The organism is Solwaraspora sp. WMMD792 (assembly GCF_029626105.1).
Classification (GTDB): Bacteria; Actinomycetota; Actinomycetes; order Mycobacteriales; family Micromonosporaceae; genus Micromonospora_E.
The window spans coordinates 5695942-6157314 of record NZ_JARUBH010000009.1; the positions used below are offsets into that span (position 1 = coordinate 5695942).

General features: G+C 70.6%; 429 protein-coding genes, 8 tRNA genes, 9 pseudogenes and 1 riboswitch (2 of these 447 cut by a window edge). Of the genes and pseudogenes, 223 read left to right on the top strand and 223 right to left on the bottom strand.

Annotation, left to right across the window (positions count from 1 at the left end; genetic code table 11):
* From O7629_RS26475 to O7629_RS26490, 4 genes are all read left to right on the top strand, one after another.
* On the top strand, window positions 1-427 hold the 3' portion of the coding sequence (locus O7629_RS26475; protein WP_278172576.1) for a PIG-L family deacetylase. The gene continues 353 nt to the left of window position 1, outside the view; only the last 427 of its 780 coding nucleotides appear in the window; the start codon falls outside the window, past its left edge; its stop codon occupies window positions 425-427.
* The gene (locus O7629_RS26480; protein WP_278172587.1) at window positions 424-1386 is read left to right on the top strand and encodes a class I SAM-dependent methyltransferase; all 963 of its coding nucleotides are present in this window, start codon (window positions 424-426) and stop codon (window positions 1384-1386) included. The genes O7629_RS26475 and O7629_RS26480 overlap by 4 nt, the downstream gene beginning before the upstream one ends.
* 94 nt (window positions 1387-1480) lie before the next feature.
* The gene (locus O7629_RS26485) at window positions 1481-1933 is read left to right on the top strand and encodes an SCP2 sterol-binding domain-containing protein (RefSeq protein ID WP_278172588.1); all 453 of its coding nucleotides are present in this window, start codon (window positions 1481-1483) and stop codon (window positions 1931-1933) included.
* A 96-nt stretch (window positions 1934-2029) separates the two neighbouring features.
* The gene (locus O7629_RS26490) at window positions 2030-3610 is read left to right on the top strand and encodes an AMP-binding protein (RefSeq protein ID WP_278172589.1); all 1581 of its coding nucleotides are present in this window, start codon (window positions 2030-2032) and stop codon (window positions 3608-3610) included.
* 96 nt (window positions 3611-3706) lie between these two features.
* On the opposite strand, the gene O7629_RS26495 is transcribed toward O7629_RS26490, so the two are convergent.
* The 8 genes from O7629_RS26495 to O7629_RS26530 form a co-directional block, all read right to left on the bottom strand.
* Window positions 3707-3982 (bottom strand): DUF2795 domain-containing protein, encoded by a 276-nt coding sequence (locus O7629_RS26495; RefSeq protein WP_123606462.1) that lies wholly within the window; start codon window positions 3980-3982, stop codon window positions 3707-3709.
* Window positions 3983-4046: 64 nt separating this feature from the next.
* The gene (purD, locus tag O7629_RS26500; RefSeq protein WP_278172590.1) at window positions 4047-5291 is read right to left on the bottom strand and encodes a phosphoribosylamine--glycine ligase; all 1245 of its coding nucleotides are present in this window, start codon (window positions 5289-5291) and stop codon (window positions 4047-4049) included.
* 11 nt (window positions 5292-5302) lie between these two features.
* Complete coding sequence (locus O7629_RS26505) at window positions 5303-6667, bottom strand: nitrate/nitrite transporter (RefSeq protein WP_278172592.1); 1365 nt, start codon at window positions 6665-6667, stop codon at window positions 5303-5305.
* 202 nt (window positions 6668-6869) lie between these two features.
* Window positions 6870-7304 carry a Rieske (2Fe-2S) protein gene (locus tag O7629_RS26510; protein ID WP_278172594.1) on the bottom strand — a complete coding sequence of 145 codons (435 nt, stop codon included), beginning with the start codon at window positions 7302-7304 and terminating at the stop codon, window positions 6870-6872.
* On the bottom strand, window positions 7301-9787 hold the full coding sequence (gene nirB, locus O7629_RS26515; protein ID WP_278172596.1) for a nitrite reductase large subunit NirB: 2487 nt from the start codon (window positions 9785-9787) through the stop codon (window positions 7301-7303). The genes O7629_RS26510 and nirB overlap by 4 nt, the downstream gene beginning before the upstream one ends.
* Before the next feature lies 1 nt (window position 9788).
* Window positions 9789-10136 (bottom strand): molybdopterin oxidoreductase, encoded by a 348-nt coding sequence (locus O7629_RS26520; RefSeq protein ID WP_278172598.1) that lies wholly within the window; start codon window positions 10134-10136, stop codon window positions 9789-9791.
* A 14-nt stretch (window positions 10137-10150) separates the two neighbouring features.
* Complete coding sequence (locus tag O7629_RS26525) at window positions 10151-12310, bottom strand: molybdopterin oxidoreductase family protein (protein ID WP_278172599.1); 2160 nt, start codon at window positions 12308-12310, stop codon at window positions 10151-10153.
* A gap of 101 nt (window positions 12311-12411) precedes the next feature.
* Entirely contained in the window at window positions 12412-13668 is a 1257-nt protein-coding gene (locus O7629_RS26530) for an alpha/beta fold hydrolase (RefSeq protein WP_278172600.1), read from the bottom strand.
* A 277-nt stretch (window positions 13669-13945) separates the two neighbouring features.
* On the opposite strand from O7629_RS26530, the gene O7629_RS26535 reads away from it, so the two are divergent.
* Window positions 13946-15178 (top strand): hypothetical protein, encoded by a 1233-nt coding sequence (locus O7629_RS26535; RefSeq protein ID WP_278172602.1) that lies wholly within the window; start codon window positions 13946-13948, stop codon window positions 15176-15178.
* Window positions 15179-15269: 91 nt separating this feature from the next.
* Here the strand turns inward: O7629_RS26535 and O7629_RS26540 are convergent, their stop codons facing one another.
* Entirely contained in the window at window positions 15270-15782 is a 513-nt protein-coding gene (locus O7629_RS26540) for a hypothetical protein (RefSeq protein ID WP_278172604.1), read from the bottom strand.
* Window positions 15725-16219 carry a MerR family transcriptional regulator gene (locus O7629_RS26545; RefSeq protein WP_278172606.1) on the bottom strand — a complete coding sequence of 165 codons (495 nt, stop codon included), beginning with the start codon at window positions 16217-16219 and terminating at the stop codon, window positions 15725-15727. Before O7629_RS26545 ends, O7629_RS26540 begins: the two co-directional genes overlap by 58 nt.
* A 206-nt stretch (window positions 16220-16425) precedes the next feature.
* Here O7629_RS26545 and O7629_RS26550 point away from each other — a divergent pair, with 206 nt between their 5' ends.
* The 6 genes from O7629_RS26550 (at window position 16426) to O7629_RS26575 (ending at window position 20882) form a co-directional block, all read left to right on the top strand.
* Window positions 16426-17163, top strand: a complete 738-nt coding sequence (locus tag O7629_RS26550) for a TauD/TfdA family dioxygenase (RefSeq protein ID WP_278172608.1) — start codon at window positions 16426-16428, stop codon at window positions 17161-17163.
* A gap of 249 nt (window positions 17164-17412) precedes the next feature.
* Entirely contained in the window at window positions 17413-18195 is a 783-nt protein-coding gene (locus tag O7629_RS26555) for a transposase family protein (RefSeq protein ID WP_278169418.1), read from the top strand.
* Window positions 18196-18405: 210 nt separating this feature from the next.
* Entirely contained in the window at window positions 18406-19098 is a 693-nt protein-coding gene (locus O7629_RS26560; RefSeq protein WP_278172610.1) for a hypothetical protein, read from the top strand.
* Between the two features lie 11 nt (window positions 19099-19109).
* Window positions 19110-19910, top strand: a complete 801-nt coding sequence (locus tag O7629_RS26565) for a protein phosphatase 2C domain-containing protein (protein WP_278172611.1) — start codon at window positions 19110-19112, stop codon at window positions 19908-19910.
* A gap of 10 nt (window positions 19911-19920) precedes the next feature.
* Window positions 19921-20397 (top strand): NUDIX hydrolase, encoded by a 477-nt coding sequence (locus O7629_RS26570; protein WP_278172613.1) that lies wholly within the window; start codon window positions 19921-19923, stop codon window positions 20395-20397.
* A complete protein-coding gene (locus tag O7629_RS26575; protein ID WP_278172615.1) occupies window positions 20394-20882 on the top strand; it encodes a hypothetical protein in 489 nt (162 codons plus the stop codon). The genes O7629_RS26570 and O7629_RS26575 overlap by 4 nt, the downstream gene beginning before the upstream one ends.
* Before the next feature lie 81 nt (window positions 20883-20963).
* Here the strand turns inward: O7629_RS26575 and O7629_RS26580 are convergent, their stop codons facing one another.
* Complete coding sequence (locus O7629_RS26580) at window positions 20964-21734, bottom strand: DNA-processing protein DprA (RefSeq protein ID WP_278172616.1); 771 nt, start codon at window positions 21732-21734, stop codon at window positions 20964-20966.
* A gap of 185 nt (window positions 21735-21919) precedes the next feature.
* Window positions 21920-22249, bottom strand: coding sequence for a hypothetical protein (locus O7629_RS26585; RefSeq protein ID WP_278172617.1), 330 nt, complete (start codon window positions 22247-22249; stop codon window positions 21920-21922).
* A 138-nt stretch (window positions 22250-22387) separates the two neighbouring features.
* On the opposite strand from O7629_RS26585, the gene O7629_RS26590 reads away from it, so the two are divergent.
* Both O7629_RS26590 and O7629_RS26595 read left to right on the top strand, forming a co-directional pair.
* Window positions 22388-23284, top strand: a complete 897-nt coding sequence (locus tag O7629_RS26590) for a helix-turn-helix transcriptional regulator (protein WP_278172618.1) — start codon at window positions 22388-22390, stop codon at window positions 23282-23284.
* Window positions 23281-23487: a DUF397 domain-containing protein gene (locus O7629_RS26595; RefSeq protein WP_278172619.1), complete on the top strand. Its 207-nt coding sequence runs from the start codon at window positions 23281-23283 to the stop codon at window positions 23485-23487. Before O7629_RS26590 ends, O7629_RS26595 begins: the two co-directional genes overlap by 4 nt.
* A gap of 396 nt (window positions 23488-23883) precedes the next feature.
* Here the strand turns inward: O7629_RS26595 and O7629_RS26600 are convergent, their stop codons facing one another.
* The 3 genes from O7629_RS26600 to O7629_RS26610 are packed head-to-tail and all read right to left on the bottom strand — an operon-like array spanning window position 23884 to window position 27157.
* Window positions 23884-26277 (bottom strand): tetratricopeptide repeat protein, encoded by a 2394-nt coding sequence (locus O7629_RS26600; protein ID WP_278172621.1) that lies wholly within the window; start codon window positions 26275-26277, stop codon window positions 23884-23886.
* A gap of 3 nt (window positions 26278-26280) precedes the next feature.
* The gene (locus O7629_RS26605; RefSeq protein ID WP_278172623.1) at window positions 26281-26892 is read right to left on the bottom strand and encodes a DUF6879 family protein; all 612 of its coding nucleotides are present in this window, start codon (window positions 26890-26892) and stop codon (window positions 26281-26283) included.
* Window positions 26885-27157 (bottom strand): hypothetical protein, encoded by a 273-nt coding sequence (locus tag O7629_RS26610; protein WP_278172624.1) that lies wholly within the window; start codon window positions 27155-27157, stop codon window positions 26885-26887. The genes O7629_RS26605 and O7629_RS26610 overlap by 8 nt, the downstream gene beginning before the upstream one ends.
* A 117-nt stretch (window positions 27158-27274) precedes the next feature.
* Here O7629_RS26610 and O7629_RS26615 point away from each other — a divergent pair, with 117 nt between their 5' ends.
* Complete coding sequence (locus tag O7629_RS26615) at window positions 27275-27667, top strand: hypothetical protein (RefSeq protein WP_278172626.1); 393 nt, start codon at window positions 27275-27277, stop codon at window positions 27665-27667.
* A 35-nt stretch (window positions 27668-27702) separates the two neighbouring features.
* Here O7629_RS26615 and O7629_RS26620 read toward each other — a convergent pair whose 3' ends face one another.
* Together O7629_RS26620 and O7629_RS26625 are read right to left on the bottom strand one after the other, a co-directional pair.
* Complete coding sequence (locus O7629_RS26620) at window positions 27703-29115, bottom strand: hypothetical protein (protein WP_278172627.1); 1413 nt, start codon at window positions 29113-29115, stop codon at window positions 27703-27705.
* Between the two features lie 13 nt (window positions 29116-29128).
* Window positions 29129-29452 carry a hypothetical protein gene (locus O7629_RS26625; protein WP_278172629.1) on the bottom strand — a complete coding sequence of 108 codons (324 nt, stop codon included), beginning with the start codon at window positions 29450-29452 and terminating at the stop codon, window positions 29129-29131.
* A gap of 262 nt (window positions 29453-29714) precedes the next feature.
* On the opposite strand from O7629_RS26625, the gene O7629_RS26630 reads away from it, so the two are divergent.
* Window positions 29715-31835 (top strand): UvrD-helicase domain-containing protein, encoded by a 2121-nt coding sequence (locus tag O7629_RS26630; protein WP_278172632.1) that lies wholly within the window; start codon window positions 29715-29717, stop codon window positions 31833-31835.
* Between the two features lie 30 nt (window positions 31836-31865).
* Window positions 31866-34037: a DUF262 domain-containing HNH endonuclease family protein gene (locus O7629_RS26635; protein ID WP_278172634.1), complete on the top strand. Its 2172-nt coding sequence runs from the start codon at window positions 31866-31868 to the stop codon at window positions 34035-34037.
* Window positions 34038-34104: 67 nt separating this feature from the next.
* Here the strand turns inward: O7629_RS26635 and O7629_RS26640 are convergent, their stop codons facing one another.
* From O7629_RS26640 to O7629_RS26655, 4 genes are all read right to left on the bottom strand, one after another.
* Window positions 34105-34476: a hypothetical protein gene (locus tag O7629_RS26640; protein ID WP_278172636.1), complete on the bottom strand. Its 372-nt coding sequence runs from the start codon at window positions 34474-34476 to the stop codon at window positions 34105-34107.
* Window positions 34477-34734: 258 nt separating this feature from the next.
* The gene (locus O7629_RS26645) at window positions 34735-35343 is read right to left on the bottom strand and encodes a hypothetical protein (protein WP_278172637.1); all 609 of its coding nucleotides are present in this window, start codon (window positions 35341-35343) and stop codon (window positions 34735-34737) included.
* Between the two features lie 85 nt (window positions 35344-35428).
* Window positions 35429-36112: a response regulator transcription factor gene (locus O7629_RS26650; protein WP_278172638.1), complete on the bottom strand. Its 684-nt coding sequence runs from the start codon at window positions 36110-36112 to the stop codon at window positions 35429-35431.
* Window positions 36109-37320 (bottom strand): histidine kinase, encoded by a 1212-nt coding sequence (locus O7629_RS26655; protein WP_278172640.1) that lies wholly within the window; start codon window positions 37318-37320, stop codon window positions 36109-36111. Before O7629_RS26655 ends, O7629_RS26650 begins: the two co-directional genes overlap by 4 nt.
* A 174-nt stretch (window positions 37321-37494) precedes the next feature.
* Here O7629_RS26655 and O7629_RS26660 point away from each other — a divergent pair, with 174 nt between their 5' ends.
* A complete protein-coding gene (locus O7629_RS26660) occupies window positions 37495-38202 on the top strand; it encodes an ABC transporter ATP-binding protein (protein WP_278172642.1) in 708 nt (235 codons plus the stop codon).
* Window positions 38199-39503: an ABC transporter permease gene (locus tag O7629_RS26665; RefSeq protein WP_278172644.1), complete on the top strand. Its 1305-nt coding sequence runs from the start codon at window positions 38199-38201 to the stop codon at window positions 39501-39503. Before O7629_RS26660 ends, O7629_RS26665 begins: the two co-directional genes overlap by 4 nt.
* 99 nt (window positions 39504-39602) lie before the next feature.
* Here the strand turns inward: O7629_RS26665 and O7629_RS26670 are convergent, their stop codons facing one another.
* Window positions 39603-40823: a hypothetical protein gene (locus O7629_RS26670; RefSeq protein ID WP_278172646.1), complete on the bottom strand. Its 1221-nt coding sequence runs from the start codon at window positions 40821-40823 to the stop codon at window positions 39603-39605.
* A 181-nt stretch (window positions 40824-41004) separates the two neighbouring features.
* Here O7629_RS26670 and O7629_RS26675 point away from each other — a divergent pair, with 181 nt between their 5' ends.
* Together O7629_RS26675 and O7629_RS26680 are read left to right on the top strand one after the other, a co-directional pair.
* Window positions 41005-41325: a DinB family protein gene (locus O7629_RS26675; RefSeq protein ID WP_278172648.1), complete on the top strand. Its 321-nt coding sequence runs from the start codon at window positions 41005-41007 to the stop codon at window positions 41323-41325.
* 164 nt (window positions 41326-41489) lie between these two features.
* Window positions 41490-42356 (top strand): S1 family peptidase, encoded by an 867-nt coding sequence (locus O7629_RS26680; RefSeq protein WP_278172649.1) that lies wholly within the window; start codon window positions 41490-41492, stop codon window positions 42354-42356.
* On the opposite strand, the gene O7629_RS26685 is transcribed toward O7629_RS26680, so the two are convergent.
* The 3 genes from O7629_RS26685 to O7629_RS26695 all read right to left on the bottom strand — a co-directional run bounded on the left by O7629_RS26685 (window position 42350) and on the right by O7629_RS26695 (window position 46839).
* The gene (locus tag O7629_RS26685; RefSeq protein ID WP_278172650.1) at window positions 42350-43819 is read right to left on the bottom strand and encodes an FAD-dependent monooxygenase; all 1470 of its coding nucleotides are present in this window, start codon (window positions 43817-43819) and stop codon (window positions 42350-42352) included. The two genes, O7629_RS26680 and O7629_RS26685, sit on opposite strands and share 7 nt — an antisense overlap.
* A gap of 127 nt (window positions 43820-43946) precedes the next feature.
* Window positions 43947-45299: a ferredoxin reductase family protein gene (locus O7629_RS26690; RefSeq protein ID WP_278172652.1), complete on the bottom strand. Its 1353-nt coding sequence runs from the start codon at window positions 45297-45299 to the stop codon at window positions 43947-43949.
* Between the two features lie 253 nt (window positions 45300-45552).
* Window positions 45553-46839, bottom strand: a complete 1287-nt coding sequence (locus O7629_RS26695; protein ID WP_278172654.1) for an adenylosuccinate synthase — start codon at window positions 46837-46839, stop codon at window positions 45553-45555.
* Window positions 46840-46967: 128 nt separating this feature from the next.
* Between O7629_RS26695 and O7629_RS26700 the strand changes: the two genes are divergently transcribed.
* Window positions 46968-47996 (top strand): hypothetical protein, encoded by a 1029-nt coding sequence (locus O7629_RS26700; RefSeq protein WP_278172655.1) that lies wholly within the window; start codon window positions 46968-46970, stop codon window positions 47994-47996.
* A gap of 180 nt (window positions 47997-48176) precedes the next feature.
* Here the strand turns inward: O7629_RS26700 and O7629_RS26705 are convergent, their stop codons facing one another.
* Window positions 48177-48443 carry a hypothetical protein gene (locus O7629_RS26705; RefSeq protein ID WP_278172656.1) on the bottom strand — a complete coding sequence of 89 codons (267 nt, stop codon included), beginning with the start codon at window positions 48441-48443 and terminating at the stop codon, window positions 48177-48179.
* A gap of 589 nt (window positions 48444-49032) precedes the next feature.
* On the opposite strand from O7629_RS26705, the pseudogene O7629_RS26710 reads away from it, so the two are divergent.
* Window positions 49033-50235, top strand: a pseudogene (locus O7629_RS26710) (chromosome partitioning protein); the annotation flags it as partial.
* A 4-nt stretch (window positions 50236-50239) separates the two neighbouring features.
* Here the strand turns inward: O7629_RS26710 and O7629_RS26715 are convergent.
* On the bottom strand, window positions 50240-50668 hold the full coding sequence (locus O7629_RS26715) for a DUF3151 domain-containing protein (RefSeq protein WP_123607410.1): 429 nt from the start codon (window positions 50666-50668) through the stop codon (window positions 50240-50242).
* 230 nt (window positions 50669-50898) lie between these two features.
* Between O7629_RS26715 and O7629_RS26720 the strand changes: the two genes are divergently transcribed.
* Window positions 50899-52143 carry a hypothetical protein gene (locus tag O7629_RS26720; RefSeq protein ID WP_278172658.1) on the top strand — a complete coding sequence of 415 codons (1245 nt, stop codon included), beginning with the start codon at window positions 50899-50901 and terminating at the stop codon, window positions 52141-52143.
* 13 nt (window positions 52144-52156) lie between these two features.
* Here O7629_RS26720 and O7629_RS26725 read toward each other — a convergent pair whose 3' ends face one another.
* The 3 genes from O7629_RS26725 to O7629_RS26735 all read right to left on the bottom strand — a co-directional run bounded on the left by O7629_RS26725 (window position 52157) and on the right by O7629_RS26735 (window position 54352).
* Entirely contained in the window at window positions 52157-52675 is a 519-nt protein-coding gene (locus O7629_RS26725) for a hypothetical protein (RefSeq protein ID WP_278172659.1), read from the bottom strand.
* Window positions 52676-52798: 123 nt separating this feature from the next.
* On the bottom strand, window positions 52799-53824 hold the full coding sequence (gene fbaA / locus O7629_RS26730; RefSeq protein ID WP_278172660.1) for a class II fructose-bisphosphate aldolase: 1026 nt from the start codon (window positions 53822-53824) through the stop codon (window positions 52799-52801).
* Between the two features lie 144 nt (window positions 53825-53968).
* Window positions 53969-54352, bottom strand: a complete 384-nt coding sequence (locus O7629_RS26735) for a phage holin family protein (protein ID WP_123606505.1) — start codon at window positions 54350-54352, stop codon at window positions 53969-53971.
* A gap of 139 nt (window positions 54353-54491) precedes the next feature.
* Between O7629_RS26735 and O7629_RS26740 the strand changes: the two genes are divergently transcribed.
* The 4 genes from O7629_RS26740 to O7629_RS26755 all read left to right on the top strand — a co-directional run bounded on the left by O7629_RS26740 (window position 54492) and on the right by O7629_RS26755 (window position 59838).
* The gene (locus O7629_RS26740; protein WP_123606506.1) at window positions 54492-54707 is read left to right on the top strand and encodes a hypothetical protein; all 216 of its coding nucleotides are present in this window, start codon (window positions 54492-54494) and stop codon (window positions 54705-54707) included.
* Between the two features lie 82 nt (window positions 54708-54789).
* Window positions 54790-56310, top strand: a complete 1521-nt coding sequence (locus tag O7629_RS26745; protein ID WP_278172662.1) for a 3' terminal RNA ribose 2'-O-methyltransferase Hen1 — start codon at window positions 54790-54792, stop codon at window positions 56308-56310.
* Entirely contained in the window at window positions 56307-58874 is a 2568-nt protein-coding gene (locus O7629_RS26750) for a polynucleotide kinase-phosphatase (RefSeq protein ID WP_278172664.1), read from the top strand. Before O7629_RS26745 ends, O7629_RS26750 begins: the two co-directional genes overlap by 4 nt.
* A gap of 25 nt (window positions 58875-58899) precedes the next feature.
* A complete protein-coding gene (locus O7629_RS26755) occupies window positions 58900-59838 on the top strand; it encodes a DUF368 domain-containing protein (RefSeq protein ID WP_278172666.1) in 939 nt (312 codons plus the stop codon).
* Window positions 59839-59915: 77 nt separating this feature from the next.
* On the opposite strand, the gene O7629_RS26760 is transcribed toward O7629_RS26755, so the two are convergent.
* The 6 genes from O7629_RS26760 to clpB all read right to left on the bottom strand — a co-directional run bounded on the left by O7629_RS26760 (window position 59916) and on the right by clpB (window position 66185).
* Window positions 59916-60578, bottom strand: coding sequence for a class II aldolase/adducin family protein (locus tag O7629_RS26760; RefSeq protein WP_278172669.1), 663 nt, complete (start codon window positions 60576-60578; stop codon window positions 59916-59918).
* A gap of 78 nt (window positions 60579-60656) precedes the next feature.
* Window positions 60657-61034, bottom strand: coding sequence for a metalloregulator ArsR/SmtB family transcription factor (locus O7629_RS26765; RefSeq protein ID WP_123606510.1), 378 nt, complete (start codon window positions 61032-61034; stop codon window positions 60657-60659).
* Window positions 61035-61092: 58 nt separating this feature from the next.
* Window positions 61093-61632, bottom strand: coding sequence for an orotate phosphoribosyltransferase (pyrE, locus tag O7629_RS26770; protein WP_278174692.1), 540 nt, complete (start codon window positions 61630-61632; stop codon window positions 61093-61095).
* A 154-nt stretch (window positions 61633-61786) separates the two neighbouring features.
* Complete coding sequence (locus O7629_RS26775; protein ID WP_278172670.1) at window positions 61787-62578, bottom strand: SDR family oxidoreductase; 792 nt, start codon at window positions 62576-62578, stop codon at window positions 61787-61789.
* An 85-nt stretch (window positions 62579-62663) separates the two neighbouring features.
* Window positions 62664-63434 carry a hypothetical protein gene (locus O7629_RS26780; protein WP_278172672.1) on the bottom strand — a complete coding sequence of 257 codons (771 nt, stop codon included), beginning with the start codon at window positions 63432-63434 and terminating at the stop codon, window positions 62664-62666.
* Between the two features lie 159 nt (window positions 63435-63593).
* Window positions 63594-66185: an ATP-dependent chaperone ClpB gene (gene clpB, locus O7629_RS26785; RefSeq protein ID WP_278172674.1), complete on the bottom strand. Its 2592-nt coding sequence runs from the start codon at window positions 66183-66185 to the stop codon at window positions 63594-63596.
* Window positions 66186-66456: 271 nt separating this feature from the next.
* On the opposite strand from clpB, the gene O7629_RS26790 reads away from it, so the two are divergent.
* The 3 genes from O7629_RS26790 to O7629_RS26800 all read left to right on the top strand — a co-directional run bounded on the left by O7629_RS26790 (window position 66457) and on the right by O7629_RS26800 (window position 68743).
* Window positions 66457-66957 (top strand): cation:proton antiporter regulatory subunit, encoded by a 501-nt coding sequence (locus O7629_RS26790; RefSeq protein WP_278172676.1) that lies wholly within the window; start codon window positions 66457-66459, stop codon window positions 66955-66957.
* A gap of 7 nt (window positions 66958-66964) precedes the next feature.
* Window positions 66965-68194, top strand: coding sequence for a cation:proton antiporter (locus O7629_RS26795; RefSeq protein WP_278172678.1), 1230 nt, complete (start codon window positions 66965-66967; stop codon window positions 68192-68194).
* A gap of 117 nt (window positions 68195-68311) precedes the next feature.
* A complete protein-coding gene (locus O7629_RS26800) occupies window positions 68312-68743 on the top strand; it encodes a hypothetical protein (RefSeq protein WP_278172681.1) in 432 nt (143 codons plus the stop codon).
* 43 nt (window positions 68744-68786) lie between these two features.
* Here O7629_RS26800 and O7629_RS26805 read toward each other — a convergent pair whose 3' ends face one another.
* A complete protein-coding gene (locus O7629_RS26805; protein WP_278172682.1) occupies window positions 68787-69440 on the bottom strand; it encodes a TetR/AcrR family transcriptional regulator in 654 nt (217 codons plus the stop codon).
* 75 nt (window positions 69441-69515) lie between these two features.
* Between O7629_RS26805 and O7629_RS26810 the strand changes: the two genes are divergently transcribed.
* A complete protein-coding gene (locus O7629_RS26810; RefSeq protein WP_278172683.1) occupies window positions 69516-71648 on the top strand; it encodes an MMPL family transporter in 2133 nt (710 codons plus the stop codon).
* Here the strand turns inward: O7629_RS26810 and O7629_RS26815 are convergent.
* The 4 genes from O7629_RS26815 to dnaK all read right to left on the bottom strand — a co-directional run bounded on the left by O7629_RS26815 (window position 71645) and on the right by dnaK (window position 76453).
* Window positions 71645-72112, bottom strand: a complete 468-nt coding sequence (locus O7629_RS26815) for a MerR family transcriptional regulator (protein WP_278172684.1) — start codon at window positions 72110-72112, stop codon at window positions 71645-71647. The two genes, O7629_RS26810 and O7629_RS26815, sit on opposite strands and share 4 nt — an antisense overlap.
* 7 nt (window positions 72113-72119) lie before the next feature.
* Entirely contained in the window at window positions 72120-73337 is a 1218-nt protein-coding gene (dnaJ, locus tag O7629_RS26820; protein ID WP_278172686.1) for a molecular chaperone DnaJ, read from the bottom strand.
* A 181-nt stretch (window positions 73338-73518) separates the two neighbouring features.
* Complete coding sequence (gene grpE / locus O7629_RS26825) at window positions 73519-74472, bottom strand: nucleotide exchange factor GrpE (RefSeq protein WP_278172687.1); 954 nt, start codon at window positions 74470-74472, stop codon at window positions 73519-73521.
* Between the two features lie 67 nt (window positions 74473-74539).
* A complete protein-coding gene (gene dnaK, locus O7629_RS26830) occupies window positions 74540-76453 on the bottom strand; it encodes a molecular chaperone DnaK (protein WP_278172688.1) in 1914 nt (637 codons plus the stop codon).
* Window positions 76454-76797: 344 nt separating this feature from the next.
* Here dnaK and O7629_RS26835 point away from each other — a divergent pair, with 344 nt between their 5' ends.
* The 3 genes from O7629_RS26835 (at window position 76798) to O7629_RS26845 (ending at window position 81655) form a co-directional block, all read left to right on the top strand.
* Window positions 76798-78534 carry an ABC transporter gene (locus O7629_RS26835; RefSeq protein ID WP_278174693.1) on the top strand — a complete coding sequence of 579 codons (1737 nt, stop codon included), beginning with the start codon at window positions 76798-76800 and terminating at the stop codon, window positions 78532-78534.
* Window positions 78531-80291 carry a GTPase gene (locus O7629_RS26840; RefSeq protein WP_278172690.1) on the top strand — a complete coding sequence of 587 codons (1761 nt, stop codon included), beginning with the start codon at window positions 78531-78533 and terminating at the stop codon, window positions 80289-80291. Before O7629_RS26835 ends, O7629_RS26840 begins: the two co-directional genes overlap by 4 nt.
* Window positions 80292-80425: 134 nt before the next feature.
* The gene (locus O7629_RS26845; protein WP_278172692.1) at window positions 80426-81655 is read left to right on the top strand and encodes a hypothetical protein; all 1230 of its coding nucleotides are present in this window, start codon (window positions 80426-80428) and stop codon (window positions 81653-81655) included.
* A gap of 13 nt (window positions 81656-81668) precedes the next feature.
* On the opposite strand, the gene O7629_RS26850 is transcribed toward O7629_RS26845, so the two are convergent.
* Entirely contained in the window at window positions 81669-82463 is a 795-nt protein-coding gene (locus tag O7629_RS26850; RefSeq protein ID WP_278172693.1) for a hypothetical protein, read from the bottom strand.
* A 449-nt stretch (window positions 82464-82912) separates the two neighbouring features.
* Between O7629_RS26850 and pdhA the strand changes: the two genes are divergently transcribed.
* The 6 genes from pdhA (at window position 82913) to O7629_RS26880 (ending at window position 91013) form a co-directional block, all read left to right on the top strand.
* The gene (pdhA, locus tag O7629_RS26855) at window positions 82913-84091 is read left to right on the top strand and encodes a pyruvate dehydrogenase (acetyl-transferring) E1 component subunit alpha (RefSeq protein WP_278172695.1); all 1179 of its coding nucleotides are present in this window, start codon (window positions 82913-82915) and stop codon (window positions 84089-84091) included.
* Window positions 84088-85077, top strand: a complete 990-nt coding sequence (locus tag O7629_RS26860) for an alpha-ketoacid dehydrogenase subunit beta (RefSeq protein ID WP_278174694.1) — start codon at window positions 84088-84090, stop codon at window positions 85075-85077. Before pdhA ends, O7629_RS26860 begins: the two co-directional genes overlap by 4 nt.
* Window positions 85078-85083: 6 nt before the next feature.
* A complete protein-coding gene (locus O7629_RS26865) occupies window positions 85084-86559 on the top strand; it encodes a 2-oxo acid dehydrogenase subunit E2 (RefSeq protein WP_278172696.1) in 1476 nt (491 codons plus the stop codon).
* 223 nt (window positions 86560-86782) lie between these two features.
* Window positions 86783-86920, top strand: a complete 138-nt coding sequence (locus tag O7629_RS26870; protein WP_199758042.1) for a hypothetical protein — start codon at window positions 86783-86785, stop codon at window positions 86918-86920.
* Between the two features lie 335 nt (window positions 86921-87255).
* Window positions 87256-89181 (top strand): hypothetical protein, encoded by a 1926-nt coding sequence (locus O7629_RS26875; RefSeq protein WP_278172697.1) that lies wholly within the window; start codon window positions 87256-87258, stop codon window positions 89179-89181.
* Entirely contained in the window at window positions 89178-91013 is a 1836-nt protein-coding gene (locus tag O7629_RS26880) for an NHL domain-containing thioredoxin family protein (RefSeq protein WP_278172699.1), read from the top strand. The genes O7629_RS26875 and O7629_RS26880 overlap by 4 nt, the downstream gene beginning before the upstream one ends.
* A 30-nt stretch (window positions 91014-91043) precedes the next feature.
* On the opposite strand, the gene O7629_RS26885 is transcribed toward O7629_RS26880, so the two are convergent.
* The 3 genes from O7629_RS26885 to O7629_RS26895 are packed head-to-tail and all read right to left on the bottom strand — an operon-like array spanning window position 91044 to window position 93386.
* Entirely contained in the window at window positions 91044-91793 is a 750-nt protein-coding gene (locus O7629_RS26885) for a 5-oxoprolinase subunit PxpA (RefSeq protein ID WP_278172700.1), read from the bottom strand.
* Window positions 91768-92637, bottom strand: coding sequence for a biotin-dependent carboxyltransferase family protein (locus O7629_RS26890; RefSeq protein WP_278172701.1), 870 nt, complete (start codon window positions 92635-92637; stop codon window positions 91768-91770). Before O7629_RS26890 ends, O7629_RS26885 begins: the two co-directional genes overlap by 26 nt.
* Window positions 92634-93386 carry an allophanate hydrolase subunit 1 gene (locus tag O7629_RS26895; protein WP_278172702.1) on the bottom strand — a complete coding sequence of 251 codons (753 nt, stop codon included), beginning with the start codon at window positions 93384-93386 and terminating at the stop codon, window positions 92634-92636. Before O7629_RS26895 ends, O7629_RS26890 begins: the two co-directional genes overlap by 4 nt.
* Window positions 93387-93483: 97 nt before the next feature.
* On the opposite strand from O7629_RS26895, the gene O7629_RS26900 reads away from it, so the two are divergent.
* Window positions 93484-94161 (top strand): hemolysin III family protein, encoded by a 678-nt coding sequence (locus tag O7629_RS26900; RefSeq protein WP_278172704.1) that lies wholly within the window; start codon window positions 93484-93486, stop codon window positions 94159-94161.
* A gap of 109 nt (window positions 94162-94270) precedes the next feature.
* On the opposite strand, the gene O7629_RS26905 is transcribed toward O7629_RS26900, so the two are convergent.
* Window positions 94271-94558 carry a DUF6458 family protein gene (locus O7629_RS26905; RefSeq protein WP_278172706.1) on the bottom strand — a complete coding sequence of 96 codons (288 nt, stop codon included), beginning with the start codon at window positions 94556-94558 and terminating at the stop codon, window positions 94271-94273.
* Between the two features lie 116 nt (window positions 94559-94674).
* Here O7629_RS26905 and O7629_RS26910 point away from each other — a divergent pair, with 116 nt between their 5' ends.
* Window positions 94675-95175, top strand: coding sequence for a histidine phosphatase family protein (locus tag O7629_RS26910; RefSeq protein WP_278172708.1), 501 nt, complete (start codon window positions 94675-94677; stop codon window positions 95173-95175).
* A 53-nt stretch (window positions 95176-95228) separates the two neighbouring features.
* On the opposite strand, the gene O7629_RS26915 is transcribed toward O7629_RS26910, so the two are convergent.
* The 4 genes from O7629_RS26915 to O7629_RS26930 all read right to left on the bottom strand — a co-directional run bounded on the left by O7629_RS26915 (window position 95229) and on the right by O7629_RS26930 (window position 99846).
* Window positions 95229-95489 (bottom strand): DUF6458 family protein, encoded by a 261-nt coding sequence (locus O7629_RS26915; protein WP_123606537.1) that lies wholly within the window; start codon window positions 95487-95489, stop codon window positions 95229-95231.
* Between the two features lie 102 nt (window positions 95490-95591).
* Window positions 95592-97451 (bottom strand): acyl-CoA dehydrogenase, encoded by a 1860-nt coding sequence (locus O7629_RS26920; protein ID WP_278172710.1) that lies wholly within the window; start codon window positions 97449-97451, stop codon window positions 95592-95594.
* A 409-nt stretch (window positions 97452-97860) separates the two neighbouring features.
* Entirely contained in the window at window positions 97861-98991 is a 1131-nt protein-coding gene (locus O7629_RS26925; protein ID WP_278172712.1) for a PP2C family protein-serine/threonine phosphatase, read from the bottom strand.
* A 201-nt stretch (window positions 98992-99192) separates the two neighbouring features.
* Complete coding sequence (locus O7629_RS26930; RefSeq protein WP_278172714.1) at window positions 99193-99846, bottom strand: septal ring lytic transglycosylase RlpA family protein; 654 nt, start codon at window positions 99844-99846, stop codon at window positions 99193-99195.
* A 229-nt stretch (window positions 99847-100075) separates the two neighbouring features.
* Between O7629_RS26930 and O7629_RS26935 the strand changes: the two genes are divergently transcribed.
* Entirely contained in the window at window positions 100076-100615 is a 540-nt protein-coding gene (locus tag O7629_RS26935) for a phosphoribosyltransferase family protein (protein ID WP_278174695.1), read from the top strand.
* Between the two features lie 19 nt (window positions 100616-100634).
* Here O7629_RS26935 and O7629_RS26940 read toward each other — a convergent pair whose 3' ends face one another.
* On the bottom strand, window positions 100635-101078 hold the full coding sequence (locus O7629_RS26940) for a hypothetical protein (RefSeq protein ID WP_278172716.1): 444 nt from the start codon (window positions 101076-101078) through the stop codon (window positions 100635-100637).
* 74 nt (window positions 101079-101152) lie between these two features.
* Here O7629_RS26940 and O7629_RS26945 point away from each other — a divergent pair, with 74 nt between their 5' ends.
* Window positions 101153-101932 (top strand): glycosyltransferase family A protein, encoded by a 780-nt coding sequence (locus O7629_RS26945; protein ID WP_278172717.1) that lies wholly within the window; start codon window positions 101153-101155, stop codon window positions 101930-101932.
* 286 nt (window positions 101933-102218) lie between these two features.
* Here the strand turns inward: O7629_RS26945 and O7629_RS26950 are convergent.
* Both O7629_RS26950 and O7629_RS26955 read right to left on the bottom strand, forming a co-directional pair.
* Window positions 102219-102292 (bottom strand) — tRNA-Gly (locus O7629_RS26950).
* Window positions 102293-102437: 145 nt separating this feature from the next.
* Window positions 102438-102953 (bottom strand): pyridoxamine 5'-phosphate oxidase family protein, encoded by a 516-nt coding sequence (locus tag O7629_RS26955; protein ID WP_278172718.1) that lies wholly within the window; start codon window positions 102951-102953, stop codon window positions 102438-102440.
* 127 nt (window positions 102954-103080) lie between these two features.
* Between O7629_RS26955 and dcd the strand changes: the two genes are divergently transcribed.
* Window positions 103081-103659 carry a dCTP deaminase gene (gene dcd / locus O7629_RS26960; protein ID WP_278172720.1) on the top strand — a complete coding sequence of 193 codons (579 nt, stop codon included), beginning with the start codon at window positions 103081-103083 and terminating at the stop codon, window positions 103657-103659.
* A 160-nt stretch (window positions 103660-103819) separates the two neighbouring features.
* Here dcd and O7629_RS26965 read toward each other — a convergent pair whose 3' ends face one another.
* Both O7629_RS26965 and O7629_RS26970 read right to left on the bottom strand, forming a co-directional pair.
* A complete protein-coding gene (locus tag O7629_RS26965; protein WP_278172721.1) occupies window positions 103820-104758 on the bottom strand; it encodes an NlpC/P60 family protein in 939 nt (312 codons plus the stop codon).
* A gap of 98 nt (window positions 104759-104856) precedes the next feature.
* A riboswitch (cyclic di-AMP (ydaO/yuaA leader) is annotated at window positions 104857-105000 on the bottom strand.
* 257 nt (window positions 105001-105257) lie between these two features.
* Window positions 105258-106301, bottom strand: coding sequence for an NlpC/P60 family protein (locus O7629_RS26970; RefSeq protein ID WP_278172723.1), 1044 nt, complete (start codon window positions 106299-106301; stop codon window positions 105258-105260).
* A gap of 249 nt (window positions 106302-106550) precedes the next feature.
* Here O7629_RS26970 and O7629_RS26975 point away from each other — a divergent pair, with 249 nt between their 5' ends.
* On the top strand, window positions 106551-107297 hold the full coding sequence (locus O7629_RS26975) for a GPP34 family phosphoprotein (protein WP_278172725.1): 747 nt from the start codon (window positions 106551-106553) through the stop codon (window positions 107295-107297).
* On the opposite strand, the gene O7629_RS26980 is transcribed toward O7629_RS26975, so the two are convergent.
* From O7629_RS26980 to O7629_RS26990, 3 genes are all read right to left on the bottom strand, one after another.
* Window positions 107294-107878 (bottom strand): VanZ family protein, encoded by a 585-nt coding sequence (locus tag O7629_RS26980; protein WP_278172726.1) that lies wholly within the window; start codon window positions 107876-107878, stop codon window positions 107294-107296. The genes O7629_RS26975 and O7629_RS26980 overlap by 4 nt on opposite strands.
* Window positions 107879-107888: 10 nt before the next feature.
* Window positions 107889-110123, bottom strand: coding sequence for a heterodisulfide reductase-related iron-sulfur binding cluster (locus O7629_RS26985; protein ID WP_278172728.1), 2235 nt, complete (start codon window positions 110121-110123; stop codon window positions 107889-107891).
* Between the two features lie 265 nt (window positions 110124-110388).
* Window positions 110389-110652, bottom strand: coding sequence for a cell division protein CrgA (locus O7629_RS26990; protein WP_123606549.1), 264 nt, complete (start codon window positions 110650-110652; stop codon window positions 110389-110391).
* A 231-nt stretch (window positions 110653-110883) separates the two neighbouring features.
* Between O7629_RS26990 and O7629_RS26995 the strand changes: the two genes are divergently transcribed.
* The 4 genes and pseudogenes from O7629_RS26995 (at window position 110884) to O7629_RS27010 (ending at window position 113848) form a co-directional block, all read left to right on the top strand.
* Window positions 110884-111696, top strand: a complete 813-nt coding sequence (locus O7629_RS26995) for a DUF881 domain-containing protein (RefSeq protein ID WP_278172730.1) — start codon at window positions 110884-110886, stop codon at window positions 111694-111696.
* Window positions 111697-111953: 257 nt separating this feature from the next.
* Window positions 111954-112865, top strand: a pseudogene (locus O7629_RS27000) (class E sortase); the annotation flags it as partial.
* Between the two features lie 3 nt (window positions 112866-112868).
* Window positions 112869-113183: a hypothetical protein gene (locus tag O7629_RS27005; protein WP_278172732.1), complete on the top strand. Its 315-nt coding sequence runs from the start codon at window positions 112869-112871 to the stop codon at window positions 113181-113183.
* A gap of 14 nt (window positions 113184-113197) precedes the next feature.
* The gene (locus O7629_RS27010) at window positions 113198-113848 is read left to right on the top strand and encodes an aminodeoxychorismate/anthranilate synthase component II (RefSeq protein ID WP_278172734.1); all 651 of its coding nucleotides are present in this window, start codon (window positions 113198-113200) and stop codon (window positions 113846-113848) included.
* Between the two features lie 35 nt (window positions 113849-113883).
* Here the strand turns inward: O7629_RS27010 and pknB are convergent, their stop codons facing one another.
* The 7 genes from pknB to O7629_RS27045 form a co-directional block, all read right to left on the bottom strand.
* Complete coding sequence (gene pknB, locus O7629_RS27015) at window positions 113884-115734, bottom strand: Stk1 family PASTA domain-containing Ser/Thr kinase (protein WP_278172736.1); 1851 nt, start codon at window positions 115732-115734, stop codon at window positions 113884-113886.
* Window positions 115731-117275, bottom strand: a complete 1545-nt coding sequence (locus tag O7629_RS27020; RefSeq protein WP_278172738.1) for a serine/threonine protein kinase — start codon at window positions 117273-117275, stop codon at window positions 115731-115733. Before O7629_RS27020 ends, pknB begins: the two co-directional genes overlap by 4 nt.
* A 1-nt stretch (window position 117276) precedes the next feature.
* Window positions 117277-118785, bottom strand: a complete 1509-nt coding sequence (locus tag O7629_RS27025; RefSeq protein ID WP_278172740.1) for a penicillin-binding transpeptidase domain-containing protein — start codon at window positions 118783-118785, stop codon at window positions 117277-117279.
* Window positions 118782-120224: an FtsW/RodA/SpoVE family cell cycle protein gene (locus O7629_RS27030; RefSeq protein WP_278174696.1), complete on the bottom strand. Its 1443-nt coding sequence runs from the start codon at window positions 120222-120224 to the stop codon at window positions 118782-118784. The genes O7629_RS27025 and O7629_RS27030 overlap by 4 nt, the downstream gene beginning before the upstream one ends.
* 73 nt (window positions 120225-120297) lie before the next feature.
* Complete coding sequence (locus O7629_RS27035) at window positions 120298-121776, bottom strand: PP2C family serine/threonine-protein phosphatase (protein ID WP_278172742.1); 1479 nt, start codon at window positions 121774-121776, stop codon at window positions 120298-120300.
* Window positions 121773-122255, bottom strand: a complete 483-nt coding sequence (locus O7629_RS27040; RefSeq protein WP_278172744.1) for an FHA domain-containing protein — start codon at window positions 122253-122255, stop codon at window positions 121773-121775. Before O7629_RS27040 ends, O7629_RS27035 begins: the two co-directional genes overlap by 4 nt.
* A 2-nt stretch (window positions 122256-122257) precedes the next feature.
* Entirely contained in the window at window positions 122258-123061 is an 804-nt protein-coding gene (locus tag O7629_RS27045; RefSeq protein WP_123606559.1) for a DUF3662 and FHA domain-containing protein, read from the bottom strand.
* 247 nt (window positions 123062-123308) lie between these two features.
* Here O7629_RS27045 and O7629_RS27050 point away from each other — a divergent pair.
* The 3 genes from O7629_RS27050 (at window position 123309) to O7629_RS27060 (ending at window position 125407) form a co-directional block, all read left to right on the top strand.
* Window positions 123309-123394: transfer RNA gene (locus O7629_RS27050), tRNA-Leu, on the top strand.
* A 136-nt stretch (window positions 123395-123530) separates the two neighbouring features.
* The gene (locus O7629_RS27055; protein WP_278172747.1) at window positions 123531-124604 is read left to right on the top strand and encodes an NAD-dependent epimerase/dehydratase family protein; all 1074 of its coding nucleotides are present in this window, start codon (window positions 123531-123533) and stop codon (window positions 124602-124604) included.
* Window positions 124601-125407: a WecB/TagA/CpsF family glycosyltransferase gene (locus tag O7629_RS27060; protein ID WP_278174697.1), complete on the top strand. Its 807-nt coding sequence runs from the start codon at window positions 124601-124603 to the stop codon at window positions 125405-125407. Before O7629_RS27055 ends, O7629_RS27060 begins: the two co-directional genes overlap by 4 nt.
* Window positions 125408-125563: 156 nt before the next feature.
* Here the strand turns inward: O7629_RS27060 and O7629_RS27065 are convergent, their stop codons facing one another.
* From O7629_RS27065 to O7629_RS27085, 5 genes are all read right to left on the bottom strand, one after another.
* Window positions 125564-126757, bottom strand: a complete 1194-nt coding sequence (locus O7629_RS27065) for an ABC transporter permease (protein WP_278172749.1) — start codon at window positions 126755-126757, stop codon at window positions 125564-125566.
* A 4-nt stretch (window positions 126758-126761) separates the two neighbouring features.
* Window positions 126762-127451, bottom strand: a complete 690-nt coding sequence (locus O7629_RS27070) for an ABC transporter ATP-binding protein (protein WP_278172751.1) — start codon at window positions 127449-127451, stop codon at window positions 126762-126764.
* Window positions 127448-128368, bottom strand: coding sequence for an efflux RND transporter periplasmic adaptor subunit (locus O7629_RS27075; protein ID WP_278172753.1), 921 nt, complete (start codon window positions 128366-128368; stop codon window positions 127448-127450). The genes O7629_RS27070 and O7629_RS27075 overlap by 4 nt, the downstream gene beginning before the upstream one ends.
* Before the next feature lie 4 nt (window positions 128369-128372).
* Window positions 128373-128756 (bottom strand): hypothetical protein, encoded by a 384-nt coding sequence (locus tag O7629_RS27080; protein ID WP_278172755.1) that lies wholly within the window; start codon window positions 128754-128756, stop codon window positions 128373-128375.
* A 1298-nt stretch (window positions 128757-130054) separates the two neighbouring features.
* Window positions 130055-130288, bottom strand: a complete 234-nt coding sequence (locus O7629_RS27085) for a winged helix-turn-helix domain-containing protein (protein WP_278172757.1) — start codon at window positions 130286-130288, stop codon at window positions 130055-130057.
* 432 nt (window positions 130289-130720) lie between these two features.
* On the opposite strand from O7629_RS27085, the gene O7629_RS27090 reads away from it, so the two are divergent.
* The 8 genes from O7629_RS27090 (at window position 130721) to O7629_RS27125 (ending at window position 136944) form a co-directional block, all read left to right on the top strand.
* On the top strand, window positions 130721-130978 hold the full coding sequence (locus O7629_RS27090; RefSeq protein ID WP_278172758.1) for a hypothetical protein: 258 nt from the start codon (window positions 130721-130723) through the stop codon (window positions 130976-130978).
* Window positions 130979-131192: 214 nt separating this feature from the next.
* Window positions 131193-131477 (top strand): DivIVA domain-containing protein, encoded by a 285-nt coding sequence (locus tag O7629_RS27095; RefSeq protein WP_278174698.1) that lies wholly within the window; start codon window positions 131193-131195, stop codon window positions 131475-131477.
* Entirely contained in the window at window positions 131474-133258 is a 1785-nt protein-coding gene (locus O7629_RS27100) for a hypothetical protein (RefSeq protein ID WP_278172759.1), read from the top strand. The genes O7629_RS27095 and O7629_RS27100 overlap by 4 nt, the downstream gene beginning before the upstream one ends.
* A gap of 37 nt (window positions 133259-133295) precedes the next feature.
* A complete protein-coding gene (locus O7629_RS27105; protein WP_278172760.1) occupies window positions 133296-133583 on the top strand; it encodes a hypothetical protein in 288 nt (95 codons plus the stop codon).
* Window positions 133580-133975, top strand: coding sequence for a type II toxin-antitoxin system VapC family toxin (locus O7629_RS27110; protein ID WP_278172761.1), 396 nt, complete (start codon window positions 133580-133582; stop codon window positions 133973-133975). The genes O7629_RS27105 and O7629_RS27110 overlap by 4 nt, the downstream gene beginning before the upstream one ends.
* A gap of 80 nt (window positions 133976-134055) precedes the next feature.
* A complete protein-coding gene (locus tag O7629_RS27115; RefSeq protein ID WP_278172762.1) occupies window positions 134056-135492 on the top strand; it encodes a hypothetical protein in 1437 nt (478 codons plus the stop codon).
* Window positions 135489-136271, top strand: coding sequence for a 3-ketoacyl-ACP reductase (locus tag O7629_RS27120; RefSeq protein WP_278172763.1), 783 nt, complete (start codon window positions 135489-135491; stop codon window positions 136269-136271). The genes O7629_RS27115 and O7629_RS27120 overlap by 4 nt, the downstream gene beginning before the upstream one ends.
* 106 nt (window positions 136272-136377) lie before the next feature.
* A complete protein-coding gene (locus O7629_RS27125; RefSeq protein WP_278172764.1) occupies window positions 136378-136944 on the top strand; it encodes a hypothetical protein in 567 nt (188 codons plus the stop codon).
* Between the two features lie 97 nt (window positions 136945-137041).
* On the opposite strand, the gene O7629_RS27130 is transcribed toward O7629_RS27125, so the two are convergent.
* Window positions 137042-137269 carry a DUF397 domain-containing protein gene (locus tag O7629_RS27130; RefSeq protein WP_123606573.1) on the bottom strand — a complete coding sequence of 76 codons (228 nt, stop codon included), beginning with the start codon at window positions 137267-137269 and terminating at the stop codon, window positions 137042-137044.
* The gene (locus O7629_RS27135; protein WP_278172765.1) at window positions 137239-138114 is read right to left on the bottom strand and encodes a helix-turn-helix transcriptional regulator; all 876 of its coding nucleotides are present in this window, start codon (window positions 138112-138114) and stop codon (window positions 137239-137241) included. The genes O7629_RS27130 and O7629_RS27135 overlap by 31 nt, the downstream gene beginning before the upstream one ends.
* A gap of 445 nt (window positions 138115-138559) precedes the next feature.
* Here O7629_RS27135 and O7629_RS27140 point away from each other — a divergent pair, with 445 nt between their 5' ends.
* Window positions 138560-138847, top strand: a complete 288-nt coding sequence (locus O7629_RS27140; RefSeq protein ID WP_278172766.1) for a hypothetical protein — start codon at window positions 138560-138562, stop codon at window positions 138845-138847.
* A gap of 60 nt (window positions 138848-138907) precedes the next feature.
* Here O7629_RS27140 and O7629_RS27145 read toward each other — a convergent pair whose 3' ends face one another.
* Window positions 138908-139792, bottom strand: a complete 885-nt coding sequence (locus tag O7629_RS27145; RefSeq protein ID WP_278172767.1) for a PASTA domain-containing protein — start codon at window positions 139790-139792, stop codon at window positions 138908-138910.
* A gap of 139 nt (window positions 139793-139931) precedes the next feature.
* Here O7629_RS27145 and O7629_RS27150 point away from each other — a divergent pair, with 139 nt between their 5' ends.
* Window positions 139932-141095: a hypothetical protein gene (locus O7629_RS27150; RefSeq protein ID WP_278172768.1), complete on the top strand. Its 1164-nt coding sequence runs from the start codon at window positions 139932-139934 to the stop codon at window positions 141093-141095.
* A gap of 10 nt (window positions 141096-141105) precedes the next feature.
* Here O7629_RS27150 and O7629_RS27155 read toward each other — a convergent pair whose 3' ends face one another.
* Both O7629_RS27155 and O7629_RS27160 read right to left on the bottom strand, forming a co-directional pair.
* Window positions 141106-142587, bottom strand: coding sequence for a glutamate--cysteine ligase (locus O7629_RS27155; protein WP_278172769.1), 1482 nt, complete (start codon window positions 142585-142587; stop codon window positions 141106-141108).
* A 292-nt stretch (window positions 142588-142879) separates the two neighbouring features.
* Complete coding sequence (locus O7629_RS27160; RefSeq protein ID WP_278172770.1) at window positions 142880-143455, bottom strand: YceI family protein; 576 nt, start codon at window positions 143453-143455, stop codon at window positions 142880-142882.
* A 102-nt stretch (window positions 143456-143557) separates the two neighbouring features.
* Between O7629_RS27160 and O7629_RS27165 the strand changes: the two genes are divergently transcribed.
* Window positions 143558-144049 carry a MarR family transcriptional regulator gene (locus tag O7629_RS27165; RefSeq protein WP_278172771.1) on the top strand — a complete coding sequence of 164 codons (492 nt, stop codon included), beginning with the start codon at window positions 143558-143560 and terminating at the stop codon, window positions 144047-144049.
* A 249-nt stretch (window positions 144050-144298) separates the two neighbouring features.
* Here O7629_RS27165 and O7629_RS27170 read toward each other — a convergent pair whose 3' ends face one another.
* The 7 genes from O7629_RS27170 to O7629_RS27200 all read right to left on the bottom strand — a co-directional run bounded on the left by O7629_RS27170 (window position 144299) and on the right by O7629_RS27200 (window position 153728).
* Window positions 144299-146944: a helix-turn-helix domain-containing protein gene (locus tag O7629_RS27170; RefSeq protein WP_278172772.1), complete on the bottom strand. Its 2646-nt coding sequence runs from the start codon at window positions 146942-146944 to the stop codon at window positions 144299-144301.
* A gap of 126 nt (window positions 146945-147070) precedes the next feature.
* On the bottom strand, window positions 147071-148228 hold the full coding sequence (locus O7629_RS27175; RefSeq protein ID WP_278172773.1) for an acyl-CoA dehydrogenase family protein: 1158 nt from the start codon (window positions 148226-148228) through the stop codon (window positions 147071-147073).
* 72 nt (window positions 148229-148300) lie between these two features.
* Complete coding sequence (locus O7629_RS27180; protein WP_278172774.1) at window positions 148301-149833, bottom strand: acyl-CoA carboxylase subunit beta; 1533 nt, start codon at window positions 149831-149833, stop codon at window positions 148301-148303.
* An 81-nt stretch (window positions 149834-149914) separates the two neighbouring features.
* Window positions 149915-150838 carry a hydroxymethylglutaryl-CoA lyase gene (locus O7629_RS27185; RefSeq protein WP_278172775.1) on the bottom strand — a complete coding sequence of 308 codons (924 nt, stop codon included), beginning with the start codon at window positions 150836-150838 and terminating at the stop codon, window positions 149915-149917.
* A 107-nt stretch (window positions 150839-150945) separates the two neighbouring features.
* Entirely contained in the window at window positions 150946-152295 is a 1350-nt protein-coding gene (locus O7629_RS27190; RefSeq protein WP_278172776.1) for a biotin carboxylase N-terminal domain-containing protein, read from the bottom strand.
* A gap of 88 nt (window positions 152296-152383) precedes the next feature.
* Window positions 152384-152995: a TetR/AcrR family transcriptional regulator gene (locus tag O7629_RS27195; protein ID WP_278172777.1), complete on the bottom strand. Its 612-nt coding sequence runs from the start codon at window positions 152993-152995 to the stop codon at window positions 152384-152386.
* Between the two features lie 178 nt (window positions 152996-153173).
* Window positions 153174-153728 carry a YbaK/EbsC family protein gene (locus O7629_RS27200; protein ID WP_278174699.1) on the bottom strand — a complete coding sequence of 185 codons (555 nt, stop codon included), beginning with the start codon at window positions 153726-153728 and terminating at the stop codon, window positions 153174-153176.
* Between the two features lie 151 nt (window positions 153729-153879).
* Between O7629_RS27200 and O7629_RS27205 the strand changes: the two genes are divergently transcribed.
* Window positions 153880-155460, top strand: coding sequence for a glycosyltransferase family 2 protein (locus O7629_RS27205; RefSeq protein WP_278172778.1), 1581 nt, complete (start codon window positions 153880-153882; stop codon window positions 155458-155460).
* Between the two features lie 48 nt (window positions 155461-155508).
* Here the strand turns inward: O7629_RS27205 and O7629_RS27210 are convergent, their stop codons facing one another.
* Window positions 155509-156144, bottom strand: a complete 636-nt coding sequence (locus O7629_RS27210; RefSeq protein ID WP_278172780.1) for a SigE family RNA polymerase sigma factor — start codon at window positions 156142-156144, stop codon at window positions 155509-155511.
* A 249-nt stretch (window positions 156145-156393) separates the two neighbouring features.
* Between O7629_RS27210 and O7629_RS27215 the strand changes: the two genes are divergently transcribed.
* Together O7629_RS27215 and O7629_RS27220 are read left to right on the top strand one after the other, a co-directional pair.
* Window positions 156394-157599 (top strand): glycosyltransferase family 2 protein, encoded by a 1206-nt coding sequence (locus tag O7629_RS27215; protein WP_278172782.1) that lies wholly within the window; start codon window positions 156394-156396, stop codon window positions 157597-157599.
* A complete protein-coding gene (locus tag O7629_RS27220; protein WP_278172784.1) occupies window positions 157596-159596 on the top strand; it encodes a glycosyltransferase family 2 protein in 2001 nt (666 codons plus the stop codon). The genes O7629_RS27215 and O7629_RS27220 overlap by 4 nt, the downstream gene beginning before the upstream one ends.
* Here the strand turns inward: O7629_RS27220 and O7629_RS27225 are convergent.
* The 5 genes from O7629_RS27225 to O7629_RS27245 all read right to left on the bottom strand — a co-directional run bounded on the left by O7629_RS27225 (window position 159520) and on the right by O7629_RS27245 (window position 166608).
* Complete coding sequence (locus O7629_RS27225; RefSeq protein ID WP_278172785.1) at window positions 159520-160242, bottom strand: DUF5825 family protein; 723 nt, start codon at window positions 160240-160242, stop codon at window positions 159520-159522. The two genes, O7629_RS27220 and O7629_RS27225, sit on opposite strands and share 77 nt — an antisense overlap.
* 13 nt (window positions 160243-160255) lie before the next feature.
* Window positions 160256-162208 carry a RiPP maturation radical SAM C-methyltransferase gene (locus tag O7629_RS27230; RefSeq protein ID WP_278172787.1) on the bottom strand — a complete coding sequence of 651 codons (1953 nt, stop codon included), beginning with the start codon at window positions 162206-162208 and terminating at the stop codon, window positions 160256-160258.
* A gap of 325 nt (window positions 162209-162533) precedes the next feature.
* Window positions 162534-164360: a prolyl oligopeptidase family serine peptidase gene (locus O7629_RS27235; RefSeq protein WP_278172789.1), complete on the bottom strand. Its 1827-nt coding sequence runs from the start codon at window positions 164358-164360 to the stop codon at window positions 162534-162536.
* Entirely contained in the window at window positions 164357-165655 is a 1299-nt protein-coding gene (locus O7629_RS27240; RefSeq protein WP_278172791.1) for an MFS transporter, read from the bottom strand. Before O7629_RS27240 ends, O7629_RS27235 begins: the two co-directional genes overlap by 4 nt.
* Window positions 165656-166113: 458 nt before the next feature.
* Window positions 166114-166608 (bottom strand): hypothetical protein, encoded by a 495-nt coding sequence (locus O7629_RS27245; protein WP_278172792.1) that lies wholly within the window; start codon window positions 166606-166608, stop codon window positions 166114-166116.
* Window positions 166609-166690: 82 nt separating this feature from the next.
* On the opposite strand from O7629_RS27245, the gene O7629_RS27250 reads away from it, so the two are divergent.
* The 3 genes from O7629_RS27250 to O7629_RS27260 all read left to right on the top strand — a co-directional run bounded on the left by O7629_RS27250 (window position 166691) and on the right by O7629_RS27260 (window position 169100).
* Window positions 166691-167494 carry an endonuclease/exonuclease/phosphatase family protein gene (locus tag O7629_RS27250; RefSeq protein WP_278172794.1) on the top strand — a complete coding sequence of 268 codons (804 nt, stop codon included), beginning with the start codon at window positions 166691-166693 and terminating at the stop codon, window positions 167492-167494.
* A gap of 134 nt (window positions 167495-167628) precedes the next feature.
* Window positions 167629-168294, top strand: coding sequence for a GNAT family N-acetyltransferase (locus O7629_RS27255; RefSeq protein ID WP_278172796.1), 666 nt, complete (start codon window positions 167629-167631; stop codon window positions 168292-168294).
* A gap of 242 nt (window positions 168295-168536) precedes the next feature.
* Window positions 168537-169100 carry a hypothetical protein gene (locus O7629_RS27260; RefSeq protein WP_278172798.1) on the top strand — a complete coding sequence of 188 codons (564 nt, stop codon included), beginning with the start codon at window positions 168537-168539 and terminating at the stop codon, window positions 169098-169100.
* Window positions 169101-169139: 39 nt separating this feature from the next.
* On the opposite strand, the gene O7629_RS27265 is transcribed toward O7629_RS27260, so the two are convergent.
* Window positions 169140-169931, bottom strand: coding sequence for an SDR family NAD(P)-dependent oxidoreductase (locus O7629_RS27265; RefSeq protein ID WP_278172800.1), 792 nt, complete (start codon window positions 169929-169931; stop codon window positions 169140-169142).
* Window positions 169932-169989: 58 nt separating this feature from the next.
* Between O7629_RS27265 and O7629_RS27270 the strand changes: the two genes are divergently transcribed.
* Complete coding sequence (locus O7629_RS27270; protein WP_278172802.1) at window positions 169990-170382, top strand: MerR family transcriptional regulator; 393 nt, start codon at window positions 169990-169992, stop codon at window positions 170380-170382.
* A gap of 33 nt (window positions 170383-170415) precedes the next feature.
* Here the strand turns inward: O7629_RS27270 and O7629_RS27275 are convergent, their stop codons facing one another.
* The 5 genes from O7629_RS27275 to O7629_RS27295 form a co-directional block, all read right to left on the bottom strand.
* Window positions 170416-170805, bottom strand: a complete 390-nt coding sequence (locus tag O7629_RS27275; RefSeq protein WP_278172803.1) for a hypothetical protein — start codon at window positions 170803-170805, stop codon at window positions 170416-170418.
* Window positions 170806-170930: 125 nt separating this feature from the next.
* Window positions 170931-171287: a DUF5615 family PIN-like protein gene (locus O7629_RS27280; protein ID WP_278172805.1), complete on the bottom strand. Its 357-nt coding sequence runs from the start codon at window positions 171285-171287 to the stop codon at window positions 170931-170933.
* A complete protein-coding gene (locus tag O7629_RS27285) occupies window positions 171284-171736 on the bottom strand; it encodes a hypothetical protein (protein ID WP_278172807.1) in 453 nt (150 codons plus the stop codon). The genes O7629_RS27280 and O7629_RS27285 overlap by 4 nt, the downstream gene beginning before the upstream one ends.
* A 44-nt stretch (window positions 171737-171780) precedes the next feature.
* Window positions 171781-172068, bottom strand: coding sequence for a hypothetical protein (locus tag O7629_RS27290; RefSeq protein WP_278172808.1), 288 nt, complete (start codon window positions 172066-172068; stop codon window positions 171781-171783).
* Window positions 172065-172427, bottom strand: a complete 363-nt coding sequence (locus tag O7629_RS27295) for a hypothetical protein (protein ID WP_278172809.1) — start codon at window positions 172425-172427, stop codon at window positions 172065-172067. The genes O7629_RS27290 and O7629_RS27295 overlap by 4 nt, the downstream gene beginning before the upstream one ends.
* Window positions 172428-172757: 330 nt before the next feature.
* On the opposite strand from O7629_RS27295, the gene O7629_RS27300 reads away from it, so the two are divergent.
* The 6 genes from O7629_RS27300 to O7629_RS27325 all read left to right on the top strand — a co-directional run bounded on the left by O7629_RS27300 (window position 172758) and on the right by O7629_RS27325 (window position 178507).
* Entirely contained in the window at window positions 172758-174074 is a 1317-nt protein-coding gene (locus O7629_RS27300; protein WP_278172810.1) for a helix-turn-helix transcriptional regulator, read from the top strand.
* A gap of 216 nt (window positions 174075-174290) precedes the next feature.
* Window positions 174291-175037: a transposase family protein gene (locus tag O7629_RS27305; RefSeq protein WP_278172811.1), complete on the top strand. Its 747-nt coding sequence runs from the start codon at window positions 174291-174293 to the stop codon at window positions 175035-175037.
* A 47-nt stretch (window positions 175038-175084) separates the two neighbouring features.
* On the top strand, window positions 175085-176314 hold the full coding sequence (gene istA / locus O7629_RS27310; RefSeq protein ID WP_278169419.1) for an IS21 family transposase: 1230 nt from the start codon (window positions 175085-175087) through the stop codon (window positions 176312-176314).
* Window positions 176314-177108: an IS21-like element helper ATPase IstB gene (gene istB / locus O7629_RS27315; RefSeq protein ID WP_278148120.1), complete on the top strand. Its 795-nt coding sequence runs from the start codon at window positions 176314-176316 to the stop codon at window positions 177106-177108. Before istA (O7629_RS27310) ends, istB (O7629_RS27315) begins: the two co-directional genes overlap by 1 nt.
* Before the next feature lie 205 nt (window positions 177109-177313).
* On the top strand, window positions 177314-177706 hold the full coding sequence (locus O7629_RS27320; RefSeq protein WP_278172813.1) for a GNAT family N-acetyltransferase: 393 nt from the start codon (window positions 177314-177316) through the stop codon (window positions 177704-177706).
* 618 nt (window positions 177707-178324) lie between these two features.
* Entirely contained in the window at window positions 178325-178507 is a 183-nt protein-coding gene (locus O7629_RS27325; RefSeq protein WP_278172815.1) for a hypothetical protein, read from the top strand.
* Window positions 178508-178659: 152 nt separating this feature from the next.
* Here the strand turns inward: O7629_RS27325 and O7629_RS27330 are convergent, their stop codons facing one another.
* The 7 genes from O7629_RS27330 to O7629_RS27360 form a co-directional block, all read right to left on the bottom strand.
* Window positions 178660-179694: a hypothetical protein gene (locus tag O7629_RS27330; protein ID WP_347403696.1), complete on the bottom strand. Its 1035-nt coding sequence runs from the start codon at window positions 179692-179694 to the stop codon at window positions 178660-178662.
* Window positions 179695-180092: 398 nt separating this feature from the next.
* Window positions 180093-180560, bottom strand: coding sequence for a VOC family protein (locus O7629_RS27335; RefSeq protein ID WP_278172818.1), 468 nt, complete (start codon window positions 180558-180560; stop codon window positions 180093-180095).
* 84 nt (window positions 180561-180644) lie between these two features.
* Window positions 180645-181499, bottom strand: coding sequence for a hypothetical protein (locus O7629_RS27340; protein WP_278172820.1), 855 nt, complete (start codon window positions 181497-181499; stop codon window positions 180645-180647).
* Window positions 181496-182044 carry a hypothetical protein gene (locus O7629_RS27345; RefSeq protein WP_278172822.1) on the bottom strand — a complete coding sequence of 183 codons (549 nt, stop codon included), beginning with the start codon at window positions 182042-182044 and terminating at the stop codon, window positions 181496-181498. The genes O7629_RS27340 and O7629_RS27345 overlap by 4 nt, the downstream gene beginning before the upstream one ends.
* 49 nt (window positions 182045-182093) lie before the next feature.
* Entirely contained in the window at window positions 182094-182711 is a 618-nt protein-coding gene (locus O7629_RS27350; protein ID WP_278172823.1) for a hypothetical protein, read from the bottom strand.
* Window positions 182712-182769: 58 nt separating this feature from the next.
* Window positions 182770-183972, bottom strand: coding sequence for a hypothetical protein (locus O7629_RS27355; RefSeq protein ID WP_278172824.1), 1203 nt, complete (start codon window positions 183970-183972; stop codon window positions 182770-182772).
* Window positions 183972-184361, bottom strand: a complete 390-nt coding sequence (locus tag O7629_RS27360; protein WP_278172826.1) for a hypothetical protein — start codon at window positions 184359-184361, stop codon at window positions 183972-183974. The genes O7629_RS27355 and O7629_RS27360 overlap by 1 nt, the downstream gene beginning before the upstream one ends.
* A gap of 363 nt (window positions 184362-184724) precedes the next feature.
* Here O7629_RS27360 and O7629_RS27365 point away from each other — a divergent pair, with 363 nt between their 5' ends.
* Window positions 184725-186101 (top strand): acyl-CoA synthetase, encoded by a 1377-nt coding sequence (locus O7629_RS27365; RefSeq protein ID WP_278172827.1) that lies wholly within the window; start codon window positions 184725-184727, stop codon window positions 186099-186101.
* Window positions 186102-186370: 269 nt separating this feature from the next.
* Window positions 186371-187639 (top strand): hypothetical protein, encoded by a 1269-nt coding sequence (locus O7629_RS33665; RefSeq protein ID WP_347403697.1) that lies wholly within the window; start codon window positions 186371-186373, stop codon window positions 187637-187639.
* A gap of 95 nt (window positions 187640-187734) precedes the next feature.
* Here the strand turns inward: O7629_RS33665 and O7629_RS27375 are convergent, their stop codons facing one another.
* Window positions 187735-188334, bottom strand: a complete 600-nt coding sequence (locus tag O7629_RS27375; RefSeq protein WP_278172828.1) for a hypothetical protein — start codon at window positions 188332-188334, stop codon at window positions 187735-187737.
* A gap of 206 nt (window positions 188335-188540) precedes the next feature.
* On the opposite strand from O7629_RS27375, the gene O7629_RS27380 reads away from it, so the two are divergent.
* Window positions 188541-189458, top strand: a complete 918-nt coding sequence (locus O7629_RS27380) for a hypothetical protein (protein ID WP_278172829.1) — start codon at window positions 188541-188543, stop codon at window positions 189456-189458.
* Here the strand turns inward: O7629_RS27380 and O7629_RS27385 are convergent.
* Window positions 189440-192574, bottom strand: coding sequence for a BTAD domain-containing putative transcriptional regulator (locus O7629_RS27385; protein ID WP_278172830.1), 3135 nt, complete (start codon window positions 192572-192574; stop codon window positions 189440-189442). The genes O7629_RS27380 and O7629_RS27385 overlap by 19 nt on opposite strands.
* A 241-nt stretch (window positions 192575-192815) precedes the next feature.
* On the opposite strand from O7629_RS27385, the gene O7629_RS27390 reads away from it, so the two are divergent.
* From O7629_RS27390 to O7629_RS27405, 4 genes are all read left to right on the top strand, one after another.
* On the top strand, window positions 192816-193397 hold the full coding sequence (locus O7629_RS27390) for a calcium-binding protein (RefSeq protein WP_278172831.1): 582 nt from the start codon (window positions 192816-192818) through the stop codon (window positions 193395-193397).
* Window positions 193398-193534: 137 nt separating this feature from the next.
* Window positions 193535-194401, top strand: coding sequence for a MoxR family ATPase (locus O7629_RS27395; protein ID WP_278172833.1), 867 nt, complete (start codon window positions 193535-193537; stop codon window positions 194399-194401).
* Window positions 194398-195513 carry a VWA domain-containing protein gene (locus O7629_RS27400; protein ID WP_278172834.1) on the top strand — a complete coding sequence of 372 codons (1116 nt, stop codon included), beginning with the start codon at window positions 194398-194400 and terminating at the stop codon, window positions 195511-195513. The genes O7629_RS27395 and O7629_RS27400 overlap by 4 nt, the downstream gene beginning before the upstream one ends.
* Window positions 195506-197869, top strand: coding sequence for a CHAT domain-containing protein (locus O7629_RS27405; RefSeq protein ID WP_278172836.1), 2364 nt, complete (start codon window positions 195506-195508; stop codon window positions 197867-197869). The genes O7629_RS27400 and O7629_RS27405 overlap by 8 nt, the downstream gene beginning before the upstream one ends.
* A gap of 7 nt (window positions 197870-197876) precedes the next feature.
* On the opposite strand, the gene O7629_RS27410 is transcribed toward O7629_RS27405, so the two are convergent.
* Genes O7629_RS27410 through O7629_RS27420 form a run of 3 tightly spaced genes read right to left on the bottom strand, consistent with a single transcriptional unit; the run spans window position 197877 to window position 202560 of the window.
* On the bottom strand, window positions 197877-199274 hold the full coding sequence (locus tag O7629_RS27410; RefSeq protein ID WP_278172838.1) for a hypothetical protein: 1398 nt from the start codon (window positions 199272-199274) through the stop codon (window positions 197877-197879).
* Window positions 199271-201211 (bottom strand): caspase family protein, encoded by a 1941-nt coding sequence (locus tag O7629_RS27415; RefSeq protein ID WP_278172840.1) that lies wholly within the window; start codon window positions 201209-201211, stop codon window positions 199271-199273. The genes O7629_RS27410 and O7629_RS27415 overlap by 4 nt, the downstream gene beginning before the upstream one ends.
* Complete coding sequence (locus tag O7629_RS27420; RefSeq protein WP_278172842.1) at window positions 201208-202560, bottom strand: hypothetical protein; 1353 nt, start codon at window positions 202558-202560, stop codon at window positions 201208-201210. The genes O7629_RS27415 and O7629_RS27420 overlap by 4 nt, the downstream gene beginning before the upstream one ends.
* Before the next feature lie 199 nt (window positions 202561-202759).
* Between O7629_RS27420 and O7629_RS27425 the strand changes: the two genes are divergently transcribed.
* Together O7629_RS27425 and O7629_RS27430 are read left to right on the top strand one after the other, a co-directional pair.
* A complete protein-coding gene (locus O7629_RS27425; protein WP_278172844.1) occupies window positions 202760-203749 on the top strand; it encodes a hypothetical protein in 990 nt (329 codons plus the stop codon).
* The gene (locus O7629_RS27430) at window positions 203746-204687 is read left to right on the top strand and encodes a hypothetical protein (RefSeq protein ID WP_278172845.1); all 942 of its coding nucleotides are present in this window, start codon (window positions 203746-203748) and stop codon (window positions 204685-204687) included. The genes O7629_RS27425 and O7629_RS27430 overlap by 4 nt, the downstream gene beginning before the upstream one ends.
* On the opposite strand, the gene murD is transcribed toward O7629_RS27430, so the two are convergent.
* On the bottom strand, window positions 204669-206042 hold the full coding sequence (gene murD / locus O7629_RS27435; RefSeq protein WP_278172846.1) for a UDP-N-acetylmuramoyl-L-alanine--D-glutamate ligase: 1374 nt from the start codon (window positions 206040-206042) through the stop codon (window positions 204669-204671). The genes O7629_RS27430 and murD overlap by 19 nt on opposite strands.
* 105 nt (window positions 206043-206147) lie before the next feature.
* Between murD and O7629_RS27440 the strand changes: the two genes are divergently transcribed.
* Window positions 206148-207167: a serine hydrolase domain-containing protein gene (locus O7629_RS27440; RefSeq protein WP_278172848.1), complete on the top strand. Its 1020-nt coding sequence runs from the start codon at window positions 206148-206150 to the stop codon at window positions 207165-207167.
* Between the two features lie 409 nt (window positions 207168-207576).
* Complete coding sequence (locus O7629_RS27445; protein WP_278172849.1) at window positions 207577-210045, top strand: tetratricopeptide repeat protein; 2469 nt, start codon at window positions 207577-207579, stop codon at window positions 210043-210045.
* A 406-nt stretch (window positions 210046-210451) separates the two neighbouring features.
* Here O7629_RS27445 and O7629_RS27450 read toward each other — a convergent pair whose 3' ends face one another.
* Window positions 210452-210925 carry a winged helix-turn-helix domain-containing protein gene (locus O7629_RS27450; protein WP_278172850.1) on the bottom strand — a complete coding sequence of 158 codons (474 nt, stop codon included), beginning with the start codon at window positions 210923-210925 and terminating at the stop codon, window positions 210452-210454.
* A gap of 671 nt (window positions 210926-211596) precedes the next feature.
* On the opposite strand from O7629_RS27450, the gene O7629_RS27455 reads away from it, so the two are divergent.
* From O7629_RS27455 to O7629_RS27510, 12 genes are all read left to right on the top strand, one after another.
* Complete coding sequence (locus tag O7629_RS27455; protein ID WP_278172851.1) at window positions 211597-211845, top strand: hypothetical protein; 249 nt, start codon at window positions 211597-211599, stop codon at window positions 211843-211845.
* Window positions 211846-212015: 170 nt separating this feature from the next.
* Window positions 212016-212354, top strand: coding sequence for a hypothetical protein (locus tag O7629_RS27460; protein WP_278172852.1), 339 nt, complete (start codon window positions 212016-212018; stop codon window positions 212352-212354).
* A 107-nt stretch (window positions 212355-212461) separates the two neighbouring features.
* A complete protein-coding gene (locus tag O7629_RS27465; protein WP_278172853.1) occupies window positions 212462-213274 on the top strand; it encodes a GntR family transcriptional regulator in 813 nt (270 codons plus the stop codon).
* Window positions 213262-214026 (top strand): glycosyltransferase family A protein, encoded by a 765-nt coding sequence (locus O7629_RS27470; RefSeq protein ID WP_278172854.1) that lies wholly within the window; start codon window positions 213262-213264, stop codon window positions 214024-214026. The genes O7629_RS27465 and O7629_RS27470 overlap by 13 nt, the downstream gene beginning before the upstream one ends.
* A gap of 229 nt (window positions 214027-214255) precedes the next feature.
* Window positions 214256-214681, top strand: a complete 426-nt coding sequence (locus O7629_RS27475; RefSeq protein ID WP_278172855.1) for a transcriptional regulator — start codon at window positions 214256-214258, stop codon at window positions 214679-214681.
* 326 nt (window positions 214682-215007) lie between these two features.
* Window positions 215008-216672: an FtsK/SpoIIIE domain-containing protein gene (locus tag O7629_RS27480; RefSeq protein WP_278172856.1), complete on the top strand. Its 1665-nt coding sequence runs from the start codon at window positions 215008-215010 to the stop codon at window positions 216670-216672.
* Window positions 216669-216938 carry a hypothetical protein gene (locus O7629_RS27485; RefSeq protein WP_278172858.1) on the top strand — a complete coding sequence of 90 codons (270 nt, stop codon included), beginning with the start codon at window positions 216669-216671 and terminating at the stop codon, window positions 216936-216938. The genes O7629_RS27480 and O7629_RS27485 overlap by 4 nt, the downstream gene beginning before the upstream one ends.
* A 6-nt stretch (window positions 216939-216944) precedes the next feature.
* Window positions 216945-217157 carry a hypothetical protein gene (locus O7629_RS27490; RefSeq protein WP_278172860.1) on the top strand — a complete coding sequence of 71 codons (213 nt, stop codon included), beginning with the start codon at window positions 216945-216947 and terminating at the stop codon, window positions 217155-217157.
* 20 nt (window positions 217158-217177) lie between these two features.
* Entirely contained in the window at window positions 217178-217777 is a 600-nt protein-coding gene (locus O7629_RS27495) for a DUF2637 domain-containing protein (protein WP_278172861.1), read from the top strand.
* On the top strand, window positions 217774-219561 hold the full coding sequence (locus O7629_RS27500) for a replication initiator (RefSeq protein ID WP_278172863.1): 1788 nt from the start codon (window positions 217774-217776) through the stop codon (window positions 219559-219561). Before O7629_RS27495 ends, O7629_RS27500 begins: the two co-directional genes overlap by 4 nt.
* Window positions 219558-219743 carry a helix-turn-helix domain-containing protein gene (locus O7629_RS27505; protein ID WP_278172865.1) on the top strand — a complete coding sequence of 62 codons (186 nt, stop codon included), beginning with the start codon at window positions 219558-219560 and terminating at the stop codon, window positions 219741-219743. Before O7629_RS27500 ends, O7629_RS27505 begins: the two co-directional genes overlap by 4 nt.
* Window position 219744: 1 nt before the next feature.
* Entirely contained in the window at window positions 219745-220965 is a 1221-nt protein-coding gene (locus O7629_RS27510) for a site-specific integrase (protein ID WP_278172866.1), read from the top strand.
* Window positions 220966-221041: 76 nt separating this feature from the next.
* Here O7629_RS27510 and O7629_RS27515 read toward each other — a convergent pair.
* The 6 genes from O7629_RS27515 to gyrB all read right to left on the bottom strand — a co-directional run bounded on the left by O7629_RS27515 (window position 221042) and on the right by gyrB (window position 227177).
* A tRNA-Ala gene (locus O7629_RS27515) sits at window positions 221042-221114 on the bottom strand.
* A 52-nt stretch (window positions 221115-221166) separates the two neighbouring features.
* Complete coding sequence (locus tag O7629_RS27520) at window positions 221167-221295, bottom strand: DLW-39 family protein (protein ID WP_233606623.1); 129 nt, start codon at window positions 221293-221295, stop codon at window positions 221167-221169.
* 34 nt (window positions 221296-221329) lie between these two features.
* Window positions 221330-221403: transfer RNA gene (locus O7629_RS27525), tRNA-Ile, on the bottom strand.
* A 175-nt stretch (window positions 221404-221578) separates the two neighbouring features.
* Complete coding sequence (locus tag O7629_RS27530) at window positions 221579-222577, bottom strand: DUF3566 domain-containing protein (protein ID WP_278172867.1); 999 nt, start codon at window positions 222575-222577, stop codon at window positions 221579-221581.
* Window positions 222578-222580: 3 nt separating this feature from the next.
* Complete coding sequence (gene gyrA / locus O7629_RS27535; RefSeq protein ID WP_278172869.1) at window positions 222581-225109, bottom strand: DNA gyrase subunit A; 2529 nt, start codon at window positions 225107-225109, stop codon at window positions 222581-222583.
* A 124-nt stretch (window positions 225110-225233) separates the two neighbouring features.
* Window positions 225234-227177 (bottom strand): DNA topoisomerase (ATP-hydrolyzing) subunit B, encoded by a 1944-nt coding sequence (gyrB, locus tag O7629_RS27540; RefSeq protein WP_278172871.1) that lies wholly within the window; start codon window positions 227175-227177, stop codon window positions 225234-225236.
* 588 nt (window positions 227178-227765) lie between these two features.
* On the opposite strand from gyrB, the gene O7629_RS27545 reads away from it, so the two are divergent.
* Window positions 227766-228326 carry a hypothetical protein gene (locus tag O7629_RS27545; protein ID WP_123606635.1) on the top strand — a complete coding sequence of 187 codons (561 nt, stop codon included), beginning with the start codon at window positions 227766-227768 and terminating at the stop codon, window positions 228324-228326.
* A 64-nt stretch (window positions 228327-228390) separates the two neighbouring features.
* On the opposite strand, the gene O7629_RS27550 is transcribed toward O7629_RS27545, so the two are convergent.
* From O7629_RS27550 to dnaA, 5 genes are all read right to left on the bottom strand, one after another.
* Window positions 228391-228972: a DciA family protein gene (locus tag O7629_RS27550; protein ID WP_123606636.1), complete on the bottom strand. Its 582-nt coding sequence runs from the start codon at window positions 228970-228972 to the stop codon at window positions 228391-228393.
* Window positions 228962-230110: a DNA replication/repair protein RecF gene (recF, locus tag O7629_RS27555; protein WP_278172873.1), complete on the bottom strand. Its 1149-nt coding sequence runs from the start codon at window positions 230108-230110 to the stop codon at window positions 228962-228964. Before recF ends, O7629_RS27550 begins: the two co-directional genes overlap by 11 nt.
* Window positions 230111-230115: 5 nt before the next feature.
* Window positions 230116-230991 carry a phosphogluconate dehydrogenase (NAD(+)-dependent, decarboxylating) gene (gnd, locus tag O7629_RS27560; RefSeq protein WP_278172874.1) on the bottom strand — a complete coding sequence of 292 codons (876 nt, stop codon included), beginning with the start codon at window positions 230989-230991 and terminating at the stop codon, window positions 230116-230118.
* Window positions 230992-231042: 51 nt separating this feature from the next.
* Window positions 231043-232176 carry a DNA polymerase III subunit beta gene (gene dnaN, locus O7629_RS27565; RefSeq protein ID WP_278172876.1) on the bottom strand — a complete coding sequence of 378 codons (1134 nt, stop codon included), beginning with the start codon at window positions 232174-232176 and terminating at the stop codon, window positions 231043-231045.
* A 759-nt stretch (window positions 232177-232935) separates the two neighbouring features.
* Window positions 232936-234786 carry a chromosomal replication initiator protein DnaA gene (gene dnaA, locus O7629_RS27570; RefSeq protein ID WP_278172877.1) on the bottom strand — a complete coding sequence of 617 codons (1851 nt, stop codon included), beginning with the start codon at window positions 234784-234786 and terminating at the stop codon, window positions 232936-232938.
* Between the two features lie 687 nt (window positions 234787-235473).
* Here dnaA and rpmH point away from each other — a divergent pair.
* The 9 genes and pseudogenes from rpmH (at window position 235474) to O7629_RS27615 (ending at window position 243333) form a co-directional block, all read left to right on the top strand.
* On the top strand, window positions 235474-235611 hold the full coding sequence (rpmH, locus tag O7629_RS27575) for a 50S ribosomal protein L34 (protein WP_123606641.1): 138 nt from the start codon (window positions 235474-235476) through the stop codon (window positions 235609-235611).
* Window positions 235612-235645: 34 nt separating this feature from the next.
* Window positions 235646-236002: pseudogene (rnpA, locus tag O7629_RS27580) on the top strand (ribonuclease P protein component); the annotation flags it as partial.
* A gap of 101 nt (window positions 236003-236103) precedes the next feature.
* Complete coding sequence (gene yidD / locus O7629_RS27585; protein WP_278172879.1) at window positions 236104-236394, top strand: membrane protein insertion efficiency factor YidD; 291 nt, start codon at window positions 236104-236106, stop codon at window positions 236392-236394.
* On the top strand, window positions 236391-237455 hold the full coding sequence (gene yidC, locus O7629_RS27590; RefSeq protein ID WP_278172881.1) for a membrane protein insertase YidC: 1065 nt from the start codon (window positions 236391-236393) through the stop codon (window positions 237453-237455). The genes yidD and yidC overlap by 4 nt, the downstream gene beginning before the upstream one ends.
* Before the next feature lie 177 nt (window positions 237456-237632).
* Window positions 237633-238268, top strand: coding sequence for a R3H domain-containing nucleic acid-binding protein (locus O7629_RS27595; RefSeq protein ID WP_278172882.1), 636 nt, complete (start codon window positions 237633-237635; stop codon window positions 238266-238268).
* A gap of 5 nt (window positions 238269-238273) precedes the next feature.
* On the top strand, window positions 238274-239098 hold the full coding sequence (gene rsmG, locus O7629_RS27600) for a 16S rRNA (guanine(527)-N(7))-methyltransferase RsmG (RefSeq protein WP_278172883.1): 825 nt from the start codon (window positions 238274-238276) through the stop codon (window positions 239096-239098).
* Between the two features lie 240 nt (window positions 239099-239338).
* Window positions 239339-240535 carry an AAA family ATPase gene (locus tag O7629_RS27605; RefSeq protein WP_278172885.1) on the top strand — a complete coding sequence of 399 codons (1197 nt, stop codon included), beginning with the start codon at window positions 239339-239341 and terminating at the stop codon, window positions 240533-240535.
* Window positions 240536-240562: 27 nt separating this feature from the next.
* The gene (locus O7629_RS27610) at window positions 240563-241606 is read left to right on the top strand and encodes a ParB/RepB/Spo0J family partition protein (RefSeq protein ID WP_278172886.1); all 1044 of its coding nucleotides are present in this window, start codon (window positions 240563-240565) and stop codon (window positions 241604-241606) included.
* 785 nt (window positions 241607-242391) lie between these two features.
* A complete protein-coding gene (locus O7629_RS27615) occupies window positions 242392-243333 on the top strand; it encodes a hypothetical protein (protein ID WP_278172888.1) in 942 nt (313 codons plus the stop codon).
* Here the strand turns inward: O7629_RS27615 and O7629_RS27620 are convergent, their stop codons facing one another.
* Together O7629_RS27620 and O7629_RS27625 are read right to left on the bottom strand one after the other, a co-directional pair.
* Window positions 243334-244347 carry a D-alanine--D-alanine ligase gene (locus O7629_RS27620; protein WP_278172890.1) on the bottom strand — a complete coding sequence of 338 codons (1014 nt, stop codon included), beginning with the start codon at window positions 244345-244347 and terminating at the stop codon, window positions 243334-243336.
* A 7-nt stretch (window positions 244348-244354) separates the two neighbouring features.
* Window positions 244355-245668, bottom strand: a complete 1314-nt coding sequence (locus O7629_RS27625) for a PLP-dependent aminotransferase family protein (RefSeq protein ID WP_278172891.1) — start codon at window positions 245666-245668, stop codon at window positions 244355-244357.
* Window positions 245669-245823: 155 nt separating this feature from the next.
* Between O7629_RS27625 and O7629_RS27630 the strand changes: the two genes are divergently transcribed.
* Complete coding sequence (locus O7629_RS27630; protein ID WP_278172892.1) at window positions 245824-247035, top strand: transposase; 1212 nt, start codon at window positions 245824-245826, stop codon at window positions 247033-247035.
* A 304-nt stretch (window positions 247036-247339) separates the two neighbouring features.
* A complete protein-coding gene (locus O7629_RS27635; protein ID WP_278172893.1) occupies window positions 247340-247990 on the top strand; it encodes a GNAT family N-acetyltransferase in 651 nt (216 codons plus the stop codon).
* Between the two features lie 10 nt (window positions 247991-248000).
* Here O7629_RS27635 and O7629_RS27640 read toward each other — a convergent pair whose 3' ends face one another.
* The 8 genes from O7629_RS27640 to O7629_RS27675 form a co-directional block, all read right to left on the bottom strand.
* A complete protein-coding gene (locus O7629_RS27640) occupies window positions 248001-249158 on the bottom strand; it encodes an N-acetylmuramoyl-L-alanine amidase (RefSeq protein ID WP_278172894.1) in 1158 nt (385 codons plus the stop codon).
* 243 nt (window positions 249159-249401) lie between these two features.
* The gene (gene trxA / locus O7629_RS27645) at window positions 249402-249725 is read right to left on the bottom strand and encodes a thioredoxin (protein WP_123606654.1); all 324 of its coding nucleotides are present in this window, start codon (window positions 249723-249725) and stop codon (window positions 249402-249404) included.
* Window positions 249726-249762: 37 nt separating this feature from the next.
* Window positions 249763-250719, bottom strand: a complete 957-nt coding sequence (gene trxB, locus O7629_RS27650) for a thioredoxin-disulfide reductase (protein ID WP_278172896.1) — start codon at window positions 250717-250719, stop codon at window positions 249763-249765.
* Window positions 250720-250834: 115 nt separating this feature from the next.
* Entirely contained in the window at window positions 250835-251785 is a 951-nt protein-coding gene (locus tag O7629_RS27655) for a hypothetical protein (protein ID WP_278172898.1), read from the bottom strand.
* On the bottom strand, window positions 251782-252474 hold the full coding sequence (sigM, locus tag O7629_RS27660; protein ID WP_278172900.1) for an RNA polymerase sigma factor SigM: 693 nt from the start codon (window positions 252472-252474) through the stop codon (window positions 251782-251784). Before sigM ends, O7629_RS27655 begins: the two co-directional genes overlap by 4 nt.
* On the bottom strand, window positions 252471-253964 hold the full coding sequence (locus tag O7629_RS27665; protein WP_278174700.1) for a protein kinase: 1494 nt from the start codon (window positions 253962-253964) through the stop codon (window positions 252471-252473). Before O7629_RS27665 ends, sigM begins: the two co-directional genes overlap by 4 nt.
* A 618-nt stretch (window positions 253965-254582) precedes the next feature.
* A complete protein-coding gene (murJ, locus tag O7629_RS27670; RefSeq protein WP_278172901.1) occupies window positions 254583-256364 on the bottom strand; it encodes a murein biosynthesis integral membrane protein MurJ in 1782 nt (593 codons plus the stop codon).
* A gap of 55 nt (window positions 256365-256419) precedes the next feature.
* Entirely contained in the window at window positions 256420-257475 is a 1056-nt protein-coding gene (locus O7629_RS27675; protein WP_278172902.1) for a hypothetical protein, read from the bottom strand.
* A gap of 59 nt (window positions 257476-257534) precedes the next feature.
* Between O7629_RS27675 and O7629_RS27680 the strand changes: the two genes are divergently transcribed.
* A complete protein-coding gene (locus O7629_RS27680; RefSeq protein ID WP_278172903.1) occupies window positions 257535-259058 on the top strand; it encodes a CCA tRNA nucleotidyltransferase in 1524 nt (507 codons plus the stop codon).
* A 128-nt stretch (window positions 259059-259186) separates the two neighbouring features.
* The gene (locus tag O7629_RS27685) at window positions 259187-260053 is read left to right on the top strand and encodes a hypothetical protein (RefSeq protein WP_278172904.1); all 867 of its coding nucleotides are present in this window, start codon (window positions 259187-259189) and stop codon (window positions 260051-260053) included.
* Window positions 260054-260076: 23 nt separating this feature from the next.
* Here O7629_RS27685 and O7629_RS27690 read toward each other — a convergent pair whose 3' ends face one another.
* Both O7629_RS27690 and O7629_RS27695 read right to left on the bottom strand, forming a co-directional pair.
* Complete coding sequence (locus O7629_RS27690) at window positions 260077-260313, bottom strand: hypothetical protein (protein ID WP_278172905.1); 237 nt, start codon at window positions 260311-260313, stop codon at window positions 260077-260079.
* Window positions 260314-260374: 61 nt separating this feature from the next.
* Window positions 260375-260755, bottom strand: a complete 381-nt coding sequence (locus tag O7629_RS27695) for a hypothetical protein (RefSeq protein ID WP_278172906.1) — start codon at window positions 260753-260755, stop codon at window positions 260375-260377.
* Between the two features lie 701 nt (window positions 260756-261456).
* On the opposite strand from O7629_RS27695, the gene O7629_RS27700 reads away from it, so the two are divergent.
* The 3 genes from O7629_RS27700 (at window position 261457) to O7629_RS27710 (ending at window position 262833) form a co-directional block, all read left to right on the top strand.
* Window positions 261457-261654, top strand: coding sequence for a hypothetical protein (locus tag O7629_RS27700; protein WP_278172908.1), 198 nt, complete (start codon window positions 261457-261459; stop codon window positions 261652-261654).
* A gap of 122 nt (window positions 261655-261776) precedes the next feature.
* Window positions 261777-262325, top strand: coding sequence for a GNAT family N-acetyltransferase (locus O7629_RS27705; protein ID WP_278172910.1), 549 nt, complete (start codon window positions 261777-261779; stop codon window positions 262323-262325).
* A gap of 25 nt (window positions 262326-262350) precedes the next feature.
* The gene (locus O7629_RS27710; protein WP_278172911.1) at window positions 262351-262833 is read left to right on the top strand and encodes a methylated-DNA--[protein]-cysteine S-methyltransferase; all 483 of its coding nucleotides are present in this window, start codon (window positions 262351-262353) and stop codon (window positions 262831-262833) included.
* A gap of 76 nt (window positions 262834-262909) precedes the next feature.
* Here O7629_RS27710 and O7629_RS27715 read toward each other — a convergent pair whose 3' ends face one another.
* A complete protein-coding gene (locus O7629_RS27715) occupies window positions 262910-263989 on the bottom strand; it encodes an inositol-3-phosphate synthase (protein WP_278174701.1) in 1080 nt (359 codons plus the stop codon).
* A gap of 23 nt (window positions 263990-264012) precedes the next feature.
* Window positions 264013-264681, bottom strand: coding sequence for a PadR family transcriptional regulator (locus O7629_RS27720; RefSeq protein WP_278172913.1), 669 nt, complete (start codon window positions 264679-264681; stop codon window positions 264013-264015).
* A 172-nt stretch (window positions 264682-264853) separates the two neighbouring features.
* Here O7629_RS27720 and O7629_RS27725 point away from each other — a divergent pair, with 172 nt between their 5' ends.
* The 3 genes from O7629_RS27725 to O7629_RS27735 all read left to right on the top strand — a co-directional run bounded on the left by O7629_RS27725 (window position 264854) and on the right by O7629_RS27735 (window position 270213).
* The gene (locus O7629_RS27725; RefSeq protein WP_278172914.1) at window positions 264854-265315 is read left to right on the top strand and encodes a DUF5318 domain-containing protein; all 462 of its coding nucleotides are present in this window, start codon (window positions 264854-264856) and stop codon (window positions 265313-265315) included.
* Window positions 265316-265803: 488 nt separating this feature from the next.
* Entirely contained in the window at window positions 265804-268440 is a 2637-nt protein-coding gene (locus O7629_RS27730; RefSeq protein WP_347403698.1) for a transglycosylase domain-containing protein, read from the top strand.
* 144 nt (window positions 268441-268584) lie between these two features.
* Window positions 268585-270213, top strand: a complete 1629-nt coding sequence (locus tag O7629_RS27735; protein WP_278172918.1) for a glycosyltransferase 87 family protein — start codon at window positions 268585-268587, stop codon at window positions 270211-270213.
* Here the strand turns inward: O7629_RS27735 and O7629_RS27740 are convergent.
* Together O7629_RS27740 and O7629_RS27745 are read right to left on the bottom strand one after the other, a co-directional pair.
* The gene (locus O7629_RS27740; protein ID WP_278172920.1) at window positions 270148-272100 is read right to left on the bottom strand and encodes a hypothetical protein; all 1953 of its coding nucleotides are present in this window, start codon (window positions 272098-272100) and stop codon (window positions 270148-270150) included. The two genes, O7629_RS27735 and O7629_RS27740, sit on opposite strands and share 66 nt — an antisense overlap.
* Window positions 272097-272888: a deoxyribonuclease IV gene (locus O7629_RS27745; protein ID WP_278172921.1), complete on the bottom strand. Its 792-nt coding sequence runs from the start codon at window positions 272886-272888 to the stop codon at window positions 272097-272099. Before O7629_RS27745 ends, O7629_RS27740 begins: the two co-directional genes overlap by 4 nt.
* Window positions 272889-273040: 152 nt before the next feature.
* Here O7629_RS27745 and O7629_RS27750 point away from each other — a divergent pair, with 152 nt between their 5' ends.
* From O7629_RS27750 to rplI, 5 genes are all read left to right on the top strand, one after another.
* Complete coding sequence (locus tag O7629_RS27750) at window positions 273041-273310, top strand: hypothetical protein (protein ID WP_278172922.1); 270 nt, start codon at window positions 273041-273043, stop codon at window positions 273308-273310.
* Between the two features lie 242 nt (window positions 273311-273552).
* Window positions 273553-273843, top strand: coding sequence for a 30S ribosomal protein S6 (gene rpsF, locus O7629_RS27755; RefSeq protein WP_278172923.1), 291 nt, complete (start codon window positions 273553-273555; stop codon window positions 273841-273843).
* Window positions 273844-273925: 82 nt separating this feature from the next.
* Window positions 273926-274465: a single-stranded DNA-binding protein gene (locus O7629_RS27760; RefSeq protein WP_278172925.1), complete on the top strand. Its 540-nt coding sequence runs from the start codon at window positions 273926-273928 to the stop codon at window positions 274463-274465.
* 43 nt (window positions 274466-274508) lie between these two features.
* On the top strand, window positions 274509-274748 hold the full coding sequence (rpsR, locus tag O7629_RS27765; protein WP_091551811.1) for a 30S ribosomal protein S18: 240 nt from the start codon (window positions 274509-274511) through the stop codon (window positions 274746-274748).
* A gap of 14 nt (window positions 274749-274762) precedes the next feature.
* Window positions 274763-275212 carry a 50S ribosomal protein L9 gene (rplI, locus tag O7629_RS27770; protein ID WP_278172926.1) on the top strand — a complete coding sequence of 150 codons (450 nt, stop codon included), beginning with the start codon at window positions 274763-274765 and terminating at the stop codon, window positions 275210-275212.
* 72 nt (window positions 275213-275284) lie between these two features.
* Here the strand turns inward: rplI and O7629_RS27775 are convergent, their stop codons facing one another.
* Complete coding sequence (locus O7629_RS27775; protein ID WP_278174702.1) at window positions 275285-276382, bottom strand: hypothetical protein; 1098 nt, start codon at window positions 276380-276382, stop codon at window positions 275285-275287.
* 245 nt (window positions 276383-276627) lie between these two features.
* On the bottom strand, window positions 276628-278592 hold the full coding sequence (locus tag O7629_RS27780) for a hypothetical protein (protein WP_278172927.1): 1965 nt from the start codon (window positions 278590-278592) through the stop codon (window positions 276628-276630).
* A gap of 431 nt (window positions 278593-279023) precedes the next feature.
* Between O7629_RS27780 and dnaB the strand changes: the two genes are divergently transcribed.
* A complete protein-coding gene (dnaB, locus tag O7629_RS27785; protein WP_278172928.1) occupies window positions 279024-281366 on the top strand; it encodes a replicative DNA helicase in 2343 nt (780 codons plus the stop codon).
* An 85-nt stretch (window positions 281367-281451) separates the two neighbouring features.
* Here the strand turns inward: dnaB and O7629_RS27790 are convergent, their stop codons facing one another.
* The 6 genes from O7629_RS27790 to O7629_RS27815 all read right to left on the bottom strand — a co-directional run bounded on the left by O7629_RS27790 (window position 281452) and on the right by O7629_RS27815 (window position 287405).
* A complete protein-coding gene (locus O7629_RS27790) occupies window positions 281452-281820 on the bottom strand; it encodes a zf-TFIIB domain-containing protein (protein WP_278172929.1) in 369 nt (122 codons plus the stop codon).
* Window positions 281821-281845: 25 nt separating this feature from the next.
* On the bottom strand, window positions 281846-282472 hold the full coding sequence (locus tag O7629_RS27795; RefSeq protein ID WP_278172931.1) for a phosphoribosyltransferase family protein: 627 nt from the start codon (window positions 282470-282472) through the stop codon (window positions 281846-281848).
* Window positions 282473-282574: 102 nt separating this feature from the next.
* On the bottom strand, window positions 282575-282946 hold the full coding sequence (locus tag O7629_RS27800; protein ID WP_278172932.1) for a CrcB family protein: 372 nt from the start codon (window positions 282944-282946) through the stop codon (window positions 282575-282577).
* A gap of 37 nt (window positions 282947-282983) precedes the next feature.
* Window positions 282984-283376, bottom strand: coding sequence for a CrcB family protein (locus tag O7629_RS27805; protein ID WP_278172934.1), 393 nt, complete (start codon window positions 283374-283376; stop codon window positions 282984-282986).
* A gap of 38 nt (window positions 283377-283414) precedes the next feature.
* The gene (locus tag O7629_RS27810) at window positions 283415-284758 is read right to left on the bottom strand and encodes a glycosyltransferase 87 family protein (protein ID WP_278174703.1); all 1344 of its coding nucleotides are present in this window, start codon (window positions 284756-284758) and stop codon (window positions 283415-283417) included.
* 112 nt (window positions 284759-284870) lie between these two features.
* Window positions 284871-287405: an EAL domain-containing protein gene (locus tag O7629_RS27815; protein ID WP_278172935.1), complete on the bottom strand. Its 2535-nt coding sequence runs from the start codon at window positions 287403-287405 to the stop codon at window positions 284871-284873.
* A gap of 484 nt (window positions 287406-287889) precedes the next feature.
* Here O7629_RS27815 and moaC point away from each other — a divergent pair, with 484 nt between their 5' ends.
* The 4 genes from moaC to O7629_RS27835 all read left to right on the top strand — a co-directional run bounded on the left by moaC (window position 287890) and on the right by O7629_RS27835 (window position 290603).
* Window positions 287890-288381, top strand: a complete 492-nt coding sequence (moaC, locus tag O7629_RS27820; RefSeq protein ID WP_278172937.1) for a cyclic pyranopterin monophosphate synthase MoaC — start codon at window positions 287890-287892, stop codon at window positions 288379-288381.
* Window positions 288354-288860, top strand: coding sequence for a MogA/MoaB family molybdenum cofactor biosynthesis protein (locus tag O7629_RS27825; protein ID WP_278174704.1), 507 nt, complete (start codon window positions 288354-288356; stop codon window positions 288858-288860). The genes moaC and O7629_RS27825 overlap by 28 nt, the downstream gene beginning before the upstream one ends.
* A 127-nt stretch (window positions 288861-288987) precedes the next feature.
* Window positions 288988-290169: a molybdopterin molybdotransferase MoeA gene (locus O7629_RS27830; protein ID WP_278174705.1), complete on the top strand. Its 1182-nt coding sequence runs from the start codon at window positions 288988-288990 to the stop codon at window positions 290167-290169.
* A 26-nt stretch (window positions 290170-290195) separates the two neighbouring features.
* Window positions 290196-290603 (top strand): molybdenum cofactor biosynthesis protein MoaE, encoded by a 408-nt coding sequence (locus O7629_RS27835; protein ID WP_278174706.1) that lies wholly within the window; start codon window positions 290196-290198, stop codon window positions 290601-290603.
* Window positions 290604-290745: 142 nt separating this feature from the next.
* Here the strand turns inward: O7629_RS27835 and O7629_RS27840 are convergent.
* From O7629_RS27840 to tnpA, 12 genes and pseudogenes are all read right to left on the bottom strand, one after another.
* Window positions 290746-292011: pseudogene (locus tag O7629_RS27840) on the bottom strand (glycosyltransferase 87 family protein); the annotation flags it as partial.
* 428 nt (window positions 292012-292439) lie between these two features.
* Window positions 292440-293006, bottom strand: a complete 567-nt coding sequence (locus O7629_RS27845) for a DoxX family membrane protein (protein ID WP_278172938.1) — start codon at window positions 293004-293006, stop codon at window positions 292440-292442.
* Window positions 293007-293098: 92 nt separating this feature from the next.
* Window positions 293099-294403, bottom strand: coding sequence for an ATP-binding protein (locus O7629_RS27850; RefSeq protein WP_278172939.1), 1305 nt, complete (start codon window positions 294401-294403; stop codon window positions 293099-293101).
* Between the two features lie 190 nt (window positions 294404-294593).
* Window positions 294594-295382 carry a hypothetical protein gene (locus O7629_RS27855; protein WP_278172941.1) on the bottom strand — a complete coding sequence of 263 codons (789 nt, stop codon included), beginning with the start codon at window positions 295380-295382 and terminating at the stop codon, window positions 294594-294596.
* A 145-nt stretch (window positions 295383-295527) separates the two neighbouring features.
* Complete coding sequence (locus O7629_RS27860) at window positions 295528-296466, bottom strand: flagellar basal body protein FliL (RefSeq protein ID WP_278172943.1); 939 nt, start codon at window positions 296464-296466, stop codon at window positions 295528-295530.
* A 173-nt stretch (window positions 296467-296639) separates the two neighbouring features.
* A complete protein-coding gene (locus O7629_RS27865) occupies window positions 296640-297695 on the bottom strand; it encodes a hypothetical protein (protein ID WP_278172945.1) in 1056 nt (351 codons plus the stop codon).
* Between the two features lie 198 nt (window positions 297696-297893).
* Window positions 297894-301196 (bottom strand): UvrD-helicase domain-containing protein, encoded by a 3303-nt coding sequence (locus tag O7629_RS27870; RefSeq protein WP_278172947.1) that lies wholly within the window; start codon window positions 301194-301196, stop codon window positions 297894-297896.
* 99 nt (window positions 301197-301295) lie between these two features.
* Complete coding sequence (locus O7629_RS27875; protein WP_278172949.1) at window positions 301296-302579, bottom strand: metallophosphoesterase; 1284 nt, start codon at window positions 302577-302579, stop codon at window positions 301296-301298.
* 15 nt (window positions 302580-302594) lie between these two features.
* Window positions 302595-302837, bottom strand: a complete 243-nt coding sequence (locus O7629_RS27880) for a MoaD/ThiS family protein (RefSeq protein ID WP_278172951.1) — start codon at window positions 302835-302837, stop codon at window positions 302595-302597.
* Window positions 302838-302851: 14 nt separating this feature from the next.
* Window positions 302852-303886, bottom strand: coding sequence for a GTP 3',8-cyclase MoaA (moaA, locus tag O7629_RS27885; RefSeq protein ID WP_278172953.1), 1035 nt, complete (start codon window positions 303884-303886; stop codon window positions 302852-302854).
* A gap of 49 nt (window positions 303887-303935) precedes the next feature.
* Complete coding sequence (locus tag O7629_RS27890; RefSeq protein ID WP_278172954.1) at window positions 303936-304829, bottom strand: fructosamine kinase family protein; 894 nt, start codon at window positions 304827-304829, stop codon at window positions 303936-303938.
* A gap of 103 nt (window positions 304830-304932) precedes the next feature.
* Window positions 304933-305349, bottom strand: coding sequence for an IS200/IS605 family transposase (gene tnpA, locus O7629_RS27895; RefSeq protein WP_278172955.1), 417 nt, complete (start codon window positions 305347-305349; stop codon window positions 304933-304935).
* Between the two features lie 19 nt (window positions 305350-305368).
* On the opposite strand from tnpA, the pseudogene O7629_RS27900 reads away from it, so the two are divergent.
* Together O7629_RS27900 and O7629_RS27905 are read left to right on the top strand one after the other, a co-directional pair.
* Window positions 305369-306658, top strand: a pseudogene (locus O7629_RS27900) (transposase).
* A gap of 121 nt (window positions 306659-306779) precedes the next feature.
* Complete coding sequence (locus O7629_RS27905) at window positions 306780-307958, top strand: DUF4192 domain-containing protein (protein ID WP_278172956.1); 1179 nt, start codon at window positions 306780-306782, stop codon at window positions 307956-307958.
* Between the two features lie 157 nt (window positions 307959-308115).
* Here the strand turns inward: O7629_RS27905 and O7629_RS27910 are convergent, their stop codons facing one another.
* Together O7629_RS27910 and fdhD are read right to left on the bottom strand one after the other, a co-directional pair.
* Complete coding sequence (locus O7629_RS27910) at window positions 308116-308634, bottom strand: hypothetical protein (RefSeq protein WP_278172958.1); 519 nt, start codon at window positions 308632-308634, stop codon at window positions 308116-308118.
* A gap of 726 nt (window positions 308635-309360) precedes the next feature.
* Window positions 309361-310209, bottom strand: a complete 849-nt coding sequence (gene fdhD / locus O7629_RS27915; protein ID WP_278172960.1) for a formate dehydrogenase accessory sulfurtransferase FdhD — start codon at window positions 310207-310209, stop codon at window positions 309361-309363.
* 94 nt (window positions 310210-310303) lie between these two features.
* Between fdhD and O7629_RS27920 the strand changes: the two genes are divergently transcribed.
* Both O7629_RS27920 and O7629_RS27925 read left to right on the top strand, forming a co-directional pair.
* Complete coding sequence (locus O7629_RS27920) at window positions 310304-310570, top strand: YlcI/YnfO family protein (protein ID WP_278172962.1); 267 nt, start codon at window positions 310304-310306, stop codon at window positions 310568-310570.
* A complete protein-coding gene (locus tag O7629_RS27925; RefSeq protein WP_347403699.1) occupies window positions 310567-310959 on the top strand; it encodes a PIN domain-containing protein in 393 nt (130 codons plus the stop codon). Before O7629_RS27920 ends, O7629_RS27925 begins: the two co-directional genes overlap by 4 nt.
* A gap of 70 nt (window positions 310960-311029) precedes the next feature.
* On the opposite strand, the gene O7629_RS27930 is transcribed toward O7629_RS27925, so the two are convergent.
* Window positions 311030-311854, bottom strand: a complete 825-nt coding sequence (locus O7629_RS27930) for an A24 family peptidase (RefSeq protein ID WP_278172965.1) — start codon at window positions 311852-311854, stop codon at window positions 311030-311032.
* A 619-nt stretch (window positions 311855-312473) separates the two neighbouring features.
* Here O7629_RS27930 and O7629_RS27935 point away from each other — a divergent pair.
* From O7629_RS27935 to O7629_RS27990, 12 genes are all read left to right on the top strand, one after another.
* The gene (locus tag O7629_RS27935; protein ID WP_278174707.1) at window positions 312474-313001 is read left to right on the top strand and encodes a hypothetical protein; all 528 of its coding nucleotides are present in this window, start codon (window positions 312474-312476) and stop codon (window positions 312999-313001) included.
* Window positions 312995-313930, top strand: a complete 936-nt coding sequence (locus O7629_RS27940; RefSeq protein ID WP_278172967.1) for a hypothetical protein — start codon at window positions 312995-312997, stop codon at window positions 313928-313930. The genes O7629_RS27935 and O7629_RS27940 overlap by 7 nt, the downstream gene beginning before the upstream one ends.
* The gene (locus O7629_RS27945) at window positions 313927-314580 is read left to right on the top strand and encodes an SAF domain-containing protein (protein WP_278172969.1); all 654 of its coding nucleotides are present in this window, start codon (window positions 313927-313929) and stop codon (window positions 314578-314580) included. The genes O7629_RS27940 and O7629_RS27945 overlap by 4 nt, the downstream gene beginning before the upstream one ends.
* Before the next feature lie 3 nt (window positions 314581-314583).
* Window positions 314584-315384: a ParA family protein gene (locus O7629_RS27950; protein WP_278172971.1), complete on the top strand. Its 801-nt coding sequence runs from the start codon at window positions 314584-314586 to the stop codon at window positions 315382-315384.
* Window positions 315385-315919: 535 nt separating this feature from the next.
* Window positions 315920-317368 (top strand): CpaF/VirB11 family protein, encoded by a 1449-nt coding sequence (locus O7629_RS27955; RefSeq protein ID WP_347403739.1) that lies wholly within the window; start codon window positions 315920-315922, stop codon window positions 317366-317368.
* Window positions 317365-318273, top strand: coding sequence for a type II secretion system F family protein (locus tag O7629_RS27960; protein WP_278172973.1), 909 nt, complete (start codon window positions 317365-317367; stop codon window positions 318271-318273). The genes O7629_RS27955 and O7629_RS27960 overlap by 4 nt, the downstream gene beginning before the upstream one ends.
* Entirely contained in the window at window positions 318273-319139 is an 867-nt protein-coding gene (locus tag O7629_RS27965) for a type II secretion system F family protein (protein WP_278174708.1), read from the top strand. The genes O7629_RS27960 and O7629_RS27965 overlap by 1 nt, the downstream gene beginning before the upstream one ends.
* 57 nt (window positions 319140-319196) lie before the next feature.
* Window positions 319197-319439, top strand: a complete 243-nt coding sequence (locus tag O7629_RS27970) for a hypothetical protein (RefSeq protein WP_278172974.1) — start codon at window positions 319197-319199, stop codon at window positions 319437-319439.
* Window positions 319440-319447: 8 nt separating this feature from the next.
* Window positions 319448-319957 carry a TadE/TadG family type IV pilus assembly protein gene (locus O7629_RS27975; RefSeq protein WP_278172975.1) on the top strand — a complete coding sequence of 170 codons (510 nt, stop codon included), beginning with the start codon at window positions 319448-319450 and terminating at the stop codon, window positions 319955-319957.
* A 2-nt stretch (window positions 319958-319959) separates the two neighbouring features.
* A complete protein-coding gene (locus tag O7629_RS27980) occupies window positions 319960-320445 on the top strand; it encodes a TadE/TadG family type IV pilus assembly protein (protein WP_278172976.1) in 486 nt (161 codons plus the stop codon).
* Entirely contained in the window at window positions 320442-320912 is a 471-nt protein-coding gene (locus tag O7629_RS27985; RefSeq protein WP_278172977.1) for a pilus assembly protein TadG-related protein, read from the top strand. The genes O7629_RS27980 and O7629_RS27985 overlap by 4 nt, the downstream gene beginning before the upstream one ends.
* Window positions 320913-320944: 32 nt before the next feature.
* The gene (locus tag O7629_RS27990; RefSeq protein ID WP_278172978.1) at window positions 320945-322144 is read left to right on the top strand and encodes a LysM domain-containing protein; all 1200 of its coding nucleotides are present in this window, start codon (window positions 320945-320947) and stop codon (window positions 322142-322144) included.
* A gap of 42 nt (window positions 322145-322186) precedes the next feature.
* On the opposite strand, the gene O7629_RS27995 is transcribed toward O7629_RS27990, so the two are convergent.
* Both O7629_RS27995 and O7629_RS28000 read right to left on the bottom strand, forming a co-directional pair.
* A complete protein-coding gene (locus O7629_RS27995) occupies window positions 322187-323803 on the bottom strand; it encodes an AMP-binding protein (RefSeq protein WP_278172980.1) in 1617 nt (538 codons plus the stop codon).
* Window positions 323790-325349 carry an NAD(P)-binding domain-containing protein gene (locus tag O7629_RS28000; RefSeq protein WP_278172981.1) on the bottom strand — a complete coding sequence of 520 codons (1560 nt, stop codon included), beginning with the start codon at window positions 325347-325349 and terminating at the stop codon, window positions 323790-323792. Before O7629_RS28000 ends, O7629_RS27995 begins: the two co-directional genes overlap by 14 nt.
* Window positions 325350-325456: 107 nt before the next feature.
* Here O7629_RS28000 and O7629_RS28005 point away from each other — a divergent pair, with 107 nt between their 5' ends.
* Genes O7629_RS28005 through O7629_RS28035 form a run of 7 tightly spaced genes read left to right on the top strand, consistent with a single transcriptional unit; the run spans window position 325457 to window position 334528 of the window.
* Window positions 325457-327016, top strand: coding sequence for an aromatic amino acid ammonia-lyase (locus O7629_RS28005; protein WP_278172983.1), 1560 nt, complete (start codon window positions 325457-325459; stop codon window positions 327014-327016).
* Window positions 327017-327038: 22 nt separating this feature from the next.
* Window positions 327039-328619: an FAD-dependent oxidoreductase gene (locus tag O7629_RS28010; protein ID WP_278172985.1), complete on the top strand. Its 1581-nt coding sequence runs from the start codon at window positions 327039-327041 to the stop codon at window positions 328617-328619.
* The gene (locus tag O7629_RS28015) at window positions 328616-329767 is read left to right on the top strand and encodes an alpha-hydroxy acid oxidase (protein ID WP_278172986.1); all 1152 of its coding nucleotides are present in this window, start codon (window positions 328616-328618) and stop codon (window positions 329765-329767) included. Before O7629_RS28010 ends, O7629_RS28015 begins: the two co-directional genes overlap by 4 nt.
* Entirely contained in the window at window positions 329764-331140 is a 1377-nt protein-coding gene (locus O7629_RS28020) for a cytochrome P450 (RefSeq protein WP_278172987.1), read from the top strand. Before O7629_RS28015 ends, O7629_RS28020 begins: the two co-directional genes overlap by 4 nt.
* A 27-nt stretch (window positions 331141-331167) precedes the next feature.
* Window positions 331168-332451 carry a cation:proton antiporter gene (locus tag O7629_RS28025; RefSeq protein ID WP_278172988.1) on the top strand — a complete coding sequence of 428 codons (1284 nt, stop codon included), beginning with the start codon at window positions 331168-331170 and terminating at the stop codon, window positions 332449-332451.
* A gap of 59 nt (window positions 332452-332510) precedes the next feature.
* Window positions 332511-333182 carry a response regulator transcription factor gene (locus O7629_RS28030; protein ID WP_278172990.1) on the top strand — a complete coding sequence of 224 codons (672 nt, stop codon included), beginning with the start codon at window positions 332511-332513 and terminating at the stop codon, window positions 333180-333182.
* The gene (locus tag O7629_RS28035) at window positions 333182-334528 is read left to right on the top strand and encodes a HAMP domain-containing sensor histidine kinase (RefSeq protein ID WP_278172992.1); all 1347 of its coding nucleotides are present in this window, start codon (window positions 333182-333184) and stop codon (window positions 334526-334528) included. The genes O7629_RS28030 and O7629_RS28035 overlap by 1 nt, the downstream gene beginning before the upstream one ends.
* Here O7629_RS28035 and O7629_RS28040 read toward each other — a convergent pair.
* The 6 genes from O7629_RS28040 to O7629_RS28065 all read right to left on the bottom strand — a co-directional run bounded on the left by O7629_RS28040 (window position 334471) and on the right by O7629_RS28065 (window position 339257).
* Entirely contained in the window at window positions 334471-335322 is an 852-nt protein-coding gene (locus O7629_RS28040; protein ID WP_278172994.1) for a Rieske 2Fe-2S domain-containing protein, read from the bottom strand. The two genes, O7629_RS28035 and O7629_RS28040, sit on opposite strands and share 58 nt — an antisense overlap.
* Before the next feature lie 148 nt (window positions 335323-335470).
* A complete protein-coding gene (locus tag O7629_RS28045; RefSeq protein ID WP_278172996.1) occupies window positions 335471-335713 on the bottom strand; it encodes a hypothetical protein in 243 nt (80 codons plus the stop codon).
* A 252-nt stretch (window positions 335714-335965) separates the two neighbouring features.
* A complete protein-coding gene (istB, locus tag O7629_RS28050; RefSeq protein WP_278148120.1) occupies window positions 335966-336760 on the bottom strand; it encodes an IS21-like element helper ATPase IstB in 795 nt (264 codons plus the stop codon).
* Window positions 336760-337989, bottom strand: a complete 1230-nt coding sequence (gene istA, locus O7629_RS28055; RefSeq protein ID WP_278169419.1) for an IS21 family transposase — start codon at window positions 337987-337989, stop codon at window positions 336760-336762. Before istA (O7629_RS28055) ends, istB (O7629_RS28050) begins: the two co-directional genes overlap by 1 nt.
* Before the next feature lie 364 nt (window positions 337990-338353).
* Window positions 338354-338734 (bottom strand): PPOX class F420-dependent oxidoreductase, encoded by a 381-nt coding sequence (locus O7629_RS28060; RefSeq protein WP_278172998.1) that lies wholly within the window; start codon window positions 338732-338734, stop codon window positions 338354-338356.
* Between the two features lie 82 nt (window positions 338735-338816).
* A complete protein-coding gene (locus O7629_RS28065) occupies window positions 338817-339257 on the bottom strand; it encodes a DoxX family membrane protein (RefSeq protein WP_278173000.1) in 441 nt (146 codons plus the stop codon).
* Window positions 339258-339463: 206 nt separating this feature from the next.
* Here O7629_RS28065 and O7629_RS28070 point away from each other — a divergent pair, with 206 nt between their 5' ends.
* From O7629_RS28070 to O7629_RS28085, 4 genes are read left to right on the top strand one after another with little or no spacing between them, the layout of a single operon-like run.
* The gene (locus O7629_RS28070) at window positions 339464-339811 is read left to right on the top strand and encodes a metalloregulator ArsR/SmtB family transcription factor (RefSeq protein ID WP_278173002.1); all 348 of its coding nucleotides are present in this window, start codon (window positions 339464-339466) and stop codon (window positions 339809-339811) included.
* Window positions 339808-340248: an SRPBCC domain-containing protein gene (locus O7629_RS28075; protein ID WP_278173004.1), complete on the top strand. Its 441-nt coding sequence runs from the start codon at window positions 339808-339810 to the stop codon at window positions 340246-340248. The genes O7629_RS28070 and O7629_RS28075 overlap by 4 nt, the downstream gene beginning before the upstream one ends.
* Window positions 340245-340841: a maleylpyruvate isomerase family mycothiol-dependent enzyme gene (locus tag O7629_RS28080; protein ID WP_278173005.1), complete on the top strand. Its 597-nt coding sequence runs from the start codon at window positions 340245-340247 to the stop codon at window positions 340839-340841. Before O7629_RS28075 ends, O7629_RS28080 begins: the two co-directional genes overlap by 4 nt.
* Window positions 340842-340898: 57 nt before the next feature.
* Complete coding sequence (locus O7629_RS28085; RefSeq protein WP_278173006.1) at window positions 340899-341387, top strand: tyrosine protein phosphatase; 489 nt, start codon at window positions 340899-340901, stop codon at window positions 341385-341387.
* Between the two features lie 202 nt (window positions 341388-341589).
* Here O7629_RS28085 and O7629_RS28090 read toward each other — a convergent pair whose 3' ends face one another.
* Entirely contained in the window at window positions 341590-341895 is a 306-nt protein-coding gene (locus tag O7629_RS28090; RefSeq protein ID WP_278173007.1) for a type II toxin-antitoxin system prevent-host-death family antitoxin, read from the bottom strand.
* A gap of 16 nt (window positions 341896-341911) precedes the next feature.
* On the opposite strand from O7629_RS28090, the gene O7629_RS28095 reads away from it, so the two are divergent.
* Complete coding sequence (locus O7629_RS28095; protein WP_278173009.1) at window positions 341912-342094, top strand: hypothetical protein; 183 nt, start codon at window positions 341912-341914, stop codon at window positions 342092-342094.
* A 790-nt stretch (window positions 342095-342884) separates the two neighbouring features.
* On the opposite strand, the gene O7629_RS28100 is transcribed toward O7629_RS28095, so the two are convergent.
* Window positions 342885-343523, bottom strand: coding sequence for a TetR/AcrR family transcriptional regulator (locus O7629_RS28100; protein WP_278173010.1), 639 nt, complete (start codon window positions 343521-343523; stop codon window positions 342885-342887).
* Between the two features lie 128 nt (window positions 343524-343651).
* Here O7629_RS28100 and O7629_RS28105 point away from each other — a divergent pair, with 128 nt between their 5' ends.
* The 3 genes from O7629_RS28105 (at window position 343652) to O7629_RS28115 (ending at window position 345492) form a co-directional block, all read left to right on the top strand.
* On the top strand, window positions 343652-344431 hold the full coding sequence (locus O7629_RS28105; protein ID WP_278173011.1) for a glucose 1-dehydrogenase: 780 nt from the start codon (window positions 343652-343654) through the stop codon (window positions 344429-344431).
* Complete coding sequence (locus O7629_RS28110; protein WP_278173013.1) at window positions 344428-344889, top strand: nitroreductase/quinone reductase family protein; 462 nt, start codon at window positions 344428-344430, stop codon at window positions 344887-344889. The genes O7629_RS28105 and O7629_RS28110 overlap by 4 nt, the downstream gene beginning before the upstream one ends.
* Before the next feature lie 72 nt (window positions 344890-344961).
* Entirely contained in the window at window positions 344962-345492 is a 531-nt protein-coding gene (locus O7629_RS28115; RefSeq protein ID WP_278173014.1) for a hypothetical protein, read from the top strand.
* Between the two features lie 104 nt (window positions 345493-345596).
* Here the strand turns inward: O7629_RS28115 and O7629_RS28120 are convergent, their stop codons facing one another.
* Window positions 345597-346286: a uridylate kinase gene (locus tag O7629_RS28120; protein ID WP_278173016.1), complete on the bottom strand. Its 690-nt coding sequence runs from the start codon at window positions 346284-346286 to the stop codon at window positions 345597-345599.
* Between the two features lie 213 nt (window positions 346287-346499).
* Here O7629_RS28120 and O7629_RS28125 point away from each other — a divergent pair, with 213 nt between their 5' ends.
* Window positions 346500-347036, top strand: coding sequence for a hypothetical protein (locus O7629_RS28125; RefSeq protein WP_278173017.1), 537 nt, complete (start codon window positions 346500-346502; stop codon window positions 347034-347036).
* A gap of 419 nt (window positions 347037-347455) precedes the next feature.
* On the opposite strand, the gene O7629_RS28130 is transcribed toward O7629_RS28125, so the two are convergent.
* The 3 genes from O7629_RS28130 to O7629_RS28140 form a co-directional block, all read right to left on the bottom strand.
* A complete protein-coding gene (locus tag O7629_RS28130; RefSeq protein ID WP_278173018.1) occupies window positions 347456-347950 on the bottom strand; it encodes a DUF5662 family protein in 495 nt (164 codons plus the stop codon).
* Between the two features lie 515 nt (window positions 347951-348465).
* A complete protein-coding gene (locus O7629_RS28135) occupies window positions 348466-348651 on the bottom strand; it encodes a DUF397 domain-containing protein (protein WP_278174709.1) in 186 nt (61 codons plus the stop codon).
* Window positions 348651-349415, bottom strand: a complete 765-nt coding sequence (locus O7629_RS28140) for a helix-turn-helix transcriptional regulator (RefSeq protein ID WP_278173021.1) — start codon at window positions 349413-349415, stop codon at window positions 348651-348653. The genes O7629_RS28135 and O7629_RS28140 overlap by 1 nt, the downstream gene beginning before the upstream one ends.
* 287 nt (window positions 349416-349702) lie before the next feature.
* On the opposite strand from O7629_RS28140, the gene O7629_RS28145 reads away from it, so the two are divergent.
* Window positions 349703-349960 carry a hypothetical protein gene (locus O7629_RS28145; protein ID WP_278173022.1) on the top strand — a complete coding sequence of 86 codons (258 nt, stop codon included), beginning with the start codon at window positions 349703-349705 and terminating at the stop codon, window positions 349958-349960.
* 22 nt (window positions 349961-349982) lie between these two features.
* Window positions 349983-350252: a hypothetical protein gene (locus O7629_RS28150; protein ID WP_278173023.1), complete on the top strand. Its 270-nt coding sequence runs from the start codon at window positions 349983-349985 to the stop codon at window positions 350250-350252.
* Between the two features lie 43 nt (window positions 350253-350295).
* On the opposite strand, the gene O7629_RS28155 is transcribed toward O7629_RS28150, so the two are convergent.
* The 4 genes and pseudogenes from O7629_RS28155 to O7629_RS28170 all read right to left on the bottom strand — a co-directional run.
* Entirely contained in the window at window positions 350296-351531 is a 1236-nt protein-coding gene (locus O7629_RS28155) for a family 1 glycosylhydrolase (RefSeq protein ID WP_278173024.1), read from the bottom strand.
* A gap of 115 nt (window positions 351532-351646) precedes the next feature.
* Window positions 351647-353011 carry an NAD(P)/FAD-dependent oxidoreductase gene (locus tag O7629_RS28160; protein ID WP_278173026.1) on the bottom strand — a complete coding sequence of 455 codons (1365 nt, stop codon included), beginning with the start codon at window positions 353009-353011 and terminating at the stop codon, window positions 351647-351649.
* Window positions 353012-353097: 86 nt separating this feature from the next.
* A complete protein-coding gene (locus O7629_RS28165) occupies window positions 353098-354390 on the bottom strand; it encodes a deoxyribodipyrimidine photo-lyase (protein WP_278173027.1) in 1293 nt (430 codons plus the stop codon).
* A 121-nt stretch (window positions 354391-354511) separates the two neighbouring features.
* Window positions 354512-355411 (bottom strand): annotated as a pseudogene (locus tag O7629_RS28170) (phytoene/squalene synthase family protein); the annotation flags it as partial.
* A gap of 65 nt (window positions 355412-355476) precedes the next feature.
* Here O7629_RS28170 and O7629_RS28175 point away from each other — a divergent pair.
* From O7629_RS28175 to O7629_RS28270, 20 genes and pseudogenes are all read left to right on the top strand, one after another.
* Entirely contained in the window at window positions 355477-356649 is a 1173-nt protein-coding gene (locus O7629_RS28175) for a polyprenyl synthetase family protein (RefSeq protein WP_278173028.1), read from the top strand.
* A gap of 33 nt (window positions 356650-356682) precedes the next feature.
* Window positions 356683-358170 (top strand): phytoene desaturase family protein, encoded by a 1488-nt coding sequence (gene crtI / locus O7629_RS28180; RefSeq protein ID WP_278173029.1) that lies wholly within the window; start codon window positions 356683-356685, stop codon window positions 358168-358170.
* Window positions 358167-358751 carry an isopentenyl-diphosphate Delta-isomerase gene (gene idi / locus O7629_RS28185; RefSeq protein WP_278173030.1) on the top strand — a complete coding sequence of 195 codons (585 nt, stop codon included), beginning with the start codon at window positions 358167-358169 and terminating at the stop codon, window positions 358749-358751. Before crtI ends, idi begins: the two co-directional genes overlap by 4 nt.
* A complete protein-coding gene (locus O7629_RS28190) occupies window positions 358741-359745 on the top strand; it encodes a MerR family transcriptional regulator (RefSeq protein ID WP_278173031.1) in 1005 nt (334 codons plus the stop codon). The genes idi and O7629_RS28190 overlap by 11 nt, the downstream gene beginning before the upstream one ends.
* A 133-nt stretch (window positions 359746-359878) precedes the next feature.
* Complete coding sequence (locus O7629_RS28195) at window positions 359879-360781, top strand: polysaccharide deacetylase family protein (protein WP_278173032.1); 903 nt, start codon at window positions 359879-359881, stop codon at window positions 360779-360781.
* A gap of 124 nt (window positions 360782-360905) precedes the next feature.
* A tRNA-Glu gene (locus O7629_RS28200) sits at window positions 360906-360981 on the top strand.
* Window positions 360982-361012: 31 nt separating this feature from the next.
* Window positions 361013-361086: transfer RNA gene (locus O7629_RS28205), tRNA-Asp, on the top strand.
* Between the two features lie 108 nt (window positions 361087-361194).
* Window positions 361195-361268 (top strand) — tRNA-Phe (locus tag O7629_RS28210).
* A 137-nt stretch (window positions 361269-361405) separates the two neighbouring features.
* The gene (locus O7629_RS28215; protein WP_278173033.1) at window positions 361406-361825 is read left to right on the top strand and encodes a hypothetical protein; all 420 of its coding nucleotides are present in this window, start codon (window positions 361406-361408) and stop codon (window positions 361823-361825) included.
* Between the two features lie 9 nt (window positions 361826-361834).
* Window positions 361835-363478, top strand: coding sequence for a cation acetate symporter (locus O7629_RS28220; protein WP_278173034.1), 1644 nt, complete (start codon window positions 361835-361837; stop codon window positions 363476-363478).
* 101 nt (window positions 363479-363579) lie between these two features.
* Window positions 363580-364350, top strand: a complete 771-nt coding sequence (locus O7629_RS28225) for an ABC transporter ATP-binding protein (protein WP_278173035.1) — start codon at window positions 363580-363582, stop codon at window positions 364348-364350.
* Window positions 364341-366062, top strand: a complete 1722-nt coding sequence (locus O7629_RS28230) for an ABC transporter permease (protein ID WP_278173037.1) — start codon at window positions 364341-364343, stop codon at window positions 366060-366062. The genes O7629_RS28225 and O7629_RS28230 overlap by 10 nt, the downstream gene beginning before the upstream one ends.
* Window positions 366063-366080: 18 nt before the next feature.
* Window positions 366081-366647: pseudogene (locus O7629_RS28235) on the top strand (flavin reductase family protein); the annotation flags it as partial.
* A 92-nt stretch (window positions 366648-366739) separates the two neighbouring features.
* Complete coding sequence (locus O7629_RS28240; RefSeq protein ID WP_278173039.1) at window positions 366740-367717, top strand: GDP-mannose 4,6-dehydratase; 978 nt, start codon at window positions 366740-366742, stop codon at window positions 367715-367717.
* Window positions 367718-367781: 64 nt separating this feature from the next.
* A complete protein-coding gene (locus O7629_RS28245) occupies window positions 367782-368987 on the top strand; it encodes an LCP family protein (protein ID WP_278173041.1) in 1206 nt (401 codons plus the stop codon).
* Between the two features lie 151 nt (window positions 368988-369138).
* Entirely contained in the window at window positions 369139-370359 is a 1221-nt protein-coding gene (locus O7629_RS28250) for an LCP family protein (RefSeq protein ID WP_278173043.1), read from the top strand.
* Window positions 370360-370369: 10 nt separating this feature from the next.
* Window positions 370370-370705, top strand: a complete 336-nt coding sequence (locus O7629_RS28255; RefSeq protein WP_278173045.1) for a rhodanese-like domain-containing protein — start codon at window positions 370370-370372, stop codon at window positions 370703-370705.
* A 64-nt stretch (window positions 370706-370769) separates the two neighbouring features.
* The gene (locus O7629_RS28260) at window positions 370770-372230 is read left to right on the top strand and encodes a PAS domain-containing sensor histidine kinase (RefSeq protein ID WP_278173047.1); all 1461 of its coding nucleotides are present in this window, start codon (window positions 370770-370772) and stop codon (window positions 372228-372230) included.
* 11 nt (window positions 372231-372241) lie between these two features.
* The gene (locus tag O7629_RS28265) at window positions 372242-372667 is read left to right on the top strand and encodes an ATP-binding protein (RefSeq protein WP_278173049.1); all 426 of its coding nucleotides are present in this window, start codon (window positions 372242-372244) and stop codon (window positions 372665-372667) included.
* Between the two features lie 94 nt (window positions 372668-372761).
* Window positions 372762-373643, top strand: a complete 882-nt coding sequence (locus O7629_RS28270) for a DUF5926 family protein (RefSeq protein WP_278173051.1) — start codon at window positions 372762-372764, stop codon at window positions 373641-373643.
* A gap of 12 nt (window positions 373644-373655) precedes the next feature.
* Here O7629_RS28270 and O7629_RS28275 read toward each other — a convergent pair whose 3' ends face one another.
* The gene (locus O7629_RS28275; protein WP_278173052.1) at window positions 373656-374867 is read right to left on the bottom strand and encodes an arginine deiminase; all 1212 of its coding nucleotides are present in this window, start codon (window positions 374865-374867) and stop codon (window positions 373656-373658) included.
* Window positions 374868-375033: 166 nt separating this feature from the next.
* Between O7629_RS28275 and O7629_RS28280 the strand changes: the two genes are divergently transcribed.
* The 5 genes from O7629_RS28280 (at window position 375034) to pheA (ending at window position 378467) form a co-directional block, all read left to right on the top strand.
* On the top strand, window positions 375034-375786 hold the full coding sequence (locus O7629_RS28280; RefSeq protein ID WP_278173053.1) for a hypothetical protein: 753 nt from the start codon (window positions 375034-375036) through the stop codon (window positions 375784-375786).
* A gap of 180 nt (window positions 375787-375966) precedes the next feature.
* On the top strand, window positions 375967-376449 hold the full coding sequence (locus O7629_RS28285; protein ID WP_123606747.1) for a hypothetical protein: 483 nt from the start codon (window positions 375967-375969) through the stop codon (window positions 376447-376449).
* A gap of 39 nt (window positions 376450-376488) precedes the next feature.
* Complete coding sequence (locus O7629_RS28290) at window positions 376489-376887, top strand: ACT domain-containing protein (protein ID WP_278173055.1); 399 nt, start codon at window positions 376489-376491, stop codon at window positions 376885-376887.
* A 4-nt stretch (window positions 376888-376891) separates the two neighbouring features.
* Complete coding sequence (locus O7629_RS28295) at window positions 376892-377500, top strand: hypothetical protein (protein WP_278173057.1); 609 nt, start codon at window positions 376892-376894, stop codon at window positions 377498-377500.
* Between the two features lie 10 nt (window positions 377501-377510).
* Window positions 377511-378467 carry a prephenate dehydratase gene (gene pheA, locus O7629_RS28300; RefSeq protein ID WP_278173059.1) on the top strand — a complete coding sequence of 319 codons (957 nt, stop codon included), beginning with the start codon at window positions 377511-377513 and terminating at the stop codon, window positions 378465-378467.
* 57 nt (window positions 378468-378524) lie between these two features.
* On the opposite strand, the gene O7629_RS28305 is transcribed toward pheA, so the two are convergent.
* From O7629_RS28305 to O7629_RS28315, 3 genes are all read right to left on the bottom strand, one after another.
* A complete protein-coding gene (locus tag O7629_RS28305) occupies window positions 378525-379217 on the bottom strand; it encodes an AIM24 family protein (protein ID WP_278173061.1) in 693 nt (230 codons plus the stop codon).
* A gap of 83 nt (window positions 379218-379300) precedes the next feature.
* Window positions 379301-379654: a metallopeptidase family protein gene (locus O7629_RS28310; RefSeq protein ID WP_278173063.1), complete on the bottom strand. Its 354-nt coding sequence runs from the start codon at window positions 379652-379654 to the stop codon at window positions 379301-379303.
* Window positions 379655-379828: 174 nt separating this feature from the next.
* A complete protein-coding gene (locus O7629_RS28315) occupies window positions 379829-380260 on the bottom strand; it encodes an OsmC family protein (protein ID WP_123606752.1) in 432 nt (143 codons plus the stop codon).
* A gap of 74 nt (window positions 380261-380334) precedes the next feature.
* On the opposite strand from O7629_RS28315, the gene O7629_RS28320 reads away from it, so the two are divergent.
* The 5 genes and pseudogenes from O7629_RS28320 (at window position 380335) to O7629_RS28340 (ending at window position 385050) form a co-directional block, all read left to right on the top strand.
* Window positions 380335-381363, top strand: a complete 1029-nt coding sequence (locus tag O7629_RS28320) for a hypothetical protein (RefSeq protein ID WP_278173066.1) — start codon at window positions 380335-380337, stop codon at window positions 381361-381363.
* Window positions 381364-381435: 72 nt separating this feature from the next.
* Window positions 381436-382701, top strand: coding sequence for a serine--tRNA ligase (serS, locus tag O7629_RS28325; RefSeq protein WP_278173067.1), 1266 nt, complete (start codon window positions 381436-381438; stop codon window positions 382699-382701).
* A pseudogene (locus tag O7629_RS28330) lies at window positions 382695-382874 on the top strand (esterase family protein); the annotation flags it as partial. The gene serS and the pseudogene O7629_RS28330, both read left to right, overlap by 7 nt.
* A gap of 501 nt (window positions 382875-383375) precedes the next feature.
* Window positions 383376-384191, top strand: a pseudogene (locus tag O7629_RS28335) (HAD family hydrolase); the annotation flags it as partial.
* A 4-nt stretch (window positions 384192-384195) separates the two neighbouring features.
* The gene (locus O7629_RS28340; protein WP_278173070.1) at window positions 384196-385050 is read left to right on the top strand and encodes an HAD family hydrolase; all 855 of its coding nucleotides are present in this window, start codon (window positions 384196-384198) and stop codon (window positions 385048-385050) included.
* Here O7629_RS28340 and O7629_RS28345 read toward each other — a convergent pair.
* Window positions 385005-385673 (bottom strand): bacterial proteasome activator family protein, encoded by a 669-nt coding sequence (locus O7629_RS28345; protein WP_278173072.1) that lies wholly within the window; start codon window positions 385671-385673, stop codon window positions 385005-385007. The two genes, O7629_RS28340 and O7629_RS28345, sit on opposite strands and share 46 nt — an antisense overlap.
* Window positions 385674-385908: 235 nt before the next feature.
* Between O7629_RS28345 and O7629_RS28350 the strand changes: the two genes are divergently transcribed.
* Complete coding sequence (locus tag O7629_RS28350) at window positions 385909-387114, top strand: ABC transporter substrate-binding protein (protein ID WP_278173075.1); 1206 nt, start codon at window positions 385909-385911, stop codon at window positions 387112-387114.
* Between the two features lie 61 nt (window positions 387115-387175).
* Here the strand turns inward: O7629_RS28350 and ddaH are convergent, their stop codons facing one another.
* A complete protein-coding gene (ddaH, locus tag O7629_RS28355) occupies window positions 387176-388006 on the bottom strand; it encodes a dimethylargininase (protein ID WP_347403700.1) in 831 nt (276 codons plus the stop codon).
* 68 nt (window positions 388007-388074) lie between these two features.
* Here ddaH and O7629_RS28360 point away from each other — a divergent pair, with 68 nt between their 5' ends.
* Window positions 388075-388542, top strand: a complete 468-nt coding sequence (locus O7629_RS28360) for an Lrp/AsnC family transcriptional regulator (RefSeq protein ID WP_278173077.1) — start codon at window positions 388075-388077, stop codon at window positions 388540-388542.
* A 47-nt stretch (window positions 388543-388589) separates the two neighbouring features.
* On the opposite strand, the gene O7629_RS28365 is transcribed toward O7629_RS28360, so the two are convergent.
* Window positions 388590-389675, bottom strand: a complete 1086-nt coding sequence (locus O7629_RS28365; RefSeq protein ID WP_278173079.1) for a hypothetical protein — start codon at window positions 389673-389675, stop codon at window positions 388590-388592.
* Window positions 389676-389860: 185 nt separating this feature from the next.
* Between O7629_RS28365 and O7629_RS28370 the strand changes: the two genes are divergently transcribed.
* Complete coding sequence (locus O7629_RS28370; RefSeq protein ID WP_278173081.1) at window positions 389861-392131, top strand: FdhF/YdeP family oxidoreductase; 2271 nt, start codon at window positions 389861-389863, stop codon at window positions 392129-392131.
* On the opposite strand, the gene O7629_RS28375 is transcribed toward O7629_RS28370, so the two are convergent.
* Window positions 392109-392393: a DUF6457 domain-containing protein gene (locus O7629_RS28375; protein WP_278173083.1), complete on the bottom strand. Its 285-nt coding sequence runs from the start codon at window positions 392391-392393 to the stop codon at window positions 392109-392111. The genes O7629_RS28370 and O7629_RS28375 overlap by 23 nt on opposite strands.
* The gene (locus O7629_RS28380; protein WP_278173085.1) at window positions 392390-393025 is read right to left on the bottom strand and encodes an NTP transferase domain-containing protein; all 636 of its coding nucleotides are present in this window, start codon (window positions 393023-393025) and stop codon (window positions 392390-392392) included. Before O7629_RS28380 ends, O7629_RS28375 begins: the two co-directional genes overlap by 4 nt.
* Before the next feature lie 77 nt (window positions 393026-393102).
* Between O7629_RS28380 and O7629_RS28385 the strand changes: the two genes are divergently transcribed.
* The 4 genes from O7629_RS28385 to O7629_RS28400 all read left to right on the top strand — a co-directional run bounded on the left by O7629_RS28385 (window position 393103) and on the right by O7629_RS28400 (window position 397794).
* Complete coding sequence (locus O7629_RS28385; protein WP_278173087.1) at window positions 393103-394431, top strand: BTAD domain-containing putative transcriptional regulator; 1329 nt, start codon at window positions 393103-393105, stop codon at window positions 394429-394431.
* A gap of 67 nt (window positions 394432-394498) precedes the next feature.
* Entirely contained in the window at window positions 394499-395047 is a 549-nt protein-coding gene (locus O7629_RS28390) for a hypothetical protein (RefSeq protein ID WP_278173089.1), read from the top strand.
* A gap of 99 nt (window positions 395048-395146) precedes the next feature.
* A complete protein-coding gene (locus O7629_RS28395) occupies window positions 395147-395944 on the top strand; it encodes a DUF427 domain-containing protein (protein WP_278173090.1) in 798 nt (265 codons plus the stop codon).
* Window positions 395945-396192: 248 nt separating this feature from the next.
* Entirely contained in the window at window positions 396193-397794 is a 1602-nt protein-coding gene (locus tag O7629_RS28400; protein ID WP_278173091.1) for a glycosyltransferase family 2 protein, read from the top strand.
* Here the strand turns inward: O7629_RS28400 and O7629_RS28405 are convergent.
* Window positions 397746-398705 carry a sulfotransferase gene (locus tag O7629_RS28405; protein ID WP_278173092.1) on the bottom strand — a complete coding sequence of 320 codons (960 nt, stop codon included), beginning with the start codon at window positions 398703-398705 and terminating at the stop codon, window positions 397746-397748. The two genes, O7629_RS28400 and O7629_RS28405, sit on opposite strands and share 49 nt — an antisense overlap.
* A gap of 211 nt (window positions 398706-398916) precedes the next feature.
* On the opposite strand from O7629_RS28405, the gene O7629_RS28410 reads away from it, so the two are divergent.
* Entirely contained in the window at window positions 398917-399903 is a 987-nt protein-coding gene (locus O7629_RS28410) for a glycosyltransferase family 2 protein (protein ID WP_278173093.1), read from the top strand.
* A gap of 43 nt (window positions 399904-399946) precedes the next feature.
* Here O7629_RS28410 and O7629_RS28415 read toward each other — a convergent pair whose 3' ends face one another.
* Entirely contained in the window at window positions 399947-401092 is a 1146-nt protein-coding gene (locus O7629_RS28415; protein ID WP_278173094.1) for a hypothetical protein, read from the bottom strand.
* A 527-nt stretch (window positions 401093-401619) separates the two neighbouring features.
* Between O7629_RS28415 and O7629_RS28420 the strand changes: the two genes are divergently transcribed.
* Together O7629_RS28420 and O7629_RS28425 are read left to right on the top strand one after the other, a co-directional pair.
* Window positions 401620-401877 carry a type II toxin-antitoxin system prevent-host-death family antitoxin gene (locus O7629_RS28420; protein ID WP_123606771.1) on the top strand — a complete coding sequence of 86 codons (258 nt, stop codon included), beginning with the start codon at window positions 401620-401622 and terminating at the stop codon, window positions 401875-401877.
* Window positions 401862-402260 carry a PIN domain-containing protein gene (locus O7629_RS28425; protein WP_278173095.1) on the top strand — a complete coding sequence of 133 codons (399 nt, stop codon included), beginning with the start codon at window positions 401862-401864 and terminating at the stop codon, window positions 402258-402260. The genes O7629_RS28420 and O7629_RS28425 overlap by 16 nt, the downstream gene beginning before the upstream one ends.
* A 293-nt stretch (window positions 402261-402553) precedes the next feature.
* Here the strand turns inward: O7629_RS28425 and O7629_RS28430 are convergent.
* The 4 genes from O7629_RS28430 to O7629_RS28445 all read right to left on the bottom strand — a co-directional run bounded on the left by O7629_RS28430 (window position 402554) and on the right by O7629_RS28445 (window position 406710).
* Window positions 402554-402626 (bottom strand) — tRNA-Lys (locus O7629_RS28430).
* Window positions 402627-402837: 211 nt separating this feature from the next.
* Window positions 402838-403143 carry a transcriptional regulator gene (locus O7629_RS28435; protein WP_278173096.1) on the bottom strand — a complete coding sequence of 102 codons (306 nt, stop codon included), beginning with the start codon at window positions 403141-403143 and terminating at the stop codon, window positions 402838-402840.
* 31 nt (window positions 403144-403174) lie between these two features.
* Complete coding sequence (locus O7629_RS28440) at window positions 403175-403645, bottom strand: hypothetical protein (RefSeq protein ID WP_278173097.1); 471 nt, start codon at window positions 403643-403645, stop codon at window positions 403175-403177.
* Between the two features lie 143 nt (window positions 403646-403788).
* Entirely contained in the window at window positions 403789-406710 is a 2922-nt protein-coding gene (locus O7629_RS28445; RefSeq protein ID WP_278173098.1) for a beta-ketoacyl synthase N-terminal-like domain-containing protein, read from the bottom strand.
* A gap of 121 nt (window positions 406711-406831) precedes the next feature.
* Here O7629_RS28445 and O7629_RS28450 point away from each other — a divergent pair, with 121 nt between their 5' ends.
* Window positions 406832-408049: a cytochrome P450 gene (locus tag O7629_RS28450; RefSeq protein WP_278173099.1), complete on the top strand. Its 1218-nt coding sequence runs from the start codon at window positions 406832-406834 to the stop codon at window positions 408047-408049.
* On the opposite strand, the gene O7629_RS28455 is transcribed toward O7629_RS28450, so the two are convergent.
* From O7629_RS28455 to O7629_RS28465, 3 genes are all read right to left on the bottom strand, one after another.
* Window positions 408050-411145, bottom strand: coding sequence for an amino acid adenylation domain-containing protein (locus tag O7629_RS28455; protein WP_278173100.1), 3096 nt, complete (start codon window positions 411143-411145; stop codon window positions 408050-408052). It abuts the gene before it with no gap.
* A 90-nt stretch (window positions 411146-411235) separates the two neighbouring features.
* On the bottom strand, window positions 411236-412501 hold the full coding sequence (locus O7629_RS28460; protein WP_278173101.1) for a helix-turn-helix domain-containing protein: 1266 nt from the start codon (window positions 412499-412501) through the stop codon (window positions 411236-411238).
* A gap of 193 nt (window positions 412502-412694) precedes the next feature.
* Window positions 412695-413828, bottom strand: a complete 1134-nt coding sequence (locus O7629_RS28465) for a glycosyltransferase family protein (RefSeq protein ID WP_278173103.1) — start codon at window positions 413826-413828, stop codon at window positions 412695-412697.
* 213 nt (window positions 413829-414041) lie between these two features.
* On the opposite strand from O7629_RS28465, the gene O7629_RS28470 reads away from it, so the two are divergent.
* From O7629_RS28470 to O7629_RS28480, 3 genes are all read left to right on the top strand, one after another.
* Window positions 414042-414938 (top strand): glycosyltransferase, encoded by an 897-nt coding sequence (locus O7629_RS28470; protein WP_278173104.1) that lies wholly within the window; start codon window positions 414042-414044, stop codon window positions 414936-414938.
* A gap of 5 nt (window positions 414939-414943) precedes the next feature.
* Window positions 414944-416170 (top strand): sugar efflux transporter, encoded by a 1227-nt coding sequence (locus tag O7629_RS28475; RefSeq protein ID WP_278173106.1) that lies wholly within the window; start codon window positions 414944-414946, stop codon window positions 416168-416170.
* Between the two features lie 123 nt (window positions 416171-416293).
* Window positions 416294-417517 (top strand): helix-turn-helix domain-containing protein, encoded by a 1224-nt coding sequence (locus O7629_RS28480; protein WP_278173107.1) that lies wholly within the window; start codon window positions 416294-416296, stop codon window positions 417515-417517.
* A gap of 48 nt (window positions 417518-417565) precedes the next feature.
* Here O7629_RS28480 and O7629_RS28485 read toward each other — a convergent pair whose 3' ends face one another.
* Window positions 417566-418459: a TauD/TfdA family dioxygenase gene (locus tag O7629_RS28485; RefSeq protein ID WP_278173109.1), complete on the bottom strand. Its 894-nt coding sequence runs from the start codon at window positions 418457-418459 to the stop codon at window positions 417566-417568.
* Window positions 418460-418554: 95 nt separating this feature from the next.
* Between O7629_RS28485 and O7629_RS28490 the strand changes: the two genes are divergently transcribed.
* Complete coding sequence (locus O7629_RS28490; protein ID WP_278173111.1) at window positions 418555-419604, top strand: prenyltransferase/squalene oxidase repeat-containing protein; 1050 nt, start codon at window positions 418555-418557, stop codon at window positions 419602-419604.
* A gap of 71 nt (window positions 419605-419675) precedes the next feature.
* On the opposite strand, the gene O7629_RS28495 is transcribed toward O7629_RS28490, so the two are convergent.
* The 9 genes from O7629_RS28495 to O7629_RS28535 form a co-directional block, all read right to left on the bottom strand.
* A complete protein-coding gene (locus O7629_RS28495; RefSeq protein WP_278173112.1) occupies window positions 419676-420656 on the bottom strand; it encodes an alpha/beta hydrolase in 981 nt (326 codons plus the stop codon).
* A 10-nt stretch (window positions 420657-420666) separates the two neighbouring features.
* Window positions 420667-421416 carry an alpha/beta fold hydrolase gene (locus O7629_RS28500; RefSeq protein WP_278173113.1) on the bottom strand — a complete coding sequence of 250 codons (750 nt, stop codon included), beginning with the start codon at window positions 421414-421416 and terminating at the stop codon, window positions 420667-420669.
* Entirely contained in the window at window positions 421413-423332 is a 1920-nt protein-coding gene (locus O7629_RS28505) for a non-ribosomal peptide synthetase (protein ID WP_278173114.1), read from the bottom strand. Before O7629_RS28505 ends, O7629_RS28500 begins: the two co-directional genes overlap by 4 nt.
* A gap of 167 nt (window positions 423333-423499) precedes the next feature.
* Window positions 423500-423688, bottom strand: a complete 189-nt coding sequence (locus O7629_RS28510) for a hypothetical protein (RefSeq protein WP_278173116.1) — start codon at window positions 423686-423688, stop codon at window positions 423500-423502.
* A gap of 231 nt (window positions 423689-423919) precedes the next feature.
* The gene (locus tag O7629_RS28515) at window positions 423920-425221 is read right to left on the bottom strand and encodes an FAD-binding protein (RefSeq protein WP_278173117.1); all 1302 of its coding nucleotides are present in this window, start codon (window positions 425219-425221) and stop codon (window positions 423920-423922) included.
* Between the two features lie 3 nt (window positions 425222-425224).
* Window positions 425225-426247, bottom strand: a complete 1023-nt coding sequence (locus O7629_RS28520) for a polysaccharide deacetylase family protein (RefSeq protein WP_278173119.1) — start codon at window positions 426245-426247, stop codon at window positions 425225-425227.
* Window positions 426248-426410: 163 nt separating this feature from the next.
* Window positions 426411-427295 (bottom strand): aminoglycoside phosphotransferase family protein, encoded by an 885-nt coding sequence (locus O7629_RS28525; RefSeq protein ID WP_278173120.1) that lies wholly within the window; start codon window positions 427293-427295, stop codon window positions 426411-426413.
* An 80-nt stretch (window positions 427296-427375) separates the two neighbouring features.
* On the bottom strand, window positions 427376-428251 hold the full coding sequence (locus O7629_RS28530) for a glycosyltransferase family 2 protein (protein WP_278173121.1): 876 nt from the start codon (window positions 428249-428251) through the stop codon (window positions 427376-427378).
* 71 nt (window positions 428252-428322) lie between these two features.
* Window positions 428323-429723, bottom strand: a complete 1401-nt coding sequence (locus tag O7629_RS28535) for a glycosyltransferase family 2 protein (RefSeq protein ID WP_278173122.1) — start codon at window positions 429721-429723, stop codon at window positions 428323-428325.
* Between O7629_RS28535 and O7629_RS28540 the strand changes: the two genes are divergently transcribed.
* Both O7629_RS28540 and O7629_RS28545 read left to right on the top strand, forming a co-directional pair.
* Window positions 429680-430552, top strand: a complete 873-nt coding sequence (locus O7629_RS28540) for a phytanoyl-CoA dioxygenase family protein (protein ID WP_278173123.1) — start codon at window positions 429680-429682, stop codon at window positions 430550-430552. The two genes, O7629_RS28535 and O7629_RS28540, sit on opposite strands and share 44 nt — an antisense overlap.
* A gap of 49 nt (window positions 430553-430601) precedes the next feature.
* Window positions 430602-431396 carry an LLM class F420-dependent oxidoreductase gene (locus O7629_RS28545; RefSeq protein WP_278173125.1) on the top strand — a complete coding sequence of 265 codons (795 nt, stop codon included), beginning with the start codon at window positions 430602-430604 and terminating at the stop codon, window positions 431394-431396.
* Between the two features lie 91 nt (window positions 431397-431487).
* Here O7629_RS28545 and O7629_RS28550 read toward each other — a convergent pair whose 3' ends face one another.
* Window positions 431488-432201 (bottom strand): SDR family NAD(P)-dependent oxidoreductase, encoded by a 714-nt coding sequence (locus O7629_RS28550; protein ID WP_347403701.1) that lies wholly within the window; start codon window positions 432199-432201, stop codon window positions 431488-431490.
* Window positions 432202-432307: 106 nt separating this feature from the next.
* On the opposite strand from O7629_RS28550, the gene O7629_RS28555 reads away from it, so the two are divergent.
* On the top strand, window positions 432308-433249 hold the full coding sequence (locus tag O7629_RS28555; RefSeq protein WP_347403740.1) for an AraC family transcriptional regulator: 942 nt from the start codon (window positions 432308-432310) through the stop codon (window positions 433247-433249).
* A 30-nt stretch (window positions 433250-433279) separates the two neighbouring features.
* Here O7629_RS28555 and O7629_RS28560 read toward each other — a convergent pair whose 3' ends face one another.
* Both O7629_RS28560 and O7629_RS28565 read right to left on the bottom strand, forming a co-directional pair.
* Complete coding sequence (locus O7629_RS28560) at window positions 433280-434086, bottom strand: SAM-dependent methyltransferase (protein ID WP_278173129.1); 807 nt, start codon at window positions 434084-434086, stop codon at window positions 433280-433282.
* A 107-nt stretch (window positions 434087-434193) separates the two neighbouring features.
* The gene (locus O7629_RS28565; protein WP_278173130.1) at window positions 434194-435039 is read right to left on the bottom strand and encodes a DeoR/GlpR family DNA-binding transcription regulator; all 846 of its coding nucleotides are present in this window, start codon (window positions 435037-435039) and stop codon (window positions 434194-434196) included.
* Between the two features lie 306 nt (window positions 435040-435345).
* Here O7629_RS28565 and O7629_RS28570 point away from each other — a divergent pair, with 306 nt between their 5' ends.
* The 6 genes from O7629_RS28570 to O7629_RS28595 are packed head-to-tail and all read left to right on the top strand — an operon-like array spanning window position 435346 to window position 441597.
* A complete protein-coding gene (locus O7629_RS28570; protein WP_278173131.1) occupies window positions 435346-436635 on the top strand; it encodes a sugar ABC transporter substrate-binding protein in 1290 nt (429 codons plus the stop codon).
* Between the two features lie 58 nt (window positions 436636-436693).
* On the top strand, window positions 436694-437629 hold the full coding sequence (locus O7629_RS28575; RefSeq protein ID WP_278173133.1) for a sugar ABC transporter permease: 936 nt from the start codon (window positions 436694-436696) through the stop codon (window positions 437627-437629).
* A gap of 5 nt (window positions 437630-437634) precedes the next feature.
* Entirely contained in the window at window positions 437635-438477 is an 843-nt protein-coding gene (locus tag O7629_RS28580) for a carbohydrate ABC transporter permease (RefSeq protein ID WP_278173135.1), read from the top strand.
* A gap of 39 nt (window positions 438478-438516) precedes the next feature.
* Window positions 438517-439380: a ketose-bisphosphate aldolase gene (locus tag O7629_RS28585; RefSeq protein WP_123607000.1), complete on the top strand. Its 864-nt coding sequence runs from the start codon at window positions 438517-438519 to the stop codon at window positions 439378-439380.
* A 1-nt stretch (window position 439381) separates the two neighbouring features.
* On the top strand, window positions 439382-440629 hold the full coding sequence (locus O7629_RS28590) for an ADP-dependent glucokinase/phosphofructokinase (protein WP_278173137.1): 1248 nt from the start codon (window positions 439382-439384) through the stop codon (window positions 440627-440629).
* Entirely contained in the window at window positions 440626-441597 is a 972-nt protein-coding gene (locus O7629_RS28595) for a class I mannose-6-phosphate isomerase (RefSeq protein WP_278173138.1), read from the top strand. Before O7629_RS28590 ends, O7629_RS28595 begins: the two co-directional genes overlap by 4 nt.
* 68 nt (window positions 441598-441665) lie before the next feature.
* Here O7629_RS28595 and O7629_RS28600 read toward each other — a convergent pair whose 3' ends face one another.
* The 14 genes from O7629_RS28600 to O7629_RS28665 all read right to left on the bottom strand — a co-directional run bounded on the left by O7629_RS28600 (window position 441666) and on the right by O7629_RS28665 (window position 455570).
* The gene (locus O7629_RS28600) at window positions 441666-442229 is read right to left on the bottom strand and encodes a GNAT family N-acetyltransferase (RefSeq protein WP_278173140.1); all 564 of its coding nucleotides are present in this window, start codon (window positions 442227-442229) and stop codon (window positions 441666-441668) included.
* Window positions 442226-443836, bottom strand: coding sequence for an ATP-binding cassette domain-containing protein (locus O7629_RS28605; protein ID WP_278173142.1), 1611 nt, complete (start codon window positions 443834-443836; stop codon window positions 442226-442228). The genes O7629_RS28600 and O7629_RS28605 overlap by 4 nt, the downstream gene beginning before the upstream one ends.
* Window positions 443833-444645 carry an ABC transporter permease subunit gene (locus tag O7629_RS28610; protein ID WP_278173144.1) on the bottom strand — a complete coding sequence of 271 codons (813 nt, stop codon included), beginning with the start codon at window positions 444643-444645 and terminating at the stop codon, window positions 443833-443835. Before O7629_RS28610 ends, O7629_RS28605 begins: the two co-directional genes overlap by 4 nt.
* Before the next feature lie 14 nt (window positions 444646-444659).
* Window positions 444660-445610, bottom strand: coding sequence for an ABC transporter permease (locus O7629_RS28615; protein WP_278173145.1), 951 nt, complete (start codon window positions 445608-445610; stop codon window positions 444660-444662).
* Window positions 445607-447169, bottom strand: coding sequence for an ABC transporter substrate-binding protein (locus O7629_RS28620; protein ID WP_278173146.1), 1563 nt, complete (start codon window positions 447167-447169; stop codon window positions 445607-445609). The genes O7629_RS28615 and O7629_RS28620 overlap by 4 nt, the downstream gene beginning before the upstream one ends.
* 38 nt (window positions 447170-447207) lie before the next feature.
* On the bottom strand, window positions 447208-448029 hold the full coding sequence (locus O7629_RS28625) for a class I SAM-dependent methyltransferase (protein WP_278173147.1): 822 nt from the start codon (window positions 448027-448029) through the stop codon (window positions 447208-447210).
* A 26-nt stretch (window positions 448030-448055) separates the two neighbouring features.
* Window positions 448056-449342 carry an MFS transporter gene (locus O7629_RS28630; protein ID WP_278173148.1) on the bottom strand — a complete coding sequence of 429 codons (1287 nt, stop codon included), beginning with the start codon at window positions 449340-449342 and terminating at the stop codon, window positions 448056-448058.
* Window positions 449339-450388 carry a dipeptide epimerase gene (locus O7629_RS28635; RefSeq protein ID WP_278173149.1) on the bottom strand — a complete coding sequence of 350 codons (1050 nt, stop codon included), beginning with the start codon at window positions 450386-450388 and terminating at the stop codon, window positions 449339-449341. Before O7629_RS28635 ends, O7629_RS28630 begins: the two co-directional genes overlap by 4 nt.
* The gene (locus O7629_RS28640) at window positions 450385-451437 is read right to left on the bottom strand and encodes a PLP-dependent cysteine synthase family protein (protein WP_278173151.1); all 1053 of its coding nucleotides are present in this window, start codon (window positions 451435-451437) and stop codon (window positions 450385-450387) included. Before O7629_RS28640 ends, O7629_RS28635 begins: the two co-directional genes overlap by 4 nt.
* The gene (locus O7629_RS28645; RefSeq protein ID WP_278173152.1) at window positions 451434-452288 is read right to left on the bottom strand and encodes a DUF364 domain-containing protein; all 855 of its coding nucleotides are present in this window, start codon (window positions 452286-452288) and stop codon (window positions 451434-451436) included. The genes O7629_RS28640 and O7629_RS28645 overlap by 4 nt, the downstream gene beginning before the upstream one ends.
* Entirely contained in the window at window positions 452285-453595 is a 1311-nt protein-coding gene (locus O7629_RS28650; protein ID WP_278173153.1) for an ATP-grasp domain-containing protein, read from the bottom strand. The genes O7629_RS28645 and O7629_RS28650 overlap by 4 nt, the downstream gene beginning before the upstream one ends.
* 113 nt (window positions 453596-453708) lie before the next feature.
* Entirely contained in the window at window positions 453709-454545 is an 837-nt protein-coding gene (locus O7629_RS28655; RefSeq protein WP_278173155.1) for a hypothetical protein, read from the bottom strand.
* Between the two features lie 174 nt (window positions 454546-454719).
* A complete protein-coding gene (locus tag O7629_RS28660) occupies window positions 454720-454914 on the bottom strand; it encodes a DUF397 domain-containing protein (protein WP_278173156.1) in 195 nt (64 codons plus the stop codon).
* Window positions 454911-455570 (bottom strand): DUF5753 domain-containing protein, encoded by a 660-nt coding sequence (locus O7629_RS28665; protein WP_278173157.1) that lies wholly within the window; start codon window positions 455568-455570, stop codon window positions 454911-454913. The genes O7629_RS28660 and O7629_RS28665 overlap by 4 nt, the downstream gene beginning before the upstream one ends.
* Before the next feature lie 47 nt (window positions 455571-455617).
* On the opposite strand from O7629_RS28665, the gene O7629_RS28670 reads away from it, so the two are divergent.
* From O7629_RS28670 to O7629_RS28685, 4 genes are all read left to right on the top strand, one after another.
* A complete protein-coding gene (locus O7629_RS28670) occupies window positions 455618-455755 on the top strand; it encodes a hypothetical protein (RefSeq protein WP_278173158.1) in 138 nt (45 codons plus the stop codon).
* Window positions 455748-456005, top strand: a complete 258-nt coding sequence (locus O7629_RS28675; protein ID WP_278173160.1) for a hypothetical protein — start codon at window positions 455748-455750, stop codon at window positions 456003-456005. Before O7629_RS28670 ends, O7629_RS28675 begins: the two co-directional genes overlap by 8 nt.
* Before the next feature lie 28 nt (window positions 456006-456033).
* Complete coding sequence (locus O7629_RS28680; RefSeq protein WP_278173161.1) at window positions 456034-456297, top strand: hypothetical protein; 264 nt, start codon at window positions 456034-456036, stop codon at window positions 456295-456297.
* A gap of 649 nt (window positions 456298-456946) precedes the next feature.
* Window positions 456947-458533: a ricin-type beta-trefoil lectin domain protein gene (locus O7629_RS28685; protein ID WP_278173163.1), complete on the top strand. Its 1587-nt coding sequence runs from the start codon at window positions 456947-456949 to the stop codon at window positions 458531-458533.
* A gap of 161 nt (window positions 458534-458694) precedes the next feature.
* Here O7629_RS28685 and O7629_RS28690 read toward each other — a convergent pair whose 3' ends face one another.
* Window positions 458695-459249, bottom strand: coding sequence for a Uma2 family endonuclease (locus O7629_RS28690; protein WP_278173164.1), 555 nt, complete (start codon window positions 459247-459249; stop codon window positions 458695-458697).
* A 172-nt stretch (window positions 459250-459421) separates the two neighbouring features.
* On the opposite strand from O7629_RS28690, the gene O7629_RS28695 reads away from it, so the two are divergent.
* Window positions 459422-459910 carry a glutathione peroxidase gene (locus O7629_RS28695; protein ID WP_278173165.1) on the top strand — a complete coding sequence of 163 codons (489 nt, stop codon included), beginning with the start codon at window positions 459422-459424 and terminating at the stop codon, window positions 459908-459910.
* Between the two features lie 64 nt (window positions 459911-459974).
* Here the strand turns inward: O7629_RS28695 and O7629_RS28700 are convergent, their stop codons facing one another.
* Window positions 459975-461373, bottom strand: the 3' portion of a protein-coding gene (locus tag O7629_RS28700) for a ricin-type beta-trefoil lectin domain protein (RefSeq protein WP_278173166.1). 266 nt of this gene lie beyond the right edge of the window; the window shows 1399 of its 1665 coding nt (coding positions 267-1665); its start codon lies off the right edge, out of view — the gene reads right to left on this strand; it ends in the stop codon at window positions 459975-459977.

Sequence of the window (461373 nt, forward strand, 5' to 3'; positions counted from 1 at the left end):
GCGGTTGTGGATCCCGGTCGGTATCGGTGACCACCCAGACCATGTCGGCACCCGGGACGCCGTTCTGGCCGCTGTCGCCGGAGCCGATACCGATTGCCCGCTGATTTTCTACGCCGACTGCCCGTACGCGTTCGGCTCCGGCTGGGACGCACCCGACTCCGAGCGACCCATCGCCGACCAGTGGGAGCCGCAGCTCGCTGCCCTGGCCCACCTAGTGGACGTGGCAAGCCCGCGGATCGCCCGCCTCGACGACCCCACCATGCGGCTGAAGATCGCCATGCTCCGCTGCCATGCCTCGCAGCTGGCAGGTCTCGCCGTGGACCATCCCCACTTCCTGGCCTGGGAGGGGCCACTACGCCAGGAGGTCTTTTGGTCAACCTCCGCCTCCATCCCAGCTCTGGAACCAACTCCCGGGAGTAGCGCATGATCGTCGGTGGTTCAGCCATTCACCCGGAACGTGCCGACGCGGCGGCACTCCAGCAACTCGGCGACGCCATGCGGAAGGTGATCGGCGGCGAGCGGGAGACACCTCTGGCCGACCTGCTCTGCGGCACCGCGGTCGACCCGGACGAACTGGCCGCGGAGATCGGTGCGGACTGCCGACGGGTGCTGTTGGACAGTGGCATCGCACTCGACGACGGTCGGCATCTGTCGTCCCCGCTGCGCGGCCACCAGTTGCACGGCGTCGTGGTGCTGACTGACCCAGACGTCGATGAGGACGTGCAACACCGCTGGTACATCGACCCGCTCTGGGAAGCGGACCTGCTGATCCGGCTGATGCTCGGCCGCGGCGGTAGCCGCGCGCTGGACATGGGTTGCGGCTCCGGGGTGCTCTCTCTGGTACTCGCCGACCGGTACGACGCAGTTCTCGGGCTGGACGTCAACCCGCGTGCCGTCGCCCTGTCGCGGCTCAACGCCGCACTCAACGGGCTGACAAATGTCACCTTCGACGAGGGGGACCTGTTCGAGCCAGCCGAGGGGCGGTTCTCCCGGATCGTCTTCAACTCACCGACGAACGAGGAGGGCAACGAGTTCGTTGACCTCCTCGAGGCCGGTGAACCGATCCTGCAGAAGTTCTTCCGGGAAGTGCCCCGGAAGCTGGAGTCCGGTGGTGTCGTCGAGGTCAACCTCGCGATGAACGACTATCCGGGCGACCCCTTCCGGGACCGGCTCGCCGACTGGCTCGGGCTGACCGAGCACGGGCTGCGAGTCCAGATCTTCGTCTCCCAGCGGCGGACGACCGGCGGCGGCGTATGGAAACGGGGATGGCTGGTGATCGCGCCGGGCCCGGTAGGCCTTGTCGAGACCGAGTGGCCGTACCACGACCGCTACGAGGAGGACCCGGGATCGCTACTCGGTGCGACGGACCAGCTGCTGGCGCGCTGACCTGCCCGATCTGCGTCAGGCCCCACCGGCCAAACCTACCGACGCGTAACATTACGCTAAGGTAGGCCCGACGTTCCGATCTGGAGGGTATGCGATGACCGAGTTCGACCCGGCCAACTTCGCGTCCATCGACGCCAAGGAGTTCAGCAAGCTGGTCAAGACCACCCCGGATTCCAAGATCGCCGAGGTGATGCAGGGCGACCTGCGCGGCAAGGTCCTCGACGAGGTGTTCAACCGGATGCCCGTCCTGTTCCGTCCGGAGAAAGCCGGCGCCACCAGCGCGGTGATCCACTGGAACATCACCGGCCGGCCGGACGGCGGCACCGACACCTACGAGATCGTCGTCGACAACGGCACCTGCGTGGTATCCCCGGCCGCCGAGCGCGAACCGCGACTGAGCCTGACCCTCGGACCGGTCGACTTCCTCAAGGTCGTCGCCGGCACCGCGAACCCGATGATGATGTTCATGACCGGCAAACTCAAGGCTAAGGGCGATCTCGGACTTGCCGCCCAGATCCCCAACCTGTTCGACATCCCCAAGGGCTGACCACCGATCCGTAGCCCCGCCCGATACGTGTCCTGTATCAGCGGGGTCGACCATCCCTCCGACCGGTCACGCCCGCAGCTGGGGGTGTGTGTGCCGGTGGACCTGCCGTTCCTGATTTCCACGCTGACCCGACGCGGGGTGCTCACCCCCGGCTCGCCGGTGCGGACCGTCGCCCAACTCGCCGCGCTGCGTCGCTGGGGGTTCACCCTCGTCGGCGAACTGCGCCAGGCCGCCGCCCGCGATCCGCGCCGGGTCGCGCTCATCGACGACAGCGGACAACAGCTGACCTACCGGGAGCTGCTGGACCGCGCCGAGCGGTTGGCGGGCGCGCTGCGTACCGCGCTGGACGTCTCCGCCGGGGACCGGATCGGCCTGCTCTGCCGCAACCACCCCGACATGGTGACCGCGATGGTCGCCGCCGGGCTGCTCGGCGCGGACACCGTACTGCTGCACACCGGGCTGGCCGGGCCGCAGCTCGCCGCCGTCGCCGACGAGCAGCGGCTGCGGGTGCTGCTGCACGACCGCGAGTTCGGCGAACAGGTCGTCGAGGTCGACACCGCAGTGATCCGGGTCGACGAGACCCGGGTCGCGCAGCTGCTGCGCGACGCACCGACGGACACCCGGCTGGAGCCGCCGCGCCGCGACGGCCGCACCATCGTGCTCACCTCCGGCACCACCGGCACCCCGAAGGGCGCCCGGCGACGGACCCCGACCGGGTTCGGACCGCTGGCGTCGATCATCGACCGGATCCCGCTGCGGGTCCACGACCGGATCATGATCGCCACGCCGGTCTTCCACACCTGGGGGTACGCCGCCCTGCAGATCGCGTTCGCGCTGCGGGCCACGGTGGTGCTGCACCGACGATTCGAGCCGGCAGCCGCGCTGGCCGCCGTCGACCGGCACGACTGCACCGCTCTGTTCGCCGTGCCGGTGATGCTGCAACGGCTGCTGCACGACGTACCGGAGCCTCGGCAGCAGCCGACCGGGCTGCGGGTGGTCGCGGTCAGCGGCTCGGCGCTCGGCGGCGGCATCGCCACCCGGTTCATGGACCGGTACGGAGACGTGCTCTACAACCTGTACGGGTCGACCGAGGTCTCCTGGGCTGCCATCGCCACCCCGGCCGACCTGCGCCGGGCACCGAACACTGCCGGCCGGCCCCCGTACGGCACCCGGCTGGCGGTGCTCGGGCCGGACGGCGAACCGGTGCCGACCGGGCAGGTCGGGCAGATCTTCGTCGGTAACGAGCTGCTCTTCGACGGCTACACCACCAGCGACGACGGCACGGCCGAACGCCGGCACGGGCTGCTCGGCACCGGCGACCTCGGCCACGTCGACGCCGACGGGCTGCTCTTCGTCGGCGGCCGGGCCGACGACATGATCGTCTCCGGCGGGGAGAACGTCTTCCCGTCCGACGTCGCCGACCTGCTGGCCCAGCTACCGCAGGTACGCGAGGCCGCGGTGGTCGGCCTGCCCGACGCGGAGTACGGCCAGCGGCTCGCCGCGTACCTGGTGCTGCACCCGGAGGAGACGCTCGACGCCGAGGCGGTCCGGGAGTACGTGCGCCGCTACCGCGCCCGGTTCGCCGTCCCCCGGCATGTGATCTTCCTGTCGGCGCTGCCACGCAACGCCGCCGGCAAGGTGGTCACCCGGGACCTGCCCCGGCCGACGGGCAGCTGACCGGACCCGGGCCCCGACCCGGACCTGGACCTGGACCCGGACCTGGACCCGGACCCGGACCAGACACTCGGCGCACATCGGGCACTCACCCGGCACTCACGGTTGGCGCAGATGCTGGGCCACCCGCTGGTGGTCCCGGAACCGCGCCCGCGCGGCCCGCTGGGCCGGGTCCTGCTCCGGCGCGGCGTCGATGTGCGCCGAACGGGCCGCCTCCGTACGGTTGGCGTACTCGACGGGCGGCAGGCCGCGCAACGCGCGTACCACGCCGGGGCTGGCACCGACCCGCCGCGCCTCCGCGACAATCTGTTCCTTGTCGGCGGGAAAGTCCAGCTCGTTCAGGCTGTCCAGTACGTCCTGGTAGCTCGTCCCCATGCGCCGGGGCGTACCCGCCGGGCGGGCCGCTATCCGGCCGGCACGGGGTGATCCGGCACCCGGGTCAGGGCAGGGTGATCCGGCCCTCGGCGGCGGCCAGGGCGATGTCCGCCCGGAAGTGCCCGCCGGGCAGGTCGACCCCGGCCAGCAGCCGGTACGCGGCGTCCCGCGCGCCGGCCAGGTCGGCACCGACGCCGGTGGCGCTGAGCACCCGACCACCGGCCGAGACCAACCGCCCCGTGGCGTCGCGGGCGGTGCCGGCGTGGCTGATCCCGGCCTGTCCGGCACCGGTGATCACGTCGCCGGTGCGGGCCGCCGCCGGGTAGCCGGCCGACGCGAGCACCACGGTCACCGCTGCCCCGTCCCGCCAGCGCAGCGGCGGGTGGTCGGCGAGCGTACCGGTCGCCGCCGCGTGCAGCAGGCCGGCCAGCGGGGTCTCCAGCAGCGCCAGCACCACCTGGGTCTCCGGGTCGCCGAACCGGGCGTTGAACTCGATCACCCGGGGGCCGGCGGCGGTGACCGCCAGCCCGACGTAGAGCAGCCCGGCGAACGGGGTGCCCCGGTGGCGCATCTCGGCCAGCGTCGGGTGCACCACCTCGGCCATCACCTGGTCGACCAGGTCCGGCGGTGCCCACGGCAACGGCGCGTACGCACCCATGCCGCCGGTGTTCGGGCCGGTATCGCCGACGCCCACCCGCTTGAAGTCCTGGGCGGGCAGCAGCGGCACCGCCGCCGTGCCGTCGGTGACGACGAACAGCGACACCTCCGGCCCGGCCAGGTACTCCTCGACCACCACCTGCCCGCAGGATTCGGCGTGGCCGAGGGCGGCGGCCCGGTCGTCGGTCACCACCACCCCCTTGCCGGCGGCCAGCCCGTCGTTCTTCACCACGTACGGGGTGCCGAACGCGTCCAGCGCGGCGGCCACCTCGTCGGCGCTCCGGCAGGTCACGGCGCGGGCGGTCGGCACCCCGGCGGCGGCCATCACGTCCTTGGCGAAGCTCTTGGAGCCTTCCAGGACGGCGGCCGCGCCGGACGGCCCGAAGCAGGCGATGCCCTTGGCGCGTACCGCGTCGGCGACCCCGGCGACCAGCGGCGCCTCCGGGCCGACCACGACCAGGTCGGCCGCCACCTCGACGGCGAGCGCGGCGACCGCCTGCGGGTCGGTGGCGGTGACCGGGCGCAGCTCGGCCACCTCCGCGATGCCCGGATTGCCCGGAGCGGCGATCAACTGGTCGACGGCGGGGTCGGCGGCCAGGCCGGACGCGAGCGCGTGCTCGCGTCCGCCACTGCCGATGAGAAGTACGCGCACAACGGCCGATCCTAGACGCCGGCCTGCGCCATCCGGGAACCCCGCCGCAGATAGGCGAACCAGGTGACGGCCAGCATCACCACGAACAGCACGACGTAGAAGCGCAGCGCCGGCTCGATGTTGCCGTACGTCGACTTGGCCCAGGCGTAACAGATCGGCACCAGGAAGCCGCCGAACGCGCCGACCGACGAGATGATGCCGAGCGCGCCGGCCGCCTCCCGGCGCATCCGCAGCATCGTCTCCGCAGAGCCGCCCCGGTCCTCACCCTTCACCCGGAAGATCTTCGAGATCATCCGGTACGTCGACCCGTTGCCGACGCCGGTGGCGACGAACAGCACCATGAAGCTGACGAAGAAGACGCCCAGGTTCTGCTGCTGCACCGCCCACAGGGCCGCGTAGGCGCCGGCGGCTAGGACGACGAAGCTGGCCGCGGTCACCCGGGCACCGCCCATCCGGTCGGAGAGCCGACCGCCGAGCGGCCGGGCGACCGAGCCGATCCCGGCGCCGAGGAACGCCCAGCCGAGCGCGATGTCCGGCCGGTTGAACACCGCGTTGAGCAGGGTCGGGAACGCCGCCGAGTAGCCGATGAACGAGCCGAACGTACCGATGTAGAGCAGCGACATGATCCACGTGTCGGGGTGGCGCAGCGACGACCAGACCGGTTCGACGTCCGCCTTCGCCTCGGCCAGGTTGTCCATGTAGAGGTAGGCGCAGACCGCCGCGATGACCGCCAGCGGGATGTACATCAGGCCGGCCCGGGACAACGCCAGCCCACCGCCGAGCACGATCACCTTCGGCACCAGGAACTGCACCACCGCGACGCCGATGTTGCCGCCGGCGGCGTTCAGGCCGAGCGCCCAGCCCTTTTCCCGTTCCGGGTAGAAGAACGAGATGTTGGCCATGCTGGATGCGAAGTTTCCGCCCCCGAATCCGGCTGTCGCGGCGATCACCAATAGGGCGCCGTACCCGATTTCCGGATTGTTGACCGCCCAGGCGAGACCGGCGCACGGGATGATCAGCAACAGGGCGGAGACGACCGTCCAGTTGCGGCCGCCGAAGATCGGCACCGCGAAGGTGTACGGCAGCCGCAGGAACGCCCCGACACCGCTGGGTACGGCGGTCAGCCAGAGCGTCTGGCTGACGCTGAGGTCCCACCCGGCGCTGCTCAGCCGCACCACCACGATGCTCCAGAGCAGCCACACCGAGAAGCCGATGTGTTCGGCGAAGATGGAGAAGATGAGGTTGCGTCGGGCCACCGGCCGGCCCACCGTACGCCAGAAGGTGGGGTCCTCCGGCTCCCAATGGGCGATCCACCGTTTCCGGTTCTCCTGGGGGCGGGTCTCGATGGTCTCCGCGTTGACTGTCTCGTTGGCCATCAGGTTGGCTCCTTAGCCATCGGGTGCCGTAGGGTGGCGATCGAGATGCTGCCGAGCGACGTTTGCGGATCGGCGATGATCGGGCGTCGGCCGGGGTGGCATTGGGGAGTCAGGTTATGAACCGAATGTTTCCTGGCGTGGAAAACGGTGATGTCGGGGCGTGGTCATGGTTCGCACCGGGCCGGCCCCGACGTTGTGAGATCTACCGGCCGTCGCCACCGGCAGGCGGTGCCGAGGCCCGTGCCGCCGGTGCCGAGACCCACACCGTGCCGGCCGGGTCCTGCCGGACCGGATAGCTGCGCAGTGCCGGCTGCCCGCTCCGGGAGCATCCGGTCGCCAGCTCGAAGACGTGCTGGTGCAGCGGGCAGACCACCACCTCGGCGTCGATCAGCCCGTCGGCGAGTGGACCGCCGGCGTGCGGGCAGACCGCCGACACCGCCCGCAGCTGCCCCGACGTCAGCCGGAACACCGCCACCAGCTCACCGGCGACCGGGTAGGCGCGGCCCTCGCCGGGCGGGATGTCGCCGCCGGGTCCGATCCGGTGCTCGACCAGCCGGCCGTCGTCGACGGCGGTCACGGTGGAACCGCCGCCGACCGGCCCGTCAGCGGTCGGTTGGCCACCGTTCACGGCGGTCACGACCGGCTGCTCTCGGCGCGGACCGGCACCGCCGGCAGCGGCACCAGCGGCAACGCGGTCCGGAACTGCCCCGGGGTCGCCGGGGCGTCCCGTTCCCGCCACGGGTCCCGGTAGCCGGCCACCGCCGCCGCCATCCGTTCGTCGAGTCCGGCACCGAGGCCGTCGACGTCGTCGACGATCAGCTCCCGCAGCCGGTCGACGCCGACCCGGGGCACGAACGCGTAGGTGCGTTCCAGCCAGTTCGCGTTCTCCCGGTAGTACTGCAGGAACCGGCCGGTCAGCGTCATCACCTCATCCGGTGTGTCGACGGTGGCCAGCAGGTCGCCCTTGCGTACGTGGGCACCGGCCGCGCCGCCGACGTAGATCTCCCACCGGCCGCCCTCGATCGCGACCACGCCGAGGTCCTTGACGTACGCCTCGGCGCAGTTGCGCGGGCACCCGGTGACCGCCAGCTTGAGTTTGCCCGGCGCCTCCAGCCCCTGGAACCGTTCCTCGATCGCGATGCCGAGCGCGGTCGAGTCACCCAGGCCGAACCGGCAGAAGTCGCTGCCGACGCAGGTCTTCACGGTCCGGAAGCTCTTGCCGTACGCGTACCCGGACGGCATGTCCAGGTCGGCCCACACCTGCGGCAGGTCCTCCTTGCGGATGCCGAGCAGGTCGATGCGCTGCCCACCGGTCAGTTTGACCAGCGGCACCTGGTGTTTCTCGGCCACGTCGGCGATCCGGCGCAGCTGGGCCGGGGTAGTGCAGCCGCCCTTCATCTGCGGCACCACCGAGAAGGTGCCGTCGCGTTGGATGTTGGCGTGCACCCGGTCGTTGATGAACCGGGCGCCGCGCTCATCGACGTACTCGTCGCCCCACATCATCCGCAGCAGCGACACCAGCCCCATCTTGCTCCTGGCGTCCTCACGGCCGTCGGCGAGCGCCTCGAAGACCGCCGACACGCTGCGCAGCCCGCGGGCGCGGATCTCGGCCATCAGGGTCGGCTTGTCCATCGGCACCCCGGGCACGTACCAGTTGGCGGCCGGGTCCTCCGCGACCTCGCCGCCGGCGGCCCACTCGACGATCTGGCCGACCAGGCTCTTGCACGAGCCACACCCCTTGCCGGCCCGGGTGGCGTCCATCACCCCGCTCACCGTGCGGACCCCGCCGGCGACGGTGGCGACCAGCGCGCCCTTGCTGACCCCGTTGCAGTTGCAGACCTGGGCGTCGTCGTCGAGTTCGGCGGCGGACACCTCGGCCGGCGGCCCGCCCAGGTCGAACAGCAGCCGGACCCGCTCCTCCGGCAGCGGCGAGCCCCGGTCGAACGCCTGCATCAGGAAGCCGACCTTGCTCACGTCGCCGACCAGGGTGGCACCGATCAGCCGGTCGTCGCGGACCACCACGCTCTTGTAGACGCCGCGCCGGGGCTCGGCGAAGACCACGAACTCGTCGTCGTCGCGTTCCGGCGCGGTCACCCCCATGGCGGCCACGTCGACCCCGGCGACCTTCAGCTTGGTCGCGGTCCGCGAGCCGTGGTACGCCGCCGTCGGGTCGGTGCCGGTGAGCTGCCCGGCGAGCACCTTCGCCTGGTCCCACAGCGGCGCGACCAGGCCGTACGTCTGGCCACGGTGCTGCACGCACTCCCCGACCGCGTAGATGTCCGGCTCGTCGAGCACCCGCAGGTGGTCGTCGACGACGATCCCTCGCTCCACCGGCAGGCCGCTGACCTGCGCGAGCGTGGTGTTGGGCCGGATCCCGGCGGCGATCACCACCATGTCGGCGGCGAACGTGCGCCCGTCGGCGAGCCGGACCCCTTCGACGGCGTCCCGGCCGAGGATCCGCTCGGTGCGGGCCTTGGTGACCACGTCGATGCCGAGCCGTTCGACGCTGCGCCGCAGGATGTCGCCGCCGGTGGCGTCGAGCTGCGCGTTCATCAGATGCCCGGCGGCGTGCAGCAGGGTCACCGACACGCCGTACTGCTGCAGGCCGCGGGCCGCTTCCAGGCCGAGCAGCCCGCCGCCGATCACCACCGCCCGCTGGTGGTCGCGGGCGTAGCGGATCATCGCCCGGGTGTCGTCGAGCGTGCGGAAGGTGAAAACTCCCTGGTGGAAGCCGCGGCGCGGGTGGTGGGCACCGTCGATCGGCGGCACGAACGGCACGCTGCCGGTGGCGATCACCAACTTGTCGTACGGGGTGGTGGTGCCGTCGACGGCGTGCACCACCCTGGCGAACCGGTCGATCCGGGTGACCTCCACGCCGGCCCGCAGGGTGATGCCGTTCTCCTCGTACCAGGGCAGGCTGTTGAGGAAGATGCCGTCCTCGGCCTCGACGCCGGAGAGCACGTTGGACAGCAGGATTCGGTTGTAGTTACCGTACGGTTCGGCGCCGAACATGGTGATGTCGTACCGGTCCGGGCCGACCCGGTCGATGATCTCCTCGACGGTACGGGCACCGGCCATGCCGTTGCCGACCACCACCAGCCGCGGTCGTCGCTGCGTCAACTCACACCTCCACCAGGCCGAGATCGAGCACGACGGTGCCGGTGGTGCCGGCCGGCGCGGCGACCTGCAGCTCCACCACGGTGCCGGCGGCCAGGTCCTCGACGACCCGCAGCGGCACGTGCACCGCGTCGCGGGCGCCGATCGGGAAGTAGCGCATCGGCTCGCCGTCGCGTAGCAGCAGGACGTAGACCAGCTCGCCGGAGCTGTTCCCGCCCCGGAAGTAGACGGTCTGCGCGACCAGCCCGTCCGGCACCGTGTAGCGCAGGCTGCCGTCCAGCGGCAGCGGCGTGTCCAGCCCTTTGCCGTCGAACGCGAACACTCCTTGCAGGAAACGTGGGGTCGACTGCATGGTGGGTCCCTTCGTCAGGTGGCGGAATCGTCCGGGGCGGCGCTGCTCGGGCCGGCTCCGGCCGGTCCGGCGAGGCGGCGGACCGCGACCGCGCAGACCTTGAACGCCGGCATCCGGGAGTGCCGGTCCAACGTCGGATCGGTCAACGCGTTGGCGCTGGCCAGGCCGCCCCAGTGGAACGGCACGAAGACGGTGTCGGGGCGGATGTGCTCGGTCAGGTACGCCCGGAACACCGCCCGCCCCCGGCGGGTGGTCAACTCGACCAGGTCGGCGGTGCCGATGCCGAGCCGGCGGGCCAGGTCCGGGTGGATCTCCGCCTTCGGATCGCTGGCCGTACTGCTCAGCGACGGCGAGCGGCGGGTCTGGTTCCCGCTCTGGTACTGGCCCATGATCCGGCCGGTGGTGAGCAGGTACGGGTAGCTGCGGTCGGGCAGTTCGGCCGGATCCCGGTGCTCCACCCGGATGAACCGGGCCCGCCCGTCGGCGGTGGCGAACCGTTCGGTGAACAGTCGCGGCGTACCCGGATGGTCGTCGGCCGGGCACGGCCAGAACACTCCGTCCTCGGCCTCGACGCGCTGGTAGCTGATGCCCGCGTAGTCGGCGATCCCGCCAGCGCTGGCCCGGCGCAGCTCGTCGTAGACGGTCTGCGGGTCGGCGGAGAAGTACTTGCCCCGGCCGAGCCGGTCGGCGAGCGCGGCCAGCACGCTCAGGTCGTCGCGTACCCCGTCCGGTGGCGGCAGCACCCGGCGGCGGCGCAGCACCCGGCCCTCCAGGTTGGTCATGGTGCCGTCCTCCTCGGCCCACTGGGCGGTGGGCAGCACCACGTCGGCGACGGCGGCCGTCTCGGACCGGAAGATGTCCGACACGGCGAGGAAGTCCAGCGCGGCCAGCCGGTCGGCGACCCGGTCCCGGTCGGGCGCGGAGACCAGAATGTTGGAGGCGAACACCAGCATCGTGCGCACCCCGCCGGGGGTGCCGATCCGGTCGATCATCTCGGTGGCGGAGACCCCCGGGCCGGGCAGTTCGCCCGGATCGACGCCCCACACCGCGGCGACGTGGGCGCGGGCGGCCGGATCGTCGAGACGCCGGTAACCGGGCAGCTGGTCGGCCTTCTGGCCGTGTTCCCGGCCGCCCTGGCCGTTGCCCTGCCCGGTGATGGTGCCGTAGCCGCTGCCGGACCGGCCGGGCAGGCCGAGGGCGAGCGCCAGATTGATGTACGCCTGCGCGGTGTCCGTACCGCTGCTGTGCTGCTCGGCACCGCGGGCGGTGAGGATCATCGCGGTCGGCGCGGTGGCCAGCGCGTGCACCGTACGCTGCAGCAGCGCCTCGGACACCCCGGTGATCCGCTCCACCCGGTCCGGCCAGTAGCCGGCGACGGCGGTGCGGACCGCGTCGAACCCGGTGGTGCGCTCCCGGATGTACGCCTGGTCGACGTAGCCGGCCCGGACGGCGATGTGCAGCAGCCCGTTGGCCAGCGCCAGGTCGGTGCCGGGGGCCACCGGCAGGTGGATGCCGGCGCCCCGGGCGGTCGCCGAGCGGCGCGGGTCGGCGACGATGTGGACCGCGCCGGCGGCCCGGCCGGCATCGAAGTACTGCATCGCCGGTGGCATGGTGTCGGCCGGGTTGCCGCCGACGACCAGCACCGCGCGGGCGTCGGCGATGTCGGCCAGCGGGAACGGCAGGCCTCGGTCGATACCGAAGGCCCGGTTGCCGGCGGTGGCCGACGACGACATGCAGAACCGGCCGTTGTAGTCGATGTGCGGGGTACGCAGCCCGACCCGGGCGAACTTGCCGAGCTGGTACGCCTTCTCGTTGGTCAGCCCGCCGCCGCCGAACAGGCCGACGCTGGCCGGTCCGTACCGGTGTTGGCTGGTCTGTACAGCGGCGGTGATCCGGTCCAGGGCCTCGTCCCAGCTGGCCGGGCGCAGCGGGCTGCGCCGGTCGGCCGGATCGGTGCGCACCAGCGGGGTGAGCAGCCGGTCCGGGTGGTCGAGCAGTTCCGGCGCGCTCCAGCCCTTGGCGCACAGCCCACCCCGGTTGGTGGGGAAGTCCGCTGGCTCGATGACGGGCGGTCGGGGCGGCGCCGGCCGCATCCGTACCCCGCACTGCAGGGAGCAGTACGGGCAGTGGGTCGGCACGCTCGGGCCCAGGTCGGGACTGCCGTGGTCGCCCATCGCCCAAGAGTGGGAAATCGACGTTGCGCTATCGTATTGCCCACGTCACATCGGTGTTGCCAACACCTGTTCCGCTGGCCAGCGTCGATGTGATCACCAGGTCAGTCGGTCAGGAATGCGTCGATCTGGGCCAGGAACTCCGGCCAGGCCGGCTCGGACGCGGTAAGCAGGTGGTTACGGCTGTCCAGCAGCACCAGTTGACTGTCCGGGATGAGGGTGGCCAGCTCGCTGGCCTGCGAGGTCGGCACCCGCAGGTCGTCGCGGCAGTGCAGGATCAGCGTCGGGCACTGCACCCGGTGGGCGATGTCCGAGACGTCGATCCGGGCGAACTCCTCCAGGAACCGGACCCCGTTGGCCGCCGAGGTGGTCCGCCGCTGGAAGCCGATGAAGTCCTCCAGCTCCTCCGGGGTGCCCTCGGGCAGGAACTGGGAGGCGAAGACGCCGAGGAAACTCGGGTCCTGGTGCGCCCAGCCGACCCGGGCCAGGTTCAGGTCGAGGGCCGCCTCGTCCCGCTCGGCCTGATTGCGGGCCCGGACCTGGCGGCCCCGGGCGTACGCGCCGGCGAGAATCAGCCGGCTGACCCGCTCCGGTCGGCGGACGGCGTAGGCGACCGCCACCGCACCGCCCTGGGAGACGCCGAGCAGCGGAAACCGGTCCAGCCCTACCGCCTCGACCACGGTGTCCAGGTCGTCGACCCAGTCGTCGAAGGAGAAGCTCGGCACGTCCCAGTCGGACAGCCCGCACCCCCGCTCGTCGTAGCGGACCAACTGCCGGTCCCGGGCCAGCCCGTTGAGCCAGTGCGACCACACTGGGGTGGTCCACTCCAGATCGAGGTGGGTCATCCAGTTGGCCGCCTTGAGCAGCGGAGGACCGGACCCGACGGTGGCGTAGGCGATCCGGGTGCCGTCGTCGGCCCGGCAGAACCGGACGACCTGGCGGTCCGCGCCGCTCGTCTCCCCGGCGACGACCGACCGGGCCGGCGCCGGTCGGGTCGGGTGTGCGGCCGGCTCCGACCCGGGGTCGGCGGGGTCACCGGCGCGGGTGACCGTCACCGGCATCGCGAACTGGTACCCCCGCCGGTGCACGGTCCGGATCAGCCGTTGGTGACGGCCGGTGTCACCGACGGCGATCCGGGCGGTACGCAGCCCGGTGGTCAGCGCCGCCTCGCTGACGAAACGGTCGCCCCACACCTTGTCGAGCAGTTCGTTCTTCGACACCACCCGGTCACGGTGCTCGATCAGGTACTGCAGGAGGTCGAGCGCCCGGGGCTCCACGTGGACCGGCTCACCGGACCGCCGCAGCTGGTAACGGGCCATATCCAGTTCGTACTCGCCGAAGCTGTATGTGTCGCCGGCCATCGGGTGAGCGTACCGCCCGGTCCGCGCCCGACCCTCGGCGGACGATCTTGAGCTCCGACTGGCCTGGGCCTGAATGTGCAGGTCAGCGGCACCTCTTACGTCGGACTGTTTGAGACCCGACAGAAATGGTGTAGCGTTCCGGTCAGAATTGGCGTTGCGGTGATCACATAAATCCACTGTACGGGTCACCGACCGCAATCCTTCCTCACATTCTCCTCAGTGAATCCTTTGATCGCCACCAAGTCTGCGCGGTTCCGCGCTGCAAGGCTTGGTGCTCATGACATTCCTGCAACACCGTCGGATGTTCCGACACGCCCGCACCGCGACCGTCCTGTCCGTACTGATGCTGGGTCCGATGCTCGCCGCGAGCACTCCGGCCGCCGCCTCCTCCACCGTGCCCACCGCGGAGATGGCAGACTGCCTGCTCTACGAATCGTCCGACGAGCTGGCCTGCTACCGCGACTTCCAGACCGCGATGAAGGTGGCGACCGAGGGGGCGGTCTCCGACGCCCCGCGCGACGGCAGCCGACTCGACGCGGCGACCACCGAGCGGATCGCCGACGCCGGCGAGACCGCCACCCGCGCCATGGCATCGGGTACGTCCGCAGCCGCCCAGGTCGTCCTCGGGATCGCGTACCGGGACGCCAACTTCTCGGGCGGCTCGCTGAGCATGATCTCGCAATCCGGCACCTGCAGCGGCGGCAAGTACTTCTACTTCAACAACCTCGCCGGCGCTGGCTGGGGCGACGTGATCAGTTCATACAAGAACGTCACCGACTGCGCCAGCAACTATTACGTCAACACCAACCAGTCCGGCACCCCCCACATGTGGTACTCGCACGACCAGCTCGCGCGGGTGCCCGCCGACAACCAGTACAGCTCGGTCAGGTTCTGGGACGGCCCGTCCCGCGCGGAGCTGTTCGAGCACTGCGACAGCCGGGCCGTGTCCTGCCGGTTCGTTCCGGGAACGCCGGTGACCGAGACCACCGCTCCCTTCCACGAGGTCGCCTCGCACTTCAACTGCACCCCGTACGACAACAGCCTGTCGGTCGAATGGTCCGACACCACCGGTGGGTCGATCAGCATGACCGCCAAGGTCCCCGCGACCACCTTCGGCTCCAGCGCGCTGAGCAACGTGTCGACGAGCATCAGCCAGAGCATCGGCCGGCAGTGGAACTGGGAGTCGACGGTCTCCCGGACCACGTCGCTCAACGCCGGCCCGTCGGGCTGGGCCGCGCTGGACCGCAGCCCCAAGCTGCAGACCGCCCAGGGCACGATCGAGATCAAGCTGAAGAACAAGGCCTGGGGCCGCAAGGAGTGGTACATCTGGGACTTCGAGGCGACCGTCGAGGTCCCCGACCACCTGGGCGTCACCCGGTCCCGGGGCGGCCCGATGACCGAGGCCCAGATCGCTGAGCTCTGCTCCGACCCGGCCCGCCGCGCCGCCGCGCCGACCCGTTTCGAGACCCGCCGGGAGCTCGCCAGTAGCACGCCGGCCACCGGAAGCTGACCCCTGCGCTGCCTTTCCCGCCCGGGGTGCCCACCAGTATGTCGGCGGACAACCCGGGCCGTGGCGTACCCGCCGTCGCTATCGCTGTGCCTCAAGTCAGCGCCGCCACCGCCGCGTGCAGCCAGATGGTGGCCGGCGCGTCGGCATCCTTCGGCTGCGGTACGCCGTTGATCGTCGCCGTCGACGAGTGGTACCTGCCGAGCAGCTCGGCGTGCCGGCTCACCTGCCGACCAGGATCGGCGGCGGCCAGCTGACGCCGGACGGCGGCGGGATCCGGATCGTCGGTGCGCGCCGCTACCGACGCCACGTACCGACCGGCCAACTCCCGGGCCTGCGGCGAGTCGACCGGCACCCCGGCCTCGGCCGCCGCCCTGGCCTCGGTGAGCATCGCCACCAGCTGCGTCACCTCCGCGTCCGCCTGCGGGTCTGCCTCCGGGTTCGTCCCCACGGCAGGTGGTTGCGGCTGCGCACTCTGGTCAATGGGTGGCCCGACGAAGGTGTCGCTGAAGAACCGGCGGACCGCCTGCCGGAAGTCGGCATCCTGCATTAGGTCGGCCAGCTCGATCCACGCTTCGAGCTGCTCGCTGGTCGGATCCGCCGGCAACCGGGGCCGCCACGGGCGCAGATAGTCGACGAAGTCGTCGATCCCGAGATCGGCGGTGACCTCGATCCAGAACTCGTTGACGAGCTGAGGCTCACCTGTTCGGTCGTACCGCGTTGTCTGACGATCGCGCGAAGAACGGCCCGGCGGGCCCGGAACCGGCTCAGCTGGCGGTCGACGACCGCCAGGTGCGCGGTCGCAAAATCACCCAGCGTGATCTCTTCGGCCAGCAGCTTTCGGATGTCGTCGATGCCCGCGTCCAGCTCGCGGAGGGTACGGATGAGTTCGAGGCGCGCGATTCCGTCGACGTCGTAGCGCCGGTAGCCGGCGTCGGTGTGCTCGGCGGGGGTGACGATCCCGGCGTCGGAGTAGAACCGGATCGCGCTGACGCTCAGGCCGGTACGCCTGGCGACCTCGCCGATCAAGTAGAGCTCGTCCATGGCAGCGACTATGGCGTCTCAAGCAACCTGAGAGTCAACCCGCCGACCACAGGCCAGACAGATCACAAGCAGGGAGTCGGACCTGCTGGCCGGGCCTGAGGCGATGAACCGAGCGCGACCTCGTCGGACCATCGCAGAGATCAGACCTTGTGTTGATCACAGTGGACACATACGGTGGCTGTCAGGAGTCAATCAAGGGCCTGCCTATGCGATTGTTGGCGTCCAATGGCGTGCTGGAAATTGCAGCTGACGAGGTCGGTGATCGCCTGGCCCAGGATGGATACGTGCTGATCAGTCAGGCAAGCGCCGCTGAGGTGAGCAGGTTGCTCATGGACTGGACTCGACCAGTTGATCACCCCCACCAGTCTCAACCAGGAGTAACAGTGATCGATCCCTCCAGAGCACCTGCTGATGGTTTGAACGCTGTCGGATTCACCCGAATCGCCCTCCTACCGCATACTGACCGAAGCCTGCACCTCGAACCACCCAGTTTGCTGGCTTCCCTGACAGTCGTCCCCGCCGCTAGCGGCGGAGATGGCGTAGTGGTCGACGGAGCATACGTAGCGGCGCAACTTCGAGATCAGTTTGGCGCCGAGGCGGTTGCCGAGATGTCATTGTCGGTACCGGGAGGAGAGAAAGCGCAGGCGATCTTCGGTTCGCGTGATGGCTACCAGCGGATCCGCTACCGCGACGACGAGATCGCCTGGCCATGTCATCCCGATCGAGCCGCGCAGATCACCGCCAGGCTTCGACAGTTGATCAAAGGTGCGTCAGTGCCCCTGGCGCTCGGCCAAGGCGACGGTTACCTGCTTCACAACCACCGTACGCTGCATGGACGTTCGGCGTTCACCGGCAGGCGCTGCGTCATCCGATTCCTGGCGACAGTCGAGGTGAGCCACCCGTACGCTTGGCTCAACAAGGGGTTCGACTGTGCGGATTCCTGAAGCCAGGCGCAGCGCTGAAGATCGGCGACGCAGGTCGTTGCTGGTGCAGGCGCTGTCGAGGACGCCCTCGGCCCAGGATGCACGCTTCCCTCACGTGATCCGGGACATCCTGGAAAACGTCGATGAGCCTTTTCCAAGCTGATCTTGCAGGTCAGGGCGGGCGCAGCAAGCCCGGAGAGCGATGAGGGCGAGGCTCCAGGTAAGACAGCAGTCGACCAAGATCCGATGCCCCGACCGGGAGCCTCGCCCGTGCTGTCTTACCCCTCCACGATCCCGCTGTCCAGCCGCACCCTCAACCACCTCACCGACCTCATCCGAGCCCACCGCAACCAGCATCGATCCCGATGGCGGCGCCTCGACCCCGGCCGCCAGGCACTACTCGCCCTGGCCCACCTACGCAACGGCGACACCTACACCCGGCTCGCCGCCGGGTTCGCCGTCGGCGTCGCCACCGCCTGGCGGTACGTGCAGGAAGCGATCGCCCTGCTCGCCGCGGTCGCCGAGGACCTGACCACGGCGATGCGCCGCATCCGACACCTGGCGTACACGATCCTCGACGGCACCCTGATCCCGATCGACCGAGTGGCGGACCAGAAGCCGTACTACTCCGGCAAACACCAGCGCCACGGCGTGAACGTGCAGGTCATCGCCGACGCCGCCGGCCGGCTCGTCTGGGCCTCCCGGACACTGCCGGGCTCGGCGCACGACCTCACCGCCGCCCGCGTCCACGGCATCACCCACGCGCTGACCAGCGCCCAGGTGATGACTTTCGCCGACAAGGGCTACCAGGGCGCCCGAGGCACCGTCCGCACCCCGTTCAAGCGCCACCGCTTCCGACCGAAGCTGTCACGCCGACAGAAGACGATCAACCGGGCGCACGCGAAGATCCGAGCACACGGCGAACGGGCCATCGCCACGCTCAAGACCTGGAAGATCCTGACCAAGCTGCGCTGCAGCCCACACCGCGCCACCGCGATCGTGCAGGCCATCCTCGTCCTGCACCACGTCGAAGCCAACCCCTACACAGGATGAAAATGGCTCGATGATCCAGAGAACGATCTGCACGCCATCGTCGAGACTCCCGGTCTGCCCCGCCAGGTTCGGTTTGCTGCCCTCTATGCGCTGCTGCTGCGTCTGCGACGGGAGGAGCGACACGGCGAGTACGCCGCCGTGGTTCGACGGTACGAGAACCAGTTCGGCACTGAACCATATTTCCATACATTCCGGGCGATCTCGACCCGAATGCGTGGCGACCTTGCCTCTTTACGCAGCTCAGTGGAGTTCTCCAGACAGGCCGTCGACCTGATGCCCGATGTGCCCGCTGTAGTGCATCAACTCGCGGCGTTCTGGGTCGAGTACCTCGAACGCCTGGACAAGGGCGCCCCCACACAGGATCTTGACCAGGTCGAACGACATGTCGATCGAGCGATCGCTCTCTCGCAGGGCAAGTTGGCACACTACTTCGAGACAAAGGGCCGGGTCCTGGCGCTGCGCGGAGAGTTCGAGGCGGCCAGGGTATCCCTCGCTCAAGCGATCGAGCTCGAACCTCGCACCTCAAGGGACTACCTGCGAAGACTCACTCAGTACCAGGCAACACGGGTCCGAGTCGATCTTCTGGAGGAACGATCAAGATGGTTCCAGGCACAGGACCGGCTACGTAAGGAGCTGACCGAGTTCAAGACACAGCAACTACAGCTACTCGGGTTGTTGGCAGCGGTGGTTGCGTTCGTAGCGACTGCTGGTAATGTCGCCAGCCAGAGCAAGGGAGCCGACGGGATTCGCCTCATGTTGGTCGCGGCCGGCGCGATTGGCCTGGTCTTCGGCACCTTCTCGCTCATCAACAACAGCAGCGTGTGGCGTGTTGGAGTTGTCGCCACGCTCGCATCTGGCCTGATCGCGACCGGGATGTTCGTGCCGGATTCGTGGATGCCATGAAAAGGATCAAGATGAAGGTACGCGATTCGGTCACCACGGCCGGCGGGTCCAGGTCGAACGAGGACCGGGTGGGCCACGCGGGACCGCTGGCCTGGGTGATCGACGGTGCCACCGACCTGTACGACGACGCTGCCCTGCCCGCAGAACGTGACGTCGTATGGCTCGTCGACCTGGTCGGATCGCTGCTGACAGATGCCGGAACGGACGGTTATCAGGGCAGCGGTGCCGACCTGTTGGAACGGATCGCCGTCGAGGTGCAGCGGCGGCAGGAGGCGTACGGCTTCCCGCCGGACCGGACGCCGCCAGCCTGCTCGATCGGACTCTGCGTCGACCAGGGCGACGGCTTCGAGCTGACCCGCATCGGCGACGCCACCGCCGTCATCGACGGCGACACCACCCGTGTCCTAGCGACCAGCTACTTCGACGGGCGCGAGGCGGCGGCGGTACGGGCCCGCGAAACCGACCCGGTGAAGGTCGTCGCGGCCATGCAGCAGCGACGCCGGCACACGATGACCTCCGGTGACGTCGAGTCGGTCTTCTCCGGCCACCCGCAGCGCCGCCTCGTCCCACACCGGATCGTCGCAGACTGGGCAGGCACCAGCCACATCCTGCTCTGCACTGACGGCTTCGCCCGGCTGGTCACCGACTATCAGCTCTACCCGGGATGGTCCGAGGTCGTCGCCGAGGCCCGGGAGCGTGGGGTGGCGTACCTGGAGAAGCTGATCCGGCAGACGGAGAGCGACCCGGCCGTCGGCGGTGACCGTTTCAAACGCGCCGACGATGTCGCCGCCGTCCTGATATCCGCAGGCTGAGGCCGTACGGATGGGAGCACCTGCCGTGCCCGACCGGCCGCCGTACCTCGTCGAACGCAACCCGGGCTACGTCGAGTACCAGTTGCCGATCTCGGTAAAGCTGGTCGTCGACCACCACGGTCAGGTGCCGCTCCTAAAAAACGAACGCGACGAGTGGGAACTGCCCGGCGGCAAACTGGAGGTCGGCGAGTCCCCGGAGCAGGGCGTCTGCCGGGAGGTCGCCGAGGAGTTGGGCCTGACAGTCACCGCCGTGCAGATCATCGATTCGTGGGTGTACGAGATCACCCCTCTCCGGCACGTCTTCATTGTCAGCTTCGGCGCGGTCTACACCGGTGCCGAGGAGTTGACCTACACCGACGAGCACAAGGAGCTCGGCGTGTTCGGCTACGACGAGGTGCCCGACCTGCACATGCCGGCACCGTACAAGGCGACGATCGCCCGCTGGCGCGACCTTGTCTCCGGTTCGACGTCACCCGCGTCGGCATGACCGAGCGGGAAAGCCATCGCTGCTGGGGTAGCCGGCCCGCTCGGGTGGTCCTCGCCGTCCTGTCCGCCGCAGTGAGCTTCGGCTGTACGCCGAGTCCGCCGGTCTCCGTCGCCGAGTCGGACCCGACGCTGCTTGTCCACGACGTCCGACGTGGCGGCGACGACGCGCAGATCGACGGATACCTGCGCCACCTCGCCGACGCGGACTGCTTCGTCCTCGAACCGGACGCGACGACCGGGCCGGACGGGATGCGCAACGTCGCCGTCTGGCCGCCCGGCACGAAGGTGTGGCGGGACGGCGGGCAGGTCGCCGGGGTCGACGTGCCGGGCCGGGAGCCGATAGCGATCGGCAGCCGGCTCGTCGGCAGTGGCGGCTACGCCAACCCGTCGACCAGCGACCTCGACCTGCCCGACGTGTCCCCCGACTGCCTGACCGGCGGCGGCGAGTTCGCCATGCTGCACACCATCATCAGCGTCACGCCGTGAACGGCAGGATCTCAATCGACCAACCGGCTCATGGCTTCGCCGCACAGGCGCTCGATCAGCGAGCGCTTCCGCTGCGGCGGCCTACATGAGTGACGGTCGGCTGAGGATGCCGTCGACGGCTTCGATCAGCTCGGCTGTGCTGCGTACGACGTGGACGCCCGGCTTGGTGGCGAGGGCTTGCGCCCATTTGCTTTGCATGGCGTGGCTGGTCAGGATCACCGGCCGGCCATGCCCGAGGGCAAGGCGAGCCTGGATCCGGGCGCCGCTGGTCTCGCCAGCTTCGACGACGAGGGTCGCTGCCGCGTACCCGCTCATCACCGCGTTGCGCATCGGGAAGCTCTGCCTGGTAGGGCCGGCGTCGGGCCAGAACTGGCTGACCACCAGGCCGACTTCGGCGATATGGTCCTGCAGTCGCCGGTTGGCGGGCGGATAGTAGTTGCGGATGCCGGTGCCGATGACCGCGACGGTACGGCCACCAGCGTCAAGGGCTGCGGTGTGCGCAGCGGTGTCGATGCCGTGAGCCAGCCCGCTGGCGACCGTCACTTCCCGGTTGACCAGCGTCTCGGCTACCGATCGCGCGATGCCCAGTCCGCGCGCTGACGCCTTGCGGCTGCCGATGACGGCTACGGCCAGGTCGTCGACCCTCAGCTCGCCACGGGTGAACAGCAGCGGAGGAGCCTCCTTGATGCCGCGCAACTGGGCGGGGTAGCTGTCGTCGGAGAAGGCGTGTACCCCGATCCCGTCCGCCCGCCACCCGGCGATCTCGTCGGCAGCGGCGGCGACCAGTGCCGCACCAGAGCTGGTCGTGGCCGGAAACAGAGCCTCGGGTTGGCGCAGCGCCGGGTCGAGCATCGAACCTCCCACGTTCAGTCAACGGCTCGGCCGGGTACCGGGCGGCTTCGATGAACTCCGCCCAGTCGAGCACCAGCCGGACGGGTCGGACCGCCGCTGGCGGCCGTCGGTGACGGCCAGCCAGCGGCGCAAGGTCGATGGCGGTACGCGGAGCAGCCGGGCCGCCGCCGATTCGGTGAACACGGCTATTCGGTGGCGGGTACGAGGACTTCCGAGCCGGACCAGTTGATGTCGAGGTTGCCGAGGTCGCTCTCGGGTTGGTCGTCTTCGTCGAGGGTGCTGAAGGCGGCGTGGTAGCAGCCGAAGCCGTGTCCGCCGGCGGCGAGGGTCGCGACCGCCCAGCCGCGCAGGTTCTCCCCCAGCTCCTCCGGCTGACGTGGGTCGACGGCGACCCGGATGACTCCGAGCAGGTCGTACGTCTGGTCGCGCGTGCCGGCGTTGTCGATGCGGCACAGCGAGAACCCGTACCGCTCGCCTTCCTCCTGCTGGTAGATCAACTTTCCGAATCGGTACACGGGAACCTCCTCGTTTGCGGCGGGACTGCCGACCCTGACTAGCATCAGGGAAGTCGTTTGTTATATCAACCCCCTAGTCTGTTGTGACTTCCTGAAGTAGGCTCACCCTGCTATCCGGTCCTGTAAGGAGTGAGGAACATGACCCAGTCACCGACGGGCCAAGAGGCAACCGACGGCGCAGACGTCTCGCCCACCGTGCAGGCATGGGAACTCGGCATCAGGCTGCGCCAGCGCCGTGAGGAGTTGGGCATGACAGCGGTTACTGCCGGCAAGGCGACCGGCATCGCCCAGGCATACATCTCGGGCGTCGAAGCCGGCCGGGTCAAACTGCCAGCCGGTCGACTGGCTCAACTTATCGAGATCTATGAGATCGATCCGGAAGACGCCGCCGAGCTGGAAGAGCTGCGGGTGGGAGCAACCCGTCGCGCCTGGTGGCACCAGTACTCTCAACTCTTCCCCGCTGACTTCCTCCGCTTCCTCGGTTACGAGGCCGGCGCGGATCACGTCCGCAGCTACGACAACGAGCTACTCCACGGGCTGCTCCAGACCGAGGACTACGCCCGTGCCGTGATCCGTGGCGGCAACACCTACGTCCGGCTGACCGAGATGACCAGGCGAGTGAAGGCGCGCATGGCACGGCAGGCTCGGTTGACCGGTCTCAACCCCTTGAACGTGAGCACCGTCATCAGCGAGGCAGTCCTCCGTCAGCAGATCGGCGGTCCAGCGGTCATGCACGACCAGCTCAACCACCTGGCCGAGCTGGTGTCCTCGCATCCGGATCAGATCCGAATCAGGGTCGTGCCGTTCACCGCAGGAGCGCATCCAGCGCTCGGCGGGCCGTTCCAGATCCTCTCGTTCCCATCGCCCCGGCTGCCTGACCTGGTCTGGCAGGAAGTCCTGACCTCCAGCGACATCATCGACCAGTCCGCTCGCGTAGCCGACTACACAATGACCTTCGCTGAGGCTGAGGAACGCGCGTTAAGCTCGCAGGACTCACTCGCGCTGATCCGCCAGATAGCCAAGGAGATGGGATGACCCCGCAGGTCGGCACCCCTGACCGAGACTGGTTCAAGTCGTCGCGCAGCTCCAACAACGCCGCCTGCATCGAGGTCCGCTTCGCTGGCGGCCAGGTGGACGTACGCGACACCAAGGACCGCACCGGCCCGACGCTCGCCTTCGGCCCCACCACCTGGGCTAGCTTCGTCACCGGCCTCAAGCACACCCCCACCCAGCCCTGACCGCAGAACCTTGCCGGGCTCCACGGCTGCGCCGGACTCCATGATCGGATGCGCTCCATCTGCTGCGCGCTCGGCGTGTCGAGCAGATGGAGCGCATCCGATGCTCAACCGAGGCACACGCTCCGCACACGGCCTCGACGCACACTCGGTCTGCTCTCGCAGAGGTTGCCAATGACCGTCACGCAGGTTGACCTGGACGACGAGGCACTAGCAGATGCCATGCGCCTCTCCGGATCCAGAAGCGAGCAGGAAACCGTCAACCTTGCGTTACGCGAGTACGCCGCTCACCATCGGCGTATCGCGGCCTTGTCGCTGCTGCCCAAGCCCAGACGACGGATATTCATCTTCCTGAGGCTTCACGCAATAAGACCTGACCTCAGCCGGTAATGACGGTGATCAGGCCTGTTGGATCAGTCGGCGGAGGTTGGCTGCGCGGTCGTCCTCGAACTGGCTGAGCAGCGTCAACGCTTCCTGCCGTACCGGCAGCGCTTCTGCTTTGCTGCTGGTCGCAGCAAGGGCTGTCGCCAGGTTGTGCAGTGCGACGGCGGTTTGCCAGGAGTCGCCGAGCCGGCGGTGCACTCCGGCTGCCTGTCGGTGGAAGTCCACGGCTTCCGCCGGCCTGCCAAGATCCTGATACGCCTCGCCGGCACCGTCGATTGCGGTTGCTTCCCGGCTGCGGTCACCGATTCGTCGTTGCAGCGCAGCGGCACGATGCAGGATGTCGAGGGCGGCGGCGGGATCGCCGATGGCCCGCCGCACCCGGGCCAGTTCGACCAGCCAATGGCCCAGCCACAGCGAGTTGTTCGCCTCCTCGGCAATCGCCACCGCAGTCTCGATGTGGGCCTGTGCACTGGCAACGTCGCCCGTCTCGCGCTCGGCCCTGCTGAGGAAGAACAACGCGTTGCCTTCCTGGCCTCGGTCGCCAAGGTCGCGTAGCTCAGCGAGGGCCTTCCGGAGCAGTTCGGCGGCCTCCGGCAACTGCAGCATCTCGTACCGTGTCTCACCCAGATTGCTCAGCGCAAGCGCCCGCCAGCGTCGGTTGCCGAGTCGGGTGACGATCTCCAGGGCTTCGGAGAAGTAGCGGACCGAGTCGGTCAGCCGGCGATGCCGCAGCCCCAGCAGGCCGAGCGCGTTGATCGAGACAGCGGTGCCGAACTCGTCACCGATCTCGCGGCGGATCGCCAGAGCGGCCTGGTGGCACTCTGCCGCCTCGTCGAGTTGGCGGGCCTGGAAGTGTGCCTTGCCGAGACTTTCCAGGGTTTCGGCTTCCCCGCGCCGGTCACCGACCGACCGGGCTGACGCCAGCCCGATCCGGGCGGTGGTCGACCACTCGTCGAAGGCGTTCTGATGCATGTAGACGCCGCGCAGCACCGCCGCCAGATGCCAGGCGACCTGGTGAGCGCCGCACTCGCTGGCGAGGCGGGTCGCCGCGACCAGGTTGTGCCGTTCGGTCTCGAACCATTCGGCCGCGGTCGTCGATGCGCTGAACACGATCGCCTCGACGTCTTCGGCCGGGTCCAGCGGCACCGTCTGGTTGAACGGAAGCATCGCCGTCACCGCAGCGTCGGCGCTGTGCAGGTACCACCGAAGCACACGCAGCTGCGCCGCTTGGCGTTCGTCGTCCGACTCGCGCTGGCGCACCTGATCGATGGCATACGCGCGGAGCAGGTCATGTAGTTGGTACCGGTCCAGCCCGACGTGCTCCAGCAGGTGGGCGCCAACGAGTTGATCGAGCAGATGCCGGATCCGGCGCGCCGGGGTGCCGGACAGCACGACCGCCGCCGCCGCGCTGAAATCCGGGCCGGGGTGCAGCCCCAGCAGCCGGAACAGCCTCGCGGCCTCGTCTGTCAACGCGCGGTACGACCAGGCGAACACGGTCCGGACCGCGCCGGACTCGTCGCCGTCGTCGGCCGTTAGCGTGTCCCAGAGCGCCGATTCGTCGCGCAGGTCCTGGATTAGTTCGTGTAGGGCCATGAATGGCCGGCTGGCAGCCCGTTCGCCAGCGATCCGCAGCGCAAGCGGTAGCCGCGCACACAGCCGGGCCAGCTCGACCAGCTCCTCCTCACTGTCCCCCTGGCGATAGCCGTCCATGACAGTCCGCAGCAGCTCGACGGCGTCGTGCTCCGGCAGGATGTCGAGCGTTAGGCGCTGGCCACCGTCCCTGGCCACCAATGCGGAGAGCCGGCTCCGGCTGGTGACGATGACCGAGCAGGTGTCCGTTCCGGGCAACAGCGGCCGGACCTGACCAACCGACGCGGCGTTGTCCAGCACGACGAGGATCCGCCGATCGGCGAGGCGAGACCGGTACATCGCCGCCCGTTCATCCAGGTCCGCTGGAATGGCGGGAGGTGGTACGCCAAGCGACCGGAGGAAGCGGTCAAGCGCCTCCGCTGGGTCGACCGGCGGTCCGGGGTCGTACCCGCGCAGGTTCACATAGAGCTGCCCGTCCGGGTAGCGCGCCTTGACCCGATGCGCCCAGCGAATCGCGAGCGATGTCTTGCCGACCCCGGCCGTGCCGGCGACGACGAGCAAGGTCACCGTAGGTGCGGTGTCGTGGGCATCGGTCAGCAGGCGGTCGAGCGCCGAAAGCTCACGGTTGCGGTTGAGGAAGCCGGCGACTCCACCAGGTAGTTGCCGTGGCGGCGGATCGGCGGGTGCCGGGTCGAGGCCATGAAAATGTACGCCGCCGTGCACGTCACGGGCCTGCACCAAGTCCGCGCTGCCGGAAAGCTCGGTCCGGTTGACGTGTCGGGAATCCGGGTCGTCGGACGCCGCGCTGCCGTGAACCATGTCTCATGTTCCCGTAGGCGGCTCCAGTGTGGCCACTTCCCGATCAAAGAACGTGTCCAGCGGCTCGCCTTGGTTGTAGAGCCCTTCGATGAGACCTTGGCACCGGGCAATCAGCTCAGGGTCGGTGAAGCGACGGGCGGCGGCGAGCACACCCGTGTCGTCGTAGACCGCCTCGTACATCACGTCGAAACCGAGCGTGTAGATCTCCGGCAGCGGACCCCCGTTCTCGTACGGAGCGACCTGCTCCGGACCGACGACGTTGGTCAAGCCGCCGTACTCCTGACGGAGCCGGAGCAGGTGCAGCTCCCATTGCAGGTACGGGATGATCGGCTTCTCGACGACCCGCACCCGCCGGTTGACGAAGCCCTGGCGCGCGATCCGACCGTAGTAGTCGGCGAAGTCGTCGCGCTGCTCGTCGATCAGCCGAAGCGACTCATCCCACCGACCGTCGATGAAAGCCTCCCAACTCTTGTTGCCGGGCTCCTTGAAGAACTGCTGCCGCTCCAGCTTCCAGAAGCCGACCGACTCTATCCGCCAGAAGTGCTCGTAGAAGTCGGTCAGGTAGTCGTCGAGTGTCAGCAGCTCACCTGGGTCACCGCCGAGAATCTCATGCATCAGGTATGTCCGCCCTTGCCGCGATCATCGTCGAACGAGGGATGATCACAAGGCGCTCACCTGGATCGATCGACACGCCTTCTGGGAGTTGCTGGTGGTAGGTCTCGGTCAGATCATGGCCGATCACTGCGATGTCGCCGTTGGATAGCTCCCAGATATCTGGGCAGCTCGTGTCGCCAGAGGTCGTCCCGAGCTCATGCGCGGACTTGCCCCAGCGCCTGATCAGGGTGGCTGTCGGATCGGCTTCCCACTTTGATCCACTCATGATGACCTTCCAAGGCTCGCTTGCCGGTGTAACATAAGGTAACATCGAGAAATCTGGATCAAGCTCCTTTCGTGCCCGATGTCGCCAATAGGGATAATCCTCAGATTGGGAGTTCCGGTGACTGAACCGATCATGGTTACCGTCGTCTCCGCACTCGTCACCTGGGCGACGACCGCCGTCGCCCAGGGCGGCAGCAACGCCGTCAAGTCGTGGGCGCAGCTGATCCGCAATCGTTTCCAGTCGAGACCAGCCGACCTCGTAATCGTCGAAGGCACACTGTCTACGCAGGTCCAGCCCGCGCAGACGACCCAGGCCGTGGAGCTGCTGCGACAGGAGGCCAAACGGGACCCCGAGTTCGCTCGCCAACTGATCGCGCTCTGGCGGGCAGTGGGCACCTCCGGCTCCAGCGACGACTCCGTGACCAACCAGGTTTCCGGCGACGTCGAAGGCACCGTCATCCAGGCCCGCGACGTCTTCGGAGGAATCCAGATGCACGGCCGCACCGACTGACTGAGTCGGCGACCGGCAAGCGGACACGATCACGACTACTTGCTGTACCGGCGGACGATGCGCAGAAAATTGCGAAGCTTACTCACCTCGCTTGGCTTTACCGGGTCCGGGTTGAAGTGCATCACGTTGTTACGCACCTTACGAAGCTCGTCGAGGCGCTTGATGAACAGTTTGCGATCCAACGGCCAACCCAGTTGTGCCCAGCAGCTTGGGTTGTCCAGGACCGCTTGATACTGACCGACGGACATGCTGTTCAAGGACCTGAAGGGCTGATTTGCGGCACTACAGGCATCCCTGATCATGTCTTCATCGAAAGTGTTCTGCAACAGCTGGCGAAGCTCCTGGTCGATCTCGCCGATCAAGAAGAAGGGAGTCGCCGTCTCGTCATATTTGTGGACAACGTCTGCAGCCGTGATAATACCGGTAATCTTTCTTTCGAAATCACGGACAAAGATGAAGCCGTCTCGCCGTAGCGTGCCAATAACGTCAAGGAGGCGTGTGTCATAGTCAAAGACTCGGTCTTTTGCCCGCCGATCGATGGCGTCATTGAACGTCGCGTTCGGGTCCCGATGCTTCGCCGCAGCTACCGATTCCCAGGAAACGGCACCGTGCACGGTGTACGGGTTCGCCAACACCGCGACTTGCGAATAGTCGTTGATCTGCATGGCCGTGATTGCCTCCTCGAAGGTTGCCGAGGGAGAAACCGAGACCAGCGGGCTGTCGTCTTGCAGCAGGTTACCCAACGTCAGGCCGATGTCCGTACTGTCCTCGTCGTTCGTGTCGTCGGCTGACTCGTCGCGCTCAGGGGCACGGTGGTCAGCTACCTTCACCGGCGCTTCATCGCTCTCATTCGGCGTCTCTAGCCGCAGGGTGAGATGCAGACCGACCGCTCGGAAATCGGGGACGGTAACCAGTCCATGGTTGGCGAGATCTGCATCGATCCGGGCGCTGGCCTCACGATCACGGTCCTCGACGCCCCATAGCCGGATGAACTCACGGACGGTCAAGCTTTGCGGCTTCCCCGCCTCCGCCTTGGCACGAGCCTCTTCCAGATACTCGAAACGACGACGCGCGGCCTCTGCCTCCTCCGGAGGTGCCTGATGTTCGGATGCCACCTCCTCGGCAACCGCCTTGAGCAACTGCTGGCGTAGCTCGTGCAGCGAGGCTCCGGTTGGGCTCACTCTCCAAGCGGACCAACCGGCCAGAGCACGAATGTCAGCAGCAGCAGCGCCAGCCGCTGAAGGCGTGGAGAACTCCCGACCGTCAGCCAGCCGGAGATTCCCACGGTCCGTTACGACGGATTCGTACGGCGGCTCACCGTAGCGAGGCGTGTAGTAGAGCTTCTGCCCAGGCTGCAGCAACTCGGCTTCCATGAGGTCGGATATGCGGACTCGTCGACCGTTGATCAGCAACTCGCGACGAATACGGGATGGACGCTTTGGTGACATCTCAACTCCAGAATCAGAATAGGGCGTCGGGGCGGGGGAACACGGCGTCGTCGAAGGCAGGGAGTAGCGGCTCCGGCTCCTGTGGCCCTCGGGGTCGCGGGACCGACTTGGTTGACCTGCGTGGTGTGTCAAGGATCTCGACCCGCACCGCCGGGTCGATGGTGTAGCGGGCGCCCTGCCGGGTCTCGTGGAAGCCGTGGTTGAGCCGCAGGTCGGACCAGCCGTACGCCTCGGCAATCGCCTCGTCGATCTCGACGTGGATCTCCCGCAACCGCCAGTGTCCGCGCTGGTTTCGGCGCTGGCGACTGCACTGCGGATCACCTGCGCCGCCACCCACCTGCGGTTTCGTACCGTCACCAGTTGGCCTTCGGTCGGCACCGCCGGCTGGTCCGTCACGGTTTGGTAGCCGACTCGGGGCGCTGACCATCGTCGATAGTTTGGTGCGAAGTGTCCGAACGGCCCATTCCATACGTACGTGCCTCCACTCTGCACCTTTCGTCGTTTCCTGAGCCCGGAGCCGCTGCGTAACATGGGCTCTCCGCGAACGCAGGCGTGCAGGTTAGTGGAATCTCCCAAGACAGTCGACAGGGGATCTGACAGTGGCCAAGCTCGGTATCGCCAAAGACTTCCTTGCCGACTACGCCAAGCTGCAGAAACCGGTCCAGAAATCGGTTTCCGCCGTGATCGACAAGTTCGCGGCACATACTCACGCCGGCATTCACCTGGAGAAACTCGCCAACGCCAAGGACTCCCGCATCCGCACCATCCGGATCACCCAGTTCTATCGGGGCGTCGTACTCGCCCCGACCAGCGGCGACGAGTTCCTGCTGCTCACCGTCCTGCCCCACGACGACGCCATCGAGTACGCCAGCAGCCGCCGGTTCACCGTCAACCAGGCCCTCGGCGTCCTCGAGGTCCGCAACCAGCAGGCGCTCGACAGCATCGAGCCGGCCCTGCAGCAAGCCGCCAGGGCCAACCCGAGCATGCTGTTCGCCAGCGTCAACGACGCCGACCTGATCCGACTCGGCATCGATGCCGACGTGCTGCCCCTGGTCCGGCTGCTCACCACCGACGCGCACCTGGAAGCCCTGGCGAACCTGCTGCCCGCCGCCCAGTACGACGCCCTCACCGGCCTCGCCGCCGGGTACACCCCGGAGCAGGTGTGGGCCGAGGTCAGCGCGCACCTGCCGACCAGCACCCCCGCCGAGCCGGTCGACCCGGACGACCTGACCGCCGCCGCCGCCCGCACCCCGGACCGGTTCCACCTGGTCTCCGGCCCCGACGAACTGGCCAGCATCCTCGCCCACCCGTTCGACGCCTGGCGGGTCTTCCTGCACCCGGCGCAACGCGAGATCGCCCATCGCCCGTCGTACGCCGGACCGGCGCTGGTCACCGGCGGCGCCGGCACCGGCAAGACGGTGACCGCGCTGCACCGGGCGGTGTTCCTCGCCGAACGGATGGCCGGCGGCGCGGGCCGGTTGCTGCTGACCACCTTCACCCGCAACCTCGCCGACGCGCTCGACCGGCAACTCGGCCTGCTCACCGACGACCCTGCGGTCCGCGACCAGATCGACGTGCTCAACGTCGACCGGCTCGCCTACCGGATAGTCGCCGAAGCCCTCGGCCGCCAGCCGGTCATCGCCGACGCCAAAACCGTCACCCGGCCGCTGCGGGAGCAGGCGGCCGCCGCCACCGGCGGACAGCACAGCGCCACCTTCCTGCAGCGGGAATGGGAACAGGTGATCCTGGCCCAGGGCATCACCGAACCGGCCGGCTACCTGGCCGCCCGCCGACACGGTCGGGGCGCGCCGCTGCGCGCCGACCAGCGGCTCGCCGTCTGGGAAGCGATCCGGCAGGTCACCGACGTACTGCGACAACAGGAGCAGCACACCCACCTGCAGTTGGCCGACCAGGCGGCGAAGATCCTCGCCGAACGGCCGGACCGCCCGTACCGGCACGTCATCGTCGACGAAGGCCAGGACCTGCACCCGGCGCAGTGGCGACTGCTGCGGGCCGCCGTCGCCGCCGGCCCCGACGACCTGTTCATCGTCGCCGACCCGCACCAGCGCATCTACGACAACCACGTCTCACTGGGCAGCCTCGGCGTCGGGATCCGGGGACGCAGCCGCAAACTGACCATCAACTACCGCACCACCCAGGAGATCCTCGCCTGGTCAGTGCGGCTGCTCACCGGCGTACAGCCGACCGGGCTGGACGACCAGCCGGACAACCTGGCCGGCTACCGGTCCCCGATGCACGGCCGCCGGCCTCGGGTGGCCGGTCACCCGGACCGCGACGCCGAGCACGACCAGCTCGTCAGCCAGGTACGCAGCTGGATCGGCGACGGAGTCGAGCCGCACGCGATCGCCGTCGCCGCACGCAACGGCCACCTCGCCCGCGCCGCCCGCGACCGGCTCGGCACCGCCGGCATCCCGGTCAGCACCCCCACCGCGACCAAGACCAACGCGGTACGGGTCGGCACCATGCACGCAATGAAAGGGCTCGAATTCAGCTGCATCGCGGCGATCGGCGTCGACGCGGACACCATGCCGGCCCGCTCGACGATCACCGCCGCTGACGACGACCCCACTGCGCACCGGCACGACCTGCAGCGGGAACGGTGCCTGCTCTTCGTCGCCTGCACCCGCGCCCGGGACTCGCTCTACGTCTCCTACGCCGGTGCCCCCAGCCCGTTCCTCGACGCCCAGCCCACCCACTGACCACCATCGACCCCCGCGAGGCACCCCGACATGCAGGCACACACCCTCACCCCGACCGCGATCTTCGGCAATCAGGTCCGGCACGTCGTGCCGCTGTTCCAGCGGCCGTACGTGTGGAACGAGCAGGACCAGTGGGCTCCACTGTGGGAAGACGTCGCCCGGGTGGCGGAGGACGTGCTGACCGCACCGACCAGCTACGGTGCCCCGCCGGTCGCCCCGCACTTTCTCGGCGCGATCGTGCTCGATCAGCCCGCCGGCCCACCCGGCTTCCTCACGATGCGCCAGGTCATCGACGGTCAGCAGCGGCTGACCACCCTGCAGCTCATGCTCAACGCCGCACAGCGGGTCGCCGAGCAGCACGGCAGTACCCTGCACGCTCAGGCGCTGCAGGTCCTGGTCCGCAACCAGCCCGCGATCCTGCAGGACCCGTCGGAGGCGTACAAGGTCTGGCCGACCGACCGCGACCAGGACGCCTTCCGGGCCGCCATGGACGGCGACGGCACGCTCGGCGCGGAGCTGGCCGGCTCCGCGCTGGTGCGTGGCCACGACTTCTTCGTCACCGCCATCGCCGAGTGGGCCGACGTCACCGGTGATCCGGACAAGGCCACCACCCGACTGCAGGCGCTGACCCAGGCGCTGCGCGACCATTTGAAGCTCGTGGTGATCCAGCTGGAGCCGGGCGACAACGCGCAGGTGATCTTCGAGAGCCTCAACAGCCGGGGCATGCCGCTGCTCGCCGCCGACCTGATCAAGAACCTGGTCTTCCAGATCGCGCAGCTGCGGCAACTCGACGTGGCTGGCCTGTACCGCAAGCACTGGGAGCAGTTGGACACCGACCACTGGCGGCTGCGCGTCGCCCGTGGCCGGCAGTACGTGCCCCGGATCGACATCTTCCTCCACCACTGGCTGATCACCCGGACCCTCAGGGAGGTGCCGGCAGACCGTCTCTACCTGTCCTTCAAGGAGCACCTACCGGCGCCGGAGCAGCTCGACCTGCCGGCGCTGCTCGCCGACCTGTCCCGCGACGCCGCCAGCTATGCGGCCCTGGACAAGTGGCCGGCCGACTCGGCTGTCGGTAGGTTCCGCTACCGGGTGCTGCAGGCGATGGACTCGGCGGTGGTCACCCCGGTCCTGCTGTGGCTGCTGCGCTGGACCGACCAGGAGCTGCCCACCGTCCAGCGGGACAAGGCCCTCGCCGCGCTGGAAAGCTGGCTGGTGCGCCGGGCGCTGTGCCGGCTCACCAGCAAGGACATCAACCGGCTGACTCTCGACCTGCTGCGCAAGCTCGACGAGACCGGCCCGGCGACCGCTGGCGACGTCACCGAGACCTTCCTTGCCGGACAGCGGGCCGACTCCCGGTTCTGGCCCTCCGACGATCAGGTACGCGATGCGCTCACCACCGCGCCGGTCTACCGGACGCTGCTGCGGGCCCGGCTACGAATGGTTTTGGAAGCAGTCGAGGAGCACCGGCGTACCCCCAAGGCCGAGCAGCCGCACTGCCCACGCAATCTCACCATCGAGCACCTGCTGCCGCAGGGGTGGCGGACGTACTGGACCGCCGGGCTCACCGAGGAGTTGGCCGCTGAGCGGGACAAGCTGCTGCACACCATCGGCAACCTGACCCTGGTCAACAACAAGCTGAACCCGTCCCTGTCCAACCGGCCATGGACCGACGAGCAGGCCCAGTCGGTCGGTGCCGCCGACACCGGCAAGCTGACCGAGCTCCAGAAACACACCACGTTGAAGATCAACGCGGATATCGTGCTGACCGCACCGCACAGCTGGGAGGTCGAGCAGATCCGCCAGCGGACCGCCGAGTTCATTGAGCGGATCATCCAGATCTGGCCGGCACCGGCCGTCAGCGCCGCCGTCGCGGCCCTGGCCACGGCAGAGAAGGAGAAGGTGCCAGCCGAGGGAGTCAACGAGACCGAGGAGGAGTCGGCTCCCGGCCAGTCCATCGCGCTGACGGGCAAGTACCGGCCGCTGACCGACTGGCTTCTGGAGCAGGACGCGGAATCGCTGCCGGTCACCTTCGACGAGCTGGAAACCGTCATCGGGGGTCCACTGGCACCGTCGGCCCGCACCGGCTCGGGGTACTGGTACTCGCAGTCCAACTCGCTGAGCAAGGCGATCGCGGCCGGTGGCTACCAGGCGACGCGCGCCCAAATCGTCGACGAAACCGTTGTCCTGGTCCGCCGGTAGCTGACGGGTGCTCGCCGGGTAAGCGAGATCATCAGCTCCACGGTGGGGACCGCCCGTCGAGCCCGCCTCAACACTCGGCTGTCGAGGCGGGCTCGACGCAGACGGTGAGCCGGTGCGGGAAGTCGATCGAGCGAGCGCCCCCGGTCGACTGGTAGGTCACCGTGACGGGTGGGGCCTCCCACAGGCCAGGCTGGACGGCCGTGATCTTGAATACGGCAGAGTAGCGTTCCCGGCTGGAGTCACTCGGCAGGATCTCGGCCGAGGCCGGGTCGACGGCGGTCAGACCAGGTGCGAACACGGGAGGAAACCGGTCGGTGAGGCCGACGCCGTCGGCCTGGTCCGGCACCAGTGCCACCAGGCCGACCCGGTCCACGCTCACTACCGCCGAGTCATCTGCCGCCATCTCGACGGAGATCAGCTGGACCGGAGAGCCTGTCACGTTCCGGAAGACGACCAGGCCGTCGTAGCGGCTCTGGCTGACTTCCAGCTGTGAGCTGTGCTGGCTGCCGCGCCCGGCCCATTCGAGGGCGTCACCCCGATGATCGTCGTCGGCTAGGCCTACGGACGACGACTGCGTAGGCGCCCCGCCATCCGGGCCGTCCGAGTCGCCGGTGCACCCTGCGACGCCGCATGCCAGGACCGCAGCGAGGCCCAAGGCGGCAGGCAGCCTACCCATGTCTCCCCACGTCACCCCTTATTAACACCCGCCCTGCGGGTTCGGATACCACCAGGCCGTCGCCGGGTAGTCGTCCCGCTTCCAGCAGTAGTAGTTCGAACTGTGTGACGCGAGTGGGGCGTACGCCACCGCGTCAGCCGACGTGGTGGCCGTGCAGTTGGTGTTCAGCCGGTGCTTCCTGAAGCCGAACAGCCGGCCTTCTTTCGTCCGTACCAGTCGGGACGTCACACCGGACGACAGCGGGATCGAATGGCTCCAGCTGGTCGTGTGGCTCGAGCCGACGGTGAGGTCGACACCGAAGGTGGTCTCAGCCGATGCGACAAGAGCACCGGCCGAGACCGAAAAGCTCGCCGACGTGGTGACCGAGATGTCGATCGTGCCGCTACCGGTGAAGTCGATGGACCCGGGACCGGTCTGCCAGTCGCTCGCGGTGTCGGTGGAGATCCAGACCTTCTGTGGCGACCAGACCTCGTAGGTCTCCTCGATCGGACAGGCCTGGGGAATGATGTCGGCGGCCCGCACCGGAGCGACCGCGAGCAACGACAGCGCCGTGCCGGCCGCCACGACCATGGCGGCCCGTACCCCGCTCGGCAGGCACCCCCGCCCCACCAACAACAATGATCGGGACATATCGATACGGTAGGTGGGCCGGTCCACGGATCACAAGGCGGACCCGGGCAGCCCGGTGCAAGATCTCCGACAGACACCTCGGCACTCAGGTCAGGCCGGGGGTGAGCAGGCCGCTTTCGTACGCGAGGATCACCAGTTGGGCGCGGTCGTGCGCGTACAGCTTGGTCATGATCCGGTTGACGTGGGTCTTCGCCGTGTGCGGCGAGATCACCAGGTCCTGGGCGATCTGCTGGTTCGACCGGCCGCGCGCGACCAGCAGCAGCACCTCGCGTTCCCGATCGGTCAACTGGTCCAGCGCCTCGCTGGCCGGGTTCGGCCGGCTCACCGTGGCCGGTGCGGGACCTGGTAGGACGTACCGCTCGATGAGGCTGCGGGTCGCGGTGGGTGACAGCAGCGCGTCGCCGGCGTGCACCGCGCGGACCGCCCGGACGATCTCCTCCGGCTCCGCCCCTTTGCCGATGAAGCCGCTCGCGCCGGCCCGCAGCGCCGCCACCAGGTACTCGTCCTCCTCGAACGTGGTGAGGATCAGCACCCGGGTCCCGGCCAGCGCCGGGTCCGCGCAGATGGCCGCCGTCGCGCCGATGCCGTCGAGTTCCGGCATCCGGATGTCCATCAGTACGACATCGGGACGCAGCGACCCGGCGAGCGCGACGGCCTGCGTACCGTTGACGGCTTCGCCGACGACGCTGATCTCGTTGTGGTCATTCAGGATGTCGGTCACGGCCTGCCGGATCAGTGGCTGGTCGTCGACGACGAGCACGCTGGTCACCGGGGATCCTCCTTGGGCAGTGGCAGGGTGGCGGCGAGCCGGTAGCCGCCCGGGGACAGGCCAGTTTCGACGACGCCGCGGACCGAGGCGACCCGTTCCCGCAGGCCGACCAGTCCGTGCCCGCTACCGGGCACGGGCACCTCGGGCCGGTCGTCGGAAGACCGACCGGACACCGGGTTCGTGACCACCACGTGGATCCGATCGGCGTCGACCTCGATCAGGACGTGGGCCCGATGCTCGGCGCCGTGCTTGTGGGCGTTGGTGAGACCTTCCTGGAGCACCCGGTATGCGACCACGTCGACCGCGCCGCTGACTGCCGACAGGTCCCCTTCGGTACGCAGCGACACGTTGAGGCCGGCCCCGGTGAAGCCGGCGACCAGCTGGTCGAGCCGGTGCAGACCGGGCTGCGGGGCGGTCGCCGCCCCGTTGGCGGGGTCGTCGTCCTCGGTCCGCAGCACCCGCAGCAGGTCGCCGATCTCGGTGAGCACGGTCCGGGCCGCGCCCCGGATGACGCCGAGGGCCTGCTGGGCCCGGTCGGGGCGGGTTTGCAGCGCCGACGAGGCCACCCCAGCGTTGAGGCTGATCACCGAGATCTGGTGGGCGACGACGTCGTGCAGGTCACGGGCGATCCGCAGCCGCTCCTCGGTCACCCGTCGGCGCGCCTCGGATTCGCGGGTCTGTTCGGCGCGTTCGGCGCGCTCGATGATGGCGAGCAGGTACTCCCGACGGGAGCGGGTGGCGTCGCCGGCGGCAGCCGCGAACGCGACCAGGACGATGACCTGGAACGCCCGGGGATCGAACACGCTCCCGATCGCGGTCAGGAGGTTGAGCAGGGTCGTCGCGACGACGGCGGCGCAGGCCGTGGTGAGCGTGGTCCGCCGGTCTGTACGGTTCGCCGCCCCGAACATGGCGATCGACACCGCGAGTACCACGCCCGGCTCCAGCGCTCCGGTGGCCGCCACCAGACCGTAGATCGCGATACAGCCGGCGAGCACCGGCAGCGGCCAGCGCCGCCGCAGCGGCAGCAGCACGGCCGGGACGATCGCCAGGGCGACGGTGACGGGTCCGGCCTGTTCGTGCTCGGGGACCTTGAACGGGGTGAGCGCCGTGGCGACGATGATCACCGCCGCGACGAGGTCACCGACCCACGGCGGTACGCGCGGACGCCGGTGTCTCGGGTCCACCGGCCCCGCCGCAGTGGTCGTCATGGCCCCAGTCTGCCGGCCGCCGTGACCAGGCAGGTCCACCTGTCGCGGTAATCCCCGATACCGCGAACGCGGTACGCAGGTGCCCGCCCCAGAGTGACGTGCCGGGCCCGGCCGTCGGCAACGATGAAAGACATGGGCCGGAAAGCGGCCTGTTCGGCGAATACGAGGAGTCCGATGGAAAGCCCTGTCATCTCGGCTGTCGACGTACGGAAGACGTACGGTCGGGGCGCGAACAGCTTCGACGCGCTGAAAGGCGTCAACTTCGACATTCATGACGGCGAGAGCGTCGCGATCCTCGGCAAGAGCGGATCGGGAAAGTCGACCCTGATGCACATTCTCGCGCTGCTGGACGCCCCGACGTCGGGCACGATCACGCTGGGCGGGGTCGACACCCGTACGCTGCGGGGCAGCCGGCTCAACCAGGCCCGGAACAAGACGTTCGGGTTCGTCTTCCAGCAGTTCTTCCTCACCCCGAACATCTCGGTGCTCGACAACGTCGTACTGCCGATGAAAATCGCCGGCGTGGGGCGCACCGAGCGCAGACGGCGCGGCATGGCCGCCTTGGAGCAGTTGGAGCTCGCCGACAAGGCGAAGAACAAGGCTGCGAACCTCTCCGGCGGGCAAAAGCAACGCGTGGTGATCGCCCGGGCACTGGTGAACAATCCGCGGATCATCTTCGCCGACGAGCCGACCGGCAACCTCGACTCCGCCACCGGCGCCGTGGTGGAGGACATTCTCTTCGGCCTCAACCGGCAGCACGGCATCACCCTGATCGTCGTCACCCACGACGAGGAGCTCGCGTCGCGCTGTGACCGCCGCATCCTGGTCCGGGACGGCCACCTGGTCGGCGACTCAGCGGCGGTGGCGGCGGTGCCGGCATGAAGATCTCCGACCTGGTCGGTTCGGCCACCGCGAACACCTTCCGGTCCAAGACCCGTACGCTGCTGACGATTCTGGCGATCTTCATCGGCGCGTTCACGCTGACCCTGACCAGCGGGCTCGGCACCGGCATCAACGCCTACATCGACGACACGGTGACCGCGATCGGCGCCTCTGACGTCATGACGGTCGTGAAGACCTCCGAGCAGGGCGACGGGTTCGGCACCGCCGACAGCGGGCCGGCCGAGTACGACCCGGACAGGGTGTCGAGCGGGCAGGACGGGCCACCCGGGCAGACCGTCGTCGCGCTCACCCCGGCCGACATCGACACGCTGGCCGACATCGACGGCGTCCTCGACGTCCAGGCCACCAGGTCGATCAGCGCCGACTACATCCAGGTCGGCGACGGCACGCGGTACGTCGTGAACGTGGGCGGGCTGGTCGCCGGGCAGCGGACCCCGCTGGCTGCCGGGGCCGAGCCGGACAGCTCGTCGTCGCAACTGCAGCTCGCGCTCCCGACGTCGTACGTCGAACCGCTCGGCTTCGCCGACGACGCGGCGGCAGTCGGGCAGACCGTCTCGATCGCGGTCACCGACGCGCAGCGCACCCAGCAGGTGATCGAGGCGACGATCGTCGGGGTGGCCGAGGAGACCCTGGCGACCGGGGACGGTGTCGTGCCCAACGACGCGTTGACCGACGCGCTGTTCGACGCGCAGAACACCGGCATCCCCGCCGCCGAGGCGCAGCGGTACGCCCAGGCGAGCATCTGGTTCGACCCGGCCGCGACCGACGAACAGATCAGCGCGTTGAAGAATCGGCTGGCCGATGCCGGCTACACCGGGAGTACGGTCGCCGACCAACTCGGGGCGTTCCGGACCGTCATCGACGGCATCGTCTGGGTGCTCAACGCCTTCGCGGTGATCGCCCTGCTGGCGGCGAGCTTCGGGATCGTCAACACCCTGTTCATGTCGGTGCAGGAGCGCACCCGCGAGATCGGCCTGATGAAGGCGATGGGCATGGGCTCCGGCAAGGTGTTCGGCCTGTTCAGCCTGGAGGCCACGGTCATCGGATTCCTGGGCAGCGCGATCGGCGCGGTGCTGGCGATCGCGGCGGGCACCGCGATCAGCAGCGCGCTGGCCGGCGGCTTCCTGGCGGACCTGCCCGGACTGACGCTGATCGCCTTCGAGCCGATCTCCATCATGGTGATCATCGGTCTGGTGATGGCGATCGCGTTCCTGGCCGGCACCCTGCCCGCGTCGCGGGCGGCCCGGGCCGACCCGGTCGAGTCGCTGCGCTACGAGTAGCGGCGACCGGGCCGGTCGACGGCCGGCATGCACCACGTGCCTGGCGGGATCCGTTCCCGCCAGGCACGTCGCTGCTGCTACTCAGGCTCCGCGGGTCGGTCAAGACGGGAAGTACGAGTTGGTGGTGGCACTGCTGTACGGGGAGTAGTTCCAGTAGTGGTACATCAGGCCGAGCTGGCCCCACTTCGACCGTACGTAGTTGCCGGTGCCGACCCAGATGCCGGAGTGGTCGTCACTGGCGTACGACAGTTTCATGTTGGCGAACCAGATGTACGGCACCTGCCAGCGGGTGTAGCTGCCGTCCTGCCAGTAGCGGTCGTCCCCGGGGGTGTTCATCCACCGGTCGTTCGCGCTGGAGGTGCTGTACCAGGCGTACGAGTGGCAGTTGTACTTCCGCGACGCGTTGCGTTCCCGGGTGGCCGACGGATAGTTGGTCGCCACGTAGTTGTTGGCGCTGGTGATCTGGGCGCTGGTCAGCTCGTACGTCATGGTGATCACCGAGACCGCCGAGCCGTTGGGGGTGTAGACGGTGCTGGCGTAGTCCAGTGTGCCGAGGCCGTCGCTGACCGGGTGCGCGACGCTGGGGTCGGCCAGGTGTGCCCGTACGGCCGCGACGGTGGTCTCCACCGCGCCCGGCCGCAGTTGCAGGCCTTCGCGCAGCAGCTCCGAGCGGGACCAGTCCCAGTTCTCCCGGGTGGCGAGCGCGCGGCCCAACAGCACCGCGGTCGGTTCCAGGCCGGCCTCGCCGTACGTCGCGGCGTCGGCCTGCTTGGCCCGGTGTACGGCGAGTCCGACGTGCAGCAACTCCGTGGACTGTGCCGTGGTCAGGGTGGCCAGCACCTGCGGCTGGGCGAGGATGGTCTCCAGTTTCCACGCGGTCATGACCCGGTCGCCAGCGTCATCGAGCGTCTCACCGGGTCGGGGCGCAACGTTCAGGGTCCGGTAGCGCTTCAGCAGTTCCTGGCCGGCGTCCGGGCGACGGAGCAGTTCCTGGAGTCCGGTGAAGCGGGCGGTGACGGTCTCGAAGCCGTGTTGGACGCTGTCGAAAGCCAGGGCGTCGGGCAGCAGCGGGTACGCCAGGACAGCGTCGACGAGCAGCGGGGTCCGCAGGGCGGCGGCGGTCTTGTCCGGCATCTGCACGGCGTCGACCATCTCCTGATGGCTGCTCAACGCGCGCCACTGCGCGGTGCCGGGGGTCACCTGGTAGGTGAAGGGTCGGTCGGCGGCCGCGACCGGGGTGCCAGGCGTGAGGGTGGCGACGAGGGCGCCGGTGACCGCTGCGACGAGGGCGCGTCGGGTGAGGCGGGCAGGACGGGACATCCGTGATCCTCTCAACGAGAACTGGATCGAGACAATGAACACCAAGATCGAAATAGATCGATCTGTGCCGACTTGAAACGTTACCAGGATCCACAGTTGCGGAATGGTCGCAAGTTCAAGCAAGAGACGGTCAGTGTCAGTAATTCATTGGACACCAGACTGACGGTGACATGATCACCCGATGTCGTCCTCGCTCGCCGAGCCGGCACCGGTGCGCTGGACGCTGCGGCCGTCCGGCGACGGCGGCTGGGTGCCGGACTGGGCGGACAGCGAACCGGATCCGACTCCGGTGCCGACGATCGCCTGGCCCACCTGGCACATCGGCTGGTGGTGGACCGTCGCCATTGACCACGTCGAGAGCCGTACACCCCACGACCGTGCGGACATCCGCTGGCCGGGCAGCGGTGCGGCGACCATCGGCTGGCTGCGGGCGTTGCGTACCACCTGGACGACGATGCTGGACCGACTCGCCGACACCGACGCCGACCGGACCACCTTCTGACCAGTGCGGGACCCCGCCAAGTCAGACAACTGTCAGAATTGTTTTTCATATTGGCTATTGTCTAAGTAATCTTGACATGTTAGCGCTTGCATCAACATCGACATCCAACAAAACTGTCAATATCCAGTAAGCCTGAGATCCCCAGTCCCATTCAGGAGGGAACAGTGCGGATCAGCCACACGACCAGCCGGGCAACCCGGCTGCTCGCCGTCGCCGTCGGCGTACTCACCGCCGGCGCGCTCGCCCTGCCATCCGCCGGTGCCGCCGCCCCGGTCGTCTACACCGCTAGCGAACTAGCCCAGGTCAGCGACCTGGTGGAAGCCTCCGGCGTCGAAGGGATCGCCTGGCACGTCGACAGCGCCTCCGGCCGCGTCGTGGTGACCGCCGACACCAGCGTCTCCCGCGCCGAGATCGCCAAGATCCGGCGGACCGCGCGCGGCAAGGCCGGCGCGATCCGGGTGGAGCGTACGTCCGGTGTCTTCACCCGGCTGGTCTCGTCCGGCGACCCGATCTACGGCAGCGGCGGCCGGTGCTCACTCGGCTTCAACGCGGTCCGCGGCAGCACCTACTACTTCCTCACCGCCGGGCACTGCGGTGAGGTGGTCAGCACCTGGTACAGCAACTCCGCGCAGACCAACCTGATCGGCCCGACCATCGACTACAGCTTCCCGGGCGACGACTACGCGCTGGTCCGCTACGACAACCCGGCGCAGAGCCACCCGGGTGGGTTCAGCGTCGGCGACGCCTTCGTCGGGCAGTCGGTGACCCGCACCGGTTCGACCACCGGCACCCACAGCGGTACGGTCACCGCGCTCAACGCCCGGGTCCGCTACCTGGGCAGCGGAGTCGTCCGCGGTCTGATCCGGACCGACGTCTGCGCCGAGCCGGGCGACTCCGGCGGCCCGCTCTACTCCGGATCGACCGCGCTGGGCCTCACCTCGGGCGGCAGCGGCAACTGCCGGACCGGCGGCACGACCTTCTACCAGCCGGTCCGCGAGGCGGTCAACGAGTACGACGTGACGATCTACTGATCGGCCCGGGTGGCCGTCGCCGCTGATCGCGACCGGCGGCCGCCACCAGTGGTCGGACTGCGGCCGGGCCGGTCGCCGGAGAGCGTGCTCTCCGGTGGCCGGCCCGGCCGACGTCGGTTGGCCAGCAGCACCCGCAGCATCATCGCCGGAGTCGCCAACGACGCCGGCCGGGCCAGCAGATGCTGCACCAGCAGCGCCTGCCGGGCCACTACCGGCGACGTGTGACAGGCTCGCGACACCAGGCTCCGGTACCGGTTGGCCAGGCCGGTCCCGACCGGCCGATGGCCGGTGGTCCGGGGGTCGGCGAAGTCGGCTCCGACGGCGGTACGCCACAGTACGTCGACCGCCCGGCCGGCCCGACCGTAGAAGGCACCGGGCAGCCGTGGCGAGGTCGGCCCGTACCGCCGCAGCGCCCGGTCCAACGCCCGGGCCTGCAGCGCGGCGGACGTCATTCCCTGCGCGTGGATCGGGTTGAGACTGCAGATCGCGTCGCCCAGGACCAGGAATCCGGCCGGGGTACGCCGCAGCCGTTCCACCTGCCGGCGCTGATCGGTGGCGATCCGGTGGGTCAGCACCGGGCTGAGCGCTTCGGCCTTGGCCAGCACATCGGCGATGGTGGACGACGGGAGCTCCCGGGCGAAGGTCTCGAACTCGCCCGGGTCACTCGGCGGCACCTCACCGTGCCGGGAGCCGATGGTGATCAGCCAACGGTCGCCTTCCACCGGCACCATGGTGCCGGTCCGGTGGCCGCCGGCCCGGTCGTCGACCACCACCGCGAGGGCACCGTCGAGGTCGTCCGGACCACGCCGGACCAGCTGTGACGCGTACGCCGCGTCGACCCGTACCGCCGCGACCTCGGGTGCCGGGAAGCCCAGCTCGGCCAACTGGTCCAGAAAGTGGGTGTTGCGCCCGGTGCAGGCGACGACCAGGTCGGCCCGGTGCTCGACGCCGTCCACCCGGACCCCGGTGATCCGGGCACTGTCGACCTGGGCACTGTCGACCCGGACCGCGGCGATCTGGTCGGTCGCGACCACCAGCCCGTCGACCGCGGTCTGGTCGACGACGGTGACGTTGCGCCGCTGCCGTAGCAGGCACCGGCGGACGGTGTCCTCCAGCAGCGGCCGGCTCGCCGACATGGTCAGGAAGCCGAGGTCGGGGCGGGTCCGGTAACCGCCGCCCTGATGCCACACCAGGTCGGCGCCGTGCAGTGGGACGGCACCGGCGGCGGCCAGTTCCCCGGTCAGCCCGGGGAACCAGCCGTCAAGGAGCCGCCGACCGGCCCCGAGCAGCAGGTGGCCGTGGCGGCCCTGCGGGACGCCCCGGCGTGGCACCGCGTCGTCGGGCAGCCGGTCCCGTTCCAGGACCGTCACCCGATCGACGTGGTCGCTCAGCACCCGGGCGGTGACCAGACCGGCGATCCCCGCCCCGATCACGATCGCGTTGGTGCCGTCGCTGTCGCTCACCCTTGATGCGCCCTTCCGGGTCGAACCCGCCGACCCGCCGACGGGTCCTACGATCATCTGGCCGCGACCGGACACGGCGCGTGATGAAGATCTGAGGATTCTCTGAGGAAGGGCTGAGCCCCAGGGTTCAGCCCAGGCCGAAGCGTTCGGCGTGGATCTGAGCGTTCGGCACGCCGATGGCCCGGACGCTGTCGACGACGGCGGTGGTCATCGCCGGCGGCCCGCAGACGAACACCTCGCGCTCGGTGATGTCCGGCACCCGGGCGAGCAGGTTCTCCGGGTCGAACGGCCGGTTCGGCGGCGAGCCGGACCCGGTGCGCCCGGTCAGCACGTGCAGTTGCGCGCCCTGCGCGGCGGCCAGCCCTTGCAGTTCGCCGAGGAGCACCGCGTCGGTTTCCTTGGCCGCCCGGTAGAGCACCACCGTCGAACCGCCCGACTCCTCCAGCAGCGCCCGGATCGGGGTGACCCCGACGCCACCGGCGACCAGCAGGGTCTTGTCCAGTTTGCGGTGCAGGTTGGTGAAGGCGCCGTACGGCCCCTCGATGAAGACCCGGTTGCCGACCTTCAGGTGCCGCAGCCCGGCGCTGGTCTTGCCGGCGGCCTTCGCGGTCAGCCGCAGGGAACGCCCGTCGGGTGCCGCCGACAGCGAGAACGGGTTCGCCTGCCACCAGCGGTTGTGGCCGGGGAACCGCCAGATGCAGAACTGGCCGGCGCGCGACGGCAGCCGGTCCAGGTGGCGGCCGGTGACGTACACCGAGGTCACGTTGTCGGCCTCGGGCACCACGGCGGCGACCCGGAACTGGTGGTACGCGTTGCGCCACAGCGGGACGATCGCCCGGTTGACGATCAGCGACCCGATCACCAGTGCCCACAGCGTCCACCAGTAGATGTTGGCCGGGGCCGAGTCGAAGGTGGTGGTCTCCATGAACTGGTGCACCAGGCCGGCCAGCAGCGCGAGGTAGATCAGCACGTGCAGGCTGTGCCAGGCCTCGTACGGCAGGCGGCGTCGGGCGTACCGGATGGAGGCCCCGACCACGACGATCATGATGCCGGCGGCGATCATCCCGAGCAGCGAGGCGGTCACCCCGGCCAGGCTCAGAAACGTCTCGCCGAAGCCCATGTCGTACAGGGTGGCGTAGCCGGCGATCACGAACACGGCGTGCAGCATCACGGTCCAGAACAGACCGAAACCGATCCATCGGTGCCAGGCAGTGAGCCGGTCCATCCCGAGCCGCCGGTCCAGCCAGGGAATCCGGGCCACCAGGGTCAACTGCAGCATCATGATCATCGCGGCGTGCAGGCCGAAGAACTTGGCGACGGTCAGCACCGGGTGCTTGCCCTGGCCGTACGCGAAGAAGGCCACTTCGAGGATCAACAGGTTGGCAGCCAGCACACCCCACAGGGTCCAGCGCGCCAGGGTCATCGGGGGGATGCCGGTCGGAGGGGTCGGGGTGGGGGTGGCCTCCATCGCGTCTCGCACGCGATTGGGATCGCCGTACAGCCGGCTCACTGCCTTGCTCCCTGCTATCAGTTACTATCAATCGAATACCGGGAAGGGTGCCCCGCCGCCGGCGCTTGTGGCAACCGGCGGACGTTCGGGCCCAGTTCGATCATGAAGCAGGCATGCCCCGCCACGCTTGGCGGAGATCTGAGGATTTTCTGAGGATCCGCGTGGGGCAGGCACGGATACCGCTCAGAGCAGACGGAGACGGCTCAGAGCCGATGGGTACGGCTCAGAGCAGCTCGTGGCGTACCACGTTCTCCTCCCGGCCGGGACCGACGCCGACCACACTGACCCGGGCCCGGCACAGCTCCTCGATCCGGGCGATGTAGCGCCGGGCGTTGACCGGCAGCTCCGCCTCGGTGCGGGCCGCGGTGATGTCCTCCCACCAGCCGTCGTGCTCCTCGTAGATCGGCGTGGCGTGGTGGAAACCGGTCTGGGTCATCGGCATGTCGTCGAACCGCTCGCCGTCGATCTCGTAGCCGACGCAGATCGGCACCTTCGCCAGCCCGGTCAGCACGTCGAGCTTGGTGACGACCAGGTCGGTGATGCCGTTGAGCCGTACGGCGTACCGGCCGACGACCGCGTCGAACCAGCCGCAGCGGCGCTCCCGGCCCGTGGTGGTGCCGTACTCGGCACCGATCTTGCGCAGATGGTCACCGGCGGCGTCGAACAGCTCGGTCGGGAACGGCCCGGAGCCGACCCGGGTGGTGTACGCCTTGGTCACCCCGATCACCTTGGTGATCGCGGTCGGCGGGATGCCGGTGCCCACGCAGGCCCCGCCCGACGTGGGGTTCGACGAGGTCACGAACGGGTACGTGCCGTGGTCCATGTCGAGCATGGTGGCCTGCGCGCCCTCCAGCAGCACCGTGTCGCCCCGGTCCAGCGCGTCCCAGAGGATCGCCCGGGTCTCGGCGATGTGCGGACGCAGCCGCTCCGCGTACGCCAGGTACTCCTCGACCACCGCGTCCAGGTCGAGCGCCTTGCGGTTGTAGACCTTGAACAGGATCTGGTTCTTCTCCCGCAGCGCCAGCTCCAGCTTCTTGCGCAGGATGCCGGGGTCGAGCAGGTCCTGCACCCGGATGCCCATCCGGGCCACCTTGTCGCCGTACGCCGGCCCGATGCCGCGCCCGGTGGTGCCGATCCGCGACGATCCGAGGTAGCGCTCGACCACCCGGTCCAGTGCCCGGTGGTGCGGCATGATCAGGTGCGCGTCACCGGAGATCCGCAGCCGGGAGACGTCCACGCCGCGTTCGGCGAGTCCGTCGATCTCGGTCAGCAGGACCTTCGGGTCGACCACCACCCCGTTACCGATGATGATCATCGCGTTCGGGGAGAGCGCACCGGACGGCATCAGGTGCAGGGCGTACTTCTGCCCGTCCGGCGTGATCACGGTGTGCCCGGCGTTGTTGCCGCCGGAGAACCGCACCACGTAGTGGACCCGCTCGCCAAGCAGGTCGGTAACCTTGCCCTTGCCCTCGTCACCCCATTGCGCGCCGAGCAGCACGATCGCTGGCATCTTGTGTAACCCGCCTCCATGGGGCTCGGGTGCCAGGTGGCGACCGCGTGGCAAGCCCGAGGAGTCAGGCTAACAAGGGTCACGAACCTGGTGGACGTGGCCGCAGAGATCGGCGAAAGGCGGCGACGGTGTACGACGTGGTGCTGCTGACACTCGGCAGCCAGCCGGACGCGGGCTGCGACGGCGGCTGCGGTGTCAGCTGTGGCACGGCACTCACCCGGGCGAAGCCGGACTGCGCCGAACCGGTCCGGGTGCCGGTGCTGACCTGCCGGGACGCGCTGGTCGCCGCCGGCGCCCGAGTCGAGACGGTGACGGCGCGGTCGGACCGGGAGATCGACGACGTCCTCGCCCGGTTGGACGGCCCGGCCCGGCCGGACGGTCTGACCTGGCCCGACGACGACGGCAAGACCCGGCTGATCGTCGCCACGGCCACCGACGGGCAGCTGCGGGCGGTGCTGCGCCGGATGGTACGCCGCTACGCGCCGCCGCCGAGCCGGCGACCCGCCGACCTGGCCGACTCCCGGACCCTGCCGGATCTGCCGGCGATCGGGGTGCTGCCACTCGGCCCAGGCGGTTCTGCCGACACCCGGCGGTCCACGGCAACCGGTACCCCGGCAGGCGACGCCCCGCCGGCCGACCTGGCCGGCCGGCTCGGCCTGCCCCGGGAGCCGGCCGCGGTCGCCGCCGCGGTCCTCGGCGGCCGGCAGCGCCGGCTGGACCTGCTGCGGACCGACAGTGGTTCGGTGACCCTGGACGGCGCGCTGCTGGGCGCCGCCGACGAGCACGATCACCCGCTACCCTGGCGCGGACGGATCGAGGTCGATGACGCCGTGCTGAGCGCCGGCGACGACCCGCTGTTGGCCTGCGTGGTGGCGAACGCCGACGGGTACGCCCGGCTGGCGGAGGTGGAGCTGGTGGCCCGGGCGGACCCGGCGGACGGGGTGCTGGAGGTGGCGGTGGCGGTACCGGTGAAGACCAGGTCGTGGTGGCGCGGCGAGCGGGTACGCATCGAGATCCGCCGGGCCCGTGGTCGCGCGACGGCGGTCACCCCGCGCGACGGCGAACTGCCGTTCCTGGACGACGGGGTGGTGGGCGGCTTGACCCGGAAACGCTCCTGGTGGGTGGAACCGGGCGCCTGGGCCGTGTACACATACTGACCTGGTATGCGACGCTAAGTAGCGACTGACCTGCACATCCTCGGGTTGTCCACGGGGGGCGAGGGGGAGGTACGCAGTGCACGACAACACCGATCCGGGGCGGTCGACCGGCACCGACGGAGGTCAGGTGGAGGAGCCGTTCTGGCCGCCGGACGAAGTAGTGGCAACTCCCCGCAGCGATCAGACCATCGCCGTACCGGTCATTCCGACGGTGACGTCCGGAGCCGAGGTCCGGCCCGGCAACGGCCAGCCACCCGGCGACGGCAGGCCGGCGGGCAACGGCCAGCTGAGCCGTACTGGGCAGGCCGGCGCGAACGGCAGCGGCAGCGCCAACGGCAGCGGTGGTCTGCCCGCCGACCGTGATCCGGAACTGCCGCATTCGCCCGCGTCGCCGTGGGCGCAGCCCCCCAGCAGATTGACCAGCCGCTCGACCGGTGCCGCTGGCACCGCCGGCGATGCTGGTCCGTCCGGCGCTGTGCCGCCGGCTCCCCGGCGGTCACCGGAGCAGCCCGTACCGCCGACGGAGGCGCCCGTACCGCTCACGCCCGTACCGCCGACGGACGCGGCCACGCCCACGTCGGAGGCTGCCGGCCGGCCGCACCCGACGCCACCTCGGCCCGGCCCGACCCACCCCCGCCAGCCACATCCCGGCCCCAGCCGGCCCGCCCCACCACCCGGTCAGACGCCGACGCCGCCCCCGCTGCCACCGACCGGCCCCGGCCGGCCGAGCGAGCCTCAGGAAGAGGCGACGGAACCCGCGCCGGGCCAGCCCGCCGACCCGTGGGCCCCGCCGGCCGCCGGCCCGACGGCGACATCGCCTGCTGTGTCGGCGCCCACGGCGACGCCCGGCTGGGACGAGACACCCGGCTGGGACGACTGGACTCCGACGGACGGCGGGGCCTGGTCACCGCCACCGTCGGCGGCACCGGCGTACCAGCAGGTGAGTCCGGGCGTGACCGAACTGCCCCGACAGCCGTACCAGGAAGCGCCCGGGGTGCACCGGATGCCATCGCCTCCCGGGCCGGGCTCACCGGGGCCGGACACTCCGGGGCCGGGCTCACCGGGGCCGGACGCTCCGGTGCCGGGCTCACCGGGGCCGGACGCTCCGGTGCCGCCGCCACGGTCGGCGATGTTCGACCCGGGCTACCCGGTGCCGCCCGGGGTGCTCGGCGCGGTGCAGCAGGGTCCCACCCAACAGGGTCCCGCGTACCAGGATCCCGGGCAGCAGCCGGCCGCGCCGGCGCACCAGCAGGCGAGCCCGCCGGCCGGCGGCAGCCAGCTGCCGGCGGGCTGGACACCCGACTCGTTCGTGCCGACCGCCGAGGAGTTCGCCCTGCGTCGGGCGGCGAAACCGGCCAACCCGGTCGCCACGATGGGGGTCCGGGCCGCGCTCAACCGGACCACGCTGGGCCTGGTCAAGCTGCCGCCGGGGCAGCACGAGCAGGAGATCCGGCGGGACGTCGAGATGGTGCGCCGCAACTTCGGTGGGCTGCGCCAAGTCACCGTGGTCAACCCGAAGGGCGGTGCCGGCAAGACCGTCGCCATCCTGATGCTGGCCATGACGTTCGGGCAGAAGCGCGGCGGCTACGTGCTGGCCTGGGACAACAACGAAACCCAGGGCACCCTCGGCATGCGCGCCCAGCAGGACTTCCACTCCCGTACGGTCCGGGACATGCTGCGCGACCTGCGCCTGTTCCAGGGGTCACACGGCCGGGTCGGCGACCTGTCGCAGTACGTGCGGGCGCAGGGCGAGGGCATGTTCGACGTGCTCGCCTCGGACGAGTCGGCCACCGCCGGCGAGATGCTGACCGCCGCCGCGTTCGCCGAGATCCGCGAGGTGGTCAGCCGGTTCTACAAGTTGATCTTCGTGGACACCGGGAACAACGTACGGGCACAGAACTGGCAGGCGGCGATCGACGCCACCGACCAGCTTGTGGTGACCATGTCGGCCCGCAACGACTCCGCCGAGCCGGCCGCCCGGATGCTCGACCACCTGGAGCAGACCGGCCGGCAGCGGCTGGTCCGGCAGGCGGTCACCGTCATCTCCATGCCGCCGTCCCGCCGGGAGATCGACCTGGCACCGATCCACCGGCACTTCGCCGCCCGCACCCGTACGGTGCTGCTGGCACCGTACGAGCGGATCATCGACAGTGGGGAACCGATCCGGTACGGACAGTTGTCCGCGACGTTCCGGCAGGCGTGGCTGAAGATCGCCTCGGCGGTGGCCGAAGGGCTCTGAGCCGTCAGCTGCTGGCGAGCGCGTCCCCGGCGGCCGGGTCGCAGTCCCGCAGGAACTGCGCGCACCGGGCGGCCTCGTCGCTCTCACCGATCTCCCCGGCTGCCCGGGACAGCAGGTGCAGGCAGGCCAGGAAACCCTGGTTCGGCCGGTGCGACCAGGGCACCGGGCCATGCCCCTTCCAGCCGCTGCGACGCAGCTGGTCCAGGCCCCGGTGGTAGCCGGTGCGGGCGTAGGCGTACGCGGCGACGACCTCCCCCTTGGTGAACGCACGCTGGGCGAGCACCGCCCAGGCCCGACTGTAGGTGGGGTGGCGGCCGGCGGCAGCGGCGTACGCCTCCTCGGTGTCCACCTGGGCAGCCTCGGCGAGAGCCGCCTCGGCCTGCTCGTCGCCGGGCAGCATGGTGGCCGGCGGTTCGGGCAACAGGTTCTGCATTTTGCCCATTCAACCTGGATTCGCAGCGACATGGTGTCTGAACGGATGAGTCCTTCGTCACGCGTGCGGCGGGTGTGCCGATGCCGGTACTCGACTAGAAATAGAGGTCCGGAGCCTCCCCAGGAACCGGTTTGGGAAGCCCGGTGGCCTCGTGCCACCGGGCTTCGCTGTGTGACCGGGCTTCGCTGCGCCACGCCCCGCCGGTTGCGGCGGTACGGAAAGATGGCCGAATGCCCACGCCACCCCCCGCAGCGCTGTCCGGCGACTACGACTCCACCCCGCACGAGGTGGAGTCCCGCGCCGAGCTCGACCATCATCTGCGCGCCGGCAGCCTGGCCGGGCTGACCGTGCAGGGCCTGCAGTTCGACGTGCCGCCGGTGCCCGACCTGACCGACATCGACCTCACCGACACGCTGTTCCTGGGCTGTTCGTTCCCGTCGGCGGCGGCGGAAGCGGAGCTGGTGCGCCGGGGCGCGCACGTGGTCCCGCCGTTCGCCGGGCTGCCGTACCCGAGCCACCCGCCCCGGCTGTACACCCCGGCCGACCTGGCCGCCGGGTTCGCCGAGCACGGCGCCGACGGAATGTACGACAACCTGGTCTACCGGCATTTCCGCCGGCACGGCGGCGCCCAGCCGCAGATCCGCGAGGCGCTGGCCCAGCGGCTGCACGACCACGGCATCGACAACGCGCTCACCGACGCCACCCGGGCCTGGATCGACCGGTACGGGCCGGCCTCGGTGATCGGGGTGATGGGCGGACACGCGGTGCCGCGCGGCACCTCCGCGTACCGGCTGGCCGCCACGCTCGGCTGGGAGCTGGCCCGGGCCGGCCGGCTGGTGGTCACCGGCGGCGGGCCGGGCGTGATGGAGGCGGCGAACCTCGGCGCGTACCTGAGCAGCCGCGACGCCGAGGAGCTGACCGACGCCATCGACCTGCTGGCCGGCGCGCCGGACTACGCCGACCAGCAGCCGTACACCGCCGCGGCGCTGGCGGTCCGCGACCGGTACCCGGTCGACGAGGCGGTGACCGACGACAGCGGCTCCGGCTGGGCGCGGGCCGGCGGGCTCGCCATCCCCACCTGGCTGTACGGGCACGAGCCGGCCAACCTGTTCGCCGGTCGGATCGCCAAGTACTTCTGCAACGCCGTCCGGGAGGACACCATTCTGCGGCTGGCCCGGGGCGGCATCGTGTTCGCGCCGGGCCGGGCCGGCACCGTGCAGGAGGTGTTCCAGGCATCCACGAAGACGTTCTACGGCACCGACGGGGCCAGCGGCCCGTACGTCTTCCTGGACCGCGCCTTCTGGACCCAGACACTGCCCGTCGAGGCGATGCTGGCGCCGCTGCTGGCGCTGTCCCCGGCCGGCGACCTGTCCCCGCTGATCCGGCTCACCGACGACGTGCACGAGGCGGTCGCGCTGCTCACCGCCGCAGCGCTGCCGCCGGTCGTACCGCACCAGGTCACCCGATCGAGCTGACCTGCGAGCCAGGTCAGGCGACGGGGCGGCGGCGCCAGGCGACGATCGGCAGCTCGACGTCGGGCTCGGCGGACAGGCCGTTCTCGTCGAGGGCGTTCTGGACCGCCAACCGGGCCCCGTCGAAGAGGAACTCGACGGCGTGCAGCACGTGCGGACGCCAGTGCGACGGCATGATCCGCTCGATCACGTTGACCGCCCGCAGCGGTCGGCCCCGGGCCGGCAGGGGTGCCGGGTGCCGGTCGCTGTGCCAGTCCAGCCGCAGGCCGGGCAGGTCCAGCGGCATGGACATGTCGACCTGGTTCCAGGTGATCGCGCATTCGTCGAACTTGCGGTGGGTGACCTCGACGTTGACGTCACCGAAGCCGAGGATGACCGGGCCGTTGGCGTACCAGGTGTCCAGGTCGAGGTCCCACATCAGCCAGGTGTCGACCAGCGGGCGTCCGATGATGCGGGAGAACCGGGCCCGGTGGGCGGCGGCGAGTGTCGCGGCGTCGTGGCACCACTGTGGCTCGTACCCATCGATGCCGAGCACGACCGACCTCCGCAGCGGACCACTCTGAATCGGTAGATCCTACCGGTGTGGTTCGTACGACGGCGACGCGCGGCCGGCCCCGGGAGTACGGGACCGGCCGCGCGTCGGGTGGTTCGGTGGGTGTTACTTGGCCAGCGTGGTGCCGGTGGAGCGCAGGTGCTCGCAGGCGTCGACGACCCGCTTGGCCATCCCGGCCTCGGCCGCCTTGCCCCAGGCCCGGGGGTCGTACGACTTCTTGTCGCCGACCTCGCCGTCGATCTTCAGCACCCCGTCGTACTTGGTGAACATGTGGGTGACGACCGGGCGGGTGAAGGCGTACTGGGTGTCGGTGTCGATGTTCATCTTGACCACGCCGTAGTCCAGTGCGGCCCGGATCTCCTCCAGCAGCGAGCCGGAGCCGCCGTGGAAGACCAGGCTGAGCGGCTTCTCCTTGCCGTACTTGGCGCCGACCGCGTCCTGGATCTCCTTGAGGATCTCCGGCCGCAGCTTGACGTTGCCCGGCTTGTAGACGCCGTGCACGTTGCCGAAGGTGAGCGCCGCCATGTAGCGGCCCTTCTCGCCGAGACCGAGCGCCTCGACCATGGCCAGCCCGTCCTCGACGGTGGTGTACAGCTTCTCGTCGATGGCGCCGACGACGCCGTCCTCCTCGCCGCCGACGACGCCGACCTCGATCTCCAGCACGACCTTGGCGGCGGCGGCCTCGGCCAGCAGCTCGGTGGCGATCTCCAGGTTCTCCTTCAGCGGTACGGCGGAGCCGTCCCACATGTGCGACTGGAACAGCGGCGCGCCACCGGCGGCGACCCGCTCCTTGGAGGCGGCCAGCAGCGGGCGGACGAAGCCGTCGAGCTTGCCCTTCGGGCAGTGGTCGGTGTGCAGCGCGATGTTGACCGGGTACTTCTTGGCCACTTCCTGGGCGAAGGCGGCGAAGGCCAGCGAGCCGCTGACCATGTCCTTGACGGTCGGGCCGGAGAGGTACTCGGCACCACCGGTGGAGACCTGGATGATGCCGTCGCTCTCCGCCTCGGCGAAGCCCTGCAGCGCGGCGTTGAGGGTCTGCGAGGACGTGACGTTGATGGCGGGGTACGCGAACGCGCCGGCCTTGGCGCGGTCAAGCATCTCGGCGTAGACCTCGGGAGAGGCGATGGGCATCTCGAACGCTCCTTTGTACCGGTTCGGCCCGTCGACGGGCCGGATTCCATGCTCAGCTCACTGCGCTGGACCGCGCTGTCCTCCGTTAGGCAGTATCCCGCAGCGGTACCGCCCCGGCGACATCGGCCCTGTCTGTGGGCACGGTCAGCGGCGGTCGTACTTGTCGGGGATGACCAGGCTGATCAGCCAGCCGACGACGGCCATGACGATCGCTCCCCAGAATGCCGGCCAGAACCCGTCGATGGCGAACGGCAGATCCAGTTGTTGCGCCAGCCAGTCGGTCAGCAGGAAGAGCAGGGCGTTGACGACCAGGGCGAACAGGCCGAGGGTGAGGAGGTAGAAGACACAGCCGACGACCTTGATGACCGGTTTGAGGACCGCGTTGACCAGTCCGAAGATCAGCGCCACGATGACCAGGGTCAGCGCGTTGTTGGTCGCGGTGTCACCGGTGACGTCGATGCCGGGCACGATCAGCGTGGTTATCCACAGGGCGACCGCGTTGACCGCGAGCCTGATCAGGAATCCCATACTGCCATCCTGCCACCCGGAGTAAACCACCGCGCCACAAAAACGGACAAGCCTCCTATCTTGGACGGTGGTCAGCGGGCGCCCCGGTTGACCCGTACCGTGGTGGGAGCACCGGTACGACGGACGGACGGAGGGCGACATGACCTACCCGGACGAGGACATCGCCCCAGGGGACCACCTCGCTCCCGAGGAACGTGACCCGGAGGCGCCCGCCGACGACGCGGTCGAGCAGTCGGTCGTGGCCAACCCGGTCGAGCAGCAGCCCGAGGTGCACCGTGGTCTGGAGGTCGACGACTGGGACGCGGTCGAGCAGTCCCGCATCGTCGACCTCGATGACGACGACGGCTACCGCTGACCGCTGACGACGGCGCGACGGCCACCGCGCATCCGCGATAACCGGTGTCGACCGGTGGCGGCCGGCTGGCACCATCACCCGGGTGCTGATGACCGTGACGACGACCCACCGGCCCGCCACCGACCTCGGCTACCTGCTGGTCAAACATCCGGACCGGATGCAGTCGTTCGACGTACCCACCGGCACCGCGCACGTGTTCTACCCGGAGGCCACCGAGCAGCGCTGCACCGCCGCGCTGCTGCTCGACGTTGACCCGGCACGCCTCGCCGCCGGCGGCCCGCGCCGTGGCCGGCGCACGGCCGCGATGCCGGAGAGCTTCACCCTCGGCCAGTACGTCAACGACCGGCCGTACGCCGCGTCCAGCCTGCTCGCCGCCGCGCTCGCCAAGGTGTTCCGGTCCGCGCTGCGCGGGGAGAGCCGGGACCGCCCCGACCTGCCCGGCACCGCCCTGCCGCTGACCATCCGGGTGCCGGTGCTGCGCTGCCGGGGCGGCGCGACTCTCGCCGAGCGCCTGTTCACCCCGCTCGGCTGGACGGTGACCGCCCGACCCATCCCACTGGACGAGCGCTACCCGCAGTGGGGGGACAGCCGCTACGTCGACCTCACCCTGACCGGCACGCTGCGGGTCGCCGACGCGCTCAACCACCTGTACGTGCTGCTGCCGGTGCTGGACGACGCCAAGCACTACTGGATCGCCCCGGACGAACTGGACAAGCTGATCCGGGCCGGGGAGGGCTGGCTGGCCGGCCACCCGGAACGCCGGTTGATCACCCGGCGCTACCTGGCCCACCGCCGGGTGCTCGCCCGACGCGCCGAGGACCGGCTCGCCGAGGCGCGGGCCGCCGAGCTGCGGCTCGCCGACGCCGACCCGGGTGCCGACGCCGACCCGGGTGCCGACGAGGACGCGGGGCTGCCGGCGGCGGTCCGGCCGCGACCGCTGGCCGCGACCCGCCGGGCCGCCGTGCTCACCGCGTTGGCCGAGGCCGGCGCCACCCGGGTGCTCGACCTGGGCTGCGGCGGCGGTGCGCTGCTCACCGAACTACTCGCCCAGCCCCGGTTCACCGAGATCGTCGGCACCGACGTGTCGGCCAGGGCACTGGAGCTGGCCGCCCGGCGGCTGCGACTGGACCGGCTCCCGGCGCGCCAGCAGCAGCGGATCCGGCTGTGGCAGTCGGCGCTGACCTACCGCGACGACCGGCTGCGCGGCTACGACGCCGCCGTACTGATGGAAGTGGTCGAGCACCTCGACCCGCCCCGGCTGCCGGCTCTGGCCGAAGCGGTCTTCGGTCACGCCCGACCCGGCACCGTGCTGGTGACCACCCCGAACGTGGAGTACAACGTGCGTTACGAAGGACTCGCCGCGGGCGCGCTGCGACACCCGGACCACCGGTTCGAGTGGAGCCGCGCCGAGTTCGCCGACTGGGCCGGCCGGGTCGCTGCGGCGTACGGCTACCGGGTCGGGTTCCGGCCGATCGGCGAGGTCGATCCGGACGTGGGGCCACCGACCCAACTGGCGGTCTTCACCCGCGACGGCGCGGGCTCGGACAGCACCGGCCCGGACGGCACCAGCGCAGTCAGCACGGGCACCGGGGGTGCCCGGTGAGCGTGCTGGAGATCCCCGAACTCGCCCTGATCGCCCTGGTCGGTGTCTCCGGCTCCGGCAAGTCGACCTTCGCCCGCCGGCACTTCGCCGCCACCCAGGTGCTCTCCTCGGACACCTTCCGGGCGATGGTCGCCGACGACGAGAACGACCAGTCGGCGTCGGCGGACGCCTTCGACGCGCTGCACTACGTCGCCGGCAAGCGGCTGCGCGCCGGTCGGCTCACCGTGGTCGACGCCACCAACCTGCAGGAACACGCCCGGGCCGGGCTGGTCGCCGTCGCCCGGGAACACGACGTACTGCCGGTCGCGGTGGTGCTCGACCTGCCCGAGCAGCTCTGCTGGGAACGGACCCAGGGCCGGGCCGACCGCACCTTCGGCCGGCACGTGATCACCCGGATGCAGCGGGATCTGCGCCGCTCGGTCGGCCGGCTGACCCGGGAAGGCTTTCGGCACGTGTTCGTGCTGCGCGGCACCGACGAGATCGACGCCGCCGAGATCCGGCTGACCCGGCTGTACAACGACCGGCGGGAGCTCACCGGGCCGTTCGACATCATCGGTGACGTGCACGGCTGTCGCGCCGAGCTGGAGGCGCTGCTGACGAAGCTGGGTTGGACGATCGACCGCGACGACGCCGGTCGACCGGTCGATGCCCGGCACCCGCAGGGGCGTACCGCGGTCTTCGTCGGTGACCTGGTCGACCGCGGCCCGGACTCACCCGGGGTGCTGCGCCTGGTGATGGGGATGGTGCGGGGCGGCACCGCGCTCTGCGTGCCCGGCAACCACGAGCAGAAGCTGCTACGCAAGCTGCGGGGCCGCAAGGTGACCGTGTCGCACGGTCTGGCCGAGACCCTGGAGCAGCTGGCCGCCGAGCCGGCCGAGTTCACCGACGACGTCGTCAGGTTCATCGACGGGCTGGTCAGCCACTATCGGTTGGACGGGGGCGCGCTGGTGGTGGCGCACGCCGGGCTCAAGGCCGAATACCAGGGTCGGGCGTCCGGCCGGGTGCGCAGCTTCGCGCTGTACGGGGAGACGACCGGCGAGACCGACGAGTACGGCCTGCCGGTGCGCTACCCGTGGGCCCGCGACTACCGGGGTGCCGCCACCGTGGTCTACGGGCACACCCCGACGACTCGCCCCGACTGGGTGAACAACACCATCTGCGTCGACACCGGCTGCGTCTTCGGTGGCCGGCTGACCGCGCTGCGCTACCCGTCGCGGGAGCTCGTCTCGGTGCCGGCCGACCGCGAGTACTACCCACCGGTCCGGCCGCTGACGGCCGAGCCGGGTGCCGCCGACGGCACCGGTCCGGTCACCGACCGCCCCGACGACGTGCTGGACCTGCGCGACGTCACCGGCCGCCGGCACATCGACTACGGCTACGGCACCACGACGGTCCCGGCCGAGAACGCGGCCGCCGCGTTGGAGGTGATGAGCCGATTCGCGGTGGACCCCCGCTGGCTGGTCTGGCTGCCGCCGACCATGTCGCCCTGCTCGACGTCGACCCGGGACGGGTTCCTGGAGCATCCGGCGGAGGCGTTCGCCGACTATCGGGCCGCCGGCGTCGACCGGGTGGTCTGCCAGGAGAAGCACATGGGCTCCCGGGCGGTGGTGCTGGTCTGCCGCGACCCATTGGGCGGCCCACTGTTCGGCCCCGGTGGCGGGGTGGTCCACACCCGCACTGGGCGGCCGTTCTTCAACTCGGCCGCGCGTACCGAGGCGCTACTGGCCCGGATCCGGGCGGCGGCCGAGGCGGCCGGGCTGTGGCAGCGGCTGGCCACCGGCGCCGGGCCGGCCGGCTGGCTGCTACTCGACTGCGAACTGCTGCCCTGGTCGGCGAAGGCACTCGGGCTGATCCGCGAGCAGTACGCCAGCGTCGCCGCCGCCGGCCGGGCCGCGCTGCCCGCCGCGTTGGACGTGCTCGACGCCGCCGCCGGTCGGGGCCTGCCGGTCGGCCAACTGCGCGAGCGGCTGGCCCGACGGGCCGTCGACGTCGACCGGTACGCCGACGCCTACCGGGCGTACGTCGGTGATCCGGACGCGGTGACGCTGGCGCCGTTCGCGGTGCTGGCCGCCGACGGCCGTTCGTACGCCGACCGAGACCACGGCTGGCATCTGGAGTGCGCGGACGCGCTGGTGGCGGCCGATCCGCAGCTGTTCACCACCACCCGACGGCGGGTGGTCGACCTGACCGACGACGCGGCGGTGGCCGACGCCACCGAATGGTGGTCGGAGCTGACGGCGGCCGGCGGGGAGGGCATGGTGGTCAAGCCGTACGCCGGACTGACCGCCCGCAGCGGCACCGGCCGGCTGTTGCAGCCTGGCGTCAAGTGCCGGGGCCGGGAGTATCTGCGGATCATCTACGGTCCGGGGTACACCGAACCGGAGCGGCTGGCCGAGCTGCGCCGGCGGTCGTTGGGCCGCAAGCGGTCGATGGCGCTGCGCGAGCACGGGCTCGGTCTGGCGGCGCTGGATCTGCTGGCCACCGGCGCGCCGCTGTGGCGCCGGCACGAGTTGGTCTTCGCGGTGCTCGCCTGCGAGTCCGAACCGGTCGACCCCCGACTGTGAACACTGGCCCGGTATGGTTCTGCAAATGTCAGTGCGCGAACGTGTCGGCCATGTGTTCCGGGGTGCGGCGATCGGGGTGGCGGAGGCCGTCCCGGGGGTCAGCGGTGGGACCATCGCCCTGGTCACCGGCGTGTACGAGCGGCTCATCGCCTCGGCCGGGCACCTGATCAGCGCGGTCCGGTACGGAGTCACCGACGTGCCCCGTAAGCAGGGCTGGGCGCGCAGCCGGGAGCAGTTCCGGCAGGTGCACTGGGGAGTGATCATCCCGCTGGCGCTGGGCATGCTGCCCGGTCTGCTGCTGGCGGCCCGGCTGCTGGAGCCGATGCTGGAGGAGTACCCGGAGCACACTCGGGGGCTGTTCTTCGGCCTGGTGCTGGCCTCGGTGCTGGTGCCGGTCTCGATGATCGGCCGGCCGTGGCGCGGCCGGGACGTCTTCGCGGTGGTCGCCGCCGGGGTCGCGGCGTTCGTGCTGACCGGTCTGCCGTCGGCCAGCATCGACCCGAACCCGGTGGTGGTGCTGCTGGCCGCCGCGGTCGCAGTCTGCGCGCTGGTGCTGCCGGGCGTGTCCGGGTCGTTCCTGCTGCTGACCGTCGGGCTCTACGAGCCGACGATCGAGGCGGTCAACGACCGCGACGTCGGCTACCTGGCGGTCTTCGCCGCCGGCATGGTGATCGGCTTGACGCTGTTCGTGAAGCTGCTGCAGTACCTGTTGGAGCACCACCGGCGGGTCACCCTCGCGGTGATGACCGGGGTGATCGTCGGTAGCCTGCGGGCGCTGTGGCCGTGGCAGACCGAGGAGCGCGGGCTGCTCGCCCCCGACGGCAATGTGCTGTCGGTGGCCTTGCTGCTGGTGCTGGGGGTCGTCATCGTCACCGCGATGGTGGTCCTCGAGCAGCGCCGGTTGCGCCGCGCGGCGGTCGATGTCACCCAGGAGGAGTCGCCGCAGCTGCCGACCCACCACTGAGCTGAGTCCGCCGGCCGGTTGGCCGACCGGTCCAGCGGGCCGGTCTGTCCCTCATCGGGGCGTCCGGTCCAGTCGGGTCAGACGGTGCCGTGCTCCGCGTCCGGCAGCTGGTCGAGGTAGTCGGCCGGCAGCGGCGTCAGATCGTCGAGCCGACCGATGGCCAGTGCCCGGTAGGTGAGCCGGGCGGCCTCTTCCAGGTTGACCGCCCGTTTGTGGGCGAGCTCCACCGACCCGGCCAGTACGGAGCAGCCGTGCCGGGACAGGATCAGGCAGTTGGTGCCGTCGGCGGCCGCGTCGGCGGCGGCTCGGGCGAGCCGCTGTCCGCCGGGCGGCGCGAACGGCACGGTGACGACGCGCCGCAGGTAGAAGGCGTGGTCGGTGGTGACCAACCGGATCGGTACGCCGAGCGCGTCCAGCAGCAGCATGCTCTGCGGGTGCAGGTGCACGATGGCGCGGACGTCGGGGCGGGCACGGTAGACCGCCAGGTGCAGCGCCAGCTCACTGGTCGGTCGGATCTGCGGTTCGTCGGGCAGCGTGCAGCCGTCCGCGATCCGCACCCGGGCGAACGATGCCGGGACGAGCCGGTCCAGCCAGGTGCCGGACGCGGTTACCCAGCATTCATCGCCGCCCGGCAGGCGGGCGGAAAGGTTGCCACCGGAGCCCACGACGAGACCGGCGCGCACCACGTCGTGGCCGACGTGGGCAAGCTGGTCCCGCAGATCGCCAGCGACGTACGTCACGCGGCGACCTCCGTAAACCTTGGGCACCTTGCCTGGCAGCTCCGCCTCCGCGAGTCGACCAGGCAAGGTGCCGTCAGGTCAGCGTGCCTTCTTGGTGGCGCGCTTACGCGGCGGGGTCAGCAGATCCGCGATCGTGGCGATCGCGGTCGGCACCAGCCGGTAGTAAGCCCACACTCCGCGCTTCTCCCGCTCCAGCAAGCCGGCCTCGGTGAGGATACGCAGGTGGTGGCTCACCGTCGGCTGGGAGAGCCCCAGCGGAGCGGTGAGGTCGCAGACGCAGGCCTCGCCTTCCGGCGCCGACTGGATCAGGCTGAGCAGCCTGAGTCGGGCCGGGTCGGCGAGCGCCTTGAGGACTCCAGCGAGTCGCTCCGCGTCCGCGCGTTCGATCGGCTCGCCGGCAAGCGGCGAGATTTGAGGCATGGTCATTTCAGCCAACGCAGTTCCCACGAAACCCATCCTTCCACCAAACAGCATCGATCCGCCTGCATATCAGCAGATCCGAATCGGCAAACTTTTAGGCCGGAAGGCCGAGGTCAGCCAACGTATAGGCGGCCCGATAGGCCAGTCCGGCTGCCCGAACCGCGTCACCGGCCCCACGATCGACGATCACCGCCACGCCGACTACCTCAGCTCCTGCCTCCTGTAACGCCTCGACAGCGGTCAGTACGCTTCCGCCGGTCGTCGAGGTGTCCTCCACTGCCAGCACCCGCCGGCCGGCCACGTCCGGCCCTTCGATCCGTCGCTGGAGTCCGTGCGTTTTGCCGGCCTTGCGCACCACGAAGGCGTCCAGTCGCCGTTGCTCCGCCGCAGCGGCGTGCAACATGGACAGAGCCACCGGGTCCGCTCCCAACGTCAGGCCACCAACCGCCTCGTACTCCCAGTCCGCAGTGAGATCGAGCAGCACCCGTCCCACCAGCGGTGCGGCGGCGTGGTGCAACGTCACTCGCCGCAGGTCGACGTACCAGTCAGCCTCGCGACCTGACGACAGCACCACCCTGCCGTGCACCACGGCCAGATCAGTGATGAATTTGCGCAGGTCGTCGCGGTCGCCCATGTCACAAAGAGTACTGCCCGTCACTGGGTCCCCATCCGCCGGCCCGGCAACTCGCCGATAACGCCATCCACGTCGCTAGCTGCCCATACACCACAAAACTCCAGGTCACGGCAGCAGGAAGCGTTTCGACGGGCACGCTGGTACGCTCTCCGGCTCACTCGCGACCCTTCGGCCGGCCGGCGGCTAACCGGAGCAGTCCATGCGGAGCGTGACGCACCACAGTGGCGAGCGCCTTGTAGCGCCAGTCCGGGACACTAACCGCCCGCCCCCTGGCCAGGTCCCGCAGACCATCGGAGACCACGTCGTCGGCCCGCAGCCACAGCCAGGTCGGCGAGCCGGAGGTCCGGATGCCGGCGCGTTCGTGGAACTCGGTGCGGACGTAGCCCGGGCACAACGCCATCACCCGCACCCCGAGGTGGCGGACCGACATGTCGATCGACTCACTGAAGTTCGTCACCCAGGCCTTGCTCGCCGAATAGGTCGAACCAGCCGCTAACGGACCAAAGCCTGCCACCGACGAGACATTAATCACTCTGCCCTGTCGGCGTTGCACCATGCCGGGCAGGACGGCATGCGTCAACCGCAGCACCGCCTCCACATTGAGCCGCAGCAGCCGCAGCTCGTCCGCCTCGTCGGTGCGCCGGAACGACCGGTTCAGGCCGATGCCCGCGTTGTTGACCAGCAGGTCGACCGGTGCGTCAACGGACCGCAGCCGGTCGGCCACGGCAGTCACTCCACCGTCAGTAGCCAGGTCGGCGTCGAGCACCTCGACGGTCACGCCGTGCCGGTCGGCCAGTTCGTCCGCCAACGTGGTGAGCCGCTGCCGGTCACGGGCGACCAGCACCAGCCGGTACCCGTCGGCGGCGAGCCGACGGGCGAAGCTGGCACCGAGGCCGGCAGTGGCCCCGGTGACCAGTGCGGTACGCAGGGCAGGCTTGTCCCCCACGTCGTCACCTCCTACGAGGACCGGGTCTCCCCGTACCGGCGGGTCGGTCCGCACGGGGCGGACCGACCCGGTCATCGACTGGTCGTCAACTGGTCGGCGGCGGGGGGTTGCCCGGCGGGTTCTCCGGCGGCGCGCCAGGGGTCGGCGGCGGACCGGGCGGGGTGGCCGTCGGCGGTGGGCCGGCAGCCGGCGGTGTGCCGGGAGCGGCGGGGTAGCTCGGGTAGCTGCCGCCCGGCATCGGCGGTACGCCGTACCCGCCGCCCGGCACCGGCGGCTCCCAGGCCACGGCGGGCTTACGGAAGAAGTCGTTCGACGGCGGCAGCGCCAGCAGGATCAACGCGGCCAGCAGGGCCAGGACGGTCACGACGCCGAGCAACAGGTTGACCGGCTCGTACCAGCCGGGCAGCGCGGCCTCCAGATCCCGTTGCACCTGCGCCGGGTCCGGCATGTTCGGGTCGGTGCTGGTCGGGCCGGTGGGCAGCGCGCTGCCCGCCGCGCCGAGCGCGAGCCCGCCCCCGGAGCAGCAGAGGAAGATGCCGCCGAGCACCCAGGTGACGATCCGGGACGGATTCTTGCCCCGGTTGTTGAGCAAGGCGAGCACCACCAGGCCGGCGGCGATCAGCAGGCCGAAGATCGCGCCGGCGATCAGGGAGATCGTCGTGAAGGTGCTGACGGCCTCCATGTCGGTGCCGGCGTAGGCGTCCTCGTAGACCTGTTGCATCGTGCCCATTACCGACAGCGCGACGATCAGGCCGACCAGTTGCAGCGCGGCGATCAGGAACAGCAGGTAACTCGATATGGTGACGGTGCTCGGCCGCGCCTTGACCGGTGGCGCGGCCGGATTCGGATCCGACACGGCTCTCCTTCCCGAAGCTTCGGAAGATCACCGTAGCGGTACCCCGCCAGTCACATGGGGCAAACGACGCCGCGTCGACCTCGTGTTTCACCGCCGAACCCGGCCCGCGCCGACGGGCCGGGAGATCGACGTCACTCAACCGGACTGCATCGACGACGATCAGCCGGCCTGCACCGCCAGCCCTTCCTTGTCGTCGGCGAGCTGCACCCGTACGGTGTCGCCGTCACGGATCTCGCCGGCCAGCAGCGCCTTGGCCAGCTGGTCACCGATCGCCGACTGGACCAGTCGACGCAGCGGCCGGGCCCCGTAGATCGGGTCGTACCCGTGCTCGGCCAGCCAGCTCCGCGCGGTGTCGTCGACGTCCAGGGTCAGTCGCCGATCGGCCAGCCGGCGCCGCATCCGGTCCAGCTGAATGTCCACGATCGACCGCAGCTCGGCGCCGCTGAGCATGGCGAAGACCACGATGTCGTCCAGCCGGTTGAGGAACTCCGGCTTGAAGTGCGCCCGGACCACGGCCAGCACCGCGTCGCGGCGCTGCTCCTCGGTCAACGTCAGGTCGTTGATCAGCGTCGAGCCGAGGTTGGAGGTGAGGATCAGGATCGCGTTGCGGAAGTCCACCGTACGGCCCTGCCCGTCGGTGAGCCGACCGTCGTCGAGCACCTGCAGCAGCACGTCGAAGACGTCGGGGTGGGCCTTCTCCACCTCGTCGAGCAGGATCACCGAGTACGGCCGACGGCGTACCGCCTCGGTCAGCTGACCGCCCTCCTCGTACCCGACGTAACCGGGTGGGGCACCGACCAGCCGGGCCACCGAGTGCTTCTCGGCGTACTCGCTCATGTCGATGCGGACCATGGCCCGCTCGTCGTCGAAGAGGAACTCGGCCAGGGCCTTGCCCAGCTCGGTCTTGCCGACGCCGGTCGGGCCGAGGAAGAGGAAGCTGCCGGTTGGCCGGTCCGGGTCGGCGACGCCGGCGCGGGCCCGGCGGACCGCGTCGGAGACGGCGGTGACGGCGGCGGCCTGGCCGACCACCCGGGCGCCCAGCGAGGACTCCATCCGCAGCAGCTTGGCGGTCTCGCCCTCCATCAGTCGGCCGGCCGGGATGCCGGTCCAGGCGGCGACGACAGCGGCGATGTCGTCCGCGCCGATCTCCTCCTTGAGCATCGCGCCGTCGGCCTGCAGCGCGGCCAGCTCGGTCTCGGCGCGGGCGAGCTCGCCCTGCAGCGCCGGGATCCGGCCGTACCGCAGCTCGGCGGCGCGCTCCAGCTCACCGTCGCGTTCGGCCCGCTCGGCCTCGCCACCGAGGCGTTCCAGCTCCTCGCGGGCGGTGGAGATCCGGGTGATGTGCCCCTTCTCCAGCTGCCAGCGTTCGCTGAGCGCGGTCAGCTGCTCGCGCTTGTCGGCCAGCTCCCGGCGCAGCCGCTCCAGCCGCTGCGCCGAGCCGGGGTCGGGCTCCTTGGCCAGCGCCATCTCCTCGATCTCCAGCCGGCGTACGGCCCGCTCGATCTCGTCGACCTCGACCGGCCGGGAGTCGATCTCCATCCGCAGCCGGGAGGCGGACTCGTCGACCAGGTCGATCGCCTTGTCCGGCAGGAACCGGTCGGTGATGTAGCGGTCCGACAGGCCGGCGGCGGCGACCAGTGCGGCGTCGGTGATCCGTACGCCGTGGTGCACCTCGTAGCGCTCCTTGAGCCCACGCAGGATGCCGATGGTGTCCTCGACGGTCGGCTCGCCGACCAGCACCGGCTGGAAGCGGCGCTCCAACGCCGGGTCCTTCTCGATGTGTTCGCGGTACTCGTCGAGGGTGGTCGCGCCGACCATCCGCAGCTCGCCGCGGGCCAGCATCGGCTTGAGCATGTTGCCGGCGTCCATCGAGCCTTCGCCCTTGCCGGCACCGACCACGGTGTGCAGCTCGTCGAGGAAGGTGATCACCTGGCCGTCGGAGCTCTTGATCTCCTCCAGGACGGACTTGAGCCGCTCCTCGAACTGCCCCCGGTACTGTGCGCCGGCGACCATCGCGCCGAGGTCGAGCGAGACCAGCCGTTTGTCACGCAGCGATTCCGGTACGTCGCCGGCGACGATCCGCTGGGCGAGTCCTTCGACGATCGCGGTCTTACCGACGCCGGGTTCGCCGATCAGCACCGGGTTGTTCTTGGTACGCCGGGACAGTACCTGGATCACCCGGCGGATTTCGGCGTCCCGGCCGATCACCGGGTCGATCTTGCCGTCCCGGGCGCTGGCGGTCAGGTCGACGCCGTACTTCTCCAGCGCCTGGTAGGTCTGCTCGGGGTCGGCGGTGGTGACCCGGCGGTCGCCGCCGCGCACCGACGGGAACGCGGCGACCAGGTTCTCCTCGGTGGCTCCGGCGTCCTTGAGCAACTGGGCGACCGCGCCGCCGACCCGGGCCAGGCCGGCGAGCAGGTGCTCGGTGGAGGTGTACTCGTCGCCGAGTGGGCGGGCGATCTGCTCGGCCGCGCCGATCGCGTTGGCGAACTCGCGGGACAGGCTCGGCTCGGCGACGCTGGAGCCACGGGCGGCGGGCAGGTTCTCCACGGTCCGTACGGCGGAACGGCGGATCTCCACCGGGTTGGCGCCGACGGCCCGCAGCAGCCCGGCGGCGGTCGAGCCGCCGGTGTCCAGCAGGGAGAGCAGCAGATGCCACGGTTCGACCGTGGCGTGGCCCCGCTGGTTGGCGATGGCGACCGCGGCGGTGATGACTTCGCGACTCTTGGTGGTCAGACGTTCGGCGTTCATGTGCTCCCCTGTACGGCAGGTGGTCCACGGGTAAGGACGCCACCAAACTTGAGTCTATTCCACTCAACTCCGTTCGACGAGTCGACCGCCAAAGCCCTACCCCACCGGGCTACCGTCCGGCCGGCAGCAGGAGAGCCCGCCGGCTGACCGTCGTCGCGGGCCTGCGTACCCGATCTCGCATCTGCCGCCTCCCGTCGCTCACGCACCCGTTACCTCAGTCTGACCGGAACCGGCGCGGCCGGTCGCTCCGCGACGGCGTAGCGTGGACGGTGTGCGCGCACGTGTGGAACAGGTCGACCTGCCCGGCATCGGGGTACGCCACGACCTGATGACCGAGTCAGGCCGACGGATCGGCGTGGTGAGTCACCGGTCAGGGCGTCGGGACCTCGTCCTCTACGACCGGGACGATCCGGATGCCTGTGACGCCGACATCCCGCTGACCGACGACGAGGCGGAGGCGCTCGCCGACATCCTCGGCGCGTCGCTGATGCTCAGCCAGCTCGCCGGGCTGCGCGACCAGGCCGCCGGGCTGCTCACCGAGCAGGTACCGATCTCGGCCGGCTCGCCGTTCGTCGGCCGTACCCTCGGCGACACCAAGACGCGGACCCGTACCGGGGCGTCGATCGTGGCGGTGCTGCGCAACCGGGAGGTGCTCGCCTCCCCCGGGCCGGAGTTCCGGTTCGCCGCCGGCGACGTGGTGGTGGTCGTCGGTACCAGGTCCGGGCTGGACGGCGTCGGCGGCATCCTGGCCAACGACGACCCGGCCGGCTGACCCGGCCATGCACGACAGCGCACTGCTGCTGATCGAACTCGGCGCGCTGCTGCTGCTCCTCGGGCTGCTCAGCCGCCTGTCCCGGCGCTACGGGCTGTCCCCGATTCCGCTCTACCTGCTCGCCGGGCTGCTGTTCGGTCACGGCGGGCTGCTCCCGCTGCACGACATCCAGGACTTCTTCGCCGTCGGGGCGGAGATCGGCGTGGTGCTGCTGCTGGTGATGCTCGGGCTGGAGTACTCGGCGAGCGAGCTGATCGGCAACCTGCGCCGGGCGGCACCGGCCGGCCTGATCGACGCGCTGCTCAACGCGCTGCCCGGGGTCGCGTTCGCCCTGCTGCTCGGCTGGGGGCCGACCGCCGCCGTGGTGCTCGGCGGGATCACCTGGATCTCGTCGTCCGGCGTGATCGCCAAGATGCTCGGCGACCTGGGCCGGCTGGGTAACCGGGAGACGCCGGTCATCCTGTCGATCCTGGTCGTCGAGGACCTGGCGATGGCGTTCTACCTGCCGGTGCTCAGCGCGGTGCTGATCGGCGCCGGGCTCGCCGCCGGCAGCGTCGCGGTCGCGGTGGCGGTCACCACGGTGACCGTCGTGCTGCTGGTCGCGGTCCGGTTCGGCCATCAGATCTCCGCTCTGCTGTCGGTACGCGACCCGGAGGCGCTGCTGCTCGGCGTACTCGGATTGACCCTGCTGGTCGCCGGGATCGCCGCCGAACTGCAGGTCTCCGCGGCGGTCGGTGCGTTCCTGGTCGGCATCGCGCTGTCCGGGCCGGTGGCGCACAGCGCCACCGAACTGCTCACCCCGCTGCGGGACGTGTTCGCCGCGGTCTTCTTCGTCTTCTTCGGGCTGGTGACCGACCCCCGGGACATCCCGCCGGTGCTGCTGCCGGCCCTCGGGCTGGCGGTGGTGACGATGGGCACCAAGGTGCTGACCGGTTACCTGGCCGCCAAGCGGGCCGGAATCGCCGCTCCCGGTCGGTGGCGGGCCGGGCTGGCGCTGATGCCGCGTGGGGAGTTCTCCATCGTGATCGCCGGCCTGGCGGTCGCCAGCTCCGGTATCGAGCCGGCGCTCGCGCCGTTGGCCACCGCGTACGTGCTGATCACCGTGGTGACCGGACCGGTGCTGGCCAGGATTCCGGATTCCCGCTGGTTCAAGCGTCGGCTGCGGGGGCGACGGGTACCCGTCGCGGCCAGCGGAGATCACCCGGCGGAAGCGGACCAACACGTACCGGCTTCGTGAATGGCACAACCAGGGACTTCCCCGATCACCCTCCGACACGCTACCGTGGCGCGGCAGTAGCTAGTGGTAGGCCCGGGGCCAGCTGTGCCCTGTCGGCCGCGAACGGGAGGGTCCCCGTTGAGCGTGCAAGAGTCGGCGTTCCGCGGCTTCGCCAACCCGGTGGATCCGTCGCCCGCCGAGCTGCGCGCCTGGGCGTACCAGCCGGACTCGGTCCCGCTGCAGTCGATGCCGCAGGACTGGGACCTGCTCGTCTCCGGTGACCGGTTGATCACCACGCTGTTCGACCTGGCGATGGATTCGACCTGTCCGGCCCGCCGGTTCGCGCTGCACTGCCTCTACATCTACGCGGCGGACGGCATCCGGACCAACTTCCGCGCCCACCCGAAACGGCGGCTGCGCAAGCTGGTCGAGCAGGCTGAGCAGGACGGCGACGAGCTGATGTCGGTCTGGGCGCACAACACCCGGGTGCTGCTGGCCAAGCCGCAGCTGTTCGACTACCACGACTGGTGCGAGGGCGGCCTGGTCCGCAAGTCCCGCCGGCTGAGCTAGCATCCGCGAGTCCCGCCGGCTGAGCTGAGCGCCTGCCGGACCGTCAGGCTCCGGGTGGGCCACTGGTGGCGGCGAGTCCCGCGATCGTGACCTGCATCGCCCGCTGCAGCCCGGCCAGCAGTTGATCCTGGTCGACCAGGATCGCCTGCTCCGGTTCGGGCAGGTCGGCGAGGAGTTGCATCATCACCGCGACCAGCGCGCCGACGAACGATCCGACCATCGCCGCGGCGGTGACCTCGTCGAGCTCGTCCGGGAAGGATTCGTGCAGCCCGCGGGCCAGCTCGGTCTGTCCACTGAGCAGCAGCCGTAGCGCGTAGCCCTGCAGCGCCGGGCTGGCCAGGATCATCCGGACCCGGACCGGCGCCAGCCGGGCGAACAGCTGGTTCGAGAAGGTGCTGGTGGCGAAGATCCGCTGGGCGGTACGCAGCAGCACGTCAGCCGGGCTTTCGCCGGGGTGCCGGAGCCGGATCTCGGCCTGAGCGATGCGCAGGCGTTCGGCGTTGTCAGCGAAGAGGACCTCTTCCTTGGTCCGGAAGTAGCTGAAGAAGGTCCGGGTGGAGACCTCGGCGGCGGCGGCGATCTCGGCGACGGTCGTCTCGTCGTAGCCCTTGCGGTCGAACAGGTCGGCCGCCGCTTCGATCAGTGCCGCCCGGGTGCGTTCCTTCTTGCGCTCCCGCAGGCCCGGTTCGGTCGGCATGCAGACACCTTACGCCGCAAGCCAACTTAACTTCACTTGTTGCAATTTTGCACTGACTGCAGCCATGCTGGTGGCATGGAACGCACGCTGGAACGACTCGGCCAGGCCTGCGCCGCCCGGCCCTGGCACACCATCGCGGCCTGGTTGCTGGTCGCCCTCGCCCTCGTCGGCATCGGCCAGCTCGCCGGCGGCAGCTTCGTCAACGACTTCCGGGTGCCCGGCGCCGAGTCGCAACGCGCCGCCGACCTGATCCAACGGCACTTTCCGGCGTACGGCGCGGACAGCGCCGAGATCGTCTGGCACGCCGCCGACGGTGACCTGCGCGAGGCCGATCGCGCCGCCGCGATCACCGCCGCCATCGGGGCGATCCGTGAGCAGCCGTCCGTCGTCGACGCCGACAACCCGTTGCCCGACGCCACCGACCCCACCTCCGGTGGGCTGCTCAGCCCGGACGGTCGCACCGCCACCAGCACCGTCCGCTACGACCGGCACGCCGGCGAGCTCGGCCCGACGGCGTACCAGCGACTCGACGCGGCGGTCGCGCCGGCCCGCGCCGCCGGCATCGACGTGGATTTTCGCGGCCTGGTCGTCGACGTGGCGTTCGAGCCGACCACCGGCAGCGCCGAACTCGTCGGCCTGGCCGCCGCCGCCGTGGTGCTGCTGGTCTCCTTCGGCTCGGTGGTCGCGGCCGGACTGCCGATCCTGGTCGCCCTGGTCGGCCTCGCGGCCGGCACCGCGCTGGTGCTGATCGCCGCAGCGGCGGTGGACATCCCCAGCTCGGCACCGATCGTCGCGGTGATGCTCGGCCTGGGCGCCGGCATCGACTACGCGCTCTTCGTCGTCACCCGGTTCCGCGCGGCCCTGGCCGACGGGACCACCGACCCGGTCACCGCCGCCGGCCGGGCCGCCGGCACCGCCGGGCACGCGGTGCTGTTCGCCGGCGGTACGGTCGTGGTGGCGATCCTCGGGCTGCTGTTCACCGGCATCCCGTTCGTCGGGGCGATGGGGCTGGCCGGCGCGCTGACCGTGACCGCGACGATGGCCGCGGCGCTGACCCTGCTACCGGCGGTCCTCGGGCTGCTCGGCGGCCGGGTCGACGCGGGTCGGCTCCGCCGACGTCCCCGCGACCAGATGGCCGGATCCCGCTGGCCACGCTGGGGCCGCCACGTCGAGCGCCACCGGCTGGCGTACGCCGTCGGTGCGACCCTGCTGCTGCTCGTCGTCACCGCACCGGTGTTCACGCTGCGGCTCGGCACCCCGGACGACGGCAACCAGCCGGCGCACTGGCCGCAGCGGCAGGCGTACGACCGGGTGGCCGCCGCTTTCGGGCCGGGCTGGAACGGGCCGTTGGTGCTCGCCGTACCAGTCCCGGCGGCGCTGTCGGCGACGGAGGCAGCCGATGCGTCCGACGGTCTCGCCCGCCGACTCGCCGCGGACCCGGCGGTCGAACTGGTCACCCCGGCCCAGCTCAGCGCCGACGGTCAGGTCGCGCTGCTCACCGTGGTGCCCCGGTACGCGCCCCAGGACGACCGGGTGGCCGACCTGGTGCACCGGGTCAGGTCCGACATCGGCCCGGCGACGCTCGACCGGTACGGCACCGAGGTGCTGATCGCCGGCACCACCGCGTTCATGATCGACATCGCGGACGCAGTCGCCGACCGGCTGCCCTGGGTGGTGCTCGCGGTGATCATCGCGGCCGGGTTGCTGCTGGTGGCGATGTTCCGGGCACCGCTGATCGCGGCCAAGGCCGCCGTGCTGGCGCTGCTGTCCATCGGCACCGCGTACGGCGTACTGGTGGTGATCTTCCAGTGGGGGTGGGGACTGGGGCTGATCGGTGTCGACCGCCCGGTGCCGATCATGTCCGTGGTGCCGATGCTGCTCTTCGCCGTGCTGTTCGGACTGTCGATGGACTACGAGGTGTTCCTGCTCTCCGCCGTCCGCGAGGAGTACCGCCGCAGCGGCGACGCGGGTGCGGCGGTGGTGGCCGGGCTGGCCGGCACCGGTCGGGTGATCACCGCTGCGGCGACGATAATGGCGGTGGTCTTCCTCAGCTTCGTGTGGATCGACGACACCCTGGTCAAGATGATCGGCATCGGGCTGGCCACCGCCGTGGTCATCGACGCGACGGTGATCCGGGTGGTGCTCGCCCCGGCGGTGCTGAGCCTGCTCGGTCACCGCGCCTGGTGGCCGGTCCGCAGGACCGGCTAGCCGGTCTGCTCGGAACCTGGGCGGGCCGGCCGGTCCCGGCGCTGGGGCCGCCACACCACCAGGGCGGTCGAGGTGCGGCTGGTCGGGACCAGGTCACGTCGCGGGTACGGGCCGACCGACTCCAGCTCGGCGATCCGCTGGTACGCCTCGGCCAGCTCGGCGCGCAACCCGTCAACCTGCTGCTGCAGGTCGCCGACGAGCTGCTCCAGCCCGATGATCCGCTTGATGCCGGCCAGGTTGACGCCGTCGTCCTGGCTGAGCCGCTGAACCTCGCGCAGCAGCACCACGTCCCGGACGCTGTACCGGCGGCCGCCGCCGGCCGCCCGGCCGGCCTGTACCAGGCCCAGCCGGTCGTACTGGCGCAGCGTCTGCGGATGCATGCCGGCCATCCGCGCCGCCACCGAGATGATCAGGACCTTGGCGTCGGAGGCGGCCTCGAACGTGATCAGCAGCTCCTCGTCCACCCCTCACTCACCTCCCGTCTGTCCCTCGCGGCGACCCGGCGGCCTGCTCCTCGTTGCGACGCAGCCGGGCGGCGAGACGTTCCCGGTCGGCAGCGGGGGTGTGCTCCGCGAAGGTCCGCAGGGCGGCCTGTGCCGACTCGTCCACGGTAGCCGGAACGACGACCTCGACGGTCACCAGAAGATCGCCGGTGGTGCCGTCCCGGCGGGGCACGCCCTTGCCACGCGCCCGCAAGGTACGCCCACTCGGCGTACCCGGTTGCACCCGCAAGGTGACCGCCCCGTCCATGGTCGGGACCCGCAGGTCGGTGCCGAGCACCGCCTCGGCGTAGGTGATCGGCACGGTCAACGTGAGATCGTCGCCGGTCCGCCCGAACAGTTCGTCGTTGCGGACCTTGACCAGCACGTACAGGTCACCGGCCGGGCCACCCCGGTCGCCCGGCTCGCCCCGCCCGGCCAACCGGATCCGCTGGCCGTCCGCCACGCCGGGTGGGAAACGGACGTTCAGCGTCCGGGTCTTGGTCACCCCACCGGAGCCATGACACTCCGGGCACTTCTCGTCGACGATCGTGCCCACCCCCTGGCAGTCACGGCATGGCTCGGAGAAGCTGAACGACCCCTGGTTGCGGGTGGTCAGCCCGGACCCGGCACAGGTCGGGCAGGTCCTCGGCACCGAGCCTGGCTTGGCACCGTTGCCGTGGCAGGTGTCGCACACCCCGGGTGCCCGCAGGCTCAGCGGCAACGTCGTGCCGCGTACGGCGGCGCCGAAGTCCAGCACCACCTCGGCCTCGACGTCGCGGCCACGGGCCGGTCCACGGGTACGCATCCCGCCCCCGCCCCCGCCGGAGAAGATCGAGCTGAAGATGTCGGAGAACCCGGCCCCGCCGAACCGACGGTCGCCGGCACCGCCGGCACCAGCGAAGCCGCCGAACAGGTCGGCCGGGTCGAAGCCCGGCCCGCCGCCACGCGCTCCCCGACGGAACGCACCCGAGCCGAACAGCGAGCGCATCTCGTCGTACTCCTTGCGCCGCCGATCGTCGGCGAGCACGTTGTACGCCTCCGACACCGCTTTGAACCGCTCCTCGAAGGCCGAGTTGCCGGGGTTGTGGTCGGGATGCAACTCGCGGGCCAGCTTGCGGTACGCCTTCTTGATCTCGTCGGCGGAGGCTGTCTTGGGCACCCCCAGCACGGCGTAGAAGTCCTTTTCCAGCCAGTCCTTGGAACTCACCCTGTCCTCCTCCTGTCCGTCACCGGACCCCGACCCTGACCGCCCTGGTGCCAGGTGGACGACCGGCCGACCACTGCGGGCCCGGCCCACGCGCGGCCGCCGGTACCGCGGTGCCGGCGGCGGGACGCACTCCGCGTCCCGCCGCCGGCCGTGATGTGCGCCGGTGGACCACCGGCGGCGGTCATTCCGGGTCTGCGACAGCGACCAGTGCCGCCCGCAGCAGCCGGTCCCCGAGCAGGTAGCCCCGCCGCATCACGTCGACGCAGGTGGGTTCGGTGACCTCGGCGGAGGTCAGGTGCGCGACCGCCTCGTGCTGGGTGGGATCGAACGGGTCGCCCTTCTCACCGAAGCCGGTGAGCCCGAACTTGCCCAGCGCCGCGCCGAGTTGCTCGGCCACGGCGCCGAACGGACCGACCAGGTCGCCGTGCTCCCGCGCCCGGTCCAGGTCGTCCAGGATCGGCAGCAGCGCGGCGAGAACCGCACCGGTGGCCTGATCGGCGGCGACCCCTTTGTCCCGCTCGACCCGCTTGCGATAGTTGGCGTACTCAGCGGTCACCCGCTGCAGGTCGCGGGTGCGTTCGTCGAGATCGGCGCGGAGCGCCTCCAGCTCGGCGCCGAGCGGACCGGAACCGGTTACGCCCCCGGCCGCCTCCTCGGCGTCCGACTCCGGTGCCGGCTCCACCACTTCGCCGACCACCGGCTCGTCGACGACGGCGGCGTCCGACGAGTCGGGCTGAACGGCCCGGTCGGTGCCGGCCCCGGTGCCGGTCGCGGACCCGCTGCTCGTCGCGGACCGGCTTTCGGTCGCGGACCGGGTCGGCTCGTCCTTTCCGGTGTCGCTGGCGGCCGGCCCGTCAGCGGACCTGTCGTCGGCTTTCCCGCTCACTGGCTCCTCCTCCATGCCCGACCGGGCGTGCCGCCCGGTCGGACGATGGTCGGTGGGGGGTGCCGCACCCGTCGGCTCGGCCGCCGCGTGCCGCGCGGTCCGGGGCCGCGTCCCGGTCGGGTCGATCCGACGCTTGTCCCGGATCACCAGGCGTTCGGTGGAATCACCGTCCGCCTGCCCGGCCGGTGCCGAGCGGCGCCTCGGCGTACCGCTGCCGGTCGGGTCAGCGGCCCGTGACTTCTCCGTCATGTGGCTACCTCGCTCCGTGCGGCAGTTCGAGGGAAGATCATCGCTGGTCCTCGGCCTCGACGAAGACTCACTTCTTGTCGTCCTCGATGATCTCCGCGTCGACCACGTCGTCCGGACCGCCGGCGGCGCCACCCGACGCGGACGCCCCAGCGGCGCCCGGTCCGGCGGTGCCCGGTCCGGCCTCGCCGGGGCCGCCGGCAGCGCCCGGCTGACCCGGCTGCTCGGCCTGCTGGGCGTAGAGCTGCGAGCCGGCCTGCTGGGAAACCTGCGCCAGCTTCTCGTGCGCGGACTTGATCGCCTCGATGTCGCTGCCGGCCAACGCGCCACGCAGTTCGCCCAGCGCGTCGTTCATCTGGTCGCGGGAGTCCGACGGCAGCTTGTCGCCGCTCTCGGCGAGGAACTTCTCGGTCTGCCACTGCAGCTGCTCGGCCAGGTTGCGGGTCTCCGCCTCCTCGCGACGTCGCTTGTCCTCGTCGGCGTGGTCCTGCGCGTCGCGCATCATCCGCTCGATGTCGTCCTTCGGCAGCGCCGAGCCACCGGTGATCGTCATCGACTGCTCCTTGCCGGTGCCCAGGTCCTTGGCGTTGACGTGGACGATGCCGTTCGCGTCGATGTCGAAGGCGACCTCCACCTGCGGCACGCCCCGCGGCGCCGGCGGAAGCCCGGTCAGCTCGAAGGTGCCGAGCTTCTTGTTGTACGCGGCGATGTCCCGCTCACCCTGGAAGACCTGGATGAGCACCGACGGCTGGTTGTCGTCAGCCGTGGTGAACACCTCGGAGCGCTTGGTCGGGATGGTGGTGTTGCGCTCGATCAGCTTGGTGAAGATGCCGCCCTTGGTCTCGATGCCCAGGCTCAGCGGGGTCACGTCGAGCAGCAGGACGTCCTTGACCTCGCCCTTGAGCACACCGGCCTGCAGCGCGGCACCGACCGCGACCACCTCGTCCGGGTTGACGCCCTTGTTCGGCTCCCGGCCGGTCAGCTGCTTGACCAGGTCGGAGACGGCCGGCATCCGGGTGGACCCGCCGACCAGAATGACGTGGTCGACGTCGGCCAGCTTGACGCTGGCGTCCTTGATCGCCTGCTCGAACGGGCCCTTGCAGCGGTCCAGCAGGTCCTGGGTCATCCGCTGGAACTCGGCGCGGGTCAGCGTGACGTCCAGGTGCAGCGGCGCCGACGGGGCACCGTCCGACCCGGCCGGGCCGGCGGTGATGTACGGCAGGTTGATGCTGGTCGTGGTGGCGGCGGACAGCTCGATCTTGGCCTTCTCCGCGGCTTCCCGCAGCCGCTGCATCGCCATCTTGTCCTGCGCGAGGTCGACGCCGTGCTGGCCACGGAACGTCTTCACCAGGTGGTCGATGATCCGCTGGTCCCAGTCGTCACCACCGAGCAGGTTGTCACCACTGGTCGACTTGACCTCGATCACGCCCTCGCCGAGCTCCAGCAGCGAGACGTCGAAGGTGCCGCCACCGAGGTCGAAGACCAGGACGGTCTGTTCCTTGGAGCCCTTGTCCAGGCCGTACGCCAGGGCCGCCGCGGTCGGCTCGTTGACGATCCGCAGCACGTTGAACCCGGCGATCTCGCCGGCTTCCTTGGTGGCCTGACGCTGCGCGTCATTGAAGTACGCCGGGACGGTGATCACCGCGTCGGTGATCCGCTCACCGAGGTAGGCCTCGGCGTCCCGCTTGAGCTTCATCAGGGTACGGGCGGAGATCTCCTGCGGCGTGTACTTCTTGCCGTCGATGTCGACGGTCCAGTTGGTGCCGATCTCCCGCTTGACCGACCGGATCGTCCGGTCCGGGTTGGTCACCGCCTGCCGCTTGGCGACCTCGCCGACGAGCACCTCACCGTTGCGGGCGAACGCGACGATGGAAGGAGTGGTCCGGGAGCCCTCCGCGTTGGCGATGACGGTAGGCTCACCACCCTCCAGCACACTGACGCAGGAGTTCGTCGTGCCCAGGTCGATACCGACCGCACGTGCCATGGTCGCTTCCTCGCTTCGTTCGTAGAGCAGGTGCCGGGGCACCGCCCCGCCGTACACCCACCACAAGTTGAGTGGACTTGACTCAATACTGCCACGATCGCAGCCACCGTCAAGTCAGGTTGAGTCGGAGTCGCGCAACTAATGCTCCCACCAGCACCGATACCCCCTCGGGCCGCGTCGCCCACAGTGTCATCGGCAGCCACGCCGGGCCGGTTCAGGTTGTCTGGCATGCATTGATCGGGCACGCTTTACCCGTGACCACGCAGGGCGGACCGGCCGCGCCCAACCCCGGCGCACCCGAACTTCCCGCTGCGCTCAAACGACTACGCTCCGCAATCGCGGCGATGGCGTACCCCCTCGTGCTGCCCTCAGCCGAGGAGGGCCGCGAGGTCGGTGCCGGCCTGATCGCCCAGCTGGACGACTATCTACTGCCCCGGCTCGCCCGACTCGACGCACCGCTGCTGGTGGTGGTCGGCGGCTCCACCGGTGCGGGCAAGTCGACCCTGGTCAACAGCATGGTCCGGGCCCGGGTCAGCGCCACCGGCGTACTGCGGCCCACCACCCGGTCCCCGGTGCTGGTCAGCCACCCGGCGGACGCCAGCTGGTTCCGGCAGGGCGAGCTGCTACCCGGCCTGACCCGCACCGCCGGCCCCACCGACGCATCGGACGCGCTGCAGCTCGTCGCCGCGCCGGCGCTACCCCCCGGGCTGGCCTTCCTCGACGCGCCGGACATCGACTCGGTGGTCGACGCCAACCGGGCGCTCGCCGTCCAACTGCTCGCCGCCGCCGACCTGTGGCTGTTCGTCACCACCGCCGCCCGGTACGCCGACGCGGTCCCCTGGCAGCTGCTGCAGACCGCGCAGCTGCGCGGGACCATGGTCGCGCTCGCCCTGGACCGGGTGCCGACCGAGGCGGTCGACGAGATCACCGCGCACCTGCGGGAGATGCTCACCGACCACGACCTCGGCGACGTACCGATCTTCGTGGTGCCGGAGACGGTGGTCGGCGGCCAAGGGCTGCTGCCGGAGATCGTCGCCGCGCCGCTGCGCGAATGGTTCGGCCGGCTCGCCGGGGACGCCGCCGCCCGCGCCGCGGTGATCCGGCAGTCCCTCGACGGGGCGCTGAGCGCGCTGGCACCGACCGTCGAAGGGCTGGCCTCCGCCGCCGACGACCAGCTCGACGCGGCCCGTACCCTGACCGACCGGGTCCGGGCCGCGTACCGCAGTGCCGCCCGCAACGCCGAGCAGGCGGTGCAGGACGGCCGGCTGCTCCGCGGCGAAGTACTCGGCCGCTGGCAGGACTTCGTCGGCACCGGCGAACTGTTCCGTTCACTGGAGGCCAGGGTGGGGCGGCTTCGCGACCGGGTGCTCAGCGCCGTCACCGGGCGGCCGGCACCCGCCAACCAGCTGCGGACCGCGATCGAGTCACAACTGGTCACCCTGATCAAGGGCGCGGCGACCGAAGCCGCCGACGCCGCGCACCTCGCCTGGCGGACCCACCCGGCCGGCGCCGCGCTACTCACCCCGGACCTCGCCCGGCCTTCCGCCGACCTGCCGGAGCGCGCCGAGCGACTGGTCCGCGACTGGCAACGCGACGTGCTCGAACTGGTCCGGGCCGAGGCCGGCGACAAGCGGTTCGTCGCCCGCACCGCCGCGTACGCGGTGAACGCCACCGGGCTCGCCGTCATGATCGCGGTCTTCGCCTCGACCGCCTTCATCCCGACCGGGCTGGAGGTCGCCGCCGCCGGCGGCACCACCATCGCGGCGCAGAAGGTCCTCGAGGCGATCTTCGGCGACCAGGCGATCCGCAACCTCGCCAACCGGTCCCGGGAGGGCCTGCTGCGCCGGATCCGGGCGCTGCTCGACGAGGAGGCCGGACGCTACCTGCGGCTGATCGAAGCGGCCGGGGTCCCACCGCAGGCCGTCGACGCCACGGCCACCGCACCCGGCGACCGGCTGCGCGCCGCAGCCGTCGAGGTCGAGCAGGCCCGGGTGGCCGCCGGGTTGAGCGGCGGTACGCCGTACCGCTTGCCGGAAACGCTGCCCGGCGCGACCGGACCGCTGCCGGGAGCGGTCGCGTGACCGGCTTCGTCGACCGGGTCCGGCACCTGGTCCGAGGGAACTCACGGGTGGACGCCGACCTGCTGGTCGACCGGCTCGACGCGCTCGGGCGGTTCCTGCGCGCCGCCGACGGTCGGATTCCCGACGACCGTCTCGGAGCCGCCCGCACCCTGGTCGAGCGGGCCGGGGCCCGGCTGGCGCTGTCCCGGGAGCACACCGTCGTGGCGCTGGCCGGCGCCACCGGCAGCGGCAAGTCCAGCATCTTCAACGCGCTGGCCGGGCGGGACCTCTCTCCGGTCGGCGTACGCCGGCCCACCACCGGGTACGCGCACGCGTGCGGGTGGGGGGCGGTCGACGGGGCGAGCGGACTGTTGGACTGGGTCGGGGTCCTGCCCCGGCACCGGTTCGTCCGGGAGAGCGCCCTGGACGGCACCGACGAGGCCGGGCTGCACGGGCTGGTCCTGCTCGACCTGCCCGACTTCGACTCGGTCGAGTACGGACACCGGCTGGAGGTCGACCGGCTACTCGGCCTGGTCGACCTGGTGATCTGGGTGGTCGACCCGCAGAAGTACGCCGACCGGGTGATCCACCGCAGCTATCTGCGGGAGTTCCATCGCAACCGGGACGTCACCGTGGTGGTGCTCAACCACGCCGACCGGCTGGACCGGACCGAGCTGCCCCGGCTGCTCGCCGACCTGCGCCGGCTGCTCGACGCCGACGGGCTCGACGGAGTCCCGCTGCTGGCCACCTCTGCGCTGGTGCCGGCCGCGATGACCGAGCTGCGCCGGCTGTTGGAAGGCACGGTGGCCGAGCGGCAGGCGGCGCTACGGCGACTCTCCGGTGACCTGGACTCGGTCACCGACGGCCTGGCGGAACTGGTCGGCCCGGCCGGCGAACACGCCGAGGAGGAGATCAACCGCGGCACGGTGCGCCGGCTCAGCCTGGCGCTGGCGGCGGCGGCCGGGGTGCCGAGCGTGGTCGACGCCGTCGACTCGGCGTACCGGCACCGGGCCGGGGCCGCGACCGGCTGGCCGCTCACCCGGGCCTGGCGCAGGCTGCGGCCGGATCCGCTGCTACGGCTGCACCTGCTCGGCTCCCGCCGGGTCGGCGGGATCGACCCGGCCGACCAGCCAGCGCCGGTGACCGCGCCCGATCGACCGGGGCCGCCGTCGCTGGCCGGTGCTGGTGGACCGGTGCCGGTCACCTCGTTGCCGGCACCGAGTGCCGCGCAGCGCGCCGCGGTCGATCTGGCCGTACGCGGCCTCGCCGAGCAGGCCGGCAGTCGGCTGCCGACCCCCTGGTCGGCGGCGGTCGCCGCCGCCGCCCGGTCGCAACGGGCCGAGCTGCCGGACGCTCTCGACCGGGCGATCGGCGGCGCCGATCTGGGCCTGGACCGGCAGCCGATGTGGTGGCGGCTGGTCGGCGCGGTGCAGTGGGCGGTCACCGCTACGGCCGCCGTCGGGCTCGGCTGGCTGCTGGTCGGCTTCGTCATCCGTACGCTGGGTCTGCCGGCCCTCGACTATCCGACGGTCGGTGTCCTGCCGGTGCCGACCGCGATGCTGCTCGGCGGCCTGCTCGGCGGGATTCTGCTCAGTCTGCTGATCCGGCCGGTGACCGGGTGGGCGGCCCGGCGGGTCCGCAGACGGGCCGAGGACCGGCTGTACGACGTGGTGGCCGAGACCGCCCGCCGGCTGGTCGTCGCCCCGGTCCGGGCGGTCCTGCAGGCGCACGCCGACGCCCGTGACGCGTTGGACCGTGCCCGGTCGTCCCACCGCTGAGGACCCCGTCCGGTCTCCCGGTGGGAGCGCGGCCCACCGCCTGGCTGGACGGGGCCGGAGTCCACCCGCCCGGCGTGCCCGACATGTAACGCACAGGTGATGCCAGCCGCCGCAGCACGGCGTAGGGTCGATTCATGGCCACGCCTGAAACCCCCTACGAAGCGGTGCTCGCCGCCGCCCGTGACGTGACCAAGTTGGAGTGTGCCCTCGACGCGGAGATGCTCGGCGCCGCCCTGCTCGGCAGCGTGTACGCGGTGGCGGAGACGGACCGGGCCGACGCGGTCCGGGAGTTCGTCGGCGGCTTTCTCGCCGCCACCACCCGCCGGCGCGCCGCCGCCGCGACCACCATCCGTACCGTCTTCGCCCGGCTGGTGCCGGAGGCGGCAGGCGCCGCCGCGGTGAAGGTCGGCAAGACCGCGCCGCCCTGGTCGGACCGGTTGGGCCGGGTCCGGCTGACCGGCAGCTACGCCTACGGCGACGTGTACGGCGACCAGACCTCGTACCTGGCCACCTTCGCCTACGACGACGAGCTCGGCGGCCCCGAGCACGCGATGGTGGCGCTGGTCGACCACAACATCGGCATCACCAAGGACGTCTTCGTCGGTGGTCCGGCCGAGCGGGTCCTCGGTCAGGTCCGGCAGATGTGTGCCAACGACGAGCTGACCTGGTTCCGCGAAGAGGATCCCCGGGTGCTGCGCGGTGAGGTGAGCCGGCACCTGGCGATCACCGACGGCCTGGGCGAGTTGCCCGGCGAGGGGTCGCTCGCCACCGACCGGGCGTTGGTCGGCGCGCGGCTCGCCGTACTGCCCGCGCCGCTGCGGACCGTGGCGCCGGCACCGGACGACCCGCTGCCCGCCGACCGGCGGACCGTTCTGGTGCGGGAGTTCCTCGCGTCCGCCGAGGCCAAGCGGTTCGGGCTGGACGCGGCCGGCGACGCCGACCTTGCCTCGCTGCACTTCTGCCTGAGCCTGGTGCTCGACCACTCGGCGAGCCTGCTCGACCCCGACCCGATGCGCTGGAGCCCGGCGGTGGCCGGCATGTTCCTGCTCGACTGGGTGCACCGCCGGGCGGTGCTGGACATCGACGACGCGGCGATGCTGCCCGGCGTGGTCCGCGGCTGGTCCGCGTACGCCGGCCGGCAGCGCGGTCTACCGGCGGCGGCGTTCAGCCAGACGGACGCCGCGATCGCCGAGATGGTGCCGGAGTTCGTCCGCCTCTACACCACCGGGGAGCGCCGCAGCCCGGCCACGGCCGCGGTCGCCCAGCTCCTTGCCGAGGGTGTCGACCTCAACGATCCGCAGGCGCTCGACGCCTGGATCGAGGCCAACCGGCAACGGCTCGCCGACGAGCAGGGCGGATCCTGACGGGTCTACCCGGTCATGCCGCGTCCGATGGGTGCGGACTGCAGGACGGATCCGGATCCACGTCGGGGTCCGGGGTCGGGGTCGGCGTCGGATCGGGGTCCGGCGACGGGTCGATGTCCGGCGACGGGTCGATGTCCGGATCCACGTCTGGATTCGGCGACGGCGTCGGGGACGGATCGGGATCCGGGGACGGGTCGATGTCCGGATCGATGTCCGGATCGATGTCCGGGTCCACGTCTGGATTCGGCGACGGCGTCGGGGACGGATCGGGATCCGGGTCGATGTCGGGGTCGACGTCGGTGACGGGCGGCGGGTCGTCAGGGTCCGGCGAGTCGTCCGGAGTGTCGGATGGTGGCTGTTCGGACCCAGGATCGCTGGGGGTCGTCGGTGCCGGACCATCGGAGTCCGCTGGTGCGCCCGGTGCCGGCCGGTCACGATCCGACGACCCGCTCCCGCTGTCGCGCTTCGTGCCGGTGGAGGGTCCGTCCCGGCCGCCGGCACGACGGTCCGTCGACGCTTCCTGCTCCGTACCGTCCCCGCCGGTCGGCTCGACCGGTCCGGACGGGGTCGGGTGCGGCAGCGGCTGCACGATGATCGGTCCGCCGCCCGGCTGACCGATCAGCGGCAGCACGGTGGCCGGGCCACCTCCGGCCACCGTCGCCGAACCCGCGCCGAGCGTCGCAAGCAGCGGCAACGAGGCGGTCAGCACCAGCAACGCCACGATCAACGCGAACCGCCGGGCAGGTCCGTCCACCCCGGTGGGCCGGGCCACGCGATCCTGCGGCAGCAGCACGGCTCGTCTCCTCATCGGTATGGCCTCCGGTCGATCCACGGTCCCACAGATCACCGGCTCTGGATACATCGTGAAGCAGTGACAGAAAGTTTTCCAGTTCAATACATCGTGTTATCAGAACCGGACGGATGAGTCACACTCGGCCGAACGCAGCGCGAGGCTACAAGTTCCGCGCAACGCGGACATCGCACCTGCACGACCGGACCGACCTATGACACCCCTCACCTCCAATGCGAATATGGACCGGACGGCACCGCAGCCGCTGCCTCCGCCTCTACCGCGGCGGGCACGACTCGATGACGTCCCTCCCGGACCGGGTCCAGCCAGAACCCGGCCCGTGCCGCGCGGCAACCCTGACCCGGGCCAGGCGCGGCGAGAGGACCTGCACCGGCAGCAGCCGGCAGCGGGACGAGCTGCGCGGTCGGGACACCCCCGCTGCCACGCACGAACGATGGGAGAGACGGATGGCGAAAGGCGAGCGCGGGACAGCGACCCGTGCCAGACCGGCCGCGGCTCGACGGCGCGTCAACAGGAACGCCGCCGATCCGGAGTTGGTGCAACTACTGACTCCGGACGGCGAACGGATCGACCGGGTGACCGGCCCCGACGGCACGCAGTACACGGTCGACTTCACCGACGCCGAGTACCGTGCCCTCTACCGGGACCTCGTCGTGGTGCGGAAACTCGATGCCGAGGCGACCGCCCTGCAGCGCCAAGGTGAGCTGGGCATCTGGGCGAGCCTGCTCGGTCAGGAGGCCGCGCAGGTCGGTTCCGGACGGGCGCTGCGCGCTCAGGACATGGCGTTTCCCACCTACCGCGAACACGGTGTGCTCTACTGCCGCGGCATCGACCCGATCATGCCGCTGGGGTTGTTCCGCGGGGTCGACCAGGGTGGCTGGGATCCGAACGAGTTCAAGTTCAACATGTACACGATCGTGATCGGCGCCCAGACGCTGCACGCCACCGGCTACGCCATGGGCATCACCATGGACGGCAAGGTCGGCGGCGACGACGGCGAGGCGGTCATCGCGTACTTCGGTGACGGGGCGTCCGCACAGGGTGACGTCAACGAAGCCTTCGTCTGGTCCAGCGTCTTCAACGCGCCGATCGTCTTCTTCTGTCAGAACAACCAGTACGCCATCTCCGAACCCCTCGAACGACAGACCAGGATCCCGCTCTACCAGCGGTCGTCCGGCTTCGGCTTCCCGGGCGTACGGGTGGACGGCAACGACGTGCTGGCCAGCTACGCGGTGACCCGGACCGCGCTGGACAACGCCCGGCACGGGCAGGGCCCGACGCTGATCGAGGCGTACACGTACCGGATGGGGGCGCACACCACCTCCGACGACCCGACCCGGTACCGGATCGCCAGCGAGGTGGAGGCGTGGCAGGCCAAGGACCCGATCGCCCGGGTCCGCGCCTTCCTGGAGAAGCAGCAGATCGCCGATGCCGACTTCTTCGCCGAGGTCGACGCGCAGGCCAAGCAGGACGCGGTGCAGCTGCGGGAGCGGGTGCTGAGCATGCCCGACCCGCAGCCCGGCGCGCTCTTCGATCACGTGTACGCGCACGGCTCGCCGCTGCTCGACACCGAACGGGCCCAGTTCGAGCGGTACCTGGCGTCGTTCGAGGGAGGGTCGCACTGATGCCTGAGACACTCACTCTCGGTAAGGCGCTCAACGCCGGGTTGCGCAGGGCGCTGGACAGCGACAACAAGGTCGTCCTGATGGGCGAGGACGTCGGCAAGCTCGGCGGCGTCTTCCGGATCACCGACGGACTGCAGAAGGACTTCGGCGAGGACCGGGTGATCGACACCCCGCTGGCCGAGTCCGGGATCATCGGCACCGCCGTCGGTCTGGCCATCCGCGGCTTCCGTCCGATCTGCGAGATCCAGTTCGACGGCTTCGTCTACCCGGCGTACGACCAGATCGTGTCCCAGGTGGCCAAGATGCACTACCGGTCGCAGGGCAAGGTGAAGCTGCCGATCGTGATCCGGATCCCGTTCGGCGGCGGTATCGGCGCGGTGGAGCACCACTCCGAGTCGCCGGAAGCGTACTTCTCGCACACCGCCGGGCTGAAGGTCGTTGCCTGCTCCAACCCGCAGGACGCCTACACGATGATCCAGCAGGCGGTGCTCTCCGACGACCCGATCATCTTTTTGGAGCCGAAGCGGCGGTACTGGGAGAAGGCACCGGTCGAGCTGGAGACACCGCCGGGTACGGCGTACCCGCTGCATGCCGCCCGCACCGTGCGGCCCGGCAGCGACGCGACGGTCCTGGCGTACGGACCCATGGTGCGCACCGCACTGGACGCGGCGACCGCCGCCGCCGAGGAGGGCCGCGAACTCGAGGTGATCGACCTGCGGTCGCTGTCCCCGCTGGACCTGGCCGGTACGTACGAGTCGGTCCGGCGGACCGGTCGTTGCGTGGTGGTGCACGAGGCACCGACGAACCTCGGTCTCGGTGCCGAGATCGCCGCCCGGATCACCGAGGAGTGCTTCTACTCCCTGGAAGCGCCGGTACTGCGGGTGGGCGGCTTCAACACGCCGTACCCGGCTGCCCGTCTGGAGGAGGAGTACCTGCCGGACCTGGACCGGGTACTCGACGCCGTCGACCGCGCGTTCGGTTGGTGAGCGCCGATGTCTCGGATCAAACAGTTCGACCTGCCCGACCTCGGCGAAGGCCTCACCGAGGGAGAAATCCTCAAGTGGCTCGTCCAGGTCGGCGACGTCATCGAGCTGAACCAGCCGATCGTCGAGGTGGAGACCGCGAAGGCCGCGGTGGAGATCCCCGCCAAATGGGGCGGGCAGGTGCAGGCCATCTTCCACCCGGAAGGCGCCACGGTCGAGGTCGGCACGGCGATCATCGCGATCGACACCGAGCCGGCCGCCGGCCCCGCCGCTGAACCGACCGGCCCGGTGCCGGCACCGTCCCGACCCGAATCGCCACAGCCGGAGATCCCGCCGCCCGGCGGTGCGATCGAGCCGGGCATGATCGGCGGGCCGGCCCCCGGTGGTCGGACCGCCGTGCTGGTCGGCTACGGCCCGCGTACCACCGCGGCCAAGCGCCGGCCGCGCCGCACCACGGGCGAACTGGCCCAGCCCGCCGAACCGATGCCGGTGTCGACCGGCCCGCTGACGGCCCAGCCGGCCCAGACTGAACCGGCCCAGACTGAACCGGCACCAGCCGGACCAGGCCCAGCCGGACCGGTGGCGAAGGCGCTGGCCAAGCCGCCGGTACGCAAACTCGCCCGGGACCTCGGGGTCGACCTGGCCGGGCTGCACGGCAGCGGTCCGCTCGGCTCGGTCACCCGCGACGACGTGCTCCGTGCCAACGAGCAGGCCGGGTCGACGCAGGCCGGGTCGGCACAGAACGGGTCGGCACAGAACGGGTCGGCCGCACTGCCGCCCGGCCCCGACCGCGAACAGCGGATCCCGGTCAAAGGGGTACGCAGGTTGACTGCGGAGAACATGGTCGCGTCGGCGTTCACCGCGCCGCACGTCACCGAGTTCCTCACCGTCGACCTGACCAGATCGGTGAAGGCACTGGACCGAATCCGGAGCCAGCCCGACTGGCAGGGGATCAAGGTCTCGCCGTTGCTGATGGTGGCTCGGGCGATGCTGCTGGCGGCACGCCGGCACCCGTTGGTGAACTCCACCTGGGCCGGCGACGAGATCGTGGTCAAGGAGTACGTGAATCTCGGCATCGCGGCGGCGACCGAGCGGGGCCTGATCGTGCCGAACATCAAGGACGCTGGGCGGCTGACCACGCGGGAACTCGCCGAGGCGATGGCCGATCTGGTTCGGACCGCGAAAGCGGGGCGGACCGCGCCGGCCGACATGGCCGGCGGCACGATGACCGTGACCAACGTCGGGGTGTTCGGAGTGGACAGTGGCACTCCGATCCTCCCGCCGGGCGAGTCGGCGATTCTCGCGATCGGCACGATCCGCAAGGCACCCTGGGTACACAAGGAGAAGATTCGGATACGCCAGGTAGCGACCCTGGCGCTGTCGTTCGACCACCGGATCATCGACGGCGAACTTGGCTCCGCCTTCCTGCGCGACGTCGGAGCGTTCCTGACCGACCCGGAGGCGGCACTGCTCGCCTGGACCTGACCGCCGAGACCCGACGCGACTACGAACGGCGTCGCCACCGTCACTGGTGGCGACGCCGTTCCTCGTTGTCACCCTAATCATCATCGGACCAAGCCCGCTCAGATCACGGATTCTTAGGCAAGTGGCGGCTCTCACCTAAGAATCATTGGCAACTCAGGGGGTCGGTGCGCTTCACTTGAGTTGACCGCCGAAGCGGTCGACAAGAGATCCACAGGAGAGCACCATGTCCATGATCGATCGCATCCGCCGCCACCGGGAAGCCAGCCGACGGACCCGGGCCCTGGAGCGCGCGCTGCGCTCCACCGACTCGGCCGCCGTACGCGACGAGATCCGCGCCATTGCACAGCGCTACCACAGCTGAACGGACCGCCGTCACGGTCCGCTGTCCCGCGACACCTCCGCCACTTCGACGGCACCAGGATTCCTCCGTTGCGGGATGGCCCGGTACGGTGGGCTCGGTCGCCGTCGGGTCGATCCGGCGCGCTGGAGACCAGAACCGGTCGGCAGCCGCCGGACGACCAGCCGGCACACCCAGGCTGGTAGTGCAGAGAGCCAGCCGGGCCCGCCTGGCCACGGTGGCAGCAGAGCCGCCGCAGGTCGGGTGAGCCCGCCCGGCCGGTCCACCGGTGTCCCTGGTCGACCGACCAGCCAGGTCGGCGGCACCGGCGCGGCTGACATGTCATGGAGGAGGCGCACATGACGTCCGAGGGCACGCAGCATCCCGGCCAGGAGCCGGACGAGGCGGGTGTCGGCGGACCCGCGCCATACGGCAGCAGCCAGCCGCAACGCGGCGCGGCACCCGATCCCGGCGACCCCGGCTCCGGACACCAACCCGAGCAGTGGGCACCGGCCGGTGGCGGTTGGCGGACCGGATTCGGCGACCAGCCGGGCGGTGCCGGCTACCCGGCGCCGCCGCCCTACCCAGCCCCGCCCGGCATTCCGGCGCCCAGCATTCCGCCGGCCGAGCCCTGGTCTCCCCAGCAAGCCTGGCGGACCGACCCGGAGCGGCCCGTGACGCCGGCTCCCGCGCCGCCACCCCCCGCCGTGCCGCCGGCCGCCGCAGGGTTCGGGGAACTACCGCAGCGTCAGCCGGAGCCGCAACAGCAACCCGAGCCGTTCCGCCGACCGGAAGCGCAACAGCAACCCGAGCAGCCGGAACCACCGCGATTCGCTCCGGGTCCGCCGGCGGAGTCGCCACGGCCGGGCGGGGCGCTACCGTTCTCCCCCTCCGGCCCCACGCCGCTACCGCCCCAGGAGACGCGGGTGCCCGGTGCGTCGCTGGCCGCCGCGCTTGGCGGCGCTCCGATGCCGCCCGATCCGATGCAGGCTCCGCACGTACCGCCGCAGCAGGCTCCGCACCCACAGCAGCAGGCTCCGCACGTACCGCAACAACGTGGTCCGTACCCCGATTCGGCACTGGCCGACGCCCACCCGGGCTTCCCCGGGTCCGGGCAACCCGGCGGCGAAGCCAGCGGCCCGGAGCCGGCCGCCGACCGCCCGGCAATGGCCGCCGGGCCGTCGGTACCGGCTGGTCCCGGGGTCGAGCAGCACCGCCCAGCGGCCGCGACAGCCGGCAGCACCGGCCGAGCGGTGACCGCCACCGCAGCCGTGCCCAGCACCAGTCGGGTCGCCCCGCCGACGGATCCGGCGGCGCTGCCCGCCGGTCGGGCGCCGGCCCAGCCCCGCGTCTACGGCCGGCCGGTCGGTGGCGCCGCACCGGCCGCCGAGCAGCACCCCGAACCGTTCGGCCAGCGGCCCCAGCAGCCCGGCCAGAACGGCGTTCCGTTCGCACCCCCCGGCTCACCGGTCCCCATGCCGGAGCACAACCCCGGGCTGCCTCCGCTGACCCCGCGCCGACCCGGACAGGTCGCACCTCCGTTCGGTGCCCGTCCGACGCCGGACGGGGCACCGGACGGCCCCGGCCCCGACGCTGCTGCGCTCGCACTGCCGCACCTGAGCGCCGGGGCGCACATCCAGCCCAGCTCACCGCCGGAGCCGGCGCAGGGCTACCGGCCAGCCGGTGCGCCGCCGTACGGTGATCTCGTCGACTCCGGCAACCCCGGGGCGGGTCACTGGAACCACCCGGACCTGGCCGGCCGGCAGCACCCGGCCGGCCCCGGCCAGCCAGGAGCGACACCGGCTGCCGACGGCGCCCCGCCGGCCGGCCAGTGGGGGCCGTCCGATCCGGAACAGAACCGGTTCGACGCGTTCCGGCCGGATGCGGCCGAACCAGCAGCCGACGAGGCCAAGCCGGAGCCGGCCCCTCAGGTCCGCAACGGACGGGTACTCGTCGCGGTTTTCGTCGCCGCCGTGCTGCTGGTGGGAATCCCGATGTCACTGGTCTGGCTCATCACCCGGCCCGGGGAGCAGCCGTTCAACCCGGCCGTCGGCGACTGTGTGAAGCAGTCGGGCAACACCGCCGCACCGGCCGACTGCGCTGAGCCGGGCGCGTACCAGGTCATCGCCAAGGTCGACCAGCTCGACCAGTGCGACGACCCAACCGCCCCGCACATCGAGATCCCGGCGGACTCGGGCCGGGCCCAGGTCCTCTGCCTGCAGACCGCAGCGACCGAACCGGACCCGCAGAGCAGTGCCGACACTGGCGAGGAAGCCACCGAGTGACCGCACCCCGCGTCCGGGCACCAGAGCTCAACGGTCGACAGTGGCTGAACACCGGCGGCCGTGAACTCAGCCTACGGGAGCTGCGTGGGCGGATCGTCCTGCTGGATTTATGGACCTTCTGCTGCGTCAACTGTCTGCACGTGCTCGACGAACTTCGGCCGCTGGAGGAGAAGTACGCCGAGGTCCTGGTGGTGATCGGGGTGCACTCGCCGAAGTTCGCCCACGAACGGGAGCCGGCAGCGGTGGCGGCCGCAGTGGAGCGGTACGGGGTGAGCCACCCGGTGCTCGACGACCCGGAGCTGGACATGTGGCAGCAGTACGCCGCCCGGGCCTGGCCGACCCTGGTACTGGTCGACCCGGAGGGCTACGTCGTCGCCACCATGGCCGGCGAGGGACACGCCGACGGTCTGGCCAGGGAGATCGACCAGCTGATCCGGACGCACGAGGCGAAGGGCACGCTGCACCGAGGCGACGGCCCGTACCTGCCGCCGACGCCGGCCGAGACCACCCTGCGCTTCCCCGGCAAGGCGGTGGCGCTCGACGACGGTGCCCTGCTGGTCTCCGACTCGGCCCGGCACCAGCTGGTGGAGCTCGAACCGGACGGCGAGACCGTCCGTCGCCGGATCGGCGCCGGTGAGCGCGGCGGCGCTGACGGGTCCGCCCGGTCCGCGATGTTCAACGAACCGCAAGGGCTGCTCCGGCTACCGGCCGACGTCGCTGCCGTGGCCGGGTACGACATCGTGGTCGCGGACACCGTCAACCATCTGCTGCGTGGCCTGGAGTACGCCACCGGGGAGGTACGCACGGTCGCCGGCTCCGGCCGCCAGTGGCGCTCGACGGTGGACTACCACCCGCACGACGCCCACGCCGTCGACCTCTCCTCGCCCTGGGACCTGGCCTGGTACGACGGCAAGGTGATCGTCGCCATGGCCGGCATCCACCAGCTCTGGTGGTTCGACCCGGTGACCCGCACCGCCGGCATGTACGCCGGCACCACCGTTGAGTCGCTGCGCGACGGCCCGATCCCGGATGTCTGGCTGGCCCAGCCGTCCGGCCTCGCCACCAGCGTCGACGGCGACCAGCTGTGGATCGCCGACAGCGAGACCAGCGCGCTGCGCCGGCTCGCTGACGGCGAGCTGCGTACCGTCGTCGGGCAGGGCCTGTTCGACTTCGGCCAGGTCGACGGGGCGGCGACCGACGCGCTGCTGCAGCATCCGCTCGGTGTGTGCGCACTCGCGGACGGCTCGGTGCTGGTGGCGGACACCTACAACGGCGCGGTCCGTCGCTACGACCCGGCCACCGACCGGGTGTCCACGGTGACCGACGGTCTGGCCGAGCCGAGTGACGTGCTGGTGACCGCGGACGGCACCGTATGGGTGGTGGAGTCGGCGGCGCACCGGCTCACCCGGCTGGCCCCGGGCGCCCTGTCGGCGGCCGGCGCCACGATCGTCGGTGCCCGGCGCCGCGCCGAGCGTCCGCCGACGCTGATCGCGCCCGGTGCACTGTCGCTCGAGGTGGTGTTCACTCCGGCGCCCGGTCAGAAGCTGGATGCCAGTTTCGGTCCGGCGACCCGGCTGGAGGTCTCGGCCGACCCACCGGAGCTGCTGCTCGACGGGGCAGGCAGCGACACCGGGCTGACCCGGCGGCTGGTCATCGACCCAGCGGTGGCCGCTGGCGTGTTGCAGGTGGTCGCCCAGGCGGCGACATGCGACGCGGACGCCGAGCACGCCGCCTGCCACCTGACCCGGCAGGACTGGGGAGTGCCGGTACGGATCGATCCGGCCGGGGCCGGTCGGTTGCCGCTGATCCTGCGCGGAGTCGACGCACACTGACCGCTACCGCTAGCGCTGCCGGGCCGTCAGTCAGACGAAGGCGGCGAGGCGTTGACCGTCCGCGCGGAGTGCGGCGCGGATCCGTCCGGCCAACTCGACCGCGCCGGGAGTGTCACCGTGCAGGCAGATCGACTCGACCGGGCAGGCGACGATGCTGCCGTCGGTCGCGGTGACACTGTGCCGCCGGGCCAGGGACACCGCCTGCCCGACGACCCGGTCGGGGTCGCCGAGCAGCGCGCCCGGGTCCGATCGGGGCACCAGCCGACCGTCGGGCAGATAGCCGCGGTCGGCGAAGCCCTCGGCGACGGCCCGCAGCCCGGCACCGGTGGCGAGCTGTCCGAGGACCGAGCCCGGCAGGCAGAGAACCGGCAGCGCGGGGTCGTAGTCGGCCACCGCGGCGACGACGGCGGCGGCCTGCGTCTCGTCCACGCAGGCCGTGTTGTACAGCGCGCCGTGCGGCTTGACGTAGCGGACCCGGGTCCCGGCCACCCGACAGAAGCCGTCCAGCGCGGCGAGCTGGTAGAGCACGTCGTCGCGCAACTCGTCAAAGCGGTAGTCGATCCGCCGCCGCCCGAAGCCGGCCAGGTCGCGGTAGCCGACCTGGGCTCCGACGGCGACGGCCCGCTCGGCGGCGGCGGCGCAGATGCGGCGCATCGTCAACGGGTCGCCGGCGTGAAAACCGCAGGCGACATTCGCGGAGGTCACCACGTCCAGCAACGCCTCGTCGTCGCCGAGACGCCAGACGCCGAAGCCCTCACCGAGGTCCGCGTTGAGATCCATGGAACCGCACAGTAGTACCGGGCCGCGCCTGGGCCAGCGGGGTGACGTCGTCGACGACGCCGACCACCGGGTATCCGCCGGTGGTCGGATGGTCGGCGAGGAAGACCAGTGGCTGGCCGTCGGCGGGGACCTGGACCGCGCCGACCACCAGCCCTTCGCTGGGGAGTTCGTCGCGGACGGACCGGGTGAGCGGCGCGCCGGTCAGTCGGACACCGATTCGGTTGCTCAACGGGCTGACCTCGTATTCGGTGGTGAGCAGCCGCTGGACCGCCTCGGCGGTGAACCAGTCCGCCCGTGGCCCGAGCCGGACGGTGAGCCGGACCGGGACGGCCGGCGCGGACCAGGGCACCGCGTCGGCCGCGGCCCGGCTCAGCGCCGCTGGCGGCGGTGCGGTGCCGACCGGCAGCAGATCGCCGTCGCGTACGGCCGGCGGTCCGATGCCGGCGAGTGTGTCGGTGGACCGGCTACCGAGCACCGCCGGTACGGCGATTCCGCCGGCGATCGCGAGATAGCTGCGGACGCCGTACCGGGCCGGGCCGACCTCGACCACGGCGTCCGGCGGCACCGGTGTTGGGGTGAGGAAGCCACCGGACCGGCCGGCGATGCGGACCGTTGCCGGTGCCCCGGTGAGCGCGACCCAGCCGCCGGTGCGCAACCGAAGCGTGCAGCCGGTCAGGGTGACCTCCAGACCGGCGGCGTCGGGCGGGTTGCCGACCAGCCGGTTGGCCAGCGCCAACGCCGGCTGGTCGAGCGCACCGGCCCGAGGTACGCCCAGGTGCGCCCAGCCGTACCGGCCGCGGTCCTGCACGGTGGTGAGCGCGCCGGCCCGGATCACCTCGATCATCGGTCCGCCCCGGTTCCGGCCGGTGCCTGCGGCGCGACCGGCCCGGTGGCGGTCGGCCCGGGTGCGGTTGGCCCGGTGGCGGTCAGCCGGACCCGGGTGCCGGGGGTCAGCGTCGCGGGCGGCTCCCGGTCCAGGTCGAACAGCACCAGGTCGGTACGCCCCACCAACTGCCAGCCGCCGGGCGACGCGGTCGGGTAGATGCCGGCGTATTCACCGGCCAGGGCAACCGAGCCGGCCGGGACGGCGGGGCGGGGTGTGGCTCGGCGGGACACGCTCCACCGCCGGGGCAGGCCGGTCAGGTATCCGAAGCCGGGCGCGAAGCCGCAGAACGCCACGGTGAACTCGATCCGGGTCAGCCGGTCCACGACGTCGGCGACGGCGACCTCCCACTGCCCGGCGACGTCGATCAGGTCGGGACCGTCGAACCGGACCGGTACGGTGATCCACCGTCCGGTGTCGTCGACGGCCTCGGCCGCCGCCGGTTGCCAGCCGGCCAGTTGGCTGGCGGTCAGCGCGGGGTCCGGTAGGCCGTCGAGCAGGATGGTCCGGGCTCCGGGGACGATCTCGGCTACCCGCAGTTCGCCAAGTTCACGGCGCCGGCTCAGCTCGGCGCGCCAAGCGTCGACGGGGCCGCGTTCGCTGCCCCTGAGTTCGCTGTCTTCGAGTTCGCTGTCCCCGGACGGCACGGTGCCAGCCGGCGCCGCCCATTCGAGCAGTAGCGCGTGCCGGCCGACGGGGTGGATCCGCATGGGTCCATTGTCGGCCGCCGAGGCGTCAGCTGGACGTTAGGCGGACGTGAGGCGATTCACTACCAGCGGGTAACCTACGGTGCCGTAACCTTGTCTGGTGACCACCGAAGCGCCCCTTCGCCTCAAGCCGGTCGACATCGGCAAACCCCGGATGCGCGGCTGGCTGCACACGTACGCATTTTTCGTGGCCCTGGTCAGCGGCATTGTGCTCTGCGCACTGGCCGCCACCCGACCCGGCTGGACCGCGCTGGTCAGCTGCGTCGTCTACAGCCTGACGGTATGCGGCCTGTTCGGCACCAGCGCGCTTTATCACCGCCGGGTCTGGTCGGAACGGGCGTACCAGATCATGCGCCGCCTCGACCATTCGATGATCTTCGTCTTCATCGCCGGCACCTACACACCGTTCTGCCTGCTCCTGCTGCCCGGGCGTAGCGCCGCCACCCTGCTTACCGTGGTCTGGGTCGGTGCGCTGGCCGGGGTGGCGATGAAGCTGATCTGGCCGCATCTGCCGCGCTGGGCCGGCGCCCCGCTCTACATCGCCCTCGGCTGGGTCGCGGTGGTGGTACTACCCGACATCCTGCAGCACGGTGGGGTCACCGCGCTGGTCCTGCTGATCGTCGGCGGTGCGGTCTACAGCGTCGGGGCGATCTTCTATGCGCTGCGCCGCCCCAACCCGTGGCCCACCGTCTTCGGCCACCACGAGTTCTTCCACGCCTGCACCCTCGTCGCCGCGCTGTGCCATCACATCGCGATCTACTTCGCGCTCTACGCCTGACCCGCCACCACCCCGGCGGGGACCGCCCGGTTCGGGATCGTCGGAGATCCTGTTCCGTTCGTGGCAGATCCTGATCCGTCGGGGGGTGGCGGTCTGCTCGGGGTCCGGATCACCGCCGCACCGGGCCGCCCGGGCGACGCACCTCGCGGTACTGCTCCTCCACGACCCGGTCCGACTCGACCGGGGCAGCCGGTGCCGGCTCGTCCTGCGAGGTCCCGGACACCACCGTACGGCGGCGGCTCTGCCAGAACCACAACGTCAGGGCCAGCCCGAACACGCCAGCCACCATCAACACCCAGCCGACCGTGGTCAGGTCGAGAAAGCCCAGTTCGGCCTCGACCGCGAAGGCCAGGATGGCGCCCAGGGCGATGAGGAAGATGCTTCCGCCGATACCCACTTCGTACCTCCTTGGCTGTTGCCGGCACCCTCGTGCCGGCCGGATGCCGCTTGTGAGGTAGCGGCGGGCACGGATGTACCCAGGCGCTTGTGAACTCAATCAGGCAAGCTGAACCGATGACCCGACGCAGCATCGTGCTGCTCCGGCACGCCAAGGCGGAGCAGCCCGAACAGATGGCAGACGAGCAACGCGGGCTCACCCCGCACGGACATTCGGACGCGGCACACGCCGGGCAGTGGCTGGCCGAACACCAGCTCTGGCCGCAACTGGTGCTCTGCTCGCCAGCCCGGCGTACCCGGCAGACCTGGCAGGAGGTGTCCGCGGCGGGTCCGCCGGCACCCGCCCGCTTCGAACCCCTGTTGTACGGCGGAACCGCAGTCGACCTGCTCGGCCTGGTGCGGCAACTGGACGACTCGGTATCCCGGGTGCTGATCGTCGGGCACAACCCGACGGTCTCCTACGCCTCAGCGCTGCTCGACCCGGTCGGTGCGAGCGACAGCGGACTGCGGACCTGTGGGATCGCCGTTCACGAGTTCACCGGCGACTGGACGGCGTGTGGGCCGCAGACGGCTCCTGCGACCCACACGTACACCGCCCGGGCGGCCCGAACCAGCTGACCACGCGGCCCCGATCTGCTCGACCGACGCGGCCAGTCAGGTAGGCGACGTGGTCAGTTGGGCGGCTGCGGCGGTTCGGCTGGCGGCGGCACCATCTGCGCCGGATGGGCCAGCTTGTTCTCCTCGACGATGACCGTCCGGGCCCGGCGGCGGCGATCGTTCCAGAACCAGAGCACGGTGAGCAGGATCGCCAACCCGGCCAGGATCAGCACCCAGCCCACGGCTCGCACGTCCAGCCACCAGACGTCGGCCCGGACGGCGTACGCCAGGATGGCGCCTATTGCGATGAGGAAGATTCCACTGCCGATACCCATGCGTGCACTCCTTGTGCGGTGGCTACAAGTTGTGCGGTCGCCTGCTGATCTACCCGCCGGGGAGGGCCCGAAACGGTGGCGGCGGAACCTCCGGTCAGCGGCTCAGAAGGCGTCCTCGGGTAGGTCCATCAGGTCGAGTCCGGTTCCGGCGATGATTCGACGGTCGGCACCGATCCGGGGCAGCACCTCGCTGGCGAAGAACCGGGCGGCGGCCACCTTGCCCTGGTAGAAGCTCTGGTCGGCGTCGGAGACCCCGTCGCCGCCCAACGCGGTCAGGGCGACCTCGGCCTGCCGCTGCAGCAGCCAGGCGATCACCACGTCGCCGAGCGCCAGCAGCAGTCGCCGGCTGCTCAGGCCGACCTTGTACAGCGAGCGCGGCTCGCCGCTCTGCACCTCACCGAGCCAGCCGGTCATCACGCCGAGGATGTTCTGCACCTCGCCGAGTGCCCGGCCGAGCGCGGCGCGCTCCTCCTTGAGCTGGCCATTGCCACCTTCGGCGGCGATGAAGGCCTGAATCTCGCCGGCGATCGCCATCAGCGACTGGCCGTTGTCCCGGACGATCTTGCGGAAGAACAGGTCGAGACTCTGGATCGCGGTGGTTCCCTCGTACAGGGTATCGATCTTGGAATCCCGGACGTACTGCTCCAGCGGGTAGTCCTGGAGGAAGCCGGATCCGCCGAAGGTCTGCAGCGACTCGTGGCCGAGCAGTTCGTACGCCCGTTCCGAGCCACACCCCTTGACCAGGGGCAGCAGCAGGTCGTTGACCCGCTTGGCGAGCTCCACGGTCTCCTCGTCGCCGGCCGCCCGGGCGATGTTGATCTTGTCCTGCCAGCTGGCCGTGTAGCAGACCAACGCACGCAGGCCCTCGGCGTACGACTTCTGCAGCATCAGCGACCGACGGACGTCGGGATGGTGGGTGATCGTCACCCGGGGGGCCGCCTTGTCGGTCATCTGCAGCAGATCGGCGCCCTGGACCCGGTTCTTGGCGTACTCGAGGGCATTGAGGTAGCCGGTGGAGAGGGTGGCGATCGCCTTCGTGCCGACCAGCATCCGGGCGTACTCGATGATCAGGAACATCTGCCGGATTCCGTCGTGCACGTCGCCGAGCAGCCATCCCTTGGCCGGCACGCCGTGCTCACCGAAGGTGAGCTCGCAGGTCGTGGAGACCTTCAGGCCCATCTTGTGCTCGACGTTCGTGGCGAAGACGCCATTGCGCTCGCCCAGCTCACCGGTTGCCCCGTCGAAGTGGTACTTGGGCACGACGAACAGCGACAGGCCCTTGGTGCCCGGACCACCGGCGCCCTCGACGCCGACCGGACGGGCCAGCACGTAGTGGATGATGTTCTCGCTGAGGTCGTGCTCGCCGCTGGTGATGAAGCGCTTGACGCCCTCGATGTGGTACGAGCCGTCCGGCTGCGGAATCGCCCGGGTGCGCCCGGCACCCACGTCGGAGCCGGCGTCCGGCTCGGTCAGCACCATCGTCGACGCCCACTGCCGCTCGACGAAGAGTTTGGCCCACTCCTTCTGCTCCGGCGTGCCCTCGACGTAGAGGGTGTGCGCGAAGGACGGCCCGGAGGCGTACATCCAGACCGGCGCGTTGGAGCCGAGCACCAGGTCGGCCAGCGACCACCACAACGCCCGTGGCGCGTTGGTGCCGCCGAGCTCCTCCGGCAGGTCCAGCCGCCAGAACTCGGCCTGCATGAAGGCCTCGAACGAACGGCGGAACTCGGGCGGCAAGGTCACCGAGTGGGTGGCCGGGTCGAAGACCGGCGGGTTGCGGTCGCCCGGCACGAAGCTGGGCGCGAGCTCCTCGCGGGCCAGCCGCTCGACCTCGCTGAGGATGCTCCGGGCGGTGTCGACGTCCAGGTCGGCGTAGGGCGCCTGGCCGAAGGTGCGGTCGGCGCCGAAAACCTCGAACAGGTTGAACTCGAGGTCCCGAAGGTTGCTCTTGTAGTGGGTCATCGCGTGGTGGCCCCGCTTCCGGACAGCTGTTACTGGTCAGTAACCACCACTGTATTACTCCCGGGTAGCCAACGACAAGCGCGCCGTCTGGCAAACCGAGGACAGCAACGGGGCAGCTGACGGCCCACCAGCCGTCACCTGTCCGGAATACGGTCGTTTTGCCCGGTGCAAGAGGCAAAAATTGGGCAAAACCCAAGAAGCGCCGCAGTTGCCATCAGGAGGCACAGATGTCCGTCACCCGCCTGCTCAACGCACTGGTCGAACCGATCGCCAGCCGTCGCTACGTCGGCCGGCACCGGGCCCTCGGCGGCACCAGCTTCCTGTTCGCGATCACCCAGCCGGTCTGACCCGCCCGGGGCCTCGGCACCACCTGCCGTCAGTGCTCCGCCCCGTCGGGCGATCCGGCCGGTCAGCCGCCCGGCGCGCCGACTTCCCAACTCGGCACGGACGGAGCGGGCACCACCCCGGAGCCCGAGTACTCCATCAGGACCAGGGCGATGTCGTCGTCGAGCCGCCCGTACACCCACTCGACCAACGCCGTCTCCAGCGACGCCAGGCCGTCACCGACGGTGCCGTGACCCAGCAGCCGCCAGGCCCGGTCCGCGGTGGGGAAAAAGGCACCGTCCCGACGTGCCTCGCCCAGTCCGTCGGTGAACAGCAGCAACCGGTCACCTGGCTCGAGACGTTCGACCCGGGGACGTACCACCGGCATGAACCCGAGCGGCGGCGCCGGAGCCGGCGGTTCCAGCGGGATCACTTCGCCCCGGCGCAGCAGCAGCGGCGCCGGGTGCCCGCAGTTGACGATGGTCAGCGTTCCACCGCGCTCCTCGACCAGGGCGGCGGTGACGAAATCCTCGTCGCCCACGCTGCGCGCCACCGCCCGGTCCAGGTCGGCCACGATGGCCCGTAGGTCGGCCCGCTCATAGGCGACGTGCCGGTACGAACCCAGGACGATGCTGGCTAGTCGGACCGCGTCCAGGCCTTTGCCCCGCACATCTCCGATGATCATGCGTACGCCGTACGGCGTGTCGAGCGCCTCATACAGGTCACCGCCGATGTCCGCGGCGGCGGTGGCGGAGATGTAGCGTCCCGCCACGGCGAGCGTGCCGACCTGCGGTCCGAGCGGACGCAACACCGCCTGCTGGGCCACCGACGCCAGCCGCGAAAGCTCGGCGATCTGCTGTGCCTGCCGTTCCCGGATGACCGCCACCGCCGCCGCCAGCCCGGTGGCCAGCGCGATACCGACCACGTTCACCGCGGTCGCCAGCGAGAGCATCTGACCGGTCAGCGCGAAGATGCCACCGACCAGGGTGGCCAGCACCCCGGTGGAGAGCACCACCCGCCACGTCGCGAAGGCCGCCGCGAGGAACGGGGCAGCGGCGACCAGACCGACGTAGTTGACACCGGACCCGTCCGCGATCTCCACCACGGAGACGAGCGCGAGCAGCACGAGGGCCGCGCCGAGGCCGACGCGGGAACCAGCGCTGAGTGGGCGGCGGCCGCCCATCGGGATGATGTGCATGGGTACGCGAAACAGCATGACTCATCGGTGGCGGTGGCCCAACGGAGTTGGCCTGTCGTCTGATCCGGATATGGCCACCCGGAGTATTGGACAACCTTGGCACCCTGGCTATCCCCCGGGCGGGCGGCGAGCGGTTGCTCAACCTGTGGGCAAACCTGGAAATGGCATATCACGCCGCTGACCAGCAGCTCGACACTGAGTGGCAACTCAGGATCGCGGTCAGTCGCCGAGAATCTCGTAGCGGACCTGGAGGTGACCCAGGTCAAGAGCCGCAATCTTCGCGAAAGCGGCACGGGCCAGGTCGAGGCACCGCCCGTCGACGAACGGTCCCCGATCGTTGATCCGAACCACCACGCTGGCACCGGTCTGCGGGTTGGTCACCCGCACCTGAGTATCGAACGGCAGGGTACGGTGCGCGGCGGTCATCCCCGACGGGTCGAACGACTCGCCGTTCGCGGTGACCTGTCCGCTGGCGTAGTACGACGCACCACAGGTGCCGCTCTCCACCACCTGGCCACCAGCCGGGGCCTCGTTCCGGGTCGGGGACGGCCCGCCGGTCGGGGACCGTTCTGGCGTCGGGGACGGTTTCGGCGTCGAGGCGGCCCGGTCGGCCCCACGTGCCGCCCGGGTCGACGCGGTCGAGCGGTCCGGCACAGGCGAGCCGGACGCCGCAGCCGTGGACGGCGTGGCCGTGGGCGGCGTGGCCGTGGGCGGTGTGGCCGTGGACGCCGCACGCGGTGTTGTCGACGTACCGGCGGTCAGTTCGAACGCCATGGCCGTTCCGCCCGCCAGCACACCGGCCAGCAGGACCACCGCCAACCACGGTGCCAGCCGCAGACGGTACGGGCGCGGGTTGCGATGGCGCGCGGCCATGACGTCTCCTGACGAGCTGACAACATAATTTAGCCGCCGCACCGTAGCCGGAGCAGGCCGTGTCGTGTCAAGTGTGCCCGGCAGATTCACCGGCGAGGAGTCCCGGCATACTCGGCCGGTGACCGACGCCGCAGCCGCTCACCCGCACCGGTCCCGCGCGGCCGCAGCCGGCAACGTGCCACGCCCGGCCGCAGCCGGCGACGTGCCGGACCCGGTTGAACTTCGGCGGCTGCTGATCGACACCTTCGTCTGGCACGACCCCGGCCCGGCCAGCAGCCACCTGGTGAGCGACCTGTCCGGGTGGTGGCGACACCCCCGGATTCTCGCCGGGATCGGCCCGGCCCTCGCCGATCTGGCCAGCGCCGATCTGGCCGACGCGGACCGACCGAGCACGGTGATGACCCCGCAGGTCACCGGGCTGCTTGTCGGCCCGCTGGTGGCGACAGCGCTCGGCGTTGGCGTCGTACCCGCGTACAAGGAGGATCCGCAGCGGGCAATCGCGGACGCGACCACCTGGACCACGACGGCGCCCGACTACCGGGGCCGCACGCTGCGGCTCGGTGTCCGTGACCGGCACCTCGGCCCAGGCGACCGGGTCCTGCTGGTCGACGACTGGGTCACCAGCGGCGCGCAGCTGCGGGCCATGGCGCAGCTCGCCGCAGCTCGCGGGGCGGTCGTCGTCGGCAGCGCGGTGATCGTCGCCGACTGTCCGCCCCCCGTCGTCAACGAACTCCGGATCCGCAGCCTGATCCACAGCAAGGACCTGTGAACCGCCGGGGTCGGATCGGCTACGGCGTCGCCTCGTGTCCCGGTCGGCCGACGGTACGCCGGGCCTGCTTCATCTCTGCCTCGTGGATGTGCCGGCGGCCGCCCACCAGCGCCTCCCGGGCCGCCCGCTCGACCGCCTGGAAGGTCGCGTAGTAGCCGTCGTCGAACTCCTCGACGATCTGGAACGTCCAGCGGCCCGGCAGGACGTTGCGACCGATCAGCTCCGTCTCGATCCGGTCAGCCATGTGCCGGTGACCGGCCCCGCGCAGCAGCTGGACGACCCGGTCCAGGGTCGCGTCCGCGCCGCCGATCAGCTGGTGCATCGAGTAGAGGTGGCCACGGGCCCGGTGCACCGTCTCCAGTGCCTTGCTCAACTCGCCGAGCGCCGCGACCGTGGCGTCGTCCACCCCTCGAGGTCGGGCGTGGTCGGCATCCACAGCCGGCAAATCCTTCGGTTCCGACATGGAACATTCGTACCAGAGACCGGAGCGCCACAACGCTGGGTCAACGATCAACAACCCATAGTAGAGTCGGAGCGATGCGCCGGCCCCCGCAGACCATCTCGGTGGTCACTCCTGTCCATCCCGCGAGCATCCCGTACCTCGCTGACGCGTACGCCTCGCTGCGGGCGCAGCGGATGCCGCCTGGCTGGCAGTGGCGCTGGCTGGTGCAGGAGGACGGGCAGACCGGTGAGGTCGCCGCCGCGCTGCCTCAGGACCGACGGATCAGCGCCGGCCACAACCGCCCTGGTGGCCCCGGCGTCACCCGCACCATGGCGCTGTCCCGCGTCGACGGGCCGCTGGTCAAGGTGCTCGACGCCGACGACCGGCTGACCTCCGACGCGCTGGCCCGCGACATCGCGGTCCTCACCGCCGACCCGACGGTCGGCTGGACGACGGCGGCGGCGCTCGATCTGCTGAGCGACCACAGCACGGTACGGATGGCCACCGATCCACCGGGCGGCCGGTTGCCCGCCGGTACGGTCCACCGGTGCTGGCAGGAGGACGCCTACCGGCTGCCGGTGCACCCGGCGACGCTGTGCATCCGTACGGACCTGCTGCTGGCCCTGGGCGGCTGGCTGGCGCTGCCCGCCTCCGAGGACACCGGGCTGCTCCTCGCCGCGAGCACGGTCAGCGACGGTCACTTCATCGACGAGCCGGGGTTGCTCTACCGGAAATGGCCCGGGCAGGTGACCAACCAGCAGGCCCACTGGTCCCCGACGGAACGGGCCGACCGGATCCAGGTGATCGAAAGCCGGGTCGCCGCGCTGGCGCTGCTGGGTATCGGCCCGACGTCGTCCGCACCGCAAGGTCGATGATGACGCGCGACGGTCGTTGCACGCAGTGTGACCCTCTCGGGCCAGGGGTTACCTGTTCAGCTTGATGCCAGAGGTGCATCAGGATGCACCTGCGGCATCACGTCCGCGGAGGCAGCATGGGTTCCGAGGCGGGCAACTGGCAGAGCTGACCAACCGCAGCCCCAGCGAGTTGATCCGCGAGGTGCTTCAGGCCGCGTACCCGCGAAAGTAGGAAGCTGGCGGCGATCCCGCGCGCCTACGACGAAAGCCCTGGTTGGGATTGTGGTCCTGACCAGGGCTTTCGGTGTGGAGCGGGTGACGGGAATCGAACCCGCACTGTCAGCTTGGGAAGCTGATGTTCTGCCATTGAACTACACCCGCGAGCGGCCCCACTCTACCCGGTCCGCCCGGTCACTGCGCAACAGGCCCGGCCGCCGGCCGAGCACAGCACGGGGTACGGCTCGACACCCGTCGACCGAGCGTCAACGGGTAGCGCGTCGACGCGTCGGCCGGTGCACGCGGCGGGTCAGCAGGCGACCGGGGTCGGCACCGGGTGGGAGACGCTGCCGCTGGTCGGGTCGAGCCAGACCTGGACGGCTGGTTGCCGTGGCGCCGCCGCCGCGTAGTGGCCGGTGCTGCCACCGCGTTGCGCCACCATCGCCACGTCGACGGTGAACTCGAACAGTCGCCAGTCGACGTGCGGCACGGCCCCGAGATCGCTGGCGAGCCGACCCACCTTGGCCGGATCGGTGACCGGATGCGCCCGACCTGCCAGGTACGCCTCGTCGTCACTCTCCTCCGGCGGGAACGAGTGCAGCGCGTACCGACCGTCCCGCTCCAGGTCACGCCGCTTCGGCGAGTCGATGATGAAGCAGAACAGCCCGCTGTCGGTGATCACCGGGGAGACCGGGTGCACCCGGGGACCACCGTCGGCTCGGACGGTGGCGAGGTAGCCGAGGCCGGGACCGTACTGCTGCATGAGGAGTCGGATCGCCGTGGCCAGGCGGGGCTCGTCGGCTGCGAACTCGGACCAGGTTGCCATGCGATGATTCTATCGAACATGTGTACGAAGAGATAGTCGGATCGCCCGGCCAAGCCGATCCGGGTACGTTCCGGCCAGGACACCGGCCGCGCGGTCGCACCGGCCGCACGGTCGCTATCGTGTGACGATGCTCCTCTCCGACCGGGACATCGTCGCGGAGACCAAGACCGGCGGCCTCTCCCTCGAGCCGTTCGAACCCTCGCTCATCCAGCCGTCGAGCATCGATGTCCGGCTCGACCGGTATTTCCGGGTCTTCAACAACCACCTGTACACCCACATCGACCCGGCCACCCGGCAGGACGATCTGACGTCCCAGGTCGAGGTGCCCAGCGGCGACCCGTTCGTCCTGCACCCCGGTGAGTTCGTCCTCGCCTCCACGCTCGAGGTCGTCTCGCTCGGCGACGGCCTGGCCGCCCGACTGGAGGGCAAGTCGAGCCTGGGTCGGCTGGGCCTGCTGACCCACTCCACCGCCGGCTTCATCGACCCCGGCTTCTCCGGCCACGTGACGTTGGAGTTGTCCAACGTGGCGAACCTGCCGATCAAGCTCTGGCCCGGGATGAGGATCGGCCAGTTGTGCATCTTCCGGCTCTCGTCGACGTCCGAGCATCCGTACGGGTCGGCGGTCTACGGATCCCGGTACCAGGGGCAGCGTGGGCCCACTCCGAGCCGGTCCTGGCAGCGGTGGCGCACCTGGCCGACCAGCTGAACCGGCTGGGCTGTTGGAGAGCCGGCGCACCGGCGGCGGGGAGGCGAAAGGCGCCCTCCCAAGCCGGGGGGAGACATGGGAGGGCGCCTTTCCGGTGGCCGGTGCTGCCGCTTGACGGGGGGATCAGCGGCACGCGCCAGGCCATGGGGAGGAGTGAGGTCTAGCCGGGCCTGCCGTAACTGTGCACACTCGAACCGATCTTGCGCATCTGCACCGGTTCGCCCGCCTGGGAGGCGTGCACGATCCAGCCGTTACCCACGTACATGCCGACGTGGGAAAGCCCGCTGTAGTAGAAGATGAGGTCGCCGGGGCGCAACTCGTCCCGGCTGACGTTGGCGGTCACCTGACGCTGCCGGGCGGCGTTGTGCGGCAGCGAGACGCCGGCCTGCGCCCAAGCGGCCAGGGTGAGACCCGAACAGTCGTAGCTGCCCGGTCCCGCTGAACCCCACACGTACGGCTTGCCGATCTGCGCGCAGGCGAAGGTGACCGCCTTGCCGGCCGCACCGCCGGGGTAGGTCGCCGGGCAGGGCGCGGGACGCAGCGAGCCGAGGGTGTTGGTCGAGCCGTACGCCTCCAGGCGCAGGTCCTGCAGCCGGTCAACCTCGGCGTCGATCTCCTTGGCCTTCGCCGCCAGCTGAGCCTCGGTGCTGGTCAGCTCGACGATCAAATCGTCGAGCGGGGCCTTCTTCGCGGCGTACTCGTTCTTGAGGTCGACGACGGCCTGCACGTCGCGTGCCTGCCGCCGGGCGAACTGGTCCAGCAGCTCGAGCTGGTCGGCGAGGTGGGTCGGCTTGCCGTTGGTCAGGATCGCGTTGAAGACCGACGGACTACCGCCCTTGTACGACCGGGCGGCGAACTCGCTGACCCGGTCCATCGCCAGGTCGATCTGGATCTGCAGCGGCTTGATCTTCTTCTGCAGTTCGTCCGCCTGCTTCTTCTTGGCGGCGAGGTCCTGCCGTACGGCGTTGTGCCGTTCGATCGTCGGTTCGAGCTCGGCCCAGACCTCGTCGATCTGCGACTCGATTTCGGCGACGGTCGGCTGCGCCTGCGCCGGCGCTCCGACCAGCAGCAGACCGACGCCGGTGGTGGCGGCGATCAACGCGGTGAGTATTCGGCTAGGGTCGTGCGGCGTTTTTTGCCGATGGTCGCGGCTGGACCACCGGAGGTATCGCCGAGGGGCGCTCGTAGCCACCGGACTCCTTCTCCCCAGACCGCCTACCGGGTTAGCTGACGGGTTCGGGCGGAAAGGAGACGCCCTACCGCAGGTGGCCTGCGGATTCACCCCGGAAGTGCCGTGGGTCCCCGGCTCGCCGTCAGACGGCGATTAGGCGGTGTCAGGCCGAGGTCAACCCGGCTGGTTGACGTCCTCCCGACTCGACGATCCCCAAGGGTAGAGAGCGGCGTTCTCGCTACGCAAGCGAGAACATGGACTATCTCATTGAGTACGCAGGCGATTGCGTATCGTGCATAGGCTGCCATCGTTCAAGCGTTCGAATCTTGCCGGGCGGACCGGCCCGTTCATACCGGTCCGCCCGTACGTTCGGCCGACCAACGCGCGCCACTCAGATTGCCTCGGCGGGCTGGCTGACCTGCCGCGATCAGCCGACCCGCTTGAATCCGGCGAGCGGCATGTTGTCGATGTTCTCCATCTGCACGGGTTGACCCGCGCGGGGAGCGTGCACCATCAGGCCATTACCGATGTAGATCCCCACGTGATGCAGATCACTAAAGAAGAATACGAGATCCCCGGGTTTGGCGTTGGCGCGGCTGACCGAACTGCCCTGATTCCACTGAGTTCCGGTGTAATGCGTGAGGCTGACACCGGCACTTGCCCAGGCGTACTGGGTCAGGCCGGAACAGTCGAAGGCGTTCGGCCCGGTGGCACCCCAGACGTACGGCTTACCGAGCTGTGCGCACGCGGTGCGGACCGCGGTTCCGGCGGCTCCGCCGACCGACACCGCCGGGCACGGGCCGGAGGCACCAGATCCGCCGGTGTAGCCGGTGGACTGGTACGCGGCGTTGCGCGCCCGCTCCAGGCGCTTGATCTCGGCGTCGATGGTCTTGCGCTGCTCGGCGAGCGTCTTGTCCTGTGCCTGCTGCTTCGTGATCAACTCGTCCAGCGTCTGCCGTTCGGCGAGATAGCGGTCCCGGGTCTCCAGAACAGCGGTGATCTTTTCCTGCCGACGCTTGGAGATTCGGTCCAGCACCACGAGCTGATCCGCCAGGCTGGTCGGTGATCCGGTCCGGAGCAGGGCGTTCAGTTCGCTCGACGGCCCGGTCCGGTAGTAGCGGTTGGCAACCTCGCCGATCTCATCCGCCGCCAGGTTGGCCTGCAGGGACAGGGGGCGGATCTTCTCGTCGAGCGCGGCCGCTTTCTTCTCGTTGGCCTTGAGCTCGCTGTGCACCTTGTTGTACTGCTCGATGACCGGTTCCAGTTTCAGCCACTGGGCATCCAACTCGGCTTCGATCTCAGCCAGCGTCGGCTCGGCGTGGGCCGGCCCAGCCGGGGAGAGCAACGCGATTACGGCGAGCAACAGCGTGATCGCACTATGCCGCAAGAGCCGTAAAGGCCGATGCTCTCCGCGTCGATATCGGGACCCACTGTGACGATGGATGTGCGAATTTGCGAGCGCACGTGCCATTGGCAGCGACTCCTTCAATGGTTCGATCGCTGGGGCCTCACGGGCGGGGGTACGGAGGCCGACATCCGCAGCGGTCGGTGCATCACCTTATTGGAAAGCGCGGTGTTCGTTCAAGACCGCCTGCCGCCTCTGCTTCCTCCGTGGCAACCGCTCGGCGCCGCCCGCAGCACTGCTTCTCCCGTAGCAGCTGCTTCTCCCGCAGCTACCGCTTATCCTGCGGTCACCGGTCTGGGCGGTTAGCGTGATGACATGGAGTCGCTCAGCCTCGCGGAGGAGCTGGTCCTGCTCAGCTATGACGATTCCGGGACCGCGACCGTCGCTTCCCCAGAGCTCGACTACGCCGTCGCCGGGGCGGTGTTGTGCGACCTCGCCGTCGGCGGCCAGATTGCGATTGACGCAGACGGCCGGGTGCTGGCCGACGACAACCCGACCGGCGGCAACCCAGCCGACGACAGCCAGGCCGACGACGATCCCGCCGGCGGGTACGCGCCCGGCGGAGCCCCGGGTCGAGGCCACGGTCGGGAGCTGCTCGACCAGGTACGGACCAGGATCCAGGCCGAGCCTGGCCGCGCGACCCGCGACTGGGTGGTCGATCTGTCCCACGGTGTAGTCGACGAGGTACTCGACGGGCTGGTCGCCTCGGGGGTGCTCCGCCGGGAACGGGACCGGGTGCTCTGGGTGCTGCCCCGGACCAGGTTCGCTCCGCCGGACGGCGTCGAACCGCCCGCCGAGACGGAGACCCGGCGACGGCTGGCCGCCGCCGAGCGCGGCGCGGGACCGGTCGGACCACGTACCGCCGCGTTGGCCTGCCTGCTGAACGCACTCGACGTGCCGGACGTCGGTGCTGCACGGCCTTCGGACGCGCGGCACCGGCCGCCCGCGGTGCTCGGGCCGGCGGCCTGGCCGATCGCCGCGACCACCGACGTCGTCGACGGGTACCGGGCGACGGTCGCCCGCAGCGTCTTCACCGCCACCGACGTCGCGACTGGCAGCTAGCTGACCCCGGTAGGCGACGGCGCGAACCGCCGCCACAGCAACCGGACCACACCGCCGCCGACCGCCCCGATCAGCGCCCCGGTCGCGTTGTTGACCCAGTCGTAGCCGACACACTCGCGGCCGACGCCGAGCACCGCCTGGGCGACCTCGACGCCGGCCGGGGCCAGCACGAGCAGCCCGGTGGCCAGCGCTGGCCGGTGGACCGCCAGCACGGTACAGAACGCCAGCGGTACGAACATCGCCACGTTGCCGACCCGTTCACCGAGCGAGTCGACGGTGACCAGCCCGGACCACAGCACCGCCGGATCGGTGAGCGACCGGAGGCACGCGGCGAAGACCTGGCCGTCCGGGCCGGAAACGGAGACCCCGGGGGCGAGCGGTACGCCGGACCCGGTCGGTGCCGGTGGCAGGGTGAGCGCGGCGATCGCGGCGGCGCTGAGAAGCATCCCGAGCGTCGGCCAGCGCGCCCAGCCGAGCCGTACGGCGAGCGGCCGGTGCACCAGCAGGCTCACGCCGGCCAGCACCGCCAGGGTGAGGAACGGCCAGGGCTGGGAGAGGAATTCGCGGGCCCAACCCAGCACCCGCTTCTCCCTACTCCTCGGCCGACGATGACGATGACGCCGACGATGCTACCGCTGGCTTGACCGACCTGAGCAGCACCGTCGCCACATCGACGACCTCGACGTTCTCGCCCGCCGCGCCACTGGACTGCTTGCCGGTGACCCCGTCGCCGAGCATGGTGTAGCAGAACGGGCAACCGACCGCGATGGTCTGGGCCCCGGTGGAGAGCGCCTCCTCGACCCGGTCGACATTGACCCGCTTGCCGATCCGCTCCTCCATCCACATCCTCGCCCCGCCGGCACCGCAGCAGAACGAGCGTTCGGAGTTGCGTGGCATCTCCCGCAGCTGGGCCGCGTCGCCACCCGCCTCGGCACCTGCGGTCAACGCGGCACCGAGCACCTCCCGGGGCGGGCTGAACACCCGGTTGTGCCGGCCCAGGTAGCACGGGTCGTGGTAGGTCAACCCACCGTCGACCGGGGTGACCGGGGTGAGCTTGCCGGCGGCGACCAGGTGGGCCAGCAGCTGGGTGTGGTGTACGACGTCGAAGTGGCCGCCGAGCTGGCCGTACTCGTTGCCGAGGGTGTTGAAGCAGTGCGGGCAGGTCGCGACGATCTTGCGTTTCGCCGGCTCCCGGTCGCCGAACGCCTCGTTGAGGGTCTCGACGTTCTGCTGGGCCAGCATCTGGAAGACGAACTCGTTGCCGATCCGCCGGGCCGGGTCGCCGGTGCAGGTCTCGCCCTCGCCGAGGATGGCGAAGTCGACGCCGGCTTCGTGCAGCAGGGTCGCCACCGCGCGGGTGGTCTTCTTGGCCCGGTCCTCGAACGCGCCGGCGCAGCCGACCCAGAACAGGTACTCGAAGTCGTCCACCTCGCCGACCCGGGGGACCGCGAAGTCGAGCCCCTTGGTCCAGTCCTCCCGGGTGTTCGGCGGAGCACCCCACGGGTTGCCCTTGTTCTCCAGGTTGCGCAGCATCACGCCGGCCTCGCTGGGGAAGCTCGACTCGATCAGCACCTGGTAGCGGCGCATGTCGACGATGTGGTCGACGTGTTCGATGTCCACCGGGCACTGCTCCACGCAGGCCCCGCAGGTGGTGCACGACCAGAGCACGTCCGGGTCGATGACGCCGCCGTCGTCGGCGCCGCCGATCAGCGGGCGGTCGGCCTCGGCCAGCGCCAGGGCGTCGACCTTGGCGAGCTGTTCGGCCGTGCCCTTCTCCTCGCCGGTGAGGTCCTTGCCACCGCCGGCGAGCAGGTACGGCGCCTTGGCGTAGGCGTGGTCACGCAGCGACAGCACCAACAGTTTCGGTGACAGCGGCTTACCGGTGTTCCAGGCCGGGCACTGCGACTGGCAGCGGCCACACTCCGTACAGGTGGTGAAGTCGAGCAGGCCCTTCCAGCTGAACTGTTCGACCTGGGCGACGCCGAACTGGTCGGACTCCGGGTCGGCCTCCTCGAAGTCGAGCGGCTTGCCGTCGCTCATCATCGGCCGCAGCGCGCCGAGGCCGGAGTTGGGCCGGCCGGGGTCCCGCTTGAAGTAGATGTTGAAGAAGGCGGCGAACCGGTGCCAGGCCACCCCCATGGTCAGCGTCAACGCGATGACGATCAGCCAGGTCATCGAGATGAGGATCTTGACCAGGGCGGTGATGCTGATCGCCGATTCGGAGGCGGGCAGGACCGCACCGAGGGCGTGGCTCACCGGAGTGGCCCAGACCGGGAAGTCGAAGTGGTCGGTGGCCACCCGGAAGCCGCGGATCAAGAAGCCGCAGATCAGTACGGCGAGCACGACGGCTTCGACGAAGTAGCCCTGCCACATCGTCGAGCCGGTGAACCGGGACCGGCCGCCGGTCCGGGTCGGCCGGTTCGCCAACCGGATCCCGATGAGCACGCCGATACCCGCCATGCCGAGGATCGAGATGAGCTCGGTGACCAGCCCGTACAGCAGCCAACCGCCGATCACCGGAATGCCGCCGCCGGCGTCGACCACCTCGAAGTACGCCTCCAGCACGAGGATGGAGAGCACGATGAAGGCGACCATGACGAACCAGTGGGCCGCCCCGACGACGCTCCATTTGAGCATCCGGGTGTGGCCGAGGGTCTCGCTCAGCATCACCTTCGCCCGGGTGGCCGGGTCACCGGTGCGGTGCGGGTCGGCCTTGCCGAGTCGGATGATCGAGACGAACTGCCAGACCGCCCGGCCGGCGAGCACCACCGCGACGGCGGTGACGATGGCGGCGACCACCGTGGTGACGATCTGGACCGTACCCATTCGTTGGCCTCCCGGTGTGCTGCGGACGAGCGGCAGAGTGACCGGAAGGCCGGCCACGGAGCTTCAGCCTACCGCCAAGTTACCCATGGGTAATGTGACGAGCGTCGCACCGCACCGGCGACCGGTACTCGCCACCCTATGGCAGCGTCGCCGCCACGCCAGCGCCCGGCCCCCGACAAAACAGCAGGTCGGCCGGCATCCTCGTGGACACCGACCGACCTTGGGTGGCTCTGACGGGCCGACTGCGGACCGACTGTGAACCGGGTCAGCGCCAGCGGGAGAGCAGGATCAGCGAACTCACCATGGCACCGAACCCGATCGCCAGGTTCCAGTAGCCCCAGGAGGCGACCGGGTAGGCGGTCTCCGACAGGTAGTAGACGACCAGCCAGCCGATGCCGAAGACGATCAACGAGACGGCGCTGATCGGCAGCCAGACCGGACTCGGCTTGCGGGTGGCAGCCGTCTGGGTCGGGCGGACGTCGGTCGGCGGGGTGTAGACCTTCTTCTTGCGAACCTGCGACTTGGGCACGACGCTCTCCTGGTGGCTATCATCCGGCCCGGCAACCGGACGCAGCGGCGACGGTCCATGGCCAATAATGTTCAAGAGCTAGCGTAGTCAAGTTGCCGCGATCCGGCCACGGGCCGCAGCACGGCAGCAGCGACATTTGGGCACAACCAGGTCCACCAGGTGCGATAGACCGCCCAGGTGGCCCACTATGCGGACACTTGTCGATGGCTGGCAGGCGGAGAGGGGGCCGAGGTGGAGTACACCTCCGGCAGCGCGTCCTGGCGGGACGTGGTCCGGCGTGCCGTTCGCGGGCTGCTACGTCGACGGCGCGGCGCGGAGCAGCCCGGCTGGTCCGCCGGCGTACCGCTGATCGCGCTGCTCGCCGGCCTGCTGTTCACCACGACCGCCACCACCGCCAGCGGCACCAGCCTGCGGGAGGACCGTCGACCACAGCTCGCGCAGCTGATCGACGACCGACGTACCCAGCTCGCCGCCGCCGAGGAGCGCGCCGCCCAACTGCGCGACCAGGTCGACCAGCAGACGGAGCTGGTCGCCGGGTCGGACGAGCCGATCGCCCGGCAGCAGGCCCGGATCGACGCGAACCGGTCGGCGGCCGGCTTCACCGCGCTGGCCGGCCCGGGCGTCATCATCGAGCTCGACGACGCGCCGCGGCTGACCGACCTGCCGGACGGTGCCAGCAACGACGACCTGGTGGTGCACCAGAGCGACGTACAGGCAGTGGTCAACGCACTGTGGGCCGGCGGCGCCGAAGCGATGTCAATCATGAATGTACGGGTGTTGGCGACCAGCGCGGTACGCTGTGTCGGGAACACGCTGTTGTTGCACGGCGGGGTCTACTCGCCCCCATTTCGGATCGCCGCGATCGGTGACCCCAGCGCCCTGCAGCAGGCGCTGGCCGACTCCGAAGGGGTGCAGTTGTTCAGGGACGCCGTGACCCACTTCCAGCTGGGCTACCAGGAGACCGTCGAAGCCGAGCTGACCGTGCCGGCGTTCGACGGATCGGCAGCGCTGCGGCACACCACCGTTCCGGAGTCGGCGCGATGACCCGGCCCGGGGTGCCCGGCCGTCCAGGGGCGCCCGGCCATCCCGACCAACCGCACGACTCGGGCCGGCACCGCGCGTACCACACCGACGACTCGACCACGGTGCTTCCCCGCTTCACCGGGCTGAACCCGGCAACGGCGCCGGGCCCGACACCCCCGGCGCATCAGCACCCGCCCGGCTACTCGCCCCAGCAACTGGCCCAGTACCAGCGCCCCCGACAGCCGGAGCGCGACGATGCCGCCCGCACCGCTGTCATCCCCGCCTACCCGGCCGAGCCGGCCGCGTCCACCACCGTGCTACCGGTCGTGATCAGCAGCTACCAGCCGCCGTCGAACGGTGAGTCACCGACCGGCGCCGGGTGGGATCCTGACCCCGGCGAGCGCGACGGTGCCGCACCCCGCCGCGGTGAGCGGGTGGTCAAGTTGCGACCGGAGCGCACCGACAGCGGTTACAAGAGCGTGTACTCCGAACTGACCCGACCGACCATCTGGACCGCGCTGCGCGCCACCGCCCGGGTCACCGGGGAGCTGCTGATCACCTTCGGCATGGTGGTACTGCTCTTCGCCGGCTACGAGATCTGGGGCAAATCGGTCATCGTCAACGCCCACCAGGACGAGCTCAGCGAACAGCTCGCCCAGCAGTGGGCCGAAGTGCCCGAGCCGGTCGTCAGCGACGGCCCGACACCCGAGCCCGAGGCATCCCCCACCATCCAGGTGCAGGGCACCCCGGTCGCCGGCCTTTACATTCCGAAGCTGGACAAGAACTGGATCGTCGTCGAGGGCGTCGGCCAGGACGACATCCGGTACGCACCGGGTCACTACCCGGACAGCGCCGGACCCGGGGAGATCGGCAACTTCTCGGTGGCCGGGCACCGCAACCGGGCCACCTTCTGGCGGCTGGACGAGCTGGGCGACGGCGACACGATCGTCGTCGAGGACCGGGACACCTGGCACGTGTACGCGGTCACCCGCAACCACATCGTGCTGCCGAACCAGACCGAGGTGGTCGCCGCCGTACCCGGCGACCGCAGGGCGCAGCCGACCGAGGCGATGCTGACCCTGACCACCTGCCACCCGAAGTTCGACAACTACCAGCGGCTGATCGTGCACGCGGAGCTGGTCCGCAGCCAGCCCAAGGCCGATGGCCGACCGGCGGAACTCGGCGGCTGAGCCATGTACGCCTGGATCTGGCGCAAGCTCCCGTTCGGCACGCCCGGCAAGCTGATCGGTTCGGCGCTGCTCGCCGGGCTGACGGTCGTCCTGCTCTGGTACGTGGTCTTCCCGTGGGCGGAGCCGCTGCTGCCGTTCGACGACGTCCAGGTGACCGAGGACGGCGGCGGCACCGGTACCGACCCCGGTGACGGTGGTCCGGCCGACGGCGGCACCGACGGCGACGGCGGCGATCCGGACGGTGGCGGCGCCGACGACTACGAGCTGCCGTACGACACCGAGACGAACAACCCCGTACCCGATGAGAACGGCGACTAGAGTCAGGTGTCCGCGTGCGCGTACTGGTGATCGACAACTACGACTCGTTCGTGTTCAACCTGGTGCAGTACCTCGGCCAACTGGGTGCCGACTGCGACGTCCGGCGCAACGACGAGATCTCCGTCGACGAGGTCGGCCGGCTCGGCGCGGCCGGTGTGCTGCTCTCCCCCGGTCCGGGTGCGCCGGACAGCGCCGGCATCTGCCTGGAGGTCATCGAGCGGTACGCCGGACAGCTGCCGATCCTCGGTGTCTGCCTCGGTCACCAGGCGATCGGTGCCGCGTTCGGCGGAGTCGTCGAACGCGCTCCCGAGCTGCTGCACGGCAAGACCTCGCTGGTCGAGCATCGGAGCGTCGGGGTGCTGGCCGGGCTGCCGGACCCGTTCACCGCCACCCGCTACCACTCTCTCGCGGTACGCGAGGACAGTCTGCCGGCCGAGATCGAGGTCACCGGGCGTACCGCGTCCGGGGTGGTGATGGCGATGCGGCACCGGAGCCTGCCGGTCGAGGGGGTGCAGTTCCACCCCGAGTCGGTGCTCACCGAGGGCGGCCATCTGATGCTGGCGAACTGGCTGGCCGGGTGCGGTCTGCCGCAGGCCCGGCAGCGGGCACCGCGACTCGCCGCCGAGGTGGAGACCCGGCGGCGGGCCGCGTTCGTGTCGGCCTGAGTCCAGGCCCGGCCGCTAGGACCGCCAACCGCGACTCAGTCGAACAGCCGGGTAACGGTCGCCGTGGGCAGCAAACCACCCGTCCCACCGCCGGTCCCGCCGCCCGGGGTGCTGGAGCCGCCAGCGGAGCCACCACCGCCGTCACCGTCGCCCGGCGGCGGACTGGTCGTCGGAGGCGATCCGGTCGGCGACGGGCTGCCGGTCGGGTCCGGCGACGGCTCCTCCTCCTGCCGGGGCTGGGAGACCACGATCTCCACCCGGGAGTTGACCCGGTGTTCGCCGTTGTTCGGGCTCTGGCTGGTGACGATACCGGCATCGGCCGGGTCGACTTCCTCCCCGTCGATCACCCGGGGGTCGAAGCCAGCATTCTCCAGCCGCGCGACCGCTTCGGCTTCGGTGCGGCCGACAACGTTCGGTACGTTCCGCAGGTTGTTGAGCGAGACGAGCACCTTGACCTCGCTGCCCACCTCCACCATCTCGCCGGCGCTGGGCACCTCGACCACCTGGTCCTTCGCAGCCGAGCTGTCCACCTCCTCGAAGTCGGCGATCAGCTCGAGGTCGGTGAGCCGCTGCTCGGCCGCGCTGCGGGTGAAGCCCTTCACATCGGGGACCTGGACCGTGCCCGGGCCGGCGCAGACGGTGAGGGAGACCTCGGAACCCGGCTCGACGGCGCCCGGCTTCGGTGACTGCTCGACGACGGTGTTGAGGGTGCAGTTAGCGTCGTCGCGGCTGGTGACATCCGCTGTCAGCTGCAGGTTGGTGAGGGTCAGCTGGGCCTGCTCGATCTGCTCGCCGACCAGGTTGGGCAGATCGACGGTGACCGGCTCGTCGGGACCTTGGTTCATCCAGATCAGCCCGGTGGCCAGGGCGATCACCGCGAAGACGCCCAGCGCGCTGAGCCCGGCGATGACCGCCGGCGAGGTCCGCTTCGGCGGCGGGCCGCCGACGCCACCGGGGATCCGCTGGGTCGAGCCGGTACGCCCGGTAGCGCCCATCGCGACGGTTTCGTCGTCGCGCAGCACCGGGGTGGCCAGCACCGGCCGGCCGGAGGCGGCACGCAGCAGGTCGGCGCGCATCTCGCCGGCGCTCTGGTAGCGGTTGACCGGGTTCTTGGCCAGCGCCTTCAACACGATCGCGTCGATCGCCGGGGTGACGTCCCGGTTGATCTCGCTCGGTGCCCGCGGGTCCTCCCGGACGTGCTGGTAGGCGACGCTGACCGGGCTGTCGCCGACGAACGGTGGATGGCCGCAGAGCAGCTCGAACAGCACGCAGCCGGCCGCGTAGACGTCGGACCGGGCGTCCACCGACTCGCCCCGGGCCTGCTCCGGGGAGAGGTACTGCGCGGTGCCGATCACCGCCGACGTCTGGGTCATCGTGGTCGCGCCGCTGGCCAGTGCGCGGGCGATGCCGAAGTCCATCACCTTGACCTGGTCGGTCTGGGTGAGCATGACGTTGCCGGGCTTGATGTCCCGGTGGATGATGCCGTGCCGGTGGCTGAACTCCAGGGCGGCGCAGACGTCGGCGCAGTATTCCAGGGCCCGACGCGGGTGCAGCCGGCCCTCGGCGGCGAGCACCTCCTTGAGGGTGCGGCCGTTGACGAACTCCATCACGATGAACGGCAGCGTCTCGCCGGTGGCGGCGTACTCCTCGCCGGTGTCGTAGACCGCGACGATCGCCGGGTGGTTGAGCGAGGCGGAGTTCTGCGCCTCCCGCCGGAACCGTTCCTGGAAGGTCCGGTCCCGGGCCAGATCGGTGCGCAGCATCTTGATCGCGACATCACGGCCGAGCCGCAGGTCACGGCCGCGGTGAACCTCAGCCATTCCGCCGTAGCCGAGCAACTCGCCGACCTGGTACCTGCCACCTAGCAGGCGGGCCTGCGCGGTCATCGTCCTTGTCGTCCTTCGCTCGTCTGGTCGTCATCGGGTCGGACCAAGTCGGGTGCTTCCATCGACGGTACGGGTCCCACGCTGGTTTCGACGTGTCCGGCTGCCATCTGGTTCTCAGCCGTAACCAATCGCACCACGGGTTGCCCCAGGGCGGTCGAGTTGTTGGCGCTGTCGATGATCCAGTAAGCGACCAGCCCGGTGCAGAGCAGCACGATCAACGCTCCGAGGATGATCGCCAGGACGGTGAACACTTGCCGGTGCAGGCCACCGGACCGCTGGGGCGGGGCTGGTGGCCGGTTGTAGCCGTACGGGTTGGGTGGACGACCCGACGCGGGAAGGGGCTGCCGCGCCGGGGTGGCAGGGTGATGGTAGCCGGCCGGATACCCGCCCGGCATCATCGGCGCGGTGGCCGGCCGGTAGCCGGGTGGTCCGGGCATCGGCTGCCCCGGCGGCGGCCGCTGACCGGGCGGCACCGAATTGGGCGGCACCGAGCCGGGGTGCATCGGCCCGGGAGACATCGGGCCCGGCGACATCGGGCCGGGGGACATGGGTGCAGGGCCGGACGCCATCGGCGAGACCGGCGCTGCCGAGGTGGGCCGGGGCGCGGCCGGGTGCTGGCCGGGATGCTGCTGGGCAGGATGCTGCTGGCCCGGGTGCTGCTGGCCCGGGTGCTGCTGGGCGTGTGGTGGCCGGGGCGGGCCGGCCGGTGGCCGGCCCTGGCCGGCGAGCGTGGTGGCGGCCTGCCGGGAGACGGCGGCCATCGTGGCGGCGCTCTGCCAGCGTGCCGCCGGATCCTTGGCGAGCGCGCGCTCGACGAAGCTGCGGACCACGGGTGGGATGTCCGACGGCAGCGCGCGCGGCACCTCACGCACGTGCTTCATGGCGATTTCCAGCGGATTGTCGCCCTCGAACGGCCGCCGACCGGACAGACACTGGTAGGCGACCACGCCGAGCGCGTACACGTCGGAAGCCGGCGTCGCGACCGCGCCGGACGCCTGCTCGGGGGAGATGTACGAGGCGGTGCCGAGCACCGAGCCGGCGGCGGTCAACTGGCCGACGATCTCCGAGCGGGCGATGCCGAAGTCGGTCAGCACCAGCGTGCCGTTGGGCCGTACCAGCAGGTTGCCCGGCTTGACGTCGCGGTGCACGATGCCCTTCTCGTGGGCCGCGTGCAGCGCGTCGGCAGCCTGGGCGATCAGCGCCATGGTGCGGGCCGGGGTGAGCCGCCCGACCCGGGACAGGGTGCGCGACAGCGCGTCGCCCTCGACGTACTCCATCACCAGGAAGGCGATGTGCTTGTCGCTGCCGTAGTCGTAAACGTCGACCACGCCGGGATGGTTGATGGTGGCCATGGTGCGGGCCTCGCCGCGGAACCGCTCAGCGAAGCCGGGCTCCTCGAGCAGCGCGGGAAGCAGGCTCTTGACCGCGACGGTACGGCCGAGCACCTCGTCGGTGCCGCGCCACACGTCGCCCATCCCGCCGCTGGCGATGCGCTCGTCGAGCCGGTAGCGGCCGCCGAGCAGGACTCCGGAGCTCAGCATCTCAGCGCCCCTCACGCTCGGCGACGAGGGCCCGCATGATCTGCCCGGCGATCCGGGCCGCTTCCCCGCTGCCGCCGCTGCCGGCACCTTCCAGCAGTACGCAGACCGCCGAGATCGGCTCACCGTCCTCGGACGTGACGAAACCGATGAACCACCCGTGGTCCTCGTCGCCCTCGCCGGCCTGCGCGGTGCCGGTCTTGCCGCCGACGGTGTAGCCGTCGATCCGGGCGTTGCGGCCGGTGCCGTTGCGCACCACGCTGACCATCATCTCCTGCAGGTCGGCGGCGACCGACCCGCTCACCGACTGGCGCAGCTCCCGCGGGTCCGCGGTGTAGTAGCTGCTGGTCCGGTCGGCGTGCAGCAGCTGCTGGATCACGTACGGACGCATCTGGCTGCCGCCGTTGGCCACCGCCGCCGCGATCATCGCGCCTTCCAGCGGGGTCATCCGGACGTTGTTCTGGCCGATCGACGACTGGGCCAGCGCCGCGCCGTCCTCGCTGCCGTCCGGGTTGGCGATGTCGCCGGTCCGGCTGGCCGCGACCGGCAGGCCGTCGTCCCCGCTGGTCCGGCCGACGACCAGCTCCTCGTCCTCGAAGCCGAAGTCGCGGGCCTTGGCCTTGACCGTCTCGGCGCCGAGCTCCACACCGAGCTTGGCGAAGCCGGTGTTGCAGGAGTCGGTCAGGGCGGTGATCAGGGTGACCTCGTCCTGTGGGCAGATGGAGTCGACGGCGTTGCGGATGTCGGTGCCGGAGTCAGGGTGCCGGTAGACCGGGCCAGCGGAGATCGGCGTCTCCGGGGTGGTGCCGTTCTCCAGGGCCGCCGCCGCGACGACGACCTTGAAGGTGGAGCCGGGCGGCAGCACCTCGCCGAGGGCCCGGTTGTTCAGCGGACGGTTCGGGTCGCTGTCCAGCTCGTTGAAGGCCTCCTGCGCCGCACCGGTGTCGTGGCTGGCCAGCGGGTTCGGGTCGAAGCTGGGCAGCGAGACCAGGGCCTGCACCGCGCCGGTACGCGGATCGAGCGCCACCGCCGCGCCCACGTCGACGCCGACCCGGTTGTCCAGCAGCTGCCGGTACGCGGTCTCCTGCGCCCGCCGGTTGATGGTGAGCAGCACGTTCCCGCCGCCGGTCTCCTCCCCGGTGAACAGGTCCCGGACCCGGTCGGCGAAGAGTTGGTCGCTGGTGCCGGCGAGGAACTCGTTCTCAGCTTTCTCCACGCCGGTGGCGGCCAGGTTGACCGGCTTGTAGCCGATCACGTGCGCGTAGAGCTCGTTGTCCGGGTAGGTGCGCAGGTACTGCAGTTCGCCGTCGGTCGGCGTGCTGGTGGCCAGGGCACGGGCACCGGCTTCGATGTTGCCGCGTTGCCGGTCGTACTCGGCGACCTGCACCCGGCCGTTGTAGTCGCTGGTGCGGTACTCCTCGGCCTTGTAGCCCTGGACCCAGTTGAGGTTGACGAAGAGCAGGCCGAACAGAACCATGATGACCACGCCGACTCGGCGCAGCGGGGCGTTCATCGGCGGATCACCTCCGTCGGCGCGCCGTGCAACTGGGCAGGTGGTCCGGCCGGCGCACCGGGCGGCCGGGGCTCGGCGCCCACCACCGGCCGACGGCCGGCGTCGGAGATCCGCAGCAGCATCGCCACCAGCAACCAGTTCGCCATCAGCGAGGAGCCGCCGGCGGACAGGAACGGGGTGGTCTGACCGGTCAGCGGGATCAGCCCGCTGATCCCGCCGACGATCACGAAGACCTGCAGGGAGAGGGTGAACGCCAGGCCACCGGCGAGCAGCTTGCCGAACGAGTCGCGTACCGCCAGACCGGCCCGCAGCCCGCGCTCGGCGACCAGCAGGTAGACGACCAGCAGTGCGGAGAGCCCGAACAGGCCGATCTCCTCGCCGAGGCCGGCGAAGATGAAGTCGTTGTGCACCTCCGGCACCTTCAGCGGCTGGCCGCCGCCGGGTCCGGCGCCGAACAGCCCGCCGGTGCCGAGCCCGAGCAGGCCCTGGACCAGTTGGTAGCCGTCGTTGTACGGGTCGGAGAACGGGTCGAGCCAGATGTTGGCCCGCTGGTAGAAGTTGGCGAACGGGCCGCCGACGATGTTGCCCAGGTGGTACGCCAGGAACGCCCCGCCGAAGAACAGCAGCAGACCGATGATCAGCCAGCTGACCCGTTCGGTGGCGACGTAGAGCGTCACCACGAACATGCCGAAGTAGAGCAGCGACGTCCCGAGGTCCTTCTGGAAGACCAGGACCAGGACGCTGAGCAGCCAGACCACCAGCACCGGGCCGAGGTCGCGGCCCCGGGGGAAGTCGATCCCGAGCACCCGCCGGCTGGCCAGCGACAGCACTTCCCGCTTGCGGACCAGGTAGTACGCGAAGAACGACAGCAGGGCCAGCTTGGCGAACTCGCCGGGCTGGATGGAGAAGCCGCCGATCAGGATCCACAGCTTGGCGCCGTTGACCTCGGAGTACCGCGCCGGCAGCACCGCCGGGATCATCACCAGCACGATCCCGGCCAGACCGAGGGTGTAGGCGTACCGGGCGACGATCTGGTGGTCACGGACCAGGACGAGCAGCCCGGCGGCTAGCACCACGGCGGCCAGGGTCCAGGCCAGTTGCCGCCCGCCGGTGCCGGCGAAGATCGGGTAGTCGATCCGCTCGGCGGCGGCCACCTGGGCCAGGTCGTAGCGGCGCAGGAATCCGACGCCGATGCCGTTGAGCAGGGCCACCGCCGGCAGCAGGGCCGGGTCGGCGTGCGGGGCGAAGAATCGGATGACCAGGTGCAGGCCGACGAAGACCGCGCCGACCACGGCGGTCGGCACCCAGAAGCCGGGCCGGATGGTGCCGAGCACGGCCGCTTCGGCCGCGGCCGAGTAGAGCGCGACCACGGCGAGCGCGAGGGCCAACAGGCCGAGTTCGGCGTTTCGCCGCGTCCTGATGGGGCGGATCCGCGGCATCTCACCGGTGATGGCCGGCGGGGCGGGTCCGACTGAAGCGGTCACTGGGTTTCCTTCACCTCGCTCGCCGGCCTCAGCCGACCGTCCGGCAACCGGCCGGGTTGGTCACCGGCGGGACCGGCTCGACCGGCGGGGCGTCCGGGGAGCTCTCCGGGGCACCGGACGGGCTCGGGGTGCCGCCCGGTGACGGGCTGTTCGCCGGGCCGGTCGGTGATCCGGAGACGAGGCCCTCGGGTGTCGCACCGGGCGATCCGGTCACGTCGGCCTCCGGTGACGGCGTGGGCGTCGGCGACGGGGTCGGGGAGGGCGACGGCGGGCAGATCGGCTTCAGGTTGGGGTTGCCCGGGTCGTCCCGGGTGAGTTCCAGCAGGTGCCGCTGCGCCTCGGCTTCGCTGCCGGCGTGGATGCCGCGCTTGACCCGGTCCTGGGCGACGGTGGTCAGGTCGTCCAGGGCGAGGTCGCTGGTCTGGTGCACGGTGGAGAGGCTGACGCCGGCCACCTCGCCCGGCATGCCCTGGAAGATCGCCAGCTGACCGTCGCCGGTTGCGCCGACGTAGTACTGCCGCTGGGTGTAGGCCCAGCCGGCCCAGACTCCGCCGCCGAGGATGCCGACCAGCACGACCAGCACGATCGCCGCGCGCAGCGGCCGGCGGCGGGGGCGTTGCGGGTCGTCGTCCGGGGCGGCAGCAGCGGCGTCGGCCGGCTCCGGCACGGCGGCCCGTGGCGCGGACAACGCGGAGGCCCGGGCGGCCGGGGTGGAGTCGTCGGCGGCGGTGGCCATGCCCCGGTCGCGGGCGGCGGCACCTCCGACGATCGGGGCCTGCTCGTGGATGCTCTGGTCGGTGGCGTCGGCGACGACGACAGTGATGTTGTCCGGGCCGCCGCCGCGCAACGCCAACTGGACCAGGCGTTCGACGCACTTGCCCGGGTCGGTGTACTCGCGCAGCGTCTCGGCGATGGTGTCCGGGCTGACCACGCCGGACAGCCCGTCGCTGCAGATCAGGTAGCGGTCGCCCGCGACGACCTGGCGTACCGAGTACTCCGGGTCGATGTCCCGGCCGTCCAGCGCCCGGGTCAGCAACGACCGCTGGGGGTGGCTGCTCGCCTCCTCGGCACTGATCCGGCCCTCGTCGACCAGCATCTGGACGTAGGTGTCGTCCTTGGTGATCTGCGCGAACTCCCCGTTGCGCAGCAGATACGCCCGGGAGTCGCCGATGTGCACCATGCCGATCTTGCTGCCGGAGAAGAGCGTCGCGGTCAGCGTGGTGCCCATCCCCTCCAGATGGGGGTTGGCGTCGACGGTGTCCCGCAGGTGCTGGTTGGCCAGGCCGACGGCTCCGCGTAGGGCGTCGACCATGGCGTCGCCGGGAACGTCCTCGTCGAGCGGGGCGAGTGCCCCGATGACGAGGTTGCTGGCGACGTCACCGGCGGCCATCCCGCCCATGCCGTCGGCCACGGCGAGCAGCCGCGGCCCGGCGTAGACGGAGTCCTGGTTTCCGTCACGGATCAGTCCGCGGTCACTGTGGGCGGCATAGCGCAGGGTCAGAGTCATGGCCGTAACTCAAGAGATGTGCGGCCGATCCGGATCGGCACGGCGAGGGGTACGGGGGTAGGTCCGGTGACCTTAGCGCGGTCCAGGTAGGTCCCGTTAGTGGAACCCGTGTCTTCGATGAACCACTGGCCGTCCCGGGGCATCAGCCGGGCGTGTCGCGCCGACGCGTAGTCATCGGTGATCACCAGGGTGGAGTCCTCCGCCCGACCTATCGTAATCGGAGACTCACCCAAAGTAATTTTAGTCCCGGCCAGCTGGCCTGCGGTCACTACGAGCTGATGAGCGGCCCGCCCCCGTTTGACCTTGGCCGGCCGGGCCGGTGCCGTACTGCTGCTGACCCCGCGCGGAGCCGCGACCAGGCGGCTGGACCGGGCACCGGCGAACAGATCCCGACGGATCACCCCCACCACCGTGAACACGAAGATCCACAGCAGGACGATGAAGCCGACCCGGGCGACGGCAACGACGAATTCGGGCAAGGTTAGCCATCCACTCGGAACGTGAGCGTGGTCGTCCCGAGCTGGATCATGTCACCGGGGTTCAGGGCCACCGCGGAGACCCGCTGCCCGTTGACCATGGTCCCGTTGGTCGACCCCAGATCGGTCAGCACCACTTGGGCACCGTCGAAGTCGAGCCGGGCGTGTCGGCGGGAGATCCCCACGTCCGGCAGTCGCAGATTGGCCTGGTCGCCTCGGCCGATCACGGTCGAACCCATCTGCAGCGGATAGGTCCGCCCGTCACCCGAGACCAGCCGTACGTTGCGGGCGCCGGCCGGCGAGTGCGGCGGTTGACCGTACCCCCCGCCCTGCTGGTCGTACGGCGGATAGCCGCCCTGACCACCGCCGGGCATGTCGTACCCGGGCTGCTGCACCGGCGCGACGTCGCCGCCGGTGAAGACTTCGGCGGTCACCCGGAACATCCCGGTGTCCAGCCCGTCGCCCCGCTCGATCTCGACGATCACGTCGCCGTAGACCGTCCAGGCCTGCTCACCGATGAACTCGGCCTGCGACTGGGCGAGCTCCTGGGCCAGGGCAGCCGCGTACGGAGCCAGCCGGCTGTGGTCATATGGCGAGAGATCGATCACGTAGCGGTTGGGCACCAGCGTGCGCCCACCAGCCAGGATCGCCTTGTGGGCCTCAGCCTCCCGCTGCATCGCGTTGAGGATCTCCACCGGGTGCACGACACCCTTGAACACCTTGGCGAAGGCCCCTTCGACTAGGCCTTCCAGACGCTTCTCGAAGCGTTGCAGCACGCTCACCGGCTCCTCCTCGGGTTCCGAGGACATGATGGTATCCGGCCGTCGCCCGTGCCACCCGCACGCCGATCGACCACCGCTCCCGGCCTGTCCCGAACGACCGACCCGCCCCGTGCTACTCTTCGCCAGGCGTCGCGGGCGATATTTAGCTCGGGGCGACCAGGGACAGCGTAGTATGTCCCGGCACCTGCCAGCGGGTGGCCCCGACCGACACCCCCACCGGGATCGGGAAGGACCGGCCGGGTTAGTCTTCTACCGACTGTCCCGGACAGCATCCGGGGAAGTGGCGGAATGGCAGACGCGCACGGTTCAGGTCCGTGTGCCCGAAAGGGCGTGGGGGTTCAACTCCCCCCTTCCCCACCAGCAGGTCGGGCGGCATCAGCCGCCCGCACCGGCTAGCAACGATCAAGAAGGCTCCGCCCGACGGCGGGGCCTTCTTCACATATCGCCCGGATATCCTGTTGACCGTTTACTCCACCCCCCAGCTCAGGAGTGTCGTGTGAGCGTCGCGTTGGTTACCGGTTCCGGCGGTCTGATCGGATCGGAGGCGGCCCGGCACTTCGCCGGACTCGGCCTGGACGTGGTGGGCATCGACAACGACATGCGCCGCGAGTTCTTCGGCCCCGAGGCGTCCACCGCCTGGAACGTCGAGACGCTGCGGCGCGACCTCGGTGCGGCGTACACCCATGAAGCGGTCGACATCCGCGACCGCGACGCCCTGGCGGGCCTGTTCCGGCGGTACGGCCGGGACATCGCCGTGGTGATCCACACCGCCGCCCAGCCGTCGCACGACTGGGCGGTCCGTGACCCGTTCACCGACTTCGACGTCAACGCCGGCGGCACGCTCAACGTGCTGCAGAACGTCCGGGAACACTGCCCGCAGGCGCCGGTGATCCACTGCTCCACCAACAAGGTGTACGGCGACCGGCCCAACAGCCTGCCGCTGATCGAGCAGGAGACCCGCTGGGAGATCGCCCCGGACCACCCGTACGCGGGTGGGATCACCGAGGACATGTCGATCGACGCCTGCCTGCACTCGGTGTTCGGCGCGTCGAAGGTCGCCGCCGACATCATGGTGCAGGAGTACGGCCGCTACTTCGGCATCCGTACCGCCTGCTTCCGGGGCGGCACGCTGACCGGGCCGGCGCACTCGGCTACCGAGCTGCACGGCTTCCTCGGCTACCTGATGCGCTGCAACATGGAGCGACGGACCTACAAGATCTTCGGGTACGGCGGCAAAATGGTCCGCGACGCGATCCACAGCCACGACGTGGTCTCCGCCTTCGAGGCGTTCTTCCGCGACCCGCGCCCGGCGGCGGTCTACAACCTCGGCGGCGGCCGGCACTCCAACTGCTCGCACTTGGAGGCGTTCGCCCTGGCCGAGCAGATCACCGGCCAGGAAATGATCACTGAGTACCAGGAGGCGAACCGGGTCGGCGACCACCAGTGGTGGATCGGCTCGAACGCCGCTTTCCAGCGTGACTACCCTGGCTGGAAGCAGGTCTACGACGTACCGATGATCCTGCAGGAGATCTACCAGGCCAACGTCGACAAGTGGGTGCCCGGGAAATGATCGACCAGGGCAAACGCAACCTGCTCGGGGTGCTGGTCGACGCCGTCGACTACGAGGCCGCCACCGAGCGGGTGGTCGACGCCGCCCGGGAGCGCCGGCCGCTGGCGTTGACCGCGCTCGCCGTACACGGGGTGATGACCGGGGTGCTCGACCCGGCGCACAACGCCCGGCTCAACTCGTTCGACCTGGTCACCCCGGACGGCCAACCGGTGCGCTGGGGACTCAACCTGCTGCACGGAGCAGGTCTTACCGACCGCGTCTACGGGCCGACACTGACCCTGCGGGTGCTGCAGCGCTGCGCCGACGAAGGGCTGCCGGTCTACCTGTACGGATCCACCGAGGAAACGCTGGACCGGCTGGTGCCGAAGCTGGAGCAGATGTTCCCGGCGTTGAAGTTCGCCGGGGTCGAGCCGTCGAAGTTCCGCTCCGTCGGCCCTGGTGAGGATGTGGAGATCGCGGACCGGATTCGGGACTCCGGGGCCCGGCTGGTGCTGGTCGGGCTGGGCTGCCCGCGCCAAGAGGTCTTCGCGTACGCGATGCGCCCGCTGCTGGACATGCCGCTGATGGCGGTCGGCGCGGCCTTCGACTACCACGCCGGCCTGCTGCGCAAGCCGCCGTCCTGGATGCAGCGGTACGGCCTGGAGTGGCTGTGGCGGCTCGGGCTGGAGCCGAAACGCCTGTGGCGCCGCTACGTGATCCTCAACCCGAAGTACCTGAGCCGGCTGGGCGCACAGAAGGCCGGACTGTGGCGAGCTACCCCGCCGCCGGCAGCCACCGACCGCCCCGCCTCCTTCGCCGTCTGACCCCCTGACCCAGCTCCAGGATCGCTGTCGCCCGCCGCGCCGAGTTGTCGCCGGGCGGGTTCATCACCGAGGTGAGGATGCTCGCACCAACCATCGAGACCAAAGTTCGCCATGCTGGTGACGGCCACCGCTTGCTACCAGTGCCTGGAATCGCCCCTAGTCACGCAACGCGGTCGCCACATCGAGGCGCGCCGCGACCAGCGCCGGAATCAGTGAACCGACGACGCTGGTGGCCGCAGCGGCGGTGATCCCCCACAACACAGCGTTCCACGGCAACGTCGGTGTCTCGATCGCGGTCGCCGCGTCGATCCGCCGGGGCACCCACCACTCCACCCCTAGCCAGGCGGTTAGGACCGCCACCACCGCCGCCAACAACCCGACCAGGACGGCAGCGGTGAGCACCTGGCCGACGAGTGCTCCTCGGGTGGCACCCACCGCTCGCCGAATCACCAACTCCCGTGTCCGCTCGTGCACGCTGGCCAGACCGATGTTCAAGATCCCGAGCGCCGAAACGAGCAACGCAATCAAGGCTACGGTCAAGAAGGCAAATCGCTGCGACGCCAGCTGCTGCAACAGATGTTCGACCTGGTCACCGCGGTGCAGCCCGAGAGCCTGCGGGTCGCCCCCGGCAGCCCGCACCATCCGCTCGCCGACCGCGTTGAGGAACGCCATGTCGCCACCAGAGTGGTGTAGGAGAATCCGTGACGTCGTGCCGGTCAGGATGGTCGGACGAAGGTGAAGCAGTGCCGGCAGGGAGGCGAAGATCGTTGATTCTCCCTCACCGTCGGCAACCACCCCGACGATGGTGGCCCGGACGGCGGGTTGATCCACGGTGGCCAGCACGGCGAGGGTCGTCCCTGGACCGCCCCAGCGTTGAGCACCGGCCTGGTTGACTACGAGTTCGACGGGGAACTCAGCATGTGTGTTCAGCCAACGGCCACTGAGGATCGGTAGCCTGCGTACGTCGTCGAGATCGCCAGCCACGAGCGTGACCGGTTGCAGGGCGAGTGGTTCGCCAGGGTCGAGTCCGTCCCAGTGGGCGACGCCGGTGCGTTGGGTGGGATTGCCGACAATCGCCGCCGCACCACCTGCATCTGTCAGCGGGGCGGCGGCGGCCAAGGCCGACCGTACCCGCTCCGGGGTGACCTGCGCGACAGTCAGGTCACCAACGGCGGTGACCGCCCGTCCCTGCCGCTGCTCTGCAACCGCGATGAACACCTCGGCGGTGACCGCGCTGATCGTAAAGATGGCGACGACGGCGAGCACCCCTATGCATAGGCTGATGCCGGACAGCAGCGCCCGCCAGGGATGCGCGCGCAGTTCGGTAAATCCATGAGCCAAGGCTCGCACTTGCTCACTCCTCGATGAGTTCGCCTGTGACGAGGCGTACCGTCCGAGACATCCGGCGTGCGACCTGCTCATCGTGGGTAACCACCACGAGGGCGCAGTTGCGCTGGCGGGCTGCGTCTGTCAGTACCTCCAGGACGCGCGCAGCGGTCTCGACGTCGAGGGCCCCGGTTGGCTCGTCGGCAAGGATGATCGAAGGTTGTCGCACCAGCGCTCGGGCAATCGCCACCCGTTGCTGCTCGCCGCCGGACAGGTGCCGGGGCTTACTCCTTGCGCGGTCGGCGAGCCCGACTAGGTCCAGCGCGGCCAGGGTGCGCCTGCGCCGCTCCGGCCAGCCGATTCGAGCGCCGTACCGCAGGGGCAGCTCGACGTTTCGGTAGGCGGACAGGTGCCGTACCAGCGAGTAGGACTGAAACACGAAACCAATATGCCGGTTGCGTAACCGAGTGCGATGCTGATCCCGCAGCTTACGGGCGTCCGCCCCTACCACGGTCAATTGACCAGCATTGACTGGGGTGAGTAGACCGAGCATAGCCAGCAGGGTTGTCTTCCCCGAGCCGGATCGACCGACCACAGCGACCGTTTCCCCGGCACCGACCGTGAGGTTCACCCGCCGTAGGATCGACAGCGATCGGCGGCCCGGCAGATCCACCCTGCGACTCAGATCGGTCGCCACAATGACCGGGCTGCCGCTCACCGGACCGTCGTCCTGAGGTGAGGGCCGTAGGCAAGGACCATGTCGCCCTCGTCGAGACCGTCAAGGATCTCCACGTCAACCCCGTCGCTGATGCCCAGCTTCACCTCGGTCTCCACCAGTTCGCCGTCTACCAGGCGGGTCACGACCCCGGATTCGGCGTCTCCCGCAACCGCCTGCGTCGGTAGCAACAGGGTGTCGATGCGTTCGCCGGTAGTGATCCCGAGAATCGCCGGCAGCCCAGCGCGGGCCTTGGTGCCCGGATGTAGCAGGCACATCAATAGCATCGGTTTGGCGTCGCGGGGGACCGACTCTGCTACACGGGTACCGGCGGATCCGACGCCGTCGGCCGGGTCAACGAGGGTGCAATCGGAAGGTCCTGGTCCTCCGGTCACCTGTACCCGGGCGCTGATTGGGTCCTCGTAGAGTCGGTACGCCTGCTCCATGGGCAACTCGGCTTGTACGGCGTACCCCCCGTACCGGATCACGGCCACCGGAACCCCGGCTTCGACCTTCATTCCGTCGTAGATTGCAAACCGAACAAACGCCCCATCGGTGGGGGCGGTCAGCTCGGTCGTACGCTGCCATGCGAGGGTCTGGCCGGCCTCAACAGCCTTGCCTTCCTGGAGTGACTTGGCGAACCAGACCTGCTCGAAAATGCTGCTCGGCACCGCATACTCGGGGGCGGCGGCGACGATACCGTCTGCCGTCACGACCGAGGTGATCGTTCCGCGCCGCACAGTGGCCGTCTCTGTCGAATCGACGGTCGGATCCGACCAGTCGTGTACCGCCTCGTCGCTACTACATCCACTCAGGGTCGACAGTAGCGAAAAGGCCACCAATAGGCCAGAGAGAGCTTTGGCCAGGCGTCGAAGCCGGCACGCGCTCGACGCACCGTTGTCTAGGATTCCCTTATCCACGGCATTAATTCTCGGGACAGTTGATTTCGACGTTTTTGGCCATTAAGGAGGGGTCGCCGAGAGCAGCTTTCTCCAACTGCTCGTCCACCGCTGCCCTAACCATCGCGTCGGAGTATTCCTGGTAGTTGACCATTCCCTTATAGGCGTTCAGCTGCACGAGTGCGGCATCCGCACGTTCCGGGGCGCCGCTACGCTGCGTCAGCCATTCCTTTTGCCATATGCAGAACCAGACACCCTGGGCCTGCCCCCGCCCAAACCCTGGTTCATACGAATGACCACGTAGGACGCCTTCATGGTCTGGCGCCGGCTCCTGGTGGATCACGGGCGGCCACGTCACCCCTGCTGGGAGCTCAAGTGCCTCGGTCTCCGCCCAGTACTCCTGTTCCATCTCCTCCGAGGTCAGAACAGTCGTTTCAGCACCCCCGTCGGACGACTCGGGTGCGTTGGACCTCGCAGAGCAGCCCGGCAGCGCGACGGTCGCAACGACCAAGCACGCCAAGACAACGGCTTTCTGACCCAAGCCCATAACCCCTCCCTCGCATCACTGCGGTGTGGTGAGCACGTCTGCTCACCACACCGCGTTACCTCATCTGATCAATGATGAAGAGTTCCGGACCAGTCGGGATCGTCACCCACGCTTGAATAGCAGCAGGCGGCCATCCTGAACTGGAACCCGTTTGCTAAGCCCGATATGATCGTCTTCCTACTGTAGTCGTTGTTCCACTGAACAGAGCTCGACACCGGCTGATTGGAGGTGTTGTTGACCCTCAGATTCACAACCGAAACCGGACCAGCCTGGTAAAGTAGGTTGGTTGGCGTAAACGCGATGGTCCCGCTCGTAGTCCTAGTCTGGGTGTAGTTTACCCAGGTGGACGAGTAAGTCGTTCCAGCAATAGACGTGTCGACGGCCAGCACAGAAGCCGGAGTCGACAATATAAATAGTGATACCACAGCAACAACTGTTGCGAACTTTGCTTTGATGGTGCGCAACTCGCTCCTCCTCGGGAATGGCCACAGTTCCCGCCGCGACGATGGCAACAGACTAGCACTCATCAGTCATGATCAATACCTTTTCGGACGAACATCTTGTCAAGCCACGCAAGCGAGCGCACGGTTGTGACCTAGCCCACAGGAATTACTTCTATGTGGAGAGTACACGGTAGCGTATAGCTACGCCACAGGGGCCTCACCACGCCCACCACGACCAAGGGCCGCTCAACCTATCCCGACCCTTTGACTTGCGGTTTTGCCGGCCGCCACCCGATCAAAGGTTGACGCCCCCACGACGTGCAACGCCGGAGCCGTATCAACGAGTGCCACGGGGCCACCCCGCCCCGACACCGGCGGCCGGCCAAATCACCTACAGTCCGGACTGACGATTCCTGAGTGCTGAGAGCCTACTGGGTGCCGACGACTCGTAGCTCGTCCAGGAAGACTACGGTGTGACCAGGTAGGACGTGTCGGCAGAGGTGGTGCCACGTGGACACAGCCGCCTGCTGATCATGTATCGGTGAGGACAACAAGATCGGAGGTGGCTGCTGTTGCCAGGGCAGCGGCTGACCGGACGATGCGCGCACGGGGCCCGACCCCGGCTGTTGCGGAGCGCAGTCGGGATGAAGGTGTTCAGTGCTCTGGCTGTGGGTGTTGCGGGAGCGTGATGCTTTGCCACGAGGCAGACAGCAAAGGTTACATCTCCCTGGCTTGTGCGGCGACGTACGTGCCCTTGCCCTGGTGGCCTTCGACCAGGCCACGGTCGCGCAGCAGCCGCAGGGCGGCTTGGGCTGTGGAGACGCTGACCTTGTACGTGTCGGAGAGCTGGGCATAGGTCGGCAGCTTGTCGCCCGGCGACAGCTCACCGGACCGGATCTGTTCGGTGATGTCATCGACGACACGTAGGTAGTCGGCAGGTCGACTGGGCATTTCAAGGTACTCCTCGCTCGGCACCTCGATTTGACCATGGAACTTGGCTACCTACAAGACTGATGTTGACTTAGGTATCTAACCTACTTAACATTGCTCCTCGGAACGCCTCGCTCGGCAGCTTGGCTTTCCACCCTCCGGGTGCACCCGGCCCGGCAGCCGGGGCGGGCTGCGTCACTGAATGGAGTCAGCCCACTCCTCCCGTGAAGCAATCCGCCTCGGCTGTACTCAGCGGCCCTGCGTGCGTACTGCCGATTGAGGTTGCGCGCGCAGGGCGGGCGGCCCGCCCTGCGCACCCCCGATCGGGGTCGGGCCGCCCTTCCACCCGCTCCACCGAAGACCATGCCCGATCAGCGAGCTTGAAAGGCGGTCCTACCGTGCGCAGACTCCTCGACTTCCTCCGCGTGAAGATGCCGGCGGCTGATCGGTAGCGTGCCGGCCAGCCGTTCACCTGCCGATCCCAGACCCGGCGACGAGCTGATCATCGACGGCCGGGCGAGTGTGCAGTTCGCGGCCGGGCGAGGCTTCCGGTTCCGGGTGACGACAGTGGACAAACGGTGGACGTATCAGGACTGGGTCTGGTTGTCCGGGTATGTGTTGGCGCCGGACGGTGAAGCCCGCGAACGGCGGGAGATCTTCGTCCAACGCGACGGTCTCCGCTGGGCACCCACCCCACCCCGACACCGCTGACCAGGGCGGCGGCACAACTGCGACGCGAGCCGCGCCCTCTCGACCCGTACCCCTGAAGGTTCCCGACTCTTGGAAGGTGGTTCCTGCTGTGCGTAGGTTCTTTGACCTGTTCCGTCGGCCGCCGGTGCGGAGCCGGCGTAACCGGCGGTTGCTCGCCGAGATCGCGCGCCACAACCAGCGGCCGATCGACGCTGCGGCCGGCCAGCGCCGGCCGGTGCGGCGGGCCCCGAACGCCGTCGGCCACTTGTACGGCAGGCCGGTGCGACCGTCAATAAGCCCCGGCCTGGTCCGCGACCGTCGGTTCGGCGACCGGACCCGGCGCGGCTGCGACCCCACCGAGGTACGCACGTTCCTGCACCTGGTCGCCGACGAGCTGACCGCCCTGCGCGCCGAACTGGCCGCCACCCGCGACGAGAACGTGCGGATCAAGCAGGCGTTGCGGGACTGGCAGTCACAGCAGTTCCAACAGTTCCAGGCAGGGGCGGGGGTGACGGGGTGACCGGGGTCAACGGAGTGCCGGCCGGCCCGGTCCGCGTCGTCGGGTTCGGGTCCGAGCGGCGGCGGGCGCAACTCGTGGTCACCGTCGCCAACCTCGACACCGGGGCGGTCGCCTCGACCAGCCTCGTGCCGGGTTCGTTCACGCCGCTGCCGACCCCAAACGGCACCTGGTGGCTGCCGTACGCGCCGATCGTCACCGACCTCGCCACCCGGGCGGGCGTGGCCGCCGCGACGCTGCGCGACCCGGACTTCCCCGACGAACCCGGCCGGCTCCCGTCCTCCGGGCTGACCCTGCCGATCCAGTGGCAGCCCGGTGCACCGGAGCGGGACCGCCACCGGTGGGAGGCGTCGGTGCTCGCCAACCGGCTCGCGGCGCCGTGGCTGGTCCTGATCGGCCGCAGCAGCGCACCGCCGCCGCCGGGCGACCCGGCCCGGCTGCTCGGCCGGCTGTGCGCGCTCGCCGACCAACTTCACGTCGACCTGGTCCTCGAAGCCCGACCAGCGTCGACCCCGAGCGGGCTGAGCTGGGACATCCGGTACGAACTCGCTGGCGGGAAAGTGCCCGACTACCCACACCGCTGGGTAGCCGGCCTACCGGCGGCGATCGCCGCAATCAGCCCGGAACGGGCCGCGTCCGGGCTGGCCGTAGCCGACTGGAACCTGCCCGCCTACTACCTCACCGAGGCTGCCCTCACCCCGCACCCGGTGCCGGTCGGGCTCGACGGGCACCCCGGCGGCCACGACCTCGACCAACTCGAACGACGCATGATCGCCGACGCCGAGCAGCACGGCGGCACGCAGGCGATCTGGCGGAACCGGCACTGGTGGCACACCAGCCTGCGACCCGACGACACCGAGCCGGGTGGGGGCGGCGGCAGGTTCCGGCGCGGCTGGGAGCCGCCAGCGCCGAGATACTGGGGCGAGCCGATCCCCACCCATCCCTGCCCACGATGCACCAACGCGGCGGATCCGCCGTACTGCACCGACTGCTACGGCACCCGCCGGGTCCGCCACGGCGCCGTCGTCACCGTCACCGACCTACGCGGCCGCACCGTGCACCGCAACTGGCGACCCGACGACGGCCCGACCTCGCCAACGCTGGTGCACACCGACCAGGCGTCCGGCACCAGCGTGTGGCAGCTGCCCGAGCACTACCGGATCGGCTCCCTCGCCGCCGAGTTCGGCGTACAGCCGACCGACCTGACCGACATCGACGGCGAACACGTCATCGACCAGCACCTGCGCAACGGGGTCAGCCAGATCCACCACGGCGGCGACCCGCTCGCCGCGTACCTCGCCGAAGCCGCCGCCGCCCACGACGGCGCCCGCATCATCGCCCGCGCCACCGACTGGCCCGGCCCCACCCTCGACCAGCTGGCCCGACTCGTCACCGGACTCGGCCTCGCCCTCGACATCACCGCCGTCGACCACCGCGACAGCACCGGCCGACCGGAGCTGATGCAGGGCCACACCTGGTCGGTCCAGGTCGCCGACCCGGCCACCCCGCCGACCGTCGACCCGGTCCCCACCAGCGCCGCCCTGCCCGAAGCTGTCGCCCTCTGCCACCGCTACCTCTACGGCGCGCTGCGCGCGACCATCCCCACCGACCCCGAGAAGCCCATGTCCGTCCCCCACCGGCCGGCGACCGCCGGCCCAGCACCCGACACCACCAGCTACATCACCCAGGTACGCCACCAAGCCGCCACCCACCCCGGCACCCCGGCTACCGTCCGCATCCACCCCGAACGCACCCACACCACCACGGAGAGCCAAAGCGGTTGACTTGACGATGCAGTCATAACGCATTCAAAATGAAGTCATGACTGTGGTGCTCACTGTCCGCGACGTACCCGAAGAAGTGCGGGACCTCCTGGCCCAGCAGGCCCGCGAACGTGGCCAGTCGCTGCAGGCGTACCTGCTGGCAGTCCTCAACCGGCAGGCTGACTTCTGCCGCAACCGGCAGCTCCTCGCCGAGCTCAGCGACGAACTCGACGGCGGCAGCAGCGGAGCCGGACCGACCGCGCCGGACGCCGCCGACCTGCTCGCCCGTTCCCGCGCTGAACGGGATTTCCCGGACTCCGCGCCCTCCGGGCGGGACGTAGCGTGATCGTCGTCGACGCATCGGTCCTCGCCAGTGTGCTCATCTACAGCGACGACCGTGGCCGCAAGGCCCGCGCCGTCCTGGGCCGAGACCCCGAGTGGGCGGCACCGGAGCACTGGAAGGTCGAGGTCTTCTCCGTCATGCGAGGGCTCGCCCTCGGCGGAAAGATCACCAACGAGACGGCGGCGCGGGCGGTCGACCGGATCAGCCGCCTCGGCGTCGACACCGTGCCGATCGACGATCTGCTCACCCGCATGTGGCAGGTCAAGGCGAACATCAGCGCGTACGACGCCCCCTACGTCGCCCTCGCAGAGCGCCGCGCACTGACGCTGGTGACCGCCGACGGCAAACTCGCCCGCGCGGCGAGCGCGTACTGCCGGGTCGAACTCGTCGCGTAGCGGGACGCGGGTTCGGCGGCCTGGTCTTCCGCCACGGCCAAGGTCTTCCGCCTAGGCAAGCGCTTTCCTATGCTGATCCGATGATTCGGATCGACGACGCGCTGACCCCGGCCAGCCTGCAACCCAGGATCGACCGCCTCTGGGAAGCCTCCGCCCACAAGATCGACTCGATCGAGAAGACCTGCCCACCCGGGTCGGCGTCGCCGGTCTTCACCGTCGACGGCCGGTACGCCGCGCGCGGCTGGACCGAGTGGACCCAGGGCTTCCAGTACGGTTCGGCCCTGTTGCAGTTCGACGCCACCGGCGAGCAGCGGTTTCTGGACTCCGCCCGCGAGTTGACCGTCGCCGTGATGGCCAGCCACGTCAGCCACATCGGCGTGCACGACCACGGCTTCAACAACGTCAGCACGTACGGCAACCTGTGGCGGCTGATGGCCGAAGGCCGGCTCCCGCACGACCGCGCCGAGCGCGACTTCTACGAACTGGCGTTGAAGCTGACCGGCGCGGTGCAGGCGGCCCGCTGGCGGGACACCGCCGACGGCACCGGCTACATCTACTCGTTCAACGGGCCGCAGTCGCTGTTCGTCGACACCATCCGCTCCTGCCGGGCGCTGGCCGTGTCCCACCTGCTCGGCCACGTACTGATGGGCGAGCAGGACGAGCGGATCTCGCTGCTCGGCCGGCTCATCGAACATGCCACCAACACCGCCCGGTACAACGTCTTCTACGGCGACGGCCGGGACAGCTACGACATCCGGGGCCGCACCGCCCACGAGTCGATCTTCAACGTCAACGACGGCCGGTACCGCTGCCCGAGCACCCAGCAGGGCTACTCGCCGTTCACCACCTGGACGCGCGGGCTGGCCTGGGCGATGCTCGGCTTCCCGGAGCAGCTCGAATACCTGGCCGTGCTGCCGGACAGCGACCTCGAACCGTACGGTGGGCGGGCCGAGGTGACCGCGACGCTGCTGCGGGCCGCCACCGCCACCTGCGACTTCTACCTCGAACACACGCCGACCAACGGCATCCCGTACTGGGACACCGGAGCGCCCGGCCTGGCCGCTCTCGGCGACTACCTGGATCGCCCGGCGGACCCGTACAACGATCATGAGCCGGTCGATTCGTCGGCCGCCTGCATCGGCGCACAGGGTCTGCTGCGACTCGGCCGCTACCTGACCGACGCCGGGCAGCCCGACGCCGGTCGGCGCTACTGGCAGGCCGGGCTGACCGTGGCCGGCGCCCTGTTCGACGAGCCGTACCTGAGCACCGACACCCGCCACCAGGGACTGATCCTGCACTCGATCTACCACCGACCGAACGGCTGGGACCACGTGCCGGCCGGCAGTCGGGTGCCGCACGGCGAGTCGAGCATGTGGGGCGACTACCACGCCCGCGAGTTGGCGCTCTACCTGCAGCGGGTGGCGCGCGACGAGCCGTACTACACGTTCTTCGGCCCGGCCGGCGCCGACAGCACCGGCAGCGCCGACGGCGCGGGCACCGTCGGGGGCGGACGGTGACCGCCCCCGCGCGGGTCGCCATCGTCACCGGCGGTTCGCGGGGCATCGGGCGCGGGATCGTGCTGTCGCTCGCCGCCGCCGGGTACGACGTCGTGGTCAACTATGCCCGCAACGCCGACGCGGCCCGCCAGGTCGGCGAGCAGGTCGAGGCGATGGGCCGCCGGGCGCTGCTGGTCGGCGCGGACGTGTCGGTCAGCGCGGACCGGCAACGGCTGGTCGATCAGACCGTGGCGACCTTCGGTCGGATCGATCTGCTGGTAAACAATGCCGGCGTCGCCCCGGACGTACGGGCGGACCTGCTCGACGCGACGGAGGAGTCCTTCGATCGGCTGATCGACATCAATCTGAAGGGTCCCTACTTTCTGACCCAGCAGGTCAGCCGAGCCATGATCGGCATGGTGACGGCCGGCACCGTCACCACGCCGAAGATCGTCATCGTCTCGTCGATCAGCGCCTACACGGCGAGCGTCAACCGGGGTGACTACTGCGTGGCCAAGGCCGGCCTGGCGATGACCACCCAGTTGTACGCCGCCCGCCTCGCCGAGCACGGCATCAACGTCTACGAGATCCGGCCCGGCATCATCGCCACCGACATGACCGGTCCGGTCCAGGCGAAGTACGACGATCTGATTTTCAACCAGGGGCTGACGCCGATCCGCCGGTGGGGTCAGCCGGACGACGTAGGGCGGGCCGTGGTGGCGGTCGCCACCGATCTGCTGCCGTTCAGCACCGGCCAGGTGATCGACGTCGACGGTGGCTTCCACCTGCGGACGCTGTAGCCAGCGGACGCCCAAGGCTGCTGGCACCCCTACGGGTGCCCGTTGGGGGGTCGACCAGGGCTGCACCCGGAGGTGCCGACGTCGACCGGCCGGCAGGATTCGGAGCATGGACATCGCTCTGGTCGGCTGGTTGGCGTTGACCGGTGGCTGGCTCGCCGCCGCTGTGATCGCCGAATCGCTGCCGTCGGCGGGCAGCCCGGCCGCGCTGCGGCGCCGGGTCGGCTGGCTGACCGCGTTCGTGCTGGCCGGCCTGGGCGGGATCGCCGGGTTGATCGGTGGCGGGGCGGCCAGCGCACAGGTGTTGCTGGTCGCCGTGCCGGCGGTGGCGGTCGCGGTGGTGACCCTGCCGCGCCTGCGGCGGCTGTACGGCGGATCGGCGGCGTTCGTCACCGCACCCGCCGCGCCGAGTCCGCCAGGGCTGCTGGCCCGCGCGGCGCACCCGTTGGTGGCGTTGCCGGTGCAGGTGACGGCGGTGGCGCTGGTGCCGGTGGCGGCGCGGTACTTCGGTGGCGTGCCGGGAGTGGGGATGGTCGCCGACGGGCTCGGGGTGGTGGCCGACGGGCTGGTGCTGACCGTGGCGGTGATCCTGCTGGTCGCGGTCGGGGTGCGGCATGCGCTGCGGCACAGCGCGCTCGCTGAGCACGCGTTGGTCGGCCGGCTACCCAGGGGCTGAGCTGGGCTGGCCCAGCGGCCACGCCGGGGGACGGTCGAGGCTGGGCACGGTTGAGCCCCGGGACGCACCCGGGGCTCAGCCGTTGGTCAGCCGTTGGTCAGTCCAGGTCGAATTCGCCGTCCCGGGCACCGCCGAGGAAGGCGTCCCACTCGTCGGAGGTGAAGATCAGGACCGGCCCGGTCGGGTTCTTCGAGTCGCGAACCGCGATGGCCTGGTCGACGAACGCGATCTCCACGCAGTTGTCGCAGTTCGGCCCGCTGCGCGAGCTCTTTCGCCAGGCCGCACGGGTCAGGTCTACCCGAAGCCCCTTGACCTCGATGTCCACAATGGCTCCTTCGCGCGTTTAGCGATCATCGCGACGGACTCCTCGGGAGTGAGCGCCGCCGCGCGTATGTGATCGAAAATAAATATGTATTTGCGTAGTTCTTCGGTCTTCTCCAGGAAGAGCCCACCGGTGGCGTTCTCCGCGTAGACCACGTCCGCGTCGCTGGGCTCCGGAAAGTCGAGGATGGTGAACGTCCCGTCCATCCCCGCGTGTGCCCCCACCTCGAACGGAAGGACCTGCAGGGTCACGTTCGGCAGATCCGCCGCCTCGACGAGGCGGTGCAGTTGGGCGCGCATCACCGCGTCGCCGCCGACCGGCCGACTCAACACAGCCTCATCGAGCACCGCCCATACATCGATCTGATCTTCCTGAGTCAGTAACGACTGACGCTTCAGTCGGACATGGACGCGGTGGGCAACTTCTTCGTCGGTGATGTCGGGCCGGGCCGAGCGGATCATCGCCTGGGCGTAGTCGGCGGTCTGCAGCAGACCGGGAACCACCTGCTGCTCGTACGCCCGGACCGACCGAGCCGCCGCCTCGAAGCCGACATACGCGCCGGTGAGCACCGTGGAGTACGGATGCCACCAGCCCTTCTGCCGAGCCTCCCGGGCAATCTGCACCAGCTCCTCGGCCTCGACACCGGTCACGCCGTAGATCTCCAGCATGTCGCGGACGTCCCGCGGAGTCGCGGTGGTGTGTCCCGTCTCGATCCGGGAGACCTTGGAGGCGGAGCACTCCAGTCGTTCGGCCACCGCATCGATCGTGACTTTCGCGCCTTCCCGCCGCCGGCGCAGTTCGGCGCCGAGACGGCGGCGACGGACGGTTGGGCTTCGACGCTCGGTCACCGGTCACCTCCGGTCAGGGGTGTAGGGGCAGTCGGCCGGACCCCGCGCACGCGGTTGAGGGGCGACGGGGTTACGTCGCGAGCGGTCGTGCGTGGACGGGGAGGAAGGCCGACGCGGAAAGAAAGCCTGTTCAGTCTGCCGCCCGTACATGTAGGACTTCAAGCAGCAATCGACCGAGTGATTTTCGCATTACGCCAAAACCACTTTGCAACTTGCATCGAGGGCGACGGTGGTGCACTCTTTGCGTAGGCCTCAGGTCACTCAGCGTTCATCCAAGATCGTATCCGCCGCGGTTGCGCCGTACCGCGACGGTGCCTGCTGCCCGGACACCGGCAACGCCGTGCCCGTCTGACCACCGGCAACCGGTGGAACATCCGACAGTGCCCGGTGCGGATCCGCATGCCTGGCAGCAATCGGACAACGGCAGCTCGGAACAGGAGTAGCGGTGCTACTACCCCGCTCAGGAGACGTCCTCCACGTGACCCGTGCGGCAAGCGTGCAGTTCCTCGAGCCGCTCCTCTTCCGGGTGATCCGGGTCCACGACTGGCCGACCTACCATGGTTGGGTCTGGCTGGACGGCTACGAACTCAACGCCAGCGGCGATGCCGTCGACCGACGCTCCATTTTCGTCCAGATCGACGGCCTACGCCAGCTCCGGGTGGTGGCCGACCGGCCGGGTCGGGCAGCCGCCCGGCGGCCGGCTTCCACGGTGATGTCGGCGCGGGCCAGCTGACCGCTCACCTGGGTCCGGTCCGCGCCGTCCGGCACGTCGGCCCGCGCCGCTCACCGCGACTCAGTCCTCGTCTCCGTCGCCCGGCTCCCCGGTCGGCTCGGCCGCCCCGGTCGGGTCAGCCGGACCCGTCGGCTCGGTGTTGGTCGCGGCGATCACCAACAGGATCTCGGTGCCGGGCGGCACCTCCGTCCCGGCCGGCGGATCGGTCTCGAGCACCGTGCCGGCCGGCTGGTCCGAGCCGCGCTGTTCCAGCCGGTAGACCAGGTCGCGCTCGTCGAGCTCGGCACGGGCGTCCGCCAGCGACAGCCCGGTCAGCGTCGGTACGACCACCAGCGGCGCCTCACTGGTCTGCTCCTCGGTCGGCTCCGGCTGCTCCTCGGTCGGCTCGGGCTGCTCCGTCTCCGGCTGCGAGGTCGGCACCGTCGCGGTCGGCGCCGCCGTCGGCGTCGGCCCGCCCGGATCCGTGGAGTCGTCCAGCGTGCTGGCCCACCAGATCACCAGGCCGACCAACGCGACCAGCAGCAGCACCAGAACACCGATCAGGATCGGCAGCCACCACGGCCGGCCGCCGCCTTCCGTACCGCCGCCCGGTCCCGGCCAGTCGCCGGTGCCGCCGCCGCCCGCCGCCGGGCGCACCGGGACCCCGGCCCGGCCGGACCACGCCGGCTCCCGGGCACCACCGGCGGCGGAATCCGCCGGAAGGTCGGGTGCGGTCGAGCCGGGGTGCCCGCCCTGGTCGGCGACCGTCGCGCCCGGGTCGCCGCCCGGTGTGCCGGGCCGACCGGGCGGCTGGTCGGACTGACCGGTCGACTCGCCGGCCTGGTCAGCTGGCCCACCGGCCCTGGTCGCCCAGGGGTCGACCGGCCGGGGCAGTTGGCTGGTGTAGTCCCCGGCGTCACGCCCTGCCGAGCCGTCCTCCGCAGGATCCCTCGGTCTGTCGGCCATGACTCGTCCTCTCAGTACCACCGGTACGTACCACCGGGCGTGACTTTCGGTAGGGCTCAAGATATCGACCCGGCCGCCGGACAGCGCGCCCCACGCCCACGAGTCGCCGGAGTTCGCCACTACCGCTACAGTGCCCGGCATGGCCGTACGAGGCTGGGGAAGATCGGTCGCGACGGCGACCGGCATCGCTGCGGGCGCAGGTGCCGCGCAGCTCGGTCTGGGCTACGGCCTCGGCATAGTCGCCTGGTTACCGTCAGTCGACGGCGAAGGAGAGGCGTCCTGGGTCGCCAGCCTCGCCTGGGCGACGTGGATCACGGCGACCTCGGTGGTGATCGGTGCCGTCGTCGCGGACCGGCTCGCGCCGTCACGTCCCAACTCGGAACTGTCGGCCGGCACCGATCCGGATCGAACGCCGGACAGCCTGCTGACCGCGAGCCTGTGGCGACTAGCCCTCGCCGCGGCGGCCGCGATCGGCGGGATGCTCACGGTCGCCCTGATCGCCGTACCCGCGCGCAGCGCGACGCGGGCTGACACCTTCTCCCCACAGACCATCGCCGCCGGGTACGCGATGGTGGGCGCGGTCGTCGGACTGCTGATGGCGATCTGGGCGGTCGCTTCCCGGGCGGCGGCGACGAACGCCATCGCCACCGTCGGGTGGCTCTGGCTGCTGGCGGTGGTCGCCGTGATCGACTCGGTGATCTCCGGCACCGGGCTGACCAGCGCCCAACTCGGCGTCTGGCAGATCACCGCAGACAGCGAACAGTACTGGTTCCGTAACATCTACCTGCCCGGGGCGGCGCTGTCGCTGGGTTCGGCGTTCATCATCGGCGCGGTCTCCGCCTGGCCGGCCGCCCGCGACGCTCGTCGCCGGGTGGGTGCCGCGATCTCCGGCGGCGTCGGCCCGGTGCTGATCGCCGCCGCGTACTTCCTGGCCGCCCCCCGGCTGGTGGGGCCGCGGGCGGAGCAACTCTCGGCGCATCTGCTCGCCCCGTACGCGGTGATCGCCGGCCTGGCCGGGTCGGTGCTGGTCACCGCGATCGCGCAGCGGCTGGAGATGTCCCGCCGGCAGCCCGCCACCGCCACCGCCGCCACCACCGACCACGACAGTGCTTCGGCCACCGATGCCCCGGCTACCGGCGGGTCCGCCGACGGCCGGGACGATGTCTCCGGCTCCGCTGAAGGCCGCGACGCGCCGGTGCCGGAGCAGCCGACCAGTGGCCAGGTGGCCGACGCGCCGGCCCGGGGCACGGCTTCGGTCACCGGCGGGGGCCGGCCGGCGCCGACCACCCCCGACGGCAGCTGAACAGCGCGAATCAGTCGACCGGCCAGGTGTGCACCGGTTCGTTGCTGCGTTGCAGTTCGGCGTAGCGCTGCAGCATCTGGTGCAGCGCGTCGGGTCGGGCCAGGCCCTGCTCCCGCTCGGCCCGCCAGACCGACTCGGTCTGCCAGACCGCGCCGTTGCGCCTCAACCGACAGCGTTGTTCGATGATGCCGAGCAGCCGGTCGCGATGCTGTGGCGAGACCCCGAACCGGTCCAGACCGGCGTACGCCTTGGGGAGCAGGACGTCCAACACCAGATCGGTGACCGGGATCTCGCCGAGCTGCGGCCAGTGCATATGTGCGGCGATCCCGCGCCGCGCCGCCTGGTGGAAGTTCTCCTCGGCCGCGCCGAAGCTCAGCTGGCTCCACACCGGGCGGTCCGCCTCGGCGAGCTCCCTGGCCAGGCCGAAGTAGAAGGCGGCGTTGGCGAGCATGTCGACGACGGTCGGCCCGGCGGGCAGCACCCGGTTCTCCACCCGCAGGTGCGGTCGACCGTGCATGATGTCGTACACCGGCCGGTTCCACCGGTAGACGGTGCCGTTGTGCAGCCGTAGCTCGCTGAGCTCGGGAACGCCGCCGGCCTGCAGCACCTCGACCGGATCCTCGTCGGCGCAGATCGGCAGCAACGGCGGGAAGTACCGGACATTCTCCTCGAAAAGGTCGAAGATCGAGGTGATCCACCGTTCACCGAACCACACCCGGGGCCGTACGCCCTGCGCCTTCAGCTCGTCCGGCCGGGTGTCGGTGGCCTGCTCGAACAGCACGATGCGGGTCTCCGCCCAGAGCTGTTTGCTGTAGAAGTACGGCGCGTTGGCACCGAGCGCCACCTGGACCGCCGCGATGGCCTGGGACGCGTTCCAATAGTTGGCGAAGTTGTCCGGGGAGACCTGCAGGTGGAACTGCACACTGGTGCAGCCGGCCTCCGGGGCGATCGAGTCGGTGTACGCCTGCAGCCGCTCCACGCCCCGGATGTCCAGCCGGATGTCCTCCCCGCGGGCGGCGACGATCTGCTCGTTGAGCACCCGGTAGCGCCCGTTGGTGGAGATGTTGTTCAGCACCAGGTGCTGTGGGGTGAGGGTGGGCAGGATGCCGATCAGGATGATGGCCGCCTCGGCCTTCGCCGCCCGGTCACCGGCGCGGGCGAGGCTGGCCTGCAGGTCGGCTTCGTAGTCGGCGAAGCCGTCGGCCTCGATCAGCCGCGGGCGCGCGTTGAGTTCGAGGTTGAACTGCCCCAGCTCGGTCTGGAAGGTGGGGTCCGCGAGGTTGGCCAGGATCTCCGCGTTGCGCATCGCCGGCTCCGCGTACGGGTCCACCAGGTTCAGCTCGATCTCCAGCCCGGTCGTCGGCCGGTCGGCGTCGAACTTGAAGTCGTCGAGCATCAGCGCGAAGACGTCGAGGCAGCGGCGAACTTTTTGCCGGTAACGTACGCGATCCTCCCGACTGAACGACGCGCGTGAACCGACATCCCTGCCCATAATGCCCTCCCCGGCGCGCCCCGAACGACCGCCGCCACGCTCGCTGGCCGAGCGGCGCGGCAGAACCGTTCCGACTGTGTGGTGATGCAACCCTGCTCGACCGCGGCTGTCGCCGGCTCCCCCAGCCGGGACAGGCGTTGATCGCCCCAAAGTGAGCGGACCGAAGCGCTCGGTTTCACCTTTTCACATCCGACGGGCGTCTTCTACTGGGGTTACTACAGACAGCGGCACCCCGGTCACCGAAGAGGTGACCGGGGTGCCGCTGTGTCGCGCCGGGTACGGGCGCCGTGGTTCACCCCTGACGGATGGCTTCGCCCTCGATCTCGATCTTGATCTTCTTGCCGACCAGCACGCCGCCGGTCTCCAGGGCGACGTTCCAGGTCAGGCCGAACTCCTCACGGTCGATCTCGGTGCTGGCGGTGAAACCGAAGATGTCCTGGCCGAACGGGCTGCGGCCGGCGCCCTCGAACTCGACGGCGAGCTCCACCGGCCGGGTCACGTCCTTGACCGTCAGGTCACCGGCGAGCACGAACTCGTTGCCGCTGTGCGAGACGATCCCGGTGCTGCGGAACTCGATGGTGGTGAACTTCTCGACGTCGAGGAAGTCGCCGCCGCGCAGGTGGGCGTCCCGGTCGGCCTGCCCGGTGTTGATGCTGGCCGCCTGCAGCACCGCGGTGACCGACGACTGCAGCGGGTCCTCGGCGACGGTGATGGTGGCGGTGGCGTCGGTGAACTCACCGCGGACCTTGCTGACCATCATGTGGCGGGCGACGAACCCGACCCGCCGGTGGGCCTGGTCGAGCTCGTAGGTGCCGGCGGTGGGGATGGTGATGCCGTTCCACTCGCGGGTGGTCTGGTCGGTGCTCATGGCTGCTGCCTCTCGCGGACATCCGGTTGAAGGGGGAACATGTGCGACAGCAACAATAGACTAGGCAATATTCCTCATGTCAAGTACTGCTACGATGACCTGGTGACCGAGAACCTCGCCGACGATCCCCGGATCACCGCGATCGGCCTCCTCTTCGAAGTCCACACCGGGCTCGCGGCCCGCTTCGCGGCGCAGTTCGAGGAGCACGGCCTGTCGACGGTCGAGTTCGAGGTGCTGATGCGGCTGCGCCGTTCCGCAGGTCACCAACTGCGGATGACCGACCTAGCCGCTCAGGCTGCGCTGTCCACCAGTGGCGCGACCCGGGTGGTCGACCGGATGGTGCGCGACGGGCTGGTCTGCCGGCGCGCCTGCCCATCCGACCGGCGCAGCTCGTACGCGGTGCTCACCCGGGCCGGTCAGCAACGCCTCGACGACACTCTCCCCGGTCACCTACAGCTGATCGACAAGTGGTTCACCGGTCAGTTCGCGCCTGCGGAGTTGACGACGCTGCTCGACACCCTCCGACGCCTTCGTGACGCGGTGCATCCGCAGGCAACCGCCGGCAGTGACGAAGCGACCGCGCCGGTGAGTTGACCGACGCCGGCACCGGCAGAAGGACCGGCAGAAAGCACCCTCGATCAACGACATAAGGCCCTGAAAGCCGCAAACAGCTCGGATGGGCCGGATAGCGTACTGGCGACCGGGAACGTAACGGGGGGTGCGGCGCGAAGGCCAGGACAGTGGTCCAGGCCGGGGGGCGATTCCGCGCCAACCCGGGGGGCGTGTCGACGTCCGGCGGGTGGCCAGTGATGGCCCCGCCGGACGTCCGCGTCTTGACCTGATTCAGCCCTGACCCACCGCGTCCCGTTCCCGGGGAAGCAGCGTGATCCCGGCACTGTGGCAGGCCGCCGCCAACCGGTCCCGGGCCGCAGCCCGCGACACCGCCGTCTCGGCGTGCACCACCAGCCCCACCATCGCCTCCAACGCGTCCCGCGGCTCCGGGCCGTTGCCCAGCGAACGGGCCGCCACGGCGTACCACTCCATCGCCAGCTCCCGTTCCCCGCGCCGCGCCGCGAGGGTCGCCTCGATCAACGCGCACCGGGGATCGTCGTCCGGCCCGGCGTGGTCGGCATGGTGGACCGGCCGGTCCACCATCTCCACCGGCATCACCTGACCACGGAGCTCGGTCAGGGCGTCGGCCGCTTCCGCGAGGCGGCCGTCCTGGGCCAGCGCCAGCCCGACGATGCCCAACACCTGCCGCCGATGACTCGGATCACCGACGGCGGTCAACGCCGCCAACACCCGGCGTCCCAGGTCGGCTGCCCGCGCGTACCGGCCCTCCAACCTGGCCACCTCGGCCAGGTTGGCCCGGGCCAGCAGCCGCAACCGGTCCTCGCCGGACCTGGCCGCGAGCCGGTCGACCGCCGCCAGCCGGCGTCGGGCGGCCCGGAGGTCACCCGACCGGATCTCGTGCCGGGCCAACGCGTGCTGGGCGAGCGTCATCTCCCGGATCCGGCCGATCCGGCCGGCCAGGGCGAGCACCGCCTCGGAGTGCGCCCGCGCCTCGTCGAACCGACCGGCGGCCAGGCAGGCGGCGCTGAGCACGGTACGCGCGGCCAGCTCACCCGACGTCTCCCCGAGCTCGATGAAGGTGGCCAGCGCCGACCGGACGGCCGGCAGTTCCTGCGGACCGGCGTCGTGCTCCAGCGCGAGCTGGGCCACGCCGATCTGGGCCCAGGCCCGGATCGCCAGGTCCGCGTCGGCCAACTGCGGGTCGTCGAGCAGCCGGCGCAGCCAGCGCCGGCCGGCCACGTCGCGCCCCCGGAACCGCCACCACCGGGGCAGGGCGGCGGCCAGCCGCAGGGCGGTGTGCGGGTCGTCGTTGGCGGAGTGGGCGAGCGCGGCCCACAGGTCACTGGCCACCTCGTCGAGCCGACTGACGACGGTGACCAGCTTCGGCCCGGCCAGGTCGACCGCCGCCCGCTCGGCGAGCCGCGCGAACAGCACGGCGTGCCGCCGCCGGATCGCCGACAGTTCGCCGTGTGCGGCGGCCCGCTCGGTGGCCAGGTCCCGCACCACGTCGATCAGCCGGAACCGGTACGGACCCGCGCCCCGGGCACCGAGCAGCCCCAACGACATGAGCCGGTCGAGGAACGGCACCGGGTCGACCCGACCGTCCTGATCCGACCGGCTCATGTCGGGCTGGCCGATGTCGAGTTGCCCAACATCCGGCTGGACCGGATCCTCGGCGAGCATCCCCTCGGCCAGCTCGACCGACCACCGGTTGCGGAACACCGAGAGCCGACGTACGCCGCGCCGCTCGGCGGGCGTGAGCAGCGCGTAGCTTGCCGCGACCGCGTCGCGCAGGGTCACCGCCACGGCTTCCCTGCTGGGTGGTGGCACGGCCAGGTCGAGCAGCCGGTCGCCGTACCGGTTGAAGATCTCGTTCAGGTCGAGCGCCCGCCCCCGGGCGGCGGCCAGCTCGATGGCCAGCGGCAGCCCGCCGAGCCGCCGGACGAGCCCGACCAGCGCGCCGACCTCGCCGGGGTGCACCGGTTCCCGGCGTACCTGCCGGAGCCGGGCCAGGAAGAGCCGCGCCGCCGGGTAGCCGGCGACCGTGGCCAGGTCGGCCTCGGTGTCGGCCGGCGGCACCTCCAGCGGCGTGACCGGCCAGACCCGTTCACCGGGGAGCCCGACCGGGTGCCGGCCGGTCGCCACCACCTGCAGCGACGGCGCGGTACGGGTCAGCCAGTGCAGCGCGTCGGCCATCGCCACCGGCGCCCGTTCCACCGCGTCGACCAGCAGCAGTGCCGGGCCGTCGGCGAGCCGGGCCGCCAGATCGTTGACCCGCCCGACGCCGAAGACGGTGGCGGTGGCGGTCAGTACGTCACTGACGGTGGAGCCTTCGGTGACGACGATGCCACCGGTGCCGCCCGGGTACCGGTCGGTCACCTCGGCGGCGACCGCGAGCGCCAGGCTGGTCTTGCCGACTCCGGCCAGTCCGACCAGGCTGATCAGCCCTGCCCCGGCACCGGGTCCCGCAGTCAGCAGGCCGACGAGGTCGGCCACGTCGCAGTCGCGGCCGATCAGCTCGCCGGGCAGCGGGACGCCCCGGCTACGGCCGGGCCCGACCAACGTCTCGATGTCGCCGGCAGCCTCGCTGGGCGGCCCGGCCGGGAACGCCGTGGTGGCGAGTGCGGGGGTCAGCTGGCGCGGGATCGTCGGACGCGGCTCGGCCGGCCGGCCCCGCGCCGCCGCGTGAAACTCGGCCCGGTCCTCTCCGGTCAGGCCGAGCGCGGCGACGAGCAGATCGACCGTGGTCCGCTGCGGGCGGGCGGTACGGGCCCGTTCCAGGTCCCGGACGGTACGCACGCCGACCCCGGCCACCGCGGCGAGCTCCGCCTGGGTCAGGCCGACGGCCAGCCGTCGGCTGCGGAGTAGTTCGTCGAACCCGACCCTGCTCTGGTCAGGAGCATGATCCGGACTCATGGCAGGAGAGGGTACGCATTGCCGGGTGCCCGGGTCAGCTTTCCGTCAGGCTGACGACCCGAAAGGAACGGATTTCCGACACAACCGGGGAGGTGCGGCGCCGCCCGAGGCACCCTTACAAGATCATCAAGCGTCGGCAAGTCCAAGATCACGAGCGATGATCATTCGCTGGATCTCCGAGGTGCCCTCGCCGATCTCCAGGATCTTCGCGTCGCGCCAGAAACGCGCGACCGGGAACTCGTTCATGAAGCCGTAACCACCGTGGATCTGGGTCGCCTCCCGGGCGTTCTGCACGGCGCACTCGCTGGCGTGCAGCTTCGCCACCGCGGCCTGGCGTTTGAACTGGTCCCCGGCGAGCATCCGGGCGGCCGCGTCGTAGTAGGCCAGCCGAGCGGTGTGCGCCCGTACCTCCATGTCCGCGATCTTGAATTGGATCGCCTGATACCCGCCGATGAGCTGGCCGAATGCGCGGCGCTGACCCGCGTACCGGACGGACTCGTCGACACACCCCTGCGCGAGGCCGACCGCGAGGGCGGCGATCGCGATCCGCCCCTCGTCGAGGATCCGGAGGAATTGCGCGAACCCCCGACCCCGCTCACCCAGCAGATTATCGGCCGGAACCCGACAATCGTCGAACGTCAACTCGTGGGTGTCCGAGGCGCACCAGCCGACCTTCGAGTAGCCGGGCGCGACGGTGAACCCCGGCGTCCCGGCCGGCACGATGATGGTGGACAGTTCCTTCGAACCGTCCGGTCTGGTCCCGGTCACCGCGGTGACCGTGACCAGCGAGGTGATGTCGGTACCCGAGTTGGTGATGAACGCCTTCGAACCGTTGATCACCCAGTGGTCGCCGTCGAGCACCGCCCGGGTGGCGGTCCCCCCTGCGTCGGACCCGAACCCCGGCTCGGTCAACCCGAATCCGGCCAACGCCTCCCCGCTGATCAACTGCGGCAGCCACCGCTCGCGCTGCTCGGGGGTGCCGAACCGGTAGATCGGCATCGCGCCGAGCGAGACCGCCGCCTCCAGGGTGATCGCCACACTGGAATCGACCCGGGCCAGCTCCTCCAGCACCAGACAGAGCGCGAAGTAGTCGCCGCCCATCCCGCCGTACTCCTCCGGGAACGGCAACCCGAACAGCCCCATCTTGCCCATCTGGCGGACGATGTCGTACGGGAAGGCGTGCCGCCGGTAGTAGTCACCGATCACCGGCGCGATCGCCTCGCGGGCGAACTCGCGGACACTCTCCCGCAGCGCCTCCTGCTCGTCGGTCAGCCTGAAGTCCATGCTCAGATCCTTTCTGGAGGACTCGCAGCCCGATCGGCTGCCACTACACCGGCCGCCGCACCTGCGGTGCCGCTAGACCGGGGTGACGCCGTGCCGGCGGTGGGAGAACTGCCGGTCCCGGCCGGCGGCCGCCGCGTACCGCCGGACCAGTTCGGCGCGCAACTGTTCGGGTCGGACGATGTCGTCGACGACGAGTTCGCTGGCGAGCCGGGTGAGATCGATGTCGCGCTCGTACTCGGCGCGGCGGGCGGCGACGAAGCCGGCCCGCTCGTCGGGGTCGTCGATCGCCGCGATCTTGTTGGCGTAGACCGCGTTGACCGCGGCCTCCGCACCCATCACCGCGATCTTCGCGGTGGGCAGGGCCAGCGTGGCGTCCGGCTCGAATCCAGGGCCGGCCATCGCGTACAGCCCGGCGCCGTACGCCTTGCGGACCACGACGCAGATCTTGGGTACGGTGGCCTCGGAGATCGCGCTGATCATCTTCGCGCCGTGCCGGATGATGCCCTGTTTCTCCACGGCGCTGCCGACCATGAAGCCGGGCACGTCGGCCAGGAACAGCAGCGGTACGTTGAACGCGTCGCAGAGCTGCACGAACCGGGTCGCCTTGTCGGCGGAGTCGACGAAGAGCACCCCGCCCTTGAACATCGAGTTGTTGGCGACCACGCCGACCACCTGGCCGGCCAGCCGGCCAAAGCCGACGGTCAGCTCCCGGGCCCACAGCGCCTGGATCTCCAGGAAGCTGCCCTCGTCGAGCAGTCCCTTGGCGAACCGTCGCATGTCGAACGCCTGCCGTTCGCTCGCCGGCACCAGGGCGGCCAGGTCGACCCCGGCCGGCGGCTCGACCGCCGCCGTCGCCGGTGGCGGCTGCCGCCAGTTGGCCGGCAGGTAGGACAGGTAGCGGCGGACCACGTCGAGCGCGTCGTCCTCGGTCTTGCACAGGAAGTGCCCGACGCCGGACTCGGCGCAGTGCACCCGGGCGCCGCCCATCGCCTCCAGCGTGGTCTTCTCGCCGGTGACCATCTCGACCATCCGGTCCGAGCCGAGGTACATGCTGGCGTTGCCCTCGACCATCGCCACCACGTCGCAGAACGCCGGAATGTAGGCACCGCCGGCGGCCGACGGCCCGAACAGGGCGCAGACCTGCGGGATCGCCCCGGAGGCCCGCACCTGGTTCCAGAAAATCTTGCCGGCACCGCGCCGGCCGGGGAACAGGTCGACCTGGTCGGTGATCCGGGCCCCGGCGGAGTCGACCAGGTAGACCATTGGCAGGCCGGCGTCGTACGCCCGCTCGATGATCCGGATGATCTTCTCGACGGTACGGGCGCCCCACGAGCCGGCCTTGACCGTGGAGTCGTTGGCCATCAGGCAGACCTGGCGGCCGTCGATGGTGGCGGTGCCGGTGACCACGCCGTCGGCGGGCAGCCCGTCGGCGAGGGCGTTGGCGTACCGGCCGTCCTCCACGAACGAGCCCGCGTCGACCAACCGGTCGACCCGTTCCCGGGCGAACAGTTTGCCCCGGGCGGCGTTGGCCGCGTGGTACTTCTCCGCACCGCCGGCCCGGATCCGCTTGTCGAGCCGATCCAGCGCCTCACCGTCCAGTGTCACGCCGCCCCCTCGCCGCAGCCCGTACTAAACGATCGTTAGGCTACCGTACGGCGGTCGCCCTCGCGACCCCCCGCCGGCGGGTCAGCTGGTCGGGGTGAGCCGGGTACGGGGGCCGGCGCGCAGCACCCCGGACGGAAGTTGCCGGCCGACCAGCTCCTCGGCCAACTCGGCGGCGGCCAGCAGGGCATCCAGGTCGATCCCAGTCTCGACGCCCATGTCGTGCAACATGTGCACCACCTCCTCGGTGGCCACGTTGCCGCTGGCCCCGGGCGCGTACGGGCAGCCACCCAGGCCGCCGACGCTGGCGTCGAACTCGGTGACCCCCAGCTCCAGCGCGGCCAGCAGGTTCGCCAACGCCGTACCCCGGGTGTCGTGGAAATGCAGCAGCACCGGTACCGCCGCCTGCCGGTCGCGCACCGCCGTGACCAGCTCGCGGACCCGGCGTGGGGTGGCCATCCCGGTGGTGTCGCCGAACGCCACCCGGTCCGCGCCGTCGGCCACCACCCGGTCGACGATGTCAGCGACCCGGTGTGGGTCGACGTCCCCTTCGTACGGGCAGCCGAAGCTGGTCGCCACGATCACCTCGACGTGCGCCCCGGCGGCGTGCAGCAGCGGAATCAGCTCGGCGATGTCGTCCAGCGACTCGGCGGTGGACCGGTTGACGTTGCGCCGGTTGTGCGTGTCGCTGGCCGACACCACCACTTCGATCTCGGAGAAGCCGGCGTCGAGTGCCCGACGGGCACCCCGCAGGTTCGGCACCAGCGCCGAGTAGCGCACCCCGGGCACCCGCCGGGCCCGCTGCCACACCTCGTCGGCGTCGGCCATCTGCGGGATCGCTTTCGGATGGACGAACGAGACCGCCTCGATCCGGCGTACGCCGGTGCCGGACAACGCGTCCAGCAGGCGGACCTTGCCCTCGGTCGGGATCGGCTGCTCGTTCTGCAGGCCGTCACGCGGCCCGACCTCGCGGATCGACACGGACTCGGGAAGGGGCGTCGCTGCCATCCGTCCAGCATCCCGCGCCCGTGCCGTCCACTCAATGGGATCCGACGAAGGTCACCGCAGCGTTGCGCGCCGGACGGCGTCGGTGCCGGACGATGGCCGGCCTGACCTCACCGCATCCGGCCGACGATGCCGGTGTCGTAGTCGCCGGAGACGAACTCCTGGTGCTCCAGCAGCTCGGCGAAGAACGGCAGGTTGCACTTCGGCCCGGCCACCTCGAAGGCGGCGACCGCGGCCCGGGCCCGGGCGATCGCCTCGGCCCGGTCGGTGCCGGAAACGATCAGCTTGGCCATCAACGAGTCGTAGAACGGCGTGACGGTGGTGCCGGCGGCGTACCCGGAATCGACCCGGACCCCGTCGCCGGTCGGCTCCGACCAGGCGGTGATCGCGCCCGGTCCGGGCAGGAAGCGTTTCGGGTCCTCGGCGTTGATCCGCAGCTCGATCGCGTGCCCGCGCGGCGCGAGGGCGGCCGGGTCGAACGTCGGTTCCAGCCCGGCGGCCACCCGCAGCTGCTCCTCGACCAGGTCGACGCCGTAGACCAGCTCGGTGACCGGGTGCTCGACCTGCAGCCGGGTGTTCATCTCCAGGAAGAAGAACTCGCCGGTGGTCGGGTCGAGCAGACACTCGACCGTGCCGGCGTTGCGGTAGCCGACCGCCTCCCCGGCCCGTACGGCGGCGGCGAGCAACCCGGCCCGGATCTCGTCGGTCACCGCTGGCGACGGCGACTCCTCGGCGAGTTTCTGGTTGCGCCGCTGCACCGAACACTCCCGCTCACCAAGGGCGACGACCCGGTCGGTGCCGTCGGCCGTACGCCAGCCGAGGATCTGCACCTCGACGTGGCGTACCCGGGGGAAGTAGCGCTCGATCAGCACCGACCCGTCGCCGAACATGCGCGCGGCGAACGCCCGGACCTTGTCGTACTCGGTCCGCAGCGCGGCGTCGTCGGCCGCGACGCCCATGCCCATCCCGCCGCCGCCGGCGGCGGCCTTGACCATAACCGGGTAGCCGATGGTCGCGGCGGCGTCGAGTGCGGCGTCGACGGTCTCGGCGGGCTCGGTGGTGCCGGCGGCCACCGGTACCCCGGCGGCGGACATCAGGTTCCGCGCGTTGATCTTGTCGCCCATCGCCTCGATCGCGTCACCACCGGGCCCGACCCAGATCAGGCCGGCGGACTCGACCGCGCGAGCGAAGTCGGCGTTCTCCGACAGGAACCCGTAGCCAGGGTGGATCGCCTGCGCGCCACTGCTCTTGGCGGCGGCCAGGATCGCCTCGGTGTCGCGGTAGCTCTGCGCCGGCTGCGCGGGTCCGACGCAGATCGCCTGGTCGGCCTCGGTGACGAAGGGCAGCCCGGCGTCGGCCTCGGAGTGCACGGCGACGGTCCGGACCCCCAACCGTCGGGCGGTACGGATGATCCGCCGGGCGATCTCGCCCCGGTTGGCCACCAGCAACGACTCGATCATGCCTCTCCTCGCGGGGTGCGGCGCCCGCTGCCGGGCGCGGAGGGTGCGGCGCCCGCTGCCGGGCGCGGGGATGGGCCCGGTTTGCTGCTCAGCCGTGCAGGGCGGCGAGGGTGGCGGCTCGCAGCAGGGCGGCCCGTCGTTCCCGGTCGACCTCGCCGCCGAGGAAGGGGGTGGAGTTCATCAGGCCGAACGCGGCGTGCGCCAGCACCCGGGCCTCGGCCGCGTCGAGATCGTGGCGCAGCGCGGTGAGCACCGCCACCCACTCCTCGACGTAGAGCCGCTGCAGCCGCCGAATCCGCCGACGCGGCTCCTCCGGCAACCGGTCGAGCTCGTGCAGGTGCAGGGCGATGACCGCCGGGTTGGCCAAGGCGAACTCGACGTGGAACTCGATCAGCGAGGCGAGCGCGGCGGTGGCGTCACCGGGCCGCGCCGCGACCCGGGCGCGGCCGCCGTCGAGCAGCTCCTCGCTCACCGGGATGAGCGCGGCGGCGAGCATCGCCTCCTTGCCGGCGAAGTGGTGGTAAAGAGCGGGACCGGTGACCCCTGCGGCGGCACCGATGTCGTCCATCGACACGCCGTGGTAGCCGCGGGCCGCGAAGAGCCCGACCGCGATCTGGAGAATCTCGTCGCGACGTGAGCGTCGCCGTGGCGCGCCCGGCTCCGCCCCGTCCGTCGTTGCCGCCTGCTGATCTACCGTCACCTGGCCAGCCTAACCGTGTGTCGAGCCGAATTGAACGACCGTTCAGTCACCGGAATGCCGTCGACTGATTCACCGGTGTCCACGCTGACCCGACGCCCGCCGATCACCGTACCGTCACCGACGCCGAGTCTCACCCCCGGCGGAGCCCTGTCAGGTGCCGGCTGGGACCGCGAGCCCGTCAGGTGCCGGCTGGGACCGCGAGCCCGTCGACGACCCGCGCGTTGGGCAGTACCCCCAGCGCCGGACCGGGAAGCACGATCTTGCTGCCCCGCACCCCGGAACCGATCACCACGTGCGGCACCGCCACCACCCGCGCGTCGACCAGGATGGGCCACTCCGGCGGCAGCCCGATCGGGGTGATCCCGCCGTACTCCATCCCGGTCGTCTGCACCGCGTCGGCCATCGGGGCGAAGCTCGCCTTACGGGCGTCGAGCAGCCGGCGGACCGTCCCGTTGACGTCCGCCCGGGTGGTGGCCAGCACCATGCAGGCGGCGTACCGGACGACACCGCCCCGCTTGCCGGCGATCACCACGCAGTTGGCCGACTCGTCGAGCGCGACCCCGTACGCGGCGCAGAAGGCTGCCGTGTCGGCGAGTTCGGGATCGATCGGCGCCACCGACACGTCATCCACGTCGACCGGCACCTCGGCCGACCACAGCTCGACGGCGGCGGCCACCGGCGCGGCCACCAGGTCGAGTCGGCTCCGGACCGGTTCGGTCTGCAGTTTCCCCAGCACGTGCGCCATCATGCACCCGGCGGTTAGCGAGCCGTGCCGAGGGGCACCGGCCACCCGGGCGCGGTAGATTGACCGCCGCCGCCACCGCGTACCCGGCCCGCTGCCGGGAGCGGCGCGGCACCGCCGGACAACCCGCCGAGAGGTGATCGTGGCTGCCCCGAGGGCGAGCGTCGTCGTACCCGTCTACAACACCGAGGCCTGGCTCGGCGCGGCTCTGGCGTCGATCGACCGTCAGCCACGAAGGACCGAGATCGAGGTCGTCGTCGTCGACGACGGCTCCACCGACGCGTCGAGCGAGATCGCCCGCGACTACGCCCGGCGGGCGCCGGGGGTCCGCTACGTCCGGCAGGACAACGCCGGTCTCGGTGCCGCCCGCAACCACGGGGTACGCCTGGCCACCGGCAACTTGCTGGGTTTCCTGGACTCCGACGACCTCTACCCCGACGGCGGGCTGGACCACCTGGTCGACATCGCCGAGCGGGCCGGGGCGCCGGTGGCGGTCGGCGACATGCACGGCTTCCCACCCCGGCCCAGCCCGCCCTGGCGGGCGGAGATCGTCGGCCCGGCCCGCACCATCGGGTCCGTCGCCGAGGCCCCGCTGCTGATCGGCAACCCGTCGGCCTGCAACAAGGTGTTCGCCCGCGACCTGGTCGACCAGGTCGGGGCCGAGTTCACCGAGGGCAGCGCGTTCGAGGACGTCCTGTTCACCGTCCCGTTGCTGGTCCGCTCCCCGCTGACCGCGCTCAGCCCACGACTGGTCTACCTCTACCGGCAGCGCGGCAACGGCTCGTCGATCATGGAAGGCCGGTTCCGGCCGGCGAAGATCATGCAGCATCTGAACATCATCGAGCGGCTGGTCGCCGGTAGCTCCGACGTCGCGCCCGAGGTGGCCGGGGCGATCGGACGGTGGGTCGCGTACATGCAGCTGCACTACGCCGGGCGGGCCGCCGAGGCCCTCGACGACGGGCAGCTGGCCGATTTCACCCGCCGGATGGCGGCGCTGCTGGCCGACGTACCGGTGCCGGTCGCCGCCGAGTTCAGCCGCAACCCGCACGCCGGGCTCCGCGCGGTCGCCCTCTACGAGCAGGACCCGGACGGAGTACGCCAGCCCCGGCACACCGGCCCGGTCCGGCTCCGCGGCGGGCAGCTCTACCTCGACCATCCGCGCTGGGACCGCTACCGGGACCTGCTGCGGGTACCCGCGCCGACCGTCGGTGTGCACAGCGTCCGCCGCAGGGGCCCGGCCGGCGACGAGGTGGTCCGGTTGACCGGGTGGTGCGGCCTGCCCGGCCCCGGCGGCGCCCCCGGCGACCAGCGGGACGACCTGGTACTGGAGATCGGCGACACCCGGTTGCGGCTGCCGCTGACCGTGGCCGACGGCAGCGGCGGCCAGCTCCGTTGGCGGGTCGACGTACCGCTGGCCGCGCTGCCCCGCGGCCGGTACGCGCTGCGGATCGTCGCCCGCGACGGCGGCGCCGAACTGGTGCTCCCGCCGGCACCGGGCGCGCCCGGCACCCGGGCGACGCTGACCGCCCGGGGGCGTGCCGTGTGGGTCGCACCCGGCCGCCGTGGGCTGCGTCTGGTGGTCTCGGACCCGCTGGTCACCGCCGCCGCGACACCGGCAAGGTGGAGCCGGATGGCCCGCTACCAGGCCGGCCGCGCGGCGCGGCGCGGGGTCCGAGTGGCCCGCCAGGGCCGGCAACGGCTGCGCCGCCTAGCCGCCCGCTGATACCGACCGATCACTGAGGTCGACTGGCGTCGACTGGCCGGCGGCCGGTCAGGGATCCTCGGCCAGCAGGTCGGCGCGGCTGTCGCCGAGCAGTTCCCGCAGCCGCGACAGGGAACGCCGGCTCTGGGTCTTGACCACCGACACCGAGACGCCGAGCGTCTCGGCGACGGTCTCGACGCTCTGGTCCTCCCAGTAGCGCAGCACCACGATCGCCCGGTCGCGGGGCGGCAGACAGCCGAGCGCGTCGATCATGGTGATTCGCAGATCGGGCCGGGCGGATCGGGCCGGATCCCCGTCCTCACGAGGGCTGGCGATCGGCAGTTCCCGCGCGCTCAGCCGGCGGCGGTGGTCGAGCACCACCCGTAACAGCACCTTGCGGCTGTACGCCTCCAGATTGTCGAACCGGGACACCCGCTGCCACGCGGCGTACATCTTGGCCAGTGCCGTCTGGGTGAAATCCTGGGCCAGATGCCAGTCGCGGCACATCAGGTAGGCGGTGCGGCGCAACCGTGGCGCCGCAGCCGAGGCGAACGCGACGAACTCCTCCTCCACCGCCCCGGACGGAGCCCGGTCCGCCGCCCTCGATCCGTCCAGGGCCGTGGACGCGGATACCGCCTGGTCGACGGCGGGTCGCGGCTTGCCCACCACATGCCCGGGCAGGATGATCTCAGCCCCGCCGTACACACTGCACTCCCATGCCTGGGCACCCTCCCCGGTGTGGACCTGCCGGTGTCCGACCCCTGCTGTGATAGACGTCGCGTGGGCGGCGATCGGTGACATGGGCGGGAAAGTCCCGGACGTTCGCCAACTGGTCACCAGCTGTTAGCCTTTTGCCAGGGCCCCCTTCCCCTACCCGACGGACGATGTCGGACCGACGGTTGACCCCCGCCGCCGGACCGACGCACCGACGTACGTGGAAGGCGCGCTGCACCGATGGCACTGCTGAGCTTGATCATCCCGGTGTTCCGGGTCGAGAAGTACCTCGCAGCGTGCCTCGACTCGGTCCTGGCGCAGCGTCGGGCGGACGTGGAGATCGTGGCGGTGGACGACGCCTCCGATGACGGGTCCAGCGCCATTCTGGCCAGCTACGCACAGCGACACCCCGAGATCACCGTGGTCACCCTGGACCGCAACAGCGGGCTGGGCGCCGCCCGCAACGCGGGTATCGCCCACGCCAGCGGTCGCTACGTATGGTGTGTGGACAGCGACGACTGGTTGCCGGACGGCTCGCTGAACGCGGTCGCCGACCGGCTCGACCACACCGACCCGGACATCTTGATCACCGGGTACTCCCGGGTCTATCCCGACGGCCGGGCCGAGGAACATCCGGTCACCGGCATCGCCCCGGGCCGCCAACTTCCGGAGGTCTTCCGCTTCGCCGACGAGCCAGGGCTGCTCGACGTGCTGTGGATCGCCTGCAACAAGGTCATCAAGCGGGACCGGTTGATCGACACCGGGATCACCTTCCAGTCCGGCTGGTACGAAGACGTCTCGTTCGTGATCCCGCTGCTGGTCGCCATGGACCGGATCGCCGTGCTGGATCGCGACTGCTACGCGTACCGGCAGCATGACGACGGCGCGATCACCCGGACGGTCAGCGACCGGCACTTCGAGGTCTTCGACCAGTGGCAGCGGGTCTTCACCTACCTCGACGCCCACCCGGGCCGGGCCGCCGCCCTGCGCCCGCTGATCTTCGGTCGGATGATCTGGCACTGCCTGCAGGTACTCGGGCACCCGCACCGGGTCCCCAGGTCCCACCGGCGGCGCTACTTCCGGCGCACCTGCGAGCTCTACCGCCGGCATCGGCCGGCCGGCGGGTACCCGGTGCCGGGCAACGGCAACGAGACGGTCAAGCACCGCCTCGTCGGGGCGAACGCCTATTCTCTCTACCAGACGCTGATGGCCGTCTGGTCACTGCGCAAACGGGTGCCCGGCCGGGCCGACCGGACCAGTCGGGCCAGCAGAGCCAGTCGAGCCGCTGGAGCCGGTGGAGCTGCTGGGGCCGGTGAAGCTGCCGGAGCCGGTGGGCGGCCGACCACAGCCGGTCGGACACCGCCGCCAACGGCGGCGCGGCCCGGCACCGTACCCGCCCGAGGTGGTGCGGTCGACGACGAAGCCGAGGAGGGGGCGATCAGGTGAGGCGCGACGCCGGCTCCGACGCCTCCGCGCCGGCCGGCAGCCGGATCACCTGGCGCCTCACCGGACTACCGGCACCCCACCCCGCCGAACGGCTCGGCCGCGCGGTGGGGTTGCGGGTGCTGCGGATACCCGGTATCCGGCGCGCGTTGGTGATCGCCGGCACCGTGGACCGGCTACGCGACCTGCCCCACCACCCGTCGGCCGGTCAGCCGGTACGCGCTGCCACCGTGGTCGTCGTCTGGTGGCGGTACCCGGGGCTTGGCTGGTCCGGCAGCGTCGGCACGTTGCCGCAGCTGCGTCGGCACCGGGTCGGGCTGCCCAGGCTGCGCCGAGGCGCGGCCACCGTCCGGCTGGCGCTCGCCGCCCCGGTGCCGCTGCGGTCAGCGGTACGGGCAGCGCTGCGCGCGTTGGACGGGTCTCGGCCGATGCCGTCCCCCGGCACCGCCGACGTCACCGCCGTTGGTGCCCCGCCGGCGTACCTGCCGGCGGGGGCGACCGTGCTGACCGCCGGACCGCTGCCGGAGCGCGACGAGATCCGCGCCCACGACCTGGTGCTGGACGGCCGGGATGCCACCGGCCCGCAGGATCCCGGCCGGGATGCCACCGGCCCGCAGGGCGAGCGCAGCGCTGCGTACGGTGTCCGGTTGGCCGGCACCGGGCATGCGGTCACCACGCCCGCTGGCGAGCGGCTCGTCCTGATCGACGCCGAACGGATCAACCCGCGGGGCCGGCTGGCTGCCGCGTACCGGCCGGAGGCGGCAGAGATCTCCCTGGAGTTCGCCCGCGCCGACCGGTCCGGGGCCAGGTTCCGCGGACCGACCAGCGGATCAACCCGATACGGGTCACTGACCGGCCCCGGGCTGGACGCGGCGGCGCTGGCCGCGCTGCGGCAGGTCCGCGCGGTGCACTGTCGGCTGGTGCCCGGTGAACACCCCGAGCAGACCGCCGGGCTGCTGGTCCAGCTCGCCGCGACCGGGGTACTCGTGCACGCCCCGATCCTGCCGCCGGCCGTGGCCGACCTACTCGACCCGCAGCTACGCGTGCTCGTCACCGGACAGCCGCCCGGATCAGCCGGGCCGGACGGGTCAGACAGGTCAGACGGGTCAGCCGGGCCGGACGGGTCGTTGGCTGTCGAGGCGCGCAGCGTACGGCAGCGCCGGGCCGCGATGCGCGGCCATGCCGCAGGGCTGCGGCTGCCCGGCCTCGCCGACGGCGGGCTGCCGGCACTCGGTCGGCCGCCGTCGGTCAGCGCGGTCCTGATCACCCGGCGGCCGGAGCTGGTCACCACCGCGCTGGCCGCGATCATCGCGCAGACCTATCCGGAGATGGAGATCATCCTGGGCCTGCACGGCATCGAGTTGCCGGAGTCGGCCCGCCGGGCGTTGTCCGACGCGGGCCGCCCGTTCGAGGTGCTGCACCTGCCGGAGTCGGTCGACTTCGGCGCCGGGCTCGCAGCGGCCACCCGGCGCGCCCGCGGCACCCTGATCACCAAGTTCGACGACGACGACAGCTACGGCGTCGAACACGTCTGGGACCTGGTGCTGGCCCGGCACTACTCCGGGGCCACCCTGGTCGGCAAGGGTGCCGAGTTCGTCCACCTGGACGATCAGGGCGTCACCCTCCGTCGACGGTCCGGCATCCCGGAGGCGTACGGCGGAGTGGTCGCCGGTGGCACGATGCTGCTCGCCAAGAGCGATCTGGAGGCCGTCGGCGGCTGGCGCCCGGTGCCCCGCTCGGTCGACCTCGGGCTGATCGAGCGGCTCCGGGCGGAGGGCGCCACCGTCTACCGCACCCATCCGCTCGGCTATCTCTACCACCGGCGGCCCACCGGACACACCTGGGATCCGGGCGAGGCGTACTTCGTGGACAGCGCGTACTCCCGCTGGACCGGCGTCCCACCGGAGGCGATGGGCGACGAGGTCACACCACCATCGACGGAAGCGGCCAGCGGCGCAGCCGGTGCGGCAACCAGACCAGTTGGTCGCCCACCTTCGTGACCAGACCCTCCTCGCCGAACTCGCGGGCGATGTCCAGGTCGACAGTGGTCATCCCGGCACCATCGAGCAGCTGCTCCAGCACCGCCAGGTACGCCGGGTCGTCGATGGTCAGCAGGTTGAGCCGACCGGCCCGCCGGTCCCGGACCTGGACGAACCCAGGGCCACGCCGGTAGGTGCACTTGTCGAAGTAGAACGCGTCCCGCCAGGCGGCAGCGGCCACCGTCCCCGGGTCGGAATCAGGGTCGGAGCCGGCGGCGTCAGCGGCGCCCGCCGCGCCGGCGATCTCGACCGTCGCCGGCGGACGCAGATGCCCGTACACCCGCCACAGGTCTCCGTCGCCGCCCGGCAGCCGTATCGACCAGTCCACCTCGATCGCGTAGCTGGTCAACTCGCGGACCAGGACGAGCCGGCGGACCGCATCGGCCGCCGCCACCGAGTCGGCGGCGGTGAGGTCGACGGTGCCGGGCAGCGCCACCTTGCGTACCCCCCGGTCGAGCCAGTCCGCGACGGTGTCGGCGGCGGACCCGGTGAACTCGGCCGTGCCCAGGTCGATGCCGGGAATGTCGGCGACCGCCGGATCGTGGTCCCGGTGCAGCCGGACCACGACCGGCCCGGTCGGCGGCGCCTCGATGTCGGTGCTGATCAACGCGGTGCTCCTGTCAGACGGCGGTGAGCGCGGGCTCGGACGCGGGGTGCCCGGCGGACGTGGCCGGGTCCGCCGACGCGGCTTCCGCCTGCGCGGCGGCCCGCTCCTGGTGCAGGTGGTCGATCCGGAGCAGGTCCTGGTTCATCGCCTGCGGTGCGATCTGGATGAACTGGTCGGCGTCGCTGAACAGCAGGCCGAGGTCACTCCAACGGGCGAGCAGCGTGGCCACCGCCTCCTCCGACGCGGAGATCCGCCGGGCCAGTGAGGCGACGCTGTGCGGCTGGTCAAGCTGCCGGAAGGCGGCGATCTCGGTCGGATCCGTCAACCGCAGCACATGCCAGTCGAACTGCCGCCGTTCGCTGACCAGCACGATCTCGGTGCCGAGGTCGTGGTGGGTCAGCCGGCTGCGGGCGTACTCGTGCTGCCAGCCGGTGACGGCCCGGTCGAGGGTTTCGGCGAGGTCCTCGTCGATGCCCTGGGTCGGGGTGTCGAAGATGTACGCCAGGTCCATCAGCTCCGACTCGGGCAGGTCGTAGATGAGCCGGTACTGGGCGGCCGGCCGCAGGTCGGTGAAGCCGAGTTCCGGCTTGACGAAGTACGGGCTGAACCGTTCGATGGCGATCCGGGTGCTGCCGTCGGGTGGGCAGAGGTGGTGCAGGGCCGGCATCTGGTCGATGATCGACTGGTAGTCGGCGTCGGACTCGCCGGGGAAGCCGTACAGGTAGTTCCAGGCGATGGTGATGCCGCTGGTCTCCGCATCGCGCAGCATCCGCACGTTGAGGCAGCCGGTCACCCCCTTGTCCATGATCTTCAGGACCCGGCTGTTCAGGTTCTCGATGCCCGGCTGGACGCTGACCAGGCCGGCGTCGGCCAGGGCCTGCACCTGCGGACCACGCATGTTCGACTTGATCTCGTACTGCAGCCGCAGGTCGTAGTCGGATTCGGCCAGCCGGGGCAGCAGCGAGTTGACGTAGCTCATGTCGAGGATGTTGTCGACGACGAACATGTCCAGCACCTGATGGCGCTCGACCAGCCCGATGATCTCGTCGTAGAACCGGCCGGGATGCTTGCTGCGGAACTGCATGAACGAGCCGTTGAGCCCGCAGAAGGTGCAGTGGTGCTTCTCGCCCCACCAGCAGCCGCGGGCGCCTTCCACCACCAGTCGGGGCTCGACCCAGTGGTTCGCCTTGGAGCGGGCCAGGCGCTCGAAGTAGCCGGTGTAGTCCGGGCTGACGATCTCCGCTGGCGGCAGCGGTGCGGTGCTCATCGGGTTGGCCACGTGCCGGCCGTCCGGGGTGGCCCAGCACAGGCCCTCGATGCTGGAGAAGTCGGCGTGGTCGTCCGCCGGTGCGGCCGCCAGTGCGGCGAGCAGCTGGGGGAACGCGGCCTCGCCTTCGCCGCGTACCACGAAGTCGATGAAGGAGAAGTTGCGGTGCAGCGCCGCGCCCTGCTCGCCGTCGCAGTTCGCCCCACCGAGGGCGGTACGGATCCGGGGGTCGAGTTTCTTCACCGCCCGGGCGGTCGCCAGCGCTGCGGTGTTCTGCTGGAACGTCGAGGTGAATCCGACGAGGTCGGGTGCCCGGTCGACGATTCGGGCGGCGATCTCGTCGATGAACTCCGGCGCGGACCGGTGCAGGTCCACGTTGCGGCTCAGGTCCCGCTCGGACATCTGGCCCTGCACCCGGCTGCTGAACTCGCTGACCCGCCACTCAGGGTCGTCGTAGAGGGCGGAGGAGAAGACCCAGTCACCGCAGCCGGAGAAGTAGGTGAACAGCGAATAGTAGTAGTAGTCACCGAGGCCGAACTCGCGCCGATCGACCACCCAGTCGACGAAATCGAGGTTGGCGTGCATCACTTCGACCTCGGCGTCCGGCATTTTCTGGCGGACGCTGTTGGTGAGGATGCCCAGTGCCAGCGACGGGACATCGATCGATGACCACGGCATGTTGACCAGCAGGATCCGCATGTGCCCTTCCCTTCTATGCGAGCCGCGACCGACGATCCCGGTCAGCGCGGGTGTCGGAGGTGGACAGGATTCCCGGTGGGATGGTGAGGTCGGCGCCGATGGGATGGAGGCGGTCAGGCGATGCCGGCCAGGGCGCGACCCGCCCGCCTCCACCCCGTACGACCCAGATCAGAACTTGATCTTGACCGATACCGTGACCGTGATGTTCGCGCTGCGAAGCTGGTCGCGGTTGCCGTTGATCGGGTCGTTCTCGACAACGTTCTTCCGCATGCCGTTCACCTCCTCTCCCGATCGGACCGAACCTGCCAACGTGCGGGGAACAGGGTCAGGCCACTGGCCGCGCCATCGCGAGCGCGACCGCCGTACCCTCCTCCTGCACGCCGTCGAAGTGCCGCTGCATGAACAGCAGCACGGTCTGCATCAGCGACAGATGGCTGCGGGCGTCGAAGTCGTCGTGCCCGGCCCGGCGGCGAACCAGCTGATGCGGAACGCGGCGGGCGGCCAGCAGGCCGGCGTACCGCTCCACCGGGGCCGGCGGGCAACGCACGTCGTCGCTGGAGACGGCGAGCAGCACCGGCGCGGTCACCTGGTCGACGTAGCTGGCCGGCGACGACCGGGCGTACGCCTCGGGAACCTGCTCCGGGGTGCCGCCGAACAGCATCACGTCGAGCGCCTGGACCGCCGGGGACGCGGCATGGAACGCGGCGGCGTAGTCGGCGATCGGGCTGATCGCCACCCCGAGACGCCACAGCCGGGGCTGCACCCCGAGGGCGAGCAGGGTCAGATAGCCACCCCACGAGGTGCCCCACAGGGCGACCCGTCCCGCCTCGATCAGACCTTCGGTCACCAGATGCTCGCGGACCGCCGCCAGATCGGCGACCTGGGTCAGCCCGACGCCGGAGCTGAAGTCGTTACGCCAGGCGGAGCCGTAGCCGCTGGACCCCCGGTAGTTGGCACGCACCACCGCGCAGCCGGTGCTGGCCAGGATCTCCACCAGCGGGTCGTACGCGTCCCGCGCGTGCTGTGACGGTCCGCCGTGGACCAGGAACACGGCGGGACGGGTACGCCGGTCGTCGTTCGGTGTGGTCAGCAGCACGTGGATCGGCCCGCCCGGCCCCGGCACCCACAGCTCCTGCCGCTGGTAGTCGTCGACCGTGGCGGACGCCGCCGGGTCCGGACCGGCGCCACTGTCCGGCAGCCGTACGTCGCGGCCCGACCGTAGCTGCGGCGGGGTCAACGAGTCGGTCCAGATGTAGACGACGTCGCCGTCCGGCCAGACCGCCGCGTCCAGCACACTGCCCGGCGGGGTCGGCAGCACCGCGCTGGCCCGCACCGTCAGGTCGGCCTCGTGCAGGATCGTATGGGCGTGCCGGTCCTGACGAATCAGGATCCGCCGGCCGTCCGGATACCAGCTCGCGGTGATCTCGGTGTCGAACCAGCACCAGCTGTGCGGCTGCAGTCCGTCGGCCCGGGTCCAGGTCGCCGGGAAGTACCGGTCGTCCTGCTCCAGCACGAGCAGCAGCCGGGGTTCGCCGCCGTCGGGGGCGAAGCCGAGCGCCCAGACCCGCCGATCCGGCCGGCCGGACACCACTCCGACGGTGGTCCCGTCGCGGCCGACGACGGTCACGGCGTCCGCGGCGGCCGGGTCGGTGCCGACCGCCGCCAGCTCACCGGTCGGGTCCAGGTCGACCAGGTACGCGTACCCGGCGGTCCGGGTGACCTCGGTGATCCGCCCGTGCGGGTCGCGCCGGTGCAGGGTCAGGCCGTCGTCGTCGGCGAGCCCGACCAGGGCGGTTCCGTCGTCGGCCATCGCGATCCCGGCGTGCCGCGCCGGCGTCACCCCGGGCAGCGCCGGAGCCGAGACCGGCGAGGTGGCCTGGTCGGTGGCGCTGTTCGGGAAGTCGCGGGTACGCCAGACGCCCACCCCGGCGAGGTCGTCGTCGAACCACCACACCGTCTCGCCGTCCGGGTCCAATGCGGCCCGGATCGTTCCGGTCGCCCGGTCGGTGAGCTGGGTGACCGTGTCGGTCCGGCGGTCCCAAGCCAGGATCTGGCATCGACCGTCGGCGTCGCCGACGTAGACCACCCGGTGCGGCGCGTGCTCGGCGACCACCGGAAGTGCCGGATAGAACAGTCGGTATTCACGGCTCATCGGCGTGCCTCCTCTGCCACGGGTTCGGTCGTCGCCGCGTCGGGTTCGGTCGGCGTCGCGTCGTCTGGTGGGTCCTCCGCCCCGGCGCGCAGTTGGCGCAGGTTGACAGTCGTGTAGACGGCCAGCCCGGCCAGTGCGGCGGCGAAGATCAACGCGACCGCGGTCGGGCTGTACCAGGCGACGAGCAGGCCGGCGAGCAGCGGCGCCGGGGTCTGCAGCACCTCGCCGGCGGTGCCCATCACGGTGCCGACCCGACCCTGTAGCTCGTCCGGCGTCAACGCGATGACCCGCGACTGGAAGATGACCCCGAGCAACGGGCTGAGCAGGAAGACCAGGCCGAAGAGCAGGCCGTACGTCCAGGTCTGCCGGGCCTGCGACATGGCCGCGACCAGGGCGACCATCGCCCAGGAGGCGACGACGATGACGGTCATCGGCCGGACCCGGCTGAACACGGCGGGCGCCAACAACGCGCCGGTCAGCCCGCCGACGCTGGCCACGGTCAGCACCAGGCCGATCGACGACGCGGCCGCGCCCTGCTGCCCCGCAGTCAGAATCGCGTAGTAGATGAGTGCGCCGAAGGTAAAATTGATCCCGGCAGCCCAGATGGTCACGAATCGTAGAAACGGCTGGCGCCACACGAAGCGCAGGCCGTCCCGCAGATCGGTGAGGAACGACGTGCGTTCGGCACGATCCGGGGTGAGATCGGTGCGGATCGCGCTGACCAGGAATGCGGACACCACATATGACACGGCGTCCACCAGGAATGGCACCCACCGGCTTATCTGGTAGAGTGCGCCGCCGAAAACCGGACCGACGATCTGTACGGCGTGATTGCGCGCCTCCAGCCGGGACAGCGCCTTCTTGTCGTCGGCCGGTAGCACCCGGCGAATCGAGCCCGCGCCGGCCGCCTCGTAGCCGCTCTGGGCGAGCCCTTCGACGAAGGCGGCGGCAGCGAGCACCACCAGGGTCGCCGTACCGCTGGCGACCGCGACGAAGAGCACCGCCATCGTGGCGGCGGCCAGCAGTAGTGACGCCACCATCATCCGTTTGCGGGGCAACCGGTCGGCCAGTACGCCGGCCGCAGGCGCGGCGACAAGTCGACCGGCCAGGGCCAGCGCGCCCACCAGACCGGCGGCGGCCGGTGAGCCGGTTATCGCGAGGGTGACCAGCGGAAAGACGATGCCGGAGGTCTGCGACCCGAGTTGGTCGACGGCCCCGGCTATCCAGTACAGCCGGAAATCCCTCTTACGATTTCCATCAGTCGGCGTTGAATCAGCGGTTGAGGCAGCGGTCATCACTTCGGCCACATCGTCGACATGAACGTCCCAAGGGGTGGTTGATTGAGACTGTCTTGGCGGGCGTAACTCAGGTGAAATAAATCGACCTACCGGCCCCTGACCGGGCCACGGACAGAAGGCTAACAGCGCCCCAACCGGAGCGCAAGCATGTCAATACTTCAAGTTAGCCCAGGAGCAACCAGCGGCTCGTTCAATCCGAACTTGAGGATAATCGTCCCGCAAATGAAGCTATGCCCACAGGCCGAATTATTACCGCCCTACCCGGGCGTAACAACGACTCGTTGTCATCTTTGCCGTTAAGTAGGCGATGTCAGCTGCAAACCCGGCATCGGCCCTGTTGTCGCGACAAGATCGACAAGGGTGGCTGCCGGCTGGCCGGCGGCGCAACCCGAACCCAGCCAGCCCGACCGGGTCGGCCGAGGCCCGCTGGCTGGCGGCTGCCCGAGTGGGCGGTGTCAGCTCGGCTGCGTCGGGTAGGTCGACAACGCCGCCGGCCGGGCGGCCAGCATCGGCCGGAGCGCGCCGGCCAGCAACCCGACGTCGGCGGCGGCGAGCCGCAGCAGCGGGCGGCGCAGGTAGATGCTCCACGCATGCGGCTTCGGAAACGCCGCCAACTGGTGCACCAGCGGCTGCAACTCCACCCCGCCCGGGTACGGCACCACCCCGTCGACGTCCAACGTGCAGCCGGAGACGAACCGCATCCCGGCGATCTCGACCGGCTCGTCGAAGGCACGGACCGCGCTGGTGGCGGTCGCCGTACCGATCACCCGGCCCCGGTCCCGGGTCGGGTTGTGCCAGGCGCCCCGGGTCGCGTACAGCAGCAGCCGGTCGCCGGCGGCCAACGCGGCCACCTCGGCCCGCGGGGTCGCCGGGAACGCCATCCGCTGCTGCTCCAGCACCCAGCGGATCGCTGCCCGCTCACCGAGGACCACCAGGTACGCCGCGTTCACGCCGCTGACTCTATCGACCCGCGTCCCGGACGTCGGCCCAGCCTCATCCCGGCCTACCTGTAATCATAAGGTCGGAGATGTCGTGCTGCGGATCGTGAGTGTGAACGCCTGGGGTGGGGCGCTGGCCGATGAGCTGCTGCCCTGGCTGGCCGACCTCGCGGCGGACGTACTCTGCCTGCAAGAGGTGACCCGGACGCCGGGCCTGACCGGGTGGACCCGGTTCGACGACGGCGACCGTACCCTGCCGCAGCGCGCGAACCTGTTCGACGACGTCCGCGCCGTACTGCCCCGGCATCAGGCGTTCTTCCTCACCAGTGACTCCGGGCCGGTGACCGACGAGACGGGTGCCCGCCATCGGCAGGACTTCGGCCTGGCGACGATGGCCGCCGAGTGGCTGCCTGTCGTCGGTGTCGACTCGACCTTCGTGCACGGGACGTTCGTCGAGCACGCCGAGTGGACCGTCGCGGACCGTCCACGTGTGGCACTCGCCGTCGGCACAGTCGGCCGCGCCGACGGCCGGCGGGTGTGGGTGGTGCAGGTACACGGGCTGCGCGACCCGGCCGGCAAGGCGGACACCCCGGCGCGCCGGGCCCAGGCGGTACGGCTGGCCGAACTGGTCCAGCGGGTACGCGACCCGGACGATCTGGTGGTGGTGTGCGGGGATTTCAACGTGCTGCCCGACAGCGAGACGTTCGACGTGCTGGGCGGTATCGGGCTGACTGAGCTGGTCAGCACGGGCGACACCCGTACGTCGCATTATCCGAAGCCGGTCCGGCACGCGAGCTATCTGCTCGTCTCCGACGTCGCCGCCGTCGAACGCTTCGAGATCGTGCGTCAGCCGGAAGTCTCCGACCACCGCGCCCTGCTTCTCGACCTGCGGACCTGACCTGCTCAGCCGGCAGGGTCCCGCCCCGGTGTGACCACCCCGACGGCGGGTACTCGTCGGTCATGGTGGGCAACGCCGACACTGTGACGCGATCACGCGCCCTGATGGCGGGGTCGGACAGCAGCGGAGCTCTCGTGCGACCAGCCGAGCACGCCGATCTCGCGACCACGGCCCGTACGCATGTGGAGTTCCTGCCGGTCGGGCTGTTTCCGTCGCTTGGAGCAGGATTCGTCCGCCGTTGGCACCGCACCTACCTCGACTCCCGGCACGGCGTCGGCTACGTGGTCACCGACCCGACGACACCCGACGGCGACGTTGTCGGGTTCCTGCTGGGCACCACCGACCAGGCTGCCCACATGGCGGCACTGTTCGCCGATCGGCGGGCGCTGGCGTCCCTCGCGGCGGCCGGCGCCGGAGCGTTGGCCCGACGCCCCACATTGGCCCGTCAACTGTCCTCCCGGGCCGTGCCCTGGGCGCGGCAGATTGCGCAGCGCCGGTCGGGCCAGCCGGCCCCGTCGGACGGCATCGCCGAGAATCCACAGGTGGCGGTGATGGTCGCGGTGGCGGTGCAACCGCAGTGGCGGGGCAGCGGAATCGGGGCGGAACTCGTCCGACGGTTCGTCCAGGATGCCCAGCGCGCCGGGGCGGCAGAGGCCGAGCTGGTAACCCCGGTCGGGTCGGCCGGAGCAACCGGCTTCTACGAACGGCTCGGCTGGGAGCTCGGGCCGTGCTGGCACACCCGGGACGGTGACGAGCTACGCGCCTACCGTCAGCGCCTCGCCGCCACCGCTGACAGCTGATCACCGTCCGCAGACGGCGACGGTCGGCACCGGTTCGTCGGTCAGCGTCGCCCGGTGCCGGAACAGCGCGGACAGGTCGTGCCCATCGAACGCTAAGGCGGAGCGACCGTCGGTGACCAACTGGATGGTGTTGTTGCACCTGCCGTAGCGGCATGTGCTGTGGTGGAGGGCACCACCACACGGAAGGCCCCTGTCTGCGATGTTTCCCTCCCTCACGCCTCCCCGCCAGGCTGGAGGAGACCTTGGCGGCGCAGGAGGCCGAGATCAAACGGCAGCGCGCGGCTGTCCAGCGAATGCAGGAGGTGGGCAGCCCGCTGGGGTTGCTCTCCGAGTTGGTCACGGACCGGCTCAGCCATCTGCCGCCGGGCGTACTGCGAGCGTCGGACCTGGAAGCCCTGCTGGTCACGGAACGGATCTTCGGGCCGCTGGGCGCCGCCGTCCAGGCCAGCGTGTTCATCGTGCTGGCTACCCACCCCGAACTGCGGGCCGAGCAGGACCGTCTCGACGCGGCTGAGGCCGCCCTCGACGACGGCGTCGAGCCTGATGACGCGCGCGTCGAAGAGCTCGCCGTACAGCGATGCGCCCAACAGTTGGCCCTGGACCGGGCCATCGAGGCAGCAGGGCTGGACAAGGCCGCGGAGGAGCTCTTCGAGACCGACGACGCCGACCTCAAAGGTACGGAGGAGCGGCAGATGAGCGCTTTCGAAGCGGCCACCAAGATGCCCTACGGCTTCTCTCCCGCTCGGACGCGCTGCATGGAACTCGCGGGGCAACTCCTCGCTCAGGCCTACTCCGCAAACAGCTGACCAGCTGCGCCTCGCACCGGATCGCGGCCCGACAGCCGGTCACGTCCCTCGTAACCGGCTGCGCTCGGCTGCCTTGGCGAAGTACGCGCCGGTGATGCGGGAGGTCGTCCGGGTGGGCAGGACGCGCTGGAAGAGGAAGGTCTGGGTGGTGTAGAGCCAGCCGTCGACCACGGCCGCCGACCGGCCGGCCAACGCGGCCATGACGGTGTCGGCCACCTGTTCGGGCTGTCGCTTCCCACGGAAGTGGCCGGGGTTCATCGGTGTCTCCGTCGCCCCCGGACTCACTGCCACCACCCGTACCCCACTTCCCCGCGTCTCGGCCCACAACGCCTGGGTGAAGGAGAGCACGAAGGCCTTCGAGGCCGCGTACGCCGCGTTGTTGGGCGCGGGGGAGTACGCGGCGGTGCTGGCGATGTTGACGATCGCGCCACTCCTGCGGGTGAGCATGCCGGGCAGGAACAACGCGGTGATCTCCGCGACCGCTCCCGCGTTCAGGTCGACCAGCGTGCGGATCCTGGCGGGATCGGTGTCCGCGACCGGTCCCGGCAGGGCGATACCGGCGTTGTTGACCAGGATGTCGATCGCGACTCCGGCTTCTCCGAGCCGCCCGGCGAGGTCGCCCGGGGCGCCCGGCAGCGACAGGTCCATCGATACGGTGCGCACGTCGACGCCGTACGAGGCCCGAATCTGCCGTGCCGTGTCGTCCAACCGCTCCTGGTCACGCGCGACCAGGACCAGGTTCGTACCCTTCCCGGCCAGCCGGGCGGCGATCGCCGCCCCGATCCCGGCGCCGGCCCCGGTGACCAGCGCGGTGGTCTTGTTTTCGCTCATGCGGACGACGGTAAACTTTGACGCTGACGTGAATGTCAAGCTCGGATGGGGGTCCCGCATGCGCATCGGCGAACTCGCCAAGGCCACCGGCGTGAGCACCCGGGCACTGCGCTACTACGAGGAGCAGGGTCTGCTGCCCGCCGCGCGGCGCGGCAACGGATACCGGGAGTACGACGAGCAGGCGGTGCTCCGGGTCGCCTTCATCCAGGACCTCTACCGCGCCGGGCTCCCGTCGGAGGTGATCCGGGAGATCATCCCCTGCGTGGGCGGCGAGCGACCGACGGGCGACTGCTCCGGGCTGGTCGACCGGGTCCGGCAGGTCCGTGACCAGCTGGCCCACCAGGAACAACTGATCGCGCAGCGGCGCCAGATGTTGGAAAGCTACCTCTCCGGCGCCGCCGCTCCGGCCGCCGTGACTCGGCGGGAATCGGGGGTCCCGATCGCATCGTGATCCAGTCCGTCACACCTCACCCTCGATCGAGGGTCAGCAGGTGGTGGGCTGCCAGGTCACCTTCGTGATGGAGATGGTCACGTACAGGTCCCCGCTGTCGTTGGCGTACGCGCACCTCTTGCCGGTGTACGTCGTGCCGAGGTAGTCGTACGACCAGGTGATCTCGGCGTTGCGGGAGGTGCGGTTGTAGAACAGGAATGCCGGGACCTTGCCGGACCACTCGGTGTTGGTCGTCAGCGACGGAGTCTCAGTAGGACCCTCCGGCGGGTGCGTCGTACCAGCCCAGACGCAGAGCAGGCCTTGCGGGCAGTTCCCGGGCGACCAGTACCCGTTGCTGGCCTGGGAGGCTGCCGCCGGGCCAGTGGGGGCGATGGCCAGCAGGCCGGCCAGGGCCGCGGCGAGAGCGATGGACTTCCACTTCACGGTTCACCTACCTTGAGAGCAACTATCGACGTACATCTAACTTAATGACTAAGTAGTTGTACGGTCAAGAAGCCCTGGGAGTTCCCCGGACCTCGGCGCAGCCGACGTCACCACCGCTTGGCCGCTCACCCGACCGCGCCGAGCCAGACCATGCCGTCCGGTGGGGGAAGGTCCTTGGCCGACAGCATCTGGTCAAGCGCGGTGACGAGGTGACCCAACCCGGACGGGGTACGCCGGAATCGCTGACCGGACACGAGAACGACGCCCATGTGTGGGATGCCTGGCGCGAGTCTGACGAAGTCACGCGCGTTCTCAGTGACCAGGCATCGTCCGTTGCGTGCCGCCCAGGCCAGGACCTCGTTGTCCGGTGCGGCGGCGAGCCCGATGTCGGGGTCGAGCACGGCAACGACGTCATGTCCGCGCTGGCGCAGCAACCTGGCCAGCTCGCGCGAGTACATCTCGTCCAGTAACAGACCACTCACGCCACACGCCTACGAAGGATGACCTGCTCTGCTTGCCAGAGACGCTCTTCCTGCTCGGCGACCGCCTGGTTGGCGGCGATGCGCTCGTCGACCTCTTCGGGGTACGCGGCGTAGTAGCGAAGCGCAATGACGATGGCCCGATGGTGCAAGCCCGTCGACACCGCCAGCGCCTGGGTGAGTTCGTCGCCAGCCAGGTCGGGGGATTCGGCCTTGATGGCATGCAGTGCGGCGATGACCTCCCAGACATCCGGTCCCGCCGCCAGCCCGGCCCGCCGCCCGGTCGGGCCGGGCCGGAAGACGATGCCCGGATGCTCGTGAGCGCGCAGCGACTCGTCGATGAACATGTTGGCAACCGATGAGATCGACGAGCCGGGGTGTTCACGCACGTATCGATCGAGCTGGGCCAGAACCTGTTCGTCGAAGCGGATCGACCTCGGAGTGCTACCCATCACTACAGGGTAGCCAGTTGTAGCCGTCTGTGGGAGCGGTGTGCTCATGCGGCATCGACCTCGTTGGCGGCGATCCATTCGTCGATTTCGGCCCAGTGGTCGGCGTAGTAGCGCAGTGCGACGTCGACGCTGTGCCGGGTCAGCCCGGTGCTCGCCATCATCTCGGTGACCAGCTCGTCGCCGTCCAGCTCCGGGGATGCGGCCGTGATGGCGTGCCGCGCGGCGATGACCTCCCACACGTCGGGGCCGCCGGCCAGCGCGGCCCGCTGCCCGGCCGGCCCGTCGCGCAGCAGGATGCCGGGGTACGTCGCCCCGTCGTACCCGCTGCTCACCGCGCACCCGCGTAGTGGTGGCGCTGGCCGCCGGCCTGCCGCTGCGGGTCGAACCGTGCCTCGAACTGCTCGGTCTGCCATGCACGCAGCGCGTTGCGCACCCGGTCGGCCTCGCCCCAGGCCATCCGCAGCTCACGGCGCAGCTCGTCGACCTCGTCGGCGACCCGTTCCAGGTAGCCGTACACCTCGTCGGGGTCGAGGCCGCCGCGCCAGCGACGCGGCAGGAACCGCATGGCACGCACCGCCGGCCCGGTCAGCCGCGATCGCCGTACGCCGTTGTGCCCGCTGTTGCTCCGGTAGTCGCCGCCGGTCGCCGCCGTCAGCCGGTGCCGTACGGTCGCCGCGTTGCGCCTGAACACGTTGTGCCTCCTTGGGGGGAGAGAATCGTGGAGAGGCGCCGGGGCGGGCGGGATCACGCCAACCGAGTTTGCAGACCTGGGAGCCGCGTTGCCGGGCACCCGCCCCGGGCCGTGTCACCACGATGCCCTTCGTACACGGCCGGAGAACAGCGCATGTTTGGTGCACGCTGCGCCGAGCCGTGATGCACGTTTGTAGCGGCACCAGTGCCGAGCTGCACTATCTTGCTTTCTCGGCGTCGAGCTGTGGAACTTCCACGGAATCCACAGCAGCAGAAGGTTATCCACAGCCCGTTGCATTGATCTTGTTTCTCTGTGTGTACTACGTGCACCGTGGACATTGATCCGACGCGACGGGAGGGCGTCCAGGTGACGACACGGCGACACCGGTTCATCCAACACCGCAAGGCCGTCGGTTTCACGCAGGAAGGGCTGGCTGCCCACCTGTACATCGACCGCACCACCGTCGCCCGATGGGAGCGCGGCGAGACAGACCCACACCCAGCGGTACGCGCGCGACTCGCCGAGGCCCTTGACCTGCCCGTTGACCAACTCGAAGCGCTACTCAGTGATGAGCCGATGATCGTTGCTCTGGACAGCACGGAATCCGGCGGTACGGTGGCATCGGAGGATACCGATGGAGGTGATCTTGTGAACCGTCGCGCTTTCACGATCAACACCGCTCTCGCCAGCCTCGGCATCGCCACACCACTGCGCGACTGGATCACATCGCCGCAGGTGCCGCAGCACCTCGGCATGGAGCACATACAGCAGGTCTCCGAGACGATCCTGGCCTTTCGGCGTGCCGACGCGGCGGTCGGCGGCGACAGCCTGTGCGACGTCGCCATCGCCATGCACCGCCGCCTCACCCGCTGGGAGCGCGAGGCGAGCTACAGCCGCCAGGTCGGCGAGGCCCTGCAGGACTGCCTCGGTGATCTGGAGGTCCAGACCGGCTGGCTTGCCCTCGATGCCGAGCGACGTCAGGAGTCCCGCCACTACCTGCACGAAGCCTTCGTCCGCGCCCGGCTCCGCGACGATCCTCGACTTGAGGTGCGTGCGCTCCAACAACTCTCGATGCTGGTGCGGGATGCCAATCCGACGGAGGCGTTGCGCTTCGCTGAGGCGGCCCAGCGGATCGCCGCGCCCTGGGCAACTCCGCGCCTTCTGACACTGCTGCATCTACGTGCTGCCCTTGCCCATGCCAACGCCGAAGAGGAATCGGGCTTCGGACGAGAGCTAGTGAAAGCCAAGATCCAGTTCGATAAGGGCACGACCGAGGACGACCAGAGGTATCTCGGGTTCGTCGACTATCGCGAGGTGTCCGCTATCGAAGGCATGGGCCACCTCGCACTGAAGAGGCCGGATCGCGCCGGTGCCATGTTCGCACGTGGGCTCGACAGCCCTGACCCCACGTACCAGCGCAATATGATCTTCACCAAAGTCGATCTCGCAAGAGCGACGGCTCACCAAGGCGACTACTCGGGATCGGCCAAGTTCGGACTCGACGTCGTACCTGCCGTCGCGTCGCTCAAGTCTCGGCGGACCCGCAAACGTTTGGGTGTCCTGCGAGCCGACCTTGCCCGGGCGGCTCCTCACGTTCCGGCGGCTCGGGACTTCATCGAGGCGTACGACGCTGCCAAGGTCGCCTGATGGCGGTTGACGGTCTCAAGCTCGACGTCTACGACCCTGACCAGGCGAAGGAAATCCTTGAAGACCTGGTCGCCGTCTACATCGAGATCTATGAGCCTTTTCCAAGCTGATCTTGCAGCTCAGGGCGGATGCGGTAGGCCCGCTGATCGATGGGTGCGAGGCTCCAGGTAGGACAGCTGTCGACCAAGACTCGAAGCCCCGACCGGGAGCCTCGCCATGCTGTCCTACCCCGCCACGATCTCGTTGTCCAGCCGCACCCTGAACCACCTGGCCGAACGCATCCGCAGCCACCGTAAGCAGCGCCGATCGCGGTGGCGGCGCCTCGAACCCGGCCGGCAGGCGCTGCTCGCCCTGGCCCATCTGCGCAACGGCGACACCTACACCCGACTCGCGGCCGGCTTCGAGATCGGCGTCGCCACCGCCTGGCGCTACGTCCAGGAAGCGATAGCCCTGCTCGCGACGGCCGCCGATGACCTGGCCACCGCCATGGTACGGATCCGCCGACTGGCGTACGCGATCCTGGACGGCACCCTGATTCCGATCGATCGGGTCGCCGACCAGCGACCCTACTACTCTGGGAAACACAAGCACCACGGCGTGAATGTGCAGGTCATCGCCGATGCCGCTGGCCGGCTCGTCTGGGCTTCACCGGCGCTGCCCGGTTCGGTTCATGACCTGACCGCAGCCAGGACCTACGGCATTATCGATGCGCTGACCAGGGCGGACGTGATGACCTTCGCCGATAAGGGCTACCAAGGAGCCCGCGGCAGCGTGCGCACTCCGTTCAAGCGACGCCGCTTCCGCCCGAAGCTGTCACGCCGGCAGAAGGCCATCAACCGCGCCCACGCGAAGATCCGCGCCCGCGGTGAACGCGCAATCGCCACCCTCAAGGCCTGGAAGATCCTGGCCAAGCTGCGCTGCTGTCCACGGCGAGCGACCGTGTCAGCTCCGCGTGAAAACTGACCACGTGGTTCCGGCTGAATCGGGACCACCTCCTGAAGCATCGGGAGGTGCTGAACGTGGAGGACTGGGCGGAGATCCGGCGGCTGCGGCGGTCGGAGGGTATGGCGATTCAGGCCATCGCACGGCGGTTGAGGATGTCTCGCAACACCGTGAAGAAGGCGTTGGCCAGTGATGAGCCGCCGCGGTACCGACGGGCGGCGAAGGGCTCGATCGTGGACGCGGTCGAGCCGCAGATCAGGGCGTTGTTGGCGGAGTTCCCGGACATGCCCTCGACGGTGATCATGGAACGGGTCGGGTGGACCCGTGGGAAGACGGTGTTCTGTGACCGGGTGCAGCGGCTGCGGCCGTTGTTCCGCCGGCCTGACCCGGCGCAGCGCACCGAGTACCTGCCGGGTGAGCTGGCGCAGTGTGATCTGTGGTTCCCGCCGGCGGACGTGCCCCTGGGGTTCGGTCAGGTCGGACGGCCGCCGGTGATGGTGATGGTGTCCGGGTACTCGCGGTGGCTGACGGCGGTGATGATCCCGTCCCGGCAGTCGGCGGATCTGCTGGTCGGACACTGGACGTTGATCTCCGGGTGGGGTCGGGTGCCCAGGACGTTGGTATGGGACAACGAGTCAGCGGTTGGCCAGTGGCGTGCCGGCAGGCCGCAGTTGACCGAGGCGATGAACGGCTTCCGTGGCACTCTCGGGATCCGCGTGCTCCAGTGCCGGCCGGCGGATCCGGAAGCCAAAGGCCTGGTGGAGCGGGCGAACGGCTATCTTGAGACGTCGTTCCTGCCCGGGCGCCGGTTCAGCTCGCCCCGGGACTTCAACGCCCAGCTTGCCGAATGGCTGGTACGGGCGAACCAGCGTCGGCACCGGGTGCTGGGCTGCCGGCCGGTGGACCGGTGGGAGGCCGACCGAGCGGCGATGTTGACGCTGCCGCCGGTCGCGCCGGTGGTCGGCTGGCGGCGGAGCACCCGTCTGCCCCGCGACCACTACGTCCGGCTGGACGGCAACGACTACTCGGTGCACCCGATGGTGGTGGGCCGCCGGGTCGACGTGGTCGCTGACGCCGACCGGGTGCAGGTGCTCTGCGAGGGCCGTCTCGTCGCCCGGCACGACCGGTGCTGGGCGCGGCATCAGAGCATCACCGACCCGGCTCACCGTCAGGCCGCCGCCGATCTGCGGACCGCCGCGCGGCAGGCGCCGGCACCGGCGGTCACGGCCGAGGTGGAGCACCGCAGGTTGGCCGACTACGACCGCATGTTCGGTGTCGATGCCGAGGCGGCCGCGTGATGGCCTCCAGAACGACCGGCAACCGCAACGTCTCCTCCGAGATCGCTTTCCTCACCCGTGCGTTGAAGGCGCCCTCGTTGGCGGCGTCGGTGGACCGGCTCGCGGAGCGGGCCCGGGCGGAGTCGTGGACGCACGAGGAGTTTCTCGCCGCCTGTCTGCAACGCGAAGTGGCGGCCCGGGAGGCCCACGGCGGTGAGGGGCGTATCCGGGCGGCGAGGTTCCCGGCACGCAAGAGCCTGGAGGAGTTCGACTTCGAACACCAGCGGTCGTTGAAGCGGGAGACGATCGCCCACCTGGGCACTCTGGACTTCGTGGCGTCGAAGGAGAACGTCGTGTTCCTGGGGCCGCCCGGCACCGGCAAGACCCACCTGTCCATCGGTCTCGGTATCCGGGCCTGCCAGGCCGGACACCGGGTCGCGTTCGCCACCGCCGCTCAGTGGGTGTCCCGTCTCGCTGACGCCCACCACGCCGGCCGGCTGCAGGACGAGCTCGTCAAACTCGGCCGGATCCCGCTGGTGATCGTTGACGAGGTCGGCTACATCCCCTTCGAAGCCGAAGCGGCGAACCTGTTCTTCCAGTTGGTTTCGAACCGCTACGAACGTGCCTCGCTGATCGTCACCAGTAACAAGCCCTTCGGCCGGTGGGGAGAGGTCTTCGGTGATGACGTCGTCGCCGCGGCCATGATCGACCGGCTTGTTCACCACGCCGAGGTCGTTTCGATGAAGGGCGACAGCTACCGGCTCAAGGACCGCGACCTCGGCCGCGTCCCGGCAGCGACCAAGACCAACGACTGAAGATCAACCAAACCGGGGTGGTCCAGTTTCAGCCGGACCACGGTGGTCACGATTGAGGCGGCGTTGACAGACCGCGATCGTGCAGGCCATCCTCGTTCTGCACCACGTCGAGACCGACCGCTACGCAGCATGAAAAGGGCTCTATGACGAGCCGGCCGACGCGTTCCACGGCGAGGACCGCTACCGCCGGCAGATCAACGGCCACATGGCGCTGCCCGGCTGGAAACTCGTCACCGGCAGAGTCGGCAACGAACTCGTCGGTTATGCCTACGGCTTCCCGCTGTCGTCGGACCGCTGGTGGGCCGGGCTGCTCACGCCCGTACCGGACGGCTTCACCGATGAGGACGGACAGCGCACCTTCGCGATCAGCGAGATCATGGTCCGCGAGTCCTGGCGGCGACAGGGCATCGCCCGCGCACTGCACGACGCGCTTCTCGCCGACCGCGCCGAGGCGAGAGCCACCCTGCTCGCCGGCCCAAAGAACGCCCCGGCGCAGGCCGCGTACGCCTCCTGGGGCTGGCGCACCGTCGCCCAACTTCGCCCCAACTGGGAGAACTCCCCCACCTACGACGTCCTCATCCGCCCGCAGCATAAGTAGGCCGCCCCACCGCGACCGTCTGCTCACTCCTGGCCAGAACGGTGCCAGCCAAGTGCGATCAGGGTGATCAGCACAGCTGCCGTGCCGCCGGACACAACGCCGGCCCAGCCCGGAAGGCCGGCCAGTCTGCCAGCCGCATACCCCAGGCCGGCGCCAGTCAGACCGGACAGCGCGACCGCCGACCAGCCCACCGCATTCAACTGGACCCGACGGACCGGACGTGATGCACGTCGGCGAGCCCTCCACCGCGAGGTAGGGCGGTACTCGCTGTATCGACGTCGCATGATGACCTCAGCAGCGGTGAACGGGAGCGATCATCGGCTGCATCCATGCTGACACAGCAGCCCAGTGTCATCGAAGTGAGGCGTACGCACCCTAAAACGGACTCGTAAGGTATCTGAGCCTCACCTCGACGAGTCGACCTGCCGGACGATCTGCACGCGAGGCACAGCAAGCGCTCCAAGGACGTCGAAGACCTGCTGGAGATCGACTCGATCGTCTTCGGCACCTCAACAAAGGTCCGCGACTACGGGCTGCGACGGCTCGGGGTCCTCGATGCACTCAACTCGCGGTCCACCGCCCGGGTCCCACAGTCGCGCGGTCCCATCGTCGCCGGCGGTGGCGAGCATCCGGTTCTTCGCCGTCGGCAGCTCGCAGACCGCCCGGATCCAGCTGGCATGCCCGCGCAAGCTCGGTCGGGGGTTCCAGGTCTGCTCCGGGGTGCCGATGTGCCTGAGCCACCACCCACGCAGCCCGTTGACGACCGAGGAGGTCGTACAACGAGCCGCTGTCCACCGGTGACCGTACCGGTGACGACGACATTGGTTCGCGGCGCGAGGTAGGCCACGCCAATCACCGAATTGGCAGCCGCTGACGGACTGGCAGCGGGGGTAGCCCCGGCCATATCGGCCGAGGCTACCTTTGGACGGTACGGATCAGGTGGACGGGACGAATCAGGCCGGCGAAAGGCCTTCGGCGTAGTCGTACAGGCTCTTGATGTCGTTGTCGAAGTACGGGCCGTCGAATTGACCGTTGCCCGGGTTGTCACCGTGGCTGACCACGCTGTTGATGTACCCGTAGCCGGTCGAGTCGTTGTACTCCTGCAACCAGGGTCCACCGCTGGAACCGTACGTCATGTTGCAGTACATCCGAATCTGCTGGCCACCGGCGTTCCATGTGGTGCCCTGGCAGTAGTACTGGCTCTCGCCACCGCCCAGGTTGGACGGGTAGCCGAGGGCGGTGACCGAAACGCTGTAGCTGTAGTTCCAGCGCAGTCCGTGGCCGCCGACGGTGTCGACGACCTTCAGGCCGTAGGTGCCACCGTTGTTCATGATGGCGATGCCCATGTCCTCGGCGTAGCTGCCGCTGTTGATCCAGGCGGTACGGGTGTTGAGGCTGTACGCCACGAAGGTGCCGTACGGCCGCGAGCCGTTGCGGTAGCGCGGGACGAACTGCCAGTTGCTGTACCACTGCCCGCCGGGGCCCTGGTGCACGCAGTGACCGGCGGTCACCACCAGCCGCCGCTTGCCGCTGGCGACGGTGCTCGCCGAGCAGGAAGCCCTGCCACCGGTGGGGGTGGTGAAGTAGACCTTGCCGACGGCCTGCGACTCGTTGAGCAGCATCCCGACGTCGCCGCCGGTGCCGATGCTCGGCGCGACCGGTGCCACCGCACCCGCCGGCCCGTCGGGCTTGGCCACCCGCTCAGTCGACTCGGTGCCCTTCGCCGACCTCGCGAACGTCAGATCGACGGCAGACGCCATCCGCTCCTCGGTCCAGTAGTCGCTGACCTCCTTCGCGATCTTCGCGTTGGTGATCGCCCGGCCGTCGAGGGTGCGGGCGATGGCGCTCGTGTTGCCGTCCGACTTGAACGGCGACGACTCCGCCTGGGCGGCCGGCGCGCCGGTGACCACCAGCGTGAGTGCCAGGCCGGCCATTGCCGACCAGCGCAGTGTGGATTTCAAGAGACCCTCCCTTGTCTTGGTACCCATCTGGGCGCTAGCAGCGTATTGGCAAATTTCCATTGATCACAACGGAAGTAAAATGACTGATCACGGACACTCGCGAAACCTGCCGCTTGAGCTGGGTAGATGGCCACCAGAATCATTGGATCCAACTTCACCAAACGCTTCGACATCATGTGAGCAGGGAGCACCACAGAGAAGCAGAGATTTTACGTCTCATTTATCCCATAGCATCGCGAAATACATCCGAAATACAAGCCATGTGATTTTCCGGACCCAACGCCGAACGTTTGTGGCAGGAATCAGACGACGTGTTTCAGAACTGACCGGTAGCAGTCAGAAGGGAGCCCGTCGACAACGGAGGGAACGAACGAACCAGGCCGACCGGGTCGGCCTGGTCGATCTAGCTAGCTGATCTGGTCGATCTAGTTGATCTGGTCGACCGGGATGTCCGGGGCGACCGGGCCGAGCACGACGGTGCCGTCCGGCTCGACCCGCCAGCCCGGGTTACAGGCGACCTCCCAGACCGTGCCGTTCGGGTCGGCGAAGTGCCCGTGGTACCCACCGAACTCGGCCCGCTGGCCCGGCCTGAGGACCGTCCCGCCAGCCGCCCGCGCCTCCGCCAGCACCCGGTCGACGTCGTCCGGCGTCGGCACGTTGTGCGCCAGCGTGAACCCGCCCGGCCGGGTCACCACCGCCGCAGCCGGGTCGATGTCCCGACCGAAGGCGTCCGCGTCGAACAGGCCGAGCATCAGGCCCGGCCCGATCTGAAAGAAAATGATCTCGTCCGGTACGTCGAGCGTCGGACGCCAACCCAGCCCGTCCAGGTAGAAGCGCCGAGCGGCGGGCAGGTCGGCGGTGGCCACAGTGATGAAGTGAACCTGCTGCCGCACGGCCGGCCTCCCCGCTTCGACGGACCCGTTCCGATCACCGACCAGACTGCCACGAACAGGTCAGCATGACTGGTCGGCCACGCCTCACCGGGGCGGCGGGTAGCCGTACTGCTGGTGGGCGAGCTGTTGCACGGCGGCGAGTTGGGCGTTCGCCTCCCCGATGAGCTCCGCCGCCTCCGCCGTCGCCGCCGCGAGGCCCTCCTGGTCGTCGGCGAACCGGCGCTGCGCGTCACCCATCACGTCGTGCACCAGCTGGACCGCCCGGTCCACGTGGCCGACGGCCAGATACAGCCGGGCCAGGAACAACGCCTCGAAGGTGAGTCGCGGATCCTGCCAGCCCGGACGACGGCGGGCCCGACGCAACAGCTGCTGCTGCTTCTCGATCGCCTCGAAGCCCAGGCCGCGCTGAGCCAACCGCTCGGCACGGCGGGCCAGTACCCGCAGGTCGTGCTCGACGTCGCGGGGTGCCGTCCCGGCCGCGACGAGGACGAGCAACGCCCCGAACAGCGCGACGTAGACGCCGACACCCGGGCCGATGTCCAGTCGGTCACCGTCCGGTCCGGCGACATCGCCGATCTCGGCGTGGTTCAGCATTGCCCAGGCGAGGGCCAGCACGCCCGCCCCGGCCACCGTCACCTGCTGCCACCTGCGCGCCCGGCCCAGGCCGTACCACCCGGCGACGACCAGCGCGACGAGCCCGGCCAGCAGGGTCACGAAGGCGTCCCCGCCGGAGAGTCCGGCCCGCGAGCCCAGCGCCGACCCGCCGGTGGCGGTCTCCACCGCGCCGTACGCGACCACGCCAGCGTCCGGACCGGCGACCCAGGGCAGCACCGAACCGAGCACCAGCAGCAGTCCACCGCCGGCCGCCGATCCGGCGGCTAGCAGCCCGCGCAGCGGTAGGCGTACCCGGTTGACGAGATTCAGTACGGCGCTCGTCAAGACGGCAGCCGAATCAGGTCAGCGGTGGCGGTCACCTGAGTGACGTAGCAGACCACCGGCACCAGCAGGACCGCCGCCGGCATCAGCACGATCCGCGCCGGCAGCCGCAGCGGGGTCGGCTGCAGCCGCGCGGCCAGCACGCCAAGACTGCCCGGGACCAGGATCAGCAGGGTCACCACCGACAGCAGGTAGCGGGCCGGGCTGTCACCCGGTGCGGGGAACAGTGGCGCCAGCAACGACTCCTCAGCCAGCCAAGTGGTGCCGCGGGCCAGCCCCACGACGACCGCGACCAGCAGGATCACCGGCAGCGCCAGCAGGAACAGGTCCCAGAGCCAGCCGATGCCGACGCCGCTGGCTGGGCCGGCACCCAGCCGACGTGGACCGCCGGACTGCTGTCTTTCCTCCAGTCGCCGTTCATGTTCATGCCGCTGGCGTTCCTGCTCACGCCGGTACGTCTCCTGTTCGGCACCGGCCCGCCCGCCCCACCGGGCGCTGCTGAGCTCGGACTCGCTCAACGACTGAAGCGGCTTGTCGTCCGGGTCCATCGACGTCACCCCCTACCCATCTGGTCACTCACGGGTCGTGCACTCACGGTCATGGTCGGGCCGCCCGGCTGGTCGCCCGCTGCCGGAGTATCAGGGTGACGAGGCAGACCAGCAGTCCGGCAGCCGGGCCGACCAACCCTGCGCCGGCGGCCCGTCCATCCGGCTCGGGCGGCAGTGGGCCGACCGCGAACCCGGCCACGCCGTCACCGGCGTACCGCTCGGCGTCAGCCAGCGCCACCCGGTACTCGCCCGGGGCGAGCGCCATCTCGCCGACGCTCCAGCCGAGCAGCTGCGCCGCCCCGGTCGTCACCCGGTGGTCGTAACCGTAGGCCGGCCCGACCAGCACCGGCTCGCCGTCGGCCGTCGTCACCTCTACCTCGATCAGCCGGGGCGGGGCGGCGTCGATCAGCCGCTGGACCGCGTCGGGGCGGTCGGCCCCGGCGACGGTCTCCAGCCAGACGCCGTACTCGCCGCCGTCGGCGACCTGGACGGTGACGGTGTCGTCGATCGCCGCCCGGGACAGGTCCACGGCGGCGGCGTCGCGCTGCGACTTCGCCGTGTACCCGTACCCGAACAGTCCGACGAAGCCGGCCACCCAGAGCGCCAGCCCGGCAACGTACCACCAGCGGCTCGGGCCGAGTCGGATGAAGAACGGCCGAGGATTCACTGCCTGACCCTCCCGCCGCAGCTCACGTTGATCTCCCGCAGCTCACGTTGATCTCCGGTCAAGGTGCCCATCCGATCAGCTGGTCGCCGAACTGCCCGGCGCCCTGGCCGACCAGGGCGACCGGTTCCGGGTCACCACCGGTCGAGGCGACAACGTGGAACTCGGTCACGTCCGGGTCCTCGGCGGACCCGGTGGTGAACAGGATCCGCTCCGCCGACGGGTCCAGCCCGAGCTGCCCGATCGCCCGCCGCCAGGGCGGCGTCTGCTCGGCGATCAAGGGCTGCTCGGCGAGCCGCTGGCCGGTGATGGTGAGCCGGTAGATCTGGTCCTGGCCGGTGGCCAGCAGGGTCTCATCGTCGATCCAGCTGACCAACTCGTAGCCGGGCGACTCGAACTTGGGCGCCTCGGCGATCTGGTACGGGTCGCCGATCTGCGCACCGGCCCCGGCCAGGACGTACTTGGCGCCGACGGTCCCGTCCGGGGTGACCACCAGAACCTTGCCGTCCTCGTAGGTGGGCACCGGCACGTCCGAGTCGGGGAAGTAGAACGGCTGGCCGACGACCGTACGGGGCATCTTCGCCTGGATCTGCTCCTCGTGGCGACGGTCCTCACCGTCCAGCCCGACCGACATCAGTCGGGTCGCACGGTTCTGGTACTGCCAGTACCAGAGCCGCCCGGTGCCGTGGTGTACGGCCGGCTGGGACTGCACGGCCTTGTCCGGTACGGACTCGCCGTAGCCGGACAGGTCGGTGAAGGATCCGTCCAGTGCGTGCAGCCCTACCCGGGTTTCGAAGCCGATCGGTTCGGCGCGTTCCTTGCGGACCACCACCAGCTGCCGGTAGTCGGGGGTGAAGTCCTCCTGCCGCAGCAGGCTGCTCAGCACGTCCTGGACAGGATGGTCGGCGTACACCTTGGGGGTGAACCGCCAGTTCTCGGTCACCGCGCCGTCGATGGTGACGCTGTAGACGACGATCTCCTCATCGGTCAAGGTTTGGGCGAACACCGCGCCGGGGGCGAGGGTGCTGCGGGCGGCCGCCGCGTCGCCTTCGGCGAACGACACCGGCTCGGGCGACGCGGACGGCGACGGCTCCGCCGCCGCGGTCGCGGTGGCGTCCGCGGCGGCCTCCGGCGGCGCGGCCTGACCTTCGTCGTCGGCCGGCCCGCCGCCGCAGCCGGCGAGCAGACCGAGCGCGGCTGCGGCGAGTACGGCCGCTGCCCGGTATCGGATCGCAGTCCTTGATGGATTCGTTGTCGCCTCCATCAGCAGACCCGCGATCCACGTTCCTGGCCCGCAGGGCTCTCGTTCACCAGGTCCAGTGCGGCGGTGGGTTCCGGGTTCGGCAGGTCGTCGCGTCCTTCAGGAGTCACCGGGGCCCCGTTTCCCGTCGCGTGCGAAACGAAGAAATCCTCCCCGTCCCATTCCAGCCAGAGATAGCACTTCGTGAAGGCCATGTCGGCCTGTACCTTCCACTGCCCGTCCACATCGACCGGCTCGCCGAGACCCGCGTAGCCCGCGTCGGTCAACGCCTGCACAAACTCGTCGCGCTCCGCTTCGCTGTTGACTCCACCAGCACCGATGAGGCCACAGCCGGTCAGGGACAACCCTATTGATATCGCAGAAATAGCACACAACTGCTTGCTGGAACGCATATTTTCCGACCCCCACGAATCACCCGGTCACCGGGAATCCCAGCTCCTCAAGAACCCCGGCCCGTCACCGTACCGCCCCGAAACAAGAGCATTCGACGGCATGGTGACCCGGATCACAAAGACCAACACCGAACGGGCCAAAGGTCACGAACAATCGGCGGCCGACCCACACAAACCGCTTACGCATCAGTCATCCGTTTGGTCAACCGCTTGTTTGGCTTGCCCGCCGGGCCGAAGGAGGGGGCCGGCCAGCTCGATCCAGCGTCGGCAGACTCCGGGCCACCGTGGTTCAGCGCCGGGCAACCACAGAGCCGACAATGGTCCGGAGCCGGTCCACCCACCGGCAGGAGGAGAGTCGGGAAGATGGCGTTGCTGAACCCCACGCGACTGACCGGCCGGCCGGCGGCGGTCACCGTCGGCGACCAGTCGATGTCCGGCGACGACCTGCTCGAAGCCGCGACCGCCGTCGCCAGGCAGATCGCCGGCGCCGACACCGTGGCGGTCGACGCCACCGCCAGCCTCGACACGGTCGTCGCACTCACCGGTTGCCTGCTGGCCGGCACCACGCTGGTCCCCGTACCGCCGGACGCCGGCCCGGTCGAACGCGGTCACATCCTGCGCGACTCCGGCGCTCAACTGCTGCTTGGCCCCGACCCGACGAGGCCGGTCGGGAGCGGCTCCGACCAGGGCGGGCCCGGCCAGCGCCGGACCGTCGGGTCCGACGCCCCCGCGCTGATCCTCTACACCAGCGGCACCACCGGCGCACCGAAAGGTGTACCGGTGACCAGCGCCAACATCGCCGCCGACCTCGACGCCCTCGCCGAGGCCTGGGCGTGGACGCCGGACGACACTCTGGTCCACGGCCTGCCGCTGTTCCACGTACACGGTCTGGTGCTCGGCGTCATCGGCGCGCTACGCGTCGGCTGCCGGCTGGTGCACACCGGCCGGCCCACCCCTGGGGCGTACGCCGCCGCCGGTGGCACGCTGTACTTCGGCGTACCGACGATCTGGTCCCGGATCTGCGCCGACCGGCCCTCCGCCCGGGCGTTGCGCGCCGCCCGGCTCCTCGTCTCCGGTTCGGCGGCCCTGCCCGCCCCGGTCTTTCACACCCTGGCCGAGCTCACCGGGCAGGCACCGGTCGAACGGTACGGAATGACCGAAACCTTGATCACGGTCAGCAGCCGCGCCGACGGCGAGCGGCGACCCGGCTGGGTCGGTACGCCGCTCGTCGGCGTACACACCCGGCTGGCCAGTGAGGACGGTGAGCAGTTGCCGGCGGACGGCGAAACCATCGGCGAACTGCAGGTTCGCGGCCCGATGGTGTTCGACGGCTACCTCGGTGCCGCCGGGCGCGGCGACTTCACCACGGACGGCTGGTTCCGCACCGGCGACGTCGCGGCGATCGACCGGGCCGGCTGGCACCGTATCGTCGGCCGCGCCTCCACCGACCTGATCAAGAGCGGTGGTTACCGGATCGGTGCCGGCGAGGTGGAGAACGTGCTGCTGACCCATCCGGCGGTACGCGAGGCGGCGGTCATCGGCGCACCCGACGCCGACCTCGGGCAACGGGTCGTCGCGTACGTGGTGGCCGAGGGCGTGTCCCCGCAGGCGCTGATCGACTTCGTGGCCACCGAACTCTCCACCCACAAGCGGCCACGCGAAGTGCGCATCGTGGACGACCTGCCACGCAACGCGATGGGTAAGGTGCAGAAGAAGCTACTGCACGACGACCGCCGGTGACATCCGGCCACTACCGACAGTCACCACATCGACATCAGCCGAACGGCTGATGTCGAGCGTTCAAGGCCGGTGCCATAAGTTTTCTTTACTTGCGGCTCAAGAAATCATCATTTCTGGCGCTGAAGTTGATTCTTGATTGAACCGCTCCCTAACGTGTGCGTATGGCCCGGGACGACCAGTCGTCCGCTCCCGGTAAACCCCCGCCGGCACCGTCGTGCCCGAGCCTAATACAGACATCACAGCACGGTGAGCATTCGGAAGGTGTGCACATGGGACAACCGGCTCACAGACGCGCCGCCAGACCCGCGAAGGGCGGACGGGCGCGCCGCGCCGTCATCGCGGTCGCGACCCTGTCCGCCTTCGGGGTCCTGATCGCTGTCAGCCAGATCTCCAGTGCTGGAACGGATCGCAAGGCCAGCGAGCAGGTCAACGGACTCGATGTGCTCGGTACCGGGTGTGACGACAGCTCGTTGGAGCCGCACGACGGTTTCCAGGTGGGCAGCCGCTGCGTCTCGACGGCGTTCGGCGAGGTCGGTGCGGCAGAGCAGAACCCGACGCTGCTGATCACCGAGTCGCCGGAATCGGTCGGCGTCGGCGAACCGTTCCAACTACGGGTCAGCACCCGCAATCTGGTCCGGGACCGCTTCCTGCCGGCGGCTCAGGGCGGGTACTACGTGGAGTCCGCGCTGCTGACCGGAGACGGGCTGACCCGCGGCCACTTCCACACGGCCTGCCGAATGCTGACCAGCACCACCGAGGCACTCGACCCGGAGCCGGTGCCGGCCTTCTTCGTCGCGACCGAGGACGGTGGCGGCGGTGCCGAGCCGGATGTGGTCACCATCCAGGTGCCCGGGCTGCCTCAGGAGGGAATCGCCCAGTGCGCATCGTGGGCCGGTGACGGATCGCACCGGATCCCGATGATGCAGCGGGCCAACCAGACCCCGGCAATCGACGCCGTCCGTATCGAGGTCCGAGCCGGCGGAGCGGAGGAACCGCCCGCTGAGGAACCACCGGCCGAGGAACCACCCGCAGAGGAACCACCCGCTGAGGAACCGCCGGCAGAGGAACCACCGGCCGAGGAACCGCCCGCCGAGGAACCACCGGCCGAGGAACCACCGGCCGACGAGCCACCCGCCGAGGAACCGCCCGCCGACGAGCCACCCGCCGAGGAGACACCGGCGCCGGCCAGCCCCGAGGCGGAGATCACCGACGATCCGGCACCGCCGACGCAGGACGCCGAGCCCACGCCGGAGCCGACCGAGACCGCTGCCGAAGAGGAAAAGGAAGCCGACCCGACCCCGGAGCCGACCGCACAGCCGAGCGCGGATCCGAGCCCGACTGCCGCCGCCGGTGGAATCAATGCACCAGCCGTGGACAACCTCGCAAACGAAGCGGACGCTGACGACTCAGCCAGTCCGCTGGCACTGACCGGTGCGAACACGATGAACTTCCTGGTCGTCGGCCTGGTGCTGATCGTCGGCGGAGTGATTCTCGTCCACCTGACCCAACGTCGCCGCTACCCGAACCGGGAGCGCTGACGGACAACAAACTCCCACACCACACAGCTGTGCCCACTGCGCTCAACCGCGCGGTGGGCACAGCTGTCCCGCCCCAGGTCGTCGGGCCGCACGGCTCAGGCGCTGAGCTGGACCGTCAGCTGGTAGTCGTCGATCAACCCGGTCAGTACGCTCGCCCCTGCCTGGTCGACCACCTGCCAGACCACGGACACCACGTGGTTCCCCTGGCCCACCCGCCGGCAGGCCTGGGTGGCGTTGGACTGCCCGATGTCCGTGGTGAACATCAGATCGTTGTCCGGCGGCATCGGAACACCGTTCAGCAGAATCTGCACCCGCAGGAAGTCCGCTGGCGTTGCGAAGGTGTTGGGCTGCCCGGTCAGGCGCGCCTCGGCGTCGAAGGTCACCAGGACCTGTGCGCTGTTTCCGGCCGGCACCACGAACGGCACCGCCGCGCCGGGCAGCGGTACCGGACCGGGGGTCTCCGCGATGGAGACCGGAGTATCGTTCAGGCGGACCAGGCTCGCGATCTGAGCACCACCGTTGCAGGCCGCCGGGCCGTCGCCGTCGGCCGCGTAGGCTGCGTCCACTTCTGCGGCTGCGTCCACCTTCAGCGGCTGGGCTGCGGACCGTGCGGTCGCCGGCAGCTGCTTCAGCAGCACACCGCCGAACGCCAGCAGGACCAGCACCGCGATGATCGGGGCACGTCGCTTCCTCATGACTGTTCTCCTCTGTGTAGCGCCGGGATGCCGGCGGTGGCGAGCAGGTTGGCAGCACAGGGTCACGGCCGGATCAGGGAACGGTCAGGGCCGCCGGAAGGAACGCGCTACGACCCGTTGCGAAGGTGGTTCACCATGACGCCACCGTGACGGATTTCCGCACCATGGGCACGCCCGAGCGGAGATCCGATCACGAGGAGCGCAACATGATCAGCAGGGTGTGGCGGCGGCGGATGGCCGCCCTGTCAGCTACGGCGGTCACGCTGACCGGCACGGCGGTGACCGGCGGGACTGGGAACCCGGCGGCAGCGGCCCGGCCGGGCGGGCTGCCGGACCTGGCCGTACTCGCCAGCAGCCATGACCACAGTGGGGTGAAGACCGTGACCGTGCACTGCCCTGACCCCGGGCAGTCGGTCTACGGGGCGGGTGCCCGGATCATCGGTGGTGCCGGTGGCGTCGTACTTACCGCGATGGCCCCTGACCAGACGCTGTCGTCGGTTACCGCCTCGGCCGCCGCCCGGACCGGTCACGACAGTGCCTGGTCGGTGTCCGCGTACGCCGTCTGCGACGTCTCGTCCGACCCGCCGCAGCGTACGGTGGCGACCGCCGTCGACGGCACCACCGCCACCGCCACCTGCCCCGACCGTGCGCAGGTCACCGGCACCGGTTTCCGGGTCGACGCCGACGTCGACCTGTCGTACGTCGACGAGGTGGCACCCGACCGGGATCTGCGCCGGGTCCGGGTGCACGCCGGCGGCAGCACGCCGACCCGGGTCGTCGCGTACGCGATCTGCAAACGGCCGACCGCGGTCGACGGCTCGCTCGGTGCCCGACTGACCGCGACTACCGCGACCGACGACGCCTGGCCGAAGACGGCCATCGTCGACGGCTCCGGCACCGACCAGCGGGTGTACGGCGTCGGTGCCTCAGTCCGCGGCCAGGGCGTACTGTTCCTCACCGCGCTCGTCCCCGACCCGCTGCTGAACCTCGCCGGGGGACGGGCCGATCGGGGCGTCGGAACGGATCCGCTACGGCACGACGGGCACGAAGACGACGGGCACGAAGACGACGGGAAAGGCGAACTGACCAGCTACGGCATCCTGCTTCATCCCACGTTCCACTGAGTCCGTCCCACGTTCTCAGCGAGCGACGCGGGGTGCGGGCGGGCCGGCACCAGCAGCGTCCGGTCCGGTGGCCGCACCCCGATCGCCCGCATCGCCTCGGCGTACCGGTCGAAGGCGCGGCGGGCCTCGCCGTGCTGGCCTGCCGCGACCAGGGCACGGACCAGCGCGCAGTGAGCCGGCTCGTCGTACGGGTCCCGCTCCAGCACCCGCAGCAGGTAGCCGGTCGCGGCGGCCGGTCCGGCGACGGTCCGACTGGTCCGGGCCAGCATGCGCAGCAAACTCAGGTACGCCGCCCGCACCTCCTCCCGCAACGGACGGGACCAGTCGTCGTACGGTTCGTCCTCGAACACGTCCGCGCGGTACTCCCGGTCGGCTGCGAGGAACATCGCCCGTGCCGGCACCGTCATCCCCCGCTCCAGGAGCCGGCGGCCGTGGGCCACCTGTGCCAGGAAATCCTCCACGTCGACCCGCACCGTCGTCAGGTCCAGGGCGATGCTGCCCTGATCAGCGACGATGAACCAGTCGGGACCGAAGTCCTTCGCCGGGTCAAGGACGGCACGGACGATGGACAGCAGCACCGACAGCCGGTGTCCGGTGCGTTCCGGGTCGTCCGCCGGCCACAGCAGCTCACTCAACTCGCTGCGGGGTACCGGTCGGCCGCGTCTCGCCACCAGGATCCGGAGCAGGTCCCGGGCCTTGCGGGACTGCCACTGCGAAACCGGCACGGGTCGTCCGGAGAGCCGGACCTCGAACCGGCCCAGTGCCCGGACGACGACTTCACCGGCGGCGGTCGGGCCGGCACCGGAGGTCGGCCGGGCGTAGATCGCGGCCAGGCTCGCCGGCCGGTCCGCCCGAGCGCCGGCCGCTGCCAGCCGCTCCGCCGCCAACAGCCCGCCGAGCCGGTCGTCGGTGCTGGCGGCCGGCAACTGGCCGAGGGCGACAAGGAGGCGGGCCGCCTCCACCTCCGCCCCGGCGCCGGTCCAGATCGCGTACGCCTCGCGCAGCGCGTCGCGTACCCGGGCGGGATCGGTCTCTGCGGCGGCGCGCAACTCCAACGCGTCGGCCAGCCCGGCGCGGTCCCGCTGCGCCCCCGCCACCCGGGCCGCCTCGTTCGCGGACGCCGCGGCACCGGCGGTGTCACCGTCGTACCGCGCCACCCAGCCCTGCGCCAGCAGGGCCGGCACCACGATCTCCTCGGCGGCGAGGTCCCTGGCCCGTTCGGCATGGACGGCGGCCGTCTTGACGTCGTCGGGCAGTACCGCCAGCGCCAGCCCGGCCAGCGCCGGCACCAGGACATACCTGTTGCCGGTGTCCTCACCGACCCGGACTGCTTCCTCGTACCCGGCACGGGCCTGCTCCCGCCAGCCCCGACGGCGATACAGCTCAGCGAGTCCCAGTACGGCGTTCGCGGACCGGCGGGACCCCTTGCGCTGGTAGTGCGCCGTCGCGGTCTCGTACCGCGCCGCCGCCTCGTCGTAGCGCCCGAGCATCGCCAGCGCGTCGGCTTCGTTGCTGGTGGCGATGGCGCGCAGGCTCGGCGAGGCGGCGACGGCCGCGTACCGGGCGGACAGTTGCGCGGCCGCCAGCGCGTCCGCGTACCGCGCCGTGCGCAGCAGCTGGTAGGTGCGGTTGGTGTGGATCCGGGTCAGCAGCAGGACATCGCCGGTACGCTCGGCGATCGGCTGGGCGAGGGCGAAGTGTTCCTCGCTGCCGGCGAAGTCCCCGGCCACCGCCCGGCACAGGGCCACACTGAGGTGGGCGGTGGCCAGCGCGCTGTCGCTGCCGGCCGCAGCGGCCGCCGTCACCGCCCGCCGGGCGTACCCGGTGGCGGTCTGCACCGCGCCGGCCAGCAGCTGAGCGTGCGCGGTCCAGGCCAGCAGCAGAGCCACCTCGGCCGCCGAGGACGGCCGGTCCCGGCCACGGGCGAAGGTCTCCAGCGCCGCCTGGGCGTCACCACGCTGGTAGTGGATCCGCCCCACCCGCCAGGCCAGGCCGGCGTCCCAGTCGGACTCGGCTACGGCCACCGCGTCGTACGCCCGTTCGGCCGCGGTCAGATCGCCGCTGGTACGCAACGCGTCGCCGAGCAGCAGCCGCAGTCGCCGGGTGACGCGAGGCTCGGGCAGCGCGGCGACCAGCTCCACGACCTCGCCCGCCTGCCCGGCGGCGAGCATCCGGTCGCCATGCTCGGTCAGGACCCGGGCGGCCGCCGCGTCGGCACCGGCCCGCAGGTAGGCACGGGCCGCAGCCACCGGCGGTCCGTGCTGGTCGTACCAGGCGGCCGCTACGGCGAGATCGGCGTGCTGCCGGGCCGGCTGCTGCCTTCCCGCTGGTTGCTGCTTTCGAGCTGGTTGCCGCCGGACCACCTCGGCGACGACCGGCACGACGCGTTCCATCGGCGCGGGCCCACCCGGTACGGCCGGTGGCGCCCCGGCACGCGTCAACAGTCCGGTGCGGCGCAGCAACCGTACGGACTCCGTCGCCTGCCGGTGTCCGAGCGCCCGACCCAGCTCGGCGCTGAACGGTGTCAGGTCGGCGGCGCAGCGCAGCAGCCGGGCCGTCGCCGACGGCAATCCGGCCAACACCTCAACGGTCAGGTACGTCGCCAGTGGGCTGCCAGGCTGGCTGACGGCCGACACCAGGTCGCCCGGTGGCACCCCGTCCAGCCGTAGCGTCTCGGCGGTCAGCGCGACGAGCGCCGGCCAGCCGCCGGTCGCCCCGTACACCTGGTCCGTCAGGGCCGGATCGGACAGTCCATGTTCGGCGGCGAGGAGGTCGGCGACCTCCTCCGCAGTGAGCGCCAGATCGGCCGGACCGAGCTCCTGCCACCCGTACCGGCCGACCCAGCCGGCCGTCGCGGCAGCCGGCGGCCAGCGACTGGACAGCACCACCGTCGCGGTGTCCGGCAGGTCGTCGACGGCCGCGGCCAGGGCCTGCACCGCCCCGGCGGACAGCCGGGGCAGGTCGTCGACGATCAGCGGGCGGTCGTCGACGATCGCCCGGATCTCGTCAACCAACAGTTGCGCCGTCGCCTCCGGCCCACGCCACCAGTGGGCGCCCGACGGCGGAAACCAGCGGCGCAGCGCGGTGGTCTTGCCGTAACCGGCGGCGGCTACCACGATCCGGCAATCCGGACCTTGCCGCCCCGGCCCTGACGAACGCACCGCTGCTCACCTGCCTCTCCGGCAGAAACGGGCTCGTCCCTCTCCGGCAGGAACAGGCTGCGCGGGACCGCCGCCGGCGGCAAGACCTCTGTCGGCAATCCGGCCGTGACACGGCGCTGAGCCAACCGTGACCGCCGTTCCGATCCTGATGACGCCGGTCCCGGACGGCGCGACCGGCAGAGCAGAAGGAGGAACGGTGCGAAGGCAGGTAGGTATCGGAACCCTGGTGGCGGTCGCCACGGCGGTCGCGGTGATCGGTCCGGTCGGGCCGGCCGCCGCCACCCACACCTGTGACGGCGAGCCGGTGACCATCAGCGGCTCCGGCACGATCAACGGGACGAGCGGACGGGACGTGATCCGTGGCTCGTCCGGCATCGACATCATCGACGGCCGGGGCGGCAACGACGTCATCTGCGCCGGTGGCGGGGTGGACGCGGTCTACGGTGGTCAGGGCGCGGACCGCATCTTCGGAGAGGGCGGGGACGACTTCCTGTGGGGTGAGGGCCTTGGCGTCGTGGTGACCGGCGGTGCCGACGAGATCTGGGGTGGCACCGGTGACGACACCATCTACGGCCAGGTCGGGGGCGACACCCTGCGCGGCAACGAGGACAACGACGACATCTACGGCGGGGACGGACCCGACACCATCTTCGGCGGGATCAACATGGCCGAGACCAGCGGTGCGCAGCTCGACGCCTGCTACGGCAACACCGGCAACGACACCATCCGATCCTGGCTGACCGGCCACCCGAACGAATGCGAGGTCGTCGTCGACTGATCCGTTCGTGGACCGGCTGCCGCAGGCGGCAGCCGGCGGGTGTCGGTGGTTGGGCGGTACCGCCCAACCACCGACACCCGCCCCGTCCGTCAGTGTTGGACATCGACCGGACTCGGCTGCGTGGAAATGGGGACCGAATGACGTTCGGAGACGCTACGCATCTCGTCGCGCAGTTGGACCAACGCGCCGGCTATCTGGCCGGCACCGGGTTGGCGGCAGCCGCCTTCCTCGCCTTTCACGGGAACCGGCCGCTGCTGCTGGAAGGTGCGCCGGGGGTCGGGAAGACCGCGTTCGCCGAGGCGATGGCTGCCGTCCTCGATCGACCGATCGAACGAGTCCAGTGTTATCCGGGTCTGGACGCGAGCCAGGTCCTCTACGACTGGAACTTCGCGGCCCAGATGCTGGCGCTGCGCGCGGCCGGGACCGGTGACCACACCGACCGGCTGCCCGAGCTGTGGGACGAGAAGTACCTGGTCGCGCGACCGATCCTGCGGGCGTTGCGGAACGGACCGGCCGTGCTGCTCATCGACGAGGTCGACCGGGCCGAGGAGGACTTCGAGGCCCTGCTGCTCCAGGTGCTGGACAAGTACGAGGTCACCATCCCGGAGCTGGGGACGGTCCGCGCGGAGGTCGCGCCGTTCGTGGTCCTCACCTCCAACCGCACCCGGGAGCCGCACGACGCCATCAAACGGCGCTGCTTCTACCACTGGATCGACCATCCCGGTCCCGAGCTGGAGGCTCGTATCCTCCACCGGCACGTAGCAGGACTCGCGCCGGACCTGGCCATCGCCATCACCGAGATCATGGCCCAGCTCCGTCGGCTGGACCTGGCCAAGCAGCCCAGCCTGGCCGAGACGATCGACTACGCGCGGGCGATACACCGGCTCGGCGCCGCCACGCCGGACGACCCGGCAGCGGACGCGGCGATCTGCACCCTGGTCAAGCACCACGACGACGAAGCGCAGGTACGTCGGGTGCTGGCACGTCGACGGCACGACCGATGACGGGCGACCCGCTGTCCCTCCTGGTCCGGTTCGCCGAGGCGCTGCGAACCGCCGGGTTGGCCGTCAGCGTCGACCGGGTCGTCGCCGCCGCCGAGGCGCTGGGGCACTGGGGGGTCGCCGCCGACGCGCAACCGTACTGGCCGCTGCGGGTGGCTTTGTGCCGCGACCGGACCGACGTACCCGTCTTCGACATCGTGTACCGCGATTGGTTCGGCACCCCGCCGGACGGCGTCGGTCACACTCGACCGGCGCTGGTCCCAGCCCAGTCCCGCCGCACCGACAACCAGCCGCCTGCCAGCGAACCGGCACCGCAGAGGGCCGACGTACCGTCGCCGCGTGCCGCTGGCGGCGGGGCCGGCAACACCAGCCGGCTGGCCAGCCGTGACTTCGACGACCTGACCGAGGATGAGCTGCGGGAGATGGCGACCTGGGTCGACCTGCTGCGGCCGATGCCCACCCGACGCACGATGCACCGCCGCTCGACCCGGACCGGCCCGATCGATCCGGCCCGGACGATGCGGCTCATGCTGCGCACCGGCGGCGAGTTGGTACGGCTACGCCACCGCCGCCCGGCGGTACGCACCCGCCGACTGCTCCTGCTCGTCGACGTCAGCGCGTCGATGAGTCCGTACAGTGACATGCTGCTGCGGTTCGCGGCCGCCGCGCTGGCCGCGAATCCGCGTACCACCGAGGTCTTCGCTGTCGGCACCGACCACACCCGTCTCACCCGGTCGATGCGCGGGCTCCGCCCCCGGGACGCGTTGCCCGCCGCCGGACGGGTGCAAACCGGCTGGTCCGGCGGCACGACGCTCGGCGACGCGCTGAACGGTTTCCTGCGACGCTGGGGTGGCACCGACGTCGTCCGCTCGGCGATCGTGGTCTTCGGCTCGGACGGGCTCGAACACGCGGAGATGGCACCGCTGATCCGGCAGGTCCAGCGGCTCGCAGCCCTCGCCAAGGTGCTGATCTGGGCCAGTCCCGACTGCCACACCGACGGCGAGCTTTCGCGGGACCACCGCATCGCCCAGGCGCAGCAGTCGGCCACCCGGGTGGTGGGTTGCCACGACTACCTGGCGCTGCGGAACCTGGCGAAGGTCGTGGCCAATGCGTGACCTCGAAGGACACGACGTCGCGGTGCGGCGAATCATGCGACGCGACGACCTGCTGACCCTCGCCGCCGCCGCCGACACGGCCGTGGGAATCGTCCGGATGCGCGAGGCGGAGGCGCTGACCGGGGTCGACGGCAGCACCCTGTTCGACCTCGCGCTGAGCAGGCACATCAAGTTGGCGACCGGGGACGCCGGCTGGGCGGAGCGGGCACAGGCCTGGGATCACGCCGCAGTTCTCGTCCGGTACTGCGAGCTGGCCGGCACCGCGCTGAACAGCCCGTACAGCGCGGTCGGCATGCACGCCCGGTCGCTGCGCCTGCTCAAGGAGAACCAGACCCGGCCCGGTCTGCGCCCGCTCGACCGGGACCTGACCCTGGGCGCCTTCAACCGCTACCACGCCGCCCGCGACCTGCGACTGGGCGGCCACACCCAGGCGGCCCGCGACCTGGCCCGCCGGTCACCACAGGACCTGTACGGCACCGGGGCCGAGCCACACATCGCGCACTACCAGTTCGAGGTCGGCGCGACCCACATCGAGCAGGGCGATCCCCGGCCGTTCCTGCGCCAATTGAGAGAGCTGCGCCCGTACTGGGCAGGTGACCGGGCCAAGGCGTTCTCCACCCACCACCGGTTCGAGTTCATCGAGGCGTTGGTCTCCTGGCACGCCGATCCCGGCAGCGACCGGGCCGGTGAGTGCTTCGCCGCCGCCATCGACCTGGTCGACACCGGCCGGGACGCCGCAGACGTCAGCAGCCACGACGGGGTGGACCATCAGGGCGTACGCGAACTGTCGCTGCTGCTCGCCGCCGCCGAGCACCTCGTCCGCACCGGCGGCGACCTCGACCGGGCAGTGGACCTGGGGTTGCGGGCGCTGGCCGTGGCCGAGCGGGTCCGGGCGCGCTGGCGGGTCATCGCCCGATCCCGGGCGCCGCTGGCCGAGGCGTTCCACCGGGTCTACGCCGACGTCTGTCTGCTGGCCCACCGGATAGGCACCGATCGGGCCGCCGGGCTCGGGCTCCGGGCGGCGCTGTCCGCGAAGTCGACCGGTTTCGCCGCGCGGGTCCGCGACGGGCTGACCTTCGACGACAATCCGCTGATCAAAAACCTGCTGACCCAGATCCTCGATGTCGAAAACCCCAGCCCCGGTGTCATGACCAGCACGGCGTACCGCCGCCAGACGCAGCTGGACGCGCTGCGTAAGGACCTGGAGGACGCCGTCTCGCCGATGCTCGCCGACACCGTGTTCCCGCCGCCCACCGACCTGGACGAAGTCGTCCGCGAGATCGGGCCGCGGTACGCCCTCGACTATGTCGAGCTGACCGACAATCTGGCGGTCCCGGCGTTCTTCCGCACGCTCATCGAGCCGGGTGGCCGGATGACTTTCGACCGGTTCGATCCGGGCGACGATTTTCGGGTCCTGTTCGAGCACGCCCGGGTCGGCCAGCTGACCGGCGGCCGGGACGTCGTCGACCCGCCGGTGGCGGGTCTGCGCGACGACGGTCTGCTCGACTTCCGGGCACTGGCCGGCAAGGTCCTGCCGCCACGGTTGACCGAGGAGATCCTGCCCGGCTGCACCGTCGACGCGCCCGCCCAGCTGCTGATCTCGGCGCACTCGTGGCTGAGCCTCGTCCCGTGGGCCGCTCTGTGGACCGGCCCCGGTACCCGGCTGGTCGAGCGCGCCGTCATCTCGCAGAGCCCGGTGCTCACCTGCCTGTCCGGTAAACTGCCACCGCCGGTCTCGGGTGCCGCACTGGTCCGCCTGGTCGGCTCCGACGAGCCGGTGGAGATCGACGGACAGCGCCTTTCCGACCTCGACATCGCACAGGAGCGGGCCGCGTGGGGTCTGCTGCCCCCGGACACTGTCGGCGTCGCGCTCAGCAGCTGCGATCTGGGCGACGACGGCGTCCCGGCCCCGTACGGCGGCCGGTTCGCGGACGCGTTGCGACGGCGCGGCCGCTGGCAGTTCCTGCACATCGCCGCGCACGGCGGCGGCCAGGGCTTCGGCCAGTATCTGGCCCTGCCCGGCGAGCGGCTGTCGGCGGCCCGGGCTCTCGGGCTGCGCTGGCCGGAGTCGGTCCTGATGGCGTCGTGCCACGTCGGACTGGTCCGCAACGATCAACGCGCCGAGCCGCTGAGCCTGGTGATGGCGCTGCTGACCGGGGGTGCCCGGTGCGTGGTGGCCGGGATCGACAGCGTCGACGACGCCGGCACCGGCCGGATCGCCGCCGCGATGGTGCGCGCCGCTCGGTCCCCCGAACCGGTCTCCATCGACGTCGCGCTGCGCGACGCCCAGCTGGCCGAGATCCGGGCGGGCACCCCGGAGTCCGGCTGGGCGCTGCTCAGCGCGTACGTGCGATGAACGTTTCTCAGCTGTCCTCGTCGTCCGCCAGCCGTCGGGCCTGCTCCAGCGCCCAGCGCACCCGGTCGAGGCGACCCGGCTCCTTGGCGTGCTGATCCAGCGAGAACCACCGGATCCGCCAGGTCTGATAGCCCTGGTCGGCCGGCCCCAGTCCCCGACACCGGATCAACGACCAGATGAACATCGGCATGGTCGCCGCGCCGAGCGCCCGTTCGCGACCGGACCCGCTCGGGCCACCGAGCCAGCTGGACATGGCCTCCACGGCTGCGTCGTCGAGCGGGTTGAGTGCGAGACAGGCCGGGCCGTCGGTCCGCCGTGACGGAAGGTCAAACCCGGGTTTGAGCAGCGCCAGGTTGAGTCGGACGTGCACCAGCTGCCGCTGGAAGCCTTCGTCCATCTTCGATTCACCCGGCACGTCCTTCTCGATGGCCGCGTACGCCCGGGTGAACCGGTCCAGCAGGTCCTTCTCCCACAGCTCCCAGGAGTCGAACTCCGGTGGCGGGCGCAGGCCGCAGCGCTGCATCGCCGGCCGGATCGCCAGCAGCAGCGACGCCGCCCGGGCCGTCATGATCCCCGGATTCTGCAATGCGGTCTGCCGGGTGAGCCGGTGCTCGTCGACCTGGTCGGCGAAGCCGAACTCGGCTTCGATCTGGTAGGCCGTGTCGATCGCCCGCTCCCCGACGGCGACGCCGTCGGTCAGCTCGCGGAACATTCGCTGAATCCACCGCCGCTCCTCGGCGGGTGACCGGTCCGGCCGCGCCGGCTCCTCGGCGGGTGACCGGCCCGACGCCGCCGGCTCGTCGGACGGATCCGACCAGCGGGCGATCACCCGCTCGGCGGTACGGCAGGCCGTGCCGGTCTCGGCGAGCGCCAGCTGGAGAAACACCTCGTCCAACTGGAGCCGTAACGGTCGGGTGTCCTCGCCGGCGCCGAGACTGTCTCGGAACTCGACGTACTTCTTCTGGGCCTCGGCGTGCAACGTCCAGGCCGCGTCGTAGCCGCGCTCCGTGTCCCGCTTGGACTCGGCCAGGGCGAGGGCGCGCAGCGCGCCGAGAGCCCGTGGGGCGAACTCCGGCCACGGGAGTCCACGGGCACCGTCCGTGATCCGTCGGACCAGGGCGAACTCCGCCTCGCTCCGTTGTCGGACATCCGGCGCGGTGACGTCGCTGTCGAACGATGCCTCGATCCGCTGGACGCAGTCCCAACTCGTCTCGTAGATCAGCCAGCCCATCAGCGGGAGCCGCTCGGCCAGCTCGGCGGGCGGCAGCTGGGTCGCCCGGGCGGCCAGGATGTCGCGGTACGCCTGGACGTCCGCCTCGATCCGGTCGACCAGCTCGCTGTCGGTGCGGCACTCCTTGGCTCGCAGCGCGGTGCACAGGTCGCGCAGCTCCTGCGGGGTCATCATCGTGGGCGCTCCTCCACACTCGGTGTCATCTCGAAGTCGATGCCGTGGATCTCGTACCGCACCCCGTCCGGCCAATTCGGATCGATCTCGCGGGAGCCGCCGGTGGCGATCTGGTCGATCAGGTCCCGCAGCCGGGAACCGCCAACGGGTGCGCGGTGATCACGGTCGGGCGGGCGGGGACCGCGATCGGGTTCCCGGGTCTGGACGATCTCGGGCTGCTCCAGCGCGGCGAGGCTCTGCGGCGCGGAGCTGAGCACCACCAGGATCGTGTCGGTCCGGGCATGCGCCGGGTCAAGTCCGGTCGGCCAGGCCAGCCCTACCCCGGTCAGCTCCCGCCGAACGTCGTCGCGGCCGTACGTGTAGCCGGATCGTGGCGGTAGCAGACGGCCACTCGGGGTGCCCCGCATCAGCAGCGAGACCCGGCCGGACAGCCCGATGTCCAGCATCGACACGTACACCGGCAGGTCACCCCGGTTGTGGACGGTCACGTAGATCCGGCTGGCCGGGGTCAGCGGACGACCGGCGGGCGGCGGCGGGTGCTCGGCACCGTCCACGACCAGGCCCCAGTCCACCGTGACATCGGTGCCCAGCGGGTAGGACGGGTCACCGATCAGTCGCCGCAGCTGGGTCGCCTGGGCGTGGATCAGCACCGCGCGGGCGAGGTCGGCGTACCCCCGGGCGTCATCCGGGTACGGCGGATGCAGCGGCCCGATCCGGTCACGGAGCACCACCCCGCCGGAGTCGTCGAACCGGATCTCGGCCGTCCACTCGGCGCCGCGCCGGGCCGGGCGGGCCAGCACCGTCGACTCCAGCGCCGCCAGCACCTGCCCGCCGCGCGGGTCGCCGGTCGGCACCCGCACCGTGATCTGCGGCGCGGTCACCCTGGTGCGTACCGCCCGCGCCCCCGCCGGCACCGCCGACCAGTCGGCGGCGAAGCTCACCGTGCCCGCGACCGACGTCTGCGCCACGTGGTCGATCGTCAGATCGCCGACCCGGTGCGCCCGGTCGTCGGCTGCCCGACCTGGCGGCATGATCATGAACTCGTCGCCGTGCTGGACCCGCAGCAGGGCGGCGGCGTCCAGCCGGACCCGGCCGGGCACGTCCAGCGGCGTCACCGGCAGGGAATTCAGCAGGTCCGCGCGCTCGGTGCTGAACAGCAACCGGTCGGCCGGACCCTCCGCCTCGGGACGCTGCTCGAACATCAGCCCGGTCACCCGGTAGCGGACCTGGTCGAGCAGCCCGGACCAGGTCACCGGTGCGTCGCCGGCCTCGGCGAGGGCCCGGCACAGCTGCGTGGTGAGGATGCCACGCCAGAGCCCGTCGTCGCCCGGACGTTCGAACGCACGCTGACCGGGTGCGCAGGCCACGATGCGGACCGCGTGCGGGTTGCTCTCGATGGGCAGCAGGTCGGTACGCAGCTGGATCCGGTCGAGGTGGGCGCGGACCCAGGCGTACGGTGCCGGTCCGCGCAGCGCCCGCAGCCGCAGGTTCACGTCGCGGGACATCAGCCCGGAGTGGCAGCAGTCGAGGATCACCGTGACGTTGCGGGTCACCGCGACCAGCTGGGACTGCAGGACGGACAACTCTGCGGCGGTTACGCCCCGGAAGTCGTCGGCGGTCGACTGGTCGTAGTCGGTCGGCACGATGTACTGCAGATCGGCCGGCCACGGCGGCCCGGTCTGTGGTGGCCCGGTCCGCGGAGGCTCGGTCGAGCCTCCGTGGCCGGAGTAGTAGACGACGACCGCGTCGCCCGGCCCGGCGTCGGCGATGATCCCTTCGTACGCGGCGATGATCCCGGCCCGCGTCGCCGCTGCCGGTGGGCACTCACGCACGTCGAACCCGCGTGCCCGCAGAGCCTGCGTCATCGCCGCGAGATCGTGCCGCACACCGCGCAGGCCGCCATGGTCGGAGCCGATCAGCAGGGCAAGCCGGCTCACCAGATCCCGCCGTCCGGATCCCGGTCCAGCAGCGCTTCGATGCCGGTCCAGCGGTCCGGGCCGTACCGGTCGAGCGCGGTCCATTCCCGCCGCCACTGTTGATAGTTGGCGGTCGCACCGGCGTCGTCCCGGCACGCCTCGACCGAGCGGATGAAATGAGGCATCGACGCGGAGCCGACGACGCTCGCGTCACCGCGTACCCTGCCGTCGCCGCCGGCCGGTTCCGCCAGCCAGCGCGACATGGCCCGGGCGGCCTCGTCGTCGAGCCGGTGCAGCGTCAGCGTGTCATCCACGACCAGCGGCTCCTCGAGCGTCTCCGAAGCGGTCAACAGCGCCAAGTGCAGGCAGAACTGCACGATCGTGCGGGCGTGGTCGTCGAGCAGCGGGGCGAGGGTGCCGTCGGCCTGCATGGCCGGGCGGACCAGGTACGCCAGTGTCTCGTGGAACCGCTGGCGTACCGAGGACATGAAGTCCGGCCAGGTGTCGTAGCCCCGCGGACGCATGCCGAGACGCTGCATCGCCGGACAGAGCGAGTACATCAGCAGCAACGCCCGGCACGTCATGATCGCCGGGTTGCGGAACCCGGTGCGCAGAATGAGCCGGTCCTCGGTGATCGTCTCCACGAAGCCGTACTCCTGGTAGATCCGGTCGGCGATGTCCAACGCCCGCCTCCCGACCTCGGCACCGTCGGAGAGCTGCCGGAACATCCGGGGCACCCAGCGGTCGGCCTCCCGCCGCTCGGTCGCCACGTCCGCGCCGCCCCAGTTCTCGAGCCAACGGCCGATCGTCTGTTCAGCGGTGCGGCAGGCGGTGCCGGTCTCGGCGAGAGCCAGTTGCAGCAGGACTTCGTCGAGGTCGAGGACCAGGCGCGCATCCGCCGGGTCGGCGCCGAGACTGTCCCGGTACGACTGATGCTTTGTCCGTACTTCCTCGTGCAGCAGCCACGCGCCGTCATAGTCGTTCCACTTCGACCTGACCAGCGCCAGGGCCCGGATGGCGCCCAGGGCACGGGGGGCGAACTCCGGCCACGGCAGCGATCTGGCGGCGGTAGCGAGCCGGATGATCAGCGCCGCGTCAGCCTCAGCCGCCCGCCGCGCCTGCTCCGACAGCCCATCGATCTCGGCTGGAACGTTCCACAGCAGCATCAGCGACGTCTCGTAGATCAACCAGCCGGTCAGCCGCAGACCGGTCCTCAGCTCCGCCGGCGGCAACTGGGTGGGCGCGACGCGCAGGCGGTCGCGGTACGCCGCCACGTCATGCTCGATCCGAGCGACCAACGCCTCGTCGACGGGGATCCTCTTCCGACGGACGTCGGAGCAGAGTTCACGGAGAACATCGATCTCGGTCATGGACCGCCGACCTCCCAGGTGACGTCTACGTTCAACGTCTACTGACGGACCGGCGATCAGCCGACCCGGCTCAGTCGCCGGTCGATGTCCACTGAGTCCACCTTACGGACGCGGCGATTCGGCTGCGGCCAGGCGCCGCCCTGGGACACCTATTATCGGTGGCGACCGAGCGCCTCGCCCGATGCCGCGTGGAGGATTCATGTCCGGCTTCGCACCCGTCCCACTTCCCGCCTGCGAGCCAAACTTCCAGCCGGATGCGGTCGCCGCCGAGATCGAGACCTGGGTGTCCGCTGAGCCGATACGGGCACTCGTCGACAGGTTCGGCGGCACCCTGCCGGCCACCGCCGTCGGCCCGCTGCTGACCTGGTTGGACGGCTTCTCCGGTGAGCACTGGGACTTTCGGAAGAAGGCCGCCGGGGTGGAACGCGACCAGGTCAGACCCCCCCACTTCGATCGGGCGACCGCCCAGTTGGTGACCGACGCGGCAACTGCCCTCCAACTGGTCGAGCCGCGGCTGCCGGCCCACCGGGAGTACGACCATCTGCTCGTCCTCGGCGGCCTGGGCCGGGCCTGCCTGCAGCGCACCGAATACGCCGCGCGGCTGATCGATCAGGGTGCGGTCAGCGTTGCCGAACTGGCCGCGCTGGGCAGTTTCCGGCCGCTGACCACGGCGGAACGGGAACTGCCCGGACTCGCGGACAGCGGGTACGAGGTAGACGCGATGGACGCCGGGGTGCGGGCCGCGTTCCGCCTCGACGGACCCGGGCTGCGCGAATCGTCGGACGGCCCGGTCGACCACAGCTCCTGGTCGGTGCGCACCTACCGGTCACCGGCCGGTACGGCAGTCCGGGTGCTCGCCGCACCGTCAAGTGAACCGGCCACCCGCCGGGCCAACACCCCGGACACCTACGAGTTCTGGGCCCGGCGGGTCGACCTACGCGCCACCGACCGGATCTTGGTGGTCACCTCCCCGATCTACGTGCCGTTTCAACACGCCGACGCCCTGCGCATGCTGGCGCTGCGGTACGGCTGCGGAATCGACACCATCGGCTTCGACCCTGGCGCGGTGAGCGTGCCGCTCGCGCCCGGCGCCACCAACCCGGACCGCTACCTGCAGGAGATCCGCTCCGGGCTGCTGTCCATGATGCGGCTGTACCAGGCCGCCTCCGCGCCCGCAGCCGTACGATGACCAGCGACTTCGCCCGCGCGCCTCTGCCGTCGTGCCGGTCGGGCGGCGACCGGGCCAGTGTGGCCGAGGGAATCGCCGGGTGGCTGGGCTCGGCCGCGATGACCGCACTGCTGGCCGCGTTCGGATTCCGGCTGCCGGCTGCCGCCCCGCTCGGCGACCGGCTCGCCGACGCCGCGCGTTTCTCCAGCCGATGGGACTACCGCAAGGGGAAGGAACGGCACCAGGCGGTCGGCGAGAAATTCGAGCCGGAACTCGACGCGCTGATCAGGCGGACCACCGCCGCCCTCGGCCTGGCCGACTGCGCGACGCCTGCGGAGCGACGGTACGACCACGTCCTCGTCCTCGGCGGCGGAGTCCGTACCATGCTGGCCCGGGCCCACCTGGCCGCGACGACGGTCCTGCGGGATGGAATCGGAGTGTCGGCCGTGGCCGGGCTGGGCAGCACCCGGCCGCTCGTGGGTCAGGCCGAGACAACCCGCGAGCTGGGGCTGCGGCCGTGTCCCACCGAAGGCGACGCGGTGGCGGAATCGCTACGCCTCGAGTTCGGTCTCGGTGAACCAACCAGTTGCCGGGACGGCGACGGCTGGTGGGTACGGGAGCACGTCGACGTTCGGCCTCCGGTGTCGGTACTCGCCGCGCCGTCGACCCGGCCGGGGATGCGCGCCAACACGGCCGACACGTTCGTCGGGTGGGCCGAACTCCTGCCCGGAGCCGCCCGCGACGCCCGGCTGCTGCTGGTCACGACCGACATGTTCGTGCCTTTCCAGCACTGTGACGCGGTACGGGTGCTCGGCCTCGGCTACGGCGCCACGATCGAGACGATCGGGTTCGCGACCGCGACCAGCCGGTGGGTGCAGCCCGCCGACACGTTCGAGGTGCTGCAGGAGGTCCGCTCGGCGATCCGCTCCATGCAACTGCTCTACGCCGCCGTGGACTGAATCGCCTCGCGGAACACCCGCGACTTGTGTTCCCAGTTGTCGTACCGTCCGTAGCTGGGTGCTGCGGGGGACAGCAGCACCACGCCGCCCGCCGGGGTGACCTCGCGGCTCAACCGCACGGCGTGCACCAGATCGCCGGTGGACAATGTGGTGATGCCCGGCAGGTCGCGCAGCAGGTCGAGGATCACGTCACCGTTGTCCGGCAGGCCGATCAGCGTCGCCGTGATCTTGCGCTGCTCCAGGTAGTCCCGCAGCGGGGTGTAGTCCACCGCCCGGTCCAGACTTCCGCCGACGATCACGGTCAGCGGGCGGTCCGCGTATGCCTCGATCGCGTACATCGCCGACTGCGGAATGGTCGACAGTGAGTCGTCCACAAAAGTAAGCCCGGACGGGTCAGGCAGTTCGGTCATCCGGTACGTCAGCGGCGCGTACTCCCCGACGGCGCGGGCCAGGTCGTCGCGGTGGGTCAGGCAGTCGACGCCTTCCCCCTGCACCGCGGCCAGCGCCACGCAGAGGTTGCCCTCGTTGTGCCGCCCGACCGGCGCGAACAGGTCGCGTGGGAACAGCGGCTCGCCGGCCAGGAAAACCCAGCGCCGGCCGTCGGGATGCTCGGTCACATGGAACGAGTCCGGCCGGTTTCCAGCGACCAGCGGCAGCTGGAGACCGGCACCCAGCTGGTGCAGCTCGGCGGCCAGCCGCTCGTCCTGGCCGTTGTAGACGACCACCTCGGCGCCGTGCATCGCCACGTTGAGCTTGTCGCGGTAGTAGCCACTCTCACTGCCCGACCAGTCGAGATGCTCCTGGAACAGCGAAGTCAACGCGACCACCCGGGGCGAGTCCTCGAGGTCGGCACACTGGTAGACGCTCAGTTCCAGCACGTACCGCTCCGACTCGGGCAGGGCGAGCGCCGCCACTCCGATGTTTCCGCCGAGGGTGGCCTGCCGACCGACCGCCGCCAACATCTGGTGGATCAGCGTCGTCGTCGTGCTCTTGCCCTTGCTACCGGTGACCCCGACGGTACGCGTGGCGTGGTCGGCCATCCACAGAGCGGTACCGCCGGTCACCACCCCGCCCCGGGCACGGTGCTCCACGATCCAGGGATGCGTCTGGCCGATGATCGGCGACCGGACGATCACGTCGATCGAGCGGAGCTGGTCGTGGGCCGCCTCGCCCTCGTACAGCGGCGCGATCTCGGCGAGTCGGCCGTCCCAACCGGTGGCGAGGAAGGTCGTCCGGTCCTGGACCGCGATCATCCGCGCGGGACCGTACGGGGCGATGGCCTCGGCGGCGGCGATCGCCTCCCGGCCAGTACCCCAGACGGCGACCTGCCGACCTGTCAAGTCCTCCAGATGCACGGGCGCTCCTCGGATGCCACCAGAAACCGGCGACTAGGGCTGTCACAGTACCGAGACGCCAGACGACCACAGTCGGGACGCCTCGGCAGTGAATAACATAGCGCCGTGACGTCCCTCGCGGAGCAGGTAACCGCGCTGGCGCGGGCGGCTCCGATGCCCGCCGTCGCGGTGTGCGTCTTCGACCGGCAGGGCGTACTGGCCCGAGCGGTGCACGGCGTCGCCGACTTGTCGGTCGGCCGGCCGGCGACTGCCGACGAGTGGTGGGACCTGGCGAGCCTCACCAAGACGCTGGTCACGCTGCCTGAAGTTCTCAGTCTGGTGGCCGACGGTCGGTTGGCACTGGAACAGCCGCTCGCCGAATGCTGGCACCGGGCGGTCGGCCGACCGGTCGGCAGGGCCACCGTCGCTGACCTGCTCAGTCACCGGTCCGGACTACCCGCCACCGTTCCCTTCTTCCGGACCCTCACCGGGCGCGCGGCGGTCGTGGACGCGGCGCTACGCACCGAGCTGGCGGACCAGCCGAGGGTGGTCTACAGCGACCTGGGCTTTCTACTGCTCGGTGCGATGGTCGAGGATCTCGCTGACGAATCGCTGACTGTGCTTGCCCGACGCCGGACCGGGCTGCACATGGGGCGGGCCCCCGGCCGCGCCGCCGCCACCGAACACTGCCCGTGGCGTCGGCGACTCATCGTCGGAGAGGTCCACGACGAGAACGCTTGGACGATGGGCGGTGTCGCCGGGCACGCCGGCGCGTTCGGCACGCTGCAGCTGGTCAGTTCGGCGGCGCGGAGCTGGCTGGCCGAGCAGGCCGTAAGCCCGGACCTGCATGCGGCGGCCCGGTCGTGCTGGGCTACCGGCCACGACACCGAGCGGTTCGGCTTGGGCTGGTGGCTCACTCCGACCAGAGGCCTGGGCGGGCCGGTCGCCGGACCGGACGGCTACGGCTGCTCTGGTTTCGTCGGCAACCGGGTGTGGCTCGAGCCCAGCCGTGGCTATGGCGTGGTCATCTTGAGTAACCGTGTCCATCCACGGCGCGACGTTCGTGCCCCATTCGCCGCCTGGTGCGATCGCCTGCTTGCAATGCTGGCGACCGAGGTGTGGAGCCAAGGGGACTCGAACCCCTAACCCGCGTCCGGGCCTTGGATCGGGTCGAACCGGACACGTCGGCTCGCTGGCCTGCGGCGGGTTCCTCGACGTCTCTCGGCCTCTCGCAGCTGCTTCGGTTCTCGTTTGTACTGGCGTTGTCGTAGTTGATCTTTGTAGGTCGGCTTGCCGCTGTTTGGCTGGCCCCGGCAGCGATGACGTGATCCCGACTCGGTGAGTTCGGTGATTGTGCTTGTCGTCGATGATGGTGCGCGTGGCTCGGGTGTTTCCTCGTCGGTGGCGGCGGCGGACGGTTGTGTTTGCGGTCTTCGCTGTCGTCTGTGGCCTGGTGGCCCTGTTCGCCTGGTGGAATCCGTGGGGGTGGGGGCTGCCTCGGTTCGGTTGGGCGGGTACGGAACAGGCTGGCTGGATCGCGGGGATTATCGGCAGCGTGGCGGCTTTGGCGGCACTCGTCGACGGGTTCATGGCTCGGCGCGTCAAGCGTGGTCCGTCGTCGGTGCCGAAGGGTGCGGTGGTGCGTGTCGGGCGGGTCCCGGAGCGGGCGGCGTGGTTTCAGGGTCGGCCTGCGGGCGCGGAGCTGTCGCGGGCGGCCAGGGCGGGCCGGACGGCGGTGTTGACGCAGGTGTTGTCGGGGATGGGTGGGGTGGGCAAGACCCAGTTGGCGGCGGAGTTCGCGCGCCGGTTGGAGCGGGGTCGTGAGGTGGATGTGCTGGTGTGGGTGACGGCGTCGAGTCGTGACGCGATCGTCGCCCGTTACGCCGACGCTGCCCGCTCGGTGGGTGCCGCTGTGGCGGGAGACGGGGACGATGAGGCTGCGGCCAGCCGGTTCGTGTCGTGGTTGGAGCGCACGTCGAAGCGGTGGCTGGTCGTGTTGGACAACCTCGATAGCCCTGGTGACGCTGCGGACTGGTGGCCGCCGAACAGTCGCAATGGTCGGACGGTGGTGACGACCCGTCGCCGTGATCCGGTGCTGCACACGGACGGCCGTTTCCTGGTCGACGTCGATGTGTTCAGCCCGGATAACGCTGTCGATTATCTTGACGGTGCGATCGGTGCCAGTGGTGACCAGGATGACGATCTGGCTGCGTTGGCCGCTGATCTGGGGTGTCTGCCGTTGGCGTTGGCGCAGGCGGCCGCGTTCATCCGGGACCGGGGTATCGATCCTGCCGGTTATCGGGCCCGGCTGGCTGACCGGCGGAAGAGGTTGATTGAGCTTGTCCCGCCGGATGACGCTCTCCCAGATGGGCACCGGGCGACGGTCGCGGTCACGTGGTCGCTGTCGATCGACGTGGCGGACAGCCATCCGCCAGCCGGTCTGGCTCGGCATGTCTTGAACCTCGCCGCTGTGCTGGATCCGAACGGCATCCCCGAGGCCGTGTTCACCGCCGATGCTGCCGTGGCGCACCTCGCGGACCGCAGCGGGCGGCAGGTGACAGCTGACGACGTACGCGACGCGCTACGGAACCTGCACCGACTGAGCCTTGTCACCCACGACACGGCCACCGGCACGGTCCGCGTCCACGCCCTGGTGCAGCGGGTCACCCGCGACACCCTCGACCCGGTCCACCTCGCCGCTCTCGCCCGGGCCGCCGCTGACGCTCTACTGGCTGTCTGGCCCGAGATCGACCGGGACCACGACACCACGCAGACCTTGCGTTCCAATAGCACCGCCCTACGGACGGCCAGCGGTGATGCACTCCTGCAACCCGACGCTCATCCGCTGCTGTTTCACAGCCCCCGCAGCCTCGGGAACACCGGACAAGTCGCGGCTGCCGCTACCGCGTTCGAGGAGTTGCTCGCCGACTCTGTGCGGGTGCTGGGGCCGGATCACCCCGACACCCTGACCACCCGCAGCAACGTCGCTTCCTGGCGGGGTCGAGCGGGTGACGCCGTCGGCGCGGCCGCCGCGTTCGAGGGGTCGCTCGCCGACACTGTGCGGGTGCTGGGGCCGGATCACCCCGACACCCTGACCACCCGCAACAACCTCGCTTACTGGCGGGGTGAAGCGGGTGACGTCGCCGGCGCGGCCGCCGCGTTCGAGGAGTTGCTCGCCGACCGGCTGCGGGTGCTGGGGCCGGATCACCCCGACACCCTGACCACCCGCAACAACCTCGCTTACTGGCGGGGTGAAGCGGGTGACGCCGTCGGCGCGGCCGCCGCGTTCGAGGAGTTGCTCGCCGACTCTGTGCGGGTGCTGGGGCCGGATCACCCCGACACCCTGCGCGCCCGCAGCAACGTCGCTTCCTGGCGGGGTGAAGCGGGTGACGCCGTCGGCGCGGCCGCCGCGTTCGAGGAGTTGCTCGCCGACACTGTGCGGGTGCTGGGGCCGGATCACCCCGACACCCTGCGCGCCCGCAGCAACGTCGCTTACTGGCGGGGTGAAGCGGGTGACGCCGTCGGCGCGGCCGCCGCGTTCGAGAGGTTGCTCGCCGACCGGCTGCGGGTGCTGGGGCCGGATCACCCCGACACCCTGACCACCCGCAACAACGTCGCTTACTGGCGGGGTGAAGCGGGTGACGCCGTCGGCGCGGCCGCCGCGTCCGAGGAGTTGCTCGCCGACTCTGTGCGGGTGCTGGGGCCGGATCACCCCGACACCCTGACCACCCGCAGCAACGTCGCTTCCTGGCGGGGTCGAGCGGGTGACGCCGTCGGCGCGGTCACTGCGTTCGAGGAGTTGCTCGCCGACACTGTGCGGGTGCTGGGGCCGGATCACCCCGACACCCTGACCACCCGCAACAACCTCGCTTACTGGCGGGGTGAAGCGGGTGACGCCGTCGGCGCGGCCGCCGCGTTCGAGGAGTTGCTCGCCGACCGGCTGCGAGTGCTGGGGCCGGATCACCCCGACACCCTGACCACCCGCAACAACCTCGCCCACTGGCAACGACAGACCAGCACCTGATCTGCGCCTTGATGCCTTCCGGACAAGGGCAACCGTCTCTCGCCGAGGGCCGAGTAACACGGCGCGGCGGGCGGTTGCCCGGCAGTGACGGTGGTTTTCCGCCCCGGCCGCGTAGCGGTCCGGGGTGGCTTGCCGCCGGGCGGTGTTCCGCCCGCGCGCCGCGCTGGGCGCGGCGTCTTGATCCAATACAGAACTATTCGGCAACGTGGGAAGCAGTGACTGCGGGCACCGGCTGCTGGTACGCCGACCCTGCACCAGCGGCAGAAGATCCAAGTTTCTGCCGATCTCCCGGGGTGCTGCGGAAGTAGGTCGGGACCAAGCCGACCCGCACCGCAGCCGCGCCAGCGGCGAGGAGCGGAAGCGGCGCGGTAGTTGGGGTTGACCACGACTCGCGGCAACGGCGACGTCAGGTCACGCGGTGGTGCTGGGCCTGCTCCTCGTCGGCGGTGACGGTGGCGCTGCGGTAGTCGAGTCCGCGTAGCTCGGGGCGGGCGTCAACGAGGGTCGCCGCGATGGTTCGGGCTGTTTGGATGGCTGCGGTGAGGTCGTGGGCGTGGATCGGAATGTGGACGACGTAGCGGCGTTGCGCGCTGGTGGCGCTCGCTCGGTCTGCGTCGTCCTGGTGGTCGCGGTCGGCGCTGCGCAGGGCTGGTGTTGGTCGGGTGTGGGTGCCTCGGCCGTGTTCGGTGGTGACGAGTCCGTCTTGGCGTAGGGCGTTGATGGCGGCGCGGATGGTGCCGCGTGCGACGTTGAACTCTTTGGCGAGTGCGGTTTCTGCGGGTAGGAGTGCGCCGGGTGGTATGGCGCCGCTGGTGATGCGGTCGCGGAGTTGGTCGGCTACGCGGCGGTAGCGGGGTGTTCCGTAGTGCGGGGTTGGCACTCGTGTCACGTTACCTGTCTGTTGTGTAGTCAAGTGCCGTCTGGCTGCTCATTTCTACGTCTGGACAACAGGTCCACTTGTAGGTACGTTTCTCTGTGTGTGGTCGGGTTAGCCGCTCGTGATCAAGGGGTTGGCTGCGTTCGGCGTCCCGGCCACACGCCTCGCGTACTGCCTGTCAGCGCCTCCTCTGTGTGGGGGTGCGGGTGGTGTGCGTCCTGGTCGGGGTGCGGCGTTACCCGACTCCGCCCGCCGGGCGGTGCGCCGTATCTCGCGGTGGGGCCGGCGGCTCTGCGCGTTACCCCCGTTGCGTGCGGGGTCGCCGGTCTCCTGTCAGCGTGGGAGGTGCTGATCATGAAAGCTTCGCGGTCACGTCTGGTGGCGTGGTGGCATCGTCGACGTCGGACCGGCCCGACTGTGCGGGCGGTGGCCCGTGTCGTCCCTGGGTGGGCGGTGGAACCGACCCGGGTGTCTCCGCTGGTGGTGGGTACGCCGTTGTTGACGGTGGGTCAGCGGTTCCGGGCTGCTGGTGGGCGGTGGTCGCGGTGACCACGGTCGGCGGCAGTGCGGAGAAGGTGGAGCATCCGGCGTGGTGTGCGCGGGATCGGTGCGGGCACGTCGTGCCACCACTCTTTGCGCACATGGCGCGGCGGCACCGGTCCAGGTTGTGTCAGGTGGGGACGCCTCGTGTCGCTGGCGGCAGTGTGGTGGCGTATCTGATCGGTGGTGACCGGTTGCCGCCGGTGGTGGCGGTGCACGCGGCTGCGCCGTGGCTGGGCGCGGGGTGTGCTGAGTTGCGGTTGTCGGAGGTGCGCAAGCTCGTCGATGCGTTGACCGGCCTGCTCGCCGACGCTGATGCGGCTGGCACCGGACCGGGCGACGACACCAACGGTGCCGACCGGGGGAAGGTGGGCGGCTCGTGAACGGGGAGGATGCCCGGCCGGGTGGGCTGGTGTTGTGTCCGGTGTGGTGTGCGGGGTGTGGTCCGCGTGACCGGATGCACCGGGCTGGTCTGGTGACGGCGGGGACGGAGCGCACGGGCTGGGTGAGCGCGGATGTGATCGCTGATCACGGGGCGGTGTCGGATGTGCGGGTGAAGGTGGACGTCACCCGGTACGCGTCGACGCAGACGGTGTTGCTGCAGCCGGGTCCGGCGGCGCGGTTCCTCGGCGGCCTGAACCAGGCGACTCGGCTGTTGCACGCGTTCACCCGCCCGACAGTGCGGGTGGAGGGGTTGGCGTACCGGCGGGCTGCGCAGTTGGAGCCGGGGATGCGGGTGCTGCTGTTCGGCGGCGTGGTCCTGGTCGTCGACACCGACGAGGTTCCGGAGTTCCCGACGGCGGCGTTGTTGTCGGTGCGGCAGGAGTCCGGCGGCCCGGTCTACACGGTGCTGGTGCCGGCCGATATGGAGCCGCTGGTGATCGGCCCATGACCCAGCGGATCACGCGCCGGGTGGTGCGGGGCGGGGTGTGGGCGGACCGTCCGGGTGCGCCGAGCACCTGGCAGACGTATGAACGTCTAGGGGGTAGCGTTGCCGGTGTGACGGCCAAGGACTGGCGACCCCGGTATCTGCAACTCGCTGAGCAGTTGCGGGGTCAGATCCTGTCCGGGGACATGCCGCCGGGCACGTTGATGCCGTCGGAAACCGAGTTGGCCGACTCGTCGGGCCTGTCGCGCACGAGTGTCCGTAACGCGATCCGGCAGCTGCGGGAATGGGGCCTGGTCCGCGCCGAACAAGGACGCGGCACCTACGTGCGGGCTCCCCGTCAGCGGGTACGGCGGCGCAACACGGAGCGCTACCAATGGGAGAAAGACCGCGTCCTACTCTCCGACGAGCAGCGGCGGGCGACGGGTGGCACGGAGCATGACACCGGGTTGACGGTCGATGATCTGAAGTTCCACGCCGAGTACACCCGCGTCCCGGCCGATGCCGAGATGGCGGCCGCGTTCGGCGTCGAGCCGGGTACGGAGTTGCTGCGGCGGGTGTACTGGACGACGACGCGCACGGAGTCGGCTCCGTTGTCGGTGTCGTACTCGTTCCTGCCGGTGGCGTTGATCGCCGGGAACCCGGACCTGCTCGACGCCTCGAACGAGCCGTGGCCGGGCGGGACACAGCATCAGCTGTACACGGTCGGCATCGAGCTGGACCGTATCGTCGACGAGATCCGCGCTAGGCCTCCGTCGCCGGATGAGGCCGAACTCCTCGACATCGATCCGGGCGTGTCCGTGCTCACGGTGCGGAAGACGTCGGTGGACATCGGTGAGCGGGTGGTGGAGGTCGCCGACGTCGTCATGCCCGGCGACCGGACAGAGCTGGTGTACTCCAACACGCTCACCCGGTGGCCTGCTTGACCCAGGTCGTTTCGGTCATCACCCCGGTGCACCCGCCCAGCATCGGCTACCTCGCCGACGCCTACGCCTCCCTGGCCGCCCAGCAGATGCCGGACGGCTGGGGGTGGCGGTGGCTGGTCCAGGAAGACGGACGCACCGGGACCGTAGCCGACGCCCTACCCGACGACCCGCGTATCTCCGTCGGTGTCGGCCGACCCGGCGGCCCCGGAGTCGCCCGCACGCTCGCGATGGAACGTGTCGACGGGCCGTTGGTGAAGGTCCTCGACGCCGACGACCAACTCACCCCCGGTGTCCTCGCCCGGGACATCGCCACCCTGATCACGCACCCGACTATCGGGTGGACGACGTCGCGGGTGCTGGATCTGCTGCCGGACGGGTCCACGGTCGGCTTCGACTCCGACCCACCCTCCGGCCCGGTAGCCCGCGGTGACGTCCACGCGTTCTGGCTCGCCAACAACTACCGGGCACCCGTGCACCCGGCGACCCTGTGCCTGCGCACGGATGTGCTGTTCGCCCTGGGCGGCTGGATGGCCCTACCCGCGTCCGAGGACACCGGCCTACTCCTGGCCGCGAGCACCATCACCGGCGGCTACTTCCACGCCGAAACCGGGCTGCTGTACCGCAAGTGGCCCGGACAGGTCACCAGCCAGGCCGCGCACCGCGAACCCGCCGAACACACGACCCGGATGCGGATCATCAACACCCGCGTCAAGGCGCTGACCAAGCTCAACGCCACGATCACCCTGCCCTAACCGGCACATCCGGCCCCGCCTGGTCCACAGCCGACCGGCGGGGCTTCTTCGTGTGCTCGTCGACGTCCGTTGACCCGGTAGCCGGCCTGGGCGGGTTGCGGCGTTGTCCGCAAGGGTCATTCGGGGTATACCGGACCACTTTCCGAGACTTGTTGACATGTCTGCCAAGTAATCCCTACCTTTGGTCCTGCCGGTTGGCAGACGTTACTACAAGTTGGGAGTTGCAGAGATGGCTCTGCGAGGCGGAACGAGGTTCTCGGTCCGGTGTTCGGACGTGTTCCCGGCGGGGTGCGCGTTGGTGCCCGAGTCGTTGGGTGAGGTCGAGGACTACGACGAGAAGACGGGTCGGCGGTCGCCGGCGAAGGACAAGCTGACGGGTCAGCGGGTGTGGCAGGTCCGGGTGATGGACCTGGACCCGGAGTTGGGGAAGCGGTCGCGGGAGACGACGGTGAAGATCTCGGCGGACTACCAGCCGGTCCCGCCGACCGGCACGCCGTTCGAGGCGGTGGAGTTCGACGACATGACGGTCACGCCGTACGTGGCGAGCAACGGGCGGATGGCGTACTCGCTGCGGGCGTCGGGGATGCGCGCCCCGGCCGGCGCGGCCTCCAACGGCACCGGTAAGGCGCGCACGGCTACGGGGTCCGGCTCGTAGCACTCGGTTCGGGGTGGGGCTGTCTGGTCTTGGCGGACGGCAGCCCCACCCCTGGTGTCTTCCCCCACTCCTCTTCTTCAGATTCGGTGAGGTTCCGACGTGTCCCAGGTTAAGCGCGCCCACGATCGGGCGCGGATCCGCTGTGCCGACTGCAAGAACCTGTTCACCCCCAACCCTGCCGACGCCCAGGGCGACACCGACACCGACAACTCGGCTGCCGGTGGGGATGTAGCCCGGTGTGGGCTGTGTGTGGGCCAGATGGTGTTGCCGTTCCCGAGGTTGCGCGACGCTCGCGGCCGATTCCTCCCCGTCGGGGGTGGCCGGTGATGGGGCGTCCCCGTGGTGAGGTCGTCACCACCGTCTCCGGTGACCTGCTCGTGGTCCGGCCTCGGCGGCTGCGGCTGCCCTGGTGGGCGGTCCTCCTCGGCCTGTTGGCCCGCTGGACCGGTCGGGGCCTGTGGTGGTGCCTCAAGCATCCACGCATCCTCACCGTCTCGGTGATCACCGTGGCCGTGTACCTCGACTACGGCGTGCCCGGCCTGGTCACTCCGGTCGTGCTGGCCGGGTTGGGGTCGGCGGTGTGGCGGTGGCGGCACGAATCGTCCTGGTGGGCGTGGTGCGCCGGGCCTGTGCTCGGTCGGTGGCGGCACACATTCGTCTATCGACGGGTGTGGCGCGAAGCGATGACCATGTGTGACCTGTCGCGGGTCTACCAACACCAGACCGTGTTACCGCAGCTCCTGGCCGTGCACTGTGACCAGGCCCTTGACGTGTTGTCGGTGCGGATGCTGCGCGGCCAGACCCCCGCCGACTTCCAACGCGCGACCGAGCAGCTTGCCTATGCGTTCGGCCGGCGGCACGCACGGGTGTACACCGAACGGCCGGATGAACTCCCCGTGCGTGGCGGCGGCTGGGTGGGGTGGCTGCTGCGCCAGGTCGACGCCTACCGGTTCCGTGACCGGCCCGACGTCGTCTACGTCGTCCTGGTCCGCACCGACGCCCTACGCAAGACCGTTCCGCCGTTCCCGGTCCCGACCGTCCCGGACTTCACCGCGCTGCCCCTCGCGGTGCGGGAAGACCTTCGCACGTGGCACCTGCATCTGTTGGCGACGCATGTGCTGATCGGTGGGGCGACCCGACGCGGTAAAGGCTCCGTCCTGTGGTCCCTCGTCCGGTCCCTGGCGGGTGGGGTGTCGTCCGGGCTGGTCCGGCTGTGGGTGATCGATCCCAAGGGCGGGATGGAATTCGCGTTCGGCCGGCCGATGTTCGCCCGGTTCGCCTCCACCTCCTTCGACGCCATGGCCGACCTGCTAGACGAAGCCGTCGCGGTGCTGCGGGAACGGCAGGCACGCCTTGCCGGCACGGTCCGAGTCCACACACCCACCGTCGATGACCCCCTCGTTGTCGTGGTGATCGACGAGATGGCGGCCCTGACCGCGTACCTGCAAGACGTCGAGCTGCGTAAGCGCATCGCCGCCTCGTTGGGGCTGCTGCTGTCCCAGGGTGCCGGCGTCGGCGTCCTGGTGGTGGCGGCGTTGCAGGACCCGCGTAAGGAGGTGCTGCCGTTCCGGGACCTGTTCCCCACCCGGATCGCGCTCGGGCTGACTGAGGCGTCGCAGGTGGACATGGTGTTGGGCGACGGGGCACGGGCACGGGGTGCGTTGGCGGATCAGATGCCGTCGTGGGCCAAGGGCGTCGGCTACGTCCTGCTGGACGGCACACCCGATCCGGTGCGGGTCCGGTTCTCCTACCTCACCGACACCGACATCAAGGCCATGGCGGCCGAGTACGCGGCGCCGGTGGCCGCTGCGGACATCCTCGCCCAGGTTGGCCGGGAAACCGCCCCCGAACCCGACCAGTCCCCGGCGACGCCTCGGCGGATTCCGTTGCCGCATAAGCCCTCCGGGCCACTGCTACCTGACTCACTACTCAACATCCTCCGGCACGACCAGGGCGACACCGACACCAACAGCGGGGGTGGTTCCCCGTGAGCGAAACGCAGACGCCGGGGCGGCGCTTCTACCGGCTACGGACCCCCACCCCCGACGGCGGACGCGGAACAGCGGTCTCCGTCCGCGTGGATACCGACCGGCCCGACCCCTACCCGCTGTATGTCGCCATCGGTGGCGGCCGGCGGCGGGTCTACCTGACCCCCGGTGAGGCGTGGGCGCTGTGGCGCTGCCTGTCCGAAGCGGTCGCCTCCCTCGGCGACCCACCCGACCACATCCGCACCACCATCCACCCCACCCGGAGGTAACCGACCATGGCACCCCTCAACCGACCCTCCTGGCTCCTCGTCCGGCTGCCGTGGCTGGCCCGACTCCTGCACCGGCCGATCCGCATCACCGCGACCGGCCCCGCCGATCAACTCGCCGCGCTCCTCTGCGGGCTCCGCACGTACCTCAACCTTCGTGGCCGGCCAGGCATGCGGGTCCGCATCGATCTGACCATCACCGACGACAAGGACAACGCATGAGCTAGCAGCGTGCGGAAACCGTGCTGCGGCTGGTCATCCTGCTCGCCATCGGCTCGATGGCCGGCGCGGCCGCGTTCACCCACGTCCATGACCTGTCCGTCGCCCACGGCCAACCCCACTGGATCGGCTGGGCCAACGCCGTCGCCGTCGAACTCATGGCCATCTACCTCGGCCTGGAAATCCGCGCACGACGCCGGGCCGGTCGACCGGTCGGGTTCGTCGCCGTCCTCCTCGTCGGCTTCGCACTGCTCTCCCTGGCCGCGCAGGTCGCCGAAGCCGAACCGTCAGTGTGGGGCTGGATCGCCGCCGCCGTCCCGTCGCTGGCGTTCCTCGCCCTGGTCAAAGTCGTCCTGTCCAGCGCACCCGCTGTCCCGGCGAGTCCGGCGGCGTCGACTACGGCGGCCAACCCGACCAATCCGACTGGTCCGGCTGATCGGGTGCGCGTCGACCAGGCGGAAACCGTCGACCAAGTCCCGACCGACGACACCGACCCGTCGCCCGATGACGTCGAGCGGCCTGCGGTCGTCGAACCGGTCCGCATGTCCGGTCACGCGTCGGTGCTGCCGCCGCTCGGGGTCGTCCAGCCGCGACGGGCCAACGGGATGGTGGTCGGCCGATGACCGCACCCACCACCCTCCCCGGCCTGGAAGCATCCGCCACGGATCGGCCGGCGACCGTCGAGCAGCCTCGACCGGGCTCACGTGCCGCGCGGATGGGTCTGCCCCGGTCGGTTGATGTCCTGCGGGACGTCGCCACTGAGTACGGGGTGTGTATCCGTCCGCTGGCGATGCACAGGACGGATCTCGACACCGGCCGTACCGAGGTCATCGACCTGCCCTGCGGCGCCACCCGCGAGGACAAATGCCCGCCGTGCGCGAAGCGGAACCGGCGTCTACGGCAGGCGCAGATCCGCGACGGCTGGCACCGCGACGACGAACCACTACCCCCACCCGAACCCGCCTCGGATGAGCAGAAAGCGCTGATCGTGCTGCGGGCGCACTTCGAGTTCGAACGAGACGCGCCCGTACGGGAAGCCGACTGGAAGCAGGTCACCGACCTCGACGACGCCATCCGCGAAGTCGAAGACGCGATCACCGCCGAAGGACTACGCGGCCGCGTCGCACCACCCCACACCCCGACCACCGCCGACGCCGACGGTGTCGACCAGGGCGACGCGCAGGACAACGGCAAGCGGCGGAAGCGGTCGACCAGACGGCGCCAGGACGCACCCGACCTACCCCGCCGCCCGGTGGAGGCGCGCACGGTCGGGAAGACGTACACCGCACCCGACGGCAACACCTACCGCCCGTCGATGTGGCTCACGCTCACCCTCGACTCCTACGGACCCGTACGCCCGGACGGCACCCCGGTCAACCCCGACCGGTACGACTACCGCCGGGCCGCCTGGGACGCGGTCCACTTCCCCCGACTGCTGGACCGCTTCTGGCAAAACCTCCGCCGCTGTGAAGGCTGGAACGTCCAGTACGCCGGATGCGTCGAACCGCAACGACGCCTCGCGCCTCACGCGCACTTCGCGATCCGCGGCACCATCCCCCGCCAAACCCTGCGGACCGTGGCGGCCGCGACCTATCACCAGGTGTGGTGGCCCTCCGTCGACGTCCAGCACTACGGCGGCGAACACCTACCCGTCTGGGACGTCGACCAGGGCGCGTGGGTCGACCCGCACACCCGCGAGCCGCTGACCAGCTGGGCGGACGCACTCGACCAGGTCGACGCCGACCCGGACGCCGAACCGGTCCACGTGGTCCGCTTCGGCAGCCAGGTCGACGCACGCGGCGTCATGCCCGGCACCGCTGACGCGGAACGGACCATCCGCTACATCACGAAGTACATCACCAAACACGCCGCCGACTGCCACACCACCACGACTGGCCGGCAACGCGCCCATCTCGAACGGTTCTGGCGACAGCTGCAGGTCACCCCGTGCACCGACCGCTGCGCGAACTGGCTCCTCTACGGCGTCCAACCGAAGAACGCCAGTGCGAAGCTGCGGCCGGGACGCTGCCGGGGCAAGACCCACCAACGCGCCACCCTCGGCATCGGCGGCCGACGCATCCTCATCTCCCGCGACTGGTCCGGCAAAACCCTCACCGACCACAAACACGACGCACGGGCCTGGGTCCGGGCACTGCTCGGCGCAACGACCGACCTGGCCGGCGTCGACCAACCCACCGGCACCGACGACGCGGGCTCGGTGCGGCACGCGTGGGAACTGGCCCGACCCGACGACCCGGACGTCACACCCCTCGGGCACCGGCTCCTGCGCTCCATCTCCGAACGCGCCCGCTGGCGCTCCCAACTCCTCGCCGCGAAGGACCGAGCGGCCCAGGAGACGAGGCACAACCTTTCGGCAACTGGCGACGGCGGCGAAGGGAAGCAATGACCACCCCCACCATTGAACCTCTCTGGACTGTTCAGGAAGTGTCGACGTACCTGCGGGTTCCTCAGTCGACGCTCTACCAGTGGCGGTACCTGCGGACCGGGCCACGGGCGTCACGGGTAGGCCGTCACCTCCGGTACGACCCGGCCGACGTGCGGGCCTGGCTCGCGGATCAGGCGGCCTGACATGCCCGTTGATGATCTCTGGTTTCTGAACAAGCGCGGGCCGAACGGCAAACGGCTGCCCTCGAAGCGGCACGGCCAGGGCAACCGGTGGCGGGTCCGGTTCACCGACGCCTCCGGCCGGGCGCGCACCATGTTCTTTGAGCGCAAGGTCGACGCGGACGCGTGGGATGCCGACGCCCGTGCTGGTGTCGCCCGTGAGACCAGGGTCGACCTGGCCGACCGACAGATCACGTTCCGGGAGTACGGCGAACGCTGGCGGCTGTCCCGTGAGATCGGCTGGGCGGTGGAGACTCGGCGGCGGGTGGAATCAAACCTGCGGCTGCACCTGTACCCGGTGTTCGGCGACCAACCGGCGCGGTCGATCCGGCTCACGTCCGTACTCGAATGGTTGACCCGCCGGCTGTCCGAGGACACTCCGAGATCGACGCTGCGGCTCTACTTCGAGCTGCTGGATGCGGTCCTGGCGGCGGCCGTCACGGACAAGCTCATCCCGGACAACCCGTGCGACGGGGTGAAGCTGGCCCAGGTGCTGCGGGGCGTCTCGCGGGTGCCCAAGTGGGTGCCGACTGAGGCGGAGGTGTTGGCGCTGATCGACGCCGTTCCTCCGCGCTACCGGGCGGCCATCTGGCTTGGTGCGGGTCAGGGCTGCCGGCACGGTGAGGCGCTGGGGATGGAAGACAGCACGCGGTGCATCGACGTCGGACGCGGCGAGCTGCATATCGTTCAGCAACTGCGCTACTCGCCCAAGGTGTACGACGGGTTCTACCTCAGTGAGCCGAAAGCTCGTTCGTCCGGCACGATCGATCTGGATCCGGTGGTGGCGGAGATGCTGGCCGATCACGTCCGCGAGTTTCCGCCGGTCGGCGTCGACCTGGTCGACATCTGCGGGGGTGACCCGGTGCGCCGGACGGTGCCGCTGTTGTTCACCACTACGCGCGGTCGGCCGTTCACTGACCGGACCTGGTCGCGGGAGTGGGCGCGCTGGCGGGAGGCGGCGGGGTGGCCGAAGGAGCACGGCACGTTCCATGCGCTGCGGCACTTCTTCGCCACGACGTTGATCACGAACCACGCCGAGCCGCAGGAGGTACAGCGGCTGCTGCGACACAAGACGCTGCGGATCACGCTGGAAACGTACGTGCACTGGTGGCCGAAGCGGGAGCGCACGCGGGGCCTGGTCGGGGCGGCGTTGCGGGCGGCGGCCGACGGGAGCCACCGACCATGATCAACACTGGTTTGTACCGAGGTTGTACTAGTAGATCTTGGGAAACGCCCAAGCCCTGGTCAGGGCATGTGGTGAGTGGAGCCAAGGGGACTCGAACCCCTAACCCCTGCCTTGCAAAGGCAGTGCTCTGCCAGTTGAGCTATGGCCCCGAGCGGTCCCCGTCGCAGCGGTGCCGACTGCGGTCCGGGGAGAAGGAGTGGATCAGCGGAGGTCAGGAGCGGTGGTCGCCTCGTGCCAGAGGGCACGCTCGTCGCTGGTCTCCTTGACCTTCTTGGCGATCAACGCAGCAACGCCGATGACGCCGGCGATGATGAGGATCTTCTTGACCATGGGGCGTGTCCCCTTACGCTCGACTGTCGTGGAGTGGGGCTAGCTGGAATCGAACCAGCGACCTCAGAGTTATCAGCTCTGCGCTCTAACCGACTGAGCTATAGCCCCGTACGCGACGAGCAAGGTTACCGCACCCGTGCCCTACACCCCAACTCGGGGCGAAAGCCACCGGCGTCCGGCGAACGGAGCGCCGGACCATGGGGGAGACTACCGGATCGCGGACGGCCGGGGCCAATGGGTATCGACCCGCCCGGCCGTCCTCCACCTCCCTGCGCGGGCCAGGTCAGTCCCGCTCGGCCAGGGTCAGTTCGATCCCGCCGACCAGGTCGGCGCAGACGTTGTAGATGAACGCGCCGAGCGTTGCCAGCGCGGTGTAGAGCACCACGTTGATCAGCCCGAACAGCGCCGCCGTGCCGATCACGCCCTGGGCGGTGATCCGCAGGCTCGGACCGTCCCCGGCGCCGGTGCCGATCAGGTCACCGAGGCTGGCGTTGACGCTCTGGAACACGCCCATCGCGTCGAGCGCCAGGTAGAGCACCGAGGTCGCGACGATCACCACGATGAACAGCACCAGCGACACGGCGAACGAGAACTTCATGACCGACCAGGGGTCGATCCGCTTCAGGTTCAATCGAGCTCGACGCGGCCCTCGCGAGGCAGCCGAGCTGACCCCGGGTCGCGCGGTCCGGGCACCGTCCGGGCCGACCCGCGCCGCGCCGACCGCGCCAACTCCGGCACCGGCACCGGCACCACCGATCGTGCGTACGGTCGGTGAACCCAACCCGGTCCGCGAGCCGGGGGTGGCCGTACCCACCCGGGCCGTGCCGCCGATGGTGCCGAACTGCCCGGTGGGTCCGAGCCCACCGCCCGGTCGGGTGCCACTTGCCGCGGTGGCGCCGAGCGCTCCACCGGTGAATCCGCTGCCGGAGCTGGCCGGCGGAGCGGATGAAACAGGAGGTGCCGACGTCACAGGAGGTGCCGACCTTCCGGAAGAGGCGGAGATGCCGCCGAGCTGAGTGGCGCTGTCGCCGGTGCCGCCGGCGCGGGTCGAACCGTCGGCGGAGTCGCCGGTGCCGCCGGCTGAGTCGTCGGCGGGTCTGTCGGGCGGGGGAGGCATCCCTGGCGCCCGGGTGAACTTAGGCGACGGCGAATCACCGGGCACACTGGCCCGGCCGACAGCGGCGCGGCCGGTGGCCGTTGATGTGCCTCCGGCGGCGGATTCCTCGTCGACCGGAGCCGCCGAGGATCCTGTTCCCCCCGACTTCGCCTGGGTCTCCGTCATCAACTAGTCCTGTTCGTCAGGCTCGTCGGCATTGCGAGCAATGGCCACGATGGTCACGCCGTCTGGGAGGTCCATGAGCTTGACCCCCATTGTGTTCCGGTCCCGGGTACGTCGTACAGGCTTCACCGGAGTCCGGATCACGCCACCGTTGCTGGTGATCGCGAAGAGCTCGTCGTCCGGACTGATGACGACCGCGCCGACAAGACCACCACGGCGCTCGGTGATCTTGGCAGTCAGCACGCCCTTGCCTCCCCGACCCTGCACCGGATACTCCTCGATCGGAGTACGTTTCGCGTACCCGCCGTTGGTGGCGACCAAAACATCCAGGTCCATCCCCTCCCGGACGACCGCCATGGCGAGCAGCTCGTCGGTATCGGTGAACCGCATCCCGATCACCCCCGACGTAGCCCGCCCCATCGGACGCAGCGCCTCGTCGGTCGCGGTGAACCGGATCGCCTGGGCGTTCTTGGAGACCAGCAGCAGGTCGTCGGCCCCGCCAGCGAGAGCCGCCCCGACCAGTTCGTCGGCGTCCCGCAGGTTGATGCCGATGATGCCACCGGAGCGGTTGGAGTCGAACTCCTCCAGCCGGGTCTTCTTGACCAGGCCGTTGCGGGTCGCCAGCACCAGGTAGGGCGCCACCTGGTAGTTCGGGATCCGGATGACCTGGGCGATGTGTTCGTCCGGCTGGAAGGCCAGCAGGTTGGCCACGTGCTGACCCCGGGCGGTACGCGACGCCTCCGGCAACTCGTACGCCTTCGCCCGGTAGACCCGGCCCTTGTTGGTGAAGAACAGCATCCAGTCATGGGTGGACGCGATGAAGAAGTGGCTGACGATGTCGTCCTGGCGCAGCGTCGCACCGCTGACGCCCTTGCCGCCCCGGCGCTGCGAGCGGTAGAGGTCGACCTTGGTCCGCTTGGCGTACCCGGTGCGGGTGATGGTGACCACCACGTCCTCGCGGGCGATCAGGTCCTCCATCGAGACCTCGCCGTCGAACGGCACGATCTTCGTCCGCCGCTCGTCGCCCCACTTGGCGACGATTTCGCCGAGCTCCTCCGAGACGATCCGCCGCTGCCGCTCGGGCTTGGCCAGGATGTCCTTGAGGTCGGTGATCTCCAGCTCGATCCGGGCGAGCTCGTCGATGATCTTCTGCCGTTCGAGGGCCGCCAGCCGGCGCAGCTGCATGTCCAGGATCGCGGTGGCCTGGATCTCGTCGACGTCGAGCAGCCGCATCAGGCCCTGCCGGGAGTCCTCGACCGTCGGCGACCGCCGGATCAGGGCGATCACCTCGTCGAGCATGTCCAGCGCCTTGACCAGACCGCGCAGGATGTGCGCCCGCTCCTCGGCCTTGCGCAGCCGGTACGCGGTGCGCCGCCGGATCACGTCGATCTGGTGCTCGACGTAGAACCGGATGAACTGCGCCAGGTTCAGCGTGCGCGGCACCCCGTCGACCAGGGCCAGCATGTTGGCGCCGAACGTCTCCTGCAACTGGGTGTGCTTGTAGAGGTTGTTGAGCACCACCTTGGCGACGGCGTCGCGCTTGAGCACCAGCACCAGCCGCATGCCGGTACGCCCGGACGACTCGTCGCGGATGTCGGCGATTCCGCCGATCTTGCCTTCCTTGATCAGCTCGGCGACTCGCTCGGCGAGGTTGTCCGGGTTGACCTGGTACGGCAGCTCGGTGACGACCAGCGACGTCCGGCCCTTCTTGTCTTCCTCGACCTCGACCACGGCGCGCATCCGGATCGACCCGCGACCGGTGCGGTAGGCGTCCTGGATCGGGGTGGTGCCGACGATCAGACCGGCGGTCGGGAAGTCCGGGCCCTTGACGATCTCGATCAGCGCATCGAGCGTGGTCGCCTCGTCGACCTCCGGGTTCTCCAGGCACCACTGCACCGCCGCCGCGATCTCCCGCAGGTTGTGCGGCGGGATCTTGGTGGCCATGCCGACCGCGATGCCCTCGGAGCCGTTGATCAGCAGGTTGGGGATCCGGGCCGGCAGGATCACCGGCTCCTTGGCCCGCCCGTCGTAGTTGTCCTGGAAGTCGACGGTGTCCTCGTCGATGTCCCGCAGCATCTCCATCGCCAACGGGTCGAGCTTGCACTCTGTGTAGCGCATCGCGGCTGCCGGATCGTTGCCCGGGGAGCCGAAGTTGCCGTTGCCGTCGACCAGCGGGTACCGCAGCGACCAGGGCTGCGCCATCCGGACCAGCGCGTCGTAGATGGCCGAGTCGCCGTGCGGGTGGAACTGGCCCATCACGTCACCGACGACCCGGGAGCACTTGACGTAGCCCCGGTCCGGCCGGTAGCCCGAGTCGAACATGGCGTAGAGGATCTTGCGGTGTACGGGCTTGAGCCCGTCCCGTACGTCCGGCAGCGCCCGCCCGACGATCACGCTCATCGCGTAGTCGAGGTACGAGCGCTGCATCTCGACTTCCAGCCCGACCGGCTCGATGCGGTCGTGGCGGGCGACCGCCGCCGCGGCGGCTGCCACGGGATCCGGCTCGCTGCCGAAGGACTCGGGAGTATCCGTCACAGTTAACCCTTATCAACCTTAAAACCGTCGTACCGTGCTGGACAACGGCTGTGGAAGCTGGCGAAGTTGCTGATGACGCGGCCGGGCCGGCCCCGGTTCGGGGGTCGGCCGGCCGCGCGGTGCGCTAGATGTCCAGGAAGCGGACGTCCTTGGCGTTGCGCTGGATGAAGGAGCGCCTCGCCTCGACGTCCTCACCCATCAGAACGCTGAACAGCTCGTCGGCGGTTGCGGCGTCGTCCAGAGTCACCTGACGCAGCGTACGCGTCGCCGGGTTCATCGTCGTCTCCCACAGCTCGGGGTAGTTCATCTCGCCCAGGCCCTTGAAGCGCTGGATGTCGTCCGGCTTGGCGTTCGGCTTCTTCTGCTGGCGCAGCACGATCAGTCCGTCGCGCTCCCGGTCGGAGTACGCGTACTGGGCGTCGTCGCCCTTCCGGTTCCACTTGATCTTGTACAGCGGCGGGGCCGCGAGGTAGACGTGGCCCAACTCGACCAGCGGACGCATGAACCGGAACAGCAGGGTCAGCAGCAGCGTCTGGATGTGCTGGCCGTCCACGTCCGCGTCGGCCATCAGCACGATCTTGTGGTAGCGCAGCTTCTCGATGTCGAAGTCGTCGTGGATACCGGTGCCCAGCGCGGTGATCAGCGCCTGGACCTCGTTGTTCTTCAGCACCCGGTCGATCCGAGCCTTCTCCACGTTGAGGATCTTGCCCCGGATCGGCAGGATCGCCTGGGTACGCGGATCCCGCCCCTGCTTGGCCGAGCCGCCGGCCGAGTCGCCCTCGACGATGAAGACCTCCGACTCGCGCGGGTCGGTGGACTGGCAGTCGGCCAGCTTGCCCGGCATCGACCCGGACTCCAGCAACGACTTGCGCCGGGCCAGCTTGCGGGCCTGCTGGGCGGCGATCCGGGCGCGGGCCGCCTGGGTGGCCTTCGTGATGATCATCTTGCCTTCGGCCGGGTTGCGGTCCAGCCAGTCGACCAGCCACTCGTTGCAGACCCGCTGCACGAAACTCTTCACCGGGGTGTTGCCCAGCTTGGTCTTGGTCTGGCCCTCGAACTGCGGGTTGGCCAGCTTGACCGAGATGATCGCGGCGAGACCCTCCCGGATGTCCTCGCCGGAGAGCTTCTCGTCACCCTTGAGCAGCTTCTTGTCCATGGCGTACTTGTTGACCACGCTGGTCAACGCGGACCGGAAGCCCTCCTCGTGGGTGCCGCCCTCGTGGGTGTTGATGGTGTTGGCGAAGGTGTAGACCGACTCACCATATGATTCGTTCCACTGCATGGCGATCTCGACCGACATGCCCTCCTCCTCCGCGCCGAACTCGACCACGCTCTTGTGGATCGGGTTCTTCGAGGCGTTGAGGTGGCGGACAAAGTCCGAAATGCCACCCTTGTAGCAGAAAGTCACCTCACGGTGCTTCCCGTCGTCATCGGCCACCCGCTCGTCCCGCAGCTGAATGGTCAGCCCACGATTGAGGAAGGCCATCTCCTGCAACCGGCGGTAGATCGTCTCGAACGCGTACTCGGTGGTTTCAAAGATCGACGGATCCGGCCAGAAGGCGACCGCGGACCCGGTCCGGTTCGTCGCCTCGCCCTTGTCCAGCGGCGTCGGCTTCGAGTTGGCGTACTGCTGCCGCCAGACGTGGCCGTCCTTGTGGATCTCGACCTCCATCTTCACGGAGAGCGCGTTGACCACCGAGACACCGACCCCGTGCAGACCGCCGGAGACCGCGTACGCCTTGCCGTCGAACTTGCCGCCGGCGTGCAGCACGGTCAGGGCGACCTCGACACCCGGCTTCTTCAGCTTGGGATGCAGGTCCACCGGGAAACCGCGGCCGTTGTCGGTGACCCGCACCCCGCCGTCGGCGAGCAGCACCACCTCGATGGTGTCGCAGTGCCCGGCCAGCGCCTCGTCGACCGCGTTGTCCACGACCTCCCAGACCAGGTGGTGCAGGCCGCGCTCACCGGTCGAACCGATGTACATGCCCGGTCGCTTGCGGACCGCCTCGAGACCCTCCAGCACGGTGATCGACTCGGCGCCGTACTCCTGGTTGTTCTGCGCTGACACCCTCAGCCACTTTCTCGCACACCTGGGCCGCGACGGCACAGGGACGCGGGGTTCGGCGAATCTTCCGACGGCGGGCGGACGCGAACCGGCACCATGGCCGACAACCCGCATCTTCCGGGTGGATCGCCGACGGGTGGCGAAACGCGCCGTACGCCGCAGAGGACCCGCGGATCACGAACGGCTGGGCCCCGTACGGTCCGGCGATCACGGCTGCCGGTGGTCACCTCGTCGGTGATCCTGCCAGGCGGGCTCCGGATCGTCGCGCCGCGCGGGTCTCCCTCGTCTCTGTCTCCGATCCTACTGTGCCGAGCCGACATAACCGGGACGCGGCACCCCCGTAAAGCGGCTGAGAGGTTCGTAGCCGGCCGCACCCCACCCACCGCGACCACCCCCACACGCACCAGACCCGTCATTCGGACGGCCACGGGGCACCGCACCGTCGGTGCGGCGGCCCGCTGGGCCACCTGAAGGTGAAACGACTACCCGGATGCCGCTACAGTGCCGCTACCGCACAGGCTCGCACCGGACAGCAGCATCGCGGATGCGCACCCGGCCCGGGCCACCAGCTGGAGAAGGGTGACGCTTGCGATGGGGCTGGACAACGTCGCGGTGCAATGGCCACGGGTCGGCGAGTTCTACGAACCGGTCGCACCGGCCGAGTTCGTCGACTTCGACAAGCTGGCGGAGCAGGCCGACGTCGCAGCGCCGACCGCCGCGCTCGCCGGTTACATCGCGAAGACCGGCAGTGTCCGCGCCACCGCCTACACCGAACTGGTGGACCTGCTGCTGGGGCTGACCGGAGTGCTGTACGCCACCGAGGCGGCCGCCGAGGACGAGGACCCGGTGATCGACCCGGACGGCTGTGCCTGGATCGCCGGCGGCCTGGAGCGGTTCGTCGACGGCCACGACCGGTACGGCGACACCGTCACCTTCGACACGGTCGGGGCGGTGCTGCGCGACGCCCTCGCCGGGGCCCGGCTAGCCGAACAGCAGCTGCGCTGGCTGGACAGCCGGCTCGACGCGCTACGCGACGACGCCGGTGACGCGCCGCAGTGGAGCTTCCCCCGGTCGGAGCTGGCGGTGCTCTCCCGCTTCTACCGGCGCTGCGCCGACCGCGGCTTCGCCGTCTACGCCGACGCGGAAGCCTGATCCCGGGCGGCCGGCAACCTCCGGGCGGCCGGCGTCGGCCAGGGAGCGGCCCGGCCGGGTGGGATCAACCGTACGTGTCCCGCGGGCCACGACCGCGGACCCGCCGCGGACCCTTCGACCAGGACGGCGCGGCCGGGCCGTGAATGTGCAGTTTCGTCACCACGTTGTGCCCGACCTCAGCGGCGATCTGGCGCAGCAACGAGCGGGCGAGCAGACGTAGCTGGGTCGCCCACGCGGTCGACTCCGCCTCGACCGTCAACTCGCCGTTCTCCAACTTGACCGGGCGGCTGTGCTTGGCCACCTCCGGCCCGACCACCCGTTCCCAGGCACCGAAGACGGTCGCCTCGGCAGCCGGCCGTTGCCAGCCGCGCGCCTTGACCAGCCGGGCCAGCACGTCGCCGAACAGCTGGGGATCGCGGGGGTCAGGCCCCGGACCCGAGTAGCCGCGCAGTCGTCGGCCGCCCGACCCGGCTCCCCCCGCGTCGCTGCCGCCACCGGTCCGGCGGCGGGGCCGATTCGCCTCCCGACGGGCGCGGGCCGCGTCCAGCACCGCCCTGGCCAGCTGCGGGCCGGTGGACGGCGGTGGCAGGATCGGTGGCTGGTCGGCAGCCTGCGCCGGCTCACCGTGCTGCGGCTCATCCGACATGGCGTACCTCCCCGCGGCTGACCTCGAAGCGTGCCCCGCGCAACGCTACCGGGACGTCCTCGGCCACCGCGCAGGTCACCAGCAGTTGGCTGGCCCCGGCGACCAACTCGGCGAGCCGTTCCCGGCGGCCGCTGTCCAGTTCGGCGAACACGTCGTCGAGGACCAGGACCGGCTCGATGCCTTCCGCGCGGAGCAGGTCGTACGCGGCCAGCCGCAGCGCCAGCGCGCAGGACCAGGATTCGCCGTGGCTGGCGTACCCCTTCACCGGCAGGCTGCCGATCGTCAGATGCAGGTCGTCGCGGTGCGGGCCGACCAGGGTGACGCCACGGTCGACCTCACTGCGGCGGGCCTCGCCCAGCGCGGCCAGCAGCGCTGACTCCAGCGCGGACCGGTCCGCCGCCAGCTGCACCGGTCCGCTGTCCGGCAGATCGATCGACGGCCGGTAGCTGATGCCGGCCGCCGCGCTGGTGGCCGCCACCGCGTCGTACGCCTTGGCCACGTGCGGGGCCAGGGCGGTGACCAGCTCCAACCGGCCGGCAAGCAGCTCGGCTCCGTGCCGGGCCAGATGGGCGTCCCAGACGTCCAGCGTGCTCAGGTCACCGCCCCGGTCACCACCGGTCTTGCGGGCCAGGTACGCGCTGCGCAGCAACGCGTTGCGCTGCTTGACCACCCGGTCGTAGTCGGCCCGCACGCCGGCGAACCGGGGCAGCCGGGTGACCAGCAGCTCGTCCAGGTAGCGGCGGCGTTCGGCCGGGTCGCCCCGGACGATCTCCAGATCCTCGGGGGCGAACAGCACCAGCCGCAGCGCACCGATCACCTCCCGCGCCCGGCGGGTCGGCGACCGGCCCAGCCTGGCCCGGTTGGCCCGACCCGGCACGATCTCCAGTTCGACCAGCAGCTCCCGTTGGTCGTGCACGACCAGGCAGCGGATGATCGCCGAGTCGGCGCCGACCCGAACCAGCGGCGCGTCGGTGGCGACCCGGTGGCTACCCAGCGTTGCCAGGTAGCCGAGCGCCTCGACGAGGTTGGTCTTGCCGACCCCGTTCGGCCCGACCAGCACGCTGCCACCTGGTTCAAAGGTGAGCTCGACCCGCTGGTACGAGCGGAAGTCGATCAGTTCGAGACGGCGGACGTACACGGATGTCAGGGGCTGGACTGCACGGCGTGCCCGCCGAACTGGTTGCGCAGGGCGGCGACCGCCTTCATCGCCGGAGAGTCGTCCTGCCGTGAGGTGAACCGGGCGAACAGCGACGCCGCGATCACGTTCATCGGCACCCCGAGCCGGATCGCCTCGTCGACCGTCCAGCGCCCTTCGCCGGTGTCCTCGGCGTACCCGCGCAGCGCCGCCAGTTGCGGGTCCTCGTCGAGCGCGGCGTCCAGCAGATCCAGCAGCCAGGACCGGACCACGGTCCCGTCCCGCCAGGACTTGATCACGCCGGGCACGTCGGTGATCAGCTCGCTCTGCAACATCAGCTCGTAGCCCTCGGCGTAGGCGTGCATCAACGCGTACTCCACGCCGTTGTGCACCATCTTCGCGTAGTGTCCGGCACCGACCGGGCCGGCGTGCACGAAGCCGTGCTCCGCCGGCGGCTTGAGCGCCTCGAAGATCGGCATCATCCGCTGGACGTGCTCGGCGTCGCCGCCGACCATCAGCCCGTACCCAGCCTGCCGGCCCCACACCCCGCCGGACACCCCGACGTCGAGGTAGCCGACGCCGTGCTCGGCCAGCCGGGCCGCGCGCGGCCCGTCGTCGCTGAACCGGGAGTTGCCGCCGTCGATCACCAGATCGCCGGCGTCGAGCAGGCCGCACAGCTCATCGACGACCGACGACGTCACCTGGGCCGGGACCATCATCCAGACGGCCCGCGGGCCGTCGAGCCGGTCGACCAGCTCGGCGAGGCTGGCGACGTCGCTGACCGCCGGGTCCCGGTCATAGCCGTACGCCTGGTGACCGGCGTCGCGTAGCCGGTCCCGCATGTTGCCGCCCATCCGGCCCAGGCCGATGATGCCCAACTGCACGGTGTGCCCCCTTCGTCGCTGCCCGATCGTCGCCCACCGGGTGTCCCGGTGTTACCGGGTTACCCGGATCGGCATGATCAGATAGCGGTAGCCGGGGATGATCTGATCGTCCTCGCCGGCCGGCGAGATCACCGCGGGCTTGAACGCGTCGACGAAGGTGAACACCGCCGTGGCCGAGCCGAGGTTCTGCAGGCCGTCGATCAGGTACTGCGGGTTGAACCCGATGGTCAGCGGCTCACCGGTGAACGCGGCCTCCATCGCCTCGCTGGCCCGCGCCTCCTCGGTGTTGCCCGCCTCCACCACGAGCCCGTCCGTGCTGAAACTGAGCAGCACCGGGGTGGTGCGCTCGGCGACCAGGGCGACCCGGCGTACCACCTCGACGAGAGTGCTCACGGGCACCCGGGCCTCGGCGTTGTGGCTGCTCGGGAAGAGCGACCGGACCGGCGGGTAGTTGGCCCCGTCCAGCAGCCGGCTGGTGGTCCGGCGGGTGCCGCCGGCGAACCCGATCATGCCTTCGCCGGCCCCGCCGTGCGCCAGCGCGATGGTGACCTCGCCGCCGATCGGCCCAAGCGTCTTGGCTGTGTCGGCCAGGGTGCGGGCGGGCACCAGCGCGTTCAGGCTGATCTCCGGATCGTCCGGCTGCCAGTCGATCTCCCGGATGGCCAGCCGGTACCGGTCGGTGGCGAGCATGGCGAGCCGGCTGCCCTCCAGCTCGACCCGAACCCCGGTCATCATCGGCAGCGTCTCGTCGCGGCCAGCGGCCACCGCGACCTGGGCGACCGCGGCGGCGAACGTCGGGGCGTCGACCCGGCCGGCGCTGGCCGGCATCTCGGGCAGGGTCGGATAGTCCTCCACCGGCATGGTCGGCAGGGTGAACCGGGCGCTGCCGCAGACCAGCTCCAGATGCGCACCGACCGCCGCGATGTCGACCGGCTTGGCCGGAAGCGACTTGGTGATCTCGGCGAGCAGCCGACCGGAGACCAGGGCCGAGCCGTCGGCATCGCCCTGCACATCGACGGTCACCTGGCTGGAAACCTCGTAGTCGAATCCTGAGACCTGCAGGGAACCGTCGGTGACCCGGAGCATCGCGCCGGCCAGCACCGGCACCGACGGCCGGTTCGGCAGGCTCTTGGCCGTCCAGGCCACCGCGTCGGCGAGCGCATCGCGCTCCACCCGGAACTTCATCCCATGCCTCCGCACTTCATGCCGTGCCTCCGCGTCGACTCGATCGAACGATCTTCGGTGGTGCCGGACCCGAGGCGGTCCCTGGGCGGCTCGACCGTCATCGGTCGACGGACCTCACCGAACGATAGGCCAGACCGCCGGGCCCGTGCGTCCGGCCCCGGACTTCTGCCGGTCGACCGGACCGGCAGGTGCGGCAGGTCGGCTGCATCCACACCTATCCCCAACGCCGGTGATTGGTTTTTGTTGTCTAGAAGATAAATCTCATCGTCTTCATCGGGGCTGTGCACTCTGTGGACATCTCGCGTTTACGCAGGTCAGATGGGTTCGATGGCGGTGGATTACCTGTGGAGAGGGCTGGGTACAACCGGGGTCGTTATCCACAGGCCGCCCGGCTGCCCACAGCCGGGCCGAGTTATCCACCGGTTGTCCACCGGTTATCCCGAGGGTTCGTCCCCAGCTGTGGACAAGCTGCCGGCACCATGCCGGTCCGTCGTCCCCAGAACCTTCAACAGGATCCCCACAGGCGGTGGCGGGCCTGTGGACAAGCTGTGACTGAGAGTGATTGTCCACAGCGGTTTCCCCAATAGTTGTCCACAGCCTGTGGACAACCGGGCGGGAGGGATGCAGGTGTCATCCACCGCCCGGCGGCGGCCACGGTGGAAAACCTGTGGATGAACCTGTGAGTGATCCGCCGGATCAACCGGCGCACGAAAGGGCGGACGGACCGGCACACCGCCCGGCCGCCGGATCGGCGGGCCGTCAGGCGATCTGCTTGATCCGGTTGGTCAGCTCGGCGATCTGGTTGTAGAGGGACCGGCGTTCCGCCATCTGCTGCCGGATCTTGCGGTCGGCGTGCATCACCGTGGTGTGGTCCCGGCCACCGAACGCCTGTCCGATCCGGGGCAGCGACAGGTCGGTCAGCTCACGACACAGGTACATGGCGACCTGGCGGGCGTTGACCAGCACCCGGGAACGTGAGTGACCGCGCAGGTCCTCCAGGCTGACCCCGAAGTAGTCGGCGGTGGCCACCATGATCTGGTCGGCGGTGATCTCCGGGCCGGCGCCGTCCGGGATGAAGTCCCGCAGGACCTCCTCGGCCAGGCTCAGCTCGACCGGGGACCGGGTGAGACTGGCGAATGCGGTGACCCGGATCAACGCGCCCTCCAGCTCCCGGATCGAGTTGGCGATCCGGGACGCGATGAACTCCAGCACGTCCGGGGGCGCGTACAGCCGCTCCTGGGCCGCCTTCTTCTGCAGGATGGCGATCCGGGTCTCCAGGTCGGGCGGCTGGATGTCGGCGAGCAGCCCCCACTCGAAGCGGGTCCGCAGCCGATCCTCCAGGGTGGCGAGCTGCTTCGGTGACCGGTCCGAGGTGATCACGATCTGCTTGTTGGCGTTGTGCAGCGTGTTGAAGGTGTGGAAGAACTCCTCCTGGGTCCGCTCCCGGTTCTCCAGGAACTGGATGTCGTCGATCAGGAGGATGTCCACGTCACGGTAGCGGCGCTGGAAGGCGCTGGTCTTGTCATCACGCAGCGAGTTGATGAAGTCGTTGGTGAACTCTTCGGTCGACACGTACCGCACCGACCGGGCGTGCCCGAGGGTGGTGGCGTAGTGACCGATGGCATGCAGCAGGTGGGTCTTGCCCAACCCCGAGCTGCCGTAGATGAACAGCGGGTTGTACGCCTTCGCCGGTGACTCGGCCACCGCGACCGACGCGGCGTGCGCGAACCGGTTCGAGGAGCCGATGACGAACGTCTCGAACATGTACTTCGGGTTGAGCCGGTTTCCGCCGGTGTCCACCCCCGGTCCGGTCAGCCGGCGGTCGTCCCGGCCGGTGCCGCGATGGTCCAGCCCACCCCGCCCCGGGCCGCTGTCGGGCGGGCTGGTCGGCAGGCTGTCGCCGACGCCGCCGTACCGTTGGTCCGGTGGGCGGTAGTCGGTCGGCGGCCGGGCCGAGCGTTGCTGCGCCGGCGGTTCGAGGTCGTGGTCGAGCCGTTGCGGACCTGGCGGTCCGGCGGCGTAGTCGTCACCGAAGAGCGCGCCCTGGTCGCCGGTCCGGGCCGCCGGCACCACCGGCAGCCGGCCGGTGGCGCCGTCCAATGCCTCGGGTACGCCGACGCGGTGCTCCGGCGCACGGGGTCCGTCGGGCGTGTCCGGCACGCCGCTGATCGGCTCCGGCGCCTCGGGTCCGGCAATGCCCTCGCGGTCCCAGCGGTGGTTGTCGGTGTCGCGGTGGTCCGGTCCGGGCGGGGGCGGGCCCAGCCGTGGGTCGGGTTCGTCCGGGTGGTGCAGCCGGGTCTCGACGGTGGCGGTGCCGTACACCGTGCCGACCGGTCGACCCTGACCGTCCTCCGGCGGACGGACGGTGACCGCCACCTGGATCGGTCGGCCGAGCCGCCGCGACAGCGCCTCGGTGATCGCCGGGCGCAGTCGCGATTCGATGACGTCGCGGGTGAACGCGTCGGGTACGGACAACAGCGCGGTGTCCTCGACGATGGCGCGCAGCCGGGTGAGCCGCAGATAGGCCCGCTGCTGGGCGGAGACGATCTCGTCCGCCAGCTCGTCCGTGGTCGCCAACCAGACCGCGCCGAGGTCTATCGTCTCGGCCACCGTAGCGCCACCCCCATCGCATCCGAGTACCCGGCCGCCGGCACTGTCTCTGTGTCGGCCGCCGGTCGGGATCGGTCCCGCTCTCGAACAGGTACGACGAGCCATGCTGCGGGCCGCTGAACTGACCGTCATCCACAAGTTATCCACAACCTGTGTGTACTGCTGACCGCGGCTCCCCGTCGTCCGCCGAACCTGCCCCCTGCCGGCTCGGCGCCCGGTGTCGATCACCGTCGCGGGCGACCGGCCCGGCTGCCTGGTTCGTACCGATGAAGCGGTGCCAGGTGCTGCCTGATGCTTGACCGGCAATCGGGCACGCTAACAGCGTTGTCCACAACCGTTCAACCGGCGGTCGCCGGTCCCCGTTGTCGGTTCCGGTGAAAACCGTGTAGCGGCACTGGCCGCGTCGCTCCACGGCCGGATCACCGGCGGTGGCCGGCGGCGGGCCAGCCGTCGGCGCTGGTCCCCTCTGATAAGCTAGTCGGGTGTGTTGTGCCCTCACGACGCACTGGCGCAGACCTGCACCGTCGGCCTGACCAACGGGCCGGATCAGATCTGCACCGCCGGTTCTGACCAACCGCCGGCCCGACCAACGGCCGGATCTGACCAACCGCCGGCCTGACCGACAGCCGGTCTGATCATCTGACTCCGGGCCGCCGGCCGGGAGCCACACCTGACGGAGAGTCTGACGTGAGCAAGCGCACCTTCCAGCCGAACAACCGCCGGCGTGCCAAGACCCACGGCTTCCGGCTGCGGATGCGTACGCGTGCCGGCCGTGCCATCCTCTCCACCCGCCGCGCCAAGGGCCGCGCCCGCCTGTCCGCCTGATGGTCTTCGCGGGCGTCGTGGAGATCTAACCGCCATGCTGGCCGCCGCTGAGCGCGTACGGAATCGTGCCGACTTCACCGAGGTCGTACGCATGGGTCGGCGGGCCGGCCGTGGCTCGCTCGTCGTACACCTGTTGCTGCCGTCTGCGGTGCCGGGCGACCAACCGGGGCCGACCGGTGGCTCCGGTGCCCGGGCCGGTTTCATCGTCTCCAAGGCGGTCGGCAACGCGGTGACCCGCAACCGGGTGCGTCGTCGGCTCCGACACCTTGTCCGGTCCCGGCTGGCAGCGTTACCGGGCGGTGCCCTGCTGGTCGTCCGGGCCCTCCCGCCGGCCGCCGGAGCCTCCTCGGCAGGGCTGGCCGTCGACCTTGACGCCGCGCTGTCCGCCGCGGTCCGCGCCGCCGACCGCCGTTCCCGCGGCACCTCCGGTGATCGCCCGTCCGGCGTGCCGCGCACCGGACCCCGGACCCGGGCCAGAGCGGGGGACGCCCGATGACCGCCTCCGACGATCTACCTCGCCCCGCGACACCGGGTGGCCGCCTGCTGACAGGTGCGATCGTCGCGTACCGTCGTTGGATAAGCCCGGCTCTGCCGGCCCGCTGTCGGTTCTACCCGTCGTGCAGTGCGTACGCCCAGGAGGCGATCGCCCGGCGCGGAGCACTTCGGGGGGTGCTGTTGGCGGGTTGGCGCCTGCTGCGCTGTCATCCCTTCCACCCCGGTGGATATGACCCGGTACCGATGCCGGGCGGCCGCCGTGCCGATGCGACTGGAGCCCCGAATTGAGTCTCGACTGGATCTACTGGGCCATCTCGTGGATCCTCCTGTTCTGGCACTCGGCCTGGGACCGGATCGGTGTGCCGTCGACCGAGGTGCTCGGCACCAACTGGTCGTGGATCCTGGCCATCATCTTCCTGGTGGTCACGGTCCGGGTGATCCTGTTCCCGGTCTTCGTCAAGCAGATCAAGTCACAGCGGGCCATGCAGGCGCTGCAGCCGAAGGTCAAGGAGCTGCAGGAGAAGCACAAGGGTGACCGGGAGACGCTCCAGAAGGAAATGATGGAGCTGTACCGGAAGGAGAAGGCCAACCCGCTGATGGGTTGCCTTCCGATGTTCCTGCAGATCCCGGTCTTCCTCGGCCTGTTCCACATCCTGCGCCGGCTGAACCCGGAGCAGACCCGCAACGTCGACCTGTACGGCTGGACCGCGGACCAGTTCTACGAGGCCTCCCGGGCCAGCCTGTTCACCGCGCCGATCGCCGGGCGGTTCGGCTCGACGGCCGACGAGCTGGCGGCGATGGGTGCCAGCGGCACCACGGTCAAGGTGATCGCCGGGATCCTGGTGGTCGTCATGATCGTGACCACCTACCTGACCAGCCGACAGATGATCCTCAAGACCGGCTGGGCGGAGGACCCGCAGCAGAAGATGATCCAGCGGCTGATGCTCTACGGCATCCCGGCCTCGCTGCTCATCTCCGGCGCGATCTTCCCGATCGGCGTCATCATCTACTGGGTGGTGAACAACATGGTCACGCTTGGCCAGCAGCAGTGGGTACTGCGCAAGTTCCCGCCCCCGCCGATGCCGGCCGGCAAGGGGAAGCCGGCTGCGAAATCGACCTCGACCTCGAAACCGGCCGGTCGGCCGGCGGCGAAGTCCGGTGCCGGCCAGTCACGCAAGCCCGGCACGACCGACGCCAAGCCCAAGTCGGCCGGTGTCTTCGCCCGACGCGGCAACGGTGCCGAGGCCGCCGCCCCGGAGCCGGCCCCGGTCCGCGAGGGTCTCAAGCCCAAGCCTGGTGCCAAGCCGGTCAACCCGAAGAAGCGGCGGCCGGCGAAGCGTCCGGGTTGACCGGGCAGGCGTCCCGGCGGCCGGCTACTGCTGGCGGGCGTTTCCGGTGGCCGGCGGGGCGTCCCGCACAGCCGCAACGGCGGCAACGTAGACCTCCCGAGGGCACGGCGCCCGTCCGCCGGTCCTCGGTAACCAGCGGACCGACCGGTTCCGCCGAGCGAGTACGGAGATGACACCGTGACCGATACCAGCCTGCCCAGTGCCGACCCGTCTGTCGACGAGGAGGTTGTCCCGGCCCGGGCCGCCGACAGCGCCGACGACCGCCCTGGCGACGCCGACGACGCGGGCACCGACGAGGCTGACGAGGACGCGGCCGGCAAGGGCGCGTCAGCGCCCGCTTCCGCCGCCACCGACAACGACCTGTTCCAGCAGAGCGAAATCGCCGCCGACTACGTCGAGGGACTGCTGGACATCCTCGACTACGACGGCGACATCGACGAGCTGGTCTCCGGCGGCCGTCCCGTGGTGGAGGTGGTCGGCGGGCAGCTCAGTGCCCTGGTCGGGCAGCGGGGTGCGACCCTGGAGGCGCTCCAGGAGCTGACCAGGCTCGCGGTCTTCCGGCAGACCGGATCGCCCAGCCGGCTACTGCTGGATGTCGGCGGTTACCGGAACAACCGGCGCAAGGAGTTGGCCGCGGTGGCGAAGAACGCGGTGGAGAAGGTCAAGGAGTACGGCGAGCCGGTGCGGCTGGAGCCGATGTCCGCCTTCGAGCGCAAGTGCGTACACGACGTGGTGAATGCGCTCGACGGCGTGCTGAGCGAGTCCGAGGGTGTCGAACCGACCCGGCGCATCGTCGTCCGTCCGGCCGACTGAGCACCATGACCGATCTGCCCGAGCAGACTGATCGGGTGGCTACCGGCCCGGACGGGTTCCCGTCCGGGCCGGTTCCGTCGGGAGCGCCCGTTCCGTCAGGACCGGCCACGCTGGCGTCGCCCCCCGATTCCGCCCGCGAGATTTTCGGTGCCGAGCAGCTGCGGCTAGCGGTCCGGTACGCCGGCCTGCTGGCCTCGGAAGGACTGCTCCGTGGACTCATCGGGCCGCGCGAGGTGCCCCGGCTCTGGGAGCGGCATCTGCTGAACTGCGCGGTCGTCGGTGAACTCGTCCCCGACGGAGCGACGGTGCTGGACGTCGGATCCGGGGCCGGCCTACCCGGGCTGGTCCTGGCCGTGGCGCGGCCGGACCTCAGCGTCATCCTGGTTGAGCCGTTGGCCCGGCGAACCGCCTTTCTCGTCGAGGCGGTGTCGGTCCTTGGCCTCACCGACCGGGTCGACGTGCTGCGTGGCCGGGCCGAGGAACTGCGCCGGGATTTCCCCGACGGTGCGGCGCCGGTGGTCACCGCGCGGGCGGTGGCCCCAATCGACCGGCTGGCCGGCTGGTGTCTACCGCTGGTCGAGCCCGGTGGGCGGCTACTCGCCATGAAGGGCGATTCGGCCGGGGCGGAGATCACCGAGCACCGATCGGCGGTGGTTCGGTCGGGTGGCGGTGATCCGGTGCTGCGTCGCTGCGGCGAACGATGGCTCGACCCGCCGACCACCGTGGTGGAGATCGAGCGGTCCGCTCCGGTGCCCGGGGCGGGTGGTCGACGCCGCTCGGAACGCGGCGACCGAGTACGGCCGCGTTCGTCGCGGCGGACCCGGGGGTGACCGCCGAACCCGCCCTGATGGCGGGGCGGAACGACGTGAAGGCTGCGACACGTCGGACAGTCGGCCGTGGCCACACCGGCCCTGATCCCCGTAGGCTGACCGCGCGTCGATAGTCTGGACCGGGCGGCAACGCGAAGTTGCACGACTCCTGCCGCCCCGTGCCGGTCCGCACGCCACGCCCGAAGCGCGGTCGTGAGCGCTGGCGGTGCCGATCCATCCAACGCGGGCAGGGATGACACGGTGCATGACAACGGTAGTTACGAGGATCCGCGGTTGACCGGCGAGCGCCACGGTGTCGGCGACCCCACGTTGGTTTCACGTGAAACGGCGTACCACCCGGGTTGGCCGGAGGGCGGGGCGGCGCCGGTCAGTGGGGCACCTCAACCGCCCACGACGGCGCCGGTGCCCACAGCGCCGGGCGTCCCGACCCGGGCCGGTGTGCCGCTCGTAGCGGACACGTCGGTCGGCGCCGCACCCCCGACGCCGGAGCAACCGGCGCCCAACCCGACCTCCCCGGCCGCCGACGAGCCGTACGTTTCACGTGAAACACCGAATCGGGAAGAGGATGATCCCCCCTTGGCAATGGAGGCTTTGCGCGCCGTGCAGATTCTGAACCCCAGCGGCGAGGTGACCATGCCCCGGCCGGACCGGACCCGGGTGATGTGCGTGGCCAACCAGAAGGGGGGCGTCGGTAAGACGACCACTACGGTGAATCTCGCGGTGGCCCTGGCGCTGCACGGGAACCGGGTGATGGTTGTCGACCTCGACCCACAGGGCAACGCCTCGACCGGACTCAACGTCCCGCACCACGCAGGCGTACCGGACGTCTACGACTGCCTGATCGACAACGTACCGCTGACCGAGGTGGCGCAGCCGGTCGAGGGGATACCCGACCTCTGGTGCGTTCCCGCGACGATCGATCTGGCCGGGGCCGAGATCGAGCTGGTCTCCGTGGTGGCCCGGGAGTCCCGGCTGTCCCGAGCCATCACGGCGTACCCGGTCGAGCTGGACTACGTGTTCATCGACTGCCCACCGTCGTTGGGTCTGCTGACGGTCAACGCGCTGGTCGCCGCGCAAGAGGTGCTGATCCCGATCCAGTGCGAGTACTACGCGCTGGAAGGACTCAACCAGTTGATCAACAACATCAACCTGGTCCGGCAGCATCTCAACCCGACGCTGGACGTCTCCACCATCCTGCTCACGATGTACGACCGCCGGACCCGGCTGGCCGACGCCGTCGAGCAGGACGTGCGCAACCACTTCGGGGACAAGGTGCTCCAGTCGGTCATCCCCCGCAACGTCCGGGTCTCGGAGGCACCGAGCTACGGCCAGTCGGTGATGACCTACGATCCCGGATCGCGGGGTGCAACAAGCTACTTCGAGGCGGCCCAGGAAATCGCCGAGCGCGGTGTCGCTCGGGTCGGTCGCAATGTCTGACACGGTGGTTGGAGCGGGAGGCAGGGCATGAAGAACCGTCCGAAGGGCGGGCTTGGGCGCGGGCTCGGTGCCCTCATCCCCACCACCGCTCCGGTTCAGCCGGGTGTCGCACAGCCGGCCTCGGCGCCGGTGACCCCGTCACCGGCCACCGCAGCCGTCTCCGGCAGCGTCGGCACCTCTGCTGCCGTCGCGACGGAACCGGCTGCGCCGCTGCCCGCCGATCTGTCGCCGGTGCCCGGTGCCCGGTTCGCGGAGCTGCCGGTCGCCGCGATCGTGCCGAACCCGAAGCAGCCCCGGCAGGTCTTCGACGACGAGGCGCTCGAGGAGCTGAAGGTCTCGATCGAGCAGGTCGGGTTCCTGCAGCCGATCGTCGTACGACAGCTGGACGACGGTGAGCAGTACGAGCTGGTGATGGGGGAACGCCGCTGGCGTGCCGCGCAGGCGATCGGCCGGGAGTCCATCCCCGCGATCGTCCGGGACACCAGGGACGACGCGATGCTCCGGGACGCGCTGCTGGAGAACATCCACCGGGCCAACCTCAACCCGCTCGAGGAGGCGGCCGCGTACCAGCAGTTGCTCGACGAGTTCGGGGCGACCCACGAAGAACTCGCCAGGCGGATCGGCCGGAGCCGGCCGCAGATCTCCAACACGATCCGGCTGTTGAATCTGCCGGCTCAGGTGCAGCGGAGGGTGGCCGCCGGAGTGCTGTCGGCCGGTCACGCCCGGGCGCTGCTCAGCCTCGACGATTCCGACGCCCAGGACGCCCTGGCGCTACGCATCGTCGCCGAAGGGCTCTCGGTCCGGGCCACCGAGGAACTGGTGGCACTCGCCGGAACCGATGACTCGGCGAAGCGTACGGCCAGTCCGCAGCGACGCCCGAAGGCCCACGCCCCGGCCCTCACCGATCTCGCCGATCGCTTGTCCGACCGATTCGACACCCGGGTCAAGGTCGACATCGGGCGGAGCAAGGGCAAGATCACTATCGAGTTCGCCACGGTAGACGATCTGGAGCGGATCGTCGGGATCATCGGAGTCGGCGACGGGGACGACTCTTCTGGGGCCGTCGACTGATCTGCCGGGCCGGTTCGTCGACCCGGCAGAGGGCATGTCCTCACAAGGGCTGGTGTTTCACGTGAAACACCAGCCCTTCTCCTGCGGTCCCTGCCCGCGCCGCAGCAACGCCCCCCGGCCCCCGCCATCGTCGACCGGTCCACCCTCGCCGGCAGTCCACCCGGAGCCGGTACCCGCTTCTCGTCGGTCGGCCGGGCGGAGGCGACCGCGCGGTTCGTTTCACGTGAAACGGAACGGTGGGCCGATGGAGGCCGCTACCCGGCCCGGTAGCTGCCCGGTGGAGGCGGTGGAGGCGGTGGAGGCGGTGGAGGCGGTGGAGGCGGTGGAGGCGGTGGAGGCGGTGGAGGCGCCCGGTGGCGATGTTCCACGTGGAACCGGAACGACGGTCTCGCCCGGCCGCTCCGGTGGCCGACCTACGGCTGTTCCGGGCGGCGCCAAACGGCTCGCCGAGCCCGGTTACCACTCGGCCGATGGATCGTTGAGAAGACCGGGCCACCGGAGGCACCAAGGCGCATCCGCCGCCGACCGGGCGGGTCCCGGGTACCCCCGGGATCGATCCGGTACGGGGCCGGGCGTTTTCCACAGGCGTTTTCCACAGGACGCCTCGTTTCACGTGAAACAGCGGGTAGACCGGGCTGTCGCCCTGTGGATAACTCCTGTGGAAAACTGGGACGGCGGGCCGTAGTCGGCTGCTGACCAGAGACCGGTCGTCCCTCCGGATGAGAGTTGCGGGCCGGCCGAAACGGGGAACGACAGGCGGCGCAGACTCGGTTAGGGTCAGCGTCGTGCCAGACACCCCTGCCTCGGTTCCCGACTTCGCGCGATGGCCATCCTTCCCCTTCGAGGGCGACCTGCGGGTCAAGCGACTCGACGACCCGGTTGACATCGAACCGCCTCGCAAGGGTGAGGGCACGGCGGAGTGCTCGTCCTGCTCCGCCCCGGACGACGCGTACATCTGGGTCAGCGAACGCTGGCGGGTCCGCGCGATGGACCGCCCGACCGGGCTACCGATGGTCCTCATCCTGGAGTCCCGGTCCCACTTCGACCTCGGCGATCTGCCGAACCTGCTCGCGGCCGAACTTGGCGTGATGACCGTCCGGCTCGAGCGGGCGATCCGGTCGCTCGACGGCGTGGCCCGGGTTCACGTGAACCGATGGGGGGACGGCTCGGCGCACCTGCACCTGTGGTTCCTGGCTCGGCCGTACGGGCAGCTGCAGCTCCGTGGCACGTTCCTCTCGCTGTGGGACAGCATCCTGCCGCCGATCTCCGAGTCACGCTGGCGGGAGAACCTGGCGCTGGTCGCCGCATGGCTGGCGGAGTTCGGCGGTCGTCAGCTCGCCGAGCCGCCGCGGATTCAGTGGCGGGCACCGTCGAACCTCACCGAGCAGGCGAGCCATCCGGTCAGCGTCGACGACTTCGACGAGGTCGACGGTGCAGAGCCGGCCGTGGCCGAGCTGGTGGTGCCGATGGAGAGCATCGAACCAGCTGCTGATCTCGGCGAACTCGCCAGCGACGTCGCTACGACCCAGCAGGGTGAACCTCTTGCTGCCGACCCGGCCGACGCCGAGGATGCCGCTGCCCCCGCCGGCGACAGCGCCGCCGCGGCGGCCGGTACCGAGGCGAAGAAGGACGACGACCCGGACCCGGAGGGCGCTACGGACCAGGACGGGTCCGAAGTCCCGGCTGCGGGCGGTTCGGCGGCGTCGCCGACTGGCGGCGCCCGGTGATCAGTTAGCCGGGTCGTACGGTCGGGCCGCAGCCCGAACCACCAGGGTGGCGAGCAGTTCGCCGAGGTCCAGCCCGCCGGCCTGGACCGCCAGCGGCAACAGCGAGGTCTCGGTCATTCCGGGTGAGACGTTGACCTCCAGGACGTGCGGCCGGCCGTCGGGGTCGACGATCATGTCGACGCGGGAGAGGTCCCGCAGCCCGAGTGCCCGGTGAGCGGCGACGGCGGTCGCCGCCACCTGCTCGGCGGCCGGCTCGTCCAGCCGGGCCGGCGCGTGCCAGGTCGTCAGTCCGGCGGTGTAGCGGGCAGCGTAGTCGTAGACACCGTTGCGTGGCACGATCTCGACGGCCGGTAGCGCCTCCGGGCCGTTGCCCCGGTCGACGACCGATACGGCGACGTCCATCCCGGTGACGTACCGCTCCACCAACGCCGTCGAGTCGTACGCGAAGCAGCCGACCATCGCTGCGGAGAGCTCTGCCGCCTCGCGTACCACCGCCGCGCCCAGCCCGGAGCCACCCTGCGCCGGCTTGACCATCAGCGGCAGGCCGAGCCGTTCGACGATCCGCTCCAGCACGGCGACCGCACCCAGCTCGGAGAACCGGTCGTGGGGCAGCGCGACCCAGTCCGGGGTCGGGATGCCCGCCTCGCGCAGCACCGCCTTGGCCGACGGCTTGTCCCAGGCCAGGCGGGCGGCGCGGGCGTCGCAGCCGATGTACGGCACGCCGCAAAGATCCAGTACGCCGCGCAGCGAGCCGTCCTCACCGGTCGCCCCGTGCAACGCGATGACCACCGCGTCCGGCGGGTCGGAGCGCAGCGCTGGAATCAGCGAGACGTCGGCATCGCGCATCTCGGCCTCGACGCCGACCGAGCGGAGCGCGTCCAGCACCCGGCGACCGGACTTCAGCGAGACGTCCCGTTCGTACGACAACCCGCCGGCGAGAACGAGCACGCGCGGATCCGGGGCAGCAGGCGACGACGAGGATTCGGTTGCGGTGGGGTCCAGCGCTGGGCTCATGCCCGAATCATGCCAAGTCAGGCCCGGGCGCGTCCGCGCCGGGGCGCTGGCGTCGGCCGGATCCGCCGGTGACCGGTCCAAAGACCTCGCGCATCGCCGACTCCCGCTCCATCACACCGGCCAGCCGCCGGACGCCTTCCCGGATCCGCTCCGGCGGGGGGTAGGAGAAGTTGAGCCGCATGTTGCCGGCCCCGGAGCCGTCAGAGTAGAAGCCGGTGCCGGGAACGTAGGCCACCCGGGCGGCGATGGCCCGGGGGACCATGGCTTTGGCGTCCAACCCGTCCGGCAGCGACGCCCAGACGAACAGGCCGCCGCTCGGTCGGGTCCAGGTCGTCCCGGCCGGCATCAGGTCGGTCAGCGCGGACAGCAGCGCGTCCCGCCGCTCCCGGTAGACCTCCCGGTACGTCTTGAGCTGCTCCCGCCACGGCATGGTGGCCAGGTAGGTGGCGACCGCGGCCTGGGCGTAGGCACTGGGGCAGAGGATCTGCGCCTCACTGGCGATGACCAGCTTCTCGCGTACCGCGTGCGGAGCGAGAATCCAACCGACCCGCAGCCCTGGCGCAAAGGTCTTGGAGAATGTGCTCAGGTAGAAGACGCCGTGCCGGCGTCGGGCCCGCAGCGGCGCCGGCGCTTCGCCGTCGAAGCTCAGCTGGCCGTACGGGTCGTCCTCAACGACCAGCAGGCCGGCGCGTTCGCAGATGTCGAGTACCCGGTCGCGGCGCTCGTCGGTCAGCGTCACGCCAGCCGGGTTCTGGAACGTCGGGATGGTGTAGAGGAACTTCGCCCGTCGGCCGGACCGGGCCACCTCGGTGATCGCCTGCCCCAGCGCCTCGGGGATCAGCCCGTCGGCGTCCATCGGCACGTGCACCACCTGGGCCTGCGCCGCCTGAAACACGCCGAGGGCGCCGACGTAGGTGGGGCCCTCGGCGAGGACCACGTCGCCCGGGTCCAGGAATAGCCGGGCGACCAGATCGAGGGCCTGCTGCCCGCCGACGGTCACCACCACGTCCTCAGGGGAAGCCCCGGACGAGACGTCGATCCCGGACAGCGACATCACTTCGCAGATCCGTTCCCGCAGGTCGAGGGTGCCCTGGCCGATGCCGTACTGCAGGGTCGAGGTGCCGGTCTCGGCGGCGAGCCGGCCGAGCATCTCGCCGACCGCGTCCAGCGGCAGCGCGGCGACGTACGGGGCTCCGCCAGCGAGCGACACCACCTCCGGCCGACTGGCGACGGCGAACAGCGCCCGGATCTCCGAGGCGGTCATCCCCCGGACCCTGCGGGCATAGCGGTCGGTGTAGTCGTCGAGTGTCGTGCCGGTCATCAGAGTCCTTCCTTGGATACTCCGGTGTTGCGGCCGGGGAGGAATTGGAACTCCTGCGGAGCAGGGCAGGGAAAGCCGGTTCGCCGCCGAGGCGGATCGGCGTCCACCGCACACGCGACCCCATGGCTCACGACCGAATCGCTAGACTGTGGACTGTGTCCAGGACCGTGAAGCGGGCGTTCAGGTACCGCTTCCACCCCACCCCCGGGCAGGCCGCCGAGCTCGCCCGGACGTTCGGTTGTGTCCGGCTGGTGTACAACATGGCGCTGGCCGCCCGCAGCGAGGCGTGGACCCTGCGTCGGGAACGGGTCACCTACAACGCCACGTCGGCGATGCTCACCGGGTGGAAGAAGACCGACGACCTCGCGTTCCTCAACGACGTCTCCTGCGTCCCTCTGCAGCAGGCACTGCGGCACCTGCAGACCGCGTTCACCAACTTCTGGGCCAAACGGGCCCGGTACCCGACGTTCAAGTCGAGGAAGAAGTCGCGGCGGTCGGCGGAGTACACCGCCAGCGCGTTCCGCTGGCGCGACGGCCGCCTCACCCTCGCCAAGATGTCCGAACCGTTGGACATCGTCTGGTCCCGACCGCTCCCGCAGGGCGCGGCGCCGTCGACGGTGACCGTGTCGCAGGACCCGGCGGGCCGCTGGTTCGTCTCCCTGCTCTGCGACGACCGGATCGAACCGGCCCCGGCCACCACTGCCGTGGTGGGGGTCGACGCCGGCCTCGACAGCCTGTTCACCCTGTCCACCGGGGAGAAGATCCCCAACCCGAGACATGAACGCCGTGACCGCGATCGGCTGGCCCGCGCCCAGCGGAACCTCGCACGCAAGGCCAGAGGTTCGGCGAACCGGGCCAAGGCCCGGTTGGCGGTGGCCCGGGTTCATGCCCGGATCGCCGACCGCCGCCGCGACCACCTGCACAAGTTGACCACTCGGCTCGTTCGTGAAAGCCAAACGATCGTGATCGAGGACCTGACCGTCCGCAACATGACGGCCAACCACCGTCTGGCCCGCGCCATCTCCGACGCGGGCTGGCGGCAGTTCCGCACCATGCTGGGGTACAAAACCGACTGGTACGGCCGGGACCTGGTGGTCGTGGACCGCTGGTTCCCGTCGACCCGACTGTGCTCGGGCTGTGGCGTACTGGCCGAGCGGATGCCGTTGGCGGTCCGGTCGTGGACCTGCCGGTGCGGGCAGGCCCACGACCGGGACGTCAACGCGGCCCGCAACATCCTCGCGGAGGGGCTCTCCGTGATTGCCTGTGGAGGCGGTGTAAGACCTCACCGGGAGTCCTCCTCTCGGACGGGGCGGTCGTCGGTGAAACAGGAACCCCCTGGGGCGACCCAGGGAATCCCCGTCCCTTAGTGCGGGGAGGAAGTCAAGACCTCACCTCGGAATTGCGTCGCACCGGTGGTGCCGGGTCGGGCCGCGACACGCACTGATCGTCTGATGGTAGTCCGGCGTGTCGCCGTCCGGCGTGGGCATTACCACACCGACCACATGTCGGACCAGCGAACCCGGATTGGCCTGCGAAGACAGCGACCGGCCGCCCGACCTCTCCCCTGACGCGAGGTTGCGGCGTACGATCGCTCGTTGGGGACAGGAGACGGCGCGTGGTGAAGCTCGGCGGGTTTCAACGCTTGACCGGTTCGGTGGTGGGGGATCGCCAATGTCGCGACGTCTGGTCAGTCTGACGCTGGACACGCTGGAGGAGCTACCCAGATCCTGCCGGCGGTGTGTCTTCTGGGAGCTCGATCCGGTGGCAGCCGACCGCGCCCGGACCTCCGGCGACCCGGCGCTGGAGAAGGAGGCGTGGGTCTCCCAGACCCTGCTGGAGTGGGGTTCCTGCGGCAAGCTCGCCTACGTCGACGGCATGCCGGCCGGCTTCGTGATGTACGCGCCGCCGGCCTACCTGCCGAGGTCGATGGCGTTCCCGACGTCCCCGGTCTCCGCCGATGCGGTACTGCTGACCACGGCGCACGTGGTGCAGCCGTTCGCCGGTGGTGGCCTCGGGCGGATGCTGGTGCAGGGCGTGGCCCGGGATCTCACCAAACGGGGCATCAAGGCGATCGAGGCGTTCGGTGACGCCACCGCCGACCCGGAGGAGACGGCCGGTCGGGGCTGTCTCGCCCCAGCCGACTTCTACCTGTCGGTCGGCTTCAAGACGGTCCGGCAGCACCCCCGGTTCCCCCGGCTACGGCTGGAGTTGCGGACCGCGTTGTCGTGGAAGTCGGACGTCGAGTACGCCCTGGAGAAGCTGCTCGGCTCGATGACTCCGGAGAGCCTGCTTCGCCCGGCCACCCGCGCGGCGACGAACTGACTGACGTGGTTCAGGCCTCCGCCGTCGCGTCGACCACCGCCCGCAGCGTGTGTACGTCGATCGACCCGGTCGGCACGTCCAGCTCCACCGGGTAGTACATCCGCTGCACCGCCGCGACCAGCGCCTCTGCCACCTGGTCGCGGAACCCGGGCCGGATCAGCCGGGCCCGGTCGGCCGAGCAGGTCAGATAACCGACGTCCACCCGTACCGCCGGCATCCGGGTCAGCCGTAGCAACTCCCAGCTCTTCGCGTGGACCCGGCAGTCGCGCAGGCCGGTACGTACCGCGATCTCCCGCTGTACCAGCCCGGCCAGCCGCTCGCCGACCGTCGACGTGACCCCGTTGCCGGTGCCGTAGTGGTAGGTGGCCACCCCGTCGGCGGCCGGGTTGGCGTGCCCGTCGACGTGCAGGGAGATGAACAGGTCCGCGCCGACGTCGTTGGCCAGCTGGGTCCGCGCCGGGTCGCTGAGCACCGAGGTGGTGGCCGGACCCCGGGTGAGATGCACCCGCATCCCGGCTGCCGCCAGCCGCCCCTCCAACCGGGCGGCGAGGTCGTACGCCAGCTCCGCCTCGGACCAGCGCCGGCCGCTGTCGATGACCACAACGCCGGGATCGGGTCCCCCGTGACCAGGGTCGACGACGATCGTCTTGCCCACCAGGTTGGGGCCGGACTCGCGGAACGCGTCGGCTTCCCGCAGCCACTGCGGGCGTCCGCCGACCACCTTGCGGCCCAGCCTGCGCATCGCGTGCATGGTGTACGGCCCGCAGCTGCCGTCGGCGGTCAGTCCCACCTCCCGCTGGAACTGGGTGACCGAGCGGGCGGTGCGCCCGCCGTACACGCCGTCGGCGCGGCCCACGTCGTAGCCCATCTCCAGCAGACGTTCCTGCAGCGCCCGGACATCCTCGCCGACCAGTGGCTGCGGTATCGAGTGGTAGAGCGCCCGGTCGCCGAGCCGCCAGCGGGCGGCGTCCAGCGCCCGCCAGGTCTCCGCGCCTACCCGGCCGTCGATGCTCAGGCCACGGAGCTGCTGGAAGGCGCGTACGGCGTGCTCGGTGCGGGCGTCGAAGACGTCGGCCCCCGGGGTTGGCTCGAGCAGCTCCAGGTTGACCAGGATGGAGCGGATCTCGGCAACGGCGGGACCCTGATCGTCACGGCGGATCGGGCGCACGGGACGTGGACCTCCCCCCTGCAGGCGCGGACGATCCGGAGCGTAACCCGGCCGGCAGGTGCCCGTACCCGGGTTACGGCGAAGCGGACCGTACGGGGAGCGCCCGGTGTCCGGACGATCAGCCCGGGAACGGACCAGCCAGCAGCCCTACCCGCCGCCAGCAGCCTGAAAATGGACCAGCCGGCCCACCCGACGGGTGGGCCGGCTGGTCCGCCGTGCCACGCGGGGCAGCCCCGCTGAAGTTCAGAAGGCCGACTCGATCAGCTTGACCAGGTCGCCCTTGGGCCGGGCGCCGGCCACCGACTGCACCGGCTCACCGGCCTTGAACACGGTGAGCGTGGGAACCGACATCACCCGGTACCGGCGGGCGATCTCCGGGTTCTCGTCGATGTTCAGTTTGACGATCGACACCTTGTCACCCATCTCGGTGGCGATCTCCTCGAGCAGCGGTGCGACCTTGCGGCACGGCTGGCACCACTCGGCCCAGAAGTCCACCAGCACCGGCTTGTCGGACATCAGTACGTCGGTGGCGAAGCTGGCCTCGGTGACCGCTCGGGTAGCTCCCACGGAAAATCCTCCTCCTCGACCGCCGGTGCGCCGGCGGTCAGACCTCTTCGAGTGTGGCGAGGTAACGCTCGGCGTCGAGCGCCGCCGCGCAACCGCTGCCGGCAGCGGTGATCGCCTGCTGGTAGGTGTGGTCGACCAGGTCACCGGCGGCGAACACGCCCGGCACGCTGGTCCGGGTGCTCGGCGAGTCGACCAGCACGTAGCCGTTCTCGTCGAGCTCCACCTGGCCGCGGAACATTTCGCTCCGTGGGTCGTGACCGATCGCGACGAAGACCCCGGTGACGTCGAGTGTCCGGGACTCGCCGGTGTGCGTGTTGCGCAGCCGGATTCCGGAGACCTTACCGTCGGCGCCGAGGATCTCCTCGACGACACTGTTCCATTCGACCCGGATCTTGTCGTTGCCGAGCGCGCGGGCCGCCATGATCTGGCTGGCCCGGAACTCGTCGCGGCGGTGCACGATGGTCACCGATTCGGCGAACCGGGTTAGGAAGGTGGCTTCCTCCATCGCCGAGTCGCCACCGCCGACCACCACGACGTGCTGCCCCCGGAAGAAGAAGCCGTCACAGGTTGCGCAGGAAGAGACCCCGTGGCCGAGGAACTCCTGCTCACCGGGGACGTTCAGGGGACGCCACGCGGAGCCGGTGGCCAGGATGATCGCCTTGGCCCGGTAGCCGGTCTCGCCCACGTAGACGGTGCTGGCCTCGGTGGTGCCCGGGGTGCCGGTGTCGGCCAACTCGACCCGCGTCACGTCGTCGGTGACGAACTCGGCACCGAAGCGCTCGGCCTGCTTGCGGATCGAGTCCATCAGCTCCGGACCCATGATGCCGTCCGGGAAGCCCGGGAAGTTCTCCACCTCGGTGGTGGTCATCAGCGCTCCGCCGGACTGCACCCCCTCGATGACGAGTGGGCGCAGGTTGGCGCGTGCGGCGTACACCGCGGCGGTGTAACCGGCCGGCCCCGAGCCGATGATGATCAGGTTGCGGACCTCGTCCACTGCCGACTCCCAAAGTCTGATTTCTGCGCAACGGCGACCGTTGACGACAACGCCACGGAGCCGGGGAGTAATCCCGCTCCGGTGCCGCGTGTCCCACGTCACGCGACCGGCAGGGTCACCCTACCTGTGCCGAGTACCTGGTGTCCGCGCCGGCCACAGGCGTACCGCAGCCGGTGCCGCTCACCCAGATCCAGCTGGCACCGAAGCTGTCGCTGAACGAGAGGACCAGCGCCGGTTCACCTTCGAACGCCGCGAAGTCCACCAGGTCGACGCCGAGTACGCCGTTACCGTGCTCGGCGGTCACCGCGGCCACGCAGTCGGCCAGCGCGGCCGGGTCGGCGAGTCTGGCCAGTGCCGTCGAGGCGGGCGACTCCTGCAGTACGGTGTCTTCGCCGGCCGCCGGTTGCCCCCCGTCGACGCCGCCGCGCCCGACGGCCTCGAACATCGGCACGATCGTCGCCCGCTGGTAGTCGGTGCCGCTGGCCAGCAGCCGAGGTGCGGAGGCGTCCATCATCGTGCCCGGCTGGTCCTCCTGCCGGGTCTCGGCGCTCTGCTGGCTTTCGGCGCTGCCGGCACCGTCCGACGAGCTACCCGCCGTGGTGCTCGCGTCGTCGGCGGACCCGGCACCGAGCAGCTGGCCGACCCCGAGGCCGGCGAACGCCACGGCGGCCGCCGCGACGGTGATCGGAGCGGCGTACCGCTGCCAGCGGCGGCGACGGTCCCGCCGTGTGCGGGCCGCCGCCAGCGGCACCGGTGCCGCGACGGTGGCCAGATCCGGGCTGATCGCCGGATCCGGGGTCGGCTGTGGTAGCGGCTCGGCGGCCAGGGCGGCGTGCACCCGGTCGGCGACGTCGGGTGGGATCGGCTCGACGACGCTGCCCCACTCGGCGAGCATCGTCTGGACCAGCTGGGTGGCCTCGACCAGCTCGTCGTGGGCCGCCCGCCAGGACGGCCGTTCCGCGATCAGCCGGGCCACGGTGACCTCGTCCGGGGTGCCGTCGAGCGCCCCACCGACATAGTCGGCGAGCAGCTCTCGATCGACCTCCTGGAACCGGTCGGCGGTCACCGTTCCTCCTTGCCACCGTCGCCACGTGCGGACCCTGATGGGACGTCGTCGAGCCGCTGCGGGTTCCGTGGGGTGAGCGACGACACCTGGGCGCGTGGCGGTGCCACCTGCGCGTTCGCCCGCTGTGGTCGTAGATGCCCGAGAAGCCCGGCCAGCCGGGCCCGCCCCCGGGCGCAGCGGCTCTTCACCGTGCCCTCGGCGACGCCCAGCATCACCGCCGCGTCGGCGACCGGGTAGCCCTGCACGTCGACCAGGATCAACGCGGCCCGCTGCTCCGCCGGTAGCTCGGCCAGTGCCTGGCGGACGACCAGGGCGGTGTCGTGATCGACCGGGGGTGCCGCCGGCTCGGTGCCGCGTACGCCGTCGTCGTCCCGGCCACCGTCGGGCAGCGGGACCGTGGGGTGGGACTTGCGGCGGCGTACCCGGTCCAGGCACGCGTTGACCACGATGCGGTGCAGCCAGGTGGTGACCGCAGCGTCGCCCCGGAACCGGGCGGCCGCGCGGTGTGCCGACAGCAGCGCGTCCTGCAGCGCGTCGGCGGCCTCCTCCCGGTCGCTGAGCGTCCGCAGGGCAACCGCCCAGAGCCGGTCCTGGTGCCGCCGTACCAACTCGGCGAATGCCTCCGGGTCGCCGTCGACGTGTGCCCGGAGCAGTTCCTCGTCGCCGAGGTCGGCCCGGCGTCCGGTCATGGCCCCTCGACCGTGATCTCCTGAACGCCGATCTGGTATTTGTCGTTGCCGATCGGAGGCAGCTTGGTGATCCATACCAGGAGGTACTGGTAGGTCTCGTCGGGCGAGAACCCGCTGAAGGTGAGGGTTGCGCCGTCGGCGTTCTCGAATCGGGCACCGATCCGGTCGGTGAACGTCTCGAGGATCTCGTCGTCGCCTTCCCGGGTCGCTCCCGGATCGTTCGGACCGGCCAGTAGCTCGGCGGTGGCACCGGACGCGGACAGCTCGACCTTCACGCTGGTCACCGCCCGTGGCTCCTGCAGGTCGATCAGCACCCCCATGCCCCGCTTCAGGTTGCCGAAGTTGGGGTTGCGCTCGTAGGCGTCGGTCTCCCAGCCGGTGTTGGTGTCGCCGTCGACGGCGGCCTCCGCCCCGTCGAGCTCGTCACGGGCACCGTCGGCGTCGACGATGCGGACCTGGTCGCCGGAGAGGGCGATCGGCTGTGGCTGGGCCGGGGCACTGGTCTCGGTGGGACCCGGGGTCGAGGTCACCTGAGTCTGCGGCGGTGTCGGCTGACCGTCTTCGCCGTCACCGTCGTTGCCGAGCGCGCTGATCCCGAAGTACAGCCCGGTCACCGCGATGACCAGCAGGCCGGCGACACCGGCGGCGATCTTGCGGCGGGACGCGAGCGGGGTGCCGGTCGGCTCGTCGTCGTCGGCCGCCGAGAACCGCAGCGGTCCGACGCTGTCGAGGTAGTGCTCCTCGGTGCTGGCGTCGAGCCGACCCAGCTCGGCGGCGAGCACCTCCGAGGAGGGCAGGGCGAGTCGCGGGTCGAGCAGATCCATGGTCAGGTCGTCGAGGTACGCCGGAACACCGGAGCGCACCTGACGGGGGGCGGCGACCGCCCCGGTCGCATCCCGGACCGCGTCCGGCAGCGTCGTGCTGCCGGCCTCGTGCTGTGGCCACTGACCGGTCATCGCGAAGTAGAGCACCCCGCCGATCGCCCGGATGTCGGTTTCGTAGGTGTCGGAGCTGTCGGCCCGTGCGTCGGCCAGCACCACTCGGCCGTCGTGGCCGATCATCACCGTGCCGGGGTGGATGTTGCCGTGCACCATGCCGGTGGCGTGCACCGCAGCGATGGCGGAGGCGACCGAGTGGGCGATCATGGTGGCCCGGGCCGCGTCCAACGGACCGGCGGCGGCGATCACCTCGCGCAGCGAGTCGCCCTCCACCCACTCGCGGACCACGTAGGCCCGCTGCCCCTCGTCGATGGCGTCGTAGACGCCGACCAGGTTGGAGTGGATGACCCGACTGGCCCGGACCGCGGCCTGCAGCATTTCCATGGCGGAATCGCCACCGGGGTAGCGCAGCACCACCGCGACCGGACGGCGGAGCACCACGTCGACCCCACGCCAGACCTGCCGGCCCGCACTGTCGTTGTTGACGTGCTGAGCCAGCTGGTATCGCTCGGCGAGGATCTCGCCGGCGGAGGGCGCATCGAAGGCCATCATCGGCGGACTGGCCTCGTCCGCCTCCTGGCCTTCGCCGACCTGGGTCACCCGTCCTCCCTGTGGATCGTCTCGGTCGAACCCTGGTGCTGGTCGTCCGGTGTTCTGCCGGTTGTCCGGTTGTCCTGCTGGTCGCTCTTGCCGTGCTGGTCGGCGTGCTACCGGCACCGGCCGGCCCCGCAGCGGTGGAACGTCACCGTTCACGACCCGGTGTCGCACGTATCCGTCCAGAACGACCTTACCTGCGTTGCGGCACCACCAACATGTCAGCTTCCCGCAGCTCCCGCAATGCCGACCCGGGATCGACCTGCCGTCGGGCGGACCATCGGTCAATGCCGCCCCGCCCGTACGGCCAGCCGCACGCCCGGCCGGTGAGTAGCTACCGGGCGTGACACTGGCCCGGACGCATAACCTCCATCGCAAATATACGTTGTACCGCCCGGGTGCCGCTCCCAGCCCGCCGCGACAGCCCACTCGACAACCCGCCGGGACCGGGCCACGGAGGCTCCGACACCGCCCGTAACGAGGATCCTGGTTTTGAGTTATCCACAGGTGCTGACCTGGTGTCGAGCGTGTCCAACCCGGTTATCCACAGGTCCGTCCACAGGCTGATCTCGCCGGTCAGCGGCCGAGGCGACGGCGCACCATCGCCAGCACGTCGACGATCTCGCGGATCCGGAGGAGCACCGCCAACCCGAGGTAGACCAGCCCGACGGCGGCACCGCCGACCAGGAGTTGCAGGATCGCCAACGGCTGGCTCGGCGTGTCACCACCGGGCAGCAACGTGACAACGAGCCACCCGGCCAGGGCGGCACCGCCGGCCGCCAGCGCCACCTTGCCGAAGGTGACCATGATGCCGCCGAACCCGATCCGACCGACCCGGCGGCGCAGCAACCAGGCCGACAGCACCGCCGCCGCCAGGTACGAGACCCCGTTGCCGATCATCAGGCCGGCCGCCGCGAACTGCACCGACAGGGCGACGAACAGCCCGATCTGGACGAGAATCCGGAGCGCCACCACCGGAATGTTGATCAACGCCGGGGTGCGGGTGTCCGGCAGGGCGTAGAAGCCGAAGGTGAACAGCTGACTGACCGCGAACGGCACCAAGGCGACCGCCGCCGCCAGCAGTACCACGGCGGTGGCGTCGGCGGCTTCGGTGTCGAACGCGCCGTACCGGAACAGGGAGAAGGAAACCGGGGTGGCCAGCACCGCGTAGCAGACGGCGATCGGCGCGAGTACCGCCGTCACCGTCCGGGTGCCGCGCGCCAGGTCGACGGCCATGTCCGAGTAGCGGCCGTCGGCAGCGGCCGAGCTCATCCGCGGCATCAGCGCGGTGATCACCGAGACGGCGATGATGCCGTGCGCCATCATCAACAGCAGGAACACATTGTTGTAGATCAGCGGGCCGGCTTCGTCCTCGTCGCCCGCCCGGTTCAGCAGGTTGAACACCACCACCAGGCCGAGTTGGCTGACCGCCACGTAGCAGAACATCCAGACCCCGAGCCGACCCAGTTCGGCGAGGCCCAATTGGCGGAAGTCGAACCGCCAGCGCCACCGGAAACCAACCTTGCGCAGCGCCGGGACCAGGCCGGCGGCCTGCACCACCACGCCGAGCAGGGTGCCGCCGCCGAGCAGCACGATCCGGCCGGGGGTCATCTCGCCCGGTTCGATGATCCGGGCACCGAAGATCGCGATGTACGTGCCCAGGGTGGCGATCACCACCAGGTTGTTGAGGATCGGCGCCCACATCGGCGCCGCGAAGTGCCCCCGGGTGTTCAACAACGCGCTGACCAGCGCCGACAACCCGGTGAAGAAGATCATCGGCAACATCAGGTACGACAGCAGAGTGACCAGGTCACGGAACTCCTCCGTGGTGCGGTCACTGGAGTAGAGCAGCGTCAGCAGCGGTGCCGCGGCCATCGCGACCAGGGTGGCGACGGCCAGCGCCAGCACCGCCAGCGACAGCAGCCGCTGCGCGTACGCCTGACCGCGGTCCGGGTCCGACTTGCGTCGCCGCACCAGCACCGGCACCAGGACGCTGGTCAGGATCCCGCCGAGCAGGAACTCGTACACCATGCCGGGGAAGATCTGCGCCGTGGTGTAGGCGTTGCCGACCAGCGATCCGCCGAGCGCTGCCGCCAGTACCAGGGTCCGCAGGAAGCCGGTGCCCCGGCTGACCAGGCTGCCCAGCGCCATGACCGCGCTGTTGGTGGCGGCGCTGCCGCCCTCCTGCGGCTCCTGCACCGCCGGGTCCGGCATGGCCGCCGGCCGCTCGGACGGTGGCGCGGTCGACTCCACCACCGGCTGGCCGCCCGGTCCGACGGAGATCAGCGTGGCGCCGTCCGGCTCCGGGCCGCCCCGACCGGGGTCGGCGTTCGTACTCCGGTACAACCCGCTACTCATCGGACCTCCACCCCGCCGGTACGCCGGAATTGCCGCGCCGGACGCAGGCTCGAGCCTATCGGCCGTCGTCGTCGGCCGGGACGATGCCCGACAGTGCGTCGACCACCCAGGCGGCCTCGGCCGGCACCACCGGCTCGGTCAGCGCGTCCAGCACGGTCGGATGGTCGCAGCCGGCCTCGGCCAGCGTCCGACCGAGTACTGGCACCACCGCCAGGTCGCCGGTGTCGCGGGCCCGCCGGGCCAGTTCGGCGACGGCCGGGGTACGCCACGGAGTGTCGAGCACCCGGCGGTGCCGGGCCGCCGCCCGGCGTACCAACTCGGTGACCTCGTCGAACGGGAAGGACTCGGCACCGAGGACGCGGGCCGGTGCGCCGGGGCCGTCCGGCTGTCCGGCGGCCACCCAGCCCCAGCCGACGGCGTACCGCCAGTGTGTCCGGGCACCGTGGTCGAGATGGTCACGCACCTGCCGGGCCACCGACTCGTCGTCGAGGATCCGGGGGTCGACCGTGGCCGGTGCCGGCCACCAGGACGGGTCGGCGAACAGCTCCAGCGGCGGCTGCACCGGACCCGTCGTCGCCCTGGCCGCCGTATCGGTGCCACCGGGGCCGCCCGTCGGGCCGTCGCCAGTGGTCGCCGGGCCATCAGGTGTTGCCGGGTCTTCGGTTCCCGACGGCTCGTCGCGGCGTAGCGCGCGCAGCGCGGTGGCCAGCACGGTGGCTGCCCGGTCCGCCTCCGGCGGGTCACCGGCCGGTGGTGCGTACCGGTGCAGCAGCGCCACCAGTAGACCGGGATGCGGCCACGCCGGATCGTCCAGGGCGAGCAGCCGGCCGATCAGGTCCAGCTCCGCCCAGCGCAGCACCGCCGCGTACGGCCGGCCCGGATCCAGCCGGGCCAGCGGCAGCGGCTCGGTCGCTCCCGGCTGGCGCAGGCCGAGCAGGCATTCGCCGTACCCGAGGTCGATCTCCAGCACCAGGCCGTAGCCGTCGGCGACCGGCAGCACCACCCGGGTCTGCGCGTGATGGGCCGGTACGGGTCCGTCCACTGGCGGCAGGTACGCCGCCCAGAAGGTCGGATCGGTGGTCAGGCTGGCCAACGGTTCGGGAATCGGCACGGTGACTCATCCTGCCCGGCGGGGGCGGCGACGGCCACAGCGGCTACTCTGGCGATCCCATGTCCGAAACCTCCGCGCCTCGCGCCACCGATGCTCGCGCCACGGACGCTCGTGCCGCCGTCGGGTCCGACCGCACTGCGGCGACCCCGGGTGACCTGACCGCCGTGCAACGCAACGCCGTCGCCGAACTGCTCCGGGTCTCCCCGGTCGCCGACGAACTCGGCAACCGGTTCGCCGCCGCCGGCCACGAGCTGCACCTGGTCGGCGGCTCGGTCCGCGACGCGCTGCTCGGCCGACTCGGCAGCGACCTGGACTTCTGCACCGACGCGCACCCGGACCAGACCCTGGGGGTGCTCAAAGGCTGGGCGGAGGCGATCTGGGAGACCGGCCGCGAATTCGGCACCATCGGCGCCCGTCGGGGTGGGATGACCCTGGAGATCACCACCTACCGGGCGGAAGCCTACGACGGGGTGACCCGTAACCCGGTGGTCGCCTACGGCACCAGTCTCGCCGACGACCTGCGGCGGCGCGACTTCACCATCAACGCGATGGCGGTCAGCCTGCCCGAGCACCGGTTCACCGACCCGTACGGCGGGGTCAGCGATCTGGCCGCGAAGATCATCCGGACCCCGGGGACGCCGCAGGACTCGTTCGGCGACGACCCGCTGCGGATGCTGCGGGCCGCCCGGTTCGCCGCGCAGTTGCGGTTCGCCGTACATCCGGACGTCCGCGCGGCGATGGCCGCGATGGCGGCCGACCTGGACCGGATCACCGCCGAGCGGATCCGGGACGAGTTCAGCAAGCTGCTGTGCGGCGCCGACCCGGTCGCCGGGTTGCGGCTGCTGGTCGACTCCGGGCTGGCCGACCGGTTTCTGCCCGAGCTGTCCGGGCTGCGGCTGGAGATCGACGAGCACGCCCAGCACAAGGACGTGTACGAACACACGCTGACCGTGGTGAGCAACGCCGTCCGGCTGGAAAGCGACGGCTGCGACTTCGTCCTGCGAATGGCGGCGCTCATGCACGACGTCGGCAAGCCGGCGACCAAGGCGGTCGGGCCGGACGGCCGGGTCAGCTTCCACCACCACGAGGTGGTCGGTGCCCGGATGACCCGGCACCGGATGAAGGCGCTGCGCTACCCCAAGGAGGTCACCACCCAGGTGGCCAAGCTGGTCGGCCTGCACCTGCGGTTCTACGGGTACGGCCGGGGCGAGTGGACCGACTCGGCGGTCCGCCGCTACGTCACCGACGCCGAGGACCTGCTGCCCCGACTGCACAAACTGACCCGGTCCGACTGCACCACCCGCAACCGGCGCAAGGCCGCCGCGCTGGCCGCCGACTACGACGCGCTGGAGGAGCGGATCGCCAGGATCCAGGCCGAGGAGGATCTGGCCCGGGTCCGGCCGGACCTGGACGGCAACGCGATCATGGAGCTGCTCGGCGTACCGCCGGGACCGGTCGTCGGCCGGGCCTGGCGGCATCTCAAGGAGGTCCGGCTGGAGCGCGGCCCGCTGGACCGCGACGAGGCCGAGGCGGAGTTGCTCCGGTGGGCACGGGACGAAGGGATCCTGTCCGACGCCGGTTAGCCACCTGTCGCGCCCGAATCGGTGGTTACCGGGCGTTGTGCCGCTCGACTACCGTCGCAGGACGGACGGTGTGGCGATCTTGCTGGCGGTCGCGCGCCACCGACAGCTGATCAACCGGGAGGGCCTAGATGCAGCCGTGTGCGGTCTGCGGCGGTGTGTCCGTCAACCAGGCCGGCTACTGCCTCCAGTGCGGCACGTTCCGCGGTATTCCGTCCAGCCAGGCCGGCTACCCCGGACACCCGCCGCAGCAGCCGCCGGCACCGGTCTACCCCGGCAGCGGTGCGCCGAGCTACCCCGGCAGTGCACCGCCCGGCTATCCGGGCAGCGGCGCGCCGAGCTATCCGGGCTACCCGATGGCGCCGCAGCCGCCCGACCGGGGTCGGTCCTACCTGGTCCCGCTGGTGGCCCTCGGCGCGACGTTCGTCGTGCTGGTGGCGGCGATCGGCGTGGTGATCGCGGTCCGCGGCACTGGCGACGGCAACCGGGTCACAGCCGATTCGAGTGTCTCCCCGACCCCCAACGCGTCCGCGACTTCCAGCGCCTTGCCGACTCCGAGTGAAGCCTCGCCGCCGCTGGTGGACCCCTGCGTGGTCGGCAGCTGGCAGGTGGACTCGTACGAGGAGGACATCGCGCTGGACGAGCCGTTCGGCAAGACCAGGTTCACCGGCGTCGGGCCCGGTGCCCGGGTCGAGTTGCGCGAGGACGGGTCGGGCACCACCGACTACGGCGATGGCACCACCTTCGAGGGATTCGTAGCCGGGACCGTCGTCACCCTCACCGTCAGCGGACAGGTCACCTACCGCTTCCGTGCCCTGGACGGCACGGTCTCCTTCAGCGACGTCGACGCGGACGGCACGGTCACGTTGAGCGCCCCGGGTGTCGACTCGGAGAGCCAGGCCCTGATCGTCGAGTTCGACCCGGCCAGCTACCAGTGCGACGGCGACACCATGACGCAGCGCACGACGCTCTACACCGCAGAGATGTCCAAGCGCTGACTCGTCGGTGCCGCCGGGTCCGCTCAACAGTCCGCCGTCTGGTATCGCCGCGCCGGCCGGGTTCCGTAGTACCGCTCGCAGTGGATGTCCCTCACCCACGGGTCGGACGCGAGCGACATCAGCTGTGACCGCAGCTCATGGTCGCTGTCCACGATAATGTTCTCCACGTAGTCCTCGCGGAGGCGCCGTCGCGGACCCCAGGTGACCCGGAGCCGCCACCGTCGGTCCAGTTTGAGGTCCAAGGTATGAGTCTGGGACATGGAAGGTTCCCTTCTTCTGGAAATGGTGACGCCGGCTACGGATGGCAGGCGGCGAAGGCGATCAGCGTGGTCGGCTCGGGCGGCGGCCGGAACGAGTGTGCGGACGAGGCGTCGGCGCTAGGAGACGCAGCCCTACCAAGAAGGTGCAGACGCCGGCCAGCGCCGCCGCTGCCAGGGTGAACCACCAGTACGGTACGGACGCTGCATGGCAGACTCCGGCCGTCACGACCGTGGTGAGCAGCGTCGACGCGCAGACAATCGCCAGGTTGATCGTCTGGTGGAGTTGTCCCTTGACCTCGACGTCGCCGCGCAGGGTTAGCCACTGGTTGCCGAAGGTGACCGCCAGTTTGTCGGGCTGTATCGGGACCTGCTCAGCCTTGGCGCTGGGCTCCTCGTGTGCGAGGTCGATCTCCCGGGTGTCCCGCTGGGCTCCGTCTGCCATCCGTACTTCTCGCATCCTCGTAGCAGAAGTGAACTGAACGTGATCGGTCTTCGTGTAGCAGTCTATGCAACTGAGAGTGTCTCATGGGGCGCGCGACACGCTGACGATACACGCACGACGCGCACATCTGCCTGCCAGAACCGTCGGATCCTGAGGTGACAGATGCATCACGCAAAGTGACGAGTTCCCTTGTTGGTCCCTCGAGCCGGTCCTCGTCGGCCGTTGCCGAGCGCGCGCCTGTCTGAGGTGGGCGAAGCCCGAGGCCCCGCCAGTCTCGGGTGCGAGCTGTGGGATGTGGAACTCCAGATTGATTCGCTACTCAGGAAGCGCTAGCTTGACCGAACCAAGATCTAACAAATCGGCGGATGGTCAGATCGTGTGTCTGGGATGCATCACTCATACGTAAGAGGGGCACATATTCGATGTAGATGTGGCATCATCTACAACGTACGCCCGTTCGGTTACGCTGGGTAGCGGCGTGCGAAGGGCCGCAGGGTCCTGATAGTTGGGACGGCGTCCGTGACCGGCTCGTCACGCAAAGGAGACAGGCAGTCATGAGTCCACTACCAAACGCTCCTGACGGAGTGCGTTCGGCTACATCGGCTCGGCCCTCGAACGGTTCGACCGACCACACCGGTACCGGGGGCCGCCGCGAGGAGTCGCCCGCAGCCGGGACCGCAACTGTCGGAGCGCTTACCCGCGTGACGGCGAACTTCACTCCGAGGGCGATTTCCGCCCTGGAGAAGATCGCAGGTGAGACCGGCGATTCCAAGACCGACATTCTCAACCGGTCGGTGCTGCTCTACGACGCGATCCTCGATGCGGTCGAGCGGGAGGGGGGCAGTCTGCACGTCACCTATCCAGACGGCACCCGGGAGCGGCTACGGTTCATCGGCTGACGCGATCCAGGCCGGACGCAGGTCTGGGGACCGGTCGCGTTGCGTTCCAGCTGACTGATGATGAGACAGAGCCGGCCCGCACTGACAGTCCCGCGCTCCAGGTCTGATGGGACAATCGGCGGGTGCAGGTGCTCGTCCGCTCGGTGCTGACCACCGCTGACCTGGCCGCGATCCGGCTACTTGACACATCGTTCGTCGCTACCTCGGTGTACCACATCGCCGCCCGCGACAACGGGTTCAGGCTGCGGGAGGTCCCGGTGTCGCCGCCGGTGCGCAAACGGTACGACCTGACCGAGGGAGTCACCGAGGGCGGCCGGCCGTGGGACCTGTACGCGCTCGCGCTCGCCGACGACCAGCCGGTCGGCTTCATGGCGACCACCTACCAGCGGTGGAACGGGCGGCAGGTGGTCAACGAGCTGCACGTGGCACCGGCGTACCGCCGGCGCGGGGTGGCCCGGGAGCTGATCGGCATCGCACAGGTCACCGCCAGGGAGAACGCCGCCCGGGAGATCTGGTTGGAGACCCAGAACGTCAACGTCGCGGCGGTACGCGCGTACCGCCGGCTCGGGTTCACACTGACCGGTATCGACACCACCCGCTACCCGCCGCCGTACGCCGACGAGGTGGCCCTGTTCATGGCGGCACCGGTGCCGCCCGGCGCACCGGCGTAAGAGCCGACTGGCGGACAATCGGCGGATGCGATGGGCGGTGCTGGACTCACCGATCGGTGAGCTGTCGGTGGCGGTCGACGACGTCGGCGTGTGCCGGGTGCTGTTCGGGCGTACCGACGAGGTGGTCGACGTCGCGCCGACGGACCCGGTGCTGTGCGCGGCGCTCGACCAACTGCGCGGCTACTTCGCCGGTGCGTCCACCGGTTTCACGGTGCCGCTGTCGGTGCGGCGGGGCACGGAGTTCGAGCGGGCCGTGTGGCGGCGGATGACCGACATCCCGTACGGACAGACCGAAACCTACGGTGCGGTCGCCGCGGCGGTGGGCGACCCGCAGGCGGCGCGGGCGGTCGGAGTGGCCTGCAACCGCAACCCGATCCCGGTGATCGTGCCCTGCCACCGGATCGTCGGAGCCGGCGGCAAGCTGGTCGGCTTCGGTGGCGGGCTGCCCCGCAAACGGCACCTGCTGGAGCTGGAGGCAGCGGTGGCGCTGCGCCAGGCATGGACCTGAACGGCTCCGGGCGGCCCCGCTACAGCGGGACCGCCCGGCGATGCAAGGTGCCGATCGGCCGGCGAGTGGCTGCCGATCAGCGCTCGATCTTGTTGATGATGAAGTCCTCGACCGCCTGGCGGGCGTCGTGGTCGGCGTACTGCTCCGGCGGCGACTTCATGAAGTAGGACGAGGCCGACAGGACCGGGCCCCCGACGCCCCGGTCGAGGGCGATCTTCGCGGCGCGCAGCGCGTCGATGATCACGCCGGCGGAGTTGGGCGAGTCCCAGACCTCAAGCTTGAGCTCGGCGTTCAGCGGGGTGTCACCGAACGAGCGGCCCTCCAGCCGGATGTACGCCCACTTGCGGTCGTCGAGCCACGGCACGTGGTCGGACGGGCCGATGTGCACGTCGCTCTTGGCCATCTCGTGCGGCACCTGGGAGGTCACCGACTGGGTCTTCGAGATCTTCTTGGAGACCAGTCGGGTGCGCTCCAGCATGTTCATGAAGTCCATGTTGCCGCCGAAGTTCAGCTGGTACGTGCGCAGCAGCTCGACGCCCCGGTCCTCGAACAGCTTGGCCAGGGCCCGGTGCACGATGGTCGCGCCGACCTGGCTCTTGATGTCGTCGCCGACGATCGGCAGCCCGGCGTCGGTGAACTTCTGCGCCCAGGTCGGGTCCGAGGCGATGAACACCGGAAGGGCGTTGACGAAGGCGCAACCGGCGTCGATGGCGGCCTGCGCGTAGTGCCGGGCGGCCTGCTCGGAGCCGACCGGCAGGTAGCAGACGACCACCTCGGCGCGCGCGTCGCGCAGCGCCTGGGCGATGTCGACCGGCTGCTGGTCGGATTCCTGGATGACCTCCTGGTAGTACTCGCCTACACCGTCGAGGGTGGGGCCACGCTGCACCAGCACCCCGGTGGGCGGTACGTCGCAGAAGGTGATGGTGTTGTTCTCGCTGGCGTTGATCGCCTCCGCGAGGTCCATGCCGACCTTCTTGGCGTCCACGTCGAACGCCGCGACGAACTCCACGTCCGAGACGTGGTAGTCGCCGAAGGTGACGTGCATGAGACCCGGGACGCGGTCGTTGGGGTCGGCGTTGCGGTAGTACTCCACGCCCTGGACCAGGGACGAGGCGCAGTTTCCGACACCGACGATGGCGACGCGGACGGAGCCCATCGCGTTTGCCTCCTTCTTGTTCTTCACGGCCGCTCCGGCTCGTCTCCGGGCTGTCCCGGCGGAGCCTCCCTGGTCTGTCCAGGCGGGGGCGGATCGTTCTCTGCGGGTTCGAACTTCATGGGATCGGGGTGGCCGGTGCGTGGGGCCCGGCCGGACCGCTCGCTGGCGATCAGCTCCTCCAGCCACCGGACCTCGCGTTCGCAGGCGTCGAGTCCGTGCCGCTGGAGTTCGAGGGTGTATGCGTCGAGCCGCTCCGCGGCTCGACCGAGCACCTCGCGGAGCCCTTCCCGGCGCTCCTCGATCTTGCGCCGCCGCCCCTCCAGGATCCGCAGCCGGGTGGCCCGGTCGGTCCGGGAGAAGAAGGCGAAGTGCACGCCGAACCCGGTGTCCTCGTAGGTTTCCGGGCCGGTCTGGGCGATCAGGTCGGCGAACCGTTCCTTGCCTTCGGCGGTGATGGTGTAGACGACCCGGCCGCGGCGGCTGGTCAGTGCCGGGATCTCCGCGTCGGCGGTCGTGGGGTCGTCGGCTTCGGCGATCAGGCCGTTGGCCTGCAGCCTGCGCAGGGTGGGGTAGAGCGAGCCGTAGCTGATCGCGGCCCGGATCGCCCCGAGTTTGGCGGCGAGCTCCTTGCGGAGCTCGTAACCGTGCATAGGGGACTCCTGAAGCAGGCCGAGGATGGCGAGTTCGAGCACGCTGCCCCTCCTACCTCGTGGTCTGCCCGGCATCGTCGACTCGATGTATCGAGCCGATACATCGACACGGTAGACGGAAACCAGACACCGGGCAAATGGTTCCTTGCGTACGGTCGGCTACTGATCGTGACCGTGTCGCCAAGGTCAGCCGGGACCGCGTACGCTCGTGGCCATGCGTTCGCAGCGTCAGGTCGTCGACTACTCGCTTCAGCGGCGAGCCGTGCTGCGCGAGGTGTTCTCCGGCCGGGTGAGCAGCCACGAGGTCTGTGATGCCTCGCCCTACCTGAAGAGTGCTGCCCGGTTCCACGGCGAGCCGACCGACGAGAGCTGCCCGATCTGTCACCGCGAGAACCTGACCCACGTGCACTACATCTATGGCGATGAGCTGAAGCAGTCCGCCGGACAGGCCCGGAACCGGGCCGAGTTGTCGTTGCTGGCGATGACGCTGCGTGAGTTCCAGGTGTACGTCGTCGAGGTGTGTCGCGTCTGCAACTGGAACCACCTGGTGGAGCAGTATCTTCTCGGCCGGGATGGCCTAGGCGTCGGCGGTGACGGCGAGGCTGACGACGCCGTCGCCGTGTCCGGCGGCGGCCGTCCATCGATGACCAAACGAAGGCGAGAGGCCCAACGGTGAACCTGATTGCCCGGTCGCTGCGTAGGCACCAGAGAGTAGGCAGGGCAACGTTTCTGGTTAACCGGACAAGTCACGATATTTCTGATGAAGTGGCTTTCGGCTGCTGGTGTCGCTCCGGCACCGGTAGTGGGCCAACTCACGGCAGACCGGTGGTGGCGCTGGAGCGCACCACCGCAACCGGCAGGGTGTGACACATGAACTCGTACGGCGACCCCAACTCCGCCCACGGGCGTGCCTACAGTCCAGGCAGCGGTGGCGGATACGGATCCGAGCCGGATGACTACCACTGGGCCGGGACGGACGACGCCGGGCCGGCCCGCGGCCACTCCGCGCGGGGCGACTCCGAAGCGGGTTGGCCCGGCGGAGAGGCTTTCCGCGGACCAGCCAGCCCCGGCACCGGTCGGGCCTCGGTCGGTGGCCGTGCTCCGGTCAGCGGCGCCTCAGCCGGACGGGCCTCCGCCGGACGAGCGTCGGTGGGTAGCGCGTCGGTGGGTAGCGCGTCGGTCGGCAGCGCATCGGTCAGCGGCGGCCCAGCCGGTCGGGCCTCGGTCGGTGGCCGCGCTCCGGTCAGCGGTGGTGCCCCGGTCGGTGGCAGCGCCCCGGTCGGTGGTGCCGCCGGCCGTGCCGGAGTCGGCCGGGCGACCGTCGGGCGGGCCAGCGTACGACCGGTCTCGCCGGCCGGTGGGTTCGGCGGCGGTCCGGGTGGTCCCGGCGGACCGGGCGGTCCTGGTGGACCTGACGGCCCGTCCGGGCCGGGACGCCGTGGCCGGGGCGGTCGCGGCGGCGACCCTGCCGCGGCGAAACGGGCCAAGCAGCGTCGGCGGATCAACCTGCTGATCGCGTCGTTCGCGGTCCTGATCATGCTCACCGGTGGCGCGGTCGTCGGTGGCACCTACTACTCGACGACGGTGACTCTGCCCGAGGAGCTGCCGCTGCCGCTGGCCAGCACGATGTACGCCAGTGACGGCACCACCCGGATCGCCAAGTTGGGCGAGTTCAACCGGGTATTCGTCACCGTCGACCAGATCCCCGAGCACGTGCAGCGGGCGGTGGCCTCCGCCGAGGACCGCAAGTTCTACGAGCACTCCGGCGTCGACTACGTCGGTATCGCCCGGGCGGCCTGGAACAACTTCACCGGCGGCACCCGGCAGGGCGCCTCGACGATCACCCAGCAGTACGCCCGTAACGCGATGGACCTGCAGGAGGTCTCCTACGCCCGGAAGGTCCGCGAGGCGGTGCTGGCCTCGAAGCTCACCGACCGGTACGACAAGTCCGAGATCATGGGCTTCTACCTCAACACCATCTACTTCGGCCGCGGCGCCTACGGCATCGAGGCCGCCGCGCAGCAGTACTTCGGCAAGTCGGTCGCCGACCTGTCGGTCGCCGAGGGCGCGGTGATCGCGGCAGTGATCAAGCAGCCGGAGCCGGACGCGACCACCGGGCACCAGGGTTACGACCCGGCGGTCAACGAGGCCGAGGCCAAGGTCCGCTGGGAGTACGTGATCGGCGGCATGGTCGAGATGGGTTGGCTGCCCGAGGCCGAGCGACCGACCGAGTACCCGGAGATCCGGGAGGTCGACCCGAACAGCTGCATCATCGACTGCGGGATCAACACCCCCGAGGGCAACGTCATCAACTACGTCCGCGACGAGATGGTGCAGATGGGCATCTGCACGCCGGACACCTGCTCGCAGGAGCTGCGGCAGGGCGGCTACCGGGTCGTCACGACGATCGACGCGAAGATGCAGGACGCCGCGGAGAAGGCGATCTGGCGTAAGGCCAAGGGGTCGGCCATGGAGGGCCAGCCGGAGAACCTGATGGCGGCGATGGTCGCGATCGATCCGGAGACCGGCCGGGTGCTCGCCTACTTCGGCGGCGACAACGGCACCGGGCACGACTACGCCGGCCGCAACTACGAGAACGGCCAGTGGACCGGCGGCCACTCGCCCGGCTCGACGTTCAAGATCTACACGTTGGCCGCCGCCCTGGACAACGACATCTCGGTCGACTCGCACTGGACGGCGAAGCCGTTCAAGGTCGAGGGCACCGAGATCCAGGTGCAGAACGCCGGCCGGAACGCCAGCTGTGGCGAGTGGTGCTCGCTGGAGTTCTCCACCGTCCAGTCCTACAACGTGCCCTTCTACCACGTCACCGAGCAGATCGGCGCCGACAAGGTGGTCGGCATGGCCAAGGCGGCCGGCGTCGCCACCATGTGGAACACCGCCGACAACAAGCCGTACGACCTGACCACGGCCGACCCGAAGGAGGTTGCTCCGTCGCCGTTCTTCAACGTGGTCGGGTACGGGCAGTACCCGGTGACGGTGCTCGACCACGCCAACGGGGTGGCGACGCTGGCCAACCGCGGGGTCTACAACAAGGCCCACTTCGTGATCTCGGTCGAGAAGAAGAACCTGGTCAGCGGTGAATGGGTGACGGCCGGAGGCGAGCAGCTCAAGCCGGAGCAGCGGATCCGGCAGGAGGTCGTGGCGGACCTGACCGACGTGCTGACCCAGATCCCGAACAACATCAACAGGGACCTCAACGGCGGGCGTCCGGTCGCTGGCAAGACCGGCACCTGGGAGCTCAACGAGTCCAGCGGCGAGAACGGCGATGCCTGGATGGTCGGCTACACCCCGCAGATCGCGACGGCGGTGTGGGTCGGCAACGTCGGAGACCGCAAGGCGATCCGCGACAAGAACAACAACAAGATCGGTGGTAGCGGACTGCCCGCCATCATCTGGCAGCGCTTCATGAACGAGGCGCACAAGGGAATGGACGTCGAACAGTTCCCGGCTGCCCGGGAGATCGGCAGCGTCGACGCCGGCAACGGCAAGTCGCCGGCCCCGCCGCCGCCGGACCCGCAACGGCCGGGTCGCGGCGGAATCTGCGACGGTCCGCTGGGCGACCTGTTCTGCCCGGGCGGCGGAAACAACGGCGACAACAACGGGAACAACGACGGCGACCAGGGCGACGACGGCGCCGGTAACCCCACCGGAACTCCTGGTAACGGGACCGACCCCAACGACGGTGACGACCAGGGTGGCGACGGCGGCATCGGGTTCGACTTCGGCGGTGGTGCTGGCGGCACCACTGTGCCGCCGACACTGCCGCCGCCGACACGCTGATCGACGGACGTAGATCACCAATCACCGCGCCGGCCGGTGACCAGGTCAACTGACCTGGTCACCGGCCGGCGCGGTACATCGGTGAACTCGACATGCCGGTCCTGGGCAGACGAAAGCAGGTCGAGTACGGCAGGATGCCTGTTCATGAGCGTGCAGCCGCCGAACGGTATCGATGGAGTTGAGCGGGCCGAGCAACCTGGACCGGCCACCGCAGCCGAGGGCGAACCGGTCGAGCGGCCGCCCGTCGACCACCCGTCGCGCGCTGACCGGTTCGTCCGCGGCCTCTCCGAAGCGATCGGTGGCCCGCTGGGTCGGCACGCCGCCGGGCAGGACAGTGCCGCCGGTCGGCCCGGCCGGTTCTGGACCGCCGCCCGGATCGTGCTCGCACTGATCTGCCTCAGTCTCGCCGCGCACTGGGTGCAGAAGTCGCCCTGCATGGACGGTGCCTGGCAGGACAACGTCCAGTACACCCGGTTCTGCTACACCGACGTGCTCGCTCTCTACTACGCCGAAGGGCTCAACGAAGGCAAGGTCCCCTACCTCGACCACCCCGTCGAGTACCCGGTGGTGACCGGCTACTTCATGGGCGCACTCGGGCTGCCGGTGCACGCGCTCGGCGCGGACCGGCCCGAGCTCAACCAGGCGATGTGGTTCTACAACGCCAACGCCCTGGTGCTCTGCGCGCTGGGGGTGGCCGCCGTGGCGGCGATCCTCGCTCTGCGCCGCCGCCGACCGTGGGACGCCGCGATGTTCGCTCTCGCCCCCGCGCTGGTGCTGACCGCCACCGTCAACTGGGACATGCTGCCGATCGGGTTCGCGATGTTCGGCCTGTTCGCCTGGGTACGGCAGCGCCCACTGCTCGCCGGCGTCCTGCTCGGCATCGGCGGTGCCGCCAAGATGTGGCCGCTGTTCCTACTCGGACCGATCCTCGTCCTCGGCCTGCGGTCGGCCCGGATCCGGGCCACCGCCACCGCGATCGCCGCCGCGGTCGGCACCGTTGTCGCGGTCAACCTGCCGGTCTACCTCTTCGCCCACGACGGGTGGCGGCGGTTCTTCGAACTCAACTCCGAACGGCCGATCGACTGGGGAACGCTGTGGTACATCGGGCGCTACCTGGACGGCAAGTGGGCCGGCGGTACGCCCGGCGACCAGGGCCCGTTCCAGTGGCTCAGCGACCACATCCCGACGCTGAACACCCTGTCGTACGTCCTGTTCGGTCTGGCCTGCCTCGGCATCGGCGCGTTGGGGGTGCTCGCGCCGCGTCGGCCCCGGCTGGCCGCGTTGGCCTTCCTGGTGGTCGCGGCATTCCTCATCTTCAGCAAGGTCTGGTCACAGCAGTTCACCCTGTGGCTGTTGCCGCTGATCGTGCTGGCCCGGCCGCGCTGGGGTGCCTTCCTCGCCTGGCAGGCCGCCGAGGTCGGCTACTTCCTCGCCTTCTACGGGCAACTGCTCGGCACCGCGACCGGCAGCCAGGTCATCCCGGAAGGGGTCTTCGTGCTGGCCGCCACGCTGCGGCTCGGCACGGTGGTGGCGCTGTGCGTGTTCGTGATCCGCGACATCCTCCACCCGGAGCGGGACGTGGTACGCCGCAACTACTCCGACGACCCGGACGGCGGCGTCTTCGACGGCGCGCCGGACGCCGGGTGGGTGCCCAAGGTCCGCCGCTGGTTCAACGACGAACGCGAACCCAGGCCGGCCCCCGGAGGATCACAGTCGGTAGACGACGGTGTCGCCGATGTCGACCCGGTCGATGCCGAGCCCGTCAACCGGTAGGTCGACGGTGGTCTGCCACGGCGTGCCGGGCACCTCGTCACGCCGGAGCACCACGGTACGTACGCCCAGCTCCCGCAGGTACCCGATGCTGGACTGATCGGGGAACGTCCGGGTGACCTCCCGTACCTCGGCCAACTGGTCCGGGGTGAAGCCGCTGCCGCCGTTCACCACCGGCTGGAACCGGGTCGTCGACCAGAGCATCACGTGCTGGTCGAGATTCTGGCTGCTGGGCAGCACCAGGATCGGTCCGTCGTCGACCCGCATGATCTGCGGCTGCTCGGGCACCACCGGGTGCGGGGTGACGTTCAACCCCTCCACCAGGACCAGTAGCAGGGGCAGCAGGGTGGCCAGCCGCAGCAGCGCGCCGGGCCGTTCGGTGACCCGCTGCCGGGCGATGTCGTCCACCCGGCCGACGAACGCCGCCACCGCCCCGGCGGCAAGGATCGCCAGCAGCAGCGTGGTCCACAGCATCATCCGGCCCGGTGTGCGGATTCCGTCCCAGCCGGGTACGTATTCGAAGAGCAGACCGTAGCTGTAGGTGCCGCTGAAGAAGCTGCTGCCCATCGCGAGGATTCCGGTGAGCAGCACCCCGGCGAGCAGCAACAGCCGTTGCCGCCACGTCCAGACGGACAGCACCAGCCCGGCGAGGGCCAGCGCGTACAGCACGAAGCCGGGCAGCAGGGTCATCTCCGGATGCCAGGGCAGTGCCGCGCGGGCATCGGCGTGCCGGTCGCCCCAGATCAGCGACTCCGCCGGCGCGGTGAAGAACCCGGACACCGGCGGCGAGTACGCGGCCAGGTCGGCCATGGTCCGAGCGGCGTTCGGGTGCAGTTCGGCGACCCGGAAGTACGGAATCGCCAGCAGCACCCCGACGGCGGTGAACAGCGCGCCGCCGGCCAGGTCGGTGAGCAGCAGTACGGCTCCGAACGGCTTTCGCTGCGGCCAGAACCAGGTGCGCCGGACCAGGTACATGGCCAGTGAGACCAGGCAGATGATCGCCAGGATGTAGATGAACGGCAGTCCGATACCGAATCCGAGGCTGATCTGCCAGGCTGCGGTGAGCCAGCCGGCCAGCGCCCAGCTGACGCTGCGCCGCTGCGGTCGGTAGCCGTACCGCAGTGACCAGCCGTGTCCCCGGGCCAGCATGGCCAGCGCCAATGGAATGCCGCCGTTGGAGACGATGTGCAGGTGCCCGGCCTGGGACAGCAGCCACGGCGCGTACGCGTAGCCGGCCGCACCGACGGCTGCCGCGGTCCGCCCGGTGCCGAGCTGTCGGATCAGTGCGTACGCGCCGAGCGCCGCCAGCGCGTGGGCCAGCACGAAGATGATGTTGTAGCGCAGGACCGCCGCCACCGGCCCGTCTCCGATCATGCCGGCGGGCGCGTAGCCGAGCAGGGTGTCGGAGAAGGCGAAGCTCCACGACTGCGGGTAGAAGGTGTTCGACTGCCACAGCTGGGTGGGATCGGTCAGCAGAATATGCCCGGACCAGGCCATCTGCCAGGCCTGCAAAGTCGGATCCCAGGTGTCCTGCGGGATCGTGTAGAGCGGGTAGCGCAGCGTGGGCCAGGTCATCGCCACCGCGACGACGAGCGCCGCGACGGTGGCCAGGCTCCATTCGTGGATCAGTACCCGGACGACGGCCCGTCGGGCCCGCACCAGCCGACCCGGCCGGCTCTCCGGCGCGGGACCGAACGCGATGAACGGGTCGTCGGTCGGCTCGGCCTTGGTTTGCGGCGGGTCGTCGGTCGTGACCAGCTCGGCCTCCGGCCGGCCCACCGTCGTTTCGTCGAGCTGCTGTTCGGTGCCGTTGGTCGATGCCGGGTCGGGGCGGACCGGGTCGGCCGTGCTGGCCTGGTCGCCGTCGGCGGCTGCTCGCTTGCCGGTCATCGGGTCGTGTCCTGCTGCCCCAGCCGATCTCGCAGGAAGGCGATGTCCGCCGCCTGGCCGGCGGTGCCACCCGGAGTCTCGACGATGACCGGCGCGTCGGCGGATCGGATCACCGCGACGATCAGTTCCGGGTCGATCATGCCGGCCTGGAGGTTCTCGTGGCGGTCCCGGCTGCTGTCGAAGGCGTCCTTGGACCCGTTGGCGTGGATCAGGTCGATCCGGCCGGTGATCGCCTTGACCCGGTCGACGATGCCGAGCAGCTCCTCACCTGCGGCGTGGGCGTGGCAGGTGTCCAGGCAGAAACCCGGACCGAACTCGCCGATCGTGTCCCACAGTCGGGCCAGCGCGTCGAACCGTCGGGCGCAGGCGTTCTCGCCGCCTGCGGTGTTCTCGATCAGTACCGGAACCGGAAAGCCGCCCTGGTCCCGCGCATAGGCGAAGGTCTTGCGCCAGTTGTCGAAACCCACCGCCGCGTCGTCGCCCCGGCTGACGTGGCCGCCGTGCACGATCAGACCCTTCGCCCCCACCTGGTGGGCACCGGTGGCATGGCTCAGCAGGAGCTTGCGACTCGGAATCCGGATCCGGTTGTTCGAGGTGGCGACGTTGATCACGTACGGAGCATGCACGTACCGGTCCACGTCCGAGCTGGCCAGCTGATCCGCGTCGGTGCGCGGCTGCGGGGCCTTCCAGCCCTGCGGGTCGGAGAGGAAGAACTGGACCGCGTCTGCCCGGCGGTCGGCGGCTGCGGTGAGCGGGTCGCTGGGGTCGACGTGGGCTCCGATACGCATGGGCCGAGCCTACGTGGCAAGCCTGACGATCCGGGCACCGGCGGTTGGTGCGACCACCGGTTCGTACCGGTGGACGTGGGCCGGCAGCCCGGCGAGCCGGCCGCGTCACCGCCGCCGATCGCGGTCGTTGCTCCCGGTAGAGAACCGGCTCGGTGTCTCCGCCGATCGGCGGAGACACCGACGTCTTCGTCCTCGTCTTCGTGCCGGGACCGGCGCCACCGTTCGTGCTGGGAGAGGACGTGCAGATAGAACTGTCGCTCGCGGAGGGCGTGGCGGCCCCCTGGCTCGCCGGTCTGACCGGACAAGATCATCCAATCGGACTATTAGCGCTCCTTGCGCTAATTGCTGTGATTGGCGTGTCTGTGGCAGCAATAAGGGTTATAGTTGTGCAACACGGGCAGAAGTTCAAACACCTGCCCTGACCAGGGCACAACTGCACAGGCTCCGCGGGGCGCCTCACGTCCAACCTCGTCGGTGTGGTCGTTCCTCCCCAGGTCCCACCCAAAGAATGCGGACAGGGGGCGCCCCGCGGCTCGTGCCCGCAGCCGGCTATCCTTGTTCGGTTGCGCCGACGTCAGTTGCCTGACTGGTCGTCGGCGTCACGACGCTGGACCTCCTGCCACGGAAGGACCGTGGCCGTCAGCCCACAGGAGGTGAGTACGTCTTGCGTCATTACGAAGTCATGGTCATCCTCGACCCCAGCCTCGAGGAGCGCACGGTCGCGCCCTCGCTCGACACGTACCTCAACGTGATCCGCACCGCCGGAGGCTCGGTCGAGAAGCTCGACGTCTGGGGCCGCCGCCGCCTCTCCTTCGAAATCAACAAGAAGGCGGAAGGCATCTACGCGGTCATCGACCTGCAGGCCACCCCGGATGCTGTCGCCGAGCTGGACCGCCAGCTGCGACTCAACGAGTCGGTGCTGCGCACCAAGGTCATTCGGCCGGAGACGCGCTGACCGCGTCCCACCGGTCCGCCCGACAGCCCTCGTCGGTCCTGTCACACGGCTCTGGCAGCCTGGTGACGAGGACGTCGACTGAGTGCGCGAGGAGATGGTCATGGCAGGAGATACCACCATTACGGTCATCGGCAACCTGACCGATGACCCTGAGTTGCGCTTTACCCCGTCGGGAGCAGCTGTCGCCAAGTTCCGGGTGGCCTCGACCCCCCGGTACATGGACCGAGCTTCCGGCGAGTGGAAGGACGGCGAGCCGCTCTTCCTGTCCTGCACGGTGTGGCGCCAGGCGGCGGAGCACGTCGCCGAGTCGCTCCAGCGGGGTGCCCGGGTGATCGTCTCGGGTCGGCTGCGGCAGCGGTCGTACGAGACCCGTGAGGGCGAGAAGCGGACCGTCATCGAGTTGGAAGTCGACGAGATCGGCCCGTCGCTGCGGTACGCCACGGCGAAGGTGCAGAAGATGTCCCGCTCCGGCTCCGGCGGCGGCGGCTTCGGCGGCTCCGGTGGCGGTGGCAACCAGGGCGGCGGCTTCGACGACCCATGGGCCACGGCCGCGCCGGCCGCGCCGGCCGCCTCGTCCGCCCGTTCGGGCGGCGGGAACTTCGACGAGGAACCTCCATTCTGATATGGCTTCCAACGCCCGCGATCGCAAACCAGGAGCACGAGCAATGGCCAAGGCTGCGGCACTTCGCAAGCCGAAGAAGAAGGTGAACCCGCTAGACAAGGACGGGATCACCTACATCGACTACAAGGACACCGCGCTGCTGCGCAAGTTCATCTCCGACCGGGGCAAGATCCGTGCCCGGCGGGTGACCGGGGTGACCTCCCAGCAGCAGCGACAGATCGCCCGCGCGGTCAAGAACGCCCGCGAGATGGCGCTCCTGCCGTACACCACGACGGCCCGCTGAGCGGAGGCACCGATATGAAGATCATCCTCACGCAGGAGGTGTCTGGGCTCGGTTCCCCCGGGGACATCGTCGAGGTGAAGGACGGCTACGGCCGTAACTACCTGCTGCCCCAAGGGTTCGCGATCTCCTGGACCAAGGGTGCCGAGAAGCAGGTCACCTCGATCAAGCGGGCCCGTTCCGCCCGGGAGATCCGCGACCTCGGGCACGCCAACGAGGTCAAGGGTCAGCTGGAGAGCCTGAAGGTCACCCTGACCGCTCGGGCCGGCGAAGGCGGTCGACTGTTCGGCTCGGTCACCCCGGCCGAGGTCGTTGACGCCGTTCGTACCGCTGGCGGTCCGGCCCTGGACCGGCGGCGGCTGGAGCTGCCCGGCCACATCAAGTCGGTCGGTACCTACCCGGTGAAGGTCAAGCTGCACCCGGACGTCACCGCCAAGTTCGACCTCAGTGTGCTGCAGGCCAGGTAGCTTCCGGCAGCCACAGCGAGCGAGACATCCGGCTCAGGGGCCACACCAGACGGTGTGGCCCCTGAGCCATGCTCAGCGCAGAATGCTGGAGACGACGACCGGATCCCCGGACCCGAGGTAGAAGATGCCCGGGTAGCCGGCGGTGGCGAAGCCGTGACTGGTGTTGCGGCGCAGCACCGAATCGGTCAGTTCGAGCGTGCCGGACCGGTCGTTGCTGACGAAGAAGATGGCCCCGCCACCTTCCCGCGCCTCGTTGTCGGCGATGACGGTGCCGGCGATCGAGACGGTGAACCGGTTGCCGTCGGTGTAGATCGCCCCACCGCTACCGCCGCCCGGGGTGCCGGGCTTGGCTGGATTAGCACCGTTGCCGGTTGCCGAGTTGTGCGTCAGTACGCTGTTCAGCACGATCCACGAGACACCGATGCTGCTCAACGCACCGCCGTTGGCACACACCCCGCCGTCGCCGGGTGCCCCGCCGAAGGTGCTCTGCACCACGTACACCGGCTGGTCCTGCCACTGGTCCAGCACCCGGATCGCCGCGCCCCCGAGATCCGGTCCGGTCGGGTCGCACCGGTTACCGACGAATCGGGAGTTGACCACCCGGAACTGGCCGCCCCGGACGAAAATCGCGCCACCGCCGCCACCGTCGACCTGCTCACCGGTGGAATCGCCGTCGGCAAAGGTCAGGTTCTGCACGACCAGTTCGGGATGGTCCTGATCATTGCAGTGCGAGGTCGTCCAGCCCTGCGCCTGGTCGCAGGTGTTCATGTACAGAATTCGTCGTTGCCCGCCGCCGCTGAGGGTGACCAGCCCGCCGCCGTCCAGCACCACCTGCCGACTGGCCGCGTTACGGACCTTCGCCGTCCGGTCCATCGTGATCACCACCGGTTCCGGCCCGCAGGCGAAGGTGATGATCCCGCCGGCTGCGACCGCCGCGACGACCGCCTGGGAGGTGCAACTGGCCGGCGTACCGTCGCCGATCGTGCGGGTCGGCCGGCTGGTGTCCACCGCCCGGGCCCGCGCCGGCACCTGAGCTTGTCCATCGGGGTTGCCGGCCGCCGGACCGGCCGCCGTCGTCCGGTCGGGAGCCTCCGACGGCACCGGGGCCGCGCCCAACCCGGCCGCGCCGGACGGTGGTGGTGTGCCGTTTGACGGGACAGCGGCCGGCATGGTGGTAGCGGACGACGCCCCAGGCTGCGCACTGCTGGGAGGAGGACCGTCACCGACCGCCGAGCCGTCGCCGGCCGCGCCGCACCCGGTCACCAGCCCGGTCACCAGCCCGGCGAGAAGCGGCCCGGCCACGGTCAGGTTGATCCTCCGGCTGCGGCTGAACACTGGTCGATCCTAGGAGCACGGCACCCGCGACGAACAGCGCGAACAGTCGGGGATCCGGGGCCCGCCCGGTAGGTCCGGCGTCAACCGATCGGCTGGCCGGTGATGGCGCTGGCAAGCACGGTCGACATGCCGCCGCCGATCACCGCCGACGCCAGGCCGACACTCGAGGCGCGCCACGTGCCGCTGACCCACCTGATCGACACCGCCAGGACCAGCGAGATCATCAGCGCGTACGCGAAGTCCGGCGCGGCGGCCAGCAGCGAGTTGATCGCCTGCGCCCGAGCGGAGAGGCAGTCGCCGTCCACGCCGAGAACGCAGTCGGTGGTCGCCGGGGTGCCGTCCAGGGTGAGGCTCCAGATCAGAAACGCCACCACCGGCAGGGCGTACCAGGCAGCCGTGTACAGCAGCGACGACAGATAGCCGCCCTGGTCGGCGTCGATCAGTTCGTCGTCGATCCGGTACGTCAGCCGACGCTGCGACGGCGGCTCGTACCTCGGCCGTGGTCGTTGCTCGGGCAGCACCCGGGAGCGGGGCGCGCTCGGCAGGGCGATCGGTGACCGGGGTGCCGAAGCCGGCGTCTCCACCCACCTGGGGTCGTCTGCCGCCAGCCGGGTCCCCGACCAGAAGGTACCTTCCCGGCCCGGCTCGACCTGTGGCCACGGATCGACCGGCGGAAGGATATCGGCGTCGACGTCGCCGACCTCTGCCGCGCGTCTCTTGCGCGCACCGGTGCGGCTACCGGCCGGCCAGCTCTCCGGGTCGTCGCCCCGGTGCCACTGATCGGTCTGGTCGCCGATCTCGCGCCAACTGTCGACCGGTTTCGGGCGGTACGCCCCGCGGCTGAGCTCCCCGGCCCGGCCGGTGGGCGGCTGCGCCGGGCCGGCACCGATCGCCCGCGGCGAGGACGCGGTACGCGGCCAGGTGCCGGTCTCGTCGGTGAACTCGCGCCGGGGCGGTTCGATCTCGCGACGGGCCGGCCGGTCCCATCGCCCGGCCTGGTCCGCCTCCCGCGACCACCCGCCGGTGCGCTCGCTGGCCCGGGACCATTCGCTGGTGTAGTCGGCACCCCGGGACCATCCGCTGGTGTGGTCCGTCGCGCTGGACCATCCGCTGGTGGGGTCGGAACGCCTCGACCACTCGCCGGTGTGGTCCGATCCACCGGACCACCCGCTGGTGGGCTCGTCGTCGCGTAGCCACTGCGCCGCGTGGTCGTCGTCGAGGCGACGCCGGATGTCGTCGCGGTCACGCCGTCGGCGGCCGGGACGGTCGGAGTCGGACGGCGGGCCGGTACGACGGGACGACCGACGACTGCGACCGCCGTACCCCTCCAGCTCACCGGGGTCACCTGGATCACTGGGCGACGCCGACCACCGCGCCGGCGCGGTCGACCAGGTAGCGGGTGGCGTAGTGGCTGGACCGCCCGGGTCGAGCGGACCGGCACCCGACACCGGCCCGGAACGGCTATCGGGCGATTCACGCCGCCAGCCCGCTGGATCGCCGGACACCGGGCTGCCCGAGATCGGGTTCCCGGACACCGGGCTGCCCGAGATCGGACCGCCGGAGATCGGGTCCTCGGCCGCACGGCGCCGGCCCGGTGCCCGCCGGGGCCGGTCCCAGGCGGGGGCGTCCATCTCGGGCCCGGCCGCTGGCAGCGCCGGCCGGCCACGGGACCGGCGGCTCCGTACCGGCTGCTCGGGGATCTGCCACGATTCGTCGCGGTGCCGCCCGGCCCGGCTAGCCGGCGGCTCCCGGTGGACCGGCTCACCCGCTGGCGGCGTCGGGCCGGCGGGCAGCGCCCACCGGTCCGTAGCCGGGCTGCCCCAGTCTGCCTGGTGCCGGGCACCGTCGCGCTGGTCCTCGTCGCGGCCGCGTCGGTCCTCGTAGCGGCGCCGGCCGCGGGGCGCCGCGTCATCCTCGGCCGGGTCGTAGCGCCGTGACCGACGAGAGCGTGGTGCCGGGTCGGCATCGGTGTCGTCGGGCCACCGGGCAGCCGACCGCCGCTCGCGTGGAGGGCGGTCGCCGTACTCCCAGTCCCGGTAGTCCACCGCCGGAGCCTCGCCCCTTCGCTATCGAGCCGTGATCGGCTGGGCCGGCGAATCAGTTCCCGCCCGATAGTAGCCGGTAGCCCGGTGGGCAGCCCGGTGCAGATTTTTGTCCACCGGCTGTGGATCGCAAAGTCGCAGCTCAGCGGGTATCTCCTCGGGTTGGCGGCAAGTTTTCCACAGGCTGTGCACAAGGTTGTGCACAGCCTGCGCCCTCCTGTCCACAGCTTGTCCAGAGGTTCATCCACCGCCGTGTTTGGGCATGCCGCCGCAAGTCCGTATCGTTTCCCGGAGCCCTCCCACGCCGATGCGACGCCCCCCGGTCGCCCGGTCCCTGGTGGGCCCGACCGCAGGTCGTCGACGACGCACGAGCAGACGATGTCGTACCCGCGCAGTTGACTCGCGGCAGTGATGTAGTGAAGGGGGGCGCCCGGATGTCCATCACGGACGACCTGCAGACCGAGCCCCGGCCACCGGCCCGCCCGTCCGGTCCACCCGGCCCGCCGGCCAAGCCACCCGGTCCACCCACCGGCGGTGAGCCCTTCGACCGCACGCCACCCCAGGACGTCGCCGCCGAACAGTGCGTCCTCGGCGGAATGCTGCTCTCCAAGGACGCCATCGCCGACGTCGTGGAGATCCTCAAACCGAACGACTTCTACCGCCCGATCCACGCCACGGTCTTCGACGCGGTGCTGGACCTGTACGGGCGAGGCGAGCCGGCGGACGCGATCACCGTCTCCGCCGCGCTCGCCAACTCGGGTGACCTGGGCCGGATCGGCGGCGCGCCGTACCTGCACACCCTGATCGCGAGCGTGCCCACCGCGGCCAACGCCTCCTACTACGCCAGGATCGTGGCCGAGCGCGCGGTGCTGCGCCGCATCGTCGAGGCCGGCACCAAGATCGTGCAGCTCGGGTACGGTTCCGCCGCCGGCGGCGGCCGGGACATCGACGACGTCGTCGACCTCGCCCAGCAGGCGGTGTACGACGTCACGGAACGGCGGGTGAGCGAGGACTTCGCGGTCCTGGCCGACATGCTGCAGCCGACCCTCGACGAGATCGAGGCGGTCGGTGCCCAGGCCGGCATGATGACCGGGGTGCCCACCGGGTTCACCGACCTGGACCGGTTGCTCAACGGGCTGCACCCCGGGCAGTTGATCATCGTCGCCGGCCGGCCCGGCCTCGGCAAGGCGCTGGCGCTGGACACCCCGCTGCCCACCCCGACCGGCTGGACCACCATGGGTGAGGTCGCGGTCGGCGACCGACTACTCGACGCCGCCGGTCGACCCACCACGGTTGTCGGCACCTCTGCCGTCCTGCTCGGCGGACGGTCCTACCAGGTCGAGTTCTCCGACGGCTCGGCCATCGTCGCCGACGGTGACCACCTCTGGCAGGTGACGCACCGGCCCGCCGTGCCGGTACCGGCAGCGGCCGCCGCGGCGCTGGCCGCTGTCACCCCGGCACCGGTTTCGGCCGATCCGGCCCTGGCCGGCCGGTCCCGGCCACGACCGGCCCAGTCCGCACCTGCGCGGGCCACCCAGGTACTGACCACCGAGGAGATCCTGGACCTGCTCGACCGGTCACCGGCGGAGCATCCCGAGGTCACCGTCACGAACTGCCGTGCCTTGGCGCTGCCCGACCGCGACGACCTGCCGGTGCCGCCGTACCAGTTGGGGGTCGATCTTGCCGGTGGTGACCCGGCTGCCGACCACCGCCAGGTCGACCGGCGGATTCCCGACGCGTACCTGCGGAGTTCCGAGCGGCAGCGGCGGGCGCTGCTGACCGGTCTGTTGGACACCGCCGGCACCCGCAACCCGGGCGGGCTGGACGAGTACCGGACCACTTCGCGCCTGATGGTCGAGGCGGTACGCGAGTTGGTGGCGAGCCTCGGTCTGCACTGCACGGTGTCAGCGGCCACCGTCCAGGGCCGGATGACAGCGCCATCCACGGTCTACACGGTGACCATCCAGACCGACGACGAGCAGCAGCGACGAATCACCTCGGTCCGACCGGTCCGCAGCGTGCCGGTGCGCTGCGTCACCGTGGACAACGCCGACCACCTGTATCTCGCCGGCCGGACGATGATCCCGACGCACAACTCGACCGCGTCGATGGACTTCGCCCGCAACGCGGCGATCCGCGCCGGTCACGCCAGCGCGATCTTCTCGCTGGAGATGAGCAAGGTGGAGATCGTCATGCGGCTGCTCTCCGCCGAGGCGAAGGTGCCGTTGCATGTCCTGCGCTCCGGCCAGCTCTCCGACGACGACTGGACGAAGCTGGCCCGGCGGATGGGCGAGATCAGTGAGGCGCCGCTCTTCGTCGACGACACGCCGAACATGAACCTGATGGAGATCAGAGCCAAGGCGCGGCGGCTACGGCAGCGGCACGACCTGAAGATGATCGTCGTCGACTACCTGCAGCTGATGACCTCGCCGAAACGCACCGAGAGCCGTCAGCAGGAGGTCGCGGACCTGTCCCGTGGGCTCAAACTGCTGGCCAAAGAGGTCGAGTGCCCGGTGATCGCGGTCAGTCAGCTGAACCGTGGCCCTGAGCAGCGTACCGACAAGCGGCCGCAATTGTCCGATTTGCGCGAGTCGGGGTCGATCGAGCAGGACGCGGACGTGGTCATTCTGTTGCACCGAGATGACTACTACGACAAGGAGTCGCCTCGGGCGGGCGAGGCGGACTTCATCGTCGCCAAGCACCGGAACGGGCCGACCGACACGGTGACCGTCGCCGCGCAGCTGCACCTATCCCGGTTCGTCGACATGGCGATCTGAGTCACCATGCCGGGACGGCCGCCCGCTCCCGGACCAGCACGGCGGCCCGGACCAGCGCAGAGTTCCGGACCGCCGGGGCACAGGCTCAGTCGAAGAGCTGGTTGAGAAAGCTCTTCTGCCGCTTGTGCCGGTAGTGCCCGTGGTAGCCGTGGTGCCCGTAGGCGGGAGCCGGCGGGTAGGCCGGGGCCGGCGGCGGGTAGCCGGGCTGGTGGTGCGTCGGCGGGGGTGGCGGAGGCGGCGGGTATCCGCCGGCCGGGCTTGGTGCCGGGCGGGGCGGTTGACCGGGCTGCTGGCCGCCGGCACCACCGTTCCAGGCTGCCTCCGCGTCCAGCAGGCGCTCCAGCTCGCCCCGGTCCAGAAAAATGCCGCGACACTCGGTGCACTGGTCGACGGTGATTCCACTGCGCTCGTACTGCCGCATGGCGCCGTGACACTTGGGACAGTTCATCTGCATGACTCGACGGTACCGGCTGGGATCCTCACCTGCCGACTGGCAACGCGGTGACCTCGTCGTCGGACACCTGGTGGAAATCCTGGTAGTAACAACCGACGGCGCGAAAGTCCGTTGGCCGCAGCGGGCAGACGACCTCGTCGACCACGTCTTGGAGCGTGCCGATCGCCTCGGCCGAGCCGACCGGCACCGCCAGCACCACCCGGTCCGCACCGAGGCTTCGACTCACGGTGACCGCTGCCCGGGCCGACGCGCCGGTGGCCAGCCCGTCGTCGACCAGAACGGCGGTCCGGCCGCGCAGGTCCAGCGGCGGCCGGTCGCCCCGGAACAGCCGCTCGCGGCGGCGCAACTCGGTGGTCTCCTCGGTGGTGATCCGGGCGATCTGTCCCGGGTCGAGCTGGTCGGCGATCTCCGGGTTCAGCACCCGCACCCCGCCCGGCCCGATCGCGCCGAAGGCGACCTCGGCCGCCGACGGCAGACCGAGTTTGCGGATGACCAGCACGTCGTACGCCACGTCGAGCTGGTCGGCGACCACCGCCGCGACCGGTGCCCCGCCCCGCAACAGTCCGAGGACGACGACGTCCGGTCGCCCCCGCAGCTGCGCCAACTGCCCGGCCAACTGCTCCCCGGCGTCGCGGCGGTCCCGGTAAGCCATCTCCATGTCCTCAAGGTGTACGCCGTTTCCCGCCCGCCCGCCGCCGGGTCGGCGGATTCCACACCGACGGTCGCCGTCACCTTTCCGCACCGACGGTCGCCGTCACCCTGCCAGGATGTCGCCGGCCAGGCGGCCGACCAGCAGCGCGGCGAATCCGGCCAGCAGGGTGCCGGTGGCGTAGCCGGCGGCCGTCCAGCGATCCCGCGCGGAGCCGCCGGCCAGCTGGACCACCTCGTAGGCGAAGGTCGAGTACGTGGTCAGCGCGCCGCAGAGGCCGGTGGCGAGTAGCCGGGCCAGCCAGCCGGCACCGGCCAGTCCGGCACCGGCGAGTACGCCGATCAGCGCGGCCCCGGCCAGGTTGACCAGGAAGGTGCCCCAGAAGCTGGGCTGACCGAGTCCCACCACGACCCGGTCGGTGAGGTAGCGAACCAGCGCGCCGACCGCCCCGCCACACATCACCAGGAGCAGACTCATCCCGTACCTCCCGAATTTTCCGGATGATCGGGGCGGTTCACCGGACCCGCCGCGCGATCCGGTCGGCGAGCGGCCGGGCTGCCGCGCCGCCGAGCCAGACCGCGACCAGCGCGCCCGCCAGGGTGCCGAGCGCGTAGCCTGCGGCCAGCCAGGGCCGTCCGGCGGCGAGCAGGTCGGCGACCTCCAGAGTCTGGACCGAGAAGGTGGTGAAGCCGCCGAGTACGCCGGCACCGAGGAACGGCCGGAGCAGCCGGAGCAGCCGGTGCGGGTGGGGCACGGCGGTGACCACCCGCATCAGGACACCGATCAACGCGCATCCGACGAAATTGGTGACCAGGGTCGGCCAGGGCAGCCCATCCTCGGCCGGGCCCGGCCAGCTGGCGGCGATGCCGTAGCGGGCGGCCGCTCCGGCCGCTCCGCCGACAGCCACCGCGGCGAGGACCGCCGGTGACGTCGACCCCCGGGGCATCACCGGTCGGGCCCGTACGTCGGCACCAGCCCGTCACGGTCCGGCGCGAACGCCTGCGCCTCGGCGACCCGGAGCACAGGGACCCAGCTGAACAGGGCGACCGGGTAGAGCAGGTAGCCGAACCGGGTCGACGGCAGCAGCAGCGTCGCGGCCAGCAGGCCGAGGCCGCAGATCAGGGCCGCGGTGGCGGCGGTCCGCGGCGGCCGGCGGACCAGCCGCACCGCGATGGCGAATCCGGCGAGCAGCAGCAACCCGCCGGCGACGATCCGCCCGCCGGGCATCCAGGTGGCGATCAGCATGCCGGGCAGCGGCGAGGCCGCCGGGCTGGAGACCATGCCGGCACCGAGTGGGAAGCCGAGCACGTTGTGGATCAGCGCGGCGTGATCGACCACTGCCACCGGCAGCAGGGCGAGCAGCGGCAGGGTGATCCCACCGGCCGCGACCCGACCCACGGCCCGTCGACCACGGGTGGCGGCGTGACAGAGCAGCACCAGCAGGACCGGCCAGGCGAACAGCTTGAGCGCGGCGGCCGCGCCGATGGCCGTCCCGGCTGCCGCGTACCGGCCGCCGGCGCAGAGCACCAGGGCGAGCAGGGCGAGGGCCAGCACCGGCAGGTCGTCGCCGCCGGTGCTCATGGCCAGCGCGGCGATCGGCAGTACGGTGCTGAGCTGAGCGGCGCGCACGAGTACCCGATCGCCGGCCGGGCCGGCCCGGCGGCGCGCCAGAGTGAGGGCCGCGGCCAGGGCGGCGACGGTGGCGACGGCGAACCAGACCCGGGCGTCGGTCCACCAACCGGTGCCGGCCAGCGCCCGGGGCAGACCGAAGATCGCCATCCCGGGCTGGTACGGCAGGTACCCGAGTAGCCGTTCGTCCGCCGGCAGCGCCGCGATCTGCTGTTCGGACAGGTACGGGCTGCCGTCGGCGAGCAGCCGGGAGGCACCGCCGTCGTCGACCACGACCACCTCTTCCTGGGCCCGGTCGGTGCGGCCATCGGCCCGCTGCTCGGCCTGCCGGACCAGGGGCACCGCGACCACCGCCGCCCAGGTGACTCCGGTCAGCCACGCGCGGGCGACGCCGCCGGTCAGCCACGCGCGGGCGACGCCGCCGGTCAGCCACGCGCGGACGACGCCGCCGGTCAGCCGCTGGCGGGCCGCGGCGCGCCGGACGACGAGTTGGCCGACCACGACGAGGGCGGCGGCCGCGTAGCCGACAACCGCGACGGCCCCCCAGGCTCGGTGCGGGGCGAGCGTGGAGGCGACCGCGGTGACCGCCGCGAAGACTGCGGAGAGCAGATAGAGGGCCAGGTCGCCGACGAGGCCGTCGGCGCTCCGGTCCAGTTGCACCCAGCGGCGGGTGGCGACGGCCCGCCACCGCCGGGCCGGGCCAGCCGGGCGGCGCTGGCGAGCTGCGGGCTCGGCCGCCGTGACGGTCACGCCGGCAAGTCTGACAGAACGGTCAGGCTGGCAGGTGCGGTACCTTCTCGTTCCGGTGCCGTTGGCCGGCCCGGCGGGTCTGGTCGATACGGACGACGGCGCCTTCGTCGTGCAGTGGACTGGCCAGGCTGCCGGGTCGGCCGCCGGATCCGCACTGCAGCGCGGTGAGCAGCCGGTGGGCCGGCATCGGCCGGGCGAACAGGTGTCCCTGACCGGCGGTGCAGCCGATCGTCCACAGCGCGCGGCGCTGTGGCTCGCTCTCCACGCCCTCGGCGACGACGGCCAGGCCGAGGCTGCGGCCGAGGTCGACGGTCGACCGGATGACGGCGGCCGATTCGGAGGAGGTCTCCATGCTCATCACGAACGAACGCGCGATCTTGAGCTCGTGCACCGGGACCCGGGACAGCATGGACAGCGACGAGTAGCCGGTGCCGAACTCGTCCAGGGCGAGCCGTACCCCGGCGTCGCGCAGCTGGCCGAGCACCTGGTCGACGACTTCGAGTTGGCTGAGGGTGAGGGTCTCGGTCAGCTCCAGGATGAGCCGGTCGGGCGGGACGTCGTGGGCCTGCAACCGGGCCAGTACGGCACCGGGGAACCGCCGGTCGAGCAGGCTACGCGGGGACAGGTTGACCGCGACCGGCAGAACGAAGCCGGATTCGTGCCAGGTGGCGGCGGCGATCAGGGACTGCTCCAGGACCGCGTCGGCGAACGCGGGGAGCAGACCGGAGCGCTCGACGGTCTCCAGGAAGCGCTTCGGGTCGAGACGGCCCCGGTCGGGGTGCTGCCAGCGGGCGAGCGCCTCGGCGGCGATCACCTCCCCGGTGCCGAGGTCGACGATCGGTTGGAAGTCGACGTTGAACTCGTGCTGGGCGACCGCCCGACGCAGGTCTCCGCCGAGCGCCAGCCGGCCGACGTCGGCGGTGTCCCGGCTGCGGGCGTAGACGGCGGTCCGGCCGCCGGATCGCTTCGCCTGGTACATCGCCACGTCGGCGCGGCGCAGCAGTTCGGCCATTCCGCCGCTGCCCGGTGCGACGGCGATGCCGCCACTGGCCTCGACGTTTATCCGCATGCCATCGAGCTCCATCGGTGCGCAGATCGCGGTGAGCAGCGCGTCCGCGCGGTGCGCGGCGATCGCGGGAGCCGGCAGCGTGGTCAGCAGTACGGCGAACTCGTCGCCGCCGAGCCGGGCCACCAGGTCACCGGGCTGTACGTTCGCGGACAGTCGCCGGGCGACCTGGATCAGCACCTTGTCGCCGGCGCCGTGGCCGAGCGTGTCGTTGATCTCCTTGAAGTGGTTGAGGTCGACGAGGAGCAGCGCGGTGATCCCGCCGGTGCGCCGTCGGCCGAGCAGTTCGGAGCCGTGCTCCATCAGCCGGCGCCGGTTGGCCAGCCCGGTCAGTTCGTCCTGTGCGGCCTCGCGGGCGTGCCGTTCGGCGTCCTGGTTCAGCTGCCGGTAGAGCGAGGCGTTGCGGACCGCCGTGCACAGTGCGGACGCGAAGGTACGCAGCGTGTAGTGCTCCCGGTCGGAGAACTTGACCGGGCCGGTCAGGCAGAGCCGCAGGGTGCCGATGCTGAGGGTGCTGCCCGGACCGGCGAGCGGTACGGCGATCACGGTCCGCATGTGCGGGGTGGGGGCGCTGCCGGTGGGGCCGTCGTACTGCACACCGTCGCTGTTGCCTTGGACCAGCCGGGCAGGTTCGTTGAGTTCGACCTCGACCCGGTCGGTGGAGAACAGGTCGGCGGCCTGCACCACCGCGATGGACAGCACCGCGTCGAGGTCGACGACGTTGAGCGCGTCGGTGGCCCGGGCGAGCCGCTGCCAGGCCTGCTGGTCGTCGCGGGCCCTGGCATGTCCGGCGTAGGCCAGGTGGATGCAGAGCACTACGGGTGGAATCGTCACCAGCAGCCACTGGTCCGCCTTGAGGATCAGCAGGATGGCGACGATCAGCGGGAACCGGATCACCGCGCTGGAGATCCTGAGTCCGAGGTTGTGCCGGAAGATGGCGCACAGTCCGGTTCCGGTGTCGCGGGCAATGACCGGGATGGTGAGCACCTCGTCGAGCACGACCGCTACGACATAGGCGGTGACGAGCGGCCCGAAGAACGCCGCGCTGTAGATCGCCAGCTCCGGATCCCAGTTCAGCGTGTGTAGGACGGCACCAGCGGCGGCGGCGACGAGCATGTTCTTCGCGACGGCGAAAGTCGCCTTTATCCGGGCGATTCGTTGCACGATCATCGCGAGGCCGACGCCCAGGCCGGTGCAGAGCACCACCAGGGTGGCGGGTGCCACCGCGAGTCCGACCAGGATGGCGACTTCACTCCAGGCGATGGCGTGGGCCGTCGACCGGATACGGACGCGCCATTTGACGGTGACCCCGACTGCGGCGAGGAAGACCAAGGCGGCGACGAGCGCCAATTCGTCGGGGGTGGTGACCAGCGACCCGGCGACGAGGTAGAGCGACGAGACGCCGACGGCCACCGCACAAACGGCGACGAGACCGACGAGCAGCACCAGCTGCCGATCGGTCTCGTTGTCGCGTCGAACCGTGCGGGTCACACCCGTTCCTGATCTTGTTGCGCTGCGTGGCCCGCAGAACTACTGCTCGTCATCGGTAGACGACAGTATCAGTACCATTCGTTGCTGCGCATGGTCTTCCCCTCCACTCGATTGGGCAGTTGGTGCTGCCGGCTCTTGCTGACAGGAGAACCATAGAGTTGCGATATGCCACTTGCATACGGATAAATGTCCATATGCGCATGATTAGTGAAGATGGCGGCGGTTTGTCACCGTTGGTTATTGATCGCCGACGGAATGCATTCGAACAGGTTCGCTCATAACCTTATGGATTCCTTAGGCGTGCACGATTTGAGGGCTGTAGTAGGTATCCGCGAAGGTGATCCGGGAAGTGCGGGTCGGTGGAGAAAGTGGAAGGTGACATCCGGGCCGGCAGGTCGCCGGTACGACCGGCCTGATGCCAACTCTGCCGCCAACCGTGGCGGTCGAGCCAGGGCCGACTGGTCTGCTCGATAGGCTCGTTCAGGTGACCGAGGTACCGAACCTGACCCATGTCGATGAAACGGGCGCTGCGCGGATGGTGGACGTCACCGCCAAGCCGCCGACCGTCCGCCGTGCCGTGGCAGCGGGACGACTGCGTACCACCGGCGAGGTCGTCGAGTTGCTGCGCCGCGACGGCCTGCCCAAGGGCGACGCACTGGCCGTCGCCCGGATCGCCGGCATCATGGGTGCCAAGCGCACCCCCGACCTGGTCCCGCTGTGCCATCCGATCGCGCTGCACGGTGTGGTCGTCGACCTGGCGCTGACCGCAGACTCCATCGAGATCACCGCCACGGTGCGGACCGCTGACCGGACCGGGGTCGAGATGGAGGCCCTCACCTCGGTCGCCACCGCCGGGCTGACCCTGATCGACATGATCAAGGCGGTCGACCCGGCTGCGACGCTGGACGACGTCCGGGTGCTGTCCAAGGAAGGCGGCAAGACCGGCGACTGGCACCGTCCGGCGGACCGGCCGTGAGCCCGTACGCCTGGGTGGTGGTCGCCTCCAACCGCGCCGCCGCCGGCGTCTACTCCGACACCAGCGGTCCACTGCTGGTGTCCGGTCTGCGTGACCTCGGCTGCCGGGTCGACGACCCGTTGGTCGTCGCCGACGGCGAACCGGTCACGCAGGCGCTGCGCCGGGCGGTCGCCGACGGGGTCCAGCTGGTCGTCACCAGCGGCGGTACCGGGATCACCCCTACCGACCGCACCCCGGAGGCGACCCGCTCGGTGCTCGACTACGAGATCCCGGGGATCGCCGAGGCGATCCGGGCGGTCAGCCGGTCGGCGGTGCCGACCGCTGCGCTGTCCCGGGGCATCGCCGGGGTGGCCGGTCGTACGTTGATCGTCAACCTGCCCGGCTCCACCGGCGGTGCCCGCGACGGCCTGGCCGTGCTCGGGCCGATCCTGCGCCACGCGCTCGACCAGCTGGCCGGCGGCGACCACCCCCGCGGCTGACACCACCGCACCCCGGCCGCACCCGGCCGGCGGATAGGCTCGGTCGGTGAGCGCCGAACCGACGACCGGCAGGGCCGCCCCGGCCGCCGGGCACCCACCCGTCGACTGGGGGCAGGCCCGCGCCCTGGTGCACGGCGCCGGCCGGGCCGCGCGCCGCCCGCCGGTCCGGCTGCCGTTGCCGCAGGCCGACGGGGCCACCCTCGCCGGGCCGCTGACCACCCTGACCGACCTACCGGCCTTCCGTACCGCCAGCGTCGACGGCTGGGCGGTGCGCGGCGGCGCCCCCTGGCGGGTGGTGGGCCGGGTGCTGGCCGGCGGAGTGCCGCCGGAGTTGTCCGACGACGGCACCGCGGTGCAGATCGCCACCGGCGCGATGGTCCCCGCCGGGGCCACCAGTGTGCTGCGGGTCGAGGAGTCGACGCGCGACGACACCGGACTGGTACGCGGCGAGCCACGGCCGCAGCCGGAGTGGCGCTCGCCCGGCGAGGAGGCGTCGGCCGGCGAGGAACTGCTGCCGGCCGGTACGCCGGTCGACCCCGGGGTGATCGGCCTCGCCGCCTCCTGCGGCTACGACGACCTGCCGGTGTATCAGCGGATCCGGGCCGGCCTGCTGGTCTTCGGCGACGAACTGCTGACCACCGGGCCACCCGGCGCCGGCCGGGTGCGCGACGCGCTCGGCCCGGCGGTGCCCGGATGGCTACGCCGGTACGGCTGCGAACTGCCTGCCGAGGCGGTGACCGGGCCGGTCGCCGACACCCTCGCCGCACACGTCGACGGGCTACGGTCGGCGCTGGCCGGCGCCGATCTGGTCTGTACCACGGGCGGCACCATGCACGGCCCGGTGGACCACCTGCATCCGGCGCTGGCCGAACTCGGTGCCGAGTACGTGGTCAACACGGTCGCGGTCCGACCCGGGTTCCCGATGCTGGTCGCCCGGGTGACCGGTGCCGACGGGCGGGACCGGTTCGTCGCCGGGCTGCCCGGCAACCCGCAGTCCGCGATCGTCGCCCTGGTGTCACTGGTCGCGCCGCTGCTCGCCGGGTTGCAGGGCAGGCCGCTGCCGACCCTGCCCCGGCACCGGCTCGGGGCGGCGGTGCCGGGTCGTGGTGACTTCACCCACCTCGCCCTGGTACGGGTCGATCCGGTGACCGGTACCGCGTACCCGCTGCGGCACGTCGGGTCGGCGATGCTGCGCGGGCTGGCCGCCGCCGCCGGCTTCGCGGTGATCCCGCCGGGCGGTAGCGGCCGCCCCGACGACGAAGTGTCCGTCGTACCGTTGCCACTGCTGCCCGGGGAGCGTCTGCCGTGACCGTTCCGACCACCCGACCTGTCGTTTTGGTGTCGGTGACCTCGCAACCGCTCGACCTAGCCGCCCACGAGGCGGCGGTCGCCGACCCGCGGGCCGGCGCGGTGGTGTCCTTTCAGGGCGTGGTCCGGGACCACGACCACGGCCGGTCGGTGCTCAGCCTGGAGTACGAGGGCCATCCCAGCGCCGAGGACGTGCTGCGGGAGGTCGCCGACGAGGTGGCCGCCGATCCGGCGGTGCACGCCGTCGCCGTGTCGCACCGGCTGGGGCCGCTTGCCATCGGCGAGGTGGCCCTGGTGGCGGCGGTCAGCACCGCGCACCGGGCGGCGGCCTTCGCCGCCTGCGCCCGGCTCGTCGACGAGGCGAAGGCCCGGCTGCCGATCTGGAAGCGGCAGGTTTTTGCCGACGGCACCGAGGAGTGGGTCAACTGCCCCTGACCTGACCGGAGGTCCGGGGCTGTTCCGGGCTCCGCTGGTCGGCGCGGGCGTCGGGCTGCCCGGCGCCGGTCCGGGCATCAGGAAGCCCGGTGCCGGTCGGAGCAACCGGCTGGCGGTGCCGGATCTGCGGTCGCGGGTCGGTGTAGAACGCCGGCTCGGCTCCGGGCCGCCAGGGCAGCGCCGCGACGAGCGCGATCAGCGCCAGGGCGAGCGAGTTCTCCATCAGTACGCCGAACAGGCCGTCATGGTAGTGCGAGACCTGTGGCAACTGGTGCTCGTACGGCCAGATCGGCGACACCAGGAAGAGCAGGTAGAGCGCGATCGCGGCGGTGGCGTGCCGCATCCCGGTGAGGGCGGGGAACCAGATCGGGGTCCGTAGCCCGGCCACGCCGCTGATGCCGGCACCAGTGGGCGGGTAGGTGCGCCGCGAGATCAGCCCCTTGCTGGCGCTGCGTCGCCGCAGCGCCGCGTCGGCCAGCACGATGATCGCCGGAATCACGAAGACCAGGTGGTGCGACCAGCTAATCGGGCTGATCACGTTGGCGGTGAGGCCGATCAGGGTGAACGCGGTCAACTCGTCGCCGTCCGCGTGGGCGTGAGCGGCCCGGGACAGCCCGAGCGCCAGCAGCAGCAGGGCGAACGAGATCCAGAGCAGGCCAGGGGTCTCCATCGAGTCGTAGAGCCGGGCCAGCAGGCCGGCCAGCGACTGGTTCGGGGTCATGTCCGACACCCCGACCCGGCCGGTGTCCCACAGCACCGAGGTGAAGTAGGCGGCCGACTCGTCGGCGGCGACGATCATCGCGCCGACGGTGACCGCGGCGGCGGTGCTGATCGCGGTGGTGGCCGCCCGCCACTGCTTGGTGATCAGCAGGTAGACGATGAACAGGGCGGGAGTCAGCTTGATCGAGCTGGCCAAACCGATGCCGGCGCCGGCCCAGATGCCGCTGAAGAAGATCCGGCGCAGTGGGCCGCCGGTGGCCAGCCGGTGCGGCGTGGGCGCGGCGCGCCAGCGCAACGCGACCAGGTCGGCGATGATCAGGCCGAACAGCAGCAGGTTGACCTGCCCGTACCCGAGGGTTTCCCGGGACGGTTCGATGGCCACGGCGAGGGGTACCGCGAGTCCGACGGTGAACCAGCGCGGCCAGCCGCAGCGGTCGGCGATCGGGCCGAGTAGCACCGCCAGCACGACGGTGAGGGCGGCGATACCGAATGCGACGTTGAGCCAGCCGGCGGTGATCATCGGAACCACCGCCATCGGCAGCATGGTGAGGCCGGCGAACGGTGGATAGGTGAAGCCCAGGGTGGTTTCCGGTGCGATGAATGCGTACAGGTCGCCGCCGTTGGCCCACCACATGATCGCGCCGTGGTAGATGCGCATGTCGAAGAAGTTGTACGGCCGGCCGAACATGCCGATCGCGTACCAGGCGGCGTAGCAGGCCAGCGCGACGAGGCCGAGCCGCACGAGCGTGCCGCGCTCGACGTCGCGAACCAGGCGGCTCAGTGGCGCCAGACGACGGCTCAGTGGCGCCAGACGACGCCGACCCAGTGGGGCGAGACGACGGACCCGGGATCGGACGTCCGTCACCATGATCTACCCACCCCCGGTCGTTGAATGCAGAGTCTGCTCAGTGCCCGTCCGAGCCTAGAACGCAGCGGCGTCCGGAGGCGGGCGCGTTACCCTACCGTGTCCGATCCCACACTAGTTCGCGATATTTCCACCGCGTTAACGCTGTGTGCTGTGTTCTATCTCTTTCGTGGTTTTCGGTGCCCAACTACGCACTGAAGTCCGATATTTACCGCCCATCGTTCGGGTCGTCGTTCGGCCAGATCTACCGGTCAGCCGGGCAGTCGCCGGGCGGTGGCGGCGGACCGGACCGCGATCCGGGCGTCCCGACGCGCCGAGTGCACCGCCCGCCGCACCGACCGTCGGCTCCGCCGCATCGACCGCTGGCCCTGCCGGACGGCCCGGCTGGTCCGCCAGCGTAGACCCGGCCGACCTTCAGTATCCGCGGCAGCGAGCAGCAGCCCGCCCAGAAGGCCCAGATTCTTGAGAAAGTGCACCTGATGGAGTTGTCGTTCGGTCGGTTCCGTCGCCGACCAGAATGGATGACCGGCCACCGTGGTGGGCACCAGCGAGGCCGCCAGCACCGCTGCGGCCGGCCGGGTCAGCCGACCGGTCGCCAACAGCAGGCCACCGGCGAGCTGGGTGGCACCGTGCAGCCGGACCAGATTCTCGGTATCGGTCGGCAGTCGGGGCGCGGCCCGTTCGATCATCGGAGCGACCCGGTCGGTGACCGTCTTCGCCCGGTCGGCGTACTGCGCGGGGCTGGCCACCGCGCGGGCGCCGCTGACGATGAAGATGCCGCTGAGCAGAGCGCGGGCAGTGGTGCGTACGGGTCTCATGCTCCTTGTCATACCCGGTTGGGCGGTCTGTTACCCGGCAAACCGGTGAGCTGTCACGTCGCGGCAAGGTTGCCGGGCCGCACCGGGCGTGATCAACCGGGCTGGGTGCGCAGGTACCGGCCGAAGTGCGGCACGGTGAACGCGACCGTGCCGCGCTCGCCCGAGTAGATCAGCCCCTTCTTGATCAGGGCATCCCGGGCCGGCGACAAGCTGGCCGGTTTCCGGCCGAGGGATCGGGCGATCTCGGCGGTCGGCACCGCCGGGTCGATGTCCGCCGTCGCCGCCGGGTCCAGTGGTCCATCGCTCGTTTCGTCGTGGTATCCCTCGACGGCCGGTGCCGGGCCGTCCCCCGGGGTCGCGGAGGCGAGCACGGCCATCGCCCGCATGTACTCGCGCTCCGCCGGGGTGGCCCGTTCGAACCGGGACCCGAAGAACCCGACCGCGAGTTCCGCTTCCGCCTCCGGCGCGGCGACCCGCACGTCGGCGGCGGTGATCGGCGAGCGCGGAGCATGGTCCCAGGTGGCCTTGCCGTAGGCCTGTACGAAGTACGGGTATCCGCCGGACTTGTCGTAGAGCAGGTCGAGCGCCTTCGCCTCGTACTCGACCTGCTCGCGGGCGGCCGGCGCGGTGAGCGCCTGGTCGGCGGCGACCCGGTCCAACCGGTCGATCCGCTGGTAGCGGAACAGCCGTTCGGAGTAGGACTTGGCTGCGGAGAGCACCGCCGGCAGGTGCGGCAGCCCGGCTCCGACGACGATCAGCGGCCCGCCGAGCTGCGACAACTCGTGACAGGCCGCACAGAGCGCGGAGACGTCGGTCGCGTCGACGTCCTGCATCTCGTCGATGAAAAGCGCGATCCCGGTGCCGACGTCGGTGGCCACCGCGGCGGCGTCGGTGAACAGCTCCACGAGGTCGATCTCGATGTCGCCGGAGTCGGCCCGCCCGGTCGCCGCCGGCACGTCGATGCCCGGCTGCCAGCGGTCGCGCAGCCGAGGCTGGGCGTTGCCACGTCCGCCGGCGGCCGGCGGGTTCGCGCGCAGCGCGAAGGCCTTCAGTACGCCGAGAAAGTCATCGATCCGCTCGGGTGCCCGGTGCCGGGGTGCGAGCTCGCGTACCGCCATGTGTAGTGCGGCGGCAACCGGGCGGCGCAGCGACTGGTCCGGCCGGGCCTCGATCTTGCCGGTGCCCCAGAGCCGGGCGATGGCCTGCGACCGGAGCGCGTTGAGCAGGACGGTCTTGCCCACCCCGCGCAGGCCGGTGAGCATCAGGCTGCGCTCCGGGCGGCCCCGGGCGACGCGTTCCAGGACCACGTCGAAGACGTCCAGCTCGCGGCCGCGGCCGGCCAGCTCGGGCGGACGTTGGCCGGCGCCGGGGGCGTACGGATTCCGGATCGGATCCATGTCTGGCACCGTATCGGGCCGTCTAGCGTTTGGGCTAGAACCGGGTATAGCTCCCGATCGTGTCGGCCGACGTCCGCCGGCACCTCGGCTGACCCGCCCGCCGAGCCCTTGTCGGACCGTCGAGCAATGACTAGGGCTCTCTAGCGTGACAGCTAGAGAGCCCTAGTCATCGGTCGAGAGTGGTTCCCGGTCAGAGCTCCTTCATGCAGAGCACGTAGTTGAGCAGCTGCTCGCCGGTGTCGTGCGTGTAGGTGGTGTCGGTGTCCGGGTGGCCGAAGATCGGATCGTCACAGCGTTCCGTGTCGGTGGTCAGCGGAATGCGGGCCAGCACCTCGAAGGTGCCCGGATCGCAGGCGACCTTGCGCAGCACCGCATCCTCGTCGGAACCGTCGTTGACCACACAGTCGCCGACCACGATCAGGTCGTCGCTGCCGCCGGGCAGCGGCGCCGAATCGGGGTCCTCGCCCTGCTGATCGTCGGGCGCGTCGGTCGAAACGTCGACCGTCGGCAGGCCCTCGCTGGCGGTCGAGGTGCCGCTGTCGGCCAACGCGAACAACCCGATCACACCGCAGCCGCAGAGCAGCAGCAACACCACCGCGCCGATCACCAGCCCGATGATGAGCCCGGTGCGTGACTTCTTCGGCGGTGGGGCACCGGGCATCCCGGGCGGCGGCGGACCCCAACCCGGCGGCGGTGGCGGTGGGAAGCCACCACCCGATCCGGGCGGTGGCGGGTACCCACCGCCACCCGAGGTCGGCGGTGGTGGGTAGGCGCCGCCACCGGAAGTCGGCGGTGGGTAGCCGCCGGGCTGGTACGGCGAGGAGTAGGGCGTGGTCGGATCAGGGGCACCGGAGCCCGGAGGCGGGTAACCGGAGCCCGGAGGCGGGTAACCGGAACCAGGCGGCGGGTAACCGGACTGACCGGCGGGGTCGTCGGGCTGTCCCGGACCGGGGTAGCCCGGCGGACCGTAGCTGGACATGATCTCCCTAGCGTCGTCGCTGGATCAGGCGGAACGCTGCCCGCCTGGCACGAATCTCACCCGCCGGGCAGGGGTCCAGCGGATCAACTGTGCTACCGGAACGGTAACCAACGGCTGCCATCCGGCGGCAGCCTCACCGGTCAGTTCACCGCTGCCTGAGACAGAGCACGAAATCCAGGGCGTCGAGCTGACTGTTGAAGAAATACCAGTTGGTGTAGCCCTCGACGTCCGCGCACTTGGTCTTGGCGTCCTCTTCGCCGTCGGTCACACCATCGAAGCGGGCGAGCACTTCGTACGCGCCGGAGTCACAATCCGTGATCGTCAGGACCGGCGTCTCCTCCTCCGCCTCGGCCTCGTTGCGGACACACTGCCCTACGTCGACGAACCGGGCGTCGTTCGACGAGGTCGGTGTCGGAGTGGGGCTCGGCTGGTCGACCTCGGCCGTCGGCTCGGGCTGCTCCGACGGGGCCGTGGACGGCGCCTCGTCCGGCTCGGGAGTCGGTGCCGTCAACTCCACCCCGGTGTCCGGCGTCTCGTCGCGGGTCAGAACGTAGATGCCCGCCGCGCCGCCCCCGCAGAGCAGCACCGTCAGACCGATCAACACGGCGAGTAGCCCGCCGCTCAGCCCACCGCGCCCGGACCGGCGTGGCTCCGCCGCCGGCTCCCACGCTGGTGTCGCGGCCGGGTGCTGCTGGCTGCTGTCGGGGTACGGCTGCTGGCCCCCGCCCGGCTGCTGCCACGGCTGGTCACCGCCGGACTGCTGCCACGTCTGATCATCGGCCCCGGCCCAGCCCTGGGCCGGTTGGTTCGGCGAATGCCAGTTCTGGTCGCCGGCCGACGGGTGCTGCCCGTACCCCTGCCAGTCGGGACCGGCGGGCGGAGGCTGCCCGGTCGACCAGTCCGGCTGCGCGCCGCCGGGCCACTGCTGGCCCGGTGCCTCGGTAGGCGCGTCACCCCAGGGACCGGGCGGCCCGCCCCAGGGATCGGACGGCTCCCGGTACGGCTCCGACGGCTGCCGACGCTCGGGCCACCGGTCTGGCTGCTCACCCGGGTACGGCCCGCCGGGCGGTCCGTATTGCGACATTTCCTGTCCTCCTGCGCGGCGGTTCCGGCCCCGGCTGTCCGCTCGGGTCGGCGATGACAAACGTCACCGTAGCGTGAGCACCCCAGCAGCTCACCTCCCCGAAGCGCGCCAACCGCCGCCGAGCCGTCCGATTCGGCCGAGCCGTCCGATTCGGCGATGCGTCGCCGCCGGGCTCACCGGACGAACAGGGTCGCCCGACCGTCCCGGATTCCGACGATCTGTCCAGCCGAGTTGATCTCGACGACCTCGTCGGTCGCGCGCAGACCCAGCGTGGTCAGGTCGATCATCGTGCCGGCCCGCCACAGGAAAGGATGCCGGCCCCCATCTGCCGTGTCGGCGTGCCCGATGACGACGCTTCGGTCGCTGATCGCGACGGCGAAGCTGTGTGCGCCGCCCAGGGTGCCCAGGTCGCGGATCACCCCGTCCCGCCACAGGTACGCGTGCTGCTCCAGCTCGGGGGTGGTCGAGTGACCGACGATCTCCCGCCGGTTGTTGACGTCCGCCGGCTGGTTCGGCCACAACCCGTCGCCGCCCAGGTCGCCGAGGTCGGTGAGCACGCCCCGGTGCCAGCGGGCGGCCCGACAGTCGCAGGGGTAGCCGGGGGTCGGCTCGTACTCGCCGACGATGTCGCCCCAGTTGTTGATGCCGACCTGGTTCGTGTACGGGTTGTTGTGCCACAGCGGCGTCAGCGTGCCCCGGTGCCATTTGAAGCTCTGGTCCGGCGACGTCGACTCACCGGTGCCGAACACCACCCCCCAGTCGTTGATGGAGATTCCGTAGGAGGAGGTGGCGTCGTCACGTAGCCGGTCGATCAGCGTGAAGCTGCCCGGCTGCCACACCGCGGCCTGTGAACCGTTCAGGCTCCCTGTCGCGGTACCCACCACGCTGCCGGCCTCGTTGATCTCCCTGGCCCAGAACCGGTCGTAGCCGGCCGGCCGACCCAGCGGCGTCAGCTGGCCGTCCTGCCAGAGATAGCCAATTCCGTTTCCGGACCCGGCGACCTGCCCGCGATCGTTGATGGTCAGACTCCAGTTGAGCACGGTGAAGCCCAAATCGATGGCGTGGTATGGCCGATCCGCTTGCGTGAAGTGGGCGCCTGCGGTCGGCCGGTCCTGCGCGGCCGCCGGTCCGGCCGTCGTCACGCCGGTCAGGATCAGCATGCTGGTGGCGGCGAGCGAGACCGCCCGGTGCCGCAGGTTTCGAGTGACGCTGGACTGGGCTCGGCGCATCGCAGACTCCCTGCTGTTGCCGGAAGACCCGGATCCGGACGAGGTCGCGGATACCGAGAGTGCGCTGTATGAGTCGCACGGTCACTACACCGTGTGTCACTCGAATGGTGGGAGTCAATGTTCGAGTGCGGCGTTGTCGGACACGTGACAGCTGTCCACGTCGTACCGCAGAACCACTGCAACGGGACAGCAGATCCACTACAGCAGGCGGAGCTGGCGGTCCTTGGGACGGCGCGGCCCTTCGTCGCCGAGCCGGTCGAACAGCCCCGCGTCGATCGCGTCCAGGAACGGCGTCGGCCGGGTCTCCCGCTCGCTGCCGTGCCGGACCCGGCGGCGGGCGTGCGAGAGGTAGAGCCGGTCCTGGGCCCGGGTCAGGCCGACGAAGAACAGCCGTCGCTCCTCGGCGACGTCGTCGTCGGTCGGCGTAGCACCGGGGAAGCGCAGTGGTAGCAGGCCGTCCTCACAGCCGACCAGGAAGACCACCGGAAACTCCAGGCCCTTCGCCGCGTGCAGGGTGAGCAAAGTGACCGCTTCGGCCCGTGGGTCCAGCGCGTCCACCTCGGCGCCGGTCTCCAACTGGGACAGCAGCATCGGCAGGTCGTCGCCGCAGCGGCGGGCCAGCGGAGTGAGCAGCTCCACCGCGGACCAGATGTCCGCCGGCGACAGCTGCGGCCCGGCCGGCACGTCCAGCGTCGGCGTGGTGAGCCGGTCGGCCAACACCTGCCCGGCGAGCCGGACCCGGGCGGCCAGCGAACCGTCCAGCCCACCACCGGCGTGCCGCAGCTCGCGGGCGATCGCCGTCACCCCCGGCCGGTCCCGCAGCCGGTTGTGCGACCGCTTCTGCACCGGAACCCCGGCCCGGTTCAGCGCGTCCACGATCGGGCCGGACTGGGCGTCGGTGCGGTACAGCACGGCGATGTCGGAGAACGACACCGACGAGGTCTGCCCGTCGATCCGCCCGGAATCCAACGAACGGTGCGAGATCCCGCCGACCAGTTCGTCGACCGTACGCACCACGAACGTCGCCTCGTCGGCGGCCGTGCCTGCCGGGTAGAGCCCGATCAGCGGTGCCTGCGGATCCAGTCTGGCCGGCTCCAGCCGCCGGCCGCGGACCAGCGAACTGGGCGCGATGGCCTGCACCGCTGCGGCCAGGATCGGTGCCGCCGACCGGTAGTTGCGGGCCAGCCGGACCAGCCGGGCGTCGACGAAATCCTCGGAGAAGCGCAGGAAGTAGCGGACGTCGGCCCCCCGGAACGAGTAGATCGCCTGGTCCGGGTCGCCGATCGCGCACAGGTTGCCGTCCGCCGGGCTGAGCAGCCGTAGCAGCTCGTACTGGTCGGCGTCGACGTCCTGGTACTCGTCGACGAAGATCCACCGCCAGCGGTCCCGGTAGCGGGCCACCAGCTTCTGGTCCTCGCGCAGCAGCCGCAGCGGCAGGGTGACCAGCTCGTCCAGATCGACCAGGCCGGCCGCGCGCAGCAGCTTGGCGTACGTGGCATCGTCCTCGCCGGCCTCGGCGCGGGCCCGCTCCCGCTCGGTGTCGTCGGCGATGCGGAACGTCGCCGGCAACCCGGCCGCCTTCGGGTTCTCCCGCAGGATCGTCAACCCCAGCGAGTGGAAGGTGGCCACGGTGACATCCTCGGCCACCGGGCCGAGTAGTCCGTCGAGCCGGTGGCGAAGCTCCTCGGCGGCCCGGCGGGTGAAGGTGATCGCCAGGCAGCGCTCCGGAAAGACGTTCAACTCGGCGCACAGGTACGCGATCCGGTGGGTCAGCGTCCGGGTCTTGCCGGTACCCGGCCCGGCGACGATCAGCAGCGGCCCGCCCGGCGCGGACGCGGCGACCCGCTGCATCGCGTCGAGTCGGTCCAGTAGCCCGGTGCCGACCTCCTCCATGCCGGCCAGCATCGGCTCGAACGGCTCGTGCGGCGACGGCGTCGGTGGCGGCGGGATCGGCGGTGCCGCCGGCTCTTGCCCGGCCCGCCCGGCCCGGCCCGGCCGTGTCGGCCGCCCACCGGAACCGGACCGGCTGGCCCCGGCCTTGGACTGTCCGGTTCCGGCCCTGGACTGTCCGCCGCGCCGGGCACCGGCCGGTGCCGGTTCGTCGGCGGCCACCGGCCCGTCGGCCGGGCGCTGCGCCGGCACGGGTACGTCGAACAGCGCCTCCGGCTGACCGGCACCACCACCGGTGGCCAGCTCGCCGGGCGCGAACAGGGTGATCACCCCGTACTCGCCGTCGTAGCCCGGCACCCGACGGACCTCGCCGCGACGCAGCCGGGTGATCGCCTCACCGAGCAGTTCGCCGCCGGCCCGCCGGATGTCGTCCACCGGCACCTTGGTCAGGATGTCCAGTTCGGGGCCGAGCGCGGCGACCAGGTTGACCACCTGGCCCTCGACGGTCTTCGACCGGGCACCGACCCGGTTGATCTCGCCGACGATCTCCGGCAGCGCCACCAGGTGGGTGACCTGCTTGGCGTTGGCCGGCCGGTGCCCGTCGGGCCGGTCGGCGAGATCCTCGACCCGGCTGAGCACCCCGACGGTGAGCGGTTTTCCGCACTGCGGGCAGCGACCGGCGGCCTGCCGGGTCTGCTCCGGAGCCCAGTTGACGCCGCAGTTGCGGTGCCCGTCGGCGTGGTACTTGCCCTCCTCGGGAAAGAACTCGATGGTGCCGACCAGCCCGTCGCCGGTACGCAGCGCCTCACGTACCGCGTAGTAGTCCAGCGCGCTGTCCAGCACGGTGGCCTCCCGGGCCAGCGCCGGCGGCGAATGCGCGTCGGAGTTCGACACCAGTTGGTAGCCGTCGAGGCTGGACACCCGCCAGTTCATCGCCGGATCCGACGACAGCCCGGTCTCGACGGCGAAGATGTGCCCGGCCAGGTCGGCGTAGCAGTCGGCGATCGCGTCGAAGCCGGACTTGGAGCCGAGCGCGGAGAACCACGGCGTCCAGATGTGCGCCGGCACCAGATAGCCGTCCGCGCACGCCTCCAGGGTGATCTCCAGCAGGTCGCGGGAGTCCAGCCCGAGGATCGGCCGGCCGTCGGAGCCGAGGTTGCCGATCCGGCCCAGTGCCGTGTTGAACCGGGCCACCGCGTCCAGGTCCGGCAGGTAGATCAGGTGGTGCACCTTGCGGGTCCGGTCCCCACGCTTGTAGATCGTCGAGATCTCGACGCTGAGCATGTACCGCACCGGGTCGGTCTCGGCCTCGCTGGCCAGCCGGGGCGGCAGCCGGCGGGCGACGTCCCGTTCGGCCTCCGGGCTGAGCCGGTACAGGCCCGGCTCGGCCGGGCGCAGCGACTCCCGCAGATGCTCGAACCACGCCGGATGGGTGAAGTCTCCGGTACCGAGCAGGCTGACGCCCTTGCGCCGGGCCCACCAGGCCAGGTTCGACGTGTTCAGGTCCCGGCTGCAGGCACGCGAGTACCGGGAGTGGATGTGCAGGTCGGCGATGAAGGGCCCGGGTCCCGTGGCGGAGCCGGGAGAGGGCACGGCGCGGTACGGGGGCACGCCGCATCCTGTCACGTGACCGGGCCGCCCGGCGTGTCGCCACGCGCGGAAACCCGCGAGACGTGACTCTCACTCGCCGCCGGCTGACCCGTTGCGCTCCTATTCGCTGCGCAGCTCGACCAGGGAGACCTGTGGCGGCGCGCCGACCCGCACCGGCGGCCCCCAGAACCCGGCGCCGTTGGTGACGTAGACCTGGGTGCCGTCGACCGTGGCGAGGCCGGAGACGACCGGCTGCACCAGCCGTACCGCCAGGTTGAACGGAGCGATCTGACCGCCATGGGTGTGCCCGGACAGTTGCAGGTCGACGCCGTACCGGGCGGCCTCGTGGGCCTGCACCGGCTGATGGGCGAGCAGCACCACCGGGCGGTCCGGGTCCCGGTCGCCGAGCGCCCGGTCGTAGTCCGGGCCGGCCAGCGGCCCGGACCCGGCGGCGGCCTGCCCGGCCGGCCGCGCGGTCTCCGCAGTCGGATCGTTGACCCCGGCCAGATCGAGCACCCCGCCCGGGGTGACGATCTCCCGGCGTTCGTTGACCAGCACCCGCAGGCCGAGCCGGTCCACCTCGGCGACCCACTCCTCGACGCCGGAGTAGTACTCGTGGTTGCCGGTGACGAAGAAGCTGCCGTAGCGGGCGCGCAGGTCGGCCAGCGGGGCGGCGGTGCCGCCGAGCTCGGTGACGGTGCCGTCGACCAGGTCGCCGACGACCGCGACCAGGTCGGCGTCCAGGCTGTTGATCAGCTCGACGATCCGGGCGGTGTGCGCCGGCCCGGTCAGCGGACCGATGTGGATGTCCGAGACGGTGGCGATGCGCAGGCCGTCCATGGCCCGGGGCAGCCGGGCGATCGGCACCTGCACCCGGTCCAGCCGGGGCGGGCCGAGCGCGGTCCGGATGCCGTAGCCGGTGACGCCGGTCGCGGTCAGCCCGGCGAAGATCGCCGCACCGCGGGCGAGCAGCAGCCGCCGGCCGGGGTCCGGCACCGAGTCGTCGGCCGGCCGGCCGCCGGGCAGCTCGGCCGGCGGCGGGGCGGACGTCTCGGCGGGTACGGTCACCGGCACCGTGCCCACTCTGCTCGGCTGGCGGCTGCGGGCCCGGCCGATCAGCCGGGCCACCAGCATCGGCGGCTCCAGCACCAGCAGGACGACCAGCAGGTAGAACATCACCGCCAGCCAGACGTAGCCGGGCCAGGCCAGCCAGGACATCCCGGCGGACCGGGTGCTCACCATGGTCACCGGTACCAGGACCGCCAACCCGACGGCCAGCAGCGTGCCGGCCCGCCGCCACCGACCCGGCCGGGTGGTGTCCCGGACCAGCCGCCACCACAGGTAGCAGTGGATCAGGCCGGTGATCAGGGTCAGCGTTGCGACGAACCCGAGTACGGCGAGCACGGACGCGGCCCCTCCTCAGCCGCCGGCGAACGGTGGCAGCACGTCGACCGTGGCACCGGCCGGCAACGGTGTGTGACGATCATGCCAGACGGCGCCGTCGACCAGGAAACTCGCCGCCGCCAGCACCCGACCCAGCCGGTCGCCGTGCCGACCGGTCAGCTCGGCCACCAGCCCGGCCCGGTCCAGCCCGGCCGGGACGGCCTCGGCGGTCCGCCCGGCCGCCGCCCGTGCCCCAGCGAAGTAACGTACCGTCACCACCGAGTCGCCCACGGTCAGCCGCCGATCGCCGACATCGGGCGGGCCGGCTGCAGGAACGTCGGATCGTCGATGCCGTGCCCGGCCAGCTTCCCGGCCATCGCCCGCCGCCACCGCTGCGCCAACTCGTCGTCGTCGGCTCCGGACCGCAACGCGCCACGCAGGTCCGACTCCTTTCGGGCGAACAGGCAGTCGCGTACCTGCCCGTCGGCGGTGAGCCGGGTCCGGTCGCAGTCACCGCAGAACGGCCGGGTCACCGTGCCGATCACCCCGACCCGGGCCGGGCTGCCGTCCGGCCGCTCGGCGCCGGCCACCAGCCAGGTCTCGGCCGGTGCGGCACCCCGTTCGGCGGGATCCGGCAGCAGGGTGAACTCGGCCCGCAGCGCGTCGAGGATCTCGGCGGCGGTGACCATCCGGTCGCGGTCCCAGGACTGCTGCGCGTCCAGCGGCATCTGCTCGATGAAGCGCAGCTCGTAGCCGTGGCTCAGGGCGTACCGCAGCAGCGCCGGGGCCTCGTCGTCGTTGACCCCGCGCAGCAGCACCGCGTTGATCTTGACCGGGGTCAGCCCGGCCGCCGCCGCGCCGGCCAGCCCGGCGAGCACGTCCGGCAGCCGCCGGCGGTGCGCCAACTGGGCGAACCGCTGCGGGTCGAGGGTGTCCAACGACACGTTCACCCGGTCCAGACCGGCGGTCTGCAGGCCGGGCGCCAACCGGTCCAGCCCGATCCCGTTGGTGGTCAGCGACAGCACCGGTCGGGGCCGCAGCGCCGCCGCGGCGGCGACGATCCGGGTCAGCCCGGGGCGCAACAGCGGCTCGCCGCCGGTGAACCGCACCTCGGTCACCCCGAGCTGACGCACCGCGACCCCGATCAGCCGGGTCACCTCGTCGTCGGTCAGGATGTCCGGGCTGGGCAGCCAGGGCAGACCCTCCGGCGGCATGCAGTAGGAGCAGCGCAGGTTGCACCGGTCGGTCAGGGACACCCGAAGGTCGGTGGCGACCCGCCCGTACCGATCGGTGAGCCGGCCGTCGGCGGGCCGTGCGCTCGATGCCATGCGCCGACCGTAGCGCGCCGGTGCGTCAGGATCGCAGCGCGGCGGCGCGTCAGAAGCGCAGCGCGGCGCGGGCCGCGTCTGCGACGGCCGAGCGGTACGCCGCCCCGAACAGGGCGGTGTGCACCAGCAGCAGATGCAGTTGGTGCACCGGCACCCGGCCCGCCCACCCGTCGGTCAGCGGCCACTGCTCCTGGTAGGCGTCGAGGATCCGGTCCAGGTACGGAGCGCCGCCGAACAGCGCCAACTGCGCCAGGTCGGTCTCCCGGTGCCCGCCGTGCGCCGCCGGGTCGACCAGCCGGCAGCGCCCGTCCGCGCTCCAGAGCAGGTTGCCGGGCCACAGGTCGCCGTGGATCCGAGCGGGCGGCTCGTCGCCGCCGTACCCGTCGATGTTGTCGACCACCTGCTCGACCAGGCCGGTCTCGGCGGCGGTGAGCGCGCCGTTGTCGACCGACATCCGCAGGTACGGCAGCAGCCTGCGCTGTCCGAACCAGGCCGACCAGGGCTGGTCGGTCACCAGTTCGTTGTCCTGCGGCAGCGCGCCGACGAACCCCGGCCAGTCCGCCCCGAACCCGGCCGCGCCGGCCCGATGGGTGATTGCCAGCTCCCGGCCGAACCGCTCGGCAGCGGCCACCTCCGCCTCGCCCGGCTCGACCCACTCCAGGGCCAGCAGCTGCGGCAGCGCCACCAGCACCGCCGGCACCGGTGCCCCACCGGCGGTGGCCAGCCAACGCAACCCGGCCGCCTCGGCGGCGAACAGGCCGTCCGGCAGCGGCCTGGCGGACCGCTCCGGCCAGGACTTGGCGAACACCGAGTTGCCGTCGTCGAGGGTGAGCCGGCTCGCCGCGCAGATCGACCCGCCGGAGACCGGCGTCTCCCGGATCCGCTGATGGGTGAGGAAGGTCGGCAGGTGCTCCGGGTGAGCCCGCAGGTACGCCAGATCCATGGCGGCACGGTAACCCGCGCTACCGGAATGCGGGCCAGTGCTCCGGCGTTCAGGCCGGGGGTGAAGGTCCGCGCTGGGAGGGCCGCCAGGCCCGAGCAGTGCCTTAACCGGGACGGTTCTGCTGCTCGATGTACTGCTTGATGACGCTCAACGGTGCGCCGCCGACAGACCCGGCGAAGTACGAGCCGGACCAGAGTTTGTTGGCCCGGTAGTAGTGGCGCACCAGGTCGGGGAACTCCTGCCGGAGGCGGCGCGAGGAGACCCCTTTGAGGCTGTTGACCAGCCTGGCCACGGCGACCTTGGGCGGGAAGTTGACCAGCAGGTGGACGTGGTTGTGGCCGCCGTTGAACTCGACCAGTTCGGCCTCGAAGTCGGCGCACACGTCTCGCATGATCGCCTCCATCCGGGTCAGGTGCCGGTCGGCGAACACGTTGTGCCGGAACTTCGTCACGAAAACCAAGTGGACATGCATCGCGAAAATGCAGTGCCTGCCGGTGCGGATGCCTCGAAGTTCGACCATAAACCAACATGATACAGTGATGGCCGTGCAGCTCCGTTACAACTACCGGATCACCCCGGACGCCGCCCAGCGCACCGCGCTGGCGCAGGCGTTCGGGTGTGCCCGCGTGGTTTTCAACGACGGACTCAGGCTGCGTCAACAGGCCCGCGAGGCGGGCGAGAAGTACATCTCCGACGGCGACCTGTCGAAGTTGGTCATCACAGCGGCCAAGGCCAGCGAGGACCGGGCCTGGCTGGGTGAGGTGTCGGCCGTGGTGTTGCAGCAGGCCCTCGCCGATCTGAACACCGCGTACCGCAACTTCTTCAACTCGCTGTCCGGCAAACGCCGGGGCCGCACGGTGGCCCCGCCCCGGTACCGGTCCCGTAAGGACAACCGGCAGGCGATCCGGTTCACGAAGAACTCCCGGTTCAAGGTCTGTGACAACGGCCGCCTGCGGCTGCCGAAGATCGGCGACGTTCCGGTGCGCTGGTCGCGCGGCCTGCCGTCGGATCCCACCTCGGTCACCGTGATCAAGGACACAGCAGGCCGGTACTTCGCCTCGTTCGTCGTGTAGATCGGCGAGGACGAAACGCTGCCGCCGGTCGACTCCGAGATCGGCATCGATCTGGGCCTGACCCACTTCGCGGTCATGTCCGACGGCACGAAGGTGACCGCACCGAAGTTCCTGCGCCGCGCGGCCCGCAAGCTCAAGCGGTTGCAGCAGGCACTCTCACGCAAGCAGAGGGGCAGCAACCGCCGTAGGAAAGCCGTGATCGAGGTGGCCCGCGCTCACGCGCGGGTAGCCGACACCCGGCGGGACTGGCAGCACAAGCTGTCCACGGCGATCATCCGCGAGAACCAAGCGGTGTACGTCGAGGACCTGTGCGTTGTCGGTCTCGGCCGGACTCTGCTGGCGAAGTCCGTGCACGATGCGGGCTGGGCCGCCTTCACCGGCATGCTGGAGTACAAGGCGCAGCGGTACGGGCGCGCGTTCGCCCGGGTGGACCGGTGGCTCCCGTCCACCCGGATGTGCTGCGACTGCGGCCGGATCAACGAGAAGATCGCGTTGAACGTCCGGGAGTGGGACTGCCCGTGCGGCAGTCACCACGACCGGGACATCAACGCCGCCATCAACATCAAGGCCGCCGGACAGGCGGACTTCAACGACCGTCGAGCGCACGTAAGACCGGGACTTGTCCCGGCGGCGCGCAGTGAAGCGGTAACCCACCCGGACGCTGCGTGTTCCACGCGCAGCGTGGAGGGAATCTCCGTCCTTCTTCAGGGCGGAGAGGATGTCAACCGTCACCCCACCCAGTGGCGCAACCGGTAGTGAGCAGAAACGCCGCCACCAGGGAAACTACTCTGCGTGCTTGTGGATAACCCGGCGTGTCGTCCACAGGTCGGGTTGGAACGGCCACCGCCGGTCACCGTCCGGCGCGACAGTTTCCGGCATGACACCTACCGAACCGGTACCCACCCCCGATTCCGTTCCCGACCCGGCTGCTGACCCTGCTGCTGATCCGGCTGCCGGGACGGCCCAGGGTGCCGCGCTCACCGTCCGCGAGCCGGCCGACCTGATCGCCGCCGTGCCCTACCTGATCGGCTTCCACCCCGCCGACAGCGTGGTGGTGGTCGGGATGCGCGACCACACGGTCGTCATCGCCGCCCGTGCCGACCTGCCCGACGCCACGGTCCCGGCCGACGTCCGCGCGGCGGCAACCGCCCAGCTGACCTCCATCGTCGATCGCCAGCAGGTCAGCGCCGCCGTGGTGCTCGGCTACGGTCCGGCCGACACCGTCGACCCGGTCCTGCGGGACACCACCGACGCCCTGCGCCGACAGGGCACCGTGCTGCTCGACGCGCTGCGGGTGGCCGACGGTCGCTACTGGTCCTCCTTCTGCGACGATCCGACCTGCTGCCCGCCGGAGGGCCACCGTTTTGACGCTGAGATCAACCCGGTTGCGGTCGCGGCCACCGTCGCCGGGCAGGTCGCCCTGCCCGACCGGGCCGCGCTACGCCGCCAGGTGGAACCGGTCACCGGTCCGGCCCGGGCAGCGATGCGGTCCGCCACCGAACGTGCCCGGGCCCGCCGGTCCGCGCTGGTCGACCACGCCCCGCCGGCCGACCTGCTCGGTGCCCGCACCCTGCGCCGGGCCGGGGAGAAGACGGTACGGATGCTGCTGGAACGGCAGGGCCGGGGCATCGCCCCGACCGACGACGACATCGCCTGGCTCAGTCTGCTGCTGACCGACCTGGAGGTGCGCGACTACGCCTGGGAGCGGGTCACCGACGAGCTGTGGCAGGTCACCTTCTGGCAGGACATCGCCCGCCGGGCCGAGCCGGAGCTCGCCGCCGGGCCGGCCAGCCTGCTGGCCTTCGCCGCCTGGCGGGCCGGCAACGGAGCCCTGGCCCGGGTCGCCCTCGACCGGGCGCTCGACGTCGAACCCGGCTACTCGATGGCGAAACTGATGGACGACGTCCTGGTCCGCGGCATCCCACCGGCGGCGCTGGGTCCGTGGCCCAAGCCGGACCGCAGTGGGCGTAAGGGCCGGGCGGACACCCGGCCGCGCCGTCGACCCGACGGTGAGCGGCTCGACCGGGCCCGCCCTGCCGGCCGACGCCGCCCGTGAACCCGCCCCGCGCGGGCATGACGCGGACAGACCCCGGGCTCGCCCCGGGGTCTTCCGGGGTTGCACCGGTGTCAGGACGTAGGCTGCCCCGATCCGGCACATCTGGTCCGGCTTCCCGGGCCCTGGTGCAGCGGTGCGGGCTGGCCGGGGGCGGTGGTCACCTGCTGACCGCAGACCGAGCACCTACCTCCTGGCGCCATGAACGGACTCCTTCCGGAATCTGGTAGTCCGGGTACGGGTCCTCGTTCGGCTCACCTGCGATGCCGCCCGGTCCGGTGGTGGCGGTCGCCCGGAGGAAGACGGCGCCGCCGTCCCGGCAGGTGATCTTCACACCGGACGGGGAGCTGTGCACCCCGGTGAAGGCGCACGGCTCCCACGAGGTGAACTCCTCGGGTCGGGCGAAATCCAGCAGTTGTACGGCGAACGCGAGCGTGCGACGCGCCCGCTCGCGAGGTGCGGGCATCTCGGCCGGCAACGACGCCGGTGCCGGTGCGGGCTTGCCGACGGCCGCCCACAGCATCCCGGTCGATCCCGTCGAGTAGTAGACCCGTACCCCGGCTGGCGAATTGCCGCCGGGCTCGGTGTCCTGCCCGTACCGACGGACGTCGGTGATGTCCGGGTGCTTGCTGGTCTGGAACAGTGCTTCGAGCACGTCCAAGACTTCGGCGACCTGCATGTCCCCGTCTCCGATCTGAGGCTGTCTGCGCTGTTCAGGGCCGAGCATAGACACGGCAGGGATCTTGCGGGGGTACGCGGCGCACTTCACGAGGTCGCGCCCTTGTCGCGCGGTCGCCGTACGCCCAGCCGGCCTTGCTCAGGCTGTCCACAGCACCTCGCCCACACTGAACCCCGGTAACTCGGAGCGGCGGGTCATTTTCGGCCCGGTTGCCTGCTGAGGCACTCGGCGGCTGGCCAAGTCGGACCCGCCCGCTGGCCCCACCCGGGTCGGCTGGTCCCGCGCCAACTCCCGGCCGGTGATGGCGCACACCAGACAACCACGGCCGGGGACGCGGTAGACCATCCCGGGCACCCCCGTGCTGCGCCGGCCCGACTCCGGTCATGGCGGTCAGGCACGCGGTCGTTGACGAACTCGGGAACGTGCCGGCCAGCTTGGCCAGCTCGGCGCTCCGGCCAGCCTGCCGCCAGCGCCGCGTCATATGACAACCCGTCAACGGCCAGCATGATCACCCATGTCGCGCCCGGGACAGTTTCTCCGCGAAAGACGTCGGGGACGTCGGGTACGTCCGCCAGTGAGGTGTACGGAGCCGACGACACAGATCCTCTGCTCCTGGCTCCGCGGATCGCTGACGCCACGAGTTGAAGGTGAGATACCTGTCAGCCGACCGGAAAGGTATCTCACCTTCAACTGATCATGGTGATCATGGCGTCGGACACGTCGGGGTCAGTCGGTGAGGCGGTCGGTGCCCGCGTAGACGTTCATCGTCGATCCGCGTAGGAACCCGACCAGGGTCATCCCCGCCTCTTCGGCGAGGGCGACCGCCAGACTGCTCGGCGCGGAGATCGCCGCGAGCACCGGGATGCCGGCCATCCACGCCTTCTGGGTGAGCTCGAAGCTGGCCCGCCCGGAGACCAGCAGCAGATGACCGCGCAGCGGCAGCAGGTCCTCTCGGGCCGCCCAGCCGATCAGCTTGTCGACGGCGTTGTGCCGGCCGACGTCCTCGCGTACCGCCCGGAGCTGCCCGTCGGCAGTGAACAGGCCGGCGGCGTGCAGCCCACCGGTGCGGTCGAAGCCCTGCTGGGCGGCGCGCAGCTGGTCCGGCAGGCCGACCAGGGTCTGCGGGCTGAACGTGGCCCGGTCGGCAGCCACGTCGAACCGGGACCGGGTGCGGACGGCGTCGATGCTCGCCTTGCCGCACACCCCGCAGGAGCTGGTGGTGTAGAAGTTGCGGGTCGGGTCGGTCTGCGGCGGCGGGACGTGCCCGGCGAGCGTCACGTCGACCACGTTGTACGTGTTCGGTGTGTCAGTGCCGGCACACAGCTGCGCGGTCACCACGTCCTCGGCGGCCCCGATCAGACCCTCGGTCAGCAGGAAACCGATCGCGAGGTCGATGTCGTTTCCCGGCGTACGCATGGTGACGGCCAGCGGGGGACGTCGCGCCGCACCGGCCGGGCCGACCCGGATCTCCAGCGGCTCCTCCCCGGAAATGGTGTCCATCCGACGGACCCGCCGGGTCGACCCACTGCCGACGTCGATCCGCAGTACGGTGCGTCGCTCGTTCGCCCTGCCCATGCACCCCATCCTGCCCCGGTTCGCAGGTGGCGAACGGGCCGGGAGGGCGGCAGCACTCGCCTCAGGCGCCGCCATATCGCTGTATGGTGTATGTGTGGCGGCGAAGAAGGTGACTGTGACCCTCCCCGAGGAACTGGTCGAAGCGCTCGGCGAGGCTGCTCGCGAGGATGGCGTCCCCTTGTCGCGGCTGGTGGCGAGCGCTGCGGAAAGTGAGCTCCGGCGGCGGGTCGGGCGGCGGCTGGTCGCCGACTGGCAGGCCGAGCACGGTGCGTTCACCGTAGAAGAGATTGCTGCGGCACGTGCGGAGATGGCTGCCGCCGACGCCCAGGCGCTCAGCGCGCCCGGACGGACCGCCGCGTGACCATCCCCTACGTCTACGACACAGGGGTGCTGCTGGCGACCGACAGCAATGACCGACGGATCTGGGCGATACACCATCTGGCCGTCGAGGAAGGGCGACGTCTGCTCGTCCCTTCCGTCGTGGTCGGCCAGGCCTGGCGAGATACCCGCCGGCAGGTCCAGCTCGGACGGTTCCTGAGCAGCTGCGAAATCGTTCCAGTCGGTCTGGAACTGGCCAAATCGGCCGGGGTGTTGTGCGGGAAGGCCGGTACGCGTGACGTGGTCGACGCCAGCGTGGTCACCATCGCGCTCGCCTACGGCGCGATCGTCTTCACCAGCGACCCGGAGGACATCGCGCACCTGTCGGCTGCCTCGGACGTCAAGCCAGGGCTGGTCATCCGCCGCCTCTGAAACCCGTCGGCACGACACGGAGCCCGGGTGCTTCCGAGGCATCTGTGACGCATCTGGGGGCGACGGACGCTCAGGCCGCCGGCAGTCGACTGGCCAGCAGCACCCCGACGACGGCTCCGAGCACCAGGAACGGCCCGAACGGCAACTGCTGGGTCCACCGGATCCGCCGGGCGGCCAGCAGGACCACCGCCACACCGCCCGAGCCGACGAAGGCGACCAGCAGCCCGAGCAGCACCATCGGCCAACCGAACCAGCCGAGCACCGCGCCGACGCTGAGCGCCAGCTTGGCGTCGCCCAGCCCGAACCCCCTGGCGCCGAACGCCAGGGTGGTGGCGGCGAACAGCGCCGCGACGCCCGTACCGGCGATGACCGCCCGCAGCCAGGCCGCTGACGGCTCACCCAGCAGCACCGCCGCACCGAACAGCGCCCAGGTCCCGGCGGCGGCCGGGTAGGTGAGCCGGTCCGGCAGCCGGTGCACCGCGAGATCGACGAAGACCAGCGGGACCATCCAGGCCGCCCACCAGATCAGCGCCAGAACCACCGGCCAGGGAAGGCCGGCGGAGACCAACGCCGCCAGCGCCGCGACGGCGACCGCCTCGACGGCGAACGGCGGCGGGCCGACCCGGGCACCGCAGCCGCCGCATCTGGCCAGCGGGGACACCGACGCCAGCGGGGAAAACGACCCCGCCGGGCCGGCCGCGCCGAACGGCGTGCCGCACCGTGGACAGCCGGTCCGCCACGGTTCGCCGGGTGCCACCGAGTGGACGGCGACGGCTCGGCGCAGCACGGGCAGCACCAGCAGTACGCCGAGCAGCCTGCCGGCCTGACTGGGCTGTCGCCGGGCGGGGGCCGGTGCCGGCTCGGTCCCGATCGGGCGCTCGTTACCGGTGATCATCCCTGCGCCCTCTCCCGGCGTCCGCGACGCCGATCACGGTCCGTGTTTTCATGATCGCTTACTTTCGGTGTCGACCGGCCTGGCGGAGTCCGGTCGACCGGTTTCGGCTCGCACCGTGGTCGGCTCACCGGCTGGCAGTGGTCGCGCCGACCGTCGACTTCCAAATGGGACAGAATCCGGCGCAGGCTGGCAATTCGCGATGGCGACTGTCGGTTTTCGATCACCGCCGCCCACTTGACAGACGTACTCGGATGCGTCTTAGGGCGGTGATCGGAATGACCGGGCATCGCACCGCCCTCCATCGGGACCGGACTCGAAGATCGTAACCCTGAGTATTGTTCTGAATTGCCCCTGTTGCTGTCGCGGGCGTCAGCCTATGCTCCCCCCTTGAGCGATGCACTACCGCCGGGAAACATCCGACCGACCGGCGGAAATGCGTCGGTCGACACCTGGCCGGACCAGCCGGAGGCAGCACTGGATCATTCCAGCGGACAGTACGGCAACACCCCAACACATCGATGTTGGCAATAGTGCTTGTCGCCCTGCGCCACCCTGGCCGGCCCGGCGGGCACCGAGGAGGACGGACGTGAGGCCAAGTCAGCGCCCCTGGCCAGCGGTAATGCTGGCCGCGTCGGTGCTCGCGGCTGCCGCACTCGCCGGCTGCGCCAGCGAGCAGTCCGCCACCCTGCCACCACTGCGCGTACCGGCGGCGACCGACGACCCGGCCGCCGCCGAGGCCGCCGAAGCCGCGCTCGCCGCGTACAACGGCTACCTCGCCGCCGCCGAGAAGGCCGAACACGCGGCCGACCCCCATCACCCCGAGTTGAAGAAGTATCTCGGCGACCCACTCCTGACCCGGGTCAGGCTGAGCATTCGAGACGCGAAGGAGCACGGCGCCGTGCGTATCGGCTCACTAACCTCCGAACCCACGATAACCGACATCAATCTGGATTCGGTGCCGATGGCGGTGGAGATCCAGGACTGCCTGGACGCCACGAATTACCGGATGGTCTACGCCAACGACACCGACACGGTCGTTCCCGGCACCGAGGTGGGTCGTTACCTGGCCACCGCCACCGCGACCCGCTACGACGACGGTCGCTGGCTGATCAGCCGGGGTGTCGCACACCGGGACCAGCCATGCTGACCGGCGTCGCTGCCGCCAGCCGCCGTATGTTCGTCGGGCTGGCCGCAGTCGCTCTGCTGGCCGCTGCCGGGCTGGCCGCCGCCGGGCCGGCTGCCGCACAGTCGTCCGGTGGCGGCTGCGGCGGCGTCACCCAGGCCGAATGCGAAGGTTGGGTCGAGCAGCCCGGCGGCCCCGGCCACGACGGCGGCGGCGGCAACAACGGCGGCGGCAACAACGGCGGTGACGGCGGTGCCGGCCCATGCTACCGCGACGGCGTCGAGTTGCCCTGCTACGACGACATCGTCGGCTGGTTCAACCGCGAGGACGAGTGCTACTACATGCGGGCCGAACCGCAGCCGCCGGGCGGCGAGCCGGGGCAGGTCGCGTACAACGTCAGTTGCGTCGCCGGGCAGGTCTCAGAAATCGTCAGGTGGCTGGACGACCCGCCGTCGGGCTACGAGGCGCCACCGGACCCGTACGAGCTGCGTCGCCGTGCGTACGCCCGGATCCAATTCGAGAAGCCGGTCATCCACACCGCGCCCGACCCGGACAAGCCCGGCCTGGTCGGTCTGCCGGTCTGGGTGTGGTCCGAAGAGTCCAACGCCGTCTGGGGACCGCTTGATGAGGACGAGGCGGACCGCGACGTCAGCGTCCGGGTGCTGGCCGAGGTCGACGAGATCACCTTCAACATGGGCAACGGCGACAGTTTCAGCTGCGAACGGGACGAGGTCTTCGACGCATACGACCCGGCGGTCGACAACCCCTGGAACCCCGGCTGCGGCTACGACAACGGCTACTCGACGCCGGGCAGCTACCGGATCACCGCCACGGTCAGTTGGGACGTCACCTGGTTCATCAATGATGTGGAACAGGACATCTTCGCCAGCCCGCAGATCAGCAGCGACCCCATCGAGATCGAGATCGACGAACTGCAGGTGGTACGGCGATGACCGTGGCGACGACACGTACCGGCCAGGGCGGCGTCGACGCCCCGGTCACCCCGCCGAAGATCGTCCGGCAGCGACGGGTCCGGCCCGGCCTGCTCGGGCTGGCCGTGCTGCTGATCGCCCTCGGCGGGCTCGGGTCCGCCTTCGCGGTCACCTCGGTCCGGGCCACCGGCTCCTACCTGGCCGTCGCCCGGGACGTGTCGGTCGGTACGGTCCTGTCCGCCGACGACCTGGTGACCGTGCAGGTGGCCGGCGGGCAGGCGATCAAGCCGGTGCCGGCCAGCCAGCTCGACCAGGTCGTCGGGCTGCGGGCCGCGGTCGCCCTGGTGCCCGGCAGCCTGCTCACCCCGGCGCAGTTGACCAACGAGCCGATGATCGGGCCGGACCAGCAGCAGATCGCCCTCGGACTGCGGGCCGACCAGGTGCCGGCCCGGCGGCTGAACCCCGGCGACAAGCTGATCCTCGTCGGCACCCCGACGCGTAACGCCAGTGAGAACGCGGTCACCCGGTTCGACGCGACCGTGATCGACGTGGCCGCCGACGACCGCAGCGGGGTCATCGCCTACCTGGCGCTCGCCTCGCGGGACGTGCCGGCGGTGGTGGTGCTCGCCGCCGAGGACCGGATCGCGGTCGTGCTGGCCCCGGCGGCCTGACGGATGGCCATCGTCGCGCTCGTCTCCGCCAAGGGTTCCCCCGGCGTCACCACCAGCGCGCTCGCCTGCACGCTCTCCTGGCATCACCGGGTGGTGCTCGCCGAGTGCGATCCGGCCGGCGGGACGTTGATGGCCGGCTACCTCGGCGGTGCCCTGGAGGGCCCGCGGGGCATCGGGGAACTGGCGGTCAGCGAGTTGCGCGACGGCAACCTGGAGGAGGCCTTCTGGAGCCAGCTGGTCGACCTGGACGCCCCCCGCCGGGAGCGGCTGCTGCTGCCCGGCGTGGTCGACCCGACGCAGATCGGCAGCGTCACCCCGCTGTGGCAACGGTTCGCCGACTTCTTCGTCGGTCTCGAACATGGCCGTCCACCGTACGACGTGATCGTCGACTGTGGTCGATTCTACGTCGCGAATCCACCGTGGCCGATCCTGCGGGCGGCGACGATCGTCCTGGTGGTGGCCGCCGCGCACCTGCCCGACCTGTCCAGCGCCCGGGCGGCGGTGACCGCCATCGAGCGGGACTTCGCCGAGCACCGGGTGCCGCCCGGCTCGCTGCGGCTGCTGCTGGTCGGTGACGGGCACAGCCGCGCCGAGATCAGCAAGGCGCTGCAGCTGCCGGTGATCTCCCGGTTGCCGGCCGACCCCCGTACCGCCGAGGTGCTCAGCCACGGCGGCACGGTCAAGCTCAACCGGCCGCTGCTGCGGGCGGCCGGTGCGTTGGAGGTCCCGGTCCGATCGCTGATCGAGCGGCGCCAGGCCCGGTTGCGGTGGCCCGCGCCGGAAGGGGTGCCGAATGCGATTTGAGCCAGTGCTGAGCGATCCCCGCGACGAGTCCGACAACACCGCCGGCCGGCCGCAGCGGCCGGCCCGGGACCGGCCGGACCCGCTCACCTCGATCACCCCGCCGCTCGGTCCGAACGGCATCCCGGGCGAGGCCGCCCCCGGTGACGCCGTACCGCCCGCCGCGACCCGGCACAGCGGCGTGCCGCTGCGTCCCGCACAGCACGGCCACAGCGCACGGCACAGTTGGCCGCTGGTCGTCCCGGTCAGCGCGGCACCGGCGGGCAACGCGCCGCCCAGCCCGCCGCCGAACCCACCACCGCCCGGGTCACGGCAGCCCGGTCCACCGATGTCGGCTCCGCCGGTGTCGGCCCCGCCGGTGTCCGGTCCGGCGTGGGCCGCGCCACCCACCGCCCGGCCCACGGGCGCACCCCGGCCCGGCATCCAGCCCGGTGCCGCCCCGGCCACCCTGCCCCCGGTGACCCCGCCGCCGACCGCCCCGCCTTCCGTAACCCAGCCGCGCCCCGCCCCGCCACCCGTCACCGCGCCGCCGACCGCGCTGGCGCCAGCCACCACGCCGCCGATCACCCCCGACACCACCGGCACCGGTGCGCTGGCCCGGCCGCGTACCGACTTCGCGCTGGTCCGCGAGCTGCGCCGGGAGCTCAGCACCCGGCTCACCCGCTGGCAGCGGGGTCGCGAGTTCACCATCGACGAGGAGGACGTCGAGCGGGCCCGGATCGCCGTCGCGGTCGTCGCCGAGTACGCCGACCAGGTCCGCCGGGCCGGCACCCCGCTGACCGCGTACGAGGAACGGGTGCTGCTCGACCAGGTCACCGCCGAACTCGTCGGGCTCGGCCGGCTGCAGACCCTGCTGGTCGACGACACCATCGAAGAGGTCCACATCCTCGGCTGCGACCAGGTGCGGATCACCCGGCGCAACGGGCAGGTGGACTGGCACGCCCCGATCGCCGACAGCGACGACGAACTGGTGGAGATCCTGCAGGCGGCCGCCCGCCGGGCCGGGGCCACCGAACGGTCGCTGTCCACCTCGAAGCCGACGCTGGACCTGCAACTGCCCGACGGCAGCCGGCTGGCCGCCGTCTACCTGGTCAGCCACCGCCCGTACGCGGTGATCCGCAAGCACAACACCCTGGACATCAGCCTCGACGACGTGGCCGGCGGCCGGCCCGACCTGGACGAGATGATCGACGTACTGGTCCGCGACTTCCTGCGGGCGTCGATGCGGGCCGGGCTGAACATCATGGTCGCCGGGCTGGCCGGGGCCGGAAAAACCACCATCATCCGGGCGTTGATGGACGAGATCCCGCCCGACGAGCCGTACGTGCTGCTGGAGGAGAGCCGCGAACTGCTGCCGGCCCGGCGTACCGAACGGCACCGGGCGGTGATGAGCTTCGAGGCACGGGAGGGCCACGGCGAACGCGGTTTCGACGGCCGACCGGCCGGTGAGGTGAGCATCGCCGACCTGATCCCGGTCTCGCTGCGGATGGGCGTACTGCGGATCATCGTCGGTGAGGTCCGGTCCCGGGAGATCGTGCCGATGCTGCAGGCGATGACCACCAGCCGCGGCTCGATGTGCACCATTCACGCCCGTACCCCGTCCGGGGTCGGCGAGCGGATCGTCGAGCTGGCCCTGTCGCACGGCCGGGAGATGACCGTCGACCAGGCCCGCCGGATGGCCGGCAACGCCCTCGACCTGATCGTCTACGTCACCGTCGAGGACGAGACCGGCATCGGCGGGCGCAAGCACCGGTTCGTCTCGCACGTCGAGGAGGTGATCGGGGTCGGTGAGGGCGGTCGGATCGCCACCACCACCGTCTTCGGCCCCGGCCCGGACGGCCGGGCGGTCCCCCGGCACCTGCCGGAACGGATCCGGGAGCAGCTGCTGCGGGTCGGCTACGACGCCCGGATGTTGTCCCGCTACATCGAGGCGGGTGTCGGCGCCTGGCGTCGGCCACGGCACACCGTCCTGCGGGGGCACCGGTGAACCTGCCCGCCAACATCGAGGTCATCGCGGTCGTAGCTGGCGCCGCCTGCGTCGGCGGACTGGTCCTCGCCGTCGTCGCGCTGATCGGCACCAGCCGGCCACCCGGGCCACCGTCGCGGGCCGGGCTGCTGGTGCGCCGGCTCTGGCTGGGCTCCGGCACCAGCCGCAGCGAGCAGCGCCAACATCAGGCGCTGCTGGTCGGCGCCGGGCTGGTCGGCGCGTTCGCCTTCCTGGTCACCGGCCTGCCGGTGGCCGGCATCCTGGTCGCGGTCGCCGTGCCGGGGGCGCCGTGGCTGTTCAACGTCGGCAAGGCGGAGCGGCGGGCGATCGCCCGGATCGAAGCCGTCGGCGAGTGGACCCGCCGACTCAAGGATGTCTCCGGCACCGGCCAGGGTCTGCAGCAGGCGATCATCGGCACGGTCAGCACCGCCCCTGAGCAGATCAACCCGGAGGTACGGGATTTGGCGTCCCGGCTACAGGCCGGCTGGCTGGGCCGGACCGCGCTGCTGGCGTTCGCTGACGAGATCGGCGACCCGGTCTGCGACCAGGTGGTGGCGGCGTTGATCCTGCACCTCACCGACCGGGGCGAGCGGCTCGGTGACGTCCTGGGGTCGATCGCGAACGCGGCCGCCGCCGAGGTCGCCACTCGCCGCGAGGTGGAGGCCAAACGCACCCAGCCCCGGTTCGCGGTGCGGTTCCTGACCGTGATGACCCTGCTGGTCCTCGGGTACGGGCTGGTCAACCCGGACTACATGGCGCCGTACGGCACGCCGACCGGCCAACTGGTGATGGTCTCGCTGGGCGGCCTGTTCGTCGCGCTGCTCGTCTGGGTGCGGCAGATGAGCATCCCGCCCCGACCGGCCCGGTTCCTCGCCGCCCCGGACCCGGACGAGGTGCTGTCATGATCCTCAACTGGCAGTTGACCGTCGCGGTGGTCAGTGGAGCGCTGGTCGGCCTCGGGGTCTTCCTGCTGCTGCGGGAGACCAGCCCGGCCACGCCGGCGCTCGGGCCGGCGCTGCGCCGGCTGCACCACACCCAGGGCCGGCCGGGTGTGGTCGCCGTAGACAGCGATCTGGCCTGGCTGACCGGCGTGGTCCGGTGGCTGCGGCCACCGCACAAGGAACTCGCCCTGCTCGGCCGGACCCCGGAGCAGTACGCCCTGTCGCTGCTGTTGTCGGCGTTGATCGGGCTGGTCGCGCCGCCGGTGCTGGGCATGGCGCTTGGCGTGGTCGGCATCGACCTGCCGGTCGCCGTACCAGTGGCCGCCGGCCTGGTGCTGGCGGCGGCGGCCGCGCTGATCGCCCACCAGGACGTGGTCAGCAAGGCCCGGCAGGCCCGGCGGGAGTTCAGCCGGGCGGTCTGCACCTATCTGGACCTCGTCGCATTGCAGCTGTCCGCGGCGCACGGGCCGGTACAGGCGTTGGAGCGGGCGGCGAAGGTGTGTGACGGGTGGGTCTTCGAACGGATCCGGGAGGCGCTGCGGCTGGCCCAGCTGCAGATGCATTCGCCCTGGGACGAGTTGCGGGACCTGTCTGACCAGATCGGCGTGCCGGAACTCGGTGACGTCGGATCGATCATGCAGTCGTCGGGCACCGAAGGTGCCCAGGTGCACGAGACGTTGCGTAGCCGCGCCGACTCGTTGCGCGACCAGATCAGGACCGACAACCTGGCTCGGGCGGAGGCGGTCACCGGCCGGCTCGACATCCCGGGAGCGTTCCTGGTTTTCGTCCTGATCGGCTTCGTCCTATATCCCTTCCTGGCCCGGATCTGACCGCCCGGATATGACCGCCCGGCGGCCGCCGGGCAGACCCCCGAAAGGACACTCACCATGCAGATATTCACCCGCCTCTACCTCGCGGTGGCCGACCGGATCGGCGAGCTGCGCGGCGCCGCCGAACGGGACCGGGGCGACAGCCCGGTCCCCACCGCGGTGATCATCGTCGGGCTGGCGCTCGTCGCGATCGCCGTCCTCGCCTGGGCGTCGAACCTGGCGTTCGACTTCATGAACGCCAACCCGGACCCGTCGAGCGACCTGCCGGACTCGGGCAACTTCCCGGGCGGCGGCGATTGATCGGCGACATGTGCCGTCACTTCGCCGGCCGGGCGGGCCGGACCATCCCCACCCCGGTGGCCCGGCCCGCCCCCACCCCGGTGGCCCGGCCCGCTCCCACCCCGGTGGCCCGGCCTGCCCGGGACCGGGGCGCGGCGCCGGTCGAGTTGGCGATCCTGCTGCCGGCGATCCTGCTGCTGCTGTTCGCCTCGATCCAGGTCGCCGCGCTGTTCCTGGCCCGTACCGTGGCGTTGAGCGCCGCCCAGCAGGCGGTCACCGCCGAACGCGGCTACGACGCGTTGGGCAGCGGCAACGCCGACACCGGGGTGGGTGCGCAACGCGCCGCCGCGTTCCTCGCCGACGCCGGCGACTGGCTCGACCCGGACCCGCTGCCGGAGCCGTCGGTCGGCCCGGACGGGCGGTACGTGTCGTACACCGTCAGCGGCAAGGCGCTGTCCCTGATACCGGGTGTGACTTTCACCGTCAGCGAGACCGCCAACGGCGAGATCGAGCGGTTCGAGCAGGTCGCGGGAGGCTGATCGTGCGGCGACGCCATGCGGGCTGCGGCCGGGGCCGTGACCAGGGCCGCGACCGGGGCTCCGTCTCGGTGGAGGTGGCCATCCTCACCCCGGCGTTCCTGCTGCTCGTCGTCGTCGCCTGGGTGACCGGGCGGACCGTGCTGGCCCGCAACGCCCTGGACGCGGCGGCGCATGACGCCGCCCGCGCCGCGTCCATCTCCCGGTCGGTGACCGAGGCGCAGACCAACGCCGAGTACGCCGCGCAGCAGCGCCTCGACTGGGAGGGCATCGCCTGCGCCGGGGAGCCGGCCGCCGACTTCGCCCCGAACGGGGTGGACACCCTGACCAAGGCGTTCGCCACCGCGCCCGGCAGCACCACCGCGCTGATCCACGTCCGGGTCAGCTGCACGGTCCAGTTCGGCGACCTGGGGCTGCCCTGGGTGGCGCAGGACCGGCTGCTCAGCGCCGACTTCCGTTCCCCGCTGGACCGCTACCGGGGGCGGGGATGAGCCGCGAGCGGCCGGGCGTCAACCGCCAGCAGCTTGGTGGAACCCGCGACGTGTCCGGTCACCGCGACGCGGGGCGGGTCAGTGTCTTCCTCGCCGTGGCCTTCCTGGCCGTGGCCACCGTCCTGGGGATCACCGTGGACGCCGCCGGCAAGTACCGCACCAAGCAACGGGCGGACAACCTGGCCGCTGAGGCGGCCCGCACCGGCGGGCAGCAGATCGACATCGGTCTGGCGGTCAGCGGGGAGGGCCAGTTCATCGACGTCCCGGCGGCCACCGTCGCGGTCGACCACTACTTCGACGACATGCCCGGGGTGACCGGGTACACGGTCGAGGTCGCCCCGGATCAGCAGCAGCTGACGGTGACCGTCGACATGACCTACGAGACCACCATGCTCAGCCTCTTCGGTTTCCCGCCGGGGATCCCGGTGACCGGGCAGGCCACCGCCGTGCTCCGGACCGACCCGTGACGGGAAGCCGACCCCTCGAGAGGAGCGGCACCATGCGCGCGACCCGCGTTTCCCCCGTCCGGCGGCTCGGGCAGGTCCTCACCGGCCTGGGTGCGCTGACCGTCCTGTTGATCCTGCTCGCCGGCGCACCGGTCGCGCTGATCGCGTTCGCCGGCAACCCGCTGCCCGACCACCTGCCCAGCGTCGACGAGATCGGCACCGCGCTGACCAGCCGCGACGACGGGCAGCTCTTCATCCGGGTGTTGGCGGTGGTCGGCTGGCTGGGCTGGGCGACGTTTCTGCTGTCGGTGCTGGTGGAGGTGCCGGCCCGACTGCTGCGCCGGCCGGCCCCGAAACTGCCCGGCATGGGCCGTCAGCAGCGGGTCGCCGCCGCGCTGGTCGGAGCGATCTCGCTGATCCTGGTAGCCGGTCCGGCGGCGGCGTACGCCGCACCGGGGCCGGTCGAGGCGACCTCGGCGGCGGTGGTGGGCACCGGGTTCGGCAGCGCCCCTGAGCTTGCCGCGCCCGCCGGCCAGCAGGCGACGCCGAACCAGCTCGTCGGTGCCTCCGGGCGGTCCGCCGCGGCGGCACCGGCCGCCGCAGGCTCGCCGGCCCCGCTGGTCTCGCCGGCGGCGTTGCACACGCTCGCGTCGGCACCCACCGGCCCGGAGAGCGGCGACACAGCACCGACCGATCAGCCGGACGAGGCGGCGGAGCCGGCCGTGTACCGGGTCGCCAAGGGTGACTACCTCGGCCACATCGCCGACCGCTATCTCGGCGGGTTCAGTGACTACCAGGAGCTGGCCGACCTCAACGAGATCAGCGACCCGGACCGGATCCGGGCCGGACAGCTGCTGCGGTTGCCTGCCGAGGCGACGGACACCGGTGTACGGCCGCACGCCACCGGCACGGTCGTCACCCCGGCGGTGACGCCCACCCCGTCGCAGCCCACCCCGTCGCAGCCGACGCCGGAGCAGCCGGCGGCCCCGCAGACCCCGCCGCCCGTCGACGTACCGTCGGACGCCGACCGCCCCGCCTGGCAGGTGGACAACGAGGCGACCGGCAACCTCGGCGGCGGCGTCTCCGCCGGCCGCTCCGGCCCCGAGCAGAACCTGAACCGTCCGCTCGCGGTGACCGCGGTGATCACCGCGGCGAGCATCGTCGGCGCGCAGATCGGCACCATGCTCGGGCTGAAGCGGCGTACCGCCGGAACGTCCGGCGAGACCGGCCGGCACCGCCGCGACCGGGGCTGACCTGAGCCGGCACCGCCGCGACCGCGCCTGCGGCCCGGCTGCTCAGCCGCCGCCCGGCCGGAGCTGCCGCTTGTCCGGCTTGCCGCTCGGCCCGACCGGCACCACGTCGATGAAGGTGACGGTACGGGGCCGGCTGGCCTGGCCGAGCCGGTCGGCCACCAGCTCGCCCAACTCCGCTGGGTCCGGCCGCTCGGCGGTAGCTGGTACGACGAACGCGTGCACGGCCTCCCCGCTGTGCTCGTCGGGCATTCCGACGACGTATGCCTCGGCCACGCCGGGATGACCGGCCAGGACCCGTTCGATCGGGCCGGCGTACTGGATGTTGGCGTCGACGATGATCACGTCACGGATCCGGCCGAGCAGGTACAGGTAGCCGTCGGCGTCGAAGCGGGCGAGATCGCGGGTCCGCACCCAGCCGTCGACGAACACGGCCGCCGTCTCGGCCGGGTCGGCCCAGTAGCCGGCGGCCTGGCCCGGGGTACGGACGAACAGTTCGCCGGTGCCGCCTGCCGGGACCTGGTTGCCGGCGTCGTCGCGGATCTGTGTGTCGACCGGGTCGGGCGGCCGGCCGACGCTGGCCAGCCGGGCCGGCACCGCAGTCATCTCGGCGGGGGTCAGCATGGCGATCAGGCCGGCCTCGGTCTGGCCGTACCCGTGGTAGACGACCGGCCCCAGCACCGACACAGCCTGGGCCAACCGGCCGGGTTCCAACGGGGAACCGGAGACCAGCAGGGCGCGCAACGAACCCAGGTCGACCGGACCGGTCCGCTGGCCGGCAACCAGCTGATGCAGCCGGGGCACGGTGATCACGCTGGCGGTCGCCCGCAGCCGGGCGATCGCGTGAGGCAGGAACGGTTCCGGGCCGCCGGTGGGTTCGGCGATCACGGCAGTGCCGCCGGCGGCCAGGGTCAGCACCGTGTACTCCATCATCACCTGGCTGCTCAGCGATCCGAAGACCAGGAAGCGGTCCAGCCTGGCGGCCAGGTCGCGGACGGCTGCCGGCCACCGGTCGGGACGCGCCGCCCAGCCCGCACCGAGCGCGGCGTACGTCTGGAGGCAGCCCTTCGGGTTGCCGGTGCTGCCGCTGGTGTAGATGATCCGCCCGCCGTCCCCCGGACGGCCGGCGCAGTCCAGCGCGGCCGCTGACGGCGGTCCGGCGAGCAGGTCGCGAACCCCGGTCGAGCCGGCGGATCCGCCCAACGGGCCGACGGCGTGCAGGTCGAGTCCGTCGGCTGCGACCCGTAGCCCGTCGGTCGCCGTGGACCGGTCGACCACCACCGCCCGGTTGGCCGGCACCGTGCCGCCACCGGTGAGGACGTGGCGCAACTGCCCCGGTGTCAGCCCAGGTCGCACCCCGGCGACCCGGGCGCCGACCACCTGAGCGGCGATCATGGCGGCGAACGCCTCCGGCGAGACGCCGAGCGCCATCGCCACCCCGTCACCCGGCCCGATCCCCGCCGCGCGCAGACCGGTGCTGATCCGCCCGACGGCGTCCAGGAGTTCGGCCCCGGTGACGGCGCGCGCACCATGCTCGAACACCGTCCGGTCGGCGGCAGCCGCCAGTAGGTCCAGGATCGGCTGCGGGTACACCGGGGCCGGCCCGGCCGGACCAGGCAGCTCGGCCGGACCGGGCAGCTCGGCCGGCTCAACTGCCGACATCGGTGAGGCACTCCTTCACGAACACGGCCAGCGGCTGTTGATGCACGCTCGCCAGGTCCCACTCGTTCTCCAGATTCTCGGCGAGGTGGTGCACCGCGCGTACCTGGCCGCCGCTGTGGAACCGCACCACCGGGTGCAGGTAGGTGGCGTCGTGGGCGGCGGCGGCGTCGTTTTCCGCGACCCGGGGCACCGACACGTCGAACGGGTCGACCGAGTCGTGGTTCGCCCCGTACTCCAGGGTGACGGCGAAGGCAGGCAGGCTGGCACCGAGCCCACCGTCGGCCAGGTACGCCAGCGGCACCTCCTCGTGGTGGTACGCCGAGCCGTCCGGTCCGACGGTTACCACGTCGGCGAGCACGCCGAACTGCTGCCACAGCGCCGACGACCGGTTGACCCGGGCGACGAGTGCGTCGGTGATTGCCTCCGGGGTGGCGTCGAGTTTGGTGGTCGGCCAGCCGGTGCCGTGGTACCGGGCGCCGAGGATGCGGTACAACGCCCGTACCCCGTACCGGAAGCCGTGGATGAATCCGCTGGTCGACGTCTTGAAGTCGCGTTGCTGGGTGAGCGTGCCGGTGAAGTACAGGTCGGGCACGGTGGTCGACTCGAAGGCGGACGTCTGCTCGGGGAACCGGTCGTTGATGACCAGCCGGGGCCGGCACGTGTCGTCGAAGATGCCGGCGTCGAACCGGAACCCGGTGCAGGCGATCACCCGGTCGTACCGGATCTCCCGGATGGCTTCGACCGTCCGGGCGTAGCGGAACCGGACCAGGTAGCGGCCGTCGGCGTCGCGGGTGATGCGCTCGATCGTGCCGTCGAGCACCGCGTTCTGCGACTTCAGCTGGTAACTGTCGAGGAAGTTGTTGTTGACCGCCCGCAGGTGGCCGACGTAATGCGTCTGCCAGGCGAACCGGACGGAGCGGGGACCGGCGACGTGGATGACGGCCGCCGTTTCCATCAGCGCGTCGGCGGTCTCGAATCCGGAGTTGCCCTTACCGATGATCATGACGCGCTGGCCGGTGAAGTCGGTCGGGTCGACGCTGACGGTGTCGTAACGTTCTGCCGTCTCGATGCCGGGGATCGGCGGGACGTACAGCTGCGACACTCCGGTCGCGACGATCACCCGGCGGGCGTGCCAGGTCCGGCCGTGTTCGTCGAGTACGGCGAACCCGTCGCCGTCGCGACCGATCCGCATCACCCGGGTCTGGTACTCGACCCGTACCCCGGTGGCGCTGGCGAAGTCGGCCAGGTAGCGGACCAGGTCGTCGGCTGCCGGGAAGTACCGCTTGCTGTACCGGGTGAACAGCAGCTCCGGATCGTCGCTGAGCAGCGAGTTCCAGTCCATCCGCAGCCGAAGTTCGGCGTCGTCGTAGCCGGTGTGCACCTTGTTGATGGAGATCAGTTGCCGGTGCCGGGGATAGCGGGTGAAGAACGTGCCGGGGGCGGCCCCGGCCTCGAGGACCGCGTAGTCGTGGCCGTCGCGGTGCATCAGGGCGGCGAGCTGAAGTCCCGCGGGCCCGGCACCGATGATCAGATAGTCGTGTGCCATGGCGCGACGCTAGCGGTGGGTATTCAGAGATTCATCAGACCCGATGGGCTGGGTCCGGGGTGGTCGGGCTGAGAGTGTTCTGAGATTCCGTGGTTACGGTCGGCGAGGTGACCAGCAATACGGTGACCGAGATCGATGCAATCGATCTGATCGGCCCCCTGCACCCGGCCGACCTACGGCGCGTGGCTGCCGCAGTGCACATCGAGGTCACTGCGGCGGTACGCGGCCGGGTGCAGGGTTGCCGTTCGTATCTGCGTGGCGTGCTCGACGGCGACCGGACCGTCTACGGCGCGACTACCGGCTTCGGCGCCCTGGTCGGCTTCGCCGGCCGGGACAACGACGCCGACCAGGCCGACAACACCCTGGCGCACCTCGGTGCCGGTCAGGGCCCGGACATCGACCCGGCGGTGGCCCGGGCCGCGATGCTCGTCCGGGTGTGGTCGTTGGCCCAGGGTGCCTCCGGCGTGTCACCACACGTGGTCGACGCACTGGTCGCCATGCTCGCGACCACGTTCGCTCCGGCGATGCCCCGGTTCGGGTCGGTCGGGGCCAGCGGTGACCTGATCCCGCTGGCGTACGCCACCCAGTCGCTGCGCGGTCAGGGCCACGCCTACCTCGACGGTGAGCGGCTACCGGCGGCCGAGGCGCTCCGGCGGGCCGGGCTGCGGCCGTTGACACTCGACGGACGGGACGCGCTGGCCTTGGTGAACGGCACGTCGGTGACGACGGCCGCGCTCGGGACCGCGCTGCACGACGTCCGGGTGGCGCACCGGTCGGCGCAGCGGCTGGCCGCGCTGCTCGCCGACGTGCTCGGCTGCGACACGCACCAGTTCCTGCACCCGCGACTGATCGCGGCGTACGGCCATCCGGGCGCGGTCGAGGTGGCGGCGCGGATGCGTGGGCTGCTGGCCGGGGCGCGGCCGTCGGGCAGCCGGCCGCTGCAGGAGGCGTACAGCATCCGGTGCGGTCCGCAACTGCTCGGCGCGGCCGAGGGCGCGTTGCGCTACGCGGACACGGTGTTGGCGGCGGACCTGGCCGGGGTCAGCGACAACCCGCTGTTCTTTCCGGACGACGATCTGGTGCTGCACGGCGGGAACTTCTTCGGCCAGCCAGCCGCGTTCGCCGCCGACGTGCTGGCGATGGTCACCGCCCAGGTCGGCAACCTGGTCGAGCGGCAACTGGATCTGCTGGTCGATCCGGCCCGCAACGGTGGTCTGCCGCCGATGCTCGCCGCCGGCCCCGGCCAGCAGCACGGGCTGCAGGGTGCGCAGCTGGCGGCGACCGCGCTGGTCGCGCAGCTGCGCCGGGAAGTCGCGCCGGTCAGTTCGCAGAGTCTGCCCACCAACCTGCACAACCAGGACGTCGTGCCGTTCGGCACCCAGGCCGCGCTGCGCGCGGTGGACCAGGCGCGGCTGCTGCGGCTGATCTGCGGTTCGCTGGCGGTCGGGCTGCGCCAGGCGGTGCACGTGGGGGCGCGTCGGCCGACCGCACCGGGCTGCGCTCAGCTGCTCGACCAGCTGGTCGAGGTGGTGCCGGCGATCGATCCGGACCGCCCGCTCGACCAGGACGTACGCCGGGCAGCCGACCTGCTCGACCACGTCGACGAGGCGGCCGGCGGTGGATCGACAGACGCCGGACCTGACCGGCAGGCAGCGGAACCTCGGTAATTGTCCTTCGTAGCGTCAGGCGGTGAATCAAGCGATGCTCGACTATCTGATCATCGGGGCGGGCCCGGCCGGGCTCCAGCTCGCGTCGCACTTCGAACAGTCCGGACAAGCGTCCTACCTGGTGCTGGAGGCCGCCGGCGCACCGGGCGCCTTCTTCGAGCGTTACCCGCGGCACCGCCAGTTGATCTCGATCAACAAGCCACACACCGGCTCCACCGACCCCGAGCTGAACCTGCGGCTGGACTGGAATTCGCTGCTCAGCGACGACCCGGACCTGCTGTTCACCCGGTACACCGAACGGTACTTCCCGGATGCCGACCTGATGGTGCGCTACCTGGCCGACTTCGCCGCCACGACCGGCGTTCGGGTGCAGTACGAATGCCGGGTGACCCGGGTGGCCCGCGACCCGGCCGGTGGCTTCGAGGTCACCGACGGGTCGGGCACGGTGCACCGGGCGCGCCGCGTCGTGGTGGCGACCGGGGTGTCCCAGCCGTACGTTCCGCCGGTGCCCGGCATCGAGCTCGCCGAAGGGTACGGCGACATGCCGGTCGACCCAAAGGACTTCCTCGACCAACGGGTGTTGATCATCGGCAAGGGCAACTCGGCGTTCGAGACGGCCGACAACCTGCTGGAGACCACAGCGTTGATCCACGTGGCCGGGCCGAGTTCGATCCGGATGGCGTGGCGCACCCACTACGTGGGGCACCTGCGCGCGGTGAACAACAACTTCCTCGACACGTACCAGTTGAAGTCGGCCAACGCCATCCTGGACGGTGAGGTGCGAAGCATCGTCCGCGACGCGGCCGGCTACCGGGTGCGGTTCAGTTTCAGCCGGGCCGACGAGGTCGTCAAGGAGCTGCCCTACGACCGGGTGCTGGTCTGCACCGGCTTCCAGTTCGACCCGTCGATCTTCGCTGCGGACACCCGTCCGGCGCTGACGATCAAGGACCGGTTCCCGGCCCAGACCGCCGAGTGGGAATCGGTGAACGTGCCGGACCTGTTCTTCGCCGGCACGCTCACCCAGCAACGCGACTTCAAGAAGTCGACCAGCGGATTCATCCACGGCTTCCGGTACGGCGTCCGCGCGCTGCACCGGATCCTGCGGCGGCGTTACCACGGTGAGGCCTGGCCGGCGGAGAAGCTCGACGCCGACCCGGCCGCGCTGGCCGACGCCATCATCGCCCGGGTCAACCGCACCTCCGCGCTGTGGCAACTGTTCGGGGTGCTCGCCGACGTGCTGACCGTGGCCGGGTCGGATGTCCGCTACCACGAGGAGGTGCCGGTCGACTACCTGGTGGGCAACGGGCTGTCCGCGCCCGGCCACGAGCCGACCCACGCCTTCGCGGTCACCTTGGAGTACGGGCCCGAGCACGATCAGGTGGACCCGTTCGACGTGTCGATCAACCGGATCGCCCAGGACTCGGCCGGCCAGGCGCACGACGCCGCGTACCTGCATCCGGTGGTCCGGCTCTACCGCGACGGCGTCGTGACCGACGTCCACCACCTGGCGGAGAACCTGGAGAACCGGTGGGACCGGCCGGACGTGCACCGGGCGCCGCTGGTCGCCTTCCTGGACCGTTGCCTGGCCCCCGTACGCGGATGAACGGGACCACGCTGCCCAGCGTCGCCGCCCCGGTGAACCTGGCCGACCTGCGGGCGGCGGCCCGTCGCCAGCTCGACCCGGCGCACGACGACTTCTTCGCCGGCGGTGCCGGCGACGAACGGACCGTACGCGACAACGAAGCCGCCTTCGACGCCTACCGGGTACTGCCCCGGGTGCTGCGCGGCGTCGGCGCCCGTGATCTGCGGGTGGAGCTGTTCGGCGAGACGGTCTCGATGCCCGTGCTGGCCTCGCCGACCGCCTTTCACCGGCTCGCCCACCCGGACGGGGAGGCGGGTTGTGCCCGCGCGATCGCGGCGGCCGGCACGATCATGGTGGTGAGCATGGCCGCCACCACCCCGGTGGAGACCATCGCGGCCGCCGCCGCCACGGTGGCGCCCGAGCCGGCGCCGGCCAGCGGCCCGCCCCGGCCGCCGAAGTTGTGGTTCCAGCTCTATCCGCAGCCGGATCTGGCGTTCACCGAGTCGGTGATCCGGCGCGCGGAGGCGGCCGGCTGCGGTGCGCTGGTGGTCACTGTCGACTCGCCGGTGTTCGGCCGGCGCGAACGGGACCTACGGCACGGCTTCCTGGACCTGCCCGACGGGCTGTGCTGCGAAAACATGCGCGATCCGGTGACCGGCGAGATCCGGACGATCACGATGGACGCCGCCCTGGACTGGCGGCGGATCGACTGGCTGCGGCAAACCACTCGGCTGCCGCTCGTACTCAAAGGCGTCCTGCACCCCGCCGACGCCGCGCTGGCCGTCGAACACGGGGTCGACGCCGTGCTGGTGTCCAACCACGGCGGGCGGCAGCTCGACGGCGTACCGGCCAGCGTCGACGCGCTGCCCGCCGTCGTCGACGCGGTCGCGGGCCGCCTCCCGGTGCTGCTCGACGGCGGGGTACGGCGCGGCACCGACGTGCTCACCGCGTTGGCGTTGGGCGCGGTCGCCGTCGGCGTCGGCCGGCCGGTGCTGTGGGGCCTGGCCGCCGGCGGTGAGCTGGGCGTACGCCAGGTCCTGGAGCTGCTGCGGGCCGACCTGGACCGGGCGATGGCGCTTGCCGGAGCGGACTCTCCGGCCGCGATCACCCCGGACCTGGTCACCCCGGCGGTGGGCGGCCGAGCGTGGCCGGTGGGGGTACGCCGATGACCGGGTCCGGCGTACTCGTGCTGCTTGCCCTCGTGGCGGCGGCGGTCCTGGTGTGGACGCTGCCCCGCTGGCTGCCGCCGGCGGTGATCGGCCTGCGACAGTGGGTGTTCGCCCGGGTGAACGGTGGTGAAGGGATCGCGGTGCCCGGCCCGCTGGTCGGCGCGGAGCACTTCGAGCGGGTGTACGCCCATCCGGCGGCGGACGGACGCAGCCGGGGCGCGGGCCTGTCCGATCTGTTCTGGTACTGGTTGTCTCCGGGGCCGCACATGCACCAGGAGCACCTCGAGCCGGGTGAGCGCTACCGCACCGTGGCCCGGACCACCCGGCGGGTGCTGGCCGTGTCGCAGCGACGGTCGACGGAGTTAGCCGCCGCAGCCGCCTGCCGGCAGCTGGACCGGCTGCCGCCCGAGCGGACCAGCCTGGTGCGGCTACGCGACATGATGCTGCCGATCTGGGCCGAGGTCTACTACGAGCTGGTTTTCGGTGAGGCGTGCCCGCCGGACGCGCGGGCGCTGATCGTCGCGAACGCCGCCGACGTGTCGTCCGCGCTGAAGTGCAGTGGGCTGCGGCACCTGGGCCGGCGGAACCGGTTGACCCGCTATCTGCGGGCCCGCGTCGACGCGGGGACCGCCCCGGTCGTGCTGCCGGAGCCGTTCACCGCCCAGGAGACCGCCTGGTACCTGCACGGTGCGTTCTTCACCACGGCGGTCGTGCAGATGTCCGAGGCGATGGCGCATCTGCTGCTGGCCGTCGCTCAGCATCCGCCGACGCAGCTCGCGGTGCGCCGGGCGTTGGACGGGCCGGCGGAGGCCGCCGACGAGCTGCTCGACCGGGTGATCGACGAGACGTTGCGGGTGCATCCACTGTTCGGGGTGGCGCACCGGATCACCTCGGCACCGATCGAGGTGGATGCCGGCACCACCCTGCCGGCCGGCTCGGTGCTGCTGTTCAACTATCTGGCCTTCCAGCGCACCGGACCGGCCGCCGACGACGACTTCGACCCGGACCGTTGGTTGCGGCTGTCCCGGCGGGAGGCGCACTTCGTCCCGTTCGGCGTCACCGCGAACCGGGCCTGCCCGGCGCGCGGCGTCGCGCCGGTGATGATGCGCGCGGCGACCCGCGAGGTGCTGCGCCGGTACGCGCTGGTCTCCTCGGTACGCCACGACCGGTCGTTGCCCAGCCGGGGTCCGTGTTTCCTGATCCCGGCCGGTTCGGGCGAGGTCGGGCGGCTGCGGCTGTGGCTGATGCGCACCGAGGACCGGTGGGCCGACGTCTGGCGAAGCCTGGTCCAGCTGGTGCTGGGCAGTGTGATGGTGCTCCACGCGCGACGGCTGCGGCTGTGCGCGAACCACTTCGACCAGGCCGGGCGCTGACGCTGCCGAAACTTCGCTGGAGGGCCGATGAGTACGGTCGATCTGGCGCCACGGTTCTTCATCGCCGTGGCTGTCATCCTGCTCTGCTGCCGGACGGTCGCCTGGCTGCTCGGCAGGGTCGGCCAGCCGGCCGTGGTGAGCGAGATGCTCGCCGGGGTCCTGCTCGGGCCGTCGTTGCTCGGGCTGCTCGCCCCGACCGCCCAGCGGGCGCTGTTCCCGGAACAGCTGCATCCGGTGCTGTACGTCGTCGGGCAGATCGGCCTGGTGATGTTCATGTTCCAGGTCGGGTACGCGTTCACCACCCACCGGGTGGCCGACCTGGCCGGCACCGCCGGCGCGGTCTCGGCCGCCGGGGTGCTGGCACCGTTGGCGCTGGGTGCGCTGCTGGTGTTCGCCACCGCCGGACGTGTGCCGGTGCTCGCCGACGGGGTCCCGACCGGGGTGACGGCGGCGTTCGTCGGCGTCACCCTGGCGGTGACCGCGTTTCCGATGCTCGCCCGGATCGTCACGGAACGCGGGCAGGCCGGCACCCGGCACGGTTCGCTGGCCCTGGCCAGTGGCGCGATCGACGATGTGGTGGCCTGGATACTGCTTGCCGTGGTCCTCGCCGTGGCCACCGGTCGGCCCGGTCCGGCGCTGGTCACCGTCGGCGGGGCGGTGCTGTTCGGGCTGCTGCTCTGGCAGTTCGGGGCCCGGACGGCGGCGGCGCTGATGCGCGACGGCCGGCTCGGTGACCAGTCCCGGCTGCTGGCCGTCGTGACGCTGTTGTTCGCGGTGGCGTGGTACACCGACGAGATCGGGCTGTACGCCGTCTTCGGCGCGTTCGCGCTCGGTGCGGTGATGCCGCACGATCCGCGGACCGACCGGGTGGTGGAGACGCTGGTCCCGGTGTGTCAGACCGTCTTCCTGCCGTTGTTCTTCACCTATTCGGGCCTGCACACCGAGTTCGGCCTGCTCGGTGATCCGTCGGTGCTGCTGTTCGCGCTGGCCTGCGTGGCGGTCGCGATCCTGGGCAAGTTCGGATCATGCTGGTTGGCGGCCCGGCTCAGGGGCGAGCCGAGCGGCGTGGCGTTGCGGGTCGGCGCGTTGATGAACGCCCGTGGCCTGATGCAGCTCATCGCGCTCAACATCGGCTTGTCCACCGGTGTCGTCAACTCTACGATGTTCACCGCGTTGGTACTGGTCGCCCTGGTGACGACGTTGATGACCACGCCGCTGCTGAGCTGGTTCGAACGTGTCGATCGCCGCCGAAGGGCCGAACCGGCCGCAGTCCTGACCGTCGACCCGCCGGCCGAAGTCCCTAGAAATTGACGAAGGTCTATGTAAATCCAGGTCTGGTGTGCGATTCTCGACAGGTGATGACGGCAAGCGTGACGTCGCCACCGGCACTGCGCCTGCTCCTGATCGAGGACGACGCGGACCTCGCGGGTCTGCTGACCGAAGTGCTGGCCGACGAAGGGTACCGGGTCGACGCCGCCCGCGACGGACAACGCGGACTGCATCTAGGGCTTACCCGACCGTACGACGTCATGGTCATCGACCGGGTGCTGCCCGCGATCGACGGGTTGAACCTGCTCACCCGGCTGCGGTCCCGTTCGGTGCAGGCCCGGGCGTTGATGCTGACCGCGCTCGGCGCGGTCGACGACCGGATCGCCGGTCTTGACGCCGGCGCCGACGACTACCTGGTGAAACCGTTCGAGCTGGACGAGCTGGCGGCCCGGCTGCGGGCACTGTGCCGGCGCGCCTTCGACACCGCCGAGACGGTACGGGTCGGTGACGGCTGGCTCGACCTCGGGCTGCGGGACGTGGTGCTGCCCGACGGGTCCCGGGTCGCCCTGTCGCTGCGGGAGTTCGACCTGCTCCGGGTGATCGCCATGACGCCGACGAGGGTGCACTCCCGGTCCGGGCTGCGTCGGCAGGTGTTCGACGACGCCCACGCCACCTCCATCGTCGACACATATGTCTACTATCTGCGCCGCAAGCTCGGCCGGTCGGTGATCCGGACGGTACACGGAGTCGGCTACCGGCTCGGTGAGCTCTGATGCCCCGACCCTCGCTGGAGCCGGTCGGCACCTCCTGGGCGGCCGCCGAACGCAAGGTCATCACGCGGGCCCGGCTGCGCGTCGGCGCGCTGGTCGGCCTCGCGGTCACCGCACTGGTCACCCTGGTCGGCGGGATCGCCTACGGCATGCTCGTGCACGGGCAGGAGAAACAGATCGACCGGGAGCTGCGGTACACCGCCAGCCGCGGCGACCCGTCCGGGCCCCCGGGCTGCACCTGGCTGTTCCTGCGCGGCGGCGGCGAGCCGCAAGACGCGGCCCTTCCCGCACTGCAGACAGCAGGAGTCCCCGCACCGGCCGGATTCCCGCTGCGCCAGGTAATGGAGACGGTTGCCGCGACCGGCATCGAGCAGGTGACCAGGGTCGAGCGCAACGACACCGTCTACTTCGTCCTCACTCAGCCCCGGGGCGGCGACACCATTCAGGCCGTCTTCGACGCCCGTTACCACCTCGCCGACCGACGGCACCTGCTCCTGGCCCTGTCCATCACCGAGGGGATCGGACTGCTGGCCGCGCTGGCCAGTGGGATGGTCGTCGGCTGGCTCACGGTCGCGCCACTCGCCGAGGCGCTCGCGCGTCAGCGGCGCTTCATCGCCGACGCCAGCCACGAGCTGCGTACGCCCATCGCCCAGGTGCACACCCGGGCGCAGGTGCTCGCCCGCCGGGCCCGTAACGGCAACGGCAACATTCCGTCCGAATACGCCGCCGACCTGGACCGGCTGGTCGGCACCACCCGGCAACTCGGTGAGGTGGTCGACGACCTGCTGCTGTCCGCCCGACTCGGCGCCGCCCCGGCCGACCGTGCCTCCGACGCGCCGGTCGACCTGGCCGCCATCGTCGAGGACGCGGTCCTCGCCGAGAGCGACCGGGCACAGGAGTACGACGTGGTGATCGCCCTGGACCGGTCCGCCGGTCCGCTGCCGGTGGCCGGGGTCTCCTCGGCGCTGCGCAGGGTGGTGTCCGAGCTGCTGACCAACGCGTTGCGGCACTCCCGACCGGGCGGCCGGATCGACGTCGCCGTCTGCCGCACCGCCGTCGGCGACACGATCGAACTGACCGTCGCGGACACCGGCGACGGCTTCGCCCCCGACGAGCGCATCTTCGACCGGTTCCATCGCGGGGCCGGGGCGGACCGGCTGCACATCGGCCTAGGCTTGGCGTTGCTGCGGGAGGTGGTGACGGCGCATCGCGGCACCATCGAGGCCGCCGGCCACCCCGGTGCGGGCGCGAAGTTCACCGTACGGTTGCCGGCTGCCGCCGTACGGTCGGATCAGGGCAGTTGGGCCTGCACGACACCGGCCACCACCCGGCTGCGCAGCACCTGCTGATCGGTGGCGGCCGGGCCGTGGGCGACGGTGCCGTCGGTGAGCCGGAACGCGCTGCCGTGCCACGGGCAGACCACGCAGGCGTGACCGTCCGCGCTGATCACCTCACCCTGGTCGAGGGGTCCGTTCTGGTGGGCGCAGTGCGCCAGCAGCACCGTGACGTCCTCGCCGTGCCGGTAGACCAGCACCGGCACGTCGTCCACCTGCCGGCTGATCATTCCCGATTCGGGCAGCTTGGCGAACTCGGCGATCGGGTGCCAGCCGGCGGAGATCCGATGCAGCTCGGGCACTGCGTGGTTGACCCCGGCGGCCTGCTTGTAGGCGAGATGACCGCCGAGGAAGCCGCCGGCACCGACCGCGGCGAGGCCGAGGAATCCGAGCGTACGGCCGGTCTGGTGGCGGCCGCGCAGCCGGGCGACCAGTGACCCGGCGTAGCAGGCGATGCCGACGGTGTTGGCGATCGCGTGCACCAGACCGATCCGGCGCTGCTCGCGGGACAGGCTCGCCCAGTCGTTCGCTCCGGTGACCGCCGCCGGCAGTGCGGCGGCGGTGCCGACGCCGACCAGGGTGGTGGCGGCCCGTCGCTGGCCGGGCAGCGTGTCGAGTACGGCGGCGCTCAGCCAGGCACCCATCGGCACCTGGATCAGCACCGGGTGCAGCGGATGCCCCAGCCACACCCCGTGCAGCAGGTCGCGGACCCGTTCGTTGCTGATCCGCCGCTGAACGCTCTGCTGCAGCCGGTCGCCGATCCGGTCCAGCCCGGTCGCCTGCTCGATCTTCATCAACAGTGCCCGCATCGTCCCGACGTTCCCGCCTGACGCCCGGTCAAACCTCGACGGTCTTGCATATGCCGGGCCAAGTTGGAGCTCTACGGAACGCGGTCCGTCGCGTCGAAGTAGCTGCGGACGGCGGTCGTCAAGGCCGTGAGAGTTGTGCTCCCCCGCCTCATCCAGAGGACCAGGACTCGTCATGGTGGGCGGCAAACTCATCCAGGGCTGCCCGCTCATCCTCGCCGGCTCCGGCGTCCCATCGCCGGTACGCCTTCAGCGCCGAAGCCTCCAGGTAGTCGGCCAGTGCGGCGTTGACGGTCGCGGACATCGTGACCCCGGACGTGCGCTGGACATGAGCGGTGAGCATCCGGTCGACCTCGGGGCATATGGATAAACTGCGTTCGACCGCCCGCGTCATACCGCCGGAAGCTACCACCTGACAGTGGTAGCGCCGCAGCTGCGGCGCGCCGAATCGTCAACCAGCAACCGTAGGCCTGTGTCTACGTACGTAGCGCCCGCTCGGCGGCTACTTGTTTCATTGATCTACGACCGCAGCCCGGCCATGAGCGGATCTCGCTGTACCGCCCCGACACCTTCAACCTGTCAACGCCGCCTCAATCGTGACCACCGTGGTCCGGCTGAAACTGGACCACCCCGGTTTGGTTGATCTTCAGTCGTTGGTCTTGGTCGCTGCCGGGACGCGGCCGAGGTCGCGGTCCTTGAGCCGGTAGCTGTCGCCCTTCATCGAAACGACCTCGGCGTGGTGAACAAGCCGGTCGATCATGGCCGCGGCGACGACGTCATCACCGAAGACCTCTCCCCACCGGCCGAAGGGCTTGTTACTGGTGACGATCAGCGAGGCACGTTCGTAGCGGTTCGAAACCAACTGGAAGAACAGGTTCGCCGCTTCGGCTTCGAAGGGGATGTAGCCGACCTCGTCAACGATCACCAGCGGGATCCGGCCGAGTTTGACGAGCTCGTCCTGCAGCCGGCCGGCGTGGTGGGCGTCAGCGAGACGGGACACCCACTGAGCGGCGGTGGCGAACGCGACCCGGTGTCCGGCCTGGCAGGCCCGGATACCGAGACCGATGGACAGGTGGGTCTTGCCGGTGCCGGGCGGCCCCAGGAACACGACGTTCTCCTTCGACGCCACGAAGTCCAGAGTGCCCAGGTGGGCGATCGTCTCCCGCTTCAACGACCGCTGGTGTTCGAAGTCGAACTCCTCCAGGCTCTTGCGTGCCGGGAACCTCGCCGCCCGGATACGCCCCTCACCGCCGTGGGCCTCCCGGGCCGCCACTTCGCGTTGCAGACAGGCGGCGAGAAACTCCTCGTGCGTCCACGACTCCGCCCGGGCCCGCTCCGCGAGCCGGTCCACCGACGCCGCCAACGAGGGCGCCTTCAACGCACGGGTGAGGAAAGCGATCTCGGAGGAGACGTTGCGGTTGCCGGTCGTTCTGGAGGCCATCACGCGGCCGCCTCGGCATCGACACCGAACATGCGGTCGTAGTCGGCCAACCTGCGGTGCTCCACCTCGGCCGTGACCGCCGGTGCCGGCGCCTGCCGCGCGGCGGTCCGCAGATCGGCGGCGGCCTGACGGTGAGCCGGGTCGGTGATGCTCTGATGCCGCGCCCAGCACCGGTCGTGCCGGGCGACGAGACGGCCCTCGCAGAGCACCTGCACCCGGTCGGCGTCAGCGACCACGTCGACCCGGCGGCCCACCACCATCGGGTGCACCGAGTAGTCGTTGCCGTCCAGCCGGACGTAGTGGTCGCGGGGCAGACGGGTGCTCCGCCGCCAGCCGACCACCGGCGCGACCGGCGGCAGCGTCAACATCGCCGCTCGGTCGGCCTCCCACCGGTCCACCGGCCGGCAGCCCAGCACCCGGTGCCGACGCTGGTTCGCCCGTACCAGCCATTCGGCAAGCTGGGCGTTGAAGTCCCGGGGCGAGCTGAACCGGCGCCCGGGCAGGAACGACGTCTCAAGATAGCCGTTCGCCCGCTCCACCAGGCCTTTGGCTTCCGGATCCGCCGGCCGGCACTGGAGCACGCGGATCCCGAGAGTGCCACGGAAGCCGTTCATCGCCTCGGTCAACTGCGGCCTGCCGGCACGCCACTGGCCAACCGCTGACTCGTTGTCCCATACCAACGTCCTGGGCACCCGACCCCACCCGGAGATCAACGTCCAGTGTCCGACCAGCAGATCCGCCGACTGCCGGGACGGGATCATCACCGCCGTCAGCCACCGCGAGTACCCGGACACCATCACCATCACCGGCGGCCGTCCGACCTGACCGAACCCCAGGGGCACGTCCGCCGGCGGGAACCACAGATCACACTGCGCCAGCTCACCCGGCAGGTACTCGGTGCGCTGCGCCGGGTCAGGCCGGCGGAACAACGGCCGCAGCCGCTGCACCCGGTCACAGAACACCGTCTTCCCACGGGTCCACCCGACCCGTTCCATGATCACCGTCGAGGGCATGTCCGGGAACTCCGCCAACAACGCCCTGATCTGCGGCTCGACCGCGTCCACGATCGAGCCCTTCGCCGCCCGTCGGTACCGCGGCGGCTCATCACTGGCCAACGCCTTCTTCACGGTGTTGCGAGACATCCTCAACCGCCGTGCGATGGCCTGAATCGCCATACCCTCCGACCGCCGCAGCCGCCGGATCTCCGCCCAGTCCTCCACGTTCAGCACCTCCCGATGCTTCAGGAGGTGGTCCCGATTCAGCCGGAACCACGTGGTCAGTTTTCACGCGGAGCTGACACAACCGCCGAAGCGGCGCGTGGCGGCAGGTTCAGATCCGGACGCCCGCGATCGGCGACGCTGCGTCGAGTGGAGGGCTCAGGCACGTTATTCGCGCGAATAACGTGCCTGAGCCCTCCACTCGACGGCGGACCGAGACTCGACGGACCGAGGTGCGCGCTTCTCGGCATGTGTGGCGTCGGCCGGCATGGGAGGTCCAACCAGGGAGCGTGACGGCCCCGGTTGGCTGGCCTGCACGGGCGGCGACAGCTCCGCAGCTGACTAGGCTTGGTCACGGGTCGGAAAGTCGGGTCGATCAGAACGACACGATGATGCCGACCATCGGGGGGCGGCGTAGCCGGAGCAGGCGAGCGAGCCAGTTCCCTGCCCGTGCCATGACGTACCGGCGGGCCAGTAGCTTGCGGGCCAGCGCCGTCCCGTCGCCGTACAGCAACCGGGCCGTTCCCGTCACACTCGGCGCGTCCGGTGCCACCGCCCCGCGTAAGGAACACGGCTGCACCCGAATGCGCGGGTTGTTCCGGATCCGCTTGACCTTTCCCGAGCCCGCTTCGGTCACGATCCAGAGTTCGGCACCGTGCGGTACGTGCCAGACTGGTGTGGCCACCGGGGTGCCGTCCTTGCGGTAGGTGGTCAGGCTGACGTACCGGCTACTGGCGATCTCATCGGCCACGGTCACCGGGCCAGCGTAGCGAGTCGTGTCCGGGCCGCGCCTGCTGATCAAGCAGGCATGCGGCCCGTCGAAAGTGGCCATCCTCTGGTCAGAGCGCGGCGGCGATGCAGGAGGCGACGAAGAGCACCTGCAGCAGCGTGCGCGGAACCAGGGGCGTGACCGGCCGATCGGCAATCTTCAACTGACGCCGCGCCGCCGACACGTTGGCTGGAAACATCGCCAGGAGGAGGAGCGCGAGACAGATCGCCGCGACCGGTGCGGTCGACGGGAACGCCAGGCCGACGGATCCGGCCAGCTCCAGAACCCCGGTGATGGTGACCAGCAGCGGTGCCCGGGGCAGCCGAGGCGGCACCATCGCGATGAGCGAGTCGCGCCGCTTCGCACTGAAGTGGGCCACACCGGTCAGCACAAACATGAGGGCCAGTCCGCCACGCAGCGCCGGCTGCCAGCCGTCGAGCGCGTCGACGCCGAGTAGTCCAGCCATGCGCAGGACCAGCCAGCCGCCGATGAGGGCGATCAGGGGAGCCATCGCGTACCTCCATATCTTGTCATTGACAAGATATCGTCCAGCGCGCACATCTTGTCAATGACAAGTTGGGCCTGCCACATGAGTCCGTACCCTCACGGCCCGCTACCGCCGCCAAGCGCCCTCGGCGCGGCATGGGCGGGCATCAGGCGGATCCGCCAGCGCCTTTATCTAGTTGACGCTTGATAAAGTAGATGCTTGAATAAGCCGTGGAAGTCACCGTTGACGAGCAGCAGCTCGATGCCCTGTTCACGGCGCTTAGCGACCGCACCCGGCGGGACATCATCGTGCGGCTGAGCGCGGGCGACGCGACGGTCAAGGAGCTCGCCGAGCGGTACGCCATGAGCATGCAGGCCGTGTCGCAGCACCTTCATGTGCTCGAGCGCTCCGGCTTGATCAGCCGGGGACGTCACCGTCAGACCCGCCCGTGCCGCCTCGAACCGGGAATGCTCAACCTCGCCGTTTCGTGGATCGAGGCGAGTCGGCGCACGTGGACCGAGCGGATGGACCGTCTGGAGACGCACCTGGCCCGCCGGCAGGAAGGTGGCGAGCGGTGAGCGACGACGAGCTCGTCTACGAGCGGGTGTTCCATGCGCCGCGCGAACTGGTCTGGCAATGCCTCACCCAGCCCACCGAACTCGCGCACTTCTGGGGTCCCCGGGGAATGGTCACGCCAGTCGACGGCATCGTGGTCGAGCTTCGGCCCGGCGGCCGCTTCGAGACACTGATGGTCGGCCCGCACGGCAGCTATCGGATGGTCGCCACCATCACCGAAGTCGTTCCACCCGAGCGGCTCGCCTGGGTTGAGCCGTCGACCGGGATGCACACCATCAGCACGCTCGACGAGCGAGGCGGTGGCCGGACCGCAGTCGTCATCACCCAACGGCATGTCCCCGAAGCCATGCGACGACCCGAAGCGCGAGCCGGCTTCCTTACCTCTCTCGACAAGCTCGACGAACATCTCCACCTCCTCATGCAGGGAGACCGGCCATGACCGACCCGCAGACCTGGGTGGCACTGACATATGAACGCTGGGCCGAACTCCTTACCGCTACTCCTGCGGCGACGTGGGGTGCGCCCACCCTCTGCGAAAAGTGGTTCGTACGTCACGTCGTCGCGCACGTGACGATGCCGGTCCGGCTGAGCCCTCAGCAGTTCGGCGCAGAGCTGGCGGCGGCCGGTGGCGACTTCGCCGTACTCTCCGACACGGTGGCCGCGCGGGACGCCTCGCTGCCTCCCGATGAGCTTCTCGGCCAGCTCCGGGCACCGAAACTGCACGAGTGGCTGCCGCCGGGCGGCGGCGAGGCGGGCGCGCTCAATCACGCTGTCATCCACTCGCTCGATGTAACGATCGCGCTCGATCGGCCTCCTGTCGCACCGCAGGAGGCGGTGAACACCGTCCTCGACCTGCTCGCTGCGACCAACGGCACGCTGTTCGGCATCGACCTGACCGGCATCCGAATCGAGGCCACCGACACCGCCTGGAGCCGGGGAGAAGGCCGGACGATCCGCGCCGACAGCGGCTCGCTCGTCGCTCTACTGAGCGGCCGCACGCTGCCCGACGGCCGGAAGCTTCCCCGAATCTGATCGTCAGACCACATCCGCTCATCGGCAGGACCTACGACCCGAAGGCCACCTGATCACATGCCGTTCGCACCCACGCTGTATCGCATTCCGACGCCGCCACCTGGCCAGTTGAGCACAATGCCGCGGCCGCGCGGCGACGATTGGCTCGATGACGAAATGGCTGCTCTACGCGTCGCCGGCGTCGACGTCCTTGTCTGCCTGCTTACCTCTGCAGAGGCCACCGAGCTGGGCCTGTCCGGGGAGGGCGTCGCCGCCGTCCGCGCCGGGTTGGAGTTTCACGGCTTCCCGATCGATGATCTCGGCGTTCCCGACCATGCGTTGACGCGGCCACTGCTCGACCTCCTGCACAGCCGGCTCGCCGATGGGCGTCACGTCGCGGTGCACTGCCGTGCCGGCATCGGACGGGCATCGCTGATCGCTGCGGCCTGTCTGATCCGGTTGGGCACCGACCCTGGCAGGGTCTGGCAGATCATCGGGGAAGTCCGAGGCGTGCTGGTTCCGGAGACCGATCAGCAGCGACGCTGGCCGGAGCAACTCGGACGGTAGCTTGACGCTGCCGCGAGCACCGCACACTGGCGGCGGCGATTCCGGATGTATAGGCGTCGTATCTCCAGACGGTGTCTGTCGCGAAGGCGATGACTTCGTCGAGGCGTACCCGGGCCTGGGCCATCGCGGCGATCGCCGACCTGACCGCGACGGCCGCGCACAGCCCTTCGAACCTCACGGCCCGTTACCGCCGCCAGCGCCCTCAGCGCGGCAGTTCAATGCTCCCTGACCAGATTCTCGACAGCGTCGGCCAGCTCGGAGATCGTCCGACCCATGGATCGGTGACGGTGTCGTCGAGCAGGTCCCGGTCGTCCGCCCACCCTGGGTCGGTGGGCTGGTCGAACAGGCCCGCGAGGTCGTCCCACTCGCGCCAGGTGCGCGGGCTGACCGGGCCGAGTACGGCTGCCGGTCGCCCGGCGACGGTGATCGTCACGCGTTCGCCGCCCTGCGCCCGGCGTACCAGGTCGCTGGCGTTCTGCCGCATCTCCCGCAGCCCGACCTCACGCATACGCTGACCGTAGGACATGTGCTACCAGTTGGCGCCCAGCGACATCGTCGCGTTGACCTGGGTCGGGCCGGTCGTCGAGGATGCGCGGGTACACCCAGCGAGCGCGGAGATCGCCGCCCTGGCCTGGCGCGCCCGGCTGCTCAGCAGTAAGCAGTTGAGCGACATGATGGTGGCGGCGGTTGCTATGCGGCAGGTCTGAATCACCGCTGGATGCCCCACCAGGTCGCGCAACTCGGCATCGATGCGCGCTGCCTGCGGCAAATGAGAGCGGCCCGAACAAGGTCGGGAACCCGTCGACCTAGCGCATGGGTTCATCTGGCGATAAGAATAGACCCATGAGCACTTCGGCTGACCTCGAAGAGGCGATCAAGGGATTGTGGGCGATCCATCCGAGTAGGGCGACAATTTTCGGAGCGGAACGATTTAGGCGACGCCCGAGGAGCCATATCGAGTTCCACCCGTCGGAGTGGCGACTCTACGAGACTGGCCGAAGGCGTCGCTTCCCATATGCTGGAATCAGCCAAGGTGTTTGGCGTATCCTCACTCTGGACGGACAAAAGGCGTTGCTGGTGCTTACTGTCCGGTCCTACCGTCCAAGTCGAATGGCGCAGGCCGCACTGGAGTCAAACTATAGCTATTCTGAGGGCTCAATGGTAGTCGCCGGAGGGATGGCTGTACGCGACAGGGAAGGGAAGAAGATGAGTGATGGCGAAGCGCGAATGTATTTTACCCCGGTACTTATTCGAGCCGAAGAAATTATAGTGGCATTACCAAGTAGTGGACGGGAAACGCTTCGGGAAAGGTGGGTGCGACTCGAACAAGGGCTTGATTGATCGTCTGTCCGTGCCTACTTGCAGTAATGGCAAGTCTTGCCGAGAGGGCTGACCGGTTACTGCGAGCCGCGTTCACATCGGCATGTCCGGGCGGCTCCCCGACGGAGCCTGGATATGCTCCATGAGGCGCTGCCTGCGGCAGATGCGGTAACGAACTCACGGGCCTGGACGGTCAACATCGGTGCCGTACCGTGCAACCATGGTGCGGACGGCTTCGTCAACGACCGCGGTCGTGCGGGCGGGGGTCACCGTCCACTCGGGGAGCACCAGGCTCGGCCAGAGTAGGTAGTTGGAGATCATCCCGAGGAACTGCGTGGCTGCCATCTCCGGATCGGTGATGTTCGCGGTCCCCGCGTCTCGTTCGGTCATGAGGTAGATCCGGACGGACTCGAAGTATGGCAGTTTGCCGCGTGAGAATTGCGCCTTGGCCAGTTCGGGAAAGCGTGGCAGTTCGGCGATGACGATGCGGAACAGGTTCGTCATCTCCGGTTGGCTCAACAGCGTCGCGTAGCGCCGGCCGAGCACCGTCAGGCCGGCCGTCAGGTCACCGGCGGGCGGCACGTCCGCGACGTCGTTCTCGGCCCACGAGTCGATGACGATGGCATCGAACAATGCCGCCTTGGTCGGAAACTGCTTGAACAGTGTCGCTTTCGACACGCCGGCGCTCTCGGCGACACGCGCCAGTGATGCCCGGTCGTAGCCCAACTCGAGGAAAAGCTCGGTAGCGGCCCGCACGATGAGCGCACGCTTCTCCTGCGCCACGCGCTGGTGGTAGGCCGACGGCGCTGGGGTCATGCGCCCATCCTAGCGAGGTGAGTGGGTTGACTCACCACTTGGTGGAGCGTAGCCTCGACGTGGTGAGTCGCCCGACTCACCACCCCGGCTCACGGGTTGTCATCTCTCGCTCGTACTCGGAGGATCAGATGTCCCGCTTCACCGATCAGACCGTGCTCGTGACCGGCGGGACCGGCGGGCAGGGAGCCAGCCACGTCCGCGCCTTGCACGCCGAGGGCGCCAACGTCGTCATCGGCGACATCGATGCCGAGCGCGGCGCCAGCCTCGCGTCCGAGCTGGGAGGCAGGGCGCGTTTCGTCCACCTCGACGTCTCCCAGGACGAGTCGTGGGCCGCCGCCATCGCGGCGACCGAGAAGGCATTCGGCGCGCTCACCGTCCTGATCAACAACGCCGGGGTGCAGAACCCGCCCGCCCTCATCGAGTCCACCGAACGGACTACGTGGGCCCGCATCCTCGACATCAACCTCACCGGCACCTTCCTCGGCATCAAGACGGCCGCACCGGCACTGCGGCGGGCGGGGGGAGGATCCATCGTCAACATCGCCTCCACAATGGGCGTCGGCGGTACCGCCTTCTACGCGCCCTACGTCGCCAGCAAGTGGGCGGTCCGAGGCCTCACTCAGACCGCTGCCCTTGAGCTGGGCCGCGACAACATCCGCGTCAACGCCATCCACCCCGGCGTCGTCGCCACCCCGTTCATCACCGAGCCGGCCGCCGGCAGCCAGGCCCCGATCGCCGACTTCTACTCGCCCGAGCCGTTCGCTGTCCCGCGACTCGGGCAGCCCGCCGACATCACCGCGCTGCTGTTGTTCCTCATCTCGCCGCACGCGGCCTTCATCACCGGCGCCGAGTACGTCATCGACGGAGGGCTGCTCCTCGGCCCCGCCTTGCAGAAGGAAGCCGCATGAACCCCGAAGACCAACATCGAGAGCGCCGCGCGCTTGACCCGCTGGCGCACCTGCCACACGAGATCCGGCGCGCCATCGAGATCACGCCTGCGGCCGGAACCCGTGAACGGATCGTGGACATCACCACCATCGGGCGGCGTACCGGACGACCCCGCCGCATTGAGATCTTCTTCTACCGCACCAACGGCGCAACCTACCTGTGCAGCGGAGCGGGCGGAGGCGCGACCAGCTGGTACGCAAACCTACGAGCGAACCCCGCTTTCACCTTCCACCTCAAGAACGGCATCAGAGCGGACCTGCCGGCGCACGCGACCACCGTCACCGATTCCACGGAACGGGCCGAAGTGCTGGCGGCCATCGTCGACGACCTCAACCAGCCTCACGACCCTGGCACCATCAGGCCGACCCGATTGCAGGACTGGGCCGCCAGCAGGCTGATGCGAGTCGACTTCGACTGATAGTGATCAAGTGGGACACCAGATGATCATCCGACGGAGCATCCGCTCGGCGGCATGTGCGGATGCTCGATGGTGAGCGACAACCAGTCGTTCTGGTACGAATGTCAGGTGGCCTACTTTGACGACTTGACTGCCTACAGCTATAGCGACGTCGACACCGTCGAGCTGGACTGGGGATTGCTTCAGTTCCGGCCCGGATACGACCGGATCAACGTCGGGTGGCTCGATGCCCCGCACGCGTTCGAGAAGGGGCCCACGCCAGACCGGTTTACGAACGCGCTGCTCGACATCATCGTGGCTCCGCGTATCAACACGATGCGCGGACTTCACCGGTGCCCCTTCTGCCCGAATCATCCGGGGGACTCGATGGTTTCCGTGGAGCATCCGGGCGGCAGAGTCTGGTTGGGACACACCGAGATCAGGGTGCCATCAGGGCCAGGCGCGATGTTCGCTGCACCGTCGCTCATCTGGCACTACGTCACTGCCCATTCCTACCGACCGCCGGCTGAGTTCATCGAGGCCGTGGAGCAGTACGACCAGGGCTGGACTTCGGACGTGAGCCCCTGGATACCTCACGATGCCGTTCGCATCACGTTCGACTGATCCGATGCGCTCGCCGACGCGCGCCCGTCGCGGTAGATCCGTGCACTGTCGACCACGACGCGGCACCGATGCAGTGGCCTTGCGACCGGGCGCCACGGTAGTGGCTAACGACTTTGGTTGGGAAGGTCACGCATGATGCGGGGCGCTTTGAACTTGCGGTTGTCGATGACGATGTCGGCTCGTTCGGCCGGGCGGATCTCGGCCAGGTAAAGCTCTTCGCCCGGGATGTAGTACGTACGGTACCGCTCAGCCGCAGCCTCCGCCGAGTCCATCCACGCCTGGTCGCGGATCGTGCCGCGGTGCAGGACGTCTGTTGCCTCGATGTGAAGGTAGACGCGTAGATCCCAGTGTCGTGACAGGGCCGGCTTCTGTAGGAACCCGCCGTCTGCCACGAGGATCGCGTCGTCCGAAGCCACGTGGATGCCGGAGTCGGTGGGCGTACGGCCGCTGAAGTCCATGATCCGGGCGCGGTAACGGCGGTTGCCGCCCGGACCGAGCGGCGCCAGCAGCTCGTCGCGGATGGCGTCGACGTCGTACATCTCGAAGTAGTAGCTCTCCGGTGAGCCGGGCGGATAGTGCGTACGCAGGTCGACATGCCGTTTGAAGTGGTCGATCGTGACCCGGAGCACGGGTCGTGCCGTCCTTGCTCGCAAGGTGGTGGCCAGTTCGTCGGCCAGGGTCGTCTTGCCAGCGGCGGAGGGGCCGTCGATCCCCACGCGCGTGGGGTGCTCCAGCCGCAACGCAAGGATCCGCTCGGCCAAACCGCCGAGCACCCGCTGCCGTGTCGTGGTCATCGAAGGGATGATGCCAGGCGGCTGCGGCGAGGGTACGCCCGCAAACCGTTCGCGGAGGTGGCCGTCGTTGTTCTGCGACGACTCGACACCCCGCGCACTACATCAGCAAGGTCGCGCCTCGAACTGCCGCCTGCGACTCGGTGTGACGCCCGACGGCGGCAGATGCGGATGCCTCATCAGGGGCTGCCTCGCAGCGACGACTACGGTGGTGGTGTGCAGATTCCCCATCTCGGTACGGTGGTCAAGGCCGCTGATCTGGGCTGGTATCACAGTGCGCCGATACCGGTGGCGGTGTTGGGCGGTGGACCCTGCCTCATCGCAGTCGACGGCTACGACGACGACCCGGTGCAGGAGGACTTCCACGCCGCGATTCGCAACTTCCTTACGCTCGACCACTCAGCGTTGGCCGTCGCTGCGTCATCCATTTACGCCTACTACCGCGATGTTACCGATGATGTCCTGGCCGTCGGCGGCGCCGAGCGGCACGTCGAGATCAGCGGCCCCGAAGACGTCCTGGCCCACGTTCAGCTTGGCAACGAGCCGATGGTCGTGCGCGACTCCTACGGCGATCAGCGCGTCTATGTCTCGGTCGAGTGCGAGTGCGCCTGGGAACCTGAGCACGGCCTGCAGATTGTGTTCCGCGACGGGGCCACAGTGACCAAGGTCGGACCGTACGACGGTCACCTCACCAACTCGGCCGCCTACGCCAACGACAAACTCGATGGCGTCGTCTACCACCGTTCCCGGTGACGGTGTAGCTGGACCCGACTGCGCTCGACGCGCCCGAAGCGGCCAACCAAGGCAAATGGATCTTGGTGCCGGGCTCTCATCCGATAACTCGCTGGTCAGAATCGGCCGGCGTCGCTACCGTCGGCAGAATGTCGGAAACCATTTCGTACCGACGTCACTCTGCACGGGTGATCCTTCTCGACCGTGACCAGCGAGTGCTCCTGCTCAGGAGTACCTCGCGGCCAGATGAGGCGAACGATGCGCCCACACATCGCGGCAGATCCGGGTGCTTGATCTTGCGTTTGCTGCTTGAAACGACCAACGCGTCGTATGACAACACCGGTGAAACGCCAGGCGCCTGGCGACGGAGGTAAGGCCAGTACCACCCGACACGCCAAATGTGGCGAGCCTCACTGGCAGTGCGGCGTAGCAGTGGCTGGTTATTCGGTCGGGAGGCCGTGGCCGGGCCGGGCCGGGAGCCAGCCGTAGTGGCGGGCGGTGTTTCTGAGGATGTCCATCAGTTGGGGCGCAAGGCCGAACCGCTCGCAGTGGATCTCCATACTCTGTGCGAGGTCGCCGTCCCGGCCGCGTTCGGCAGCCGCCTTCCAGTCGGCAAGCATCTCGATCAGATCGACCAGGGTCATGCCGCAGACGCCGTTGGGAAAGTGCTCAGGATGGTGCCGGTTGTTCGCGTAGTGGTGGGCAAGGCCGTCACCCATCGCCGCCACCGCGGCCTGGTACTCCTCGCTGCCGTACGCCGCGGTACGCAGCTTCGGCACGAACTCGTCGTACGTCGACCGTTCCGGCTCGATGGTCTTGCTCAGGTCGTGACGGATGGACCGGTCGAGCAGTTCCTTGATCGGCGAGCTCATGAGGTCAGCGACGCGCAGGCTGTGCCGGAGTGTATCGGCGGTGGAATCGAACGGCGTAGTCATGTTGGCTCCTGGAAAACGGACGCACTCGGGTCGTCCTATCCTTGCGCAGCCTGGCTCGGTTGGTCGACGGCGCTACGGGCCGCGATGGGCCGGGGGATGGCTACGACACGCGGTCGGCGGGCATGAGGGGTCCAGATCCGGACGCCGCGATCGGCGACGCTGCTTCGAGTGGAGGGCTCAGGCACGTTATTCGCGCGAATAACGTGCCTGAGCCCTCCACTCGACGGCGGACCGAGAACCGAAGCGGGGTGCTGCCGGACTGGCGGCGTAGGTTGCTGGTGATGTCGGCTCTCTTGCCTGGCTTGCGGTCGTTTGTGGTGACGCTACGCCGGCGGTTCGACGGGCGGGCGGGACGCCTCGATCCCAGAGACCAGGACCCCAGAGACCTGCCGTACACCGGTCGGCGGATTGGTGGCGAGCCGCCGCGGCGTGAGCGTGAAGAAAGCGCCGGCCCGCTCGTGGCAGGGCCGGCGCTTCCTTGACGTTGTCGGCGGAGGAGGGGTAGGTGCGGCTGGTCAGTGGTGGTGCTTGGCCAGCTCGACGAAGGAGCGCCAGGCGGACGGGCCGAAGGCCAGGGTGCCGCCGTCACGGTCCTTGGTGTCCCGGACCAGCACCCGGCCGGGCAGGTTGTCGGCCACCTCGACGCAGTTGCCGGATGCACCGTTCGACCGAGACGACTTCCGCCACGCTGGTTCATTGATCACTGGATCATCCTTAACATCAGGTCTCGGGTCTGGTCGGCGGACAGCGCCAACTCGTTGACTGCTTCCCAGATTAGTTCCAGTTCGAGTACGTCACCAGCGGTGGTGGCGAGGCGACCACGCAGCAGATCGTCCAGATAGCCGACCCGCCTCCCGTCGCTCATGGTGGCCAGCGCCAGCGGGCCACTGAGGCCAGCGTGGAGCCCGGCCGACTCGGGGACCGCCCGGATCCGGATAGTTGGCCGGTGCCCGAGGTCGACCAGGTGGGCAAGCTGGTCCTTCATCACCTCGCGCGGACCACGACGCAACGCCGTCTCCTCGACCAGGACCACCAGGTCCACCGGAGGATCGCGGTCCAGCACCGCGCGCTGCCGCTCCTGGCGGGTCGCGATCACCTCCTCGAGCCGCCCTCGGTTGGACGGCACGCCAGTGAAGACCTGCCGCATGTACGCCTCGGTCTGCAGCAGCCCAGGGACCAGGGTCGGCTCCCAGGCCCGCAGCAACACCGCGCGTCGCTCGTGATCGACCCAGGAGCGCAGCCACGGCTGGCGGTCCTCTCTGCCCTCCCTGGACAGCTGCTGAAGCTGGTCACCGGAGTTCAGTAACTTGTCGAGATCCTTCGCGGTGTCCTCCTTCGGCACCAGCCGGCCGGTCTCGAAGCTGGCGATGAGCGACTTTGACACGCCTACCGCTTTGGCCAGCTGAGTCTGGTTCATGCGCTGGGAAAGTCGGAGTCGTCGAAGCTCCACAGGCAGTTCAGTCATGTTTATAACCTCCAATAACCCGGGCTCATCTTTACCTCTGCAAATTTCATATTGCCCTATGTTCGGGCGGGAGTCCAGGGTGGATTGCGACGGGAAAGCGACTCGATGAGTGAGGGGGTCGACGGTGGAGGTGGGCGCGCTCGTCGGGGCGGCGCTGCTCGGCTTCTGTGCCGGGCTGTGGTCGTTCAAAGTGAAGTCCAGATGGTGCCCCAGCTGCGGGCGCGCGACCTGGCCGATGGAGCGGGGCGCCGACGGCGTCCAGCGGCCCCGTGGCGATGGAAGGCCCGGTGGGTAGCCGGCTGCTGCCGACGCCGGAACCGAAACCAGGGGACGTGCTGTTGATCGGCCAGGAAGCGAGCATGCAGTTCGCCGGCGACCGGAGAATTCGATTTCGTGTCATCTCGGTGGACCGGAAACCGACCTACGACGGCTGGATCTGGCTCACCGGCTACGCCATCGACGAACGCGGATACGCCGCCGAGCGGCGGGAGATATTCGTGCAACGCGACGGACTCTACCGACTGGCCAAACGGCAGTCGACATAGCAATTGATCAAGGAGAGAAAAGATGATCACCGAGATGGTGCGTGACTGGTGGCTGCGCTGGCTCGACTGGCGTTCCGGCCGGTCGACGGCGTCCAGGCGTCTCGAATACCTGCGCCGCGAACGGCTCGGACAACAGCAGCGCAACCGCACGACGGCCCGGCACCGCCGACTCGACGGCAACCGGGGACGCCACTGGTCGGCGGAAGCTACCGTCCTGGTCCCCACGCTGCGGCCACTGATGACCTACGGCCAGCAGTGCGGCTACCGGCTGCCGCCGCACGGCACGAGCTGACCGGCGGCGTACCGCCGGATGATGAGTGGAGGGTGCGGGATGATCAGGGCAGGGTGCGGCTGGTCGCGATGGCGGCGTACCGGGCGGTGCTCGGTTTCGGGGTCCGCGCGAACGTCTCCCGGTCCACGGTGTGCAGGCCGAAGTGGAAGCGGTAGCCGGCCGCCCACTCGAAGTTGTCCAGCAGCGTCCAGTGGCAGTAGCCGAGCACCGGTACGCCGTCGTCGATCGCGTCGAGCAGGCCGGCCAGCGACGGCTCGATGAAGTCCGCCCGCAGGGCGTCGTCGTCGACGCCGACGCCGTGTTCGGTCACGAAGACCGGCACCCCGCTGACCTGGTACGCGTACCGCACCGCACCGCCGAGTGACGTCGGGTCGATCGCCGAGCCCAGCTGGTGCAGGGTGGCCCCGGGCAGCGGCGGCAACAACCTGTCCGCGTCGTAGACGGCACTCTCGTAGTTCTGGATGCCGATGAAGTCGTCGTCGCTGGCCAGCCGCAGCCAGTGGTCGTACACCTCGGCGCGCTTGCGGTCGCGCAGCGTGGCGTCGTCGCCGGCCACCCGGTCGTCGACGATGGCGATCGACAGCCCCACCGGCAGGTCGGGCCGCCTGGCCTTGATCGCCGTACGGGCGGCGAGATGCCCGGCCGTCATGCCGTCGCGCATCGCGTCGAACTCCTCCGGCAGCATGATGTTGCTGACCCGGTAGCGGGGCACCCCGGCGGCGGCGCTGGCCGCCTCCAGGATGGCCCGTTCCAACTTCTGCACCGACTCCGGCACGTCCGCCCAGGACAGCAGCTGCGGCAGGTTCGGCTCGTTGAGGGTGACGGCCATGGTGATCCGGTCACCGAAGTGGCGCATCACCTGGTCGCAGTAGCGGGCGAACAGCTCGGGCGCGGCCGGGTCCAGCCAGCCGCCGCGCGCGGCGAACCAGTGCGGGCAGGTCATGTGGTTGAGCGTCACCACCGCGGCCAGGCCCCGCTGCGAGCAGCTGTCGACGATCGCCGCGTAGTGGTCCAACGCCTCGGTGGAGAAGCCGCCCTCCTCGGGCTCGACCCGGGCCCACTCCACCGAGAACCGGAAGGCGCCCAGCCCCATCGCCTGCACCAGGTCGAGGTCGTCGCGCCACAGCTGCCAGCTGTTGCAGGCCCGGCCGGACCGCTCGGCGAAGACCGTCGGCGCGACGTTCTCCAGGAACCAGGTGTCGCTGCTGGTGTTGTCGCCCTCGGTCTGGTGACCGGAGGTGGCGACACCGAAAAGGAAGCCGTCCGGGAAGCGTCTCATGGATGGACATCATTCCGCGGCCGGCTCAAGATCACATGACGAAAAGCCGGGACGCCACCGGCGTGTCGGCCGAATTTTCGTCAAGTGATCATGGAGTCGTCAAGTGATCATGAGGTCAGGTGAGCTGCTGTACGGCGGACTGGATGGCGCGGTGCACCGTCGGGTACGCGTAGATCATGTGCCGCAGGCTGGTCAACGGCACCTCGCCGTGCACCGCCACGGCGAGTGCGCCGAGCACCTCGCCGCCGGTCGGTCCCGCCGAGGTCGCCCCGACCAGTACGCCCCGGTCGGCGTCAGCGACCAGCTTGATGAAACCGTCGTTACCCGGCCCGTGGATCCAGCCGCGTGACGACTCCGGCACCTCGGTCACCGCCACCGCGACGTTCACGCCCTGCTCGCGGGCCTGACGTTCGGTCAGGCCGACCGCGCCGATCTCCGGGTCGGTGAAGGTGACCCGGGGCACCGCCCGGTACTCGGCGGCCGGGCCGCCCTGGCCGAGGATGTCGCGCACCGCCACGTCCGCCTGGTACATGGCCAGATGGGTGAAGGCACCGTGGCCGGCGACGTCACCGACCGCCCACAGCCCGTCGGCGACCCGCATCCGCTCGTCGGCCGGCAGGTGCCGGGCGGCCGGGTCCAGCCCGACGGTGTCGATGCCGAGTCCACCGAGGTCGCTGCGCCGGCCGGTGGCGACCAGCAGCCGCTGCCCGCTCTCCGGACCGCCCTGCGACAGGTGCACGGCGAACGTGTCGTCGCGGTGCTCGACCCACTCGGCGCGGCTGCCGAGCCGGAGCCGCACCCCGTCGTCGCCGAGGGCGCGGGCGGCCAGCGCCGACGATTCCGGCTCTTCCCGGGACAGCAGCCGCTCGCTGGGCTCGACGATGGTCACCCGTACGCCGAACCGGGCGAAGACCTGGGCCAGCTCCAGCCCGATCGCGCCGCCGCCGAGCACGACCAGCGACTCGGGCAGGTCGGTGACCTCGATCGCTTCCTTGTTCGTCCAGTACGGCGTGCCGGCCAGTCCGTCGATCGGCGGCACCACCGGCACGGTGCCGGTGGCGAGGACCACGCCCCGGCGGGCGGTGAACTCCTGCCCGTCGACGTCGACCCGCCCGGGTCCGGTGAGCCGGGCGGTGCCGTGCAGCACCCGTACCCCTTTGCCGGTGAGCCGGTCGACGGCGGCCGTGTCGGACCAGTCGGCGGTGGCCTCGTCGCGGATCCGCCGGGCCACCGGCGTCCAGTCCGGACGGATGTCGGCGGTGCCGGCCAGGCCGTCGATCCGGCGGCCCTCGGCGAGCGCGTTCGCCGCCCGGATCATCATCTTGCTCGGTACGCAGCCCCAGTACGGGCATTCGCCGCCGACCAACCGGCGCTCCACACCGACCACGTCCAGCCCGGCCTGGCTGAGCCGGCCGGCGACCTCCTCACCGGCCACGCCCAACCCGACGACGACAACGTCCACCTGTTGCGGCTCACTCATCCGGCCAGCATGTCACCACCGTCGGCAGCCCGCCGACCGGGCGGCTGGCCGACCAGCCGGCCGGGCTCAGCGCTCCGACACCAGGCTCAGCGGTCCGACAGTGGCGGCGGGTAGTCCAGGCCGGCGCGGACGGCGAGCGGCAACCGCCACGGCTCGTGCACCGCCGCCCCGGCGACGCTGGCCAGCTCCGGCACCCACCGGCGGACGTATTCTCCGGCCGGGTCGAAGCGGTGCGCCTGACGCAGCGGGTTGAAACCCCGGTGCGGGCGGGTGTCGTTGCCGGTGCCGGCGACCCACTGCCAGTTGCCGGAGTTGTTCGGCAGGTCGCCGTCGAGCAGCCAGCGGCCGAACCAGGCGAGGCCGTCCCGCCAGTCCAGGCCGATCTCCTTGGTGAGGTACCCGGCGGTGATCAGCCGGGCGCGGTTGTGCATCCAGCCTTCCGCCCGCAACTGGCACATGCCGGCGTCGACGATCGGCACCCCGGTGTGCCCGGTCTGCCAGGCGTCGAGGGCGTCAGCGTCGTTCCGCCACTGCTCGCTGGCCCCGCGCCGGTACGCGGTGGTCGCCAGGTCGGGGAAGGCGTTCGCGACCTGGTAGTGGAAGTCCCGCCAGCACAGTTGCCGGACGAACGGGCCGGCGCGGTCCCCGGCGGCGGTGGCGACCTCCAGCGGGGACAGACAGCCGAACCGCAGGTAGGGGCTGAGCCGCGAGGTGGCGTCGCCGGCCAGGTCGTCGTGGCTGTCGCCGTACCGGTCGAGGTCGCCCAGCCAGTCGCGCAGCCGGCGCCGCCCGGCGGTCTCGCCCCCGGCGGCGGCCTGCGGCGACTCCCCGTCCGGCAGGGCCGGCAGCCGCCCGACGGCGGGACCGCCGGGCAGCCGGATCCGCTCCGGAGCGGCACACGCGGTACGCCAGTCGGCGCCGGCCCAGGCCCGGAAGTACGGCGTGAAGACCTTGTAGTGGTCGCCGTTGGTCGGGGTCAGCGCGCCCGGGTCGACGACGGTCAGTCCGGGAAATGCGCGGTACGCGAGGCGGTGCCGGTCGCATTCGTCGGACAGCCGCCGCTGCCGGTGCCGGGCGTAGTGGCTGACGTCGGCGGAGACGGTGACGCCGTCGGCGTCGACCTCGCGGGCGAGCCGGATCGTCTCGGCGACCGGGTCGCCGTGGCGGATCAGCAGGTCGCCGCCGAGCCCGCGCAGGGTCGCCCGCAGGTCGGCGAGGCTCTGGTGCAGGAACCGGTCGCGGTTGGTCGACCGGCCGGCCAACCGTGGGTCGAGGACGAACAGCGGCACCACCTGTTCGGCGGTGGCGCAGGCGGTGGCCAGCGCCGGCTGGTCGTGCACCCGCAGGTCCCGGGTGAACAGCACGACAGCGGTACGCACGGCGCTACGGTGCGGTCGGTGTGGCGGCGGTCGGTGTGGGTGCGGTCGGCGCTGGCGCGGGGGTGGCCGGCGGCTGCGTCGGTGTCGGCTGAGTCGGTGTCGGTGGGGCGGTGAGGTCGACCGGGCCGGGCAGGGTGACCGGGGTGCCGGCCGGGGTGAGCAGGGACCGCAGCGCCACGGTGGCCCGGCGCCGGTTGGGAACGGTGGCCCGGCGCCGGAACACGTCGTAGCCCTGCGCGGCGATCTCGTCGAGGATGCCGCCGTACAGCGCGTACGCGGTGCGGATGCAGGCCTGCGACGCGGGTTCGAGCAGGGTGACGCCGGGGGCGGCCGCCGCGTAGTGGCCCCGGGCCCGGCCGACCTCGTACCGGATCAGCTCGATGATCGGCGGGGTGGCCCGGCGGTGTCGGGCGGCGTCGACCAGGTCGTCGCGGGTCACCCCGAACCGGGCCAGGTCCTCGTCCGGCAGGTAGGTGCGGCCCCGGTCCAGGTCCTCGGCGACGTCCCGGATGAAGTTGGTGAGCTGGAAGGCGAAGCCGAGCTGCCGGGCGGGCTCCCGGGCGGCGGCCCGGTCGGTGCTGCCCAGGATCGGCAGCATCATGGTGCCGATCACCGCTGCCGAGCCCTCCATGTAGTCGAGCAGGTCGGTGTAGCGCGGGTACGAGGTGACTGTCAGGTCCATCGCCATGCTGCGCAGGAACGCGGTGAAGTCCGCCTTGTCCAGGTCGAACACCGCGATGGTGTGCAGCACGGCGGGCAGCAGCGGGTCGTCGACCGGGGCGCCGTGCAGCCCGGCGAGGAACCGCTGTCCCCACTGGTCGAGCGCGGCTGCCCGGTCGGCGGGCGGCAGTTGGTCGGTGCGGTCGACGATCTCATCCGCGTATCGGGTAAATCCGTATAAAGCGTGGACATGCCGGCGTTTCCACTGCGGTAGTAGCCGGGTCGCGAGATAGTAGGTCCGCCCGTGCCGTCGGTGCAGGTCACGGCAGTTCGCGTAGGCAGCGGACAGATCGACGTTCACCGGGCCTCCTCGGCTATCGACGCAAGAATCGACGCAACTTCTGACCCTAGGGTACGCTCGTTCGCGTGGCCAATCACACAGTTGCCGGCACCGACCGCAGCGCGTCGGTCGACGAGCCGGCCGAGTCGGCCACCCCCGGGACGACCCCGGCCCACCGCCGTGACCTGCTGACCGCGGCCGTCGACGACACCCTGATCGATTTCCTCTCCGCCGAGATCGACGCGCTCGACCGCATCGATCCGGCGCTGCGCCCGTTCGCCCAGATCGCCCGGGACACCGTGCTCGCCGGCGGCAAACGGCTGCGGCCGGTCTTCGCCCACTGGGGCTGGCGCGGGGTGGCCGGACCGGACGCGCCGCTGGCTCCGGTGCTGCCGGCGCTGGCCGCGCTGGAGCTGCTGCACGCGTTCGCGCTGGTGCACGACGACGTGATGGACGGTTCCGCGACCCGTCGCGGACGCCCCACCGCCCACCGGCGGCTGGCCGGGCAGCACCGGGCGGCCGGTCGCGACGGCGACCCCGACCGGTTCGGCGACGGTGCCGCCGTGCTGGTCGGTGACCTCTGCCTGGTCTGGGCCGACCGGCTGCTCGGCCAGGCCGGCGTGCCACCCCGGACCCTGCTGGACGTGCGGCGCCGCTACGACCAGATGCGGGTCGAGACGATCGCCGGGCAGTACCTGGACGTCCTCGGCGAGACCGAGGCCGACACCTGGTCGGTCGACCGGGCGCTGCGGGTGGCCCGGCACAAGACCGCCAGCTACACCGTGCTGCGGCCGCTGCACCTCGGTGCGGCCCTCGCCGGACCCGGCGCCGACCCGGCGATCCACGAGGCCTACCGGCGCTACGGCACCAACGTCGGCGAGGCGTTCCAACTGCGCGACGACCTGCTCGGCGTCTTCGGTGACCCGGCCACCACCGGCAAACCCGCCGGCGACGACCTGCGGACCGGCAAGCCGACGGTGCTGCTGCTGATCGCCCGCGAGCTGGCCACCGACGCCCAACGCGCCGAACTCACCCGGCCGCCGTCCGGCGCCGACCGGGAGTCCGACCGGGAGGTCGATCGACGGGTGAGCCGGCTGGTCGAGATCGTCGTCGAGACCGGCGCCGCCGACCAGGTGGAACAGCTGATCGAGCAACGGGTACGGGACGCGGTCGACGCACTGGCCGACGCCCCGATCGACGCCGCCGCCCGTCGCGTGCTCACCGGCCTGGCGGTGACCGCCACCACTCGGCAGGCATGATGTGAGCATCGTTCAGAAGGAGGTGGTCGCGGCATGCGTACCGTGACCGGGGCGACCGAACGCGTCGTCGTGGTCGGTGCCGGGCTCGGCGGGCTCGCCTGTGCCCTGCACCTGGCCGGTGCCGGCCGGCAGGTCACCCTGCTGGAACGCGAGTCGGTGCCGGGCGGGCGGGCCGGGCGGTTGGCGCTCGACGGCTACGAGTTCGACACCGGGCCGACCGTGCTGACCATGCCCGAACTGATCGCCGAGGCGCTCGGCGCGGTCGGCGAGGAGCTCTCCGACTGGTTGGAGCTGATCCCGCTCGAACCGGCCTACCGGGCGTACTATCCGGATGGATCCACTCTGGATGTCGTCACCGACACCGCCCGGATGGCAGCCGAGGTGGCCCGGGTCTGCGGCCCCCGCGAAGCCGACGGCTACCTGCGCTTCGTCGACTACGCGCGGCGGCTGTGGCAGCTGGAGCGGGCCGACTTCATCGACCGTAACCTGGACAGCCCGCCGGACCTGCTCACCGGCAACCTGCTGCGGCTGCTGGCCGCCGGGGCGTTCCGGCGCATGCAGACCAAGATCGAGCAGTTCTTCACCGACCCCCGTACCCAGCGGATCTTCTCGTTCCAGGCGATGTACGCCGGGCTGGCGCCCCACGACGCGCTGGCCATCTACACCGTCATCGCCTACCTGGACTCGGTGGCCGGGGTGTCGTTCCCCCGGGGCGGCATGCACGCGGTGCCCCGGGCGCTGGCCGGCGCCGCCGAGAAGCACGGCGTACAGATCCGCTACGACACCACGGTCACCCGGGTGGAGACCGCCGGTGGTCGGGCGCGCGCGGTGCTCACCGCCGCCGGTGACCGGATTCCCGCCGACGTCGTGGTGCTCAACCCCGACCTGCCCGTCGCCTACGCCGAGCTGCTGCCGCCGGCCCGCCGCCGACGGCTGCGCTACTCGCCGTCCTGCGTGGTGCTGCACCTCGGCGCCCGGCAGGGCTACCAGCAGATCGCCCACCACAACATCCACTTCGGCCGGCTGTGGAAGGGCACCTTCGACGAGGTCATCCGCCGGGGTGAGCTGATGAGCGACCCGTCGCTGCTGGTCACCAACCCGAGCCGGACCGACCCGTCGGTGGCCCCGCCCGGCGGGCACACCTACTACGTCCTCGCTCCGGTGCCCAACCTGGACAGCGGCCGGCTGGACTGGCGCGGCGACCTGCCGCAGCGGTACGCCGACGAGCTGATCGCCACCCTGGCCGAGCGCGGCTACCGGGGCCTGGCTGACGGGGTCGAGGTCCGCGAAGTGATCACCCCGGCCGACTGGGCCGACGCCGGAATGGCCGCCGGGACACCGTTCGCCGCCGCGCACACCCTGTTCCAGACCGGCCCGTTCCGACCCGGGAACCTGCATCCCACCCTGGAGAACGTGGTCTTCGTCGGTTCCGGCACCCAGCCGGGGGTCGGCGTGCCGATGGTGCTGATCTCCGGCAAACTGGCCGCCGGTCGGATCACCGGTGTGGGGGGTGCCCGATGACCGGGACGTCGCGGGAAAGCCATCTGGTCGAGTTGGTCGACCCGGCCGGGCGACCGGTCGGATCGGCCACCGTCGCCGCCGCCCACCAGCCGCCGGGCCAGCTGCACCGGGCCTTCTCGGTGATCCTGGTCGACCCGGCCGGCCAACTGCTGCTGCAACAGCGGGCTGCGGTGAAGACCCGGTTCCCACTGCGCTGGGCCAACACCTGCTGCGGCCATCCGCTGCCCGGCGAATCGGTCACCGAGGCGGCCAACCGCCGGCTCGGCGAGGAGGTGGGCGTCGCGCCGGTGCCGTTGACCGAGCTCGGTGTACACACCTACCAGGCCACCGACCCGGTCACCGGCCGCACCGAGTACGAGTACGACCACGTACTGCTGGGGGAGCTCGACCCGGCCACCCCGCTGCGGCCCGATCCGGCGGAGATCGCACAGCTGCGCTGGATGCCGCCGGATGAGCTGCGGGCCGGCCTGACCGACGACCCGCACGCCTACGCCCCGTGGCTGGCCGGCGTGGTCGACCAGTTGTTCGCGCCGGGCCGGCGGGACCACGGCGCGGCTGCGGAGCGGCCAGGTGAGCGATGACGCGCTGAGCGCGGGCAGCGTGGCACGCCGGCTCGGCGTGGCGGTGACCACGCTGCGCACCTGGCATCAGCGGTACGGGCTCGGCCCGACCCGGCACGTCAAGGGGCACCATCGCCGGTACAGCCGGGAGGATCTGGCCCGGCTGGAGGTGATGCGCCGGCTCACCGCCGAAGGCGTGTCCCCGGCCGAGGCGGCGCGGTGGGCACGCGGCAACGCGGCTCCACCCGCCCCCGCCGGCCCGGACGGCCCCGGGCCGGGCCGGGCCGGCGGCGGGCACACCATCGCGGTCGGCACCGCCGGCCCGGCCGCCCGTGGCCTGGCCCGGGCCGCCGTACGCCTGGACGACCTGGCCATGCGGGAGATCATCGAGCGTGGGCTGCGTACCGACGGGGTGATCGCCACCTGGGACCGGGTGATCCGCCCGGTGCTGGCCGGCGTCGGTGACCGGTACGCGGCCACCGCCGGCTTCATCGAGGTGGAGCATCTGCTGTCCCGGTGCGTCTCCGCCGCGTTCGCCTCGGTGACCGGGCCGGTCCCGGCGGCCCTGCCGGGTGATCCGTCGGACCGCCTGGTCTCCGCCGCGCCCGCCGCCGGCCGGGTCCGCGACGGCGGCGGCCCCGGAGCGCTCCTGGCCTGCACCGACGAGGAGCAGCACACCCTGCCGTTGGAGGCGCTGGCCGCCGCACTCGTCGAGGTCGGCGTGGTCGCCCGGTTGCTCGGTGCCCGGGTACCGGCGGCCGCGCTGGTCGCCGCGGTCGACCGGACGGGGCCGGCCGCCGTCGTGCTCTGGTCGCACACCCCGGCGACCGCGGATCTCGGGCAGTTGCGCGTGGCCCGATCCGGACGGCACCGTCCGGTGCTGGTCCTCGCGGTCGGGCCGGGCTGGCCGGTCACCGAGCTGCCTGATGGCGTACGGCACTGCGCCGACCTGACCGACGCGGTCACGCTCTGCCGGTCCGCCGACCGGGCCGTCGGCCAGCAGCACATCTCGTAGCCGTTGGCGGTACTGCCCGTCACTGCCGGCGGTCGGCAGCGCTGGTGTCCGATGTGCGGGGTCGAGTTGTGCGGATTGATCGACTAACGTGTGCTTCGCTCGATCTCCGTCCACCCCCTCGCCCGGAGTCGACATGTCGAAACGCACCGTGTCGAAACGTGCCATGGTCGCGGCAGGCCTGGCGGTGTTCGCGCTGCTGGTCGGCAGCGAAAGCATCGCCGCCCTGCGGAGCGCCCGGCAGGCGCCGACCCAGGTGCCGGCCACCGCCGCTCTCGGTCCCGCGCCGGAGCGCGCTGCTCCCACCCCCGAGCCGGCGCCCTCACCCGCCCCCCGCGACCCGGTGCCGACGCCGACGGGCGACCCCGCCGACCAGCGACCCTCGGCCACCGTGACCGGCGGCTCACCCGGGGCGTCCGCCCGGCCCGCCGTCGACGAGAGCCTGCTGCAACGCCGTACCGGTGGTCGGCAGGTGGCGCTGACCTTCGACGACGGGCCACATCCGAAGTGGACGCCGCTGATCCTCGACGAACTGCGGGCGGCCGGGGCGCGGGCCACGTTCTGTGTCGTCGGCGCTCAGGTGCGGCGGTATCCGGCGCTGGTCGTGAGGATGGTCCGGGAGGGGCACACCCTGTGCAACCACACCTGGAGCCACGAGCTCGACCTCGGCTCGCAGTCGGCCGACGAGATCCGGGCCAACCTGCTGCGGACCAACAAGGAGATCCACAAGGTGGTGCCTGGCGTGCCGATCGAGCTCTTCCGGCACCCTGGCGGGCTGTGGACGCCGAAGGTGGTCACCGTGGTCGAGGAGCTGGGGATGGTCCCGCTGGACTGGGACGTCGACCCGCAGGACTGGCGCAAGCCCACCAAGGAGAAGCTGGTGTCGCAGGTCACCGCCGAGGTCCGGCTCGGGTCGATCATCCTGCTGCACGACGGCGGTGGTGACCGGTCGGCCACCGTCGCCGCGCTCCCGGCCGTGGTCCACGAGCTGAGGCAGCGGTACGGCATCACCCTGCTCGGTGCTAGCCTTTCCCCCTGATCCGTCCGGTTCGCCGATCTGGTTTGGTCCGGGGCATACTCGTCACGTATGCTTTCGCAAGCTTCCGGCGGGGCCGGATGGGAGCACTACCGTCGGAGTCGCGATGTGCGATGATGACGGGGCCGCCCTCATCGTCTAGCGGCCCAGGACGCCGCCCTTTCAAGGCGGTAGCACGGGTTCGAATCCCGTTGGGGGCACCACCGGCCGACCGACCGGCCGGAGCAACACCGAGGTCCTGTGGAGCAGTCGGAGTGCTCGCCGCCCTGTCAAGGCGGAGGTCGCGGGTTCAAGTCCCGTCAGGACCGCGCAACGCCGATCGCCGTGCGTTTCCCACGCGCGGCGTTTCGTTTTCGGGGCCGACCCGACCGGTCCGGTGTTCTCACCGGCAGGCGGGTATGATGTCCCGGACACCCGGCCAGGTAGCTCAGTTGGTACGAGCGTCCGACTGAAAATCGGAAGGTCGGCGGTTCGACCCCGCCCCTGGCCACAAAGCCTCTCGCCGGGCTTCAGCAGCGCCCAATCGCCTCCTGCGGTTGGGCGCTTCGCTGTCGGACGACGCGCCGTGGATCCGTCTGCGCCGGGGACTGCCCTTGACATTCCGCGACGGGCCGTGAGACTGCCGGCATGGCCGAACACGACGGCACCGGGCCCGCTGCGGCGCCCGCGCCCGCCGACCCGCCACCCCGGCGGGTGCGGATCGTGCTGGGCGAGGTCGGCCGGCGCGGGGACGCCGACCGGCTGCGTACCGACCTGGCCGAGCAGACCCAGATCGGCGAGGCACTCGTACGCGGCCTGGTCCGGGCGCAGCTGGCGTTGGCGATGCGGCTGGCGGTGGTGGTCGTGGTCGGCCTCGGGTCGCTGCCGTTGCTGTTCGCGATCGCCCCCGGCGTCGCCGAGATCAAGATCGTCGGCGTCAACCTGCCGTGGCTGCTGCTCGGGGTGGCCGCGTTCCCGTTCCTGGTGGCGGTCGGCCTGACCTACGTCCACCTCGCCGAACGCAACGAGCAGGACTTCGTCGCGCTGGTCCGCCGGCCGGAACGCTGAGCGGCGCCGATGACCAACCCGTACGTGATCCCTGCGCTGGTCGTGGTCACTCTGGTGACCGTCGCGATCGGCTTCTACGGGCTGAAGCTGGCCCGGACCACGTCCGACTTCCTGGTCGCCTCGCGTACCGTCAGCCCGTCCTGGAACGCGGCGGCGATCAGCGGCGAGTACCTGTCGGCCGCGTCGTTCCTCGGCATCGCCGGCCTGATCCTCAAGTACGGCGTCGACGTGCTCTGGTATCCGGTCGGCTTCGCCGCCGGCTACCTGGCCCTGCTGCTGTTCGTCGCGGCCCCGCTGCGCCGGTCCGGGGCGTTCACCCTGCCGGACTTCTGCGAGATCCGGCTCAGCTCCCGGCGGCTGCGCCGGCTGGCCACCGTCTTCGTGATCTTCATCGGCTGGTTCTACCTGCTGCCCCAGTTGCAGGGCGCCGGGCTGACCCTGGCCACGGTCACCGGCGCGCCGTACCCGCTGGGGGCGTTGCTGGTCGGCGGAGTGGTGACCGCCAACGTGGCGCTCGGCGGCATGCGGGCGGTCACCTTCGTGCAGGCGTTCCAGTACTGGCTCAAGTTGACCGCGCTCGCCGTACCAGCGGTCTTCCTGGCCATGCAGTGGCAGTCCGACGGACGGCCGCCGGTCAGCCCACCGGACGGGTTGACCTTCACCCAGGCGACTACCGTGGTGGTCGAGCGGTCCGCGACGCTCAACTACGCCGACGGGCGGACCGAGCAGGTGACCCCGGGCACCGAGCTGACCTTCGCCGCCGGGGACCGGGTCCCCGAGGTGTCCGGGGCCGAAGCCGACAGGGGCGCCGCCTGGCTGCTGCCCGGTGATCCGGACCGGGGCGACCAGGGGCTGTTCGCCACCTATTCGCTGATCCTGGCTACCTTCCTCGGCACGATGGGGCTGCCGCACGTACTCGTGCGGTTCTACACCAACCCCGACGGTGCCGCCGCCCGCCGGACCACCCTGGTGGTGCTCGCGCTGGTCGGCCTGTTCTACCTCTTTCCCACCCTGTACGGGGTGCTCGGTCGGGTGTACACGCCGCAACTGCTGATGACCGGACGCTCGGACGCGGTCGTGGTGCTGCTGCCGGAGGCGGCGCTCGGCGGCGGACTGCTCGGTCAACTGCTCGCCGCGCTGGTCGCCGCCGGGGCGTTCGCCGCCTTCCTGTCCACCTCGTCCGGGTTGCTGACCAGCGTCGCCGGGGCGGTCTCGACCGACGTGCTACGGCGCAACTCGGTACGCGGGTTCCGGCTGGCGACCCTGGTCGCCGGCGCGGTGCCGATGGTCCTCGCGCTGAACGTCTCCGGCCTGGACGTCTCGCAGGTCGTCGGGCTGGCGTTCGCGGTGGCCGCGTCGAGCTTCTGCCCGCTGCTGGTGCTCGGCATCTGGTGGCGTGGCCTGACCGACGCCGGTGCCGCCGCCGGCATCGTCGCCGGTGGCGGCGCCGCCGTCGGCGCGGTGCTGTGGACCGTGCTGGGTCCGCCACTGACCGGCTGGCCGGCGGTCCTGGTCGCCCAGCCGGCGGCCTGGACGGTGCCGCTGGCGTTCGCGGTGATGATGCTGGTGTCGGTGGTTACCCGGCGGCGGTTGCCGGGTCAGGTGAACGCCCTCATGCTGCGACTGCACGCGCCGGAGAGCCTGCGACCGTGACCTCCTGCGGCGGCGTCGGTGTCGCCGTCGTGCCCGGGTATGAGAGCCGGATCCTCCCTCAGCGGGAGCGTATCCGGGGTGCCGGTAGTTACCGTCGGACCATGACAGATGCTGCCCAGCCCGGCGGGCAGGCGCTCGTCCTGCGCGGCCTGGCCAAACGGTTCGACGACAAGGTCGCGGTCGCCGGGGTCGAGCTGGACGTCCCGGTCGGCTCCTTCTACGGCCTGCTCGGCCCGAACGGTGCCGGCAAGACCACCACGTTGTCGATGGCGGTCGGGCTGCTACGGCCGGACGCCGGCCACGCCCACGTCCTCGGCCACGACGTCTGGACCGACCCGGTGCAGGCGAAGCAACTGCTCGGCGTACTGCCGGACGGGGTGCGGCTGTTCGACCGGCTCACCGGCGCCGAACTGCTCGCGTACCACGGTCTGCTGCGCGGCATGGACCCGGCGGTGGTCGACCAGCGGGCCGGCGAACTGCTCGACGTGCTGGCGCTCGACGACGCCGGACGCACTCTGGTGGTCGACTATTCGGCGGGCATGAAGAAGAAGATCGGGCTGGCCTGTGCGCTGCTGCACGGACCCCGGCTGCTGGTGCTCGACGAGCCGTTCGAGGCGGTCGACCCGGTCTCCGCCGCGCTGATCCGCGACATCCTGCAACGGTACGTCGCCGGCGGCGGCACGGTGATCTTCTCCAGCCATGTGATGGCCGTGGTCGAGCGGCTCTGCAGCCACGTGGCGATCCTCGCCGACGGAGTCATCAAGAAGGTCGGCACGTTGGACGAGGTACGAGCCGGGCGGTCGCTGGAAGAGGTCTTCGTCGACGTCGTCGGTGGTCGCACGGCCACCGGGGAGGAACTGGCATGGCTGTGACCGGGCCGCCCGCCGACACACCGACTCCCGGCTCACCCGCCGCCGTCGGCCGGCGGCCGGTGCGGGCCCGGCACTTCGTCCGTCTCAAGGTGCGGGTGATGGGCAACAACCTGCGTGGCCAGGGCTGGCGGATCGCGTTGTTCATCGGCGGGATCATCGCCGGGCTGTGGTTCGCCGGCAACGGTTTCCTGATCCTCGCCGCGCCGGGGTTCGTCGACAGCGAACAGGGCATGCTGCTGGCCGCCGGGTTCGGCGGCACCCTGCTGGTGCTCGGCTGGCTGCTGCTGCCACTGGCCTTCTTCGGCGTGGACGAGACGCTCGACCCGGCCCGGTTCGCGCTGCTGCCGTTGCGCCGGCGGACCATGGTCACCGGGCTGCTGGTCACCGGACTGATCGGCGTACCGTCGATCGCCACCGGTCTGGCCACTCTGGGGCTGGTGCTCAGCGCGGCGCTGCTCGGCGGCCCGCTGGCCGGCGTGGTCCAACTGGTCGGGGTGGCCGCCGGTCTGCTGCTCTGCGTCCTGGGCAGCCGGGCGATAACCAGCGCGTTCGCCGGCATGCTGCGGTCGCGCCGGGTGCGTGACCTGGCCGCGGTGCTGCTCGCCGTGCTGGCCGCCCTGCTCGGTCCGCTGCAACTGCTGGTCATCGGCGGGTTGGGTAACGCCGACTGGGACCGGCTGGCTGAGGTGGCGGGAATTCTCGGCTGGACTCCGCTGGCCGCCCCGTACACGATGGGTTTCGACGTGGTCGACGGGCGGCTCTGGGCGGTGCCGGTCAAACTGGCGGTCACCGCCGCCGCGTTGGCCGGCCTGTACCGGTGGTGGTCGAGGTCGCTGGAGTCGGCGATGGTCGGCACCGCGAGCGGCGGCTCGGCCAGGGCGGTGGCCGCCGCGTCCGGCACCCCGGTGAGCCAGTTGTTTCCCCGGCTGCTCGCCCGGACCCCCCGCGACCGGTACGGTGCACTGGTCGCCCGGGAGGTGCGCTACTGGTGGCGGGACATGCGGCGGCGGGCCAACCTGATCACCGTCGCCGTGGTCGGGGTGTTCATCCCGGCGCTGATCAACGTCGGCGGTTTCAGCGCCTTCACCTACGACCCGGACGGTTCGGTGGGCACCGGACTGACCGCGTCGGCGACCAGCGTCAGCATCTCGATGCTCTTCGTCGGTGCGCTCGCCGCCGTGACCCTGGCCAACCAGTTCGGATTCGACGGCAGCGCGTACGCGGCGAACGTGATTGCCGGCGTGCCGGGGCGGCTGGAGCTGCGTGCCCGGGTGGTCGGGTTCTCGGTCTACATCGTGCCGCTGCTGGTGGTGATCTCGGCCGGGCTCGGGTTGTTCCTGCGCGAACCGGGCTGGATCCCGGTCGCCGCCGGGACGCTGTTCGCCGCGTACGGTGCCGGGTTGGCGGTCAATCTGATCGTCTCGGTGGTCGGTGCCTACTCGCTGCCGGAGACGTCGAACCCGTTCGCGCTGAACAGCGGTGCCGGCGTGGCGAAGAGCATGCTGGCGCTGGTGGCGATGGTCGGGTCGGCGGCGGCCGCGGTGCCGATCGTGCTGGCCACCGCGCTGCTCGGCGAGGTCTGGTACTGGTTTGCCCTGCCGGTCGGCGTCGGATACGGCCTGGGTGCGGTGGCCCTGGGCCTGTACATCACCGGTGACCTGCTGGACCGACGGATGCCGGAGCTGCTCGCCACGGTGACGCCGCGCCGGTGATTCCCCGACTGGGTCACAATGTTTCACGTGAATCATCCCGAGCCCGGTGCCGAGATCCACTATCGCGACCCGTTCGCCACGGCGAGTGAGGACCGTTCGCCCGCGCGGCGGCTACGTGGCCGGCTGGCCGCACCGGTAACGCTGTGGACGGCCGGTGGTGGGTCGGCTCCGCTCGCCGGATTGACCGTGTCGTCGACGGTGCTGGCCGACGGTGACCCGCCGCGACTGCTCGGGCTGCTCGACGAGGAGTCGCAGCTGTGGGAGGTGCTCCGCGAGTCGGGCAGGTTCGCGATGGTTCCGCTGGGTCCGGCGCATCGGCAGCTCGCGGACCGGTTCGCTGGGCTGATGCCGGCACCGGGCGGACCGTTCAAGGCAGCGGACTGGCAGTTCACCGAGTACGGCCCGGTCCTCGCGGGGGCGAGCGGGTGGGCGGGCTGCCGGCTCGACGACGCCCGACCGTACGGGTGGGCGATGCTGGTGGAGGCGACCGTCGAGTCGGTCACGGTCGGCGACGAAGGCGACGCCGGGCCGCTGATCCACTACCGCGGCCGGTACCGCGAACTCGGCGAGCCGCGCGGCCGGTAGTTCGATCCGGGCCGCGCGGCCGGTAGCTCGGTCCGGGCCGACCCGGGTGGCAACCGCTGCCCGGCCGGGGTGCTACCACTAGGCTCGGGAGCATGCTGCCTGTTCCCCGATTCGGCGACGGCCATCGAGTGCTGGTCACCGGAGGTGCTGGTTTCGTCGGAAGCCACCTCGTCGACCGGTTGGTCGCGCGTGGTTGTGCGGTGGTGGCGGTGGACAACTTCGTCACTGGCTCCAAGGAGAACGTCGCCCACCTCACCGACGAACCTCGGTTCACCCTCGTCGAGGCGGACATTTCGGACGGATTGCCGGATCATCACCCGGCGGTGCGTCAGCGGTTCGACGCGATCATGCACCTCGCCTCGCCAGCCAGCCCGACGGACTTCGCCACGCTGCCGATCGAGATCCTCCGGGTCGGCTCCCTCGCCACGTTGCATCTGCTGGACCGGGCGGTCGCCGACCGGGCCCGGTTCATCATGGCGTCGACCTCCGAGGCGTACGGCGACCCGTTGGTGCACCCGCAACCGGAGACCTACTGGGGCAACGTCAACCCGATCGGGGTGCGCAGCGTCTACGACGAGGCCAAGCGGTTCGCCGAATCGGCGACGATGGCGTACCACCGGTACCGCGGACTGGACGCCGGCATTGTGCGGATCTTCAACACGTACGGGCCCCGGATGCGACCGGACGACGGCCGGGCCATCCCCACCTTTATCAGCCAGGCGCTGCGCGGCGAGCCGATCACCGTGCACGGCACCGGCGGGCAGACCAGGTCGATCTGCTACGTGGCGGACCTGGTGACCGGGATCGTCGCACTGCTCGACTCCACCGAGACCGGGCCGATCAACTGCGGCACCGAGCATGAGCTGACCATGCGGGAGCTGGCCGAGCAGATCGTCCAGCTGGTGGGCAGCTCGTCGACGATCAACCTGGTCGCCCGCTCCTCGGACGACCCGGAGATGCGCCGTCCGGACCTGACCCTGGCCCGCACCAGGCTCGGTTACCAGCCGACGGTCGATCCGCAGGACGGGCTGCGCCGCACCATCGCCTACTTCCGCCAGCGACTCGGCTGATCGGCGGCGGCGGCCCGGCCGTCGAGTCGTCGGCGGGCGAGCGCCCGGTACGTACGCTGGAGGCATGTCAGCCAGCAACCAGCACGGTGACCGGTCAGCCAGCAGCCGCCCCGGTGGCCGGGCCGTCCCCGGCCGGACGACCGTTCCGACCGGCACCGCCTACGGGTCCTCGACCGGCCGGGCGCAGGTGCCGGTCGGCGGTCGTGCCGGTAACCAGTACGGCGGTCGTGCCGGCCATCAGGTCGGTGGCCCGCCACGCCGGCCGCGGCCCCGCTGGGGGCGCATCGCCCTGGTCGGCGGGGTGGCGCTGGTGGTGCTGGCCCTGCTCGCCAGCGGCGGGCTCTGGGCGTACGCCCGTGGGCTGAACCAGGATCTGGGGCGGACCGATCCGTTCTCGCAGATCACCGAGGGGCGGCCGCCGGCGGCGGTGGACGGCGCGCTGAACATCCTGCTGATCGGCACCGACTCGCGGGATCCGGACGCCCCGGTCGACCAGGCCGGCAAGTGGCGGGCGGACACGATCATCGTGATGCACATCCCGTCGTCACACGACCGCGCCTATCTGGTGTCGATCCCGCGTGACCTGTACGTGCCGATCCCGTCGGACGCCGCCGCGGCCTGCGAGACCGGCGAACGGGCCAAGATCAACGCCGCGTTCGCCTGGGGCGGGCTGCCGCTGGCGGTACGGACCGTGGAGTGCTTCACCGACGTGCGGATCAATCATGTGATGTCGATCGACTTCGCTGGTTTCGTCGAGGTCACCGATGCGCTCGGCGGGGTCGACCTGACCGTCGAGCAGGACACGACGTCGATCCACAAGCCGTACCGGCAGTTCAGTGCGGGCGTCAATCACATGAACGGCGCCGAGGCGCTGGACTGGGTCCGCCAACGCAAACAGTTTCCGGATGGTGACTTCGCGCGCATGCGTCACCAGCAAGAGTTCCTCCGCGCGCTGATGGACAAGGCTGTGAGTTCCGGCACACTGTCGAACCCGGTCAAACTGAATGCGTTTCTCAAGGCGACGACCCAGGCGGTGACGGTCGACCAGGGCTTCTCCCTGGTCGACATGGCGCTGCAGTTCCGCAAGCTCAGGGGAGAGAACCTGCACTTCCTGACCAGTCCGCACAACGGCAGCGAGACGATCAACGGCGAATCGGTGGTCGTCTCCGACCGGGAGAAGGCATTGTCGATGTACCAGGCGATGGCGGCTGATCAGATGACCGCCTGGGTCCAGGCCAATGTCACGCCCAGCCCGGGTGCCAGTGACTGACAGCCCTGAGTCGGTGACTGAGTGGACATTGCCGGTCGTCACCCGGTGACGGGTCAATCCGACACAAATTTGAAACCCGAGCAGGGTCGATAAGTCGACCAAGTTTCCGTACAGTGGGCTCGCCCTATTGTCACGCCCCCCAGGAGCAGGCATGCCGGTTCAGACCCGCCGACGTTCGACGTCGACCGAGTCGGGGAACCCGCTCGCCACCCGCGGCGCGGCCGGACGTCGGTCGGGTGGCCGGTCGGGTTCGGGCTCCGGCCGCAGCGGCTCGGGCCGGCGGCCCCGCCGCAAGGACCCGGTCTGGGCCCGCACGATGGTCGTGCTGGGTGCGCTGCTGATGATGCTCAGCGGCACCACGATCGTCGGCAGCAAGTGGCTGATCGCCCAGGCGACCAGCGGGATCGAGCAGTCGAACCTGCTCGGCGTCGCAGGCAAGACCGACGCCGAGGGCGGTGACAGCCTCGAAGGTCCGATCGACATGTTGCTGCTCGGCATCGACCACCGGGGCAGCTGGGCGGAGTCGGACACCCGGGCCGACACGATCATCATCCTGCACATCCCCGCCACCCACGACCAGGCGTACCTGATCTCCGTCCCCCGGGACACCGAGGTCGAGATCCCGCCGTTCGAGCAGAGCGGGTGGCCGGGTGGGGTCGGCAAGGCGACCGAGGCGTTCTTCCACGGCGCACAGAACGGTGCCGGGCACGCCGGTGGCGCCCAGTTGATGGCGGAGACGATCAAGAACCTCACCGGGGTCAGCTTCGACGGCGCCGCGATCATCAACTTCAGCGGCTTCAAGTCGGTCATCGACAGCCTCGGCAGCGTCCGGCTCTGCGTCGACGAGGACACCCCGTCGATCCACATGACCCTGGTCGACGGCCAGCCGATGTGGAACTCCGACGCTGCCAAGGTCAGCGGGGAGAAGCAGCAGGTCGTGCACAAGAAGGGCTGCCGCGAGATGCAGGGCTGGGAGGCGCTGGACTTCTCCCGGCAGCGGTACGGGCTGGACAACGGCGACTACGACCGGCAGAAGAACCAGCAGAAGCTGATCAAGGCCATGGCCAAGAAGGCGATGGCCAACGGGGTGATGACCAACCCGCTCAAGCTGAACGAGCTGATCGACGCGGCCGGCAAGGCGTTCGTGCTGGACACCGGCAAGGTGCCGCTGCCGGACTTTGTCTTCACCCTGCGTGGGGTGGCCGCCAACGACCTGGTCATGCTGCGGACCAACGGCGGCAGCTTCAACGGCAACGGCGCCGGCCGGGAGAACATCGATCCGCTCAGCCAGGAGATGTTCCAGGCGGTCAAGAACGACAACCTCGCTGAGTTCATCCTCGCCAACCCGTCGGTGCTGGCGGGCCAGGAATAGGCTGTTCGGCATGCATGGACCACCGATCCCCACCGTTGACGTCCCCGACGTATCCGCCGACGCGTACCTGCTGGACGTCCGCGAGCCCGAGGAGTGGGCGGCCGGGCACGCGCCGGGCGCCCACCACCTGCCGATGATGGAGATCCCGCACCGGTTGGCCGACGTCCCGCAGGAGGGCGACGTGGTGGTGGTGTGCCGGTCCGGCGGCCGGTCCGGGCAGGTCGTCGCCTACCTCAACCAGCACGGCTGGGACAACGTCCGCAACCTCACCGGCGGCATGCAGGACTGGGCGGCGCACTCCCGGCCGATGGTGAGCGAGTCCGGCGAACCACCCCGGGTCCTCTGATCGGCGGCCCGGCGCTGGCGGCCCGGCACTGCCGAAATCCGCCGGCACCGGGCAGACTCGAAGCATGCCGGAACGCCCCGACTATCCGAGTCTGATCGCTGGACACACCGTCGTCCTCGACATGATCAACAGCGGTGAGTCGGGGCTGCCGATCCTGCACCACCTGCTTCGACTCGCGCAGCGTGCGCTCGGCGCCGCCGGGACCTCGTTCGCCGAGTACGGACCACGCAGGGGTCGGATCATCGCCGCCACCGGTGCCGCCGAATGGTCGGTCGGCCGACCCGTCGACCTCGACGAACCCGCCACCGCCCAGCTGCTCACCGGACCGCGGACCGTCGAGTTCCCGGTGACGGCGCTCACCGCTGCCCTGGCCGACCAGATCGCCGGCCGAGGCCTGCACCGGATGCTGATCGCGCGTGCCGAGATCGGCGGGGTGCTGATCGGCAGCCTGCACGCCTACTACCCGGATCCGGACCAGAGTTCCAGCCCTGACCATCACACGCTGATCGCCTACCTGGCGTCCTGCATCGCCCACATGTACGGCGACCAGACCGGGCTGCCGGTGCACGGCGACGGGCCGGTGGTCGCCGCGCTCGCCGACGGACTGGCCATCGTCGACGACGAGTCCTGCGTACGGCTGTGGAACCCGGCGGCTGAGCGGCTCACCGGCAGCACCGCGCAGGACCGGCTGCACCGACCGATCCCGTTCCCGGTGCCGCCCCCCGGACAGGTGGTGGACCACCAACTACCGGACGGCCGGTGGCTGCGGATCACCTCCGGGGAGCTGCCGGGCTTCGTCGCCTCCCGGGTGGTCACCTTCCGGGACATCACCGATCAGCACCACCGCGACCACGACGTCGACCTGTTCATCGCGGTCACCAGTCACGAGCTGCGCACCCCGGTCACCGTGATCAAAGGGTACGCGGAGACCCTCAGCGACCACTGGGAGTCGTTGACCGACCGGGACCGACGGGAGGCCGCCCGGGTGCTCGGGCAGCGGGCCACCGAACTGGCCCGGCTGGTCGACCGGCTACTCTCCGCCGCCAATGACTCGGGACCGGCGGTCGGCGCGCCGGCCGCCCCGTTCGATCTGGTCGAGACGCTGCGGGCCGCTGTCGAGGATCTGCCCGCCGGACTGCGTCAGCGGCTCACCGTCGAGCTGCCCGACGACCTGCCGAAAGCGGTCGGAGACCGGGCGAGCCTGACCACCGTACTCACCGAACTGGCCACCAACGCCGACAAGTACTCGCCATCGGGCAGCCCGATCGAGGTCACCGCCATCGCCGACGAACGCTCGGTGGCCTTGCGGATTAGTGATCGCGGCATCGGGGTACGTCCGGAACACGTGGAACGGGCGTTCGATCGGTTCTGGCAGGGCGAGTCGGGCGACCAGCGCCGTTACCCCGGCGCCGGACTCGGCCTGTACCTGGTCCGACAGATCGTCGAGCGCCAGCACGGCTGGGTGTCCCTGCGGCCCCGCGACGGCGGAGGTACGGTCGCCGAGGTGCGGCTGCCCCGCAGCTGAGAGGAGGCGGCGTGACCTCGGCACTGGCGGGACGGGTGTGGAGCGTGCTGGTACCGCACCATGCCAGCGGCGCCCGGTTCGCCCGTCACCAGCTCGCCCGGACGTTGGCCGACCGGATCCGCCCCGACTTTCTGTCCGACGTGATGACGGTCGTGGCCGAACTGGTCGGCAACGCCGTACGGCACGCCCGGCCGCTGCCGGACGGGATGATCCGGGTGACCTGGCAGCTGACCCCGCACCGGCACAGCCGCACGGTCCTGCTGCGGGTGACCGACGGCGGGTCCGGGGACGTACCGCAGGTCCGGACCGCCCCGTCGGACGCGCTCAACGGCCGTGGCCTGGGCATCGTCGCCGCCCTGGCCTGCCGGTGGGGGGTGGAACCCGCCGGCTCCGGCCGCTGCGTCTGGGCCGAGATCGGCGAGCCGGATCCCGGCTGAGCCGGGGCGGGCTCGGGCGGATTCCCTTCGGTCACCGGCCCGGGGTCCGGGCGGATCCCTCGGCGGTGGGCGGGTTCCTCTAGGCTGTCTGGCCGTGGGCAAGCGCCGAAAGCAGGACCGGGCCGCCGGCGGCGGCAAGCGGGAGAAGATCCGCGACGTATTCGTGCCCCGGCCGTTCGCCGGGCTGGCCGACGAGCCGGACTGGGTCGCGCTGCGCGAACTCGTCCCAGCGGCCACCGCGCCGCTGATCCTCGAACCCGAGCTGGCCGGCAAGTACGCCGACCGGACGGTGACGCTGGCCACCGTACTGCCGATGGCGGCCCCGGCCGTCGTCCGAGCCGACGGCCAGATCATGATCGGGCTTCAGCGGCACGCCCAGTCCGGGGACGTCTCCCGCGACCTGGCGGCGGCGTTGCTGGCCGCGCTGGAGACCGAGCCGGGCGACACGGTGCCGGTGCCGCCGCTGCCCGGCCCCGGCCCCCGGCTGCAGGACGTGCTCGCCGACGGGGCGCTGACGGTTCAGGTGCACGACAGCTTCGCGTTCTGGGTGGAGCCCGAAGCGGCCGCCAACCCGGCGGTGCAGGCCTCCCTGGAGCGGGCCGACGCGTCCATCTACCCGACGACCCGGATGGCGGCGGCGCCCGCCGCGTACTGGTGCCGGGTGGGGGAGCGGGCGCACGTGCGCTGGGTACTGCCCGGTGACGAGGACCGGACGCTGGACACGCTGGCCCGGCTGAGCGCCGCCGGTGACCTGCCGATGGGGCCGCAGACCCGGTTCGCCGGGATGTTCCGGGCCCACGGGCTGCTGGTGCCGGTGTGGGACCTGCCGTCCGGGCCGGAGGCCGCCGAGTGGGAGCAGCCGTTGGCCGAGTTCGCCGAGCGGCTCGCGGCGGCGGCCAGCGTCACCGATCCGCTCGACGCCGCCGCCCGCCGGTCCCGGCAGGGCCTGCTGGGCCGGCAGCTCACGCTGCGCTGACCCGGCGGCCGGTCAGTCGGGCCGGAGCGGATCCCGGACCAGCGGCGCCGACATGCACCGTGGGCCGCCCCGGCCGGACCCGAGCTCGGCGCCGGGGATCGTCACCACCTCGATCCCGGCCCGGCGCAGCTGCGTGTTGGTCGCCGTGTTCCGCTCGTACGCCACACACACCCCCGGGGCCAGCGCCAGGGTGTTGTTTCCGTCGTCCCACTGCTCCCGCTCCGCGGTGACCGGATCCAGCCCGGTGCCGACCAGCCGGAGCCGGTCGATGTCCATCGCGTCGGCGGCGGCCCGCAGGAACGGCGCGGGTCCGGCGACCTGCAGGTCGCCCGCGGCGGTACGGATCACCGTGTACGCGGCGAGCTCCTCGGCCATCGGCGGGTACATCAGCACCGCGTCCACGTCGACCAGCGTGCAGATGGTGTCCAGGTGCATGGTCGCCCGCCGTTGGGTGATCGGCACCACCAGGACGGTGTGGGCCAGCCCGTCGCCGAGCACCCGCCGGGCCAGCCGCTCCACCCCGGCGGGTGTGGTTCGTTCGCCGACGCCGACGGCCAGCACGCCAGGGGCGAGCAGCAGCACGTCGCCGCCTTCGACGTGTTCCTGGTCCGGCCGGTGGATCAGCTCGGTCCCGGCGAACCGGGGATGATGCCGGTAGATCAGGTCGGTGAGCCGGCCCTCCCGGCGGCGGGCGCGCATCGCCAGGCTGGTCACCGCCACCCGGTCGCGGATCCAGACCGATGAATCGCGAGTGAACAGCAAATTGGGCAGCGGGTCGATGATGAAGTCGTGCTCGCGCAGCAGGGCATGCACCAGCCCGGCCGGCCGGTCGTCGCGGCGGGGCAGCTCACCACGGGCCAGGCCGGCGACGAGCACCCGGGCCAGCCCGGCCGGGTCGAGGTAGGCGAGCTGCTCGGCGACCCGGTCGCGCAGGGTCTCGCCCAACCGGCGGCCGGCCAGTACGGTCGCCACGGCCTCGACGCGGGCCGGGGTGGCGGCGAGCGTCTCGGCGAGCAGTTGTTCGAGGTAGAGCACCTCGACGCCGCGCTCGCGCAGCACGGCCGCGAACGCGTCGTGCTCGGCCTGGGCGCCGGCGACCCAGGGGATCGCGTCGAAGAGCAGAGCGCCGCTGTTGCGGGGGGTCAGCCGGGCCAGTTCGCTGCCCGGACGGTGCAGCATGACCACCCGAAGGTGGCCTACCTCACTGTCGACGTAGTGCGTCACACTCGCAGCCTATGGCAGTCGTTTGGCACCATCTGTTGAAAGAGTCGTGGGGTGAATAGGGCATTCATCCCTACTCACTCCGGCCTGGCGTCTTGCTTCAGTACCGGTGTCGCCACGTACGGTAGTTGGTAGTCCATCGTCCAGGGGACCTTTGCCGGAGGTCGTGATGACTGTCTTCCATGAGCGCCGCGTGCTGCCCGCCCAGCGGGCGCTGCCCCGCCGAGCGGGCGAACAGGTTATGGAGGAGTCCCCACCTGGCACGTTGGAGGCCATCCGGCCGTCGCCGATGGAGTGGGCCCGACGCCGTCGGGCCGAGCGTGGCGCCAAGCGGATCGAGGCGGCCGGCGCCCGCGCACTGAACCGCCTGGACCAGCTCGGCCCGTCCTGGCACGTGGTGAACTGGCCGCGCACCGACAGCCCGGACCGGGTGCTCGGGCTGGAGACCGCCGGCCGCGAGGAACGTGCCGGGTTCCTGGCCATCGGGCCCAGCGGGCTCTTCGCGGTCACCGTCGTCGACCACGGCCGCAGCCGGGTCCTGGTCGCCGGTGACGTGGTGCAGATCAACGGCAAGCGACCGACGTACGTCGCCGAGGCCCGCCGGGACGCCAAGCGGGCGAGCAAGGCGATGTCCGCCGCGGTCGGGCACACCATCCCGGTCGCCCCGGTGCTCACCTTCGTCGGTTCCGGGGTGATCAGCGTGTACGGGCTGCCCAAGGAGTGCATGGTCACCACCCATCGGGAGCTGGACCGGCTGCTCATCGCCGGGGGCACCCGGATCAGTTCGGCCACCGCCGAGAAGCTGTACCAGGTGGCCCGACATCCGGAGACCTGGCTGAACGCTCCGTACCGCTCGGCGACCGACTACCGGTGGTACGGGGCCGGCCGTTCAGCCGCTGACAAGCCGACCAGCCGGCGGTAGCCTTCGGGGCGAAGGCGCTGACGACCTCACTACGGCGTACGTCCCGCTGCCGACCAGCTTGTGACGACTGCACCCGTTTACCCCGGTCTGTCCGATCCGGAGCCTGCTCGGCATCAGTCGACGGACCCGGCAGAGACCGGATAGCGTTGCTGTTGTCCGGTTGAGTCAGGGGAGGCGCGGGTGGCGCACGTCGAGCTCTCGATCTCGGAACCGCTGGTTCCCCAGGCCCGCGAGCCGATCGAGCCGATGCGCGTGGACAACTTCCAGCTGTGGGTGGCCACCGCCGCTACCGCGTTGGAACCGTGTCTAGTCCTGCGCCAGGATCTGACCGTCGCCGCGATCTCCCGGTCCTGCTGCGACCTGCTGGGCCTCGGCGAACCCGGCCAGGTCGAAGGCCGGCCGCTGCTGGCCGGCCTGCGGCTGGTCGACTTCACCGCGCAACGCGGCGAGCTCGACGAGACCGAGATCGACAAGATCCCGCCGCTGCTCGCGCTCAGCTCCGGGCGGCTCGCCCGCGGCCTGCTGCGAGTCGACAGTGACGCGGCCACCGCCCAGGGCGACGGCACCGTGGACGCGATCGCCACCCCGGTGTGGATCGGCAAGAAGGTGACCGGGTCGCTGACCTTCTTCGCGCCGATCACCACCGCGTACTCGGCCGGATGACCGGCCCGCCGGTCGACGCCTCTGCCGTACGCTGCCCTCATGCTCGACCTGGACCTGCTGCCAGCGGAGTACGCCGTCTGCCGCCTACCGGCCGGGTCCTCGCTGCCGGCCGAATACCTGGCCGGCCCCACCGCCGGGGTCGTCTCGGTGACCTGGACCGAGGACGAGGTGTCGGTGATCTGCCGCACCGACCGGGTGCCGCCCGGTGCCAAAGTCGAGACGCCGTGGCGCTGCCTGCGGGTGGTCGGCCCGCTGGACCTCGCGCTGACCGGGGTCCTCGCGTCGCTCGCCGGTCCGCTGGCTGAAGCCCGGGTCAACATCGTGGCATTCTCGACCTTCGACACGGACTATCTGCTGGTGCCGACGGTCCGGCTGTCCGAAGCTCTGGCCACGCTGACCGGCAGCGGTCACCGGGTCGCCGGCGCAGCCGTACCATGAGTTGGTGCTGTCCGCACGTCGACGGTCCCGGGCCGGCAGCCGGCACCGCAGCCGGCGCGCCGGCTGCGGACTGCTGCTGATCAGCGCGGCACTGCTCGGCGTATCGATGGTCGCCGGCTGCGGTCGGCCGCCCGGGATAGGCGCACCGACGGCGGACGCGGTGCCGGCACCGACCGGCATGCCGTCGCCGACCGCACCGCCGTCGACCGCACCGTCCGGTACCTCCACGCCCACGCCGTCCAACCCGCCGCCGGTCACCCCGAGCAGCTCCGCGTCGGCCGACGGCTTCCCGGTGGCCGTCGCCGTCGACTGCGCCGGGCGGCCCTCCGCCGCTCAGGTGGTGGCGCTGCTGCGCCGCACCGACGGGCTGCTACCGCCCGGCGCCCAGGTCAGCGTGCCGGTGGCACCCCGTTGCGCCGGCAGTTGGCAGTACACCGTGGTGCAGATCCCGTCCCGGGAGCCGTTGCAGGTGGTCACGGAAGGGTCGCCGACCTTGTTCACGCTGGTCACCGCCGGTACGGACGTCTGCGTCATCCCGGTCCGGGTCGGCGCGCCGGCCGGGATCCGTACCCTCGCCTGCGAGTCGGTGCCGATCCCACCCAGCACTCCGTAAGCTGGCCGGCATGTCCGTCCCCGCGCCGACCCGATTCGCCTTCCTCGGCCCCGAGGGCACCTTCGCCGAGCAGGCCCTGCTGACCATCCCGGCGGCTCGGCAGGGCGAGCGGGTCGCGGCGCGCAGCGTGCCGGAGGCGCTCGACGCGGTCCGGGCCGGCAACGTCGACGCGGCCCTGGTGCCGCTGGAGAACTCGGTCGGCGGAGCGGTCGGCGTCACCTTCGACGAGCTGACCAACGGCCAGCCGCTCGTGATCACCCAGGAGGTGGTGCTGCCGGTCGACTTCGTGCTGGCCGCACCCGCCGGCACGACGCTGGAGCAGATCCGCACCGTCGCCGCCCACCCGCAGGCGTCCACCCAGTGCCGGTCCTGGCTGCGCCGGCAGGTGCCGAACGCCGCCGTGGTCGACGTACTGTCCAACGGCGCGGCGGCCGTCGGCGCGGCGGCCGGTGAGTACGACGCGGCGATCTGCGCGCCGATCGGCGCCAGCGGCCACCGACTGACCGTGCTGGCCGACAAGATCGCCGACCACGCCGACGCGGTGACCCGGTTCGTCCTGGTCCGGCGCCCCGGACCGCCGCCGGCCCCGACCGGCGACGACATCACCACCCTGGCGGTCTACATCGCCCACGACCGGGTCGGCGCCCTGCTCGCGGTGCTGATGGAGCTGGCCGTCCGGGAGGTCAATCTCACCCGGATCGAGTCCCGGCCGACCGGGGAGGCACTCGGCCGGTACGCCTTCTTCCTGGACTGCTCCGGGCACGTCGCCGACGACCGGCTCGGCGACGCGCTGCGCGGGCTCCGCCGGGTCTGCGCCGACGTACGGTTCCTCGGCTCCTACCCGCGGCACGACTGGCCGCCGGCGGCCGGCGGCCGCACCACGGGTGGGCCGGCCGGCCGGCACGACGACGAGTACGCGCAGGCAGCCGCCTGGCTGGCCCGGATCCGCGCCGGCCAACTGGACTGAGCCGACCGGACACCGCCAGCGGGGTCAGTCACCGGCGCGTCCCGCGCGTCGGTCGGGCTACTGGGGGATCTGGCCGGCGCCGCGCACCGGCGGCTCCTCGGACGGCTGGACGATCACGAAGCCCTGGCCGGCGAAGCTCATCGTGAACGCCTCCCCGGTACGCCGGCCGAGCAGCGTACCGATGCCCAGCTGCTCGGCCCGGTGGTAGCCGGTCTGCAGGCTGGCCGACCAGCAGACGGCGGCCTGCGGGTCGACGTAGGTCGGCTGGTCGACGGAGAGCACGACCGGAGTGCCCTTGGTGGTGATGGCGAGCCGGCCCTGCCCGGTGAAGACGCAGTTGAACAGGCCTGCGGAGGAGGCGAAGCCCATCCCCTGGACCATCCGGATGTCGTACTGCAGCGTGGAGTCGAAGGCCAGCACGCTGGAGCCGTTGATGGACAGCGCGTCGCCCGGCTCCAGGTCGATCAGGTGCACGTCGGCGGCCTCGTTGGCGAGGAACACGTCACCCTGGCCGGTCAGCTTCATCAGCGGTACGCCTTCGCCGGTGAGCTTCTGCTTGATGAAGTTGCCGAGACCGCCGGAGCCGAGCGCCTGGAACTGCACGTGGCCCTGGTAGGCGACCATCGAACCGGTCCGGGCCATCGCTTCGCCGTTGAGCTCGATCTTCAGCAGTTTGGAGTTCTGCAGCCGCAGCCCAGGCTGGGCGGACTCCTTCTCCAGGTGATCGGCGGAGAACAGGGCACTGCGCATGGGTTCCTCCTGGTCAGGTTGATCGACCGAAGGGTAGGTAACCCGCGCAACCGCACGTCATCGCCCGGCCGGACCATCCTTGGTCAACCCCAGCCCAGGTCGTGTAGCCGTTCGTCGTCAATGCCGAAATGATGGGCGATCTCGTGCACCACGGTGATCGCGATCTCGTCGACCACGTCGGCCTCGGTCGCGCAGATCCGCAGGATCGGGTGCCGGAAGATGAGAATCCGGTCCGGCAGTACGCCGGCGTAGTCCCAGCCCCGACTGGTGAGCGCGTGTCCCTCGTACAGACCGAGCAGCTCCGGCTCGCCCGGCGGGGTCTCGTCCTCGACCAGGATCACCACGTTGCTCATCAGCCGCAGCAGCTCCGCCGGGACCTCGTCCAGCGCCTCCCCGACCAACTCCTCGAAGCGCTCGCGGCTCATGTCGACCGGCATCGGTCCATTCTGCCGTACCACCGGCTCCCCGAGGCGTTCCCGGGCCTGTCCGGGTATCGATCCCGGGCTTGCTCCGGTATCGATCCCGGGCTTGTCCAGGTATCGGCGAACGTGAGATCGGTCGACGGAGCCGGACAAGCCCAAGATCGTCAGGGTGGCGTCGTGGGCGGGCGGTCAGACGGAGAGGCTGGCGTTCAGGGTGATCTCGGCACCCGGCGACAACAGGCGGGAGATCGGGCAGTTCGCCTTCGCCGCCTCGGCCAGCTTCTGGAAGGTCTCCGGGTCGACGCCGGGCACCTCGCCCACCGTCTCCAGGTCGATCCGGGTGACGGTCATCCCGGCGTCCGTTTTGTCCAGGTGCACACTTGCGGTGGTCTGCACCGACGTCGGGGTGAACCCGGCGTCCGCCAGACCCTTCGAGAACGCCATCGAGAAGCAGCCGGCGTGGGCGGCGCCGATCAGCTCCTCGGGGTTGGTGCCCTCGCCCTCCTCGAAGCGGGACCGGAACGAGTAGTTCCCTTCGTACCCGCCCTTCCCGGTGCGGATAGTGCCAGAACCCTCGGTCAGATTGCCCTGCCAGCGGGCAGATGCGGTACGGATAGGCATGGGCATGACGCTAGCTCACCTCAATGCCCGACGCGACGATGCCCGTGCAAGGTCACCGAGGAGGCTCGGACCCGATGCCCGACGACGGCCGCCGTAGCGGCGCGGAACCCGTACCACCCCGGACCACGCCGGAGCCGCCGATAGTCCGTACCACACCGGCTCCGGTGCCGACGTCACCCGGCCCGCCGGCCGACCAACCGGCGGTGATCGAGCTCGGCGGCGACGCCACCCCGCCGGCCGACGGTCCAGGACCTGGATCCGGACCGAGCCCTGGTCCCGGCAGGTGGACCGCCGTCGCTGAGCGGCTGTCCGGTGCGACCACCGCGACGGTAGACCGGGCCCGCGCCGCAGCCGGGACCCGACTCGGCACACCCGGCCGCGGCAACCTGCCGAGCCTGCTGCTCGCCGCCGTCGGGGTGCTCGCGGCTGCCGGTTCGCTCGGCGGGAAGTGGCTGGCCTTCGAGATCCCCGGAGTCGACGTCGGAACCGGCAGCCCCTACGCCGCCGCCGTGCGGCTCGCCGAACTCGGCGCTTTCGGCACCGGGTACCTGCTCGGTCTGCTGGCGTTGCTGGTCTGTGCGGCCCTGACGCTGTTCGGCTCCCACCGCAACCGCCCCGACACCCGGATCGCCGGGCTGACCATCGGCGCCGGGCTGGTCGCGCTGCTGGTCACGGTGATGCTGAACAGCGACGAGCTGATCAGATCGTCGCTGCAGGTTCCCACCGAGATGGAGGTGCTGGTCAGCCGTGGTACTGCGGTGACCGCTGGCCTGGTCGGCGTCGGCGCGTTGCTGCTGGCGCTGTACCTGGCCGGGCGGACCACGGCCGGCCGTGGCGGGACCACCGGAGGTGGCGGCACCACTGGAGGTGGCGGTGCGGACATCGAAGGCGGTGTGGACCATGGTCGGGTGCTTGACGGGAGCGGGCGACCGGCGACCGGCGATCCGGCGGGTACGGCGCCCGCACCGACCGACCTGCCGTGGCGTCGGCCACCCAACGACGACCCGGATCCAGGCGGAGGTGCACCCCCCGATCTGACGGTCGGGCCGACTGCCCCGTTCGTCCGGCCGGACAACCCGCCGCACCAGACGCACCGCTGGTGAGGACGCACCGCTGGTGAGCCGGCCGAAAACCTGCGCGCGGGCCGACGCGGTGGGCCGGTATCGTTGACTTCCGTGATCGATCTCCGACTGCTCCGTGATGACCCGGACCTCTTCCGTGCCAGCCAGCGTGCCCGCGGCGAGTCCGAGTCCCGGGTGGACGATCTGATCGCCGCTGACGAGGCCCGCCGTGCGGCGGTGCAGGCCTTCGAGGCGCTGCGCGCCGAGCAGAAGCAGCTCGGCAAGCGACTGCCCCGGGCGGAACCGGCCGAGAAGGCCGAGCTGCTGACCCGTACCAAGGAGTTGTCGGCCCAGGTGAAGGCGGCCGAAGCCGCCGCCACCGAGGCCGAGCAGACGCTGCGCCGGGCGCAGTTGGCCTTCCCCAACCTGATCGAGGCGGGTGCGCCGGCCGGCGGCGAGGACGACTACGTCGTCCTGCGGGAGGTCGGTGAGCGGCCCGACATCGACGCACCGCGCGACCACCTGGCGCTCGGTGAGGCGCTCGGCGCGATCGACGTCGAACGAGGCGCGAAGGTCTCCGGCAGCCGCTTCTACTACCTGACCGGCGTCGGCGCGCTGCTGCAGCTCGGTCTGCTGCAGCTGGCCATCGCCCAGGCCGTCGAGTACGGCCTCACCCCGACGATCACCCCGGTGCTGGTCAAGCCGGAGTCGATGGAAGGCACCGGCTTCCTCGGCGAGCACGCCAGCGAGATCTACCGGCTGGAAGCCGACGACCTGTACCTGGTCGGCACCAGCGAGGTGCCGCTGGCGGCGTACCACTCGAACGAGATCCTGACCCTCGACGGCCCGGTGCGCTACGCCGGCTGGTCGTCGTGCTTCCGGCGGGAAGCCGGGTCGTACGGCCGGGACGTGCGTGGCATCCTGCGGGTGCACCAGTTCGACAAGGTGGAAATGTTCTCCTTCTGCCCGCCCGAGCAGGCCCATGACGAGCACCTGCGGCTGCTCGCCTGGGAAGAGGAGATGCTGGCGAAGGTCGAGATCCCGTACCGGGTGATCGACGTCGCCGCCGGCGACCTCGGCACCAGCGCGGCCCGCAAGTACGACTGCGAGGCGTGGGTGCCGTCGCAGGGCCGCTACCGCGAGGTGACGTCGACGTCGAACTGCACCACCTTCCAGGCCCGCCGGCTGAACATCCGCTACCGCGACGCTGACGGCCGTACCCAGCCGGTGGCCACCCTCAACGGCACCCTGGCGACGACCCGGTGGCTGATCCCGATCCTGGAGAACCACCAGCAGCCGGACGGCTCGGTACGGGTACCGAAGGCGCTGCAGCCGTACCTCGGCGGCCGGGACGTCCTGGAACCCCTGGCCACCGCCTGAACGAACCGGAGGACAACTGGTTCGCCAGCAACTTGCGCGTTGCGGCCGCGCTGGCGGAAACGGGGTACGACTGCCGGCTGGTGCTCGGCGACGGTGGGCACAGCCCGAACCACCCTGGGGTGCTGCTGCCGGATGCGCTGCGCTGGCTGTGGCGGCCGCCGGACGCTGGTTGAGCGGTGTCGAGTGGAGGGCTGGGGTACGTGATTCTCGCGGAATTACGTACCCCAGCCCTCCACTCGACGGGTGATCAGATGGCGCCGCCCTGCTTCGGTTCAGCCACGAACACGCTTGGGCATGCTCACTCCGGACGCGGCGGCGGCCTAGACCAGGCCTAGACCTGGCCTAGACCCCGGCGAGGTCGCCGCCTTCCTCGAACGGGTCGCCCACGACCTCGGCGTCGTATACGCCGAACTCGACCGCACCTACGAACAGAACGACCGGATCAAGGACGCGCTGCGCCGCTCTGGCAGTTCAGCCAGGCCGCCGCAGCCGGCCGCTGAACCGGCGTGGGGTGGGGCAGCACCTTCGGATTTGGCGCCCGGCGAGTGTGCATCCGGGCTTCGCTCGGAAGTCATGGTCAGGTCACGGTATGCGAGGTACGGTTGCTGCCCCGTCGACCGAGGAGATCATCGACCACGGAGATCGTCGACCATGGGGGGATCAAGGAGGACAGCATGCCGCGCCCCGGTCTACCCAAGTTGATCGCGACCGACCTCGACGGCACTCTGGTCCGCAGCGACGAGACCGTCTCCGCGTACACCCATGAGGTGCTCGACCGTGCCCGCGACCTCGGCATCCCGGTCGTCGGGGCGACCGGCCGCGGACCCCGGCTGATGGAGTTGACCCGCAACGACATCCGGGCCGCCGACTACCTGGTGATGGCCGGCGGCGGGCGGGTGGTCGACCAGAGCGACCCGACCGGCGTACGGGTGCTGCGCGACGAGCGGCTGCCCGCCGACGTGCTGGCCCAGCTGATCACCGAGTTGGAGGCGGCGGTCGGTCCGCTGATCGTGATGGTCGAAGCGTCCGACGAGCACGAGGCGCCGCTGTGGGGCGACTTCGACCCGCAGTGGCGCTACCCGGAACGGTTCGAGGCCCGTACCCGGGAGCAGTGCCTGGCCACCGACGTGATCAAGGCGTTCGCCCGGACGCCGTCGCACGACGTGGACGCGCTGCTCGCCGCCGCGGTGCAGATCGTCCCACCGACGCTGGCGACGGTCACCCAGGCCGGGCTGGGCTTCATCGAGATCTGTCCGCCCGGCGTCGACAAGGCCAGCGGTCTGGCGGTCGTCGCGGAGTCGCTCGGCGTCGACCCGGCGGACGTACTGGTCTTCGGCGATATGCCCAACGACCTGCCGATGTTCGCCTGGGCCGGGTGGTCGCGGGTGGCGGTGTCGAACGCCCATCCGACAGTACGCCGTGCCGCCGATGAGGTTACACTGCGTAATGATGATGACGGCGTAGCGATTTACCTCGACCGGCTACTGTCCGGAGATGGAAGTGCATCCACGTCTGGTCGCCACCGATCTCGACGGGACACTGCTGCGGCCCGATAAGTCGCTCAGTGCCCGGACCGCCGCCGCGCTGGACGAGTTCCAGCGGCGCGGCGGGCAGGTGGTGCTGGTCACCGGCCGGCCGGTGCGTTGGCTGCCGGCCGTCTACGAACAACTACAGGCCCCGGTGCCGGCGGTCTGCGCCAACGGTGCCGTGGTCTACGAGCCGCGTACCGACACCGTGCTGCGCGCCGACCCGCTCGCTCCGGAGATCATGGCCGAGGTCGCCCGGCGACTGCGCGCCGAAGTCCCGGATGTGGTCTTCGCCGTCGAGGTGGAGGACGGCCGGTTGATGCGGCACGGCACCGACTGGCCGGCGCACTGGAACAGCGATCACCCCACCGCCCGGCAGGTCACCGACTCGGCGGAGCTGCTCACCGCGCCGGCGGTGAAACTGCTGGCCCGCAGCAGCCACGATGACCCGGAAGTGTTCGTCCGGATCGTCGCCGGAGCGCTCGCCGGGCTGGCCGAGGCCACCCACTCGTCGAAGTCCGGGCTGGTGGAGATCTCGGCTGCCGGGGTCACCAAGGCGGCCGGGCTGGCCTGGCTCTGCGCCCGTTGGCAGATCGGCGCCGCCGACGTGGTCGCCTTCGGCGATATGCCGAACGACGTCCCGATGCTGACCTGGGCCGGGCAGGCGGTCGCGGTGGCGAACGCCCACCCGACGGTGCAGGAGATCGCGGACGCGGTGACGGCGTCGAACGCCGACGACGGGGTGGCTGTCTACCTGGAGCAGTTGCTGGCGCAGCGTCAGAGGTACTGGCCGGTGCGGGTGCCGCCGCCCTCGCCCGGCTGACCGGCCTGGCCCGGCTGCCCCGGCATGCCGGGGATCATCCCACCTGGGCCGACCGGCAGCGCCGGCCGCCCGCCGGAACGCATCTGCTCAAGCTGCAGCCGGGCTGCCATCTGCTGGGCCATCAGCGCGGCCTGGATGCCGTGGAACAGCCCTTCCAGCCAGCCGACCAACTGGGCCTGGGCGACTCGCAGTTCACTCTCACTCGGGGTGGCGCCGTCCTCGAACGGCAGCGAGATCCGGGCCAGCTCCTCGCGCAGCTCCGGTGCCAGGCCGTCCTCCAGCTCGGTGATGGAACGCCGGTGGATCTCGCGCAGCCGCTGCCGGCTCGCCTCGTCGAGCGGGGCGGCGCGGACCTCCTCCAGCAACTGTTTGATCATGCTGCCGATCCGCATCACCTTGGCCGGCTGCTCGATCAGCTGCGACGGGTCTTCCGGGTCGACCGGCTCGTCGCCGGCACCGGTGGCCCCGCTGGCGTCGCCGGGGGTACCTGCGGCACCGGCACCGCCGGCGTTCACCGTGCCGACCGGTCGCCCGTCCGGGCCGACCACCACCACCGCGCCGGGCCGGCCAGCCGCCGGGCCGGACTCATTGGTCTCTTCCGGGGAGCCTGACGTCTCGGTCATAGGCTCCATCTTGACGCAGCACCAGGGCCGGCCGCTCGCCGGTCCCCCGGTTCACGCTGCCCGTCGGTCCCCCGGTTCACGCTGCCCGTCGGCGGCGTGAACCGGCAGATCACCTAGCATTGACTGGACGCAGCCGAGCGGGTAGAACGCCGGGTGGACTGTCGACCAGCTCGCCACCGTCGGCGTACTCCACCTGCGCGACCGACCGTCGTACCCATGGGAGAGGACCACCCCTGTGCCTCACATCGACCGCCGGCAAGCCCTGAAGCTGCTGGCCGCGCTCGGCGCCACCGGGCTGGCCAGTGCCTGCAGCGTCGGCACGGGTGACGACTCGAACGAAGACGACGGCCTGGTCAGCGACCGGCCAGTACGCATCGGCCTGATCGTCCCGCAGACCGGCGGTTACAAACCGATCGGCGACGAGATGCTCAACGGCTTCCAGCTCTACCTGGACACCCACCAGCAGCGGCTGGGTGGCCGCCCGGTCGACCTGGTGATCGCCGACGAGGGGGAGACCCCGGAGTCCGGGCGGGCGGCGGTCGACTCGCTGCTCCAGCAGCAGGTGCTGGCGCTCACCGGGGTGGCCAACTCGGCGGTGATGCTCGCCATCCGGGACGCCGTGGAAGAGGCCCGGGTGCCGTTGATCGGCTCGAACGCCTCGCCACGCAGCCTGCAGAGCGTCGTCTACATCTGGCGTACCTCGTACGTCGCCGACGAGCCCGGCCTCGCCCTCGGCGGCTACCTGGCCCGAGAGGTGTCCGCCAACGGCGAGGTGGCGATCGTCGCCGCCGACCAGCCCGCCGGCCGCGACGTGGTGCAGGGGTTCCGGGAAGGCTTCGGCGCCAGCGACGAGCGGATTTCCGGGGCGGTCATCTGGGCCAACGCCACCCCGAATCCGGGTCGGGACACCTTCATCGAGCCGATCCAGGAGGTGATCTTCCGGGATCCGGAGGCGGTCTACTGCCATTTCACCGGCTCGGCGGCGGTCGAGTTCATCCGGCAATTGCGCGACGCCGGCTTCGAAGGTCCGATCTATGGTCCGGGTTTCCTCACCGAGGGCAACGTCATCGACCAGTTGGGTGAAGAGGCGAGTGGCATCGTCACCGCCCTCAACTACTCGGCTGACCTGGACAATTCGGCCAACCTGCAGTTCGCCACCGGTTACCGCAAGCGGTACGGGGCGCCGCCGACCACGTACGCGATGTCGTCCTACGACGCGGCTCAGGTGCTGGACAAGGCGATCCGGTCCGCCGGACCGGGTGTCTCGTCCCAGGAGCTGAACCTGGCGCTCGGCCGGGTGGGGCAGATCGACAGCCCGCGTGGGCTGTGGCAGTTCAACCAGCCGCGTACGCCGCAGCAGAAGTGGTACCTGCGTGAGGTGCTGCGCGACGGTCCGGTGCTGTCGAACGTGCTGATCACCGAGCTCGCCACGCTCGGCTGAGCGCCGCGCTGGGCTGGGCCGGGCCTGGCACGCGCTGGCCTGGCCTGGGCTGGAGCCGTGGTCAGCCGCGCAGTTCGGCGACGCAGCACTTCACGCTGCCTCCGCCCTTGTGCAGCTCGGTGAATTCGACCGGCAGCGGCTGGTAGCCGGCGGTGGCCAGCTTGTCGGCCATCCCGGTCGCCTCGCTGTTGACCACCACGTGCCGGCCGTCGCTGATCAGATTCAGCCCGAAAGCCAGCGCGTCGGACCGGTCGGCGATCACCGCCCCGGGGAACAACTGCCGGAGCACCCGCTGTGACGCGGGGGAGAAGGCCTGCGGGTAGTAGGCGACAGTCTCGTCGTCGAGGGCGGCCAGCGCGGTGTCCAGGTGGTAGAAGTGCGGGTCGACCAGGCGCAACGACACGACCGGCCGGCTCAGCGTCTCCTGGAGCCGGCGGTGCGCGTCCGGGTCGGTACGGAACCCGTAGCCGGCGAGGATCGTGCCGCCGTACGCCCCTGGAAGATAGGTGAAGTCGCCTTCGCCCTCGTTGGTCTCGGTGGGCCGCACGTACCGCCAGCCGAGCTCCTCGTAGAACTCCCGATGCGCGATGGCCTCCGCGGCCCGCTGCGGGTAGGTGAACCGGGCACCGAAGACGGTGCGGTCGACCGAGAACGCACCGTTCGCGGCGTACACCATGTCGGGCAGGTCGGCGCGGGCCGGCAGCAGCCGGACCTGGTGCCCGATACCGGTCAGCGTCTCGCGTAGCCCTTCCCATTGTTTGACGGCGAGTTCGGTATCCACCGGCAACTGCGGGTTCATCCACGGATTGATCGCGTACTCGACGGCGAAGTGCTCCGGCGGACACATCAGGTACGTCCGGGGCTGCCCGGCGGCAGCGCGCACATCGGTCACGGGAACCAAGAGTAGGTATGCTGTCACACAATAAGAAGTCTTGATCGTTGCGCCTGAAGGACTAAACGTTGCAGATCGACGCCGTGGACCAGCGAATCATTGCGTCGCTGGTAGCCGACGCCCGTTCGTCCTACGCGGACATCGGCGCCCGGGTGTCGTTGTCCGCCCCGGCGGTCAAACGCCGGGTCGACCGGCTGCGGGCGGCCGGGGTGATCCGCGGCTTCACCGCCGTCGTCGACCCGTCCGCCGTCGGCTGGACCACCGAGGCGTTCATCGAACTGTTCTGCACCGGGCGGACCACACCGGCCCAGATCGCGGCGGCCACCCGCCAGCACCCGGAGGTGGTCGGGGCGTACACGGTCAGTGGCGAGGCAGACGCCCTGGTGCACCTGCGGGCAGCCGACATCGCGCACCTGGAACAAGCCCTCGAACGGCTGCGGGCCGAGTCGTTCGTCACCGCCACGAAGAGCATGATCGTGCTCTCCCGGCTGGTCGACGCACCACCGCCGGTCGCCGTGCCCGACCCGCTGGCCTGACCGGCCCGTGCCGACCCGCTGGCCTGACCGGCAAGTGCCCGACCAGGTCAGAGGTACATGCCGGTGCGGTGATCCCCGGTGTCGCCCCGGGACGGCTTGTCCCCGTCGCCAAAGAACCGCTTGCCACCGAACTCGCCGTGCAACCGGTCGTCCAACTCGTCGGCGAGACCGGTCATCACCTGCACCGCGAGCATCAGATGGGTGGGCTGGAAGTTGCGGCCGAACACCGGTACGGACGCCCACACCGTGTCGTTGGTGCAGTACAGCCGCCCGATCGGCATCCGGTTGGTCAACTCGGACAGCTTCACGTACAACTGCTCGGTCGGCTCCACCTCGGTCAGGACCGGCGAGAAGACGTCCACCAGCGGCGGATTGTCCCGGATCCGGACGAAGACCATCGCCGAGCCGGCCCGGATCCCGATGTCGCCGTCAGCGTCCACATGCAGATGCTCCGGGGTGCTGCGCATCATCGTCGCGACCACCGTACGGACCCGCTCGTCGAGCGGCAGCGCGTCACCTGGACCGTCGTCACCGTCCCCGGGCACCGGGTCACCGGTCGGCAGCCCGAGATGGTCGCCGAGGGACGACGCCGGTCGGGCGGTGCCGAGCGGCTCGACCTCGATCGGCGAGTCGCTGTCGTCGCCCACCGAGTAGACGACGAAGGCCGGATGCGGGGCACCGTAGACCTGGCGCAGCGTATGGGTGATCACGGAGGCCAGCCGAGCGACGTCCGTGGTCGTCGTGGCCAGCCCGAAGTTGTCACCGCAACCCGGCACCACCCCGGGCGGCGACCAGCCGAGCGCGACCAGTTCGGCGACGGCGTCCCGGTCCATCCGGTAGTCCGGCGGCAGTGTGGCGTTGCTCACCGCCGACGCGGTCAACCGGTCCTGCAGGCCGATCGAGACATCCACCGAGTAGATCGCGTCGCCGGTGCCGGACGCTGTCGGATCGAGCGTGAGCTCCACCTGTGCACCGGCCGGCAGCGTCGGCAGCATGGCGGCCAGCGCGGCGGCGAAGTCCCGCCACGCCTGGGTCACCTTCTCCCGCAGGTCGGCCGTGCTCGGCTCGTCGAGCAGGAGCGGCTCGTGCGCCGCCGGCTGACTCCCGGACGCCTGATCCCCTGATGCCGGCACCTGCTCCCCCACGATGATCAACTCAGTCCCGTTGTGCGCACACCCTACCCAGATGAGCCACCACACCGGCTAGCCCCGGGCACCGTCGGATAACCGGCACTGGCCGGCCGCAGCTCGCCGTACCGCCGCTGGCCTGCGCCTTTTGGACGTAGCCGGCGGATCGCAGCACGTGAGAAGGTGGCAGCATGGCCCGTTCCGCCCCCCGAGACGACGCCGGCGACCGCGACCTACGGGTCGACCAGCCGGCGACCAGCGCGGCCGGACTGCCGGGCGTCACCCACGCACTGCGCGCCGGCGTCGCCCAGATGGGCGTACGCCGTACCGCGCTCACCCTGGCGCGGGTCAACCAGACCGGTGGCTTCGACTGCCCCGGCTGCGCCTGGCCGGAGCCGGCCGCCCAGCGGCGCTCGCACGCCGAGTTCTGCGAAAACGGCGCCAAGGCGGTCGCCGAGGAGGCGACCCTGCGCCGGGTCACCCCGGAGTTCTTCGCCGAGCACCCGATCAGCGAGCTGGCCACCCGCTCCGACCACTGGCTCGGCCAGCAGGGCCGGCTCACCCACCCGGTGATCCGCCGACCCGGCGCCGACCACTACACCCCGATCGGCTGGGACGACGCGTTCCGGCTGATCGGCGACGAACTGCGGGGCCTCGACTCGCCGGACCGGGCCGCGTTCTACACCTCCGGCCGCACCTCCAACGAGGCCGCCTTCCTCTACCAGCTGTTCGCCCGGTCGCTGGGCACCAACAACCTGCCGGACTGCTCCAACATGTGCCACGAGTCGTCCGGGGTGGCGCTGCTCAGCACCATCGGCATCGGCAAGGGCTCGGTGACCCTGGACGACCTGCACCGGGCGAAACTGATCGTCGTCGTCGGGCAGAACCCGGGCACCAACCACCCCCGGATGCTGTCCGCGCTGGAACGGGCCAAACGGGACGGCGCCACCATCGTCGCCGTCAACCCACTGCCCGAAGCCGGGCTGATGCGGTTCCGCAATCCGCAACGCCCCGGCGGCCTGGTCGGGGCCGGCACCCCGCTGGCCGACCACTTCCTGCAGATCCGTATCGGCGGCGACCTGGCGCTGTTCCAGGCGATCGGTGCGCTGCTGGTCGCCGACGATGCGGTCGACACCGACTTCGTCGATACCCACACCAGCGGGTACGCCGAGTACCGCGCGGCCCTCGCCGGGCTCGACTGGGCGGCGGTGACCGCCGCCACCGGGCTGGACCGGGCCCAGATCGTCGAGGTGGCCCGGCTGTTCGCCGCCTCCGACGCGACCATCGTCTGCTGGGCGATGGGGCTGACCCAGCGGCAGGACTCGGTCGACGCGATCCGCGAGATCGTCAACGTGCAGCTGCTGCGCGGCATGATCGGCAAGCCGGGGGCCGGGCTCTGCCCGGTGCGCGGACACTCCAACGTGCAGGGTGACCGCACCATGGGCATCTGGCACGAGCCGCCGGCCTGGCTGCCGGCGCTCGGCCGGCGACTCGGCGTACCGATGCCGACCGCGACCGGACTGGACACCGTCGGCGCGATCCGGGCGATGCGCGACGGCGAGGTACGCATCTTCATGGCCCTCGGCGGCAACTTCGCCGCCGCCAGCCCGGACACCGAGGTGACGGTCGCCGCCCTGGCGTCGTGCGCGTTGACGGTGCACGTGTCGACCAAACTGAACCGCTCGCACACGGTGCCCGGCGCGACCTCACTGATCCTGCCCTGCCTGGGCCGCACCGAACGGGACCGGCAGGCCGGCGGCGACCAGTTCGTCACCGTCGAGGACTCGATGTCGGCGGTGCACGCCTCCCGGGGCCGGCTCGCCCCCGCCTCCGACCAACTGCTCTCCGAGGTGGCGATCGTCGCCCGGCTGGCCCGCGCCACACTGCCGGACTCGCCGGTGCCGTGGGAGGCGTACCAGGCCGACTACCGGGCGATCCGGGCGACCATCGCCGACGTCGTACCGGGCTTCGCCGACTTCGAACGCCGGGTCGCCGAGCCGGACGGATTCGTGCTGCCGCACCCGCCCCGGGACCGGCGGACCTTCGCCACCGCGTCCGGCAAGGCCGCGTTCACGGTCAGCCCGCTGACCGTGATCGAGGTGCCGCCGGGCCGGCTGCTGCTGCAGACCATGCGCAGCCACGACCAGTACAACACCACGATCTACGGGCTCGACGACCGCTACCGCGGCATCCGGGGCGGGCGTCGGGTGGTCTTCGTCCACCCGGACGACCTGACCGCACTCGGCTTCACCGACGGCGACCAGGTCGACCTGGTGTCGGAGTGGTCGGATCAGGTCGAGCGCCGGGCCAGCGCCTTCCGGGTGGTGAGTTACCCGACGGCGCGCGGCTGCGCGGCCGCGTACTTCCCGGAGGCGAACGTGCTGGTGCCGCTGGACTCCACCGCCGCCGGGTCGAACACCCCGACGTCCAAGCAGATCGTCATCCGCCTGGAGCCGGCCTGACCTCGCCCGGGGCCGGCCCGACCTCCTCGCCGCCGCCGTAGGCGCGGGCCAGGGCGGCCAGCCGGGCACCGGCCTCGACCGGATCGGCGCCACGGCCGACGGCCAACCCCAACAGGTACGCGGTGACCGGCGCACCCGGGCGTAGCACGTTGTGTGCCACGTCGCGGGCCAGGTCCAGCACCACCGGCACCGGCACCTCGCCGGGGTCGAGCCCGAGTTCGGCGGCGGCCGACGCCACCCAGCTCGTCATCGTGTCGCTCATCGCACCCACTCCCGTGCCTGCCGGACGTCCTGGTCGGTGTCGCAATCGAACCACGGCGGAGGGCCGGCGCCGGACCAGGTCACCTCGGCGACGGACAGGCCGCCGAACAGCGCCCGCATCGACGCCCCGACGAGGCCGCCGCCGCGTCGCGCGGCGAGCCGGTCGACCGCCGCACGCAGCCGGCCGGTACGCCAGACACCGCAGAGCAGCTGCCGCCGACCGGTGGCGTCGACGTAGAGCGCCCCGTCGACTCCACCCGCCCGTACGGTCCGCGTCAACAGGTCCACCGCGTCGGCGGTGAGCAGCGGCAGGTCGCCGGCGAGCAGCGCGACCAGTCCGGCCGGCTCGGCGAACGCGGCGGGACCGGTGCGGCCGGCGGCCTCGGCGAGTGCGGCGAGGCCGGCGGCGGTGGCGGCGACCGGACCGGCCCCGGGCGGCTCCTCGCGTACCGCCAGGACACCCGGCGGCGGGTCGGCCAGCGGGCCGACGACGACGCGCGGGTCGGCGCCCGCGACGGCGGCCAGCACCCGGTCCCGCATGGCCACCCCACCCACCGGTACGTCCGGTTTGTCGACGCCGCCCATCCGTCGGGCCGCGCCACCGGCCAGCACCACCGCCGCGAATCCGGTCACGTCGCCGACGGTACCGCGAGGTGAAACCCGTCGGCGCGGTTGACATCGAAGCTGACCGGCCGGAGCGTCCTTCCAGTATGGAGTTCAGGCTGCTCGGGAACTTCGAAGTGGTACGGGACGGCCGGCCGGTATCGGTGGGCCGGCGCCGGCAGGAACGCCTGCTGCTCGCCATCCTGCTGCTGGCAGCCGGTCGTCCGGTTGCCACCGATCGGCTGACCGACCTGCTGTGGGACGGTGCACCGCCGCCGAACGCCCGCGGTGCCGTGCACACCTACGTCGGGCGGTTGCGGGCCGCCCTGTCGCCGTACGGGGTGCGGATCACCACGAAGGGTGGTGGCTACGCGGTGCCGGCCGGGCAGGTCGACGCGACCCGCTTCACCGACCTGGCCCGGGAGGCCGCCGGCACCACCGACCCGGCCGAGCGGGTCCTCCTCGGCGGTGCCGCCCTGGCCCTGTGGCGCGGGCCGCTCCTCGCCGACCTGGTCGACGAGCCGCTGCGGCAACGGCTCGGCGAGCCGCTGCGGGAGCTGCGGCTCAGCGTCGCCGAGACGTGCGCGCGGTCGCTGCTCGACATGGGCCACCACGAGCGCGTGGTCCGCGAGCTCACCGACCTGGCCGAGCAGCATCCGGGCCGGGAAGCGCTGGTCGCGAGCGTGATGACCGCCCTGTACCGGTCCGCCCGGCAGGCCGACGCGCTGCGCCTGTACGACCGCGCCCGCAAGACTCTGATCGGCGAACTCGGCGTCGAGCCCGGCCCCGACCTGGAGACCGTGTACCAGCGGATCCTCGTCGGCGACCCGCGCCTCGAACGACCGGCGGCCCCGGTGTACGCGGTCCGGGTCCGCGACCACTGGCTGCCGTGGAGTGTGGGCGGCCATCCAGCGCTGGAGTTCTGCAACACGTACGCGGGTTGGGGCGGTGAACGGATCCCCGGCGCGGAGTGGCTGCGCAGCTACTCGTCGCTCGCCGTCTGGGCCGGCCACCAGGATCTGCTCGACGACGGTGTCGTCACCGGCCTGCTCGCCACCGCCGCGCAGGATCCGATCGGCGCCGCGACGGTGCTGGACGAGGCCCGCCAGCTGCGCGAGCGGCTCTACGTCTGCCTCACCGACCCGGCGGATCCGCGTGCGTTCGCCGCCGTCGCCCGGTACGTGGAGGACGCCGCCCGGGACGCGGTGTTCCGGCGGGGAGCGGACGGGCTGGGCAGCTGGCACCCGTCCCGTCGGGCCGGGCTGCGCGCGCCGCTGCACGCCGCGGCCCGCAGCGCCGGCGAACTGCTCGCCGACCCGCGCCGGTCGACCGTGTGCGCCTGCCCCGGCCCGCACTGCGGCTGGCTGTTCCTCGACCAGCGTGGCCGTCGTCGGTTCTGCAGTCAGGCCACCTGCGGGCACCCGGCGGCGATCTGACCTCGCGGCCCGCTTTCGGCAAGATCGTGGTGAGTCGATGGTGAGGGCCGCCGTCGAGACTCGGTCCATGCGTCGATTCACTTACCTCGCAATGGCCACGGCCACCGCCGTGCTCCTCGCCGCCGTACCCGCGTCGGCGGCCCCCGACAACGGTCGTCCACCCTCGGGCGACGACGAATGGGTGCCGGTGCCGTCGGCTCCCTTCGAGCAGGAAGCCGGCATCACCTGTGACTTCCCGATCCGCGGCGAGCCCGTGCTGGACCGGGTGGTCAAGATGGTGCTGGCGACGTACCCGGACGGCTCGTCGAAGCGGGAGATCTACACCGGAGCGCTCATCTACCGGGTCACCAACACCGCGACCGGGGAGTCGGTCGAGGTGGACATCAGCGGCACCTCGGTGCTGCAGATGCGGCCGGGCGGCTCCTACTCCAACAACGTGACCTGGCGGGTCTGGGGCCCGATCCTGCTGGGCATGCACAAGGACAGAAGCAACTATCCGAGCGGCATGTACGTGCCGAACGGGATCTACACGTTGGACGTCAGCAAGTCGGGATACCGGACGCTGCGGTTCACCGTCGGCAGCGCGCACAACATCTGCGACGATCTTCAGCCCTGACCTGCAGGAGCCCCGACCTGCGGGATCCCAGCCCGGACTCCGCCAGCGGGAAACATCCACCCCCCGATGATCGTTGCCGGTGGTATGGACGATTCCGGGGTGAGCGGACCCGACAGCGGAGACGAGACGTCCCACGCCGGCCCGGCCCCGGGCCGGCGTGGCGCGGTCCGGGTGGAACCGGGCCAGAAACGGGTCCGGGTGTACCTGCACGGCGAGGTGGTGGCCGACACGACCGCCCCGCTGCTGGTCTGGGAGAAGCCCTACTATCCGACCTACTACCTGCCGGCGGCGGACGTCCGCGCGGCACTCGTCGCGACCGGCGCCACCGAGCGGTCGCCGAGCCGGGGCACCGCCGAGATCCTCGACGTGGTCACCGGGGCCGGCCGGACCGCCGCCGGGGCCGCCCGCCGCTACCCCGACTCACCGTTGCCGCAGCTACGCGACGCGGTACGGCTGGACTGGGCGGCGATGGACGAGTGGCTGGAGGAGGACGAGCCGGTCTACACGCACCCGCGTGACCCGTACACCCGGGTCGACATCCTGGCCAGCAGCCGGCGGGTGCGGGTGGAGCTGGACGGGGTGACGCTGGCCGACTCCGGCTCCCCCCGGATCCTGTTCGAGACCGGGCTGCCGCCGCGCTACTACCTGCCGCTGACCGACCTGCGGCGGGACCTGCTGGTGCCGTCGCAGACCCGCACCCACTGCCCGTACAAGGGGACCGCCGAGTACTGGTCGGTGCGGCTCGGCGAGCGGACGTACGACGACCTGGTCTGGATCTACCGCGCGCCGTTGCCGGAGAGCCAGAAGATCGCCGGTCTGGCCTGCTACTACAGCGAAAAGGTCGACCTGTACGTCGATGGCGTCGCCCAGCAACGGCCGCGTACGCAGTTCAGCTGAGGTCGGAGCGGGCACCGGCCGGACGACGAGTCCGCCGGCCGGCCGGCCGTACGTGCGGTGCGTGTCGTCCGGCGGTCACCTTCCCCTGCTAACTTCTGCCCGTGGCGCAGGCAGACGGATCAACCGCAACGGACGGATCCGGGACGCTCGACGGATCCGGATCCGGATCCGGATCCGGATCCGGATCCGGGGCAGTCGGGCAGCCGGCGGGCGTCGTCCCACGGGTCGTCCGCAACGACTGGTCGTCGGTGGCCGTACCCGATCTGGACAGCTGGCGGCCCACGATGACGGTGAGCGTCGTCATCCCGGCCTTCAACTGCCAGCCCACGCTGGATCTGACCCTGGCGTCGTTGAGCCGGCAGACGTACCCGGCGGACCTGCTCGAGGTCGTCGTGGCCGACGACGGCTCGGACCCGCCGTTGACCCTGCCCGAGGTCCGGCCGTCGCGGACGAAGATCGTCCGGGTCGGTGCCGACGGCGAGGCCGGTTGGGGACGGGCCGCCGCCCTGCGCTGCGGCGTCGCGCACAGCACCGGCGAGATCCTGCACTGGCTGGACGCCGACATGATCGCCTATCCCGAGCATGTGGCGGCCCAGGTTCGCTGGCAGCATGTGCTGCCGTACGCGGTCACCCTCGGCTACAAGCGCTTCGTCGACCCGGACGGCAACGGGCGGTGGCCGTCGGCGGAGACGGTCGCGCAGACGCTGGCTGGCGGGGCGGCAGCGGACCTGTTCGGTGGCAACCCCGGTGAGCCGCACAGCTACGTCGAGCGGTACGTCAACCAGACCGACCAGCTGCGCATCGCCGACCATCACGCGTTCAAGATCCACGTCGGCGCGACCGCCGCGTTGCGCCGCGAGCTGTACCAGCGGGCCGGCGGGTTCGACGCGCAGCTGCGGCTGGGCGAGGACACCGAGTTCGGCTACCGGCTCGCCCAGGCGGGTGCCGTGTTCGTGCCGGAGCCCGCCGCGCGGAGCTGGCATCTGGGGCGGACCCATGTGATGCGCGCCCGCAAAGACATCGCCCGCTGGAACCGCCCGTTCTTCGCCGACCGGATCCCGTACCCGCGCAGCTGGCGCAAGGTGGGCGGGACGTCCTGGTCGGTCCCGCTCGTCGAGGTGGTCACGGCAGTCGGTGACCAGCCGCTGGAACGGGTACGGGCGGCCGTCGACTCGGTGCTGCGTAGCAGCGAACACGACATCCGGGTCACCCTGGTCGGCCCGTGGGATCAGCTCGACGACGCGCGGGTACGGGTGCTCACCGACCCGCTGCGCGACCTGCGACTGATCGCCGCGACCTACCGGGGTGAACCACGGGTCCGGCTGGCCACCGAACGGCCCGGCAGCGTCTTTCCCGCGCCGTACCTGCTGGACCTGCCGGCCGCGTACGGCCTGGCACCGGACGGCCTGCGACGCCTGATCGACGTCGCCGACCGCCACCAGGCCGGTGTGGTCCGGGTCGACGTCGGCGAGCCCGGGGCGGACCCGGCGCGGGAGGCCGGCGTACGGCTGTGGCGGACCGCGGCGCTCAGCCGGGCGCGGTGGGTGCGCTCCGCCGACGAGCCGCTGTTCGACGCGGTGACCTCGGTGTACGGGCACCGCGACGTGCCCGCCGACGAGGTCGGCGTCGTGGACCTGACCCGGTTCGAGGTGACCGACCTGGCGAACGGCATGCCGCAGCCGTCCCGGCGTCGCCGGGCACCTGCCGCGCTGGTGCCGACCACGGTCGAGGTGGCCGGCGTACGGTCGCTGGCGAAGGCGACGGTGGTGGTCGCCTGGATGGCGGGTCGGCGGGTCCGGGCTCAGTGGGCCGGGTCGACGGTGCGGCGCAGAGCCGGCCACAGCGGGTAGCGGTAGCGGGGCAGCAGCGGCATCGACACCGTGGTCGAGATCAGCCGCTGGCCCCGGGCCTGCTGGTCGATCCAGCGATCGTCCAGTTTCAGCGACACCTCGCCGGTGCGGAACCGGCTCGGGTTGCCGGAGACCGTGTGGTTGGGCCGCAGCCGCACGGTACGCCGGTCGACGAACGGCCCGCCGGCCGGCGGCGAGACGACCTCCTCCGGCAGGCCGACGAAGCGGAGCAGCCCTTCGACGGTGTCCCGGGGCTCGACCATGAAGTCCTCGTACCGCAACCGCCGGTGCCGGCCCGGATAGGCGCGGGCGGTCCGCTCGATCAGCAGGTTCCAGCCGAGCCACAGCCGGCTGCTCTCGGCCGGGCTGTGGTGGTGGGTCAGGCCGGGGGTCGAGGCATCGTGGTGGGAGGTCGTCCGGGACCAGGAGTACGCCACCGCTCGCGGGTCGCGCACCACGTGCAGCAGGTACGGCTGCACCCCGTCGACACCCGACAGCATCGCGGCGTCGGCGGGCGACTTGGACGAGTCGACGATCAGCGTGGCACCGGTGACGTCCGCGACCGCCCGGTAGAGCGAGGCCATCAGCCGTCGGTAGCGTTCGACGTCCGGGCCGGGCCGGGTGCGTAGGAGAGTGGGCGTGTGGCGGACCCGCAGCGCGCGCCGCTGCAGCGCGTACACCTCGGTGGCCGACGGCGGGTCGTCCCCGTACGCGGCGCGGAGGATCTCCCGCCAGAGCGGGCATTCGGGGACCGGGACGCCGCAGCCGCACGGCCGGCGCTGCTGCAGCCCGCGTAGCCAGAGGTAGGTGAGCTCACCGACGGTGAAGACAGACTCGTACGAGTTGAGAATGTTGTCCAAGATGGTGGTGCCGCTGCGTCCCCACGCCGCGATGAACAGAACCTTGGTCACACCGCTCCCTCCACAGGCTGCGGCCGGAGTCTAGCCAGGGGCGATGCCGACCCGGGTCCGCTCCTGGCGCCCTGGCGGGCCGGATGCCGGGGGTCGGGGCCGGGTCTGCGCCGGTACGTCGCCCGGTCGCCGAGGGTGTTCCCGACCCGTACGGATGATGACTACCCAGATTTCACCCAATGGTCGCTCACGGTCGCCATCGTCAGGCGTGATGTCCGATAGCCCAGCCGTCAGCGTGGTCATCCCGACCCGCAACCGCCCGGACCTCGTGACCCGCGCCGCTCACAGCGCCCTCGCGCAGAGCGTCGAGGAGCTCGAGGTGATCGTCGTGGTCGACGGGCCCGACACGGCTACCCGGTCCGCGCTCGACGCGGTCGCCGACGCCCGGCTGAGGGTGGTCGAGCTGCCGGCCAGCGGCGGCGCGCCGGCGGCCCGCAACGCCGGGGTACGACAGGCCCGCGCACCCTGGGTGGCGCTGCTCGACGACGATGACGAGTGGCTGCCGCACAAGCTCGCCGCCCAGCTCGAGGTGGCCCGCGAGGCGTCCGCGCCGCTGCCGATCGTCGCCAGCCGGCTGGTCAACCGGACCCCACGGGCCGAGTTCGTCATCCCTCGTCGGCTACCGGATCCGGGTGAGCCGCCGAGCGAGTACTTCACCGTCCGGCGCGGACTGTTCCACGGGGACGGTTTCATCCAGACGTCGACGATCATGGCCCCGACCGAGCTGTTCCGTCGGGTGCCGTTCGATCCGACGGTGCCCCGGATGCAGGAGCTCGACTGGTCGCTGCGCGCGCTGAGCCACGACGACGTGGCGCTCACCTTCGCCGACGAGCCGCTGGTCATCTGGCATCAGGACGAGAACCGGCCACGGATCAGCCTGGACTCGCCGTGGCAGGCACAGTTCGACTGGCTGCGGCGCAGCCGTCCGCTGATGACGCCCCGCGCGTACGCCGCGCTCACAATGAGTGTGATCAGCTCGATGGCGGCACCTACCCGCAGCGGCAAGGTCTTCGCGACACTGCTGCGTGAGGCGCGCCGGCACGGGCAGCCGGGCACGCTGGACTACCTCACGTTCGCCCAGATCTGGCTGATCCCGCCGGACCTGCGCCGTACTGTGCGGGACATGATCCTCAAGCGCCGCCGCCAGGCGCAGCCCGAGCAGCCGGCGGGCATTGAATCGGACGCGCTCCGGCGGTAGCTCCGCTTCGCCTACAAGCTTCGCGCGGTTCGCAGGCCCAGGGTCATACGCCACCTGGGCCACTGTGGCGGGTGGCGTCCCGGGCAGTTCGCCGTCGGATCTCCTTGACGCTGACCACGTCGCCGCTCACGGCATCGGTGGCCCGCCAGAACTCAAGTCCATCCGTTGAGAGCTTCGACTCCGGAGCATCGCTCCCGAGGGCTGCCACCTTGACCGCTTGGCCAGCAGCCGACAGCGAGGAGTAGACCTGCCCGCTGTAACGGACCCGACCGTCCGGGAGCAACTCGCTCCGATATGTCACGCCGAGGTAGGTTCCGTGGAGAGTGCTTCCCGGTCGGAGCCGCCCAGCGGCGATCATGTCGCTCACCTTGACCCGGCGCTCTTGCTCAGTCACAGTCGGTCTGGTCGCCCGACTGCTGACCTTGGGCCTGCTGGTACCGGCAGCTCTCGGGGATGGAGCAGGTGAGGGTAGCGGAGTCGGCTCATCCGCAGCGCCCAATGGCGGGGCCTGCCGGCCACTGAGTCCAGGGAAGTCGAACGTGGCTTTCGCCCTGGTCAGGCTTGCCCGGATCTCGTCGTCGGTGAACCGTGGTAGGCGTTGGCTCAGCGCAGCGACAAGTTCGGCTGCCGGATCAGCACTGCCGAACATGGCGTTCAGTTGAGTATCGACCTGGCGATCGACGAAGAACTCCTTCCATAGCTCATCGATCCGATTGTCTCGCATGTTGTCCCTGCTGAACAGGCTGAGTAGCGTCACTGCAGGCTCGGTATCGTCAATGCGTACGGCTCGGAACAGCTTTTGCTCGATGGGCACCGGGGCGTGTGCGTTGTAGATCCGCCACTCCCTGCCGTCGGTGAGGGCGACCCACTCGACTCCGGCGGCCGTGGCATAGGCGATCGTCTGGTTGGCCCACTTAGGGACATCGAGGTTCTGACCGAGGCCCTTCGCCTCGATGAAAAACTTCGGGGTCTTCCGCAACAACAGAGCGTAGTCGACCGGGTTGTCGGTGCCGTTGCGCCGGTACTCGTGAGAGACCTCATCAGGATCTCGCGGATCCCAACCAAGTGCCTCGATGATCGGGCTGATCAGGCTCGCCTTGGTGTCCTGCTCGCCAAGCCGGCTCCGGCTCGTTCGGAAGCGATCAAGCCGCTCACCGCACTGCTTGACGACATCTCGCAGTTCGAGCACTGCTTCACCCCCATCTGTCGGCTGGCTCGACCGGCCGCAGCCTCTGTTGTGGACATTATCGGCGTGACGAATCGGCGCCGATTCTTCCGCAAAGGGCCGGTCGAGTCGAGTGGCGTACCGCTCGGCCGATGCCAGTAGGTGCAGGCCAACCGCCGATCAGCGGAGGTGATCTGCCTGACCTCGGTACCGGAAAGGTCATCCCGCCCGGTGTCCCTGCGTCATCGACCGGTCGTGGCGGTGGGTGTCCGCCGGAAAGGTTGGTTGAATTCGGTACATAAAGGGCAAAACAATTGATATTCTGCTAACGCCACCAGCTCCCGTGGTAGGTCGGAGGTGCCCCATGTGAACCGCGCCGACCACGATCGCCGGTGATCCACGGCCGCTGGCTTTGGCTCGCATGCCCGCCTCGGGCCGCAACCGATGGCCCCGACGAAGACCGGGCCTGCCGCCCGCGATCTTGTCCGGTGCCGGCACCGCCAGCGCGGGCGTACGCAGCAACTGATCTGATTATCAGATAGACTAGGTCCATGCGAACCATCTCGGCCACAGAAGCCTCACGGAGATTCTCCGATCTCCTCGACTCCATCGAGCGCGGCGAGAGCGTCACCGTCACGCGGGGAAACCGCCCGATCGCTGAGATCCGTCCGGCGCACCGCCGCACCGGCAGGGACCTACGAGCAGCACTCGCCGACATGCCCGCGCCCGACGACCGCTTCGAGACGGATCTCGCCGACGCTCTCAGCTACGTGACGAGCGAACGGACGGATCCGTGGGCCGACGCCTGATCCTCGACACCAACGTCGTCATCGCCTACGAGCGCGGCACGCTCGACCGCGCTTCCCTCGACGAGGACGAACTGGCGATCGCCGCCATAACCGTCGCCGAGTACCGGGTCGGCATCGAAATGGCCGACACCGTCGCCCGCGCGGCAGACCGCGCCCGAGCCTTGGCCGCGATCGTCTCCGCAGTCGACGTGCTCGACTACACCGACGCCACGGCCGCTCACCACGCCAGACTCATCGCGCACGTACGACACGCCGGAACACCACGCGGCGCGCACGACTTGATCGTCGCCGCGCACGCCGCCGAGACCGGACGAATCATCCTCAGTCGCGATGCGAAAGCCCGCTTCGGCGATCTGCCCAACGTCCTGGCAGCGCAGCCCTGATGATTGACCACACCGTAAGAAGAGGGTTTCAACCAAGAGATCACCGCAGGGCAGGGCGATGATTCGACTACGGCGAGTTGACGAACGCGACGAACCGGTGCAGGGCTTGTTGACTGCGGTAGCTCACGTAGGCGCGTTCCTTGCTCGGGCGGTCGGCACCGCCGCGCGGACCATCGTCGCTCACCCACCGACCTGCCTCGGTGCGGAGCCCACCAGACGTGCGGCCAACAAGCCATCGGTCATGAGCTGGGCTTCGTAGCTCATGATCCCTCCGTTTGGGTAGCCGTCTTGGGTGGGCCGCCTGGGACTCGAACCCAGAACCTAAGGATTAAAAGTCCTCAGCTCTGCCGATTGAGCTAACGGCCCGTCAAGGGCCAACCCTACTCCGCCTGGCCGCGGCTTCTGCACCCGCCCGTCTGCTGCCCGGGTCTAGGTCTGTCGCGGCTGACCGGTTCGGTCAGGCGGCCGGTGTGCCGGAGCGAGCCGTGCAGGCCGCGATCCCTGGGCAGGCCGCGATCGCGGTCTCGATCCGTGAGCCGACGGGCCGCCCCAGTCGCGGCGTCGGCATCACACGACACTACTGGGAGCTGTGCGCGAGCGATGCGATCTCGGTCAGCGCATCGACATGTGCGGCGAAGGCCTGCCGTCCGGTAGGCGTAAGCTGCGCCCACGTCCGTCGGCGACCGTTGAGGGTAGCCCTGCGCAGCCTGAGGTAGCCCGCATCCTCCAACTGTTTGATGTGTTTGGACAGTGCCGAGTCGCTGATCCCGAGTGCCTCTCGCAGCATCTGGAACTCGGCCTCGTCCAGAGGAGTCAGCAGGGAACAGATGTGCAGGCGGTGGGGTGCATGGATGACCGGATCGAGGCGGGGCACGGTCACCACGGCGTCTCTGCCGACGCGGGGGTGCGGGCGCTCATGACGGTCGTCCCGTGACCCTTCGTCGAGTCGAGTGGCGCAGAAGCTCGAGCACCGTGAAGAGCACCAGACCCGCGACCGCCCCGGATGCCGACGGGATCCACCACTGCCGGGACGCGTCGAACGCCTGAGCTGCGAACAATCCGAGTCCGAGCATCACCAGTGGTGCGGCCACGACGATGGCGAGGGCTTCGGCAGTGCCGTGCACGGCCCTCACCCGCGCCACGACGCGGTGCCGCCACGCGCCGAGGGCCACGAGCCCGGCGATGAGAAGGGTAGCGACGCTCCATGTAGCGAGTGGGCCGTCGTAGACGGTGGCGACAGCCATGGCGGCGGACCACGATGACACGGCTGCGGCGAACCATCGCGAATACAGGCCCTTGCTCAGCCCGAACTGCTTCATACGCTCGATCGATGTCAAGGCCCTCGTCGCCTCATCCGGCGTGGGGTCGTCGGGAAAGATGGCCATAGGTTCCTCTCTTTCCAGTACGGAAAGAGTAGCTGTGACTTTCCGCCTTGGCAAGTCACGGCAGGAGTGCGGAGATACGTTCACGACATCCGCATGGTCCGGTCCGCAGGCGCCGTCGGACGGGGTGGTGATGCCGCGCCTTCTCAGGCGTTGGCGATGCTCGTCAGGGCTCTGTGGACCAGCGCGGTCTGTCGGCCGAGCGTCCGGCCGGCCAGCAGTTCGCGCAGCGGGACGCGGACGCCGAACTCGTCATGGATGCGCCGGGCCAGCTGGGTGATCAGCAGGGAGTCGCCGCCGAGGGCGAAGAAGTCCGCGTCCTTGGCGAGATCGTCCTGCCCGAGTACCTCGGCCCAGAGCTTCGGCAGCGTCACCTCGGGATCGGGATTTCCCGTGGGGGTCGTGGTAGCCGTGGTAACGGTGGTAGCCGTTACCACCGGGCTGCGGTTCACCTCGGGTGCGAGCAGACGGGGCCCGGCGAAGGCGTAGCCAGGCAGATGGATGCGCCGGCCTTCGCCAGCCCCGAGGGCGTGTGGCGGCACCGGCACGCCCAGGGTCCACAGCCGGCCGAGGGCCTCGAGGATCGCCCGGCCGGGGTCCCCGCCACCGGGATCGAGCGGCACTGCGGTCAGCCCGGCGGCTGCGGTCGCAGTGGCGAGGGCTTGCCCAGGGCCGACCTCCACAGCTACGCAGTGCGGATGCTGCCGGGCAAGCGCGGCGACGGCGTCGCCGAAGAGTACGGGCCGGCACACCTGCTCTACCAGTGCAGCGACGGTGACGGTGCCGCCGACCGGAACAATCTCCCCGGTCAGGTTTCCGGCCAGCGGTGTCATCACCGGACGTAGAGCCGCCTCGGTGAGCGCCCCAGCCAGTTCGGGCACCGCAGGCTCCATCAGCCGGGAGTGGAAGGCGTGGCTGGTGTGCAGCCGGCGGGCGAAGACCCGGTCGCCGATGTGCCGGCGCAGCCGTTCCACCTCCTGTTCGGTGCCGGATAGGGTGCAACTGGCCGGACTGTTGACCGCTGCCAGCGTCAGGTTGGCGCCCGATTCGGCGATCAGGTCCCAGGCGGTGTCGGCATCGCAGCCGACAGCCAGCATTGCGCCCGGCGGGCAGGACTGCATGGCACGCCCTCGGATGACGACGAAGCGAGCGGCATCGGCGAGCTCGAGTACGCCGGCGAGACACGCCGCGGTGATCTCACCGAGACTGTGGCCGAGGAGAGCGCATGGCGCCATGCCGAGTCCGGCCAGGGCACGCCCGGTCGCGTAGCCGACCGCGAACAGGGCCGGCTGTGCCAGCTCTGTGCGGGCTAGCTCGTCGGCCGGGAAGGCGGGGTCGAACAGCGCGCGGCGCAGCCGCTCGGACAGCTCATCGTGGAACACGGCGAGGCACTCCTGCAGCGCCATGCTGAATCCGGGCAGCGCCGTTGCGTACCCGATAGCCATCCCCGGCCGCTGCGAGCCCTGGCCGGGGAGTAGGAAGGCCACCGAAACCGGCCCGGCCGGCGCGCGGCCACGTGTGCGCAGCGGGCGCTGTTGCAGCAGTTCGGCGACTTCGGCGCTGTCGCGGCCAACCACCGCCAGGCGTTCCGGCAGCGTGGCGCGACCGACGGCCAGAGTTGCGGAGACGTCGGCGAGGTCCGGTTGTTCGCGGCGCAGGTGCGCTGTCGTCCGTTCCACCGTCCGGTCGAGGGCCTCCGGATCAGAGGCGGACAGAATGACCACCCGGTCCCGGACGGGTGCCACGGGCCGGGCCGGCGCGGGCTCCGGTGCCTCGACGATCATGTGAGCGTTGGTGCCGCCAATGCCGAACGAGCTGATCCCAGCGCGCCGGGGGACCGGCCCGGTCCAGGGCTCCGCAGCCGTCGGCACGCGCAGTGGCGATCCTTCGGCGTCCAGCAGCGGGTTGAGCGCGGTGAACCCGGCGACGGGGGGGACGACGCCGTCCCTGACCACCCGCATCGCCTTGATCAGCGAGGCCAGGCCGGACGCCGCGTCGAGGTGGCCGACGGTGGCCTTGAGCGCGCCGACGGCGACCTGGCCCGGTGCGGCACCCATGGCAGCCAGCGCCGCGCTCGCCGCGGCCCACTCGATCGGATCGCCGATCCGGGTACCGGTGGCATGCGCCTCCAGATAGCCGATGGATGATCCGGGCACGTCGGCGACGGCCAGGGCGGTCCGGATCACCTCCTCCTGACCGGTCAGTGAGGGCGCGTAGTAGCCGGCTTTGGCGGCGCCGTCGTTGTTGACCGCACCGCCGAGCAGAACTCCGTACGGATCGGGGCCGTCGCCGATGTCGGCGAGCCGGCGCAGCACCACGGCCACTACCCCGGAACCGGCCACGACACCGTCGGAGTGCTCGTCGAACGGCCGGCACTGCCCGGCGGCCGACTGGATGCCGCCGTCGACATGCAGGTGGCCGCCCTGCGGGTAGTCGATGCCGGCGGCCGCCACCAGGGCCGTGTCGCATTCGCCGTTGATCAGGGCCTGCGTGGCGAAGTGCACGGCGACCAGCGAGGAGGAGCAGGCGGTCTGCACGCTCAGCGCCGGGCCGGTCAACCCGAGCTTGTAGGCGATCAGACTGGCGATGAAGTCCGGTTCGGTGCCGTGCAGGGCCTGGTCCAGGGTGAGCGGGTCGAGTGGTCCGCCGGAGAGCATGGCTCGCAGGTAGCCGCTGCCGCTGCCGCTGGTGAAGACGGCGATGTTGCGGCCGGTACTGTCGCCGGGTGCCGCTTGCGGCGTGATCCCGGCATCCTCCAGGGCAGACCAGGCGACCTCGAGCATCAGCCGGTGCTGTGGGTCCATCAGTTCGGCGTCACGGGCGCTGATACCGAACAGCCGGTGGTCGAAGCGATCGACGTCGGCAAGTACACCGCGGACGGGGACGTAGCCCTCCGCGCCGGCGACTTCGGCCGGCACGCCGGCGTCGAGTAACTCGGCGCGGGTCAGTCGGCGGGTCAGGACCGCCCCGCCCTTAACGGCGTCCCACCACGAGTCCAGGTCGGTCACGCCCGGCAGACGGGCGGACACCCCGGTCACAGCGACGTCGAGAGCGCGGTCCCGTTCCATGGACGACCTCCGGAGGAAGTTGCGGCGATCAGGGCCGAACCCAACATTGCCGCACTAGGCAATTTATGGCAACCTCTTGACAAGCTTGGCACAAAGTTGATCCGACGGGATGGAGAAGAGGATGCGATCCACATCGCACGCCGCTGAGCCGACCCGGCTGCTGGACGAGCCCGTCTGCCTGCACCGGCTCACCGATCCGGTGCTGCACGCCGAGGGCGACCCGCACCGGGTGTGGCGCTGGATGCGTCACCACGCGCCGGTGCTGCGCCATCCCGACGGCGACCTGCCGGCATTCTGGTCGCTGACTCGGTACGAGGACGTCCGAGCGGTCTACCGCGACCCGGAGACATTCTCGTCCCGCCGCGGTGTGCTACTGCGCCCCGCCCACCGGGGCGAGGACCCTGGCGGCGGTATGACGCTGGCACTCACGGACCCGCCCCGGCACAGGCAACTGCGCGCGGTCGTCGCGGGCTGGTTCACCACCCGTTCGGTCCGATGGCTGGAAGAGTCGATGCGTGACTCGGTGCGCGCCATCCTCGCCCGGGTGGTCGACGAGCCGGTCGTCGACTTCGTGCAGGACGTCGCAGGCCGGCTGTCGATGTATCTGATCGGCTCCATCATGGGCGTTGCGGAACACGACCACGAGAAGCTGTTCCGCTGGACCAACGAGGCATTCGAGGCGGGTGTCTCGCTGGCCGCGCACCAGGAACTGATGCACTACTTCATCGGATTGATGGAGCGTCGCCTCGTCGAGCCGGCCGACGACCTGGTCAGTGCCCTGCTCGGCGGCACCATCGACGGTGCCCTGCTCACCGAGGAAGAAGTCCTGCTGAACTGCGAGAACATCGTTGGTGCCACCGAGAACGGGCGGCTGGCGATCGCTGGCGGAATGGCCGCGTTCCTGGCGCGCCCCGACCAGTGGGAGCGGCTCGGTGCCGATCGGTCTTTGTTGCCGACGGCCGTCGAGGAGGTGCTGCGGTGGACGTCAAGTGCCACGCACAGCATGCGGACGGCCACCCGGGACTGCGTCATCCGCGATCAGCGGATCGCGGCCGGTGATCGGGTGGTGCTCTGGGTCGCGTCGGCCAACCGGGACGAAGATGTCTTCGTCAGCCCGGACCACTTCGACATCGGCCGTACCCCCAACCGTCATCTCGCGCTCGGTATCGGGGAGCACTTCTGCCTGGGCGCCACGCTCGCCCGCGCACAGATGCGGATCCTGTACAGCGAACTGCTGGACCGGATCCGGCTCATCGAACCGGCCGGTCCGGCGCACCGGGTGCGGTCCATCGCAGTCGCTGGGCCCGAGACGCTGCCGATTCGCCTGACACTGCGGTGATCAGAGCGTGCGGATCCGCTCGCCTATTCGCTTGCTCATCTCTTCGACGGTCGACTCGGCGATCACGTCGCGCCGGAAGTACAACGTCAGCCGCAACCCGCCGTCCTCGCCCGGCCAGATCTCCGCGTGCAGTTCCAGCGGCAGGTCAAGATAGGGCTGGCGGACGAAGGTGGTCCGGGCACCCTCCAGTGCGAGTTCCCCGGGCGCGTTGTCCTGCACGGCGAAGAGGGTCTGGAACAGTGGTGGTCGGCTGCCGCCGGGCAGATCGAGCAGTCGCAACATGTCCTGAAACGTCACGTCCTGTGCCGAGAACGCCGCTGCGAAGTCGCGCTGGGCCGCCCGTAGGGCGCCCGGTCCCTCACCGAGCGCTGCGCCGCGCAGCCGCAGGCACAGCATCGCGATGTGGCACCCGACGGCGAGCTCCGAGCGGGCTCCGTGCCGCTGGGCGACCGGGATGCCCACGGCGAAGTCCCGCTGCCCGGTGACCTCGGCGAGAGAGACCGCGTAGTGGTGCAGCAACGCCGCGAATCGGCTGACACCAGCGGCTTTGGCTTCGGCGTCAACTGCGGCCACCATGTCCGGCTCGATGGATACCTCGACGAGGCCGGTGCCGGCGACCTGATCCGGTCCGGGCGAGACCGGCCAGTGCAGGGACGGCACCCGGGCGAGCTCGATCCGCAACCTTTCACGCTGGTCCACCAGGCCGCTCATCGCGAGCCGCTCGATGTAGTCGCCGTAGGCGCGGGCCAGTGCCGGCGGCGCGGGCTGGTCCGGCGGCGGCGCACCACGCCGGGCGGCGTTGTACGCCGCCGCCAGGTCCCGTGCGAGCACCGACTCCGACCAGCCGTCGAACGCGATGTGATGCACGACGATCCCGAGCACGGTCGCGTCCCCGGCCGGTGACACGGCCACCCGCCACACATCCGCATCCTCAATCAGCAGCCCGCTGGTGAAGAGCGCACGCAACGCCGCGATGGCGGCTGGCACGGACGGCTGCGCTGGCAGTCTCTCCAGCGGCGGCGGGTCGACCTCGGTGATCCGTGCCATCGGCCGGGGATCGCCCAGGTAGGCCGCGCGCAGCGGCTCATGCCGGGCGTGCGTCGCGGCGATCGCGGACTCGAGCGCCTCGTGGTCGAGCTCGCCGTCGATCACCCAAGTCAGCAGACAGTGCGAGGTCAGGTCCGTCGGGTCGAGCAGATGCCGGGTCAGGAAGATCAGCTGCATGGGCGTGAGCGGGACGACGCCCACCTCGGCGTCGCCGGTGTCCGCCGGTGCACCGGTGTCCGCGCGTGCATCGGAGTCCGCGCGTGCACCGGGGTCGGCTCCTTGCAGCCAGCCGGCCAGCCCGGTGACGGTCGGATGGTCGAGGAGCTGGGCGAGCGGGACCGGCCGTTCCAGCCGATCTGCCAGGCGCGCGCAGACCCGGCCCATGTCCAGCGAGCTACCGCCCAGGTCGCTGAGGGACACGTCCAGCGGCACCCCGGTGCGGCCCAGCACTTCGGCGAAGACCTCGGCGACGACCACAGCCATCCCGGCCGGCCGCTCGCCGTGCCCGTTACCGGCGGCATGGCGACCGGCGGGGACGGCGCGTGACAGGAGAGCCCGTTCGTCGAGCTTGCCCTGCGGCGTCACCGGAAAGGCGGTGATCGTCCGGATCTCGGCGGGCAACAGATAGGCGGGAAGCGCCTCACGTAGTACCGGCAGCGCCTCTCCGAGCGGGTCATCCGGCTGCTCTGGCACACACCAGGCGATCAGCCGAGGCTCAGCGCCGCCGGTGCGGTCGACCACCACCCGGCAGGAGCGTACCGGTAGCAGGGCGATGATCCTGCGCTCGATCTCCGCCGGCTCGATGCGATGGCCGCGGATCTTCACCTGCCGGTCGGCGCGCCCACGGAAGTGCAGCAGCCCGCTGGCGTCCCGGACCCCGAGGTCGCCGGTGCGGTACGCACGTACCTCCTGGTCGCCGACCCGGATCGTCACGAACTTGCGCGCGGTCTGCTCCTCGTCACCGACGTAGCCCAGCGCCAGCCCGGTGCCGGTGAGGCAGATCTCGCCGATCTCGCCGTCCGCGCACGGCCGGCTGCCATCAAGGAGGTGCACCCCGGTCTCCGGGACGGGACGGCCCAGCGGCACCCCGTCCGGGTGTTCGGCGTCGGCCAGTGAGATCCGGTGGGTGGTGGCGAACACGGTGCACTCCACCGGACCGTATCCGTTGAGTAGGACGACGCCGGGGTGGCGGCGCAGAAACCGGCCTACGTGGGTGGGTGAGAGACGTTCTCCACCGATCATCAGCAGGCGTAGCCCGGCGAACGCATCTGGGTCCTCATCGACCAGCATATTGAACAGGCTGCTGGTCAGCCAGGTGGTGGAAACTCCGTGCCGGCGGATGCCGTCGCGCAGCCCGTCGGCGGTCAGGTACGGCTCCGTGACGATCACCGAGGTGCCGCCGTTGGCGAGTGCCGCCCACAGTTCCAGGGAGAACGCGTCCCATGGCGCCGGCGCGGCCAGCGGGATCACAGTGTTTTCGTCGAAGGTGGCGAAGGTGTCGACCGCGAAGAGCCGGGCGGTGGCGCGGTGGGGTGTGAGCACGCCTTTCGGACGTCCGGTGGTTCCCGAGGTGAAGAACACACAGCACGCCGTGTCCCCACTGACTTCGGCGGGCCGGAATCCGGACGGTGCGGCTGCCTCGTTCACCGGAGGTGTCCACACCGGAAGGTCGGGCCCGGCGACCGGTTCGGCGGCGATCAGCAGCGGCGCGTGGAGCACTGCGGTGACCTCCCGCAGGCGTGCTGCGGGCCAAGCCGGGTCCAGCAGCGCATAGGCGGAACCTGTCTTGAGTACTGCGAGGAGAGCGAGCACGAGGTCCGTCCCGCGTGGCAGGACGATCGGCACCTGATGGCCCGCGGTCACGCCCTCGGCAGCGAGCCGGGCGGCCCAGGCGTTCGCCGTGGCGTCCAGCTCGCGGTAGCTGATGTGGCGATCCTCGGCGACCAGCGCCGTGGACCCGGGCCGGCACCGGGCTGTCCGGGCCACCCGCTGGTGCAGGCCCTCGTCGAGACGGGCGGGCCCCACCGGCGGTATCGGATTGGTCTGCACGGAAGGCCTCCCGTCGGCTGGCGACACATCTGCATGGCTAGCGCCAACCTCTGCCATGTTGTCACCGGTTGCCAAGAGTGGCAACCCCGGTCAGCGGGCACCCGTTCCGGCAGTGGTTTGGGAGATGTCCTGGGTCACCGTCTCGGCGATGGTGCGCCAGACCTCTGCTGCGAGTTCCGGGTTGCGCGCCTCCTGCGCCTGCTGCGCGAGGTCCTTCAGTGTGCGCACGCCGTGCTCGTGGTCGCCGTCGAGGATGCGCAGCCGGCAGCACAGCGCCTGAAACCGGATGCGGTCCCGGAACGACAGCAGCAGCGCCTGCCCGTCGATCTGCGCGCAGATCGCTCGAGCCTCGTCCAGTCGGTCCTGCTTGACGGCGAGGTGGGCGCGCAGTGCGGTCAGCTGTTGGGCGTGCAGCTCGGTGCCGACCACCCGTAGCACCGGGGTGACCTCGTCCAGCAGCGCCTGCGCGGGTTCGGTGAGGGCGGGAGTGAGCTGGAGATAGAGGGAAGCCGCCGCGAGTCGTAGCCGGATCCACCGGAGCAGGTCCTGGCGGCCGTCGAGCCCGAGCAGCGCACGCTCGAGCAGATCCTGGGCGGCTCGATAGTCGCCCTGTCGGATGCGGACAGTGGCCGCCGCCCACAGCGCCTCGACCTGCAGCGTGCCCGCCGCCTGCTCGGTCAGTCTGCAGAGCTGGTCGGCATGGGTCCATGCCTCGGTCAGCCGGCCGAGCTCAGCCTCTGCGGAAACCAGTGCGTGCAGGGCACCGGCCCGGTCCGCCACCGACAGGCCCTCGGCGGCCTGCCACGCCGTCATCGCGTGCTTGCGGGCCGACTCGTTGTCGCCGAGCAGGCGCATACAGCGGGACAGCTGGATGTACGCCCGGGCCCGCAGCTGCGGCGCACCCAGCTCGTCGCTGAGCTGGGTCAGCTCGGTGAGCAGGGTGAGCTCCTCGTCGTGGCGACCCTTGCCGTTCAAGGTGCGGGCCAGTAGCCACAACGCCTGCCAGCGCAGTGCCGGGTCCCAGCTGTCGGTGTCGTGCAGCGCCTCGGCGAGTTGCTCGGTCGTTCCGTCGTCAGCGGAGGTGGAGATAGCCTCGGCGAGGAACTGGAGGAGCGACGAAGTCTGCGTGGACGGTGGGCCGGACCCGCCGACCGAGGGCGCTGCCAGCTCAGCGACCGGCACGCCGAGCCGCTCCGCCAGGTACCCGACGATCCGGCTGTTCGGCCGGCGGGCGCCCGACTCGAGACGGGAGAGATACCCGGTGGACATCCCGTCGCCGGCCAGGGCAGCCTGCGAGAGCCCTCGCTTGACGCGCATGGCCCGCAGGTGTTCGCCGAAAGCCGGTTGTTCGAGCATCTCACCCTCGTCCTGGAGCGGCCCGGGTAGCACCGACCTCGAGCGCTGTGGGACCTGAAGTGTGCCTCTCCCTCCGCAGTTTGACAAACTTGTCAGGCAGGATTCCCTGATTAACGGAGGTGCTGGCAGGAATCTTGCCCCTGCGGCCCAGTCGGTTCGGCACCTGCCAGGGCGTCGCGTGCAGGCACGCGGCTCACAACCCCAAGCGGTTCAGGAGATCGGCCGACGAGCCGGTGAACTGACGCGTGGCGAGCCGGTCGGCGGCCTGGGCGAAGGCGGGCCGCTGGTCGAGGAACCGCCGTAGCTGGTCGGCCGAGAGCTCTCGGCCGCCATGAACACCGATCCCGCAGTGGTCCAGCATCATCGCGTTGAACTGCTGCTCGTAGACGTCGAACGGCAGTGCCAGGACCGGCTTGCGTAGGTACAGGCACTCGGACAGCAGTTGGTGACCAGCAGTGGCGACCACCGCTGAGCAGGTGCGTAGTGCCTCGGTGAACTTCGGACGGTCGAAGAGGGACGTGACCACGTTCTGCGGTGCGTCACCGATCGGCGTCTTGCTGAAGACAGTGAACGTCACCTCCGGGAAGCCGGCGAGCACGCGAAGGAACTCGGCGGGCTCCTGGCGCATCGCGGCGTACGGCGACAGGTAGACGACCACGGAGGTCCCGTCGACCTCGGGCGTCATCGACAACACGTCCGGGCGCAGGATCGGCTCGATGACCTGACCCTCGTACCGCTCGTCACGCTCCCACTCCAGCGGAAAGAACGAGGAGGCGATCCGGTCGTCCGCGGCCGGGAAGAAGTACCTCAACTTGGCCGCCTCGTGCCAGCGGGTGTAGCCGCCGGCGTCTGGCGTGCGGTACAACAGGAACTTGCTCTGCTGCTCGGTCGTGATCAGGCGAGCACCCACCAGGTAGGCGATCTGCGCGCTGGCTGGCTCGTAGTCGGTCAGCACCACCTCGGGCGCGTCGCCAAGCTGCTCGGCGACCTGCTCGCAGAGGGCGAAGTTCCAGGCATCGCCCCGCGGGTCGAGCTCCCGTCCGTTGGCGGCGCTGCGGGTGATGTCGATGCCGGTCGGCGTCATCGCGACCCAGCCGCCGGGGAAGTGGGTGGGTTCGGCGATGGGCACGTGGGAGGGGAAGGCGTCGTTGAGAGCGGCGACCCCGTCGCCGAAGGTGACCAGGGCCACTCGATGTCCGCGTTCCTGCAGCTGACGCACCAGGTTCAGCTGGCGCGAGGCGTGCCCGTTGCCCATCCCGCAGGCGCCGACGAGCACCCGCCGGGTCGGTGCGGCGGGTGCCTGCGCGGGACGGCCGGCGTCGGTCATGAGGAGTCCTCTCGTGAGTCGGCGGATGACCCGTTTAGTCTGCACAGCTAGGCAAATTTTGGCAACCTGTGGCAAAGTTGGGTTGGTGAGGGTGCGTGCGGCTCGTTGGAGTTGCCAACTTGCCGGGCTCGGCGTACTCGGCTTGTCCGGCGCCCGATCGTCGGGGTGAGATCTCCGGCTCGCCTGGCCACGATAAGAAGAGGGACGAATTTGATGACTACACCGCAGCGTTGCTCCGTCATCGTGCCGACGTACAACCGGATCACCCTGCTCCGGCACACCCTCGACTCGTTCATCCGGCAGGACCTGCCCGCCGACGACTTCGAGGTGATCGTCTGCGACGACGGCTCGAACGACGGTACCGAGGCGTTGGTCGCGGGCTACCACGACCGGCTCCGGATCCGGTATTTCTTCCAGGAGGACGAGGGCTTCCGCGTCGCCCAGGCCCGCAACCTGGGTCTGCGGGCCGCACGCGCCCCAGTGAGCGTCTTCGTCGACTCGGGGGTGGTGCTCGGCTCTGGCGCGCTGGCGGCGCACTGCGCCGCCCATGAGAGCACAGCCGGCCCGGCCGCCGTCATCGGCTACGTATGGGGCTTCGCTGACGACATCCGCGCAGCCGCCGATCGGATCGACCCGGCCGACCCGGACGGCACCATTGAGCGGCTGTCACGGGACGACACCCTGCCCGACGTACGGGAGTGGTACTACCACCGGTACGGCGAGCGGCTGTGGGAGTTGGCAGCGCCCTGGCTGGTCTTCTGGACCTGCAACGTCTCGGTGAACACGGCGCAGGCCCGTGCGGTCGGGATGTTCGACGAGGCGTACCGGTCATGGGGCGGGGAGGACGTCGACCTGGCGTACCGCCTTCATCGCGGGGGGGCGCGTTTCCTGTTGAGCCGGGACGCGGTGGCGGTGCACTGTCCGCACCCCAAGGAGGACACTCGCAGCGCGAAGGCCAACCACCACTATTTCGCGGCCAAGTACGACACCCCGATCACCCGCCTCCGCCCGGACCATGACATCTTCCTGATCGAGCAGGAGATCCGCGACCGCGGCCTGCCGTCCTGCACTGAGTACCTGGCGAGGTTGACCTCCACGGGCGCCAGGTGACCGCGGTGGCGAGCAAGAGCACCGGCTTCACGCAACTCGTCAACGACGGCGCGCTGCGCGGCCTCATGGTGAACACCGCGCTCGTCGGCCTCGGCGGCGCGTTGGTCAACACCTCGACCAGCCTCTTTCTGGCCACGGCGATCGGGGCCACCCCGCTGCTGATCGGACTCTTCTTCACCGGCCGTGGGTTGCTGGAGGTGGCGGCCGGCCTGAGCCTGGGCGCGCTGTCGGACCGCACCGGTAACCGGCGCACCCTGCTGATGCTCTGCCCGTTCTTCTCCGCCGCTGGCGCGCTGGCCTATGCGACGATCCGCGACTACTACGTGCTGTTCGCCATCGGCGCGGTCTTCTTCGCCATCGGTGGATCCGGCTTCGCGCAGATCTTCGCCTACAACCGAGACTTCGCCTCCGCCCGTTCGCTGAACCCGACCCTGCTCAACTCGGTGTTGCGCTCGATCACGTCGACCTGCTGGATCGTCGGCCCGCCGCTGGGGTTCTTCCTCATCGACGCGCAGGGCTTCACCGCGCTGTACCTGCTCACCGGGGCGCTCTACATGACCTCGGGCGTGCTGTGCCGCTGGCTGTTGCCCGATTTGACCGATACCGTTACCAAGAACAAGGCCAGGGGCAACCCGTTCGCCGGCATCGGTCGGTCGCTGTGGTTGCTCATCCTGGCCGTGCTGTTGATGCTGACGGTGAACAACATCTATCAGATCAACGTCGCCCTGTTCATCACTCGCGACCTGGGCCTGAACGCCGGGTTCGTCGGACTGCTGCTCGGGCTCTGCGCGGCGCTGGAGGTCGGCGTGATCCTGGTGCTCGGGCGATACGCGGACCGGATAGGCAAGGGGCGCCTCATGCTCGCCGCCACCGCCTGCGCCACGATCTTCTTCGTCGCGCTCCCGTTCGTTCAGACCAAGCTCGCGCTGGTGCTGCTGCAGGTGCCGAACGCGCTCTGGACCGCGATCGTGCTGAGCATCCCGGTGACCATCCTGCAGGACGCGATGGGCAACCGCGTCGGTATGGCCTCCTCGCTCTACACCAGCTCGTTCCAGATCGGCATTCTGCTGGGCGGTGCCACCGCCGGAGTGGTCGCCGAATGGCTCGGCTTCACCAACGTCTTCTTCGCCTGTGCGATCCTGACCGCGGCTGCCACGGCCTTCCTCGCCGCCGACCGGCAGGGTCGGGCGCGCGACAGACTCCCGGGAGGCGTCCGGGCCGCCGCCGGTTGAGCGGGGGCGCCCCGCTTGCTGGTCAAACACGGCGAGCCCCAGTCACGGGGAGCAACCCCTGGCCGCTAACGTTTGCCATCACGACAGGTCGTCGTTGATGGAGCTGACGACTCAAGGAAGACCATGCTCGAACAACCCGAATTCGGACAACGCCTCCGGGCTCTTCGCGCCGAGCGTGGCCTGTCTCAGGCGGCGCTCGCAGACGGGGTCATGTCCACCGGATATCTGTCCCGGCTGGAGTCCGGCGCACGGCCGCCGACGCACCGGGTAGTGGAGAACCTCGCACGCCGGCTCGGCGTGTCGGTCTCCGCCTTCGAAAGCCCGGACGACGGCGTCGGCACTCCGCGGCACTCCGCCTTCGCCGAGCTCCTGGCTGCGGTGGTGGCCGCGGCGAACGACGCCGACCTGGCGGAGTCGCTGGCCGATGCCCTGCACAAGACACCCGACCTCGACCCCGCGCTGCGGTGGCAGGCGCTCTGGCTGCTGGCCGAGATCCGTCGCGGCGAGGGCCAGCAGCAGGAGGAGTACGTCCTGCTCAAGGAGCTGGTCGACCTCAGCGAGTCGTTGGCGTCGCCTGAGCTGTGGTCCCGCGCCTGCACTGGCCTCTCCCGCTGCGCCCGCACGCTCGGCCACACCGCGCAGGCGCGGGAGTACGCGCAGCGGGCGCATGAGCTGTCCGAAAAGGCATCACAAGCCGCCCGTACGGGCGCCCTGCAGGCCCTCGTCGCGATCGAGGCGGAGGTGGGGGAGCTGGCGGCCGCGCAGGCACACGCCGAGCTGCTGTGTGAGCTGACCGAGAACGTGGAGGGCACGGCGCACGTCGAAGCGCTCTGGGCAGCGGCCACGGTCAGCACCCGCCAGGGCGATCACGCCGGGGGCCGGCGGCTGCTGGAACGTGCTCTCGACCGGTTGGACAGCCACGTCGACCTGGTGCTGTGGATGCGGTTACGGTTGGCCGCAGCCTCACTCGGTCTCCAGGTGAGCCCGCCGCCGTTGGACGAGGTGCGGGCCAGGCTACAGGAGGCGGCCACGGTCGTCAGCCTGGTCGGTACCGAGCTGCATCAGCAGGAGCTCCGTACCCTCTGGGTCTACCTCGCGGTGGAGGAGGGCCGCCTGGACGAGGCGTGGGAGATGGCGGAGCGGGTCGCCGCCGAGCAGTCGCTGCTCTCCTTCCGCGACCGCCTGAAGTTCGAGGCCATGCGTGTCCGGCTGCAGATCCGCCGGGGTGACCGGGAGGCCGGTGTGCACCGGATGCGGGAGCTCGCCGAGGAGGCGGAGTCGGCTCGCAACGTCGAGCTTGCCGCCGAGATCTGGCGGACGCTGGCCACCACTCTGACCGGAGACTGACGAGCCGCTCGGCCAGAGTCCCGGCCGAGCGGCTCACAAGCGGTAGTCTCAGGCGCCGTTGCTGTAGGCGGTCGTGTCGCCGCAGAGCACGACACTGGGTCGCCCGTCGACACCTACCGGCGTCGAGCCGACCAGGGTCAGCCGTTCCGCCCGACGGTGCGCCGTGCCGTAGTCGTAGACGGCGTAGTGTTCGGTGGCACGGTTGTCCCAGATGGCCAGGTCGCCGACCCGCCACTGCCACCGCACTGTCTGCTCCGGTTTGGTCACGTACTCCTGGAGCGAGTGGATCAGCTCGCGGGAGACCTGCGGGCTGTAACCGACCACGCTATGCGCGAATCCGCCGAGCAGCAGGGCACGCTCCCCCGTCTCCGGGTGCACCCGCACCGCGGGATGCTCCGTCTCGATCCGGTTGGAGATGTAGTCGCCGCGCCAGTCGACGGTGTCGTCGGTGAAGTCGGAGTCGTTGCTGTGCACGATCCGCAGCCGGTCGGCGAGATCGCGCAGCTCGGCCGGCATGCTCTGGTACGCGGTGGCGGTGTTGGCCCAGATGGTGTCGCCACCCACCGGCGGGATGACCTTGGCATGTAGGAAGGCCGCTGCGGGTGGGCGCTCGATGAAGGACAGGTCGGTGTGCCAGTGGTTGGCCCGGGTGCCGTGGGAGGAGTCCATCGCCCGCAGGTGCGGCTGCTCCTCGGCGTTGTCGTAGATCGGGTGGCCAAGGGTCAGGTCGCCGAATCGCTTCACGAAGGCGACCTGGCTGTCGTAGTCGAGCTCCTGGTCGCGCAGGAAGATCACCTTGTGATCGAGCAGGGCCTGCCGCACCTGCGCGACGACCTCGTCGCTCAACGGGCCTGAGGCGTCGACGCCGCCGATGACCGCACCGATGTTTCCGGCAATGCGTTGCACGGTGACCGTCGGCGACGGCAGCAGTGTCTCAGTCATGACTCCCCCTTCTTCTTGCCAAATCTTTACCGCATCCTTTGCCTGATTGTGCCAAAAACTTGCCAGGGTGGACAGGGGAGCTCGACAATCAATCCATGACGAACGACATCCTCGGCATCGCCGATGACGCGATGAGCTGGGTGGAGACTGCGCACGACGCGACCGGACGACGCGGGGTCGCGGCAGGTTACGACCTGCGGCAGGGCTGGCAGCCCCCCTACCCGGAGACCAGCGGCTATCTCGTGCCGACCCTGCTGCGCGCGGCGCGCGTTCTGGACCGACCCGCTCTGGCCGTGCGCGCCCGCGAGATCGGCGACTGGCTGCTCGAGCTGCAGTCCGCCGACGGCGCGTTCCCCGGCGGCATGGGCGTCGACGGTCCGCCGGTTGTCTTCGACGTCGGCCAGATCATCTTCGGTCTCCTGGCGATTGGAGACACCGCCAGCGAGGCGGCTGCCGAACGCGCCGGCCGATGGCTGCTCACCCAGCAACGTGCCGACGGTGCCTGGCTCTCCCACTTCGACTTCCCGAACACGTACTCGTCGCGGGTCAGCTGGGCGCTGGCAGAGCTGTGGCGGGCCACCGGCGATCCGGCCATCCTCGCCGCGGTCCGCCGCTCGCTGCACTGGATCCTCCGGCAGGTCCGGCCGGACGGCTGGATCGACGGCATGGCATTCTCCGCCAGCCACACGCCGTGGACCCACACCATCGGATACGCCCTACGTGGGCTGTCCCGCTGCGCCGACCTGCTCGCCGACGATCTCGCTGAGCAGGCCCGCGCTGCGGCGGACCGGTGCGCGCGCCGCCTCGCCGAACTGGACAGCCCGTTGTACCCGCTGCTGCCGGGCGAGATCGGCCTCGGGTTCGAACCGCTGGCGGACTACGCATGCCTCACCGGCGATGCCCAGATGGTGACGATCTGGTGGGACCTGCACCGGCGAGAAGGCGACGCTGTCCTCGCGAAACGCTGCGAACAGGTGCTGGCGCGCCTGGCCGAACTGCAGGTGCGCCAGCCGCTGGAACCGGCTGCGGTGGGCGCGTTGCCGGGCTCCTTCCCGCTGACCGGGGGCTTCGAGCCGCTGGCCTTTCCCAACTGGGCCGCCAAGTTTCTGGCCGACGCGGCGATGAACGTGGTTTCCGCACGATGACCCGACGCGTACGGCGGGACACCCCGCCGTACGCGTTCACGGCACTGGTGCCGTGGTTCTGCAGGCCATCTTCACCCCGTGAGCAGCCGACGCAGCCACTGCACCCGGGCTTGCCGGGCCCCGCGCGAGACGGTCGCGTCCGGCACCCACTCGTCGAAACTGTGGAAGGCACCCGACCAGACGTGCAGCTCGGCCTGGCCACCCGCCTGCCACACCCGGCTGGCATAGTCGACCGCCTCGTCCCGCAGGGCCTCGACCGAGCCCACGTCGAGAAACATCGGCGCCAGCCCGGACAGGTCGTCGGCCCGTGCCGGAGCGACGTACTGCGAGACGTCGCCGCCTCGGCGCTCACCGAGCAGCGCGGTCCAACCGGTCAGGTTGGAGGTCCGGTCCCAGAGGCCGACACCGTCCATCTGCCGCCCCGACGGGGTCTCGCACCGGTCGTCGAGCATCGGGCACTGCAGCATCTGACCGAACAGGCGCGGTCCACCGCGATCGCGGGCCAGCAGCGCGACTCCGGCCGCCAGCCCACCGCCGGCACTGTTGCCGCTGACCACAACCCTGGAGGGGTCGAGTGACCGCCCGGCTCCGTGCTCGGCAATCCAGACGAGCCCGGCGTAGCAGTCCTCCAGCCCGGCCGGCGCCGGATGCTCGGGCGCGAGGCGATACTCCACGGCGACGACCGCGAACCCCAGCTCCTGCGCCCGGTCGAGGTCGCCGTCCAGCTCCCGGCTACGGCTGGTACCAGCCACCATGCCGCCGCCGTGGATGTGGTAGATCACGGGGAACGGACCGGGCGTCGCAGTGGGACGACAGATCAGCAGGGAGATGTCCGGCGCGCCGGGCGGCCCGGCGGCGGTCAGCTCCTCGATGTCGAACGCACCGCCCCGACGGATCTGTTCGTCGGACATCCGGCCGGCCGCCGACAGCTCCCGCCGGAAGCTGATCTGGTCTGCGGTCATGCTCGGCAGGCCGTCGAGAATGTCGCGCAGCGGTCCGGCGAGCTGCGGGTCGAACGGCGGCGGTCCGAGGGGCGAACCCACCATGGTCATGGCGCTCCTCTCAGCCCACTGCGGCACCGGCCCGGAGCAGGCCGAACGGTGGGTCAGAAGTCAGGTAGAAGTGGTCGCCCGCGACGACCTCCTCGTGGAACGGGCCTCGGGTGAGCTCCGGCCACGGCCGGCAGTCCGCGTCGACGTCCTCGCGCCCGACGATCGTCGTGACCGGGCAGCGCAGCAGCGGCTCCATCCGGAACGCGCGGACGTAGGCGTGGAACATCCGACCGTCGCTGCGGATGTACGGCAGTACGAGTTCCTGGAAGAAGGGGTCTGCCGCCACCTCGGGATCCGTACCTCCGAGGCTGATCAGCCGTGCGATCGTCGTCGGATCGTCGTCGGGCTCCTCCTCCGTCAACTCCTCCGGCTCCGGCAGTGGAGCGTTGCGTGACCCGGAGGCGAACAGATGGGCCACCGGGATACCGTCGGTCTCCAGGTGCCGGGCCGTTTCCAGCGCCACGGCCGCGCCCATGCTGTGCCCGAAGAAGACCAGCGGACTGCCGGCCAGCGGGCGTACCGCTGCGGCGATCCGCGCGGCTAGCTGCACCAGGTCGTCCGGCGCTGGCTCGTCGATCCGCTCGGCCCGGCCGGGATAGCGGACGGCGTGCACGACGCTGTCCGGCAGATGGGCCTGCCAGTCGCGGAACATCGTCGCCGAGCCACCGGCGTGGGGGAAACAGATCAGTTGTCGTCGTGCGCCCGCCGGGGCGGAGCCGGTTTGCAGCCAGATGCGCGGGTCCACGCCGGAGGCCGTCATGCCCGCACCCGCCGGGCCCGCGCGGCTCGGGCGCGCTCCACGACCGCCTGACGCGGGTCGTCGACCGGCCCGGCATCGGTGCCACCACGTCCGATCAGCTCCGCCTGGGCTGCCACCGTGGTGTGCCGGAACAGCGCCACCACGGACGGCCGCGTCCCGGTGCGCCGCTCCAACGCGCCCTGCAGCTGGAACATGGTCAGTGAGTGGCCACCGAGGTCGAAGAAGTTGACGTCGACCGGGACGTCGGCGACCTTCAGCACCTCAGCCCATGCCGCGGCGACCTGGGCGGTGGCGCCGTCACGGGTGGGCTGAGCCGTCGGCGCCGGGGTCGGGTGTGCGGCGTACCGGCGTAGTGCCTCACGGTCCACCTTGCCGTTGACGGTGAGCGGGAACTCCGGTACGACGTGGATCCGGGCGGGCACCATGGCCGCCGGCACCTGCCGGGACAACTCCAGGCGTACGCTCTCCGCGCTCACCGCTTGATCCGCGACCACGAATGCCTCCATCGCGGTCCGCGTTTCGTCGGGCAGGACCGCAGCGTCCCGTACGCCGGGCACGGCCCGCAGCGCGGAGTCCACCGCGCCCAGTTCCACCCGGTGCCCGCGGATCTTGATCTGATCGTCGCGGCGGCCCAGGAAATCCAGCGTTCCCTCGTCGTTCCAGCGCGCCATGTCGCCGGTCCGGTACATGCGCGCGCCGGGCGTCGCGTCGAACGGGTCGGGCAGGAACGCCTTCTCTGTTGCCTCTGGTTGGCCGAGGTAGCCGTTAGCGACGCCGGCACCGCCTACGAACAGCTCGCCCTCGACGCCACGGCCGACCGGGCGCAGGTCGTCGTCCAGCACATATACCCGGCCACCGGGGATCGGACCGCCGATGCTGACCGGGGCCGGCCCGGTGAACCGCCGGTACGTGGCCCAGACGGTCGCCTCCGTCGGTCCGTACTCGTTGACCAGGTAAACCCGGGAGCCGTGCGTGGCGAAATGGCGGCGCAGGAGAGTTTCGGGCAGCGCCTCGCCAGCGGTGATGACGGTGTCCAACGACTGCAGGGCGTCCGGGCCGGCACGGTCGGCGGCGTCGAGCAGCACCGCGTACAGCGACGGGACGCAGAGCAGGTGCGTCACCCGGCGGTGACCCACCAGGCGGACCAGACGCTCCGGGTCGCGCACCTCGTCGGCTGCTGCTACGACCAGACGGCCGCCAGCGCTCAGGGTTCCCCAGATCCCGGCGATCGAGGAGTCGAAGGCCAGCGGCGAGACGAGCAGGAAGGCTGGCGCACCCGGGTAGACGAGGCGGCGGGCCGCCGTGGAAGCGGCCAGTTGGCCGTGGGTGACGAGCACACCTTTGGGTTCGCCGGTGCTCCCGGAGGTGTAGATGACATAGGCGGGATCGTCGGCTCTGGCTTCGGCCGCCGGCCCCGGCTGTGGGGCCGGCTCCGGACGGTGGGCGACCACGAGCGGCCGGCCGACCGCTCGAAGCCGTGGCTCGGTGGCCGGGCTGGTCACGACGGCGGCGACGGCGGCGTCGGCGAGAACCGCCGCCACCCGTAGGTCGGGCTGCGCAGGGTCGATCGGCACATAGGCGGCACCGGCCCGCCAGACGGCCAGGACGGCGGCCACCATGGCGACCGACGGCTCCATCACCACGGCGACGGTGTCGCGGTTGCCGACGCCTGTGGCGGTGAGCCGTGCGGCGAGAGCCGCCGCCCAATCGTCGAGGGCGCGGTAGCTGAGGCTGTCGGACTCGCCCTGCACCGCGGTGGCGTGAGGGTGGGCGCGGACGTGTTCGTCGACCGACTGGGGCAGGAGCGGCGGCGTTCCGGGAAGCGCTGCGGCCAGGCCGTGCGGCCGTGGGTCGTCCGGAGTGCGTCCTGGCCGATTTTTGGTGATCAACGGTTGGGAGGGCACTGCATACGCCATGGAACTCCCCCGATCGTCATCGGTGTGGTCTGTGTGGGCACGCACCCGAGGCTAAGCGATCTGGCAAATTTTGGCAATCTCTGACAAGCATCTGGCAAGTGCTGTACGTGATGGTGTGCCGCCCCAGGTGGAGCGGCACACCGGTGGTGGTGCGAGTCGGGTCGTGATCACGGCCAGTCGATGTCGGAGGCGACCGTCGATGGGGCCGAGGTGGCCGTATTCGCGCCCAGCGTGCCGGTCAGGGCTCCGAGGGCGAGGCAGGCGACCGCGCCGAGGGCGGCTATCCGTAGCAAGGTGGGCGAGGTGGGCGAGGTGGGTCGACGGTCGACGAGGCGTGCGGGGTTGCGATGCGACATGGTTGATTCTCCCGGTACTCGAAATGTCCGGCAGTGCGACTCCGTTGTCGTTCTGCAGCGGTCAAAGAAAAGATGAGTGTCGATGTCTTTATGAGCCTACTGTCCCTGGCTGGTTGCGACCAACCCGCCGATCCGATTTTGTAACCATGGGACCGGAGTCGACTTTTTAGACATTAGGGGTGCTGTCTGCAATCTGCAGCCAGACGCTGGCGACCCTGGCGATTCTGGCGATTAGCCGAAAGTCGGTGACTCGACCGGCTCGGAGGCGGCTACGCTGATTTTGTCGCCATCCAGAAAAAGATCATCTAGAAATGCGTTCCGGAACTTGCCCGGGAAGTCAAGGTGCCGCATCAGCTCCGCGAAGTCGGCGGCGCGCGGGTAGCCCGCGACGATGTCGGGCCCGGCCAGGGTGGTCAGCTTGGCCCAGTGCGGCCGAGCGTCGAAGGGTCGCAGCGCTTTCTCCACCTCGGCGAGGACCGGGAGCACCGCAGGCCAGTTTCTGACCCAGGTGAAGTGCACCGTCACCGAGTCACGACGGTAAGCTGGGCTGAGCCACAGGTCGTCGGCACGTACCGTACGGATCTCGGCGATCTGCAGGACCGGCGCCAGCTGCTCGGCGAGACCACGCACCGCGGACAGCGCAGCCGAGGCGTGGTCGCGCGATACGTAGAACTCTGACTGGAGTTCGTCCCCCGAGCCCGGCATGAACTCCGGGCGAAAATGTGGCAGACGCTCGTGCCACGGGCCCGGCCGATCCAGTTGCTCCGTGCTGAACTCCGGCGAGACTCCGTCGACCGGGTGCATCGGCCGCTCGGCGTGCCGACCGCCGTTCCAGCCCGACTCCGCCCATCCGGCGCGACGCTTACGCCAGACCGAGCCCTCCTCGCTGTGCCACGTGGTGAAGACGCTGACGCTGTAGGCCGAACTGAAGACTGCGTCCAGCTCGCCGATGATCTCGTCGAGCGGAACGCCGACGTGCACCTGCTGGCTCATCTCAAAGGCTGGCTCGACGTCCAGGGTCAGCGCCGTGACCACACCGAGCGCGCCCAGGGCGACGACGCATCCTCCGAAGATCCGGTCCTCGTCCCGCCGCAGCTCGCGCAGCTCGCCGTCTGGGCCCACCAGTTGCAGGCCCCGTACGGCGGCGGCGAGGCAGCGCAGCGTGTCTCCGGAACCGTGTGTTCCCGTCGCGCAGGAGCCGGCCACCGAGATGTGTGGCAACGAGGCCATGTTCGACAGCGCGTATCCCGCCCGATGCAGCTCCGCGGCCACCTCCGCGTACCGCATCCCCGCGCTGACAGTGACGGTCCGGTTCCGCTCGTCCAGGCTCAGCACCGTCGGCAGGCTGTCCAACCGGATCAGATCGTGCGTGGTGTCCGCGATCAGGCTGAACGAGTGCCCGCTGCCCAGGGCCCGGATCCGAGGTATGCCGGCGACCAACCGCCGTACCTCGTCGATGGTGTCTGGCTGATGGATCCGGGCCGCGCCGAAGACGACCGAGCCAGCCCAGTTCGTGAGTCCCTGCGTCTGCACGGCTCACCTCCCGCCGGTGACGAACTCGTCGGCCGCGACGAACCGGAAGGAACGTTCCAGTAGGCCCTCGATGATGCGGGGCAGGGCCGCCACGACCTGTGACCGGTCCCCGCCGCCGTCGTGGAGCAGGACGATCGAGCCGTTGCGGGTGGTGTCGAGCACGCGTTCGGCGATGATCTCGGTGCCGGGCATGGCCCAGTCGACCGGTTCGACGTCCCACAGCACCATCGTGGAGTCGACCGGCCGTAGCCACTCGAGTACCTCCGGGGTGCGCGAGCCGTACGGCGGGCGGAACAGCCTAGGCGCCGCGCCGGTCGCCTTCTCGATCGTCTCGTTCGTCCGCTCCAGCTGTTCCAGCAGCTGGTGCCGGGCCAGCTCGGGCAGGAACGGGTGGGACCAGGTGTGGTTTCCGACGGTGTGTCCCTCGTCGATCATCCGGTGCAGCAGATCGGGGTGAGCCGCGGCGTTCATCCCGACACAGAAGAACACCGCGGGAACCTGAAAGCGGCGCAGCACGTCGAGGATCTGGGCGGTGTACCCGGGCGCGGGGCCGTCGTCGAAGGTCAGCGCCAGGGTGGGCCGCCCCCGGTCGCCGTGGGTCACGCAGCGGTGCTTGTCGACCATCGCGGCGAGCGCAGCGGCGCTGGCCTGTTCGTCGCGCCGCAGCACGTGCTCCCGGCCGGTCTGAGTGCCGCGGGTGGGGTCGAGCCTGACCAGACTTCCGAGGTCACGCCAGGCGGCGCGGGCGAGCACATCGGCGGGCACCGAGCCGAAGTCGGGTCGCGGTGGCAGCAGATGCGGGTCTGCGCGGTACACGACGAGGCCGGCCGCCATCATCCGGCCGTCCAGAATGCCGTTGGTGCTGTCCACCACGACCGCAGGTGCGCCGATCGTGTGCAGTCGATCGATCATGGCGTCGACGTCGGCGGCGTTGAACCAGGCCGGCGCGGCCACCGGTTCGCCTGTGTCGTCCAGTACGGCGAGGCGATATCCATCGCCACTCCAGGAGACTCCTGCGTAGGGCATAGGTCCTCCGAGCGGGCGTAGGCCCGGACGTGGCGTGCGAACTGCGTCGTCCGTGGCTCAACGGTCATCGATGCATAACGTTGCCACCGGAGTTCCTGTTTGGCAACTAGGATGGCAAGTTTTGGTAAAACACGTGACCGGACAGCACCCGCGCAGGAGGCGTTCAGGCGACCGCCGCAGCCAGCGTCCGTCGAGCGGTGTCGGCCATCACCGGATTGGTGTGCTGGTAGTAGGGGAGCGCCATGATCGCTTGCGCGACGGCCCAGCCACGGCCGCGTTCCCAGGTCAGATCATCCACCCGCAGCGCGGAGCGGTACGCCCGTCGCCCTTCGTCGTCCAGCAGGTTCCACGCCGGCATGAGGTCGACTGCGGGATCGCCGATTCCGGCCGAACCGAGGTCGAGCACGGCGGCCAGCCGGCCCTCGCGCAACAGCAGGTTGCCGGGCATCAGGTCGGCGTGGATCCACACGTCCGGGGTGTCATGCCTGCCGGTGGCGAGGCACTGCCGCCAGACCTCTGCTACCCGGCGCACGTCGACGAGCCCGGCGCTGTCGGCGAGCGCGCCATCGACGGACTCGGCCAGCCGGGTGAGCGGGCCACCACGCCCGCGGCCTTGCCAGGTGCGCCCGCCGGTATCCATGCTCTGCAACTCACCGACGAACCGGGCGAGATCGCGAGCGAGCTCCAGCTGGTCGACGCCGGTGCCCGGTTCTACGGTGTCACCGGGGATCCACCCGTACGCTGTCCACCATCCGGAATAGCCGGCGGCGGGCCGGCCGACCGCGAGCGGCTCGGGCACGAGCAGTCGGGTGTGCCGGGCGATCAGGCGCGCGAGGTCCTGCTCGTGCTCCAGCGACGCCCGTGCGGTGGCGCCCGGGTCGGGGCGGAGCGGGAACCGCAGGACGACATCGTCGCCCAGCCGGAACAGGGCGTTGACCGTGCCGTGCGAGGTCACCGGCCGGACGGGGAGGTCTCGCCACCGGGGGAACTGTTCGGCGACGAGGCAGGCCACGTCCGCCACCGTGATGTCCACTTGGTCGGCATGCATCCGCACGCTGTCAGCGCTCCCTTCGACACGGTCGCGATCACTGGTAGTGTGTTGATGGTCACGGGTGGTGCGGGTGCCCGTCAGTCAGCCGCAGTCGCAGCCGCTCGGGCCGCGGCCACGGTCTCCCGCTGCTTCCAGTTGGAGACGCCGCCCAGGTAGTACCGTACGGTCGCCGCGCCGGTGGAGAAGATCGGCACGTCGTTGCTCACCAGCCTGCCGAGAAGTTTGTCGTCGGGCGCGACGTTGTTGGCGTGGTCCTCCTCGGTGAACTCCTCTGGGATTGGCAGGCGCAGCAGCAGTTCGCGGCGCAGCAGCCAGACGCTCTGGTCGACGGTCATGATCGGATCATCGGGACCGGTGACCGTGCTGGGACGGAACGAGGCGCTGCGAATGCCGGGATCGGCACGGTCCATCACGACGTTCGACCCCGGGAAACGGACGCCCCGGTCCACCATGAGCTGATAGAGCCGCCGGCCCTCCTCGTACGTGAACGAGGTGTGCCACACCTCATCGGTGTACGGCGTGCCGTCGGCGTTCCACATGGTGCGTCCGGAGTGCACCGCGTCGGCGCCCGTCTGCCGTGCGAGGTCGCGCAGGCTGCTCAGGTGGTGCGGCTCGAACTCGTTGTCGTCGTCGAGAAAGGCGATCCACTCGGCAGACGAGATCCGCGCACCGGTGTTGAACAGCCGGGACAGCCGCGGATAGACGAAGCGCCGGTCACGCGGCGGCTCCTCGCGCTCCTGTGGTGAGCGCTCGACCAGGTGCGCGACGGTGCGCCGTCCGGGGGCTGTCGGGGCTGACTCCACCACCGCCACTGACTCCGGATCATCGTCGATGACGATGATGTGCTCGATGTCACCCGGGTAGTCCTGGGCGAGGACGGAGGCCATCGCGCGGCGCAGCATCTGGTGGCGGTGCCGGGTCAGTGTCACGACGCCGATCGGGTCTGGCGACATCGGAGTCCCCTTTCAGGACGGAAGTCGTGTCTTATGCCAAATTTTGCCAAAAGTTGCCTGAGTCGTCAACGTCAGCTGCCGGACGGCGACGGTGTCTCCACCCGACGGGCCACCCGGGCAGCCTCCGCCAGCACCATGTCCCGGAAACGCTCACCCAGCCGCAGTACGCGCGGCAACACCCGACATTCAGCCAGGTCGCCATCGGCATAGGGCAGGGCGAGGCCGATCAGCGGCGTCACCTGTCGCGGAGTCCCCGGGTCGAGCACGTCCTCCACCGGTTCGCCGGCCTCGTCCAGCGCCAGGCCCACCACCAGGACATCGACGCCGTTTGCGGTGCCGCGGGCAACGCCCAGCGACTGGCCCGCGCCGTCGAGCGCGGTGCTTACCTCGGCGCGGAGCGCGCCAATCTCACGGTTGGCCACCCAGGAGTCGCTGGCCCGGAACAACTCGACGTCGGGCCGAGGCCATTTCGCCAGGAAACGAGCCTTGTTGGTCGCGAAGGCCGCGAAGTTGATCTCCGCGTCGCGGGCATGCGGCAGATGCAGGCCGCAGAGGTCCGTGCCGAGCAGGATCGGTGTGTCGGTGGCGGCAATTCGGTAGCCCCACTCCTGGTCCTCGGCACCCCAGCCGCAGAAGTCCTCGTCGAAGTAGATTCCGTGCCGGCGTACGACGTCACCGGAGATGGCGACGAAACCGGTCCATACCATCGTCCAAGGCAGCGTCACCGGCTCGAACCGCCAGCGAGGGTCCTCCCGCAGCCCGGTCGTCGCATCCAGTCGGGCGAGCACGGCGCGGTGGCGACTGAACGGCGCGGCGGCCACCGCCTCGGTCGTCGAGAAGTTGTCGTAGCCGATCAACTGCCCGACCACGCACCGGGCAGTCCCGTCGGCGAAATACCGGCGATGCATCGACTCTAGACAGCGGGGCGGGAGCATGACATCGGCGTCGAGGAGTACGACCACGTCGCCGGACGCTTGCCGCAGCGCGATGTTGCGGGCGTGGCTGGTGTTCCAGGGCCGCTCCACCATCACGGTCGCGATGTCGAGGTGGCGGGCGTACTCCTGGCACAGCCGCAGGTAGCCGTGGTCGTACCCGATCGCCCCGACGACGACCTCGAAACGGGCGCGGTCGAGCGTCTGTTCGGCGAGGGACGCGAACACCATGCGCACGTTGTCGAGGCGCTGCTTGTAGGGGATCACGATGCTGATCAGTGGGGTGCCCATACCGGCATATTGCCCAATCTGGCAAAGATAGGCAACACGAGCGGGGGCAGGCAGCGCGAGCGAGGGTTGCCAGATGGCAAAACTGTTGCCAAACTTGCTCGATGGTTTGCCTGGTGCTGCCTCGCGTATGCGGATCCGGCCAGGTGGCCCAAACCACGCCCGACGGTGCTGCGGCGCATACCGCGCACAGAACGGAGTCGACGACGTGACCACGCTGCAGATGGACATGTTCACGAACCCGGCGATCACCGACGCCCAGCTGAACCAGTTCGACGACCAGGGGTATCTGATCCTGCCCGGCTTCCTGCCGGTCGACCTGGCGAACCGACTGCGGCAGGAGGTGGATCGCTGGGTGGACGACGGACTGCGCGCCCGGTCGATCGACAGCTGCGTCGATCCGGACAAGCACGGTACGCCGCCGCTGATGGAGCTTGAGATGCCGACGCACGGCGAGTTGATCGCCTACCCCCCGCTGATGAACCTGCTCATCCGGTTGCTGGGACCGGCGTTCGCCTTCCACCACCTGCACAGCGACCGCCAGGCACCCGGACTCCCCGGTAAGGCCTGGCACCACGACTACGAATACGGGCCGCAGGTCGACCCGGCCCACCGCATGGTCCACACCCTGCACTACCTCGACGGCCTCGACGATGGGACGTCGAGCCTGGTGGTGCTCCCCGGCTCGCACCGGGAGCGGGTGGCGAAGACCGCCCGCGCCCACCTCGGCACCACCGTGCTACCCGGTGAGCTCAATCTGGAGCAACTCCCGGCGCGCTCGACAGTCGTGCTGCACTCGGCACTCTTCCACGCCCGGCGGCCCCGGCCGGACGGGCGTACCAAGGACCGCTACTTCATCGACACCTCGTACTGCCAGGCCGGAAGCAAGTGGCCGCCGGTCAAGCCGTACTGGCGACGCATGCTGCAGCGCGGCCGCGAGTTGCGCCTCGACCGAGGTCGGTGGCCGGACCTGTTCCGCGAGGAGCACTTCACCGAGTACCGCCGCCCGCAACAGCCGGCCGACAGCCAGGGCCGCACCGCGTCCGCGCGAGCGGTGCGGCGGCCCGGAGCCGGGCGTTGACCATCGCCCCCGCCTTGGCACGACGCCCGTGACGATGGGAGGAAACGACATGTACAGGCCCATACGAATCGGCCTGCAGATTCAGCCGGAGCACGCCGAGTACCGCCAGATCCGCAACGCCGCCGTGGCGGCCGAGGAGCTCGGCGTCGACATCATCTTCAACTGGGACCACTTCTTCCCGCTCGACGGCGATCCGGACGGCCGGCACTTCGAGGCATGGACGATGCTTGGTGCCTGGGCCGAGTCGACCTCCCGGGTGGAGATCGGCACACTGGTCAGCTGCACCGGATACCGCAACCCCGACCTGCTCGCCGACATGGCCCGCACCGTCGACCACATCAGCGAGGGCCGGCTCGTCCTCGGCATCGGTGCCGGTTGGTGCGAACGGGACTATCAGGAGTACGGCTACGAGTTCGGCACGGCCGGAGGGCGCCTCGACCGCCTGAGCGGGGATCTGCCCCGGATCCGGGCTCGATGGACCCGGCTCAACCCGCCGCCCACCCGGCCGATCCCGGTCCTCGTGGGAGGCGCCGGTGAACGCCGGACCCTGCGGCTGGTGGCCGAGCACGCCGACATCTGGCACTGCTTCGGCGACCCGCCGACCCTCGCGCACAAGATGGCCGTGCTGCGCCGGCACTGCGCCGACGTGGGCCGCGACCCCGCCGCGATCGAGGTGTCGACTGCGGTGGCTGGCGCGCCCACGCCGGCGGGAACGCCCGATGTGCTCGGTGAGCAGCTGCGGGCCCTGGGTGTCTCGATGTTCACGGTCGGCGCGCTCGGGCCGCGCTACGACCTCGGCGTACTGAAGGACTGGATCGCGTGGCGGGACGAGTCGAACCGCTGACCGAAGGGTGACCGCAACGCCGCCATCCGTTCAGGCAACCCGTCCACCACCGCCCACCAATCCGCGACCTACCCGCACCGCGTGGCGATGTTCAGGAGCCCATCGCGGTGAACGCCGCGGTGAAGGCCCGCGGGTCGGTGTTCCACAGTTCGCTCATCTGCGCGGACGTCGGATCCGGGTAGATGTCTTCGGCTCCGGACGCGATGCCGTCGAGGATCGCGTCGGCGACGGCCCGGGGTGCCGCCTTGGGCGTGTCCACGCCGGCCAGCATGTCGGTGTCGATACCGCCGGGGTAGACGCCGTGCACGCTGACCCCGGCTCGGGTCAGTGCCGGTCGCAAGGCGAGGGTCAGCGAATGCGCTGCGGCCTTGGACGCCGAGTAACCCGCCATCGGCGGTGCCGGCGCGTACGCGAGCAGGGTCAGCACGTTGACCAGTGCGCCCTTGTTCTTCACCAGTACGGGAGTGAACGCTCGGACCATGTCGTAGAGGCCGGTGAAGTTGACGGCGAACTCCCGGGCCAGCCCGTCGGGGTCGGCGTCCAGGGCCGGGGCGAACGCCGCCACGCCAGCGTTGTTGATCAGCAGGTCGGCTTCGGTGGCCAGGGCGGCGAGCCGCTTGATGGCGGCCCGGTCGGTGACGTCGAGGGCGACGGGCGTGATCCGCTCGTCGACGCGGACCGTTTGCGGGTTGCGGGCGCTGGCGTAGATGTGCTTGACGCCGCGTTCGAGCAGGGCGTCAACGAGGGCGCGGCCCAGGCCGCGGTTGGCTCCGGTGATGACGGTGGTGCTTCCGGTGATCTCCATGCCATCCACCCTGCCGCTCATCGGTGAGATGATGAATGCCCGTACTACTCGGGCACTTGTCCCTCAGTCTCATCCCGCCTGCTCGTATGTCGTTTGCGGACCTAGACTGTGGCGGGTGGATGTTCTTGGCGACGTGCTGGAGCTGGCGCGGGTCGACGCGAGCCTGATGGCGACCTTCGACGCGCGGGCTCCCTGGGCCATCGAACTGCCGGACCGACAGGGTGCCACGTTCCATGCCGTGGTGGCAGGCACCTGCTGGTTCAGCGTCGGCGACGCGCCGGCGCGCCAACTTACCCCGGGTGACCTCGTGCTGCTGCCGGCCGGGGCGCGTCACCAGTTGGCGAGCGATCCGGGTCTGCCGCCGCGCCGCTTCGATGAGGACCTCAAGCGCAGCCTCATCCGTCCCAATGGTGAGCTGGTGCTCGACGGGCCCGGCGGACGGACCCGAATCCTGTGCGCGGGCTACCATTACGCCGCCGCTGTCCACCCCCTGCTGGGACTGCTGCCGCCGGTGTTGCACGTGGCCACCGCCCAACCGGCGAGCGGACCGTGGCTGCGCTCGGTTCTGGATCTGCTGGCCCACGAAACCCGCAGCGGTGCCGCCACCGGCTCGGGTACCGCTGCGGTACGCCTGCTCGATCTGCTGCTGATCCACGTCGTGCGGGCCTGGCTCGACACCGAAGGTGACACGATCGACCCATCGTGGCTGCGGGGCCTACGTGACCCGCTCACCGCGCAGGTTCTGGCCGTGCTGCACGAGCGACCCGGTCACGACTGGACCCTGGACACCCTCGCCGCGACGGTCAACGTCTCCCGTGCCACCCTTGTGCGGCGCTTCACCCGCCACGTCGGCGAACCGCCACTGACCTACCTCACCCGCTGGCGCCTCGACGTGGCCGCCCGCACGCTACGCGACACCACCTTGCCGGTCGCCACCATCGCCCACCGGATGGGCTACACCTCCGAGTTCGCCTTCAACCGCGCCTTCGCCCGCCTCCACGGCCAACCACCCGGCCGCTACCGCCGACATGCCGCCACGAACGGTTGACCGCCATACGACAAGATGACCTGTGGTGGCTCAGCCGATGCGGCCGACACCGCCGAACAGGTAGACCTCGGGCTCGTCGGACTCCGGGTCGGGGCGCCAGCGTGAGCAGGTGACGACGCCGGGCTCCAGCAGGTCCAACCCGTCGAAGAAGCGTTCGAGCTCCACCTTGGTCCTGGCGCGGATCGGCGTGCCGCCGCGTTCGGTGGTTTCCCGCATCACGCGCAGCATCGGCTCGCCGTGGATCTCCGCCGTGGAATGGGTGAGCACCAGGTGGCTGCCGGCGGGCATCGCCTGCACCAGTTGCGCGACGGAGCCGTACGCCACGTCGTCGTCCATGATGTGGTTGACGACGCCGAGGAGCATGAGCCCGATCGGCTGCGAGAAGTCGAGCGTCCGCCGCGCGGACGCGAGGATCACGTCCGGCTGCCGCAGGTCGGCTTCGACGTAGTCGCAACTGCCTTCCGGTGTGCTGGTCAGCAGCGCACGCGCGTGTGCCATGACGAGCGGGTCGTTGTCGATGTAGACCACCCGGCAGCGCGGGTCGAGGGACTGCGCGACCTCGTGGGTGTTGTCCGCCGAGGGCAGACCGGTACCGACGTCGAGGAACTGACGGATGCCGGCGTCCCTGACGAGGAACCTGACCACGCGCTGGAGGAACGCGCGCTCAGCCTTGGCTCCGATGGGGATGTCCGGGATGTGGGCGATGACCTCATCGCCGGCGGCCCGGTCGACCGCGAAGTGGTCCTTGCCGCCGAGCCAGTAGTTCCAGATCCGCGCCGAGTGCGGAACGGCGGTGTCCAGCTTGGAGCCTGAAGGGAGCTCCCAGTCCTCGGTCATGGAACAATTCTTCCGCACCGACGGGGTGACGACGCAACTGGGGCGGCGGTCCGACGGCCCGGCCGAGCTCCAGTAGGGCACCTGGTGGTGAGCGGAGATCGTGGACGTCAGACCGCGTTGCGGGCACCTCGCTGTCGTGGTGAGGCCGGCGGGGTGATGACCTTCACATCGTTCGCGGCCAGGGCCTCCCGTAGTTCGGCGGGCGGCAGGGTGTCGGTGATCAGGTAGTCCGCGCTGCCCAGCTCGGAGACCTGGGCGAAGAGTCGACGGCCGAACTTCGAGGAGTCGGCGAGGATGGCCACCCGGCCGGCGCGCGAGATCATCTCCTGCATCATCGCGGCTTCGGCAAGGTTGCTGGTCGTGTAGCCGGCCTCCGCATCGACCGCGCCGACGCCGATCAGCGCCAGGTCGCAGCTGATGTCCAGTTCGGCGCCGCTGGTGGCCCGGAACCGCACCGGTCCGATGGTGGCGAGGGTCAGGGTGCGTACCGCGCCGCCGAAGACGTAGATGTCGCGGATGGCGGTGGGTGGCAGCGCCCCGGGCACCAGCAAATTGTTCGTCGCCACGGTGAGGTCGCGGTGCTGACCCAGGTTGCGGGCGACCGCCAGGGTCGTGGTCCCGCCGTTGATCATGATGGTCGAGCTGTCCTGGACCAACGCCGCGGCCAGTGCCGCGATCTTCTCCTTCTCCTGCTCCTGCAGGCTGAGCCGTTGGTCGACGGCGCGGTCGGTGCGGGAGACTGTGGACAGACTGACCGCTCCGCCGTAGGTGCGTACGAGCGCCCCGTCGGCACTGAGCTGGTCGAGATCCCGCCGGACGGTGTCGATCGAGACGCCGAACCGTTCGGCCAGCTCGTTCACTGTGACCTGACCGGTGTCGGCGACGTACGCGGCCAGCTGGGCCTTGCGCCCGGCGGGCAGGTTGCGCTGCCGCTCGTCCTTGTCGATGTTCATGCTTCCCCCTTGTCAATGCGGGAGTATGCCACAACCCTGCGTTTCCTGCCGAGTCTGCTGCATGGAACAGCATCGAACAGCAGTGGCGTGCCTCGGGTCAGAGAGCCGTCGGCGTGGCCTCCAGACCAGCGTCGACGGGGTCCAGGGTCCGCCACGGAGGCGTGCTCAACCCCGGCGCTGGCGCAGGACTCTGCGGTGCTCCGCGTTTTTCTGCCGTTCTACTCTTGTCCTTGCCCGTAACACGTTGCTAACGTGACGCCAACATTCGCACAGAATCGAATGATCTCCATATAGAAGGAGTCCGCCATGGTGTTTCGTGTCAGCCGGCTGAGCAGACTGGTGGGGGCGGTGACCGCGGCGACGACAGTCGCGTTCGTCGCGGCGTGTGGTGCGGACGACGGTGCGTCGGACGGGGACGGCACCGTCACGCTGGAGTTCGCCCAGTGGTGGGGCGCCGAACTGCCGGCCGGGGAGTTCGACCGGATCATCGACGAGTTCACGGCGCAGAACCCGAACATCGAGATCGAGTTGCTGAGCGCGCCGTACGCCTCGACCAAGCAGCAGCTGCTCACCGGCGCCGCCTCGAAGACCCTGCCGGACGTGGTGGGTCTCGACGGTGCCTGGGTCAACGACTTCGCCAAGCAGGGCGCGATCACCGACCTGTCCAGCCTGATGGCCGAGGCGAACTACGACGACAGCGAGCTGGCCAGCCAGATCCAGATCGACGGCAGCACCTACATGATCCCGGTGGTCAACTTCGTCTACCCGCTGTTCGTCAACAAGGCACTGCTCACCGAGGCGGGCGTCGCGGACGTGCCCACCACCCGCAGTGAGTTCCTCGACGCGGCCACGAAGATCAGCGCGAGCGACGGCGACGTCAAGGGCTGGGCGCTCCCGCTCGACACCGCCGTGCCCAACGGCATCCAGAACGACGTCATGTCCTGGCTCTGGGCCTCCGGCGGCAGCATGCTCACCGCTGACGGCAAGCCGAACCTGACCAGCCCGGAGGTCAAGGAAACCGTCGAGTACGTGAAGAGCCTGAACGACGCCGACGTCATCGCACCCGGCGCGCTCACCATGAAGGAGCAGGACAAGGTCGAGAAGTTCAGCAACGGCCAGATCGGCATGATGATCGACTCGCTCGCGCACATCAACCTGATCCGGGAGAACCAGCCGGACATCGAGTTCGAGGTGGCTGCCCTGCCGGCGGCCGACGGCTACACCGGCGAGCGCGGCATCCCGTACGCGTCGTGGGGCATCGGCATCTCGGACTCCAGCGAGCACAAGGCCGAGGCGTTCAAGTTCGTGTCGTACCTGATGAGCCAGGAGACGAACGCGCAGCTGAGCACGATCGCGAACGGCTTCCCCGGCAACAAGAACGCCGAGCCCGACTTCGGCAGCAGCGACCCGCTGTTCCGGACCGCCTTCGAGATCTACCAGCAGGGCTACCCGGCCAACGAGTTCGTCGGCCTACCCAAGTCCGAGGACCTGATGCGTAGCTTCGCCGAGCAGCTCCAGCTGGTGCTGACCGGCGGGTCGAGCGTCGATGACGCACTCGCCGCAGCACAGGAGAACTGGTCCTCGGTCATCGAGTAGTCCCGCCCGGGTGCCGCGCCGGAACACCCCCGGCGCGGCACCCGACCAAGGAGAAGCCATGACACTGACGGCACCCCGGGCCTCGACCCGCGCCGCACCGGCCGCCCCTGGGCGGCCCCGATCCACGCTGGCCCGGCGCCTGGTCCCGTACGGCTACCTGTCCCCGACGGTGCTGCTGATCGTGGTCCTGATGGTGGTCCCCATCGTCATGGTGGTCGGCTACTCGTTCCGGGACAACGTGATCGTCCAGGAGAACTCGGTCTTCGCCGGGTTCGCCAACTACACCAGGGTGCTCACCGACCCGGACTTCCTGGCCGCGCTGCGCAACACCGCCGTCTTCATCTCGGTCAGCATGCTGGCGCATCTGGTCCTCGGCCTCACCTTCGCGATGATGCTCAACACCCAGCTGCTGAGCGGGGTCACGAAGGCCATCTTCCGGATCGTCTACATCCTGCCCTGGCTGTTCACGATCGCGGTGATCGCCGTCATCTGGCGGCTGCTGTTCGACCCGTCCGGCGTGGTCAACTACGTGCTGCAGACGGTGGGCCTGGTTCAGGAGGGCGTGAACTGGTTCGGCGACCCGGCCACGGCGCTCTGGGCGGTGACGTTCGTCAACATCTGGTCCGGCTACCCGTTCTTCATGATCAGCCTGTTGGCCGGGCTGCAGGGCATCCCCGCCGACCTGTACGAGGCCGCCGCGGTGGACGGCACCAACTGGTGGCAGCGGTTCCGGCACGTGACGCTGCCCCAGCTGCGGCCGGTGATCATCAGCATGGCGGTGCTCGACCTGATCTGGACCTCCCACCAGTTCGCGTTGATCTGGATGACGACCGGCGGCGGGCCGCTGAACTCCACCGAGATGCTCAGCACCTTCACCTACAAGCAGGCCTTCAGCGAGTACGAGTTCGCCACGGCGTCCGCCGCCGCCGTGATCGTCCTGCTGCTCACGATGGTGCTGGCCTTCTTCTACGTACGCTCGCAAAGGGAGCGGTGAGGCACATGGCCGCCGTCAAGACTCGGCGTACCCTCGCGAAAGCCGGCGTCGTCACCGGGCTGGTCCTCGGCGGGCTGTTCGCCGGCCTGCCGGTGCTGTGGATGCTCTCCACCTCGCTGAAGCGCAACGGCGAGGTCTTCCAGAGCCCGCCGCAGCTGATCACCGAGGGCTTTTCGTTCGACGCCTACCGCGAGATCCTGGGCAACGGCACCCAGCTGCGGTTCTTCCTCAACAGCTACATCGTCGCCTTCGCGGTGACCATCCTGACGCTGCTGGTGGCGATCCTGGCCGGCTACGCCTTCAGCCGGTTCAGGTTCCCGTTCCAGAAGACCATCAACACGGTGATCATCAGCGTTCAGGCGGTACCGCCGATCACGCTCGTCATTCCGTACTTCGGGCTCATCGTCGCGCTCGGCCTGTACGACACCTACGCCGGCCTGATCCTGACGCACATGGTGTTCACCCTCCCGTACGCGATCATCATGATCACCGCGTACCTGAACACGCTGCCCCGCGAGCTGGACGAGTCGGTCAAGGTCGACGGTGGCACCGGCTGGACCGCGCTGTGGCGGATCCTGGTGCCGGTCTCGGTGCCCGGCCTGGTCGCGGTCGGTGTCTACACCTTCATGATCTCGTGGAACGAGTACCTGTTCGCCCTCACGCTGACCCGTACCGACGACATGCGGACGGTGCCGATCGGTATCCAGCTGCTCATGGGGCAGCACTCGTACGAGTGGAACCAGATGATGGCGATGAGCATCCTCGGGTCCGTTCCCGTCCTCGTTCTCTTCCTCCTCTTCCAGCGTCGCTTCGTCGGCGGGCTGACCGCCGGCGCAGTGAAGACCTGACCTCCGAACATCAACCAGCAATCAAGGAGAAAATCGGAAATGCTGACGACCGGCAAGGCGATCCTCGATGTCGCCAACGCGCACAGCTTCGCCGTGCCCGCCTTCAACATCAGCGACTGGGCGATGTTCAAGGGCATCGTGGAGATCAGCGAAGAGACGAACGCTCCGCTGATCGTCGGGATCCACCCGGACGAGATGCGGCACATCGGGCGCGAAATGATCCGTGGCATCGCGGAACGCGCTCACAACTCGAGCGTCCCGATCGCGATCCACTGGGATCACGGCGCCACCTACGAGCAGATCCTGCAGGCGGTCCAGTTCGGCTTCACCTCGGTGATGATCGACGGGTCGCTGAAGCCGTTCGAGGAGAACATCGCGATCACCCGGAAGGTGACCGACTCGGCGCACGTTCTCGGCGTGTCGGTGGAGGGCGAACTCGGCACGATCGGCGGCAACGACAGCTACGCCGAGGCCGGTGCCGCCGAGATCATCTACACCGACCCCGACGACGCCGTCACGTTCATCGAAGAGACCGGCGTGGACAGCCTCGCCATCGCCATCGGCACCTTCCACGGCCTCTACCCGGCCCATCTGAAGCCGGAGTTGAAGCTCGACCTGCTCAAGGAGATCAAGAGCCGGGTACAGATCCCGCTGGTACTGCACGGTGGCTCCGGCAACCCGGACGACGAGATCCGCGAGGCGGCGCGGATCGGGATCAACAAGATCAACATCTCTACCGACATCAAGGTCGCCTACCACGACAAGATGCGCGAGGTCCTCGGCAGCGACCGCAAGGTACGCGAGCCGAATGCCATCCAACCGGCCTGTATCGAGGCCATGAAGGTGGTAGCCGCCCAGAAGATCGAGCTGTTCGGTGCCGCCGGCAAGGCATCGCTCTACTGACATGGCGGACCCGTCCCGCGTCGTCCTCGGCCTCGGCGGCTGCGTCGACTACGAGCTGAAGCTGACCGCCGACGTCCTGGAACAGCTGGTCGCCGGCTACGGCATCGCCGCCGCGGAGCTGACCTCGCCGGTCACGGTGACCAGCGAGCGGGATCTTGTGGTGTCGATCCTCGGGTACGTCGCCCGGGGCGGCGGCGGCGAACACTACGTCGCCTCCGCCCCGGCGCTGGAGCTCTTCGCCGGCCGGTTCCCGCACCGGGTGGCGCTGGGCGGCACATCGGTGCGGGCCGGGATCCTGATGAGCCGCCTCGGCGTGCCGTCGACCCTGCACCTGGTCAGCGTCGACGACACGGTACGCCGGCTGCTGCCACCGGACGGCGCGTACCTGTCCAGCGGTGCCGAGGACACCCTGCACCCGCACCTGATCGTCCAGTACGACCAGGGTCTGCGGATCCGCGCCGGTGAGCTCGACATCACCGCGCCGTTCCCGAACCGGCTGATCTACGTCAACGACCCGGCCAACGGCACGATGCTGCTCAGCGGCGAACTCGGCGACCGGCTCAGCCGGGCCGACGTGTTCCTGATCTCCGGATTCAACGCCATGCGCTCCGCCGAGCAGCTCGACCGTCGACTCGCCGAGCTGCGCGCACACATGCGGCGGTTGCCACCCGGGGCGGTGACCTACTTCGAGGACGCCGCCTACCACGAGCCCGCGCTCAACCGCCGGGTCCTGGCCGCGCTGCGCGACGCGATCGACGTGTACGGCCTGAACGAGGACGAGATGCAGTCCTATCTCGGGCACCCGGTCGACCTGCTGTCGGCGGCGGAGGTCGCCGACGCGCTGACGGCCATGCACGCGCTCGTCCCCGTACCGATGCTGGTCCTGCACACGAAATACTGGGCCGCTGCCTTCGGCGCGCAGGCCGCCAGCTACGCCGAGGCACTCGACACCGGCACCGTCATGGCCGCCCTGCGTTACCGCCACGGCGACGACTTCACCGACTCCGACATCGAACGGCTGCGCCGGCAACCGCGACGGCCCGGGTCCGTTGCCTTCGCCGCCGAGCTGCGGGCCCGGCTCGGCGACCAGGTGCACTGCGTACCCGCGTTCGCGCTCGACGTCACGAACCCCACCACGGTCGGGCTGGGCGACACGTTCGTCGGCGGCTTCCTCGCCGCGCTCGCCCGCCGGAGCACGTCTGCGGCGACCAGCCCGTCCCCGCATCAACGATCGGACCACGGCCGATGACCGTCGAAGTACTGCCCGCCAACCAGCCGGAGACGTTCTACCGGGGTGCCGGCCGGATAGCCGGGTTCCGCAACAGTGCCGCACTGCCCGACCGTCCCGAGGACTGGGTCGGCTCGGTGACCACCCGGTTCGACCTGGGCCCATCCGGGTTGTCCACGCTGTCCGACGGAGGCGTGCTCGCCGACGCGATCGCCGCCGACCCACGCTGGTGGCTCGGTCCGCACCGCACCGACACCGGCGTGCTCGTGAAGCTGCTCGACGCCGGCCAGCGACTGCCGCTGCACGTACACCCGGACCGCCGCTTCGCCACGGCGCACCTGGCGTCGCCGTACGGCAAGACCGAAGCCTGGGTGATCGTCTCCGCCCGCCCCGACGCCTACGTCCATCTCGGTTTCGCCCGGGACGTCCCGGCCGACGAACTCGCCGGCTGGGTCGCCGACCAGCAGACCGCGCAGCTGCTCGCCGCCACCAACAAGATCCCGGTGTCGGCCGGCGACGCGATCCTCTGCCCCGCCGGCCTGCCACATGCCATCGGCGACGGCATCCTGCTGGTCGAGGTCCAGGAGCCGACCGACTTCTCCGTGCTGCTCGAGTACGCCGACTTCGGCCTCGCCGACGGGCACCTGGGCCTCGGCTACGAACTCGCCCTGCAGTGCGTCGACCGCCGCAAGTGGACGCCGGAGCAGCTCGACCGCCTGCGGGGTGGCCAACACCTGCGGGGCGGGCGACACCTGCTGCCCGACGCCGCTGACGAGTTCTTCACCGCCCGCCGGCTGCGCGACGGCGACCGCCTGGAGCAGGGGTTCAGCGTCCTGGTCGGGATGGCGGGACAGGGGCGGCTCACCGGTGAGCACGACGACGTGCCGCTGCGGCGCGGGGACACCCTGCTGGTGCCGTACGCCGCCGGCCCGCTGCGGCTGGCCGGCCCGGTCGAAGCGATCAGGCTGGCCGGGCCGCAGCCCCGGTGACGGCACCTCGACCAACGGCTCCGGTCACGGTGACCTCGACCAACGGCTCCGACCTGCCGAACCCGCTGCTACCGGGACGCGCCGGTCAGCACGGGGATCGGGATCTCGAAGTGCACCACCCGGGAGGCGTGCGGGCTGCCGTCGCGCGGGTCGTGCACCACCTCGGCCACGCTTCGCCAGAACGCCTCCGCCCCGGGGACCCCGGTGTCGGTGTGCAGGTAGACCGCCCGGTAGCCGGGTTGCCCGGCGGCGAACGCGACGGCCCGTCGGACCAGTGCGCGGGCGAGCCCGTTGCGGCGGTGTTCCGGGCGTACGTAGACCCGGAACAGCTGGGCGGTGCTCGCCGCCGGATAGCGGTCGACGAGCCAGCGGGGATGCGGCGGGCTGTTCGGCGCGGCGGCGCGCACTGCGGTGGTGGCGACCACCTCGTCGCCCTTGACCGCGACGAACAGCGCATGCCGCTCAGGCCGTAGGTAGGTGCCGGCGAGGTCGATCACGTCGGCGTGCCACCGCGGCTGGTAGCCGTAGCCGAACACCTGGTAAAAGGTGTCCAGCATGACGCTGCGGGCACCGTCGAGGTGCTGCGGCGTGGCGGTCCGGATGTCGTACGGACCGATGTTCTGGTCGTTCACGTGGTGCTCATCTCTCCGGTACTGGACGTGGTTGCGGGTCGTGGCGGATGTCGCGGCAGGTCAGGGTCGAGCGGTCGCGGCAGGTCAGGGTCGAGAAGGGCGCGGGTCAGCGGTTGCCGGCCGGCGCGCAGCAGGGTGGCGGCGGGACCGTGTTCGACGACCCGGCCGTGGTCGAGCACGGTGACGTGGTCGGCGAGCCGGCCGACCACGTCCGGGTCGTGCGTGATGACCAGCAGCGCGAGCCGGTGCGTGCGGCACAGTTCGTCGAGCAGGTCGAGGATCCGGTCCTGGTTGACGTGGTCGAGACCGGACGTGATCTCGTCGCAGACCAGCAGCCGGGGTCGGGCCACCAGGGCGCGGGCGAGAGCGGCGCGTTGCAGTTCACCGCCGGAGAGCCGGTCGGGTCGGCGGGCAGCGAGTTCATCGTCGATCCCCACCTGACGCAGCAGGTCGCGGGCGGTTCGCAGCGCGTCGGCGGGCGGTTGGCGGCGCAGCCGCACGGCGGGGCGGGCGACCTGGTCGAGCAGGGCGGCGTACGGCTGGAAACTGGCCCGCGGGTCCTGGAAGACGTACTGCACGGCGGCGAGGTCGGCCCGCTCCCGACGGTCGATCGAGCCGGCGAGCCGGCGGCCGTCGATTTCGATACTGCCGCCGCTCGGCGGGTGCAGGCCGGCCAGGCACCGGGCGGCGGTGGTCTTTCCGCTGCCGGAACGGCCGACCAGGGCGAGGCGCTGACCGGGGTCGATGACCACGTCGATGCCGTGCAGCACGGTGCTGCCATGGTGCGCTGCGGTGAGCCCGGTGACCCGCAGCAGCTGGCCGGCGTCGCCTGCCGGGTCGGCGCCCGGGTTTGACTGTGGCCGGTCGGTGGGGGGCGACGCTGACCGGTCGGGGCCGGTGTGATCGACGACCGCGTCCGGCGGGCCGGTGGCGACGACGGCGCCCCGGTCGAGCACGAGGACGCTGTCGGCGACCGCCCGGACCAGGTGCAGGTCGTGGGTGAGCAGGACGACCGCGACGCCGGAGCTGGCGAGACGGCGTAGTTCGGTGGCGACGTCGCGGCGGTTGAGGCTGTCCTGCCCGGTGGTCGGTTCGTCGGCGACCAGGACGCGGGCACCGGCCAGCAGGGCGTGCGCGATGACCAGCCGCTGCTGCTGGCCGCCGGAGAGCTGGTGCGGGTAGCGCCGCAGCAGGTCGCGGTCATCCGGCAGGCCGACCCGGGCGAGCACCGCCCGGACCGCCTGCCGGATCGCCGCGCGCCGCGTCCGGCGTGCCGGCGTCGGGGTGTGCCGGCGGGCGATCTCGCGCAGCACCGGGCCGATCCGGCGTACCGGGGTCAGCGCCGCCGCCGGCTGCTGCGGAATGTAGCCGACGGTGCCGCCGGCCGGCGGTGTCTCTGGGCTGACCGGGCGACCATGGATCTCGACGTCGCCGGTCAGCCGGACGCCGGGTCCGGCTTCGCCGAGCAGCGCCCGCCCGAGCGTGGTCTTGCCGCTGCCGGACGGGCCGACGACGGCGAGGACGTCGCCGGCCGGCACGGTGAACGACACGTCGCGCAGCAGCCGCTGTCCACCGGCGTCGGCGCACAGCCCGTCGACCCGGATCACTTCGTCACCTCCGGCCGGGCGGCCAGCAGCTGATCGGTGACCAGGTTGACCCCGACGGCGAGCGCGACGAGCAGCGCGGCGGGCACCACCACCGCCCACGGCTGCAGGAAGATCCCGGCGCGGTTGCGGTCGACCATGACGGCCCAGTCGGCGGCGTCCGGGGCGACGCCGATGCCCAGGAAACTGGCGGTGGCGACCAGGTAGACGGCGCCGATGAACCGGATTCCGGCGTCGGCGAGCAGAACCCGTCGGATGCCCCGGGCGACGTACCCGATTGCCCGCCGCCACCACGTCTCCCGGTAGAGCCGCATCGCTTCCATCGCGGGTCCGTGGGCCAGCGGCAGGGCCGCGGCGCGGGTGATCCGGGCGATCTCCGGCAGGGCGATGACGGCGACGATGACCACCAGCGTCACCGGCCCCCGGGGCGCGGTGGCGGCGAGCAGGATGAGCAGCAGCAGCGACGGGACGGCGAGGAGCAGGTCCAGCGGGCGCATCAGCACCTCGTCGAGCCAGCGACGGCGGGTGAGGGCGGCGAACAGACCGACGGGTACGCCGACCAGGTAGGCCAGGGCGGTCGCGGCGGCGGCGACCGCGACGACGGACCGGCCGCCGAGCAGGATCTGCCCGGTGACGTCGCGGCCGACGAAGTCGGTGCCGAGCAGCCCAGCCTGGTCGAACGGCCGGGTCCGGTCCGCGCCGTCGGCGACCAGGGCCGGACCGGCTAGGGCGAGCAGCAGCGGTACGGCGAGCAGGACGACCCCGGTGAGCAGACGCGGAACCCGGCCGGTCCACCGAGCCCGGCGGATCATTGGAGCCCGGCCGGTCATCGGGCGCCGGCCGTACGCGGGGCGAGCCGGAACGCGACCAGGTCGGCGGCCAGGTTGACGACCACGGTGGTGACCGCCACGATCACGCACAGCCCTTGGACGGTGGGGACGTCCCGGGCGGCGACCGCGTCGACCAGGGCGGTGCCCAGACCGGGGATGACGAAGACCGCCTCGACGACGATGACGCCGCCGAGCAGCCAGTCGGTGGTCCGGGCGAGTTGCTGCACGACCGGCGCGGCGGCGGTGGGCAGCGCGTGGGCCAGCCACCGCCGACCGGCGCCGAGGCCGAGCCGGCGGGCGTGGGCGACGTACTCGGAGCGCAGCGCGTCGACCATGCCGGCGCGGGTGAGCCGGCTGAGCGAGCAGATCGGTCGGGCCAGCAGTACCAGCAGCGGCAGGACCAGCACGGCCGGCTGGGCGAGCAGGTTGGGGCCGGTGCCGACGGCGGTCGGCGGAAACCAGCCCAGCCGTACACCGAAGACCGCGACCAGCAGGATGGCCAGGGCGAACTCCGGTACCGCGTAGAGACCGACGGCGACGGCGCTGATGGCGCGGTCGAGCCGGCCGCCTTCGCGCCGGGCGGCGAGCATGCCGAGGCCGATCGCGAGCGGGACCAGGACGAGCAGCGTCGCGGCGGCCAGCAGTACGGTCGCTGCGGCGCTGCCGACGATCATGTCCAGGACCGGCCGTTGGGAGATCAGCGAGACGCCGAAGTCACCGTGCAGCAGCCCGGCGAGCCAGTCGAGGTACCGCTGCCAGGGCGGCTGGTCGAGGTCGAGCTGTTCGCGGATCAGCGCGATCCGCTCCGGGTCGGGCTGGTCACCGGCGATCACCACCGCCGCGTCGCCGGGCAGCGCCTCGGTGAGCACGAACACGATGGTGGTGATGCCGGCGACCTGCCCGACGCCGAGCAGCAGCCGTCGTACCGTGTAGCGGGTCAGGCTCAAGCCAGCCACACCTTGTCGAAGCGGGCCCAGTCGAGGGTGTTGGCGGGGGCATCGGCGGACACCCCGCCGACCCGGGGTGTGGTGGCGACGAGGAAGTCGGCGAAGCCCCACACCAGCAGCCCGCCCTCGGCGTGCAGCATCCGCTGCATGTCGCCGTACGCCTGCCGCCGGCCCGCTTCGTCGGCGCTGGACACGGCGGTGGCGTAGAGGTCGTCGAACTCGGGCCGCATCCACTTGGTGGCGTTCGTCGTGGAGGTGCTCAGCAGCCGCTGCGAGATGTGGGTCTCGATCGGCATGGCGCCGGAGCGGAAGCAGGCCATGACTCCGTTGTCGAGCACCTCCCGCCAGTAGGTGTCCTTGTTGCGCTGCACCGGTTCGACGTTCAGCCCGACCGCGCGGGCCTGGTCGGCGAAGACGCTGGCCGCCTCGACGAACCCGGCGGCCACCGGCGCGGTGTCCAGCGGGATCCGCAGGCCGCTTGCGCCGGCCCGGTCGATGAGCGCGCGGGCCCGGTCGAGGTCGGGTTCGCGCTGCGGGATGTCGTCGGCGTAGTACTGGTAGCCCTTGCCGAACAGGTCGTTGCCGATCTGCCCGGATCCGGACAGCACCGTCTCGACCAGCTGCTGCCGGTCGGTGAGCAGGAACATCGCCTCCCGTAGGTCCCGGTTGTCGAACGGGGGCCGGTCCAGCTTCATGGTGAAGCCCTGCAGGCCGCTGTTGGCCATCCGGGTGATGGCGATCCGGTCGTCGGCGGCGTAGCTGCGGGCCGTGGTGGGGCTGATGTCGTGCGCGTACTCGACCTGCCCGGCGAGCAGCGCGTTGACCCGCGCCGACTCCTCGTTGGCGATCACGTACTCCAGTTCGTCGAGGTGCGCGGCGCCGTCCCAGTAGTCCGGGTACCGGGCCAGCAGCAACGACGTTCCGGGGGTGAAGCTGCTGAACGTGAACGGCCCGGAGCCGATCGGCCGGTCGAACGACTCGCTGCCCTCCGGCACGATGTACGCGCCGAACGCGGCGAGCACGTTGCCGAACTCGGCGAACGGACGGGTCAGCGCGAACTCGACCGTACGGTCGTCGACGGCCCGGCTCGCCCGCAGGTCGATCAGGGACAGGCTGGCCTTGGCGCGGAAGGCCCGGTCCGGGTCGGTGATCCGGGCGTAGCTGGCCAGTACGTCGGCGGCCCGCACCGGCCGGCCGTCGTGGAAGGTCGCCTCGCGCAGCGGCACCCGCCAGCGGGTGAGGTCGGCGTTGGGCTCCCAGCTCAATGCGAGCCGGGGCTGGATCGACACGTCCGGGCCGTAGTCGGCGAGCTTGTCGAAGATCGCCTTGGCCCGGGACGCCTCGTTGAACAGGTTCGCCAGGTGCGGGTCGAGGCTCTCGGTGGCACCGCCACCGGCGAACGCGACCCGCAGCCGGCCGCCCCGCTTCGGGGTGGCGGAACCTGCGGCATTGTCGGAGCCGGCGGGGGCGTCGGCGCCGCAGCCGGCGAGCAGCGCGGCGGTCACGGCGGCACCGCCGCCGAGCAATGTTCGGCGGCGTAGTCGGGCAGAAGTCGACATGTCAGTTCTTCCTTCCAGAGGGGATTTCGGCGGGGATTTCAGGCCGCGTCGTCGCGGCGGCGGGCGACCAGGTGCAGGCGGTCGCCGCGTAGGCCGGTCGCCAGCTCGGCGCCGGGATGCCAGGGCGGTTCGGTACGCGGACCGGGTGCGTCGAACAGGGCGAGGACGTCGAATCCGGCGCGGTCCAGCAGGTGGCGCAGCTCCTGCGGGAAGAGCAGCCGCCACGCGGAGTTCTGCACCAGTTCCTGCTCGGCACCCGGCCAGGTCCACACCCGACGGCGGCGCAGCAGCTGCGCCGCGGCGTCGATCCACAAGGTGGTACGGGACGTGTAGGTGACGCCCTGCCAGCGCACCGACCGGATGCTGGGCCCGTTGACCAGGTCGGTGTTGCCGAGGAAGTACGCGCCGTTGCGCATCTCGGCGACGAGCAGCCCGCCGGGGGTCAGCTGCCGTCGGCAGTTTGCCAGCGCGGTGGTCAGGTCGGCGTTGTCGTGGCAGTACAGCAGCGCACTGTCCAGGCAGGTGATCACGTCGAAGCGGCGACCGAGGTCGAAGGTACGCAGGTCACCTTCGACGAACCGGACCCGCTGGTGGCGGCGGCGGGCGTAGGCCAGCATCCGGGTGGACAGGTCCAGCCCGGTGACGTCGAAGCCGGCGTCGGCGAGGTACCCGGCGTCGCGGCCGGTGCCGCAGCCGAGGTCGAGCAGCCGCCGGCCGGACGGTCCGGGCGCGAACCGGTCGACCAGGTCGGCCACGAACCGTGCCGCCCGGTGCTCCGGGTCGGGAAACTGGGCCTCGTACAGCTGCGGGTTGTCGGTGAGCAGGTTGCCGCCCGTCACCACCGGTCCGTCCGTGACCATTGGTCCGCCCCCGACCACCGGCTCGCTCACCGGGCGGCCCTTCCGATGCCGCCATCCGACGATTCGCCGGCGACGACCGGCACCGTACGTGGAGCGAGCAGGCCCCGGCGGTGCAGCACCCACACGGCGGCGCCCGAGGCCAGGCCAAGCCCGGCGCAGAGCAGCCAGGCTCCGGCGGGTACGCCCGGTGCCGCACCGTCCGGCTGGCCACCGGTCTGCATGAACCGGCCGACGGCGGTGGTGGCCAGCGCCGCTACGACCCCCGAGGCCAGGTAGAACACCCCGAAGTAGGTGCCGGTCAGCCCATCGCGGGCGAAGCCGGGCACCAGTTCCAGCACGAACGGCTGCGCCATCATCACCCCGACCGCCAGCGCCAGCGCGGCGGCCAGCGTCGGCAGTGCCCGTACCGGAGGCGGGCCGGTCACCGGCAGCAGCGGCAGCAGGAAACCGAGGCCGGCCACCGCCATCCCGGCCGCGATGGCCAGCCCACGGCTGCTCCGCTGGCGCAGCCACCCGGTCAGCCGTACCTGCCAGCCGAGAGTGACCACCGTGGACACGACGAAGAGTGCGGCCACCGCCAGCGCGGTGCCGGCCACGGCCTCGGCCTGCACCGGCAGCACCAGGTAGAGCTGGGTCTGCAGGGCGAACAGCGCGCTCAACGCCACCGTGAACGCCAGGAACCGGCCGTCGGTCAGGGCCTCCCGCCAGTCCCGGCCGACGCTCTGCCCGCTGCGGGTCACCGGATGCGGTGGCAGCACCAGCAGCTGCGCCACGGTCAGCGCGGCGAACACCACCGTCGCGCCGATCGCGGCGGCCCGGAAGTCGACCAGCAGCAGTGCGCTGCCGAGCAGCGGACCGAGCAGCGCACCCGCGCTGGCGAAGACGTTGAACAGGGCGAACGCCTCGGCCCGGCGCTCGGGCGCGGCCTGGGCGAGGTAGGCGCGTACCGCCGGGTTGAACAGCGCCCCGGCCAGCCCGGTCAGCACCGAGGCGGCCAGCAGCGCGGGCAGCGACCCGCCGACCGCGAACACCGCGAAGCCGACCGCCCGCAACCCGCATCCGGCGATGATCACGCCGCGTGCGCCGAGCCGGTCGGCGGCCGACCCGCCGACCAGGAACAGCCCCTGCTGGCTCAGGTTGCGCACCCCGAGGACCAGGCCGACCAGGGTGGCCGACAGGCCGATGTCGTCGCGCAGGTAGCCGGCCAGGTAGGGCAGCAACATGTAGAAGCCGACGTTGACCCCGAGCTGGTTGACCACCAGCAGCCGGATCGCCGGCGGGAAGCTGGTCAGCGTTGTCCAGGTCGCCCTCACCGCGCCGCCTCCGCTGTGCCGGATTCGGTCGTCGTCGCTGGTGTCACGCCCAGCCCGGGGGTGTCCGGCAGGCGCAGCACACCGTCGTGGCCGCCGATCCCGGTCCACGGGTCGTCGGCGATCAGCAGGTGCCCGTCCAGGTCGACCCAGCGGGCGAGGCCGGCCAGGTGCACGGCCGGCGCGACGCCGAGGGTGCTGGCGGCCAGGCAGCCGAGCATGATGTCCAGACCGCGTTCCCGGGCCGCGTCGACGATCCGGGTGGCGGCGACGATCCCGCCGCACTTGGCCAACTTGACGTTCACCCCGGCGACCGCGCCGGTGAGCCGGTCCAGGTCGGCCAGGTTTTCGGCGTCCTCGTCGGCGACGACCGGGATCGCGGTGCGGGCGGCCACCCGGGCCAGCAGGTCGGGCCGTCCCGGCGGGATCGGCTGCTCGACGGCGTCGATCCGGTACGGGGTGAGCGCGTCGAGTCGCCGTACCGCCTGCTCGGCGGACCAGCCGCCGTTCGGGTCGAGCAGCAGCCGGGCCGTCGGGGCCTCGGCGCGTACCGCCGCGACCCGGGCCACGTCGGCGTCGTCACCGGCTTTCACCTTCAGCACCGCGAACCCGGCGGCGACCAGCCGGCGCGCGGTCGCCGCCGCGTCCGCGACCGGCACCAGCCCGATCGTGTACGCCGTGGCCACCGGAGTCGGTGCCGGTGCTTGCAGCAGCCGGTGCACCGGCAGCCCCCAGGCCTGGCCGAGCAGGTCGTGCACGGCGGTGTCCAGCGCCGCGAGCACCCCGGCGGGTCCGTCGAAGGTGCTCAGCTCGTCGCGCAGGGCCGCCGGATCCGAACAGCCGGCGAGTCGGCCGGTCCAGCCGGCACAGGTACGTTCGATCGCGGCCCGGTCGAGTCCGTAGTAGCCGCTGGTGACGACCTCGCCGTGGCCGGTGAGCCCGTCGTGGCTGACGGTGAGCCGGACCGCTTCGCGGTGGGCCATCACCGAACGGGAGATCCGCAGCGGCTCGCGCAGCACCAGCCGGTAGGAGTGCCAGGACAGTTTCATGCCGGCACCCGCTCGTGGCGTACCGGGTCGCTGACCGCCCGGCAGCGGCTCCACCGGGTGACCTCCACCGCACCGGGGTGCGGTATCTCGACCGGATGGCCCGGGGTGGGGCCGAGCAGGCCGTTCCGGACGCACCAGCCGTCGTCGAAAATGGAGTCGAGGTAGCGGTGCGGACCGTCCGGGAAGACCGCCAGTACCCGGGTGTCCGGCTGGGTACGGGCCGTCCAGGCGGCGACCCTGGCGACCGCGCCGGTGGACCACCCGCCGGTGACGAACGCCGTGCGGGCCAGCCGGCGGCAGGTGTCCACCGCCTCCGCCGGGCCCAGCCAGTGCACCTCGTCGAACGCCGGATAGTCCACGTTGTCCGGATAGATGCTGCTGCCCAGCCCGCGCATCACCCGTCGCCGGGCCGGCTGGCCGAAGATCGTCGAACCGATGGTGTCCACGCCGATCAGGCGCAGCTGTGGCCAGTGCCGGCGCAGTGCGCGGGCCAGCCCGGCGCTGTGCCCGCCGGTGCCGACGCTGCACACCAGCACGTCCACCGCCTCGACCTGGGCGGCGATCTCGTCACCGAGGCTCGCGTACCCGGCGACGTTGTCCGGGTTGTGGTATTGGTCCGGCCAGTACGCGCCGGGCAGCGTTGCCAGCACCTGCGTCAGCCGTTCCCGGCGGGCCTGCTGCCAGCCACCCGTCGGGTGGGGCCGCTCGACCACCTCCAGCCGGGCCCCGTACGCGCGCAGCAGCGCCCGCATCGACGGCTCCAGCTCCCGGTCGACGACCAGCACCACCGGGTGGCCGAGAGCCTGCCCGGCGAAGACCAGCCCGATACCGAGAGTGCCGCTGGTCGACTCCACCACCGGCGCGCCGTCGCGGAGTTCGCCGCGCCGTCGCGCGCCGGCCAGCATCGCCACCGCCGCGCGGGCCTTCATCCCGCCCGGCGCAACGCACTCGACCTTCGCCCAGAAGCCGCCGTGCGGGTGCGGCAGCGGCGCGTCGACGTAGATCAGCGGGGTGTGCCCCACCAGGTTCAGCAGCTGCGGCGCGCTCACCCGGACACCCCGTACCGGTAGATGGTCGTCGGGCCGCCGTCGAGCCAGAAGAACGGGTACGGCTCCGCCGACACCGCCGTCAGCCCGGCGCCGCAGAACCACGGCAGCACCGCGCTGCCGGTCTGCGCGAACGCCACGAACGGCTTGCCCTCGGCGGCGGCGTGGGCCAGCAGCGGCTCGAAGGTGCCGTTGCCGAGCGTCATCCCCGAGGCGAGGATCGCGTCGCAGCGGTCCAGCAGCGCCGCCGCGTCGGGCAGGCACGGCTCGTCCCATTCGGTGCGGCCGCCGGCCAGGTCGCACGGCAGGTACCGTCGGCCGGCGGCCCGGAGCCGGGCCAGCAACGAGTTCACCACCCCGACGACCAGGACCGGGCCGCTGGTCGGCGGCAGCAGGTCGACCACGGCGGCGGCCCGGGTCTGTGACTTGGCCAGCGAGCTGCCGGCGGGCACGGTTACCACCGCGTCGGCCGCCTCGACGTGTGGCCGCTGCGCCATCAGGTACGCGTCGAGCGCGGCCACCCGTACCGGCAGCAGCGGATGCGCGAGCAGGTCGGCGACCGTGGCGCCGACGCAGTCGTAGACGACCTCGTCGGGCAGCTCGCCGGGCTCGACCGCGCAGGAGCCGACCGCCGCGTCGACCCGCAGGCTCAGCACCTGGTTGCGGTAGCTGCGCAGCCGGTTCGCGTGCCGCGCGCCCTGCCTGGTTACGAACCCCACACTGACCTGGCAGCGGGTCGGGTTTACGCCGTGTCGGCCGACCCGTACCGCGTCGCTCAACGCGGCGAGGGACCGGTACGCCGGCCGGGCGGGCGACACGGACGCCGTCGGGGCGCTGTCGGCGGGCGCCGTCATACGGCCGCTCCGGCCGGCGCGGCGACGGACCGGTCCCGGTCGGTGCTGCCGTCGTCGTCGACGTACCCGACGCGTACCTGTGCGGCCAGTCCGTCGGCGATGGTCCGCGCGCCGGCTCCGGCCGTGTCGACCACCATCACGTGGCCCAGGTAGTCGTTGTTGCTGCTGCCGTCCCCGGCCCTGTGGCCGGCGGGTTTCACCGACCAGTCGACGACCCGTGGGTCTGTCTGCCAGGCCCCGGTTCCGTCGATCCGGGCGACGACACCGGGGCGCGGCGGCAGCACGAACGCGATCGCCGCGCTGCGTACGCCGGTGTCGGCGGGTGTGAGGTCGGCGGTCTCACCGAGCGCCAGCTGCGCGTACACCATGGGCAGGTCGATGCCGGTGACCCGGCGCACCAGCTCGGTGATCTGGTTGCCGGCCGGCCGGGGGTTGACCTCGACCACCCGGGGCCCGGCCGGGGTCAACCGCAGCTCGGTGTGGGCGACCCCGCGGTCCAGCCCGACCGCCGCCAGCGCGGCCACCGCCACCTCACCGGCCCGGCGGGTGGTCGCCGGGTCGAGCAACGCCGGGAACATGTGTCCGGTCTCGACGAACCCCGAGGCACCGCCGAGGCTCTTGTCGGTCACCCCGACGACCGTCGTGTGCCCGTCCACGGTGACCGTCTCCACGCTCACCTCCGGGCCGGTCAGCAGCTCCTCCAGCAGCACCGTCGGCACCCGGGGCTGGTGTCGGGCGTTGACCGGGAACCCGGTGAGCGCGTCGAACGCCGCCCGCAGCCCGGCCTCATCGGCGACTTCGCGCACGTACATGCCGGCGCAGAGGTCGACCGGTTTGACCACCAGCGGGAAGCCCAGCTCCCGGGCGGCCCGCGAGACGTCGGACCAGCTCTGCGCGAGCGCGTACCGGGGTTGCGGCACGTCGGCGGCGTCCATCGCCGCCCGGGCGAGGTCCTTGCGGTACGCCCGCCGCACGGCCGCCGGGTGGGTGCCGGGCAGACCCAGGTGGGCGGCCAGCTGGGCGGCGGTGTCGAGGTAGTAGTCGCAGGAGGTGAGTACGCCGTCGAAGCGCAGCGCCTGATGCAGCCGTTGTGCGTGGTCGAGCAGTCCAGGCAGGTCGTTGGTCTCGGCGGTCAGCACGTTGTGCGCGGCGAGCAACGGATGCGCGCCCCCGGCCGGCGCGCCGCGCAGGTAGTGGTGCAGGTCGCGGGTCAGGAAGGAGAACCGGTGCCCGGCCTCCAGCACCGCCCTGGGCAGCAGATGTGCCATCGCCCCGACCCAGCTCTCCACCAGCAACACATGCGCCATCGACGCCTCCTCGCTCGGAAACCGGCATGGCGATGATAACGGTTTTCGTTTGCGGACGATAGCTGCCCGTCGTCCGGCAGTTGGTCAGCGAGTGCGGCAGCGACCCCGAGGGTTCACCGCCGCGCCTGGCCGGCCTCGGACCGGGCGGCGGATGCCGGCGGGTGGAAACCGGTCAAGCCCGTGACGAGCAGCAGGTACGCGGTCAGCTCCAGCAGCGCGGTGAGTGCCGCGAGCGGGTACGGCGTCGACGGCGTGGACCCGATGGCGTAGGCGGTGGACCAGGCCAGCTGGTCGCCCACGTACAGGGGCAGTGGCACGGCCCGGATGGCCGCGTCCACATGGGGCAGCGCGGTGACGGCGAGCAGCGCCGCGCCGGCCGAGGCGAGCCACCGGCGGTGCCCGGCCAGTGCCGTGGCGAGCGCCAGCGCGGCCAACCCGAGCCCCAGTGGCGGCAGCACGGCCAGGCTCACGGCGATCACCGAGCCGGCCAGGTCCGCTCCGGTCGAATGGTCGCGGTGGTTGATCGCCATGGTCAGCCAGCTGGCGATGATCCGGATCGCCGCGTACCCGGTGATCACCACGGCTGCCAGTGCTGCGGTGACCGCTGTCCGCCGACGCCGGGGGTGGACACCCGGTCCCAGGTGGGGATCACCCCGTCGGTGCCACGCCGCGAGCAGCACCGCCACTGCGGTCAGCGACGCCCAGCAGATGGCGAGGCCCGCCTCGACGCCGGCGAATCGGTCGACGCCGGCGGTATCCGGCCGCAGCACCTGCCAGCCGTGGCCCTCGGCGCGGTCACCGGGCATCGTCCGGACGGCGTCCAGCATCAGGACGGCGAGCGCCGCCGGCACCGCCCAACGTGGCGTCGGCAGCCCGCTGGCCACGGCGTAGGCGACGAGCAGGCCGATCGCCAGCACCTCGGCGTAGCGCCAGGCCGGGCTGGCTGTCAAAACGCCAGCGACGTGGATCACGGCGCACCCGCCTGCGGCGGTCAGGAGAACCGGTCCGCGACGCACCGGGCGAATCTAGCTCGACCCTCCGTCAGCGGTCGGATCGCTTACCAACGCTCCAGGCAAACATCGCCGAAGCAGCACCGCTGGCATTTCGCAGCGGTCGGACGGGTATCAGGCTTCGAACCTGCCGGTCCTGATGTCCTGGACGAAGCCGGTCCACTGGGCCGGGGTGAAGGACAGCACCGGCCCAGCCTGGTCCTTGCTGTCACGCACCTGGGCGGCCTGGTCGACGTACCGCGCCTCCACGCAGGCACCGTTGCCGCCGCTGCGGCTGCTCGTGCGCCACTGGTTGTCGAGTGCCTTCATGGTGTCTCCCTATCCCGGAGGTCCTTGATCATCTCGGCCGATGCTGCGGGTGACAGGGCAGATGCCCGCAGGTCGTCGAAGACCTTGGCGCACCTCTGCACATCCTCACCTTCAGCGTAGAGGTCTCCGGTCAGCCCTTCGATGTAGACCACCCCCGGCCCCTCGTCGAAGCTGAGGATGTGGAAGCTCGACAGCATCGAGGCGTATGCACCCTCCCCGAACGGGATGACCTGAATGATCACGTTCCACCGGTCCTGGGCTTCGAGCAGCGCTGTCAGCTGGTTGGTCATGATCTCCGGTCCGCCGATCCGGCGGTGCAGCACTGCCTCGTCGATGACCGCGACCAGGCGGAGCTTCTCCTCGGTGAGCAGCTTCTGTCGCTCCACGCGGACCGCTACCCGTTCCTCTACGGCCTGCGGTGTGGGCTGCGATGCGTCAGCGACCGTGATCGCACGGGTGTAGTCGACGGTCTGCAGCAGGCCGGGCACCACGAGCGTCTCGAAGTTCTGGATCGTCGTCGCGGCGGACTCCAGTCCGATGTACTGCCGGTACGAGTTCGGCAGGTCTCCGTACTTCGCCCACCAGCCGCGTTGCTTGCCGCTCCGCGCCATCGACAGCAGGGTCTCGCGCAGCTCGGCGTCGGCCAGGCGGTTCATTGGGTGGTGGCGCTGATGCTGTGTCGATCCCACAGGAGGGGATGTCGATGATGGAAGTGGGAGCGTTGTTCAGCGCGGCGCTGCTCGGCTTCTGCGCGGGGTTGTGGTCGTTCAAGGTCAAGTCCAGGTGGTGCCCGGACTGCGGGCGTACGACGTACCCGATGGCGGATCGGCCTGGTGAGTAGCCGGCTACTCGCCACACCGGAGCCGAAACCCGGCGACGTGCTGATCATCGGCCGGGAAGCCAGCGTCCAGTTCGCCGATGACCGCGCCATCCGACTCCGGGTCATCGCCGTCGACCGGAAGTGGACCTACGACGGGTGGATCTGGCTCACCGGATACGTCATCGACCGCCACGGCAACGCCGCCGACCGGCGGGAGATCTTCGTCCAGCGCCATGGACTCTACCGACTACCCCGGCGCACGGAAACCTGACCATCGACCAATTGATCAAGGGAGAGAAATGATCACCGAGATGATCCGTGACTGGTGGCTACGCTGGCTCGACTGGCGCTCCGGCCGGTCCACGGCGTCCAAGCGGCTGCACCACCTGCGACGCGAGCTGCGGCGACAGCGACAGACGGCATCTGCCCGCCACCGCCGATTCGACAGCAACCGGGGACACCACTGGTCCACGCAGGCGACCGAACTCGTCCCGACCCTGCGCCCGTTGATGACCTACGGCCAGCAACTCGGCTACCGGGTCGTCCTGCACGGCTCACCCTGACCGACGCACGCCCCGACACCCACCAAGCCGGGGTCACCCGCCCGCCCGGCCGGGATCACCAAGATCAGTTGAAGGTGAGATACCTTTCAGCCGGCGGGAAAGGTGTCTCACCTTCAACTCGTGGCGTCGGTGCCGGTCAGCCCGGCGGTGCCGGTGGCGTCGGTGATCCTCGAAGCCGGGAAGAGGGGATCTGTGCCGTCGGCTCCGTACACCTCACTGTCGGACGTCCCCGATGTCGTCCTCGCAGAACTGTCGTGGGCACGCCATGGCGTGATCATGCTGGCCGTCGACGGGCTGTCAATGACGCGGCGCCGACGGCAGGCTGGCGGACCGCCGAGCTGACCCGGTTGGCCAACGCGTTCCCGAGCACGTCGACGACCGCGTGGCTGACCGCGCCATGACCGGAGTCGGGCCAGCGCGGCACGGCGCAGCCGCCTGCGGCGGTCAGGAGAACCGGTCCGCGGCGCACCGGGCGAATCCAGCCCGACCCCGGCCGAACCCGTCCGCCGGCGGCATCCGCCGGCGGCATCTGGCAGCGGTTGATCGGGTAGACCTCTGTGGATATTGACAGAAGTTTGTCAATTAGTAAACTTTCCTATCTGAGAGCGCTCTCACGACTTGCTCACATCGACCTCTCGGAGGTATGCAGATGAACCGCAAGCTGGGTGCGCTGCTGGGCCTGACCCTGAGCGCCAGCCTGCTCGCCGTACCGCCACCGGCCGCCGCCGCGCCGACCGCCGGCACCTCCGGCCCCGCCACGAGCGCGCCGACCACCACCACCGAGATCGCCGATCCGGCCGACTCCGCCGCAACCGCCGATATGGCCGCGCTGCCCGCCGGCCAGCTCGCCGCGCTGCGCCGGGATCTCGACCTCACCCCGGACCAACTGGCCACCCGGCTCGCCGTCGAGGCGGCCGCCGTACCGATCGAACACCGCCTGCGCACCGAACTGGCCGACGCGTACGCCGGCACCTGGGTCGCCGCCGACGGCCGTACCGTCGTCGTCGGGGTGACCGACCCGGCGCAGGCCGCCCGGGTCCGCGCAGTCGGTGCCGAGCCCCGGACCGTCACCCGCAGCCTCGCCGAGCTGGACCGGCTCGCCGCCGGACTCGACCGACAGGCCGCCAGCGCCGACACCGCCGTGCACTCCTGGTACGTCGACCCGGTCACCAACACGGTGACCATCGAGGCCGCCGACGTCGCGGCGGCGGCCGGCTTCGCCCGCGCCGCCGGGCTGCCCACCGCCGCCACATCGGTGGTACGCAGCGACGACGCCTACCGCCCGGTGTACGACATTCGGGGCGGCGACCAGTACGTGATCAACAACAGTGTGCTCTGCTCGGTCGGCTTCGCCGTCGCCGGTGGATTCGTCACCGCCGGCCACTGTGGCGGCGTCGGGGCCTCCACCGCCGGCAGCGGGGTCGCGCAGGGCACCTTCCGGGGATCGTCGTTCCCCGGCGACGACCTGGCCTGGGTGCAGACCAACGCCAACTGGGTGCCCCGGCCCTGGGTGAACAACTACGGCGGCGGCACGGTCAACGTCACCGGCTCCCAGGAGGCAGCCGTCGGGGCCGCCGTCTGCCGGTCCGGCCGGACCACCGGCTGGCGGTGCGGCACCATCACCGCCAAGAATGTCACCGTCAACTACTCAGGCCAGCTCGTCTACGGACTGGTCTCCAGCAGCGCCTGCGCGCAGCCCGGTGACTCCGGCGGCTCGTTCCTCGCCGGCACCCAGGCGCAGGGCGTCACCTCCGGCGCCGGCGGCAACTGCAGCTCCGGCGGTACCACCGTCTACCAGCCGGTCAACGAGATCCTTTCCCGCTACGGGCTGTCGTTGACCACCACCGGCGGCGGTTCGACCAGCCGGATCATCGGGCTCGCCGACAAGTGCATCGACGTACCGAACTCCAACGGAGTCGACGGCCAGTACCTGCAGCTGTACCGGTGTAACGGCACCAACGCGCAGAACTGGACCTTCCCCGGCGACGGCACCATCCGGGCGCTGGGCCTGTGCATGGACGTCGCCTGGGGCTCGACCGCCAACGGCGCCGTGGTGCAGCTCGCGAACTGCAGCGGCAACCCGGCCCAGCAGTGGGTGCTCTCGGGCGCGGGTGACCTGGTCAACCCGCAGGCCAACAAGTGCGTCGACGTGGTCGACTGGAACACCGCCGACGGTGCCCGCCTGATCATCTACGAGTGCCACGGCGGCGCCAACCAGAAGTGGCGGCGCGGCTGACCGACCGAACCGCGGTGCTGATACCGGCGGCACCAGGTGCCCGTGATGCCGCCGGCATCACGGGCACCCTTCGTCGACAGGGCAGCCGGGTCGATCGTCCGAGTAGGCCGCAGATGTATCAGGATGAGGCGGAACCACGAGACGGGAAAGGAATGGGGCGGTCAGCTGAGACGCGGGGCGATCAGGTCGTCGATCGCAAGGTCCATCCGGGTGTACGGAACCGGGATGCGCTCACCGTGCCGGTACTCGACCCGCGTGCGGTACCCGGTTGCGACAGGACCGGTGTGTTCGTAGATCGCCTCCTGGGTGACCACCCAGTACACGGGGTAACCGGCCTGACCGTAGAGCCTGGCCTTGACGTTGAGGTCCTGGATCGCGGTCTCGTCGGCGACCTCGACCACGAGCAGCACGTCGGCGGCGTCCCAGACCGACAGCCGGGTCCCGACGGACCCGATCGGATCCGCGTCGGCTCGACGCACCCAGCAGTCCGGGTCGGGAAGCGACTCCCCGGTCGGCAGGGTCGCAGTCGTCACCCGCACCCCGGATCGTGGCAGCAGCGCCAGCAGTTGACCGACGGTGTCGCCGTGCCACGAACCGATCACCACTGGCCAGATCTCTCCTTCGACGAGCTCGACCCGGCGGTCGAAGGCACCCGCTTCAAAGGCGCGCACGAACTCGCTCCGACTCCATCGGTAGGCGAGTACGGGCTGGTTCATGGTTTCGAGCCTACCAACCAGTTCGTCCGCCCCGAGGCGGTCGGAAGGCTGCGGCGGCTTATGTTGGCAGGCGGGTGCGGTGCGCACTCGCGGCGGCCGATCACGGACACGTCGCCTACCTGCACGACGGCCGGCCGGTGTGAGCGCACCGGGCGGGAGAGAGGACCGAGACGTGGGGATCTACGACATTCCGCTCACCACCCTGGCCGGGCAGCCCGGCTCGTTGGGGGACTACGCCGGCAAGGCACTGTTGGTGGTCAACGTGGCGTCGAAGTGTGGGCTGACCCCGCAGTACGCCGGCCTGGAACAGCTGCACGAGCGGTACGCCGACCGGGGCTTCTCGGTGGTCGGCTTCCCGTGCAACCAGTTCGGTGGCCAGGAGCCGGGCAGCGCCGAGGAGATCCAGGAGTTCTGCTCGGCGACGTACGGCGTGACGTTCCCGATGTTCGCCAAGATCGAGGTCAACGGGCCCGGCCGGCACCCGGTCTACGCCGAGCTGACTGAAACCGCCGACGCCGACGGCACGGCCGGTGACATCCAGTGGAATTTCGAGAAGTTCCTGATCGCGCCGGACGGCCGGGTGGTCGGCCGGTTCCGGCCCCGGGTCGAGCCGACCGACGACGCGGTGGTCACCGCGATCGAAGCACAACTGCCCGGGTAGGGACCGACCCAGCACCGTCGTGCGGTAGCGGCCGGCCCCGGGTCGGGGCCGGCCGGCCGTACGGTCACCGCTGGTTGAAGGTCTGCTTCGGGTGACCCACGCAGTACCAGATCATCAGCGGTGAGCCCACCCCGTGACCGTCGACGTCCAGGCACTTGCCGGTCAGCGGGTTCACCAGGGTGCCGCTGCGGCCCTGCCACTTCTGCCAGTTCTGCGCCGGGTGGCCGCTGCAGTACGCCACCTGCACCGGGGTGCCGTCTTCGCTGGCACCCCAGGCCACGTCCATGCAGAGCCCGTTGGCGCGGATCGTGCCGTCGCTGCGCAACTGCCACCACTGCGACTTGTTCTCGGCGCAGCGCTGCAGGGTGAGCCGTGTCCCGTCGGAGCCGGCACCGGCGCTGACGCACAACCCGGTCTCCTTACCGACCAGCTGGTAGGTGTTGGACGGGCGTACCGGGGCGGGCGGCGCCGCCGGGGTGGTCTGCTTCGGCGGGTTCTTCGTGGCGCGCGGGCTGGGTGGCGGCGCCGCCCGCCGGGTGTTGACCGTACCCGGTGGCGTCGTCGCCGACCTGGACTTCGGCGAACCGGTCGGGGAAGCGGCCGGGGTCGGTGACGTCGACGGCGACGAGGAGGCCGACGGGGACGGCGTGGCCGACGGTGACGGCTCGGTGGTCATCCGGGCGTCCATCGCGTAGAAATCGGTGAGCCGCTGCACCGACTCCAGCAGGTTCTCGGTCTCCTTGTCGAGCGGGCCGTCGGTCTGGCGCACCGCGTCGACCCCGGCGTGGTACGCGGCCAGCGCCATCAGGTAGACGTCCCCTTCGGCGTCGCCGAACGACTCGACCAGCGCGCACATCGCGGTGCCGAACGCCGGGATGGCCGCCGCCGGCACCATCGGTGACGCGTCGGCCGGCCCGTGCTCCTGCCAGAGCTCAGTGGTGAACTGGGCGATGCCCTGCCGGTCGTCGGCGCCGACCAGGGTCGCGTCGAACCCGGACAGCGCCATCAACGAGGCGGCGACCGCCGGGGCGGTGACCGCTGGGCAGGCCGATCCGGCCTCGACGATCAGCTCGACGTACTCGGTGGGGATCGCCTTCGGCTGACGGTTCGTGTCGGCCGGCTCGTCCCCGGACCCGCCGAACTGCGGCAGCTTGCTGTAGTACGCCGCGTAGCCGCTGGCCTGGCCGACATAGGTGAGTGCCGGATCGGGAACCCCGCCGGCCTCGGTGACCGTGTCCAGCCCGGTGTGGAACGCCGCGAGCGCCAGCCACCACTGGTCACCCGGCACCTCTGCCACCCGCAGCCGGCCGCTGAGCTGGCACATCTGGCGGGCCAGGGCGATCACGTTGGCCTCGACGTCGGCGCGTTCCGCCGCCGGCCACGGCGCCCAGTCCTGCCAGTCCTGCGAGTCGAGCCCGGCGATGCCCTGCCCACCGGAGGTGGTGGTGTCCGCGCCGGCGTCC

Excerpts from the sequence above, each read along its gene's own strand:
- O7629_RS27505 (WP_278172865.1), top strand. The coding sequence starts at position 219,558 with ATGACCACCCCCACCATTGAACCTCTCTGGACTGTTCAGGAAGTGTCG.
- O7629_RS26755 (WP_278172666.1), top strand. The coding sequence starts at position 58,900 with ATGTCAGTGCGCGAACGTGTCGGCCATGTGTTCCGGGGTGCGGCGATC.
- O7629_RS28345 (WP_278173072.1), bottom strand. The coding sequence starts at position 385,673 with ATGACCGAGACGTCAGGCTCCCCGGAAGAGACCAATGAGTCCGGCCCG.
- crtI (WP_278173029.1), top strand. The coding sequence starts at position 356,683 with ATGCGTACCGTGACCGGGGCGACCGAACGCGTCGTCGTGGTCGGTGCC.
- O7629_RS28565 (WP_278173130.1), bottom strand. The coding sequence starts at position 435,039 with ATGAACATCGACAAGGACGAGCGGCAGCGCAACCTGCCCGCCGGGCGC.
- O7629_RS27950 (WP_278172971.1), top strand. The coding sequence starts at position 314,584 with ATGGCCATCGTCGCGCTCGTCTCCGCCAAGGGTTCCCCCGGCGTCACC.
- O7629_RS27175 (WP_278172773.1), bottom strand. The coding sequence starts at position 148,228 with ATGGACTTCAGGCTGACCGACGAGCAGGAGGCGCTGCGGGAGAGTGTC.
- yidD (WP_278172879.1), top strand. The coding sequence starts at position 236,104 with ATGACCGCCTCCGACGATCTACCTCGCCCCGCGACACCGGGTGGCCGC.
- O7629_RS27800 (WP_278172932.1), bottom strand. The coding sequence starts at position 282,946 with ATGAGTCTGCTCCTGGTGATGTGTGGCGGGGCGGTCGGCGCGCTGGTT.
- O7629_RS27985 (WP_278172977.1), top strand. The coding sequence starts at position 320,442 with ATGAGCCGCGAGCGGCCGGGCGTCAACCGCCAGCAGCTTGGTGGAACC.
- O7629_RS26595 (WP_278172619.1), top strand. The coding sequence starts at position 23,281 with ATGACCCCGCAGGTCGGCACCCCTGACCGAGACTGGTTCAAGTCGTCG.
- O7629_RS27155 (WP_278172769.1), bottom strand. The coding sequence starts at position 142,587 with ATGGGCAGGGATGTCGGTTCACGCGCGTCGTTCAGTCGGGAGGATCGC.
- O7629_RS28465 (WP_278173103.1), bottom strand. The coding sequence starts at position 413,828 with ATGACCGACGCCGGCCGTCCCGCGCAGGCACCCGCCGCACCGACCCGG.
- O7629_RS26955 (WP_278172718.1), bottom strand. The coding sequence starts at position 102,953 with ATGGCAACCTGGTCCGAGTTCGCAGCCGACGAGCCCCGCCTGGCCACG.
- O7629_RS28560 (WP_278173129.1), bottom strand. The coding sequence starts at position 434,086 with ATGACCGAGGACTGGGAGCTCCCTTCAGGCTCCAAGCTGGACACCGCC.
- O7629_RS27425 (WP_278172844.1), top strand. The coding sequence starts at position 202,760 with ATGTCCGGCTTCGCACCCGTCCCACTTCCCGCCTGCGAGCCAAACTTC.
- O7629_RS28525 (WP_278173120.1), bottom strand. The coding sequence starts at position 427,295 with ATGCATGCCGACCAAGTGGACATCACGGTGGCGGACGTGGCCTGCCTC.
- O7629_RS28045 (WP_278172996.1), bottom strand. The coding sequence starts at position 335,713 with ATGACGCGGGCGGTCGAACGCAGTTTATCCATATGCCCCGAGGTCGAC.
- O7629_RS27790 (WP_278172929.1), bottom strand. The coding sequence starts at position 281,820 with ATGCAGATGAACTGTCCCAAGTGTCACGGCGCCATGCGGCAGTACGAG.
- O7629_RS27125 (WP_278172764.1), top strand. The coding sequence starts at position 136,378 with ATGGACATCGCTCTGGTCGGCTGGTTGGCGTTGACCGGTGGCTGGCTC.
- O7629_RS28375 (WP_278173083.1), bottom strand. The coding sequence starts at position 392,393 with ATGAGCGACACGATGACGAGCTGGGTGGCGTCGGCCGCCGCCGAACTC.
- O7629_RS28645 (WP_278173152.1), bottom strand. The coding sequence starts at position 452,288 with ATGACGGCGCCCGCCGACAGCGCCCCGACGGCGTCCGTGTCGCCCGCC.
- O7629_RS26655 (WP_278172640.1), bottom strand. The coding sequence starts at position 37,320 with ATGACGACCACTGCGGCGGGGCCGGTGGACCCGAGACACCGGCGTCCG.
- O7629_RS28240 (WP_278173039.1), top strand. The coding sequence starts at position 366,740 with ATGCTGCCTGTTCCCCGATTCGGCGACGGCCATCGAGTGCTGGTCACC.
- dnaK (WP_278172688.1), bottom strand. The coding sequence starts at position 76,453 with ATGGCACGTGCGGTCGGTATCGACCTGGGCACGACGAACTCCTGCGTC.
- O7629_RS27935 (WP_278174707.1), top strand. The coding sequence starts at position 312,474 with ATGCTGGCCGCGTCGGTGCTCGCGGCTGCCGCACTCGCCGGCTGCGCC.
- O7629_RS27855 (WP_278172941.1), bottom strand. The coding sequence starts at position 295,382 with ATGTCCAGCTACGGTCCGCCGGGCTACCCCGGTCCGGGACAGCCCGAC.
- O7629_RS28585 (WP_123607000.1), top strand. The coding sequence starts at position 438,517 with ATGCTGACGACCGGCAAGGCGATCCTCGATGTCGCCAACGCGCACAGC.
- O7629_RS26665 (WP_278172644.1), top strand. The coding sequence starts at position 38,199 with ATGAAGATCTCCGACCTGGTCGGTTCGGCCACCGCGAACACCTTCCGG.
- O7629_RS26870 (WP_199758042.1), top strand. The coding sequence starts at position 86,783 with ATGTCCATGATCGATCGCATCCGCCGCCACCGGGAAGCCAGCCGACGG.
- fdhD (WP_278172960.1), bottom strand. The coding sequence starts at position 310,209 with ATGGGCAGGGCGAACGAGCGACGCACCGTACTGCGGATCGACGTCGGC.
- O7629_RS26525 (WP_278172599.1), bottom strand. The coding sequence starts at position 12,310 with ATGGGCGACCACGGCAGTCCCGACCTGGGCCCGAGCGTGCCGACCCAC.
- O7629_RS27080 (WP_278172755.1), bottom strand. The coding sequence starts at position 128,756 with ATGGAACAGGAGTACTGGGCGGAGACCGAGGCACTTGAGCTCCCAGCA.
- O7629_RS26810 (WP_278172683.1), top strand. The coding sequence starts at position 69,516 with ATGGAACGCACGCTGGAACGACTCGGCCAGGCCTGCGCCGCCCGGCCC.
- O7629_RS27930 (WP_278172965.1), bottom strand. The coding sequence starts at position 311,854 with ATGATCACCGGTAACGAGCGCCCGATCGGGACCGAGCCGGCACCGGCC.
- O7629_RS27710 (WP_278172911.1), top strand. The coding sequence starts at position 262,351 with ATGCGATGGGCGGTGCTGGACTCACCGATCGGTGAGCTGTCGGTGGCG.
- O7629_RS28490 (WP_278173111.1), top strand. The coding sequence starts at position 418,555 with ATGACGAACGACATCCTCGGCATCGCCGATGACGCGATGAGCTGGGTG.
- dcd (WP_278172720.1), top strand. The coding sequence starts at position 103,081 with ATGCTCCTCTCCGACCGGGACATCGTCGCGGAGACCAAGACCGGCGGC.
- O7629_RS33665 (WP_347403697.1), top strand. The coding sequence starts at position 186,371 with ATGGGACAACCGGCTCACAGACGCGCCGCCAGACCCGCGAAGGGCGGA.
- O7629_RS28120 (WP_278173016.1), bottom strand. The coding sequence starts at position 346,286 with ATGACCACGACACGGCAGCGGGTGCTCGGCGGTTTGGCCGAGCGGATC.
- O7629_RS26915 (WP_123606537.1), bottom strand. The coding sequence starts at position 95,489 with ATGGGTATCGGCAGTGGAATCTTCCTCATCGCAATAGGCGCCATCCTG.
- O7629_RS28610 (WP_278173144.1), bottom strand. The coding sequence starts at position 444,645 with ATGATCCGCCGGGCTCGGTGGACCGGCCGGGTTCCGCGTCTGCTCACC.
- O7629_RS27190 (WP_278172776.1), bottom strand. The coding sequence starts at position 152,295 with ATGATCGAGTCGTTGCTGGTGGCCAACCGGGGCGAGATCGCCCGGCGG.
- O7629_RS28570 (WP_278173131.1), top strand. The coding sequence starts at position 435,346 with ATGGTGTTTCGTGTCAGCCGGCTGAGCAGACTGGTGGGGGCGGTGACC.
- O7629_RS28470 (WP_278173104.1), top strand. The coding sequence starts at position 414,042 with ATGACTACACCGCAGCGTTGCTCCGTCATCGTGCCGACGTACAACCGG.
- O7629_RS28105 (WP_278173011.1), top strand. The coding sequence starts at position 343,652 with ATGTCCCGCTTCACCGATCAGACCGTGCTCGTGACCGGCGGGACCGGC.
- O7629_RS27115 (WP_278172762.1), top strand. The coding sequence starts at position 134,056 with ATGATTCGGATCGACGACGCGCTGACCCCGGCCAGCCTGCAACCCAGG.
- O7629_RS28370 (WP_278173081.1), top strand. The coding sequence starts at position 389,861 with ATGGCCCGTTCCGCCCCCCGAGACGACGCCGGCGACCGCGACCTACGG.
- O7629_RS26670 (WP_278172646.1), bottom strand. The coding sequence starts at position 40,823 with ATGTCCCGTCCTGCCCGCCTCACCCGACGCGCCCTCGTCGCAGCGGTC.
- O7629_RS28595 (WP_278173138.1), top strand. The coding sequence starts at position 440,626 with ATGACCGTCGAAGTACTGCCCGCCAACCAGCCGGAGACGTTCTACCGG.
- O7629_RS27405 (WP_278172836.1), top strand. The coding sequence starts at position 195,506 with ATGCGTGACCTCGAAGGACACGACGTCGCGGTGCGGCGAATCATGCGA.
- O7629_RS27500 (WP_278172863.1), top strand. The coding sequence starts at position 217,774 with ATGACCGCACCCACCACCCTCCCCGGCCTGGAAGCATCCGCCACGGAT.
- O7629_RS28250 (WP_278173043.1), top strand. The coding sequence starts at position 369,139 with ATGCCGGTTCAGACCCGCCGACGTTCGACGTCGACCGAGTCGGGGAAC.
- O7629_RS28150 (WP_278173023.1), top strand. The coding sequence starts at position 349,983 with ATGATCACCGAGATGGTGCGTGACTGGTGGCTGCGCTGGCTCGACTGG.
- O7629_RS26845 (WP_278172692.1), top strand. The coding sequence starts at position 80,426 with ATGGCCACGCCTGAAACCCCCTACGAAGCGGTGCTCGCCGCCGCCCGT.
- O7629_RS27025 (WP_278172740.1), bottom strand. The coding sequence starts at position 118,785 with ATGAACGCCCCGCTGCGCCGAGTCGGCGTGGTCATCATGGTTCTGTTC.
- O7629_RS27240 (WP_278172791.1), bottom strand. The coding sequence starts at position 165,655 with ATGACCGCTGCCTCAACCGCTGATTCAACGCCGACTGATGGAAATCGT.
- O7629_RS27365 (WP_278172827.1), top strand. The coding sequence starts at position 184,725 with ATGGCGTTGCTGAACCCCACGCGACTGACCGGCCGGCCGGCGGCGGTC.
- O7629_RS28500 (WP_278173113.1), bottom strand. The coding sequence starts at position 421,416 with ATGACGGCCTCCGGCGTGGACCCGCGCATCTGGCTGCAAACCGGCTCC.
- O7629_RS26530 (WP_278172600.1), bottom strand. The coding sequence starts at position 13,668 with ATGGCCGGCGACACATACAGCTTCGGCGAGTACGAACTGGATATGGCC.
- O7629_RS28495 (WP_278173112.1), bottom strand. The coding sequence starts at position 420,656 with ATGACCATGGTGGGTTCGCCCCTCGGACCGCCGCCGTTCGACCCGCAG.
- O7629_RS28290 (WP_278173055.1), top strand. The coding sequence starts at position 376,489 with ATGCTCGACCTGGACCTGCTGCCAGCGGAGTACGCCGTCTGCCGCCTA.
- O7629_RS27380 (WP_278172829.1), top strand. The coding sequence starts at position 188,541 with ATGATCAGCAGGGTGTGGCGGCGGCGGATGGCCGCCCTGTCAGCTACG.
- O7629_RS28035 (WP_278172992.1), top strand. The coding sequence starts at position 333,182 with ATGCCCCGACCCTCGCTGGAGCCGGTCGGCACCTCCTGGGCGGCCGCC.
- O7629_RS28680 (WP_278173161.1), top strand. The coding sequence starts at position 456,034 with ATGATCACCGAGATGATCCGTGACTGGTGGCTACGCTGGCTCGACTGG.
- O7629_RS26885 (WP_278172700.1), bottom strand. The coding sequence starts at position 91,793 with ATGGATCTCAACGCGGACCTCGGTGAGGGCTTCGGCGTCTGGCGTCTC.
- pyrE (WP_278174692.1), bottom strand. The coding sequence starts at position 61,632 with ATGGGCGACCGCGACGACCTGCGCAAATTCATCACTGATCTGGCCGTG.
- O7629_RS27695 (WP_278172906.1), bottom strand. The coding sequence starts at position 260,755 with ATGGCAGACGGAGCCCAGCGGGACACCCGGGAGATCGACCTCGCACAC.
- O7629_RS26720 (WP_278172658.1), top strand. The coding sequence starts at position 50,899 with ATGCCCACGCCACCCCCCGCAGCGCTGTCCGGCGACTACGACTCCACC.
- O7629_RS27890 (WP_278172954.1), bottom strand. The coding sequence starts at position 304,829 with ATGGATCTGGCGTACCTGCGGGCTCACCCGGAGCACCTGCCGACCTTC.
- O7629_RS27215 (WP_278172782.1), top strand. The coding sequence starts at position 156,394 with ATGGCACTGCTGAGCTTGATCATCCCGGTGTTCCGGGTCGAGAAGTAC.
- O7629_RS28545 (WP_278173125.1), top strand. The coding sequence starts at position 430,602 with ATGTACAGGCCCATACGAATCGGCCTGCAGATTCAGCCGGAGCACGCC.
- O7629_RS28305 (WP_278173061.1), bottom strand. The coding sequence starts at position 379,217 with ATGCGCAGTGCCCTGTTCTCCGCCGATCACCTGGAGAAGGAGTCCGCC.
- O7629_RS28315 (WP_123606752.1), bottom strand. The coding sequence starts at position 380,260 with ATGCCTATCCGTACCGCATCTGCCCGCTGGCAGGGCAATCTGACCGAG.
- O7629_RS28015 (WP_278172986.1), top strand. The coding sequence starts at position 328,616 with ATGAACGGGACCACGCTGCCCAGCGTCGCCGCCCCGGTGAACCTGGCC.
- rpsR (WP_091551811.1), top strand. The coding sequence starts at position 274,509 with ATGGCCAAGGCTGCGGCACTTCGCAAGCCGAAGAAGAAGGTGAACCCG.
- O7629_RS28225 (WP_278173035.1), top strand. The coding sequence starts at position 363,580 with ATGACAGATGCTGCCCAGCCCGGCGGGCAGGCGCTCGTCCTGCGCGGC.
- O7629_RS27150 (WP_278172768.1), top strand. The coding sequence starts at position 139,932 with ATGGCCGTACGAGGCTGGGGAAGATCGGTCGCGACGGCGACCGGCATC.
- O7629_RS27715 (WP_278174701.1), bottom strand. The coding sequence starts at position 263,989 with ATGGGCTCCGTCCGCGTCGCCATCGTCGGTGTCGGAAACTGCGCCTCG.
- O7629_RS28550 (WP_347403701.1), bottom strand. The coding sequence starts at position 432,201 with ATGGAGATCACCGGAAGCACCACCGTCATCACCGGAGCCAACCGCGGC.
- O7629_RS27430 (WP_278172845.1), top strand. The coding sequence starts at position 203,746 with ATGACCAGCGACTTCGCCCGCGCGCCTCTGCCGTCGTGCCGGTCGGGC.
- O7629_RS28625 (WP_278173147.1), bottom strand. The coding sequence starts at position 448,029 with ATGGTCACGGACGGACCGGTGGTGACGGGCGGCAACCTGCTCACCGAC.
- O7629_RS27975 (WP_278172975.1), top strand. The coding sequence starts at position 319,448 with ATGTGCCGTCACTTCGCCGGCCGGGCGGGCCGGACCATCCCCACCCCG.
- O7629_RS28065 (WP_278173000.1), bottom strand. The coding sequence starts at position 339,257 with ATGGCTCCCCTGATCGCCCTCATCGGCGGCTGGCTGGTCCTGCGCATG.
- O7629_RS27520 (WP_233606623.1), bottom strand. The coding sequence starts at position 221,295 with ATGGTCAAGAAGATCCTCATCATCGCCGGCGTCATCGGCGTTGCTGCG.
- O7629_RS28410 (WP_278173093.1), top strand. The coding sequence starts at position 398,917 with ATGTCCGATAGCCCAGCCGTCAGCGTGGTCATCCCGACCCGCAACCGC.
- O7629_RS26850 (WP_278172693.1), bottom strand. The coding sequence starts at position 82,463 with ATGAGGAGACGAGCCGTGCTGCTGCCGCAGGATCGCGTGGCCCGGCCC.
- O7629_RS28310 (WP_278173063.1), bottom strand. The coding sequence starts at position 379,654 with ATGCCGGTCGACATGAGCCGCGAGCGCTTCGAGGAGTTGGTCGGGGAG.
- O7629_RS27545 (WP_123606635.1), top strand. The coding sequence starts at position 227,766 with ATGGGGCTGGACAACGTCGCGGTGCAATGGCCACGGGTCGGCGAGTTC.
- O7629_RS28685 (WP_278173163.1), top strand. The coding sequence starts at position 456,947 with ATGAACCGCAAGCTGGGTGCGCTGCTGGGCCTGACCCTGAGCGCCAGC.
- O7629_RS26495 (WP_123606462.1), bottom strand. The coding sequence starts at position 3,982 with ATGGGGACGAGCTACCAGGACGTACTGGACAGCCTGAACGAGCTGGAC.
- O7629_RS27970 (WP_278172974.1), top strand. The coding sequence starts at position 319,197 with ATGCAGATATTCACCCGCCTCTACCTCGCGGTGGCCGACCGGATCGGC.
- grpE (WP_278172687.1), bottom strand. The coding sequence starts at position 74,472 with ATGACGGAGAAGTCACGGGCCGCTGACCCGACCGGCAGCGGTACGCCG.
- O7629_RS28080 (WP_278173005.1), top strand. The coding sequence starts at position 340,245 with ATGACCGACCCGCAGACCTGGGTGGCACTGACATATGAACGCTGGGCC.
- O7629_RS26925 (WP_278172712.1), bottom strand. The coding sequence starts at position 98,991 with ATGCTGTTTCGCGTACCCATGCACATCATCCCGATGGGCGGCCGCCGC.
- O7629_RS27775 (WP_278174702.1), bottom strand. The coding sequence starts at position 276,382 with ATGCCGGCCGCTGTCCCGTCAAACGGCACACCACCACCGTCCGGCGCG.
- O7629_RS27550 (WP_123606636.1), bottom strand. The coding sequence starts at position 228,972 with ATGTCGGATGAGCCGCAGCACGGTGAGCCGGCGCAGGCTGCCGACCAG.
- O7629_RS26890 (WP_278172701.1), bottom strand. The coding sequence starts at position 92,637 with ATGATCGAGGTGATCCGGGCCGGCGCGCTCACCACCGTGCAGGACCGC.
- O7629_RS27355 (WP_278172824.1), bottom strand. The coding sequence starts at position 183,972 with ATGGAGGCGACAACGAATCCATCAAGGACTGCGATCCGATACCGGGCA.
- O7629_RS26535 (WP_278172602.1), top strand. The coding sequence starts at position 13,946 with ATGACATTCCTGCAACACCGTCGGATGTTCCGACACGCCCGCACCGCG.
- O7629_RS27035 (WP_278172742.1), bottom strand. The coding sequence starts at position 121,776 with ATGACTCTGACCCTGCGCTATGCCGCCCACAGTGACCGCGGACTGATC.
- O7629_RS27020 (WP_278172738.1), bottom strand. The coding sequence starts at position 117,275 with ATGCTGAGCTCCGGAGTCCTGCTCGGCGGCCGCTACCGGCTCGACGAG.
- O7629_RS28590 (WP_278173137.1), top strand. The coding sequence starts at position 439,382 with ATGGCGGACCCGTCCCGCGTCGTCCTCGGCCTCGGCGGCTGCGTCGAC.
- O7629_RS28025 (WP_278172988.1), top strand. The coding sequence starts at position 331,168 with ATGAGTACGGTCGATCTGGCGCCACGGTTCTTCATCGCCGTGGCTGTC.
- pknB (WP_278172736.1), bottom strand. The coding sequence starts at position 115,734 with ATGACCGCGCAGGCCCGCCTGCTAGGTGGCAGGTACCAGGTCGGCGAG.
- O7629_RS27005 (WP_278172732.1), top strand. The coding sequence starts at position 112,869 with ATGTACGCCTGGATCTGGCGCAAGCTCCCGTTCGGCACGCCCGGCAAG.
- O7629_RS28220 (WP_278173034.1), top strand. The coding sequence starts at position 361,835 with ATGACCAACCCGTACGTGATCCCTGCGCTGGTCGTGGTCACTCTGGTG.
- O7629_RS27375 (WP_278172828.1), bottom strand. The coding sequence starts at position 188,334 with ATGAGGAAGCGACGTGCCCCGATCATCGCGGTGCTGGTCCTGCTGGCG.
- O7629_RS27995 (WP_278172980.1), bottom strand. The coding sequence starts at position 323,803 with ATGTCGGCAGTTGAGCCGGCCGAGCTGCCCGGTCCGGCCGAGCTGCCT.
- O7629_RS27395 (WP_278172833.1), top strand. The coding sequence starts at position 193,535 with ATGACGTTCGGAGACGCTACGCATCTCGTCGCGCAGTTGGACCAACGC.
- O7629_RS28635 (WP_278173149.1), bottom strand. The coding sequence starts at position 450,388 with ATGAAACTGTCCTGGCACTCCTACCGGCTGGTGCTGCGCGAGCCGCTG.
- O7629_RS26580 (WP_278172616.1), bottom strand. The coding sequence starts at position 21,734 with ATGCTCGACCCGGCGCTGCGCCAACCCGAGGCTCTGTTTCCGGCCACG.
- O7629_RS26695 (WP_278172654.1), bottom strand. The coding sequence starts at position 46,839 with ATGCCAGCGATCGTGCTGCTCGGCGCGCAATGGGGTGACGAGGGCAAG.
- O7629_RS28155 (WP_278173024.1), bottom strand. The coding sequence starts at position 351,531 with ATGAGACGCTTCCCGGACGGCTTCCTTTTCGGTGTCGCCACCTCCGGT.
- O7629_RS27725 (WP_278172914.1), top strand. The coding sequence starts at position 264,854 with ATGCGTTCGCAGCGTCAGGTCGTCGACTACTCGCTTCAGCGGCGAGCC.
- O7629_RS27990 (WP_278172978.1), top strand. The coding sequence starts at position 320,945 with ATGCGCGCGACCCGCGTTTCCCCCGTCCGGCGGCTCGGGCAGGTCCTC.
- O7629_RS27085 (WP_278172757.1), bottom strand. The coding sequence starts at position 130,288 with ATGCCCAGTCGACCTGCCGACTACCTACGTGTCGTCGATGACATCACC.
- O7629_RS26940 (WP_278172716.1), bottom strand. The coding sequence starts at position 101,078 with ATGTCGGAACCGAAGGATTTGCCGGCTGTGGATGCCGACCACGCCCGA.
- O7629_RS26875 (WP_278172697.1), top strand. The coding sequence starts at position 87,256 with ATGACGTCCGAGGGCACGCAGCATCCCGGCCAGGAGCCGGACGAGGCG.
- O7629_RS26910 (WP_278172708.1), top strand. The coding sequence starts at position 94,675 with ATGACCCGACGCAGCATCGTGCTGCTCCGGCACGCCAAGGCGGAGCAG.
- O7629_RS28260 (WP_278173047.1), top strand. The coding sequence starts at position 370,770 with ATGCCGGAACGCCCCGACTATCCGAGTCTGATCGCTGGACACACCGTC.
- O7629_RS28130 (WP_278173018.1), bottom strand. The coding sequence starts at position 347,950 with ATGACTACGCCGTTCGATTCCACCGCCGATACACTCCGGCACAGCCTG.
- O7629_RS27475 (WP_278172855.1), top strand. The coding sequence starts at position 214,256 with ATGGCTCTGCGAGGCGGAACGAGGTTCTCGGTCCGGTGTTCGGACGTG.
- istB (WP_278148120.1), top strand. The coding sequence starts at position 176,314 with ATGGCCTCCAGAACGACCGGCAACCGCAACGTCTCCTCCGAGATCGCT.
- dnaB (WP_278172928.1), top strand. The coding sequence starts at position 279,024 with ATGTCCATCACGGACGACCTGCAGACCGAGCCCCGGCCACCGGCCCGC.
- O7629_RS27625 (WP_278172891.1), bottom strand. The coding sequence starts at position 245,668 with ATGACCGGCACGACACTCGACGACTACACCGACCGCTATGCCCGCAGG.
- O7629_RS27610 (WP_278172886.1), top strand. The coding sequence starts at position 240,563 with ATGAAGAACCGTCCGAAGGGCGGGCTTGGGCGCGGGCTCGGTGCCCTC.
- O7629_RS26970 (WP_278172723.1), bottom strand. The coding sequence starts at position 106,301 with ATGGCACGTGCGCTCGCAAATTCGCACATCCATCGTCACAGTGGGTCC.
- O7629_RS27045 (WP_123606559.1), bottom strand. The coding sequence starts at position 123,061 with ATGTCCTCGGAACCCGAGGAGGAGCCGGTGAGCGTGCTGCAACGCTTC.
- O7629_RS26635 (WP_278172634.1), top strand. The coding sequence starts at position 31,866 with ATGCAGGCACACACCCTCACCCCGACCGCGATCTTCGGCAATCAGGTC.
- O7629_RS28280 (WP_278173053.1), top strand. The coding sequence starts at position 375,034 with ATGACTGTCTTCCATGAGCGCCGCGTGCTGCCCGCCCAGCGGGCGCTG.
- O7629_RS28020 (WP_278172987.1), top strand. The coding sequence starts at position 329,764 with ATGACCGGGTCCGGCGTACTCGTGCTGCTTGCCCTCGTGGCGGCGGCG.
- istB (WP_278148120.1), bottom strand. The coding sequence starts at position 336,760 with ATGGCCTCCAGAACGACCGGCAACCGCAACGTCTCCTCCGAGATCGCT.
- O7629_RS27690 (WP_278172905.1), bottom strand. The coding sequence starts at position 260,313 with ATGTCCCAGACTCATACCTTGGACCTCAAACTGGACCGACGGTGGCGG.
- O7629_RS27060 (WP_278174697.1), top strand. The coding sequence starts at position 124,601 with ATGATCGACCAGGGCAAACGCAACCTGCTCGGGGTGCTGGTCGACGCC.
- O7629_RS26600 (WP_278172621.1), bottom strand. The coding sequence starts at position 26,277 with ATGGTTCACGGCAGCGCGGCGTCCGACGACCCGGATTCCCGACACGTC.
- O7629_RS26620 (WP_278172627.1), bottom strand. The coding sequence starts at position 29,115 with ATGTCACCAAAGCGTCCATCCCGTATTCGTCGCGAGTTGCTGATCAAC.
- O7629_RS27490 (WP_278172860.1), top strand. The coding sequence starts at position 216,945 with ATGGCACCCCTCAACCGACCCTCCTGGCTCCTCGTCCGGCTGCCGTGG.
- O7629_RS26735 (WP_123606505.1), bottom strand. The coding sequence starts at position 54,352 with ATGGGATTCCTGATCAGGCTCGCGGTCAACGCGGTCGCCCTGTGGATA.
- O7629_RS27030 (WP_278174696.1), bottom strand. The coding sequence starts at position 120,224 with ATGCCGCGGATCCGCCCCATCAGGACGCGGCGAAACGCCGAACTCGGC.
- O7629_RS27740 (WP_278172920.1), bottom strand. The coding sequence starts at position 272,100 with ATGACCGGCAAGCGAGCAGCCGCCGACGGCGACCAGGCCAGCACGGCC.
- O7629_RS26480 (WP_278172587.1), top strand. The coding sequence starts at position 424 with ATGATCGTCGGTGGTTCAGCCATTCACCCGGAACGTGCCGACGCGGCG.
- O7629_RS28505 (WP_278173114.1), bottom strand. The coding sequence starts at position 423,332 with ATGGCGTATGCAGTGCCCTCCCAACCGTTGATCACCAAAAATCGGCCA.
- murJ (WP_278172901.1), bottom strand. The coding sequence starts at position 256,364 with ATGAGTAGCGGGTTGTACCGGAGTACGAACGCCGACCCCGGTCGGGGC.
- O7629_RS27530 (WP_278172867.1), bottom strand. The coding sequence starts at position 222,577 with ATGACGGAGACCCAGGCGAAGTCGGGGGGAACAGGATCCTCGGCGGCT.
- O7629_RS28340 (WP_278173070.1), top strand. The coding sequence starts at position 384,196 with ATGGAAGTGCATCCACGTCTGGTCGCCACCGATCTCGACGGGACACTG.
- O7629_RS26865 (WP_278172696.1), top strand. The coding sequence starts at position 85,084 with ATGTCTCGGATCAAACAGTTCGACCTGCCCGACCTCGGCGAAGGCCTC.
- rplI (WP_278172926.1), top strand. The coding sequence starts at position 274,763 with ATGAAGATCATCCTCACGCAGGAGGTGTCTGGGCTCGGTTCCCCCGGG.
- O7629_RS27305 (WP_278172811.1), top strand. The coding sequence starts at position 174,291 with ATGCTGTCCTACCCCGCCACGATCTCGTTGTCCAGCCGCACCCTGAAC.
- O7629_RS27330 (WP_347403696.1), bottom strand. The coding sequence starts at position 179,694 with ATGGGTACCAAGACAAGGGAGGGTCTCTTGAAATCCACACTGCGCTGG.
- O7629_RS28385 (WP_278173087.1), top strand. The coding sequence starts at position 393,103 with ATGGAGTTCAGGCTGCTCGGGAACTTCGAAGTGGTACGGGACGGCCGG.
- O7629_RS28320 (WP_278173066.1), top strand. The coding sequence starts at position 380,335 with ATGCCCGACGACGGCCGCCGTAGCGGCGCGGAACCCGTACCACCCCGG.
- O7629_RS28660 (WP_278173156.1), bottom strand. The coding sequence starts at position 454,914 with ATGAAGGCACTCGACAACCAGTGGCGCACGAGCAGCCGCAGCGGCGGC.
- O7629_RS26975 (WP_278172725.1), top strand. The coding sequence starts at position 106,551 with ATGGAGTCGCTCAGCCTCGCGGAGGAGCTGGTCCTGCTCAGCTATGAC.
- O7629_RS28140 (WP_278173021.1), bottom strand. The coding sequence starts at position 349,415 with ATGACTGAACTGCCTGTGGAGCTTCGACGACTCCGACTTTCCCAGCGC.
- O7629_RS27735 (WP_278172918.1), top strand. The coding sequence starts at position 268,585 with ATGAGCGTGCAGCCGCCGAACGGTATCGATGGAGTTGAGCGGGCCGAG.
- O7629_RS27265 (WP_278172800.1), bottom strand. The coding sequence starts at position 169,931 with ATGAGCGAAAACAAGACCACCGCGCTGGTCACCGGGGCCGGCGCCGGG.
- sigM (WP_278172900.1), bottom strand. The coding sequence starts at position 252,474 with ATGACCGGACGCCGGGCCGACCTCGGCGACGAGGAACTGCTCCGGGCA.
- O7629_RS27170 (WP_278172772.1), bottom strand. The coding sequence starts at position 146,944 with ATGAGTCCGGATCATGCTCCTGACCAGAGCAGGGTCGGGTTCGACGAA.
- O7629_RS28090 (WP_278173007.1), bottom strand. The coding sequence starts at position 341,895 with ATGCGTGAGGTCGGGCTGCGGGAGATGCGGCAGAACGCCAGCGACCTG.
- fbaA (WP_278172660.1), bottom strand. The coding sequence starts at position 53,824 with ATGCCCATCGCCTCTCCCGAGGTCTACGCCGAGATGCTTGACCGCGCC.
- O7629_RS27360 (WP_278172826.1), bottom strand. The coding sequence starts at position 184,361 with ATGCGTTCCAGCAAGCAGTTGTGTGCTATTTCTGCGATATCAATAGGG.
- tnpA (WP_278172955.1), bottom strand. The coding sequence starts at position 305,349 with ATGGTCGAACTTCGAGGCATCCGCACCGGCAGGCACTGCATTTTCGCG.
- O7629_RS26590 (WP_278172618.1), top strand. The coding sequence starts at position 22,388 with ATGACCCAGTCACCGACGGGCCAAGAGGCAACCGACGGCGCAGACGTC.
- O7629_RS28195 (WP_278173032.1), top strand. The coding sequence starts at position 359,879 with ATGTCGAAACGCACCGTGTCGAAACGTGCCATGGTCGCGGCAGGCCTG.
- O7629_RS28100 (WP_278173010.1), bottom strand. The coding sequence starts at position 343,523 with ATGACCCCAGCGCCGTCGGCCTACCACCAGCGCGTGGCGCAGGAGAAG.
- O7629_RS28575 (WP_278173133.1), top strand. The coding sequence starts at position 436,694 with ATGACACTGACGGCACCCCGGGCCTCGACCCGCGCCGCACCGGCCGCC.
- O7629_RS28390 (WP_278173089.1), top strand. The coding sequence starts at position 394,499 with ATGCGTCGATTCACTTACCTCGCAATGGCCACGGCCACCGCCGTGCTC.
- O7629_RS26805 (WP_278172682.1), bottom strand. The coding sequence starts at position 69,440 with ATGCCGACCGAACCGGGCCTGCGGGAGCGCAAGAAGGAACGCACCCGG.
- pheA (WP_278173059.1), top strand. The coding sequence starts at position 377,511 with ATGTCCGTCCCCGCGCCGACCCGATTCGCCTTCCTCGGCCCCGAGGGC.
- O7629_RS27510 (WP_278172866.1), top strand. The coding sequence starts at position 219,745 with ATGCCCGTTGATGATCTCTGGTTTCTGAACAAGCGCGGGCCGAACGGC.
- O7629_RS28670 (WP_278173158.1), top strand. The coding sequence starts at position 455,618 with ATGATGGAAGTGGGAGCGTTGTTCAGCGCGGCGCTGCTCGGCTTCTGC.
- O7629_RS28485 (WP_278173109.1), bottom strand. The coding sequence starts at position 418,459 with ATGACTGAGACACTGCTGCCGTCGCCGACGGTCACCGTGCAACGCATT.
- O7629_RS26550 (WP_278172608.1), top strand. The coding sequence starts at position 16,426 with ATGCGATTGTTGGCGTCCAATGGCGTGCTGGAAATTGCAGCTGACGAG.
- O7629_RS27185 (WP_278172775.1), bottom strand. The coding sequence starts at position 150,838 with ATGGCAGCGACGCCCCTTCCCGAGTCCGTGTCGATCCGCGAGGTCGGG.
- O7629_RS28040 (WP_278172994.1), bottom strand. The coding sequence starts at position 335,322 with ATGCGGGCACTGTTGATGAAGATCGAGCAGGCGACCGGGCTGGACCGG.
- O7629_RS28665 (WP_278173157.1), bottom strand. The coding sequence starts at position 455,570 with ATGAACCGCCTGGCCGACGCCGAGCTGCGCGAGACCCTGCTGTCGATG.
- O7629_RS27420 (WP_278172842.1), bottom strand. The coding sequence starts at position 202,560 with ATGACCGAGATCGATGTTCTCCGTGAACTCTGCTCCGACGTCCGTCGG.
- O7629_RS27480 (WP_278172856.1), top strand. The coding sequence starts at position 215,008 with ATGGGGCGTCCCCGTGGTGAGGTCGTCACCACCGTCTCCGGTGACCTG.
- O7629_RS26930 (WP_278172714.1), bottom strand. The coding sequence starts at position 99,846 with ATGGCCGCGCGCCATCGCAACCCGCGCCCGTACCGTCTGCGGCTGGCA.
- O7629_RS28245 (WP_278173041.1), top strand. The coding sequence starts at position 367,782 with ATGTCAGCCAGCAACCAGCACGGTGACCGGTCAGCCAGCAGCCGCCCC.
- O7629_RS27680 (WP_278172903.1), top strand. The coding sequence starts at position 257,535 with ATGTCCGAAACCTCCGCGCCTCGCGCCACCGATGCTCGCGCCACGGAC.
- O7629_RS26605 (WP_278172623.1), bottom strand. The coding sequence starts at position 26,892 with ATGCATGAGATTCTCGGCGGTGACCCAGGTGAGCTGCTGACACTCGAC.
- O7629_RS27940 (WP_278172967.1), top strand. The coding sequence starts at position 312,995 with ATGCTGACCGGCGTCGCTGCCGCCAGCCGCCGTATGTTCGTCGGGCTG.
- O7629_RS28520 (WP_278173119.1), bottom strand. The coding sequence starts at position 426,247 with ATGCCCTACGCAGGAGTCTCCTGGAGTGGCGATGGATATCGCCTCGCC.
- clpB (WP_278172674.1), bottom strand. The coding sequence starts at position 66,185 with ATGAACGCCGAACGTCTGACCACCAAGAGTCGCGAAGTCATCACCGCC.
- O7629_RS28440 (WP_278173097.1), bottom strand. The coding sequence starts at position 403,645 with ATGGCCATCTTTCCCGACGACCCCACGCCGGATGAGGCGACGAGGGCC.
- O7629_RS27400 (WP_278172834.1), top strand. The coding sequence starts at position 194,398 with ATGACGGGCGACCCGCTGTCCCTCCTGGTCCGGTTCGCCGAGGCGCTG.
- O7629_RS28110 (WP_278173013.1), top strand. The coding sequence starts at position 344,428 with ATGAACCCCGAAGACCAACATCGAGAGCGCCGCGCGCTTGACCCGCTG.
- O7629_RS26505 (WP_278172592.1), bottom strand. The coding sequence starts at position 6,667 with ATGGCCAACGAGACAGTCAACGCGGAGACCATCGAGACCCGCCCCCAG.
- O7629_RS28445 (WP_278173098.1), bottom strand. The coding sequence starts at position 406,710 with ATGGAACGGGACCGCGCTCTCGACGTCGCTGTGACCGGGGTGTCCGCC.
- O7629_RS26575 (WP_278172615.1), top strand. The coding sequence starts at position 20,394 with ATGACCGAGCGGGAAAGCCATCGCTGCTGGGGTAGCCGGCCCGCTCGG.
- O7629_RS26560 (WP_278172610.1), top strand. The coding sequence starts at position 18,406 with ATGCGTGGCGACCTTGCCTCTTTACGCAGCTCAGTGGAGTTCTCCAGA.
- O7629_RS27285 (WP_278172807.1), bottom strand. The coding sequence starts at position 171,736 with ATGGGTAGCACTCCGAGGTCGATCCGCTTCGACGAACAGGTTCTGGCC.
- O7629_RS27270 (WP_278172802.1), top strand. The coding sequence starts at position 169,990 with ATGCGCATCGGCGAACTCGCCAAGGCCACCGGCGTGAGCACCCGGGCA.
- O7629_RS26520 (WP_278172598.1), bottom strand. The coding sequence starts at position 10,136 with ATGCAGTCGACCCCACGTTTCCTGCAAGGAGTGTTCGCGTTCGACGGC.
- O7629_RS28530 (WP_278173121.1), bottom strand. The coding sequence starts at position 428,251 with ATGTCGCCAGACCCGATCGGCGTCGTGACACTGACCCGGCACCGCCAC.
- O7629_RS28620 (WP_278173146.1), bottom strand. The coding sequence starts at position 447,169 with ATGTCGACTTCTGCCCGACTACGCCGCCGAACATTGCTCGGCGGCGGT.
- O7629_RS26715 (WP_123607410.1), bottom strand. The coding sequence starts at position 50,668 with ATGCAGAACCTGTTGCCCGAACCGCCGGCCACCATGCTGCCCGGCGAC.
- O7629_RS27850 (WP_278172939.1), bottom strand. The coding sequence starts at position 294,403 with ATGGATCCGATCCGGAATCCGTACGCCCCCGGCGCCGGCCAACGTCCG.
- O7629_RS27860 (WP_278172943.1), bottom strand. The coding sequence starts at position 296,466 with ATGTCGCAATACGGACCGCCCGGCGGGCCGTACCCGGGTGAGCAGCCA.
- O7629_RS26565 (WP_278172611.1), top strand. The coding sequence starts at position 19,110 with ATGAAGGTACGCGATTCGGTCACCACGGCCGGCGGGTCCAGGTCGAAC.
- pdhA (WP_278172695.1), top strand. The coding sequence starts at position 82,913 with ATGGCGAAAGGCGAGCGCGGGACAGCGACCCGTGCCAGACCGGCCGCG.
- O7629_RS26570 (WP_278172613.1), top strand. The coding sequence starts at position 19,921 with ATGGGAGCACCTGCCGTGCCCGACCGGCCGCCGTACCTCGTCGAACGC.
- O7629_RS28580 (WP_278173135.1), top strand. The coding sequence starts at position 437,635 with ATGGCCGCCGTCAAGACTCGGCGTACCCTCGCGAAAGCCGGCGTCGTC.
- idi (WP_278173030.1), top strand. The coding sequence starts at position 358,167 with ATGACCGGGACGTCGCGGGAAAGCCATCTGGTCGAGTTGGTCGACCCG.
- O7629_RS28650 (WP_278173153.1), bottom strand. The coding sequence starts at position 453,595 with ATGGCGCATGTGTTGCTGGTGGAGAGCTGGGTCGGGGCGATGGCACAT.
- O7629_RS27230 (WP_278172787.1), bottom strand. The coding sequence starts at position 162,208 with ATGCGGATCCTGCTGGTCAACATGCCGTGGTCATCGATCGATGTCCCG.
- O7629_RS27865 (WP_278172945.1), bottom strand. The coding sequence starts at position 297,695 with ATGCGCCGAGCCCAGTCCAGCGTCACTCGAAACCTGCGGCACCGGGCG.
- O7629_RS26985 (WP_278172728.1), bottom strand. The coding sequence starts at position 110,123 with ATGGGTACGGTCCAGATCGTCACCACGGTGGTCGCCGCCATCGTCACC.
- O7629_RS26945 (WP_278172717.1), top strand. The coding sequence starts at position 101,153 with ATGCGCCGGCCCCCGCAGACCATCTCGGTGGTCACTCCTGTCCATCCC.
- O7629_RS27345 (WP_278172822.1), bottom strand. The coding sequence starts at position 182,044 with ATGGACCCGGACGACAAGCCGCTTCAGTCGTTGAGCGAGTCCGAGCTC.
- O7629_RS26765 (WP_123606510.1), bottom strand. The coding sequence starts at position 61,034 with ATGGGTTTCGTGGGAACTGCGTTGGCTGAAATGACCATGCCTCAAATC.
- O7629_RS28510 (WP_278173116.1), bottom strand. The coding sequence starts at position 423,688 with ATGTCGCATCGCAACCCCGCACGCCTCGTCGACCGTCGACCCACCTCG.
- O7629_RS27235 (WP_278172789.1), bottom strand. The coding sequence starts at position 164,360 with ATGAGCCGTGAATACCGACTGTTCTATCCGGCACTTCCGGTGGTCGCC.
- O7629_RS26895 (WP_278172702.1), bottom strand. The coding sequence starts at position 93,386 with ATGCGGATCCACCCCGTCGGCCGGCACGCGCTACTGCTCGAATGGGCG.
- O7629_RS28230 (WP_278173037.1), top strand. The coding sequence starts at position 364,341 with ATGGCTGTGACCGGGCCGCCCGCCGACACACCGACTCCCGGCTCACCC.
- O7629_RS27905 (WP_278172956.1), top strand. The coding sequence starts at position 306,780 with ATGACACCTACCGAACCGGTACCCACCCCCGATTCCGTTCCCGACCCG.
- O7629_RS26740 (WP_123606506.1), top strand. The coding sequence starts at position 54,492 with ATGACCTACCCGGACGAGGACATCGCCCCAGGGGACCACCTCGCTCCC.
- O7629_RS26920 (WP_278172710.1), bottom strand. The coding sequence starts at position 97,451 with ATGACCCACTACAAGAGCAACCTTCGGGACCTCGAGTTCAACCTGTTC.
- O7629_RS28480 (WP_278173107.1), top strand. The coding sequence starts at position 416,294 with ATGCTCGAACAACCCGAATTCGGACAACGCCTCCGGGCTCTTCGCGCC.
- O7629_RS27620 (WP_278172890.1), bottom strand. The coding sequence starts at position 244,347 with ATGAGCCCAGCGCTGGACCCCACCGCAACCGAATCCTCGTCGTCGCCT.
- O7629_RS27910 (WP_278172958.1), bottom strand. The coding sequence starts at position 308,634 with ATGCAGGTCGCCGAAGTCTTGGACGTGCTCGAAGCACTGTTCCAGACC.
- O7629_RS27160 (WP_278172770.1), bottom strand. The coding sequence starts at position 143,455 with ATGAGCACCGACCAGACCACCCGCGAGTGGAACGGCATCACCATCCCC.
- O7629_RS27845 (WP_278172938.1), bottom strand. The coding sequence starts at position 293,006 with ATGAGACCCGTACGCACCACTGCCCGCGCTCTGCTCAGCGGCATCTTC.
- O7629_RS26835 (WP_278174693.1), top strand. The coding sequence starts at position 76,798 with ATGGCGTACCCCCTCGTGCTGCCCTCAGCCGAGGAGGGCCGCGAGGTC.
- O7629_RS28000 (WP_278172981.1), bottom strand. The coding sequence starts at position 325,349 with ATGGCACACGACTATCTGATCATCGGTGCCGGGCCCGCGGGACTTCAG.
- O7629_RS27145 (WP_278172767.1), bottom strand. The coding sequence starts at position 139,792 with ATGGCCGACAGACCGAGGGATCCTGCGGAGGACGGCTCGGCAGGGCGT.
- O7629_RS28450 (WP_278173099.1), top strand. The coding sequence starts at position 406,832 with ATGCGATCCACATCGCACGCCGCTGAGCCGACCCGGCTGCTGGACGAG.
- moaA (WP_278172953.1), bottom strand. The coding sequence starts at position 303,886 with ATGGCATCGAGCGCACGGCCCGCCGACGGCCGGCTCACCGATCGGTAC.
- O7629_RS27320 (WP_278172813.1), top strand. The coding sequence starts at position 177,314 with ATGGCGCTGCCCGGCTGGAAACTCGTCACCGGCAGAGTCGGCAACGAA.
- O7629_RS28215 (WP_278173033.1), top strand. The coding sequence starts at position 361,406 with ATGGCCGAACACGACGGCACCGGGCCCGCTGCGGCGCCCGCGCCCGCC.
- O7629_RS27795 (WP_278172931.1), bottom strand. The coding sequence starts at position 282,472 with ATGGCTTACCGGGACCGCCGCGACGCCGGGGAGCAGTTGGCCGGGCAG.
- O7629_RS28160 (WP_278173026.1), bottom strand. The coding sequence starts at position 353,011 with ATGAGTGAGCCGCAACAGGTGGACGTTGTCGTCGTCGGGTTGGGCGTG.
- O7629_RS27665 (WP_278174700.1), bottom strand. The coding sequence starts at position 253,964 with ATGATGGCCTTCGATGCGCCCTCCGCCGGCGAGATCCTCGCCGAGCGA.
- O7629_RS26485 (WP_278172588.1), top strand. The coding sequence starts at position 1,481 with ATGACCGAGTTCGACCCGGCCAACTTCGCGTCCATCGACGCCAAGGAG.
- O7629_RS26645 (WP_278172637.1), bottom strand. The coding sequence starts at position 35,343 with ATGTCCCGATCATTGTTGTTGGTGGGGCGGGGGTGCCTGCCGAGCGGG.
- O7629_RS27745 (WP_278172921.1), bottom strand. The coding sequence starts at position 272,888 with ATGCGTATCGGAGCCCACGTCGACCCCAGCGACCCGCTCACCGCAGCC.
- O7629_RS28420 (WP_123606771.1), top strand. The coding sequence starts at position 401,620 with ATGCGAACCATCTCGGCCACAGAAGCCTCACGGAGATTCTCCGATCTC.
- O7629_RS27635 (WP_278172893.1), top strand. The coding sequence starts at position 247,340 with ATGTCGCGACGTCTGGTCAGTCTGACGCTGGACACGCTGGAGGAGCTA.
- O7629_RS28690 (WP_278173164.1), bottom strand. The coding sequence starts at position 459,249 with ATGAACCAGCCCGTACTCGCCTACCGATGGAGTCGGAGCGAGTTCGTG.
- rsmG (WP_278172883.1), top strand. The coding sequence starts at position 238,274 with ATGACCGATCTGCCCGAGCAGACTGATCGGGTGGCTACCGGCCCGGAC.
- O7629_RS26545 (WP_278172606.1), bottom strand. The coding sequence starts at position 16,219 with ATGGACGAGCTCTACTTGATCGGCGAGGTCGCCAGGCGTACCGGCCTG.
- dnaN (WP_278172876.1), bottom strand. The coding sequence starts at position 232,176 with ATGAAGTTCCGGGTGGAGCGCGATGCGCTCGCCGACGCGGTGGCCTGG.
- O7629_RS28085 (WP_278173006.1), top strand. The coding sequence starts at position 340,899 with ATGCCGTTCGCACCCACGCTGTATCGCATTCCGACGCCGCCACCTGGC.
- O7629_RS27685 (WP_278172904.1), top strand. The coding sequence starts at position 259,187 with ATGCAGCCGTGTGCGGTCTGCGGCGGTGTGTCCGTCAACCAGGCCGGC.
- O7629_RS27410 (WP_278172838.1), bottom strand. The coding sequence starts at position 199,274 with ATGATGACCCCGCAGGAGCTGCGCGACCTGTGCACCGCGCTGCGAGCC.
- O7629_RS26675 (WP_278172648.1), top strand. The coding sequence starts at position 41,005 with ATGTCGTCCTCGCTCGCCGAGCCGGCACCGGTGCGCTGGACGCTGCGG.
- O7629_RS28460 (WP_278173101.1), bottom strand. The coding sequence starts at position 412,501 with ATGCTCGAACAACCGGCTTTCGGCGAACACCTGCGGGCCATGCGCGTC.
- O7629_RS27945 (WP_278172969.1), top strand. The coding sequence starts at position 313,927 with ATGACCGTGGCGACGACACGTACCGGCCAGGGCGGCGTCGACGCCCCG.
- O7629_RS28255 (WP_278173045.1), top strand. The coding sequence starts at position 370,370 with ATGCATGGACCACCGATCCCCACCGTTGACGTCCCCGACGTATCCGCC.
- O7629_RS27105 (WP_278172760.1), top strand. The coding sequence starts at position 133,296 with ATGACTGTGGTGCTCACTGTCCGCGACGTACCCGAAGAAGTGCGGGAC.
- O7629_RS28095 (WP_278173009.1), top strand. The coding sequence starts at position 341,912 with ATGTGCTACCAGTTGGCGCCCAGCGACATCGTCGCGTTGACCTGGGTC.
- O7629_RS26795 (WP_278172678.1), top strand. The coding sequence starts at position 66,965 with ATGCACGACAGCGCACTGCTGCTGATCGAACTCGGCGCGCTGCTGCTG.
- O7629_RS26660 (WP_278172642.1), top strand. The coding sequence starts at position 37,495 with ATGGAAAGCCCTGTCATCTCGGCTGTCGACGTACGGAAGACGTACGGT.
- O7629_RS26610 (WP_278172624.1), bottom strand. The coding sequence starts at position 27,157 with ATGAGTGGATCAAAGTGGGAAGCCGATCCGACAGCCACCCTGATCAGG.